Origin of the sequence: uncultured Erythrobacter sp. (assembly GCF_947492365.1) — a bacterium.
In the GTDB taxonomy this organism is placed as follows: Bacteria; Pseudomonadota; Alphaproteobacteria; order Sphingomonadales; family Sphingomonadaceae; genus Erythrobacter.
This window is the reverse complement of the sequence record NZ_CANLMB010000001.1, coordinates 559,197-1,015,004: the sequence shown is the minus strand read 5'-3', so window position 1 is coordinate 1,015,004 and position 455,808 is coordinate 559,197. Positions and strand designations below refer to the sequence as shown.

Here is a 455,808-nt window from a genome sequence, read left to right as displayed (position 1 = left end):
TCGAGGATCGTGAGAAACTGCGCACGCGCGGCGATGTGATCGACGAGACGAGCCAGTTCAAATTCGATCTGGTTGACCCTCCTGTGGTCCCACAATCGCCTGCTGCTCCCAATCGCCCCTTACTCCTCTTGGGAGTGCTGTTCGCCGGCATCGCCGCCGGGGCAGGGGTTGCTTATGTGCTTTCGCAGCTTCGTTCTAGCTACGCGACTCCACAGAAGCTCGAAAAGTCGATGGGGCTGCCGGTGATCGGGTCAATCTCTCTTACCGTGTCCGAAACCGCGAAGGAACTGCGGCGCAAACGGTTCAAGCAATTTGTCGGAGGCTGCGCGGGCCTTTTCGGCGTCTTGGTAATCCTTCTTGCGATCGAGATCGTCTCGGTCGGAACGATTGCGTGAGGGGGATGCAATGACCGAGCAAAGCAAAATCAATCGCAAGGGCGCAAAGCCAGGCTCCCTGTTCGAGCGTGCCGATCAGGCATTCGGGCTCGACAGGCTGGGCGGCGCATCGGTGCCGCGCAATCTACCGCTAGCGCGCAAGCCCGCCGCAAGGGCGAAGCCGCAATCGGCACCTGCCTCAGTGGCTCCTAGCCGTGTCGCTGCGTCAGAACAGGTCGATAAACCCGTTGCACCTCAAGCAGCTCCTGAGCCTACTGCGGAGCCCGCAGTTACACTTCGCGGTCCGCGTTTGGAGATTGACCGAGAACTGCTCCACGATGCAGGCCTGATCGTTCCCGAGGATCCGGTGACGGGCCTTCTCGAGGAATTCCGGATCGTGAAGCGCGAATTGCTAGCCGATGCGCGTGCAAGCTCTGATCCGACCGCACGCCGCATCCTGGTCTGCTCACCCCATCCGGGCGAGGGTAAGACCTATTGTGCGACCAATCTGGCCATTGCGCTCGCTGCTGAACGCGATGTCGAAGTGGTGCTGGTCGATGCCGATCTGCTCAATCCTTCAGTCGCTCGCCGCCTCGGGATCGAGACCGGGGAAGGCCTGATGGACGCATTGTCCGACAGCAGAATCCTGCCGGAGGACCTTGTCTCGCCGACCGATATTGACGGGCTTTTCATAATGCAGGCGGGCACCAGCACGTCGCGCGATTCCGAAAACCTGACAAGCACGCGCACCGCCGAAGTGCTCGATAGACTTACCCGCAGCGCTCCCAATCGTTTCGTGATCTTCGATACGCCGCCTGCCTTGGCCGCATCGCCTGCTGCCGAATTGGCTGCCTATGTCGGTCAGGCATTACTGGTTGTGCGCGCGGATCAAACTGGCCGTGCCGCGCTCGAAGACGCCCGCCAATTGCTGTCAGCCTGTCCCGATATCAAACTGCTGCTTAACGCAGCGCAATTCAGCCCGTCTGGCCGCCGTTTTGGCGACTATGGCGAAAGGGAGGAATGACCATGCGCTTCCATACGAAGACGCTGATTTTCGGCTCCGCAGCCTTCGCAGTTGCGACGCCTGCCAATGCGCAAGAGCAAGGCGATGATCGCAGGATCACGGTTGGACCCTATATCGAGGTGAGCCAAGTGCTCTCTGCCGAGCTGACCCCCGGGGACGAGGTTTTGACCTTTACTCAAGTTGCAGCAGGCGTCGATGTGAATGCTCAAGGTCGCAATAGCGGGGCCTCGGTCTCGGTCCGTTATGAGCGCAACATTGGTTTTGGTGACGCCGTCGATACCGATACCGTGAGCGGCATCGCGCGCGGTTATGTCTCAGTGATCCCCCAAACGCTCAATCTGGAAGCAGGCGCGCTGGCAAGCCGCGCACGCGTTGACGGGGGTGGAGGGGTCTCTCCCAACCCGCTGGTCAGCGCAGATGCGACCAGCCAGACTTATGCGTTCTACGCCGGACCAACCTTGGCAACCAATGTCGGGGCGGTCGAAGTCACCGCCAACGCGCGGGTCGGCTATAACCGGTTTGAGGCGAGTGACGCCGTGATCGACGCCAATGGTGATCCTGTTGACGTGTTCGATGACAGCGTGACCTATTCCGGACAGGTGCGCGCAGGGACACGTCCCGGCGATATTCTTCCAGTGGGCCTTGCGGTGACTGCGGGCGCTTATCAGGAAGATATCTCCAACCTCGATCAACGCGTGCGCGACACTTACGTGCGCGGCGATGTAACCGTGCCTCTAAGCCCCTCTTTCGCGGTTGTCGGCGGTGTCGGTTATGAAGATGTTGAAGTGTCGAGCCGTGATGCCTTGCGCGATGTCAATGGCGATCCGGTGATTGGCGCAGATGGCCGTCTTGTTACGGACAGCGCGTCGGACCGCCTCATCGCATTCGATGTCGATGGATTGCTGTGGGATGTTGGCGTGCTTTGGCGGCCTAGCTCGCGCACGTCGCTTCAGGCGAGTATTGGCGAGCGCTACGATTCGACGACCTATTACGGCAGCTTTACCTATGTGCCTGACGCTCGCAGCGCGCTGAACATCTCAGCTTATGACAGCATCTCGGGTCTTGGCGGCGCGCTCAACAACTCGCTGGCGAGCCTTTCGAGCGACTTCGTCGCTTCGCGCAATCCGGTGTCAGGCGACTTTAGCGGTCTGGTTTCGGGCGGCGAAGGCAGCGGACTTATCAGCTCGCTTGGCTCGGTTCGATCAGCTGCTTTCCGCGGTCGCGGTGTGAATGCAAGCTACCAGCGCCGCATTGGCCGCCTGAATGCAGCGATTGGGGCTGGATATGACCGCCGTACCTTTATCGCCGCAGCCGGAAGCGCGCTCGAAGCCGCCGACGGTGTGACTGATGAAAGCTATTACATCACCGGGTCGCTAAGCCGCCAGCTGGGCCGCAGCGCCCAGTTGCAAACCAACGCCTATGTTAACTGGTTCGATGCGGGCAACACCGATGGTGACCTTACCGCATTTGGTGCGTCGGCGGCTTACAGCCGTTCGATCACCGACAAACTCTCGGCCCGTGCAGCTCTGGCGGTTGATTACTTCGAAAGCGATTTTTCCGCTGAAGATTTCGCAACCGCAACCGCGCTGCTTGGCCTGCGCTACGATTTTTGATCCCTGGGGGGACGAGGACGATATGTACGATCAATATTATGGCTTGAGCGGACGACCATTCCAGCTGACGCCCGATCCCGATTTCTACTTTGAAAGTGGCAGTCACAAGAAGGCGATGAGCTATCTTGGATACGGCCTAAATCAGGGTGAGGGCTTCATCGTCATCACCGGCGAAGTTGGTGCGGGTAAGTCCACGCTGGTTGCGCATCTGATGCAGCGGATCAATCCAGAGGAGCTGACGGTTGCGCAGGTCGTTACCTCGGCGCTCGACGGTGAAGAGCTGATCCATGTGGTCGCGCAAAGCTTTGGCATCGAGATCGAAGGCAAAGATAAGGCAACCGCACTGGGCGCTATCGAGCGTTTCCTTCAGGAAGAAGCACGCGAAGGGCGCCGCTGCCTGCTGGTGGTCGACGAGTGCCAAAACCTTGAATTCACCGCGCTTGAAGAGCTGCGGATGCTGTCTAACTTCCAGCTCGGATCGCACCCGCTCCTGCAGAGCCTGTTGCTCGGCCAGCCTGAGTTTCGCCGCACGCTCGCGCATCATCCTGACCTCGATCAGCTGCGTCAGCGGATCATTGCATCGCATCATCTCGAGGCGCTCGATGAGGACGAAGTTGAGGACTACATCAACCACCGGCTTGGTCATGTAGGCTGGGACGGTCGCCCAATCTTTGAAGAAGGGTTGCTGCCCGCGCTCTACACCGCGACGGGCGGTATTCCGCGCCGGGTAAACCAGGTAATGAACCGCCTGATGCTGCTAGGAGCAATCGAAGAGCAGGACCGGATCACCACCGCGATGCTCGACGTCGTGATGGCAGAGATGAGCGCCGACCAGTCGCGTGGCTCGCGTGAGGAAGCAGGCGCGCTGAGCATCGAACCCGAAGCGCCCGCAGCTGTCGCAGTGGCCGCAACCGAACGAGACATCGGCAGTGTTCCCGCTACTGAAGTAGCCGCTTTGCTGGCCGAACGAGATGAACGCACGGCCGAGCTGCAAGCCGCCATCAGCGAACTGCAAGCTGCAGGCTGCGAACCCGTTGCCGAAGACCGTTATGGCGCTGGTGAAGACGAGCTTGGTGAAGCGCTCGGCCGGATCGAATCGCGGCTCGAAGAGCAAGAGCGCAGCTTCCGCCACGTGCTGACCATGCTGATCGAATGGCTTGAGGACGACAATTCGCGCGAGGCGGCCTGAGCATGAATGCACAGAGCCCCTTTCCCAATACTGATACACGCGTCGTCAACGGCCTGTCGGTCGATGTCGAGGACTGGTTTCAGGTCGGTGCGTTCGAGAATGTGATCGAGCGCGGCGACTGGGACTCCATTGCCACGCGCGTGGAAGACAATGTTTCGCGCATCCTCGACCTGTTCGCTGAAGCTGGTGTCAGTGGCACCTTCTTCACTTTGGGCTGGGTGGCTGAGCGCCATCCTGCATTGATCCGCCGTATCGCCGAAGCCGGGCACGAAGTCGCCAGCCACGGCTATGACCATGCCCGCGTCTTCACTTTTGACCGCAAGAGCTTCGCTGCAGACATCAAGCGCGCGCGCAAAATCCTCGAAGACTGCACCGGACAGCGCGTAACCGGATATCGCGCGCCGAGCTTTTCCATCGACCAACGCACCCCGTGGGCATTCGAGGAGCTGGCTGCGGGAGAATATGCCTATTCCTCCAGCGTCGCTCCGGTTGCGCATGACCATTATGGCTGGCCTGACGCGCCGCGCTTTGCCTTTCGCCCAATTTCTGGCTCGCAACTGGTTGAAATTCCGGTGACGACTGCCTTGCTTGGCGGTCGCCGCGTGGCCGCCGGTGGTGGGGGCTTCTTTCGCGTCTTGCCTTATGCATTCTCGCGCTGGGCGATCCGTCAGGTTAACCGCGACGAAGGGCGTCCCGCTGTCTTCTACTTCCATCCGTGGGAGGTCGATCCCGGCCAGCCACGTGTCGCCAATGCGCCGCTGCGCTCGAAATTCCGGCATTATACTGGCCTAGAAAAAATGGCGGGCAAACTCCACGATCTTGTGCACGAATTCCGCTGGGGCCGGATGGACCAGATCGCCCATCGGGAAGCGCTGCGTGCGGTAGAACTTTGCCAGATCACTCCCTCGCAGGACGAAGCCGCGTGAACGCTCCGATTGATATGTCCCGCGCTGTCAAAGTGGCGGATCTTTCCGACGCCGAAACCTGCGCGCGGATTGAAGCCTATGTGTGCGAGAGCAAGGCAAGCCTGTTTCATTTGCCCGCTTGGCTGAAAGCGGTTGAGACCGCGACCGGCCACCGAGCGAGCGGGCTATACGCTGAACAGATGGGTGCGATCACAGGATGGTTGCCGCTAACCGAATTGCGCTCCGGCCTTTTCGGCAAAGTGATGATCTCAAGCGGCTTTGGCGTCGGAGGCGGCATTGTGGCTGACAATGTCGAGGCGGCCGAAGTCCTGGCTGAATGCGCCGCTGAACAGGCGGGATATGGAAAATTCACCCATATCGAGCTGCGCGGCGGGTACATGCCGATGGACTGGCGCCGATGGGATGACAAACATTGCGGCTTTGTCCGCGATCTTGCGATGGACGATGAGGCAGAATTGCTCGCAATCCCGCGCAAAGCCCGCGCCGAAGTGCGCAAGGGGCTCAAGAACGGTCTCGACGTTCGCGTTGGACGGTCGGACAGCGACATCGCTGCGCATTACGCTGCGTATAGCGAAAGCGTTCGCAATCTCGGCACGCCGGTGTTCCCGAAGTCGCTTTTCACCGCGATGCTCGAAGCTTTCCCCGATAGCAGCGATATTCTCACAGTCTCGCGCTACGGAAAGCCGCTTGCGAGCGTGCTGTCATTTTACCACAACGGCGCGGTATTGCCGTTCTGGGGCGGGGGCACTTTTGCGGCGCGCGGGGCGCGGGCGAACGAGCTGATGTATTATGAGCTGATGCTCCACGCTCGCCGCCGCGGAATGAAGCGGTTTGACTTCGGGCGATCCAAGACAGGCAGCGGGCCATACAATTTCAAGAAGAACTGGGGTTTCACACCCGAGCCACTCTCTTATGCCGAGTGGACAGCACCTGACGCCGAGCCGCGCGACGTTGATCCCACCAGCGCCGCCTATGCCCGCAAGATCGCGCTCTGGAAAAAGCTTCCGCTTCCCATTGCCAATCTGATCGGGCCTGCGATCGCGCGCGATCTCGGCTGAGGAGGCAGCGTTGGGAGACATCCTCTTTCTGGCACACAGGGTCCCGTTTCCCCCCAATCGCGGGGACAAAATTCGTGCGCATCATTTGCTGAAGAAGCTCGCCAGAATTGCGCCGGTTCACGCAGGCTGCGTTGCCGAAAGTGAAGAGGATCGCGCGGGCAAGGAAGAGCTCGACGCGATTACGGCCACACATTGCATTGCTGACCGGAACAAACCTCTGGCGCTTGCCGGTGTTGAGGCGCTGTTGAAGCAGAGGCCGGTAAGCCTCACCGCCTTTGATAGCCCGCGGCTAAGGAGCTGGGTGCGCGAAACGATTGCTGCGCACAACGTCACAACGATTGTCATCTTCTCCGGTCAGATGGGCCAATATGTGCCTGACCATTTTGACGGGCGAGTGGTGATCGATCTGTGCGATGTCGATAGCGCAAAGTTTGAAAACTATGCCGCTGCCGGACAACGCGCTTGGATCAATGCGCGCGAAGGGCGGTTGCTCGCGCAAGAAGAAGAACGGCTTGCTCGCCGCGCAGATGCCACTGTGCTCATCAGCGAAAATGAAGCGGCCTTGTTCCGCTCACGTCTGAGTGCACCCGCACTCGTAAATGTGCAGGTGATCGGCAACGGGATTGACGCTGCCTTCTTCGACCCGGCGAAGTCGCAGCCACACACGGAACTTACGCCAACAACTGGTCCGCACTTCGTTTTTACCGGCCAGATGGACTACTCGCCCAACGAAGAGGCGGCCCTGTGGGTAGCGCGCGAGTTTATGCCGCGCATGCGACAGCTTGAGCCGCAAGCAAGGTTCCATATTGTTGGCAGGAACCCGACCAAGTCCTTGCTCGCCTGCGACGGCACCAACGGAGTGAAGGTATGGGGCGAAGTCGCCGATGTGCGGCCTTTCATTGCTGGAGCAAGCGCTGTCCTCGCTCCCCTGCAGATTGCGCGGGGAGTGCAAAACAAAGTGCTCGAAGCGATGGCGATGGCACGCCCTGTAATACTCTCACCGCAAGCCGCGACCGGCATCAACGCGAAAGATGGTGAAGACTGGCTGCTCTGCGAGAACGATGCGCAGCTTATGGCAGAACGCGCTGCGGGACTGCTGCAAGACAAGGATGCGATGTTCGATCTGGGTAGCCGGGCGCGGCAATTTGTGCTCGATCATCATGATTGGGACGCGATGCTTTCGCCGCTGGATTCCTTGCTCGATGCCGAAGCGTGGGAGGCTCAGAATGTCGCTTGATTCCACGAGCCAGAATTCACCCTCGCAGAGCCTCGCTGCCCTGTTGCCCGAAGCTTGGCGCATGACGCTGGCGACGCTTGTGATCGGCGCCGTTGCTGTGATGGCGATTGCGGCGCGCGAATGGGGCGAGATGTTCCACCAATGGTGGGACATCGACACCTACACCCATATCCTGCTGGTTCCGCTCATCATCGGATGGCTGGTCAGCATGAAGATCGGTGAATTGGCCAAGATCACTCCGCGCGCGTGGCTTCCGGGGCTCGCGCTGGTTGCCGCTGGGCTGGCGCTATGGGTCGCGGGGCGGGCGAGCGACATAAACCTTATCGCTCATGCAGGGGCGGTGGGCGCTCTGCAGGGCGTGGTTGTGACTGCGCTGGGCCTCCGCGCGAGCCTTGTGTTGGCACTGCCCATTGCGTTCGGCGTGTTCCTCGTGCCGATGGGCGATGAGATCATTCCGCAGTTGCAGGCTATAACCGCCGATATTGCGGTCGCTTTGACTCTGTGGAGCGGCATTCCTGCCGTGGTCGACGGGATCTATATCGACACACCGGTTGGCCTGTTCATTGTGGCTGAGGCCTGTTCGGGCGTGAAGTTCCTTGTCGCAATGATTACGCTCGCTGTTCTGGTCTGTTTCACCCGCTTCGAAAGCTGGAGCAGGCGCGCCTGTTTCATGGCGCTCTCCATCATCGTCCCGATCATTGCCAACGGCGTTCGCGCGTGGGGCACGATCTATATCGCGCAGAGCCAGGGCCTAGAATTCGCCGCGGGTTTCGATCACATCTTCTATGGCTGGATATTCTTTGCGATTGTGGTCGCATTGGTCCTTGCCGCGGCGTGGCGGTTCTTCGAGCGCGAGCCGGAGGAGTTTGGCTGGAGCTCTGACGAAGTCGAGGGCTTGGCCCTGACAAAACTCGCCGCTCGCCAATCCGTCAGCCCGATTGTCGCGATTGCCGGTTTTGCAGCGCTCTCCATCACCGCGGCCATCGCTGCGAGGATTGTCGCTACTGCAGCCTTGGGCTAACCGCCGATCATGTGCGGAATTGCTGGTCTCTTTCATGCGGAAACGCCCAAGCCCGTCGATCCTGCTCGGGTCGAGCGGATGTGCACCGCAATGGCGCATCGCGGGCCGGATGGCGCAGGTGTCTGGACCGAACACGGCGTAGGGCTGGGGCACCGGCGCCTCTCTGTCATCGACGTCGAAGGCTCCCCCCAGCCTATGCTTTCAGCTGACGGCCGTGCGGTGATCGCTTTTAACGGCGAGATCTACAATTTCCGCGAATTGCGCCGCGAGCTTGAGCGCGATGGCGCCAAATTCCGAACGTCAGGCGATACTGAGGTGATCCTCGCCGCGTGGCAGCGCTGGGGCGTTGATTGCCTGGACAAGCTCCACGGAATGTTTGTCATCGCGCTCTACGATCTCGACACGCGGCAATTGCTGCTGGCACGCGATCGTTTCGGGGTGAAGCCGTTGCATCTGGCGAGGCTTTCCGACGGCAGCTTAGCCTTTGCGAGCGAGTTGAAAGGACTGCTTGCGCACCCGCTAATACGCCGCAGGGTCGATCCGCAGGCGCTCGATGCCTATCTCACCTGGGGTTATGTGCCGGATAGCCATGCGATCCTGTCTGGCGTCCAAAAGCTCGCAGCGGGCCATTTCCTTCTGCTCGAACAGGGCAAGCCGGTGCCGCAACAGCGCCGCTGGTACGACATCAGCTTTGCCGAACGCGCAAAGGGAAGCGAGGCGGACCTTTCGGCAGAACTTGTCCACCTGATGCGCGAAGCGGTGCAATCGCGCATGGTTTCCGACGTCCCGTTGGGTGCATTTCTATCTGGCGGAGTCGATTCCTCCAGCGTCGTCGCTTTGATGAGCGAGGCCAGCGCGGAGCCGGTGCGCACTTGCTCGATTGGCTTTGACGTCGAAGGTCTGGATGAAACCAGCTACGCAAAGCAGATCGCCGAGCAGTTTGGCACAGCCCATGACAGCCGCATTGTCGGGCAAGAGGATTTTGGCGCGCTCGATCAGCTTGCTGGCATGTTTGACGAGCCCTTTGCAGATGCCTCCGCATTGCCGACATGGCGCGTGTGCCAGCTTGCCCGCGAAAAGGTGACGGTGGCTTTATCCGGCGATGGAGCGGATGAGGCTTTTGCGGGCTACCGCAGGCAGGTGTTTCACCACAATGAAGAGCGCGTTCGCTCGCTTTTGCCATCGGGCCTGCGCGGCTCGCTGTTCGGGACGCTCGGGCGCTTTTGGCCCAAGGCGGATTGGGCACCGCGCCCCTTACGCGCCAAGGCGACCTTGCTGGCGCTCGCCGAAAGCGGAGAAGAGGGCTATGCGCGCGGTCTTTCCGTGACAACGCCTGAAGCGCGCGCCGCGCTTTATTCCAGCGGCTTTGCCGATGGACTTGGCGGGTTCCGGGGGGAGGATGAGTTAATCGCTCTTATGCGGGCAGCGCCTGCGCAAAGCGGGCTCGACCGCGCACAATATGCGGACCTCACTTTCTGGCTTCCCGGAGACATCCTTACCAAGGTAGACCGCACCAGCATGGCGGTGAGCCTCGAGGCGCGCGAACCGCTGCTTGACCATCGTCTGGTCGAATTTGCCGCGCGTCTGCCCGACAAATTGCGAGTGCAGGGGAGCACCGGCAAATATCTGCTCAAGAAGTGCATGGAGCGCTATTTGCCGCGCGACATCCTCTACCGGCCCAAACAGGGGTTTGTGACCCCAATTGCCGAATGGTTGCGCGGGCCTCTCAGCGCAGAGGCTCGGGCGATTGGATCGAGTTCGGTTCTTGCCCAGTCGGGTTGGTTTGCTCCGCGCGCGATTTCGGACCTTGCCGAGGCGCATATTTCGGGCCGAGCGGACAATTCGCGCGTCTTGTGGCAGTTGCTGATGTTGGAAAAGTCGCTCGCCCAACTTGAGGTTAGCGGTTGATGATGCGGACCCGCCCGCGAATTATCCACAACTGTCAAATATTCGCAGCAATATCAGTCTCAATTGACCCGTTTTGAGACTCTGGCCGCCTGATTCCTTCAATAATTCATTTGCTTCCTTTCCAACCGGTAGATTACAACTCGTTACGTAGCAGGCCAAGAGGTCGCTCATTAGATTGGCGTTCAGGCGCCAAGGGTCGCAGGGTCAGAGCGGAGTATTGGGTGATGGACAGCAGCGCCAGCCGGGCAGTTCCATTGACAAGTGAAGATGAATTGCTCGCTGAAAGCGTGCTGCATTCGGCTATTCCAGACGAATTGTTCCGCCTGTCAGAACTTGATGTTCTTTATGAAGATACAAGTGCAACGCTCTGGACTTACATTAATCCTGTAGGCCGCCCCAGCTTCACTCCATCGATGCTAGACGACTTTGAAAAGTGGCAGGACCTGATCGAGGCCGGCTTTGGTCCGGGAAAGGTTCCGCTGCGCTATCTGGTGCTGGGAAGCCGTGCGCCGGACGTGTTCTGCTTCGGCGGCGACCTCGATCTTTTCCAGCAGCTGATCCGCGAACGCAATCGCGAGGCGTTGGTCAAATATGGCCACCGTTGCTGCGCAATCCTCGACCGGAACATCCGGACGCTCGACATTCCGATGCTCACGATCGGACTGGTGCAAGGCACTGCGCTGGGCGGAGGGTTCGAGGCATTGCTGTCATTCGACTATATCATTGCCGAGCGACAAACGACCTTTGGCCTGCCCGAGGTGATGTTTGGTCTTTATCCCGGCATGGGCGCGCATGCCTTGCTGACGCGTAAGCTTGGTAGCGCGATGGCTGACCGCATCATCGTTTCAAACGAGACTTATACCGCTGAACAGATGTACGACATGGGCATTGTTCACGCGCTTGCAGAGCCCGGCGATGGACTGAATGCAGTGCGCGACTTCATCAAGAAGTCCGACCGCCGTCACGCAGGTCTAGTCGGGGCACGCCGTGCGACCAAGCGCGTGTGGCAGCTGCAGCTTGAAGAGCTCAACAGGATTACCGAGCTGTGGGCCGACACCGCGCTGCAATTGCGCGAGCAGGACCTCAAGGTGATGAGCCGTCTCGTCGCTGCACAAGGCCGCCTGGCTGAGCGTATTGCTGCTGCCTGAGCTTAGTGCTCCGCGCCGTGGCCTAGGGCCATGTATTCATCGCTTTGCATTTCATTGAGCCGGCTTGCCGTACGCTCGAATTCAAAGCTGCCGTCACCTGCTTTGTAGAGGTCATCGGGCCGCGTTTCTGCGGTTGCGAACAATTTGACCCGGTGTTCGTAAAGCGCGTCGATCAGTGTCACAAAGCGCGCCGCTTCGTTGCGCTTTTCCGGCCCCATCAGCGGGATGCCGACGAGGATCACGGTGTGAAAGGCGCGCGCAATGGCGAGGTAGTCGGGCGCACCGCGAGCCTCTGCACAAAGCCTTTTGAAACTGAAGACGCCTACGCCTTTGAGTGACTTTGGCACATGGATGGTGCGCTTCTGACCGATTGCGAGTTCCTCAGATGGAACATTGGCAGCATCCTCGGGCGCGAAGTCGGTGAGGCGGAAGAAGGCCTCGCGCACCTTGGCGGTTGCCTCATCACCCAGCGGCGTGTGCCATGTCGCCAGATCGCCAATCCGGTCGAGCCGGTAGTCAGTCGGACCGTTCAACCCGAGCACGTCCAGCTCCTGCTCGATCAGGTCGATGAAGGGCAGGAAGTGCTCGCGGTTGAGGCCGTCTTTGTAGAGGTCGCTCGGCGGGCGGTTCGAGGTGGTGACGATCACGACGTCCTGCTCGCGGATCAGGTGGGTGAACAGCCTGCTCATGATCATCGCATCGGCCGAGTTGTTGACCACCATCTCGTCAAAGGCGAGCACGCGCACATTCTCGGACAGCTTCTGTGCAACCGGCGGTATTGGATCGCCTTCATGGGTCTGGCGGGCAAGGCGCATTTCCTCGTGCACTTCCTGCATGAAAGCGTGGAAGTGGACGCGGCGTTTCTCCGTGAGCGAGAGTGTTTCGTGGAACAGGTCCATCAGCATCGACTTTCCGCGTCCGACGCCGCCCCACATATAGACGCCCTCGCAGCGATCCTGTTTGCGGCCGAAGAACTGACCCAGCAATCCGCCGGGACGCTGTGCCTCCAGCTCCTTTTGCAGCCGGTCGAGCCTAACAGCAGCGCGGCGCTGATCGGGGTCCGCGCGTAGCTCGCCCGCCGCGATCAGCTGCTCGTACCGGGCGAGCATCCGGGTCAATTGCGCGGCTTCATCTTGCGCACGATGCCTGAGTAGCTCGCGACCACGTCCTCATCCTGCACACACTGCCCGCGGATGAAGACCAGCTTGCCGGTCTCGCGCACGATCTCGTTCACCGCGTCGAGAGGGCGCGTCATGTCACCGGCTCCGACGAACTGAGTGGACAGCTCCAGCGTTACCGAAGGCCCCGCATTGCCGCTGCCGATCGTGTGCATCGTTGTGAACATCGAGATGTCGATCAACGCCAGCGTCACTGCGCCGTGGATGATGCCTTGCAGGTTCTCATGCCGACGCTCCGGGAACATCCGCAGCCGCGCCTTACCATCCTCGTCGAGCCGCGTGATCAGGCGCCCCATGACCGCGCCGTTGAACAGCGTCTCGTCCTTGAGGTTCCAGTGCCGCCAACCGGGGTTCTCCGGATCAGGCCCGTGTTCGAATACGTCTTCGCTCAGCGCCATGTCACGCGCCGATCAGATCGCCCGTTCGGCCATCATCTTCTTGGTTTCGGCGATGGCTTTGGCGGGGCTGAGCCCCTTGGGGCAGACATTGGCGCAATTCATGATCGTGTGGCAGCGATAGAGGCGGAAGGGGTCTTCTAGCTCGTTGAGGCGCTCACCCGTCATCTCGTCGCGGCTGTCTGCGAGCCAGCGATAGGCTTGCAATAGGATCGCAGGACCCAGGAACTTGTCCGAATTCCACCAATAGGAAGGGCACGAAGTCGAGCAGCACGCGCACAGGATGCACTCATAGAGTCCATCCAGCTTCTCGCGCTGTTCGGGTGTCTGCAAACGCTCTTTGCCCGAAGGCGTGGTGCTGACCGTTTGCAGCCAGGGCCGGATCGAGGCGTATTGCGCGTAGAAGTGGGTGAAGTCGGGCACCAGATCCTTGATCACATCCATATGGGGCAGGGGAGTGATGCGAATCTCGCCCTTCAGATCGTCAATCGCGGTGGTGCAGGCGAGGCCGTTCGACCCGTTCATATTCATCGAGCATGACCCGCAAATCCCTTCGCGGCATGAACGGCGGAAGGTCAGCGTCGGGTCGATCTCGTTCTTGATCTTGAACAAAGCGTCCAGAACCATCGGGCCGCAATCGTCGAGATCAAGCTCGAACGTGTCGTAGCGCGGGTTCTTGCCGCTATCGGGATCGTAGCGATAGATCTTGAAGGACTTGGCGCGCTTTGCGCCGCCGGCCTTGTGCGTCTTGCCATCCTTGCTGATCTTTGAATTCTTCGGAAGGGTGAACGTCGCCATCATCTAATCCCTAATTGCCCCGCACCCTGTTTAGCGGCTGAGGCGTCGAGGGCAAGGCGGCTTGTGATGCGGTTTTTGCAAAAGCGGTGTGCATTGGCGTCAACCGGCCCGAAACCTGGACCGCGCAAGTGGGGTAATTGAAAAACTCTGCTCCGCGTCCAAAGCCGCATGATTGCGCGGGTTTTGGGCCAAATGAGCGGGCAATGTGTAACTTTCCAAAATTCGCCAGCTTTCCTTCCTTCCTCGCGCGCCGAATACGATCACGAAATGCTGCGATTCTATAGCCGCTTGAGCCCCTGTAGGAAAATTCGCGCAGCTTCACGGCGACCGCACAATCGCCCCCGCAAGGCACCGCATAGGCTTGGTCTATGGTATGGCCTCGCCTTGGCACTTGGCTTTGCGGGTTCACCTTGACCAGATGGAGGCGGACCAGAAGCTTGTCCGGAAAGGCGCAAGAATTGAAACACCTGATACCGGCAATGTTAGCCGCCCTGATTGTCACCTGCGCGGCGTCAGCATCTGCGCAGCAGCCAGACGGCCCCATTCAGGCGCGGGGATCAATCGACACGTCTTTCGATGATACCGGTCTCGAAGGCATTTCAGTTGCTATCAATGGTGAAGCGGCTGAGCTGGACGGCGATGGCCGCTACTCTGCCAGCCTGCCGGTCGCGCCCTATTACCGGGTGACAATCCACGGTCAGTCGATCTTCACATCGATCCAGACTTTCGGGATTGCAGAACTCTATTCGGCCCAGTGCAGCTGTCTGGAACTTCCATCAATCGGAGTGGTCGCACGCAAGGAAGGCCGCACCGAATTGCTGTTTGCCGGAGACGCGATGGCGGGCCGCCGTTACAGCGATCCGATCTGGGGGGAGCGCGTGCTGGTCGACCGGTCCGATCCTCTGCCCGATCTACTCGAACTGCTTGAGCCGATGCGGCCCTATATCGAGAGTGCCGACTTGGCCTCGGTCAATCTCGAAATCGTTTTGTCGCAGGACGATCCCGAGCAGGCCGCGCCCAAGAGCGTCATCTTTTACGCTCCGCCCGAACTGGCAGAGGCGCTCGCGCAGGTCGGTTTCAATCACGTCTCGCTCGGCAACAATCACAGCTATGACTATTTGCAGGAAGGGCTGGATACGACGATCGAGGCTGTCGAAGCGGCGGGGCTGGAATGGTCCGGTGCCGGCGCGAACGAAGAGGAAGCTTTGCGCGCTTCGCGCCTCAACGTCGGCGGTCAGAATCTGTCGCTGCTCGGTTATGTCGGTTGGCGGGGCAGGGTGGAGCCCAACCAGATTGCCGAGAGTGACAAGGGCGGGGCGGCCTATGGCAGCGATGCGAATATCGAGGCTTCGGTTGCGCGTGAAGCGACGCTCGGGCGCGAGGTGATCGTGCAATATCACGGCAGCCGCGAATATAGCGACAATCCCACCGAGGTGAGCGAGCGGCGGATGAGGCTGGCGGTCGACAACGGTGCGGTCTTGGTCGCATCGCATCATCCGCATGTCGCTCACGGGGTGGAATTGTATGGCGGCGCGTTGATCGCCTATTCGACCGGTAACTTTCTGTTCGATCAGTATTTTCTCGAAACGCATGGCAGCTTTGTGTTGAAGGCATGGATGGAGGAAGGGCGGGTCATCCGCGCCGAGTTGATCCCAATCCGCGTCCTCGATTACCGGCCCGTCCCGGCAGTGGGGTCGATGCGCGAAGCCGTGCTGGAGCGGATCGTGCGGCTCTCTGCCCAGCGTGGCACCGTGGTTTCGCGCAATGGCGGGCACGGCCTGATCCTTCCCGCGATGAGCGAGGCTGCGGGCGCTGTGGAGTCGCCCGCTGGCGGAAATACGACGCGCGAATTGCTGCGAGGCGGTGACTTTGAAAATGCCGTTTTCGGCACCGCGATTGACCGCTCGCTCAAGGTCTATGGCGCGGATTGGGAACACGTGTTTGATGGGCCGCGCGGCCATGCCTTGCAGCTTGTTGCCGATGGCGAGGCGGGGCAGGTGTCGATCACGCCTTCGACATTCTTCCGGGTGGCCCCCGGCAACCGCGTGACGATATCGGGCAGGATCAGAGCAGCCCAATCGCTCACAGTGAGCGTTGCAAATCAGGAACGGCCCGCTGGCGTGGGCCGCTTTGAAGCGCTGGAAACCGCGCCCGTGTTCATGCGTGCAAGCCAGCCAGTCGAGGAGAGTGAGGGCTGGGCAGAGTTTGAGCTGAGCTTTGACCTCAGCGAAGGCGAGACACCGCGCCCATTCAGGCCGATCCTCTATCTGTCAGCCCAGAATGGCGGCGCGCTGGCAGGATCACCCATCGCACTCGATGATCTGAAAGTCGTCGTCGCCACGCGCTAGGTCAGCGCACGATTAAAGCGCGATCAGGCCGTTGCGCCGCCAGCTTTCCGCCAGCAGCGTCTCGAGCAGGTCTGCATGGCTGAAACCGGCGCGCGCGGCTGCCTTTGCCATGACCTTTTCCGACCACAGATTGCAGTTCAGATTGATCTCGATGAAGTTGATATCGCCGGTGTTGAGATCGAGCCGGAACTCGATCCGGCCATAGTCGAACGACAGGAATTCGCGCGCATATTTCTTCGCATATTCGTAGATTTTGGGCGCAAATTCTGCGTGGTCAAACGCCTTCAACGCGGCCTTTTCGGTGTTCTGGACCAGATCGCGTTTCTCATAATAGGTCCACAGGCGCTGCGTGTCCTCGCGCTCGTACCAAAGCATTGGCAGCGCGACGGCCTCGTCATGCATGGTGATGAAGGCGCATTGGATGTCATAGCCATCAAGATAGGGCTCTACGATCGCATCGTGGCCTTGCCCGTGAATATTGGCGACCGCATTGGCGACACCGGCAAACTCGAACGCATCCGAAATGCCCCAACTGGCGGAGGATGCGTTGGGCTTTATCACCCAGCGGCCATCGGGACTGGCGGGCAGGTTCGCTTCCTCGACCGGAGCGCCGCGGCGATAGCAGTACCAGTCCGCCGTCGGCACACCGGCATGGCGCGCGACCAGCTTGCTGACAGATTTATCATCGCCCAGACCGCGCAGGAACGGCATCGCGCCCAGATAGGGAATGCGGTGCATGTTGCACAGGACCGGAATGGTCATCTCGCTGTTCACAAAACCGCCGCGATTGAGCAGCGGAAAGACAAAATCGACCTCGGGCCGCTGGTAGAGAATGTCGTAGCTGTCACCGAGCGTCAGATTGAGGCCTAGTCCTTCAAGCGTCTGGCGCACCTCGTGGTGATAGATCGCGTGATTGCCATCCTCAGGGTGCATCCCGCCGCCCCATTTCGCGTGTTTGGCCATGAAGAGCAGGCGGATGCGCGCCTTGTCTTCGTCTGAGATACGCAAAGGTGTGAGCTGGTCGGTCATAATGTGATGCGGGCCTTGCTATGGACGGGCATTGCTTTTCAGCGCGCGCTTAGCTGCTTGCACAAGGCAGTGCTAGTCAAATCCTTTTTCCCTAATGATTAGGAAAAACTTGCAATTTCAGCCGATTGGGGGAGACTATCGTTCGGGCAGCGCAGGCACGTGTTTGAGGGAGGACGCGCAATGGGTGTCGGGGACTGGTATGATGCGCATATAATGCCGCGCCTTATCCGCTGTGCGTGCGGCACCGGACAGGTGCTCAAGCGCCGCTCAATGGTGGTGCCGCTGGCAAAGGGCGATGTGTTCGAACTGGGCTGCGGCGGCGGGATTAACCAGCAATTCTATAAGGCCGATGCGATCAAGTCCTATGCCGGGATCGACCCGCATGAAGGTCTGCTTGAGAATACGCGCGAAGAAGCCAAGGCCAAGGGCTGGGCAGCAGATATCCGTCAGGGCGTGGGGGAGGACATCCCCTTTTCGAGCCGGTCATTCGACACCGTGGTCTGCACTTTCACCCTGTGTTCGGTGCAAGAGCCCGAGCGCGTTCTGTCCGAAATGCTGCGCGTGCTACGTCCGGGCGGTCAGGCACTGTTCCTCGAACATGGCCGGGCGCCCGATGCAAATGTCGCCAAGTGGCAGGACCGGATCGAGCCCGTGTGGAAACGGCTTGCTGGCGGCTGCCATCTGACCCGTCCGATCGGTTCAGCCTTTCGCGGGGCCGGGTTTGAAGTCGAACCGCTGGGGCAGGGCTATATGCCTAAGACCCCGAAATTCGCGATGTGGAACGAATGGGGCGTCGCTCGGCGACCGGGTATTTAGGGGCCGGGTATTTAGGCCTCGGGGTTTAGGCATCGGGCATTTGATCTGCGCATAGAAAAAGGGCCGACACTTGGTGCCGGCCCTTTTTCTATGAATGTAGGCTAGGTTTACTCGCCGAAGGTGCGTTGCCACCAGCCACGTTTGCGGCCGCCGCTATCGGCTCCGCCTTCGTCGCTCTCAGCGGCAGGCGCTTCACCGGCATCGCCGTCCGCGCTTTCGCCAGCATCTGCCGCTTTGGCTTTTGCTGCCTTGGGAGCGGCTTCTTCGGTTTCTGCCTTCTTCTTGCGCGGAGCCCGCTTGCGCTTGGGCTTTTCTTCCGGCGCAGCTTCTTCGGCAGGAGCCTCGGTTGCGGGAGCTTCCTCTACAGGAGCTTCCTCAACAGGCGCCTCCACCTTTTTCTTGCGAGGAGCCCGCTTGCGCTTGGGCTTCTCTTCAGCAGGGGCTTCTTCCGTAGGGGCTTCCTCAGGCGTAGCTACTTCAGCAACTGGCTCATCAGCGGGGGCCTCTTCGGCAGGTGCTTCCTCTGAACCTTCTTGCGAAGCCTCATCAGTGCCTTCCTGCTTCTTGCGGCGACCACGGCCACCACGGCGGCGGCGGCGCTTGGGCTTGTCTTCGTTGTCGTTGGCGCCGTCATCTCCGTTTTCGGAGCTTTCGCCGTCTTCCGACTCGTCGCCTTCACCGGCCTCTTCACCATCGCTGCCGTCTTCAGAGCGCTTCTTGTTGCGGCCTCTGCCACCACGGCGGCGGCGGCGTTTCTTTTTCTTGTTGCCGTCGTCATCGTCGTCCCCGTCGTTTTCGGGGCCGAAATCCTCTTCTGGGATGTCGTCATCATCGTCGTCATCATCGACGATCGGTTCGAATTTGGGCGCTTCGGTCGGGCGAGGGCCCGCGCTCGATACGCTCATCTTCGCGCCTTCATCCTCACCCTCGGGCGCGACTTCGACGGTGACGCCATAGCGCTGCTCGATCTCGACCAGCTCGCCGCGTTTTTCGTTGAGCATGTAGATCGCAGCTTCGGTGCTGGCGGCAAGCTTGATAATCGTGCCGCGGCCCTTGGCAGCTTCGTCTTCGATCAGGCGAAGCGCCGACAGACCCGCCGACGAAGCGGTGCGGACAAGGCCCGAACCGTCGCAATGCGGGCATTCGCGCGTTGTCGCTTCGAGCACGCCGGTGCGCAGGCGCTGGCGGCTCATTTCCATCAGGCCAAAGCCCGAAATGCGTCCCACCTGAATGCGCGCGCGGTCGTTCTTGAGCGCGTCCTTCATCGCCTTTTCGACTTTGCGGACGTTGGAATTGTATTCCATGTCGATGAAGTCGATCACGACGAGGCCAGCCATATCGCGCAGGCGCAGTTGGCGGGCGATCTCGCGCGCAGCTTCGAGGTTGGTGTGCAGCGCGGTCTGTTCGATCCCGTGCTCTTTGGTCGAGCGGCCTGAGTTGATGTCGATCGACACCAGCGCCTCGGTCGGGTTGATGATCAGATAGCCGCCCGATTTGAGCTGGACCATCGGATCATACATCGCGCGCAGCTGATCCTCTGCGCCGTAACGCTGGAACAGGGGAACGGGGTCCGAATAGGCTTTCACCCGGCGCGCATGGCTGGGCATCAGCATCTTCATGAAGGCCTTGGCCGATTTGTAGCCCTCTTCGCCTTCGACAACGACTTCCTCGATCTCGCGGTTATAGATGTCGCGGATCGCACGTTTGATCAGATCGCTATCCGAATGGATCAAAGAAGGCGCGGTCGAAGCCAGCGTTTTCTGCCGGATCTCGTCCCACAGCCGTGCGAGGTAATCAAAATCGCGTTTGATCTCGGTCTTTGTGCGGCTGATGCCTGCAGTGCGGACGATCAGGCCCATGCTCTTGGGCAGCGAGAGATCGGAGACGACCTGCTTCAAACGCTTGCGGTCAGAGCCGGAGTTGATCTTGCGGCTGATCCCGCCGCCGTGGCTGCTGTTCGGCATCAGCACGGTGTAACGGCCTGCAAGGCTGAGATAGGTGGTGAGAGCAGCGCCCTTATTGCCGCGCTCTTCCTTCACGACCTGGACGAGCAGTACCTGACGGCGCTGGATAACGTCCTGGATTTTGTAACGGCGACGCAGAGCCATACGCTTGGCGCGCACTTCGTCGACTTCCTTGGCGCGGCTGCGGCCTTTTCCGCCTTTTCCGCCCTTGCCTTGGCGGCCCTGACGTCGGCGACCACGACCGCGGCGGCCACGGCGAGACTTATCCTCGCCATCATCGTCGTTCTCGTCGCTTTCTTCGGAGGATTCGTCGTCGGAATCTTCGTCATCATCGCTATCGTCATCATCGTCATCCGATGTGCCGTCTTCGATGGTGGCGACCTTGTCCTTTTCGGACGTATCGATTTCTTCGAGGCCGTCTTCGGCGAGGTCTTCGGCGAGCGCTTCGGAGCTTTCCTCATCGGCGTCATATTCGTCGCCGGGAGTTACGCCGTCTTCCTCTTCCTCGGCGCGCAGGCGCGCTTCTTCCTCGGCAGCTTCGGCCTCTTCGGCCAACAGCGCTTCGCGGTCGGATTGCGGGATCTGGTAATAGTCAGGGTGGATTTCGCTGAAGGCGAGGAAACCATGACGGTTGCCGCCAAAGTCGACAAAGGCCGCCTGCAAGGAGGGTTCGACCCTCGTGACTTTCGCTAGATAGATGTTGCCTTTGATCTGCTTGTGTTCAGCAGATTCGAAATCGAATTCTTCAATCCGGTTTCCTTTGAGTACCGCCACCCGGGTCTCTTCCGAGTGGCGCGCATCGATTAGCATGCGCGTTGCCATGTAATATTCTCCAAACGCCTCGTCGCAGCGCCGGTGGCAGAGCCAGGCGGCGGCGGGATGGGCGTGTATTGTGTGGGTAATCGGTCTGCCGGAGAGCGAGACCGGTAGTTGCAAAAGCGCGCGCCTGTTTGTGTGTCTGTGTGAACAGGGGCACAGTTAAAGCGGGCGCAATATTCGTGTCTGCTGTGATGGACGTGCGGATTGTATCCGCGAAATACCCGTTGTGGGCCTCGACAAGGTTGCCGCCGCGCGAATGGCGCGGGGATTGTCCTTGCGAGGAGAAACGTCTCGTCACTGCATCAACCTGTGTGTCGCCGACCGCATGAAATAGGGTTGGTCGGACTGTTTGTCAGAAAGCGTGAGCATTGCTGTGATGAAATCACTGCGCGCCCCGTCCCTGTTTTCAGCGCTAGCACCGTGGGTTACGCGCCGCAACTCTATTGCGCTCTTACTACGCAACATCCTAAGCATTCATGATTATGAGTGTGCGCTCGCTTCTCTTGCTGATTGTCGCGGTTCCTGCCTTGCTGCTGGGCGGGGCGGCGGCATTGGGGATGACGATACCCGTGCCCGAATGGGGGCGCGATTACGTGCTGCGCTTTGCGCTCGACCCGCAAGATGCGCCGCTGGACCTGCCCGAGATCGAAGGGCCGGATGATCCGACGCGGCCACTGGTGGTGATTGATGCGGGCCATGGCGGGCGCGATCCGGGATCAGTCGCGGGCGAAGAGGGCGGGGCGCAGGTGCTTGAGAAAGACATTGTTCTCTCGCTTGCGCTGGCGCTGCGGGATGAGTTGCTGGCGGAAGGCGGGATCCGTGTCGCGCTAACCCGCGATGATGACCGGATTATCGTACTGGCCGACCGTCCGCAGATCGCGCGGCAGCTCGGCGCGGACCTGTTCCTCTCGGTCCACGCCGATTCCGCCGGTGATAGGCGCGATGTCGGCGGGGCGAGCATCTACACGCTCTCGAATGAAGCATCGAGCGAGGCCGCCGCGCGCTTTGCCGAGCGCGAGAACGCCGCCGACCGGCTCAACGGGATCACGATTGAAGGGCAAAGCGAGGAGGTCAGCAACATCCTTGTCGAACTCTCGCAGCAGCGCACGCAGGAGGACGCCACCGATTTTGCCTCCCTGATTGCGCGCGAGGGGCAGGGGCGCATCCGTTTCCACCCGCAGCCGCGGCGATCAGCCGAACTCGCGGTGCTGCGCGCACCTGACGTCCCCGGCGTGCTGTTCGAAAGCGGCTTTGTCACCAATGATGCCGACCGTTCGCGGCTGATGACCGAGGAAGGCCGCGCGGAATATGCAGCCGTGCTTGCCCGGGCGATCCGGGTCTATTTCGCGCGCCGCGCCGAACCTTGATAGAGTTTGCGGCAAGCCCGCTAGCATTCTCCCACGAACCGCGATAAATCGCTCAGGTAATGACCGAGACCCCTACAATCGAAGCCGAGAGCCAGACAGCGCTCGACTACTTCCGCTATCGCGCGGCCCGCGATTTTGGCGGCGCGCTGCAATGGTTCCGCGAGAAATGGCGCGCCAGCTGGCTGTTCAAGCTGCTGGCGGCGGGCTTTATCGCGTTCATAGTGTTGTGGGTCGCGATCTGGATCTGGCTAGCGAGCGACTTGCCAGAGGCGGATTCGCTGGTCGATTACCAAACCCCGCTGCCCACCGTTGTGCGCGGGATTGATGGCGAGATCGTCCACTCCTATGCCCGCGAGCGCCGGGTCCAGCTGCAATTCGGCGACTACCCCGATCAGCTCGTCAACGCCTATCTCTCGGCGGAGGACAAGACCTTTTTCAGCCATGGCGGCGTCGATGTAACCGGCACAGCCAATGCGGTGTTCGATTACCTGACCAAATATGGCTCGGGAGAGCGCGCCGTGGGCGGCTCGACCATCACGCAGCAGCTCGCGAAGGTGTTGCTGCTGGGGGATGAGTACTCGGTCACGCGCAAGCTGAAGGAAATGATCCTCGCCAGCCGGATCGAGCAGGTGCTCAGCAAAGAGGAAATCCTCGAACTTTACCTCAATGAAATCCCGCTGGGCCGGCGCAGTTTCGGTGTGCAAGCCGCCGCGCGCGCCTATTTCGACAAGGATGTCGGCGATCTGGAACTGCATGAGGTCGCCTTCCTCGCCATCCTGCCAAAAGCGCCCGAACGCTATGGCCGTGCAGGTGAGGAAGAGGCCGCGATGCAGCGGCGCGATTTCGTGCTCTCGCAGATGGAAGACAATGGCTTCATCACCGCTGCCGAACGTGCAGAAGCCGCCGCGCAGCCGCTGGGCCTTGTCCGCCAGCGTTCAACCCGCAGCGCCGATGCGGGCTATTTCCTCGAAGAAGTACGCCGCCAGTTGATCGCCGACTTTGGCGAAAGCGTCGAGGACGGCGAGAACAGCGTCTATGCAGGCGGCTTGTGGGTGCGCACATCGCTCGACGTCGATCTGCAAAGCGCCGCGCGCGATGCCTTGCGCCGCGGTCTGGTGCGTTATCACGGGCGGCGCGGTTGGTCAGGGCCGATTGCGACGATCCCGATGGAGGAAGGCAATTGGGCGGGTCAGCTCGCCAGTTCCTTCCTGTCGATCAGTTACGAGGATTGGCGCGTCGGAGTTGTGACCCAGCGCAGTGGCTCCTCAGCTACAATCGGCTTCTCCAATGGCGACGAAGCGCCGCTCAGCAGCCTTCCCAATGAGCTCAAGGCAGGCGATGTGATTGCAGTGCAGCCGCAGGGTCAGGGCTATGCGGTGGGCACTCTGCCCGAAGTGCAGGGCGCAATCGTGGTGCAGAACGCGCAGTCAGGCCGTGTGCTGGCCATGCAGGGCGGTTTCGATCACCGCCTGTCGGACTTTAACCGAGCAACGCAGGCCTCGCGCCAACCCGGCTCGACCATCAAGCCTTTCGTCTACGCCACCGGCCTCGATCAGGGCATGACCCCATCGACCGAGATCGATAACACGCGTTACTGTTATTATCAGGGCCGCCAACTGGGTGAAAAATGCATTCGCGGCGGGCGCGCGGGGCAGTTCCCGATGCGTTACGGCCTTGAGCAATCGCAGAACATCATGACGGTGCAGATCGGCATGCAGGCGGGCATGGAGAATGTCGTCGAGACCATCCAGGACCTGGGCATTTCGGACGACCCCGATCCTTATGCCGCGACCTCGCTCGGTGCTGAGGAAACGACCGTTATGCGCATGGTTTCGGCCTATTCCGCGCTCGCCAATCATGGCCGTCTGAACGAACCGACTGTCATCGACTATGTGCAGGACCGCAATGGCAACGTCATTTGGCGCGCAGACAGCCGCAGCTGCAATGGCTGCAACATGGCCGAATATGACGGCAGCGCGATGCCGCGTTTCGGGATCAAGGGCACCGAGGTCATGGACCCGCGCACCGCGTTTCAGGTGATGCACATGCTCGAAGGGGTGGTCACACGCGGAACCGCGACTGTGCTCAACGGCCTAAACCTGCCGCTCTTTGGCAAGACCGGGACCACGACTGGCCCGAAAGATGTGTGGTTCGTCGGCGGCACGCAGCGTCTGGTTGTGGGTTCGTATCTCGGCTTTGACACACCGCGCAATATGGGCGGCTATGCCTTTGGCGGCACGATCGTCGCGCCGATCGTCAAGGACTTCATCGAAAACTCGCGCGATCACTGGTCTAGTCTGCCTGCGATCGCTCCTGATGGCATTCGCATGGTCCGCGTCGACCGGCGCACCGGCAAGCGGGTGATGGATGGCTGGCCTAGCGGCGATCCGCGCGGTGACATCATCTGGGAGGCCTTCAAGCCCGATAGCGAGCCTGAACGTTCAACCCGTCAGGACGAGATCGCCGCCAAACGCGACGAGATCCTCGAACTGATCCGGGCAGGCCGCGAAGGGCGCAGCGATGCGGCAGGCGGCGAGGGCGAGCCAACCAACTTTGCCGAGGAGCAGGGCGGGATTTACTAAGCACCGCCTCTGTTCCTGCGCACAATCAGTGTTCCACTCAACTTTACAATCCGCAGCCCGCCGCTAATCGGGGCCACGCGAAAGACTCATAAGGAATTGCCATGCGGGCCGAGGCCCAAGCCAATATCGACCGGATCACCGCCGCGCTTGATCTGGTGCGCCAATCGCTCGATTGGGAGCGCGCTTTGCGCCGCCTCGACGAGCTGAATGCCCGCGTTCAGGATCCGACCCTGTGGGACGATCCCAAGGAAGCGCAGAAGATCAGCCGCGAGCAGAAACTGCTCGAAAACGCGGTAGGCACGGTGAACGACATCTCCGCCGAAATGGCCGATGCGGTCGAGTTCATCGAAATGGGCGAGGCCGAGGGTGAGGAGAGCATCGTCAATGATGGGCTTGCCAGCCTCGAAAAGCTCGCAGCGCGCGCCGATGCGGACAAGGTGCAGGCGCTGCTTTCGGGTGAGGCTGACGGTAACGACACCTATCTCGAAATCCACGCAGGCGCAGGCGGGACCGAGTCCCAGGACTGGGCCGAAATGCTGCTGCGCATGTATGCCCGCTGGGCCGAACGGCGCGGCTTCAAGGTCGAGACGGTCGAATATCAGGCAGGCGATCAGGCCGGGATCAAGAGCGCGACTTTGCACATCAAAGGCGAGAACGCTTACGGCTATGCCAAGACCGAAAGCGGCGTCCACCGTCTTGTCCGCATCAGCCCCTATGACAGCGCAGCCAAGCGGCACACCAGCTTCTCCAGCGTGTGGGTCTATCCCGTCATCGACGACGATATCGAGATCGAGATCGACCCGAGCGACCTCAAGATCGACACCTACCGCGCCTCGGGAGCAGGCGGCCAGCACGTGAACACGACTGACTCCGCCGTGCGGATCACCCACCAGCCCACCGGCATCGTGGTGGCGAGTCAGAACGACCGCAGCCAGCACAAGAACCGCGCCACCGCGATGAACATGCTCAAAGCGCGGCTGTTCGAACGCGAAATGGCAGAGCGCGAAGCGGCGGCATCAGGTGAGTATCAGGAAAAGAGCGATATCGGGTGGGGCCACCAGATCCGCTCCTACGTCCTGCAACCCTATCAGATGGTCAAAGACCTGCGCACCGGTTGGACTTCGAGTTCGCCTGACAAGGTGCTCGATGGCGAGATCGACGATTACATCTCCGCCGCGCTGGCACAGCGCGTGACCGGCGAGGCTGTCGAAGTGGAGGATGTGGAATGAAGCGGTTAGTGAAATCACTTCTGGTTGGTTGCGCAGGCTGCGCTTTCCTCGCGCCAAGTGTCGCCCATGCCGACGTCGTGATCGGTCCGCGCATCTCCTATTACTTTGATAATTCAAACCTTCGCACGTCCGATCTGGAGGGGCTCCAAGACGCGCGGACAGTGGTCGATGACGAGGTCACAAGAGACCTGCGAACTGCAACCGGTTTTGATGATCTTTCGCTGACCGTTCAGGACAATGGCTCTGCGGCAAACGCAGATCAAGTCGGCTTTGCCATGGTCGGGGCGATGGTCAATTTTGGCGATGATCGTGACCGTTTTACGGTGACGGCGATGGTGGGCAGAGGCGATGCAACAACCGAACTGGTGTCCTCGCGCCAAACCACACTCGAAGTCGCCGATATCAGCTTCAACGAATTGTCTGTGATCCAAACGATCAGTCAGGACGAGATTGACCGTTTCGACGCTGAACTGACGTGGCAAAGGCGCTTGAACGAGAACTTCGCTATCCTTGCCGGCGTCCGGTACGAGCGGCTCGATGTTTCGGGCCAAGGTGAGATCACCATCCAGGAAACCGACGAAATCCGCCAGTTTGTTGCGGAGACGTTGGGCAATGAAGCACCGACCCGCAATCTGGACGGGCAGAGGCAGCCGGCAAGAGTCCTGACAGACCGGAGCCTAGAGACATTCAGCGGGCGTATCGGGGTCACAGCATTCGTTCCGTTCAGCGAGAATGCTGTCGCCTTCTTTTCCGGCATGGTTCACGGCAGCAATCAGCCGAGTGGCGATTTTCGCTCGCAGTTTATCGGACGCAATGGCGAAGTTGTGCGAGAGGAAACTCGCACGGATCGTGGTGAGTGGAGCATGGGCCCCGATTTTGCCGTCGGCGCGCAGTTCATTCTGGCGAACAACCTCGCGCTCGATATTCGCTATCGCGCTATCATGTCATTCCCGATTTCCGGCGATTTCGACTTCAGCGACAGCCGCGTTAATCACGGCGTCAACTTGGGATTGTCATTACGGTTGTGATGGTGGTCCGGCGCTTCCTTGCTTTGATCGGGCTCGCAATGGCGGGCCTCTTACTGCCTGCAAGCGCGCAGGCCGAGGTGAAGGCGCTTCTGATTGGCTCCAACTATGAAAGCGCCGAAAACGAAGCGTTGCGGCTTTCCAATCCGCGCACTGACATCCGGCTTATAAGTTCCGCGCTGCGCACCACCAGCGTTAGCGATCTGACCGTGCTGGAAGAGCCGAGCGCCGAGGAATGGCAGAGCGGCCTCGATGCGTGGCTGGATGCTTTGTCCGGCGATGATATCGGGTTCTTCTACTTCGCCGGGCACGGGTTCCAGATCGAGGGGCAGAATTTCTTGATGAGCTCGGATGGCAAGTCGCTGATCCCGCTTGATTCGCTGGTCACCCAGATAACCGAGCGAGCGCGCGGTGCGGTCATCATCATCGATGCCTGCCGCAACAATCCTTATTTCGACGCCGAGCCGGACGACCAGATCGAAGTGGTCGAGATTTCAGGGCCTACTCGCAGCATCAGCTACGTGACCTTTTCCGATCTGAGCACTGCATCAGGCGGGCTGGCGCAGCTGGCCAATTTGCGCGGGCTTTCGGCAGTCGCGTTCTTCTCAACCGAACCGGGCAATGTCGCCGAAGACGGCCCCGAGCCGGGTAAGGGCAGCCCCTTTGCGATCGAATTTGCCAAGCAGATTGACCGCCGCCAGTCACTCGACGAGGTGTTCCGCAAGACGGCGATTGCCGTGACCGAGCGGACCGAGAATCGCCAGTCGCCATGGCGGCAGGGCGACCTAGCATTTGATGTGTTCGTTTCGGGCATGCGGGCCTTGCCGATCCCATGAGGGCGCTTGTAATCCTTTTGCCCGCGTTGGCGATGCTCGCTGCTTGCGACAGCTTCTTTGCGGCGCCAGAAGACCGCCCCGTTTCCGCGCAGGACTTTCCGCGCCCCGACCGGCCTGTTTCCGAAGTCGTCTCCAACCAGTTCTCCAACGAGGATGCGCGCGATGAGCGCGGCGAGGCTCAGGCGGTCATGGATATGGCTGACATCACCGAAGGGATGACGGTCGCTGATATCGGGGCGGGTGAGGGCTATTACACCGTCCGCCTCGCGGCTCGCGTGGGTGACGATGGACGCGTGCTCGCGCAAGATATTGACCGCGACGCGCTGGAGCGGCTTGGCCGACGCGTCGAGCGCGAGCGGCTAGAGAACATCTCGATCAAGCTGGGTGAGCCGGACAATCCGCAGCTGCCAACTGACAGTTTCGACCGGATATTCCTCGTCCATATGTATCACGAAGTGACCGAGCCTTACGCGTTCCTGTGGCGCATGTGGCCTGCTTTGGCAGAGGGCGGGCAGATCATCGTGGTCGATGTCGACCGGCCCACCAACCGCCACGGTATTCCGCCAAAGCTGCTCTTTTGCGAGTTTGAGGCGATTGGCTACAAGCTGGTCGAATTTGTCGAGCGGCCCGATCTGAAGGGTTATTTCGCGCGGTTCGAACGCGGCGATACGCGCAGTGAGCCCGATATTATCGAGGCTTGCAGCAACGGTTAGGGCTTTGCCCCTTACCCGTGAAACTTCGACATCAGCATCGAGCCGTTGGTTCCGCCAAAGCCAAAGCTGTTGGTCATCACCGTATCCAGCCCGGCATTCTCGACATAGCTGGTGGCAATTTCTTCAGGCTTCAGCGCCGGATCTAGCGTTTCGACATTGATCGAGGGGATGATGAAGTCGTTCTGAAGCGCGAGGAGGCAATAGACTGCTTCCTGCGCGCCGGTAGCGCCCTGGCTGTGCCCGGTCATCGACTTGGTTGAGCTGACCGGCGGGGTCGAGCCGTCTCCAAATACGCGGCGAACCGCTTCGATTTCGCCGACATCGCCGACCGGGGTCGAGGTGCCGTGCGCGTTGATATAGCTGACTTTTCGGTCTTCGCTGAGCGTCTTGATCGCCCCGCGCATCGCCCGCTCGCCGCCTTCGCCTGAAGGGGCAACCATGTCGGCGCCGTCGGATGTGGCGCAGAAGCCGGTGACCTCGGCGTAGATCTTCGCGCCGCGGGCCTGCGCGTGTTCGAGGCTTTCGAGCACAAGGATCGCGCCGCCGCCGCCGATTACGAAACCGTCGCGGTCGGCGTCGAATGCGCGGCTCGCGCGTTCGGGGGTGTCGTTATACTTGCTCGACATCGCGCCCATCGCGTCGAACAGGCACGAAAGCGTCCAGTCGAGCTCTTCACCGCCGCCGCCGAACATCACGTCCTGCAGGCCCAGCGCGATCTGCTGCGCGGCCATGCCGATGCAGTGGAGCGAGGTGGAGCAAGCCGAAGTGATCGAGAAGTTCATGCCCTTGATCTGGTAAGCGGTCGCAAGGTTTGCGCTCACGGTCGAGGACATTGTCTTGGGCACTGCGAACGGGCCAATCCGCTTGGTGCTGTTGTTCTTCAGAACCGTCTGATGCGCGGCGAGCATGGCCGAGGTCGAGGGGCCGCCCGAACCGGCGATCACACCGGTCATCGGATTGATGACGTCCTTTTCCTCAAGACCGGCATCTGCAATCGCCTGACCCATCGCGACATGAGCGTAGGCGGCGCCCGGCCCCATAAAGCGCAGAGTGCGCTTGTCGACATGTTCGGTCAGATCAAGGTCCACCGCGCCCGCAATCTGCGAGCGGAACCCGTGCTCGGCCATATCCTCGTTAAAGGTGATGCCCGATTTGCCCGCTTTGAGCGAGGCCAGCACTTCTGCTGCATTGTTGCCAATCGAGGAGACGATCCCCAGTCCGGTAATGACGACGCGACGCATATTTTCTCAGCCCTGTTTGCCTGTCATTTGCCCCGATCAGGCCTCCGACAGAGCGACTTTCATGTCTTTGACTTGATAGATGGTTTCACCGTCTGCCTCAACGCGGCCATCGGCCACACCCATGGTCAGGCGGCGCGTTTGCACGGCCTTGGTGAAATCGACGTAATAGGTCAGCATCTTGCGATCAGGCCGTACCATGCCGGTGAGTTTGACCTCGCCCACACCCAGCGCATAGCCGCGACCTTTCCAGCCGCGCCAGCCGAGGTTGAAACCGGTCAGCTGCCAAAGACCGTCTAGGCCAAGACAGCCCGGCATGATCGGATTGCCGGGGAAATGGCAATCGAAGAACCAAAGGTCAGGCTGGATATCGAATTCTGCCACGACATGGCCCTTGCCATGCTCACCGCCATCGCCAGAGATGTCGGTGATCCGGTCCATCATCAGCATCGGCGGTTCGGGCAATTGCGCATTGCCGGGGCCGAACAGCTCGCCGCGCGCGCATCTCAGCAGATCATCGCGATCAAAGCTGGTTGGGAAATCAGTCATCCCGGTGTGTCTCCCGATTGGTAATCAAATATTTGTGGCAGCGCCTAGCAGCCTGCATTGGCGAGGAAAAGGGCGCATGGCTTTCTGGTGATAAGTGAATGCGTTTTGCTAAGTGGCGAGCTATAGCGGACGGGAGTTATCACGAGTTTGTTTGAGGGCTGTGATGGAAATTCGCGCAACCGATCTGGGCGAGGCCGAAGTGCTGGCGCTGCTCGAACTGCATCATAGCGAAATGCAGCAATTCTCGCCGCCGGGCACTTGCCATGTGCTTGATCTGGACGGGTTGAAGCAGCCCGGGATCGAAGTCTTTGCGGCTTGGGATGAAGGCCGCCTGCTCGCAATCGGCGCGCTCAAGCAGCATGACGGCTTTGGCGAGATCAAGTCGATGCGCGCTCATCCCGATGCGCGGGGCACCGGCGCGGGCAAGGCAATGCTCGAACATCTGATCGCGCGAGGGCGAGAGTTGGGCCTTGCGCAGATCAAGCTGGAGACGGGTAGAGGCACATTGTTCGAGGCTGCAGTCGGCCTCTACAAAGCGCGCGGATTTGAACCCTGCGGATCGTTTGCGGGATATGTTCCGGGCGACTTCACCCAGTTGTTCGCGCTCGATATCGCATGAGCAAAGCGCCGCCCCTGTCGCTCGGCCTGCGCGAGATCCCGCATGTCCTGCATCTGTGGACGAGCCCCTTTCGCAAAGCGCGGAAGCCTGTTGGCGGAGCTGCGCAAATTGCGGGTCAGCCACTGATCGTAGTGCCGGGGCTGGTCTCCGGCGACCGCACGACTTCGCTGATGCGCCGGTCTTTCGATGCGGCGGGATTTCGGACCTATGGTTCAACATTCCGTCTGCTGACCGGTGTGACGCCTGAACGCATGGCTCGAAGTGAGGCTCGTTTGGCCGAAGTGGTTGAGCAGGAAGGGCGCAAAACGGTGCTGGTTGGGTGGAGCCTTGGTGGGTTGATCTCGCGAGTGCTTGCGCAGCGCCATCCGGATAAGGTTGCGATGGTGGTGACGCTGGGCACTCCCTTCTCAGGCGACAGGCGGGCGAACAACGCTTGGCGACTGTATCACTTGCTCAACGATCACACGGTCGATGCGCCGAGCGTTTCTGATGATATCAGCGTGAAGCCGCCGGTTCATACGGTTGCTATCTGGTCCCCCATCGACGGCGTGATCGCGCCTGAATGCGCGCGGGGTCAGGATGGCGAACGCGACGTGGCAGTCGAAATGCGCGCGCGGCACCTTGCCTTTGGCGCTCAGCCCAAGGCGATTGAGCAAATTGTCGCGATTGTCAGCGAGCAGCTCGCCAACATTGACTAAACTAGCGCGTTGAGCACCTGATCGGGCGGGCGGTGGCCGTCTTTCCAGAACTGGATATTGGCGATCACCTTCTCGCCTGATGCCTCGCGGCCTTCGGCGGTGGCGCTGCCGATATGGGGCAGGGTCATCACATTTGGATGATCGAGCAAGCGGCGGTCGACATTCGGCTCGTCCGGATAGACGTCGAGGCCCGCGCCCGCGAGATGACCGGATTGCAAAGCCGCAATCAGCGCCTCTTGGTCGATCAATTCCCCGCGCGCAGTGTTGATGATGCTCGCGCCCGGTTTCAGCAAAGCGATCCGGCGGGCATCGATCATCCCGCGCGATGCGTCGTTCAGCGGGCAGTGCAGGGTGAGAATATCCGCCTCGCCCATCAGCGCATCGACATCGGCGACAAAGCGCGCACCCAGCATTTGTTCAAGCGCTGCGGGAAGCTGCTTGCGGTTGGTGTAAGCGATCTCAAGGCCAAAGGCGCGCGCGCGGTGCGCAACTGCCTGTCCGATCCGCCCCATACCAACAATGCCGAGCACTTTGCCCGCCAGCTTGCGCCCGAGCATTCCCGAAGGCGCCCAGCCGGTCCACTCGCCGCGCCGCACCAGCGCCGTGCCTTCGCGGATGCGCCGTGGCACGCCGATGATGCCGGCCATCGCGATATCGGCAGTGTCGTCGGTGAAGACGCCGGGCGTGTTGGTAACGATGATCTTGCGCGCGGCGGCGGCTTTCAGGTCGATATGTTCGGTCCCCGCGCCGAAACTGGCGATCAGGCGAAGCCGCTCGCCAGCGCCCGCGATCATCTCTGCGTCGATTCGGTCGGTCACGGTGGGTACCAGCACGTCGCATGTCTGCATCGCCGCGATCAGCTCGTCGCGGGTCATCGGAGTGTCATCCGTGTTGAGCTGCGCATCATAAAGCTCGCTCATCCGCGCTTCGACGCTGGGCATCAGGTGGCGTGTGACCACCACTTTGGGTTTGCCATCGGGGAATTGCGGGGGAGAATGCGGTTCGGCCATAGGCGCAGCGCTAGTGGCATTGGCACGATCCGGTCAAGCGCCCGCGCTGCAAAATGACACAACTCGTAACTTGCTTGGCGAGATGCTTGAAGCACCAGCCGCATGGGCGTTATGGAGACGGTCATGAACGCGCTCAGATTCCCCACCCTTTTTGCACTCCTGCTGGCTTTCGCAGCGAGCCTCACATTCACGCCCGCGCAGGCGCAGGATCGCGAGGTGCCTTATTGGGCAACCTTGCGCTTCGACGAGGTCAATATGCGCGTGGGCCCGAGCGAGCAGTATAAGATCGACTGGGTTTACAAGCGCGAAGGTCTACCGGTGAAGGTCGTGCGGCTGCGCGAAGGTTGGCGACTGGTACAGGACCACGAAGGCGTGCAAGGCTGGATCGCCGCTAGCCAGCTCAGCCCGCGCCTTGGTGCGCTAGTGGTGGGCGAAGGGCTTGCCGATATGCGCGAGGCTCCTTCGGCCAGCTCCGCGCTAAGATGGCACGCGGAGCCGGGCGTTGTCGGAGAGTTGCTGCGCTGCCGTGAGGGTTTCTGCGAGATCGACGTAGGCGGCCGCTCGGGCTGGATCGCGGAAGACCGGATCTGGGGCGCAGGCGAAATGGAACCGGCTGAGTAACGAGCGAGAGTTCCTGCGAAAGCAGGAACCCATCTCCGAAGCGTTGACTGGACTCCTGCTTTCGCAGGAAATCACAAGAGGTCTAGACCAGCTCGACAGCCACCGCCGTTGCTTCACCGCCGCCGATGCAAAGGCTTGCGACGCCGCGCGTCTTGCCTTGCGTCTTGAGCGCATTGATCAGCGTTACAATGATCCGCGTGCCTGATGCGCCGATGGGGTGGCCCAAAGCGGTCGCGCCGCCGTTTACGTTGATCTTTGCGTGGTCGATCCGGATGTCGCGCATCGCGAACATGGCGACGCAGGCAAATGCCTCGTTCACTTCCCAAAGGTCCACGTCGTCGATGCTCCAACCGGCATTGGCGAGGACCTTCTCAATCGCGCCAACCGGAGCAACAGTGAAGTCCTTGGGCTCGCGCGCATGGGCGGCCATGGCGACGACCTTGGCAACTGGCTTGTGCCCGTTTTCGTTGGCAAGGCTCTCGCGCGTCAGGACGACAGCAGCCGCGCCGTCTGAGATCGAGCTGGATGTCGCCGCGGTGATCGTGCCGTCCTTGGCGAAGGCGGCGCGCAGGGTCGGGATCTTGTCCGGGCGGCCGCGGCCGGGCTGTTCGTCTGTATCGACGGTGACTTCACCCTTGCGGGTCGAGAAGGTCACGGGAACCACTTCGTCAGCAAACGCGCCGCTTTCAATCGCGGCATTGGCGCGGGAGAGCGATTCGATCGAGTAAGCGTCCTGCTCTTCGCGGGTCAGCTGGTATTCGTTGGCTGTGTCCTGAGCGAATGTGCCCATCGCGCGGCCTTCCTCATAGGCGTCTTCCAGCCCGTCGAGGAACATGTGGTCATAGGTGGTGTCGTGGCCAATCCGCGCGCCGGAGCGGTGCTTCTTGAGCAGGTACGGCGCGTTGGTCATGCTTTCCATCCCGCCTGCGACGACATAATCGACGCTGCCGCTAGCGAGTGCTTCTGCGCCCATAATGACGGTCTGCATACCGCTGCCGCACACTTTGTTGACCGTGGTTGCCTGGACAGAGGTCGGCAGGCCTGCCTTGACCATGGCTTGCCGCGCAGGGGCCTGACCCAGACCTGCGGGAAGAACACAGCCCATATAGGCGCGGTCAAACTTCTCGCCCGCAACACCCGAGCGCTCGACCGCAGCCTTCACTGCCGTCGCGCCCAGATCAGTCGCCGAAACATCCGCCAGCGCGCCTTGCATGCCGCCCATTGGAGTGCGCGCATAGGAAAGAATGACAATTGGATCGGCGGCGTTGAACTGGCTCATGGCGGCTTCCTTATCGGGAGAGGGTTTGATCGGCGCTGCTGTAATACCGCAGTGCAGCATTGGCAATTGCTGAGCTGCGACTTGCCAGCGCAGAGTCTTTCGGCAAGAACCCATGGCAAATCGAAACGAATTTACCGGGAGAACAATAATGGCCGATGACCGCCGCGAGGAACTCGAAGCCCTGCTTAGGCGCCAACGCGATGCCTTCACCGCTTCGCGTCCAGAAAACATGTCGATGCGCAAGGACCGGATCAAGCGCGCAATGGCGCTGGTCAAGGATCACGGCGAGAATCTGTGCAAGGCCATGAGCGCCGACTTCGGCAATCGCGCGATGGAACAGTCGATGCTGACCGACATCGCCGCGACCGTGGGAGCGGGCAAGCACGCGCTCAAGAATATGGACAAGTGGGCCAAGACGTCGAAGCGTTCGGTCCAGTTTCCGCTCGGTCTGCTGGGTGCGAAGGCAGAGGTTCGCTACGAACCCAAGGGTGTGATCGGCATTCTCAGCCCGTGGAACTTCCCTGTGCAACTCGCCTTCGGTCCGCTGATGCAAATTCTGGCAGCGGGCAATCGCGCGATGATCAAGCCAAGCGAATTTACCGAGCGCACCAGCCTGTTGATGGCTGAGCTCACTCAGGAATATTTCACCCCTGACGAAGTGGCCATCGTGACAGGTGGGCCGGAAGTCGCCGCCGCATTCTCTTCGCTGTCTTTCGATCATCTGGTCTTCACCGGATCGACCGCCACCGGTCGCCGGGTTATGGAATCGGCGTCCAAGAACCTCGTGCCCGTCACGCTGGAACTGGGCGGCAAGTCGCCGGTCATCATGGGCCGCAGCGCCGACTACGCCAAGGCGGGCGAGCGGATTGCGCTGGGCAAGATGATGAATGCCGGCCAGATCTGCCTCGCGCCTGACTATATGTATGTGCCTGAGGATAAGCAGGACGAAGCCGTCGCAGGTGTGACCAACGGCGTTTCCGCCATGTATCCGACCTTGCTCGAAAATGATGACTACGCCTCGATCGTGTCGGACCGCCATTTCGAGCGGCTTCAGGGTATGGTCGAAGACGCGCGCGACAAGGGCGCGGAAGTGATCGAGGTCAATCCGGGCAATGAAGACTTCTCCAACGCCAACCAGCGCAAAATGCCGCTCACCATTCTCAAGAATGTAACCGAGGAAATGACCGCGATGCAGGAGGAAATCTTCGGCCCGGTCCTGCCGGTCAAAACCTATCGCGCGGTTGATGAGGCGGTCGATTACGTCAACGAGAATGACCGTCCGCTGGGCCTCTATTACTTTGGCGAGGACAAGTCTGAGCAGGAGCGCGTGCTGACCCGCACGATTTCCGGCGGCGTGACCACCAATGACGTGATCTTCCACATCTCGATGGAGGAACTGCCCTTTGGCGGAGTCGGTCCGTCGGGGATGGGCAGCTATCACGCGATCGAGGGCTTCCGCGAGTTCAGCCATGCACGCGCAGTCTATCACCAACCCAAGATCGACATCGCCAAGCTCGGCGGGTTCAAACCTCCCTATGGCAAGGCAACCGAGAAAGCCGCTGCCCAGATGATGAAATGAGGGCGCTCCTTGCTGCAACGCTCGCGCTAACGCTCGCTGCACCGGCCCTCGCAACCGAGCCGCCGGAGTGGCGCGCGGTGAATGCCGAAACCGGCCAGATCAGCGATGTCGAAGGGCTGGAGGCGCTTGCCGAGGCCTTCCCCGACAGCGGATCGGTGCGTTTGCGAATGCTCCAGCCACTGCTTGCTGCGGGCGAGACGGACAAGCTGCTGGAGGTTCTCGCTTGGCTACAGGCGCGCGGCTATGTCTTCAGCGAAGGCGCGCAGGCGCAAATCCCGCAGCTGGTCGGCGAAGACTATGGCGAAGCGGCGAGGGCGCTGCTTATCCAGCAAGCTGAAGTGATTGAGGCGAGCATGGTGGTGGCTGAAACACCACCTGAGGCGGGATTGGTTGAAAGCGTTTTTGCCCCATCAGACGAAGAGACCTATATTGTCACTTCGATTACAAGCAATTCGATCTGGGTGAAGTTGTCCGACGCGGATGAATGGTTCGAAGTGGCTTTGCCCACCGCCAATGACCTCTCGGGCATTGTGTCGGAACCGTCAGGTGAAATCGGATGGGTGGCCTCCGCCAACCTCGACGATTCGGAGGATGGCCAAGAGCTTTTTACCGGCTTGATCGCGCTCACTGGAAACCCTGATAATTCTCCGCGGGTTTCAGCACCCGAAGGCGCGGCGCTGTCTGATTTGGTTTGGGTCGGTGATGGTACAGTCTACGCGAGTGATCCAATAAATGGCGGTGTCTATGCCAAACCCAACGGTGCGACCGAGTTGGCAACACTCGTCCCGCCCGGCACATTCCGCTCCCCCCAAGGCTCCGCTGTCAGCGAAGACGGCGCGCGGCTCTATATCAGCGACTATCGCTACGGCCTCGCCATCATCGACATTGCCAGCGGAGAAGTCTCGCGGCTTGCCAGCGATGTTCCGGTGCTGCTTGACGGCGTGGACGGGCTTTGGCGGCATGGCGAAGAGCTGATCGCGGTCCAGAATGGCACTTCGCCGATGCGGATCAGTGCGTTCACGCTCTCCGAAGACGGCACCCGCATCACCTACGCGCGCATCCTTGAACAAGCGCATAGCGAATGGACCGAGCCTTTGGGCGGCAGCATTTCGGGCGATGCGCTCGTCTATGTCGGCACCGGCCAATGGGACCGCTATTCGCTTGGCCAACTGCGCGAAGGGATGGAGGCAATCCCCACGCAAATCCGCAGATTGCCACTGGGTAGCGAGCCGGATTGACTCTTTCACAAAAACCACTTCGGTTTTCTGCAACAGATATGTGACGCTTTGCCCGAGTCGGACCCTTGCGCGGTGGCAATGACCGTCCTAGAGGCGTGGCAATTGGGACTTAGCTAGCCAGGAAATCCCCGTGGTAGACCTCGAACAGTATCTGCCGATACTGATCTTCATCTTCATCGCATTCGGACTGTCGGTCCTGTTTGTGTTCCTGCCGATGGGCGTTTCGCGCCTGACCGGCGCACACAACCCCGATGCCGAGAAACTCTCTGAATATGAATGCGGATTTCCCGCTTTCGAGGATGCGCGCAGCCAGTTTGACGTGCGCTTTTACCTCGTCGCGATCAGCTTCATCATCTTCGATCTCGAAGCCGCCTTTCTGTTCCCCTGGGCTGTCAGCCTGGGTGAGACGGGCTGGGTGGGCTGGATCGGCATGATGACCTTCCTCGGCATCCTCGCCATCGGCCTTGCCTATGAGTGGAAGAAGGGAGCCCTTGATTGGGAATGAGGCACTGCGCATGAGCACTATTATCACGCCCCCTACCAGCCTGCCTGATGTAAGCGCGCTCGAAACCGCGCAGCCGGGCGAAGTGCGCCATCCCGATGCGGACTATTTCCACGCGCTCCAGACAGAGGTGAATGACAAGGGCTTCCTCGTCACGTCGACCGAGGACCTGTTTCAATGGGCGCGCACCGGCTCGCTCTGGTGGATGACATTTGGCCTCGCGTGCTGCGCGGTCGAGATGATCCATGTGAACATGCCGCGTTACGACATGGAGCGTTTCGGCGCTGCCCCGCGCGCTTCCCCGCGCCAGTCGGACGTGATGATCGTCGCGGGGACTTTGTGCAACAAGATGGCTCCCGCCATGCGCAAGGTTTACGACCAGATGTCCGACCCGAAATATGTAATTTCGATGGGCAGCTGCGCCAATGGCGGCGGCTATTACCACTATTCCTACAGCGTCGTTCGCGGCTGCGACCGGATTGTGCCGGTGGACATTTATGTGCCCGGTTGTCCTCCGACTGCCGAAGCGCTGCTTTACGGCGTGATGCAATTGCAGCGCAAAATCCGCCGCGCCGGAACGATCGAGCGATAGGAGCGGGACTGTGATACGTTTGAAGCTCGCCTTAGGACTCGCGCTCGCCGCCAGTTTGGCTGTGCCAACGGGCGCGGCACTTGCGCTTGAGGCACTTGAGGAAGCTGGCGAAAGCGATCAGGTCACGGTGATCGAATTCGAAGCTGGCGGTTTCATAACTCGCGTACAGATGCCGTGCGAAGACCCGCAGGTCGTATCTGATGATGGATCGGGCGCGCAGACCGGCCTTTGCCTCACCGAAGACCGGATGTTCATATTCGTGACCTCGCTGGGTGTCCCGGCGGACAGCGGAAATCCGATGTCTTCTGATTTTGATGCAACCTATGAACAGATCGAGAATTCGTCTGACACCGTTTCGCTTGACCAGCGTGTCGTGGATGGGCGGCGGATTATGGAAGCTGCGCGCGGTCCAGATCCGGTTTTCGGATTGATGCGAGCAATTGAGTTCGCGCCTGAAGGTGTTGCCTATGCGGTCACCATGACTGACGGCGACGCAAGCAATCCGCTTTCCGAAGAAGAAAAGCAGGTAATGCGCGACTTTGTTGCATCGCTGGAGGTGGCTGAATGATCGCGGCCCAGCCTCAAATCGAATCAACCGCAGCGTGCCTGTTGGTGCGTGATGTGCGAGCTTCAGCGAAATATTATGCTGAGAAACTTGGCTTTGTTGCGCCGCAGCTGTGGGGCGAGTCTGACGCGAGCTTTGCAATCCCCCAGCGCGATGGCCAGGCGATTATGATTGCGCGAGCTAACGACGGCAAATCACTCCACGCCAACTCAAGCGATTTCGGCATGTTCAGCGCCTATTTCTGGGTTCGCAATGTTGATGAATTGCATGAAGAATTCGTCGCAAATGGTGCCGATATCACCGAAGAGCCTACAGATCGCCCCTATGGTATCCGCGAAATCTATGTCCGTGATCTCGACGGGCATCTGATCTGCTTTGGCAGTGACATTGATGAGGTTCAGCACTGATGGCAGTCCTCCATTCCGCCCCCAAATTCGCCTCGAACGAAGGCGTGATCGACACTCTGACCAAGGCGCTTGGTGCCTCGGTGCTCGGCGCTGAAGAGCGTCATGGTGAGATCATCCTTACCGTCAAGCGCGAGAGCGTCGAGGATGTGCTGCGCACGCTTCGTGACGATCACGAATATCAGCAGATGATGGAAATCGCAGGCGCGGATTACCCGGATCGCGCAGAGCGATTCGAAGTCGTCTACATGCTGCTCTCGCTCACGAAGAACCACCGCATCATGGTCAAATGTTCGACCGATGAAGCGACGCCGGTTCCAACCATCACAACGCTTTGGCCCAATGCGGGCTGGTTAGAGCGCGAAGTGTTCGACCTTTACGGAGTGGTGTTCTCGGGCAATTCCGACCTGCGCCGCATCCTCACCGATTACGGCTTTGAAGGGCATCCCTTCCGCAAGGACTTCCCGATGACCGGCTATACCGAGCTGCGTTACTCCGAGGATGAAAAACGCGTAGTCTATGAGCCGGTGGAGCTGCCGCAGGACATGCGCACATTCGACTTCCTCTCACCGTGGGAAGGTGCGGACTACGTGCTTCCCGGCGATGAGAAGGCTGATGACGAGAAAGGGGGCGACAAGTGAGCGTCCAAATCGAAGAATCGCCCACTACCCAGGGCGATGTCATCACCAATTACACGATCAATTTCGGTCCCCAGCATCCGGCGGCGCATGGCGTGCTGCGGATGATTATGGAGCTGGACGGCGAAGTGATCGAGCGCGTCGATCCGCATGTCGGCCTGCTCCATCGCGGCACCGAGAAGCTGATCGAGCAGAAGACCTATCTGCAGGCGCTGCCGTATTTTGACCGCTTGGATTACTGCTCGCCGCTGTGTCAGGAGCACTCCTATGTTCTGGCGATCGAGAAGCTACTCAACATCGAAGTGCCGGAGCGCGCGCAATATCTGCGTGTGCTGTTCGCTGAGCTGACCCGCATCTGCAACCACATGCTCAATATCGGTGCGCATGTGATGGATGTCGGCGCGATGACGCCGAACCTGTGGGTGTTCGAGCTGCGTGAGGATTGCCTCAACTTCTTCGAACGCGCCAGCGGCGCGCGGATGCACTCGGCCTGGTTCCGTCCCGGCGGCGTGCATCAGGATGTGCCTGAAAAGCTGCTGGTCGATATTGGCGACTGGCTCGACAACCGGTTCTTCCAGCTGTTCGACGACGCGATGAGCCTGGTGATCGACAACCGCATCTTTAAACAGCGCAATGTCGATATCGCCGTGGTCAGCCGCGATGATGCGGTCGCATGGGGCTTCAGCGGCCCGATGATCCGCGCAGCCGGCATCCCGTGGGATCTGCGCAAGTCGCAGCCCTACGACGTCTATGACCGTATGGAATTCGATATTCCGGTCGGCACCAACAGCGACTGCTACGACCGCTTCATGGTCCGCGTGAATGAAGTGCGCGAGAGCGCCAAGATCATCAAACAGTGCATCCGCGACATGCCGCAAGGTCCGATCGCGAGCACCGACGGCAAAGTCTCTCCGCCCAAGCGCGGCGAGATGAAGCAGTCGATGGAGAGCCTGATCCACCACTTCAAGCTCTACACCGAAGGCTTCCACGTGCCCGCGGGCGAAGTCTATGTCGCGACCGAAAGCCCCAAAGGCGAGTTCGGCGTCTATCTCGTCAGCGACGGCACCAACAAGCCATACCGCTGCAAGATCCGCCCGACGGCCTTCTCGCACCTTCAGGCGATGGACATGATGAGCAAAGGCCACATGCTGCCTGATGCGACCGCGATTTTAGGCGCGATTGATGTGGTGTTCGGGGAGTGTGACCGGTGAGGAAGTCAACACTCATCATGATCGGTCTGATCCTCACCGCCATCGTTAGCGGGCCGTTGATTTTCTACGGCTTGTTATCGGCGGGCAATGTGGGCGTGTTCGAAAACGCGCTCGACAACTTCTGGTGGATCGCAGGCGCGGCAATTGTCTTCATCGTAGTCACCTGGATCTCGATACTGGCCATCGGCAATCTCGCGCTCAAGGCAGACTCACACAAGGAACAGCGTGATGGCTGACCGCACACCCGCACCCGACACACCCGAACTGCGCGCGCGCTGGGGCTCTTTTGCTTGGACGAAAGAGAACAAGGCCAAGGCGGATTATCACATCGCCAAATATCCCGAGGGCCGCCAGAAATCGGCGGTGATGCCGCTGCTCGACCTGGCGCAGCGTCAGGTTGGCACAGAGACGGATACGCAGGGCTGGCTGCCGCTGCCGGTGATCGAATATGTCGCCGCCTATATCGACGTGCCGGTGATCCGCGTGCTCGAAGTCGCGACCTTCTACTTCATGTACAATATGAAGCCGGTCGGGAAATATCACGTGCAGGTTTGCGGCACGACGCCGTGCATGCTGCGCGGGTCGGACGACATCATCAGCGCGTGCAAGAAACGCGGGATGGAGTTCGGCAAGGTCTCTGAAGACGGGTTGTGGACCCTCACCGAAGTCGAATGCATGGGCAATTGCGCGACCGCGCCGATGGTCCAGATCAATGACGACAATTACGAAGACCTGACGCCAGAGCGGCTCGACACGGTTCTCGACGCGCTGGCCAAGGGTGAGCAGCCCAAGACCGGCACACAAGAGCCGGGCCGTCACACTTCCGAGCCCAAGGGCGGCGTCACAAGCCTTCCCGAAATGGTTGATGCCAATCACGATTATCGGGGTGATTGGTGATGGAAAAGCAGCAGGGCTACCGCGCACTCGGCATTTCGTTCTTCTCGCTTGGCGCGAGCCTTGCGGTCGTATTCGGCCTGACGCTGGGCTGGGCCTTTGCGCCTATCGGCCTGAGTTTCTTCGCGCTGGGCCTGATCTTCTTCAACATGAAGGGTGATGAAGAATGAACGGCGGCACTCTCGCTTTGTTGATCGCGGGCCTGTTCTGCTTTGGCGCGGGCGCATATCTGGCTGCGACGGACAACCGCACAACCGGCATTGCTCTGATGAGTATGGGATTGATTTTTCAGGTTTTGACCCTGCGCCAGCTCAAGCTGGCCCGAACCGGTCAAGCACGGAAGGATAATGGCGATGCTGGCTGATAAGGACCGCATCTTTACCAATGTCTATGGCTTCCAGGATTGGGGGCTCAAGGCAGCGCAGGCGCGCGGTGATTGGGATAACACCAAGGCGCTGATCACGCGCGGGCAAGACGCGATCATCGATGAGATCAAGGCCAGCGGTTTGCGCGGGCGGGGCGGGGCAGGTTTCCCCACCGGCCTCAAATGGTCGTTCATGCCCAAGGAAAGCAAGGATGGTCGCCCGAGTTTCCTCGTCATCAATGCCGACGAATCCGAGCCAGGCAGCTGCAAGGACCGCGAAATCCTGCGCCACGATCCCCACAAGCTGGTCGAAGGCGCGCTGGTTGCGGGCTTCGCGATGCGTGCGCGGGCGGCATACATCTATATCCGCGGCGAGTTCATCCGCGAGGCTGAGACGCTTCAGGCCGCTATCGATCAGGCCTATGAAGCCGGGTTGATCGGCAAGAATGCGAGCGGATCGGGCTTCGACTTCGACGTCTTCATGCATCGCGGCGCGGGCGCTTACATCTGCGGCGAAGAAACCGCGATGATCGAAAGCCTCGAAGGCAAGAAAGGCCAACCGCGCCTCAAACCGCCATTCCCGGCGGGCGCTGGTCTCTATGGCTGCCCGACCACGGTGAACAATGTCGAGAGTATCGCAGTTGTGCCCACGATCCTGCGGCGCAGCGCGACATGGTTCAGCTCTTTCGGGCGCGAGAACAATGCGGGCACCAAGCTGTTCCAGATCAGCGGCCATGTCGAAAACCCCTGCGTCGTCGAGGAATCGATGAGCATCTCCTTCGAAGAGCTGATCGAGAAACATTGCGGCGGCATTCGCGGCGGGTGGGACAATCTGCTGGCAGTGATCCCCGGCGGCTCGTCTGTTCCGCTCGTGCCTGCGGACCAGATCCGTCATGCTCCAATGGACTTTGATGGGCTGAAAGAGCTTGGCTCGGGCCTTGGCACAGCTGGCGTGATCGTAATGGACAAATCCACCGACATCGTGCGCGCGATCAGCCGCCTCAGCTACTTCTACAAGCACGAAAGCTGCGGCCAGTGCACACCCTGCCGTGAAGGCACGGGCTGGATGTGGCGCGTGATGGAGCGCCTACGCACCGGCGATGCGGCTATCGAAGAGATCGACATGCTGCACGAAGTGACCAAGCAGGTCGAAGGCCACACAATCTGCGCGCTGGGCGACGCGGCGGCATGGCCAATCCAAGGCCTGATCCGCCACTTCCGTCCCGAGCTGGAAAAGCGCATCCACGAGCATAACGCGCAATTTGCGGAGGCTGCGGAGTAGATATGCCTAAAGTCACCGTAGACGGCGAAGAGATCGAAGTCCCGGCGGGCGCGACTGTCTTGCAGGCGTGTGAGCTTGCGGGGAAGGAAATCCCGCGTTTCTGCTATCATGAGCGGCTGAGCATTGCGGGCAATTGCCGCATGTGTCTGGTCGAAGTGAAGCCTGGCCCGCCGAAGCCGCAGGCCTCCTGCGCGCTCCCAGCCGGTGAAGGTCAGGAAATCCGCACCGACACTCCGATGGTCAAGAAGGCCCGCGAAGGGGTGATGGAGTTTCTCCTCATCAACCACCCGCTCGACTGCCCGATCTGCGATCAGGGCGGCGAATGCGACCTTCAGGATCAGGCGGTTGCCTATGGTCGCGGCTCTTCGCGTTACGAGCGCGAGAACAAGCGCGCTGTGACCGAAAAGAGCATGGGTCCGCTGATCAAGACGATCATGACCCGCTGCATCCACTGCACACGCTGCGTGCGCTTCTCCGAGGAGATCGCGGGCGTGGACGAGATCGGCGCGCTTTATCGTGGCGAGGATATGCAGATCACGACTTATCTCGAACAGGCCGCGAAGCACGAGCTTTCCGCCAATGTGATCGATCTGTGCCCCGTGGGCGCACTGACATCGCGTCCCTATGCGTTCGAAGCGCGTCCGTGGGAGCTGAAGCGCACGCTCAGCATCGACGTGTCCGACGCGGTGGGCGCGAATATCTCGCTGCACTCCAAGGGCCGCGAAGTCATGCGCGCACTTCCGCGCATCAATGACGACGTCAACGAGGAATGGCTATCGGACAAGGGCCGCTATCAGGTCGATGGCTTGACCAAGCGCCGTCTGGACAAGGTGTTTATCCGCAAGGGCGGTAAGCTCACTCAGGCAGACTGGGTTGAGGCGTTTGAGACAATCGCCACGCATCTGGGCGATGACAAAGCCTCAATCGCGGCGGTTGCAGGCGACATGGTCGATTGCGAAACCATGTTCGCGGCCAAGACTTTGCTCAAGGCATGCGGTTCCTCGCTGGTCGAGGCGCGCCAGACCGGCATGACTTACGACGTATCGAACATCGCGGCGGTGAATTTCAACTCGACGCTGGCCGGCATCGAGACGGCAGACGCGATCCTGATCGTCGGCAGCCACATCCGCTGGGAAGCCGCTTTGGTGAATGCGCGCATCCGCAAGGCAGTGAAGGCTGGCGCGAAGGTCTTTGTGGTCGGTCCCGAATGGGAAGCGACCTATCCGGCTGAGCTCCTAGGCGAAGACCTGAAGGTACTGAACCGCGTTCCCAAGGCTTTGGGCGATGCGATGAAAGCCGCTGAGCGTCCGGCAGTGATCCTTGGAGGAGCGGCTTTGGCGAATGGTGCGCTTGGCGCGGCGCTCAAGCTGGTCGACAAGTTTGGCCTCGTCAAAGATGGCTGGAACGGCTTCAACGTACTGCATATGAGCGCGGCCCGCATGGGCTCGCTGATGCTCGATTTCACGGTCGAAGGCGGCATGGCAGACCTCGCCAAAGCGGCGCCCAAAGTGGTGCTGAGCCTCGGCGCTGACGAGATGAACCACGAGCCGTTCGCGGACAGCCTCAAGGTCTATATCGGCCATCACGGCGACAAAGGCGCGCATGCGGCGGATGTGATCCTGCCCGCGGCTTCCTATGCCGAGAAAGACGGCACCTACGTGAATACCGAAGGCCGCGTGCAGTTTGCGGAGAAAGCCGTGTTCGCACCGGGTGATGCACGCGAAGACTGGACAATCCTGCGCGCGCTCGCCGATGCGCTGGGTGTGAGCGTCGGGTTTGACAGCTTCGCCGAATTGCAGGCGGCGATGATCGCCGAAGTGCCTGCTTTGGGCGAAGAAGGTCTTGCAGATTACGGCAAGCTGCCGAAAGCTGACAGCAGCGCCAAAGCGGAAGGCTCGATTGGGGCCTATCCGATCAAGGACTTCTACCTCACCAACCCCATCGCCCGCGCCAGCACGGTGATGCAGCAATGTTCAGCAGAACTGCTCCACGGCGATGAGATGAAGGAGGCTGCGGAATGACCGAGCTTCCCCCATTCCTTCGGCGCTTGCCTTATGTGTTTTACACTCTCGCCATCCTCGTCGGGGCGTGGCGAGTGTTCAATGAAATCAGTATGATAAACGCAACTTATGCCTATGCTGGCGATGTTGGCGGGTTCGACGATGCGCGGTGGATTGCCCGCTCGACGGCTTACTATTGGGGATTTGTCGAGATGGCATATCTCGTTTCCAGCGGCGCGGTCATTCATGTGCTCGTCGCGATTTACGACAAGGTGAAAGGGCCGGGCGTATGACCGAGTTCTTCCAATCGTTCGGCATGTCCTACGAATGGGCATGGGGTGTTGCCACCATTGCTGGGATTCTGCTGATCGCTCTGCCGCTGATGCTGGCGGTGGCGATGGTGATCTATGTTGATCGCAAGGTGCTCGGCGCGATCATGCTGCGGCGCGGGCCCAATGTGGTGGGGCCGTTTGGCCTGCTTCAGAGTTTTGCGGACGGCCTCAAAGTCTTCCTGCAAGAGACGATCATTCCCACGGCCGCGAATAAGGGCATCTTCCTGCTCGCGCCTATCATCACCTTTACCGTGGCGCTGGCAGCATGGGCGGTGATCCCGTTCGATGCGGGCGTGGTGCTGGCCGATATCAATGTCGGGCTGCTCTACATCCTCGCGATCAGCTCGCTGGGCGTTTACGGCGTGGTGATGAGCGGTTGGGCGTCGAATTCCAAATACCCGTTCTTCTCGGCCATGCGCGCCGCCGCGCAGATGATCTCTTACGAGGTCTCGATCGGCTTCATCCTCGTCTGCGTCGTCCTGTGGGCGGGCACGTTCAACATGAGCGGTATTGTCGAGGCGCAGCGCGGACACGGATTTGGCGTGGTCAACGGGTTCTACTTCAACCTTCTGCTCTTCCCGATGTTCGTGGTGTTCTTCATCTCGGCGCTGGCAGAGACAGCACGCGCACCCTTCGATCTGACCGAAGCCGAGTCCGAACTCGTCGCCGGCTACCAGACCGAATATTCGAGCATGGCCTTCGCGCTGTTCTGGCTGGGTGAATATGCGAACATCCTGCTGATGTGCTCGCTGTGCACCCTGCTGTTCTTCGGCGGGTGGCTGCCACCGTTCGAATGGGCGCCGCTATACTATGTGCCGGGCTTCATCTGGTTCCTGCTCAAGACCTTCATGTTCTTCTTCATGTTCAGCTGGATCTGGGCGACCGTGCCGCGTTATCGCTATGACCAACTGATGCGGCTTGGCTGGAAGGTGTTCCTGCCGATGAGCCTGTTCTTCGTCGCGGCGATCAGCGGCTACCTGATGGCGACGGGGCATTTCGGATGATTGGCATTCTTGTGCTTGCGTTGCTGTCAGTCAATTCACCTGGTGAGCAGGGTGGCGAAGAGTTTCACCTCTGGTCGTGCGCTATGAGTGAAGGCTCGTCGTCGCGGATAGGGTCATCGGCACCTCGGTTTCTGCTCGCATACTATTACCCCGAACCAACCGGAGGTCAGACGCGACCATTTCAGGTTGCTGAAGGCGATAACTCACCGGCTTATCCAGATGGATATATCTATTTTTCCGAACCCGAAGGTAGTCAAACGCAGCTGATAAATCTGGCTGAGGGCGGCGACCGACTTGTCGAGCATACTACAAGCTTTGTCGAGAGTATCGGTCCGTCTGGAGACACCAGCTTGGTTTTCAGGAGTGCGGACGAGATCGTGTTCCGGATCAATACCGGACCGATGGTTCCCAATGAAGGCGGAAACTTTGCTGGAGCATATGCAGACGTGAAGTTTTACCCTTGGTCGCCGGACGGCAGGAAGTTAAGCGGCAACTGTGCGGTGATGAGAACGCCAGATCCTGAGGCCGCGCTCGACGAAATTCGCGAGGTCAGGAGATAGACATGACCACCGCAACCCAGCTCCTCAAATCGTTCACCTTGTGGGAATTTCTCAAGGCGCATGCGCTGACCTTGAAGTATTTCTTCAAGCCCAAGGTGACGATCAACTATCCGTTCGAGAAGTCGCCGCTTTCCCCGCGTTTCCGCGGTGAGCATGCGCTGCGCCGCTATCCCAATGGCGAAGAGCGCTGCATTGCGTGCAAATTGTGCGAGGCCGTTTGCCCCGCGCAGGCGATCACGATCGAGAGCGAACCGCGAGAAGACGGCAGCCGCCGTACCACGCGCTATGACATCGACATGACCAAGTGCATCTATTGCGGCTTCTGTCAGGAAGCCTGCCCGGTGGATGCCGTGGTCGAAGGGCCGAATTTCGAATACGCCACCGAAACCCGCGAGGAGCTGCTTTATGACAAGGCCAAGCTGCTGGCGAATGGTGACAAGTGGGAACGGGCCATCGCGGCCAATCTTGAAGCCGACGCACCCTACCGTTAAGGGCGCGGCGAACGGATAACGGGACATATGATACAAGCATTAGCCTTCTACCTGTTTGCAGGACTGGTCATCGCAAGTGCGGTGATGGTCATCATGTCGCGCAATCCGGTGCATTCGGTCCTGTGGCTGATCCTCGCCTTCTTCAACGCTGCTGGCCTGATGGTGCTGGTGGGCGCGGAGTTCATCGCGATGCTGCTGGTGATCGTCTATGTCGGCGCGGTGGCGGTGCTGTTCCTGTTTGTGGTGATGATGCTCGACATCGATTTTGCCGCGATGCGCGCCAGCTTCATCAAGAATTTCCCGCTGGGGATCGCGATTGCGTTTATCCTGCTGGCCGAGCTGGTGCTGGGGCTGGGTGCTTACACCGCAGGCGGGATCGAGTTGGGCACGCCCGATGGCATGGCGGCAACTCGCGAAGGTGTTAGCAATATCGAGGCTATCGGGGCGCTTCTCTACAAGCCTTATATTATTCTGTTCGAGATCGCCGGGATCATCCTGCTGGTCGCGATGATCGGCGCGATTGTCCTCACCCACCGCGAGCCCAAGCCGGGTGCGCGTGGCCGTCAGGACATTGGCAAGCAGATCGCGCGCCGTCCCGAAGAGGCGACGCAAATGAAGAACCCCGAAGTGGGCAAGGGGGTCGAGCTATGATCGGCGTCGAACATTACATCGTCGTGGGCGCGATCCTGTTCGTGCTTGGCGTGTTGGGCATCTTCCTCAACCGCAAAAACGTGATTGTTATCCTGATGGCGGTCGAGCTGATCCTGCTGGCAGTGAACATCAACCTCGTCGCATTCAGCGCGTTTATGGGCGATCTGGTGGGTCAGGTCTTTGCCATGATGGTGCTCACAGTCGCGGCGGCAGAGGCGGCCATCGGGCTTGCCATTCTCGTCATCTATTATCGCGGACGCGGCACAATCGCGGTCGACGATGTGAACCGGATGAAGGGATAAGAGCCGGTGGACACGATCCTCATCATCGTCTTTGCGCCGCTGCTGGCGGCAATCATTGCGGGGCTGGGCAACCGGATGCTCGGCAATATGGTCACCAAGTCGATCACGACCGGTGCGCTGTTCCTGTCGGCAGGCCTGAGCTGGCCGATCTTCCTCGGCTTCCTCAACGGGACCGAGACCGCGCATGTCGTCCCTGTGCTGCAATGGGTGCAGTCGGGCACGCTCAGCTTTGACTGGGAGCTGCGCGTCGATGCGCTGACCGCGGTGATGCTGGTGGTCATCAACACCGTCTCCGCGCTCGTCCACCTCTATAGCTGGGGCTATATGGAGGAAGACCCGGATCAGCCGCGCTTCTTCGCCTATCTCTCACTCTTCACCTTCGCGATGCTGATGCTCGTGACCGCCGAGAACCTGGTCCAGATGTTCTTTGGCTGGGAAGGGGTGGGGCTGGCGTCCTATCTGCTGATCGGGTTCTGGTTCAAAAAGCCGAGCGCGGGTGCGGCTGCAATCAAGGCCTTTGTGGTCAACCGCGTGGGCGACCTTGGCTTTATGCTCGGGATTTTTGGCACATATCTGGTGTTCCAGACGACTTCGATACCCGAGATTCTGGCCGCCGCACCTGCGATGAGCGGGTCGACCATCGGCTTCCTTGGCATGCGCCTCTATACGATGGATATTCTGTGCATCCTGCTCTTCATCGGTGCGATGGGCAAGTCGGCGCAGCTGGGCCTGCACACATGGCTGCCTGACGCGATGGAAGGTCCGACGCCGGTGAGCGCGCTGATCCACGCCGCGACGATGGTAACCGCTGGCGTGTTCATGGTGTGCCGCCTGTCGCCAATGTTCGAAACCGCTCCGACCGCGCTGGCGATTGTTGCTGTGGTGGGCGCTGCAACCTGCTTCTTTGCCGCGACAATCGGCACGACGCAGTGGGACATCAAGCGGGTGATCGCTTACTCAACCTGCTCGCAGCTGGGCTATATGTTCTTCGCCGCCGGTGTTGGCGCATACGGCGTGGCGATGTTCCACCTGTTCACGCACGCCTTCTTCAAGGCGCTGCTGTTCCTCGGCGCAGGCTCTGTGATCCACGCGATGCATCATGAGCAGGATATGCGGTATTATGGGGACCTCCGAAAACGCATTCCGATAACGTTCTGGGCGATGCTGGCGGGGACGCTGGCCATCACCGGCGTTGGCGTGCTCGGCGTGTTCGGCTTCGCTGGCTTCTACTCCAAGGACGCGATCCTCGAGGCAGCATGGGCGCGCGGCACTGGCATTTCGCAGATGGCTTTCTGGGCTGGTGCGGTCGCGGCGCTGCTGACAAGCTTCTACAGCTGGCGTTTGATGTTCCTCACCTTCTGGGGCAAGCCGCGCTGGATCGAGAGCGAGCACATCCAGCACAGCGTTCACAAGACACCCGAAGAAGCGGGCGAGGACACGACCGGTGGATACCATCCGCATGAGAGCCCGATCACCATGCTCATTCCGCTGGGCGTCTTGACGCTCGGTGCGCTCTTCGCAGGCTTTGTGTTCAAATATCCGTTCATCGACGGCGCTTCGGATGCCGTGAATGGCGCATTCTGGGGTGGTTCTATCTACTTCAACGAGAACCTAATCCACGGTCTGCACGCTGTGCCGCTGTGGGTGAAGCTGACCGCGACCGTCGTAATGGTTCTCGGCTTTGCCGGTGCATATGTTGCCTACATCGCCAAGCCTGACATCCCCGCAAAGTTCGTCGCGCGCTTTGGCTGGCTGCACAATTTCGTGTTTCGCAAATGGTATTTCGACGAGCTTTACGATGCGATCTTCGTGCGCCCGGCCTTCTGGCTTGGCCGCCAGTTCTGGAAACTGGGCGATATCGGTACCATCGACCGCTTTGGCCCCAATGGCATCGCTGCCGTGGTTGAGCGTGGCTCAGTCGCGACTCGTGCGATCCAGTCGGGCTATCTTTACACCTATGCTCTGATCATGCTTCTCGGCCTGATCGGCGCTGTCACTTATGCGCTTTTCTAGGCGTGCTGCTCTAGGGACATCGATCGAGTAATGGATTTTCCCATCCTCACCACCATGATGCTGGTGCCGCTCGTCGGAGCGCTCCTGTGCCTGTTCACCTCAGCCGCAGCGGCGCGCATGATCGCGCTCGCCGCGACGCTCGTCACATTCGCGCTCGGCGTGTTGCTGTGGGCGAATTACGAGATTGGCGGGGCGCAGTGGCAGTTCCAGGAAAGCTACGAGCTGGTCGCAGGCTTCTCCTATGCGCTCGGGATCGACGGTATCTCTCTGATGCTGATAATGCTCAGCGTGTTCCTGATGCCGATCTGCATCCTTGCCAGCTGGGAAGCGATCCAGAAGCGCGTCGGCGAGTATATGAGTGCGTTCCTGTTCATGGAGGTGCTGATGATCGGCACCTTCGCCGCGCAGGATATCTTCCTGTTTTACATCTTCTTCGAAGCAGGCCTTATCCCGATGTATCTGATCATCGGCGTGTGGGGCGGCGATAACCGTATCTACGCGTCATATAAGTTCTTCCTCTACACGTTGATCGGGTCGGTCCTGATGCTGATCGCGATGTTCTGGATGGTGGCAGAGGCTGGCACTTCGGACATTCCGACGCTGATGCAATATCCGTTCCCCGAGGGCGCGCAGACATGGCTCTGGTTGGCGTTCTTCGCGAGTTTCGCGGTGAAGGTGCCGATGTGGCCGTTCCACACCTGGCTGCCCGACGCGCACGTTCAGGCGCCGACCGCTGGTTCGGTGATACTTGCTGGCGTGCTGCTCAAGCTGGGCGGATACGGTTTCATCCGGTTCAGCCTGCCCATGTTCCCCGATGCCTCCGCTAATCTTGCATGGTTCGTATTTGCCCTGTCGATGGTGGCGGTGATCTACACCTCGCTCGTCGCGCTGGTGCAGGCGGATATGAAGAAGCTGATCGCCTATTCCTCGGTCGCCCACATGGCGATTGTGACGGTCGGCCTGTTCGCATTCAACGTTCAGGGGCTTGAGGGCGCGATGATCGTCATGCTGTCGCACGGCCTGGTTTCGGGCGCGCTGTTCCTGTGCGTCGGCGTGATCTATGACCGTCTGCATACGCGCGAAATTGAACGCTATGGCGGGCTGAGCATCAACATGCCCTATTACGCGCTGTTCTTCATGCTGTTCACGATGGCGAGCATTGGCCTGCCGGGCACAAGCGGCTTTGTCGGAGAGTTCCTCGCGCTGGCGGGCATCTACCAGACGTCGAGCATCGTTGCGCTGGTGAGTACGACCGGCATCATTCTGGGCGCAGCTTACATGCTCTACCTCTACCGGCGTGTGGCCTTTGGCGATCAGAAGAACGCGGATGCCGCTGCAATGTCCGACATCACACCGCGCGAATGGGCGATGATGGCGCCGATTGCAGCAGTTGTGCTGTGGATGGGTGTTTACCCCGAAAGCTTCCTTGCTCCGATGCGCGCAGACATTGCCGCGCTCGACGCGCAGCTGACAGCTTCAGCCCCTCCGAGCGACGCTCAGCTGGCACCGGGCGAGCCGCGTACAGAGGCTGCGAACACGATCGAGTATCATGCGGAGGGAGAGCACTGATGGATTTCCACGCTTCCTTCGAACTGGTTCGGCCGGAATTGCTTCTGACCGTATCGGGCCTGATCCTGCTGCTGGTTGCGGCATGGGCGGGCGACAAATATGCGCGCACGGTTGCCGTGCTTGCGGTTACGGCGCTGTTCGGGGCCGGGCTGATGCTCATTCCCGGGCTGCATTTCGGCGTTGACGGACCGGACACTTACGCATTCGGCACGCTGATGAAGGTCGACAGCTTTGCGCTCTTCGCCAAAGCGCTGATCTACCTTGCCGCGATTGCCTGCCTGATCGTCGCACCTGCATTCTTCGACAGCGAGGCTGCTGGCAAAGAAAAGGGCATGCGCGCTGAATATCCGGTGCTGGTACTGTTCGCGGTGCTGGGCATGAGCATCATGGTGTCGGCATCCGACTTCATGACACTCTATCTCGGGCTGGAGCTGAACTCGCTCGCCGCATACGTGCTCGCCTCGATCCTGCGGCAGGACCAGCGTTCGGCAGAGGCGGGGCTGAAATACTTCGTCCTCGGCGCGCTAGCTTCGGGTATTCTGCTCTACGGGATCAGCCTGCTCTACGGCTTTACCGGAGCGACCGACTTTGCCGGTGTTCGCGCCGCGCTCGAGGGCGATCTGAGCACCGGACAGCTCTTCGGCCTGATCTTCGTGCTCTCTGGCCTCGCATTTAAGATCGCGGCCGTGCCGTTTCATATGTGGACGCCGGACGTTTACGAAGGCGCGCCGACACCGGTCACCGCCTTCTTCGCCACCGCACCCAAGGTCGCCGCCGTCGCGCTCACAGCGCGCGTGGTGTTCGAGGTGTTCGGCGCTCAAACGCTCGCTTGGCAGCAGATCGTGATGTTTGCTGCGCTGGCTTCGATCGTGTTCGGCGCGCTCGGAGCGATCGGACAGGAGAACCTCAAGCGACTGCTCGCCTATTCCTCGATCAACAATGTCGGCTTCATCCTGCTCGGCCTTGCGGTCAGCACGGCTGCGGGCGCGAGCGCGATGCTGGTCTATCTCTTCATCTATGTGGTGATGAGCCTGGGCAGCTTTGTCGCGCTGCTGATGCTGCGCGATGACAATGGCAACCTGTTCGAGACATTCGCCGATATTCGAGGGCTAGCGGTAACCCGTCCTGCGATTGCGTGGGCATTGCTGATCCAGATGTTCAGCCTCGCGGGCATTCCGCCGCTGCTCGGTTTTTACAGCAAGTTCGTGGTGTTCCAGGCGACGGTTGAGGCGGGCCTTGTGGCCTTTGCCGCCATCGCGATTGCGGCGAGCGTGATCGGCGCGTTCTACTACATTAAGTTCGTGAAGGTGATGTTCTTCGATGAACCCGCTGGCGTCGTCACTGGCAAGAGCGGCAGGGCGCATTGGGTCATACTGATCCTGACCGCTGCGATCATTTCACCGCTTGGATATCTGCTGACCCCCTCGCTGACGGATCTTGCAAACAAGGCAGCCTCGGCGCTGTTCCTCGCGATTTGATCGGCACAAGTACAATCACGCTGGTCGAGGAAACCGGTTCCACCAATGCCGATCTTGCGGCGGCTTTGCGCGGCGATGAAAAGCCTGTCGAGGGCACTTGGCTGGTCACCCGCCGCCAGAATGCCGGAAAGGGCAGGCAAGGCCGGGCCTGGCAAGATGGCGCGGGCAACTTTATGGGTTCGACCGTGGTCGAAATCCGCAAAGGCGATCCCGCACCGGCGTCTCTCGGCTTTGTCGCCGCGCTCGCCGTGGGTCAAACGGTCAATGAAGCGCTCGGAGGTGCTTGCCGCCCGACGCTCAAATGGCCCAATGACGTCCTGCTCGCCGGCCATAAGGTATCAGGCATCCTGCTCGAAATGGTCGGCAATCACATTGTCGTAGGCATCGGAGTGAACCTCGTCAGCGCGCCCGATCTGCCAGACCGCAAGGCCGCATCGCTGGCCGATTACGATGCAGTGACGAAGCTTGAACACTTCGCCGAGGCGCTCTCGCGCGTGTTCGCCAAATATCTCGGAGTTTGGCGGAGCGAGGGTCTGGACAAGATTTTGCAGGCCTTCTTGCACAATTCCAACCACTACACCGGCTCTCCTGTCACCGTGCATGACACCGATGGCAGCAAGCTCGAAGGCACCTTCGCCGCGCTCGAAACGTCGGACGGCGCATTGAGGCTACGCTTGGCGGATGGCTCTGAACGTGTCATTCGCGCTGGTGATATCTCGTAATCGAACTTTCCTAACGAGGACCGCGCCATGTTGCTCGCTGCCGATGTCGGAAACACCAATGTCGTCTTTGCTCTGTTCGAACCGGACGGTGAGGGGGGCTTCACCTCACGCTCGCGCTGGCGCATCGCGACTGATCCGCGCCGTACCGGTGACGAATATGCGGTGTGGCTGCTCCAGCTGCTGACCATTGAGGGGGTGACGCGTGAAGACATCACGCAAATTATCTACGCCTCGGTTGTCCCGCGTGCCGATCACAACCTCAACGTGCTGAGCCAGAAATATTTCGGCATCACGCCTCTCAAGGCAGGCGAGGGCAAGGCTGCATGGCGCTTTGCCATCGATGTCGATCAGCCCAGCTCGCTCGGCGCGGACCGCGCGCTCAACATCCTTGCCGCTCACAAGAAATATGGCGGCGACCTGATCGTGGTCGATTTCGGCACCGCGACGAAGTTCGAAGCAATCGACTTCAACGGCGCCTATAAGGGGGGCTCGATCGCGCCGGGTATCAACCTGTCGCTCGATGCTTTAGTAGGCAAGACAGCCAAGCTCCCTCGCATCGCCATCCGCGCGCCTGAAAGCAAAAGCGTCATCGGCCGTAACACCGAAGACCAGATGCTGATCGGCGTGTTCTGGGGCTATGTTGCAATGATGGAGGGGATCATCGCGCGGATGAAGACCGAGATCGGACGCCCCGCCAAAGTGATCGCAACTGGCGGGCTGGCGATTCTGTTCGACGAGGCGACCGATATTTTTGACGAGGTTGATGCCAACCTCACGATCGAGGGCCTTGCGATCCTCGCCAAGCAAGCCGCCGAATGACGACAGCTCGCACCCGAGCTAGCCCGATCTGACCCATACGAGTATTTGTGAAAAAGAACTTCAAACCTGAAAACGAACTCCTCTTCCTCGCGCTTGGCGGATCGGGAGAGATTGGCATGAACGTCAATCTCTATGGCTGCGATGGAAAATGGCTGATGGTCGATCTGGGTATGACGTTTTCGGGTGGGGAGTATCCGGGCGTTGATCTGGTCTTTGCCGATATCGAATTCATCGAAGAGCGGACCAAGGACCTCCTCGGGGTCGTGCTCACCCACGCGCATGAGGATCACATCGGCGCGGTGCCCTATTTCGCCGGCGAGCTTGGTGTGCCGCTCTATGCAACGCCGTTCACCGCCGATCTGGTCGCGCGTAAACTCAAGGAAGCGGGCCTGACGGGCAAAGTCGAACTCAACATTATCGAAGACGATCACGGCGAGTTCGACATCGGTCCTTTTTCGATCACCTACCTCCCGCTCGCGCACTCGATTGCAGAGGGCAACGCGCTGCTGATCGACACGCCTTACGGCAGCGTCTTTCACACCGGCGACTGGAAGCTCGACGAGGACCCGATCATCGGCGAGCCGACCACCGAGGAGGAATTGCGCGCAATCGGTGATGAGGGCGTGCTCGCGCTTGTATGCGACAGCACCAATGTCTTCAATCCAGAGCCGTCAGGGTCCGAAGGTGCCGTCCATAAGGGCCTGATGGAAGAAGTCGCGCGCCATGAGGGCAAGCGGGTGCTTGTCACCACCTTCGCCAGCAATGTGGCTCGGCTTCAAACTTTGGGCGAAGTCGCGCGCGAAACGGGCCGGCAGGTCTGCATTGCGGGCCGCTCGCTCGACCGGATTATCGAGGTTGCGCAGGACAATGGCTATCTGGAAGACTTCCCGCCTACGGTCGACTTTGACGGCGCAATGCGACTGCCGCGCGGTGAAGTCCTAATCCTTGCAACCGGCGGGCAGGGGGAGCCGCGCGCGGCGCTCTCCCGGATCGCTGACGACAATCATCGGCTCGAGCTGGTGAGCGGCGATGTAGTGCTGTTCTCCTCGCGCCAGATACCCGGCAACGAAATCTCGATCGGCAAGATGCAAAACCAGCTCGCGGCCAAGGGGATCGAGATGGTCACCGATCGCCAGAGCATGATCCACGTTTCCGGGCACCCCGGCAGACCGGAACTTGAAGCATTGTATGAGTGGATCCGTCCCGAAGTGCTGGTGCCTGTCCATGGCGAAATGCGCCACATGCGCGAGCAAGCGCGGCTCGGTAAAGAGCGCGGGATTCCTTCGAATGTGGTCCAGTCCAACGGTGATATTGTGCGGCTCGCGCCGGGTGAGCCGGGCAAGATTGCAGAGGTCCAGAATGGCCGCCTCGTCCTTGATGGGGATATTATCGCCCCGGCGGATGGTGAAGCGATAACGATGCGCCGCCGGATTGCTCAGGAAGGCGTAATCGTTGTCGTCCTCGCGCGCGGGACCGCGCCTGCGGTCGAGGCCATCGGCCTACCTCTTGACGAAGACCTGCCCGATTTTGTCGCCGAAACTCAGCAAGACATCCTGAAAGCAATCGGGAAGCTCAAGGGCCGCGATGCAAGCGATCCCGCCGCGGTGCATGAAGCCGCGCGCCTCGCTGCCCGCCGCGCGGCGCGTCGCTGGTCGGGTAAGAACCCGCAGGTTCGGGTCGTGATGCCGGGGTTGAGAGAGGCGAGCGCAGACTGATGGCCTGGACCTCAATCCTCGCGATCTATTTCCTGATCTGGGTGATGAGCGCCTTCATGCTGCTGCCCTTTGGGGTGCGGACCGCAGATGAAGCCGGAATTGCCAAGGTTCCGGGACAAGCGGACAGTGCTCCGGTCAGCTTTCGGCCAGGCAAGATTGCTGTTCGCGCAACAGTGATCGCCGCAGTGCTGACCAGCCTTTTCGTGCTCAATTTCGAATATGGCTGGGTAAGCGCGGACGACATCAACATCTTCGCTCAGCGCCCAGCAGCTTAGATCGCAAGCCTACTGACGGAAACGCTCGATCGACTGCGCGAGCACCACATAGAGTTTGCCCATGTCCGAACCCAGCAGGGTCACACTCAGCGCGTTGCCATCGCGGGTGGAAAGCATCGCACGCAGCATTGCTTCGAAGTCGTGGATGTAGCGGCTGACATTGGCTTTGAAAGTGTCATCGCGCTGATAAAGCTCGGCAATCTCTTTCGCATCGCCATTGTCGATGAGGCGCACCGCGCGGCGAGTGAATATCCCGCGATCCCCTTTGAGATAAGCATCCCATGACGTATCGGCGACTTCGGTCGAGAGTGAGGATGCAATGTCGATAGCGTTGGAGTTCAAGCTGTCGGTAATCAGCGCCATCCGGCGCGCAAAGTCGTTGCCAACTTGCTCCTCCGCCAGCTCATGCGCGCGGGCGATGCGTTGTTCGAGGTTGATGGTTAGCTCGTTGACCTTGGCCAGTTGATCCCGCAGCTGGGCAGTCGCTTCGCGGCCCACACCTGACGCATGGCTGGCCGCCTGTTCGAGCTTGCCCACGGTTTCGGCGGTATCGTTGCGCAGCGCACGCTCAATCTCTGTCACGGCGTCTTTCGAGATGTCACCGGCCAGCGCGGTCACTTTCTCGCGCGCGCCACTGTCGAGAGCGGTGAAAGCGGATGTGGTCGCGTCTTCCAGTGCACCAAGTGCCTCGCGCAGTTTCTCCTGAGTGCCGCCGGCGAAGGTCTCGCTCTGCTCTGTTAGGCGCGCAAAGCCGCCGCGCAGGCCATCGAGTTTGCTCAAGGCATCTTCGGATTGTTCGGATAGTTTGGCTTGCAGCGCTTCGATTGAGCTGTCCGCGCTTTCGATCTTTGATTGAGTTTCGATCAGGTAGTTCGACAGACCATCGGCTTTCTCATGTGCGCCCAGCATCAACCCAGACAGCGCCGCCGCGCGCTCCTCTACCGTTCCAAGCGTTGCGCTGGCGGTTTCGATCGCTTGCGGCAGGTCCTCGCGGCTGTGTTTTGCGCCTGACTGGATGATCTCGAGCAGGCGGATGCCGGACTCGGTCAGTTCGCCAAGTTTTGCTTCGGTCTCAGCCAGTTCCTCGCGTCTCTTCGCAAGCTGTCCGCTCAATTCCTCGAGCCCTTCAGTCAGCCCGCTTCGCGCAGTTTCGCCGGTCTCGCTGATCTCGCCGATCAGAGCGGTGAGCTTGTCGAGTTGCTCACCCATGGAACTGCTTTGCGCGACAAGTTTCTCAGTTTCGACTGCCTGCGCTTCGCGGCGCTGAGTCATTGCATCATCAAGGTCAGCAAGGCGCTGAGCCAAAAGTTCGCTGGCCTGCGCCTCGCGTGTATCGAATTCCTCCTGCCTTTTGGCCACTTCCGTTTCGAAAATGCGGTTGCGGTTGGACAGGTGGGTGTCAAAGCCGATTGCCTGTTCGTGCAGCGCCTTGATCCGTTCTTGCGATGCCGTGACGGCCTGCGCATCAAGCCGGTCGAGCGACTCAACGACTTTCGTCACTTCGTCCTGGAAGCGCGACTTGGACTGCATCAGCTTGTCCATTGCGCCCTTTTCTGCGGCGCGCAGTTCGGTCGCAACGCTTTGTGTTTCGGTCTGAAGCAGGCCCATGCGCTCTTTGAGTGCCTCAAGCGCCTGACTTTCAACACTTTCCAACTCACTACGGAAAGACCCGGTTTGCGCCTGCACCGCTTCAAGCCGCGCGCTGATCAGCTGTTCGATCTGCGAAAGCTGATTCTCGAAACCCGTCAGAATCTCGCCAACCCGATTGTCGAGCGACGTCACCTGTGCTTCGCTCGCTTTGCCGAACTGGTTCAGGCGCTCGAAACCGCTGACAAGCTTGTCGAGCTGCTCATGCGCCGTGCGGCCCGCATTGCCGACCTGGTTCGAAACATCGCGCGCCGAATTGGCAATCACGGGCAGGTCATCGCGCAGTCTAGCCATATTGCCGAGCGCGGTTTCGCTGGCGCTGCCGATCCGGTCGACCTGAGCGCCGTTATCATGGATCAATTGTTGCAGTTCGCCTGCATGGGTGGTGAGCCGCTCGCTCGCGACCCGTCCCAGCGATTCCAGTTCGAGCGACTGCGCGCCAAGAAACTCGCGCGCAAGGCTGAGCTCACGATTGACCACGGTGAGACGGGCCTCAAGCTCGCTGCTTTCGGTTGAGAGTAGGGCGGCGGTCTCGGCGAACCGTTTCGCCTCGGCGCGCGAATGACGCATTGTCAGCAACCAGCCAACGCAGACCAACAGAACAGGCACCGACCAGTCGATGATCCAACGCACCCACTCTGCCGGTGCTGCGCTTGCCGCCGCAAGCAGACGGTCCTGCATCGCCCAGCCATACAGACCGGTCCAACCCGCGATCAGCGCAATCGCGATTGCAGGTGCGACCCAGGCAAACCGGTTCGAAGCAGGCTCATAAGCCTCCTCGTAAGCATCCTCGTAATCGTATTCGGCAAGGTCGAGCTCGCCTTCGTCATCAACGCTTTCATGCGTATCGAGCGACGTTTCAGCACTCGCTTCAACGCCTTCGCTACCGGCCTGACCCTGCGCATTTCGCGCGGCTTGTGGGCCTACAGCCCTGATATGGTTTCCACCCGACATGCGCAGCTAGATACCACAGCGCGTGTCAGGATAAACCCCGCATTAACTCCGATGCGGTTATCAGCGCTGCTTATGGCATATGAAGGCGGAGCCCTTGATGCGACTTTGGCAGCGGCTGCGGGAAGCGATTCCGAGCTGTTAACCGAATTGCGCGGTGCGTTTCTCGAAAGCGCGGAGAAGCAGCTGGACCTGCTCAAACGCGCGCGTTGTGACGGTAACTGGAACGTTGCAGCGATGCGTTTGAAAGGACTTGCGGCCAGTTTTCACGCCGAAGATCTGCTGCTTGCGGCGGAAAATGCCCTCGAAGCAGCCCCCGGCGAACCCGCATCGATCCGCGAGATCGAAACGGTCTTGATCCGCTTTGCAGGCAAGCAAACCGGCGTCTTCTAGCTCGGCCCAACGCAATTTGATGGGGTTTGCGCCGCAATCATGCTTGATGCGGAGGCTTTCGCGCGCCTAGCGATAGTGTGGGCACGATCCTGTGCCTTCTCACCCGGGAGTCAGCTGCATTGCGCACCGCATTGCTCTCCGCCATCGACCGCACCCAATCGGGTGATTTGCGGGCTGGTTTACCGCTGGGCGGGCGCAGCGTTCTGGCATGGCAGGCAGAATTTGCCCGCGCGCTTGGCTGCGAGCGGATCATCTGCCTTTGCGAAGCTCCGGGTGAGGCAGTGCTCGATCTCCAACGGGATTTCGAGGGGCAGGGCGGTGAGTTCCACGCCATTCGCAGCAACCTGCAACTTCTCAGCCTTGTGCGGGCAGAGGATGAGTTGGTGATGATGCGCGACGGGTTGGTGATTGACCTTGCGCTGTCAGATGATTGGTTGGTCGCAGGTGGGAAGCTTCAGGCCGGCATTGCGACCATCGCCGCATCGCATGTCATGGTTGAGGCGCAAGGCGCTGATTTCGAACGGATTGATCGAGAGCGCCACTGGGCTGGACTGGCTGTTTTTAAGGCGGCTCAAGTTCACAAACTGGCTGATTTTCCGCCTGATGGCGATGCGATGTCGCTCTTGCTGCGATTGGCGTTGCAAGCGCGCGTGGACTGCCGCTCGCTCAAGCCAGAAGCATTGGAGCAAGGCCGCTGGCTGATTGCCGCAGAGGGACGGGATCTGGTTGAGCGCGAGCAGGCCCTTATCCAAGGCCATGCGACGAACGCTCATTGGAGCGGGGTTAGCAGCGCAATAAGCGCAGCAATTGCGCGGAAAACTGCACCCAAGGGGTTGGAGAACGGCGCAGAGTTTAGCCTTGGTGCTGCTGGATTGCTCATGGGTTCTGCGACCGTTCTGGCTGCCTACGGACATGGAGCGGCGGCGCTTGGAGCCGGAGCAAGCGGCTTTCTCGCATTGGCATTGGGCGAGAGCTTTGTGCAAATGCGCGAGGCGTTTTGGTCGAAAGCGCGGGCGCGATGGCGGCGCTTGGCTCCACTCTATTCGGGTGAAATCCTTGCCATCACATTGTTGCTTTATGTCAGCTGGTTAGCCGGATCAGCTGTCACCAGCCTTGCTCTACCAATGCTGGCCATTGGGATCAGTCACTATCTCGGATTTCGCCGCTCGAGCGCAGTATCGGCCTTCTGGCGCGACCGTTTCACCCACTTCGCAGGCTTCACCGTCGCTGCCGCGAGTGGATTTCTGGCAGAAGCCGTTGCGCTGTTTGCACTCGCAGGATTGGCCGGATTGCTTATCCAGCCCACCCATGCGCAAAATGCGTCTTAGGCTAACCGGGACTTAACCATAGCCTGTGTAAGGGCTACGCTATGGGCGACATGGCAATGGATCATACTGGGGACCAGACCCGTTCCGCTACGGTGGACACCATCCTGAGGGATGAGCTCGCGCGGGCGAACCGCGCGTTGAGCGGGGTTGCGCCTGTCATCTCGCATATGCTTGAAAGTTCGGGCCATGCATTGGTCAGCGACGCCATCGTTGCGCGCTTGCGCGGGATGCTGGGACACCTGGCAAACCAATTGCTCAGCGCTTGTCAGCCAGACAATGCACGCGGGCCGGTGGATCGTGCCCAGGTTGATGCTATGTCCGACGCGTTGGCCGGTGATTCAAAGCTGCTCAACCACCTCTATGCCGTTGCCATGGAAGGGCACCTGACTGAGCGCCTGCAACAGCGGTCCTCACTCGATCCGGTGCTCAGCTCGCTCCTGCAAGAGCTGATCGCTTCGGATCAGCCCGCCGTCGCAGAACTAGCCATGGCCAGCCTTGCCGCCCAATCACGCTTTATGCAAAGCCAGCGCCGGATGGAGCTGCCGCTTGCGGAATTGCCGCCAGAGCTGCTTCTTAGCGTTCTGGAGCGCTTTTGTGACGCTGATCTTCCCGTACCACCCAACCTGCGGGTAGAGGGCGCTAAGGCGCTCAAAGCGGAGTATGACGAAGGTGCAGGGCGGCTTGGCTTGTTAGCGCGGCTTGTCACAGCGATGCGCGAAGGAGCTATCGCTGCGCTAGAACTCGATCACGCAGGCCTCGCCCTGTTTGCCAGCGCGGTTGCCTCACGCTCAAAGCAGCCGCGCGATCTGGCCATTCTCGCCTGTCATGAACGTCAGGCGGCGCGGCTTGCGCTCAGCCTTCGCGCATCAGGGCTCGAAGCCGAAGCGATTGAGCGGCAATTCTTGCTATTGGAACCGGCGCAGCTTTTGCCCGAGGAAATCGCGCAATTGGCACCCGAGCGTGCGCTCGAATTGCTCAACGCCTCGGGCGCAGCAATCTCCTATTCGAACGGTGCCGGGTAAGGGCGGCGCGCGATGAACCGTCAGCAAACCCTCCTCGCCGCGCGCGGCCTGACCGATGATCGGGACCGGTTGCTCTCGGCCGATGAGCCGCTGGCTGAGCTGCATGAATGCTGCGGCGGCACGATACCGGGCGTTCTGGCCGTGCCCGAACTGCTCGATCTGGTGAACCAGAGCCGCCGCTCCGGCCTCAAGATTGCGCGTGAATTTTCCGCCTTTGACGGGGTGGAGATGGTGCAGGGCTTTGTGCGCGTGCACCCAATCTCGCCCGAGAATGGCGGCGGCTGCGAAGTGCTGGTCGAAAACTGGCAGAGAACTCCGCAACCGCAGACAAGTTCGAATGAATTCGCCGAGCGTATGGACGCAATCGACCGCGCTGCTGCTGAGGTATCCGCGCGGCTTGATGCGCGCCAGCAGGTGCAATTTATCACTGCCACCGCTCCTGACACCGATGTCCTGCAAAAGGCCGTCAGCGCTGCTCCTAGCAAGGTGTGGAGCGAATATGTGACACTCAAAGGCATCGCGCATCATCAGCCGCTCCATTGGCGGCTGCTGGACGGAACTCTATGCCAGATCGAAGGATCGCCGCGTGAATGGCGTGTGCGGCTGCTCCCGATTGGCAAGGCAAGCGCATCACCGCGCGGTTTCGAGCTTTTGATGATCGCCGAGCAGCCCCTTGCAGAAGCGGCAACCGAACCAGAAGCGCCCGAGCAACGCGCTCATTCGCGGCTAATCGGCAGCGCACTGACGCCCGTCCTGCGCCAGCCCATCGCGCGGATCATCGCAAATGCCGAGACGGTCCGCGCCAAGCTCGCCGGCCCCTTGCGCGAGGAATACAGCGAATATGCAGGCAACATTGCCGCTGCAGGCCAGCATCTGTCGGGCATGCTCGATGATCTAGCCGATCTTGAAGTGGTCGAGGCCGCAGGCTTCACGACCGCAAAAGAGCGGGTCGATCTGGCCGATGCAGCGCGGCGAGCGGCCGGAATTTTGGGTGTGCGGGCGCAGGGCAGGGAAACTTCACTCGTCGTTGCTGGACCTGATGATCCTATTATCGCTGAGGGCGAGTTCCGGCGGGTGCTCCAGATACTCATCAACCTGATCGGCAATGCCATCGCCTACTCACCCGAGGGCAGCACCGTGACAGTGGCAGTTGCGAGGGCTGATGATGGCAGAGCTCAGATCAGCGTGATCGACGAAGGCTCCGGTGTCTCACCCGAACAGGCAGGCAAGATTTTCGACAAGTTTGAACGGCTTGGGCGGGGCAGCAATGGCGGCGCCGACACTGGATCAGGCCTGGGCCTCTACATCTCACGCAGACTGGCGCGCGCGATGGAGGGTGATCTGCAAGTCATGCAGCCTGACAGCGCCGATGAGACCACCGGCGCCGAATTCAGGCTAACTCTTAAAGCTGCGGGCTAAGTTACCGCAAAACTGGCGGTTTTACCGGTCGCCAATCTGCACGTAATCACGCTCGGTCGGGCCAGTGTAGAGCTGGCGCGGACGGCCGATGACCTGACCTGGATCGGAAATCATCTCGTTCCACTGCGCAACCCAGCCAACGGTACGGGCAAGGGCGAACAGCGCAGTGAACATCGTGGTCGGGAAGCCGATCGCCGACAGGATGATGCCGGAGTAGAAGTCCACATTCGGGAACAGTTTCTTCTCGCGGAAATAGTCATCGTTGAGCGCGATCTCTTCGAGCCGGAGCGCGGTTTCAAACACCGGATCCTTGACCTTCAGCGCATCGAACACTTCGCGCACGGTCTTTTGCATGACAGTCGCACGCGGATCGTAGTTCTTATAGACGCGGTGGCCAAAGCCCATCAGGCGGAACGGATCGTTCTTGTCCTTTGCGCGCTCGATATAGTGCGGAATCTTGTCCGGCGTGCCGATTTCGCGCAACATGTTGAGCGCTGCTTCGTTGGCGCCGCCATGGGCTGGGCCCCACAGGCAGGCAATGCCCGCTGCAATACACGCAAACGGGTTCGCGCCCGACGAACCTGCAAGGCGCACGGTCGAGGTCGAGGCATTCTGTTCGTGATCGGCGTGGAGGATGAAAATCCGGTCCATCGCGCGCTCGACTTCGGGAATAACCTCGTATTCCTCTGCCGGAACACCGAAGGTCATGCGCAGGAAATTACCTGTATAGCTCAGCGAGTTGTCGGGCTGCATCATCGGCTGACCGACCGAATATTTGTAAGCTGCTGCCGCAATCGTTGGCATCTTCGCGATCAAGCGGTGGCTGGAAATTGTGCGGTGCTCGGGGTCCGAAATATCGGTGCTGTCATGGTAGAACGCCGAGAGCGCGCCGACGACGCCGCACATGATCGCCATAGGGTGCGCATCGCGGCGAAAGCCCTGATAGAACTGGCGCAGCTGATCGTGCAGCATCGTGTGGCGAGTGATCGTGTTGTTGAAATCGTCCAGCTCGCCCGCACTGGGAAGCTCACCGTTGAGCAGGAGGTAGGAAACCTCCATAAAGCTGGAATTTTCGGCCAGTTGGCCAATCGGATACCCGCGGTGGAGCAGGACGCCTTCCTGACCGTCAATATAGGTCAGCGCGCTTTCGCAGCTTGCCGTCGACTTATAGCCCGGATCAAAGGTGAATTTGCCAGTCTGGCCATAGAGTTTGCGAATATCGACCACATCGGGGCCGGTACTGCCCTGAAGCACGGGAAATTCGTAAGTTTCACCGCCCAGTTCGAGTTTCGCCTGCTTGTCCACCAAGGTGTGTCTCCTGACCAATTGTGTTCCCGGCGAGGGCGATCACGCAGCTTGCGCGTCGATCCGTGCCAGGGATTCTTCCCGTCCAAGAAGGACCAGAACATCGAAAATTCCGGGTGACGTGGTCGTCCCGGTGAGCGCAGCGCGCATTGGCTGCGCCAATTTGCCAAGGCCCAATTCGAGTTCCTCAGCAAGTGATTTGGTAGTGGCTTCGAGAGCGCCGATTGTCCAGCTTTTTTCCTTCGCAAGTGCAGCAGAAATCGCCGTTAAACGCGACCGGCCGTCTTCATCGAGCAGCTTCGCCGCCTTCTCGGTCATCGAAAGCGGACGCTTGGCGAAGAGAAAAGCCGCCCCTTCAGCCAATTCGTCGAGATTCTTCGCGCGGGTTTTCAGAACCGGCATGGCTTGCGCCAGCAAATCAGTGTCGCAATCACCTTCAATCCGCGCAGCAACCAGCGGCGCAAGCACAGCGTCATCGCTCTCGCGGATATAGTGCCCGTTCAAATTCTCAAGCTTTTTCAGATCGAAGCGTGAGGGGCTTTTGCCAACACCGGAGAGGTCGAACAGCTCAATTGCCTCTGCGCGCGTGATCTCTTCGCGGTCGCCGTGCCCCCAGCCAAGCCGCAACAGGTAGTTGAACAGCGCCTCGGGCAGGATCCCATATTCGTCGCGATAGGTCTCTGCACCCAAGGCTCCGTGACGCTTAGACAGCTTTGCACCATCTGAGCCGTGGATCAGCGGGACATGCGCATAGGTTGGCGCAGGCCAACCCCCTTCGATTGCGTCCATTGCGGTGTAAATCGGCAGCTGGCGGAAAGCGTTATTGAGGTGATCGTCGCCGCGAATGACGTGGGTGACGCCCATATCGTGATCATCAACCACTGCCGCGAGCATATAGGTCGGCGTGCCATCAGCGCGCAGAATAATGTAGTCGTCCAGTTCGGCGTTCTTGACTGAAACCTCACCCTGAACCTCGTCACGGATCGTCGCTTGCCCCTCTTGCGGGGTCTTGAGCCGGACGGTGAAAGGCGCGCCTGCGGGGGCTTCAGCAGGATCGCGATCACGCCAGCGACCATCATAGCGCATCGGCTGCTTGTTCGCCCGCTGTTCGGCGCGCATCGCCTCAAGCTCTTCGCTTGTCGCGAAACATTTATAGGCGTGGCCCGCCTCGAGCAGCTTGCCCGCTATTTCGGCATGGCGCGCGGCCTGCTGCGACTGGAAAACTGGCGCTTCGTCATAGTCGAGGCCGAGCCAATCCAGACCGTCGAGGATCGCGTCAATCGCCTCCTGCGTCGAGCGTTTCTTGTCAGTATCCTCGATCCGCAAGAGCGCCTTGCCGCCATGGTGGCGCGCATAGAGCCAGTTGAACAGCGCCGTGCGCGCCCCGCCAATATGCAGGAAGCCAGTGGGCGAGGGTGCGAAGCGGGTGACGACTTGATTTGTCACCGCATTGGCCTGTGGGCTTGCCATAAGCGCCTAATTCCTATTCACTTGCGCGATCCGAGCCCAGCCAAGCCGAAGGGGGACGTGGCCATTGGCTGAAGCGCCGAACATTCCGATTGCGGGCGATCCCGATGGAGGCGGCTCCGACAAAGTGGGCGCGCCGTCCGCGCATCGCGGTCCCGCTGCGCGCCTGTGGCAAAGCCCTCGCAAATTGTCCAGCATTGCCAGTGTTTGGGGCGGTGTTTTGGCAGACCGCGCCGAGGCCTTTCTCGGCAATGCGGGGTTCGACCGTGCGCCGTGGTTGGCGGTGCTGTTTGCGAGCGGGATCTTGACTTGGTTCGCGCTCAAGACCCCGTGGCAGTGGGTGGGTGTTATTGCTGGCGCATTGTTGCTGGCCTTGTTTGCGCTAGCTGCGTGGCGCGACCGGCCCGAGCGGGACCAGCTGCGCCAAGCGATGATTGCCTGCTCGATTGTCTTCGCCGCTGGCCTCGCCGTGGTCTGGGCACGCTCGGAAATGGTTGGAGCAGAGCCGATCGACCGCCCGAGTATCGAGCGGGTCCAAGGCTACGTGCTCGAACGCGACGACCAGCCCTCGCAAGACCGCATCCGGCTAACACTTGCGATGCGCGACGCCGAAACCGGGGAAAGCCGAAAGATCCGGGTCAATATCCCGCTCGAAGAGGTCGCACGTATCGATACTCAATACAGCCCTGTGAGCGGTGAGAGCGTGCTGCTCGAGGGAGCTGTCGTCCGGCTGCGCGCACGGCTTATGCCTCCGGCTAGTCCGATGTTACCTGGCTCCTACGATTTCGCCCGCGCAGCATGGTTCAAGGGCTTGGCCGCGACCGGCAGCGTGATGGGCGAGGTTGAACTGGTCGAACCGGCTTCAAGACAAGACCTGATCGCGTCCTTGCAGCGCAGCCTCTCCAGCCATGTGCGCAGCCGGGTCGATGGATCGGCCGGCACCATCGCCGCAGCCTTTGCCAGCGGCGATCGGGGGGCGATCCCGGAGACTGACCGCGTGGCAATGCGCGATGCAGGTCTCACCCACTTGCTGGCAATCAGCGGGCTGCATGTGAGCGCAGTTATCGCTGCAGCCTATCTGTTGGCAATCAAGCTGCTCGCATTGTTCCCCGCTATCGCCTTGCGGGTGCGATTGCCGGTTGCAGCGGCGCTGGTGGGCGCGCTTGCGGGGATCAGCTACACTTTGCTCACCGGAGCGCAGGTACCGACTGTGCGGAGCTGCGTTGCCGCGATGTTGGTGCTGATCGCGCTTGCGATGGGACGCGAGGCTTTGTCACTGCGCATGGTCGCGGTGGCGGCGGTCTTTGTCCTGACCTTATGGCCCGAAAGCGTTGTCGGGCCGAGCTTCCAGATGAGCTTCGCCGCGGTGCTGGCAATCGTAGCATTGCATACCAGCGGAGCGGTGCGCGCGTTTCTCGCGCCGCGCGAGGAGAGTTGGGGGGCGAGGACGGGACGGCGGGTTGCCATGCTTTTCCTCACAGGTCTCGTGATCGAGATCGCGCTGATGCCTATTGTGCTGTTCCACTTTCACCGCGCCGGGCTCTACGGAGCCTTTGCCAATGTCATCGCGATCCCGCTTGTGACCTTCATCTCGATGCCGCTGATCGCGCTCGGTCTGTTCTTCGATCTGATTGACCTCGGAGCGCCGTTCTGGTGGCTCGCCGAAGCATCGCTCGACCTACTCCTCTCGATTGCTCACTTCACTTCGGGACAACCGGGCGCTGTCAAGTTGATGCCGCAGATGAGCGGGCTGACCGTGACGCTATTCGTCATAGGCGGACTGTGGCTTGCCTTGTGGAGCGGCAAGGCGCGATTGCTTGGCTTCGTGCCTGCTGCCGCCGCTACCGTGATGCTGCTTTCCACTCCCATTCCGGACGTGTTGATCGGACGTGAAGGGCGGCATGTCGGGATCACTGTTGATGCGCCAGATGGAAGCCGTTCGCTTTTGTCCTTACGCGACAGCCGATCCTCTTATTCGCGGGACAATCTGCTCGAACTTTCCAGCGTCACAAGCGATCCGATCCCGATTGCCGAGTGGGAGGGTGCGCGGTGTTCTCCTGAATTCTGTGTCATCAACATAGAGCGGGGCGGGCGGGACTGGGTGCTGCTGCTCGCCCGCAACCGCGAATTGATCGAAGAGCGCGCACTGGCCGCTGCTTGCGAGCAAGCCGATATCGTTGTCGCCGATCGTTTCCTGCCGCGCTCCTGCTTACCGCGATGGCTCAAGGCCGATAGGGGCATGCTTGAGCGAACCGGCGGCCTTGCGCTCGATCTGGAGAACGGCCGCATTTCCCAAGTTGCGAGCGGGCAGGGCGAGCATGGCTGGTGGCGCGGGGAGAGAGGGGATTAACCCTCAACCCCGCGCACAGCAGAGCTATCAGTGATAGCGCCGAAGCAGTCCTGCAAGCTTACCCTGAACCTGAACCTGCGCCGCGCCATAGATCTGCGGATCATAAGCGGCATTGGCCGGATCAAGGCGGATATTACCACCATCCTTGTGCAGGTATTTGAGCGTCGCTTCCTCGCCATTGACGAGCGCCACGACAATCTCGCCATCGCGGGCGCTATCAGTCCGGCGCACAAGCGCGAAGTCACCGTCAAATATGCCCGCCTCGATCATCGAATCGCCCGACACTTCAAGCGCATAGTGCTCACCCGGCCCAAGCAGAGCCGCAGGCACCGGAAGCGAGTTTTGTCCCTCAAGCGCCTCGATCGGAGCGCCAGCAGCGATCCTACCGTGAAGCGGAATTTCGATAACGTCATTGGCAGGTTCGGGAGCCTGCCGCATCGTAGTCGAAACAGACGCGGCTGCATCATTTGCAGCATGCGTAGCGCGCGGGGTGGGGGTTGCATCCTCCGGCGTCTTGATCACCTCGAGCGCACGCGCGCGGTTGGCAAGGCGGCGGATGAAGCCGCGTTCCTCAAGCGCCGAAATCAGGCGGTGAACGCCCGACTTGCTCTTGAGATCAAGCGCCTCTTTCATTTCTTCGAAACTCGGTGAAATACCCGTTTCAGCCAGACGTTTCTGGATAAAGCGAAGCAGTTCATTCTGTTTTGCCGTCAGCATGGGCAAACTCCGTAAAGCCGCACTGTGACGCACGCCGCCCCTAACCGAAGCATCGTGCAGTGCCAGTTACTCGCGCCCCCAGAGGCACCGTCCATTCGCATGGATACCGGTGCATTTCAGAGCACTGCCCGCGCACCTATATGGTGAACGAATGTGGAACAAGTAAGCAACTTGATTCGGCAAGTCAAGCCGCTCTAAGGCCGGAAACCGCAGAAATCAGCCATTGTGGAGTGGATAGACCTGAACCGGCTCTCCGGCTGCTGTTTCCGGCGAGCCGACCGGCCGGTCGATCAGGCAGTCCGCTTCAGCAAGCGCGCGCAGGGCGCTGGAGTCTTGCGATGCGGCGATGCGGACTTCGCTGCGATCTGCAACGCCTCGCAGGAACTCGCGGCGGCTTCCGGTTGCGGGCAGGGCCTCGCCTGCTCGCATCGTGAGCGCTTGCGGAAGGCACTCGCGCATCCCCAGCGTGGCGCGCGCAAGCGGCAGTCCAAACAGAAAGCATGTGACGAAGCTTGAGACAGGATTGCCCGGCAGTCCGAGCACAACTTGCGAACCCCGCTTTGCCACCATCAACGGCTTGCCCGGCTTGATCGCGACCTTCCAGAAAGCGAGCTGCGCACCCCAGTCCCCCAAGGCCTGCTGGATCAGGTCGTGATCGCCCACCGACGCGCCGCCTGAGGTGATGAGGATGTCAGCTTCTTCTGCCTTGGCCAGCGCCTGCGCAAGCGCATCCAGATCGTCTCCCACGGGTCCAAGCCGCATGGTCTCACCCACCAGCGGCGCAAGCATCGCGGCAATCATCGCGCCGTTGCTGGCAGGGATCTGGTCGGAGCCACATTGCGCGGGATCGCGGGCCAGCTCGTCTCCGCTGTCGAGGATCGCAACGGTCGGGCGGCGCGCAACTTCGAGCGCGGCGTGCCCTGCCGACATCGCGAGCGCCAATTGTGCAGGGCCGATGCGGGTGCCGCTGTGGAGCACCGTGTCACCTTGCGCGAAGTCGAAGCCGCGCTTTCGCACATGGCGGCCCGGTGGGGGAGGATCATCGCTGCTCACCTTGCCATCGGCGATAGTAGCGTTCTCCTGGATCAGGACCGAGCTTGCGCCTTCAGGCATATGCGCGCCGGTCGAGATGCGGGTGGCCTGTCCGGCGCTAAGCGAACCAGCAAACGGAACGCCAGCGCGGCTTTCGCCGACAAGCTCCCATGGCCCCGCAAACCCCTGTGCGCCGGCAATGGCATAGCCATCCATGGCCGAGAGGTCGGCAGGAGGCTGAGTGCGCGCAGCCTTCAGATCGCCCGAAAGCACCCTCCCGAGAGCATCCTCAACCGCGACGGATTCGCCCGGCATCTTGGATACAAGCGCGAGCAAGCGTGCCTGCGCCTCTTCGAGAGGTAGCAGGCTCATTGTGTCCTCACGCTGTCGGTCATGGGGCTGGAGCCTTCCAGTCACCCGACTTGCCGCCGCGCTTCTCGATCAGGCGGACCTCGCCGATCACCATCGCTTTGTCGATCGCCTTGGCCATGTCGTAGATCGTCAGCAGCGCGGTCGAGACCGCCACCATCGCCTCCATCTCAACGCCGGTCTTGCCGGTGAGCGATGCTGTGGCGGTGGCGCGAATGGCGCTGTCTTCGAAGTCGAACTCGACGCTCACCGCTTCGAGGCCGAGCGGGTGGCACAGCGGGATCAGCTCGCCAGTGCGTTTGGCTGCCATGATGGCTGCGATGCGGGCAGTGCCCAACACGTCGCCTTTGGGAGCATCGCCTGCGCGGATCGCGGCTAGCGCTTCACTCGACATAGCAATCCGGCCCGAGGCGACGGCAACGCGCGCGGTTGCTGCTTTTCCGCCGACATCGACCATGTGCGCACAGCCGCTTTCGGAGAGGTGAGTGAGTCCGTTCATTTACAGAGCCTTAGCGGAGACATGGACCGCATGTTACACGGTCCTGAAGCAAAAAAGCGGTTCATTGGGAACTGCTCAAAAATTGGGGTCGTGCAAGGGTGATCTGGGCAAGTCATGACCCGTGTGATGCCATGACTGGGCGCTGTAGGACAGAGGCTAAATTCAGCCTTCGAGCAGTGCCCGCGTGGCCGCCGCGACATCATCGGCGCGCATCAGGCTTTCACCGACAAGAAAGGTGCGCACGCCGCTCTTCGCCAATCGCTCGCAATCCGCATGCGTCGCAATGCCGCTTTCGCCCACCAGCAATGCGCCTTCGGGGGCTAGCGGGGCGAGGCGCTCGGTTGTTGCGAGCGACGTGGTGAAGGTCTTGAGATCGCGATTGTTCACACCGATCAAGCGGCTTTTGAGCTGCGTTGCAGCACGCTCCATCTCGGCCTCGTCATGGACCTCGACCAGCACATCCATGCCGTGTTCCAGAGCCGCAGCCTCGATCTCCGCCATCGCGCTGTTCTCAAGAGCGGCGACAATGACGAGGATAGCATCAGAGCCAATCGCGCGCGCTTCTGTGCACTGCCACGGGTCGACCATGAAATCCTTGCGCAGCACCGGCAATTCGCACGAGCTGCGCGCAGCGATCAGAAAGTCCTCATGGCCCTGGAAGTAGGGCGCATCGGTTAGGACCGAGAGGCACGCCGCGCCGCCCGCTTCGTAATCTCTGGCGTGGGTGGCCGGGTGGAAATCAGCGCGGATCAGGCCCTTGGACGGACTGGCCTTCTTGACTTCGGCGATCAGCGCAAATCCGGTTTGCGTACGTGTCCGCAAAGCCGCTTCGAACCCGCGAGGGCTAGTCTGGCTGCGCGCGGTTGTTTCTAGCGCGGCGAGCGAAACAGAGGCTTTTCGCCCGGCGACTTCCTCGCGTTTGGCTGCGCAGATTTCCTCCAGCTTGTTCATTTCGCAAGCTCGATCCATTTGGCGAGCAAATCTTTGGCTCGCCCGCTATCCAGCGCCTCGCGCGCCATATCCGCGCCGACTTGCCAATCCTCAACCGCGCCCGCGACCATCAAAGTCGCCGCTGCATTGAAGATCACCGCATCGCGATAAGGTCCGGGATTGCCGCCCAGCAGCGCGCTCAGTGCCTTGGCATTATGCACCGCATCATCGCCGCGAATGGCCTCCACCGGCGAGTTGGGCAGGCCGATCATATTCGCATCGACGCGCTTCATGGTGAACTCGTTGCCCTCGACATCGGCAAGCTCGTTACCGCCCGCGAGGCTCAATTCGTCCAGCCCCTCATCGCCTGAAACGATATAGGTCCGCTCAGTGCCCAGACGCGCTTTGGCTTCGGCATAGATCGGGACATAGCCGGGGCGGGCAATGCCGATCAGCTGGCGTTTGACCCCAGCGGGGTTCGAAAGCGGCCCCATCAGGTTGAAAATCGTGCGCTTCTTGATCCGCAGCCGGATAGGCTGGATGCGGCCCATCGCAGGATGGTGGTTCTTGGCGAAAAGAAAGCAGATGCCAATCTCGGCGAGCGTCTTTTCCGCTGTGCGCCCGGCGGCCTCCATGTCGAGGCCGAGCGCTTCCAAAGTGTCCGCTGCGCCCGATTTGGACGAAGCCGCGCGGTTGCCGTGCTTCGCCACCGGCACGCCCGAAGCGGCGACTACAAGGCTAACCGCAGTCGACACGTTGAGCGTGTGGTGCCCGTCTCCGCCAGTGCCGCAGCAATCGACTGCGCCGTCGGGGGCTTCGATGGGGATGAGCCGCGCGCGCAAGGCCCGTGCAGCTCCGGCAATCTCTTCCGCCGTCTCGCTGCGCTCGGTCATGGCGAGCAGGAACCGCGCGATCTCTTCCTCGCTCGCCTCGCCGTCGAGCACCCAGCCGAACACCTCCTCGGCCTCGGTCTCGGTCATATGCGGGACGGCAAGCGGGAGGGTCTTCATGGAAGCAGTCTTTCAGGCAAGCGCGCATCGACGCCGCAGATTTTGAGGAAGTTGGCTAGCAGTGCGTGGCCGTGTTCGGTTGCGATACTCTCGGGGTGGAATTGCACGCCGTGAATGGGGAGCGTCTCGTGACGGAAGCCCATGACGCTGGCGTGATCGCCGCCCGGCGTTTCGGCATGGGCATTGGCAACGAGCGAGGAGGGCACGTCGACGACTTCGAGGCTGTGATAGCGGGTCGCGGTGAAAGGCGAGGGCAGGTCTGCAAACACGCCGGTCCCGTCATGCGTCACCGGCGAAGTCTTACCATGCATCAACCCGCCGCGCGTGACGGTTCCGCCGAAATGCTGGCCGATGGACTGGTGGCCCAGACACACGCCAAGCAGCGGCTTGCCCGCATCCGCACAGGCCGCGACCAGATCAAGGCTGATACCCGCCTCATTGGGCGTGCAGGGGCCGGGCGAGATCAGGAACCCGCGGGCATTGCTAGCCACAGCTTGCGCAGCGGTAAGCGCGTCATTGCGCTCCACCCGCACTTCTGCGCCCAGTTCCATCAGATAGTGGACAAGGTTGAAGGTGAAACTGTCGTAATTGTCGATGACGAGGATCTGGCTCATGGGGCTTGGTTCACGCTCCTAGGCAAACTTGTCGGTCGCGCGCACTAGCCCGTCGATAATCCCCGGTTCGCTCGCAGAGTGGCCTGCGTCCGCGACCATCCAGAGTTCCGCTTCGGGTAGGGCTTTCTTGATCTCCCACGCGCTGGTGGGCGGGGTGCAGATGTCGTGGCGGCCTTGGACGATCACCATGGGGATGTCCTTGATCCGGTCGATATCACGCACCAGCTGAGCTTCTTCAAGGAAGAAATCCTCGAGGAAGAAACGCGCGCAGATGCGGGCGAATGGGACGGCTTTGGACGGGTCAGCAAACTCTTCGAGCAGGCTTTCATTGGGCAGCAAAGTCGCGACATTGCCCTCCCACAGCGACCATTGCTTGGCCGCTTCGAGCCGTGTGGCTTCGTCGTCGCTGGTCAGGCGCTCGTAATAGGCCTTCACCAGATCGCCGCGTTCGTCTTCGGGTATCAGGCCGGTGAAGGCGTCCCATTGCTCCGCCATGATCTGGCTCGCGCCGAAATTGTAGAGCCAGCCCTTTTCGCTCTGACGGGCGAGGAAGACGCCGCGCAGGATGATCTCTGTGGTGCGCTCAGGGTGCTTTTGCGCATAGGCGAGCGCAAGCGTCGCGCCCCAGCTGCCGCCGAACACTTGCCAAGCCTCATGCCCGCACATTTCGCGCAGCCGCTCGATATCGGCGACGATGCGCCATGTGTCGTTATTCTCGATCTCGGCAAAGGGCAGCGATTTGCCGCAGCCGCGCTGGTCGAACAGCAGCACGTCGTATTTCGAGGGATCCCACTGGCGGCGATGGGAGGGGGCCATGCCGCCTCCTGGACCGCCATGCAGGAACACCGCAGGCTTCGCACCCGGGGTGCCAACCCGCTCGTAATAGAGCTGATGCCCTTCGCCGACATCGAGCATGCCGGTCTCGTAGGGTTCGATCTCGGGATAGAGCGTGCGGGCGTAGTCAATCATGTTGGAATTGCTCATTGTTCTGCTCCGGGGACTTTCTCCACCACCAGCAACGGGCCGACGCGGCGGCTATCCATACGGCCTGTTGCTGGATCCCAAAGCGAGGAAATATTGCCGTCGAGGAAGAGCGCATTGGGCACTTCCAGCTCGTCGCGGAAGAAGCGCGCGAGTTGGCCGAAGCTCAAGGGCGCGTTCGAGATGACGAAATGCGCCTTACCGTCGCTCGCCACGCCGACGCCATTGCGCAAGGCTTTTGATGGGCCGTCATCCTGAATCTCCGGATGCAGATTACCATTGATGACCAGCATCGGCCCCGATTGCGTGCCGAATTCAGGGCGAGTGCCGATGGTCCGCAGGAACGTGTCGGTCTCGATCAACTGCCATCTGCCGCCAGTGCCGAAAAACACGCCATTGGGCTTGAGGAAAAAGTTCCCGTCCCCGTCCGCGCGGTTGAGCTCGGCAAGCCGGTCGCGGTCTTGCACGTAATAGCCGATGGGACGCAGCGCGTCGTCATACATGCCGCCATTCATAACAAAGGCGATGTCGCCCTCATTGCGGCCAGCGGCCCACGCTTCGATAGTGCCGAAATTCTCACCGCTCGCAGGCGCAAGGCCGGTGCTGATCCGGTGAAGTTCGGGATCGGCGATGCAGTGCGTGAGCGAAACGCCTTCGAATGTCACGGGTTGACAGGCTGAGGCGGGATTGGCGGCCTGCGTTGGCACAAGCTCTTCTACGGGCTCGCTGCTCGCCACCGGTTCGCCCAGTTCAGTGCGCACGACAGGCTCGCCTTCGGGCTGCTGTTCGCAGGCGGTGAGGGTGAGGCCAAAGGGGGCGATCAGGAGGAGGTACTTCTTCATTGTCCAAATTCCGGTTCGCTGGCGATGCGTACGGCTTCTTTTGCTGCGGCGATCAAAGCGCCTGCCTTTGCGCGGCATTCGGCGAGTTCGTAGTCAGGCTCGCTATCAGCGACAATCCCCGCGCCCGCTTGCACATGCATGACCCCGTCTTTGACGACGGCTGTGCGCAGCACGATGCAGCTATCCACTGATCCGTCAGGCGCGAAATAGCCGACACCGCCCGCATAGGCTCCGCGCGTTTCGGGTTCGAGTTCGGCGATGATCTCGCAGGCTCTGATCTTGGGCGCGCCTGACACGGTGCCTGCGGGAAAGCCTGCGAACAAAGCGTCGAGCGCGTCTTTGTCGCCCGCCAACTCTCCAACAACATTGGAGACGATGTGCATGACGTGGCTGTAGCGCTCAATGGTGAAGCTGTCGGTGACTTCGACGCTGCCCTGTTGCGCGACGCGGCCAACATCGTTGCGGCCCAGATCGAGCAGCATGAGGTGTTCTGCGCGTTCCTTGGGGTCAGCCAACAGCGAGGCTTCGTTGGCGTCGTCTTCCGCGCGATTTTCCCCACGAGGCCGCGTGCCGGCGATGGGCCGTATTGTGACTTCGCCGTCGCGCACGCGGACGAGGATCTCAGGGCTGGACCCGACAATCGCAAAGCCGGGCAGGTCGAGGAAATAGAGGAAGGGCGAGGGGTTAACCCGGCGCAGGCTGCGGTAGAGTTCCAGCGGAGGCAGCTCGAACGGGCAGGTAAAGCGCTGCGCCAGCACCACCTGAAAGACATCGCCTGCCAGAATGTAGTCCTTCGCGCGGCCGACCAGCCCCTTGTAGTCTTCCCCCTGCATCACCGGCGTCAGTTCCGGTTCGGCAACATCGCCGGAGAGGCGCGGTTGGTCAGGGCGGGGGCGAGCGAGGGTGCGCAGAGTTTCGTCGATGCGATCGCCTGCTTCTTCAATTGACCGCGCCGGATCGCTGGCGCTCCAGATCGGTGCGACGCAATAGAGCTGGTCCGAAAGGCTATCGAAGATCAGGATCACGGTGGGCCGCACAAACAACATGTCGGGCAGCGCAAGCTCGCTTTGCGGCGCACGGGGGAGCGTTTCGACAAGGCCAATAGTCTCGTAGCCGAAATAGCCGACCAGGCAGGCGAGGGCAGGCGGCAGAGCGTCAGGCACGTCGATCCGGCACTGCGCGGCGAGTGTGCGCAATTCGGACAGCGCATCGCCCTCGCACGCCTCAAACGCCTCGCGGTCGCTTTTCCAAGTGCGGTTGATCGCGGCCGCGCTCTCGCTGGCGCGGAAGACCAGATCAGGGTCGAGGCCAAGCAGGCTGTAACGCCCGCGCACCTCGCCGCCTTCGACCGATTCGAGCAGGAAGTCGCCGCGCCCCGGCTCGATCAAGCGCCGAGCTGCGCCTACGGGCGTGTCGCTATCCGCAACCACGCGCCGCCACACCAGCGCGGGCTTGCCGCTGGCAAGGGCTTGCGCTGCGGCTTGAGCGTTTTCCAGGCGGGCGGGGGACGTCACTCGTTGATCAGGGCTAGATGTTCAAAGCGCGCATCAGCGTCAGCGCGCGCCGGTCAACGTCGCGCGCAATTGCTCGATTGCCTCTTCGTTTCGCTCAACGCCGACTTCATCGCGGATCGCGCGGGTCAGCTGTGCGTTGTATTCGCCAACCAGCGCCGGGGTAAGCTGCTCGCGGGTCTGGGTGAGCGTATCGGGATTGTCTTCGATCGGATCGGTCTCAATCGCGTCAAGATCGACCACATACCAACCAAGATTAGCCGAATCCTCAAGGATCTTGGTCGAGTTCTGCGCCATCGAGAACATCAAGACGAGCGCAGTCGGAATGCCCTGCTCGGCATTGGCAAGCAGGTCGACGCGGCGAAGATCGACATTTTCGATCCGGCCGAGTGCGGCGTTCTCTGCCCGCATTGCCTCGGGCAGAGCGGTTCCTCCGCGCACAGCGGCCAAGATACGGTCCGCAGCCTCACGCGCCGCCTTGTTGCCTTCGTTTTGCTTCCAATCGCGGACGACGCGGTCGCGGATGAGTTCAATCGGAGGGGCATCGCTTTCAACAATGTCCGCCACGTCGAAAATCAGGAACTGCACTCCCGGCACCAGCTCAGCGAGTTGCGGATTGCCTTCGCTCATCTGGAAAGCCGTATCCAGAATCGGACGCAGGCCGGGAGGAATCCCCTGACCCGGCGATCCGAACACCTGGCCATTGGCGGTCACATCGGGAAAAGAGGTCATTTCAAGACCAAGCCCCGTCGCCACATCGGTGAGCGACGTGCCGGTGTTGACCATTTCTTCGATCCGGCTGCTCAGTTCGGCAAGGGCTTCCATTTGCGCTTCCCGCCGCAATGCCCCTGCGATATCGTCGCGCACTTCGGCAAGGCTGCGTGCAGGAATTGCCTCGACATCATCGACGCGCGCCACATACCAGCCCAGTGCCGCGCGTGCCGGATCGGCAACACTGCCTTCGCTCGCGGCAAAGACAGCGTCTGCCAGAGCGGCGCTGGTTGAGCTGGTCAGTTCGTCGCGTTCAAGCAAGGGGCCGGGAGAAACGTTGAAGCCCGCCTCCTGCGCTGCGGCTTCGAGTGAAATGCCGCCGCGGATACGGGCGACCAGCGCATTGGCGGCCTCCTGCGTCGGGACCACAAAGGACGTAACCGCGCGCCGCTCGCCCGCATCGTAAAGCTCGGCATTGGCTTCGTAACGTTCAGCGATCTGCTCTGCAGTCGGTTCGAGATCGGCGGTCACGCTGTCCGCGCCAAAGGTTGCAACGCGCAAAGTCCGCCGTTCGGGCAGCACGTAGTCAGAACGGTTCTCGCTGTAGAATGTGTTGAGCTCTTCCTCGGCCGGATCGGCATCCGGCGCGAATTCGCTGCCGGGGATAAGTCCGATCGAACCGCGCCGCCGCTCAAGCACCAAAGCGGCATATTGGCGCGCCACAGCTTCGGGCATCACGGGTGCAGCAAAGGCAGGGCTGAGGATTTGCTGAGCCAGCATCCCGTCCGAAATGTCGCGCCGCAAAATCTCGTCAGTTATGCCCTGTCGCTGCAACGCGGCGAGGTATGTGGCGCGGTCGAAATTGCCGGTCAGATCCTGGAAAGCGGAAATCTGGAGCAGCTCGCTATTCACCAGATTTTCGCCGGCGCGCAGGCCGTAATCCTGAGCGAACATGCCGATAGAATAGCGGTCGATAATCAGTTCAAGCTGGTCTTCCAGCGCGCCGCTATCGATGAATTGCTGCATCGTGATCGTCGGGTTTTGCGCCTGCGCCTGACGCAGGGCGCTGTTCATCGAACTTGTCATTTCGACTGCAGACACATCGTCATTGCCCACGACAACAATCTTGTCATCGCCGGTCAAACCGCCAAACGTCGCCGAACCGGAAACATCCGCCATCGCAAAGGCGAAACCGACAAGGACGAGAAATCCGATAAATATCGGCAGGCCAATCTTGGACTGGAAGAAATTGCGAAACAGCGAAATCATATTCTTGCGTCTTCCCGGTAGTATCGAACACCGCCGCAGACGGGGCGAGCGTTCGATCGTGTGCTTGGTCCGAAGGCGATATAGGGTGCGTTACGCCGCCGGATTCCTTGGAGACGCGCCATATCGGCCCTGCGACCTCGCGGCAACAGGTTCGCAGAGCTTTTGACTAAAGATAAGTCCTCGGCTAGCGGACCCGTCCCCCGTTACCTACATCTGCATCGCAGAATCGTAGAACTCTTTCGTATTTACAGGAAAACGTGATGCCCTTGCGGCCCTATATCGTTGGAAACTGGAAGATGCATGGCACCCGCGCCATGCTTTCCGAAGCGCGCGCCATCGACCGCGCAGCCCAGCGCCATATGAAAGTGGAGGTGGCGATCGCGCCGCCTTACACGCTGATCCACCCGGTCCACCGCGAGGCGGAACAGATCGCAGTGGGCGCTCAGGATTGCCATCACGAGGCGGAAGGCGCGCATACCGGCGACATTTCTGCCGCGATGATCGCCGATGCCGGCGCAAAATTCGTAATTCTAGGCCATAGCGAGCGGCGTCAGAACCATTCCGAAAATGACGCGACGGTCCGCGCGAAGGCCGAATCCGCCTTTGCAGCTGGCCTGCGTGTCATCATGTGCTGCGGCGAGACCGAGAAAACCCGCGATGCAGGCCGCGCGGTCGGCTTTGTCAAAAAGCAGATCAAGGCGTCGCTGCCAGAGAAAATCGAGAATCCGGCAGATACGCTCACCATCGCCTATGAACCGATCTGGGCGATTGGTACCGGCAAGACCGCGACCGTTGAAGATATTGCCGAAATGCACGGCGAGCTGCGCGCGTTGCTGGTCGAATTGTACGGCGATGAGCAGGGCAGCGAAGTCCGCATTCTCTATGGCGGCTCCGTGAAGCCTGAAAATGCTGGCGAAATCCTTGGCACTGCCGAAGTCGGCGGTGCATTGGTTGGCGGGGCGAGCCTCACCGCAGACAGCTTTATGGGCATCGCATTGGCAGCTGGTGACAGCGAAGAGAGCTGATTGCAGAGGCGTCGCGGCGGGTTGTGCCTTGCCCCGGCGCGCTTGCATCACTAGATGCGCTGCACTGACTAGACCCGAGTAGAGAAATTCATGTCGCTGTTCATCATCCTTACCGTCATTCAGGCCATCGTGGCCGCCGCGCTCGTCGCCGTCGTGCTCATGCAGCGCAGCGAAGGCGGGGGGCTTGGCATTGGCGGCAATCCGTCCGGCGCACTGGGCGCACGCGGCGCTGCGGATTTCCTCACACGCTCGACCCGCTGGCTGGCAATTGCCTTTGTCGGCCTGTCGATCACGCTTGCGGCACTGGCCGTGAACGAATCGAGCCTGGATGACATCACCAGCGATCTCGATCGCAATGTCACCGCACCAAGCGCCGATGACCTTCTGGGCGAAAGCTCGGACGGTGAGGGCAGCGCAGCAGCTTCGACCGAAGATTTGCTGGGTGAACCTGCAAGCGACGATCCGCTCGCCGAATAATCGGCGTTAAAGCAACACTTTCTCACATCCTTGTGGATTGCGCGCCTTCTCGCGGTGCAATTCGCTTGCCCCGAATCCAATCAGACGCTTAAGGCTCAACTCCCATGGCGCGGTACATATTTATCACCGGCGGCGTGGTCTCCTCGCTCGGCAAAGGTCTCATGGCAGCAAGTCTTGCTGCGCTCCTTCAGGCGCGTGGGTACAAGGTGCGCATCCGCAAGTTTGACCCATATCTCAACGTCGATCCGGGCACGATGAGCCCGTATCAGCACGGCGAGGTCTATGTGACCGATGACGGGGCCGAGACCGATCTCGACCTTGGCCACTACGAGCGCTTCACCGGCGTCTCAGCGCGCCAGAGCGACAACATCACCTCGGGCCGCGTCTATCGCGACATCATCGCCAAGGAACGCCGCGGCGATTATCTGGGCGCGACTGTGCAGGTGATCCCGCATGTGACCGATGCGATCAAGGAATTCGCGCTCGCGGGCCAGGACGATCACGATTTCATCCTGTGCGAGATCGGCGGGACCGTGGGCGACATCGAATCGCTGCCCTTCATGGAGGCGATTCGTCAGCTCAGGAACGAGCTGGAGCCGATGCAGACGCTCAGCGTCCACGTCACGCTAGTGCCCTATATCGCCGCAGCAGGCGAGCTGAAGACCAAGCCGACGCAGCATTCGGTGCGCGAACTGGCAAGCCTCGGTATCAAGCCGGACGTGCTGCTGTGCCGCGCTGAGCACCCGATCCCCGATGGCGAGCGCCAGAAGATCGCGAATTTCTGCAACGTGCGCAAAGAGGCGGTGATCCCCGCGCTCGACGCGCCGTCGATCTATTCGGTCCCGCAGCAATATCACGAACAGGGTCTCGACGCCGAAGTGCTGCGCGCCTTTGGCATCACCGACGCACCCGATCCCGACCTCGCCGCTTGGGAGGATGTGACTGACCGCTACTTCAACCCCGAAGGCGAAGTGACAATCGGTGTTGTCGGCAAATATGTCGGACTGCCTGACGCCTATAAGAGCCTCAACGAAGCGCTCGTCCATGGCGGGCTCGCCAACCGTGTGAAGGTCAATATCCGCTGGATCGACGCCGAAATCTTCGAAGGCGAAGACGAATCTGAGATCGTTTCGGCGCTGGAACCACTCCACGGCATTCTTGTGCCCGGCGGGTTTGGCGAACGCGGCAGCGAAGGTAAGATTTCGAGCGTGCGCTTTGCCCGCACGCGCAAAGTCCCGTTCTTCGGCATCTGCCTCGGCATGCAGATGGCCTGTATCGAAGGCGCCCGCGCTGCCGGTTATGACGCGGCATCCTCGACCGAATTCGGCGATACCAACGAACCTGTCGTCGGCATCATCACCGAATGGATGAGCGAAGAGGGCATTCAGGAGCGCGAAGAGGGCGGCGATCTGGGCGGCACGATGCGTCTGGGCGCCTATGAGGCCAAGCTCGCTGGCAACAGCCACACTTCGCGCATCTATGGCGGCGCAGAGACAATCCACGAACGTCACCGCCACCGGTTCGAGGTCAACAGCGCCTATATCGACCCGCTGGAGCGGCAGGGTCTGGTGTTCTCCGGCATGTCACCCGATGGCCTGCTGCCCGAGATTGTTGAGCGGCCTGACCATCCGTGGTTTGTAGGGGTGCAGTTCCATCCGGAGCTCAAGTCGAAACCGTTTGACCCGCATCCGCTATTCGCCGGTTTCATCGCCGCAGCGCTTGAGCAATCGCGTCTGGTCTGATCCCCCGAGAGTTTCAATCCTGCGCTGGTCATTCGTAAAACAGCGGATGGGGCTCTTTATCTGATATAATCTGTCGTCTTTTTACAAGCTTTCGAAATAGCGCTTGCGTCAGCGACCAAATGCGTTTTACCAGTCGGCAAGCCTACAGGTTTTCGTAAGGGTGCCCAGCGTAGGTCCGGGCGTCTGATCGAAGCGAAAGAAGGGCAAAACAGATACAGGGTTTCGCAGCATAGCCGCCATCGCGGCTTCCATACATGGCTGCAACGAGCTCGAGCCGGGATTGACCATCTTCTGCGACCCGGATGGTCAGAACCGGACGAGGCGGTGTTAAAACCGCGGGGGCGAGTCCTTCGGGACCGCCCCCACTTAACTTTATCAAATTATCGAGATTATCGCGGGACTTGCGCTCACGCAGCGTTGGCGGAGTCGTCCTTATCGCTGTCTGGGACAGCGGTCAGAGTTGCGCTGGCATTGGTGCTGCCATTCACCGCGATCTTCTTGGGCTTCATCGCCTCGGGCACTTCGCGTACCAGATCGATGATCAGCAGACCGTCTGCCAGGTCGGCATTTGCGACGCGGACATAGTCGGCCAGTTCAAATCGGCGTTCAAAGCCGCGGTTTGCGATCCCGACATGGAGCAGCTCGCTACCATCGTCGTTCTCTTCGCGTTTCTTGCCTTGCACGGTCAGCAGGTTGGCCTGCGCAGTGATCTCAATATCCTGCGGGCGGAAACCGGCGACGGCGAGGGTGATCCGGTAATTGTCTTCACCGCGCCGCGCGATGTTGAAGGGTGGGTAATTGTCGCCCGAACTGGCGCGGGCCTGGCTTTCGAGCATGTCGAACAGGCGGTCAAAGCCAACGGTGCTGCGGCGATAGGGGGTAAAATCAAGACGTGACATAGTTCAAATCCTCTTTGCTTTGAGCAATTTGTGTGGTGACAGGCCTGCCTCATGCAGCGCCTGCCGGTGAATCGCGGTCTGCGGCTCCCCATTATTGGCGGAACAACTGGATCAAACCGGCGACACACACTAATTAGGACGGGCAAACCGGCTTTCAAGAGTTTTTGAATGCGGCTTTGAAAGCGGATTTACAGGATTAACGCGATGACCAAACCGACCGTCGACATCTACACCAAGTTCACCTGCGGCTTTTGCCACCGGGCAAAGCATCTGCTGTCGTCCAAGGGTGTGGAGTTCAAGGAGCACGACATCACAATGGGCGGCCCGAAAAAGGCAGAGATGCTTGAGCGCGCACCCGAAGCGCGCACCGTGCCCCAGATTTTCATCGGCGATCACCACATCGGCGGCTCCGACGATCTCGCCATGCTAGAGGCGCAGGGCAAGCTCGACGCATTGCTGGCGGGGTAGGGCGCAGCAATGCCCAAAATCGCGATCTTGCAGATGACTTCGGGGATTGATCCCGAGGCTAATCTGTTTGCGATTGAAGACGCGGCTCAGGCGGCGGCAGGAGAGGGCGCGCAGGTGCTATTCACGCCCGAGATGGCGACACTGCTTGACCGTGATCGTAAACGCGCGTCCGCTTCGATCGAACCCGGTCTGGTCTGGGAGCTTAAGGAACGTCTGACCAACTATGCGATGGAATTCGGTATCGACATCGCTTTGGGCTCCATGCCTGTGCCAAGCCAGGAAGGGCGGTTTGCAAACCGCTCGATGTATTTCGACAGAAATTGCGACGGACCGGTCGATCCCGTTACCTATGACAAGATGCACATGTTCGACGTCGAATTGTCGACCGGTGAGACTTGGCGCGAAAGCAAAGCGTACGAGGCCGGCAACAAGGTCGTAGCGGTGGAAGACACGCCAGTTGGCAGGCTCGGCTTGTCAGTCTGCTATGACATGCGCTTTCCCGCGTTGTTCGAGGCTCTCGGAAACCGCCGATGCGATGCCATCGCGGTGCCCGCCGCCTTCACCAAACCCACAGGCGAGGCGCATTGGCATGTCCTGTTGCGTGCGCGTGCCATCGAAGCCAGCGCCTTCGTGATCGCAGCCGCGCAAACCGGAAAGCACGAGGATGGCCGCGAAACTTACGGCCACAGCCTCGTCGTCGATCCTTGGGGTGAGGTTCTGCTCGATATGGGCGAGGAGCCGGGTCTTGGATTTTGCGACATCGACCTTGGCCGGATCGCCGAAGTGCGCGCGCAGGTGCCCAGCCTTGCCAACCGCCGCGAAATCCCCAATTAGTCGCGCGTAATGATCGTATTCGACCTCCACTGCGCCCATGGCCACCGCTTCGAAGGCTGGTTCGGCTCTTCCTCCGATTATGAGGATCAGCGGGAGCGTGGTCTGGTGAGTTGTCCTGAATGCGGCTCGGCGGAAATTGGTAAAGCCCCGATGGCGCCTGCAGTTCCCGCTAAAGGCAACACTGACCGCGCAGCGCCTGCTCCCGTGCCTGCACAAGCTGACACTCAGCCGGTTTCGAACACGCCCATGCCTGCAGAAGTGCAGCAAGCCCTGCAAAAGCTTGCCCAGGCGCAGGCCAAGGCGCTTAAGAACAGCAAGTGGGTGGGTAAGGACTTCGCTGAGCAATCGCGCGAAATGCATTATGGCGAGCGCGACGAAGCGGCGATCCACGGACAGGCCAGCCTCGAGGACGCCAAAGCGCTGGTCGATGAAGGCGTTCCGGTCGCGCCGCTCCCGTTCCCGATAGCTCCACCGGAAGATCTCAATTGATTGAGAGGTCTGCGCTGCTATTGGAGGCGACGGGGCCCCGTAGCTCAGCTGGATAGAGCACCAGATTCCTAATCTGGGGGCCGCGTGTTCGAATCACGCCGGGGTCACCACTCTTGTTTTTCGATTGCCCATCCGGGCAATCGTCCTCGCTAGACGCGCAGCAGAGCTGCGCCCGCTGCGGGCCGCGCAGTCGCGCTCTGACTGCTGTGAGCAAGGTTCTGGCATCGAATGGTTGTGAGCCGAAGGCGAGCCAAAGCCCGACGGGACGCCCGTAGGCGATCCGTAGCGAAGCGGAGGAGACTCGCCGAGGAGTGGGCGCGGAGGCGTCCACACAAACAAAAAAGCGCTCGGCATATCCGTAGCGGCGAGGGGGGAGTGCCGTTCGGAAGAGCCGGAGCGCTTTTCTACTGGCCTTGATAGGGCCGGTGAGATGGTGAAGGCAGTCGGGCAGACCGGAGCGGCTCTAGTTTTGCGACCCTTTGGGAGAGGGGGTGCGACCAGCCATTCGGTAAAGTCCGTAGTGCCTTCGAAGAGCACTTATTACCGAACACGGATAACAAAAGGTTAACGCCAAGCGCGCTTTATGGACTCGGTCTTAGGGGCTCTCCTAATCCCCTTTGCGAGCAGCCGAGTATGACAAGCCCAGCACGCAGGCCGACATCGCAAAGACGAGCGCGCAAGTGCCGCCCCATCCGCCCCAGTCATATACTGCGGTACCAAGGATCGAACCGACTGCGCCGCCCAGAAACATGATGACGATATAGGTCGTCGTCAGACGCGTGCGGATCGCCGGTTCGAGCGTGAGGAAAGTCATCCGTCCGGTCACATCGATGCTCGGCCCGACGATGTTGACCAGCACCAGAGGCACCAGCACGGTCCAAACATTCCACCCCAACGGATACATCAAAGCGACGCCGATTAGCTGGACGATTGCGGCGAGGAAGCGCGCGCGTCTTGCGCCGACCTTATCCGCCCATTTGCCCAGCCTCGGCGTCGAGAAGATGCTGATCGCTGCGATGCCTGCCAGATAGCCAACCGTATCGACGCCATAACCCATCGCGTCGCTAGTCAGATGCAGCGCCAGCGCCAACCAGGTCGCAGTGAAGGTCGCAAAGTTCAGCCCCTGAATGAGCGCCGACACCAGCATATCGCGATGCGAACGGGCGAGGGTGAAGACCGAGGTGAGCAGCGCACCATAGCTGCCTTGCGGGACTTTGGGCGCAGTCCCCTCGCTGCGCATCGTGAGCGGCAGTAGAGCGGTCACAGCCGCCATCAGGGCAAAGGCGCACCAATAGACCACTCGCCAGCCATAGGCCTCTGCCAGGACGCCCGCGCCCACCCGTGCGACCAGAATGCCGAAAATCACTCCCGCCGTTAGCAACGCGGTCACTTGGCCGAGGCGCTCGGGATCGACGCGTTTCGAAGCGAAGGCCGGGATCAGGTAAGGCGCTATGGTGACAAAGCCGAGCAGGGTCGATGCGAGCGTGAACAGCGCAAAACCCTGCGCCAGAGCCATGCCGAGCATGAACACGCATTGCGCGCTGACAAAGGCGATGCACAACGCCTTGTTCGAATAGCGATCCCCCAGCGGCAACAACAGGAGAATGCCTAGCGCCAGGGCCAGCTGATTGAGCGCAGGCACAATCCCGATCTGTGCATCGCTCACGCCGAAATCCCGCGCGACCTCGCTGATGATCGGATGAATGTAATAGGCATTGGCCGTCACGACAGCGACCGTCACCGCAAGCGCATATTCCTGCGCGCGGGTGAGGTGGGCTGGTGCGGCCGGTTGTGCCGAATTGCTCAGAGCACGCCTGCCTTCTTGGCGGTGTCGATCATGCCTTGGGCAAGCTCAACCGGGCTATCCTCCTGACAGAAATGCCCGCAGGTCGAGAGCATGCCATGCGGCATTCCCGCAGCGCCGGCGATATTGTCGATCAGGGGCTGGGCGAGGCCGCCTGTGACCGGATCGTCCTCTCCGAACAGGGTCAGGAACGGTCTGTCAAACGCGGCGAGGCCTTTCCAAGCGGCTTTGTTCTGCGCGATCCCGTCCATCCCGTCTTCGACCGGGACCAATTGCGGGAATGCTCGCGCGCCTGCTTTGCTGGCTTCATCAGGGAAGGGCGCGTCATAGGCAGCAATCTCTGCGGGTGAGCGCTCGGTCGCGGTGGCGCGCTGGAGCAGCTCGCCAATTGCAAATTCAGGAGAGGATTTGGCAAATTCGCGCCAGGCAAGGAATGCCGGTGAGGGTGTTCCGCCAGTGGGCAGGAAGGTGTTGCTGGCGACGACACAAGTGAACCGCTCGGGCGCTTCGCCAACCATGCGCAGGCCGAGCAATCCGCCCCAATCCTGACAGAACAACGCCGCCGCTTCAGGCACCACCGCATCGCGCCACTGGCCGAGCCAACTGACGTGGCGGTCATAGGTGTAGAAGCCGATATCGTCCGGCTTATCGCTCTTTCCGAACCCGATGAGGTCTGGCGCAAGGCAGCGAAAGCCTGCTTTGACCAACACGGGGATCATCTTGCGATAGAGGAAACTCCAGCTCGGCTCGCCGTGGAACAGCAGCACCGGCGGGCCATCCTTCGGACCTTCATCCAGATAGTGCATCCGCCCCCGATGCCCTTCGCCAAGATCAATCTCGATCCAGTTCTCGGCGAAAGGATAATCGGGTATCGCGGCAAAGCGCGAGAGGTCGGCATTGAGCACTTGCATCACTGGGTTCTCCTCTTTCGAAGAGATCAGTAGCACACAAAAACCTTTGCCAAAGCCCCTATGCGCTCTCGCCCGGTTCGTTGCCCATGGGCACGCGTTCCTTGAACGTATGGGTGACGTAGGGGAACGGAATCTCGATCCCCGCATCATCCAGCGCGCGTTTGATCGCACGCACCACTTGGTCCTTCGATTCGCGGCCAGCGCGCGGGGTCGAACCCGACCACCAGCGGACCAGATAATCGACCGAGGAAGAGTTGAATTCATCAGCGAAAATATCGACACCCTTGTCCACGTCGACCAGCTCAACAGCTGTGACGGCCTTGCGGATGACCTCTGCAGCCTTATCGAGGTCGGTGTCGTAGGAAACGCCGATCACGACGCTATGGCGGCGCTGCTCCTTGTCGGTCAGGATTTCGACCGGGTTCTTGAACAGGATCGAGTTGGGCACGACCGTGACTTCGCCAGACAGCTTGCGGATGTGGGTTTCGCGCAAGGTAATGTGCTCGACCTTGCCGACGATGCCTTCGCATTCGATCACATCGCCGATCCGCATCTTCTCGCGGATCATGATGAGGACGCCAGCGAGAAAGTTCTCGAAAATATCCTGAAATGCAAAGCCGATCGCGACCGCACCGATACCAAGGCCCGCAATCAGGCTGCCCGGAGTAAGGCCCGGAAAGACCACAATCGCGGCGACCAGCAAGCCGAATAGCCAGACACCAATCTTCACAATCGTCTTGATTAACGTCCGCAGCGAGGGGCGCAGTTCAGTTTTGCCGATCGCTTTGTCCGCGATACTGACGCCGACCTTCGCGACAATGGCGGTGATAAGTATGATGACGAGCGCGATGGCAATACCGGGCAATGCTCGGACGAATTCGGTTCCCATGAGATTCAATTGGTCGATCAATGTGTCGATCATAAAATTCGCTTGTCCTTATGTTTTCTTCCCAACGGGTGGGATCGCTCTTTTGATCCAAAGAGTTAGCGTGCTCAGGCACATGCCGCGCTAACAATTGGATGAGGTAGACTTGGCTCTCTCGGGCAGGCAAGCAGCATATGCACTGCAAAGGAAATGCTCAAGTCCATGAAAGCCGAAAGCGAAGAACTGACCGAAATCCGCCGCGCTGTGCGGGCGCTTTGCGACGAATTTCCCGGAGAATATTGGCGCGCCAAGGATGCAGCACGCGAATATCCGGGCGAGTTTGTCGACGCGCTAACCCAGGCGGGCTTTCTGGCGGCACTGATCCCGGAAGAATTTGGCGGCAGCGGGCTAAGCCTCGATGCGGCGGCGGTGATCATGGAGGAGATCCAGGCGAGCGGCTGCAACGGCTCCTCCGCGCACGCGCAGATGTATATCATGAACACGCTGCTGCGTTACGGGTCAGACGCGCAGAAGGAGGAATATCTGCCCAGAATCGCCAAGGGTGATCTGCGCTTGCAGGCCTTTGGCGTCTCGGAACCCACCAGCGGCACCGACACGCTCAGCCTGAAGACCCGCGCAGTCAAAGACGGCGATGAATATGTCATCAGCGGCCAGAAAATCTGGACGAGCCGTGCGGAGCACTCGGACCTCATGCTGCTCCTCGCCCGCACCACGCCGCGCGAGCAAGTCGAGAAGAAGACCGAGGGGCTCTCGATCTTCCTCGTCGACATGCAGGAAGCGCTTCGCAGCGGCATGAGCATCAAGCCGATCCGCACAATGATGAACCATTCTTCCTGCGAAGTGTTCTTCGACGATCTGCGCATTCCAGCAAGCGCGCTGGTGGGCGAGGAAGGGAAGGGCTTTCGCTACATCCTGTCCGGCATGAACGCCGAACGCATCCTAATCGGTGCCGAGTGCATCGGCGATGCCAAATGGTTCATCGAACAGGCGAAAGCCTATGCCGGCGACCGCAACGTCTTTGCGCGTCCCATCGGCCAGAATCAGGGCGTCCAGTTCCCGATTGCACGCTGCTATGCCCAAATGCGCGCGGCCGAGCTGATGGTTCACCACGCCGCACAGGTCTATGACGAGGGCGGCAATCCGGGCGAAGAAGCCAATATGGCGAAATTACTCGCGTCCGAAGCCAGCTGGGCGGCGGCGGATATGTGTGTGCAGACCTTTGGCGGCTTTGGCTTTGCAGAGGAATATGACGTCGAACGCAAGTTTCGCGAAGCACGGCTCTACACAGTCGCGCCAATCTCAACCAATCTGATCCTGTCTTACTTAGCCGAGCATGTCCTCGGCCTGCCTCGTTCCTATTGAACGGCCTTAGGCCGGCTCACTGCCTGACAAATTCTGCCATCTGAGCGCATTTCACTTGCGGTAAGCGGTTAACTATGATTCTGTGGGATTTCAACGAGGGATGATCATGCGAAAGCCACCAAGGGAAAATGCGAAACAGGCCTTTGCGCTTGTGCTGCTTGTCGCCCTAACGGTGGGCGCGATTGCCGGGCCCACAGGCCTCCTCGCATGGGCGGAGAATGCTGAGACGCTGGAACAGCGCAAGGCGCGTATCGCGGTTCTTACCGAGGAACGCGATGCTCTGCGCAACCGAGTTGATCTGCTCGACCCGAACGGCGCTGACCCCGATCTGGTAAGCGAGCTTATCCGTGAAGATCTTGGCGTCATTCACCCCGATGAAATTGTGATTACGTTGGACGGTGAATAACCGTCTCTATTCGCGTTCAAGCGAAATCTAACCAATCTGGCAAATCGAGTTGAATTCGCGCGGGTTTCCGTTGCGTCACGCCTGTCCGCATGCCTATAGGACAGCTCAACGTGGACGCGCACTTTCCCTCCCCAGTCTGGTGCGCGCTGAACGAGAGAAGGGACACAGATCTTGGCCAAAAAGCCAGCAGCCAAAAAGCCCGCCGCTAAACGCGCGCCCGCTAAGCGCACGAAAGCGGCAAAGTCGAAGCCTGAAAGCGCCGTAGCGCCTTCGGATGATCCGGACTTCATCCTCCATTCGCTTCAGGAGGAATTCGAGAAAACCAAGCGCTTCGACGCCAGCGATGATCAGATGCTCGAATTCTACCGGCAGATGCTACTCATCCGCCGATTCGAGGAGAAGGCTGGCCAGCTTTACGGCCTCGGCCTGATCGGCGGTTTCTGCCACCTCTATATCGGGCAGGAAGCGGTCGCGATCGGCCTGCAAAGCGCGCTCGACGGGGACAAGGACAGCGTGATCACCGGCTACCGCGATCACGGCCACATGCTCGCTTACGGCATCGACCCCAAGGTCATCATGGCCGAGCTGACTGGCCGCGAAGCTGGCATTTCCAAGGGCAAGGGCGGCTCGATGCATATGTTCAGCACCGAGCACAAATTCTATGGCGGACACGGCATTGTCGGCGCGCAGGTTGCGTTGGGCGGCGGTCTGGCGCTCGCGCATCAGTACAATGAAGATGGCGGGTTGTGCCTTGCCTATTTCGGCGACGGCGCGGCGAACCAGGGGCAGGTCTACGAGACCTTCAACATGGCTGCGCTGTGGAATCTCCCGATCGTTTTCGTGGTCGAGGACAACCAATACGCCATGGGCACAGCCAGTTCGCGTAGCTCGGCTGAAACCCGCTTCCACCGCCGCGGCACCGCGTTCCGCATTCCCGGTATGGAAGTGAACGGCATGGACGTGCTCGAAGTGCGGGCCGCTGCCGAGGTAGCCTTCAAACATGTGCGGGAAGGCAAAGGGCCGGTTCTGATGGAGCTCAACACCTATCGCTATCGCGGCCACTCAATGTCCGACCCTGCTAAGTACCGCACCCGCGAAGAAGTGCAGGAACAGCGCGACCACCACGATCCGATCGAGCGCTTGAAGAAGACGCTGGTCGATGCCGGCCATAGCGAGGATGACCTGAAAGCTATCGACAAGGATATCCGCAAGATCGTCGCCGAGAGCGCCGACTTCGCCGAAAACTCGCCTGAGCCTGCACCGGCAGAACTCTACACCGAAGTTCTGGTGGAGGAGTATTGATCCATGGCTATCGAACTCAAAATGCCCGCGCTTTCGCCGACCATGGAAGAAGGCACGCTCGCCAAGTGGCTCAAATCCGAAGGCGACACGATTGAACCCGGCGACATCATCGCCGAGATCGAAACCGACAAGGCTACGATGGAATTCGAAGCCATTGACGAAGGTGTGCTGACCAAAATTCTCGTGGCTGAAGGCACCGAGAATGTCGCTGTCGGCACTGTGATCGCAGAGTTGCAAGGGGAGGGAGATGAAAGCCCGGCTCCCACGCCTGCTCCGGTAGAAGCTCCGACTCCAACGCCTGCGCCCGCAGCAACGGCAGAGCGCCCTGCGGCCTCCTCACCGGTCAGCGATCCGAGCATCCCTGAAGGAACTACCTTCACCAGCACAACCGTGCGCGAAGCCTTGCGCGACGCGATGGCAGAGGAAATGCGCGCAGACCGCCGCGTTTTTGTGATGGGTGAGGAAGTCGCCGAATATCAAGGCGCCTACAAAGTGACGCAGGGCCTGCTCGACGAATTTGGCCCCAAGCGCGTCATCGACACGCCGATCACCGAATACGGCTTTGCCGGCATTGGCTCGGGCGCGGCGATGGGTGGTTTGAAGCCGATTGTCGAGTTCATGACCTTCAACTTTGCGATGCAGGCGATTGACCACATCGTGAACTCTGCGGCCAAGACCAACTATATGTCAGGCGGCCAGATGCGTTGCCCGATCGTATTCCGCGGCCCCAATGGCGCAGCTTCGCGCGTAGGTGCGCAGCACTCGCAAAACTACGGTCCGTGGTATGCGAGCGTCCCCGGTCTCATCGTCATCGCGCCCTATGACAGCGCCGATGCGAAAGGCCTAATGAAGGCAGCAATCCGCTCCGAAGATCCGGTTGTCTTCCTCGAGAACGAGCTGGTCTATGGCCGCTCATTTGAAGTTCCTGACCTCGACGATCACGTCCTGCCCATCGGCAAGGCGCGTATCGTGCGTGAGGGCAAAGATGCGACGATTGTGACCTACTCGATTGGCGTAGGTCTAGCGCTTGAAGCGGCTGAAGAGCTGGCAGGGCAGGGCATCGACGCGGAAGTCATCGATCTGCGGACATTGCGTCCGCTCGACAAGCAGACCGTGCTTGAAAGCCTTGCCAAAACCAACCGGTTGGTCGTCGCCGAAGAAGGCTGGCCGACCTGCTCGATTGCGAGCGAGATCATTGCGATCTGCATGGAAGAAGGCTTCGACGATCTAGACGCGCCGGTTGCCCGGGTCTGCAACGAAGATGTGCCGCTGCCCTATGCCGCGAACCTTGAAAAGCTCGCGCTTATCGACGCGCCTCGGATCGTCGAGGCGGTCAAGAAGGTCTGCTACGTCTGAAAATTGTAGTGGGAGGCGCGGGGTGCAATCGCGCCTCCCACGAACTCTATCAGGCCGGACGGTCAGCCGAATACACGTCGCAATCTGCAACAGGCGAGGCCGGCGTCGTCTGATAAAGCTGGGTCAAATCGCGGCTGTCACGAACGGTGAAAGCAGCGGTGTACCGGATTTCGGTATCGCCATAAAAGTCCACCGGCGTAATCGGTTCGTAGGTGTAGGACACTTCAACAAACATCACTGCCGTACCCTGGCTTGCAGTGATCCGGTTGCCCGGCTCACCCATACCATTGAACGAAGTGCCGCTAGCTCCATCGCCTTCAACACCGTAGCTTGACGCAAAGTTTTTGGCACCACGGCAACGCTGCCATGCAATCCATTGTCCGCCGCCGGTGTTCTTCTGCAGGCTGGAAAGGATAATGCGGCCCTGTTCGTAAATCCCGTAGCCATCGCCCAGCTTTTCGGCCCCGACAAAGGTGCCGTTGACGTCGTCTTCATAGACCTTGCGCGAGACCAGAACATCCGCCTCACCGATGCGTGATGCGTTATCGGCAACCTGCATTGCGACCTGGCTGATCTGCATATGGGTGATGGTGAAATAGGCGGTTTCTGTGCCGAGCAGGCCCATGCCCAGCACGATCGGCGCGCTAAAGGCAAACTCGACCATTGCCACAGCCGAATTGTCCCGGCCTAGGTCGCGAAGCCTGGCCGCTTTACTGCGGATCGAACGGATTGCTTTGGTAATCATTACACGCAGTTCCCGGTTTCGATGGTTCTGTCTTGTTCGTCATAAGGCTGGTTGCGCAGCACAGTGGAAGCGCGCAGCTCAACTTCCTGCGGCAGGCCCGCAAGGCCGTACATCGGGAAGAGCCGCGGGTAGCTCACAACAGCGGTGTAGAGCACCGCATCGCGTGCGCCGCCGATCCCGTCTTCACCGCGATTGGCATCCCATTGGCCATTGCTGTTTGAATCGACAAATGGCTCGCCATTGTTGCACACACCGTCATTGTTATCGTCGGTGTATTCTTCAGCCTCGCCGATATCTTCAAAGTCGAAGTGCGAGAGCTTTTCGAGCGTGATCGTCGCCGTGTCGGGCACGACAAGACCAATCTCGTCTATCACTCGTTGATCGATCGTATTTTGCTGACTGCCCGCACTTTCGAGCGTGAGGTCACGGCCTGCTTTCTGCATGGCACCGTTGAGCAATGCCGATGTGTATTGCGAATGGGCCATGTCGAAAATGCCCATGATCATCAGGATCAGGACCGGCGCGACAAAGCCGAATTCGGTTAATGTCGCGCCGCTCTTGTCGCGGCGAAGCTGGCGGAAGAAGCTGAGACCGGTCATTCTGTGAGCCTCAGAGCTGCGATTTTCTCGGCAATTTCGGTGAATGCAGTATCCAGTTCATCAGAATTGCTTGCCTGATAGGCCCGGCCTGGAGTCGCGCAATCGATGAGATTTTGCGACAGGGTAGTGCCAAATGCGACCACCCAGACCGAAATGTTCTTGTTGCGCGCGGCCCGGCAAGCGGCCTGGAAACGCTCGGCGTGGTTGGTGGCCATGTTGGTGGAAGACGCATCGGTCGTTACGCGCCGATCCCACCATTCAATGCCGTATAGACCGTAGATGCTATTGCTGGTCGACTGCTCGCCATCAGTCATGAAGACGATGTGGCGCGAGATCGCATCGCCGTTCGGAGCGGTGGCATTCTCCGATGAGAAGATACCGTCCGGGGTGATGAAGCGCCCGCCCCAGATCATGCCAAAATCGTGATAGGTCGCGCCATTCGGAATAAAGCCGTTGGATGCGGAGACCCAGTTTTCCAGATCGGTGCGACTGTCAAAGGCAGCCAGCTTTCGCGCGGCCTTGGGGCAGGTATCGTTAGGATGCGACTTGTCCTCGGTCGAACCGGTCACTTCCGATGTTGTCCACGTACCGCTGCCGTCAGGGTAGCGATAGTATGCGAGGCTGCGCAGCATCGGAGCCCAACGTTCGTCATCCGAACTAGGGACAAGATCAATATCAAGATCATAGGCACCGGTCGGAACCGGATCCCAGGTCGATGACACGACGGTGCTGGCCTCTTCGATGCAACCGTTCCAAGTATGGGTTTCGTTGGCTTCTTCCCAACCGGTAGGGAGAGAAACCGAACCATTCGAATAGACTGAAGAAACGTTCCATTCGACCGGGCGATAGGCCCAGAAGAATTCTTGGTTCTCCACACGGCCTTCGGTCACGGTGATTGTTGAATCAGCGTAGTAATATTCGCGGTCGTAGAACAAACGGCAACGGCCGTTCGAGCTATAGTAGTAGCCGCCGGTGAAGGTAAGACGCTCATATCGCACGACACCATCATAGGTCGTGGTGCGCGGGTCCGTTCCGCTTTGCGACGTTTGCGTCCACGTCGCTTCGCTGCTCGACACATAGATGTCTGATCGGCTGTTGATCGAAGCGACGCACTGATCATAGGTCAGGCCGTATTCGTTTTCTTCAGTCGAACCCTGAGAGGTATAACTATAGCCGCTTCCGGTTCGCGTGTATTGATAATCGGTCGGCTCATAGGTGTAGGTGATCTGCCAATCGGCTTCGCGCGACTGATAGGTATGGCTTGTTTTCATCCAGCTCGAATTGAGCGAGTCGCCCACATTGACCTGATTCGAGTAGGGCAAGATACCGTAGCGTATCTGCGCGCTGGCCGAAGTAGCCGAGTCAACGGTATCATAGAATGTGAGCACAGAATCGCGCAGTGCGCTTATTCTGGAATCGGCACATTCAACCCAAAGGCCGCCCGACACCCCGCAATTCGTCCCATCGGTATTCCATGCCATGGAACCGGTTGTATCGAGCACAAACATGATGTCGGTGTTGGAGATGTTGATCTCCGCCGAACATTCGACGGTCAGATTGAACTCTTCGTATCCGAATGCGCCCATGATCGTGGTAGGAAGCGTTCCAGAAGCTACCCCGCTGACTGTGCCGTCATCTTCGGTGTAGACCCGACTGCGGTCCTCAAGGCCGAACGTGCCGTCCGGATAGTTCTGATCGAAGAAATTGTAGCCGATATTCCGGTGTTCACCGGTGAAGTTGTTCTTGTCCATCGCGCGGCGAGCGGCGAGGGCGCCGGCATCGCAGGCAGCCTGCAGACGCGTCTCGGTCATGTAGTACCGGCTGGCATCGACCCCGCCGCCAACCATCGCCATCAACGGCACCAGCGAGGCTGCCGAAATTGCAATCGTGTTCGCCGTCACATCTTTCGCAAGTCTGCGAAACAGGGGAAGGTGGGTCTGTGTATCCTGGCCCATCGGGTCTAAGTCCTCAGCTCGAAGTCTGCACAAAATAGCGCGGAATCCTTGATATGTCTGAGGGCCTTAGCCCAGCCACAGTAAGCAGTTTCCGAAGTAGCGTGGTAAATGAAAGGTTACCCTCGTAACGGTTTGTAAACTGCGAAGGTCTGCCAATGCCGGTGTGACGGAGCGCTTGACAAGCAGCCCGATTCCTCGGTTACGGGCGGATTTGATGGCTGATCAACCTTCCGAAAATCTGCCCGCAGAGGTGCAATTGGCACTGGCCCATACACGGCCAAATCTGCGCGATGCGTTAAGGATATTCTTTGAGCTCGATATGCGCCTGGGCCGCATAGTTGCCGCTACAAACGAACCTATGCTGGGCCAGATGCGGTTGGCATGGTGGCGCGACATGTTAGGCACATCTGTCGAGGACAGACCAAGCGGTGACGCCGTGCTCGATGGGATCGGCGAACACTGGGCCGAACGCGAGGCTGAACTTGTCCCGCTGGTGGATGCTTGGGAGCATTTGCTCGCCGAACCGCCCTTGAGTGATGCGGATGCCATCGGGTTTGCCGAGAATCGGGGGCAGGCGCTGCTGGCGATCTATGGTGACAAGGAGGGAAAAGATGCCGCTTGGCACTGGGCCGTCGCTGATCTCGCATCGAAGGTGTCGCTCGATGAGGAGCGCACGATGCTCGTTAAGCTTGGCTTGCAAGGCGGTGCGTCGCGCAGTCTTCCGCGCCAGGCTCGCGGGCTCGCCGTTCTCGGGGCGCTCGGTCAGCGTGCGCTGAAACGCGGAGGGCGACCGCTAATGGAAGGGCGCACCGCCTCGCTTGTCGCCTTAAGGGCCGCTTCCTTCGGTCGCTAAATACGTGTAATCCCTTATACGATTTGATCGCAGGGGTAGCAGATGCGTCAGGCAGTACTTGGAGTATTCGTGGGAATATTGCTCACCGGAGTGGGTATATTCTGGTGGCAGGGCCGTGCACAGGTGGAAAGCAACGCGCCGCCTCCACCGGAGCCTGAAGAAATCGTTGAAGCACCTGATGAACTACCCGAAGCCGACCCCGCCGATATGGTCGGTCCGGCCCCGCCCGAAGCCTCTGAACTCACCCGCGAGGAACGCCGCTTCTTCCGCTATGACCGCAACCGCGACCGCATCATCACCCGCAATGAAATGCTCTCGACCCGTGCTGATGCATTCCGAAAGCTCGATACGGACGGCAACAATCTGCTGACATTCGAGGAATGGGCGATCACCACTTCAGAACGGTTTGCCGAGATGGACGAAGACGAAGATGCCGAGCTAACTCCGGCCGAATTTGCCACTTCTGCACCTGCTCGGCGGCCAAGTCGGCCAGCGTGCCGCTGCTAGGCGGGAATCGCTTCGCTTGCTTTGATCCAAGCGGCTAGATCAGCCTTCGCACGCGACGTGTAGGCTTCCTTGCGCTGCTTCTTTTTGACTTCGTGAAGCGGCGGGAAGAGGCCGAAGTTCACATTCATTGGCTGAAACGTATCGGCCTCTGCGTCGCCGGTGATGTGGCTCAACAGCGCGCCCAATGCAGTCGTGGCGGGAAGGGGGGACCACTCGCGGTCAGCCAACTCGCCCGCAGCCATCATGCCGGCAACCAGACCGATCGCCGCGCTTTCGACATAGCCCTCGCACCCCGTCACCTGTCCGGCAAAGCGCACATGCGGCGCAGCTTTCAGGCGCAATTGCCGGTCGAGCACGCGCGGCGAGTTTAGGAAGGTGTTACGATGCAGCCCGCCGAGCCGCGCAAACTCGGCATTCTCCAGGCCGGGAATGGTGCGGAACAGATCAATTTGCGCGGCGTATTTGAGCTTGGTCTGGAACCCGACCATGTTCCACAATGTGCCCAGCTTGTTGTCCTGCCGCAGCTGCACCACCGCATAAGGCCACTTGCCCTGCGGGTGCTCTTCACTGGTGTCGTAAGGGTTATCGAGCCCGACACCCTTCATCGGACCATAGCGTAAAGTCTCCAACCCGCGCTCCGCCATGACCTCGATCGGCATGCAGCCGTCGAAATAGGGCGTGTCCTTCTCCCACTCGCGGAACTCGCCCTTCTCACCCTCCATCAGACCAGCGTGGAAGGCGAGATATTGCTCCTTGGTCATGGGACAATTGATGTAGTCGCCGTCTTCGTTGGAAGCCTCGGTGCGCTTGTTCCAGCGCGACTGGATCCAGCATTTCGACATGTCGATGGAGTCGTGGTGGATGATCGGCGCGATGGCATCGAAGAAGGCAAGACGCTCTTCGCCGGTTGCGCCGACAATGCTCTCGGCCAGCGATTGTGCAGTGAGCGGGCCGGTCGCGACAATGGTAAGGCCGCTTTCGGGCAGCGAATCTACGCGCTCGCGCACCACCGTGATATTGGGATGTCCGGACAGCGCCTTTTCGACTTCGTCGGAAAAGACATCGCGGTCCACCGCCATCGCGCTGCCTGCAGGCACCCGCGCGACTTCGCCTGCGCGCATGACGATAGAATCGAGAGCACGCATTTCGTGGTGGAGCAAGCCGACCGCGTTCTTGGTGTCGTCATCGGAACGGAACGAGTTCGAGCAGACCAGCTCCGCCAAACCGTTTGTCTGATGCGCGGGCGTCATCTCTCCGCTTCCGCGCATTTCCGACAGCCGCACTTTGACACCTCGCTGCGCCAGCTGCCACGCAGCCTCAGATCCGGCGAGGCCGCCGCCGATAATGTGGACATCGTGAGTGTGTGCAGTCTTGCTCATGGCAAGCGCGGTAGTTGCGTGCTAGCCGCAGCACAAGACCAGAGAAGTGAGTTGGGGCGAATGGCAAAAACTGCATTGATCGAACACCGGCCATGGCTGCTGGCGAGCGTGGTTGCCTCGATTGCCTATTATCTGCTGTCCGATAATCCGTTCGGGACGCCTTTTCCGGCGTTCGGAGGGGTGTGGCTGATCCTGCTTAAGGGGGCAGGCGTCGCACTGCTCGCTGCCTATGCCTTGCGCCGCGCGCATTGTCTCGACGGAAAGATTCTCGCTCTCGTCCTGGCCCTTTCTGCCGCGGCGGACATGGCGCTCGAGATTGAATTTGCAATCGGAGGCGCGCTGTTCGCTGCATCTCACGCGGTCGCGATCATTCTCTATCTGCGCAACCGGCGGGAGCAATTGACCGGGAGCCAACTGGCACTTGCAGCAGCGCTTCTCATCGCAACTCCGGCAATATCCTATCTGCTCAGCGAACGGGTCGAAGTTGCGGCCTATGCCGTCACATTAGGTCTGATGGCGGCAGCGGCGTGGACGAGCCGGTTTCCGCGCTACCGCGTCGGAATTGGCGCGGTGCTGTTCGTGGTGAGCGACTGGCTGATCTTTAGCGATATGGGCAGATTTGATCTGGGCATCCTGCCTGCGCTGCTCGTGTGGCCGCTCTACTATGGCGGGCAGTTGATGATCGCTACCGGAGTGGTGCAGACTTTGCGCGGAGAGCCGGTCGCCGAATAGCGCCAGTTCAAGCTGCGATAGTGGTCCGGTGCAACTCGCGGCGGTGGCCTTCATATCCGCCGGTCGCCTTGTGTAACACGCTGCGATTGTCCCACAGGATGAGCATGTTCGGCTCCCATTTGTGGCGATAGACGAATTCGTCGCGCGCTTGCCACGCGGCGAGTTCCATCAGCATCGGAATGGCCTCGCTCTCATCCATCCCCTCGATCCCGATAATATAGCCGAGCGTCGAGTAAATCGCTTCCTCGCCCGTTTCGGGATGTTTGCGGATCAGCGGATGGGTGCGGGTCGCATTCGCGCTTTCATCGGGACGGATCGCCATTGAGCGGTCGCCCTGGCTATCCTTCTCGCCATAAGTGCCGTCGGGCGCGTAGGCGAGCTTGGCCGAGTGAATCGCGGTCATTGCTCGCAGCTCGTCTTTGCGAGAGTCCGGCAGGGCGGCAAAGGCAGCGATCTGGTCGGCAAACATCGTGTCGCCGCCGACCGGCGGGATATCGATTGCGAGCAGGCAAGTGCCCGAAGGCGGCCTTTCCAGAAAGCTCCAGTCACTGTGCCAGTTCTCAGCAAAGAGCGGGGAGGTTTCGTCCGCCTCGCGCAAGATCGCGGCGATGTTTTGGCGTCCTTCAATCGGATCGAAGAACGGGTCTTCGCCAAAGCCGCCCATCGCCAAGGTGAAGCGCTCCAGCGCATCGTCATCCATGTCCTGATCGGCAAAGGCCAGAACCCGGTGCTTGAGCCACGCTGCTCGGATCTCAGCGATCAAACCTTCATCAAGCACCCCGGAAAGATCACACCCGGTGACACGTGCACCGCAGGCTTGTCCGCTTGGCTCGATGATAAGGCTCATTTTGGCATCCTCATTCAGGCGGCTCCTCGCCGATGTCCTTGTCCGATTGCGGCGTGGTTTCGGGAGTGGTTTCGTCGCCGCCACCGCGCCGCTCGACCATTTCCTCAACCACTGCCTCTTCGGCTTCATTCTCTGGCTCTTCGGTTTCGTCGATCTTGACCGCGCTGACGATGTGTTCGTTTTTGCCGACCGTGAAGAGGCGCACACCGGCCGTGTTGCGACCCATCACGCGCAGGCTTTCAAGCCCGATGCGGATCAGTTTCGCCTGATCGGTGACGAGCATGAGTTGCTCGCCTGTCGCGACCACAAAGCTGGCCACAACCGGTCCGTTGCGGCTGATATTGTCGATATTGACCACGCCCTGACCGCCGCGTCCGGTCTTCCGATATTCGTAGGCGCTTGAGACCTTGCCATAGCCATTGGCGCAGACGGTGAGGATGAATTCCTCTCTCTCTTGCAACGTCTCATAGCGATCGGCTGCGAGGTCGGGTTCGCCTTCTTTCTCACCCTTCCACGGCGCGAATTTGATATATTGCTCGCGCTCTTCCGGAGTGGTGCCAGTCGCGCCCAAAGTGGAGAGCGAGACGACTTCATCGCCGTCTGCCAGTTTCATCCCGCGCACACCAGTCGAGGTGCGGGAGGTGAATTCGCGCACATCCTCGGCAGCAAAGCGGATCGCCTTGCCCGATTTGGAAGCGAGCATCACATCATCACCGGGAGCAACCAATCGCACACCGATCAACTTGTCTTCGCTTTCCGCATCGAACTTCATGGCGAACTTGCCGTTCGAGGGGATGTTGGTGAAGGCATCCATCGAGTTGCGACGCACATTGCCCTTTGCGGTCGAGAAGACCACCGAAAGCGCGCCCCACTCATCCTCGTCTTCAGGCAGAGGGAGAACGGTCCGGATTGTCTCATCTGCGTCCAGTGCAGGGAGCAGATTGACAATCGGACGTCCCCGCGTCGCCGGACCGCCTTCAGGCAGTTTCCAGACTTTCATGCGGTAAACCTTGCCCGCGGTCGAGAAGAACAGCACCGGATTGTGCGTCGAGGTGACGAACATCTCAGCGATGGCATCCTCATCCTTCGTCGACATGCCAGCACGGCCCTTACCGCCGCGATTTTGCGCGCGGAAAGTCGAGAGCGGGGTCCGTTTGATATAGCCGTCGAGGGTTACGGTGACGACCATGTCGTCGCGCTCGATCAAGTCTTCGTCGTCGAGGCCGTCCCATGCAGGCGCAATCTCGGAGACGCGCGGGGTGGCATAGGTCGCGCGGATTTCCTCCAGCTCCTCACGCATAACCGCGTAAAGCTTCACGCGGTCAGCGAGGATGGCGAGATACTCCTCGATACGGTCAGCAAGCTCTTGCAGCTCGTCACCAATCTCGTCCCGGCCTAGCGCGGTGAGGCGATGGAGGCGCAGGTCGAGGATCGCCTTTACCTGCCGTTCGGACAGGCGATATGTTCCGCCATCCTGATCGGCAGTTGGCTCAATCGCTTCGACCAGGCGGATATATTGGGCGATGTCGCCAATCGGCCATTCTTTGACCAACAGCCGTTCGCGCGCCGTCGCAGGGTTGGGTGCGCCGCGAATGATCGCAACGATCTCGTCAAGGTTGGAAACCGCGACCACCAGGCCGAGCAAGATGTGCGCCCGGTCGCGCGCTTTGGCGAGTTCGAACTTGGTCCGGCGCGTGATGACTTCTTCGCGGAACGAGATAAACGCCTGAATGAAGTCGCGCAGCATCAGCGTTTCAGGACGACCACCACGGATCGCCAGCATGTTCGCGGGGAAGCTTGCCTGAGCCGGCGTGTGACGCCAGATCTGGTTGAGCACGACCTCTGCGGTTGCATCGCGCTTAAGGTCAATCACAACGCGGACGCCGGTGCGCGAGCTTTCATCGCGGATGTCGGAGATGCCCTCGATCCGCTTTTCCTTCGCGGCGTCGGCGATCTTCTCGACCAGACCGGCCTTGCCGACCTGATAGGGGATCGAGGTGAAGACGATGCTCTCGCGGTCCCCGCGCAGCTGCTCGATCTCGTGACGGCAGCGCATCAGGATCGAACCGCGACCGGTCGTGTAAGCCGACTTCGCGCCGCTCGTGCCCAGGATCAGCGGGGCGGTCGGGAAATCGGGACCGGGGATGTATTCGATCAATTCCTCCGAAGTGATCGCCGGATTGTCCATATAGGCGAAACAGCCGTCGATGACTTCGCCCAGATTGTGCGGCGGCACATTGGTCGCCATGCCGACTGCGATCCCGCCCGCGCCATTGACGAGCAGGTTGGGGAAGCGGGCAGGGAGGACCGAGGGCTCCTGCTTACGGCCATCGTAATTGTCGACGAAATCAACCGTGTTCTTGTCGAGATCGTCGAGCAGCGTGTCGGTAACGCGTGCAAGCCGAGCCTCGGTGTAACGCATGGAGGCGGGCGGGTCGGGGTCCATCGAACCGAAGTTGCCTTGACCGTCGATCAGCGGAACGCGCATCGACCAGGGCTGCGTCAGGCGGGCGAGGGCGTCATAAATCGCACTGTCGCCGTGGGGGTGGTAATCACCCATCACGTCACCCACGATCTTCGCGCTTTTTACGAATGGTCGCCCGGCTACAAAGTTGCCTTGCTTGCTGGCGAAGAGAATGCGGCGATGGACCGGCTTCAAGCCGTCGCGCACATCGGGCAGTGCGCGGCTTACGATCACGCTCATCGCGTAATCGAGATAGCTGGTTTTCATCTCATCGACGATATCGATGCGTTCATACTCACCCATAGGGGAGGGTGCAGCAGGTTCGAGAATGTCGTTTTCGTCGCTCAAAGGGGCGGCCGTTCCTGATTGTTTCGGGGCAATGTCTTTCTAGGTTTCAATCTAGGCGCTTGGCGCAGTTTTAGCCACATTATCCGGTGACAGACTCGGGGACAGAACGGCCTTTTTCCACACCTCACCTTGTCCCGAGCGTGACAGAGGTGGCTTCGATACATTTGTGAACAATTATTGCGCGCGGCTGAACCAATCGAACAAGCCATTCAATCGCCGTTCAGCCCGCTACACCTACAACGAATTGCAAAGAGGCACGCTCTCGTTCATTGAGCGCCGCAGAAATTCAAACTTCCCACGCAATGGACAAAGGCAGCGTGGTTGATAACATTCTCAGGAGGATACCAATGTTGACCCTTTTCATGCGCAAGCGCGCTTCCTCGCTCGCTCTTGCTGTTGCTCTTGCGACCGGCACCGCCGTTGTCGCAACCGCCGTGATGCCCGCAGAGGCCAGCGCACAGCGCAACCGCGATCGGGACCGTGACCGCGACAGAGATCGCGCTGCCGCTGAGAGCGATGGGGGAGGTTATACTGACGCCTTTCGCGCCGCCTATGTCCCGCTGGACGAAGCGCTGAAAGCCGAAGGCGCCGATGTTGCGGCCCTGCGTCCGCAAATCCTCGCACTCATCCCGCTGCTCACCACAAATGATGAAAAGATCGCTGGTGGTGGTCTTATCTTCAACGCAGGTATCAAGTCGTCTGACCGCGCCTTTCAGCTGCAGGGCATGGAATTGATGCTGGCCAGCGGAAAAGTGCCTGCTGAACAGCTCGGACGCTACAATTTCATCGCCTATCAATTGAGCAATGATCGCGATGATCACGTCAAAGCCCGGACCTATCTTCAGGGTGCAATCGACAACAATTTCAGCACAGCGCAGGTCACCAGCGCGGAACTGCAGATCGCCATGGCGGAAAGCTTTTTCGCTTCGGAATCTTTCAATGAAGGTTTCGCCTATCTCGGCAATGCAATTGCCGCGCGCAAGCAACAGGGCCTTTCGGTTGATGAACAGTGGTATCGCCGCGGCGTCACCGTCGCTTATGAGCACAACATCGTTCCGACGGTCTATGATTTCACGACCATGTGGATCAGCGATTATCCGAGCGCGGACAATTGGCGCGATGCGATCAACCTGACCCGGAATCTCAACGAGTTTCCGGCTGGAGAAATCCTCGATCTGTTCCGCCTAAGCCGCCGCGTCGACGCGCTGCAAGATCCGACCGACTACGATTACTATGTCGAAGCCGCTGATGCGCGTCGCCTTCCCAAGGAAGTAAAAGACGTGATCGACGAAGGCATGGCGGCTGGTGTTGTCAGCCGAGATAACCTTTTCATCACAGAGGCGCTTGAAATTGCCAATGGCCGTATTGCAAGTGACCGCGCAGACCTCCCCGCGCTGGAAAGCGATGCAATGGCTGCTGATGCAGGTCTTCGCACCGTGATGGCCGCAGGCGGCGCATTTCTGAGCTATGACGAATATCAGAAGGCCGCGACGTTTTATAATCGCGCGCTCGGCATGGCCGGTGTCGACACCAACGAAGCTCTGACGCGGCTTGGTATCGCGCAAGTCGGAATGGGCGACTATGCAGCCGCCCGTGCCTCGTTCGATCGTGTGAGCGGCAGCCGGATGCCGATTGCAAAGCTCTGGACCGCATATGCGAACGAGCTCGAAAATGCCGCAGCTCCTGCTGTGCCTGCAGCGCCTGCTGCACCGGCAACAATGTAAGCCGGTTCGAACTGAACAGAAACGGGGCGCGAGGGAGCAATTCCTCGCGCCCTTTTCTTTTCTTTGTGCGATTGATTCAGCACGAAGACTTTAGCGCAGGCGTCTCACGTAAACCTGATTGTCGCCGCGCCGTTCGACCGAGAAATTGTCCAGCGTGCTGAAAAGGTCAGAAAGGCTCTTGAACCCGTAATTGCGCACATCAAAGCTCGAACGGTTGCCCGCGATCTGACCGACCTGTTGTAGCTTGGCGTAGCCCTTGTCATCGCGCTTTGCCTCGGAATAGGCGGCCGTGATGAGTTCAAGAAGGTCCTCATCCAGCCCACCATCGGTGCCCGATGACTTCTCCTCGCCGGATTTGTCAGCCGCGTAATTGGCGATCAGCTGCTTGATATCGATGAAGCGAGTGCAGACCGACTTGAACGCCTGCGGAGTCTTGGACTCGCCAAAGCCATAAACGACGATCCCATCCTGCCGCAGCCGCGTCACCAGCGGTGTAAAATCGCTGTCCGACGTCATGATGCCAAAGCCATCGACCTTGCCCTGATAGAGCAAGTCGATCGCGTCGATCGTCATCGCCATATCGGTCGCATTCTTGCCCTTCGACACATCGAATTGCTGCTGAGGGCGGATGCCGAATTTGTTGGTGATCTTGTCCCAGCGCGAAAGGTTGTCCTTGGCAAAATTGCCATAGGCGCGGCGGATATTCACTTGGCCCAGCTCTGCCATCACGGTCAGCACAGGGTCGATCCCCTCCGGCGTCGTATTATCGGCGTCGATCAGCAGGGCGATGTTCTTGAGTTCTTTGTCAGACATGCCCTTTACATGGGGCTGCTGGCGGAGAGGGGCAAGCGCTTAGTCCTCGGGAAGAAACTCACCGGTATCCTCGTCCAGTGAATAAAGGATACCTTCGGCAATCGAAAAGTGTGTGCCGCGCAGCTTAAGCACGCCGGATTCTTCCTTCTCCGCAACCCAAGGGAAGCTGCGAAGATTGGCGAGGCTTTGGCGGATCGCGGCAAACTCCATTGCCAGTTCGGCCTTGCGACCTGTCGTACCGTGTTTGCGCGCTACTGGCTTGCGTGCCTCGTCGAGCAGCTCGATCCAGTCGGCAACGAAGGCACCTTCACCATGCGGTTTGGTTTCGAAATTCTGTGTCAGGGCTGCCTGGCACCCTCCACATCTTCCGTGTCCCATAACCACTATCTGCTTCACGCCGAGCATTTGCACCGCAAATTCCACGGCGGCAGAAACGCCGTGAAGACCCGGCGTGGTCTCGAACGGCGGAACCAGCGCTGCGACATTGCGAACCACGAAGATCTCGCCCGGATCGACATCGAATATCTGCGCGGGATCGACGCGGCTATCTGAACAGCCGATAATCATCAGCTTGGGATGCTGACCTTCGGAGATGGTCTGATCAAAACGTTCTTTCTGGCGCGGATATACATCCTCACGGAAACGGCGATAACCTCTCAGCAATTCGGCAAATTCAGGCACAAAGCATCTCCCGTTTGCAATGGGGCCGACGCCTAAAAACGCTCTCCCCGTATCACTTGCACATCCCACATGCTCAGGATGAACCCGAAATTCGTAAGCATGGGTGCAAGCTCTTCTGCAAGGGCCATCGCTTTGTCTTCCGCAGCAATCGTCAGAACCAGCACTTTATTCGTGCCCATGACGCTTTCTTCGCGCCAGCGGCCTTCGCGGCCCTTTCCGCTGGAGACAGGAGTGATCGTCCAGCCAGTGATGCCCGCCCGGTCAATAGCGTCAGTGACACGGCTTTGCAGAGCCTTGTCGGCGAGGATCTCGATCCGTTTGCGCGTTACGGTTTCGATCATGGCGTCACTCCGGTTCCGCCGGTCAGATAGACGGCGAGCGCGCTGATGAGCGCGATGTTGATTAGGACGTTGAATGGGAAGGTAATGCTGAGCGACATGGTGAGGTAAATACCCGGATCCGCCTCGGGCAGGGCAAGCCGCATTGCCGCCGGAACCGCGATGTAGCTCGCGCTGGCACACAGCACACCCAAAGCAGCCGCAGAACCGGCGTCGAGCCCGATTGCCGCGCCCAGTCCTGTTCCGACCACGCCGTTCACAATCGGGATGACAATTGCAATGACCACCAACCTCCATGTCATGGAGCGCGAATCCATCATCCTGCGCGCTGCAATCAATCCCATGTCGAGAAGGAACAGGCACAGGACGCCTTTGAAGCCCGTTTCAAAGAACGGGCTGACGGGTGCGAACCCTTGCGCACCGGCGGCCATGCCGATGGCAAAGGCTCCGAGCAGAAGAACAATTGAGGAGTTGGTGAACACCTCGTGCAGCATTTCACCGGTGGACTGGGTCGCGTTAGCGCTTCCCATTCCTCTGGCGAGCAACAGGCCGCTCAGGATTGCGGGCGCTTCCATCGCGGCCATCACCGCGACCATGTATCCACCCGGTTCGCGCGATTGCACCGTCAGAATGTCGACCGCAGTCACGAAGGTGACGACGCTGATCGAGCCATAATGCGCTGCGACCGCGCCTGAATTGATCCGGTCCAGCTTCCCGAATGTCTTGAGCACAGCGTAGGCAAAGAAAGGCAGGATAAAACCTGCCGCGACCCCGGCACCCAGCGCCGATAGGACAGTGCCATCGATCCCCGATTCCGCAACCGCAACTCCGCCTTTGATCCCGATCGCCGCCATCAGATAAAGCGACATCGCCTTTGCAATTGGCTCCGGAATGGAAAGGTCTGACCGCACGAAAGCCGCGATCAGGCCCAGTACGAAGAAAAGCACGACGGGCGAGGTGAAGGTCTGGATCGCGGTTTCGAACATGGCTTTGTCAGTAACCTAAAACTGAGAACACACTAAGCAAATATATTGCCCTCGTTTCTGTTCCCGCCGCCGGTCGGCACTTTACAGGCCGCTACGCTTGCAGCGAAGCGCCTGCAGGCCTAAATGGGCGCCATGAACGACCTCTCCAACTCGCCCAAACAAGACCGCCCGCCGCGCCAGCGCAAGCCTGACTGGATCCGCGTGCGCGCGCCGGTTAGCGAAGGCTATCACGAAACGCGCCGTCTGATGCGTGAGCTCAACCTCAACACCGTGTGTGAAGAGGCGGCTTGCCCCAATATCGGCGAATGCTGGACGCAGAAGCATGCGACCGTCATGATCCTCGGCGATGTCTGCACCCGCGCCTGCGCTTTCTGCAACGTCAAGACCGGCATGCCGCGCGCAGTCGATCCGATGGAGCCAGAAAACACCGCGATAGCAGCGGCGAAGATGGGCCTGAAACACATCGTTATCACCAGCGTCGACCGCGACGATCTGCCCGATGGCGGGGCAGGGCAGTTCGTGAAAGTGATCGAGGCTCTACGCCGCAACACACCGGACACGACAATCGAGATCCTCACCCCCGATTTCCGCGGCAAGATGCGCCCCGCGGTGGAGGCAATCTGCGAGGCGGGGCCAGACGTTTACAACCACAATCTGGAAACCGTGCCGCGCCTTTACCCTACGATCCGTCCCGGCGCGCGTTATTACGCATCTTTGCGGCTGCTCGAAGAGGTGAAGTCGCACAATCCGCTGATCTTCACCAAGTCAGGCATCATGCTGGGACTGGGTGAGCAGCGGCTCGAAGTGCATCAGGTGATGGACGACATGCGCAGCGCAGAGGTCGATTTCATCACTATGGGTCAGTATCTTCAACCCACACCGAAGCACGCCAATGTCGAGGAATTCGTCACGCCCAAGGCTTTCGCCGCCTACGGCTCCATCGCGCGGGCAAAAGGCTTCCTGCAAGTCGCCTCAAGCCCACTAACCCGTTCGAGCTATCACGCAGGCGATGACTTTGCGGTGATGAAAGCGGCGCGCGAAGAAAAGCTCAGGAAGAAAGACCGCCTGAGCGTCTGATGGTCGGCATCCGCGAAACTCGCCGACTGCCTTACAGTGCCGAGCAGATGTTCGACCTTGTATCGGATGTGAAGCGGTATTCGCAGTTCCTGCCATGGGTGATCGCGACCCGCGTGCGCTCAGACAGCGAGACCGAGATGGTCGCGGATATGGTGGTCGGCTTCAAGAGCCTGCGCGAAAGCTTCACTTCACGCGTAACAAAGAAGCGCCCGAACGAAATCGCAGTCCATTATATAGACGGACCGCTGTCGGACCTCGACAATGTCTGGACCTTCCGCGCAATTGACGAGAGCACTTGCGAGATCGACTTTGCGGTCGATTTCCAGTTCAGGAACCGCGTTTTCCAGGCGATGGCTGGCCAATACTTTGACCGTGCGTTTCGCAAGATGGTCGCGGCATTCGAACAGCGTGCGGAAGAGCTTTACGGCAGCAGCAATTCGAGCGCGCAGATCGTCGCCTGACGCCGGATTGCAGCGCGTCCGCCGGGGCCGTCGCCGCCGTCGAAGTGCTTAAGCTCACCCTCCGGCTCTCCGGTTGAATTGCGCACCGCGCGGGCAAAGACGACTGTGCCGACCGGCTTTAGCTGGGTGCCGCCACCCGGACCTGCCACACCGCTGATAGCGACTGCGACATCAGCGTTGGAACGCTCCAATGCGCCCTGTGCCATCGCCCAGACACAGGCGATCGAAACCGCACCGAAGGTCTCAATAATATCCTGCGCCACCCCCAGCGATTCCATCTTCGCTTCGTTCGAGTAGGTCACGAAGCCCCGATCAAGTACCGAAGAGGAACCCGCAATTTCTGTCAGCGCTCCAGCAACCAGCCCGCCGGTGCAGCTTTCCGCTGTTGCGACCTTGCGACCGGCTGCAGCGTTTTCGGCCACGACGCGAGCAGCCAATTCGGAGATGTCATCGGAGAGGAGGTAGTTGCTCACTATCGCCGTTCCTCTTCCTGCTCGCGCAGTTTGCGAGCGCGGCTCTCAGTCATTTCCGGCTCGATTTCGACATTGCGCGCCTCTTCCTCTGCTACCAGCTCGACGATAAAGCCGACTAGCGCCGCCATGTTGTCAGCGGGCACCGGGTCGAAAATTTCGAGGCCGCGTTCAATTGTCTCGCAATCCTCCGGACGGATCTCCTGCGCGACCATGTTCTCGACCAGGCCGTCGACAAAAGGACGCAGCGCATCATCGTCGAGCATATTGAAGACATCAGTCATATTGTCGGCCTCTTCCGAAGCCATCTGAACGATCAGCGTCCGCGCACCGGGCCAGGCCGCGTCCGCACCGTCGCTGAATTTTGCGCGCAGCGTTTCCGCATTGGTGACAGCATAACCATCGTTGTCGAGCCGGTCGAAACAGCGCGTCATGAATCCCTCAAACGCCAGCGGCAGAGCGTAACGGGTCGCCGCTGCAACCGCCGCCGGGTCGAGGTCTTCAACCTGCGCCGAGGCAGGAGCGGCGCCAAAAGCAGCCCCTGCCATCAGGGCAGCGCCTGCGAATGTGGTGAGCTGCTTCATCATTTCCTCCTGCTCAAATATTTCTAGCGCCGGTTAGACCGACAATCGCCTGAGCCGCGATACCTTCGCCGCGCCCGGTAAAACCGAGCCTTTCTGTGGTGGTCGCTTTAATACTGACGGCAGCTTCATCAAGCCCTGTCAGACGGGCGACTTCGGCGCGCATGGCCGGGCGGTGTGGGCCGATCTTGGGTGCCTCGCAGATGATGGTGAGATCGATATTGCCCAGCACGAAACCAGCTTCGCCAGCCAGCTTCACCGCATGTTCCAGAAACTGGCCCGAACGCGCGCCTGCCCATTGCGGGTCGCTGGGCGGGAAGTGGGTACCAATATCGCCGTCGCCAATCGCGCCGAGAACGGCATCGGTGATCGCGTGGAGCGCCACATCTGCATCGGAATGACCGGCAAGGCCGTGCGTGTGCTCCAGCTTGATCCCGCACAGCCACAACTGTTCACCTTCGACGAGCCGGTGAACGTCAAAGCCCTGTCCGACACGGAAAATGGGTGCTGAGTGAGTATCCATCAAATCTTCCGCAAAAGTGATCTTCTTCAGTCGCTCATCGCCTTGTACCAGCGCAACTGAACCGCCGCTGGCTGCGAGCACCTGCGCATCATCTCCCGCATCGCTTTTGCCAGACCAGTTGCGGTGTGCGGCGAGGATATCAGGATAACGAAAGGCTTGCGGTGTCTGGACCCGGCGCAATGTCTCGCGCTCAGCCTTGCCCGCCATGGTTTCATCCGCTGCCGCGACGGCGAGGCTATCAACCACGTGGAGGGAGGGGATAGCGCCTGCGTGGGCGCCGAGCGCGGTGAGCAGGCGTTCCAGCACTTCGGGCGTGATGTCAGGCCGGGCTGCGTCGTGAATCAGGACACGTTCTGGTCTGGAACTCTCCAATGCCTCCAACCCGGCGCGAACCGAGTCCTGCCGTGTCGCTCCTCCGACCGCGAGAATGTAGCCGTCTAGACCGGAAAGCGCCGCATTCGCATCTTGCGATGCCCCTTCCGCCACCACGACGACCAGCGGCGCAGCGCCTGACGCAATCAACCGCTCGACCGAATGCGCAATCACAGCGCGGCCCCGCCATTTACGAAACTGTTTGGGAGTGTCTCCGCCCACCCGCAGGCCTTTGCCCGCCGCCACGATGATGGCTGCAAAAGGGGGAAGGGGAGCGCGCGGGGCCATATGTGCGAGCGCTTAGGGTCTGGACGGGCTTTTCGCAATCCACTAAGCGCCCGAACCGAGCAATGCCCAATATTTAGGCACCCCGATGACAGACATTCCTACACCCCCGGCTCTGAAGCCTATGCAGATCGGTCCCGAGACGATAGCCGAGCCCGTGCTGCTCGCGCCGATGACAGGTGTCACAGATTTGCCGTTCCGCACTTTGGTGCGCCGCTATGGCTCGGGCCTCAATGTTACGGAGATGGTCGCTAGCGAAGCCGCGATCCGCGAAACGCGCCAGTCGATCCAGAAAACAGCCTGGGACCAGACCGAGGAGCCGGTTTCGATGCAGCTCGTCGGCTGTGATCCAGGCTCGATGGCCGAAGCCGCCAAACTGCAAGAGGGCAATGGCGCCGCAATCATCGACATCAATTTCGGCTGCCCGGTCCGCAAAGTCGTCGGCCAGTTTGCAGGCTCGGCCCTGATGCGCGAAGTGCCGCTTGCTACCAAGCTGATGGAGGCGACGGTCAAAGCGGTCGATGTGCCGGTCACGGTCAAGATGCGTATGGGCTGGGATCACCAGAGCCTCAACGCGCCCGAAATGGCACGCATTGCCGAGGATCTTGGCGTAAAGATGATCACTGTTCACGGGCGCACCCGCAACCAGATGTATAAAGGCAGCGCCGACTGGTCCTTTATCCGCAAGGTGAAAGATGCGGTCAGCATTCCGGTGATCGTCAACGGCGATATCTGCACCATTGACGACGCGGCCAAGGCGCTTGAGCAATCGGGCGCAGACGGGCTGATGATCGGGCGCGGCGCTTATGGAAAGCCGTGGCTGCTGGGTCAGGTGATGCATTGGTGGCGCACGGGTTCTGTGATCCCCACGCCCAGCTTTGATGAGCAATACACGGTGCTGGTCGAGCACTATCACCGCATGCTCGATCACTATGGCCGCAATGTCGGGACCAAAATCGCGCGCAAGCATCTGGGCTGGTACACTAAGGGAATGCACGGCTCGGCCGAGTTCCGCAACAAAGCCAATTTCATCGACGATCCCGATGAAGTTCTGGGCGAGATCGAGCGCTTTTACTCCCCGTTTCTGGGCCGAACGGCCAAAGCAGCCTGAACGTGGCCGCGAGTTTGGCCAGCGGGTCCGGCACAATCGGCACAGAGAGCGCGCAGCCTGATGGCGACACGCAGATTGCGGGTTTGGTCTTTGCCCTATTGCTGGTCGACACGAACGGCCAAGTTACACAGGCAAATTATTCGGCAGAGAGTTTGCTTGGCATCAGCGCAAACCGGCTGATCGGCAAGAGCCTGCTCGAAATTCTCGGTCCGGTTGATCCGCGTGTCGAAGCGCGATTGAGCGAAGCGGACGAAGCTCTGGTCGCGCGCGATATCTCGGTGCGCGGCGGCGATATGAGGATAAATCTCACCATGTCTCCGCTTGGGAGTCACCCGGGTTGGCGGGTCGTAACTCTTGCGTCAGCAGTGCATGACGACGCGGCGCGCGGCGATGAGGCCATCGCAGCCGTCAGCGCCCCGGCCGTGCTTGCTCACGAGATCAAGAACCCGCTCGCCGCAATCCGCGGGGCAGGCCAATTGGCCGCTCGCAAACTGCCGCCTGCCGACAAAAAGCTCGCCGTAATGATCACAGACGAGGTCGACCGGATCGCACGGTTGATTGACCGGATGCAGGAGTTGGGTGCGCAGACCACACAAGAGGCCGCGCCTTGCAATCCGCATGAAGCGATCCGCTCTGCTATTGCAACCGTGCGAGCAGGCTCTGCCGAGGGAGTGGATATTCGCGAGGCGTTTGACCCCTCGCTCCCACCGGCGTTCGCCAATCGCGATGCTTTGGAGCAAGTGCTAATCAACCTTGTTTCCAATGCCCGCGATGCCGCACTTGCGGAGCACAATGAGGGTAGCGAAGTGATCGTGCAGACCCGGTTTGCCAGCGGTTTGTCCTTTAGCGCGGTTCGTTTTGGCCGCGCGGTTAAATTGCCGATCGAAATCACTATTTCAGACAATGGTGCAGGCATCGACCCGGCGATCAGTGATCACATATTTGAACCGTTCATCTCTTCCAAGCAGTCGGGGCAGGGGCTTGGTCTTGCCTTGGTGCGAAAGCTTGTGCGCGACATGAACGGGTCGATCAGCCACGAACGCGACACTCGATCCGGCTTTACCCATTTCCGCGTGCATCTCCCGCTCGCGCCCCAAGCTTCTTCAACCTAGGAACGCGCACATGTCCGGCACCATACTCCTGGTTGAAGATGACAGCGCGATTGTGGCGGTTATTACAGCTGCGCTGGAGGATGAGGGTTTTGCAATCCTGCGGTGCGCATCAATAGCCGAGCGGGATGCCCTGCTTTTCGAACGCGACTTTGACGCGATGCTCACAGACGTCATGCTCGAAGATGGAGACGGGTTGGCGAGCCTTTCCTCTGTGCGCTCCGCCGCGCCCGACATGCCGGTAATCGTGCTGTCTGCGCAAAACACACTCGACACTGCAGTGCGCGCGAGCGAGGGCGATGCATTCGAGTATTTCCCCAAACCCTTCGACCTCGATGAACTCGTGCGCGCGGTGGTTCAGGCGGTTGGAGGGAGGGCTGCAAGCACAGATATCTCTGAACCTGGGCCTGAAGAAAGCATGCCGCTAGTCGGGCGCAGCCCTGCGATGCAGGGCGTCTACCGGATGATTACGCGTGTGCTGCGCAACGACCTCACCGTGCTCGTCACAGGAGAAAGCGGGACAGGCAAAGAACTCGTCGCAGAAGCAATCCATCAGCTCGGTGCGCGGCGCACTGGCCCCTTTGTTGCGGTCAACACAGCCGCGATCCCGCGCGAATTGATCGAAAGCGAGCTGTTCGGGCACGAAAAGGGTGCGTTCACGGGCGCGATCGCGCAGGCGATCGGTAAGTTTGAGCAGGCCAATGGCGGCACGCTGTTTCTGGACGAAATCGGTGACATGCCTGCGGAGGCCCAGACACGGCTCTTGCGTGCGCTTCAGTCAGGCCGGATCCGGCGCGTTGGCGGACGGCAGGAAATCGCGGTCAACGTCCGGATCATCGCCGCAACCAACCGCGATCTTGCACCGATGATTGCTGCAGGAGAATTTCGCGAGGACCTTTTCTATCGGCTCAATGTTGTTCCCATCGAGCTGCCACCTTTGCGCGAGCGCCGCGAGGATATCGAAGTGCTTTCGCAGCACTTCCTTGCGCAAGCTGCAGAAGACGGTCTGCCTCGACGCCAACTCGCGCACGGAGCCATCGAGGCGCTCGAGCAACGCGCATGGCGGGGCAATGTGCGTGAACTGCGCAACGTCATCTATCGCCTTTGTCTGATGGCGCGCGAGGACTTGATCGATGCGGTGAGCCTGACTGACATCCTTGGCGAGGACACCGCCTTTGCTGCAGGACAGGGGGGCGGTGAGGGCGGGATCGGTGCTGCGCTCGACCAATGGCTTGCAAAAGAGGTGCCGGCATCGGGGACAGTTTATGCAGCAGCATTGGCGGCATTCGAAAAGCCACTGATCGAGCATGCACTAGGTGTAACCGGCGGCAACCAAGTGCGCGCGGCCAAGCTGCTCGGGATCAATCGCAACACCTTGCGCAAACGGATCAATGAACTCGGAATCGTACCTGATCGCTTTGCGAGACCGGCCTGACGCAGAACTGCGACCTATTTGTCACTTTTAGCTTGCATCCTTGCAACACTATCGTTGTAACTAGGCAACTATGGAAGGCACCACGCTGACCCCCTCTGAGAATCTTGGCGCGGAGGCGTCCGGCGGAGCGCGTCCAGGGTTGCGCCAGTCCCCGCGCTGGTGGCGACAATTTGTAGTCACTTCGCGCCGCGCCAACATCTTCATATGGCTAGAAGTGCTCTCGATTATCGCGCTGCTTGTTGCTTTGGGCGCGAATTACGCTGCCTATTCCGGCCAACCGGCAGATTCGGGCGGGCTGCCATCCTTGCAAGTCTCGCTGCTGATGGTGGCGGTCTTGGTGCCCGCGCTGGCGATAATCGTGTTGATTGGCCGCAGGATGGCTCTGCGGCGTGCAGCCGGAAGCACCGCGCGGCTGCATGTGCGCCTCGTTTTCTTCTTCTCGGTCATTGCGGCAGTGCCGACCTTGCTGGTCGCAGGCTTCGCTGCCTTTCTATTCCAGACGGGCGTAGCGTTTTGGTTCTCCGACGATTCTCGAGGGTTGGTGGAGAACGCCAACACGCTGGCAGCAGGTTATTATGACGCCAATCAGCGCGACGTAGAGCAGCACACGATCACAATGGCTGTCGATATGGGTGACATTCTCCGACGTGTGCCGATCACCGATCCTGACTTCCCCGATTTCTATGCATTTCAGGCGCAGGGGCGCGAAATCTCTGAAAGCGCAATCCTCCAACGTATGGATGATGGCACGTTACGAACCGCCGCGATCATGAACCTGCTTGAAGACAACAGCCCTCTTGCCTTCAGCATGGCCGCACTTGCACGCCTTGACGCTGGCGAATTTGTCGTGGTGGAGGGCAGCGCCGAGCGGATCGCTGCGATTGCACCGATTGACCGCGAGACCGGTGTCTATCTCTACAATGCGCGTACAACCGAAGAAGAGATGTTCCAGCAATGGGAAATCGCACAGTCGATCTCTGCCTCGTACGAGACGCTGACCGAAGAGGCCCGCACACTTCAACTGCGCTTCAACATCGCCTTGATCGCAATGAGCCTACTGCTCGTGGGGATTGCGGTTTGGTTTGCCCTGCGCTTTGCCGACCGTCAGGTTGAGCCTTTGACTGATCTAGTCGGTGCTGCGCGCAAGGTGGGGCAGGGCAACTTTGCTCTACGGGTCGAAGGTCGCACCGGAGCGGACGAGATTGGCCTACTCAATCGCGCGTTCAACCGCATGACCGCGCAACTCGAAAAGCAGACCGATGCTCTCGTCAGCGCCAATCGCCAGATCGACGATCGCCGCGCCTTTATGGAAGCGGTGCTGGAATCGGTCACGGCAGGTGTAATCTCGGTCGATGATGAAAGCCGGGTTCTGCTGATGAACAGTTCCGCGCAAGGGCTCCTCGGCGAAGATTTCGGCGGGCAGGGCCTCGACGCGCTCTCGCCCGAAATTTGCCAGATGGTGAGTGAGGGCAGGGACCGGGCCATCGTCAACCATGCCAAAGACGGCGAATTGCTAACGCTTGCGGTCAAGGTTGCGCCAGGCAGCAGCGGCCATGTCATCACCTTCGAAGACATCACCCGCCAATTGCTCGATCAGAGACAGGCAGCATGGTCCGATGTTGCCCGCCGGATCGCTCATGAGATCAAGAACCCACTCACCCCAATCCAGCTTGCAACCGAGCGGCTCAAGCGCCGTTATCGCAAACAGGTCGAGGTCGAGGATGGCGAGCTGTTTGACGAGCTTACCAACACCATCGTTCGGCAAGTGGGTGATCTGCGCAAGATGGTCGATGAATTCTCTTCGTTTGCGCGTCTGCCCAAGCCGGTGTTCCGCAACGAGGACGCGCTCGACCTGGTCCGGCAGGCGGTGTTCCTGCAGGAAGTTGCACATTCCGAAATCGCATTTGGCGTATCTGCAAACGACCTCTCCGACCGCATGATCGAATGCGACCGCCACCAGCTTGGTCAGGCGATGACCAATGTGCTCAAGAACGCCGTCGAAGCGGTCGAAGCGCGCGCCGCCGAAGAAGACGCGCAGTTCTCCGGCAAGATCGGCGTGACGATGGAAGACCATGGCGACCGTATCGCCATCATGGTCGAGGATAACGGCATCGGGCTGCCCTCTGACCGGGAGCGTATTGTTGAACCCTATGTGACCACACGAGAAAAGGGCACGGGGCTGGGCCTCGCAATCGTCAACAAAATCGTCGATGAGCACGGCGGCGATATGAGCTTTGCCAGCGGCGCAGATGGCGGCACGCGTGTCACATTGCGCTTTGCCAGAGTGCCCGATGATCCCGGCTGCGAGCCAGCGTGATGTCACCCAAGACCGACTTCAAACGAACCCCTCACGGTCCCCGCGGACCGATCCCCTCACAAGGAGTAGCGCATGGCGCTTGATATCCTGATAGTCGATGATGAACGCGATATTCGCGAACTGGTTGCCGGCGTGCTTGGCGATGAAGGCTATGAATGCCGCACCGCCGCCGACAGCACCAGCGCGCTCGCTGCGATTGACGAGCGTCGGCCGAGCCTCGTCCTCCTGGATGTTTGGCTGCACGGGAGCGATATGGATGGGCTCGAAATGCTTGACGCGATTAAGCAGCGTGAGCCCGATCTGCCTGTCATCATATTCTCCGGTCATGGCAATATCGACACCGCCGTGTCGGCAGTCGGGCGCGGGGCGATGGACTTTATCGAGAAGCCGTTCGAGGCCTCCCGGCTGTTGCTGCTGGTCGAGCGTGCAACCGAGACCGAGCGTCTGCGGCGCGAGAACACGCAGCTTCGCGATTCCAGCTGGGGAAGCGCCGATTTCACCGGCAATTCGCCTGCGATCAACGCGGTCCGCGCGACCCTCAAACGCGTGGCGAATACCGGTAGCCGGGTGCTAATTTCGGGACCAGCAGGGGCGGGCAAGGAAGTTGCCGCGCGGATGCTGCATTCATGGAGTAATCGGTCCGACAGCGCCTTCGTGCTCGTCAACTCGGCCCGCATCACACCCGAACGTTTTGAACAGGAGCTGTTTGGCGAGGAAGCGGACGGCAAGCAGGTTCGACCGGGCCTCCTCGAAATGGCTGACGGCGGCACTCTCTATCTCGATGAAGTTGCCGATATGCCTTTGTCGACGCAGGCGCGTATCTTGCGCGTGTTGACCGAGCAGAGCTTTGTCCGCGTCGGCGGCACCCGCCAGATCGGCGTGGATGTGCGCGTGGTCTCCTCCACATCGCGCGATCTCGCAGCCGAGATGGAAGAGAAGCGCTTCCGTGAAGATCTGTTCTACCGTCTGAATGTTGTGCCGGTCTCGATCCCCTCACTGTCCGAGCGCCGTGACGATATCCCCGCATTGGCAGAGCATTTCTTCACCCGCTATTCCTCCGACCAGGGCCTTCCAGCACCCGAAATCTCAGAAGAAGCTATGGCTGCTCTTCAGGCCTATGACTGGCCGGGAAATGTTCGCCAGCTTCGCAATGTGGTTGAGCGCACGATCATCATGACACCGCGCGAACGTTTGACCGTGGTCGAAACCGACATGCTACCGGGCGAGATTACGGGCGGGCGGCTTGCGGCTTCAGGGCAGGGGCTGACTGCGATGATGGGCGTGCCTTTGCGAGAGGCGCGCGAAAGCTTTGAACGCGAATACCTCACCATCCAGATCCGCCGTTTTTCGGGGAATATCTCCAAAACAGCGACCTTTATTGGGATGGAGAGGTCTGCGCTTCATCGCAAGCTTAAGCTGCTTGGCATGGCCGAACGGCGCGAAGCAGAGCGCAAGGCTCGATAACATCCAAGTCCGCGCGTTATTCGCCGTAACAATATGACGCTCGTCGATTGGAAGAAATTCTAGCGTTGCGAGTGCGGCCAGCACGCGCCATTATGCTGGTCGAGCTTCACATCGCGGAACGGCGCGAGTGTAGCGATATCGCGGACCGTAAGGACGGCCGCCAATAAACAGGAGCATAATATGTCCAATGGGCGAACTCTCTCTCCGCGCCCTCGGAGCCCCGACGCCGATCAAGGCAGCAGCGCCGGATCCAGTGCAGCGCGGCAGGGAAATCTTCAGGACGCCTTCCTGAACCTTTTGCGCAAGAACAAGGTTCCGGTGACGATGTTCCTTGTAAAAGGCGTTAAACTTCAGGGTATTGTCACCTGGTTCGATAATTTTTCGATCCTTTTGCGGCGCGATGGCCAGTCGCAGCTGGTCTATAAGCACGCGATCTCGACCATTATGCCCAGCGGGCCGGTCGATGCCGAACAGTTTGGAAATCGCGGCGGCAAACACAAGCAGCGCCAACTGCAGGATGTCTTCCTCAGCCGGGTGAGCGATGCCGGCGTTCAAGTGACCATGTTCCTCGTAAACGGCGTGATGCTGCAAGGGCGGATCGCAGCCTATGATCTGTTCTGCATGCTGCTCGAACGCGATGGCGCGGTGCAGCTTGCTTACAAACATGCCGTTTCGACAATCCAACCCGCGAGTCCTGTCGATCTGTCCGGCGATGATGGCGAGGATGTAGACGAAGATGACGACGCCGACGATTTCGGGACCGACTACTGAGCTTCGATGAAACATTGATGGACGAGGTAACGCGCGGTGCGCGAAGCCTGGTCTTGTGCCCTGATATCAGGAGCTTCCGCTACGATCTTGATGCAAAGGATCGTCTAGCGGAGGCTGAAGGTCTGGCGCTCGCGATCGGTGTGGAGATTGAGCATTCGACGGTTCTGCCGATCCGCCAGATGCAGCCCAACACGCTGTTCGGATCAGGTCAGGTCGAGAATATCAAGATCTGGTGCGAGCAATATGAGTGCGAGCTGGTCATCGTTGATGGCGCGCTCTCGCCGATCCAGCAACGCAACCTCGAGGACCGGCTCAAGCGCAAGGTGATCGACCGAACCGGCCTGATCCTTGAAATCTTCGGTGAGCGCGCAGCGACCGCTGAAGGCCGCTTGCAGGTCGAACTTGCGCATCTCGACTACCAGCAAAGCCGCCTTGTGCGCAGTTGGACCCACCTTGAGCGCCAACGCGGCGGATTCGGCTTTCTTGGCGGTCCGGGTGAGACACAGATCGAGGCCGATCGGCGGATGATCCGTCAACGGATGGGACGCCTTCGCCGAGAGCTTGAACAGGTTCGCAAGACCCGCACTTTGCACCGTGAACGGCGGGGAAGGGCACCCTGGCCCGTGATCGCGTTAGTTGGCTACACCAACGCCGGAAAGTCCACTTTGTTCAATCGCTTGACCGGTGCAGAGGTCATGGCTGAAGACCTGCTTTTCGCCACGCTTGACCCAACAATGCGCGCAATCAGTCTGCCCGGTGTCGAGAAGGCAATCTTATCCGACACCGTTGGCTTCATCTCCGATCTGCCAACTCAGCTTGTCGCAGCATTCCGCGCAACGCTGGAAGAAGTCACCGGGGCTGACATCATCTGCCACGTGCGTGACATGGCCAATCCGGCTCATGCCGCGCAAAAGAAGCAGGTGATGGAAGTGCTTGCCGATCTTGGCGTTATCGACGGCGCAACTGGCACAAGCGATATCCCGATCCTCGAAGTGTGGAACAAGGCCGATCTACTTGATCCAGACCGGCTCGAGGCGCTGAAAGAAGCCGCAAGCGCGCAAGAAGCTGTGCTTGTTTCGGCAGCGTTGGGTGACGGGATTGACGATTTCGCAGAAAAGACCGGGCAGATGCTCACCACAAAGGCGAGCGAAGTCACGGTGACTTTGCCCGTATCAGATGGCCGCCGAATTGCGTGGCTGCATGCGCATGGCGATGTCTTGGAAGAGGAAGATGCAGGGGAAGGGGAGCAGGGTCCTTTGAGGCGCTTGACTGTCCGCCTCAACCCGAAGGAATTGGGTCAATATTCGACGCTTTGATTTTGAATTTAAAAGGCTTTTTCGTTTTTCTTTACCCGCTGCCAGTAGCCTTCCTGCTCATCGAGCGAAAGCGCTTCGAAATCCGCGCCATCTGCGGCAGCTAGCTCCTCCATTTGCCGGAAACGCCGCTCGAATTTTGCGTTCGACGCTTTGAGCGCCTGTTCGGCATCAACTCCATACCGACGCACGATATTGACGGCGACGAACAACACATCGCCCGCTTCAACGAGTTTTTCGTCTTCGCTGGCTTCTTCCAATTCTTCGAGTTCTTCCAAGAGCTTGTCGCGAGGACCTTTGACATCATGCCATTCAAACCCGACGCGCGCGGCGCGCTTTTGCAACTTCTCTGACCGCATCAGTGCCGGGAGGGCCTGAGCAACGCCGTCCATGGCGCTCTTAGCACCGGTATCTGCGCGTTCACTGGCTTTGATGTCCTCCCAGCGTTTACCATCCATCACACCTGTTTCTGAGCCGAAGATGTGCGGGTGCCGCGCTTCCATCTTGTCGCTGATCGATCGCGCGACGTCTTCGAAGGCAAAATGACCAGCTTCCTCAGCCATACGCGCATGGAAGACGACTTGGAGCAGCAGGTCACCGAGCTCGCCGCGCAGTTCGTCCATATCCTGGCGTTCGATAGCGTCGGAAACTTCGTAGGCTTCTTCGATTGTATAGGGTGCGATAGTTTCAAAAGTCTGCGCGACATCCCATTCGCAACCTCGCTTGGGATCGCGCAGACGCGCCATGATTGAGAGGAGGCGGTCTATTTGAGGCGAAAGGGGAGATAGGGTCATAAGCGATCTGGTAGAATGATAATATATATTATGTTAAATTGAGGTCGGGCATCAGGGGGCGACCTCAAGTCGGCAGCCTAATCCCCAACAGATCCGCAACCACATACAGCCCTGCAAATATTGCGAACCAAACAAGCGCCATTTGCGCAATCTTGCTCCAACCAAGCTTAAAACTAGCCAGAGCGCTCCCGGCAAGGATCAACCAACCGAGCATCGCTACAATCGAAATCCATGCACCTTCATTCATGCAATCATCTCCAAACCGTCATAACCCACGGTAACATGTTCCGGCACTTCATCCACCAGACTGCGATAATCCATACTCTTGTCGAGATGGCTTAGCACAAGCCGATTGGCTCCGGTTCGTTCAGCCAGTTCCAATGCCATCGCGAGATGCGCATGGGTTGGGTGCGGATTGCGGCGCAGGCAATCGCTAACGAGAATGTCGACGCCTTCATAAAGATCAATCATCTCGTCAGAAATCGAACTGAAATCAGTAGCATAAGCGATGGACTTGCCGTCCGCTTCAAAGCGAAAACCGGTCGTTTCACCGGGGCCATGTTCCATCTGGCACCATTCGACACCGAAACCGGATACCATTCTGAGCCGGTCGAGCGTGTCGATCGTGCAAATGGTGGGATATCCCTCTTGCCCGGCAAAGACATAGCCGAAGCGTTGCCGCAGTCGCCGGACAGTCTCGCTCGATGCATAACCCGGGATCGGGCCACTTCGGCCATAGCGCAACACGCGCAGGTCATCGATTCCATGGCAGTGATCGGCGTGGTCGTGGGTCCAGAACACACCGTCGATCCGGTTGATCCTGTTGGCCAGCAACTGCGCGCGGCAGTCGGAGCTGGTGTCGATCAGCAGCCGCTTGCCTTCATTGCTCTCAACCAGGATTGAGACGCGCGTGCGGCGGTTGCGGGGTTCTTCGGGGTCGCAGGCACCCCAATCGCCAGTGCCGTCATCACCGCCTATACGCGGCACACCGGTCGATGTGCCTGATCCAAGCATGATGAGCTTCACCGGCCCATACTCACAAGGCAGCCTTGCTAAAGAGCCGCCTGAAATTCTCGGTCGTCTGCTCAGCGAGGCGTTCAGGATCGGTCCCGCGCAATTCAGCGACAAAACGCGCTGTGTCAGCCACGAAAGCAGGCTCGCAGGTCTTGCCGCGATTGGGAACCGGCGCGAGAAACGGGCTGTCCGTCTCAACCAACAGGCGATCCGCCGGAACTTCCTTGGCGGCTTCCTGCAAATCCTTGGCGTTCTTGAACGTGACAATGCCTGAAAGAGAGATTGTGAGGCCCAGCTTGAGGCATTCGCGCCCGAATTCAGCCGAAGCGGTGAAGCAATGGATCAGCGCGGGAAACGCGCCCTTCTCCATCTCCTCACTCAGAATCTGGAGCGTATCATCCTCGGCATCGCGCGTGTGGATAATGACTGGCAGGCCCGTCTCGCGCGCAACGTCGATATGCATGCGGAACAAGGCGGCTTGCACTTTGCGATCCGAATGTTCGTAGAAATAGTCGAGACCCGTCTCGCCAATTCCGATGACGCGGTAATTCTCGGTCGCTGCGAGCAACTTTGCACGCCCCAGATCCTCATGGTCGTCGGCATGATGCGGGTGAATGCCGACGCTGGCGAAGACATCTGGTTCGCGGTTCGCGGTGGCAACAACTTGCTCCCACTCGGACTCTTTGGTCGAGATATTGAGGAAGGCCCCCACCCCCGCCTCACGCGCACGGCTGAGCACGCCCTGCTGATCTTCAACGAGACCTTTGTACTCCAGATGGCAATGGCTATCGACGAGCATCAAGCGGCGTCCTCTTCGGGCAGTTCGAGACGCGGGAAGAGCGGCGTCGGCTTGTCGACCGTGAAACCGCTCGCGACCAGACGCTCAAACCAGTCACTGTCGGCAAGAGAGGCGTAACCGCGCGCGCCCTCGCCAATTCCAAGCTGGTCGAGCAAGGCGGCGGCCTTCTCCGGAATGACAGGCTGAATCGCAATTGTGAGGTCACGCATGGCAATGAACAGCGTTTGCAGCACCACCTTCATCCGCTCCGGATCGGTTTTCTTCAGACCCCACGGCGCCTGCTCGTCAACATATTGATTGCACGCATAGACAGCGCGCATCCACGCTTCGATGCCGTGAGAAAAGTTGAGCTTCTCAAACTCGGCGGGAAGAAGACTGCTGCAAGCGTCCGAAACCTCACCAAGAAGCGCATCATCGTCAGGTGCGCTCTCAAAGGCCTCCAACTTGCCGTCCATGTTCTTGAAAATCATGGAAAGAGTGCGCTGCGCGAGGTTGCCGAAACTGTTTGCCAGCTCGGCATTCGCCCGCGTTACAATTGCTTCGGCGGAATAACTACCGTCCTGCCCGAATGCCACTTCGCGCATCAAGAAATAGCGCAAGGCATCCACGCCGAATTGGTCTGCCAGCGCGAGCGGATCGGTAACATTGCCGAGCGACTTCGACTCCTTCTGCCCGCGATTGAGCAAAAAGCCGTGGCCGAACACCGCGTCGGGAACAGGCAGCTTCGCGCTCATCAGGAAAGCCGGCCAGTAGATCGTGTGGAAGCGCACAATGTCCTTGCCGATCAGGTGCAGGCTGGCGGGCCAGAATGTCTCCATTTCCGGCGTCTCGCCGGGAAAGCCAAGGCCTGTGAGGTAATTGGTGAGCGCATCAACCCAGACATACATGACGTGATTGTCGCTGCCCGGCACCTTCACACCCCAGTCAAAGCTTGTGCGGCTGACCGACAGGTCGCGCAGGCCCCCTTCGACAAAGGCAATCATCTCGTTGCGGCGGCTTGCCGGTTCCAGAAAACCCGGCTTACGCAGCAATTCGAGCAAAGGTTCCTGATATTTGGACAGGCGGAAGAACCAGCTTTCCTCGACGGTCCATTCCACCGGAGTGCCTTGGGGTGAGAGCTTTTCGGCGCCCTCCCCTGCGACCAGCTCGCTTTCGTCGTAATAGGCCTCGTCGCGGACTGAATACCAGCCTTCGTAGCGATCGAGATAGAGATCACCCGCAGCCTCCATCCGCCGCCAGATTTCCTGACTGGCGCGGTGGTGATCGTCCTCAACAGTGCGGATAAATCGGTCGAAGCTGATATTGAGCTTCTCGTCCATCTCGCGGAAATAGCCCGACATCTCATCGGCGAGTTCGCGCGGGGTGCGCCCCTGCTCTTCCGCCTTGCGCGCCATTTTGAGGCCATGCTCGTCCGTGCCCGTCTGGAAGCGCACTTCGCGTCCTCGCAGCCGCTGGAATCGGGCGATGACGTCTGCGGCAATCCCCTCATAGGCATGCCCGATATGCGGGCGACCATTGGGGTAATTGATCGCAGTGGTGATGTAGTACGGTGTGTTTTCAGCTTCAGCCATGGGCAGGAGCGCTAGCGGGGGCGGCGCGCATGAGCAAGGTGCCGATTTCAAGCGTGAGCAGGCCGGTGTCGAAATTATAGTTGGGCGCTTGCGCTGCGAGGGTCACGAGGTCGCTGTGCACCTCAACCAGAGAGGCGCGGTGAGCGCTGTTGTCGGTTCTCCGCGCGAGGCCTGCTGCGATCGCCTGAGCCAGCTCCATGATTGCCTGCAAACGAACACGGTCAGCGCGCGCTCCGATGAGGCGGGACAGCTCTGCGCGCGCATTGAAGATGTTATCACCCTTGGTCAGCAAGTCGGTGACAAGCGCAGCGACAGGTGCAAGATCCTGCTCGGCAAAACGCTGTGCGGCCCCGAATGAGCCCTCGGCCGCGCGGATCGCAGTTTCGATGTCGCCTTGCGCCCCTGCTTCCTTGAGCATTGCCTCAAGCTGCGCATCCTTGAGGATCGGAAAACGCAACACGCGGCACCGCGAACGAATCGTCGGGAGCAATCGCGAAGGCCGGTGGGTCACGAGCACGAAGAAGGTGCCTTGCGGCGGTTCCTCAAGGCTCTTGAGCAGCGCATTGGCCGCGCTCACCTCCATCTCGTCAGCCGGATTGATGATGATCACGCGGCGATCACCCAACGTCGGGCGCGTATTCAGCCGTTTCTGCATCGCGCGGATTTGCTTCACGCGGATCGATCGCGCGCGCTCGTAATCCTTGCCATCAGCGGCGGCGCGTTCGGCCTTGTCGTCCTTAGGACCGTAAGTGAGTTCGATTATATCCGAATGATCGCCAACCGGTTGCGGAATGCCTTCTTGAGCCACCAACTCGCGCGCGGCTGCCATCGCAAAATCACGTTTGCCCAACCCGCTCTTGCCCGCAAGAATCCACCCGTGATGCATCCGCGAGCCGCTCATCGCGCCTCGCCATTCGCTCCAAGCGCTCGTGTGATTGGGCCAATCGGTCACGCGGCTTCGCCCTCGATCAGGGGGCGCAGCTCATCAAGGATACGCGCATGGACTTCTTGCGGAGTGCCCGTTCCGTCCACAATGCGGAAGCCGTGCGGATCGGCCTCGGCCAGTTTGCGGAAACTGCGCGCGACCTCACGGTGATAATCGATGCTGCGCCCGCCAATCGCATCGCTGGTGTCGCCGTCGCGTTCGGCGAGGCGCTCCGAAAGTCGCGCTTCGTCGACTTCAAGCAGGATGGTACAATCGGGGCGCATGCCGTCGCTGCCGAATTGGTGGAGAGCCTGAATGGCCTCATCGCCCAGCCCCCCTGCCCCGCCTTGATAGGCACGGCTTGAATCGACAAAGCGGTCGCTTATCACCCAGGTGCCTTCTGCCAGTGCAGGCCGGATCAAGGTCCCAACGTGATCCGAGCGCGATGCGGCAAAGAGCAGCGCTTCCGCGCGCGCGTTCCAGCCTTCCCCCGGTGGGTGCAGCAGCAATTCGCGGATCGCTTCTGCGCCCGGAGTTCCGCCGGGTTCACGGGTAACTTTGACCACCTTACCACCCTTGCGCAAAGCATCGGCCAGCATCCGGCTTTGGGTGCTCTTTCCGGTTCCCTCACCGCCTTCAAAGGCAATGAAGCGGCCGTATTTTGGTGTAGAGGTCACGAGAACCACCCCGCCACTCCATTGATAATACGCGCGAAAAAACCTGCTTCGGCGACGCTCTCAGCCGCCAGCAAAGGAACTTGCGCCGGCTCCATATCGGGAACTTCGATCACCAAAGTGGCAATTTCGTCTCCGGCATGGATCGGCGCTCGCACGGGTCCATCATAGCGTATCGAAAGCCTGAGATCGGCAGTGCGTCCGCTTGGCACATTGACGAACACCGCCCGATCCGTTCGCAACATCACCGCACGAGCGCTGCCATCCTGCACCCGTGCATTGCCGACGCTCTCGCCTGCAACGAACAACTGCTCGCGGTCAAAGGCACTGAATCCCCATTCGAGATAGCTACGCGCAGCGCGCGCCCTGATCGCATTGCGCGAGACGCCTGCGACCACCAGAACAAGCCGCTGCCCGTCGCGCGCAGCAGTACCGAGATAACCGAAGCCAGCTTCGTTGGTGTATCCGGTCTTGATACCGTCGGCGCCTTCGACCCGTCCGATCATCGGGTCGCGGTTGGGTTGTTCGATACCGCTATATGCGTAGCCTGGCTTGCCCATATAGCGCGCATACTTCTCCGGATGCCCCTCGATCATCGCCTCGGCGAGCGTCACAAGATCGCGCGCCGTCGTAAATGTCCGCCCCTCATCCGGCCAGCCATTGGGTGTGCCGAAATGGCTGCCAGTCATTGCAAGCCCGCGCGCGCGTTCATTCATCGCATCGACCCACGCAGCCACGCTACCCGCATGGCCTTCTGCCAACATGATCGACGCGTCATTGGCGGAGATATTGGCGATCCCCATGAGGAGGCTCTCAACCGGCACTGTATCGCCGGCATTGATCCACATGGTCGAACCTTCGCCGTTCCATTCGCGCCAGGTCTCGTCGCGCATCGTCAACACTTGCGCGGGATCGAGTTTGCCTTCGTCGACAAGCTCGAATGCATGAAAGAGCGTCATCACCTTGGTGATCGAAGCAGGGACAAAGCGGCGGTCGATATTGCGGGCATGGAGCACTTGTCCGCTGGTGACATCGACCAGCATCGCAATCGGCGCGTCGCTATCGGACGGCACTGTAGGAGAGGCTTGCGCATGAGCGGTCGCCGAAAACAGCAATGCGGCAATCATGCCGATGGTTCTGATCATTCTCGAAAACACGACCAGCGATATACGCGCGGCTCGACCAAGATGCGAGGGCGCGGCAAGCTTAGTTCACGATTTCGTCAGCCAGCAATCCAACACTCATCGCGTAATAGTTTGAGCAATTGTATTCGAGGATCACGCGGTAATTTCCTGTGAGGAGCCATGCGCGGGTTCCCGGACCGTCTGGCTGGAACAACGAGGTTAGGGTGTCGTCAGGCAAAGGTCGCTGCGGCTGCACGCCCAGCGCGCGCCATTCGGCAACTGTTTTCCACTGGCTGTGACGCTCGTGGACGCGCGGGCAAACCGGGGCGACAAGCTCAGTTTTGTAAGCATCGACATCAAAGCCACTAGGCACAGCCGCGCGAACGCCCCAGGGCTGTCCGCTGCGCCAACCGGCGTCCTTGAAGTAGTTGGCAATCGAAGCGAATGTATCCGCGCGGTTGCTGAAGATGTTCGCGCGCCCATCCCCGTCTCCGTCGACGGCAAGGCGCAGATAGACTGACGGCAGAAACTGCGGATTGCCGAAGGCTCCGGCATAGCTCCCCACCAATTCACCGCGCGTGAAGCCGCGATCCGCGACCTTCATCAACGCCACCCACTCGCCTGCAAAGAGGTCACGGCGGCGGCCTTCCCAGGCGAGAGTGGCAAGGCTGCGCGACAGGTCGAAATTCCCGCGGATGCGGCCGTAGCTCGTCTCATGCCCGAAGATCGCGACGACGATTTCGCCCGGCACGCCATATTCGCGTTCGATCGCGCGAAGCTGCCCGCTATGGGCGCGGAACACACTTCGTCCGCCAGCAATCCGCGCGGAATTCACATGGGTCGCGATATAGGGAGCAAGCGCCGGATAGCCGCGCCGTGTGGGCGTGCCCGGCTGTCCCTGATCGAGTCGGATCACCCGTGCATTTGGAGTGAGACCAACTGTCATGCGCTGGATCGTCGCCTCGCTCACACCCTCCGCGCGGGCACGAGCCTTGAGCAGCTCCATATAGGCGTCAAAAGCAATACCGTCGCGCGCAGCCACCTGCGCCTGTGTTGGCGATGGCGCGGCGATTGAGCCCAACCCCAGCGTAGCAATGGTCAGAAACGCGAAGGCGAAGAAGCGTTGGATCGGCATAGTCAGTTTGTGTCTCACAGCAGATCTGAATCGGGCATGAGCGAGTATGAAGCGTCGCTCTTATACCTTATCGGCAATTGCATGTTTCAATCCAAACTCAAAGTTGCTCCGGCACGGATCAGCTGTTTTTTCCTACAAATGATCGCGATTGCGTATCTCGTAGTGACAAGGTGGCTTCGCATCGCTAGCGAGCTTTCCTGCGCGGACAGGTGGCAGAGCGGTTGAATGCACCGGTCTTGAAAACCGGCAAGGGTGCAAGCCCTTCGTGGGTTCGAATCCCACCCTGTCCGCCAACCACATTCCAGAAAGCTCAAGAACCGCGCTTCGTGATCGCGTCCATCTGCTCGGACAGTTTGCGATCCCATTCGCCCCGCAATTCGTTGATCCGTGCGAGCAGCGGTTCGTTGTCAAACGCAGGGACGTCGGCTCTCCAAAGATCGGCGACCTCGATCATCGCGTTGCGATCCATTGCTTCGAAAGCATCAACCATCGCCTGCGCGGATTGCCGATCGTTGCCAAGTGCCTCCAGGGCAGATCGACCCATCCTGAGAGATCCATCATAGGTTTCCCGAATGATATCGCGGCATCCCAGCGACCAAAGCCGATAGACGTGATCGCGGTCGATCGCCCGCACAATCACATGCAGCTTGGGGAAGTTGCTGATGGCATAGGAGACAAGCTTGTCGATCTGCTCCTTGTCGTCGAGTGCCACGATCAAAAGCTTTGCTTTTGCAATGCCCGCACTGGCGAGCAGATCAGGACGGGTGGCATCGCCAAAATAGCTTTTGACGCCGAATTTCTTGAGAGCCTCAATATGGCGCGAATCATAGTCGATGACGGTCGATTGGTGCCCCGCGGCTTCAAGAATGCGGTCAATCAGTCCGCCAACCCGTCCGCGCCCGGCAAGGATGATATCATTGCTTTCATCAATCGCATCTGACTCGCGGCTTTCGCCAGAGACGAAGCGGGGAACGACGACCTTGTCGAAGAGAATGAACAATAGCGGCGTTAGCAGCATCGAGAATGCCACCACCATCAGCAGGAACTCTGAAAGCTCAGGCGCAAGCACTGCGCTACCCGACGCATAGGCGATCAGCACAAACCCGAATTCGCCCGCCTGCGCTAGGCCGAGCGTAAACAGCCAGCGATCTTGCCCCACAAGTCCGGCCATTTTCGCGATGATCCACAGCACCACCATCTTGCTGCCGAGCAAGACAGTCGTCCACAAGAGCAACGAGTTGAACTGCGCAATTGCTGCGCTGAAGTCGATTCCTGCTCCCACGGTGATGAAGAACAGGCCAAGCAGCAGGCCCTTGAACGGGCTGATATCCGCTTCGAGTTCGTGGCGATATTCGCTGTTTGCCAGCACTACGCCAGCAATGAACGCTCCGAGCGCTGGCGACAGGCCGACCAGCAACATCAGCAGCGCGATTCCGATCACGAACAGCAGCGCAGCGGCGGTGAAGAGCTCGCGCAACTCTGCCGAGGCGATGAAACGGAAAACCGGGCGGGTCAGATAGGCCCCGATGAACACGACCAGCCCCACTGATCCGATGGTGATCAATCCCGCGAGCCATGCCGGCAAACCTTCGACAAGGCTCAGCCCGCCATGGCCGTGATCTGCGGCGTTTTCGCCAGCGGTACTCGCCGCTTCGACAAGTTCCGGTATCGCCAGCAATGGCAGCAATGCCAAGATCAGGATCACCGCGACATCCTGAACCAGTAGGACCGAGAAGCTCGCCTCCCCGCCCTGGGTGCGCATCAGGCCCTTTTCCTCGAGGGTCTGGAGCACAATTGCGGTCGAAGAAAGCGCGAGGATCATGCCCACCGCAATTGCCGTGCGCCACTCCTCGCCGGTCATCAGGCTCACGCCTGCGATCAGCAAAGTCGTGACCAACACCTGCCCGCCGCCCAATCCGAGCAAGCGCTGGCGCATTTGCCAGAGCCGTTTGGGTTCAAGCTCAAGACCGATGATGAAGAGCATCATCACCACGCCGATCTCGGCGAATTGCTGCATCCCCGCGACATCAACGTCGAGAAACCGCAAAGTCGGACTGACAGCCACACCCGCGAGCAGATAGCCCAGCACCGACCCGAGGCCGAAGCGCGTGGCAAGCGGGACAGCGACAACTCCGGCGATCAGCAGGATGAAGGCGAGAAGGAGGAAGTCACCCATGACTGTGCGCTAATCGTCCTCTTCCGGCGGTTCCATGTGGTCAAGGTGATCGAGGTCTTGCTCGTCCCCATGCAGATCGCCCCACATCACCAGCGACGGCGCGAACTTCTTGCCCTTGGGGAACATCGCGCCTTTGAGATGTGCGACAAGATCCTCCTTGGTCAGGAAGGAGTTCTCAGCCTTGGGGCCCTCGTCCGCCATCCTAGAAGTGCAGTGCGCGGCCATAGGCGTCGAGGACGCTTTCGTGCATCATCTCCGAGAGCGTCGGATGCGGGAAGACGGTTTGCATCAGCTCTTCTTCGGTCGTCTCGAGCTGCTTTCCGACCGTGTAGCCCTGGATTAGCTCGGTGACTTCCGCGCCGACCATATGCGCGCCCAGCAACTCGCCGGTTTTCGAGTCAAACACCGTCTTGATGAAGCCTTCCGCTTCGCCCAGCGCGATGGCCTTGCCATTGCCGATGAAGGGGAAGTTGCCGACCTTCACGTCGTAGCCCGCTTCCTTCGCCTTCGCTTCGGTCATGCCGACACTGGCGACCTGCGGGTGGCAATAGGTGCAACCCGGGATGTTGTTGCGGTCGAGCGGGTGCGGGTGGACGTCCTTGTTGCCCATTTCCTGCGCGATAGCTTCGGCGCAGGTCACACCTTCATGGCTCGCTTTGTGCGCCAGCCACGGGCCGGGAGTGCAATCGCCGATGGCCCACAGGCCCTTGCTCTTGGTCCGGCAAAGCGGGTCAATCTGGATGAAGCCGCGATCGAGCTCGGCATGGCTTTCAAGACCGATATTCTCGGTATTCGGCACGATCCCGATGGCGACGATGGCATGGCTGAACTCGGTGGTTTCGACCTTGCCCTTCGCATCCTTGATCTTTGCGGTGACGCCTTTGCCATGCGCTTTGAGATCCTCGACCCCGGCGCCGGTCATGATCGTCATGCCCTGCTTTTTCAGGTTTTTTTCAAGGAAGGTCGAGACGTCCGCATCCTCAACCGGCACGATCCGGTCGAGCATCTCTACAACCGTCACATCGACGCCCATATCGTTGTAGAAGCTCGCAAACTCGATACCGATGGCGCCCGATCCGATCACGAGCAGCTTGCTTGGCATTTCGGGCGGGACCATGGCGTGGCGATAGGTCCAGACGCGCTTGCCGTCAGCTGGCGCAAAGGGCAGGTCGCGCGCCCGGGCTCCGGTGGCGACGATGACGTGTTTGGCGGTGAGCTTCTCCTCACCCTTATCACCCTTCACCGTCAGCGAAGTCGGACCGGTCAGTGTGCCCTCACCCATATGGACGGTAATCTTGTTCTTCTTCATCAGGTGGCCGATGCCTTGATTGAGCTGCTTGGCCACTCCGCGCGAGCGCTTGACGATGGCGTCGAGGTCCGCCTCGATCGTGCCAGCGACCTTCAGGCCGTAGGACGCCGCGTGGTCCATGTAGTGCTTGATCTCAGCAGAGCGCAGCAGCGCCTTGGTCGGGATGCAGCCCCAGTTGAGGCAGATGCCGCCCAGGTTCTCACGCTCCACAATCGCGGTTTTCAGCCCCAGCTGCGCGCAGCGGATCGCCGCGACATAGCCACCCGGACCCGAACCCAACACGATCACATCGTAACTCGCTGACATTACGCCTTTTCCCTCTATTCTCACCGAGACATGGACCGCATGTTACACGGTCCAGAAATAAATATTTGCTCTGCGCAGCCGGCCCCGCGACGGGCATATTATGGGCCAAGAATTCGCGCAGTTTCATCCCATCATTCATCGCATTTCGCAGCCCTGTAGGACAGCCCTTAACCGCCTGCACTTTCCACGGCGCGCGGCCGGTCATCTTCATCGAGCAGCACGAATTTGAACGTGCCGTTTGAAACTGTCGTGAGCGCCTCGCCATCACGTTCCCGCCCGACCCCTTCGGCCTGGATCGTCAGCGACGTGGTGCCCGTGGCGACGACTTCGCAATAGACGCTCAGCTCATCACCCAGCTGCATCGCGCCGGGAAAGGTGAAGTCGCTGGCATGGACGACAACCGCCTTGCCGTTTCCCACCCGGCTCGCAAGCGCACCCGCACCCAAAGCCATCTGCGCCATCAGCCAGCCCCCGAAAACCCCACCATAGGGGTTGAGGTCGCTCGGCATGGCGGTGGCGCGGATGTAGGGTTGGCGGTCAGACATTCAGAGCATCGCGCTGGGGTTTGAGAATCCAGAACCAGCCAAGAACTGCGTAGACATTGGCCCCGATCAAGCTCGGCACGCCGAACACAAAGCCACCGAATACTTGGCCAAGCACCATGGTAACGAGCAGCAACATGACGCCCGCCATGTTCGCAATCATGAAAACAGTTACGGCAGATTGCCGGAGCTGCTCGCCCGCCAGATAGTAGGTCAGCAACGCGATGGGCAGACCCACTGCAAAGGATCCCACCGCCGCAACTGCAAACAACTGGAGCGACGAATCCGCATCTCCGCCGATCACCAGAACCCAAGGCAACCAAGCAGCGACCGCCGCCGCAAACGCGATCACCAGCGACTTGGCAAAGAGAATAAGCATGTCGCTCATGACCTGGACTACCCCGCAATCAACTCAACAAAGCGCTGGCTTACCCAGCCAGAGCGGCACGGACCGTCATAGGCGCGCACTTCGCTAACTGGAGAACCGGTGCCGCAGCTTGTGCCACTGGCGCCCGAAGCCTCGTAGACAATCCCGATCCATCCATCGGCCTCTTCACATAGTGACACGCCGGTTCCGGTGGTCAGGCGGTCCAGTTCCTCAGCATCACTCGAAGGAGCCGCGCGGACAGACAGGAAATTGTCACCATCAGGGTTGAGCCCTGTTATCTCGCCATAGCTACCACACGCATCGAATTCCGGACCGTCAAAGCCCACGCGCACGGGCCGCGCATCGACGCCGAAAACGGGTTCTTCGGGCGGAGCAATTGCAGCCGTTTCGACCACTTCATCTTCGCCAAATTCGCCTGTTTCGATCGGGTCTTCTTCAGATGCAGGCGCCCCGCATGCGGCGAGCAGAACCGTCATCGCGCAAGCGGATGCAGTGAAAAGCCTCAAACCACCAGCCCCATCGGGTTCTCGATCAGGCTGCGGAACTGGTCGAGCAGTTTCGCCCCGTCCACACCGTCAATCGCTCGGTGGTCGAAGCTGCCGGTGACGCTCATCACAGTCGCAACCTGCAGCGCGCCATCGACCACAAACGGCCGCTGTTCGCCCGCGCCGACCGCCAGGATCATGCCCTGCGGGGGGTTGATGACCGCGTCGAACTGCTTGGTGCCGAACATGCCGAGGTTGGAGAGCGAGACGGTGCCGCCCTGATATTCATGCGGTTGCAGCTTGCCGTCGCGCGCCTTGCCCGCAAGCTCCTTCATCTCCTTGGATATCTCAGCAAGGCCCTTGCGACCAGCATCACGGATGATCGGGGTGATCAAGCCGGTGGGCGCGGCGACCGCGACAGACACGTCCTCGCGCGTATATTGGTGCATCACGTCGCCCTGGAACGAGACGTTGCACTGCGGCTCACGCTGCAATGCGCGGGCGAGCGCCTTGATAATCAGATCGTTGACCGACAGCTTTACGCCGTCCGCTTCGAGCGAGGCGTTGAGCTGTTTACGCAAGCCCAGCAGCGGGTCGAGCCGCACATCTACGGTGAGGTAGATGTGGGGGACCGTTTGCTTCGCCTCGGTCAGGCGGCGCGCGATAACCTTGCGCACATTGTTGAGCTTCTGCTCTTCGTACGGCGCGTCGAATTCGTTGGCTGGTGCAGCGGCGGGAGCCGGTGCTGGTGTGGCCGCCGCTGCAGGAGCGGGTGCGGAGGCAGGGTCGAAGCTCTCGACATCCGCCTTCACGATACGGCCGTTCGGACCGGAGCCGGTAACGGCGGAAAGGTCGATGCCTTTCTGTTCGGCGATCCGCTTGGCCAGCGGCGATGCGATTACGCGGCCGCCGCTTTGTGCGGGAGCTGGTGTAGGCGCTGGTGCCGGGGTTGGTGCACGTGCAGAACCACCGCCACCGCCGCTTCCCATCGCGGCTTCAACATCGTCCTTGGTGATTTTGCCTCTGGGGCCGGTGCCGGTGATGCTTGCAAGGTCGATCCCTTCAGCCTGCGCCAGTTTGCGCGCGGTCGGGCTCGCCGGTGGGCCATCGCTCGCAGCTGGAGCCGGGGTGGGTGCAGGAGCGGGAGCAGCGTCACCAGCGGGCGCGCTCACATCGCCAGCATCTTCGCCTTCCTCGGCCAGCATCGCGATAACCGTGCCAACCGCGACGTTCTCCGTACCCTCATCAACGGCAATCGCGGCAAGCACGCCTTCATCGACCGCCTCGAATTCCATCGTTGCCTTGTCGGTTTCAATTTCGGCCATGATATCGCCCGATGATATCTGGTCGCCGACCTTCACCAGCCATTTGGCGAGCGTCCCCTCTTCCATCGTGGGGGACAAAGCGGGCATCTTGATTTCGATGGCCATGGTGGTGTCAAAACTCCCTTACGGCATGCTGGAATATCGGGTTCAATAGGGCTTTAACCGCTGAAACGGATGGGGCAAGCTTTTGTGCGGAGACTTGCCAAATTGGCGTTTTGGCTGGATATCGTGAACCGGAAAGGCCCAAAACAGGGCCAGAACAAGGAACGTTATGCGCACATTCCTGGTCATTACCGATGAAAGCGACGAGGCCCGCGCGGCTTTGCGCTTTGCCGCGCGGCGCGCGGTGCAGGTCGGCGGCGCGGTCCATATCCTTGCCGTGGTGGCGCAGCAGAATTTCAGCGCATTCGGCGGCGTTCAAGCCACCATCGAAGAGGAAGCGCGCGACCGTGCAGAGATCCTCGCGCACGGCGTTGCGGGCAATTTACTGGCAGAAAGCGGGCTAATGCCGACGATTTCGGTGAAAATCGGCGCCGGCCAGACGATCGTCAGCGAGTTCCTCGAAAGCCACAAAGAAGTTGCTGCCCTCGTTCTGGGAGCGGCCAAGGGCGGCAATCCGGGGCCGCTGGTGACCTATTTTGCGGCACATGCAGGCACTTTGCCCTGCCCTCTCTACGTCATCCCGCACGATTATGACGAGACGAATAGCGACCACGAAGCTTAGGCTCGGGGCTTACTTGCGCCGCCCCTGATGGCGGATGTTACCCGGACGACCGCGCTTGCCCGCCTTGAACTTCCCAGCTTTCCCCGCAGGCATGCGCTTCTTTTCGTATCGCGGCGCAGGACGGGTCCCGCGAGTTTCAATCACATTGCCATCGGCATCGACCGGCACGAACTTGAGCGCTCCGGTGAGCGCGTTTGCCTCAGCCAGTTTAAGCTTCAGCCGGTCGCCCGCGCTGTAGGTCGTGCCGCTACTCTCGCCGATCAGCGACTGCGCGGCCTCGTCATGGCGGAAATATTCCGAGCCCAGCGTTGAAACCGGCACCAGTCCGTCACCGCCCAGCCCGACGATGGTGGCGAAAAAGCCGAAGCCCTGTACGCCCGTGATCCGCGTGTCGAACGTCTCGCCCACTCGGCCCGAGAGCCAAGCCGCGACGTAACGGTCGATCGTATCGCGCTCAGCCTCCATCGCGCGGCGCTCGGTCTGGCTGATCGCGTCGGAGACCTCTTGCAGGCTCGCGCGGTCCTTGTCCGACAATCCGCTTTTATCCGGCAAATTGCCTTTGGGAGAGGGCTGTTCGAGCTTGTAGGCATCGACCAGCGCGCGGTGGACCAACAAGTCGGCATAGCGGCGGATCGGCGAGGTGAAATGCGCGTAGGAGCCAAGCGCGAGGCCGAAATGTCCGGCATTGGCGGGTCCGTAATAGGCCTGCATCTGGCTGCGCAGCACGGCTTCCATTACCTGTGCTTTTTCAGATTCTTCGGTGATATCCTTGAGCAAGCGGTTGAACAGGTTCGGCGTAACAACCTGTCCCAACGCCAGTTTCTTGCCCATAGTCGCGACGTAATCACGCAGGGCAATCAACTTCTCGCGGCTCGGAGTCTCATGAACACGATAGACAACGGGAGACGTCTTCGCCTCAAGCGCCTTGGCCGCGGCGACATTGGCGGCGATCATAAAGTCCTCGACCACGCGGTGCGCATCGAGACGTTCGCGCACGGCAATCTCGGCGATCTGGCCGTCCTCGCCCAGCACAACGCGCCGCTCAGGCAGTTCGAGATCGAGCGGATCGCGCGCCGCCCGAGCCTTGGCCAATGCGCGCCATGCCCCCCAGAGATGTTCGAGATATTCAGGCGCTTCTCCGCCATCCACTGACGCCTGTGCATCTTCATAGGCGATGTTGTGGTGGATGCGCACAATCGCGCGGGTGAAGCCGCGATTTTCAACCTTGCCCTCTGCATCGATATGCAGGTGGCAAGCCATCGCCGCGCGATCCTCATCCTCACGCAGCGAGCAGACATCAGCCGAGAGCAATTCCGGCAGCATCGGCACGACGCGGTCGGGGAAGTAGACCGAGTTGCCGCGTTTACGCGCTTCCTTGTCGAGCGCGGAGCCGGGGCGCACGTAAAAGCTCACATCGGCAATCGCGACGAGCGCGTTGTAGCCGCCCTTCCCGTCCGGCTCAGCCCAGATCGCATCGTCGTGATCGCGCGCATCGGCTGGGTCGATCGCAACGATCGGGAGTGCGCGCAGGTCCTCGCGCTTGTCTTCGGACAGCGCAAGGTCGGCCGCAATGCCTGCTTCTACGATCACTTCAGGCGGGAAAGTGTGCGGGATGCCGTGCTTGGCGATGGCAATCAGGCTGAAACTCTTGGGTGCAAGCGGATCGCCGATCACCTCGATCACCTTCACGCCGCTGCGTTCGGAGCGTCCTGCGCGCTCGGCGATCACCAGCTGGCCTTCTTCCGCCTCACCAACATCGCTGATTGGGGAAGACGAGCGGATGCGTTTGTCGATAGGTGCGAGCCATGCCTTGCCCGCTCCGTCCAGCTCGACCACTCCCATTAGCCCTTCGGTACGCGCGGGCAGTTTCTTGATCGGATGCGCCACCCAACTGCTTTCTCGCTCTTCGGTGCGCGCGAGCACACGGTCGCCGCGTTTAAGTGCGGGCGCTCGTTTGCCGCCGCGTCCCTTCACCTCTTTCACCGTCAGGCGCGGAGGCTTTTCCGCAGCATCGGGGGACCAATTGTCAGGCACCGCAATCGGCTCGCCATCCTCGATCTCAACGATGCGCAGCACAGTGACCTTCGGAACGCCGCCCATACGGTGATAGGCGGTTTTCTTACCGTCGATCAGGCCCTCTTCGGCCATATCTTTGAGCAATCGCTTGAGCGCGATCTTCTCCTGCCCCTTGAGACCAAATGCCTTCGCGATCTCGCGCTTGCCGGCGGGGCTATCGGAGGTCTGGATGAATTCGAGGAGCTGCGTCTTTGTCGGCAGACCTTGGGGTTTGTTGTGGTGGGAGCGTTTCGCCATAAGCCGCGCCCCTACAGGGTGCGGCTCAGGGTTGAAAGCTATTCCTCGGGCTGTTCAACCGGTTCAAACGCACCGCCGGGTACTGCGCTGGAGACAGGGGAGCAATATTCGCCGTTGCAGGCTTGGACACCGAAGATCCAGTCGTCAGCTCTTCGGCGAATTGCGATCGTGACCATCCCGTTTTCTGGAACGCCAGAATTCAACGGCGTCAGTTTCACACCATTGTCCCAGTAAGGCTCGTCGGTCCTTCGATCAAAATACCGAAAGTGCGTTGCTCCTGCGGAATAGGTCCACTGGAGCTCAGTATCGGTTCTCACGGCTCCGTCAGCTGTCATTATGGGCGGCATCGGAGCATGCGCCAGATGATCCAGCGCCCGCACATTCAGCACGCTCGCGCGGGTCAAATACTCAAAGTCAATCTCGTCCACCGTGTCGCCGTAATTCACCCCGTCTTCGGTGCGCAGGTCCTGATGCTGGTGGTCATAATCTTCCACCGCTACGGTCACGCGCACAGCGGGATAACCACGGTCGAGGAAGGGGATCTGATCCCCGCCCCGCCCCATGCGATCAGTCCGCCATATCTGCCGCACCTGCATGCCGTCGGGATATTGCGCGGCAAAGCCTGCGAGCCAGCGCGACAGGTTGCGGCCAGGCGAATCGTTCTCACCCCCGAAACGGCGCTGGCGGGCGCGCAATTTCTCGGTGGAATCGGCGCGCAAGCCTTCCGAAAACACGCGCACCACGTCCGGCTCGCAATAGCCGTCTGAGCCGCAACTGTTCCCGATCATATCGTTGTTGAGGACCGCCTTCACCGTCATGCCCTGCTCGGTGACCCAATCGGCGAGAATGCCCGCACCGTAGAGCCCCTGCTCCTCGCCGGTCAGCAGCGCGTAGATGATGGTCGAGGGGTATTCGCGGCTGCTCAGAATGCGCGCGGCCTCAAGCACCATGACGCTGCCCGAACCGTCATCATTCGCGCCGGGCGCATCGTCTGTGCCATTCAGGGGATCGGTGACACGGCTGTCATAATGCCCTTGCACAATGATGACTTCCTTGGGCCGTTCGCTGCCCCACTGGATCGCCACTGCATTGCGGATCAATGTTGGCTCGGGGATCCGACGGCCATCGGGTTCGACCACGCGGCCCACAGGCTGCACGTCGAGACAACCGTCACACGCCGCGCTCATCCGGCCGAACTCCGCGAGCGCCCAGTCAACCGCTGCGCCAATGCCACGCTCGGGATCGGTCTGGGTCGAGAGCGTGTGCCGCGTACCAAAGCCGACTATCGTGTCCATATCGGCGCGCAGGCGGGCTTCGGACACTTCCAATCCCGGATCGTCCAGCGTAGCTTCGGCAGTGCCTTCCGAATGCCCGTCAGCGGCGAGCGGCGATGCGAGAATGGCGAAGGGAGCGGCGAGCGCAAGGAGGCGTTTGTTCATGGCGCGCACACTGCCGCGCGCGCCGAGTGCTGGCAAGCCTCAGTGCAGATCGGGCTCTTCGCCATACTGGTTCGGGCCTTCCTCAGACGGCCAAACGCCGAAAATGATGCCGATGAGCGGCGCGAGCCAGCCTACCAGTCCCATCACACCCATCTCCGCCTGCATCGCAAATGGGTCTGCGACCGCCGAACCGTCCGCGCCAGAGGCCATGGACGCTCTCATCATCTCTTCCACCTGATCAATCACCACGATGTTGTAAGCGAGCGAAAAGAGATACGCGGCAATCGGGACCACCGCGATCCATCCGGTAAATCCGCCATCGTGGAGACGCCTCACAAATGACGCCGCGAGCATCCCGATGCTGATCACTCCTATGATTGATCCCACAATTATCTGGAACTTCACCCAAACCAGCATGTCGTCCAGGACAGAATCGATAGCTTGGGCGGTGGCATCCACACTTTCGGGGTTCTGAGTGATTGCAGAAATCATCCCCGACGACATCGAGATAATCATGGGAACAGAGGCAAGCATCGAAACCGCATATTGCACGATCACCACGACCAGCACCCAGAACCAGAATGTCTGGCGCGCATCGCGGCCATTGAAATTGGTCAGATTGCCGAGGTTGTGGCGGATTGACTTGATCATGATGCCCCCTTTTGTGTTCGCTTAGTACGCGCGCGCAATCAGAATGCGCTCGGTCGCGGGTGCGCCTGTGAAGATGCAAGTGCCGTCCGCTGCTTCGCCATCCCGCGGGACATTGCGGAAGGTGAGCTTTTCGCCTTTGAGCTGCTCGACAACTTTCGCCAGTTCTTCGCCAGTAGGCTTGGCCCACTGGACCTCGACCCAGCCCGGATACTTGCCGCCCTTGCGGTAGAAATTGACCACGTCGTGCCAGTGGGTGAGCCCGCGCGTGATATTGGCATCGTGGCGCGCGCGCGCCTCATCATAGAGCGCCTTTTGAATGTCTTCGAGCAAGGCAGGAGCCTGCGCGGCGAAGTCCTCGCGGGCGATGAAACTCATCGCAGGCTTACCGTTGTCGGCGTTCCACAGCTGGTCGCGGCGGAGCATTGCCACTTTGCCGTTCTCCATATCGCGCGGGCCGACTTCGATGATGACCGGAGCGCCCTTGCGCACCCAGTCCCAACGCTTCGCAGTCGCCTTGCCAGGCGTCTTGTCGAGCAGAACGCGCACGCGCTCGCCCATGCTCCATTGCTCGGCGAGCGACGCGCGAATTTCTTCGCAATAGGTCAGCACGTCATCGTCTTCGGGCTTGTCCCGCAGCATCGGTAGGATCACGATCTGGTGCGGAGCGATCCGGGGCGGCACGCGCAGCCCGTCATCATCGCCGTGCGTCATGATGACCCCGCCAATCATGCGGGTGGAGGTGCCCCAGCTGGTCGTATGGCACAGTTGCTGCGTGCCTTCGCTGTCCTGATAATGGATGCCGGCCGCGCTCGCGAAAGATGTGCCGAGATAGTGCGAGGTGCCCGCCTGCAGCGCCTTGCCATCTTGCATCATCGCTTCAACCGACCAGGTTTCATCCGCACCGGGAAAGCGCTCATTCTCGGGCTTCTCGCCTGCGACGACCGGCATGGCGAGGTCTTCTTCAAGGCAGGCGCGGTACATCTCCAGCGCGCGGTGCGTCTCCTCCAGAGCCTCTTCACGTGTGGCGTGCGCCGTGTGCCCTTCCTGCCAGAGGAACTCGGACGTGCGCAGGAACATGCGGGTGCGCATTTCCCAGCGCACGACATTGGCCCATTGGTTGATGCGTAGCGGCAGGTCGCGCCAGCTCTGAACCCAGCGCGCCATCGCATCGCCGATGATCGTTTCCGAAGTCGGACGCACAACCAGCGGCTCTTCAAGCTTTGCCTCGGGATCAGGGATCAGGCCGCCTTTGCCGTCGCCGATCAGCCGGTGATGGGTGACGACCGCCATCTCCTTGGCAAAGCCGTCGACGTGATCCGCCTCACGCTCAAAATTGGCGAGCGGGATGAAGAGCGGGAAATAGGCGTTGTCGATACCATCGGCCTTGATCCGGTCATCCATCAGGCGCTGGACGCGTTCCCAGATGCCGTAACCCCACGGCTTGATCACCATGCAGCCGCGCACGCCCGATTCCTCGGCCATGTCAGCAGCGGAGATGACCTCCTGATACCATTTTGCGAAATCATCTTCGCGCTTCACATTGAGCGCGTGCCTGATTGCTGGGCCTTTGTTAGACACTTGTTGTTTTCCTGATCTTTATCGAATTTCTTGCGCAGCCAAGCGGGCGTTACTTGCCCAACTCGTCGAGCTTCTTTTGCATCGCTGCCATCTGCTCGCGCAAGGCCGCGATTTCGTCGGCCGAGGTGTCGGCGGCCTTGGTTGCGGGCTTCGACGCCTGTGCCTTCTTGGCCCGCGCGCCCGGAATGAACGTTTCCGCAGCCGCACGCATCATCGCCATGTTGGTCTCGTGGATCGCGGCCAGCGGGTTCTTCGCCAGACCCTGCTCGAAAGCCTCGCGGATTTTCGACTGGTTCTCGCGGAAATTGGTCATGCTCGCTTCGAGATAGGACGGCATCAACGACTGCATCGAATTGCCGTACATCCCGATCAGCTGGCGCAGGAAACTGACCGGCAGCATCTGCTCGCCATTGGATTCTTCATCCATGATGATCTGGGTCAGAATCGAGTGGGTGATGTCGTCACCGCTCTTGGCATCGAACACCACAAACTCGACATTGTCGCGCACCATTTTTGCAAGGTCATCTAGCGTAATGTAGCTCGACGATGCGGTGTTGTAGAGACGCCTGTTGGCGTATTTCTTGATAACGGTTGTGCCTTCGGGCACCTCGATCGATGCCTCGTTAGATTTGCGTGCCATGCGTCTGCCCCAATGCGACTCTTATTGCTCTGGCCACGTATTAGCACCTGCACAATGTGCAGTGCAATATTTTGCGCGCGCGAACTTCGCGATTGCACTCAAACCCGCAGTCGCTGACCCAGCACCGTTAGCAATTCATATTGAGAAACAGAGCTTTGCCGCGCAGCATTGGGAAGGTCGAATGGCACAGTGAGCCAGTCGCCCTCGCCCAACCCTTCCGCAGTATCGAGGTCCACAACGACCATATCCATTGAGACCTTGCCCAGCAGCGCGAACTCGGACGGGCCGTGTTTCAAGACCGCTCCCGGCCCGCGGCTGCGCAGGAAGCCGTCGGCATATCCAATCGAAACTGTGCCGACGCGCATGTCTCGCGGTGCGGTGAATTCTCCGTTATAGCCGACGCGGTCGCCTTTCCTGAGCCTGCGCGTCTGGAGAATGGCGGCCTCCAGATGGGCGACTTGCCCGATTGCTTTCGCCATGCCGGGACGGGGCACTCCGCCATACAGCGCAAGGCCAGGCCGGGTCAGGTCGAAGGCGTATTCTTTGCCCAAAGCAATGCCCGCACTGTTGGCGAGGCTCGTCCGCCGGTGCGCGATCCTGGGAAGGCATGTGCGGAATTCTTCGCATTGTGCGGCGTTCATCACGCTGTCTTCATCGGCGCAAGCAAGGTGGCTCATCAGGATGTCGATATCGAGCGACTGGATCATTGGGTCGCTCACTTCCGCTGCCGATATGCCGAGCCGGTTTATGCCGGTGTCGATCATCAGATGGCAGCGACCTCCGCCGCCCGCCGTCCAGCGGCTTGCCTGCTCAAGCGAATTGATCGTGGGCACCGCGCCAGCGGCCTTGGCATAGGCGACGTCCGCATCGCTCATCGGTCCATGGAGCACGGTGATCTGGTCGGGCGGCACATGCGCAGCCAGCGCTTCAACCTCGCTCCAATGGGCGACGAAGAACTGCTCGCACCCCGCATCGCGCAAGGCCGGAACGCAGCGATCTATGCCGAGCCCGTAGGCGTCAGCCTTGACCGCCGCACCGGCCTTTGCATCGCCCGACATCGCATCCAGCACGCGCCAGTTCGCTGCCAAAGCCTCAGCATCGACGCGCAGCCTGAGGGTCGGCTCAGGTGGTGACATCATCCTCGAAGTCCTTGGGCGGGCCGTCTTTCAGGCCCCACCATGCGACCACGACGCCAAAGGCGACGACGCCCCAGGTGTACCAGAGGCCCGAATAGACGTTCCCTGTGCTCGCCACGATGATGCCCGAGATCAGCGGGAGGAACCCGCCCAGATAACCCGCGCCGATGTGATACGGGATCGACATCGAGGAATAGCGGATCCTTGGCGGGAACATCTCTGACAACAGCGCCGCGACCGAACCGTAGGTCAGCGCAGAGAGCATCCCGACCGCTAGCAGCAGCGCGATGATACCGATCAGGCTCGTCATCGGCGGAATTTGGCGGGTGAAGTCAAAGCCTGACTGGGTCAGAGCTGCTTGAAGCCCCGAAGTGCGCGCAGCCGTGTCGTCGAGCCAGCCCGCTTCCATCGCCACCGGCTCTCCGCTGACCGTGACGCCCAGCGTGTCACCCTCTGCAACGGTGTAAGCCACCCCGCTTGCTCTCAGCGAACCGAGAACTTTGCCGCAATCGCTTTGTTCGCGGTCGAACAATTCAGCGAATGGATCGGTGACGCATTGCTGGCCGGTCACGACCACTGGGTTGCGCTCCGCCGCTTCGGCAAGGCCAGGGTTGGCGAGACTGCCCATGCCCCAGAAGATCGGGAAGATCAGCGCCAGCGTCGCCAGAGCGCCGATGATAATCGGCTTCTTGCGCCCGATCCGGTCCGACCATTTGCCGACCACGATGTAGAACGCCATCGAGATACCGCCGGCGATCAGCATGATGACTTCAACCGTTGTCTCATCAAGCCGCATGTCCCCTTTCAGGAACGACAGGCTGGAGAAGAACGCCGAGTACCAGATCGTCGTAAGGATACCCGCGACACCGAACAAAGCGACGAAGATGCGCTTCTTGTTGCCGGGATATGTGAAGCTTTCGATGAAGGGATTGCCCGAGGTTTCACCCGCTTCCTTCATTGCCTTGAAGACCGGGCTTTCAGACAGTTTGAAGCGCATCCACAGCGAAATCACCAAAAGCAGGATCGACAGCAGGAACGGCACGCGCCAGCCCCATGCAATGAAATCGTCCTCTGGAATAATCAGGCGGCACGCGAGCACAACGATGATCGAAAGCACGAAGCCGCCGACGACGCTGGCTTGAATGAAGCTGGTATAGAAACCGCGCTTGTCCGGCGGGGCGTGTTCGGCAACGTAGATCGCAGCGCCGCCATACTCACCGCCCAGCGCGAGGCCCTGCAACACCCTCAAGATGATGACAATAATCGGCGCAACTATGCCGATCTGATCCACCGTCGGGATAAAACCCACACCGGCGGTCGCAATGCCCATCAGCGTGACGGTGACAAGGAATGTGTATTTGCGCCCCAGCCTGTCGCCGAGAAAGCCGAACAGGATCGCGCCAATCGGGCGGAAGGCGAAACCGACTGCGAAAGTCGACCACACAAGCAGCAGACCCAACGTGGGGTCATCGACGTTATAGAACGCGTCCTTCAGAATGTAGGCGAGTGTGCCGTATATGAAGAAATCGTACCATTCGAAGATCGTGCCCGCGCTCGATGCGCCAACGACGAGCCGGATTTCACTCGCGCTCGGCTCACGATCTGCCAACGCCTGAGCTTCTGCCGTTGCTTCCGCCATAACCCCAAAGTTCCCCAATTGCGCCCGTCTCCCTGCGGGCTGGTGCAAGCAAAGGCGTGTAGCGGGTGAGCGGCGGTTAGGCTAGCGCGTCGAGCGCGGCTCTCCACGGCAGCAGAATGGCGGCGTGACGAGCGGGATAAGCGCGCGCTGGTTCGATCAAGTGGATGCGCGCCAAGTCAGGTGCCTCGCCCTCGCCAGCCAACCATTGTTCGAGCGATTGCATCTGCGCTTCAAGCGAAGCTGCATCTTTTCCAGGAGCCGCAACGGCAAACAAAGCCGCCGCCGCCTGACCCACTGCGCAGGCCGCCACTTGCAGCCCTAACTGGCCCAGCTGTGCATTGGACGCGCTCAGCAAGACCTCGCTGCCGCAAGTGCGCGAGGAGGCGCGGCCTTGAAATGCAGCGTTGGGATCATGCGGGAATGCGGCGAGCTCTACCGAGAGCGCCAGCAAATTCGGAGTGTAAAGCTTGGCCGCGGAATCAGCCTGCGACATTACTCGGCCGCGTCCTCTGCCGCACGGGCCTCTGCTTCGCCTTGAAGCCGCGCGCGCCTATCGGCAATCATCGTCACCAACTCGCGCGAGAAAGCATCGGCTGCCGGATAGGTGCGCGCCTGGGTGATCCAGTTTGGCCGGCCCTGATGGCCCCACACCGTATCAAAGCCGAGCACCAGCACAGAAAACGCAAAGACCACGATCAAAGCACCCTTCACCGCGCCAAAGCCAAAGCCGAGCACCCGGTCAATCGGGCCGAGGATCGATCCGCGTGAGGCTTCGCCGACATTGCCTGCAATCACCTTCATCGCGGCATATGGGATGAGCAGCAGCAAAGCGAAAGAGAGGATCGATGTCGCCGGGTCCGCATCGTAATAGCCGCGCAGGAACTCGGTCAGATAACCGTGCAGATAGTAGACCGAAAATGCCGCCAATATCCATGCGGCGAGGCTCAGCACTTCCTGCACAAGCCCGCGCAGAAATCCTCCGATTGCCGCTACCGCGACGATGATGAGAACGATGATGTCAAAGCCAGTCATTGCAATATGCGGACTATTGACTGCCCATCACCTGGTCAACGAGCATCGCCAGTCCATTCACCGACCGGTAATCAAGCGTCGATGAGCCGGTCTTTGCATCAGATGGACCGTAGCCTCTTGTAAACCCGAGCTTCGCAGCCTCACGCAAACGCAGCTCTGCGTGTGCGACGGGGCGAATCTCTCCAGCGAGCGAAACCTCGCCAAACCATGCCGATTTGTCCGGCAAGGGCTTGTCCGCGAGCGCCGACACAAGCGCCGCTGCGACCGCCAGATCAGCCGCAGGATCAGACAGGCGATATCCACCCGCAATGTTGAGATAGACCTCTGCCGAGGAAAAATTGAGTCCGCAGCGCGATTCGAGCACGGCAAGCAGCATCGCCAGCCTGCCATTGTCCCACCCCACTACTGCGCGGCGCGGGGTAGCACCCGATTGCAGCCGCACAATCAGCGCCTGAATCTCGACCAGAACCGGGCGCGTCCCCTCAAGTGCCGGGAAGACTGCGCTTCCGGCGAGCGGTTGATCGCGCCCCGAAAGGAACAACAGGGAGGGGTTCGAGACTTCCTCCAGCCCCTCGCTTGCCATCGAGAACACACCGATTTCATCGACAGCGCCAAAGCGGTTCTTGAGCGCGCGCAGGATGCGATATTGATGGCTGCGCTCGCCTTCGAAGCTCATCACGACATCGACCATATGTTCGAGCACCCGCGGCCCCGCGATGTTGCCGTCCTTGGTCACATGACCGACCAGCATCAGCGCGCAGCCACTCGCCTTGGCGTAGCGGATCAGTTCGAGCGCACAGCCGCGGACCTGACTGACCGTGCCGGGCGCGCCTTCGATCGTATCGGAGTGCATGGTCTGGATCGAATCGACCACCAACAGGGCAGGCGGATCGCCTTGCCCCAATGTCGTCAGAATATCGCGCACCGACGTATCCGAAGCGAGCCGGATCGGCGCATCGGCAACGCCAAGCCGCTTGGCCCTCAGCCGCACCTGCCCTGCCGCCTCTTCGCCGCTGATATAGACGACATCATTGCCGCCGCGCGCGATGGTCGCTGCGGTTTGGAGCAGCAGGGTCGATTTGCCGATCCCCGGATCGCCGCTCATCAAAACCGCTGAACCCGGCACAATCCCGCCGCCCAGCGCGCGGTCGAACTCGGCCAAACCCGTTGATTTGCGCACCGGCAGTTCAGCAGGCCGGTTAAGCGGAACGAACTGGAGAGAGCGCCCCCCGCTCGATAGATCATGCTTTTGCGAAAAGACTGTCGCAGGTGCATCTTCGGTGAGCGTGTTCCATTCCCCGCAATCGGCGCATTGCCCCTGCCAGCGCGGGCTAACCGAGCCGCAATTCGCGCAAACAAATCGCTTTTTTGTCTTGGCCATGGCGCAGCCGTAAACAGAACATTTGAGGAACGCAATTGCAAACTCACGCTATCCACGCCATCTGTGCGCGATGCGGCAAAAGGAACTTCGTCTCGCACTCGTCTGCTATGGCGGCGTCAGCCTTGCGGTCTATATGCACGGCGTCACGAAAGAGGTCTGGCACCTTGCCCGCGCTAGCCGGTGTTTCCACTCGCCTGACATGGAGCGGGTTGGGGGTGTTGCAGGAGTTTACCGAGACTTTCTGGAAGAGATAGCAAGCGAGAAACAGCTGCGTCTTAGGGTGCTGCCCGATATTCTCACCGGAGCAAGCGCGGGCGGCATCAACGCGGTGTTTCTCGCGCAGGCGATCCATTCCGGCCACTCGCTTGAGCCGCTGACTGATCTGTGGCTCGAAAATGCCGATGTTAGCGAGCTGACCGATCCCAAAGCGCAGCCGATGTGGCGCTATGCAAAGATCTGGTTTCAACCGGTTGTAGACTGGTTTCTGCGCCGCCCCGGCAATGCGGTGAGCGAAAGCGTCTCGCCGGAAACGCGTAAAGAGGTGCGCCACAAGGTCTCGCAGCTCGTACGCGGGCGCTGGTTCGAACCGCCATTTTCCGGCAGCCGCTTTTCCGCGATGCTGTTTGAAGCGCTGTCAAGCATGGCCAATAGCGAGCACGGCCCGCCGCTGCTCCCGCCGCTTCATCCGGTCGATCTGCTGGTAACCGTGACCGACTTTCGCGGCCATCCGGAGATGCTTCGGCTGAATTCGCCGCCGGTCATTCAGGAAACCGAGCATCGTATGCCAATCGACTTTCGCGGGCTGGTTCCGCAAGGATCGGGCAGCGATCTGGCGGACCGGCTTGAGCTGGTTATGGCCGCGCGAGCGACCGCGAGCTTCCCCGGAGCTTTCCCGCCGCTATCCCTACGCGAGATTGACGGACTGGCCGAGAGCGAGGGCCATCATTGGGAGACGCGCGGCAGTTTCCTCAACCGAGTAATGCCCGTCCATATGCGCGACGGCACTCTGGACAGCGTCGCGCTGATCGACGGGTCGGTTCTAGTCAACAAACCCTTTGGCGCAGCGCTGGAGGCCATCGAGGGCCGTACCTCGCAGCGCGAAGTGGACCGGCGTTTCGTCTATATCGATCCGCGCCCCGACCGATCCAGCGTTGGCAGCGATGCAGGCGAGGAACCGCTTGACGAAGTCGGTTGGTTCGCCGCGATCTTTGGCTCGCTATCGACCATTCCGCGCGAACAACCGATCCGCGACGATCTGGAGCGGATCGAGCAGCAATCGCGCGATGCCCAGAGGCTCAACCGGATCGTCCAGGGCCTGCGACCGGAGATCGACCGCGCGGTCGAGAAATTGTTCGGCATGACCTTCTTCATGGACAGCCCCAATCCACGGCGTCTTTCCGGTTGGCGGGCAAAGGCGCAGCAGGCCGCAGCCGAGCGCGCAGGTTATGCTTTTGGTGCTTACGCCCAGACCAAATATTCCTCGATCATAGACCGGCTCGCCCACCTAACCCACGCAGCTGCGCCCGATCTGGCATTGACCGATTGCGGACCGATTGCGGCGGCGCTGCGGCACGAGATGGAGGCGCGCGGACTCGAAACGCTGACCGAAGAAAGCGGCGGTGCGAATGACGAAGCCATCGCCTTTTTCCGCGCGCACGATATCGGATTCCGCATCAGGCGGCTTCAATTGCTCGCCCGCAGGCTCTCGCGCGATTGGGAGGTCGATCCCGAGATTCCCGACGACGCGCTCGATCTGGCGCGGGAGAGGATTTTCGAGATCCTCTCGATCTATCGCCGCGCCGATGATGCCGCGATACTGACGGCGAAACTGGGTGAGGGATTCGGGCGGAAAGCCCTGCGCGTGCTTGAGGAACCGGGCGAAGTGCTCGATTTCCTGAGCCAGACGCGGCTGCTGCCCGAAACCGACCTCGAGGCGGAGCAAATGTTTGCCGACGCGCTCGACCAGATGCCCAAAAATTTGAAGCGGCGCATGCTGCTCACCTATCTCGGCTTTCCCTTTTACGACGTCGCCACCCTGCCCCTGACCCAGCGCGAGCGGCTGGGAGAATACAATCCAGTCAAAATCGACCGGATTTCCCCCGATGATGCGCTTTCAATCCGCGAGGGGGGCACGCAGGCGACCTTGCGCGGCATCGAGTTCTACAATTTCGGCGCGTTCTTCAGCCGCGCTTACCGCGAGAACGACTATCTGTGGGGTCGCTTGCACGGGGCTGAGCGGATGATCGACGTGGTTGCATCAACCGTGGAAGGCGGATTGAACCGCGACATGATCCGCACGGCCAAGCGCGACGCTTTCCTTGCGATCCTGGACGAAGAAAGCGCCGCCGGCCGCTGCCAACAAAGCCTGCTCAACCAGCTAAGAGCCGAAGTGAGCGAAAGGCTAGGCTAGCTAATCAGTCTTTCTCGCTGTTCCAGATCGCGGTCACAAAGGCATCGGCGTCGATAAAGCCGCCCTCGCCTCGGTCGAAATCGGAGAGCAGGTCTGCGGCCACTGTTTCTTCGAGTGACAGGCCTTCTGCGCGTGCGGCTTCGACCCGCGATACCGCTTCGGCAATCATGTCGCGGAAGGCGGTGAGTTCTGCCTTGTTCGACATTGGACCGTGACCAGGGATCACCTGGGTCTCATCGTCAATTGTCGCGATCACTGTGCTGAGCGAAGTGAGCGCGTTGTAGACATTCCCGCCTGATGCGATGTCGATGTACGGATAGCCGGGGATGTTGAAATAGAGATCGCCCATATGGACGATATTGTCCTCCTCCCAAAACACCACGCTGTCTCCGTCGGTGTGGCCACCGCCAAGGAACATGACGTTGATCGTATCGCCATTGAGGTGGAAGCGCATGCCTTGCGGATAGGTAACTACGGGCAGCGCCGCATCGGGTGCTGGCGGGACAGGGAACCGCGCGCCTTCGCCTGAGCCCGCGATCATGCGCACGCGAACATTGTCATGCGCAAATATTGTCGCGCCGGTACCGCCGAAATGCTCGTTCCCGCCGGTGTGGTCGAAGTGCCAGTGCGTGTTGACCACATATTTGACCGGCGTTGCACCGAGATTGGCGATAGCGCGTTCGATCTTGCCCGAAAGCGGCGCGAATTGATCGTCGATGATGATGGTCGCGTCTTCGCCGTGGCTCACGCCGATATTCCCACCCGCGCCGAATAGAACCGCGACACCGGGCGCGATTTCCTGCGTGGTGATCTCGACATCATCGAGATTGCGCTGCGCGGTGGCAGAGGTTGCCGCGAGGCTGATTGTGGTGGCGAGTGCGATGGTGGCGAGACGGTTCATGGGGATTCTCCTCTTCGCCGAAGAGGACTAACCACCGATCATGCGACTGTCGAGCCAGAGGTCGCGTCGGTTACGCACCGTCTAAGCCCCAAACGCGTCCTTCAACTTGCTGAAGAAGCTGCGGCTTTCGGGGCATTCATCGCCCGTCTCGGTGTCGCGGAATTCTTGCAGAATCTCTTTCTGCTTGCGGCTGAGTTTGGTCGGGGTTTCGACCTTGATCTCGACCACCATGTCGCCGCGCCCACGCCCTTGCAGGACCGGCATGCCGGCGCCGCGCACGCGCAGCTGCTTGCCCGACTGGATGCCGACGGGAATCTCGATCGTGTTGGTGCTGCCGTCGAGATCGGGGATATCGACGCTGCCGCCGAGGGCCGCCGTGGTGAAACTGACCGGAACGCGGGTCGCCAGAGTGGTGCCTTCGCGTTCGAACAGAGTGTGCGGTTTGACGTGGACGAAGATGTAGAGATCACCCGACGGCGCTCCGCGTGCGCCCGCCTCGCCCTTGCCTGACAGGCGGATGCGGGTGCCGGTATCGACGCCGGGCGGAATGTCGACCGCGAGCGCTTGCGGACGGTCAACCCGCCCTTCCCCGCGACATTCGCCGCAAGGGTCTTCGATCACCTGGCCGCGGCCACTGCAAGTCGGGCATGGGCGCTCGACCACGAACAGGCCTTGCTTCGCCCGAACTGATCCGCGCCCGTGACACAGATTGCACATGCGTTCCGAAGTGCCCGGTTTCGCGCCAGATCCTTCGCAGGTTTGGCAGCTTTGCGAGACTTCGATCTCGATTTCGGTCGATTTGCCGTGGAACGCCTCGTCCAGCGTGACTTCCATGTCATAGCGCAGGTCTGCGCCGCGGCGCTGTTGCTGACGCGCGCCGCCCATTCCGCCGCCGCCAAAGGCACTGCCGAAGATCGTTTCGAAAATGTCGCCAATATCGGCAAAGCCGTCCTGACCGCCGCCACCGCCGCCGCCATTCATGCCTTGGGTGAAGGCTTCATGGCCGAACCGGTCGTATGCGGCGCGTTTCTGAGGGTCTTTGAGGCACTCATAGGCCTCGTTGCAGGCCTTGAAGTTTGCCTCGGCCTGCGCGTCACCCGGATTGCGATCCGGATGCCACTTCATTGCGAGCTTGCGATAGGCGCTCTTGAGCGTTGCCCCATCGGCATCGCGCGCGACTTGAAGCGTCTGGTAATAGTCGGTCTGGGTCGCGGCCATCGGTGTCACCTGTCGAACGGCCCCTCACCTGCGGATGTGCGCAGATAAGGGGCCGGTCACTATCGGTTGTTTGCTTAGTCCTTCTTGTCTTCGTCGACTTCGGAGAATTCGGCATCGACGACATCTTCGTCGGCCTCTTCTTCCGCTGCGGCCTCTTCGCCACCAGCTTCTCCACCTTCAGGCGCAGCTTCCTGTTCCTGCTTGTAGATCTGCTCGCCCATCTTCATCGCAGCCTGCGTGAGTTCCTGAGCCTTGGCGCCGATCTCTTCAGCGTCGTCGCCTTCCAGCGCGGTCTTGGTCGCGGCGAGCGCTTCCTCGACCGCAGTCTTGGTTTCAGCGTCGATCTTGTCGCCGTTTTCTTCCAGCTGCTTTTCAGTAGCGTGCACAAGGCTGTCGGCCTGATTGCGGGCCTCTGCCGAGGCGCGGCGCTTCTTGTCCTCGTCGGCGAATTTCTCCGCGTCCTGGACCATCTGGTCGATGTCGGCATCGGACAGACCGCCCGAAGCCTGGATCTTGATCGTCTGCTCCTTGCCGGTACCTTTGTCCTTGGCAGCGACCGAAACGATGCCGTTGGCGTCGATGTCAAAGGTGACTTCGATCTGCGGAACGCCGCGCGGTGCAGGCGGAATGCCGACCAGGTCGAAATTGCCGAGGATCTTGTTGTCCGCAGCCATTTCGCGCTCGCCCTGGAATACCTTGATCGTCACAGCGTTCTGGTTGTCTTCGGCGGTCGAGTAGGTCTGGGTCTTCTTGGTCGGGATCGTCGTATTGCGGTCGATCATGCGGGTGAAGACACCGCCCAGCGTTTCGATACCAAGCGAAAGCGGCGTAACGTCCAGCAGCAGCACGTCTTTGACGTCGCCCTGCAAAACGCCTGCCTGAATGGCGGCGCCCATGGCGACGACTTCGTCAGGGTTCACGCCTGTGTGCGGTTTGGCTTCGAAGAATTTCTCGACCACTTCGCGCACCTTGGGCATGCGGGTCATGCCGCCGACCAGGATCACTTCGTCGATCTCGTCCTTGGAAACGCCAGCGTCAGCCAGCGCCTTCTTGCACGGGTCGAGAGTGCGGTCGATCAGCTTGCCAACCAGCTTTTCGAGGTCCGAACGGCTGATCGTTTCAACAAGGTGCAACGGGGTGGATGATCCACCTTCCATGCGCGCGGTGATGAAGGGCAGGTTCACTTCCGTAGTGGCCGAGCTGGAGAGCTCAATCTTGGCCTTCTCGGCTGCTTCCTTGAGACGCTGAAGCGCGAGCTTGTCGGTCTTCAGGTCCATATTTTCCTTCTTCTTGAAGGCTTCGGCGAGGTGTTCGACAATCGCATTGTCGAAGTCTTCACCGCCAAGGAACGTGTCGCCATTGGTCGACTTCACTTCGAACACGCCGTCACCGATTTCGAGGATCGAGACGTCGAACGTGCCGCCGCCAAGGTCATAGACCGCAATGGTCTTACCATCGTCCTTGTCCATGCCGTAGGCGAGCGCCGCGGCGGTCGGCTCGTTGATGATGCGCAGGACTTCAAGACCGGCGATCTGGCCAGCATCCTTGGTCGCCTGACGCTGGGCGTCGTTGAAGTAGGCAGGAACAGTGATAACTGCCTGCTCAACCGTCTCACCCAGATAGCTCTCGGCGGTTTCCTTCATTTTTTGCAGGATGAAAGCGGAGATCTGCGAAGGCGAATATTCTTCACCGCCCGCTTCGACCCATGCATCGCCGTTCTTGCCCTTGACGATGTCATAGGGGACGATGTCCATATCTTTCTTGGTGGTTGGATCGTCAAAGCGGCGGCCGATAAGGCGCTTGATCGCGAAAAGCGTGTTGTCGGGATTGGTGACCGCCTGGCGCTTGGCCGGCTGGCCGATAAGCCGCTCTGCATCTTTCGTGAAAGCGACAATCGAAGGCGTCGTGCGCGCGCCTTCGGAATTTTCGATAACCTTTGGTTTTCCGCCATCCATAACAGCAACGCAGCTGTTGGTGGTGCCAAGGTCGATACCGATTACTTTACCCATTATTACCCCATCCTTAGGACGTTAGTTGGACACCGCACCATGCGCTTCCCCTGCGGTAAATCCTTCGGGCAAAGCGGCTCGGCGGCTCGAATGTGAGGCGGATATAGGTGCGGTTTCGCTTGGCACAAGAAGCCGGACCCTCTAGTTTTTGCGCATTCCACAGGAGGGACAATTTTTGTGATGGCAAAAATCGCGACAGGATCGACATTCAGGCGGACCATAATAGGCCTCGCGGCGGCTTCAACACTGGCGCTCAGCGCTTGCGGCTCAGAGCAGGCGGATACTGCCGAAGCAGCGCCCGAAGACGTGATCGAGGGGATCACGATCGAGAACGCACGGATGGTGCTTGCCCCGGTAGAAGGCAACCCGGCGGCGATCTACTTCGACTTTTCCTATGAGGGCGAACGCGCCTTCTCACTGGACCGTTTTTCAGTCGAGGGAGCCGAAAATGCGATGATGCACCAATATGGCGAATATGATTTCCAGGTGCAGATGATGGAAGCCCTGCCCATCCCTGTCACCAATGGCACTGAAATCGAGTTCAAACCCGGCGATCTGCATGTGATGGCTGAAGGCGTATCGGCGGATCTCCAACCGGGCGGGACCACCGATATTACGCTTAAAGTATCGGGCGGGCGCACCCACAAATTCACTGCCGAGATCCGCGCTGCTGGGGATGAGCGCTGACCGAGAACACCGACGTCACGTCAAATGCCGCCACGCTGCCTGCCTGTCCGGTGGGCGGCGAGCGGCATCTGACAGCCGGCGAAGTTGATCTTGCCCGCGCCGTTTTCGGAGATGCGATTGATTATGGTGCGGTCAAACTGCGCCGGAAGAAGTGGTTTCCCTTTCAGCCCAAGCGGATCACCATGGCACCGCGCGGATCAATCCACTTCCACCCGCAAGGCAGCGCCTATTGCGATGATTTCGCGCGAGAGGGCCTGACGCATCAGGGCCTGCTGATCCACGAGCTCACCCATATCTGGCAGACCCAGATGCGCGGCGACTGGTATCTGATCACCCATCGCCACCCGTTCTGCCGCTATTCCTACAGCCTCAAGCCCGGACAGCCCTTTTCCGCCTACGGCATCGAACAGCAGGCCGAGATCGTCAAACACGCATTCTGGCTAAGGCATGGCGCGCGGCTCGCCGGAGTGGCGGACCGACAGGCCTATGAAATGCTGGTCCGGTTCGATGGAGCGACTTTGCCGGGGTGATATGCTCGGCAAAATCCTGATTGTGCGATTTATCACGCGAAAACTCCGCGATCTCCCTTCACAAAGCTGCACGCAGCGTAAATGATGCATTCACCGGATCCGGCGCACTAGAAGCGCCGCAACTTGTCCAATTGCAATCAGGCGTTGGATCAATTGGGGGAATAGAAATATGATTAAGCACACGCTCGCCTTTACGGCCCTTGCACTGGCCTTAACCGCTTCGGGTTCGGCGCAAGACATCACCGCCGAACCGAATTCTGACAGCGTCTATCTCGAAGCGGGCTTCACCCCCGATCCCACCACGGTCAATGTGACCTCAGGCGGCACGATCGACGTCAGCAATGTGATCGACGGTTGCAGCGGCTACATCTCGAACGCTCCCGATGTGCGCCTGACTTTTTCGGCGAACAGTTCAGCAGACGCCTATCCGCTCTATATTTATGCCAAGGCATCGGGCGACACGACGCTTGTGATCAACGCTCCTGACGGCAACTGGTATTGCAACGATGACGGCTCTGAAGGCACCAATCCGCTGGTCGTATTCGGCCCTGCGATGTCAGGTGATTACGAAATCTGGATCGGTTCCTACGACCAGGGCGAATATCATGACGCTACGCTCGAAATTTCGGAGCTGAGCGGCAGCTGATCGAGAACTAACGACAGCAAAATGGAAGCGGGGCCCGATGCGGCCCCGTTTTCATTTGCGCTTTTTGGCAGACCCGCCGTAGCGCGTCGTAACGGCACCCGCAAAATTGCCATTGAACCGCAACCGTGTCTCGATATGTCGGAGTCCATTCAAGCCAGGAAAGCAGGAGCGGAACCATGATCACAGTCGAAAAACAGGACGGCGCGCACATCATCACGATGGACGATGGCAAGGTAAATGCGCTCAACAAAGACAAGCTCGATGCGCTGGTTGCTGCTTTGGCCGATTGCGCGGGCGATTTTGGCCCCGCCGTCATTCGCGGGCGCAAAGGCATCTTCTCCGCAGGGTTTGACCTTAAAGGCTTTGCCGCAGGCCCCGAGACGGCAACCGCGCAATTGCAAGCGGGCAAGGACGCCATCCTCGCAATCCTGCGCCACCCTGCTCCGGTTGTGACGGTGGCAGAGGGGCATGCCTATCCGATGGGCGCATTCCTGATGCTTGCCGCAGACCGCGCGATCGGAACCGAGGGTGAGTTTGTTACCGGCATGAATGAAAGCGCAATCGGTATGGCACTTCCGATTTATCCCATGATCCTCGGCGCGGCGCGGCTCAACTCAACCGGTCGAAAGGCGGTTGCCACTGCGCAATTGTTCTCACCGCAGCAGGCGCGCGAAGTCGGCTACTTCGATGATATCGCGGCGCCTGAGGACGTTGAGCCCTTGCTCGCCAAGGTGTTGAGTGAGTTGCAGAAGGTGAACCCTGCAGCCTTCAACGCCAACAAGTCGGCGATGAACGCGCAGCTTATCGCCGATATCGAGGCAAGCCCGCTGCCGGAATTCTAGATGAGTGCTCAGTCGATCTCGTAATCGACAAAGGCGATCTTGGGGGCGCTGTCACCCTCCCCCACGAAGATGTAGCGGAAGCGCAATTCTTCATTGGTATTGCCGTATGATCCGGCAAGTTCAAGGTGACCATTCTCGTTGAGCGAAGTCGCCGGTTCCCATTCCGGCCCTTGCCCAATCAAACGCCGCATGTCGGCTTCGAGCGGCTGAAATCCGCCGAAATTCTGCTCCAGTTCCTCGACTGAAATGCTGTCGACGAACTGGTTGTGCCAATCGCTGAAATCGCCATCTTCCAGCGCGTTCACAAAGCCTGCTGAAGCGAAAAAGAGAAGGTCTTCCTGGTCGGACGCTGATGGCAGTATCATCGGTGCGGGGTCAGCGTTTGCCGACCCTCCACCGGACGATTGAAGGCCCGCACTGTTGACGTCGATGAAGATGATCTTCCACTCCTCACCCTCGTAAATCAGGTCCACTGACACGGGGATCGAGCCACCGCCAGCGGTGGTAACAGTGCCGGTGACTTCGCCGCGATCGTTTTCGATCGAGCGCGAACTCCAGCTGGTATCGACCACTTGATTGAGCCCATTTGTTGTAAGGAATTGTTCAAGCCCCGCGACATCGGTCTGTGCCTGCAATTGCTGCGACGTCAGGCTATACGCCTCTTCATAGTCGCCCTCATTCGCCGCGGCGAAGAATTCGTCCGCCGTATCGGTAACCCCGCTGGTCGCGTAAAAAACCACACCAACTATCAGGCCGATCAGAGCCACAAAAGCTACGACCGCCAGCGCGCATCCCTGCCAAACTTTCATCGAATCCCCCTCGCACAAACCATTAAGTCACGTGCGCCCCCGAGCCGCTTATGCGGCTTCTGGACTGGAGAATTAGCATAGACCCGTCCAACCTGCCAAATCAGGCTGGGGTAGCGAGGCTATTGGCGATAGGTGTCGTGGCAGGCCTGGCATGTGCCCGCCATTGTTAGGAACGCCGTATTGGTGGCCTCGCGGTCGCCGGTTTCGGCTGCGTCCATCACACCTTGTGCGGCATCGCGATAGGCTGCAGCGGCAGCTTCGAACCCTTCGCGGTCGGACCAAACTGTCGGGAGCGCGCGAGAGCCTTCGATATCGGTGCCTTCGGGGAACATCGACGGCAGGGTCTCGGCCCATCGCACCAGCAACTGCGCGGCGAAGCGGGTGCGGCGCAAATCGCCGCCTTCCTCGATTCCGCCCTTGATCTGCCCCACTGCCTGCGTGGTCAGAAAATAGGTGACGCGGCGTGCCTGAACGATGTCGGCTGCCGACATTTCCACGGTCGCCAGCTCGGTTTCAAGGTCATCATGCGCCTCTGCATTGGCCTGCGTTGCAACAAGCGCGGCGGCGCCGCACGCAGCCAAGCCAAGCGTTCCGATTTCAAACCTGTTCATACAAAGTCCCCTCATTCTCAGACTCGGGGAACTGTTTCACAGCGGCATCTGCATGCACAAGCCCTGCTCGTCGAAAGTGTCCGCACCCTCGACCAGCGCAGCGGCGTCAGTCAGGTTTCTTGGAAACCCCGACCATCGCCGGGCGCAACAACCTGTCCTTGATCATCCAGCCCGCCTGCATTTCCTGCACGATTGTGCCGGCCTCATGCTCGTTGCTCGGAATCTCCATCATCGCCTGATGCTGGTTGGGATCGAGCGGCAGGCCCATTGCCGCAACGCGGGTGATACCGTTGTGCTGAAAGACCTTCTCAAGCTCGCGCTGGGTCGCCTCGATGCCGGTCACAAGGCCCTTCATCTTGTCGTCGTCGCGAAGAGAATCGGGGATCGACTCGACCGCACGGCTCAGATTGTCCCACACGCTCAGAATATCGCGGGCAAAGCCGGTAGCGGCATAATTGCGCGCGTCCTGAATGTCCTTTTCCGCACGGCGACGGACATTCTGCGTCTCGGCCTGCGCATAGAGCACATCCTGCTTGGACTTTTCGAGGTCATTGCGCAGGTTTTCGAGCGCCTCTGCCACTGCATCAGGCGCTTCACCGTCGTCTTCGCCATCGGCGCTGCAATCGAGGAATTCTTCGGGCACGCCCTTCAATTCTGCCTTCACTGCTTCATCTGGCGCCGCATCATCCTGCGGTTTCTCATTCTCGTTCATGTCTGCAAAAGTTCCGTTTTAAGCGATGAGCTTGCCCAAGGATCGGGCGGTTAGATCAACCATGGGGACCACGCGGGCGTAATTCAACCTCGTCGGGCCAATCACACCCAAAACACCCACAACGCGGCCCTCCATATCGCGATAGGGCGACGCGATGACCGAAGAGCCCGAAAGACCGAACAACCGGTTTTCGCTCCCAATGAAAATGCGCGTAGCCTCGGCATCACGCGCGCTTTCCAGCAAGGCGGAAACCGATTGCTTGTTTTCCAGATCATCGAGCAACGAGCGCACCCTGTCGATGTCACCCAATGCCGCCTCGTCAAGCAAGTTTGCGGCCCCTCTAACGATCAAAACAGGGCGATTGCCTGCATCCTCACTCCACACGGCCAGCCCGCGCTCGACCAGATCGCGGCTTGCATCGTCGAGCTGTGATTTGCCCGCCTTAATCTCGGCATGCATCGCCAGCGAAGCCTCGGACAGCGTACGCCCGGCGAGGCGCGAAGTGATGTAATTGCTTGCCGCCTCGAGCGATCCTCCCGCTGCGACATCGAGTTCAATCACGCGGTTCTCGACCCCGCCATCTTCACCCACCAGGACCGCAAGCGCTCTGCCCTGACCCAGAGGCACGAGACTGAATTGCGCAAGCCGCTGCTCGCGCGTCGGCACCATCACCATGCCAGCGGCGCCCGAAAGTTCGGACAGCAATGCTGATGTTTGCTGGAGCGCCTGCTCAACCGGCCCGCTTTCGGAAAGCCGCGCCTCGATCTGTGCGCGCTCCTCCGCGCTCGGTTCGGCCACGCGCATCATACCGTCGACAAAGATTCGCAGCCCCGCATCGGTCGGCATCCGCCCCGCGCTGGTATGCGGCGCAGCGAGCAGACCCAGCCCCTCCAATTCCGCCAGAACCGAACGGATCGAGGCCGGCGAAAGGTTGAGCGCCGCATCCGCCGCCAAAGTCTTCGACCCGACCGGCTGGCCGCTATCAATATAGCCCTCAACCACGCGGCGAAAGATTTCGCGCGCTCTGTCGGTCAGTTCGGTGATCGGGGTCGAGGTCATCTACCCCCATTTAGCAAGAGATTACGCCGCGCCAAGCCTTGCTCCCTTCCCCGTTCACCGCCAAACGGGGCCAGAAGCGACTCACACCAAAGGAAATTCCATGCGCCCTTCAGGACGCGCGCCCGATGAAATGCGCGCCATCACGATCGAAACCGGCTTCACCAAACACGCCGAGGGATCCTGCCTCGTCAGCTTTGGCGACACCCGCGTGCTTTGCACCGCCAGCGTCGAAGAACGCATTCCGCCATGGCTGCGCGGCAAAGGTGAAGGCTGGGTCACGGGCGAGTATTCGATGCTCCCGCGCGCAACCCACACACGCGGCAGCCGCGAGGCAGCACGCGGCAAGCAGAGCGGACGCACACAGGAAATCCAGCGCCTGATTGGGCGGAGCTTGCGCGCCGTGGTCGATCTGGAAAAGCTCGGCGAACGCCAAATCACGCTCGATTGCGACGTGATCCAGGCCGATGGCGGCACTCGCACAGCCTCGATCTCCGGCGCTTGGGTAGCCTTGCGGCTGGCCGTCAACGGCCTGATGAAGTCAGGCGCGATCAAGAACGATCCGATCACCGGGCAAGTCGCGGCGATCTCTTGCGGTATCTACAAGGGCACGCCTGTGCTCGACCTCGACTATCCCGAGGATAGCGACGCTGATGCGGACGCCAACTTTGTGCTGCTCACCGGCGGACAAATGGCCGAAGTGCAAGCCACCGCCGAGGGTGCGACCTATGACGAGGAAGGCCTATTGCGCCTGCTGCGTCTGGCGCGGATCGGCTGCGACAAGATTTTCGCAGCACAGATCGAAGCGACAAAATGACCCGGAAACTCGGCGGCGGTTCACTCGTCATTGCGACACATAATGCGGGCAAGCTGAAAGAGATTTCAGCCTTGCTCGATCCTTATGGCATGAAGTGCATCTCCGCTGGGTCTCTCGGTTTGCCCGAGCCTCCAGAAACCGGCACCACCTTTACCCAGAACGCGTTGATCAAGGCGCGCGCTGCGGCGGAGGCGTCTGGGCTGGCAGCTTTGGCGGATGATAGCGGGCTAAGTGTGGATGCGCTTGAGGGGCGCCCCGGCGTTTACACCGCCGATTGGGCCGAACGGCAGCATTTCGAAGGCGCTCCGGGCCGCGACTGGTACATGGCGATGGGCAAGGTCGAGGGGCTGCTGCAACAGCTTGGCCCTGGCACTGACCGCAGCGCCGCCTTTCATTGCGTGCTGGCAGTAGCCTGGCCCGATGGCGAACATGCCATCTACGAAGGCAAATGCGCTGGATCACTCACATGGCCGCCGCGCGGTGAGATGGGGTTTGGCTATGATCCGGTGTTCGTGCCGGAAGGCCGCGATCTGACCTTTGCCGAGATCGAGCCTGCGGAAAAACACGCGGTCAGCCACCGTGCCGATGCCTTTGCGAAATTGGTCGCCGACCAATTCGGCAGCTAGCGCCGCGCGAGTTGCTCGCGCGGCTCGATGCGCTGACCCATGACATTGCCGGCGGGCCAATAGCGGCACACCAACACATCAAACCGTTCACCGGGAGCGCGCGCGCAGCCAACTTCGCGCGTCTCTGCCCAAACGATCTGGGTGTAATGCCCCACATCCTTCCAGTCCCCGGTGATCGACACGCGCGGAAACTCGCCCGCGCTGAAATACTGTTTCTCGTTGGTAAATGCCGCGATCATCGCGTCCGGCGAGTAACTCCGCGCGGTGCCCATCCATAGGTTCTCGCCGGTACGGTTGCGCTCTTCGCGAGTGGAATGCTGCAGCCGCTCTTCGCGGGCCAGTTTGCGCGCCCAGCGCTGCGCCTCGCGCGCCAGATCGTCATTCCAGCGAAGTGGAGCGACGCCGAATTCGGCGCGTTCGGCATTATGCGCGGCGAGCCAGATGCGCTCTTCGGGGGCATCGCCATCGGTCGCTAGGCCAGGCACAGCCAGACCTACTCCCACAAGCGCCAGTGTGCCCGCAATTGTCGCGCGAATGCTCATGGCCTAGGGGTGGACCTCGAGCTTTAAGAAAGATTGAAAGACGTGCCCCGCGCTCTCTACCTACACTGGCCCTTTTGCGAGAAAAAGTGCCCCTATTGCGACTTCAACTCGCATATTCGCGCGGATGTGGATGTTGCCGCGTGGGAGGCAGCCTTGCTCGCCGACATGCGCGCAGAAGCGGAGGCTGGAGGCAACGACGAGAGCCTGACATCGGTGTTCTTTGGCGGCGGGACACCGTCCCTGATGCCGCCTGCGCTAGTCGCGCGGCTACTGGCAGAAGCCGAGCAATTGTGGGGGTTTGCGCCGGAGATCGAGATAACGCTCGAGGCCAATCCTTCTTCGGTGGAAGCAGCGAATTTTGCATCGCTGGCGGGTGCCGGGATCAATCGCGTGTCGCTGGGCGTGCAGTCATTCGAGGATGAAACCTTGCGCTGGCTCGGGCGGTTGCATTCGGGCGGAGAGGCCTTGTCCGCACTCGAAATCGCACAAAAGCACTTTGCGCGGGTCAATTTCGACCTGATTTACGCGCTGCCCGGCCAGACGGCGGTGCAATGGCGCGAGCAGCTCGAATACGCTCTCGGCTTCGGGACATCGCATCTGTCGCTCTACCAGCTCACGATCGAGCCGGGAACACGTTTTGCCACCGATGTGCGGCGCGGGGTTTTCGCCCCGCTTGACGATGACGACGCGGCGGAACTGTTCGCGCTGACACAGGAATTGACCGCCACGCACGGCCTGCCCGCTTACGAAACCAGCAACCACGCGCGTATCGGCGAGGAAAGCCGCCACAACCTCACCTATTGGCGTTACGAGGATTATGCCGGCATCGGCCCCGGCGCGCATGGCCGCCGTTCGTTCTTGGGCGGCGGTTTTGCAACGGTGCGGCACAAGAAGCCGGAGAATTACCTCAAAGCGGTTTCCGAGCGCGGACACGGCATCGCCGAACAACGCACGCTCTCGGCAGGCGAACAGGCATCGGAGGCTCTGTTGATGGGCCTGCGCTTGGTGGAGGGATTGGACCTTTCAGCCCTCGAAAGCAGATTCACAATCCCCGCCAATGCGCTGATTTCGAGTCAGAAACTTACGCACCTCAAGTCAATCGATTTGATTTGGCAGGAAGGCGAGCGGATCGGTGTGACCGAGGCTGGACGCCCGGTTCTCGACGCTTTGTTGGGTGAGCTTGTCGCCGATGATCTGGTGCAGGCGTGAACGCTCAGGAGGAGCTTCTTGGCGTTTGGCAAGCCCATCTCAAAGACGCACGCCGCCGCAGTCCGCACACCGTGCGCGCTTACACATCAGCGGCACAAAGGTTGCTTTTCGCCCGCGACCTATCCTCGTGGGAAGACGTCGCAGCACTCGAAGCGTATGATCTGCGCAACCATCTTGCCAGCCGCCGCGCCGAGGGACTCGGCAATGCCAGCGCTGCGCGGGAATTATCGGCGCTCAAGGCCTTTATCGCCTTTGCACGGGCCGAAAGCGGCGATCCTGACCCTGCGGCGCCGCGCGTGCGCGGGCCGAGGCTCAAGAAAGGCCTGCCCCGCCCCGTTACCCCCGATGAGGCAGTCAATCTCACCGATTTGGTCGACGGCACCGCAGCTGAAGACTGGATCGGCGCGCGCGACCGAGCGGTGCTGCTGCTGATGTATGGCAGCGGGTTGCGGATCGCCGAAGCGCTCTCGCTCAAGGGCAAGGACGCTCCGCTGGGCGAAGTGCTGACCGTCACCGGCAAAGGCGGCAAGCAGCGCGTCGTCCCGATCCTGCCGATCACCAGCGAGGCAGTTGCGGCCTACACCGAGGCCTGCCCATATCCGCTCGCCTGTGACGAAGCGCTGTTTCGCGGAGCCAAAGGCGGCGTGCTGTCACAAGGCATGGTGCAAAAGGCCATGGCTCGAGCGCGGCGGGCATTGGGTCTGCCAGACACGGCAACCCCGCATGCTCTGCGCCATTCCTTCGCGACGCATTTGCTGGGCGCAGGAGCGGATTTGCGGAGTTTGCAGGAGCTGCTCGGCCATGCTTCGCTTGGATCGACGCAGATCTACACCAAGGTCGATGCGGCGAGTTTGCTGGAGACGTATAGCGGGGCGCATCCGAGGGCGAGGAAGCGCTCGAAGAAGTAGTCCTTCGTCATTGCGAGCGTAGCGAAGCAATCCAGCATCCGACTTTGCAGCGTGAGGAAGCGGCGGAGACTGGATTGCCGCGTCGCTTCGCTCCTCGCAACGACGAAACGAAAGCGATTCAAACGTCTTTCTGCATCTCTGCTCGGTCCTTCCATACCCATTTCAAAAGCTGGGGATTGGCAACCAGAAGAGCCAAGATCACATCGCCAAGGATCATGTGCGTGTAAGACGTATGGCTATATTCTGCGATCGGGACAGGCGCGGCAACGAGAAGGTAAGTTATCCAGGCCATTGCAGCGAGCCAAAAAAGTGCCATGACCGACCAAACCACTCGCGAACCGGTCAAAACAAGGCAGATACCGAAGGCCATGGCCAGCAAATCGAGCAAGTAGTCGACCCAATCGGGTTCGAAGCCGAAAACTGCCGAAATCGAACGATCCACAACAATAAACGATAGAAGCAACCATGCGGACCAAGGTGCATTCTGACTCCGCCTCATGGTCACCCCAACCGCCCCTCAATAGCGTCCCAAATCATACCCGCCGTATCGGTCCCGTTGAACTTATCAATCGCCACGATACCTGTCGGCGAGGTCACGTTGATCTCGGTCAGATATTTGCCGCCGATCACGTCGATGCCGACAAAGGTCAGGCCTAGCCGTTTGAGCTCAGGCCCCATCGCTTCGCATATTTCGACCTCGGTTTCGGTCAATTGCGTCGCCTCCGCGCTGCCGCCCATGGCTAGGTTGGAGCGGAATTCGCCCTCGCCCGGAATGCGGTTGATTGCGCCTGCGACTTCTCCGTCGATTAGAACGATGCGTTTGTCGCCCTCGGCCACTTCTGGGAGGAAGGGCTGGACCATATGCGGTTCGGGCCATGTCTGGTTGAACACCTCGAACAAGGCCGTGAGGTTGTCGCCATCGGCGGGCACGCGGAAGATTGCTTTGCCACCATTGCCGTGGATCGGCTTCACCACCACCGCACCATGCGCGGCCATGAAGCGGCGCACTTCGTCCACGCTGCGCGTTACGAGAGTTGGCGGCATGAATTGCCGGTAGTCGAGCACCATCACCTTTTCCGGCGCGTTGCGGACATTGGCAGGGTCGTTGACCACCAAAGTCTCGTGCTTGATCCGCTCAAGCAAGTGCGTCGCGGTGATATAGCCCATGTGGAACGGCGGATCCTGCCGCATCAGCACCACGTCGATGTCTTTGCCGAGATCAAGCCGAACGGCCTCACCCTTTTCAAAGTGATCGCCCTCCACGCGGCGCACTTTCACCGGAAAGCCCTGCGCATAGAGCCGGTCATCGGCGTCGAGCGTCAGGCTTTCCACGTGGTATTCGAACACCTCGTATCCGCGCTCCTGCGCCGAAAGCATCAGCGCGAACGAGCTGTCTCCGGAGATGTTGATGTCCTCGATAGGGTCCATCTGGACGGCGATACGTAGTGTCATGGGTTTTCGTTCCTAAGGCATCCAAGCGTTTTCGATGTGGCGAGGCCTGCTGCCGGGTGCAAGGAGGATTACGTCGATCCGCAAATCTTCGCCCTCTTTTGCATATTCGTGTGCGACTACTTCAACCGCAGCGGCGACGCGCGCAAGGCGGCGTTCGTCGATAGCGGTGGCGAGGTCGGCGGCGCGTTTGCGCCACTTGACTTCGATAAAGGCGACGATCCCGTTCTCTGGCCCGTTCTCTGAGCCCGGCTTACGCGCGATCAGGTCGATCTCGCCGAGTTTCGTCTTGCGGCGTTCCGCGAGCACTTCCCAACCCTGCTGCGCGAGCCAGCGCGCGGCCTCGGCCTCCCCTTCGCGCCCCTTGCGCTCGGCAATTTCGCGTTTCGCGGTCATGAATTCTTGATCTCTACCGCTCGGGCATAGAGCGTCTGGCGGTCGAGGCCTGTCAGTCTGGCGACTGCTCCCGCAGCCTTGCTGGCACTCATCGTTTCGAGAGCCTCGCGCAAGAGCTCGTCGGGGTCTGCCGAAACTGCCTCCTCAACTGGAGGACCTATCAGCAATACAATCTCGCCCTTGGGAGGATGCGCAGCATAATGCTCGGCCAGTTCACCCGCCGAGCCGCTGCGGCATTCCTCATGCAATTTGGTGAGTTCGCGGGCGACTGAGACTTCGCGCGAAGGCCAGACTTCGGCGATAGTGCGCAAACTCCGCTCTAATCTCGGGCCTGTTTCGTAAAAGATCAGCGTGGTCGCGATCCCACCAAGCTCGTCCAGCACATTGCGCCTCGCCTTGTCCTTCACCGGCAAGAAGCCTGCAAACATGAAGCGGTCATTGGGAAGGCCCGACAAAGTCAGTCCCGCAATCGCCGCGCAGGCTCCGGGAAGCGATGTCACGGTAATCCCCAACTCGCGCGCCTCGCGCACCAAACGATAGCCCGGATCGGACACCAGCGGCGTTCCCGCATCGCTCACCAGAGCCACCGCTTCATCCCGAGCGCGCTCCAGCAATCGCGCCCGCGTCTCTGCCGAAGCGTGGTCGTCATAGCGCTGCATGCGGGTCGAGACGCCAATCGCCTTGAGCAATTTGCCGGTCACGCGGGTGTCTTCGCACGCAATCACGCTGACCCGCTGCAACACGTCGACAGCACGTTTCGTTACATCGCCAAGATTGCCAATCGGCGTTGCGACAATATAGAGACCCGGTTCAAGAGGTTCGTTAAGGACAGGATCATGGGGCTGCGTGTTCACACAGACCTCCATGAAGCAGCGATCAGGGGTCGGCAAGAATGAAGCGAGTGGCAAATCTGGTTTTCAACATGGATTGGATGCGCGCATTCAACCGGCGTAATCTGGCGATAGCCGGTTCAGCGGCTTTGCTGGCGGGCTGTCAGGTCATTCCCAAGACTGAAACCGTCTCAACCGGACCCGTTGCAACGCCAACGCCAGAGCCGAGCGCAACCGCTCTGCCAACCGACGCCACGCGCCACCGCGTCGCGCTGTTGGTCCCGATGTCGGGGCAGACGGCAGAAGTGGGCCAGTCGCTCGCCAATGCGACCACAATGGCGCTGCTCGACACCAATGCCGAGAACCTGCGCATCACCACCTATGATACGTCACGCGGAGCGGCGGCAGCTGCGCGTCAGGCGATCGCCGATGGCAACCGGCTGATCCTCGGCCCGTTGCTGGCTGACAATGTGCCAGCGGTCCAAGCCGCTGCGCGGCCCGCCGGTGTCCCCTCGATTGCCTTTTCCAACGATGCGACTGTGGCGAGCGCCGATGTATTTGTGATGGGTCATATCCCTGAACAATCCATTCGCCGCTCGATCGAATATGCGCGCCGCAACGGCTCGAACAGCTTCGGAGCGCTTTTGCCTGAAGGAGCCTATGGCCAACGCTCCTACAACGCGCTCGAAAACAGCTTGCGCGATTATGGCGGCACGCTGGTGGCATTTGAGCGCTACGCACGCGGCAACACCTCGATTGTCGGCGCGGCCCAGCGTCTGCGCACACGCGGCGGCTATGACACCGTGCTGATTGCCGATGGCGCCCGGCTTGCGGTGCAGGCAGCGGGCGAACTTCGCGCAGACGGAGCCGAGGGCGCGCGCATCCTCGGCACTGAACTGTGGAGCGGCGAATCTGCCCTCACCCGCTCAACCGCGATCAATGGCGCGTTGTTCTCAGCCGTTTCTGATGGACGTTTCCGCCGCTTCTCCGACAGTTACGAAGCGCGTTTTGGGGCGAAACCCTTTCGCATCGCCACACTTGGCTACGATTCTGTGCTGCTGACCTTGCGGATTGCCCGCAACTGGCAGGTTGGACGCAGCTTCCCGACCGACCGTCTCTATGATCGCGGTGGTTTTCTGGGAGTGGACGGAGCGTTCCGCTTCAATCGCAATGGCGTGGCAGAGCGCGCACTCGAAGTGCGCGAAGTGCGCGGCGGCGATGTTGTGCCGGTCGATCCTGCGCCATCCAGCTTCGGCGGTTGATATTCGGCGAATAAGGCGCTTCCTCGCCTTGTGAGTGCTCCCTGCACTCGCCATATCAGACCCATGTCTGATGACCTGTTTGAAAACGCCCCCGCCTCGTCCGGCGACTACGATTCCTCCTCCATCGAGGTCCTCGAAGGGCTCGAACCTGTGCGCCGCCGCCCCGGCATGTATATTGGCGGCACCGACGACCGCGCGCTCCATCACCTCGCTGCCGAAGTGCTTGACAACGCGATGGACGAAGCGGTGGCTGGCCACGCCAACCGGATCGAGATGCGGCTGGACGAGAACAACCGGCTGAGCATCAACGATAACGGACGCGGTATCCCGGTTGACGAGCACCCCAAGTTTCCGGGCAAATCGACCCTCGAAGTGATCCTTTCCACCTTGCACTCGGGCGGCAAATTCTCGGGCAAGGCTTACGCGACCAGCGGCGGCCTGCACGGCGTCGGCGTCAGCGTGGTCAACGCCTTGTCGAGCCACACCCGCGTCGAAGTCGCGCGCAACAAACAGCTCTTCGCGCAGGAATTCGCGCGCGGTGAAACGCTGGGCAAGCTCGAAACCGTGGGCGCGGCGCCCAACCGGCGCGGGACCACCGTTACATTCACGCCCGACACCGAGATTTTCGGCGAGCGCGACTTCAAACCTGCGCGCCTGTTCAAGCTCGCACGATCCAAGGCGTATCTCTTCGCAGGCGTCGAAATCCGCTGGAAATGCGCCGACAGCCTTGTCAGCGAAGACGTACCGGCAGAGGCGACCTTCAAATTCCCCGGCGGGCTTGCAGACCACCTCGCCGAACAGATCGGCAGCCGTGAATGCGTCACCGCGCAGCCCTTTACCGGCAGGCAGGACTTTGCCGATGAGAAAGGCCGGGTCGAATGGGCGATCGCATGGCCGCTCTATTCTGACGGATCGACCAGCTGGTATTGTAATACTGTGCCAACCCCCGATGGTGGCACCCACGAACAGGGCCTGCGCGGCGCGCTGACCAAGGCTCTGCGCGCATTTGGCGAGCTTACCGGCACGAAGAAAGCCAAGGACATCACTGCCGACGACGTCATGACGGGCGCGGAGGTAATGCTATCGGTCTTCATCCGCGATCCGCAATTCCAGTCGCAGACCAAGGACCGCCTGACCTCACCCGAAGCTGCGCGTCTGGTCGAAGCCGCCGTGCGCGACCATTTTGACCACTTCCTCACCGACAATATGGACCGCGGCAAGGCGCTGCTGGGCGAAGTCATGGAGCGCATGGACGAGCGCCTCAAGCGCAAGCAGGAGCGTGAGATCAAGCGCAAGACTGCGACCAACGCAAAGAAGCTGCGCCTGCCCGGCAAGCTCACCGATTGCAGCGGGGAAGGCGAGCGCGAGACCGAACTCTTCATCGTCGAAGGCGACTCCGCAGGTGGCAGCGCCAAACAGGCGCGCGACCGCAAGTCACAAGCGATCCTGCCAATCCGCGGCAAAATCCTCAACGTCGCCTCTGCCAGCGCTGACAAGATCCGCGCCAATTCCGAAATCGCCGATCTGACGCTGGCTATGGGCTGCGGGACACGCAAGGACTGCGACCCCGAAGACCTGCGCTACGACCGCATCATCATCATGACCGACGCCGACGTCGACGGCGCGCATATCGCGACCTTGCTGATGACGTTCTTCTTCCAGGAAATGTCCGAGATTGTCCGCGACGGCCGGCTCTATCTGGCGCAGCCCCCGCTCTACAAACTGACTGCCGGTAAAGAGAGCCGCTACGCCCGCGACGACAACCACCGCGCCGAGCTGGAAGAAACGGTGTTCAAGGGCAAGAAGGTCGAAGTCTCGCGGTTCAAGGGTCTAGGCGAGATGAACCCAGGACAGCTGCGCGAAACGACGATGAACCCGGATACGCGCTCGCTCATCCGCATCACTCTGCCGCAGGAATTCGAGCAGCGCGCAGGCGTGAAGGTGCTGGTCGATCAACTGATGGGCAAAAACCCCGAACACCGCTTCAACTTCATCCAAAACCGCGCGGGCGAGATGGACCGCGATATGATCGATGCCTGACGACAAACCCCATTACCCCGACCCTCGCAAAGAGGACATCATGGCGGGTGACCGGCGGATTTCGCGGCCCGATAGTTCGCTGCCCGACTGGTATATCTCGGACGCGAAGTATCGGCCCATTCCGATTGCGTGGTTCGCGGCGGCTATCCTGATCCAGACCGTGGTGATTACCGGCATTTGGTATGTCACTCTTACGACCAGCGGGTGGGTCACCATTGTTCTCGCCGCCCTGGCCTCGATCGGAGTTTTCCTGTGGTCATGGGGGCGCGGGATCGGGACTGCCGGTCAGGGTTGGCAGTTTGCGACAATCGCGGTGATGTTGATGCAGTTCGGCTTTATCGCGCTGGGTGTGAGCGACAGGCTCTAGCGCGCCGAAGAATTTTTCACTGGTGCTGTAAGAAATCCCCGTAGCGAGAGACTAAAGGGGACATGACACAAACGGCAGAGCAACTTTACCGGCAAGCGGGCGAACAATTCGCTCCGGCGCTTGCGCGTCTCGCCCGCACGGTGGAGCGTGATGGCGAGAAGGCGCGCGATCTGGAGCAGGAGATGCATGTCGCGCTGTGGAGCAGCCTGACGCGCTTCGAGGGTGATTGCGCGCTAAAGACCTGGGTTTATCGGGTCGCGCATAACGTGGCAGCCAGCCACATCGCCAAATCCGCACGCGGGCCCAAGCGTGTCGCGCTCGAAAACATTGAGAGCCTTCCCACCACTGATAACGCCGAAGCGAACCTCGCCGAGGCGCTCGTTCTCGAACAGGTGCGCGGGTTGATCGCGAAGCTCGCCCCGCTCGATGCGCAGGTGATTGTGCTGTGGCTCGAAGGCGAAAGCGGAGCCGAGATTGCCGAGATAACCGGCCTGACCCCCGGCGCGGTCAGCGTCAGGGTCCACCGGATCAAAGCACTCTTCGCCGACCATTTTGAAACCCCCGAAAATCACGGTGAGCAATCATGACAGCCTTCCCTCTACCTCAATGGTTTGATGTCGCGAGCGATGCTAAATTCAGCGATCCGAAACTGTGTGCGCAGAAAGCCAACGCATTCGAGAAGACCATCTATCGCCGCAATGTGATTGAGTACGTGGCCGGTTTTGTAGTGACCGGACTGTTCTCGGCAGCGGCAATCGGTGCGCTGATTTTCGACCAATCGCTGATCGCCCTGTCTTTTGGCGCGATTGTCATTGGTATTGTAGCCGTGCTGTGGAACCTGAAACGCCGTGCAAGCAACCTCGAACAGCGTGCCGAAGATACCTGTCTCGATCACTTACGCCGCCAGTACCAGCACCAGTTCGAAGCGCTGCGTGATGTGCCGGTCTGGTATATCGGTCCGCTCGTGCCCGGCATTGTTCTCTTTCTATTCGTCGTCACCGTCAAGGTCGCGGAAAACCAAGGCTGGGCGGTCGCGCTCAAAGGAATTGCGGGACCGGCAGCGGTAACGTTTGGCATCTTTACTGCCATCATAGCGCTCAACCTTGTCGCGGCGCGCGCGCTCAAGCGTAAGATCAAACAACTCGACGAGCTGGCCTGACTGGCCGCATAGACACAATTAATCCCCCACCTGGAGAATTCGATGACAGTCTCTTCAACTGCCAAAACCCTGCTTTGTGCATGCGCTGTTCCCATGCTGACACTGGCCGCCCCTGCTTATGCGCAAGAAACAGCCCATGAGACGGAGGATAAAGCCGGACAAACAGCGTTGGAAATGCGCGCGGAGCAGGTGATCGAGCTGATCAATTGCGAGCTGGACCCAAACGATGTGTTTACGGATGATCTTCTCGCTGCCGTTCCGCCCGCACAGTTTGCCGCGATCTCGCGGCAGTTGACCGCGCAGTTCGGGGCAGCGCTGTCGGTAGAGGAGCTTGACCCGCCCCAAGGCACGCGCGCGGCGATTGTGGTCCGCATGGAACGGGCAATTGCGCGTGGCTGGATTTCGGTCGATCCCGCTGAGGACAACCGCATGAGCGAGTTATTGTTTCAGAGCTTCGATCCGGTCGGAGACACGCCCGCCAAGATCGAGGCCGACCTTGCCGCGCTGCCCGGCGATGTCACCTGGTGGTTTGGTCCGCTGGATGGTGCATCCGAACCGATTTTGGCGAGCGAGAGCGATCCGCAAATGCCGCTGGGTTCGACCTTCAAGCTTTACGTTCTAGCCGCGCTGGCCCGCGAAGTGGCGCAAAACGAGCGCTCATGGGACGATGTCGTGCCGCTCACCGATGCGCGCAGTTATCCCGGCGGAATGATGCAGAACTGGGCCGAAGACACGCCGGTAACCTTGGCGACGCTCGCCACGATGATGATCTCGATCAGCGACAACACCGCGACCGACGCCCTGATCGAGGAATTGGGGCGCGATGCAGTGTTTCAGACCTTGGTCGATAGCGGCCATTCGGCGCCTGAACTCAACAACCCGTTTCTGGCGACGCGCGAGATGTTCCTGCTCAAAGGCGGTCCGGCCGAACGTTTGCAAGCTTACCGCGAAGGCAATGCTGGCATCCGCGCGGCGATCCTCGAATCGATTGACGACACCCTTGTTCCCACTTCGCAAATTCAGGCCGCATTTTCCGCAGGCCCGGTCGCTTTGGATGTCGAGTGGTTCGGCAATGCTGCCGACCTTGCCAACCTGTTCCGCTTCATGCGCGAAACCGCCGATCCGCGCGCGTTCGAGATCATGGGGATTAACCCGTCAATGACCGCGAATACGCGGGAAAGCTGGGACTATGTCGGTTACAAAGGCGGGTCAGAGCCAGGCGTGCTCCAGCTCACTTGGCTGCTGCGCGGCGCCGATGGACGCGATCGCGCCCTCGTTCTTAGCTGGCGCAATGAAACCGCAAACCTCGATCAGAGTGCGCTCGAACTGATCGCGCAGCGGATTCAGGCGCTTTCCCCTGACGCTACGGAATAGCGAGCCGGGACCGCCCCTCGCTAAAGCGACAGTCCCCTTCCCCTTGCGTCAGCGCGTTTGCACCCTTATCGCAGCGCACAAATTATACGTTTTGAAGGGAAACTCATGAGCGACCAGACCGATCAGCAGCGTTTTGAAGGCACCAGCGACTATATTGCGACCGACGATCTCAAGGTTGCCGTCAACGCCGCAGTGACCCTTCGTCGCCCGCTTCTGGTCAAAGGTGAACCCGGTACCGGCAAGACGGTGCTCGCTCATGAGATTTCCAAGGCCATCGGTGCCCCGCTGATCGAGTGGAACATCAAGTCGACAACCAAGGCTCAGCAAGGCCTGTATGAATATGATGCGGTTGCGCGTCTGCGCGACGGTCAACTGGGCGAAGAGCGCGTCCACGACATCCGTAACTACATCAAGAAGGGCAAGCTGTGGGAGGCCTTCACCTCCCCCGAACTGCCCGTCCTGCTGATCGACGAGATCGACAAGGCCGATATCGAATTTCCGAACGATCTGCTTCAGGAACTCGACCGGATGAGCTTCGACGTTTACGAAACGCAGGAGCGGATCGAGGCGAAAGAACGTCCGATCGTGGTCATCACTTCGAACAATGAAAAAGAGCTTCCGGATGCGTTCCTGCGCCGCTGCTTCTTCCACTACATCAAATTCCCCGACCGCGACACGATGCAGTCGATCATCGACGTCCACTATCCCGGCATCCAAAAGGCGCTGGTGAAAAAGGCGATGGATATCTTCTACGAACTGCGCGAAGTGCCGGGCCTGAAGAAGAAGCCCTCGACCAGCGAGTTGCTCGACTGGCTCAAACTGCTGCTGAACGAGGACATGCCCTTGGACGTATTGCAGGACGCCAACCCCAACAGCGCAATCCCGCCTCTGCATGGAGCCTTGCTCAAGAACGAACAGGACGTGATGTTGTTCGAACGGCTAGCATTCATGGCGCGCCGCAACCCGAGCTAATCTGCCGCTGGCGGCTTCCTATAGTGGTCGGTGCTTATGCGGTCGGATTACCGCCACCAGCACGGCTGAACCAGTTACGGTGCGACAATGCTGGTGCAGCAGATGCCAAAAAATTCGCATCTGGTGGCCCTGCGAACAATGCCATGTTCCCGCTCGATTCCATTGAACTACTCGGAACATTGTCGTCAAACAGCTACCTCGCTGATAGCGGCAGTTTCTTGGCGTTCGAATTTTGCGGAATTTGCGGTCAGTTCCGAGCACTCGCACATTCGCACCTTCGGACTGGGATTCATCGACGCAGGGCACGGTCTCGAGCCGTATATAACATTTTTGGACCAACGCAGCTCCGGTAGGGGCTCTCATCTACCCGAGATTTGAATGCTGCGAATACTTCCAGCAGCACCCGTTGGTTATCCGGCTCAGTCGAAGCTGTAGGCGAACTCGAAATCGCCCCAGCGGCGGCCATTGATGACCAGAGGCACGTAGACATTGCGCACGATTTCGTATTTTTGGCCGTCGCCCTCTTGCCGGTAGACCGCCATCATGAAACTGTCCTGGCTCTTCTTCGCTGCAACGTCGGTACCTTCAAGCATGATGCGCCCGTTGCGGCAATACTTGGTGTCGTGGGTGATATCGCCGGTCGGCTTGCGCGATCGATCTGAAGTGTGAGTCGGAAGGAACCCGTTCATGTCGTTGGCTGAACACATGCGCACAACCCCGCCATCCTCAACAACCTGATCAAAGATCGGACGCCAATCCTCATCGGCCCAATCGCTCAGGCTGGTGCGATAAAGCTGAGGCTTGGTGCCGGCAACTTCGCGATAGTCGCGGTCGAATAGTTGCCCCTCTGACAGTTTGCCCTTTTCGATTGCCTCTTCCGCAATCTTGGCAATCTGTTTGGCAATTTCCTTCGCCCGATCGACCTGAATGCTGTCCTCAGGAGAAAGGCCAGCCTTTACGATCCGGTCGAACATCTCGCTGGCAGTCAGCTCGAGGTCGCCCATCCGGCGATGCGCGCGACCAAGTTTGGCCTCGTTGTCCTTGGCGGCTGCGTCAAAACTGTCGAGCACACCTTGCACACTCACGACATGATCGCTGATCGTTGCGGTTGAGCGGGCGATCACATCGTTCTGCTTGTCGACTTCTTCGACAAGGTCCCCCACGCCTGTAATCGTATTTTCGATCTGCGAGATCGATTCCTTTGCCTCGCCGCTCGCCTTGGCGCCTTCCTCGATCTGGCCGATGACCTGCGCCGCTTCGTCACCCAATGCATCAATCGTAGAAGCGATCTCTACCGTCGCCTTACGCGTGTCATTGGCGAGACTCTTTACCTCGCTTGCAACCACCGCGAAGGTGCGGCCCGCATCACCGGCCCGCATCGCTTCGATCGTGGCATTAAGCGCAAGGATGTTCGTCGTCTCGGCAATATCCTCAATGTCGAGCGCGCTGCGGCGGACCTGTTCCATCGCAGCTGAAAAGCTGGTGACATGCTGACCCAGCGTCTCCACCAGATCGAGCAGCGAAGAAATCTTGCCCAGCGATGACTGGATCAGCGCGGTTCCTTCGCCAAGCCTTTCGATCGCCCGCTCTGACAGCAAACGCGCTTCGTCGCTGGCTTCGGCGACTTTGGACTGATCTGCCTCAAGCGCGGCAACCGTTCCCTGCAAGGCAACATGTTCGGCGCGCAAGGCCTCGGATGAGTTGATAACGCTCTGAACGACGCCGGCTACATCGGTGCAGCCGACCGTAACGGCGCCGCATTTTTCCGGAATCATGTCCAGTGCCGAGGCGTCAGCGTGGTCGATTTCGATAGGCTTCATGTCTAGCTCTTCCCCTGTATGCCACCCCGATAACTCAGATATGGTTAGCGAAGCTTTAAGGGGTTCTGCCTTCCTGTCTTCCAAGGGACTGGTAAGCACTGCGCAAGACTATTAGGAAAGACGCCATGTTTTTCAATTTTATGGACGAACTGCGCGAAGCAGGCATTGGCGCGAGCTTTAAAGAGCACCTCACTTTGCTGGAGGCGCTTGACCGCGACGTGATCGAACAGACGCCTGAGGCGTTTTACTACCTCAGCCGTGCGACTTTCGTGAAAGACGAAGGGATGCTCGATAAGTTCGATCAGGTGTTCCACAAGGTCTTCAAAGGGATCATGACCGATTACGGCCAGAACCCGGTCGATATCCCCTCAGACTGGCTCAAAGCCGTCGCGGAAAAATTCCTCACGCCCGAAGAAATAGCCGAGATCGAGAAGATCGGCGATTGGGACGAGCTGATGGAGAAGCTCAAAGAGCGCCTCGCCGAACAGGAAAAGCGCCACGAAGGCGGGAACAAGTGGATCGGCACCGGGGGCACCTCTCCCTTTGGCAATTCAGGCTACAATCCCGAAGGCGTGCGGATCGGCGGCGAGAGCAAGCATAAGCGCGCGGTGAAGGTCTGGGAAAAGCGCGAGTTCAAGAACCTCGACAACACCAAGGAGCTGGGCACTCGCAACATCAAGATGGCGCTGCGCCGCCTGCGCCGCTTTGCCCGCGAAGGCGCTCAGGATCAGCTCGATCTCGACGCGACGATCGATGGCACCGCCAAGCAAGGCTGGCTCGACATCCATATGCGCGCCGAACGCCGCAATGCGGTGAAATTGCTGCTGTTCCTCGATGTTGGCGGATCAATGGATCCCTTCATCAAGCTGTGCGAGGAGCTGTTCAGCGCTGCCACAACCGAGTTCAAGAACCTCGAGTTCTTCTACTTCCACAACTGCCTCTACGAAGGGGTGTGGAAGGACAACAAGCGCCGCTGGCAGGAACGGATCAAGACCTGGGATATCCTCCACAAATACGGCCATGATTACAAAGTGATCTTCGTCGGTGACGCGGCGATGAGCCCCTACGAAATCACCCATGCGGGCGGCTCGGTCGAGCATATGAACGAAGAAGCCGGCGTCGCCTGGATGAAACGCGTAACCGACACCTACCCCGCAACCGTTTGGCTCAACCCCGTGCCCGAAAAGCAATGGGGCTATTCGCAATCGACCAAGATGATGAAAGAGCTGGTGAACGACCGCATGTACGGCCTGACGCTGGATGGTCTCGACGAAGCGATGCGGGAGCTAAGCCGCAAGCAGGGGCATTAAACTTCCCGCACTCGCGCCCCAAAAAGCCTACACTTCGCGGAACGTCACCATTTTCCTTTTATCCTCGTCCCACAAGGTCAGAAGGAATGGTCTGATGGTTTGCCGAACCGTCAGCCGGTTGATATCCGCCAGATCGGGATGCGCATCGAGCGCTTCTTTCAGGCGGTAAAACGGAATTCTGCTCATCAGGTGGTGGATGTGATGAATGCCGATGTTCCCGGTGAACCAGCGCAGCGGTGTGGGTAAATGGAGGTGGGAGCTGCCAAGCCATGCCGCGTCGCGGAACGACCAGTTCTCACGGTATTCCCAGTGCGTGTCTTCAAACTGATGCTGAATGTAAAACAGCCAGACGCCCATCGTGGCAGCCACCAGTAAGGTCGGCAAGAAGACTAAGGCCGTTGTGGCGACACCAAACTGCCAGGCCAACAGCACTAACAGCAATGCCGTGCCCGCATTGGTCGCCATGGCACTCACCCAATAGATCCATCCTTCTCGCATTAGGCCAATGGGAAGGCGGTGGCGCATCAGAAACAGGTAAGCGGGTCCAAAGCCGAGCAAGACGAGCGGATGGCGATACAGCCGGTATCCAAAGCGCCCCAGCGGGGATAAAGCCTGAAATTCGCGGACTGTAAGCGTGTCAACGTCGCCCAGTCCGCGCGCGTCCAGATTCCCTGTACCCGCATGGTGGATCGCATGCGATTGCCGCCAGCAATCATAGGGCGTGAAGGTCAACAAGCCGATCCCGCGCCCGATCCAGTCGTTCCGCTTCTTGCCCGGCATGAATGATCCGTGCCCGCAATCGTGTTGAATGATAAACCCGCGCAACAGAAACAGTCCCGCAATCGGCGTGAGAAGCAACGCCAGATAGTAACCTTGCGCCACTGCAAACAGAATGCCGCCAAGCATTGCGATTAGCGGCAAGAGGGTGATGGCGAGTTCCCACCAGCTGCGCGACTGGCTCGGCGTTCGAAAGGCCGCCAGGCTGCGCAGCATCTCTGCTGTGACAAAGGCCAGCGGCGCGTCTTTACCAATGTCCTCGTCGTCGCTGGCTTGGGATAGTGAGGGGGCGCACTGCTCAAGCATTATCGCGCATATCCTTAAGAGAGAGGGGGGATTACCAATGGGATGAAACTGCAATCAGCAACAGACAGCATGTCCGTTGGACTGTCAGGGGCCAAGAACCGCTTAACCACTGACCGCGTATCGACACAACGGATTTCCGGTCAACCGCGCCTAATAGAGCAAATGTCCGCGCACATTTTGCACCCACGCGGCCTCATCGGCTGACGCTTGCGCATCGAGTGCATCCGGCCCCGCGTTCAGATCATCGACCCATTCGCGCAAAGCTGGCCCGCCATTGATAACGTCGATCGCAAGCACGTCGTTTGTATACTCGTATTTGAAGTCCTTACCCCGCCATATCGGGTAATCGGGATAGAGGCTTCGGATCGCCTTGAACGCCAGTGCCTGCATCCGCCAAGGCTTGAACGCGTGATGATCGTAATCCGGCCCTTCTCCGTGCAACATCAGTGCGTTACAGAGCTTTCCTGTGTGTTTGTGGAATGTCGGCTCGAACCAGCAATCGCGCACCTTGACGCCAGCGCACCAATCAGGCGCGATGCGTCGCATTTCTCTTGCAACAGCCTTGGCATCCAAGTCGGGCGCACCGAACAGCACTTCGAGTGGCCGAGTGGTCCCGCGGCCCTCTGACACTGTGGCGCCTTCGATCATTACCGTCCCGGCATAGCAGCGCGCCATATTGACGCTGGCGGCGTTGGGTGACGGGTTGATCCAGATGCGGCTCTCGGGCCAACCGAACCCAGCACCGTCAGGCTGCCAGCCCTGCATCGCCACCACCTTGTAAGCGACGTCGAGACCGAAATGCTCGATGAACCAGTGGCCCATTTCACCCATCGTCAGCCCGTGGCGCATCGGCATCGGGGCGGCTCCGACAAAGCTCTCATGCCCCGGCACCAGTAATGTCCCCTCGACCGGGCGTCCGGCGGGATTAGGGCGGTCGAGGACCCACACTTCTTTGCCTGATTTCGCTGCTTCTTCAAGCAGGTAGAGCAAGGTGGTGACAAAGGTATAGATGCGGCAGCCGAGATCTTGCAGGTCGAAAAGGAATACGTCCGCGCTCGACATCATCTGCCCTGTCGGGCGGCGCACCTCGCCATAGAGCGAGAAGACCGGAATGCCGTAATCCGCGTCGATCTCGTCCGAGGTTTCGACCATATTGTCCTGCTTGTCGCCCTTCAGGCCGTGCTGCGGACCAAAGGCACTGGTGACGTTCACTCCGGCCGCGATCAGCGCGTCGAGGCTGTGGGTGAGGTCTTTGGTTACGCTGGCCGGATGCGCGACCAAAGCCACCCTCCGCCCCTTCAGTTCGTCCAGCAGCGCGCTGTCTGCCAGCAGGCGGTCGATCCCGAATTCGACGCTCATCAAACGCGCTCCACTTTCCATTGGCGGCAGGTCTCCGAGTGAAACTCCGCTTTCCCTTCGTCAAAGGCCAGCGCCCAGAACTGCAAACCGCCATCGCGGTGCTCGACAATCGCGTTGAGCGCGACCTGTGCAGGAGCAGGCAATTCGGCGGCGATTGCCGCCTTGAGAACCAGTTCCCCTTTGCCATTCGCTGAACCTTGAGCCGTGGCAAGCGCCATCGCTTCAACTGGCGCATCGCGCATGCCTTCGCGGAAACCATCAAAATCGTAGGCTGCCCAGCGCCCTGAAGGCGAGAGGTTGAACTCGCGGTAGGTGCTTCCGCCCAAGGGCTGCCAGAAGATCTCGAAGCAGGTGGTCTTCCAAAGATCGTCTGTGCGCAAAGAGGGACCGGGCTCCGGAAGAACGATCTGGTCGATCCCGCCGCTTAGCACGAATTCCGCTTCGCAACCGTCTTCAGTTGGTCTGATTTTCGCGCTTACCGCCGTGATTGGACCGGTGTCGCAGGATGGGTGGAGCGTGAGTGCTTGCATGGCTCTTCTATCGCGGAGCAGCGCCTGCCAAGCAAGCCACTAGCGAGGCTTCGCGCACACTGTTAAGCGGCCCAAATGGCTACTTACGAATCCGATCTGCTGCGCCTGCTGGAAGAGCGCGGCTATATCCACCAGATGACCGACCCGGACGCGCTTGACGCGCTCGCCGTGGAACAGGTCGTGCCGGGTTATATCGGCTTCGATGCGACAGCGCCAAGCCTGCATGTCGGATCACTTGTGCAAATCATGATGCTGCGCCGTTTGCAGCAGGCGGGGCACAAGCCCATCGTGGTGATGGGCGGCGGGACGACCAAGGTTGGTGATCCCTCGGGCAAGGATGAAAGCCGCAAGCTGCTGACGTCGGAGATTATCGACGACAACATCGCCTCAATCCGCACCGTGTTCGAGCGGCTGCTGACCTTTGGCGATGGCCCTACCGATGCGGTGATGGTCAACAATGACGAATGGCTCTCTGCACTCGGCTATGTCGAGTTGCTGCGCGATGTCGGCCCGCATTTCACGATCAACCGGATGCTGACCTTCGATTCGGTCAAATTGCGGCTCGATCGCGAGCAGCCGCTGACCTTCCTCGAGTTCAATTACATGATCCTGCAAGCCTATGACTTCGTCGAGCTTGCACGCCGTTATGATTGCCGCTTGCAGATGGGCGGGAGCGATCAGTGGGGTAATATCGTCAACGGGATGGAGCTGGGCCGTAGGCTTGAAGGGCGCGAGCTTTACGGTGTGACTACCCCGCTGCTGACCACCGCCGATGGCGCCAAGATGGGCAAAACAGCGGCGGGCGCAGTGTGGCTCAATGAAGCACAGCTGCCCGCTTACGATTTCTGGCAATATTGGCGCAATTGCGATGACCGCGATGTGGGCCGGTTCCTTCGACTCTTCACCGATCTGCCCTTGGACCAAATTGCGAAGCTCGAAGCGCTCGAAGGCGCGGACATCAACGAAGCCAAAGTCGTACTGGCGAATGAAGTCACCAGGCTGGTGCGCGGCGAGGAAGCGGCACAAACCGCCGAGGCCACCGCGCGCGAAACCTTTGTAGGCGGCGGCGCAGGCGAGGACCTGCCCACTATCAGCGTCGGGGAAGATGGCATCCGTGTGGGCGCAGCGCTCACCCAGATTGGCTTCACCGCATCGGGCGGCGAGGCAAAGCGCAAACTGGCCGAAGGCGCGGTAAAGCTTGACGGAGAAACCGTTAGCGACCCCGGTTACGTCATCAATGTGACAGACGGCGCAAGCGTTAAAATCAGCCTCGGCAAGAAGAAACACGGCCTGCTAACGCGCTGATCCGTGCTTTTACCGAGGTAGGTATCGGGCGCGCGCCGGTAAACCGCCGATAGCTTTTACCAATTATCAGCCTTTATCGCCCATTAGGGGTGATGTCCGAAAGGTTCGGGCAGGTCAGATATTGGAGGGCGTAAAGCTGTGACAGCCGGAGCTAACCTGAGCGTAACAGATTTGCGGCGCGCTGCGCGCCACCCTGTCGACTTTCCCGTGATCGTCGAACATTTCGCGCAGGGCGACTTGAATTTGCATGTCTGCAATATCTCCGCCCACGGCTTTATGGTCGATGATGCGGGTAAACTCAGCCGCGGCGACCGTGTTATAATCCGCTTGCCGATTGTTGGCCGGATCGAAGCCTATGTCATCTGGACCCGCGACGAACGCGCCGGATTCCAGTTTGAACGCATTATCCGCCTCGACGATTTCGTCGCAATTATCGACACGCTCCAACCCAATCCGCGCCTGCGCCGCGGGCGCTGACTTCTCGCTGACCTAAACAACAGCTTCGCTGACAATTAGGAGCGCTCGCTTGGCAGCACGCCTTGCGGATGCCATGGGCATTGGTGTGAGCGCTACCGAACCCACCCACCCGATCCATATCCACAATTTCCGCGCCTATTGGATCGCGCGGCTGACGATGACGCTCGCGCAATATGCGATGCTGCTGGTGATCCAGTGGCAGGCCTATAACCTCGCGCGCGACAGCGGGATGAATGTCGCCGAAGGGTCCGGCACACTGGCGATTATCGGCCTGCTGCAATTCCTGCCGCTGTTTGTGCTTACGCCGTTTTCAGGACTGGCGGCCGACCGGTTTGACCGGCGAATGATCGGCATTCTGATGATCCTGTTGCAGCTTGGCTGTGCAGCGGCGCTTGCATGGTTCAGCTGGAATGAGGCGGTGACGCTACCGATACTGTTCGCCATCGCCATTGTGCTGGGAATCGCGCGCGGCTTTGTCGGGCCGGCCATGTCGGCGCTCTCCCCCAACCTCGTGCCGAAGCTATTGCTGCCCACAGCAATCGCGCTTTCCTCGATCTCGTGGCAGGTCGGGATGATGGCTGGGCCCGCTATCGGCGCGATGCTCTATGCGGTGGAGCCTGCCCTGTCCTATGCAGTGGCAGCCGCGCTTTTCGTCGTTGCGGCCTTTGCGCTGGCGCTGGTCGGCAAGGTGCCCCAGCCCGCGATGCGTAAGGACCAGCGGCCGATCGGCGCAATCGTCGACGGGCTGCGCTATGTCGTCCAGAACAAGATGGTGCTGAGCGCGATCACGCTTGATCTGTTTGCAGTGTTCCTTGCCGGAGCCAACGCTCTGATCCCGGTCTTTGCCCGCGACATCCTGCACACCGACGAATTCGGCCTCGCGCTGCTGGTATCCGCCACTCCTGCGGGCGCGCTGATTACTGCGATATTCTTCTCCTTTAGCCCCTTGCGCACGCAAGTCGGTCCAAAGATGCTGTGGGCGGTCGCGGTCTTTGGCCTCGCCACCATCGTCTTTGGCCTGTCGAGCAATCTGTGGCTCAGCCTCGCTATGCTGTTTGTGATCGGCGCGGCTGACATGTTTAGCGTCTATGTCCGCCAGTCGCTGGTCCAGCTCTACACGCCGGACGACAAGCGCGGGCGCGTTTCCTCGGTCAGCCTGATGACGATCAGCGCCTCGAACGAAGGCGGCGATGCCTTTTCGGGCACCCTCGCCTTCCTCATCGGGCCTGTGGCCGCGATTGTTGCAGGCGGCGTAGGCGCGATTGTAACCGTCGGCCTGTGGAGTCGAATATTCCCTGTATTGCGGACAACGAAGACCTTCGATCCGCCCGATCATCTGCTAGAACAACTGCAAAGCGCGAATCCAGACGGAGCCAAGACATGAAAGCTGCAAGCATCCTCGAGACTATCGGCAACACCCCGCATATCCGCCTTTCGCGGCTGTTTCCCGATCACGAAGTGTGGCTGAAGTCGGAGCGTTCCAACCCCGGCGGATCAATCAAGGACCGTATCGCCCTCGCCATGGTGGAAGATGCAGAGAAATCCGGTGCACTCAAACCCGGCGGCACGATTGTCGAGCCGACCAGCGGTAACACCGGCATCGGCCTTGCGATGGTCGCTGCCGTCAAAGGCTACACTCTGGTTCTGGTCATGCCCGAATCCATGTCGGTAGAGCGCCGCCGCCTGATGCTCGCCTATGGTGCGACATTCGACCTCACGCCCAAGGAAAAGGGCATGAAGGGCGCCATCGAACGCGCGACCGAGATTGTCGAGACGACCGAAGGCGCATGGATGCCAAGCCAGTTCGACAATGGATCGAACCCCGCAGTCCATTCGCGCACGACGGCCCGCGAGATCCTTGCCGACTTCGCTGACAGCCCTCTTGATGTGCTGATAACGGGCGTGGGCACAGGCGGACACCTCACCGGATGCGCGGAAGAGATCAAAAAGCATTGGTCAGGCTTCAAGGCCTATGCGGTCGAGCCTGAACTGTCCCCTGTCATCAATGGCGGTCAACCCGGTCCGCACCCCATTCAGGGGATCGGCGCGGGCTTCATCCCGGCAAACCTACACACCAATGCGATTGACGGCGCGATCAAGGTCGACGCCGAGGCTGCCAAAGACATGGCCCGCCGCGCAGCCTGCGAAGAAGGGATGCTGATCGGCATTTCATCCGGCGCAACTCTGGCTGCGATTGCAAAGAAGCTGCCTGAGCTAGATGCCGGTTCGCGGGTGCTCGGCTTCAACTATGACACCGGCGAGCGTTACCTGTCAGTGCCGGACTTCCTGCCGGAGTAGCGCGCCGCACCCCGTAAGACACCTTATCTTGCGATCCACCGCTCATGCGCCAAAGTTGTTTACGGCCAATATCTGGCAAGCGAGATGGATCAAGCAATGAGCCGATCACAAGCGAATTTGGCCGAAACCGTTTCTTCCGAGACGGGCGCCCTTCGGCACTCGACCTTGATCGGTGTCGAACACGACGCGCTGCTGCTCGGGCTGCTCGAACAGTCGGGAGATTGCATCAAGATGCTGGGTCTCGATGGAACGCTGGAATATATGAATTGCGGCGGGCTGGCTGCGATGGAAATTGACGCGTTTTCGATGGTTGGTGGAAAGATCTGGTGGGAACTTTGGCCGGAAGACACGCGCAAATTGGTTCGCAAGAAATTCGAAACCGCTGCTGCGGGAAGTGAAGCCGAATTTATCGCTCTCTGCCCAACTGCCAAGGGCAATCTGCGCAGGTGGTCCGTCAAGCTCAAGCCGATGATTGCAGTTGATTCGCGTGTGGCGGGTGTATTGTGCACGTCGCGCGACATCTCTCAAAAGCAGGACCTGACCTAGATCTTGCGCGAACCTATCGGCGGCAATTGTCCGCTACGCGACTAACCGCCCTCTCGCAATTCGTCGTATTCTTCCAAGCCTGCATCGATTGATGCGCGCATAGTCCTGCGCGGCACCTAAAGTGTCGGCAGAACAAAAACTGACGCACAAGAACCAGATAAGTCCGGGTCGAAACGAGACTTTGAAGGAGGCATCGAGGATGTCGAAATCGACCGCATTCGGGCTGCTCGCCAAGGATAAGAGCCGCCCGCTCCATTATCGGTTTCTCAAACGGCAGAGGCACCGCGCGAACCGCTGGATGGCGGCCAGTTCGAAGATTCCCAATGATCCCGTGCTGGACCCGCAGCAATTTGGCTGGACGCAGCCGCTTGTGCAAAGCTGGCAGGCGATCCGCGACGAGGCTTTGGCGGTGTACCAACATTTGAGCGCCATCCCGCCCTTGCGCGAAATTTCTCCCGATCACCGCGGGATCATGAGCGACAATTCCTGGCGCAGCTTTTTCCTGATCGGCTATGGCAACAGGGTCGAGGCCAACATCGCCCGTGCGCCGCGCACCGCAAGGTTGGTAGAGGCGATACCGGGTCTGAACTCGGCCTTTTTCTCGATCCTAGCGCCCGGTTCGGTCATCACTCCCCATCGCGGCGTGTCCAAGGGGTTTGTGACCGCGCATCTCGGCCTCAAAGTGCCTCGGGATCGTGAGGCCTGCTGGATGCGGGTCGATGACAAGCGGCTGCATTGGCAGGAGGGCAAGTGGCTGATCTTCGACGACACTTACGAACACGAAGTGCGCAATGACAGCGATGAATGGCGGATCATTCTGCTGTGTCAGGTTGAGCGCCCCTTGCGCGCACCCGGGTCTTGGATGGCGGCCGCGATGATGGCTTACATTCGCCGCAGCAGCTTTGTGCAGGAGGCCAAAGACAACATCGCCGAATGGGAAACGAGCTTTGCTAAGGCGGAACGCGGGGAGCTTTAACTTCGGCACGCAGCACATCCAGACGTGAAAAGAGGCCCAGTTCCCCCCAGAACCGGGCCTCTCAATCGTGACGAACCGGGTAACTCGTCAGGCTGCGGTGGAGAATGCTTCTTCAGGGAGCGCCATCATATTGTCGCTTCCCGCTTCCAGCTTGCGCCGCAGAGCCCCTGCATCGGGCAAGAACCGCTCTGCGTAATAGGACGCAGACGTCATTTTTGCCTCGTAGAACGCTTTATCCTCTGGCGAGCCCTTCAGCGCCTCACCCGCGACCTTAGCCATTTTCAGCCAGAAGAAGCCAAGCGTGACGATGCCCATGATGTGCATGTAGTGATGCGCGCCTGCGCCCAGATGGTTGGGATTGGCCATCGCATTCTGCATGAACCACATGGTCGCCGCCTTCTGCTCGCCGAGTGCCTTTTCGAGCTTCTCGGCCAGCGGTGCGAGAGCTTCGTCACCCTTGGCCGCAGCGATCTCGTCGTCGATCATCTTGAAGAAGGCCTGAACTGCGCGGCCGCCCTTGCTCGCAAGCTTGCGCCCGCAAAGGTCCATGGCCTGCACGCCATTGGTGCCTTCGTAGATCATCGCGATCCGGCTATCGCGCACAAACTGGCTCATGCCCCATTCTTCAATATAGCCGTGGCCGCCATAGATCTGCTGCATGTTGTTGGCGACGTCATAGCCCTTGTCGGTGCCGTAGCCTTTGATCACCGGTGTCATCAGACCGATCAGATCGTCGGCGAGCTGGCGCTCTTCCTCGGTCTGGGCCTTGTGGGTCAGATCAACCTGCAAAGCGCCCCACATGCACAGCGCGCGCATGCCTTCGTTGAAGACCTTGGCGTCCATCAACATGCGGCGGACATCGGGGTGGACGAAGATCGGGTCGGCTTTTTCATCCGGTTGAGCCGGTCCGGTAAGCGCGCGGCCCTGGCGCCGGTCGAGCGCATAAGTAACAGCGTTCTGATAGGCGACCTCTGCCTGCGCATAGCCCTGCATACCAACGCCCAGACGCGCGGCGTTCATCATGATGAACATCGCGGCGAGGCCCTTGTTCTCCTCGCCGATCATGTAACCGGTCGCGCCGTCATAATTGAGCAGGCAGGTCGCGTTGCCGTGGATGCCCATCTTCTCCTCGATTGAGCCGCACGACACGCCGTTGCGCTCACCCGGTTCGCCATTTTCATCAAGGATGAACTTGGGAACGATGAAGAGCGAAATGCCCTTTGAACTATCCGGCGCACCCGGCGTCTTGGCCAGCACAAGGTGGATGATGTTGCTGGTGAGATCGTGCTCGCCAGCGGAGATGAAGATCTTGGTGCCGGTGATCGCATAGCTGCCATCGGCCTGCGGCTCCGCCTTGGTGCGGATCATGCCGAGGTCGGTCCCGCAATGCGGCTCTGTCAGGTTCATCGTGCCCGACCATTCGCCCGCAATCATCTTGGGCAGATAAGTCTGCTTCTGCTCTTCAGAGCCGACCGCCTCGATCGCCGCCGTCGCGCCATTGGTAAGGCCGGGATACATCGCAAAGGCCTGATTCGCGGCGCCGGTGAATTCCTCGACCACAAAGCCGAGAACATGTGGCATGCCCTGCCCGCCATAGGCCTCCGGCTTGGCAATCGTGCCCCAACCGCTCTCGACATAGGCTTCATACGCGCCCTTGAAGCCGTCTGGCGTCGTGACCGAGCCGTCTTCATGGCGGGTACAACCCTGCTCATCACCGATCTGGTTGAGCGGCGCGAGGATTTCGGAGCAGAACTTTCCGGCTTCGTTGATGACCGTGTCGATCATGTCATCGGTCGCGTTCTCAAAGCCGGGCAGATTGCCGTAGCTTGCCAGATCGAGCATCTCGTTGACAACAAAGCGGGTGTCGCGGGTAGGAGCGGTATAAGTAGGCATCAGGCGGTTCCCTTGGGTCCGGATGTGGTGGTTTTATGCGATATTTGGGCGGCTCAGCATCAGCCGAGATCGAGCTGCTGGATCTCTTCGATAAAGCCGGTGAGTTCCTTGATCGAGGAATCGATATCCGCGCGCTGCGCCTTGAGCTTGGCGATGTGCGCCTTGCACTTTTCGACCGTGACGCGACGCTGTTCAACGCGGCCATCGTCGAGGTCATAAAGGTCGATCATCTCGCGGATTTCGGTCAGGCTGAACCCGACATTCTTGGCCCGCATGATCCACGCAAGCCGCGCACGGTCACGCTTGGAATAGACGCGGGTGAGACCGACGCGAGCCGGACTGATCAACCCCTCGTCTTCGTAGAAGCGCAGCGCGCGCGCCGTGCAGCCGAATTCCGAAGTGAGGTCGGAGATCGAGAATTGCTCACGCTCATGCTTGTCGGGACGGTCGAGATGCGCGCCATTGCGGCGCTGCGCATCATTGGTGTTGGTTTTGTGTTCGGGTGCAGTAGCCATGGGTGATGGCATACCTTCCCTTTACGTGAGCGTCAAGTCTTGACCTTTACGAGAGCAACCGCGTCGTCGGCATCTGGCTCCAGCTTGCGGTAGAAGCAGCTCGTCTCTCCTGTATGGCAGGTCGGCCCCGCCGGTTTAGCAAGGATAACCAACGCATCCTGATCGCAATCGACACGGATTTCCTGGACTTCCAGGAAATTGCCCGAAGTCTCCCCCTTCAACCACAGGCTCTGCCGCGAACGTGACCAGAAATGGACCTTCCCTGTCTCGCGGGTCAGCCGCAGAGCCTCTTCATTCATGAAGGCCACGACCAGCACATCGCGCGAAGTCACATCGACGACCACGGCGCTCAGCAGTCCGACCGAATCGAACTTGGGCGCAAAGATCGAACCTTGTTCGCGCTGGGCGGTCGAGAGTGGCGCGCGTTCGGACAAGTCAGGTCTCCAGTTCAGGGGCCTGGCCCGCATCAACACGGCCAGCTGTTCACCCTATGCGACAGTTTGTTGCAGGATAACAACAGATGCGGAGAAAATCGACCAAAGCAAAGGTTTCATCTTTCGAAAGCTGAGCTTGGGTGGAAGAACGCGGTTTCTGGATGTGAGAGCATCCTTCCACCAGAATTAGGCATGCAACAATGCCAGGTTCAGGGGGTGGTTGACCAGAGCTGACAACGGGGTGTGAGCATGGTCGACAAGAACGATGAGGGATAGGATCCTGAAGCCGAAGTTAGGGGGTCGGCTTCTGAGCTCTTAAGAGCGGTTCCAAACCATTTCGTCACGTGGCGCCCGGGGCTGTAATGGCCTCGGGCGTTTCGCTTTTTGGAACGCCGGATTTCCCGCCGCCCAAACCCCGCCCGTCCACAACCCGCGCGAAACACGCGACCTTTACCGAAGCCGCGCCTGCATCGAGCAGAGCGCTGATACAGGCATCGCTGGTCGCGCCGCTGGTTAGGACGTCGTCGACGAGGATGACATTGCGCCCTGCAATTTGGCTCGCGCGCGAAGGCCGCACAATGATTGCTCCTGCAAGCGCAGTCTCGCGCTCCTCACGCCCCAATCCGCCAAGGCTTGGCGTCCGTTTTGCACGCAGAAGGCCATCGACCAGCAACTCGCCCTTCCCAGCCTTCGCGATCTCGCGCGCCAGCAGCGCTGCCTGATTGAAGCCGCGGCTCCAGATGCGCCAGCGGTGGAGCGGGACGGGAATTAGCAGCGCACCCTCACCCTCCGGCGCATCAATCCGCGCTGCCATCAAACGTGCTAGCAAAGGAGCGAGCGCAATCTTGCCGCCGTGTTTGTAGGTCAGGATGAGCTTGCGCGACGCATCGTTATAGAGCGTCGCGGCGATGATCCCCGAATGGCGCGGAGGATCGCCAGCACAGACATAGCAGGTCCCCGACTTCGCCGCCGCAGCGCTTCCCATTGGACGCTGGCATTGCTTGCAGGCAGGTTCTCCCGGAAACTCCAGCTCGCCCCAACATTCCGCACACAGCGCGCCCTGCGCAGCAATTGCTCCTCCGCAAGAGACGCAGCGCGGCGGATAGACCAGGTCGGCGACCGGCCTCAGCCCCTCTTTCAAGCTGGCGATAAGTTGCGACCCCCATCCCATGCCGCTTGGTCTGCACCTCTTGCACTGCGCATGCAAGCGCGGCAGGGCGGATCGCGATGACCCAGACCAAAGTCCCCCGCATCTTTGACCGCAGGCAAGCCGCCGCAAAGTGGTCGCGTGCGCATGATCGTCAGCGGCTCCATGGCGGGGCGACCTATCTGGCGGACACCATGGCGGCTGACATTCTGGAGCGGCTCGACTTCATGCGCTTCGAGGCTGACAGAGTGCTCGTGGTTGGCGATGCGGCGGGCAAGCTGACCAAGCCGCTTGTCGATCGCGGGGCGAGCGGCAATATCGGACGCCTCGGACAGTTTGACGAGGAGAAGCCGGGCACGCCTGCCAGCTTCGATCTGGTCGTGCACTTGCTCGGCCTTGGCATGGTCAACGATCTGCCCGGCGCGCTGATCCACGCGCGCAATGTGCTGGCCGATGGCGGGTTGTTCTTCGCCGCTTTTCCCGGTGCGGGTTCGATGCCAGTGCTGCGCCAACTCGCGCTGGAGGCGGATGGTGAGCGGCCCGCTGCCCGCATGCATCCGCTGGTCGATAACCGCGCAGGCACTGCACTGCTCGAACGCGCCGGCTTTGCGCGGCAGGTGGTCGACTCCTACCCGATACGAGTGCGCTATCCCTCGCTGGAGCGGATGATCGGCGACCTGCGCGACCACGGCCTGACCAGCTCCCTCACAAGCGCCGCGCCCCCGCTCACCCGCGCCGGGTGGTCGAAGGCCGAGGCGCTGTTTGACAGTCTGCGCGAAGAAGACGGCAAGGTCGTTGAGACCTTCGAGGTGCTCACCCTGACGGGCTGGCGCTAAGCCCCTCCGCGATCAGTCATTCATCGAAGCCTGCGCCGCTGCGAGCCTCGCAATCGGCACGCGGTAAGGCGAAGCGCTGACGTAGTCCAAGCCCACCTTCTCGCAGAACGCAATGCTCGCCGGATCGCCGCCATGCTCGCCGCAGATCCCCAGCTTGATGTCGCCCCGCGTTGCCCTGCCCCGCTCTGCCGCAAGCTCGACTAGCTGACCGACCCCTTCGATATCGAGGCTGACAAACGGATCGCGCGCGAAGATGCCCTTCTCCACGTAAGGCGCGAGGAAGCGCGCGGAATCGTCGCGGCTCACGCCCAGGGTCGTCTGCGTCAGATCGTTGGTGCCAAAGCTGAAGAACGCGCCTTCATGCGCGATCTCGCCCGCCATCAGAGCCGCACGCGGCAGTTCGATCATCGTACCGACTAGGTAGTCGACCCGCGCGCCCTTCTCTTCAAAGACTTGCTCGGCCACCCGCTCGACCAGCTCGCGCAGGATCGCCAGCTCGCGCCGTGTCGCCACCAGCGGGACCATGATCTCGGGCAGCGGCGCCGCGCCTGAGGATGCTTGCACATCGCAAGCCGCTTCGAAGATCGCGCGCGCCTGCATCTCGTAGATTTCAGGGTAGGTGATCCCCAGACGGCAGCCGCGATGGCCCAACATCGGGTTGAATTCGTGCAGCTCGTCCGCGCGCCGCTTGAGGTGGTCCACCCCCAGCCCCGTCGCGTCTGCGAGGTCGGCAAAGTCCTCATCGCGCGTCGGCAGGAACTCGTGCAATGGCGGATCGAGCAGGCGGATCGTGCACGGCAGACCCGTCATCACTTCAAAGATCGCAGTGAAGTCCGCGCGCTGTTCGGGCAGCAGCTGCTCCAGCGCCGCGCGCCGTCCGCGCTCGTCTTCCGCGAGGATCATCTGGCGCACCGCACTGATCCGCGAAGCGTCGAAGAACATGTGCTCGGTCCGGCAAAGGCCGATCCCTTCCGCCCCGAACTGCCGCGCCATCTTGCAGTCGGCGGGCGTCTCGGCATTGGTGCGCACACGCATCCGGCGCAGCTCATCGGCCCACACCATCAGCGTGCCAAAGTCGCCAGCCAGCTCCGGCTCAACCGTCGGCACAATGCCCAGCATCACTTGCCCGTTCGCCCCGTCGAGCGTGATCTCGTCACCCTCTTTAAGCTCCTGAGCGCCGATCCGCAGAGTGCGGCCCTGCCGGTCAATCGACACCGCGCTCGCGCCCGAGACGCAGGGGCGTCCCATGCCGCGTGCGACCACCGCTGCGTGGCTCGTCATCCCGCCGCGTGCGGTCAGGATGCCTTGCGCAGCGTGCATGCCGTGGATGTCCTCTGGCGAGGTTTCGACCCGCACCAGGATCACCTTCTCGCCGCGCCCTGCCCATTGCTCTGCGGTGTCGGCGTCGAGCACGATCTTGCCCGCCGCTGCGCCCGGCGATGCTGGCAGGCCGCTGGTCAGCACATTGCGCGCAGCCTCCGGATCGAGCGTCGGGTGAAGCAGCTGGTCGAGCGCCATCGGGTCCACCCGCAGCACCGCCTCGCGCTTGTCGATCAGCTCCTCGCCAACCATGTCGACCGCCATCTTGAGCGCCGCCTTGGCCGTGCGCTTGCCCGAGCGCGTCTGGAGCATCCACAGCTTGCCGCGCTCTACGGTGAACTCGATGTCCTGCATGTCGCGGTAGTGGTTCTCGAGCAGGTCGAACACGCGCGCCAGCTCACCGTAAGCCTCGGGCATCGCCTCTTCCATCGAGAGCGGCTTGGCCCCAGCATTCTCGCGCGCGGCCTTGGTCAGGTATTGCGGGGTGCGGATACCGGCGACCACGTCCTCGCCCTGCGCGTTGATGAGATACTCGCCGTAATAGGCGCGCTCGCCGGTCGCGGGGTCGCGGGTGAAGGCGACGCCGGTCGCGCTCGTTTCACCCATATTGCCGAACACCATCGCCTGCACATTCACTGCGGTGCCCCAGTCAGCGGGAATGTCGTTGAGGCGGCGATAGACCTTGGCGCGGTCGCTGTCCCAGCTGTCAAACACAGCCGCGATTGCGCCCCATAGCTGCTCGGTCACATCCTGCGGGAACGGCTTGCCCTGCTCACTCTCGACGATGCCTTTGAATTCGGTGACGAGCGCCTTCCAGTCATCTGCCGACAGCTCGGTATCGGCGTAGAAGCCGTTGTCTTCCTTAACGATTTCGAGCGCTTCTTCGAACAGGCCGTGATCGAGGCCGAGCACCACATCGGAGTACATCTGGATGAAGCGGCGGTAGCTGTCCCATGCGAAGCGCTCGTCTCCGCTGGTGCTCGCAAGCCCCTCAACCGTCGCATCGTTGAGGCCGAGATTGAGGACCGTGTCCATCATCCCCGGCATGCTCACCCGCGCGCCCGAGCGGACCGAGACGAGCAGCGGATCGCCGGCATCGCCGAAGCGCTTGCCAACTGCGCTTTCGATGTGGGCAAGCGCCTGCGTGACTTCGCCGCGAAGGGCATCGCTGAACGCTTCACCTTCGCTGAGGTAGCGCACGCATTCCTCGGTCGTGATGGTGAAGCCCGGGGGGACCGGCAGGCCAATACTGGCCATCTCGGCAAGGTTCGCGCCCTTGCCGCCGGTGATCGTCTTGTCCTTCTGGCGCTCATCCGTGTGGGGCGCGTTGCCGCCGAAGGTATAGACTGTGCTTGTCATCAATTCTTCCCTGTCATGGACCGCGCAAATGGGGTTTTTGAAAAACTTTCCCCTTGGCCCATCTGTTTGTAATATTTGAGGATACTTGCAGAATAGACCGCCCGATGCGTCACCTTAGCCCCTAGCCTTCGATCCGGCTGAAATCGGCGACATTGCCGACCGCGCGCGTAAAGCTGGCGAGAAGGTTGAGGCGGGCCTCGCGCTTGGCTGGATCGTCATCATTGACCGTCACATCCTCGAAAAAGGCGTCGATGGGCGCGCGCAAACTCGCAAGCGCCGACATCGCATCTTCAAAGCGCTCTTCCGCCACCGCAGCAGCCGCCTTCGGCGCCGCATCGGCAAGCGCATCAATCAGAGCTTTTTCGGCCGTTTCGGGCGTGTAGGAAAGCGATTTACCATCGAGGTTCTCGGGAGCCTGCCACTCCTCTTTCTTGAGGATATTGGCCGCGCGCTTGTAGCCTGCGAGCAGGTTGGTGCCATCTTCGTTTGCGACGAAGCTCGTGAGCGCCCTAGCCCGCGCCTCGACCCGGTCAATCCGCGTATCGACATTACCCGACCAATCGCGTGACGCAGCGATGAAGTCATGGCGAACACCTTCATCGCGCAGTTGCACGCCAAGACGATCGAGGAGGAACACCGCGAGCTTCTCGGCCAACGCAGCATTGGGCCGGCTATCCCAAGCATGGACGACTTCATCGAGCGAAAGTCGCAAGCCATTGGCCTGAATCAGTCGAATATAGCCAAGCGCTGCGCGGCGCAGTGCGAAGGGATCCTTCGAGCCTGTCGGCAGAATACCGATCTTGAAAAAGCTTAGCAGATTGTCGAGTTTGTCGGCGAGGCTGACCGCAACCGTTGTGGGCGCAGTTGGTACTTCATCCGACTGACCCACAGGTTTGTAGTGATCGCGGATGGCGTCGGACACCTCTACCGGCAACCCTTCCCGTGCGGCGTAATAGCCACCCATCAGTCCCTGCAGTTCGGGAAACTCACCAACCATTTCGGTGACGAGGTCGGCCTTAGAGAGCTCGGCCGCCTGCCGAGTCAACTGGTGATCGCCATTGGGCTCCTTCGCATCGAAGACGAGCCACGCGGCCAGCTTCGCCACTCGATCGACCTTATCCGCGACTGTGCCGAGCTTTTCGTGGAACGTGATCCGCTCCAGCCCCTTGGCATGCTCTGCGAGCGTCTTCTTCTGGTCCAATTCCCAGAAGAAGCGCGCATCGGCCAGTCTTGCGGCGAGCACTTTGCGGTTGCCGTCGACCACCACTGCGGGATCGTGCGAGGCGATATTGGAGGTGCAGACGAAGGCGTTGGCCAATGTGCGAGTCCCTGCGGAGGCAGGGACCTCGGGAGGTTGGCGATTGTCGTTGGAGGCCCCAGCCTGCGCTGGGGGTCGAGTGCACACAAAGTATTTCTGGTTCACCCGTGCGGTCAGCTGGATGACTTCGGGCGGCACGTCGAGGAAGTCCTCGTCAAAGCGCCCGAGCAGCGGCACCGACCATTCGGTCAGGCCCGCATTCTCGACCACCAGCCCTTCGTCTTCGACCAGGCTTAGCCCGGCTGCTTCGGCGGCTTTGCGAGCGCCTTCGCGCACAATGTTCTGCCGTTCTTCGTGGTCGACGATGACATAGGCGTCGCGCAGCTTCGCGGCGTAGTCATCCGCGCCGCTGACCTCTATTTCATCGCGCGAATGGAACCGGTGCCCGAGCGTTGTGCGGCCAGTAGCTAGCCCGTCAGTGACACATGGCACAACCTCGCCATCGAGCAGCGCGATAATGCCGGAGAGCGGGCGCACCCAGCGCGTGCTTTCGCTGCTGATCGACGCCTCGCCCCAGCGCATGCTCTTGGGCCATGCGAAATCGCGGATGATCGCCGGGATCGCTGCGGCGAGCAGGTCGGCAACGGCCTGACCCGGCTTTTCGATCACGGCAATGTATGTAGCGCGGCCCTTGACTTCGCGCTCTTCCAGCTGGTCGCGCGAGACGCCGTTCTTGCGGCAGAACCCGTCCACCGCCTGATCGGGAGCGCCCACCGGAGGACCTTTGGCTTCTTCGCGCACAGCCTCGGTCTCGGTCGGCAATCCGCGCGCGATCAGCGCAAGGCGGCGCGGGGTGGACCAGATTGTCAGCTCGCCCGCTTTGACGCCGGCAGCGTCCATCTCGCGGCGGAACAGCTTTTCCAGTTCGCCGCGCGCACCCTTCTGCATCCGCGCGGGGATTTCTTCGCAGCGCAGTTCGAGGAGGAAATCAGCCATCAGACGAGACTCCATTCCGGATAGTCCCGCGCCCATTTCTCTTCGTTGAGCTTGGCGAATTTCTCGCAAGAGCCGCGCGCCAGATCGCGCACCCGGCCCATATAGCTGGCGCGTTCCTGCACGCTGATGACGCCTCGCGCTTGCAGCAGGTTGAAGACGTGGCTCGCCTCGACCGCCTGTTCGTATGCGGCGATCGGCACGTCATTGGCGAGCGCGTTCTGGCACTCGGCCTCAGCCTTGGTGAACAGGTCGAACAGGGCGTCGGTGTCGGCGACTTCGAAATTCCACTTGGACATCTGCTTTTCGTTTTCGAGGAAGACCTCGCCATACGAAACGCCGCGACCGTTGAAGTTGAGGTCGTACACGCTGTCGACGCCCTGGATATACATGGCCAGCCGCTCGAGCCCGTATGTGAGCTCGCCCGCGACCGGCTTGCAGTCAAAGCCGCCCATTTGCTGGAAATAGGTGAACTGGGTGACTTCCATCCCGTCGCACCAGACCTCCCAGCCCAGCCCCCACGCGCCGAGCGTCGGGCTTTCCCAGTCGTCTTCGACAAAGCGGATATCGTGGCGCAGCGGGTCGATCCCGATGGCTTTGAGGCTGTCGAGATACAGTTCCTGAATGTCGGACGGCGAAGGCTTCAGGATCACCTGATACTGGTAATAATGCTGGAGCCGGTTGGGGTTTTCGCCATAGCGCCCGTCGGTCGGGCGGCGGCATGGCTGGACAAAAGCCGCGTTCCAAGGCTCCGGACCGAGCGCGCGCAGGGTCGTCGCGGTGTGAAACGTCCCCGCCCCCATGCGCATGTCATAGGGTTGCAGGATCACGCATCCATTCGCTGCCCAGAAATCGTGCAACGTCAGGATCATGTCCTGAAACGAACGGGTGGGATCGCGGGTGATTGCCCCCGATTCGGAAAGACCGGTTTTGACCTCTGATTCCATGGCCTGCGCAATGGCTCATGCCCCCTTGAGGGTCAATGCCGCAGCGCAGCATGAGGCATTTTTGCACACGGGATTAGACCGGGAGATCGCGGCTTCTATCAGGTCAACATGACTGAATGTCAGGTTACCTTGACATGGTCAGCAACTCTCGACATAAAGTAAGGGAAACCTGACACACGATTCGCAACCGAGCCACACCAGAGAACGATATCAGAGCTATGAAAAACCGCCTCAAAGTCCTGCGCGCCGAACGCGATTGGTCACAGGCAGAGCTTGCCATGCAGCTCGATGTATCGCGGCAGGCCGTGAACGCGATCGAGACCGGCAAACATGACCCTTCCCTTCCTCTCGCTTTTCGCATCGCCCGGCTTTTCGGGATGAGCATTGAGGAAATTTTCAACGACACCAGTGCCAGCAATGGAGACAGCGCATGACCAGCAATCAACACAGCATGGATCGCGATGGCGGCATGTCATCCACCCTACGCAAAACCCTGATCACGGCGGTTGCAGGACCTGTAAGCATCTTTGCCGCCGGAGCGTTTGCCGGGTTCACGACTGCGGTGATCGAGCGAGGAGGCCCCTCGGCACTCGATCTGGGCATCATGGCCGGATTAGGGCTGACCTTGCTGCTTGTACCCCTTTGCGCATGGAAATTGTGGCCTGCGGGCGAAGGTGAGCTCTTATCCGATAGCACCCGCAAAGCGCGCAATATGCTCATCGGCGCGATGGGAGTTGGTCTCGTCCTCGGCATCTATTTCGCCATCGCTACCGGGCCGGGTGAACTCAGGCTCTTTTCGAATGACCCGATAAATTCGCAAGTTGCAATTGTCGGGATCGCGGTCTGGGCGCTGCTTGTCCCTATCATCACCTGGAAGTGGTGGCGCACCGTCGATGAGCATGAAGCTGCGGCCTATTCAGACGGAGGTCTGATCGCCGCCCACCTCTATCTCATCCTTGTCCCCGCATGGTGGCTCGCCACCCGAGCCGGATGGCTGCCGGAGCAAGACCCGATGATCGTATTCTGCATCATCGGGGTGATCTGGTCTGCGACGTGGCTCTACCGGCGATTTGTCTGAACACCGAACTTCAATTGAATTCTTCCATCCTATCCTTCACTTATACACTCGCTTCCTGAAAGGATCGCACCAATGAAATTACGCACCCTGATTGCCACCACAGCCGCATCGCTCGCGCTGCTTGCTTCCACTCCTGCTCTGGCAGAGGCGCATGATGATCTCGAAGAAGAGCTTGCGCAGCTGCCCAGCGGTCCTGAAGGCCCCGCCCTCTGGAAAGTCTCCGACGAGGACACCACGATCTATCTGTTCGGCACCGTCCACGCGCTCGACCCCAGCGTCGTGTGGTACGATGCGGAAATCGACGCGGCGTTGTCATCAGCCGATACGATCGTGACCGAGCTGCGCATGGACCCCGATAGCGAAGCGGCCATGCAACAGCTTGCGCTCGAGAACGGCGTTTTCACCGATGGCACGACTTTGCGCTCGCTCCTCGATGAGGAACAGACCGCTGCCTATGAGGCTGGCCTTGCGAGCCTCGGCATTCCGGCACCGGCTTTTGACCGGTTGGAGCCGTGGATGGCGGGACTAACGCTCACCATGTTCCCGCTTCTCCAACAGGGCTACGATCTGGAAGCTGGCGTGGACAAGGTGATCCTGCGCAAGGCGGGCGATGCCACACAAGACGCGCTCGAAACGGCCGAATTCCAGCTCGGCATCTTTGATAGCCTGCCGCAGGACCAACAGGTCGAGTTCCTGATGGCCGCGGTCGAAGGCATGGGCGAGGTCAAGGACACGCTCGACGCGATGGTCGCGGAATGGGTCGCCGGTGATGCCGACGGTCTGGCCGCAATCATGAACGAGGATCTCGACGACGAGGCGATGGCCGAGGCGTTGCTCTACAACCGCAACGCCAATTGGGCTGCATGGATCGACGAGCGGCTGGAAAGCACTCCGGGCACGGTTTTCATCGCAGTTGGCGCAGGCCATCTCGCCGGTGAGCGCAGCGTGCAGGATTACCTTGCCGAGCGCGATATCGAGACCACGCGCGTCCAGTAAGGCGCTGACAGTGACACGCATTCTTCGCCGCTTCTTCGCTTTCCCGCTGCTTCTGGCTCTCGCCGGATGCGGCGGGAGTGGCGGGGGCGGTGAGAGTGCCAGCGAAGAACCGCCCTCCCCGCTGCTATACGAAATAACCGATGCGCAAGGGGGCGTCGAAGGGTGGATACTCGGCACCATCCATGCGCTTCCCGATGACACGCAGTGGCGAAATCCCGCGATTGATCGGGTCGTGCGCGAGGCCGATATCCTGCTGGTCGAAGTGCCCGGCCTCGACAATCGCGCAGCGATAGCGGCGACCTTTGCAGAGCTTGCGACCACTCCCGATCTTGGTCCGCTTCCGCCCCGAGTTGATCCGGCGCTGCATTCCGACCTGAGAGAGATGATTGCGCTTTCGGAGGCTACTCCCGAACGCTTTAACGACACCGAGACATGGGCTGCAGCGATCCTGCTCGCGCAGGTTGGAGCCGTTGGGGAACCAGATAACGGGGTGGACCGGGCGCTCATCCGCGAGTTTGACGGACGCCCTGTGCGCGGGTTCGAGACACCGGGCGAGCAATTGGGCATATTCGACCAGCTTGCCGAGGAGGATCAGCGCGATCTGCTCGAGGGAACCGTGCGTGAATGGACTGGATCGCGCGACAATCCCGGATGGCTCACGCAGGCATGGCTACGCGGTGATCTGGCGGTGATCGAAGCCGCGACAAGCGAAGGGATCATGGCCGATCCGGAACTTCGCGCTGCACTGCTGGTGGACCGCAATCGGCGCTGGATGCCGGTGCTGCTGGAGAACTTGCGCGCTGGTGCCAAGCCGCTTGTGGCGGTCGGAACCGCGCACATAGTCGGCCCCGACGGGCTTCCGGCGATGCTGGAGGCTGAAGGATACACAGTCCGCCGCGTCGAATAGCGGCAACGACACTCCTCAATAGAGGTTGCGTTTTCCCCGCCACCCGTTATGTGCGCGCCCTTCGGCGTTCTGGTCATCCCTGGAGGCGGCGCGCCGGATATGAACATTTCAAATATGCATTCGAAAGGCATTATCTATGAGCGACGCTCTTACACTGCCGGCTGAAGCGCGCGAACGGGCAGGCAAGGGAGCCTCCCGTGCACTTCGCCGCGAAGGTCGGATTCCCGCAGTCATCTATGGCGGCAAGGAAGAACCCGTAACGATCCATGTTGAGGAAAAGGAACTGGTCCGTCAGCTGATGACCGGCCACTTCATGAACTCGATTGTGAAGATCGATCTTGGCGGTGAAACCATCCGCACCCTGCCAAAGGACGTCGCTCTGCACCCGGTCACCGATCGCCCGACCCACGCGGATTTCTTCCGCCTGGCACGCGATTCGAAGATCGAGGTTTCGATCCCGGTTGTCTTCACCAATGAAGAAGCTTCGCCTGGCCTCAAGAAGGGCGGCGTTCTCAACGTGGTCCGTCACGATCTTGAACTGGTTTGTGAAGCCGACAAGATCCCAAGCGAGATCGAAATCGATGTCACCGGCAAGGAAGTCGGCGACTCGATCCACATCAGCGAAGTCAACCTGCCCGAAGGCAGCGTGAGCGCGATCACCGATCGCGACTTCACCATCGCCACGCTGGTCGCTCCGTCCGCGCTCAAGAAGAGCGAAGAGGAAGAGACCGAAGGCGAAGAGATCGCAGCTGATGAAGTCGAAGCCACCGCTCAGAAGAGCGATGAAGACGGCGAAGAAAGCGGCGAAGGCTAAACCTAGCCTAGCTCTCAATTCGAGAAATCACCAAAACACCGGGCTGGGAAACCAGTCCGGTGTTTTGTTTTATGGGTAGCGCGCTTACATGGCCTCCATGCAAATCTGGACAGGCCTTGGAAATCCCGGACCGCAATATGCGATGCAGCGGCACAATGTCGGCTTTATGGCGCTGGACGTCATTGCCGACATGTATAATTTTGGTCCCATCCAGAAGAAGTTCTCCGGCTGGGTGCAGGAAGGGCGCATCGGCGGCGAGAAAGTCCTGCTGCTCAAACCCGCGACCTATATGAATGAAAGCGGGCGCAGCGTCGGTGAGGCGATGCGGTTCTACAAGCTCGATCTCGACGCGCTGACGGTCTTTCATGACGAGCTCGACCTCGCCCCCTTCAAGGTGAAGGTAAAGCAAGGCGGCGGCACGGCTGGCCACAATGGATTGCGCTCAATCGACAAGCATCTCGGCCCCGACCCTTCGACAGGGCTCAGGGGAGCTTTCCGCCGCGTGCGCATTGGCATCGGCCACCCCGGCCACAAGGACCGCGTGAGCGGTTATGTGCTCGGCAATTATGCAAAGTCCGAACAAGACGCGCTGGTCGCCATGCTCGGAGCGATCAGCGCCGAGGCCGAATGGCTCGCCAAAGGTGATGACCCGCGCTTTATGAGCGACGTTGCGCTGCGAATGCAGGACTAATCCCATGCAACGCTTGATGGTGATCGGGCCTTGCGGGGCGGGAAAGAGCACGGCCTCTCACCGCATCCATTATCTGCTCGGATTGCCGCTGCACCATCTCGACAAATTGCACTGGCGCGCGGGCTGGATCGAAGGGAGCAAGGAAGAGCTGCACGCCGACCTCGCCCCGATCCTTGCCAGCGATAGTTGGATTATCGACGGCAATTACGGCAGTACGATGGAGCCGCGCATCGCCCGCGCGGACACGATCGTCTATCTCGACTTTCCCATTCGCCTCTGCCTCTGGCGCGCATTCAAGCGGGTCTGGCAATTTCGCGGGCGCAGCCGCCCCGACATGGCGGATGGGTGCCCGGAGCGTTTCAATCTGGAGTTCTTCCTCTATATTGCGGCGTGGAACCACAGGGCCCGACCGCGCACCGAAAAGCTGCTATCGGGATCGCACGACAAGATCATCCGTCTGAAGAACCCCCGCGAGCTGGAAGACTGGCTCGCCCGATTGGAGGCTAACAATGCCCGCACTTGATCGCCGCTCCCTACTCGCCGGAGCCGCCGCTACCGGAGCGCTCGCGGTCACCGCTACGCTCGCTGCCGAAGATGTGCTGCCTGTTGTAGCGGACCTGTCTGGCAAGAGCGTGCTCATCACCGGCTGCTCGACCGGCTTCGGACGTCTCGCAGCGGAGCATTTCGCACGTCACGGCGCGACAGTCTTTGCCACAATGCGCAATCTTCCCCGCACCGAAGCCACTGAACTGGCAGAGCTTGCGCAGGCCGACGGTCTCGACATTCACATCATCGAAATCGACGTCCTGTCCGACGAGCAAGTCGCCGCTGGTGTCGCCGAGGCCGAGCGGATCAATGGCGGCGCGCTTGATGTGCTGATCAACAATGCCGGTATCTCGTATGGCGGCCCGGTTGAAATTCAGGATCTCGAGGCGACCAAGCACACATTCGACACCAATGTCTTTGGCCCGCAGCGTATGATCCGCGCCGCCCTGCCCGCGATGCGCGCGGCGAAGAGCGGGCTGATTATCAACGTCTCCTCGCAGCTTGGCCGGGTGATCGCGCCTTCCTATGGCATGTATTCGCCGACCAAATTTGCGCTCGAAGCGCTGAGTGAAGGCCTCGCCTATGAGCTGGTCCCGCACGGGATCGATGTGACCGTGATCGAACCGGGCGGCTATCCGACGATGATCTGGTCCAATGCCAACACCAACAGCCTCGCGCTGCTCGAACGTTCTGACGGCACGCACACCGATGGCTACCCCGCTCTTATCTCAGGGCTTGGCCAGCGCACCGGAGGCGGCTCGACCGATCCAATGGACGTGCCCCGCGCTATGGCAGCGGTGATCGCGATGCCAGCTGGCACCCGCCCGCTGCGCCGCCCGGTTCATCCTGGGGGCAAGCCGCAGGTCGCGATCAACACTCTTACCGCGCAGGTGCAGGTTGAATGGCTCGGCAATTCGCCCTTCGGCCCATGGATCAAAGCGGTTCATAACGCTTAGCCTGAGGGGCAAAGATGCGGCTCAATCAGGTCACGGTCGGCTGCACGGATTATGCGGCTTCGGTGCAATTCTATACGGCGCTGGGTTTGACGCAGATTGTCGACGCCCCGCCCCGCTATGCGCGGTTTGAAACTCCGAGCGGAGAGACATTTTCGCTCCACCGGGTCGAAGCGGTTAGCGCACCCACGACAGTGGTCTATTTCGAGGTCGAGACGCTGGACGAAACGGTCGAGGCGCTCAAAGCCGCTGGCCTGTCTTTCTCTTCCGATGTCAGCGATCAGAGCTGGGGCTGGAGAGAGGCACGGCTGCACGATCCGGCAGGCAATGAAATCTGCCTTTTCCGAGGCGGCACCAACCGCCGCTTTCCCCCTTGGCGGATGGACGGGCGCAAGGATTAGGGTTTCGGCACTCACCTTCTCGCGACCAAAAAAATCGGGCGTGCGATAGCAGCAGCGATCCTGTGCCAGATTGCAACAGTCGCTTCGGCCCAATTGATCAACTGGGCTTCGCTGCGAAACTGCGCGAATGGACAGATCGAGCATCAAAGTCGCAGTAACGGCTGCAATTTTTTCCGCATGCCTCGTTAGCTACTCGGTCAGCGCGCAAGACGCACCGCCAGCTTCGACCAGCGGGTCAGATGGCGGCGGAATGGTGTCGAGCAGCACCAGTAGCACTGGCAGTTCGGGCAATTTTGGCGTCGGCGGCACCACGACAACCTCGGGCTTCTGCACTCCAGGAGGGATCGGCTGCGGACCAGATGGCCGCATAATCGGATACGACGCGGATGACGGTGCGCCCGTGCCTGAACCGACTGGCGCAGCTTTCCTGATGCTCGGCGTGGGGATAATCGCAGGCCGTTCGATCCAGCGGCGCTTCAACAAAAGCAAACAATCGGCATAGGCCAAGATTGCCATTGTCGATCACCACAGCTAAACGCGCCGCTTCCAGATCAAGCATTAGCGTTTAGAGAAAAATCATGGGTTTCCGTTGCGGGATCGTGGGCCTGCCCAATGTCGGCAAGTCCACCCTTTTCAATGCTCTTACCGAGACGCAAGCCGCACAGGCTGCGAATTATCCGTTCTGCACGATCGAGCCCAATGTCGGGCAGGTCGCAGTGCCGGATGAGCGGCTTGAGAAAATCGCCGCCATTGCCAAGAGCGCGAAGGTCGTCGCCACCCAGCTCGCCTTTGTCGATATTGCGGGTCTGGTGAAAGGCGCGAGCCAGGGCGAAGGTCTGGGCAACCAGTTCCTCGGCAATATCCGCGAAGTCGATGCGATTGTGCACGTCCTGCGCTGCTTTGAAGATGACGATATCCAGCACGTCGCCAACAAGGTCGATCCGATTGCCGACGCCGAAGTGGTCGAAACCGAGCTGATGCTATCCGACCTCGAAAGCCTCGAAAAGCGCGTTCCGGCCGCAGCCAAGCGCGCGACCGGCGGTGACAAGGAAGCGAAGATCCTCGCCAGCGTTCTCGGACAGGCGCTCGAACTGCTGAAAGACGGCAAGCCCGCTCGGCTGACCGAACCCAAGGATGACGAGGAAGCGCGCCTGTTCGCGCAGGCGCAGCTGCTGACCGCAAAGCCGATCCTCTATGTCTGCAACGTCGCCGAAGACGAAGCCGCAACCGGCAACGCCATGACCAAAGCCGTCTTCGCCAAGGCCGAAGCCGAAGGCGCGCAGGCCGTCGTCGTATCCGCCGCTATCGAGGCTGAACTGATCTCGATGCCGATGGAAGACCGCGCCGAGTATCTCGCAGAGCTGGGTCTTGAAGAAAGCGGCCTCGCCCGCGTGATCCGCGCCGGATACACATTGCTGGGCCTCAACACCTTCTTCACCGCCGGCCCCAAGGAATCGCGCGCATGGACCTTCCCCGCAGGCGCGAAAGCTCCGCAAGCGGCGGGCGAAATCCACACCGATTTCGAAAAAGGCTTCATCCGCGCCGAAACCATCGCTTACGACGACTACATCGCGCTGAACGGAGAAGCGGGCGCGAAGGAAGCGGGCAAGATGCGCCAGGAAGGCAAGGATTACGACGTGCAGGACGGCGATGTGATGCTGTTCAAGTTCAACGTCTGACCTTACGTCTGTTTGCGTAGCGTCGCGCTATCTCAACCTTGGTGATGTTCGGCCCATTGTGGCTGAATGAGCAAATATGATTTTGTAGTGCTGGGCGCTGGCCCCGCAGGTAGGCGCGCAGCGATCCAAGCGGCAAAGCTTGGGCGCAGCGTGTTGGTGGTCGATGATCGCAGCAAGGTGGGCGGTGTTTCCGTCCACACCGGCACGATCCCCTCCAAAACCCTGCGCGAGACAGCGCTCAACCTGTCAGGCTGGCGCGAGCGGGCGTTTTACGGTCAGGGATACCGCACCAAGGACAAGATTGAGTCGAGCGACCTCAATCAGAGGATCGCCAAGACCTTCGATTACGAGGTTTCGGTGCTCGAACATCAGTTTGCGCGCAACGGCGTGCAGACCGCCAATGGCAGAGGCTGCTTTGTCGGTCCCAACCAGATCGCTATCGAGAGCATTTGCGGCGATGCGCGAATGACCGAAGTGGTCGAGGCCAAGAAAGTGCTGATCTCGGTCGGCACCGCGCCTTTCAGGCCTGACCATATTCCGTTCAACACCACCAATGTCCTCGATAGCGACACTTTCATCCTGCAGCCGCGCATGCCGCGCAGCCTGACGGTGGTGGGCGCGGGCGTGATCGGGCTAGAATATGCGACGATTTTCAGCGCGCTCGACATTCCTGTGACGCTGATCGAACCGCGCGAGCGCTTGCTCGAGTTCATGGACGGGGAGATCGTTGAGCACCTGATCCATTCGATGCGCGAGCGGGGGATCACATTGCGGCTTGGCTGCACCCTCACCCATGTCCACTTCAGCGAAAGCGGCAATCCCATCTGCCAGCTGGGCGACGGGCGGCTGATCGGCTCCGAAATGGTGCTCTTTGCCGCGGGCCGCAAAGGCGCGATTGGCGGGCTTGGGTTGGAGAAAGTGGGGATTGAGGCTGATGAGCGCGGGCGGCTCGAAGTCAACCGCACGACCTTCCAGACCGCCAACCCCGATATCTATGCCGCCGGCGATGTGATCGGCTTTCCCAGCCTTGCCTCAACCTCGATGGAACAAGGCCGCGCGGTCGCTTGCCACGCCTTTGGCAATGCGATCGAGACCGACGATCAAAAGCCGCCTTACGGCGTCTATGCCGTGCCCGAATTGTCCTCTGTTGGCCTGACCGAGGAAGATGCGCGCAAGGCGGGCATATCCTACGAATGCGGCATTGCGCGCTTTCGCGAGACGTCACGCGGGCACATTATGGGTTTGGAATCGGGCATCCTGAAGCTCATCTGCGACCGCGCCACGCGCAAGCTGATCGGCGTCCACGTCATCGGCGAAGGCGCGAGCGAGCTTGTCCATATCGGCCAAGCGGTCATCAATCTGGGCGGAACGATCGACTACTTCGTCGAGAACAGTTTCAACTATCCCACCCTTGCCGAGGGCTACAAAGTCGCCGCACTGGACCTGTGGAACCGCCTACAGGTCACGCCGGTCGAGGAGGAAGAGCGAGCCAGCACACGCGCGGCTGCCTAGCCCTACTCCCAAAGCTCCATCCCGCTCGCCGAAATCGCTTCGGCGTCGTGCGAGACGATCACGTTGATGTTCGGTTCCGCGTCGAACTCCATCAAGAGCAGCCGGATTTGCTCCAGCCGCGCCTCGTATTCAGGGACCATCAGGTAGCTGTAGAAGAACCCCTTGGGGTGGTTTTCAACCAGATTTTCGCGGGTATTGGCTATGTCGCCTGACAGAAGCCAGAGCGTGTCGCCTACCGGCACTGCAAACATCGTGCTGCCCGGCGTGTGGCCGCCCATCGGATAGATACCGATGCCCGGGAAGTCTGGCGATGCACGCTCACCTTCGGCCAATCGCACCTGCTGCGCGCAGCTATTGGCCTCCAGCATGTCGGCTTGTTCGCTTGTGTGCAGATTGTGCTCAGTGGCCTGATCACTTGTTTGCAGGATGGTTACGGGGCGATCGATCTCGCCGCAAATCGCCTCGATCCCCTGCACATGATCGACGTGCAAATGGGTAAAGCCTATCCCTTCGACGCGGGCAATGTCATCTCCCATCAGGTCCGGAACCGTGCCGTAAAATGTGGCCGGATCTGCGCCCAAGAGCGTTTCAAACAACTCGCCAAACTCAATAGCGTTCGCGCGGTCCATTCCGGTGTCGATGAGCAGTATTTTGCCATCCTCCCACTCGATCACGAAGGTGGAATGGCCCAGCGTGCGCGCATCGGATTCCTGATCCGAGGTGACGAAATAGCTGATCCGGGTCGGGCGGTCCGCCGCACTCATCAAGCTTGTGATTTCCGCCTTGGTCGGAAGCTCAGGTTCGATGGACCGGATCTGGAAATGCGCAGGAAGCAGCATGACAGCCAGGAGCGCACAGAAGAGCAACGCAATGAGGGCCAGCGCCCATCCAATTCTCTTCAGCCATTTCACCATCACAAATTCCTCAATGTCGCCCGAACAATTTCTCGACGTCTTCCATGCTCAGCTTCACCCAAGTCGGGCGGCCGTGATTGCACTGGCCGGACCTTGGGGTGGCCTCCATTTCGCGCAAAAGAGCGTTCATCTCGGCCACGCTAAGCACCCGCCCTGCGCGCACCGAACCGTGGCAGGCCATTGTTGCGAGCACATATTCGAGCCGCTCGGCGAGAAGCAGCGAGCCGCTGTCTTCCTGCTTGCCGTGCTTGGCGATGTCGTCGGCGAGATCGCGCAGCAGCTTGGCTGAATCCGCCTTCGCAATGGCAGAGGGAACCGCGCGCACCAGCATCGCCGACGGTCCGAACCGCTCTACGCTGAGGCCATAACGCGCAAGACCCTCGGCTGCGTCTTCGAGCCGGTCGCAATCCGCCTCGTCCATCTCGACCACATCGGGGACGAGCAAGGCTTGCGAGCGCTGCGTAGCCTCGGCAGCTCCGGCGCTTTTGAGGCGTTCGAGTACAAGCCGCTCATGCGCTGCGTGTTGATCGACCAGCACCAACCCGTCAGCGCTTTCAGCAACGATGTAGGTATTGGCGACCTGTCCGCGCGCAATGCCGAGCGGGAATTGCGCGGCGTCCTCGGGGAGCGGAGCGGCTTCTTCAGCGCGGCCTTGCGGCAGAGCATCGCTTGTAGGCAAAGGCTGGCGCGGTGCCCAATCACTGCGCGGTTCAGCGACGTGCTGCTGCGGCGCGCTCCAGTCGTGCCCTTCAAAGATCGAGCGCAAAGCTGCGGGTTGCTCCGGTTCTGCCTGCCATCGCTCCATCGCCGCGCGGTCCGGCCCCTGAGCACTGCGCCGGTCGCCGGACGCAAGCGCCTGACGCAAACCGGAGACGATAAAGCCGCGCACGCCGGTCGCATCGCGGAATCGGACCTCAGTCTTGGCCGGATGGACGTTCACATCGACATCCTGCGGCGGCACGTGGAGGAACAGCGCAAGCACAGCATGGCGATCGCGCGCAAGCATGTCAGAGTAAGCCCCGCGCACCGCTCCGGTCAGCAGCTTGTCCTTTACCGGACGGCCATTGACGAAGAGGTACTGGTGATCGGCAACCCCGCGATTGTAGGTCGGCAGACCCGCAATTCCGGTGAGCCGCATCGCTCCATGTGGCGTCTCGCGCTCCAGCTCGATGGCCACCGCATTGTCTTTGAGTTCGCGCGCGATGATCTGGGCGACGCGGGTGGAAAGCGCCTCGTCGCTTTGCGTGGACAAAGCCTTGCGCGACTTGCCCTCTGCGCCGTTCTCCAAAGTGAAGGCAATGTCAGGCCGCGCCATGGCCAGGCGGCGGGTGACATCAAGGCAGGCAATGTATTCGCTGCGGGCCGTGCGCAGGAATTTGCGGCGTGCAGGAACCTTGGCAAAGATCTGCTCGACCCGAACGCGCGTGCCCACGGGCAAAGCCGCCGGTCCATCCTCTACCAGCTTGCCATGATTCACGATGCGCCGCCAGCCATCAGCGGCGCCTTGAGGGCGGCTTTCCAACGTCAACCGCGCGACACTGGCAATCGAGGGCAAGGCCTCTCCGCGAAAGCCGAGCGTGGCCACCATCTCGATCGCCTCATCCGGCAGTTTGGAAGTCGCGTGGCGTTCCAGCGCCAGCTCCATATCCGCAGGCGACATCCCGCAGCCATCATCGGTGACTTCAAGCCGCGTCAGCCCGCCATCGGTCAGCGCCACAGCGATTCGCCGAGCGCCGGCATCAATCGCGTTTTCGACCAGTTCCTTGAGCGCAGCGGCGGGCCGTTCGACCACTTCACCGGCGGCAATCCGGTTCACAAGTGCATTGGGGAGGCGGCGAATTTGGGGCATTTGTCGCAAGCTAGACGTCACACGCCGCAAATTCGAGTGCTACGGGGGAAAATACCTAATCCCATCAACGAAAATTTTAGCAATTTTGCCAAGGTTTCGCTAGGCGCAACAGATCACGTCATTTTCAGATTGCGCATCGGGTCTTCGCAGGCCATCCGCGCAACATATCGGCACTACGGAAAAACAAAAAAATGAGCTTTTTTGCCAATCTCTTCAAATTCGGTTCGCAGAACATGGCCATCGATCTCGGGACAGCCAACACGCTGGTTTATGTCCAGGATCAGGGCATCGTCCTCGATGAGCCTTCGGTGGTCGCAATCGAGACGATCAACGGGATCAAACGGGTCAAGGCCGTGGGCGATGACGCGAAGATGATGATGGGCAAGACTCCCGATTCCATCGAAGCGATCCGCCCCCTTCGCGACGGCGTGATCGCCGACATCGAAATCGCCGAGGAGATGATCAAGCACTTCATCCGCAAGGTCCATGGAAAGCGCAACCTGTTCCGCTATCCCGAGATTGTGATCTGCGTTCCCTCAGGTTCGACCTCGGTCGAGAAGCGCGCGATCCGCGACGCGGCGTCGAATGCGGGCGCATCGGAAGTGTATCTGATCCTTGAACCCATGGCCGCAGCAATCGGCGCAGACATGCCGGTGACTGAGCCGGTTGGTTCGATGGTGGTCGATATTGGCGGCGGCACGACCGAAGTCGCTGTGCTTTCACTGCGCGGGCTTGCCTACACCACCAGCGTTCGCACTGGCGGCGACAAGATGGACGAAGCCATCGTCTCTTACGTCCGCCGGCACCACAACCTGCTGATCGGCGATGCGACGGCTGAGCGGATCAAGAAGGATTACGGCATTGCAATGGTTCCCGAAGACGGCGTCGGCGAAACCATCACGCTGAAGGGCCGCGATCTTGTGAACGGCGTGCCCAAGGAAATCACGATCAACCAGGCGCATATTGCAGAGGCTTTGTCCGAGCCTATCGGTGCGATTGTCGAAGGCGTGCGCATTGCGCTGGAAAACACCGCGCCGGAACTGGCCGCTGACATTGTCGATCAGGGCATCGTGCTCACCGGCGGCGGCGCGTTGATCCGCCGTCTGGACGAGCATTTGCGCGAGGAAACCGGCCTGCCTGTCTCCATCGCCGAAGACCCGCTCACCTGCGTCGCCATCGGCACAGGCCGGGCTATGGAAGATCCGATCTATCGCGGCGTCTTGATGACCGCGTAACACCAATCCACGCGGGAACGGACGCGGGAGATGAAACAAGGGAAGTAAGAGGCCATGGCGCCGCCATCATCGCGTCGATCAGGCTTTTCGAGAAAGCAGCAATATTCGGTCTTTACCGGATATTTGCTGGCGACCCTTGGCGCGCTGCTGGGCCTTGCCTTGCTGGCATTATCTCTGTGGCAACCGGGCGCGCTCCAGCCCTTGCGCAGCGGTGCGAGTGAAGTTGTGGCTCCTGCTGGTGAAGCCACCGCTACCGTGCGCGCAGGCCGCAATAATGCGGCGGATTCGATCGCGGGTTACTGGAATGCCGCAAGCCAAAACGCTGCTTTGCGCCGCGAGGTAGAAGTCGCCCGCATCCGTCTCGCAGAAGCCGAAGCCGTCGAAGCCGAAAACCGGCGTTTGAAAGCGCTGCTCGGGCTCAGCACCGAAGAAGCCGCTCCTATCGCCACCACACGGCTCGTCGGCTCCAGCTCGTCGAGCGCGCGGCGCTTTGCCTATATCGGGGTCGGCGCTTCGGAAGGCGTCGAGATCGGGATGCCGGTCCATTCGGAGCGCGGCGTGATCGGGCGCGTGCTCGAAACCGCGCGCAGCTCCTCGCGCATTCTGCTGCTGACTGACACTGAGAGCGTGCTGCCGGTGCGCCGCGCTTCGGACCAGACCGTCGCCTTTGCCGAAGGGCGCGGAGACGGCCTGCTGCGCATCCGGCTTATCAACCTCGGGCTGAACCCGCTTGAAGTCGGCGACGTCTTCGTCACCAGCGGGGCAGGCGGATATTACCGCCCCGGCGTCGCGGTCGCGGTGCTGAGCGAGCTGACCCCTGATGGCGGGATCGCGCAGCTGATCGCGGAGCCATCCGCCACAAACTATGTCAATGTCGAGCCGATTTACGAACCGCTTGCTGTCGATGCCAGCGAAGTGCGCGCACGAGATGAATTGACCGATGCGGAGCTGGAGGATTGATCGACCGGCTCGATCCACCCGTCCGTCACCGCGCCTATGGATCTGGCGGGATCAACCGCGTTGAATCCCCGCTGCGCGCGAACAGCGTCCCCTACATCTCGATTGCACTTGGATCGCTTCTGCCGTTCCTGCTGATCGCCGATGTGATGCCGCTCGCGCCGCCGCTCGGCTTTATCCTGTTCCTTGGGTGGAGGTTGATGCGGCCCGGTCTCATGCCGCTTTGGGTTGGAGTGCCGCTTGGCGCGTTGGATGATCTGTTCAGCGGTCAGCCTTTTGGCAGCGGAATTCTGCTATATTCGCTCACCATGATTGCACTGGAAATCGTCGAAACGCGCTTTCCGTGGCGCGGGTTTTGGCAGGACTGGTTCACCGCCGGTCTTGGCATCTTGCTCTATATCATCGCTGCCATGACCATCTCAGGCGCGACTTTGAGCGCGCATCTCTTCATCGCGGCGATCCCGCAAATCCTGCTGGCGATCCTGCTGTACCCGCTGATCGCGCGGGTGATTGCGTGGCTCGACCGTTTCCGCCTTTCGCGCACGCGGAGGATCGGGTGAAGAGATCGTTCAAGCAGCGCAGCGGCGCGCAGAAACGCAGCGTCCCGATCAACGCTTCGATGCTGAAGCACACATTCGACCGGCGGGCGATGGTCATCGGCGGCATTCAGGGCGGTATCGGTGTGCTGCTGGCGGTGCGGATGGGCTATCTCGCGATTGCCGAGAATGAGAAATACCGGCTCGAATCCGAAAGCAACCGTGTCAATCTGACGCTGATCCCGCCGCGCCGCGGGTGGATACTCGACCGTAACGGCGCGCCGCTCGCCTCCAATCGCGCCGATTTCCGCGTCGATGTGATCCCCGAACGGCTGAACGATCCCGATGCGACAATCGACAGACTTGGCCAGCTTCTCGAGCTTGGTGAAGCGCGGATCGCCGACCTCAAGGCCAAGATCGAGGCGAGCAGCGGCTATCAACCGGTCGAGGTCGCAAGCGGGCTGGAATACGAACAATTCGCCGCGCTCAGCGTCCGCCTGCCCGATATGCAGGGCGTGATCCCGCAGCGCGGCTTCTCGCGCTTCTACCCCACCGCATCCTCGGTCGGCCATCTGATCGGCTATGTCGGCCCCGCCAATGCCGAGGAATATGACGAGGAAGAGCGCAACCCGCTGCTGATCACGCCGGGCTATAAAATCGGCAAGGACGGGCTGGAGCGTCAGTTCGAACAGGATCTGCGCGGCGTTCCGGGAGCGCGGCGGGTCGAAGTGACCGCAGGGGGACGGATCGTGCGCGATCTCGAAACGCGCGACGACATTCAGGGCGATCCGGTGCAGCTCACCATCGACGGGCCGCTGCAGGATTACGCCGCACGCCGCATCGGGCTTGAGAGCGGATCGGTGGTGGTGATGGACTGCCGGACGGGCGATCTGCTCTGCATGGCAAGCATGCCCAGCTTTGACCCGAACAGTTTCTCCGACGGGATTGGCAGCGTCGAATATGCGATGCTGCGCGAGGATCAGCGCGTGCCTTTGCGCAACAAGGTTTTGAAAGGCCTCTACCCGCCCGGCTCCACGGTCAAGCCGATGCATTGCATGGCATTTCTCAAGGCCGGAATTGACCCCAGCGAGACGATTGTGTGCGGCGGCGGCCGGCGGATCGGCAACCGCTTCTTCAATTGTCACAGCAATCACGGCGTCGTGAATATGGACCGCGCGATTGCTCAGAGCTGCGACAGCTATTTCTACCACTTCGCCCAGCAAATCGGGTTCGACGCAGTGGCGGAAATGGCCAAGGATCTGGGCATGGGGCAGGAATTCCCACTTCCCGTGACCAGCCAGTTCTACGGCACCGTCCCGACGCCGGAATGGAAGTTCAACAAGTTCGGGCGCGAATGGGCGGCCTATGACACGGTTAACGCCTCGATCGGTCAGGGCTATTACCTCGCAAGCCCGCTGCAATTGGCGGTGATGACTGCGCGGCTTGCGACCGGCAAGCGGCTCAATCCGCGCCTTGTGCTCGACGGCGCGGATGTTGATCCTGCCGATTACAATTTCAGGCCGGAAGATATTGCCCATGTGCGCCAGGCGATGAGCAATGTTGTGAACGGCGCGGGCACTGCGCGGCGCGCACAGCTGCCAATCCCTGACGTTCAGATCGCAGGCAAGACCGGCACCGCGCAAGTTGTCTCGCTGAGCATTTCAGACGGGCGCAGCGGCCCGTGGAAGTACCGCGATCACGGCCTTTTCACCTTCTTCGCGCCCACCGAAAACCCGCGCTATGCTGGCGCGGTGGTGATCGAACATGGCGGCGGGTCGGGTTCTGCCTATCCCATTGCGCGCGACGTGATGACCTTCATGTTCGACCCGCAAAAGGGCCTGGAGGCTTTGAGCGCTCTCGAGCGGCAATGGGGCGGCACCGCGCAGGAACGGCTTGAGCAACGCTACGCCGCCTATGCCGCCGAGCGCGGCGCAACCGTCGTCGCCCCTCCCCGCCGTGATGAGGATATTTTCGACCGGGTGGAAGCAGAAGCACGCGTCGCAGCCCAGCAATCCGAGCAGATCGCCGATGAGTTCGTCGCGCCGCGCGAGGACCAGAATGCGGTTGGCACCCCTCCCCCTGATGCGCTCACACCCGCCCCCACTGCGGAGCCGACAGAATGAGTGCGCGCGGAGGCATAATTCCAGAACCGATTGCGCGTCAGCCGTGGGAGATGTTGATCCCGCTCTTCATGCTGGTCGCTTTCGGCGCAGCGGTGCTGTTCTCGGCAGCGGGCGGTTCGATGGACCCGTTCGCATCCTCTCACCTCATCCGTTTCAGCGTCTTTCTGGTGATGGCGGCGGTGATCGCCTCATTCCCGCGCGAGCTCGTCCGGTTCATGACCTATCCCGCCTATATCGCGGTGCTGCTGATGCTGGTCGGAGTGGAGGCAATGGGCGCACTGCGAGGTGGAAGCCAGCGCTGGCTGGATCTTGGTTTCATGGTGCTGCAGCCATCGGAGCTAATGAAGCCGGTGATCGTGGTCACGCTCGCGCAGTTCTATTCAACTCTGCCGGTCGGCCTGATCTCCAGCTGGCGGGCAATTGTGCTGCCCGGCGCAATGATTGCGGTTCCGATGGCGTTGGTCCTCTTGCAGCCAGATCTCGGAACCTCGTTGGCGATTGCGTTTGGCGGAGCGGTCGTGATGCTGCTCGCGGGCCTTCCGCTGCGCTGGTTCATTGCGGGGGGGACGGCAGCGGTTGCGGCGGCTCCGCTCATCTTCTTCTTCGGGCTTCAGGAATATCAGCAGCGCCGCGTGCTCACGATGTTCAACCCTGAAGAAGACGCGCTGGGTGCTGGCTATCACATCACCCAGTCCAAGATCGCAATCGGGTCAGGCGGATTGTTCGGCAAGGGTTTCAACAATGGCTCGCAAAGCCACCTGCAATATCTGCCAGAGCCGCATACCGACTTTGTCTTTGCCACCATGGCAGAGGAATGGGGGCTGGTCGGCGGATTGTTCGTGCTGGCAGTATTCAGCATCATTCTGCGCTGGGGCCTAAGGGTCGCGCGTGAAAGCCGGGACCGGTTTGCCAGCCTGCTTGCCGCCGGGATGGTGGCGACGATATTCTTCTACATCGCGGTCAATCTGCTGATGGTGATGGGCATGGCGCCTGTGGTGGGCATCCCGCTGCCCTTTATGAGCCATGGCGGATCGTCGATGATGACCAACATGATCTGCATCGGCGCGCTGATGATGGTCAATCGCTGGAACCGCAATGCACCGCGCGGCGGCCTGTCGGGGTAGCGGGTTGTCGGGCTAGCGCGCGCTAGACCTTCACCAGTCCCAGCCTGAGCGCCTTCACAACCGCGCCCACCCGGTCAGTCACATCAAGCTTGGCATAGATGCGTTTGGAGTACGTCTTCACCGTATCAGGCGAGATATCGAGGATGGTCGCAATCGTGCTTTGCGACTTGCCGCGTGCTGCCCATGTGAGCACTTCAATCTCGCGTTCGGACAGAGCGGGCGTCGGTGTCGCTTGCTCCAGCAGCATGCAAATCCGCTGATGCCCTGCTTGCGCAACGCTGCGCACGGTCCCGATCTTATCTGCTGCGACCTCCCCCACCGGCTTTTCGAAGTCAAACCCGGCATAGGCATCGCGCCCACCCGGCCCGAACAGGGCTATGCCAAAGCCATGGATCAGGCCGTGCTCGTGCATCGCCTCGAAATAGGCTTCATTGGCTGCGCTGTTGGGAGCCGCTTGCTGCGCTTCTTGCCACGTCATCATCTTGCCGCTTGCCATAACGCGGCCAGGAATCGGGTCTGATGAGCGAAACCCTTCGCGATCATAACAGGCCAGCCATTCTTTGGTGAAGCCGTCCGCATAGACAGCCGTCGCAATAGAATTGGGCTCCCCGAAAAGTGGCGTCACATGATAGCTCATCCTGACAATGCCCTGCTCTGCGAAGATATCTCTCGCAAAGCCGAGCACGGCCCCGATGTCATTCAAGGCATCGATCTGATCGAAATACCGCTGCATGATACATCTTGATACCACACGTCCCCCAACTGGGCGACTTTCCGTTTACGTAAGGAACGGCAATATGGGGACAAGGCTCGAAGGAGCCTGGGCGTTCGGGTCGCATCCACCAGTTGCACTGGAGGAAACGTTGAGCGTTCAAGCCCTGGCGGCAGGTGTGCTCCCCCCAATTTGCGCCCTGCCGTCAGGCATTTGTCTGATCGCTCAATCGAGGTTTTGCCATGCTCCGCCTGCGGACTGCAATTTCACGCGTTTGTCGCAACTTAACCCTTTCTAGAGGGGCGGGAGTCGATGCTGCGCAACCCGTCACCATCCGGATGATTGAGGTGAGTGAGGCGCTCCACAATCGTCAGAAGGCAGGTCTGCAAACCAGCCTGCGTCAATTGCACACGATCTGCGATCTGAGCCAGGCCGAGGCCCTTAATGTTGCGGCGCAGCTGGAGAATGCCGGGACCGTCATGATCGAGCGCGATCTGAGCGATGCCTTCGAATCGCGGATCACGCTGAGCGAAGATGCGAGCAAGCGATTCGAATCCGCTCTGGCGCGCCCTGACGTACAAGCAGCAGGATAAAGGCTTTCATTCCCGAAGCGGCGCGTTATATGCGGCGACCCAAGCGGGAATCGCGTGATTCGGACCTCTGCTACAGACGCTCCCACTCACGCAGACCGAGATGGATCGGTACGGACGCATAGCTCAGTTGGTAGAGCAGCTGACTCTTAATCAGCGGGTCCTAGGTTCGAACCCTAGTGCGTCCACCATTTTTTCAATGAGTTATTGGCGATTGGTTCAGTCAGCGACCGTTCGTGGGTCCCAATGGGGTCACAGAATAGTGAGATAGTTACTTGTATGGCTGCTTTGCGCCCCAAATGAAAATGTTCATACTCTCGGACACCTCCCCCCAAAAATGGTGATTGAACGCACTACATCCAAAATGCCGACGAGCTAGACTCAAAGATGGTCATCGTCGGCAGAGGTCATTGCCAGGGAGCACAGTTGCGAACTGGCGCGCTTTCCATTGGCAGTTTGGGACAATTGTTCGCACGCTTCAGTCCCGGATTTCACCAACCACAGCCATATGGACCGGAGCTCCTAGGGTTGCAAAGAGTCGGACCTCCGCGACGAGCAGAATACGCCTGCCGACTCTGAGCGTCCGCAAGGTCAAACCGTGTAACTCGTCAGTCTCGTGCGGTACTTCGGGACGACCGCCAACGTACTCGAAAGCTTCTGGGCCTGCGTCCTCCAAAATGATGTCGCGTAAGAAAGGGACAAAATAATCCGGTCCGTAACGGGCAACCGCGAGAGCGTGTCCGATCTTCGCAATCATCCTAACGAAGGCGAACACGTCCATTCTGTTCGTCGTGAAGTTCTCGATGCCGTGCTTTGCAAGCTTCTCGAGGTCAAAGTTTAACGCTGTCGACCAAGGCGGTGGATTACCCACAGAAGCATAACCAGGCGGCCTCAAAACCCCTGGAAGATCAAAACGAGGTATCATCCACATCACAGGATAGTCATCGACCGGAACCATGACCTTATTGCCCTCGATGCGGTTCACATCGAACAAAGGCAGTTCGAGGGGCCGCTTCTTAGTCCGTGATCGAAGCTGAAGGTATTCCCTCACGGCTCGAAAGCCACCGCGCATTATCATTGCCTCATTGCGACCAGTGATTTGCTCGCAGCTCCTGCAACTAGCCTCAGGGAACACAAAGTTCCCGTTGATAGAGAGCGGCACGACATGCTCTTCGTGCAGCTTTCCTCCCTCCTTTGTGTACGTGGTAGCACCGCAATAGATGCACAAACCCGCTGGCGCACATCGAAATTCAGACTTTCTTGGGAATGGATCAAACGTGACCCAACTTTCAGTGTCGCGGTCCCAGCGTGTAATCCCCTCTGGCCCGAACCGATCATTCGGCGGTTCTGGCATCTCTCACTGCTCCCTCAACTCGTTCAACATATCCAAACGTGCAAACGCGCGGTCAACACGCGCAACGCGATCCGCATCGCGGAATGGCGGCACTTCCCAAGCCCTCAGTGTTCTCGGACGGGTCAATATGCAACGAACGAACGAGAGGTCGAGCTTGATTGTTGATGGTGCGGCGCCCGATCCATGCCGCGTCCGCACTTCACTTTCTGATTGCGCGACAATCTCCTCGCGGAAAAATGTTCGTTCTCTCTTTCTGAGCTTAGCCCACTTCAAAGCCGAGGCTAAAAATTCGCGTTCCGATGTGCTTGCTGAACTGAATAGTGCGGCCTGCGCCGCCTCCCACTGAAGGTCATTAATAAGCGCGACCTGCGCATCATCAAAAAGTTGAATAGTGCCGCGCGCGTTTGTCTCGACCTGGTAGGCGGCGCGGTCGAAACCAAACAGCGCAAGCTTTGGTCCAAGCGGCAAAAATAGCTGCAATCCGACATTGGCATAGCCTGTCACGCTTATGTCCTGGTCTTCATAGAGCCTGTTGTGGAGGACAACCGGCGTGTCCGAGGCAATGAAAGGCGTCGTACATGAGTTATCTATGAGCACAAATTCGAGATCGGCAAGCAAGGAGGCACCAATTGTCGCGTATTGCACGAGCTCGGAAACGGCGTTTGAACGTCTGATCTTAACCCTTGCAAGTGCGTCGATAACTTCTTGATTTCCCTCAAGCTCGGCCTTTGTCCGGAGCACCGATTTAGCGGCCTTTTCCGAAATCTCATTGTGCTGCTCAGCAGCGCCGAGAGTGCGAGAGTGCTGCATGCCAAGATAAAAGATCAGCCATTCATGCTCCTGACTCCCTGTGGTCGGCAGTTGGCGCTCGGCGATCGCACGAGCGAATATACGTGCGGCAGGTCCTTCGATTCTACCAAAGGCGCGCTCGGCGAGGCCATCCTTGCCATAGAAGTAGTCCCGGCACGCTTGACCGCGTATCGGAGCGTTGGGGATGAACTTTTCGCGTTCGATCGCAAAGACGCCGATTCTGTTGTCGCCAGCACGCGCGAATAGACGCATATACATTTGCGGCACGTAGTGATGGCTTTTGTTCTGAGGCATCGGCTTTTGTAGTATAGATGGTTGTTAAGGGTAAGTAATGACGATTTTTGCGCGTCGGCGGATACAAACAATGCTCGACCAGCTCGCCCCCACGCTCGACCCGCAGAAGGGTCGCGATCTCTTGCGCCGACTTAACGATACAAAGTATGTCGCGCAGGCACTTCCAGCAGAAATGGAACTGGCTCTTGTCTGGGCTACTGGACGTTTGGGTGGCCTTGAAATCGAGCCCGAATGGTGGGGTGATCAAAAGCGCCCCGATATCGTTACCGATAGGCTAGTGCCCGGACGCGAGGCAGCGATCGAAATAGCCGCGACAAACGATAACGCGATTTCCGGCGAAGAAGAGATGGACGCGATCGCACGGCAAATGAGTGCGGCGGCAAACGAAGCGGAGAAAGGTAGCGGGAACTTTCTCTATTTCAGTTTCGCGGAGGAAAGTGGGTTCGAGAGAGGTCAGTATTTCCGGAAACGCATGGCACCAAAGAACTATGAACTGCGGGAACATATCAAACAAGCGTTGGCGCAATGGGTCTCGAGCGGAAGATCATTGACCCAAAGAATCAGGCTGAGCGATGCAGGACTTGACGTGACCGTGGAGCGGAAATCGTACCGTCAAACGCGGTACCACAACATCCATAGCAGCATGCCGCCTGAGACCCACTCTCTTGAGGGCAATCCACTATTTGGACTGCTGCGTAGAAAGAAGCGACAACTCAAGGCAGCACACGCAGACACCTTGCGGGTCATCTTTGTTGCCGATGTCGGTTCTACCTTGCTGAGAAGAATTGGAGAGGGGAGAGAAACGTACGGTAGCCAACTAACCTTCTCTGGGTCTCAGATTATCAGCCACTTTGTTGCCAAATACAGTGAAGAGGTCGACGCAATCGTCGTGTTCTCGCCTTGCAAAGACAGCTCTGGATTTGGTGAAACTGACATTATCGGACGGAAACGTCGCCGGTGGAACGTGAGTTTCTTCGGAACATCCAAGCTGCCCGATCCGCCTCCTGCGTTGGAAGAGATAGCCAGTTCGCTCCCGGCACCCCACTACGAAGGTTACCAAGCTAGGTCGCTATTTCGACAAGGCTCCTTCCAACCAAACTCGAGAGGGCAGTATCTAGGTATGACCATCAAGAGCACCACAGGGAAAGATGATCTGCGAATTGAGTTTCCCGCAAGAATGTTACTCGACCTCCTCGCCGGCCGAATGACGGAAAAGCAATTCCGACTTCTGCTCGAACCAAACAACTCTCGGAATATCTTTGAGCATTGGCTGAGCCGGGGTTTGACGATAAGCGGGGCCGAGATGGCACCCCGAGACTTAGATGAAGATGACGATCACTTGATTCTCTATTTCTCGGATGATCCTTCTGCTCGCCCATTTGTGTTGCCTTAAGAGTAGTCAAACCATAAGAAGTTAAGTTTGCTAAACACGCAAGCGGATCGTTTGAGCGCCATCGGCGTGCTAGTCGGGGCAAATGTCCAAGAGCAGAGACAATCACTATGTGCCTCAATGGTATCAACGCGAGTTCTTTGAACCAGAGAAGCAGACGCTAGCCTTTCTCGACCTGCAGCCCGAACAGCATGTACTGCCTGATGGGGGTACCGTTACTGGACGAGCGCTATTTTCCTCGCCAACGTCTCGCTGCTTCTTTCAGACCGACCTCTATTCCACTTTTTTTGGAACATCCGTAAACGACGAGATAGAAAAGCGCTTGTTTGGAGCCATCGACGAACGCGGATCGCGGGCGGTGCGGGCGTTTCAGCAAGATGACCAATCTCTTTGGCACGACCATTTTCAAGACTTATTCGAGTATGTCGATGTCCAAAAGCTCCGGACGCCAAAAGGGCTCGACTGGTTGCGGAGCCAATATCCATCGCTGTCGCAAAATGAGTTGATGATGGAGATGCAGGGCATACGCAATCTTCATTGTACGATCTGGACTGAAGGCGTGCGTGAGATTGTCTCCGCTGAAGATAGCGATGTGAAGTTTATCGTAACGGATCACCCGGTCACGATATTCAACCACGCCCTGCCGCCTGACGCGCCTGAATGTGCCGATCCGCAGGATCCGAGCATAGCGCTCAAAGGATCACAGACAGTCTTTCCGCTAGGCCGCGACCACTGCCTAATCCTCACCAACCTTGAATATGCTCAGGACCAAAATGCGCCGCCCCTTGAGAAGCGGACCTTTGCTCGCAATTACCGCCAGTCAATGGTTAGTACGATCGACTTCATTCGGACAAGAAAGCTGCAGAGCAGCGAAGTGGCCGCGGTGAATATGATCCTAAAATCGAGGACACGGCGTTATGTCGCAGCGGGTCGTAAAGAGTGGTTGTTTCCTGAACGATCGGTCACCGCAGACTGGGAAGACCTTCGTCGCGTCCTGCTCCCGCCAGTTGACGAGCTTTGGCATTTTGGTGGTGAAATTTATGCAAAATTTGAGAACGGCGACTTCCACTATCAGGACGCCTACGGGCGCACCGAAAAGGAACGCGCGTTTCTAAAAAGGTCACCGCCAGCAGAGGGCCTCAATCCCAAGGATTTTTGTGGATGTGGGTCCGGCATCGCCTATCGGGATTGCTGTCGGACCAGACCCGCTGCCCTCAGACCGAGTTGGACAGAAAAGAGCATTCGCGAACGAAACCTAGCATTACATCGGGGCATTTTGTCGATCCTCGGCATGGAGACGGGCAAAGACTGGACCGCTGTCAGGCGTGACCTGACCGAAGATCAAATTCGGGAAGTTTACGTCCTGAACGAGGCGCTTTGGCCGCTGGAAACTGATCTGCTTTCTCTTCTGCCCAAGCCTGACGGTCGACCACGAGCGGTTTACACCGGCTCCCTTCACCCGCAATCAATCGGTGAGTTTGCTTTGGGCGCATCACTTTATTTCGATGAGCTAATCATCCAGAACCCAATGGCTCACGCGGGTACGATTGCCGAGAAATTTAGACCAACGGAGAAGCCTAAGAGTTATCACCTCGAGTTTCTTAAATCTGTCGCGTTCCTACTTAACGTGATGCCGTTGGTGGATGCAGGGCTCATCAACCTCATCCCAGACCCATGGAACTTCGACTACAATCTTCGACGAGAGACCATGGCGATGGCGAAAGCGCGCACTGCCGGACTTAAAATCAGCCTGAAAGACGAACCGCGAATGGATGAGCTGATGCGTGTCGACTTTCTCCGTGACGTTTTGATGTGGCCGCGCGAAGCGCAGGAGGCACGGATTCGTGAGAACTTTCCGGACATTGATGATGTTGGCTTAGCCAAAATGTGGTTCGAACTCGAGCGACTGAAAAAAGAGGATCCACTGTCTGCCTTACAGGACGGCATTTTTGGCGGCGGAGAGGATGGAGGGCAGATGCGATTGATGCAGATGGGTCCGAATTTCGAGATCGCTATGTATCTCGCACAAGCGACCGGAGCTTCTATTGTTACCGACAGCACCTTCCGATGGCGTGAAGTCCTTTGGGCCTCTAGGCCGCGCACGGATGCTCCATCTGTGAGGCTTCGGAGCCTTTCGGCGAAGATTGCTCACGCCTCTTTCCTTTTCCCTGACAATCCGTACCGCATCGTCGATCTGTCATGTCAGGGAGTACTGGACGGTTATCCAAGCATATTCGCTAAGATGTTTCGGTATCTAAGTTCTGTCTCCGATCGTGGCGTCAAACCAAATTTTGAAGAAGGGCTTGCCGCGCGCTTTTCACAAATCCATTTTTCAGTTCAGAAAGAGCTCCGCAAACGAGGCGAGCCGGGAAACGAGGGAAAAGTCTCGTGCGTTATCCCGCCTGCTGGCATTCAAGACAATACGATCAATAGGCTTCTGCTCATGTCGAGCTCAGAGCATCATCTTCCGAACGTTCCGATGGCGTTTCATATTCAGCGTGCGAACTCGTGACGGGCAGCGGTTTTCGGCTGTTTGCGTTTCAAAACCGGACCAACCGACTCCGGCCCATCTACAGCAGTCTAGCCAAATGGCTTAAGCACTGTCCGAACAAGCAATCCGCATCCGATTAACGTCCAGCAAATTAAACCCACCCCTAGTGCCTTCGACCGTGACACGCTGACCGGCCAACTTCCGCGCTTTCCAGCCCCACCCGCAATCGAGTTGCCAGACACCGCCTCCATCCATCTCTAGTGCGTAAAGGCCATATTGCGACGGACGCAGGATGCCCGTCACCGTGTGACGTGTTCCCATCGGCATTTCGGGTAACTCCCCGGAAGTCGATGGCGGTACGCCCCCGCTTCGACTTCACACCAAGACTTGGTGATCGGGGTGTTAGTAAACCGAACCGAATCGGCCCCATGACCTTTAGGCGGGAGCCCTGGACATGCGCCATGGGCACCCCGACCATAGGTCAAGGCGTGTGGTGCAGTTTTCGGTCTGCACCGACCGTTCGGTTCGGGGTTACTAATCCCCAATGCCGTGCGTGGCGGCATCACCAAGCTGTATGGGACGGGTGGGCCTTTCAGGCAATAGAAAGCTGTATAGCCGGGGTTTTACCTGATCTTCGCCAGACTATTTCGTATAATCGCCCAGTTGCAGCGGCACAGAGAGGCTATCATGGGCGGCATCAATTCCGGGCGGAAACGCACTGTCCATCACGGAGCAGTCGAGCAGTTTCCTGTCATCGACCTACGCGTGCTGAAGCGCGCTGGGCTGCTGAAACCCGGTGAATGCACGTATGACACGTTGCGATGGCGAAATCAGGATCTAGAGGCGCTTGAGGTGCGAATTTTCTTCGATTTGAGCGACGAGAGCGATGCCGCAATACGCATTGCCGGTGACGTACCAAATCAGCGCGCGGCGATCGAGTGTGTTCCCTGCCCCTACGGTGGTTATCGCTGCTACTTCCTATGCCCGCTAACTGGATCACGGTGTGAGCAGCTTTTCGTCGTCGATGGCATATTCGCATCACGCAAGGCCCATAGGCTCGCTTACGCCAGCCAGAGTGAGGATGACCTATCCCGCGCTCGTCGAAAAGTGCGAAAGCTGAACAGGCAGGTCGAAGGGGATAGGCGCTATTCTCGTCCACGTGGTCGAAATCGATACACCAAGGTTCAGGAACTAAAACTGGCGAAAGATGGTGCTCAAGAGCTCTATAGCGAACGGCTACGGGCAGCCGTTGGCGAGGTGCCTCGGCATTAGATGTCGACTACCATCGCCTGGAGCAACGGCAATGGGTCGCAATCGAACTCGTCCCAAAATGCATTACTCGACCTTGCCCCGTTAGAGAACTCATCAATAACCTGCTCTACAATTTCATTGTGATAACTGGCGAGCCACGCGAATTTGGCACGCACCTTTACGTTTGTTGTTGCCACCTTGTCGCGGATCAGTGCTGTGTGATCATCCAAGAACTCAAAGTACTCGCCAGGGTGATCAAACTCAGATTCACTAGCCGAGAGATAGTCAATGAATCGAGTTCCATCGATATCGGTTCGTAACAGGTTGTTTACGTAACCAATCTCTTCCTCGGCACAATGGTCTTCCTTGTGTAGGCGAGTATCAGTGAGGAAAGATTGATATGCGCTTTCGTCAATTACAATTCGCGGTTGAACTGCTTCGTTGCTTTCAATTTCGTATGCTCGAACCATCGCTGGTCCGAAGACCGGACCACTGCCGTCAATGCCAGTATGAGCATCGCCAATGGTAACTCCGGCGCGAATGACAACTCCGCTACCTACGCATCGAACTTGCGCATGAAGCAGGTCGAGCAGCTCGTGAAAAAAGGCGCCGTCATGATATTGGGTCTCAAAGACACGAACACGTACAACTGCGTCCGAGACTGACTCCGAAAACGGCTGGCTGAAGAGACGCGCGTCTTTCATTCGCCTCGGCGTCTTTGCTTTATCTGGCATCGTAAATTCGCGCAGCCTCAGCATGATGTCCCTGATCTCATGCGCATGACGCGTGGTCAGAAGATCGCGAAACCCCAATACGTCAATGAAGCTAACAATGCACGGCTCATAGCCTTCACCTGGAACGCGAGCCGCCACTTCTGCTGCCAACTCAGAGCGTGCCTTCTTCCGGTCCTTTGCCCGCCGTTCCACTGATTCCACAACTTCTGCGACGGTTTGCACAGGGCTTTGACGATCGGCCATGGTTTATTCTCCTGTGCTGAAGAGGGAAAGGCACCGGTGCAGGAAGCGAACGACAATTTACTCACCCTCAGTCAAGACATTTCGGGATGACGCGCGCATATTTCAAACCAGCCGATCTTCAGAAGACAAGCTCACCTTCGATATCTTCTGCTAAACTCGTGACTCCGCTTCAAATTGGCTAATGAGGTAGTCTAACAAGCGAGCTGGATCATGCAAGGAAGTGTTTTGAGCGCTGAATCTCCCACCCGTTTTCTCTTATACATCGACATTCTTGGCTTTAAGGACATGACACTTAATGATCCTCGCAAGGTTGCGCGGGTATATTCCATATTGGATAGGTTGAATGTTCACGATCACCCAAACTTCAAGACAATCGTATTCTCAGACACGATCTTAACCTACAACCCTGAGCTTGTGGAAAGCAAAGAGGATCGCGAATACATAGTATGGTATCTTACTGAATTCGCGGAAGATCTTTATTCTCGTTTGGTTGGGCAAGACATCTACTTTCGTGCAATTCTAGTGGGCGGCGACTTCCATCATTTTCAATTGGATAATGTCGAATGCTTCTTCGGAGGCGCACTTATTCGTGCTTATCTCGCTGAGCAGGGACTGCCGTTCTTTGGGCTTCTCATGCACCAAGACTGTGTTCCCTATAATCGCTTTTTTCGCCTTGATCAGTTTGATGATGAGTACTCGTTTGTCTACCTTTCTAGACCAATTGAGCAGTTACACGAACTAGGTGCTAAATCGTATCCAGTCTCGTATCACGAAGTAGCGGATATGGCACCAAACATGCCGGAATCTATCCGGTTCCTTCAAGACACTTACAAGATGATGAGAAACAACAAAGAGCCTACCGTTCGCGCTAAAGCTCTCACCGTCTGGGACTTCTATTCTCGGCGATATCCGAAGATCATTGCAGCATTGACCAACAACAATTTCTCGCTTGATTCACTCGGACCCAGAAGCGCTTGGGCCGATGAGCAAGCGGCACTTGAAAAGAGTATCAAGTACTACAAGCGCATCGGCAGTGGATCTGAGGTGTCCATCGCTGTTCAGAAGTTCAGCAAGACTAAAAAGTGGAAGAAGTGAGGTCTGGTACCCAGTGGTGACCCAGCGCTGTCGATTGACAGCAAAAAGACACGCAATCCCATAGTCTATCCGCCCCAGACAGCCTCATTCTAAATCAGCGGGTCCAGTTTTGTAGGATTTCTGGATTTCGACCCTGACAAGCCTTGGGAACCTGTCTTAATCGGTCTGATGGTCAACGACAGGAGACCACTATGACGAAAACGACGATCAACTCAGGTGCTGCCTCTCGCAGCCGGAAGGCGACCAACAAAGCTAAAACCATCACGCTTGCCGATCTGTGCGAGCAAATGAAGATGAAGCCGCGTGAAGCGCGAATGCTGCTGCGGCTTGCGGTCAGCAAGAAGGATGAGTTCCCAGCCTTGGCCGAAGCTCATGTGCCGCGTCAGCCATGGCAATGGACAGTTGGGTCTAACGCCCTTGAAGAAGCGCGGAAGGCGCTGACAACCTTGGCCGAATGAAGGACGCCGGGCCAACAAATCGGATTCCCATTAGAAATTCATGTTTTCAGGTTTTCAACACCGGCAATCATTGGTGATTGAGGAGGAAGGATGTGATTGCACAACCTCCCCCCACCCGGCGTTGAAAACTTGAAAAGGTGAAAAGCTGGTCATTCAGGCGGCAATTCCCAGAACCATTTCTTGCCTTCACGTTGAGGGGTGATTTCGAGTTCCTTGCGCGCCCGATCCAAGGTTGACGCACTGATAGCCCTTGCCTCGGCATTGCGTTTCAACGGTCCGACCTCTTTTCGCCCATCGGCGAGCTCTTCCAGTAGATAGTCTTTGGCTACCTGCCGTTCGTCCTGCTGTGGACCGCGTGAAGTTGGATCAGCTGACAAGAATTCATCAGCGTCGATATCAGCGAATTTGTCGAAAGCGATCTTCGGCTGTTCGCCCTTCCGACCATCCGCGTCGCCCATCGTGAATAGCATGGCATCGCCCTTCTCGAAGTTGGTTTTTAGGTGAAGTAGGATAAACCCACGCACGTCATCATTGCGTCGGACAAGACCGAATTGGTTGCGTGAAATGCCAACGAAGTCGGTCGACCCCAACCCTTTTTTCATGGCCTGCTCTTGCGGACCCTTACCGAAATGGCGGACGCAGATTATCGCGCAACGTCGCCTATCGGCAATTTCTCCGAGGCGAGACATGAACTCGCGAACCTGAATGTTGCTGTTGCCGTCAACGCCTGTCATCGTTGCTTGGATCGGGTCGATGAACACTAGGCGCACTTGCTTCTCGGCGATTTCGCCGTCCAACCAATCCGTCATTTCCTTCGAGAGATCGAACGCGACAGTCTGGATAAACACGCGAGACAGGTCTGCTCCGTTCGCTATCAATCGCGGCTTTATCACTGCGCCCTTCAAGTCTTCGAAATTGAGCAAGAAGCAATTTGAAGGCTTGATCTTCTCGCCGTTGGGCAGGGTCTGACCCCGGCTCACGCGTGAGCAGAGCCATGCGGTGAACTGGCTCTTGCCATCGCCTGGATCACCATCGAGAAGTCCCAGCGTACCGAGACAGATGTAGGGGTACCATAGGAATTCCAGCTGCTCCTCAGGTATCTCCGAGAATGGAATCATCTGAGGGAATGCCTTGGCCGGATAGCGCGACACACTGCGCGTTATTTTTCGCACCTCGCGATCAGGTAAAGGCTCATCAGACATATCCTGATTGAGTGTTTTCAACGCCGCCAGAGCAGCTTGCTGTGGCACGCCCTTCGAATGAAGGTAACCCGCAAACTGGGTCAGTGTGCTGTTGCGCATGCCCTTAGGAATGGGGGCACCGCCGGTTTCTTCCTCGTGCTCGCGAACTCTCTTTGTGATCGAAGCGATGTTAACGGGAAGCGCAGCAATCGGGCGATCCTCCCAAACTGCATAGATCGCACCGTTCACATGACGTGATCCAGGGCCGACAACATAAGCCCCCTTCCCGCTCTTCACATCGAGCTTGTGCTGAGCACCGTTGCGCGAAGGCATTTCGCCATCAAAGTAGAAATGGAGGCCTCGCGCTGTCTTCACGGTAAGTGTTCGCGGTGGCCGGTAGCGAGACCTGAACGAGGCTATCGCCTCCCTGCTGTCGCAATCGATGACCACCAGGCCCTCAGTAGCAACCGCATAGTTCATATCCGGATATTCGCGATGCCATTTGCGGATGGTTTTGAGCTTTGTTGTCGCTCCTTTCACGCCGTTCGGCACAAGCGCGCTAATGGGATGCTTGCCCGGACTTTCGCAGTTTTTGCGCCCGCATGTGCAGGAGCCATTGACGATACCGTGGATCGGCAGGACAGGAATGCCCTGCCCTGCAAACCACTGCATCATGCCAAACACCGACGCAGATTGATCGAAACGAACGCGAATGGTGGTGGATTTGCTCATTGGATATCCTCCCCACCCAATCCGTCGGGAACATCAGGCGGCGGCATTCGATTGATCTCTTCCAGTGTCGCTTGATATTCTTCCTGTGTCTCGGCCTCGAACGCAAAAACTCGGGTAATGCTGATACCCGTTTGAGGATCGCGATATTCGCGCATCACAAAATGGTTCATCGACCAGCCTCCCGCTCAGCGGCAAGCGCATCGAGATGAGCGTCAACCTCTTCTTTGATCCATGCGACCGAATGGTCGCCAATTCGAATCCGCTTGGGCCAGCGCCCAGCAGCCTCTAACCGCAAGAGTGTGCTTGCACTTTGCGTAACACCTAATCTGCGCAGGTGTTCGCGCGTGTAGAACCGGCGGCGCACACCGCCGTCATTTGATTGATCTGTCATTTTCAAGGTTTCCTTCATCAGTCTGAATTGATGAAGGTCCGGACCTTCGTGGTCCTAAATGACGCCATCTGCTTCCGGGCGCCAACACTTGCTCTGGCAAAAAATCAGGCGTTTCTAAGTTTCTTTGCCGGACGAAGTTTCAGATAGTCACGCAAGTGGTGATCGAGGGTAAATGGCTTCCCGCATATCCTTGCGCTAGCAGCTTTCAGAATGATGGCAGATGTTGCTGTATCTTCTCCGCTGCTATGGTGATCACGCGACACTTCGACACCAGCTAGCTCACAAGCATCGGCCAGCTCACAAATGAGCTCAAATCGCAACTCCGCGTTGACGGTTGATTTGTCAGCCTTCCGGCCTTCAATGCAGTCAGAAAGCTCGTTCGAATACAGGTCAAGTTTGCCGAGAACACGAGTGAGTTCGGTCCAGTCCGCTTCAGTTAACTCGCTAGCGAGAATATCGGGTCGAGAGGAAAACTTCTCGCGCTTCGCAAGAGCGCCAACCAGCTTAGAGAGTGGTTCTCGCGCGTTGTCCTCCAGCCACTCTAGGTGCTTCTTAGGAGTAATGTAGCGCGGACCAACTTCGAATTTTGTGGGGGTGGTCTCAAGGACCTTGTGAAACCGCTTCCCAATCGGCTCGAATGCTCTCGCCAACTTGGCAGTAGTCTGGGGTTCGAGGCCTGTTTTCTTTCGCAGCTCGTTTTCGAATTGAGCGTCGAACATTCGATCAGAGTCTTGCAAGATACTGCCCCCATTTCTCTAGCGCTTCGCGCTTCTCGTCCTTGTAATTATGCCGATTATACACCAGCGCTACCCCCGAAATGATTCCGCTCATATGGTTGAGAATTTTGTCAGCAACATGAGGATCGACGCCCAAACTGGCCATGCCCGAAGTGGCTGTACGGCGCAGGTCATGCATATGCCAATCTGATGTTCCAGAGACCGCCTGAAGGCGGCGAAGCGCCTTGCTGAAACTGCTTATCGGCGACACTCGGGTAGTCGTGAATACGAGATCGCAATCCACGAACTGCGGTACCTCATCGAGCAGCTTCATCGCATAATCGCTAAGCGGCACGACATGCGGTTTTCCGTTCTTCGATCGCTCGGCAGGAATAGTCCAAGTGCGATTCTCGAGATCCAGTTCGGACCAGCGCATATTGGCTAGCTCACCGCGTCGCTGGGCCGTCGCAAGAAGCAGCGGCACATATTGCTTGTACGGATAACCATCCTGAGCGCAGGCATTGAGCAGGCTCGTGATTTCCTGCTCGTCCAGAACGCGGCTGCGCGCGACCTCCCTATGCTGTTTGCGGATACCGTTGGTTGGGTTCGTCTCAACTATCCCGCGTTCGATGCACCAGTTAAACAACTTACGAATATGCGCGAGAATGCGGTTCGACTGATAGAGCGCGCCACGTGCTGATGCAGCGTCCATGATTTCGAGAACGTCTTCGCGTGAGATCTTGCGGATGTCGCGCTGCCCATGAACGCTTACAAGTTCTCGGTTCAAAACACGCTGGGCTTCCTTCCAGCTCCTGTTATTCGGACAGGCATAGATCTTGACGAAGTCGCCGACTACAGCCTCAACCGTGAGATCGATCTGTCGACGACGACGTGCCGGATCGATCCCTTCATCGACCTGCCGCAAGACCTCCAACGCGATCTCCCGTGCTTTGGCTAACGAAACGCGAGGATAGATGCCGCATGAGAACCGCTTTTGCTTTGTACCGTAACGGTATTTGACGCTGAAGCTGATTCTCCCACGGACGCTCACCCTTGCACTAAAACCGGGGCACAAAAGGTCGTGCACCTCATAGCGCTTGGCCTTGGGTTTTAGGGCCTTGAGTGACTTGTCAGTGAGCGCCTTGCGCACGTGCCGTTCCTTTCAACGGCACATCAATAATCACAGTTTTCAAGCAATCTCAAAGAAAAGCCTGGGTTGCAAACAGTATAAAGCAGAAAACTCCAGCCTGATACGATATGCTGGAATCGAGTTAAGCAAGGCAGTAGGCAATCATGATCTCTGAACCACTTGAGGCGATCGGCACGGACACGCTTGATCGGCTGATAGCAAACGGTGTCGCTGAAAACCGGACACTCGAATATAAGAGGGATCTGCCCAACCCGAAGGACAAGGATAGCAAGCGAGAGTTTCTCGCAGACGTCACGTCATTTGCCAACTCGCAGGGCGGTGACCTCCTATACGGAATCGATGCCCCTAGGGGCATACCAACCGCGATAGCCGAGTTATCAATTGACGATCCGGACGCCGAGCTTCGGCGGTGGGAGGACATCATCCAAAGTGGTGTAGAGCCTCGTATTCCAGGCCTCCATTTTCGATGGATCGCTTACGCTGAGGGCCGAGGGGTATTGCTTATCCGCGTGCCGCCAAGCCCAGTAGGGCCTCATCGGATTATCTTCGGCAACTGGAGCCGCTTTTTCAGCCGGAGATCGAATGCCAAATATGAGATGGACACGCACGAATTGCGCGAGGCTTTCGTAGCTGGCGAGGCCCTTCCCAATCGCATCCACTCCCTACACCTGCAAGCGGTTGAAGCCGCCGTCCGGGGCGATCTGCCAGTCGGGCTCGGCGATGATCCGAAAGCAATCGTATCGCTAGTGCCTATGACCTACTTTCGCGAAAGACGTGATCTCGACATTAAACCCGAAAATGCGCTCGCACCAATTAAGCCGTCCGGTTACATGGATTCCGTGGAGATGATTGAAGGTGTCTTGCTTCACACCAACCCAAGCGAAAGCGGGGCTGTCCGCTCCTATGCAATCACATATCGCCAAGGCAGAATCGACGTTGTCTGGACGATCGGACGTGTCGTCCATGAACTCCGGAAAGTTGAAGCGCCTATTGTTTGGCCCAAACGGTTCGAAGATGGTGTTTTGGACGCCGCGATATCGGGCGTCGCAAGGCTCCAACCTTTCGGCATAGAAGGCCCGTGGACGGTCCACGCCAGCCTTACGGGCATTCGAAACTATCACCTCGTCGTGAACAATGAATATTGGTCTGATCCGGCATGGCGTGATCAGGTCACACTGCCTTCGCTACGTGTTGAAATGATGAATCGCGCTGCCCTCATTCCCCTACTAAGATCTTTCTGGCTGGCCTTCGGAATTCGGCGGCCTGAAAACCCCTTCAATACTTAGTCATGACGAAGTGTGCCCGCGATGATCGATTATCTTGATGAATTCCCAATACAAGTAGAGTTCTTGCCTCCGCGCTTGGTGGCCCTTCTGGAACCTGTAGGACTAGACAGAAATCTTCGAGTTGATGTGACGACGCGAATTGAGTTCGATCCATATGGAGCCAATCGCGAACACGTTTACATGATCATGGCGCTCGCTCCAGATGATGGACCTGGCGACATCTCGAAATATGATGAATCAGGTCACGGCGTTGTGTATTTCTCGCAACCTGATGTGAGGGAGCTTGGCGAAATAAAGGAATTTTCTCCATCCATTTCAGGTCTCGATTACATTGTCGCTTCGCAAGGGAATAGCTCCTTCTACGGATATCAACTCGCAGAAAAGGTTTGGATCGCCCTTGGTCTAACGCCGCGTGTGCTTGGCGGTGAGCAACAGAAACTGATTTACGACGATCTATCATTGCCTGAGTTTGGCGTCTCTGAGGGGGAAACCTCCACGGAGTATTATTACACGTCAAAACGCAACGTAAACTGGACGATGTCGAATGAGTACCTGCGCCGATATCTCTGGATGCGGGGCAACCACGGTGCTCGATTGATCTACTATCAAGCTTTGCTGCCGGATCATGCTGAAATTCGAGGCCTGATGAATGGCAAAGCACACGAGGTGCTAAGGCCGAAAGGTGGCTGGTATGACCTCGACATCCGCGAGCATGACGGCGGGCTCCTTATTCAACTCTGGGCAATCGTGCATGCCATCGCGCCGGAGCTTTGCCCCGAACCGTCCGCTGAAGGATTAAATTGGCCCGGTATTGAAGGCCCAATGACTCATGCAAGGGCGAACGCACTTACTGCGATGACGCCTGTCTATCTCGATGATCGATTTCTGGAACGCTACGAACAAAGCGGTTTCTTCAACACCGTTCCCACGCGGGTTGAGCAGGCATGGTATTGTAACCCTTCTTATCTAGGACAGTGGAGTTTCACAGATTGCATTCGAGTTGGTCGAAACATGATCCGCCTGCCGATGCGCGAGTTGTATAAGCCCAAACCGGACCGAGAAATTCTTCATGCCCATGCGCATGTGCTGACACCAGCGAAGGTTGCTGAATTTGATCAAGCCGAAGAGCACATTGCTTCGAAAACGGGTAGGTTTGTGGCTGAGTTGCTCAGGTTCGGAGATGTTCTTTCGGTAGTTGGGCAACACTTCGGGGATGATCGGGGAGCTGACGAGATCGTCGGTATTTCCCGCGCTGAGATAAATGCAAACGGTTGGCTTCATTACCCGCAGCTAGTGCGATTGGCGCAAGTCGCTTCGCTCGACATGACAGAGCAAGCTTTCCTGTCGCGTTGCAAAAGTATTCATGAACTCTGGCAGAAAACACCCAATGCATTCCTTCGAGACCTTCTCGTCCATGCTGGCCATGCCCGAGTGTCAATCAAGGATCTGGGCAGCCTCAAGCTTTTGCAGGGCCTCACGAACGTATTTGAACGTTTGAATCGAGACGGAGAAAGTCTTGATGCCTTCGGTGCCGGAGGCGATCCGGACGATCTTACAACGCGGAACCCGTCACTAGCTCTGCTCTTCATCAACAATGATCTGCGCATCTCCGATGCACATGATGCAGGCGAGACGCTGGCTCATCTCGAAAATGCGGGTTTTGATATCGCCGCTGTGAACCAAGGCTTTGGCAAAGCCCTCGATCACGTGTTCGATGGAGTCATTTCGGCGTTTTCTCATATTGGTGCACAGGTTGAAGAGATATTGCATCGATAAGGCGGTCCGCCTTCGACACTTGAAAACTAGGAAACTTCCTGACACGGATGACCCCAGTCGATATGATGCGCACGTCGACCCGCCGGTCCTTTGGTTGGGCGCCCTACCCCACACGCCACACCAAGTGCCGCGCGACATTTTCTAGAAATTTGAGCTTCAATAAGATGCGTGTCTCGTGCTGGGTCCCACTAGGGTCGCAGACGCCTGAACTTGTCTGCTAGGACCTGAAAGAGCCTGCAACGATCTGCAGACCCCAACCGTATGATTTTTGAACGAAGTGAGGAAATTTGCAGCGATTTAACAAGAGCTTAAGCAGTACTCTTAATCAGCGGGTCCTAGGTTCGAACCCTAGTGCGTCCACCATTCCTTCCACTCCTCCGTCCAAGCATTCCCCAATCACACGACAATAACACTTCTGATAGCTTGCGATCACATTGTGGTGTGATACGAACCGCGTATGAGCACATCCACGATCACACGCGTCCGCGATCTTGTTGAAAGCGGAGAGATGACCAAGGCCGGGCTTGCCCGCGCTGCCGGTCTGCATGCCAACACTTTGCGCGACGCGGCCGAGCCCGACTGGAACCCTACTGCCGAGACTTTGGCGAAGCTCGAAAGTTTCCTCGATGCCAATGATGAGCGCCCCGTGCTGGTCGGGATCGAGGAGATCATCGACGAAGCGCGCAATGGCCGCATGTATATCCTGGTCGATGACGAGGACCGCGAGAATGAAGGCGACCTCATCATCCCCGCGCAGATGGCGACCCCTGCTGCGATTAACTTCATGGCCACTCACGGTCGCGGGCTGATCTGCCTCGCGCTCGACAAGGCACGCGTGGACGAACTCGGCCTTGAACCGATGAGCCGTAACAACAAGGAATCGATGCAGACCGCCTTCACGATTTCGATCGAGGCGAAGGAAGGCGTGACCACCGGCATCTCCGCCGCCGACCGCGCGCGCACCGTCTCTGTCGCCATCGACGCGACCAAGGGCCCCGACGATATTGTGACGCCGGGCCATGTCTTTCCGCTCACCGCTCGCGATGGCGGAACACTGGTCCGCGCGGGCCACACCGAGGCAGCGGTCGATATCTCGCGGCTTGCAGGCCTCAACCCCTCGGGCGTGATCTGCGAGATCATGAACGAAGACGGCACGATGGCGCGGCTGGACGATCTGGTGGCTTTCGCGCGCAAGCACGACCTCAAGATCGGAACAATCCGCGACCTCATCGCCTACCGCATGCGCAACGATCATCTGGTCGAACGGATCGACGAACGCAGCTTTGAAAGCGATTATGGCGGCCAGTGGCGCATGATCACATACCGCAACATCGTCGCCGACAGCGAAGCCTATGTCCTGCAAAAGGGGCATGTCTCTCCCGACGAGCCCACCCTCGCCCGCGTTCACCCGATCTCTGTTTTTGACGATGTTCTGGGCGCGCCCGGCCCGCGCAAGCGCACCTTGCAACGCGCCATGTCGGCGATTGGCGATCATGGGTCTGGTGTGATTGTCATCCTGACCCAGCGCGTTGGTTCCAGCGGCAATTGGTCTCAGGAAGAAGCCAACCGCAATATCGGCATCGGCTCACAGATCCTTGCCGATCTAGGCGTTCAGGAAATGGTGCTGCTGACCAATTCGCGCCCTGATCTTGTCGCACTCGAAGGTTATGGCATCACCATCACCGACCACCAACCGATCCCGGAGTAATCCCCCAATGGCCAAATTTCTGATCGTCGAGGCGCGTTTTTACGCCTCGCTCAACGACATGCTTGTCGCAGGCGCGAAAGCGGCTCTGGAGGAAGCCGGGCACGAGGTCGAAGTGCTCACGGTGCCCGGTGCACTCGAAATTCCCGGTGCAATCGCTATGGCTGCCGAAAGCGGAGGCTATGACGGCTTTGTCGCCATCGGCGTGGTTATTCGCGGTGAAACCTATCACTTCGAAATCGTCGCCGGAGAAAGCGCGCGCGCAATCATGGCGCTGACGATGGATGGTATCCCTATCGGCAACGGCATTTTGACAGTCGAGAACGAAGCGCAGGCGCTGGTCCGCGCCGACTCTGCCCAAAAGGACAAGGGCGGCGAAGCGGCCAAAGCGGCGATTGCGCTCTATGATCTGGCGGGCCGGTTTGACCGTTAGGTAAGTTTTTCGCACGAATTGGCCGTAAAAGGCACTCAAACCGCCTTAAACTACGTAGTTTCCCTGATGCAGTTATACATAAGGGGCCTATGCAGACCGGGTGTTGAGGAGCCTCACACTGCCGTCATCAATTCCGGGTCGCGCTGGGACTGGATGGTCACGTGAAAAACATAACAAACACCGTAAAATCGGAAATTCTGCACTGCATGGACGATCTCGAAGACGTCCTTTCAAAACTTGACGCCATAGGCGCAGGAATAGCTGCAATCCATGTCGATGCCGCGATTGAGCAGCTTCGTGGCAATCTCGCTTCGGCTGAAGTGCAAACCTCGAACGAGTGCGATTTTGATGCCGGTTCAACATACGCAAGAATGCGCATCGTGCACTAGGATTCCGCTGATTTTTCAAATTAATTCATAGCATTACCAACATTTTCTCCTCCCTTAAGGGGTTCTGCGTAATGACCTTTGCGCATCAATTCGCCTACTTATTGACTGGGGCGGATAGGGATCGTTTTACTGTCATTTTGACAGCCCGCCCCGGTTGGAGATCGTTCTGGTGTTGCGGGGCAACCCTTCTCAACGGATTTCGCAAAAGTCTGGGTTTGACCACGGATTGACGCCCCGGTTCAAACCAGATTGCGGCGCTATACGTTCGGGACATTTTGGGACCGGTTTTCACACGCTTTCCAGCATGGGGAGGTGCGCGTGACCGAACTGAAGAACCACCAATTGCTATCCGGGTTGACGGTGCAGACCAGTGACGCTGCATCTCCGCACCTTGATATTGAATCGCTCGCCGACCAGTTGGTCGAAATCGCAAACGAATTGCGCGCGGGCGTCGGAGCGCCGCCGGTTCAAATCAATGGTGGAACACTCGCGGCGAAGAGGCGCGATCAGCGCCCTTCACTGCCTCCCAGCCCAGCGAATTCCGGCTTCAGCGATCCTATGCATGTTCGCCAGCTCAACGCCCAAATCGCCCGCGAAATCTACTCCACGCGCCGGCGCCGCTCGACCATTTTCGGCAACCCCGAACTGTTTGGCGAGCCTGCCTGGGACATTCTGCTAGACCTGTATGTCGCGCATGTCGAGGGTAAGCCTGTTTCGGTGTCCAGCGCGTGTATCGGCTCAGCCGCTCCGCCCACAACCGGCCTCCGCTGGCTCGGTGTATTGGCGGAGCACGATCTGATTTTGCGCGAACACGATCCGGACGATCAACGCCGCGTCCTAGTGCGCCTGACCGAAGAAGGTCTGGCAGCGATGGACGAATTCTTTGCCAGCACTGCGGCCCCTGCATAGCTGCTTGCTGGCAGTGTCTGGGCCTGTCTCATCTGACCCCTGTAGTGAATGAGACGGGCCCAGGCGCACCTGGTTAAGCGCCCTTTCCTGACTAGCCGCTGAGAGAACCGAAACAGCCGCGCCCTGCATAGGCCGCGCTGTCACCCAGCTCCTCTTCAATGCGGATGAGCTGGTTGTATTTCGCCAGCCTGTCCGACCGCGCGAGCGAGCCCGTCTTGATCTGCCCGCAATTGGTCGCAACCGCGAGATCGGCGATTGTCGCGTCCTCGGTTTCGCCCGAACGGTGGCTCATAACCGAAGTGTAGCGGGCGCGTGTGGCCATATCGACCGCGGCCAGCGTCTCGGTGAGCGTGCCAATCTGGTTGACCTTGACCAACAGCGAATTGGCGAGGCCCCGTGCGATCCCATCCGAAAGGCGGTCAGGATTGGTCACGAACAAATCGTCTCCCACCAGCTGCACGCGGTCTCCGATTGCGTCGGTTACAGCCTTCCAGCCTTCAAAGTCGTCCTCGCTCATCCCGTCTTCGATCGAGCGGATCGGGTAATCGTCGCACAATTTGGCGAGGTAGTCCGCCATGCCTGCGCCATCCAGGCTTAGCCCCTCGCCCGAAATCTCGTATTTGCCGTCGCGGTAGAACTCGGTTGCCGCGCAATCGAGCGCGAGCACAATGTCTTCGCCCGGCTTGAAACCGGCCTGTTCGATTGACGCCATGATGAAATCGAGCGCGGCGCGTGTGCTTGCAAGGTCGGGCGCAAATCCGCCTTCGTCGCCGACGCTGGTGGCCAGCCCCTTATCCGCGAGGCCTTTCTTGAGCGTGTGGAACACTTCAGAGCCCCAGCGCACAGCCTCAGCCAGATCGGGGGCGCCGACGGGCATGATCATGAATTCCTGAATGTCGATCGGGTTGTCGGCATGCTCACCGCCATTGATGATGTTCATCATCGGAACAGGCAGGACATGGGCCGAGACGCCGCCAACATAGGAATAAAGCGGCAGGCCGCGCGCATTGGCAGCGGCTTTGGCAACCGCCATGCTGACGCCGAGGATCGCGTTTGCGCCAAGACGCCCCTTATTCGCCGTCCCATCGAGCGCGATCATCGAAAGATCAACGTCGCGCTGGTCCTCTGCATCGAACGCGCCGATCAGCAGGTCGCGAATCTCGGTGTTGACCGCTTCAACCGCTTTCAGGACGCCTTTGCCCTTGTACCGGTCTTTGTCCCCGTCGCGCAGCTCCACCGCCTCATGCGCGCCGGTCGAAGCGCCCGATGGCACCGCCGCGCGGCCAAAACTGCCGTCGTCGAGCAGAACATCCACTTCAACCGTCGGATTGCCCCGACTGTCGAGAATTTCGCGTCCGTGAATGTCGATAATGGCGGTCATACTTGGCTCCGGCGTGGAAGTGTGCTACTTAAATAAGACACCCTGCGAAATTACCTATTCTTGCAGGGCACCCCGTTACGTTTGTCCGCGCACCCCTATTCTTCGGAACAAAGCGGCGCAAGCGGTGTAAGTTTAACTAGACAGACCCCATATTAAAACTGCGCGCATTCCCTCTGGAAAAGCGCGCGATTGAAAGGCAAAGAGACCAGATGGCAGAGAAAAAAACCACCAAGAGCGCCCCTAAACGCTCGACCAAGAAATCCACCACCGCCAAAAAGGCAGCCCCGAAGAAAACCGGTGCGACTGCGAAAGCGGCAGAAACCAGTGGCGGAGCCGCCGAGGCGAAGAGCCGGTTCAACACCGCGCTTGAGGAAGCCAAGGCCGGTGCAGCCGCCCTGCGCGCCGAAGCTGGCACCCGCGCAGAGGAATACCGCGATCAGGCGAAAAGCCGAGGAGACGATTTGATGAGTGACGTGAAAGTCTATGGCGACAAGGCGCGCACCCGCGCTGGTGAACTCGCAACCGATGCAAAGACCAGCGCGAGCGACGCAATCTCCTCGATTGGCAAAGTCGTTGGTGAAACCGCCGAACAGATCGATGATCGCTTTGGTGAACAATATGGCGACTATGCCCGCTCGGCCTCGCGCACTTTGGCTGAAACCTCGGCCAAGCTCGAAGCGAAGAGCGTTGAGGAACTGGGCGATGATGCCCGCGAAATGGTCCGCAAGAGCCCGGCAGTTGCTGTCGGTATCGCAGCGGTTGCCGGCTTCCTGCTGGCACGCCTGTTCCGCGGCTCGCGCGACTAGGCTGAGAACGGCTTAGGGGGACTGAATGGACGGTAATGACAGGCAGACGGGCGCAGAACCGCTGAGCGAAACTGCGCCCGAAATGCCGGATTTGCCGTCCGACGGCCCTGCGCAACACACTGATCCTGAAACGGAATTTGAAGAAGGCCTGTTCGAAGAAGTCTCGACCCTGATCGATGACGGGCGCAACTATGCCGAAGCGGAACTGGCGTTTCAGAAGACCCGCGCGAAGCTGGCGGGGCGCTCCGTCGGTGTGGCCGCATTGGCGATCGCGCTGGCACTGATCCTGCTGCATATCGCGTTCCTCGCGCTTGCTGTCGGTCTGGTGATCGCACTCGCTCCACTGGTGACAATCTGGGGCGCAATCGCGATCGTGGTTGGCGGATTGCTGCTGCTGGTCGTGTTGCTGGGCCGTACCGCTTACAAGCGTGCCAAGACCCTTTCCGGGTTATTCTCAAAGCCGGAGGATGTGTGAGCAAGCGGCTTGAACAATTTCACGAAGACCGTGCAATCCGCGATGCGGCGCGCGCGGTCTTGTTGGCGGACATCGAACATGCGCGGGTGAGCTTTTCCGCCAAGGGCGTGGCTGACCGCGTGGGCGGACGGATTGGCGATGGCGCGAAAGACGTGCTCGAAGTCGCCAAGACGCAGGCCGACTCAAATCGCGGAATTATCGCGGCACTGATTGGCGCGATCTTGTTGTGGCTAGGCCGCGACACCATTTTGGAATTGCTTGGGCTGGCCGAAGACGAAGACGGTTCGCAGCCGGACACCGAGATCGAAGAACCCTCCCCCGAGGTCTCACCCCCTGGAGACGATAATGAGCAGTGAACCTACCCCAGCAGACAAAAATCCGCGCGACGAACTGCGTGCCAAGATCGAGGCGTCCGAACGCCGGATAGCCCAGCGCACGCTTGCCGATCAGGCTCGTGAAGCCGCCGAAGCCGCGACCGATTACGCCAAAGCCAATCCGCTCAAGGTGATTGGCGGCGCAATTATCGCCGGACTCATTGTCGGTGCTATGACTAAGCCGGGTCGCCGCGTCGCAAAGCGGGCCGCCACCGGTGCTGTCGATGCTGTTGGCGGAGCTGCTTCGGGAGCGGCGCGCAGCGTATCAGGCGCTGCGAAGAAGCGCGGCTCGGCCTTCACCGCCCTTATTGCCGATGCCGTAATCGCATACGGGATCAAGTTCATCGACGAAGCGATGAGCGGCGCGCGCAAAGGTCAGGATGTGATCGAAGACGTCGGCGACACAGCCAGCGCCAAAGCGCGCGAATTGCGCCGCGAGGCCAGCTACCTCGCCGGCAGCGCTGCGGACAAGAGCCGCAACGTCGCCCGCCGGACCCGCCGCCGCGCCGAACGCGCCGTGCGTGATTTGACCGACCGGGTGTCGAACTAGGCTAGTCCAACCTTCCCAGGGTTGCGAACTCAGCGCACCGCGCTAAAGCGCGCGGCACAGGCAACTCCCCAGGAATAGACACTCATGGAAGAAACAACTCCCGAACAGCGGCTTCATCTGGTTATGGGCGGACGCGTAAAAGATCCGCGCGGCCACGAATTTCAGGACCCGGAAAGCCTCCACGTCGTCGGCATCTTCACCTCGTATGACGCCGCGGTGGATGCATGGCGCGCGCAGGCCCAGCGAACTGTTGATGATGCGGAGATGAAATATGTCGTCGTCCACATCCACAAACTGCTGACGCCCGACGCCTGATCCGGCGGCCAAACAGGCAGCAGTGCGCAGGATTTATGGCCTACACAATCCGCCCTTTCCGCGAGGAGGACGCCCCTGCCCTCGCCGCGTTGACGCTCGCTGCGATCCGCGCGGTGGGCGCCCATGGCTATTCACCCGAGCAGGTGGAAGTCTGGGCCTCGCGGCATCCGGGGCCTGAACGGTTCCTTGAACGCGCCCTGTCAGGACACCGCATCTTTGTCGCCGCAGACGTCGAGGATCAGGCGGTGGCATACACCCTGCTTGAAGGCGACGGCCATCTCGACATGCTCTATTGCCACCCTGACCATACCCGGCAGGGCCTCGCCGACGAGCTCTTGGCCCATGCGGAACAAGATGCGCGCAGCCACGAGATGACGCGGCTCTATACCGAGGCAAGCGAACTCGCCCGCCCCGCATTCGAGCGCGCCGGTTATAGCGTGACGCATCGCCGTGACTTCGAAATCGAAGGTGTGGCGATCCACAATTACGCGATGGAGAAGCCCCTCGATTGAGAGGCTTCGCGCAAGTTCTTCAGATGAATTCGATCTTCTGGACGAGGTAGAACTTGTCGCCTGAAGGCACAGTCACTTCGATCTCGTCCTCGACCTGTTTGCCGATCATCGCGCGCGCCATGGGTGACGAATACGAGATCCGGCCTTGCGTCGCATCGGCTTCGGTCTCACCCACGATCTGATATTTGACTGGCTTGTCGTGATCATCGAGCAAGGTAACGGTGGAGCCGAATACGATCCTGTCACCGCTTAGCGATTTGGGATCGATGATCTGTGCGCGGCTGATCTTGCCCTCGATATCGCCGATCATGGCCTCAACCTGGCCCTGACGCTCTTTCGCAGCGTGATATTCAGCGTTTTCCGACAGATCACCATGCGCGCGAGCTTCCTCGATCGCATCAACAATCTTCGGGCGTTCCTCGCGCAGCGCTTTGAGGTCGGTCGTCAGGCGCTCATACCCCTCCGCCAGCATCGGAACTTTATCCATCGTCGCCATTCCCGTGTCTTTCTAACTTTTCCGCCTGCCCCCACAATTGCACTACGGTAATTTCGACTATGACCGCTCCGGCTAGGATCGGCCTCTTTCCAGCGAAATGTGGGGGAAGGTCTGCGTTATTCGTCAGCTATAATAGTCCTGCAATGAGCGGACTTCAAGCTGTGACGGCGTAATCGCGGCAATTGACGCTGCGGCAGCCAGCGATGCAGCGGCGGTGGTGTAGTACGGAACCTTCTTTTCAAGCGCCGTCGCACGGATCGATTTTGAGTCCAAAAGTGACTGCCAACCTTCCGTTGTGTTGAAGATCAGCGCGATTTCACCGTCGATAATCTTGTCGACGATATGCGGCTGACCTTCTGCGACTTTCTTGACCCGCTCGACACTAAGCCCCTGTTCCGACAGGTAACTTTGCGTCCCGCCCGTTGCGACAACCTTGAAGCCGAAATCGAGCAGCTGCTTGACCGCGGGCACGATCACGGCCTTGTCCGAGTTCTTGACCGAGACGAACACGGTGCCTTCGCGGGGCAAGGTCATGCCTGCGCCCAATTGTGATTTGTAGAAAGCAGGCTCGAACGTTCTGTCGATACCCATAACTTCGCCGGTGGACTTCATTTCAGGCGTCAGGACCGGGTCGGCACCAGGGAAACGACTGAACGGGAAGACCGCTTCCTTGATCGCCATATAATCAAAGTCGCGCTTGAACGGCGCGAAATCGGCCAGCTTTTCGCCAGCCATGATCCGCGATGCGATCTTGGCAACCGGCTGTCCGATGGCCTTTGCGACGAAGGGAACCGTGCGGCTGGCGCGCGGATTGACCTCGATCAGATAGACCTCGCCATCCTTCACCGCGAATTGCACATTCATCAACCCGCGCACCTTGAGCGCGTGGGCAAGAGCCTCGCCCTGGCGCTCCATCTCGGCGATGATCTCGTCAGAGAGCGAGTATGGCGGCAGGGTGCAGGCGCTGTCGCCCGAATGGACCCCGGCCTCCTCGATATGCTGCATCACACCGGCAATGCGCACTTCCTCGCCATCGCAGAGAACGTCGACATCGCATTCGATCGCATCGCGCAGATATTGATCGACCAGCACCGGACTATCGCCCGACACATTCACCGCGGTCTTGATGTAGTCATCAAGCTGCGCTTCGGAATCGACGATCTCCATCGCGCGTCCGCCCAGGACGAACGAGGGGCGAAGCAGCACTGGATAGCCGATTCGTGCGGCCACCGCAGCGGCTTCGTCGCGGGTGTAGGCGATACCGTTGTCCGGCTGTTTGAGGTCGAGCTTGTCGACCAGCTTGGCAAAACGCTCGCGGTCTTCGGCATGGTCGATGGCATCGGGAGAGGTGCCAAGGATCGGAATCCCCGCATCTTCCAACGCCTGCGCGAGCTTAAGCGGTGTCTGCCCCCCAAACTGCACGATCACACCCACCAGCTCACCCGATTGCTGCTCGACCCGCAGGATTTCGAGCACGTCTTCGGCCGTCAGCGGCTCGAAATAGAGGCGGTCGGAGGTGTCGTAATCGGTCGAGACAGTCTCCGGATTGCAGTTGACCATGATCGTTTCATAGCCTTGCTCGGCCAGCGCGAAGCAGGCGTGAACGCAGCAATAATCGAACTCGATCCCCTGCCCGATCCGATTGGGACCGCCGCCGAGAATGACGATCTTCTTGCGATCAGACGGCGCGGCTTCGCATTCGGCCTCGCCAAAGCTGGGCGCTTCGTAGGTCGAGTACATATAGGGCGTGATCGCCTCGAATTCGGCGGCGCAGCTGTCGATCCGCTTGAATACCGGCAGCACGCCGAGCTTGTGACGCAGTTGGCGCACTTCGTCTTCGCTGGTTGCACCGGCCATCGCCTGCAAAGCATCGTGGAGCAGGCCCGAACGCCGCGCCTGCGTCTCCGCCAGACCGCCCGCTACGCCGACAGAGCGAACCGCCAGTGTCGCCAGCCGCTTGTCTGAAAAACCCATGGACTTCAGACGCCGAAGCGAAGCCGCATCATTGGGCAGGCCCTCGCTCGCCACCTCTTTCTCGGCAGCGATAATCGCCTCAATCTGGCGCAGGAACCACGGATCGTAGCCGGTGACATTGTTGATGTCCTCGACGCTCAGCCCCTCGCGGAAGGCTTGGCCGACCTTGAGCAGCCGGTCCGGCGTCCGGCGCGAGATTGCCGCGGTGATGACATCGCGCGACACGCCTTCCAGCTCGGTCACGCGGTTGAACCCGTCTAGGTCGGTTTCCAGACCGCGCAGGGCCTTTTGCAATGATTCGGCGAAGTTGCGGCCAATCGCCATGACTTCACCGACCGACTTCATCGCGGTCGCAAGCGTCGCTTCGGTGCCTTTGAACTTTTCAAAGGCAAAGCGCGGGATCTTGGTCACGACATAGTCGATGGTCGGCTCAAAGCTCGCAGGCGTCGCGCCGGTAATCTCGTTGGTGATCTCGTCGAGTGTGTAGCCCACCGCCAGCTTCGCCGCGACGCGTGCGATCGGGAAGCCGGTGGCCTTGGAGGCGAGCGCCGATGAGCGAGAGACGCGCGGGTTCATCTCGATCACGATCAGGCGGCCATCCTTGGGGTTCACCGCGAATTGCACGTTCGAGCCGCCGGTTTCGACCCCAATCTCGCGCAGCACATCTATGCTGGCGGTGCGCATGATCTGGTACTCTTTGTCCGTCAGGGTCAGCGCCGGAGCGACCGTGATCGAATCCCCGGTATGCACACCCATCGGATCAACATTTTCAATCGCGCAGATGATGATGGCGTTGTCCGCGCGGTCGCGGACCACCTCCATCTCGTATTCTTTCCAGCCGAGCAGCGATTCCTCGATCAGCACTTCGGTAGTCGGCGAGGCATCAAGGCCCTCGCGCACAATCCGCTCGAACTCGTTCTTGTTGTAAGCGATCCCCCCGCCGGTGCCGCCTAGCGTAAAGCTGGGGCGGATGATCGATGGCAGGCCGGTGCGCTCCAGAACTTCGCGCGCTTCCTCAAGAGTGTTAGCAATGCCGGAGCGCGCGCTTTCCAGTCCGATCTTGTCCATCGCATCGCGGAAACGCTGGCGGTTTTCGGCCTTGTCGATGGCGTCGGCTTTCGCCCCGATCATCTCCACGCCATACTTTTCGAGCACACCCATCTCGTCAAGCTTGAGCGCGCAGTTGAGCGCGGTCTGCCCGCCCATCGTGGGAAGCAGCGCGTCGGGCCTTTCCTTGGCGATGATCTTCTCGACGATTTCCGGCGTGATCGGCTCGACATAGGTCGCGTCGGCAAATTCCGGATCGGTCATGATCGTCGCCGGATTGCTGTTGACCAGAATGACGCGGTAGCCGTCCTCTTTCAGCGCCTTGATCGCCTGCGTGCCCGAATAATCGAACTCGCACGCCTGACCAATGATGATCGGACCAGCGCCAATGACGAGGATGGAGGAAATGTCAGTACGTTTGGGCATCAGTTCTGGGTCTCGTCTAATGTGCCGGTGTCGTCGGTTTCAGGAGCCGGTTCGATGGTGATGTTGTGTGCGACGTTGATGTCGATCAGCCGCATGCCCGCCTTTTGCATTTCGCAAGCCGCCTCAACCGCATCGCGCGGCCAGACCGGATCGGTGCGCACACGGTAAAGCGCCGGATCGCGGCCGAGGAAGAAGGAGCCGTTTTCATCGACCGGTTCGGTCTTGAACAGCTGGACGGCGGTGCCGGTCTCATTGGTTTGCTGCATCAGGCGCTGCCCGGCGGTATCGTCGCTGCCCGGCTTCACCAGCTCCTGAATCTCACCGAGCGAAAGCTTGGTAATGTCGAAGGTCAAGATGGGTGTCGCCTGAACGTTGCTGGCATCGTCCGCAAGCTCGGCTTTGAGATCGCCAAAGCGCGCAAGGCACTGCTCCAACGGCTCTGCCAGCTCGCGCGGATCGGTGTCGTCGAACAGCGCGCAGGAGGGGAGGAGGAACAGGAAAGGTAGAGTCAAAATTTTGGTTTTAGTCACTGTCATCCTCCGACCTTTCGTTGCCGAAGAAACCGAACTGCTCGCTGCTGAACCGTGCCTCGGTCCGCAGTTTTTCAATCACGCATTCTTGTCCCGAAATTGTTGATTGCGATCCCTGAAGGGTGGGAACGAACGTAATGTAGCGGTTCGGTAGGATAAGGAATGGATCAACACTTAGACCGCAACCCATGGAGACTTCATCCAAGTTCGACCTTAGATCGGGAAATGCAGCAGTCTGTTCGTAGGCGACAATTTCGAGATCGAGCCCCAAGAACACTGCGGGCATCATGAAGCTGCGTGATTGCGGCGCGGTGCGCCAACCATAGGCCCAATATCGATATATGCCCTCTTCCTCATCTGCATCCAGCAGTTCTCCCCCAATCCAATTACTGCCGATCTCTTCGTGAAACTGTCGGACTAGGCTGGGATCACCCGCGAGTTCATAGATGGCGTGATCATGCGATTGACGCTGCAACTCGATGCCGCCGTCGCTGGGAGGATGCCCTTCACCGGAAGCCAGCAAAAGGATTGAAAAGAACACCAGCCCGTTCACCCCAGCCCCCCAACAAACTTCTCGAACAGGTAGAAGCTATCCTGCGGCCCCGGGCTTGCCTCAGGATGATACTGCACGCCGAACGCGCGCTTGCCCTTCACCGCGATGCCGCAGTTCGAGCCGTCGAACAGGCTCACATGGGTCTGCTCCAGCGTGTCGGGCAGAGTGTCTGCATCGACCGCGAAGCCGTGGTTCATGCTGGTGATCTCGACCCGACCCGAGGTCTCGCCCCATCCCTCGCCCACTCGCTGAACCGGATGGTTTGCACCGCGATGGCCTTGGTGCATCTTCACCGTCTTGGCTCCCGCCGCGAGCGCGAGCATCTGGTGGCCGAGGCATATGCCGAACAGCGGCATGTCCGCATCGAGCAGCGCCTTTATCACCGGCACCGCATATTCGCCGGTCGCCGCCGGATCGCCGGGGCCGTTGGAGAGGAACACGCCATCGGGCGAGAGCGCCATAATGTCCTCGTAAGAGGTCTTGGCCGGAACCACCGTCACCTTGGCCCCTGCGCGCACGAGGTTGCGGAAGATGTTGTCCTTCGCCCCATAGTCGATCGCGACCACATGCGGCGTCGCGTCGTGAGCCGCGCGGCCATAGCCGTGGCCCAGCCGCCAATAGCCGCCTTCCCAATTCTCTTGCCCTTCGCGCGTCACCCGCTTGGCCAGGTCCATGCCTTCCAGCCCGGCCCAATCGCTTGCGCGCGCCAGCAAAGCGTCGAGGTCGAACTTCCCGTCCGGCTCATGCGCGACAACTGCATTGGGAGCGCCCGAGAGGCGGATGCGGCGGGTCAGCGCGCGGGTATCCACGCCTGACAGGCCAATCTTGCCATTGCGCTCCATCCAGTCGGTGTAGCGTTCCAGACTGCGGAAGTTGCTCGGCTCGGTCACATCCTCGCGCACAATGCACCCGACCGCGCCTTCTACCTTGCTCTCCACGTCCTCTGCATTCGCGCCGACATTGCCGATATGCGGGAAGGTGAAGGTTACGATTTGCGCGGCGTAAGAGGGATCGGTCATCACCTCCTGATAGCCGGTCATCGCGGTGTTAAAGCACACCTCACCCACTGCGCTGCCGCTGGCGCCAAAGCCCTTGCCCCAGATCACCGTTCCGTCGGCCAGAACAAGACAACCTGTCGCGCCTTTGGGCTGCGCAGGACGAATGGGAGCAGAAGCCATTTGGGGCTCTCCGAGTCAGGGGTTTCCAGCAATGTCGCTAAGTCTCACCGGCTAAGCTTGCGCATGGCGTCCGTCAACCTATCTCAGGTGTCAAATATCGGCTAAGCCGCCGAATTCTCAAACCATCCACAAGAAAGACCGCAAGACGATGATCCGCGACGACATCAAGGCCGCCACAATCACCGCAATGAAGGCCAAGGAGAAAGATCGCACCGCGACGCTCCGCCAGATTAGCGCCAAGATCAAGGATCGCGATATCGAGGAGCGCACCAGCTCCAAAGAGATCGACGACGATGCTCTTGTGACCTCGGTGCTCCAGAAAATGGCCAAGCAGCGGCGCGAATCGATCGAGATGTATGAAACTGGCGGCCGTCAGGAACTCGCCGACAAGGAAAAGGCCGAGCTTTCGGTGATCGACGAATTCCTGCCCCAGATGATGAGCGAAGCCGAAACGGCGGCCGCGATCGAAGCGATCAAAGCCGAAACCGGTGCTTCCTCAATGGCCGACATGGGCAAGGTCATGGGCGCGCTTAAGGCGAAACATGGCGCCGTGCTCGACGGCAAGCTGGCGAGCGGGCTGGTGAAGGCTGCTTTGAGCTGATCCACAGACCCTTGCACAACTGACGTCACGCAGCCGCTCGACAGCGGGTGCGCGGGTGCGTCATAACAAAGCATGGCCATCACCCCGCAATGGAAGGACGAGCTGCGCGCGCGGATTACGCTTTCGACCGTAATCATGCGCACGGACAAGCTTCAGCGCGCGGGCCGCGAGTGGAAGGCCTGTTGCCCGTTCCATGACGAGAAGACGCCGAGCTTTACGGTCAACGATCAGAAGGGCTTCTACCACTGCTTTGGCTGCGGCGCGCATGGCGATGTCATCAGCTGGATGATCGAGCAGCGCGGGCTATCCTTTATCGATGCGATAAAGGAGCTGGCCGCTGAAGCCGGGATGGAAGTCCCCGCCCCCGACCCTGTCGCCGCAAAACGCGCAGAAAAGCGCGCAGAGTTGGTCGATGTGACGACAGAAGCGCAGGATTGGTTCGTACACAATCTGCGCGGTGAGCAAGGGCGCGAGGCGCTCGATTATCTCAAACGGCGCGGGCTCAAACCCGAAATCCTGCGCGAATTCGGCTTCGGCTATGCGCCTGAGAGCAAGCAAGCGCTTAACAATGCGCTGGCGAAGTTTGATGACCGGATGTTGGTCGAAACGGGCATGCGGATCGAGACTGACGACGGCACCACCTATGACAGGTTCCGTGGGCGCGTCATGCTGCCCATTCAGGATGCGCGCGGACGGGTGATCGCTTTTGGCGGGCGCATTCTAGAAAACCGCGATGGCCTCGCGAAATATCTGAACTCGCCCGACACGCCTCTCTTCGACAAGGGACGCACGCTTTACAACCTGCACCGCGCCGCACCCGCTTCGCGCCAGACCGGACGCATTATCGTGGTCGAAGGCTATATGGATGTAATCGCGCTCGCGCAGGCCGGGTTCGAGGACGCGGTCGCGCCGCTCGGCACCGCGCTCACCGAGACGCAGCTCGAGATGCTGTGGCGTATGGTTGAGGTGCCGGTCCTTTGCTTTGACGGCGATGCGGCAGGGCAAAAGGCGGCGATGCGAGCTGTGACCCGCGCCCTTCCAATGCTCGCTCCGATGCGTTCACTTAGTATTGTCCGGCTGCCCGCAGGCCTCGATCCCGATGATCTCATCAACCAGCAAGGCGTCGGCGCGATGGAAAAGCTGCTCACTTCGCCCAAGAGCCTGCTCGACATGGTGTGGAAGTTTGAACGCGACGCGCAGCCGCTCACCAGTCCCGAGGCCAAGGCAGGCCTCAAGGCGCGGCTGATGGAGCATGTCGACACTATTCAGGACCGCGATATCCAGTCGCTGTACAGACGCGAGTTGCTCGACCGTTTTTCCGCCTTTGCCTATCCCCCGCGCGAGCCGCGCCAGCAGAACCGCGGCGCACCTTGGAAAGGCGGGCGCCCAGTGGCCCCGCGCAGCCTGTCACAAGAGGCACGCTCGACGCTCCAGCGCGCCATGGCGGGCGGGCAGCGCGCGGATTTCCTGACCGCCGTGATCGCCGGTTTCGTGCGCCATCCCGGCGAGATTTCGCGCCATTCAGAGTCCCTGACCCGCCTCGCAAAACTCGACCCGAAAGCCGCACCCGCCATCGAATCGTTGATTGAACTGTCAGAAACGCTTGATTCGCACGGCGAAGACGCCATATCGCACTTGCAAGGCCAACCTGCCCCACCGGAAGACCAACGTTACGCCTTTCTTCGAGAAGGCACACCACCCGGTGAAGCGCGCGAGGAACTGGCCGAAGCTGTGTCGCTGCTGGCCCAAAAACCAGCGCTCGAAGCTGCTATGGCGGCTACGATCGCGCGTTTTGACGAAGATCCCGAGGGGTCTTTTGCCGAGCAGGCCCGCTTGCGAGCACAGCTCACGACAGTTGAAGAGCGCCTGAAGGCTTTCGGACGCAAAAAAGCCGGTGCTCCGGCACAGCAGGATTAGGCTGGCCGCATTGGCTGGTTAGGGACCAACATTGGTGAATGTGTCCACAAGGCGTCGCGCAACGCCTTCACACTTCACCAGGGAACAGATTGACGAGTTTATATGGCATCGACCGCTAAGACTTCCGACAAAGATGACGCACCGCTGATCGACCTGAATGAAGCTTCGGTGAAGAAGCTCATGACCAAGGCGAAAAAGAGGGGCTACATCACCGTCGATGAACTCAACGAGGCCCTGCCGCAGGACCAGATGTCGAGCGAGCAGATCGAAGATGTAATGTCGGCGATCAGCGAAATGGGCGTCAATATCGTCGAGAATGACGAAGAGGCCGAAGCCGAGGCTGAACAGGAAGCCGAAGTCGCCGAAATTGCGGTCGATGGCGGCAAGAAAGAACCCAAGAAAGAAGTAAAGCCCGCCGCTGCCAAGAAGACGACGACGGGCGACCGCACCGATGATCCGGTGCGCATGTATCTGCGCGAAATGGGCGCGGTCGAGCTGCTCAGCCGCGAAGGCGAAATCGCGATTGCCAAGCGGATCGAATCCGGCCGCGACATGATGATTATGGGCCTTTGCCAGAGCCCGATCACTTTCCACGCGATCATCCAGTGGTCCGAAGCGCTCAATTCTGAAGATATGCAGCTGCGCGAAATCCTCGATCTCGACGCGATGCTTTCAAAAGAGCCTCCGCCTGACAAGATGGAGGAAGAGAACGAGGACGACGACGGCGAGATCTCCGAAGAGACTGCCGGTCCCACCATCGTCGACGATGACGAAGACGACGACGATGATGACAGCGAAGATGGCGAGGACGGCGAAGAAGGCGGTTCCAAGAAGGAAGACGAGGAAGAGGAGGACAACACCCTCAGCCTCGCCCAGATGGAAGCTGCGCTTAAGCCCGAAGCGATCGAACGCTTTGCGCGCATCACCAAACTGTTCAAGACTTTCGAGAAATTGCAGGCCGAGCGGGTCGATACGATTGCCGCTGGCGGTGAATTTCCGAAGGCCAAGGAAAAGAAATACGAGAAACTCGGCGATGAGCTTACCGCCGAAGTGGAATCGATGCAGTTCCACGCGACCAAGATCGAGTTCCTGGTCGACAACCTTTATGCCTTCAACCGCCGCCTGACCGCCCTTGGCGGGCAGATGCTGCGGCTGGCCGAACGTCACAAGATCAAGCGGATCGACTTCCTCAATTCCTATGTCGGAAATGAACTCGACGATGCGTGGATCAAGGCCAACGCCAAAAAGGACAAGAAGTGGAAAGCCTTCGCCGAGAAGGAAGACGGCGCGATTGAGCGTATCCGCACCGAAATCACGGATATTGCCGCGAATACCGGCATGGCGCTCCCCGAATTCCGCCGCATCGTCAACATGGTTCAGAAAGGCGAGCGCGAAGCGCGTATCGCCAAGAAGGAAATGGTTGAGGCGAACCTGCGCCTGGTGATTTCCATCGCCAAGAAATACACCAATCGCGGCCTGCAATTCCTTGATCTTATTCAGGAAGGCAATATCGGCCTGATGAAGGCGGTCGACAAGTTCGAGTATCGCCGCGGCTATAAATTCAGCACCTATGCGACTTGGTGGATCAGGCAGGCGATCACGCGTTCCATCGCCGATCAGGCCCGCACGATCCGTATTCCGGTTCACATGATCGAGACGATCAACAAGCTGGTGCGCACTTCACGCCAGTTCCTCCACGAAGAAGGCCGCGAGCCGACTCCCGAAGAGATGGCCTCGCGCCTGTCCATGCCGCTCGAGAAAGTGCGCAAGGTGATGAAAATCGCCAAGGAGCCGATCTCGCTTGAAACGCCGATTGGCGATGAGGAAGATTCACATCTGGGCGACTTCATCGAAGACAAGAACGCGATCATTCCGGTCGACGCGGCCATTCAGGCGAACCTGAAGGAAACCGTCACCCGCGTCCTCGCCTCGCTAACCCCGCGCGAAGAGCGCGTGCTGCGTATGCGCTTCGGCATCGGGATGAACACCGACCACACTCTTGAGGAAGTCGGCCAGCAGTTCAGCGTGACCCGCGAACGTATCCGTCAGATCGAAGCGAAAGCGCTGCGCAAGCTCAAGCACCCGTCGCGGTCGCGCAAGATGCGGAGTTTCCTCGATCAATGATGCACCACTCGAAGAAGATTGTGCTTTGCGCGGCAGTCGCCCTCGCCGCATTGCCCTACGCAGCCAATGCGCAGGATTCATCAGATCCGGCAATCGAAGCGCCAAACGAGGTCAATCTCGCAATTGCGAGGCAGATCGTCGATTTGGGATTTCCGGTTGAAACGCGCGAGCAGATTTTCTTCGGGACCATGGATCAAATGGTAGCCCAAACCCGAGAAGCCACTCTGCGGGCTTACGAGCTGGAAGATGAAGGCGCGATTGCCATTATGGATCAATGGGTTGCGGACTACATGGAGGACAGCAAAGATGTCCTGCGTTCGCATATCCCGTCGCTGATTGACGGGCTCGCAGCGAGCTATGCCGCAATCTTCACCCGTCGTGAGCTAGAGGATATTCTCGCTTTCGTCTCGACGCCCAGTGGCCAGCGATACTTCGAGCTCTCGTCCGCGATCCTTGCCGAACCGAACTTCGCCGCCGCCAATCAAGCCTATATGAACGATTCGCAGGCATTGCTTCCGGGCGCGATGAACGATTTGATCGAACGTCTGCGCACCTACATGGCCGAGCAACAAGCGGCAGGCGAACAGGTCACAAGCTGACGCATCCGCCGCGACAGATATGACCGAAACACCACCCCGCCTTCCAACTCCAGATGAAGCGCCGTGGAATGCGACCAATCTGCTCGCCAATCGGCCTTTCATCATCTGCGTGCTGTATCTGTGCAGCTACTTCACCGGCATCAGCGCTATCGTAGGCGTGGTGCTCGCGCATGTTTTTATCGAAGGCGCGAAGGAAGAGTGGGAACACACCCAGTTCCAATATCTCATCCGCACATTCTGGATGTTGGTTGGCTCATGGATGGTCGCTTTGATCGGCGGAATCGTCGTTGCAATTCAGACCGATGGCGGCGCCGGCATTATCGCTGGCGCATTGTTGGCCTTTGCGACGCTGATCCTCGCCTCGGCGCGGACAGTCTATGCGATGATCAATGCGGTGCGGCAAAAGCCCATGCCGCGCCCTCGGACGCTCTTGATCTAGCGCCCGAGCGGCCTGCCTAATACCGCCGGTTCCAGTCATCTTCGAGGCTGCGCGCGTTCAGCCCGTATCTCAGCCGGTATTCGCCGGGAATGACCGGCTCAGGCGCGCTCGGCATGCGAGCGAAGCGATTGCGGGTGCGCTCGATTTCCTCACGCGGCAATTCGGCCCATTCGATCTGATTACGCGCAGTGAGGATATAGTCGCCGGCATAAGTCACCGATCCCGCGCGCACTTCGAATGTCGGAGCGATCTCGTGGTAGCCGCGGCTGGGGCGAGAGATTTCTTGCGTTCCGCCGATCCCGCGAAAATCGACGAGGCACCGTTCGTCCTCTGCCGGAACTTTCGCGCAGCTTACTCCGTGCGCGACGAGCCGGTAGGTGCCCGGTCGCAATTGGAACGCGCGCACCTTGAAGCCGAGCGTATCATTGCCGAAAGAGAGGAAGCCCTGCTTGCGCTCGAATCGCACGACATCCGCGTCGTTGGCGATGCTCCCCCCTTCGCGCAGGAAAAAGACGCCCAAAGTGTCTTCGAGATACAGCTCGCTGCGGATCGAGATCACCACCGCGCCATATCCTTCATCAACCGCAGAGGCGCGCGAGACACGTTCTGCCCGCGTCCCCGGATCGGCCAAGGCCGCGCTCCAGCCAGGCAGCGTCAGGCAAGCGAGAAGAAGTGCAGCAAATCCAAAGCGCATGGCGGCGAAAACCCGATTGTTTTGTGGCGTGGGGTGGATGAGATGAAACAAGCCGCGCGCCAGTGCAAGGCCTGCCTATTTACCCTCGCACGCGCAACATTACGAAAAATTCTGTTTCGAAACGTCGAAAAGCCGCTTTTGCGGGGTGGAGTCCTGTAATTCGCATCTCTATGACGCGCCCATGCGTATTGCCATAGCCTCTGACCACGCCGCCCTCGAAATGAAGGCCGATCTAGCCGAATATCTGATGGATGAAGGCCACGAAGTCGCCGATCTCGGCCCGGATAACGGCGATAGTGTCGACTATCCCGATTACGGCTACAAACTGGCCAATGTCATCGCCGATGGCACCGCCGATCTGGGCGTCGCGCTGTGCGGATCCGGCATCGGCATTTCGATCAGCGTCAATCGCCATCCCGGCGTGCGGTGTGCACTTGTGTCAGAGCCGCTTTCAGCCTCACTTGCACGCGAGCACAACAACGCCAATTGCATTGCAATGGGCGCGCGGGTGACCGGCATTGAACTGGCCAAGGCCTGCCTCGCGGCCTTTGTCTCGACCCCATTCGCCGATGAAGGCAATCCCAATGGCCGCCATCAGCGCCGCGTTGCCAAGCTCGGCAATCCCCCCATCGACCCTGATCACATCGAGACGCATCAATGAGCACGGCTCCATCCGAGGTAGTGAACCCCATGCACGCTTTCTGGCACAATGATCTGGCCACGACCGATCCCGAAATTGCAGCGGCGATCGACAACGAGCTGAAACGTCAACAGGACAAGATCGAGCTGATCGCGAGCGAGAACATCGCCTCGACCGCCGTTCTCGAAGCGACCGGCAGTGTCTTCACCAACAAATATGCCGAGGGCTATCCGGGCAAGCGCTATTACGGCGGCTGCGACTATGCCGATGTGGTCGAAACGCTGGCAATTGAGCGCGCCAAGCAGCTGTTTGGATGCGAGTTTGCCAATGTGCAGCCGAACAGCGGCAGCCAGATGAACCAAGCTGTGTTCCTCGCCATGCTACAGCCGGGCGACACCTTCATGGGCCTCGACCTGAACAGCGGCGGTCACCTCACCCACGGATCGCCCGTGAATATGAGCGGAAAGTGGTTCAACCCGGTCAGCTACGGCGTTTCCCAAGGCGACGAATTGATCGACATGGACGTCGTCGCCGCCACCGCACGCGAGCACAAGCCCAAGCTGATCATATGCGGCGGCACTGCTTATTCGCGGATCTGGGATTTTGCCGCCTTCCGCAAAGTGGCGGACGAAGTGGGCGCGGTTCTGCTGTGCGATATGAGCCATATTTCAGGCCTCGTCGCGGGCGGCGCACACCCCTCGCCCTTCCCCCATTGCGACATCGTCACCACGACGACCCATAAGAGCCTTCGCGGTCCGCGTTCGGGCGTTATCCTGTGGAACGACGAAAAGTTTACCAAGCCGCTCAACATGGCAGTCTTCCCCGGCCTACAGGGCGGCCCGCTGATGCATGTCATTGCGGCCAAAGCCGTAGCGTTCAAAGAAGCGCTTACACCGGAGTTCAAGGACTACGCTCACCGCGTGGTCGAGAACGCCCGCGCGCTGGCGGCTAGCCTTGAGGAAAACGGCCTGCGCATCGTCTCTGGCGGGACCGACAATCACTCGATGCTGGTCGATCTCACTGCGAAAGACGTCACAGGCAAGGCCGCCGAAACCGGCCTCGACCGCGCATGGCTGACCTGCAACAAGAACGGCATCCCGTTCGACACGCGCTCGCCGTTTGTGACCAGCGGCATCCGCCTCGGCACGCCAGCAGGCACAACGCGCGGCTTTGGTCCGAATGAATTCAGAAAAGTGGGACAATTGATCGCCAAGGTGGTAGAGGGTCTTTCTAGTAACGGACCCGAAGGCGATGCCCAGATCGAAGAACATGTCCGTTCACAAGTGACTGAACTTTGTAATAACTTTCAGGTGTATCCCAATGAATGAGGTGGTTGTGAGCAAAAGCAAGAAGAAGGAAAGCAAGCAGGACGCGGTCGAAAACGGTCCTGATTGGATTCAGGATACGCGCGAAGAAATCGCTGGCATGGTCAAGGACGGCTTTGATCACGATTCGACCAAGCCGGTTTTGAAAGCCGCTGCGGTTGGCGCGGTTGCTGGCGTTGTGCTTCCTGGCGTGGGTCTTGCGGCTGGTCTTGTCGCGGGTGCCGGCCTTGCTCTGCATCACGCAATCCGGAAGTAACTTGCTGAATGCGATGTCCTTTTTGTGCCAATGATGACACGCAAGTAAAGGATTCGCGTCCCACCGAAGACTCCACCGCGATCCGCCGTCGCCGCCAATGCGGTTCGTGCGGGGCGCGCTTTACGACGTTTGAGCGCGTGCAATTGCGCGAAGTCACGATCGTAAAATCGGGGACCAATGGACAAGCGCGCACCGAGCCATTCGACCGCTCGAAGATCGAACAATCGGTCGCGCTCGCTTGCCGGAAACGCGGTGTCTCGCAGGAACGGATCGACCAGCTGATCTCTGGAATCCAGCGGCAGGTCGAAACCGCAGGCGAGCCCGAAGTCCCGTCCTCGCGCATTGGCGAAATGGTAATGGACGGCCTCAAGCAGATCGATTCGGTCGCCTATATCCGCTTCGCCAGCGTCTATCGCGACTTCTCCGAAGCGCGCGATTTCGAGGAATTTGCCAGCACTGTCGCCGAAGCCGCGCAGGATTAGCGTGACGAACAAGCCGATCATCGTGCTGGTGCGCCCGCAACTGGGCGAGAATATCGGCAAAGCCGCGCGCGCAATGCTCAATTTCGGGCTGACCGAAATGCGCATCGTCAATCCGCGCGATGGCTGGCCTAACCCCTCTGCCGGTCCCGCTGCGGCAGGTGCAGACATCGTGCTGGATCAGGCGAAGGTCTATTCCAGCACCGCCGAAGCGGTCGCCGATTGCGAGCATGTCTATGCCACGACCGTGCGCAAACGCGGCGTGACCAAGACGGTGGTCGGCCCCGACGGTGCAGCGCGGCTGGTCCACTCCGAGCCAGGGCGCCATGCGGTGCTGTTCGGGCGCGAGGCTTCGGGACTGGCGACCGAGGATGTGGAGCTCGCCCGGCACATCCTGACCGTCCCTATCAACCCAGAATTCGGCTCTCTAAATCTGGCGCAGGCGGTGATCCTTGTCGCCTATGAATGGTCGCGGATCGGAAGCGAGCTGAACGCGAGCGAACTGGTCCAACCGACCGATGAAGACGAAAAGCTGCCTCCGGCACCGCAGGAAGAGCTAGAAGGTCTGATCGCGCATTTCGAGAAATTGCTCGATCCGCGCGGGTACTTTCTGCCCGAGGCACGGCGCGAGGCAACGCAGCGCACATTGCGAAGTGTGCTGACCAGACCAGGCTGGAACCACCTCGAAGTGCGTACCTTGCGCGGCATTCTGACCACGCTCGGGCGCGAAAAACGCCCAGAGGACTGACGCTCGACTAGCGACATGGACAATCCAGTCGCAGGACGCTAGCCAGCTGCTTCCCTCTAGCTAATTCAACGAGTTCCACGATGAAATTGACCCTTTCGCTGCTCGCAGCCGCTGGTGTTGCGCTCTCCGTTCCGGCTTTCGCTGATGAGCCGCGCGCTCCGACAACTGAACAGGCGCCCCAGCAGACCAGCGAAGCCGCCGAGGCAGCTGAAGAAACCGCTGCAGACGCTGAACCGGCAACCCCGGCTCCTGCGCCCGCTCCCATCGAAATTCCGGCTATTGAAGCGCCCGAGGAAGAGGAGCGCATCTGTCGCCGCATCCGCGTGGACATGTCGAGCCGGCGCGCTACTCGCGTGTGCATGACTCGCGACGAATGGCGCGAGTTCAACCAACGCCGTTGATCGTTTGCACTCACAGGTAGCTTGACTGGCGCGCGCTTTCTGTTATCCGCGCGCCTTCGCAAGTTGGCCCCGCACCCCGGTGAAGCGGTGGCCGCGCTGGAATATCGTTCCAGCGGTGCGATGCCGGGTTCGATGCTCGCCAAATGGGTGGGTCTGCAAATTTGAAGGAAAGACTTATGTCGAAGCGCAAGAGCGCCAAGTACAAACTCGACCGCCGGATGGGTGAAAACATCTGGGGTCGCCCGAATTCTCCGGTCAACAAGCGTCAATACGGCCCCGGCCAGCATGGTCAGCGCCGCAAGAGCAAGATGAGCGACTTCGGCCTGCAGCTGCGCGCCAAGCAGAAGCTCAAAGGCTATTACGGCGACGTGACCGAGAAGCAGTTCCGTTCGACCTACAAGGACGCCACCCGCATGAAGGGTGACACCGGTCAGAACCTGATCGGTCTGCTCGAGCGCCGCCTCGACATGATCGTCTACCGCGCGAAGTTCGCTCCGACGATCTTCTCCGCACGTCAGATCGTCAGCCACGGCCACATCTATGTGAACGGCGTGAAGTGCAACATTGCAAGCCGCCGCATCGATGTTGGTGACGTCATCAGCCTGGGCAACAAGGCCAAGGAAATGGCTCTCGTCATCGAAGCTCAGAGCCTGCCCGAGCGTGAGATTCCCGACTATGTCGTGCCTGAAGGCAATGACAAAGTGGCATTCTCTCGCGTGCCGAAGCTCGACGAAGTGCCCTACCCGGTCACGATGGAACCGAACCTCGTGGTCGAGTTCTACTCGCGCTAAACCGCGAGCTGACAGCGAGAAGAATTGGGGCGGCCCTGCGGGGCCGCCCTTTTCTTTTGCGGCCAATCCATCCAACCTAGGGGAAATCAAAACAAGGAACGCTTGCATGAACGTACTACTCGTTGACGGCCATCCCGACGAAGGACGCTTCGCATCTCATCTGCTCGACATCTACGAAAATTCGCTGCCCGCAAGCTGCACTGTCACACGGCTCAACATTCGCGAGCTAGAATTCACTCCTATTCTCAGGCGTGGCTATCTCAAGCGCACCGATTGGGAACCCGACATCCTGTCGCTCGCGCAGGCATTCGACGATTGCGACCACGCCGTATTTGCCTTTCCGATGTGGTGGGGTGCCGAACCGGCAGAGTTAAAGGGTCTGCTTGACCGCCTGTTTTTGCCCGGTTTCATGTACCAGTTCCGCTCTGGCAGCTCGCTTTGGGACAGATATCTCGAAGGTCGATCCGCGGACGTAATAGCGACTATGGATACCCCGCCTCTCTTTCTACGCCTCCTCTACGGCAATTCAATTATCCATCGCTGGAAGAAGCAGGTGCTCGGCTTTGTCGGGTTTGATCCGGTAAGGTTTCTCGCATGCGGCCCGATCAAGGATGGCGGCGCGGAAAAGAGCATCGGGAAGTGGACCCGCAAGATTGAACGCATGGCAGGTTCCATCCGCGCAAAGTCACCGAACAAGAAGCAAATGCGGCTCGCGAGTTTCCTCGCAGGAGCCACGCGCTAGTCCCGGATCCGGTCCCACTCGACGAATTCGTAGGCGATCGAGCCTTCGACGAGGCGGTCCCAGATATCCGCGACGACATCTCCAGGAATACCGCGGGCTTCGGCATCTGCGACCGCAGCATTGATAACCGAAGCCTTGCGCTCCTCATCACGCACCGCGCCGCGGGTCGGTTTGATGCGGGCAGCAGCGCGCATATAGCCGAAACGCCGCTCCAGCAGTGCCACCAGCTCGCGGTCTGTCGCATCGACACCGACGCGCACTTCGCCCATATTCTCGCAGTCTTCAGGCGCTTTCGCCGTGTTCTCATTCATGCGCAGGCACTTGGCCTGTGTCAGACGATTTGTCGAGTGCCTGCGCGCGACAAATCAGCGGCCAAGCGCCTCGTTCAGGAAATCATCAATCGCGCCCAGCATCTCGACCCGAGCGCGGCTGTCATCGAGGCTGTGCTCAAGATCTTCAAATTCGACATAGGTGACCTGTTTATTCTCATCCTGAAGCGCGTCGGCCATCCGCTGAGAATGGCGCACATTGACATTGAGATCGCGGGTGCCGTGGAACAGAATGACCGGTGCGAGGAATTTCTCGGCATGGCGGCGAGGACTGCCTTCTCTGATATGGGGGCCATCGCCTAACTGTTCATTGCGCAGCCGAAAACTGGTGTAAGCACGCGCATCTTCGCGCAGATATTCCAGATCGGTTACCGGCGCGATGGCAACTACGGCCTTGTAGAGATCGGGATCGACCACTTGCGACTGCAGTGCGGCATATCCACCATAGGACCACCCGACGATTGCAAGCTGATCGGGATTGGCGAAGCCCTTCTCCACCAGCCAGCGCCCGGCATCGTTCACATCGCCAATCGCGACGTCCCATGCCTGATATCCATTGCGGCCGAACCAAGCCTCTCCGTAGCCGGCCGAGCCGCGATAATTGGGCTGGAGCACGGCATAGCCGCGCGCCGTGAAGAACTGGACCAACCAGTCAAATCCCCAGTAATCGCGCGCAGCTGGGCCGCCATGAGGCAGCACAACCGCCGGTAGGTTGGTCCCATCTGAACCCGGCGGCAGCGTCAGATAGCCCGGTATCTGAGTGCCATCGGCGGCAGGAAAGGTGATTGCCTGCATTTGACCCATAGGCCGGTCGACCAGATAATCTCGCATCTGCAACAGCGGCTCGAGCTGGCGGCTGGCCTTGTCATAGAGATAGACCGTGCCCGGCTGTGTATCCGAGGAGGCGATAAGCAGGATACGGCTTTCATCCGCGTTTGCCCCGACAATGCTAATCAACGGCGTTTCTGGCAATGCCCGCCTCAATCCACCGGCCAAATTGGCCAATGTGGCATCAAAATATTCGACCGAACGCTTTTCTGTCGCATAGCTCACACCGACCACGCGGCGTTGGCGTCCGATACGAATCAATCCCAGGACATCGACATCATCTCGCGAGGCCACAACTTGCGCCTGACCTTCACCATCGAGAGGAATCTCGATGACTGCGCGATATCCTCCGATGGTGTGATAGGCATAAATCGAGTTGCGTGCGGCATTCACGCTGATCGGGCGATAATCTTCGATCACTTGTCCATTCAGATAGACGTCATCGACCTCGCGCCAGCGTGTTTCCCCTCTCTCACGCACCAAATAGATTCGATCACCAGTTCGATAACCTCGATGGTCAACCGGCATTCGTTCTTGCAACCGAACCCAGCCAGTTTCGTCGGCTAGATAGCGTTCGGCCCGGTCCTCAGGATGCACTTCGATGCTTTTCTCAGATGTGGTGATGTCGAGACGCTCTACGCCCAATCCTTCATTTCCCGTGCTGCGGGACAAGGTACCGCGGCGCGGGGTCCAATCGCGGGTGACAAGAATTTGCCCAGTTTCGCCTTCGACATCGAGCGCAATTACGTCACCCCCATCCTGCACAAATCGAGCAGATCGCCGCAAGTTGCTCTCTGAGATAACCTGAACGTCAGATCCGTCGTCATTCAGAGAAAAAAGCCGATCATAGCCAAGAAGCACATCGTCCCGCCTTTCGGCCACGCCGCTCAACTTGCACAAAAGGCGGTCATTGGTGACCCAGTCGCACTTGGTAATGTCTGCATGGATCATCGTGTTCGACATGATCATCTGCACCCCGTCATCGCGTTCCAGGTCGATGACTTTCAGGATTTCGGTATGGTTTGGTCCGGGCGCAACCCATGCCAACTTGGTGCCATTTGGCGAAAGGCTGACATCAAGAACCGAGGAGCGGATGCCAAAGCGCATGGCGATATCTTCCGCGGTCCCGGCGGTTTCTGCTTCCTGAGCGGCAGCGGGCGCGGTTACCACAGGGACCGCGATTGCCAAGGCGGCGATAAAGGCGAAAACACCGCCTTTGTATTGTGCGAAAAGCTTCATTTCTGCGTGACCCTGTTGCGCACACGGCCCCCGCGCGTGCGCTTCAAACGATTACGATGAAGCGAGGTAGTCGTTCCGGAAATCAGCCGCAAAGCTATCAAAACGCTGCTCACCAATCGCATCGCGCATAGATTGCATAAGCGACTGATAGAAAGCAAGATTGTGTTCGGTCACCAGCATGGCCCCCAAAATCTCGCCGCTCTTTTGCAGATGGTGGAGATAGGCGCGCGAATATGTTGCACAGGTCGGGCAGCCGCAGCGCTCATCCAGCGGGCCAGTATCCTCGGCATGGCGGGCATTGCGCAGGTTGAGCGGGCCGTTCCACGTAAAGGCCTGACCATTGCGGCCCGATCGTGTCGGCAGCACGCAGTCAAACATGTCGATCCCGCGCTCGACCGCGCCGACCAAATCGTCGGGCTTGCCCACTCCCATCAGATAGCGCGGACGGTCAGTGGGGAGCATGTCGGGGGCGTAGTCGAGCACGCCGAACATGGCCTCCTGCCCCTCACCCACAGCAAGTCCCCCAACCGCGTATCCGTCAAAGCCGATATCGGTCAGCTTCTGAGCGCTGATTGCACGCAATTCCTGATCGAGCGAACCTTGCTGTATGCCGAAGAGCGCCGCGCGGCTCGCATGCTCCTCCCCGCTGTCAAAGCCTTCGCGGCTGCGCTTGGCCCAGCGCATCGAAAGCTCCATCGAGGCGGCGATCTCATCACGCGGACGGTCGGCGCGCGGGCACTCATCGAACGCCATCACGATGTCAGAGCCGAGCAGCCGCTGGATTTCCATTGAACGTTCCGGCGTGAGCATATGCTTCGACCCGTCAATATGGCTGCGAAACTCGACGCCTTGCTCGGTCAGTTTGCGCAGGTCCGACAGGCTCATCACCTGATAACCGCCGCTATCGGTCAGGATCGGGCGATCCCAGTTCATGAACTTGTGCAGGCCGCCAAGCCGCGCGACCCGCTCTGCTCCGGGGCGCAGCATCAGGTGGTATGTGTTGCCAAGGATTATGTCCGCGCCCGTCGCACGCACGCTTTCAGGCTTCATCGCCTTGACCGTCGCAGCGGTGCCGACCGGCATGAAAGCAGGCGTGCGGATTTCCCCGCGCTGCATTTCGATGCGGCCCGTCCGCGCCTTTCCGTCGGTAGCGCTCAGCGTAAACTTGAAACGTTCACTCACTCTCTCAGCCGCCATCCGGTCTTGAAGATAAAGGCGATGATCGCCGTGCACAGCGCCAGAAAGCCCAGCGTCAGGCCGAGCGAGACCCAGATCGACACATCAGAAGTTCCGTAAAAGGTCCAGCGCAGCCCGCTCACCAGAAAGGCGATTGGGTTGGCATAGGCGATCGTGTCCCAAGGCTGCGGCAGTTCGTCGATCGAGTAGAAAGTGCCGCCAAGAAAGGTCAGCGGTGTGAGGATCAGGATCGGGATAATGCCAAGTTTCTCAAAGCTGTCCGCCCAGATGCCGAGAATGAACCCGAACAGCGAAAAACTCGCCGCCACCAGCATGATATAGCCCATTGCCAGCACCGGATGCGCGATGGTGTAATCGACGAAGAATGTCGCTGTGCCGAGGATGATCGCGGCGAGGATGAGCCCCTTGGTCGCCGCCGCGCCGACAAAACCAATCAGAGTCTCGGCCACGCCGACAGGCGCCGAAAGCAGCTCGTAAATCGTGCCCGTGAAGCGGGGCATGTAGATGCCGAAAGAGGAATTGCTGGTTGTCTCGCCCAGCAGGGTCAGCATCAACAGGCCAGGAATGATGAAGGCGCCATAGGCCACGCCATCAACCGGCTCCATCCGCGCGCCGATCACTGTGCCGAACACGACAAAATAGAGCGATGTGGTGAGCACCGGTGAAAGGATCGACTGAAAGGCCGTTCGCATCGCGCGCATCAGCTCGCGTTGATAGATCGACCATGCTCCGCGCGCATTGAAGGTCATCACGCAGCCTCCTCTTTTGCAGAGACGAGGTCGACGAAGATATCCTCCAGCGAGGAATCGTGAATGTCGATCCCGCGATAGTCGATCCCGCTGGCGATCAGCGCCTTAGTCAGCGCGGCGACTTCCTCGCTGCCGCTGCCCGAACCGTCGCCGCCGCGATAGCACAGCTCGCGCCCGCCATCGCCCAACGTCACCGGGAATGAAGCGATGGCATCGGGAAGCTCCGTAAGCGGCTCTACCAGTTGAAAAATCGCCTCGGTCGTGCCCATGCGCTGCATGATCGCCTGTTTGTCATCCACCATCAGGATCTTGCCGCCGCGAATGATACCGACACGGTCGGCCATCAGCTCGGCTTCCTCGATATAATGTGTGGTGAGAATGATCGTTGTCCCGCGCTCGCGAAGGGCAGCGATCTGCTCCCACATTCCTTTGCGCAGTTCGACATCGACGCCTGCGGTGGGCTCGTCGAGGAACAGCAAGTCCGGTTCGTGCGCCAGCGCCTTGGCTATCAGCACGCGGCGCTTCATCCCACCCGAAAGCTCGCGGATCTGACTGTCCTTCTTCTCGTAGAGCGAGAGCGAACGAAGAACCTCCTCGATCCGCGCTTTGTCTGGCGGGTGACCGAACAGGCCGCGCGAATAAGAGACCGCGCGCCACACCGTCTCGAACATATCGGTGCTCAGCTCTTGAGGGACGAGCCCGATGCGCGAGCGGGCAGCGCGCCAATTGCGCGACAGGTCTTCGCCAAAGGCCGTGATCGTGCCAGAGGTCGGACGCACAATCCCGCACACCGCGCCAATCAGCGTGGTCTTACCCGCACCATTGGGGCCGAGCAGCGCGAAAATCTCGCCCTTACGAATGTCGAGATCAACATTGTCGAGCGCTTTCGTGCCGCCGGCATATACCTTGCTCAGGCCCGCAATGGAGAGGATCGTTTCAGACATAGAGCGCGGGGTTAAGGCAGCAACAGCGAGGAGTCACCATAGGAATAGAAGCGGTAGCGATTTTCGATGGCGTGATCGTAAGCCGCCATCATCCGCTCGCGCCCCATCAGCGCGCTGACCAGCATGACCAGCGTGGATTTCGGCAGATGGAAGTTGGTCATCAGACCATCGACGACTTTGAACTTGTATCCCGGCGTGATGAAAATGTCGGTGTCGGCAGCGAACTCCTGCACAAACCCATCTTCGCTGGCAGCGCTTTCGAGCAATCTCAGCGAAGTCGTGCCAACCGCGATGATCCGCCCGCCAGCAGCGCGCGCAGCGTTGAGGCGCTCCGCTGTCTCCGCACTGATCCGCCCGAATTCGGAGTGCATGGCGTGATCATCGGTGTCGTCAGCTTTGACCGGCAGGAACGTGCCCGCGCCCACATGCAAGGTTAGCATCTCACGCCCGATCCCGCGCGCATCAAGCGGCTCGACCAGCCTGTCGGTGAAGTGGAGCGACGCTGTAGGAGCGGCGACAGCGCCGTCCTCGGCTGCGAACATGGTCTGGTAGTCTTCGAGGTCTTGCGCATCGACCCCGCGTTTGCCTGCAATGTAAGGTGGCAGCGGCATAGTGCCTGCACGGTCGAGCAGGACTTCGACCGGCTCCTCCCCTTCGAACATCAGCGTGATCGAGCCGTCCGCGTGGCGCGTTTCGGCAATCGCAGTGACGCCGCCTCCGAAGACCAGCTGATCGCCCTCTTTCACGCGCTTCGCATTGCGGATGAAGGCCTGCCAGCGGCGCAGATCGATGCGCTTGTGCAAGGTTGCGCCGATCTTGGCCTCTCCGCCCGCGCGACGTCCTTCGAGCTGTGCGGGGATGACGCGCGTGTCGTTGAAGACCAGCACATCGCCGGGTTCCAGCAGGTCGGGCAAATCGAGCACCCCGCGATCCTCGAACGGCGCTTCGCCCCCGCGCACAACCAGCATGCGCGCGGCATCACGCGGCCGCACGGGGCGCAGCGCTATCCGGTCTTGCGGAAGGTCGAAATCGAACAGGTCAACACGCATGATCGCCCGCGCCTATCGCGTGCTCGCTCTCAGCGATAGCCCCTTATTGAAGCGGCGCGTTGAGAAGGTCTGCGGTGATGTCCTGCTCTGGCGCAGGAGCAGGCGCTGCGACAGGAACCGGACGGTTATCGCTGGCAAGCGAAGCCTGCAGGATGCGGGTCGGGTTGCCGGGCGGTTCGCCGCGAACAATCGTATCAACGCCGGCCATATTCTCGATCACGCGGCCAAGATTGGTGTAGCGTTTGTCCAAGCTGAAACGCGGATAGAACACGATGAAGAACTGGCTGTTCGCGCTGTTTTCTTCAGTCGCCCGCGCCATAGCGAGGGTTCCGCGGACATGCGGCATCGGGTTGAATTCTTCGTTGAGGTCAGGAAGCTGCGAGCCGCCCTGCCCAGTGCCGGTCGGATCGCCGCCCTGCGCCATGAAGCCGTCGATCACGCGGTGAAAGATCACTCCGTCATAAAAGCCCTGACGGGTGAGCGTCTTGATCCGTTCGATATGGGCAGGTGCCCATTCTTCCATCAGGCGAATCTTGACCCGCTCACCATTCGACAGGTCCAGCACCCAGATATCATCGAGATCAGCGCTCGCGTCGAAATTGACCGGCGGATAGGTGCGCGTGTCGACCGCCGCGCTGGTGGCTTCCTCATCCCCGCTTTCGACCATGTCGCGATCGGAATCCTGCGCGGCGAGCGCGGAGGGTGCGGCGAGCAGAGAAATTGCGGCCATTACGCCGAGTGTGGGTTTGAGCATCAGCTTCTTCATGTGTTTGTCCAAGTCTTCGCTCACGCGTCTAACCGTGCTTCGCTGACACTTCAATGAATGACTTCACTCGCTTCGACAGATGCGTGCAAAAGGCTATAAATCGCCCTTGCGGCCTAGTTTCTCGACCCGCGCATTCACATCATCGCGCACCTCGGCGCTCACAAACGGGGTGATGTCGCCGCCATAGAGCGCGATTTCTTTCACCAGCTTCGACGCAATCGGTTGCAGCGATACGTCCGCCATCAGGAAGATCGTCTCGATATCGTCGTCGAGCTGCTGGTTCATGCCGGCCATTTGGTACTCATATTCAAAGTCCGCCACAGCGCGCAGGCCGCGAATGATGACATTTGCGTTCTGCGAGTGGGCAAATTTCACCAGCAGTGAATTGAACCCGACAACTTCGACATTATCGAGGCCCAGCCCTTTCACTTCGCGTTCGACCATCGCAAAGCGCTCTTCGGTGGTGAACATTGGGTTCTTTGACGGATTGGTTGTCACACCCAGAATGAGGTGATCCACGAGCTTGGCTCCGCGCCGGATGATATCGGCATGGCCCAGAGTGATCGGGTCAAATGTGCCCGGGTAAATTCCGACGCGGCGTGTCATGGCTCTTCAATTCCCCTGTAAGGCTCGGGGTCTTGCGCCCCTTTGTGCTTTTACCGATCCCGCTCGACAATAAACCTAGCAAGAGCGCGCAAAGTGTCAGCTTCGCGGCCGTGGCTGCCGAGATGCGCGATGGCCTGATCGACCAGCGCGTCTGCCTGTTCGCGCGCTTTGTCGACGCCCATCAATGTCACGAAAGTCTGCTTGCCCTGGCTCTGGTCCTTGCGCAGCGCCTTGCCCGCTTTGTCCGCGTCACCTGTCACGTCGAGTAGGTCGTCGGCAATCTGGAAGGCGAGGCCGATATCGCGGGCATAGGCTCTGAGATGCGCGCGGCCCTCTGGAGGAACCCTGCCCAGCACAGCGCCCATCTCTACTGATGCGGCGAGCAATGCGCCGGTTTTCAGCTGCTGGAGCCGCGTGATCGAGCGCAGATCGTATTCGACCCCCTCCTCATCCGCGACCATGTCCATCATCTGGCCGCCCGCCATGCCCTTCATCCCGCTGGCAGTGCCAAGCGTGGCGATCAGCTCGCTACGGACAAAGGGATCTGCGCTGGTGTCATTGTCGGCGAGAATTTCAAAAGCCAGCGCGTGGAGCGCATCGCCTGCCAGGACGGCGGTTGCCTCGTCATAGGCCTTGTGAACGGTCGGCTTGCCGTGGCGCAGGTCGTCATCATCCATGCAGGGCAGATCGTCATGGATCAGCGAATAGACATGGATCGCCTCAACCGCCGCGCCTGCACGAAGCGCCGCATCGCGGTCGACTCCAAACAGTTCGGCAGTGCTCACGACGAGCAGCGGGCGCACCCTTTTGCCGCCGCCGATTGCGGCATAGCGCATCGCCTCGACCAGTCGCGCGCTGGTGTCCGATGGCAAAGGCAATTCGGCGTCGAACACCGAATCCACCTCGCGCTGGACCCGTTTCAGGCTGTCGCCGAGCGCATCGCCATCGATCCCGACGACATTCACCTCAGCTGCCTCCGTCGAGCGGCGCAATGCCGGTGGGCGAACCGTCCGCACCGGCCACAATCTTCTCAATCCGCGCCTGCGCCGAATCGAGCCGGTCCTGACACGCCGCGCGCAGCTTCTCGCCGCGCTCGTAAAGCGAGATTGACTGGTCGAGTGGGACATCGCCGCGTTCGAGCTGGGTTACGATCTCCTCCAGCGCACGAAGCGCCTGCTCAAAGCTCATCTGCTCGATTGGCGGTGGTTCGGATGCTTCATTCATGAGAGCGAGCATTGACGCTGCGCGGGTGCGCGGTCAAGGCTGCGCAGCGGGCAGAGCCACCACTAATCGCGTGGAACACAGCGGGCGCTGAGCAGCCGCTTGAGGGGACAGACAATGAAGCAATGGGTGATCGCGGCACTATCGGCAGCGGTGATATTCGGCGCGCTCGACGCAATGTGGCTCAATTGGGCCGGTCCCAATCTCTACGAGCCCAATATCGGCGAGCTGATGGCTGAGAATTTCAACGCAGGCGCGGCGGCGGCGTTCTACTTTATCTACCTGGCGGGAACCTTGTGGTTTGCCGTTAGGCCGGGCTTGCAGAGCGGCAGCGTTCGAACAGCGCTTATCAACGGCATTTTGCTGGGGGCACTGTGCTATGCAACCTTTGACCTGACCAGCCAGGCGGTGTTCAAGGTGTGGGCGACTTATGTCACAATCGTAGACATTGCGTGGGGCGCGTTTGCCACGGGCACGGCGAGCGCGTTAGCTACGTTAATCGCGCTTCGATTCGGCAAGTAAGCGCAAAAGCAAGAAACGCCGCAAAGGCGACCAACGGGGACACTTTCATGTTTATCGGCCATTTCGCGCCAGCCTTTGTCGCCGCAGCCGCCTATTCGCGCGGACCCAAGCTCGGCACCTATTTCATCGCTGCGCAGCTGGTCGACTGGGCGTTTTTCGGCCTCGCCATCATAGGTGTGGAGAAATTGCGGATCGTGCCGGGCTTTACCCAGATGGTGCCGTTTGACCTCTATTTCATGCCCTACACGCACAGTCTGGCGGGCACGGCAGCATGGGCGCTGGCCTTTGGTATAGTGATCGCCATCTGGCACCGCGACACTCTGGGAGGATTGCTTGCGGCTTTGGTGGTGGCCTCGCACTGGGTGCTCGACTGGGTCACGCATGCCCCTGACCTTACTATTGCAGGCGGAGAGCACACTTACGGCCTTGGCCTCTGGAACTTTCCCGAGGTTGCCATGCCGCTGGAGATCGGGATCACGCTGGCAGCCTTTATCTATTACATGCGCAAATCGCGCGGGCCGGCGGCGCAGCCGATGATCCTGATCAGCGTGCTATTGGCGTTTCAGGCGATCAACTGGTTCGGCCCGCCGCCGAGCGAGGCGAACATCACCCTCTACCTCACATCCCTGTTTGCCTTCGCTGTTGCGACCGGTTTTGCAGTGTGGGTCGGGGAGAACCGCTATTTCACGCAACGTGGCGGGTTGGCGGCAGCGAGCCTCTGACTTATGGGCTTCGCCCATGAGCAACAACACCTCCGCCATCACCCCCGAAGTCGTCGAACAGCACGGACTGTCCCCTGAAGAATATGAGCGCGTGCTCGCAGGCCTTGGGAGGGAGCCCAATCTGGTCGAGCTCGGCATCTTCTCGGTCATGTGGTCCGAGCATTGTTCCTACAAGAGTTCGCGCCTGCATTTGAAGAAGCTTCCGACCGAGGCGCCGTGGGTTATCTGCGGTCCGGGCGAGAATGCGGGCGTGATCGACATTGGCGACGGTCAGGCGGCTATCTTTAAGATGGAGAGCCACAACCACCCCTCTTACATCGAGCCTTACCAAGGCGCGGCGACGGGTGTGGGCGGGATCCTGCGCGATGTCTTCACCATGGGAGCGCGGCCCGTGGCGAATATGAATGCGCTGCGCTTTGGCCGGCCCGATCACCCCAAGATGAAGCACCTTGTGCAAGGCGTGGTCGCGGGGATCGGCGGATACGGCAATTGCGTCGGCGTTCCGACCGTGGGCGGCGAGACGAACTTCCACCCTGCCTATGACGGCAATATCCTTGTCAACGCGATGACCGTTGGCGTCGCCGATGCTGACAAGATTTTCTACAGCGCCGCAACCGGCGTCGGCAATCCGATTGTCTATGTCGGCTCCAAGACCGGTCGCGACGGCATTCACGGCGCTACTATGGCCTCCGCGGACTTCGAGGAAGACGCCGAAGCCAAGCGCCCCACGGTGCAGGTCGGCGACCCCTTCACTGAAAAGCTGCTGATCGAAGCCTGCCTCGAACTGATGGCCACCGACGCCATCGTCGCGATTCAGGACATGGGCGCAGCAGGCCTCACCTCCTCCAGCGTCGAAATGGCGACCAATGGCAAGGCGGGCATCCGGCTCGATATGGACAAGGTGCCGTGCCGCGAAGAGGGCATGACGCCTTACGAAATGATGCTGAGCGAGAGCCAGGAGCGGATGCTCATGGTTCTGAAGCCCGGCAAGGAAGCGATGGCGCAGGCGATCTTCGAGAAGTGGGAGCTCGACTTCGCGATCATCGGCGAAGTCACCGACACTCGCCACATGGTGCTCGAATGGCAGGGCGAGGTCGTGTGCGACATCCCGCTCGGCCCGCTTGCAGCCGATGCGCCCGAATATGACCGACCTTACATCTCCAAAGAAGAATATGCCGAATGGGCGGGGATCAAGCCGGTCGAGAACGCACCCGAATGCACCGATCCCGGCGCAGACCTGCTCAAGATGCTCGCCTCCCCCAACCTCGCCTCGCGGCGCTGGATTGCCGAGCAATATGACAGCCAGGTCATGGCCGACACTCTCCAGACCGGCGGCGATGCCAGCGTGGTGCGCGTGCACGGCACGAAAAAGGCTCTCGCGATCAGCACCGATTGCACTCCGCGCTATGTCCATGCCGATCCTTATGAAGGCGGCAAGCAAGCCATAGCGGAGGCCTATCGCAATCTGTGCGCTGTCGGCGCTCGCCCGCTGGCGGTGACCAACTGCCTCAACTTCGCCAACCCGCAGCGGCCCGAAATCATGAGCCAGTTTGTCCACGCTCTCGAAGGAATGGGCGATGCCTGCCGCGCGCTCGACTTCCCGATCGTGAGCGGGAACGTCTCGCTCTATAATGAAAGCAAGGCGACCGGCGGCGGCTCGGCGATCCTGCCCACCCCTGCCATCGGCGGTGTCGGGATTATCGAAGACGCCTCGACCATGGTCACCAGCGCCTTCAAGCACGAAGGCGACACAATTTACCTCATCGCGCCCGAATTCTGGGCCAAGCCTGACCCGACCCGCTCGCATATCGGCAAGTCGCGCTGGCTCGCCGATGTTCATGGCCGCGACGAAGGCCGCGCGCCTCCGGTCGACCTCGCTGCCGAGCGCGGCGCAGGCCAGATCGTGCGCAAGCTAATCGGCGAAGGGCTGCTCTCCGCCGTCCACGACCTTTCCGATGGCGGCCTCGCAGTCGCGCTTGCCGAGATGGCATTGTCAGGCGGGATCGGGGCAGAAGTCTCGGCCAACCCCGCTTACTCCGCCGCTCAGTGGTGGTTTGGCGAGGATCAGGCGCGCTACATCGTCACCGTCGCGCCGCGCTATGCCGAGGCTTTCAACCAGATCGTCGCAGAAGGGCCCGACATCCCCGAGGCCGAGATGGTCGGCTTCCACCGCATCGGCACCGTCGGCGGGAATAGCCTGCTGGGCGTATCGCTCGCCGACCTGCGCGCGGCGCATGAAAGCTTCTTCGAAGAGTGGATGGGGGCATAGAGCTTCTCCAGCCAATCCTGCATTATGGCGGGCATTGGTTGGCCCCGTTTCTGATCGCGCTGGTGATCTGGCGCGCGCACTGGCTGCGTGCGGGGCTGGTGATGACGAGCGCAAATCTGATTGACCTCGACCATTTGCTCGCCGATCCGATTTTCGATCCCGAGCGCTGCTCGATCGGCTTTCACCTGCTCCATGGCTGGGAAGCGGGAATCGTCTATGTTCTGCTGCTGGCAGTGCCCCGATGGTGGGTGCGCGCGCTGGGCCTTGGCGCGCTGTGGCACCTCGCGGTCGATTACGGCGATTGCATGATGATGGGAGCGGCTCCGATATGAGTGCAGGATATTCCGGGACGCCGCTCGCCAAGAAACTGACGTTGCGCGATGGGCAGCTTTGCTGGTTTGACGCCATGCCGCAAAGGATCATGGACGAGATCGCCGCTTATGGGCTTGATTTGCGCCATGTCGCCAATCCCGCAGAGGGGATCGACGCCGCGCATATTTTCGTCACCGAAGAAGCCGAACTTGCCCCTAAACTGGCATCTTTGCGCCAGCAAATCGCACAAGACGGCCATATCTGGGTGAGTTGGCCCAAGAAAGGTTCGGGCAAGGAAACCGCGCTCGATCAGGCTGCGGTTCAGCGTGTCGGGCTTGCTGCCGATCTTGTCGATACCAAGAAATGCGCGGTGGACGAGGTCTGGTCAGGCCTCAAATTTGTCATCCGGAAAGCTGACCGGGAAACCTAGGCAGCTTGCATGTCGGTCAGGCCAAGATCGCTCTCGGCAAAGCCTTCGGACTCCAGCTGCGCGAGACACTGGCGATAGATTACCGGCACGCCGATATTCAGGCGTTTGCGCGCCGCGTCGATATCCTCGCGCATCACCGCTTCGACATCCATATGCGCCAGCTTGAGTGCCGCTTTGCCGAGCCGCCGCCCTTCCTTGACCGCCGCATAGAGCGGGGCCTTGGTCTGGGTGGTCTTCTTGATCTGGCGCGCACCGGCATAGGCGATGAACTTCACACCGAGATTGTGGTTCTGCTCGTAGGAGAAGCCCAGCAATGCCGCCTCACCCAGCGCATCGCGGCCATAGGTGGTGAGCACGTGGAAAAGGTCATGCGTATCGCGCAGCCGGTTGAGATACCATTCGAGCTGGTCATTGGGCCGCTCTTCACGCGGCCGCCAAGCATAGCTTTCATCGACGAGCCCGTTCGCCGTCAGCCCCTCGCGCTTCATGAAACGCATATAGTGCTGCGCGACGCTGTTGGGGGCGCAATCGGCCCAGCGGTCATGATCGTCGAGCATATCGGCGATGGCGAGCGTATCTTCGCGCTCCATCATGTTGCGCGCTTCGGGCGTGGCGATGAATTCTTCGGCCTGATAGCGGATCTGGTTGCCGCTCAACGCCTCAATGATGAAGAACACCTGTTTGGTGTCTTCCTTGTCAGCGACGAGCTTGCGGAAGTGTCGCAATGCCTTGATCGGACGGAAACCGGCCAGATCGCGGTCTTCGGTAACAATCGGTAGATCAAGATACGCCATCGGTTCCTCCGTACAGGCGACTCAAATTGAGTTCATGAATTGAAACTTACATTCATGTCAGTAGGTGTCAAGCGGGCTTTGCCGTAAGGTCACTCTTCACTTTCGCAAACTATCTGCCCATAGGAATAATTATGCGTGAACACGAAACTATTCCCTATTCGCTCAATCCCCTGCCCGATGATGAAAGCGTTGCGCGTGCGCGAGGCTTGCGCGACCGGCTGAAAGAAAGGCGCACCTGCCGCTACTTCTCCGATGAGCCGGTTCCGCGCGAAGCCATCGAAGCTGCAATCGAGGCCGCTGGCACTGCTCCCAACGGGGCAAACCACCAGCCATGGCATTTCGCCGTAGTCGCTTCACCGGAAAAGAAGCGCGCGATCCGCGAAGCCGCCGAAGCCGAGGAGCGGCGGTTCTACGGCTCTGACGGAGACAATCCCAAGGCCAGCGATGAATGGCTCGGCGCGCTAAGGGAGTTGGGCACAGACGAAGACAAGCCTTTCCTCGAAACCGCACCCTTTCTCATCGTCGTCTTTGCCCAGCGCAAAGGCGGGATCGAGGAAGACGGTAAGACGCAGAATTATTACGTCAATGAAAGCGTCGGGATTGCCTGCGGGATGCTGATTGCGACCTTGCACGAAGCCGGTTTGGCGACGCTCACCCACACGCCCTCCCCCATGGGATTCCTACGTGAGGCTTGCGAAAGGCCCGAATGGGAGAAGCCCTTGATGATCGTGGTTGTGGGCCGACCGACAAAAGACGCGACTGTGCCCGCCCACGCTCTCAAGAAAAAGCCGCTGAGCCAGATCGCAACCTGGCTCTGAGCGCCAGACTACGCTGCGAGTGCTTCGCCCTGACTCTTCTCGCTGGCAAGCAGATCATAGGGGTCGATCCCTTCGGCTTTCCAGATGCGGTGGCATTCCTGATATTGGGTCGGCTCAGGGATATTGAGCGCGCGGCGCACATCGTCAAACGGCTGTTTCAATAGCTCGCGGATCGGCTGATCGATCAATTGCGGTGCGCCTTTGCCGGTGCGCTTGGCCTGCAGCGCGGCGCCCATGACCGGAGCCTTGCTGCCCCGCACCATCGACTTGATATTGGCAGAGCCCGCCCAACCGATCAGCAAGTGACCCTGACTGGGAGACTGGCCGTGGGTGAACAGCAGCACGCACTGTTCGCCCAGCGCATCACGGCCATAGCCGGTGAGAACGTGGAACAGGTCATGCGTGTCGCGTGAGCGATCGCCATACCACTGAACCAGATCGTCATACTTCGGACGGCCGAGGCTTTCCGCTTCGGCAACCAAGCCAGCTGCGGTCAGGCCTTCGCTTTCCATAAAGTCGCAATAGGCATGCGCGAGGCTGCCCTTGGGGGTTTTGCGAAGCTCGGCGTGATCGTCGAGGATTTCCGGCAGGCTCGGCTCCGTTCGGCGCAGATCTTCGCCGCGCTCCGACAGGCCCAACGCGGCAACGCGCGGCATGAACTGCTTGGATGGAAGCGATTCGTAGATCTTGAAGACGAGACTTGTGTCTTCCTTGTCCTTCATCAGCAGACGAAAATTCTTGATCGCACGCGGCAGCGAATAGCGCGGCGTAGGGCGATCAGCGTGTCGCACAACGGTGCCGTCTTTGGCGAAAAGAGCGGAATAGTCGGAAGGGTTGATCATGGTCGGGGCTCTGAAAGTCGAGAGGGTTTTCGGGGTTCGGATACCAGATGGCATCAGTTACTTACATTTGTGTAAATAAGCGCCTTAGGTTCGAAATCAAAACCTTTTTTGCTCTGCCCGTCGCAAAAGCCTCTCAGTTCGTCGACCGCACCAGCGCAGGATGCTCGATCTCTCCGGCAAATAGTTCGCTCGCTTCGTGGGTAAAGTGGCTGTTATCGACCACCAATGGATCGCGGTTTGCGCCGAAGTAAATGCATTTCGGCTCGCACTGGACGTTGTGGATGGAAAAGTAATCCGCACCTTCGCTTGCTACGAGGATGGCCATCCGATCATCAAGCGCTGCGCGTTCGGCCATATGCAAACGGTCGGGCAAATCCGACCCGGCACCGCGCTCATGCGTGAGAGCCAGCAAACGCGGCACGAATTGCGACCATTCCGCTGCGGGGCCGACCACAAGCACTTCGTGCCCTCCCTCGCGCAGCACGCGCAAAGTGTCTGCAAGATCGGGCAAGTCCCCTTCCTCCCATCTCCCGGCGAGCACGATCAGGTCGTAAGTACCGGCCTTGAGCTGCATGTCATAGGCGCCGGCAATTAACTCGGAGCAGAACGTGTAGTCGCCCGAAGGCGGCTCCAGCACCGGGCGGCATCCCGCAGCCGTGACCTGACTGATCGCGCTGCCGGGAAAGGCCTTGGCCATACCTGGTGCAAGATGCGCGGCGTGGCTGTCCCCCATCAGAAGCACATTCGGCTTGCCTTCTTCCTCCACCAGACAGGCTTGCGGGTCGAAACTCTGGCTGCGGTGGTGGATGAAACAGGTGCCCGACCGGAACACTTCGTCATGCGGGTAGTCGATAAAGCTCGCGATCTCTTGCCCTCGCTCTGAGAAGCGCAGCGGCCAGCCATTCGAGAAAGTGAGCAGCAGGGCGACCGCCACCAGCCCCGCCGTTACCCCTCCGCTCGCCAGCAGGACTGGCCGCGACGCGAAGCTGCGCCCTCGGAACGGCTCCTCGATATAGCGCCAGCTGAGCACTGACAGGCCGAAGGACAGCACGACTGCCGTGACCTGCATCTGCCATGTCAGCTCGCCCGCAGGCAGGCCGAGCAAGAGCAGCACAATCACCGGCCAATGCCAGAGATAGAGCGAGTAGGATATCTTGCCGATAAGCCGCACAGGCGCAAATTGCAGGACGCTGCCCACCAGCGACGAACCGGCACTCCCCGCCGCGATAATCGCCGCCGCGCCTGCGCATGGGATCGCCGCGCGCCAGCCGGGGAACGGCGTGGCGCTGTCGAACATCACCGCCGCGTAGAGGATCAGCGCGAGGCCGATGAGCGCCAGCCCCTCCCTCACCCAGCGCGCGGCCAGAAAAGGCAGCGGCGTGATCGCCACCATCATGCCGAGCAGAAACTCCCAGAGCCGCGCAGGCAAGGTGTAGAAGCTCGCCGAAGGATAGAGCAGCGATGCCGCCGCAGAAGCGAGTGCCAATACGACAAGGCCGAACCACATGCCGCTGCGCCCCAGCTTCATCAGGCCCAGCACGATCAGCGGCAGCAGGATGTAGAACTGCCCCTCCACCCCCAGCGTCCACATATGTAGCAGCACCTCGTGCTCGCTCTCGGCATAGGCACCGCGATGCAACCAGAAATGGAAATTGCCGAGGAACAGCGCCGAGAAGCCGAGGCTCCACGCATAGCCGACCAGTTCGGACGGCAGCAGCAGCGTGCAGGCGGCGATTGTCACGGCGGCAAGCACCACTAGCATCACCGGCACAATCCGCTTCACGCGGCGTGTGAGATAGTCGGAGAAGCGAAAGCGCCCCTCCCCTGCCTCGCGCACAACAATCCCGCCGATCAGAAAGCCGGAGATGACGAAGAAGACGTCCACCCCGATATAGCCGCCGCCAAAGACGCTCAATTGCAGGTGGAACAGCAGGACAGCGATGACAGCAACCGCGCGCAACCCCTCAATATCGGGCCGGTGCGCACTTGCGGGCATCATGTCGTGGACCAGCTTCACCCCTCTACCCAGTCCTTTCGCGGAATGCCGAGGAGGGAGAGGATGTTGGTGAGGTCACCGTGATCGATCCGCCCATTGGCCGCTGCGCGCGCCTTAGGCTTGGCCCTATAGGCAAAGCCGTAGGTCGCCGCTTCGATCATCGGGATGTCGTTCGCGCCGTCTCCGGTCGCGACAGGGTAAGCACGCGCGCCGAGCCTTGCCGCTTCCTCTTGCAGGACCGCGAGTTTTGTCGAGGCATCGGAGATCGGTCCGTCGAGCTTTCCGGTCAACTTGCCATCCGCCACGCCGAGCCGGTTTCCGACAACCCGGTCAAACCCAAGCCACTCTGCGACCCGGTCGGCAAAGTGGTGGAAACCGCCTGTAACCAAAACCGTCCGGCACCCCTTGGCCTTCAACGTGCGGGTGAGCACCTCCGCGCCCGGCGTCGGCGTAATGCATTCATCGAGACAGCGCTGGATTGCGCCTTCATCCAACCCTTTGAGCAGGGCCACGCGTTCGTTCAGCGCGCTGGTGAAGTCGAGCTCACCCTGCATCGCGCGTTCGGTGATCTCGGAAATTTGCGCCTTCAATCCGGCGAAGTCGGCGAGTTCGTCAATACACTCCTGCCCAATCATGGTGGAGTCCATGTCGGAGACGAAGAGCTTGGGCAGCCAGAAGCCGTCCTTGCTCATCACCATGTCGCAATCGGAAAAGTGCGCGTTCATAATGTTGGCGACAACCTGGGGATCGGTCTCACCCCAATGGATCTCATGCACCTGAGCTTCTGCATCAAGTGTCCGGGCATATTTGTACGACACGCCCGAGGCACCGCGATTGAACGTAAGCACGATTGAGTGCTCAGAAGTTGCACGACCAATTGCATTCAGCCGTGTTTCCCAATCCACTTTGTCTGCTATCAGACGCGCGATGAGCACCAAAACATCTCCAACAAGCACCGCTGCTGCGCGGCCAGTCGCGCTCATTGCAGGGCCGACCGCCAGCGGCAAGAGTGCAACCGCGCTTGGCCTTGCCGAAGCTCTGGACAAAGCCGGGCGCAAAGCAGTGATTGTCAATGCTGACAGCATGCAGGTCTATGCTGATATTCCCGTGCTGGCAGCCTCGCCGAGCGAAGAAGAGCAAAAGCAGGTTGAACACCGACTTTATGGCGCATGGGACGGAGCCGAGCCGTGCTCTGCGGCCGATTGGGCAGCGCGCGCGAAGGCCGAGATTGCCGATTGCCACGAGAAAGAAGCTGTGCCGATCCTTGTCGGGGGCACCGGCATGTATCTGAGAGTTCTGATCGAGGGCATTGCACCCATCCCGGAAATCGACGCAGAAGTACGCGAAGTTGTGCGGAGCATGGAAACCGCCACCGCCTATGCCGCGCTCCAGATTGAAGACCCCTTGCGCGCAGCCGAGCTGGAACCCGGCGACAGCCAGAGGATCAGCCGCGCGCTCGAGGTTAAACGCTCTACCGGCGTGACGCTCGGCGACTGGCAGCTCGCCAAGACCGGGGGCATCGGCGACGAGGTGGACCTGCACCCGCTCGTCCACATGCCGCCGCGCCAATGGGTTTACGAACGCTGCGACACGCGCTTTGCCGCGATGATGGAAAGCGGCGCGGTGGAAGAAGTCGAGGCGCTGCTCGCGCGCGACCTCTCCCCCGATCTGCCCGTCATGCGCGCAATCGGCGTGCCCGAGATCGCCGCTTTCCTGCGCGAGGAATCGACCCGCGGAGAGGCTATCGCGGCAGGCGCGCAAGCAACACGCAACTATGCCAAACGCCAATTCACCTGGCTCCGCAACCAGTCGCCACCTGACTGGCCGCGCATTGAGTCCGAAAATATCGACATAAAGTCCGTTTTCGCATCATTATTACAACTTTAACGGTTGACGCGTTAGATTCATACCGTTAGCGAAATCCTCATTGGCCCGCCACTTCAGTCCCGGCGGGCCTCTTGGTTTTTATGACAATCGCCGGTAAGCTCCGGCGCACAACGTGAACAGGTGAAGGCAACTCAGATCATGGCTATTGTACTTATCGTGGTAGAGACGGGCTGATCTGGGATTCACATATAGGAATTTCTGGACCGGCCCGACGCGAATAACCGCTTCGGGCCGGTTTCATTTTTGGAGAAGATCAAGTGGCGAAGCGGAGCGGTGCCGCATTGTTGTTGGAATGTCTGGTCGAACAGGGGGTCGAATATATCTTCGGCTATCCCGGCGGCGCGGTCCTTCCCATCTATGACGAATTGTTCGGCGATGAACGCATTCGTCACATCCTCGTCCGGCACGAAGCAGGCGCGGCGCATGCTGCCGAAGGCTATGCCCGCGCGACGGGCAAACCGGGCGTGGTGCTCGTCACCTCCGGCCCCGGCGCGACCAACGCTGTCACCGGCATTGCCGATGCGTGGATGGACTCGATCCCGATGGTGGTCATCACTGGACAGGTTCCCACCGCGCTGATCGGCACCGATGCGTTTCAGGAGGCCGATACGGTCGGCATCACGCGCCACTGCACAAAGCACAACTACCTCGTCAAAGACCCCGCCGATCTGAAAGCGACGATCGAGGAAGCGTTCCGCATCGCCACCACAGGCCGCCCCGGCCCGGTTGTGATCGACATTCCGAAGGACGTGCAGATCGCCACACCGTCGCAAAGCCGCGCGTCCAAACTCACCGCCGCGCATCGCTACGCCCCGCAAATGGTCGGCCCGGCAGAGCAGATCGCCGAAGCCATCGAGATGATCGCAGGCGCCGAGCGCCCTATCCTCTATACTGGCGGCGGCATCATCAATTCCGGCCCTGAGGCGAGCGAACTGCTGCGCAAGTTTCAGGACATGACCGGCGCTCCGACAACGTCAACGCTGATGGGCCTTGGCGCGTTTCCCAGTCAGCATCCCGACTGGCTCGGCATGCTAGGCATGCACGGCACCTTCGAAGCCAATATGGCGATGAACAAGGCCGATGTGATGGTCTGTATCGGTGCGCGTTTCGATGACCGTGTTACGGGTCGGCTCGACGCCTTCTCGCCTGATAGCAAGAAGATCCACATCGATATCGACCGCTCCTCGATCAACAAGAATGTGACGGTTGATCTGGGAATTGTCGGCGACTGCGCGAGTGTGCTCGGCCAGTTGATCGAAGGCTGGGGAGACCGCAAGCCTCAGGACCTGGGTGAATGGAAAGCACGCATTGCCGGTTGGCGCGCGCGCGAATGCCTCGCTTACCCTGAAAAGTCGCGCAAAGACCCCGAAGCGATCATGCCGCAAAAGGCGATCGAGCGGCTCTATGCCCTCACCCATCAGCGCTCGCCCATCATCACCACCGAGGTTGGTCAGCACCAGATGTGGGCGGCGCAATATTTCCACTTCGAAGACCCCAACAAATGGCTCACCAGCGGCGGCCTTGGCACGATGGGCTACGGCCTGCCCGCAGCGATCGGCGCGCAGCTCGGCAATCCTGACGATCTTGTCATCGACATTGCCGGTGAAGCCAGCATCCAGATGAACATCCAGGAGCTTGGCACCGCCTCGCAATACCGCCTGCCAGTCAAGGTCTTCATCCTCAACAACGAATATATGGGCATGGTCCGCCAGTGGCAGGAACTGACCTATGAAAGCCGCTATTCGAACTCATACAGCGATAGCCTGCCCGATTTTGTCCGGCTGGCCGAGGCCTATGGATGGAAAGGCATCCGCATCACCGACGAGGCCGATCTCGACGCAGGCATCGAAGCGATGATCGCGCATGACGGCCCGGTGATCGTCGATTGCTGCGTGGCGAAGGACGCCAACTGCCTGCCGATGATCCCCAGCGGGGCTGCGCACACCGAAATGCTGCTCTATGGCGACGATGTCGACGGCACGATGGACGACGAAGCAAAAGCGCTGGTTTAGGGATACTGATCCGATGAAAATTCAAAGCGCCGAGAGCGAGCGCCACGTCCTCACCGTCACGGTCGATAACGAGCCGGGTATCCTCGCCAAGATCACCGGTCTGTTCACCGCGCGCGGCTACAATATCGACAGTCTGACTGTGGCCGACATTTCGGACGATCACGCGATCAGCCGGATCACCGTTGTCACCAACGGCCCGCCGGAAGTGATCGACCAGATCGAGGCGCAGCTTGAACGGCTGGTGCCGGTGCACAAGGTGACCGACCTCACCCAAGCTGGCCCGCATGTCGAACGCGAGCTCGCGCTCATCAAGGTCGCGGGCAAAGGCGAAGCGCGGGTCGAGGCCTTGCGCATTGCCGAACTGTTCCGCGCCAAGGTAATCGACACCACCACGTCGAGCTTCGTTTTCGAATTGACCGGACCGCCTGACAAGATCGACAGCTTCATCGCCCTGATGCGCGAACTTGGCCTTGTCAGCGTTGGCCGCTCCGGCGTGGTTGGAATGATGCGCGGGGCCGAGGGGGCATGATGCGCACGCTGCTCGTCGGGTTCGCCGCACTCTGTGCCACCGGTGCTATGGCACAGGCCCAGCGCGAGCTGTCATACATGGCGATCATCTCGGGCACCTGTTCGCAGCTGACCATCGAGGATGAAGACCGAACGGCGGATTGCCCTGCCACATTGTTCAACACTGCTTATGTCGACAACCATTCGAGCTTCCGCATTGCGAGCAATGACGGCAGCGTGGTCAGTTTTTTCGGCTATGATCATGCCGCAGAAGGCGACGTCGCCAACCTCACCGTACAGCGATTGTTATTCACACCTGCCGTGGCCGAGGACCCCGATGCCGATTTGGCCGAACTCACCCGCCGCGCAATGGCCAGCACGAAAGACGTCGAGGCCGTCGGAGAGTGCGAATATACCAACCCCGCTCTTCGCGACAATTACATAAGGTGCGAAGCGCTGGCCGAAGGAAAAACCTACAGTTTCACCTTTCATGCGTCAGATTTCGAGGTCGTCGACCTTGGCGGGCGCATCCGATAATTCACAGGAAATTCAAAAGGGAACATCCATGAAAGTCTATTACGACGCCGATGCCGATCTTGGCCTCGTCACTTCCAAGAAGGTCGCTGTGCTGGGTTACGGCTCGCAAGGCCACGCGCATGCGCAGAACTTGCGCGATAGCGGCGTTACAGAGGTAGCGATCGCGCTGCGCGAAGGCTCCTCCAGCGCCAAGAAGGCCGAAGAGGCTGGTTTCAAGGTGCTGTCCAACACCGAAGCGGCGAAGTGGGCCGATATCCTGATGGTCCTCGCCCCTGACGAGCATCAGGCGGGCATCTGGGAGAACGATCTTGCCGGCCATATGCGCCCCGGCTCGGCGCTCGCCTTTGCCCACGGGCTCAACATTCACTTCGGCCTGATCGAAGCGCCTGCCGAGATCGACGTCATCATGATCGCGCCAAAGGGTCCGGGCCACACGGTCCGCTCAGAATATCAGCGCGGCGGCGGCGTGCCTTGCTTGATCGCAGTCCATCAGGATGCGAGCGGCAGCGCCAAAGACGTCGCGCTTGCTTATGCCAGCGGTGTTGGCGGCGGGCGCAGCGGGATCATCGAAACCAACTTCCGCGAGGAATGCGAAACCGATCTGTTCGGCGAGCAGGCAGTCCTGTGCGGCGGCATCACCCATCTGATCCAGGCGGGTTTCGAGACGCTCACTGAAGCCGGTTACGCGCCCGAAATGGCCTATTTCGAGTGTCTCCACGAGACCAAGCTGATTGTCGACCTGCTCTATGAAGGCGGCATCGCCAATATGCGCTACTCGATTTCCAACACCGCCGAATATGGCGACATCACCACCGGCCCGCGCATCATCACCGCCGAGACCAAGGCCGAGATGAAGCGCGTTCTCGACGACATCCAGTCGGGCCGCTTTGTGAAGGACTTCGTGCTCGACAACCGCGCCGGTCAGCCCGAGCTGAAGGCCGCGCGCAAACGCGCCGAAGCGCATCCGATCGAAAAGACCGGCTCTGAACTGCGCGCGATGATGCCGTGGATCAGCGCCAACAAGCTGGTCGACAAATCGAAGAACTAAAGGCACGGATGGTCGCCGCATGAATCCGTCGACCATCCGTATCCTTTACGTCATCTGCGCTATCGCCTTCGTGGCGATGATCGCGCGCGCCTATATGAATGTGAAAGGGACCGACGGCCTCGTGCCGGTGGTCCCCCATTCTGAAGTCGCCGACTTTGCGAAAACCGAACTCGACAAACTCCAGCAACCGAGTTTCGAAGGGAACAAGGAACTGTGCGGGATCATCTTTGAAACCTCCGATGCCGAGCTTGGCGTGTCGATCCCGCGCGACGGGGACGAGGCCAGCTGCGACATCTCTTACTTCGATGAGCCCGGCATGGTTCCGGTCGCCAGCTTCCACACACACGGCAAACATTCCGACCGCTATGACGGCGAAGTGCCCTCTCTGATCGATATCGAAAGCGATGTGGCGACCGGAATGGACGGCTATGTTGCGACGCCCGGCGGACGGTTGTGGCGGATCGATCACGCCGAAGCTGTCGCGGTGCAGGTTTGCGGACCCGGATGCCTGACGCAAGATCCGGCCTACGAGCCCTGCAACGGCGATCCGGTCAAACAGCGCTACACAATCGATGAATTGCAGGCCCGCTTTAGTTCCGATCTAAGCTGCTGATCTGAAAAGAAACCGCCCGCGCAAAACCCTTTTTCACGCGGGCGGTTTCAGATTGCGACCAGAAGAGATCGGCGCTGATGGGGGGAGACGCCTTTCCCCAACTCTGGCTTCTTCTTGCCTGATGGTGATGTTGTCATCGCGACACTGTCATTTCGACAATGGCATCTCGACATTGGCATCACCTGTAAAAAGAGGACGTGACCGGAGATACTAGGAGGAACGACCTCCGGCCACGCCCAAGGCGCACACCCGTCAGGCAGCGGGCGCGCAACTCGAAGCGGAACAGGAACTGGCGGAACATTCCGCAGCGGCGCAGGCGGCGGCAGCGCAAGCGGCAGCCTCGGCTGCCTCACGTGCGGCACGGCGTTCCTGGCGAGCGGCTTCTCGTGCCTGCCGGGCAGCGCGGCGCTCAGCAGAGGACGAGGCGTTTGAGCGGCTGCTCGAATAGCCGCTTGGCCCACAAGGTGCATCGGCAAGCGCGGGCGCACCGGTGCTTGCCGCAGCAAGGCCGCCTGCTACCATCAGCATCTTGGCAAGGTTCAAACTCTGTTTCGCCATTTCGTCATCCTCTTCAGTTTCGTCACGTTCTTGGGGGTGGGGGTATTGACGCTCCGGCAATTTGGGGGGTCAGGGAAATTGCCAGAGCGCCAATCATGTGACGGAGACCCGCCTTCGATCGCTCGCTTGCGCTAGGCATGCTCCGGTTTGAGCTGCGATCGGCATATGAAGGGTCTCCCGAATTCCAGTTCGTGCGGCGACCACCTGGACGGATGCGAGCAAGGGGGCATCAGGGGGAGCGCCAGCTAGGGGAGGCTGGCTTTTTTTGCTTCGCATCACTGCCAAGTGGCCGCGCACATCATGGGGTTCGCGCAGCCTGCGCAGTTGGTGACACCCAAACTCAAAAAAATTTCAATAAAGGTGCTCGGAAGGATCAGAAGCGCATGCTCTCGACACTTTGCCCGCAATCGGCCAAGGCTGGGGCCTGCTGAAATGAGGGGCATGCGACACCACAAATGCGTCTTTCCGACTGCCATAATATCGAGGATTTCCGGCGGCTTGCGAAGGCGCGCCTGCCCTTCCCCGTCTTCGATTATATCGACGGGGCGGCCGATGACGAGCTGACCAAGGCGCGCAACACCGCCAGCTATGACACGGTTGATCTGGTCCCCGATGTCCTTGCCGGTGTGGAGCAGATCGACACCTCGACCACGATCCTTGGCCGCAAGAGCGCGCTGCCGCTGATGCTTTCCCCAACGGCTGTCCAACGCGCGTTCCATTGGCAGGGCGAGCGCGCGGTTGCGAAGGCGGCGGAAGCACACGGCCTTTGGTTCGGCATCTCCAGTCTCGCCACGTGCAGCATCGAAGAGATCGCCGCGCTCACCAGCGGGCCGAAACTGTTCCAGCTCTATGTGCACAAGGACAAGGGGTTGAACACCCATATGATCGAGCGCTGTCAGGTCGCCGGTTTCGATGCTTTGGCGCTGACGGTCGACACGATTGTTTCGGGCAAGCGAGAGCGGTGTTTGCGCAGCGGCTTTACCACCCCGCCCCGCTTCTCTCCGGCAAGCATCTGGAGCTATGCGACCCGTCCGCGCTGGACGCTTGACTACCTCTTCCGCGAGAAATTCCGGCTGCCCAATCTCGACACGCATGTCAGCGAGGGATCGAGTGAGGCGGTTAGCATTGCGGAGTATTTCAACACGATGCTCGACACATCGATGGATTGGGGCACCGCCGCTGCAATCCGCGAACAATGGGGCGGGAAATTCGTGCTGAAAGGTGTGATGAGCGCCGGTGATGCGCGCCGCGCGGTGGAGATCGGCGCAGATGCGATCATGATATCCAACCATGGCGGACGGCAATTGGACGGCAGCCGCGCGCCCTTCGATCAGCTGCCCGAAATCGTCGATGCGGTGGGCGGCGAAATCGAGATCATTTGCGATGGCGGCGTGCGGCGCGGGACGCATGCACTCAAAGCGCTGTGCAGCGGCGCAAGCGCGGCATCGGGCGGGCGGCTCTATCTTTACGCTCTGGCCGCTGCCGGAGAGGAAGGCGTTACCCGCGCGCTAGACATCCTCAAGGACGAGATCGAGCGCGGAATGCGGCTGATGGGCGTGACCCGGGTGGATCAGCTGACCGCCGAGCGGTTGCGCAGCCGATAATGTTGAAGTCCAGCGCTCCCCGCCCTAACCTTGGCAACGACCAAGGGGGAGGACAAATGAGACTGGCAGCCATGCTCATCTGCGCGCCCGCTTGGCTCGCGCTCGCAAGCTGTTCGGGCGGCAATGACGACACGTCCGATGCCGCCGAAGATTTCGCCGCGCGGATCAATGGCGGCACGCCCGCTGCAGAGGCTACGCCCGCGCAGGTTCCTGCTCCCGTAGCCGCTCCAACCGTGGTCCCTCCCCGCGAAACTGGCACTCAAGCTCCGCTCACGATCAATCCTGCCACCGGCAAGATCATTCAGGCCTGCAACGCCGATGCGATGGGACCGTTTCTGGGCAGGCTGGCGGACGAGGCCACGCGGCTCGACGTCATGGCCAGTGCGCAAGGCGCCAGCGATGTGCGCTTCATCGCGCCCGGCACCGACTTCATCGCATCAGACCCTGCCAATCCGCGTCTCAACCTGATGCTCGACGCCGAAGGGATCATCCGCGACGCGAGATGTGGGTGAGTTTGTGAAGCCTTTGCGGACTCGAACCAAAACGGGCTCCTAAAGGGAGCCCGCAAGGCCGACCGGCCGCCCGCAGCGACGCGATCGACAGATCGCATGAGCGAGGAAGCGATCCCGCGGACGCGGGATCGCCCCCAAACAATTTTAGTCTTGGAAATGCTCGTCCGGTGAGTGGGTCGGATAGTTGACATCGCCCGTCTCGATGAAGCCCGGAATGTCTTCGTTCCAACGCACAGCCACGTCTTCGCTGAAGTTGAGGTAGAGCGTGCCTTCCACGATCTTGTAGACATTGGGATCACCCGGTGCGAGCGCGTCGTTGGCGCCGATCGCCCATGCACAATAGCCGCCATAAGCAGGCGCATATTTGGCCGGGTCAGCGATAAACGTGTCAGCGCTTTCGGCGCTGGCGAAGCGATAGTCGTAGCCGTTATAGCGGACAGTGAATTCTTCGCTGCCTTCAACCGGAACGCCGTCGCCGGTGAAGTAGCTGACAACGTCATAGCCTGAAACGGCCAGCGTATCGGCTTTCGAAGCGGTGTGGATAGGTCCAGTCGGCTCACCGCCCAGATCGGCGTAGAAGCCTGCGTCAACGACTTCGGCAGTCATTGCATCGCCATTGGATGCGTCAGTTGCCGGAGCGCCGCATGCTGCGACAGTGGCCATAAGGGCAATTGCGAAAATTGATTTCTTCATAGGGGTATCCTCCTTGGATAAACGGGAGCCGGCGGCCTGAATGCAAAACTCTATGCCGGCGACACCTGCCAGTTCGGGAGCTTGATCGCATCGGTTACAAAACAAAACTTTGCTGCTCAAAACGCAATCTACGCACCCGTCACGGCTTGCGCTCACCCGCGTAATAGGCAAAGACTATGCGCCATGACATTCGGTAACGCTGCACTACTGCTACGACTTATCCGCCCTTGGGCGGTGTAGGGCTCTTGCGCGTGTAAAACCGGCGCGGCCCACCGTCCAAGGGAGCCGCTTTCACCCAGTTTAGTGCGATTTTTCCAGTGAGCCTGATGTCATGCCGATGCTGAAACAGCCTTCGACCAAATATTCCCCCTTCCCGCAGATCAACCTGCCCGACCGGCAATGGCCCTCGCGCATTATCGACGCCGCGCCGCGCTGGCTCTCGACCGATCTGCGCGATGGCAATCAGTCGATTATTGACCCGATGGACGCAGTGAAGAAGCGCCGCTTTTTCGATCTGCTGGTCGAAGTTGGCGTGAAAGAGATCGAAGTCGGCTTTCCCAGCGCGGGCGCGACCGAGTTCGACTTTATCTCCGACCTTGTGCGCGGCGATGCGGTGCCCGACGATGTGATCGTGCAGGTCCTGACGCAAAGCCGCGAAGACCTGATCCGCACGTCCTTTGAAAGCCTCCAAGGCGCGCGCGCAGCCATTGTCCATCTCTACAACGCGGTGAGCCCGGCATGGCGCGACATCGTGTTCCGCATGAGCAAGGACGAAGTGCGCGAGATCGCGGTCGCAGGCGCAAAGGTGATGCGCGATTGCGCGGGTGAGCGCCCCGACACTGACTGGAATTTCCAGTACTCGCCTGAGACATTCTCGACCGCCGAACTCGATTTTTCCATCGAAGTTTGCGCTGCGGTGATGGAGGTCCTCCAGCCCACTCCCGACAAGCCGATCATCCTCAACCTGCCCGCCACCGTCGAGGCAGCGACCCCCAATATCTACGCCGACCAGATCGAGTATTTCTGCCGCAACCTGCCGAACCGCGAAAGCGCGGTGATCAGCCTGCACACCCACAATGATCGCGGGACCGGCGTTGCGGCGGCGGAGCTGGGATTGATGGCGGGCGCAGACCGGGTCGAGGGCTGCCTGTTCGGCAATGGCGAGCGCACCGGCAATTGCTGCCTCGTCACCATGGCGCTCAATCTCTACACCCAAGGCGTCGACCCGCAGCTCGACTTCTCCGATATCGACCGCGTGATTGAGACGGTTGAGTATTGCAACGACCTGCCAGTCCACCAGCGCCATCCCTATGGCGGTGAATTGGTCTACACTGCCTTTTCCGGCAGCCATCAGGACGCAATCAAGAAGGGCTTCGAAGCGCGCGGCCAACAGAATGACGAAGGCTGGCGCGTCCCCTATCTGCCGATTGATCCGGCGGACCTCGGGCGCAATTACGAAGCCGTCATCCGCGTCAATTCGCAAAGCGGCAAAGGCGGGTTCGCGTGGGTTCTGGAGCAGGATCAGGGCCTCAAACTGCCCAAGGCGATGCAAGCGGATTTCTCCCGCCATGTGCAGCATCTCGCCGACGATCTGGGCCGCGAACTGGGTGCCGCCGACATCTGGGAGGCTTTCAAAGCCGCCTACCACGTCCAGACGCCAAACCGGCATTTCCAACTCGTGGATTACGAGGAAAGCCGCGCCGCCGATGGCACGCGCATCTTCGCCGGCAAGATTGCGGTTGATGGCGGCGAACAGAGCGTCTCTGGCCGTGGCAACGGCCTGATTTCCAGCGTGGTGAGCACGATCGAGGATGCCTTCGACCTCGACATCAAGATCCTCGACTATTCCGAGCACGCGCTCGGGTCCGGACGCGATGCGCGGGCTGCGGCTTACCTCAAATGCGAGAGCGGCGGGCGCGTCATCTGGGGCTGCGGGATCGACGAAGACGTCGCAACGGCAAGCGTGCGCGCGGTGCTGAGCGCGGCGAATTCGGCGGTCGCGTCGGAGGGCTAATTGGTGAGCGACGCGCTTCCCAACGGCACAGTCCCCGCCGAGGCGATGGAGGTCCTGCACTTCTGGTTCCTCGAACTCATGCCCGAAAACTGGTTCGGCTCTTCAGACGATGTCGATCGCGCGATAGCCGATCGCTTCAGTTCGACTTTGTCCGATGCCAGCGAAGGCAAATGCGCGCACTGGGCCGAAACTCCGCGCGGCCTGCTCGCACTTGTGATCGTGCTCGATCAGTTTCCTCGAAATATCCATCGCGGAACTGCGCTTGCCTTTGCCCATGACCGCGCGGCTCAGATCCTTGTCGCCAAAGCGCTCGACATGGGCTGGGACAAGAAGCTCGGCATGGACGAGAGGCAATTTCTCTACTTGCCCCTGATGCATGCCGAAGATCGCGATTTACAGCAGCTTTGTGTCGAGAAGTTCGAAGCCCTAGCCTCCAGCGCATCGGGCATTGTCGGATTTGCCGAACGCCACCGCGACATCGTCGCGCGCTTTGGGCGGTTCCCCTATCGCAATGATCTTCTGGGACGGGACTCCACATTGGAGGAGCGCGACTGGATCGCGGAAAACGGCAACCCCTTTGGCTAGCCTGCATGCAGTTCAAAGCGCGGCGAATTCGGCTGTATCAGGCTGATATGTGACGATTTAGTCATTGATTTGACGCATGTTTTCGCAAGGCGTACACTTGCGGGCATGTTTAACTCGATCCGCCAACGATATCTCGACCTGCTCGGATCGATCTACATCTACAACGAGCATCGCGGTTACACCGCCATTGATCGCGTGCTCGAAGCCGTTCTGGCGCGTCACCCCGATGATACGAGGCTGATCGAATCGGTCCAGCAGCACCGTGCAGATGAGCGCAAGCACTACGTCATGTTCCGCCGCTGGTTCGAGCTGCGCGGGCAGAAACCGCTCTTCGTTGACCGGACCTGTGGGCACATTGATCGCTTCGTCGAAATCATGTTTGGAAAGCGGATCGACGACCTCGATACGCAGGCCGTGATTGACGATGACACCAAGTTCGAAAAACTGTGCCGGGTGATCTCGCTGACTGAAAAGCGCGGGTTCAAACAGGTGGAAATCCTGCTCGATCACCCATTGGTGCGCGATGACAAGGTGTTGGTGAAGATTTTCGGTATCATCCACGAGGACGAGCCGAGCCATTGGGCGCCTTATGACGACTGGCTGCAACGCAATGGCCTGCGCGAGCCGAAATGGTGGGAGCGTGCAGTTGACCGCTTCATCCATTCCGAATTGCTGTTCCTCAAATTGCCGTTCCTGTTCGTCAATCCGTTCCTGAAACGCCGCGAGGATTGGCCCGACGCCTCGGACCCGGCTGAGCGCGAAGCCTCCGAGTTCGATCTATCGGTGCCCGCCGAATAGCGGCCCGACGCGCGGCTGACTGCATTCGATGAGCGGACCCACATCAGGCACAGCGCTCTGGCAGCGAGTCTTGTCGCGCAAGGCCGCGATGATGCTCGTGCGAAACACGGTGGTTTCAACCGGCGTCTTTCTTATCAGTCTGGGGGTGCTCTGGGCGCTGGTCGAGAAAGCCGGAATGGATGAAGTCATTGCTGCAGCCATCGGGTTCCTGGCAGCCAACACGGTGCATTACGCGCTGGGACGCAGCTGGATTTTCCGCGGCACCGACCGGCACATCGCAACCGGCTATCTCTACTTTCTGATCAGCGGAGGAATGGGACTGGCTATAACGGTCGCGCTCTATTGGGCGCTGCTGCGCTTTACCGCGATCGACTACATCATCGCGCGCATTCTGGTTTCGATTGTCGCAGGGCTTGCGATGTTTCTGTTCAACGCGATTATCAATTTCCGGCGGTTGTAGGTCGCCCGATCCACATTTCCTACACCGCCCGAACCCGCTATCGAGCGTGCGCATGTCTAGCCTCTGCCCTCCCCAAATTAGCGCTTGCGATTGGCCGCTAGGGGCGCTCTTGTCCGGCGGAGAAGTTTTTCTCTCAGGACCGTGTAACATGCGGTCCATGTCTCCGCTAAGTGCCTGTAATGGCGTGCCAAGCGAAAACGTCCTGTTGGAGAGGTGCAAAGCATGACCGAAGCGATACTCGAACCCGATCTGGCGATCATCGACCCGCACCATCACCTGTGGGACCTCTCTCCCATGTTGCCGATGTTCCCTGAGCCCCGGCACCGCTTCCTCGAAACGCTGGTTCCGGTCGCGCATTACACCTTCGATCAGTTCAACGCCGAGGTCGCGCAGAGCGGCCACAACGTCATCGCCACCGTCTTCATGGAGTGCGGCGCGTTCTACAACGGTGCCTATGGCGAAGCGCTGAAGCCGGTGGGCGAGGTTGAGTATGTGAACGGCGTCGCGGCGCAATCGGCGAGCGGGCTTTACGGCAATGCGCGGCTCTGCGCGGGGATAGTCGGGCATGCGGACCTGACACGCGGCGCAACGGCGGGTGAAGTGCTCGACGCGCTCAAAGCCGCCTCACCCGGTCGGTTCAAGGGCATCCGCCATCAGGGCGCGTGGGATGCCGATCCCGAAGTGCTCGGCCCTCCCTTCCATGCTCCGCCGCAGCTCTACCGTGATGCGACCTTCCATGAGGGCTTTGCGGAATTGGGCAAGCGCGGCATGAGCTTCGATGCGTGGATCCTCGAACCGCAATTGCCCGATGTGATCGACCTCGCGCGCGCCTTCCCCGATACACCGATCTGCCTCGACCATTGCGGAACACCGCTCGGTATGGCGAGCTATACGGGCAAGCTGGAAGAGCGCTTTGGCATCTGGCGGGGCAACATGATCGAGCTGGGCAAATGCGAGAATGTGATGGTGAAGCTGGGCGGGCTGGCGATGCACAATTGCGACATGCCCTCCGAAGGACCGGCTGCGGGGATTGGTTCGCAGGAGCTGGCGCGGCTGTGGAAGCCCTATATCGAGACGTGCATCGAGGCATTCGGCACGAAACGCGCGATGTTCGAAAGCAATTATCCGGTTGATCGCTGGGGGGCGACCTATCCGGTGCTTTGGAACGCCTTCAAGAGGATCACGGCAGGCGCAAGTGCGGATGAGAAAGCGGAGCTCTACGCCGGAAACGCGGCGCGCTTCTATGACATTGAAGAGGTGCTGACCTAGTCCGCCTTGCGTAGTTGCGAATTGCAACCTACCGCGCCTCAAAACGACCTATCCGGAGAGAACCACAATGCCGCTTCCCGCCCCGTTTGACCGCCTTCGCCTGCCGCTGATTGGATCGCCGCTCTTTATCGTGTCGGGTCCGGAGCTGGTGATTGCGCAATGCAAGGCCGGGATCATCGGCAGCTTTCCCGCGCTCAATGCGCGCCCGCAGACGCTGCTCGACGAATGGCTGCACCAGATCACCGAGGAACTGGCCAAGCATAATCGCGAGAACCCGGATCGCCCCGCTGCGCCTTATGCAGTGAACCAGATCGTCCACAAGTCGAACGACCGCGTGATGGCCGACATGGCAACTTGCGAGAAGTGGCAGGTGCCAATGGTCATCACCTCGCTCGGCGCGCGCACGGAGATCTTCGATGCGGTGCGCAATTGGGGCGGGATCACGATGCACGACGTCATCACCGACCGCTTTGCCCGCAAAGCTATCGAGAAAGGCGCAGACGGGTTGATCCCCGTTGCAGCCGGTGCTGGCGGACACGCTGGCACTCTCTCGCCCTTCGCGTTGATGCAGGAAATCCGCGAGTGGTTTGACGGTTTGGTCGCGCTGTCCGGTTCGATCGCCCACGGCGCCTCAATCCTTGCAGCGCAGGGTATGCGCGCCGACTTCGCCTATTCGGGCAGCGCCTTCATCGCGACCGAAGAAGCGAATGCCGATCAGGGATACAAGGACGGCATTGTCGAAGGCGACGCTGCTGGCATCGTCTACACCAACCTGTTCACCGGCGTGCACGGCAACTACTTGCGTTCCTCGATCGAGAAAGCGGGCCTCGACCCCGACGATCTGCCGGTCAGCGATCCGTCCAAGATGAACTTCGGTTCGGGCGGCAACACCAAGGCAAAGGCGTGGAAAGACATCTGGGGTTCAGGCCAGGGTGTCGGCGCGATCAAGTCGGTCGGCAGCGTCGAAGACCTCGTCGCGCGGATGGAGCGCGAATATCACGAAGCGAAGGCGCGGCTGATGGCAAACTCGGACTACTCAGCCTGGAGCGAATAGTAGCGTCAGGTCGCCTCCCAAAGCGCTTCGGCCATCGCGTCCAACTCGCCAAAGTCGAAGCCGGTGCCTAACGGATCTTTGCGATTGAGGATCATCCTGCGCCGTTCATTGAGCAAACGGCGGCGCAAGGCTGCCTGAAGCAGTGCCAATCGGTCGAGCGCTTCGCTGAGCGCGGCATCGGGGTCTCGTGGTCGAGCTTGCGACCAGCGCTCTTCGATCCGGCCGACACGTTCGATTACCAGCTCGTTATACTGGCGATGCGGACCTCGGTGGAGCGGCATGCCGCTGCGCAAGGTCGCATCATCGGTCGCAGGCAAAAGCAATCCGTTGCGGCGAAAATCGTCAAAGCCGACCAGCTCGCGGCCGATTGCGCCGAACATGGAGCCAAAGCAGCGCTGACCAAGCAGTTGGCGCGGCAGGAGGTGGTGGCGTTGCAGGCCGGGATCATGTCCGGGCGTGCCGCGTTTGTTGACGTTACGAAAAGGGATGCGCGCGCGCGCGCAGACGGGTCCCGCCCGCCCTGATGCGATCCCTGTGCCCCCCGTCATCTCTATTCGCGTGCAACCCTCACAAACTTGCCATTTCGCGATGTCCTCAAGATCAACCGCGTCCCGTCAGGCGCAATGATCCTCTCGTTGCCGTCGATCCCGCCGACAAGTACTAGCTGGTTGATAAGCCGCACACCGAGCCGGGTTGCAGCGACCTTGTCTGATGAAAGCGGCGGTTCGATCCGCAGTTCCTGCCCGATCCAGAAGTCGAGCCCGCGGCTTTGCAGCGCGCCATCAATCGTCTCCCGGAATGCTGTCAGGCCTAGCGCGGGGAATGTCCCCCCTTCGAGCCAGGCAGTCGACACCGATTCGAAGAAACGCTGACCGATAGCGCTCGCTGAAGGAGGCCACACCACTGCCTCGAGGTCTTCGAAATGGTGAACCAGATCGCGCGCCAGGCCGACCAGCCCCTTCACCACCGGAATTGAGTGCTCACCGCCTGCCAGATGCTGACCTGGGCTCAACTGAAGCGCCTCATACTGTGCAGCACCGGGCATGTCCTCCAGATCGAAACGGTGATCGATCTGCGGAAAATAAGTCGCCTCGCCAGGACTTAGGCCGCAGAGGTCAAAGACCAACCCTTCGCGCAGCAATTCCAGCCAGACCATGCCTCGGACCGTCGCATCCTTCTCGATGCAGGGTTCAAGAGTCTCACCATCGGCGGCGACCAGATGGAGGGGGGTATCCTTTGAAGGGTCATGCGAAACCGAAACTGCGCGATGCACTGAAATGAAACCGCGTATGGCAGCACGATCGGGCCGTTTGCCCTTCGCAAACAACAGGTAGAGCCCTTTGGCACCGGAATCCGATGATTGTGCGATTGGCTACGATCCCCTCATTACCGCGACCCTCGGCAACGCCTGACCACGGAGCTTGGCCCTATTTGCGCCCCGCGTCGAGTCCCGTGTGAGTAGAATATACACAATTCAGAACACAATTCGGGTTACTTAGTCAAAACATTCCGGCGAGAACGCCCTCAGATATTGCGGCTCCGATATCACGGCATTGCGTCAATATTTGGTCCGACGGATATTTTGCGGCAAGAATGGTCTCTGGTGTTTGCGCTGCAAAGTTCGCAATCAAAGGATCGGCCACGCGGCGCAATCGCCACCCGGTAGCAATCCTGTCAATCTGGCGCTGCGCACCCTCACCGTCTGAACCAGCTGCAATGATCGTGGCATAGGCCCGCCCTTCGATCCGTCCGAGAACGGGATAGTAATTGGTGTCGAACATCTCCTTCATCGCACCGCTCATCGAGGCAAGATTTTCAGGACAAACGAACAGATAGGCGGAGGCTTCAAGGATATGCTCGGCACGCACATGCTGCGCGCGCATCAGCCTTGCTGCTTCGTGTTCTGCCGCTGCACGCGCCATCGTTTCGCTCGCACCCGTGCGGCTGTGCCAGATGACCAGAAGGGTTGGTTTCTCGCTCATTGGACGCAATCAACGCCATCCATTGCTCTTCGAGTCAATTGTCGATTGTCTGGCCGCGCGCCTGTCGCATGCTTTCCGGATCAGCTAGAGCCGCCCGATGGCCACCCACTCGCTTTCTCATGTGCTTGGAGTTTCACAGTCGCTCGCCGGGCGCGCTTGGCATTGGCGCGGCGGTAATATGGACCTCGGCGAAGATGCCGCCGGGCTTAACCGCGATATCACATCGCAATTGTTGATGACCCGCGGCGTGACCGAAGAAGACGTGGCAAAGCATGCTCAGCCAACGATGAGGGAGTTTCTACCCAACCCCTCAGAGTTTCGCGACATGGACCGCGCCGCAGAGCGGATTGCAAGCGCGATTTTCGCAAGTGAGCAGATCACTATCTACGGCGATTACGACGTCGATGGCGCGACCAGCGCGGCCTTGCTTGTTGAGTTGCTGCGCGCGCTGGGTGTTGAGGCAGGCTATTACATCCCAGACCGCCTGCTTGAAGGCTATGGCCCGACTGGCGAAGCGCTGGTGCAACTGGCCGAGGATGGGTCGAGCCTGATTGTCACAGTCGATTGCGGGGCGATGGCCTATGAAGCACTTGCTATGGCGAAAGAGGCTGGCGTCGATGTGATCGTGGTCGATCACCACAAATGCGCTGCCGAGCTGCCCCCTACTGCCGCGCTGGTGAACCCCAACCGGCTGGACGAGAATGATCTGGCGGCATCGCACGGCCATCTGGCGGCGGTGGGAGTCGCATTCCTGCTCGCGATCGCGCTCGTTCGGAACCTGCGCGGCAAAGGCTATTTCGAAGGTCGAGACGAGCCCGATCTGATGGCGCTGCTCGATCTGGTTGCGCTTGGCACTGTTGCTGATGTTGCGGCTTTGCACGGCCTCAACCGCGCTTTTGTGGCGCAGGGGCTCAAAGTGCTCGCGCGCCGGGACCGGATCGGGATGGCTGCGCTCATGGATGCAAGCCGTTTGAAGCGCGCGCCTATCGCCTCCGATTTGGGCTTTGCATTGGGGCCGCGGATCAACGCTGGCGGACGGATCGGGGAATCGACGTTGGGAGTGCGGCTTCTGACCACGCGCGATCCCGAAGAAGCGCGCGACATCGCCGAACAGCTGTCTGCGCTCAACGAGGAGCGCCGCGCGATCGAGGCCGAAGTGCAATCCGCCGCCGAGGCCCAGCTGGGCGGGCAACACAATATGGCGGTTCAGGTGCTTTCCGGATCCGGCTGGCACCCGGGAGTGATCGGCATCGTCGCGGGACGAATCAAGGAGAAGACCGGCAAGCCTTCAATTGTCATCGCGCTGGATGAAAGCGATGGGACCGGAAAAGGATCGGGGCGTTCGATCAGCGGGGTTGATATCGGCGCTGCCATCATCGCGGCGCGCGAGTCCGGACTGCTCGTTGCAGGCGGCGGGCATGCGATGGCCGCTGGGCTGACAATCGAGGCGGGGAAGCTCTCTGCCTTCACCGAATTTCTCGACGAGCGGCTCGCCCGCGATGTCGAGCGCGCGCGCACCGAACAGGTCATGAAACTCGATCTGTCGCTCGCACCCGGTGGATTGACGCCTGATCTTGTAACCACTCTCGAGGCCGCAGGCCCTTATGGCGTTGGCTGGCCGGCCCCGCGCGTCGCTGTGGGGCCAGTGCGAATCGTGAAGGCGGATATTGTCGGCAAGGACCATCTGCGCGTCATCGCGGCAGGCAGTGATGGCCGTTCGTTCAAGGCTATCGCGTTCCGTGCAGCCGAGACCGAAATGGCGCAAACGCTGATGCATCGGAGCAAGGGGCGCAGCTTCCATCTCGCCGGACGAGTGAAAATCGACGATTGGGGCCCTCGCCCCGCAGCCGAGTTGCACCTGGAAGATGCCGCATTCGCGGACTGAGCGCGGCTTTTCCCCAGCTGGCATTGGGCATCGAGCATATTTTTCTGAAAGGTGAGGCAGACAGGGCTTGACCCTTCGATCACGCCTGACTAGATGCGCGACCTCGCAACGAGCGTGGCCCCTTCGTCTAGCGGTTAGGACGCGGCCCTTTCACGGCTGAAACACGGGTTCGATTCCCGTAGGGGTCACCACCTCCTTCATCTCCACTCTCGCGCGCCCGGCTTGGGTCTCGATATCCCCAGATGGATATTTGACCTGCGGCCCACGGGCGGTAGAGCGTTGCGCGATGGGAACAAGCCGAACCCTCCCCTTTGTCGGTATTGCGCTGGCGTTGGTGACGTTTGTCGCCATGCTGACGCTCAGCATTGACCCGATGATCGCCATAGCCGTGGCCGTCCTTTGGATCGGCTCGTTGCTGCTGGCCACCGGACGTCCGCCCGAAGAGCCGCCGGTCGTCACTCCGCGGCCGATCAGCCGCCGATCCATTCGCAAGCTGATCGAAAACTCCTCCACCCCGGTTCTGGTCGCCGACAAGAACGTGATCGCCATTGCCAATCGCACAGCGCGCGATTTGATGGGCGCGCACGTGGTTGGGCAAGATGCACGCGTCGCCTTTCGCCATCCCGAAGCGATCGCGCTGTTCAGTGAAAATCGCAACGGCAATGCGACCGTCCACGGATTGATCCGGTGGCAGGACATCTGGCAGATCAACCGTCAGGCAATAGACGAGGATCTGGCTGTGATAGAGCTGATAAACCAGTCAGCCGAAGCCGATATCAGCCGCGCCCACACAGACTTTGTCGCCAATGCAAGCCATGAGCTGCGCACGCCGCTTGCCGCGATTCTTGGTTATGTCGAGACATTGCGCGAAGGCGGAGACAACCTCACCGAACCAACCGCGCAAAAGTTTCTGCGCACGATGGAGCGTGAGGCGCAGCGAATGCACAGCCTTATCAGCGATTTGATGAGTCTCTCGCGGGTCGAGGCAGAAAAGCACGATCTACCGAACGATGTGTTCGATCTGCGCACCTTGGTCGAGCGCGCTGCCCGTGATGCAGCTGGGAGCGAGCGGCTTAGCCGGCTTGATCTCGACCTGAAGCCCAATCTGCATGTCCAAGGCGACGAGAAGCAACTGGAACAGATGGTCCGCAATCTGGTCGATAACGCGCTCAAATATGGGAGCCTTGAAACTTCGGTGAAGGTGGAACTGGCAGTGGGCCGCGACTCTATGGCGCGCCTGTCAGTCATCGACCAGGGAGAGGGTATCGCGCCGGAACAGCTCCCGCATCTCACCCGCCGTTTCTACCGCACCGATCCCGGCCGCAGCCGCGCGTCGGGCGGAACAGGACTCGGCCTCGCAATCGTGAAGCATATCGTTCAACGCCATCGCGGCAGGCTCAATATCGACAGCGAGTTGGGCAAGGGAACCAGCGTCATCGTGCGTTTGCCGATTGCAGCCAAGGACGACCCGCCGAAGCCGAAAATTGAAGAAAGAAGCGTGAAGCTGGGGATTGAGTCATAGATGTGTCTTATTTCTCGGACATGCGCATTGAGTTGATTGAAAGCAGGGATCATGAGCGGTGTAGGTGCCGCCATGGTGCGGCACAGATCGTCGTGCTGGTGTCCATTTAGAGGAAACAGGTTCAATCCATGTCGCCGATTACTCTCATTCTGATTGCTATCGGGTTGGGCCTGGCAGGCTGGCTGGCCGGGCGGGCCAAGGCGTGGAGCTTCAAGAAATCAGAACCTGAGGTGCGCCCGCTTGCGCGGCCCACCTATCACGCATGGTATGTGGCGCTGTGGGTCGTCATTCCGGTGCTAGTCTTTATCGTCCTGTGGTCGATCGTCGCGCCGCAACTTGTGCTGCAAAGCGTGCTCGCCTCCCCGGCTGCCGCAAGCCTGCCCGATATCGGTTTCCAGCGCGAAGCATTGCTGTCCGAGGCCCGCGCAGTCGCATCCGGAGCATCGACGGTGGTGTTCAACCAGGACGCTGCGCCTTTGGTCGAACCTTTTCGTGAGGCGTTCAGCCAATACAACCTGATCGGCTACGCACTGACGGTCCTTATCGCGTTTGGCGGCGGTGCATGGAGTTTCCTGCGGGTACGACCCGATTTCCACGCCCGAACACGGGTTGAGCGTACAGTGATGGTTGTGTTGCTGCTCGCATCGCTGGTCGCGATCCTCACAACGTTCGGGATCGTGGCGAGCCTGGTGTTTGAGACGATTCGCTTCTTCGGAATGGTGTCACCGGTCGATTTCCTGTTCGGGACCTTCTGGGGGCCCGATCCGATGGGCAATCCGGATAATCCCGATGCTTCGCGTTACGGCGCGATCCCGCTGTTCTGGGGCACGATATTTATCGGCGCGATCATCGCGATGATCGTAGCCATCCCGCTTGGCCTGATGAGCGCGATTTACCTTACCCAATATGCAGCGCCCTCTGTGCGCAAATGGGTGAAGCCCGCGCTTGAAATTCTCGCGGGTATTCCGACGGTCGTATACGGCTACTTCGCCGCGCTTACTGTTGCCCCCGCCGTGCGCGATATGGCGGTTTCAATCGGCATTTCGGGCGCGTCGAGTGAAAGCGCGCTTGCCGCTGGCGTGGTGATGGGCGTCATGATTATTCCCTTCGTCTCTTCCATGGCCGACGATTCGATGGCGGCTGTGCCCAGCGCGATGCGCGATGGCAGCCTTGCGATGGGCGCCACCCAGTCCGAAACCATCAAACGCGTGCTCTTCCCCGCAGCTCTTCCCGGCATTGTTGCAGGAATCATGCTCGCGGTCAGCCGAGCGATTGGCGAGACTATGATCGTCGTGATGGCGGCGGGCGCATCTTCTAACCTGACAGCCAATCCGCTCGATACGATGACCACTGTGACCTATCAGATCGTCGCAATGCTCACCGGCGAAGGCAGCTTTGACCACCCTGCAACGCTCAGCGCCTTTGCGCTCGGCTTTGTCCTATTCCTCGTCACCCTCGTGCTCAACATCATCGCATTGCGCGTCGTGAAACGCTTCCGTGAGGCTTATGAGTAATACCGCAACCGAGCTGCAGGCCGAATTGCCGGCTGGCGGGCCCACCCGCACCGACGCGTTTGCCAAGCGTTTGGCACAGCGATACCGCGCAGAGCGGCTTTTTCGTGCGCTCGGCCTGGGCGCGATCCTGTTCTCCATCTCGGTGCTGATCTTCCTGCTCGCCAATATGCTTTCCAACGGCGTTGGCGGGTTCCAGCGCGCCGAAGTGAGCGTGCCAATTGATCTGGCATCGAGCGGGATCGCAGCCGACGAGGCATTGTTGGCCTCCCCCGACGCGATCCAGCGCCTCGAAATGCAAGGACTGCCTGCTGTGGTCGAAGCCGCTGCTATGGCGGAGCTGGGAGCAGAGGGTGCGGCCGAAATAGACCGCGATTCCTGGCGGGAAGTTGCCCGGGCGGTCCAATCCGATCCGGCGCTTTTGACGCAAACCTATGAGTTTGATCTCACTGCGTCATCCGACCTTGCATCTGGACTTGCCGGAGAAGGTTCGGCCGAAATGCAGGCGCTTGCGCAGCAGTTGTCGGGCGAAGGAAAGCTGGCGAGAAACTGGGATTGGGGCTTCCTCAGCCGTTCGGACGCGACCAGCCCGCAAAAGGTTGGGATCTGGGGCGCGCTGAAAGGCTCGATGCTCACAATGGTCGTGACCTTCCTGCTGGCATTCCCGATCGGGGTGCTGGCCGCGCTCTATCTGGAGGAATACGCGCCTAAGAATCGCTGGACCGACCTTATTGAAGTGTCGATCAACAATCTGGCCGCTGTTCCCTCGATCATATTTGGCTTGCTGGGTCTGGCTGTATTCCTGACGCTGTTCCCCAATTTGCGCTCAGCCCCGCTAATTGGCGGTATGACGTTGGCGCTGATGACTATGCCGGTCATCGTGATTTCGGGCCGCAATGCGATCAAGTCTGTGCCGCCTTCGATCCGTGACGGCGCGCTGGCAGTGGGAGCCTCGCCGGTACAGGTCGTGTTCCACCATGTCCTGCCGCTCGCGCTGCCGGGGATGCTGACCGGAACCATCATCGGTATGGCCCGCGCGCTAGGAGAGACTGCGCCGCTGCTGCTGATCGGGATGCGTGCCTTTGTCGCTACCCCGCCTGACGGCTTTACCTCTCCTGCGACCGTTTTGCCGATGCAAATCTTCCTGTGGTCTGATGAAATTGACCGCGGCTTTGTCGAGCGCACCAGCGCTGCGATTATCGTGCTATTGCTGTTCCTCCTCGCAATGAATGGCGTTGCCATTTACCTGCGCAACAAATTCGAGAAGACCTGGTGACCATAGTCCACGAAACCATCAAGAATAATCCTGACGCCAAAATGCGGGCTCGCGATGTCTCGGTCTATTACGGTGACAACAAGGCGATCGACGATGTTTCGATCGACATTTCGCCTGACTATGTGACTGCCTTTATCGGTCCGTCGGGCTGCGGCAAATCGACCTTCCTGCGGTGTTTCAACCGCATGAATGACACGATTCCTTCAGCCAAGGTGACAGGGCTGATCGAGCTTGAGGGTGAGGACATCCACGGCAATTCGATGGATGTGGTGCAACTGCGCGCGCGCGTCGGCATGGTGTTCCAGAAGCCCAATCCCTTTCCCAAGACGATATACGAGAACGTTGCCTACGGCCCAAAAATTCACGGACTTGGCGAGAAGAAGGCCGATCTCGATGTGATCGTCGAGCGCTCGCTTACCCGCGCAGGTCTGTGGGACGAAGTGAAGGACAGGCTCGAGGATTCGGGCACCGCACTTTCGGGCGGTCAGCAGCAGCGCCTATGCATCGCGCGCGCCATCGCAGTCGATCCCGAGGTAATTCTGATGGACGAACCGGCCTCTGCGCTCGATCCCATCGCCACCGCCAAGATTGAAGAATTGATCGACGAACTTTCGGGCCGGTATGCTATCGTTATCGTCACCCACTCAATGCAGCAGGCTGCCCGCGTAAGCCAGCGCACTGCCTTCTTCCACCTTGGCCGCATGGTCGAATACGGCCCGACGTCAGAGATCTTCACCAATCCGATCGAAGAGCGCACCAAGGATTACATCACAGGACGTTACGGATAATGACTGAGCATACCGTCAAAGCATTCGATGAGGACATCACCCGTCTTCGCGGCCTGATCGCGGAAATGGGCGGCTTGGCCGAGGTTGCCATTCAGGAAGCGCTGGACGCGATGGTGCGCGGCGACGAGGAACTGGGCGACAAGGTGGTCGAACGCGACAAGAAGATCGACGCGCTCGAAATGGAAGTCGACAAGCTCGCCGTTCGTATCATCGCCTTGCGCGCACCAATGGCAGACGATTTGCGCGAAGTGATTGCTGCGCTCAAGATTGCGGGCGTGGTCGAACGGATTGGCGACTATTCCAAGAATATCGCGCGCCGCGTCGGCATGATCCAGGGGCGCGACCATTTCGAACCGCTTACTCTGATCCCCGCTATGGGCGAGCTGGCGGGAGAGATGGTTCACGATGTCCTCACCGCCTATTCAGCGCGCGACCCGGGCCTTGCGCTCGAAGTGATCGCGACCGATGCCAAGGTCGACGCATTCTACAACAGCATTTTCCGCAATCTCGTCAGCCATATGGTGGAGAATCCTGCGACCATTTCGAGCGCTGCGCAGATGCTGTTCGTGGCGCGATATCTTGAACGAATTGGCGACCATGCGACCAATGTCGCCGAGATGGTTCACTATGCCGCAACGGGCACCTATCCGCCTGATGCCGATGCCTGAGTAGGCGGCTCGTTTTCGCGTGTCAGCCGGTTAAGAGCCAGAATTTGGAGGCACAGTGATGTCGGCTGCAAAATTGCTGCTTGTCGAAGACGATCCGGCACTGTCCGAGCTACTTGAGTTCCGGTTCCAGAACGAAGGCTACAACGTCCGCTGCACCAGCGACGGCGATGAGGCGCTGATTCTGGCGAGCGAGGAAGTGCCCGATCTCGTCATCCTGGACTGGATGATCGAAGGCACCAGCGGGATCGAAGTTTGCCGCCGCCTGCGACGTGACAAAGACACCGCTCATGTCCCGATCATCATGCTCACCGCGCGCGAGGCTGAGGATGACCGGGTGCGCGGGCTCGATACCGGCGCTGACGACTATTTGACGAAGCCTTTTTCGCCGCGCGAGCTGCTTGCCCGCGTTGCGGCGGTCATGCGCCGCATCCGCCCCGCCCTTGCTGGTGAAACCATCAAGGTTGGCGATATCACGCTCGATCCGGTCGCACATAAGGTGGAGCGCGCCGGACAGGTGCTCCAACTCGGCCCGACCGAATACCGCCTGCTCCAATTCTTCATGGAAAGCCCCGGACGGGTGTTCAGCCGCGGGCAGTTGCTCGATGGGGTTTGGGGCACCGATAGCGATATCGAACTGCGCACCGTCGACGTCCATATTCGCCGCCTACGCAAAGCGATTGGTGTTGAAGGCTCCGAAGACCCGATCCGCACTGTGCGTTCGGCTGGATATGCTTTCGAGGCTGTTTGAAGATCGACCTGCCTTAGAGAATCCCCTCTAGGCAGCCTTCTCCGTAGTCGTCTGGATCAACCTGCTTCACTTCGCGGGCATTGTAAGTCATCAACACCGTTTGTCCCGCGTTTAGGCATTCGAGGTGCTCGTTGCTGAGTTGAATGAAATTGTCCTTGGTCACGTCTTGACCATTGGCGTTGATATTCGCCCCGCAAGGCCCCTTTAGGTCGCCCGCGTTGCCCGTGGCGGGCAGCACCACCGCCCGATTGTTGGTGCGGTCTGCGATCAAGATGTTTTTGCCCATTAGGGTCGAGCCCGAGCATACATATGCTTTTGCGTGATTATAATTCGATTGGGTGTCGGGCCACGAAACATAGACAGATCGAAGGCTTGTTTCACAAGGTCCTGAATTGGTTGCGCATTCTCTAATTATCCGTGCACGGACCGGGTGATCTTCGTCTAATTTCGCTATCTCATCGACCAATGCGGGATCATTGATGTCGTAAAGATTGATTGAATCGCTGGTCGGTTGCCCGTCACCGCCATTGCCATTACCATTGCTACTGCCATTGTCTCTCGGCGCTGTGACATTTGCCTCTTGCCCAAGAAGTTTGAAAGAAAGGTCCACACCACTAAGCGCCGCGATTGTAACAAGAGCAATCATTCCGCCAGTTGCTGCCAAGACTACCCGGAGAGGTGGGTACGAAATTATTCCACCCTCTTTTTCATTTGCACTTTCCCCAGTCACCTGCCCCTCCTGGTTACACCGCTCTCTTTGACCCTATTCTATAAAGCCAATTTCAATTAGTGAAAGTCGCGTGATTTCGGAATGATCCGGTGATTGCGCGGATGCCCTCTGGCAGAGGGAAGTTCGTCGATAAGGTCACGCGGTCGCACTGCCTTGTGCGCGCGGCGCTCCTCGCTGGTTAGGCTGGTCAGATTGCGCCCGTTTGGTAAGGGGCTGGTCACATGATCCGCCCTCGCAACTGGTGCGTGGAGCGGATCGTCTGACAGCGCATAGAGCCGGTCACTCGCATCGGTCAGATGGTGCGCGATGACATGGATCACCTCGTCATCATACTCCACCCGCCCCCTCACCTCGATCAGCCGCGCGCCCATAATCACGCGGCGCTGCTTCGCCATCAGATCAGGCCATACGACAAGGTTTGCGACTCCTGTCTCGTCCTCCAGCGTGATGAAGCACACACCCTTCGCGCTGCCCGGTCGCTGGCGGATCAGGACTACGCCCGCGACCTGCACCATAGAGCGGAATTTACGCTCGCGCAGGTCGCAGGCACGCACAAAGCCGCGCTCACCCAGTTCGGGCCGCAGGAACGCCAGCGGATGCGCTTTCAGGCTGAGCCGCGTGGTCTGGTAATCCGCTACGACCTCCTCGGAGAGCGGCATTGCGGGCAGCTTTGTGAGCGCCCTCTCCGCTCCTTCGTCGCGCTCCGCTGCGGCGCGGAACAGCGGCAGATCGGGTGCCGCAATCAGGCTGCGCGCATCCCACAAGGCCTGCCGCCGAGACAGTTCCATCGAAGTGAAGCAATCCGCGCTGGCAAGGCGCTCTATATGCGCAGGCGACAGACCGGCGCGCTCGCGCAGTTCGGCAACGTCTCTGAACGGCCCGCGCTCTGCCCGCTCCGCGATCAATTGTGCTGCGATATGTTCGGGCAAGCCATCCACCTGGCGCAAGCCAAGACGCAAGGCGATGTGGCGGTCGAAGCGGCCCGATGCAGCACCCCCAGCCTCCTCGCCAACTTCTTCCAGAGTGTTGTCCCACTGCGACCCGTTCACATCTGCCGGTAGCGCCTCGACCCCGTGCTCGCGCGCATCGCGCACGATCTGTGCAGGCGCGTAAAATCCCATGGGCTGCGAGTTGAGCAATCCGCAGGCAAAGGCGGCGGGGAAGTGGCATTTGAGCCAGCTTGAGACATAGACCAGATGTGCGAAGCTCGCCGCGTGACTTTCGGGAAAACCGTATTCGCCGAACCCTTTGATCTGGTTGAAGCACCGTTCGGCAAAGTCGGGATCATAACCGCGTTCGACCATGCGCCCGACCATCATATCCTCCAGCTCATGCACCATGCCGCGCGAACGGAAGGTTGCCATCGCCTTGCGCAGCCGGTTTGCCTCCAACGAGGAGAACTTGGCGGCGTCGAGCGCGATCTTCATCGCCTGTTCCTGAAAGATCGGGACGCCCAGCGTGCGTTCCAGAATGCTCGAAAGCTCGTCCGGGGGGCCATGCTGCGGAGCGGGCGCGGGGATCTGCACCGGCTCTGCCCCGCGGCGGCGTTTGAGATAGGGGTGGACCATATCGCCCTGGATCGGACCGGGGCGAACAATCGCAACCTGAATCACAAGGTCATAGAATTCGCGCGGACGCAGGCGTGGGAGCATGTTCATCTGCGCGCGGCTTTCGACCTGAAAAACGCCGAGCGAATCCCCCTTGCGCAGCATCGCATAGGTTTCCGGATCTTCTCGCGGAACGCTCGCCAGCGTCAAAGCGCGGTCATGATGCGCCTCAAGCAGATCGAGGCATTTCCTGATGCAGGTCAGCATGCCCAGCGCCAGCACATCGACCTTCAGGATGCCGAGCGCGTCGATATCATCCTTGTCCCACTCGATAAAACTGCGATCGGGCATCGCGCCATTGCCGATCGGCACAGTCTCGGTGAGCGCCCCTTCGGTCAGGATGAACCCGCCCACATGCTGCGAGAGGTGGCGCGGCATGCCGATCATCTGCTCGGTCAGTTTGAGCACGCGTTTGAGGTGCGGGTCGGACAGGTCCATGCCGATCTCCTCGACATGCGCCTCCCCGATCTCGCGGCCCATACCGCCCCACACTGTCCGCGCGAGCGAGCTGGTAACGTCCTCGGACAGGCCCATCGCCTTGCCCACTTCACGGATCGCCATGCGCGGGCGGTAATGGATCACCGTCGCAGTCAGACCTGCACGATGGCGGCCATATTTGGCGTAGATATACTGGATCACCTCCTCGCGCCGCTCATGCTCGAAATCGACGTCGATATCGGGCGGTTCCTTGCGCTCCTCGGAGATGAACCGGTCGAACAGAAGTTGATGTTTCGCCGGGTCGACGCTGGTGATTTCGAGGCAGTAGCAAACCGCGGAATTGGCTGCGCTGCCCCGCCCCTGACACAGGATCGGCGGATCCACGCCCCGCGCAAAATCGACGATGTCCTTGATGGTGAGGAAGTAGCGCGCAAGGTCAAGCTTCGCGATCAGCGCCAGCTCGCGTTCGAGCGTTTGCTGGACGCTGTCGGGCACGCCAGAAGGGTAGCGCCGCTCTGCCCCGCGCCAAGTCTCAATCTCGAGATATTCCTGCGGGGTCATGCCATCGGGATAGACCTCTTCAGGATATTCGTAGCGTAGTTCGTCGAGTGAGAACTCACACGCATCGGCAACTTTGCGTGCGGCAGTGATGGCATGCGGCCAGCGGGCGAACAGGCGCGCCATCTCCTGAGGGCTCTTGAGGTGCCGTTCGGCATTGGCGTGGAGCAGATGTCCGGCCTCTGCCACCGTAGTCTTGTTGGCAATCGCGGTCATCACGTCCTGCAAGGGACGGCGAGCGGGCGTGTGATAATGCACATCATTGGTGGCGAGCAGAGAGAGGCCGTTGGCGCAGGCCAGTGCATCGAGCCGGTCGATCCGCGCCACATCATCGCCGCGATAGAGATAGGTCGCAGCAAGGTGCTTGAGGGTGGGAAATTGCAGCGCAAGGTGCGGGAGGAGATCGGAAAACGAGGCGGTAAACGTCATCGGCCCCACTTGCTCATCGCCGGAATGCAACGGCACCACATTGCTGGGAACGCGGATGGCGAAGGCCGCGCCAAGATCGTCAGGCGGGATCACAATCAGCTGCACACCATCAGCATGTGCTGCCAGCATGGCAAGATCGATCTCGCACACGCCCTTCTCTTGCCAGTCGCCACCCAGCGTCTGCATGCGTCCTGCACTGATCAGACGGCACAGGCGGCCATAGGCGGCGCGATCCTTTGGATAAGCGAGGAAAGCCAACCCCTCGACCGTTTCGATCCGGCAGCCGATCACGGGGCGCAATTTGAGCGTGTTCGCCTCGCCATGGACCCGCACCACACCGGCGAAACTGTTGGCATCGGCAATCCCGATCGCGTCATAGCCCAATGCGCGCGCCGTGCTGACCAGATCGACCGCATCGGAGGCTCCGCGCAGGAAACTGAAACAGCTCACCATCCCCAACTCGACAAAGCACGCACGCTCAGGCGGTTCGACCAGATCAGGGTCGATCGTCAGTCTGCGCTTTTCAGGGGTTAGCGGAGCATCAGGCACAGTTTATGTTCTTTATATGTTCCGAATTCAATTTTCTAGGCAAAAAAGGTTCTGGATTGCGGGAACACTATTGCCGATGATACGTAGTACCACCACGGACCGGGCCCCTCTGGCGAGCAATTCCGCTCGTGATGTCGGACGTATTCCGCGGCAATCCGCCGCAGATTTCAAACGGGGGGCCGGATGCTCCCCGCAAGGGAGTATGAAATGAACAAGCTGATGACGATCCCCCTCCTCGGTGCAAGCGCTCTGGCTCTTGCTGCCTGTGGCGGAGGCGAGACCGCTTCAACCGAGGCAGCCACCAGCAATCCGATTACCATTGAAGAAGTCGAAGCCGCGCAAACCGCGTGGGGCGAAGGCATTGTCGCAATCGGACAGGTCTTCACAGACGAAGGCGATTACAGCGCGCGTGCGGCCGAACATATCGCCACGCACTACGCCTATGACGATGACGCGACGATCCTCTTCAAGCCCACTCTGGCGGCTGAAGACCAGTTCCGCGAAACCACCGAAGAAGCGCTCAGCTACTTCGTTGGCACCGAGGGCACCGAAGATGGTGGCTTTGCCATCGCGCCTTACAGTGCGGTTCGCTGGGAAAATAACGGCACCGTCATCTCCGACGGCGGTGACATGGCGGTTGCGATGGGCAACTACTTCTTCACCGGCAGCGACGGGGGTGAGACCAAGGTCGAGTATTCCTTCGCCTATGAAAAGGACGAGAACGGCGATCTGAAGATCGTTCTCCACCACAGCTCACTGCCGTTTAGCGGCGGTTGATCGACACATCTGTGCTGATTGAGAGGGGGTCGGGGCGGAGAGTTCCGGCCTCTTTTTCATACGTCCAGGTTAGACCCGGTATGTCCGTTGCGGCTCGCACTGAAGGTTCGCTTCGTTTTCCGTGCACATGTGATCAAGAACAGCTGAGTGGATTTCACCTTCAAAGGCAACACCGGCAAACCGATCCTGCACCCAGGCGATCCGCCCGAGTGGTGCGTGGATATTTCCGAGTTTCATTGTCACCCGGTCGCCGACATTGGCGAAACCGCGCGTCGCCTTGATCTTGCATCCGCCTTCGGAAATATCGATCAAATCGACATAGATGACGCGCGACTGCACCCGGCTCTTAACCACCAGGCTAAGAGGCCGCCGGTTTGAGGTTCGCGGAACACTTTGCACGTTCATGATACGTGTATGACACAAATGGGTAAACGAAGTTTAAGCGCGGTAGCAACCAGACCTTAGGGATATCACGCGGACAGGCCCTGCAAGAACCAGTCGGGGAGGCCTCCGCGCCCGTCGCCTGATAATCCGTGGCGATAGATCCAGTAGCGCCGCCCCTCGGCGTCCTCGATCCGGTAATAGTCGCGCAGCCGCACCGTAGAGCGCACACGCCACCATTCAGGTGCGATCCTTTCCGGCCCTTCAACGCGGGCAACTTCATGCACATTTCCGCGCCAACGAAAGCGCTGTGGATAGCCATCCGGCGAAGCGTAAAGCACTGCAATTCGCTCTGGTTTGTCCAGTAATTTCAAAGGCCTTTCTCGCATCTCTAATATATTCTGCGAGACTGGATGAGGCTCGAGCGGAGGCCGCCAGTCTTGCGCACGTTCGGGCAAGTGGCTGGCCCGCGAAACAGGCCTGCGCACCGCCTGCGAGCCAAGCCGCACGCTCAGCCGGTCGATGCAGGCGGCCAGCGAAGTTCCATGCCGTTCTGCCGCCTGTTCGACATCGCGCTGTCCCATACCAAGCGGCTCGGTCCAGCTCGCGCGCAAACGTATGATTTCGATGCCGAAACCAGCCTCTATATGGTCAAGTTTCTCGGTAAACAGCCTGGTCATATGTTGCGGATCGCGGGTCGCTGCGGCGAGTTCGAGCCGCCTCACGATCACCTGCCCATCGACCCGCCACATCCCCAGCTCGAGCCGCCGCGCGCCATCACCCTTCCCCTCCAGTTCGCGCGCCATGTCGACGGTGAGATCAGCAAGCACCTGATCGAGCAGGCTGCGATGGCGGATCGGCTCCATCAACCGGCGCTGGACCATCGGGGCATGCCGCGCGATCACCGGCAGCAGCGGCTCAGGCACCCTGCCGAGCAGCTGGTCGAGCCGGATCAACGGGTTGGCACTAGGCGAACGTCGATTGCGAAAGCGGCGCTGGAGCGCATCGCGTGCCGCTGCTTCAGTGGGGCCAGAAATGTTGCCGGCAATATCGGCGACATCGCTCAGACGCTTTAGTCCCAGACGGCGCAGCACGGTAAGCACGTCGGCATCGAGCCGCAAAGCTGCCACCGGCAGATCGCCCAGCACGCGTATCGCATCATCGCGCGGGCCGAGCATCGCGCGCTGCGGACCAAGATGCGTCCCAAAGTGAGCAAGCGCCCATGCCGCGCCTGCCGTTGGCGCGATGGCGCTGCGCACTCTCAGCTTGCGCTGTGCGAAGGCCGCCTCGACATCACCCAGCAAGCGCCTCTCCCCGCCGAACAGATGCGCGGCGGCGGTGATATCAACAAGCACGCCATCGGGCGGATCAAGCGCGCTCCACGGCCCCCAGCGCTGCGCCCACAGTGCAAGTTCCTCAAGGAAGGCAAGATCACCCGCCGGATCAGCCGGAGCAGTCTGGATATGCGGGCACAAGGTGCGCATATCGGCAAGCATCATTCCGACGCGCGCGCCTGCCTCTATCCCCGCATCGTTCGCTGCCTCTACCCGCGGTCCATGAGCGGTTTCGCTGATGAGGACGGTGGGCGCGCCCTCGCCTCCAATCTCTCCAGTCTCAGACCCGAGAGACTGCTGCCAACGATCGACCGACAGTCGCGCGCACCAGATGGCCAATATCCGGCGATCCTGCAGCTTCGGTGTTGGCGTCTGTGCCTGCATCTGTGTTCGCTGGGCGCGGGTATTGGCGGATCGAGAGGCGTCCATTGTCATTGTTCAAGGTCCATTGTCCGGGGGCATGGCTGCGCGCGCGGAACAGCTCGGCCCTCCACTGCGGCGCGCCGGGAGCCTCGGCATTCCACAAGGGTGGTTCAGACGGTTCTGCCCCCACCCGCCAGCGCATCCGTGCCGAGGACAGGTCTGACTCCGCCTCGACCCGCACCAGCCACAAGGCCACGCCATGCTTTTCCGCGGTCAGGCTGAGCCGGCGCGAGGCGGTGAAATCGAGCGCGCGCGGATTGCCTGCAATCTCTCCGATCACACAGGCAAGATCGCGGCATTTGAGCCCCTCTTCGAGCGCGAACAGCGCGTCTTCAGGCGTCGCCGCCTCGACATGGATCAACCGGTCGCGCAGTTCCGCAGGCAGGCCATGCAGATAAGGCCGCCCGCCGCGCTGCACCGCGCGCTTGTCCTGCACCCACAGCACCTGACGGCGATCTTCTGCCTCGGCTAGCGGGTCATCGGCTCCGGCAGCGAAGCGAAGCGCATCGCGCGCCAGAGCCAGCGCCAGCCCTGCCCCGCTGGCATCCCGGGTGCTTGCAAAAATCTCGCTATGCAGCGGCTGATCGGAAAGTCCCGGCTTCCACCGCCCCTCCCGCGCCCGCGACAGCGCAGCGATGCGCTTGCCGGACAGATGCGGCACAGAACCAACACTCACCGCCCCGCTTTTGGAACGCGAGGGGACAGAGAAGGCATCAAGCGCTTTCGCGCCGGAGAGAGGAGCAGGTTTCGTCATAGGAACATCGCAAGAGACTCACCTGAGTCTCGTATATGTTCCTATCATGTTCCATAGATGGGGAGCGATTGCAATCCGTATTGGACTGCAATCGCTCTACAAGGGGACTAACCCAAGAGGCCGAACGCCAGGATGATCGCCAGCACAACCGGACAAACAAAACGAACCAGCGCGCGCCAAGTCTGGTGTAACACCCCGTCGAGCCCGTTCTCGTCATCGATCAGCTTCGCATCGGCGATCCAACCAACAAAGATGCAGGTCAGGATAGCTCCGATGGGCATAAACAGCTTCGCCGTCACCCCGTCGAGAGTGTCGAAGAAGTTCGTCTCGGCAAACAAAGGAATGAACCCGAGTGGATAGAATTCCGCCATATCGTTGAACGACAGCGAAGAAAGAACCCCGAGGACAGCCGCTCCAAGCCCGACAATCACGGTCGCAACAGGGCGCTTCAGCTTGAACTTCTCAAACACCCACGCCGTCGGCGCCTCAAGCAGCGAGACCGAACTGGTGAGCGCGGCAAAGAACACCATGATGAAAAACGCCAGACCGATCAGCGAGCCAAACGGCATCGCCTGGAACGCAATCGGCAACGACTGGAACATCAGTCCCGGGCCGACGCTCGCAGAAAGACCGGCGGCAAACACAATCGGGAAAATTGCAAGGCCTGCGAGCAAAGCAACCGCCGTATCCGCACCTGCGATAATCCCAGAGGTCTCACCAAGATTGGTATCGCGGTTGGCATAGGCACCATAGGTCATCATCCCTGCCACACCGAGCGACAACGAGAAGAACGCCTGTCCCACCGCCGCCAGCATCACTTCGCCCGTAAGCTTCGACGCATCAAAGGTGAAGAGATAGGCGACCGCATCACCGAAATTACCCGTGAAAGCGCCGTAAATCGTAATGCCAAGGAACAGCACAAAAAACAGCGGCATCAGGTAAACCGCGACCCATTCGATCCCGCTCGAAACCCCGCGCGCGACGAAGAACATCGTCACCGCCAGAAAGCCCAGATTAAGGCCAACCATAAGCCCGCCATTGCCGAACAAACCGGGAAGCAGCCCTTCGACATCTTCCGCAGCACGCCCTTCAAATGCGCCGCCCGCAAGGCCCGTCTGGAAAAGGTCGCTCAGAAAGACGCCAATATAATAGACGACCCAGCCGCCCACGACGCAGTAGAAGCTGAGGATCAGGAACGCAGCAAACACGCCCATGGAACCGATCACGCCCCACCCTTCAGGAGCATTGGAATCGCGCGCGACCTTGCGCACGCTTTCTTGCGCATTGGCCTGGCCATGCCGGCCAATCAGAACTTCGGACAGCAGAACCGGCAGGCCGATCAGCAACACGCAGAAGATGTAGAACAGTACAAAAGCGCCGCCCCCATTCTCACCCGCTTCTGCCGGGAAACGCCACATATTGCCCAGCCCGACGGCCGAGCCGACCGCGGCCAGAATAAATGCACTGCGCGACGACCAGTTTTCGTGGCCTGAACCTGTTGCTGCCATGATTGAAAAATTATCCTCTTGATGCGCGCTCCCCGCAAGCGCGCTCTCCCTTTATGCGCCCTATGTGCAACGAAACGGCGCGCAGGCCAAGGGCCAAACAAGCAGACATTTTGCCTTTGTCCCCACGCCCCGCTAAATGCTGCGCCCATGTCGACTACATTCCAGCTCGATACGAGCACCAGCAGAGCCACTCCCACCCCCAAGCCGCGCAAGCGCCTGACCGTGCCGGGCATCCGTGCACGCAAGGAGGATGGGGTCACCGAAGAACCGCTGGTGATGCTCACCGCTTATACCGCTCGGCAAGCGCAACTGCTCGATGCGCATTGCGATCTGTTGTTGGTTGGAGATTCGCTGGGGCAGGTGATTTACGGACTCGATTCAACCATTCCTGTCAGCCTCGAGATGATGGCCAATCACGGGGCAGCGGTTGTGCGCGGCAGCTATCATTCGGTAGTCGTGATCGACATGCCGTTTGGCTCTTACGAGGCATCGAAAGAGCAAGCGTTTGAGAGCGCAGCCTATCTCCTCAAGCAAACCGGCGCAGCGGCGGTAAAACTTGAAGGCGGCGAGGCGATGGCCGAAACGGTCGAATTCCTCAATTCACGCGGCATTCCGGTGATGGGCCATGTCGGCCTCACCCCACAGGCAGTCAACGTATTGGGCGGATATGCAGCACGCGGGCGCTCGGATGCAGAGGCGGACAAGATCGTGAGCGATGCGGTCGCGCTCGACAAGGCGGGCGCCTTTGCGATCGTGATCGAAGGGGTGGTCGAACCCATCGCAATCGAAGCGACGCAGGCGGTTTCCTGCCCGACTATCGGCATTGGTGCATCGGCCCAATGTGACGGTCAGGTGCTGGTGACAGAAGACATGCTCGGCATGTTCGAACGCGTGCCTCGCTTCGTGAAACGCTATGAAGATATCGCCAGCGTCATCGACAAGACGGTTGAAAAGTATGCCGACGAAGTGCGCGCACGCAGCTTCCCCGGCGAAGAGCAGACCTACCAGCCAAAAAGCTAACCGCGCGCCAACCCATTGGCGAGCGGCGCTGCGATGACCAATTGCAGCAGGTGATAAAGCAGGAGCGGCGCGATCACGAAGCCTGCGACTTCGGGCACAAACAGGATAGCGGCAAGCGGCGCGCCGATAGCCACGCTCTTTTGCGCGCCAGCGAACAGGAAGGCGATTCTGTCCTCACGCTCAAGCTTGAGCAGCCCGCTGGAAAGCCAGGCCCCTCCAGTGCCGAGCGCGAGAAACCCGATTACCAACGCAGTTAAGATCACCCAATCCGTAGCGCCGAACATCGTGCCAAGACCCTGCTCGACCGCACCGGAGAACGCGACGTAAACAGCGATCCCGATCACGATCCGGTCGAGCCATGCGACGTCTTTTTTTCGCGCGGCAAGCCACTCGATTGTCCAGCCTTGAAGCGCCTGTCCGATCAAGAAAGGCAGGATAAGAATCAGGCCGATGCGCACAATCGTGTCGGTCCCGATCTCCGCCGCCTCGCTCCCGGCGAGCCCAGCGAAGATCGGTGCAGTCACGAACACACCAGCAATGTTGATTAACGCCGCTCCGACTACTGACAAAGCGACATTGCCGCCTGCAAGGCTGGTATAGGAAGTCGCTGATTGCACGGTCGAAGGCAGCGTCCCGAGATACAGGAAACCCAAGGCCACCAACGGCGGCAGCACGCTTGAAGCGAGGTTGGACATGCCAAGCCCGATCAGTGGCATCACACCAAAGACCCACAGGAAAAGCGGTAGGAAAAAGCGCCAATTGGCTAGCCCGCGCGCAATCTCTCCGCGGGCGATCCGCATTCCGTTGACGAGGAAAAGGACGAAAATAGCAGCGTTCGAAATCGCCTGCGCGCTCGCCTTGGCCTCACCGCCAGCGGGGATCACCACCGCCAGAAATGTTGCCAACAGCAAGACCGCAATCATCGGATCGGCAAGCAAGGATAATCGCGCGCGCATGAGGCCCAGTCCTGCCCGCTCGCATTCCGGTTGTCGAGTATCGAACCTCTAGTTTGTCACGAATGCGTCGGGCTTCAACTCGGCTCGCGCTGCGTCGAACCGCGTAGCCTCTTCGGTCCGCCCCAGCACCCGCGCAGCATCGGCGCGCATGCCCAGCACTTCCAGATCATTGCCCGCGCCAAGCGCAATTGCAGTGTCGAGCACCACCAGAGCGCGCAACCAATCTTCTTGCTGGGCGCTGTTTCGCGCTAGCAGTAACAAGGCCTCGGTGTTGTGCGGATCGCCAGCAATGTAGCGGGTAAGAACAACTTCCGCCGCGACCTCGTCACCATAGGCGCGATAGGCGGCGATAATCTTGCGGGTTAGCGGCCATGACCGGCGCACCTGCGCGGCGACCTGATACAATTCGAGCGCTCGTTCGGCGTTTCCACTATCAAGCTCGGCATCACCGGCAAGCACATGGACGTCGCCAGACAGAGGCAAACGGTCGGTCAGAGAATTGGCAAGACGCTGCGCGGCTGCGTCATTGCCAGAAGCAACAAACCGGCGCATCTCCGCTGTGGCAACCGGCAGCGAACCGCCAGTATCAAGCGCAAACAAGCTCGCCTGCCGCGATTCTTGCGCCCTCTCGATCAGCGGGAGCGCACGCGCGCGATCACCGCGGCGTTCATAGGCGCGTCCGACAAGCATGATGAGATAGGGGCTGGCCTGTGCCGCCTGCGCGCGTTCAGCAAATCGAGCGACGATCTCACGGTCACGGCCACCCAGCCACAAGGCTCGCGCAAGCAATTCACTCACTCGCATATTGCCCGGCTGGCGCTCGGCTAGCGCCTCCAGAACCTCCACCGAAGTGTCGAAATTGCCCTGCTGCATATTGACAATTGCATCGAGCATCATCGCCGAAGCCACGCCTTGTCCACTGAGCCCGCTCCGTGTGAGGAGCGTACTGGCGAGCACCGGATCCTCTGCGCGCGCCGCAAGCACGGCTTGCTGGAAATGCACCTGACTCAGACCCGGCGCAAACTCGGCAAGCTCGCGGATCACCGCAAGCATATCTTCGTATCGCCCGAGATCACCCAGAGTTGCGGCATATTCAGCCAGCACTTCGGGATTGCGCGGGTCGGCTGCGGCTGCGGCTTCGAACCATACAAGCGATTCTGCAAGGCCATGCGCATCGCGCACCAACTGCGCGCGCATCAGGATCGCAGGCGCATATTGCGGATCGAGCTGAAGCGCAAAATCCGCCGCTTCGATGGCGGTCAGATGCTCACCACCACGAAAGCGCAGGCGGGCAATATCGACCCAAAGGCCGGGGTTTTCCGGCTCTAGCGAACGCGCTTCATCGTAATAACGCCCCGCCTCCGCCAAATTGCCTGCGCGCACCGCGATGCGGGCATCCTCGACCAATTCGAGGAAGGTCTCTCCGCCGATAAGCGCCGAATTGCCGCTGACCTGCTGTTCCGCAGAGCAGCTTGCGAGAGCGAGTGGTGCCGCAATCGCGACTGCGAGAAGGGCAAGATTACGCATGCAGATCATACTGCTTGAGTAGGTCATAGAGTGTCGGGCGGCTGATCCCGAGCAGTTTGGCCGTGCTCGAAATATTGCCTTCGCTGCGGGCGAGCGCGTGGCGGATGATCTTGCGATCGGAGGCCTCGCGTGCGGCTTTAAGGTTGAGCACTTCGGCGGCCTCCTCTTCGCTTTCGCCAAAGTCGAGATCAACAGCGTTCACCAGTTTGCCATCGGCCATGATCACCGCCCGTTTCACACGGTTTTCCAGCTCGCGGACATTGCCCGGCCAATCATGCCCGTCGATGGCGCTGAGTGCGTCGGGCGCGAAGCCGGTCACTGCAGGGTTCATCTCCTTGGAAAAGCGTTTCAGGAAAGCCTTTGACAGCAGCACCGAGTCTCCGTGCCGCTCGGCAAGGCCCGGAATGCGGATGACGATCTCGGCAAGGCGGTAGAAAAGGTCTTCGCGAAATGTGCCTGCCGCAATCATGGATTCCAAATCCTGATGGGTAGCGCAAACAATGCGGGTGTCGACCGAGATGGTCTTACGCCCGCCGATCCGCTCAATCGTACGCTCTTGCAAAAAGCGCAGCAATTTCACCTGAAGCGGTAGGGGGATATCGCCGACCTCGTCGAGGAAGAGAGTTCCGCCATTGGCGCTTTCGATCTTGCCCTCTGTGGTCTTAACCGCGCCGGTAAACGCGCCCTTTTCGTGCCCGAACAATTCGCTCTCGAGCAGGTTTTCGGGGATCGCCGCGCAATTGATCGCGACAAAAGGTTTGTCCGCGCGGTTGCTCGCTTCGTGCAAACCTTGCGCGAGCAATTCCTTGCCCGTCCCACTTGCACCCAGCAGCATGACCGAAACATTGGTCGATGCCACGCGCTCGATTGTGCGCGCGACTTTCACCATTTCGGGTGCGCCAGTTATCAGGCGGCCGAGAACGGTCTTGTCCTCGCTTGAACTTGCAACAAGACGGCGGTTCTCGGCCTCGATTGCGTGCAGGTTAAAGGCGCGGCGCACAATCAGTCCCAGCGCGTCGATATCGACCGGCTTCTGGTAAAAATCATAGGCACCGCGCTCGATCGCCTGAAGCGCGCTTTCACGGGCTCCGTGACCGCTTGCGACGATTACTTTGGTGTCAGGTTTGAGCGCCATAATCGCGTCCAGCACGGCAAAGCCCTCGCTGGTCCCATCGGGATCAGGTGGCAGACCAAGGTCGAGCGTCACGACCGCAGGCGCTTCGCTGCGCAAGGCTGCAATCGCACTGTCGCGGTCACCGGCGATCACGACTTCGAAATCGTCATAGGCCCATTTGAGCTGCGCCTGCAGACCTTCGTCATCCTCGATGACAAGCAAAGTGGGTTTCTTGTCAGCCATTATGCGACCTCTTTCGTGTTTGGCTGTTGATGTTGCGCCAGCAGTCGCGCTGCTTCGGGAACGGGCAGCGAGACGCCGAAGCGCGTACCGACACCTTCGCGCGATTCCACGCTGATCCGCCCGCCCATTGCGCGGATCATCTCGCGCGCTTCAAAGGCACCGATTCCGAAGCCGCCATCCTTTGAAGAGACAAAGGGTTTGTAGAGCCCGCTGCGGACAAATTCGGGCGACATCCCGATGCCGGAATCGATCACGTCGAGGTGCCCATTCAAGCCCTCATTGCGAACGCTAAGGAACACCTGTTCATCGCCGGTGCTGGCATCGACTGCATTCTGCACCAAATGGATTACAGCCTGCTCGAGCGCTTCGGCATCTGCCAGCACCATGACCGGCTCACTGCTTGAAAGCGAAACCGGGTGGTTCGCTCTGAACCGTTCGGTCACACGTTCGGCCAGATCTGTCAGATCGATCTCGCGCACATCCTGCGTCTGGCCCGAGCCATAACGACCCAGCCGAGCAAGCAGGGCGTTGAGCTTTTCCGAGGAGTTGCGCAAAGTCACCAGCATGTCGGCGCGAAAATCGGGGTTGTCGGCATGCTTTGCCGCATTGCCAGAAAGCAAGGAGAGCTGGCTGGCGAGATTCTTGATGTCATGCATCACAAACGCCATTCGCCGGTTGAACTCGTCAAAGCGGCTTGCATCCATCAAGGCTTGCTGGCCGGCCTGTTCGGCAAGGTAGCTTGCCAATTGCTGTCCTGCGACGCGCAGCAGATCGAAATCTTCCCAGTCGAGCTGCCGTTCAATCCGCGGCCTAGCGAGCACGATCACACCGACCAGACGATCAAAGTGGATTAGCGGCGCCAGCGCCCAGGCATCCTCTGCCTCGATCAACCACGAAGGCACATGCGCCAGCTCTCCATGATGATCAACTCCGGCGCGAACCTCATCCAGATCGAGAATATGGCTGTGTTGTTCGAGCAGCGCGGCGAGCTTGTACTGTGCCGCTTCTGCGGGAACCTCGATAGTCGACCAGTTCCACCGCGCGGTCAGCTCCAATTGCGCCTCTTCATTGGGCATTAGCAACATGCCCGCAGGACTGTCCGTGATGTCGGCTATCGCCTTGACTGCACGCGTGTGGATACTCGCCCCGCCGCTCGATGCGCGGCCAATCGTTCGGGTGAAGCGAAGCCATTCCTCGCGGTAGTCATAACGGTGCTGGAATAGGTGTTTGGTCGCGGTCACGCGCAGCCAGCCGCGAAGGCGCTCTGACGGAAGCCAAACGAACGCCACAACGATAGCTACCAGCAGGAACGCTACCTGCCCGATCCGCACAAAGTCTCCGCCCAAAAGCGCAAGCGAACGCGAGACTAGGACCATCACCAGCAAATAGGTGCCGATCACCAGCAAGGAGAGCGTCTGGAATGTCACCGCACGCGATGGACGCAATTGCAGCGAGGAACTGGTGGAACTTGCGCCGATGGCGAGCAGCGTTGCCGCAACCCCGGCGATCGCACCGCGAACGGCTAGCAGCGATGCAGGATACTCATCGCTCATATAGGCAATCGTGTAGAAGTTTAGCTCATAGGCAAACAATGCTGCCAGACCCAATGCACTCCACCGGATGACCTTGCGTGAGGTCGCGGTCGCCCCGGCATAGAGATTGTGCAGCAACACCAATGCTCCGATTGCGACCAGCATGTTGAGCACAGTGCCGACTTCAAAAACCACGATTTCCAACCGCGAGAGGGCGGAAGTTTGCGCCCTGACAAACAGCAGTACCGGCTGGAACATCTGCACCAGAACAAGCGCGATGATTACCGGGCGAATAGGCTTGACGCTTTCATCGCGGCCATCTGCGGCAAACAGACGGAAAATCACCGCGATCAAAGCCAAATTCCGCGCCGTTGCTGCCAGGTCAATGGCAGGGTCGCGCTGGTCAAGCGCAACACTCGCCGCGCACCAGATTGCTGAAGTGGTGCATACCCATAGCGCAGCACTGCGATCAGGTCTTTCGCGGTCGCCGAACCGAGCGATCCATAGGCCCGCCCCTGCGCTCAATACAGCGCCCGCCAGGTAGAGCACCGTCGCAAGAAGGGGTTCGAAGGCTGACAAGTCGAACATCACCGCGCACCTTCCGGCCAAAGCACGACGCGCACCGTTTGAAGCAGGATCACCAGATCGAGGAACGGCGTGTAATTCTTCGCGTAGTAAAGGTCGTATTCGAGCTTTTTGCGGCTGTCCTCGGTCGATGCGCCGTAGGGATAGTTGATCTGCGCCCAGCCGGTGATGCCGGGTTTGACCATGTGGCGCTCTTGATAGAACTGGATTTCTTCCTGAAGGCTATCAACGAATTTGGGCACTTCGGGACGTGGTCCAACGAAACTCATTTCGCCGCGCAGCACACTCCATGTTTGCGGTAGTTCGTCGATCCGGACCTTGCGGATAAAGCGTCCGACCCGGGTGATGCGCGGATCGTTCTCTTCGGCCCATTTTGCGCCGTTCTTTTCCGCATCCGTGCGCATCGAGCGCAGCTTGATGAGGTTGAACGTCTCACCATACAGGCCGACGCGTTGCTGGCGGAAGAAGGCCGGCCCCTTGCTATCGAGCTTCACGATCAACGCGAACAGCGCGATCACCGGGAAGGTCGCAAGCAACAGGATGATGCTGGCAACAATGTCGAAAATACGCTTCACCGCACTCGAAAGCATGCGTCCGCTGGAAAAACCGTCGGAGAAGATGAGCCAGCTCGGATTGACGGTGTCGAGATCGACGCGCCCCGTCTCACGCTCCAGAAAGCTGGAGAAGTCGTTGACGTGGACGCCCTTGGTCTTGATCCGCAGCAGATCGTTGAGCGGCAGCGCATTGCGCCTTTCTTGCAGCGCAAGCACCACTTCGCTCACACCGAGATTCTCAACGAAGCGGCCCAAATCGTGGATTGCCTCGCGCGAGATCGCCTCTTCGACTGCACGCTCCGGTTCGCTCATGGCGATGTAAGACACTATGGCAAAGCCAGATTCGGGCTTGTCGGCAAGTTCGCGCAGACGCTGTGCGCGGTCACCTGCGCCGATCACCATCACACGGCGGCGGAAGGCTGAGGAACCAAGGAAACTGTTGAGCAGCAACCGGTCTGCCACCAGCACCAGAACTGCAAACCCCATCGCGTAAAGCAATGTTGAACGCCAGAAAGTGTCGCCGGGTATAATCCAGTCAATCGTGGCAAGCGAAATAATGCCAAGACTGATCGCGACCAGCAAACGCGCGCCTGCAAAACGCAAGGAGCGCAAAGCGTGCGGCCCGTAGACTCCGACAGAGATCATCGCGACCCAGACGATCCCCGCCGACCCGACAAGCGGAAGCCACCGCTCGGCTATCGGCCCCGGCTCCATTCCGATCTGCGAAGCGCGCACCTGCCATGCAAGCTCGTTTGCCAACATGAGCAGCCCGAAATCGAGCAGACACAGCAGCAGAACAGCATGCGGAATATAGTGCTTGAACAAGCGGATCATTGAATAAGCGGCCTTGATCAAAGGAGCGGTTTCGCAACCCTCCTAAAGCCGAGTGCTTAAGTGTCGGTAAACTTTACACAGGCCGCTCTATCCCGCCTGAGATGCGGGATCGGGCAGTTAACGCGGTTCTAAGGCTTCGATTTGATCACAGCTCGATCCGGGCTGCCAGACGCGGTGGAGCGGGAGTCAGGCAATCGGGTCTGCCACAACGCGGACAGCCCACACCCAGTGGCACCGCGTCATCGGGGTCAAGCGAGATGCCGCGCGATTGGGCAAGTTCACCGGCAAATCGAGCCTCGACCCCCAGCACAACCGCACGCCGCGCCGAGCATGCTGCTCCGTCGACCTCAACCGTGCGGGTGATGGTAAACCAGTGTTTCGGAGCCGCCTCGCCCTCACCGAATGTCACCGCTTGCATCAACATCGTGCCCCGGCTCTCAAACGAGGCATAGGGCACCCAGGCGGGCCAGCGTGCGCCTACCAGTGGATAGACCGCCCCGCTTGCTCCTGCGGTGTAATGCGTCATCCGTCCGGTCCGGCCAAAGCGGGCATTGAAGAATGGCAGGCCCCGCTCACCGACGCGTTGCAATGTTGTCAGGCGCTGGGCGAGCTGGTCAAAGCTGACCGAAAATCGGCGCTGGAGCACAGGCAGGTCATACCCAGTCTGCTCGCATGCCCGTAGGAAACGGCGATAGGGCATGAGCAGAGCGGCGGCGACATAGTCGGTGACATGCTCACGGAACTTCTCGCGCGCTTCGGGAGAGGCAAGGTTAGCACCCGCCACCAGAGTTTCGATGGCTTCGCGCTGCTCCAGACTGCCAACCTGCCGCGCAATCTGGAAACGCCGCGCGGCGCCCGGAAGCATTTCCGAAAGCTGCAATTGTCGCGCATGCAGGTCGAGCCGTGTGACGAGACCCGGCATGACGTCGGAAGGCAGGATGCGCAAAGTCAGCCGGTGTTTCTCGCGCAGCCTATCGCTCAAAGCTGCGCTGATATCACTTTGCGACAGGCGCAACTCGTCCGCCAGCTCCTCAGCCGCATGGTCGAGATCGGCGAAGTGGTTCTGCCAGCGCTCGACCTCCTGCCGCGCGAGATCGACCGGGTCTTCGCTGCGCCCCGTATCCGGCTGCGAATTGTCGTAAAGCCTTGCAAAGGCCGCAGCGGCTTGCGGGGCAGCAGCGAGGAACTCCTGCACTTCCTCCCGGTCAATCCCGAGATCGGAGAAGCGCTTGTCCGACATGCGCCGCGCCAAACCATCGATCCCGCCAATCGCCTCGTCTTCGCGCAGTTCACGCGGATCGAAATCGAACCGCTCGATCACCTGCACCAGCACGCGCGCAGACAGTGGGCGCTGGTTGCGCTCAATCAGGTTGAGATAGCTGGGAGAGATACCAAGCGATGCAGCCATAGCGGCCTGGGTGAGCCCTTCACGCTTGCGCAAGCGGCGCAGCGACGGTCCGGCGAGAAGTGCGCTGTCGGTCATATCTATGCGTGTAAATATATTTACAGCATTACACAAGAATTACCGTTTTCCAGAGGATACAGACAAGAAATTCTGTAACTTTTCCTGTCACGCTGCGCTGCAACATGGCACAAAGGGCCATCACCTCCCCCTCTCTTGGAGCCAAACATGACTTACGCAAACACGATCGCTCAGATGCAGAGCATCATCGAAGCCAACGGCCCCAGCTGGAGCGCCATCGACGCGCAAGCGACTGCGCGTATGGCCGTGCAGAACCGTTTCCCCACCGGCCTCGACATCGCCAAATACACCGCAAAGATCATGCGCGCCGATATGGAAGCCTATGACGCCGATCCCGCCAACTACACCCAGTCGCTCGGCTGCTGGCACGGTTTCATCGCGCAGCAGAAGATGATCTCGATCAAGAAGCATTTCGGCAGCACCAAGCAGCGCTACCTCTACCTTTCGGGCTGGATGGTTGCCGCTTTGCGCAGCGAGTTTGGCCCCCTGCCCGACCAGTCGATGCACGAGAAGACCAGCGTTCCTGACACGATCGAGGAGCTCTACACCTTCCTCAAGCAAGCCGATGCGCGCGAGCTGGGCGGACTGTTCCGCGAACTGGACGCAGCCAAGGATGCAGGTGACGCGGTCAGCACCCACCGCCTCCTCAACCAGATCGACAATTACGAAACCCACGTCGTTCCGATCATCGCGGATATCGACGCAGGCTTTGGCAATGCCGAGGCGACCTATTTGCTGGCCAAGAAGATGATCGAAGCGGGTGCCTGCGCGCTCCAGATCGAGAATCAGGTTTCGGACGAGAAGCAGTGCGGCCACCAGGACGGCAAGGTTACCGTTCCGCACGAGGACTTCCTCCAAAAGATCCGCGCAATCCGTCACGCCTTTCTCGAAATGGGCGTTGAAGACGGCATCATCGTTGCCCGCACCGACTCGCTTGGCGCTGGCCTGACCAAGCAGATTGCCTTCTCGAAAGAGCCAGGCGATCTGGGCGACCAGTACAACGCCTTCCTCGATTGCGAGGAGGTCGATCCGGCCAGCATCACCAACGGTCAGGTCTTCATCAGCCGCGATGGCAAGCTGATGGCACCCAAGCGTCTGCCGTCTAACCTCTACCAGTTCCGCGCTGGCACGGGTGAAGACCGCTGCGTGCTCGACTGCATCACCTCGCTCCAGCACGGCGCCGACCTGCTCTGGATCGAGACCGAGAAACCGCATGTCGAGCAGATCGCCGGCATGGTGGACCGGGTGCGGGAAGTCATCCCGAATGCAAAGCTCGTCTACAACAACTCGCCCAGCTTCAACTGGACGCTCAACTTCCGCCAGCAGGTGTTCGATGCCTGGGCCGAAGCGGGCAAGGACGTCTCCGCCTATGACCGCGACAGGTTGATGAGTGTCGACTACGACGCGACCGATCTGGCCGTCGAAGCAGACGAGAAGATCCGGACCTTCCAGTCCGACGCTGCAAAGCGCGCTGGCATCTTCCACCACCTCATCACGCTGCCGACCTATCACACTGCGGCGCTCAGCACCGATAACCTCGCACGCGAATACTTCGGCGAGCAGGCGATGCTCGGCTACGTCAAGAACGTGCAGCGCGAAGAGATCCGTCAGGGGATCGCCTGCGTGAAGCACCAGAACATGGCCGGCTCCGACATTGGCGATGATCACAAGGAGTACTTCGCCGGTGAAGCTGCCCTGAAAGCGGGCGGCAAGGACAACACGATGAACCAGTTTGCGGCTGCGTAGTTAGGGCGCCGTAACCAGTTGGAGAGGGAACCCGCAAGGCTGGTCAACGAGCCGGCCTTGCGGGGACCAAATCCGCCCACCCTGCAAGGGAAGGACAATGAAATGACCGACACCACCACTAGCCCCGAACCAGCACGCGCCCGCGCTCTGCTGTCGACTGCTGACATGAAACTGCTGCGCCGCGCGCTCGAAAGCCATGCCCGCAGCACCGAAGATCGTGACGAGCTCGCCAAGATCAACGCGCTGCATCATCGGCTGGGAACCTACGCGCCTGACGGCAAGTAGGATAACGCTTTCAGCACCAGTTCTCCTGGGGAGGAGACTACGGCCGTCGGACGCGGGTTCCCGCTCGTTTCCGGCGGCCGTTATACGTTTGAGGGCCTATTCCCCCGCAGCCCGCGGCATCAGGTCGAGCGTCGCGGCGGTCATCGCCTCGGTCGCTGTCGAGATCACCGCTTCGGCATCGGGCGCCCAGAAGGGGGAGTGGAGCGACGGAAGCTCAAGCTCGCCGCGTTCCGAGGCAAGGTAGTCCTCCATCGGTGTGCCGCCGATCCAGAAGATCAGCGATTCCACATTCTCCGGATCAGCGCGGTAGAACTGGCCGAAGTCTTCGCCGCCCATCACGCTGGGGGTTTGCTTCACGCGGCCTTCAAAGCGCTGCGCCAACCGCCCCATCACTTCCTCAGTAAACTCGGGCGTGTTGTAGGTCGACGGCGTGTACGGGTCTTGCACCGTGACCACCGGCAATTGGTCTGCAGGCATGCCCGCTGCGAGTGCCTCAGCCTGAGCGATCCGCTCGATCCCGGTTAGCAAGTGCTCGCGCACTTCGTCGGTGTAGCTGCGCACAGTGATCTGCAAATGCGCTTCATCGCTGATAATGTTGTGCTTTGATCCGGCGCGGAAGCTGCCGACTGTCACGACTGCGGGATCGAGCGGGCTGATTTCGCGGCTCACAAGCGTTTGCAAACGCATCACGATGCTCGCCCCGATCACCACCGGATCGACCGTCGTGTGCGGGTAAGCGCCGTGTCCGCCAATGCCGGGGATCACCACATCGACGCTATCGACATTGGCAAGCGCGAAGCCGGGTGAGTAGCCGATGAAGCCCGCCGGAGCGCCCGCTGCATCGTGGAAGGCGAGCACGTAGTCCGGCTTGGGGAAACGCTCATACAGCCCATCCTCTAGCATCGCGAGCGCGCCCTCGCCGATCTCCTCGGCAGGCTGAAGGATCATCACCAGCGTGCCCGACCACTGGTCCCGCCGCTCCGCCAGCAGCTGAGCCGCGCCGATCCAAGCGGCCATGTGCGTGTCGTGCCCGCACGCATGCATCACGCCTGTCTCAACGCCGGTTGCGGGGATCGCGGTGCGGGTGGAGGCATAGGGCAGGCCCGTCTGCTCGATCACCGGCAAGCCGTCCATGTCGGCACGCAGCATTACGGTCGGCCCCTCACCATTGCGCATCACAGCAACAACGCCGGTCTGGCCAACGCCTTCGGTCACTTCAAAGCCGAGCGCCCTAGCCCGCTCTGCCAGTTTGGCGGCGGTCTCGAACTCCTGAAAGCTCAGTTCGGGGTTGGCGTGGAGATCCTGGTAAAGCTCGATCAGGCCGGGCATGTCTTCCATTACCGCAGCGCGCAGGCCGTCATCTCCGGCCTCGCTGTGAGCCTCGGCCAAAGCGGGCGATGCCGCCGCTCCGCCCATCACCAACACCAGCGCGGCGCCCGCCGCCCATACACCCTTACGCATCCTGTTTCCCCTCATGATACACTCTAACATGGACCGGATGTTACACGGTCCTGAAGCAAAATTCCTGCCGCCCAATCCGGCCCCGATCACGCCCTTAACTTTATGAGATTGAACGACATCCATCATCATGACCCGACCATCGCATGATCAGCGCATGTAGGAAACCGGCTACAATCCGTAGAACATCACCAGCAGCACCGACAAAGTCATCACCATCAGCACCACCAGCGGCACGCCGGTGCGGATATAATCGGCAAATTCGTATTTACCCTCTGCCATGATCAGCATGTTGGTCTGGTAAGCAATCGGGGTGGCGTAGCAGAGGTTGCAGCCGAACAGCACCGCCAGCACCAGCGGCTCGGCCGGAATGCCCAGCTGCGCCGCGATGCTGAAGGCAATCGGCGTGCCCACGGTCGCGGCGGTCGCGTTGGAGGCGAAGTTTGTGATGACCGTGACAAAGGCCATGATCGCCGCGATCACCAAAGCTGGCGGCAAATAGGCAAGCCCCAGCGACAAAGCCTCACCCAACCACGCAGCCGCGCCGCTCTCGTCAATCACCCGCCCGATCGCAATACTCGCTGCGACCAGCACGATGACTTGGCCAGAGAGCGCCCTGCCCACCCGGTCAAACTTTACGCAGCCGGTCACGAACATCAGGATCGCCCCGGCCAGCGCCGAGATGGCGATCGGGAACAGGCCGATAGCTGCGGTGAAAACGGAAAAGCCCATGATCGCCGCAGAGAGCAAAGCTTTGGACCGGCGAGGAAGCTCGCGCGCGCCTTCGAGCATCAGCAGCGAGTCTGCACGGGCAAAGCTTTGCAGATCGTCATACAGGCCCATAACGAGCAGCACGTCGCCTTCCTTCATGCGAAGGTCGCCGCCGTCCGAATACTGGTTCTTCTCTCCCATCAGCCGGTTGGGCCGGTGGATGCCGAGCACCGCGACGCTGTAGAGGTCTGCAATCCCGGAGGATGGCAATGTCCGGGTGATGAGGCGCGAATCCGCTGTGACGGTCATCTCCACCACCATCACATCTTCGCTGCGCGCCGAGGACGTGCGCTTGATCCGGTCGAGCACCCAGCTTGGAGCCAACTCACCCTTTAACTCGCGGGTGGCGTCTTCCAGCGCTTCGTGACTGCCCGAAATGTGCAGGCGTTGCTGCGGCTGGAGCGGGCCAGCGGGCGCGTTATGGAACGTAATCCCCTTGGGCAGCTGTTCCTGCAAGCTGGACAGTTCCTTGCCCGCGAGGAACGACTGGCTGCCGACGCGCAGCCTTGTGTGGAACATGCGCTCGGTCGCCTGCGTCTCTGCCCGATTGTCATTGAGCAGACGCGGCATGACCAGCCACATATAGGGCAGCGCAACCAGCGCCGCGAGCAGCACAATCGGTGTAAAGTCGAACACGCCGATCTCGCGCATCCCAAGGTCCACCGCGATGCTGACTACGAGGATATTAGTCGATGTGCCGATCGTGGTTGCCAGCCCGCCGATCAACGAAGCGGCGTTGAGCGGCATCAGCGTCTTCGAGGTCGCCATCGCCCCGCGCGAAGCCAAAGCCGCAAAGATCGGGATCATCAGCACCAGAACCGGCGTGTTGTTGACGAACATCGACAGCACCAGCGCGATCAGCAGCGACACCAGCAGCCCAAGTTGCAGATTGAACTTGAACATCCGCTCAAGGATGCGCGCCGCCGGCTCCAGCGCGCCAGTCACGACCAGCCCCCTCCCCATAATCATCAGCGCGCAAATTGTGATGAGCGCGTAGTGACCGAAACCTCCAAAGGCGAGCGCGAGGCCGTCAGTCGGACTCGCCTCGACCATCAGGCCGGTCGCGGGGTCGATCTTCTGGATCGGGAAGAAATAGAGACCAACCGCAATCACCGCGATGGTCAGCAGTGACACAATCTCGATCGACATCCGCCCGCGCACAAAGCCGACAAACATCAGGATCGTAAGGACCATTGCCGCGATGGCGTGATAGGATGGAAGGTCGATCATGATCGTCTGACAGCGATCTCCCAATTCGCGCGTCTCATTGCAAGCGTTTTGATGTTGTCGCTTGCCGTGCGCGACTCCGGCAGCAATGGTGCAAGCCATTCTTTGGAGAGGAAATGCAATGAAAGCACTGGTATTCAACGGGCCGCGCGACATTCGCTATGAGAGCTACGCCGACCCGGAATTGCGCAGTGCCAACAGCGCTATCCTCAAGGTGGAAAGCTGCTCGATCTGCGGCAGCGATCTGCACATGTATCACGGCGCGCATATCGGTAAGCGCGAATACTCCGCTGACGCACCAGGCTTTTGCTGCGGGCACGAATTTATCGGCGAAGTGGTCGAAACGGGAGGCGAGGTTCACACCTTCAAAGTCGGTGACAAGGTGCTGTCAGCGGGCGGCACAGGGTGCGGGACCTGCGCAGCCTGCCTCACTGGGAAGCCCCGAAGCTGCTCGAAAAGCACCGCATTCGGCATTGGACCAACGCTGGAGGGCGGTCAGGCAGAATTCGTCAACGTGCCCAACGCCGATGCGACGCTGATGTCACGGGAGGGGCTGACCGACGAACAGGCGCTCTTGCTCACCGACGGCATGGCGACCGCCTATTTCGGCCTCACCCGCGCCGAACCGCAACCGGGCGGAACGGTGGCGGTAATCGGCCTTGGCCCTATCGGCATTATCGGGGTCGAGCTGGCCTTTGCCCTCGGCGCAGCGCGGGTCTTTGCAATCGATCCGGTCGTATCACGGCGCAAGATGGCTCAGGCTTTGGGTGCGGAGGTCTTTGTGCCCGGACCCGATCTGAAGGCGCAGATCCTCGAAGCCACCGGCGGCGCAGGTGTGCAATCGGTGTTCGAAGCCTCAGGCGCGAAAGGCGCGATCAACTCGGTGCTCCCACTCGTCGGCAAGCGCGGCAACGCGAGTTTCATCGGCATTCCGGAGCCCGACGACGCGCTGCCGCTGCCACTCATCATGTTCAAGAACGTCACCGTGCGCGGCGGGATTTGCGACGTGCAGAATATGTGGCCGCATCTCGTCCCCCTGATCCAAAGCGGGCGGATCAAGGCGGCAGGATTGTTTAGCCACGACTTCAAACTCAGCGAAGGCGCAGAAGCCTACCGCCTGTTCGACAGCCGCGAGGACGATGTGATCAAGCTGAGGATCGATGTCGGCTAGCGCAACCACCTTTGCGGCGTCTTCGTCAAACCGGGAAAATGGTGCCCCTGGCCCGACTCGAACGGGCACTCCGTTAGGAACTCGATTTTGAGTCGAGCGCGTCTACCAATTCCACCACAGGGGCACGCCTCTAGTGGGAAGCGCGGCTGTTAGCGCCGCGCGTCCTTTACTTCAAGCTGTTGGCGAGGATCTTGTGCAATTTCGAGTGCAGCACGTCGTTTGCGGCCAGCACTTGCGCGGAATGGATCGGGTTTGACCGGCCGCGGAAGTCGCTAACAAAACCGCCTGCCTCACGGATAAGCAAACAGCCTGCCGCCGTGTCCCAATCGTTGAGGCCGCTTTCCCAGAAACCGTCAAAGCGCCCTTGCGCGACATAGGCCATGTCGAGCGAAGCAGCACCAAAGCGGCGGATGCCGGCAACTTCCGGCCCGACGGCGCCGTAAATGCGGCTCCATTCGGCAAAGTCGCCATGGCCCTGAAACGGAATGCCGGTCGCGATCAACGCGTCGGAGAGCCCGCGACGGGCCGAAACGCGAAGGCGCGCATCCTGAAGCCACGCGCCGCGCGTTTTCTCGGCCCAATATGTCTCGTCCGACACAGGGTTGTAGATCACCGCAGCCGTCACATCACCCCAGCCTTTTCCATCCAGACGCGGTTCTTGCACCGCGATGCTGATCGCAAAATGCGGGATGCCGTGAAGGAAGTTGGAGGTGCCGTCGAGCGGGTCGATAATCCAGCGCGGCTTGTCCGGATCACCTTCGATTATGCCAGCTTCTTCGAGGACAAAGCCCCAGCCGGGTCGCGCGACGAGCAGCTCGTCATAGAGCGTGCGCTCGGCGCGCATATCGGCTTTGGAGACGAAATCGGCTGGGCCTTTGCGGCTCACTTGCAAATGTTCGACTTCGCCAAAGTCACGCCGCAAACGGTTGCCCGCTTTGCGCGCGGCGCGTTCCATCACGCGGATCAGGCCTGAAAACATGCTCATGGGAGCTTAGCTCGCCTTCCCGACGTAAGATTGTTCGTAGACGTCCACGATGATCCGAGTGCCGCTTTCGATATGCGGGGGGACCATGATGCGCACACCATTGTCGAGCACGGCGGGCTTGTAGCTGGAAGAAGCCGTCTGCCCCTTCACCACCGCGTCGGCTTCGACGATTTCGGCTTCGATCTGCTGCGGCAGCTGGACGCTGATCGGCTTTTCCTCCCACAGCTCCAGCTGAACCGACATGCCGTCCTGCAGGAAGGCACGCGCATCACCCAACAGGTCGCTCGGCAGGTTGATCTGCTCGTAGGTGTTCGTGTCCATGAACACGAGCATCTCGCCGTCTTCATAGAGGAACTGGTATTCCTGCGTGTCGAGGCGCACTTTCTCAACCGTGTCGGCGCTGCGGAAGCGGACATTGGTTTTGCGCCCGTCCTGCAGGTTCTTCATTTCGACCTGCATATAGGCCCCGCCCTTGCCCGGCTGGGTGTGCTGGATCTTGGCGACCTTCCAGATGCCTTTTTCGTATTCGATGATATTGCCGGGGCGAATATCGACGCCGCTGATCTTCATGGCAGATGTGCTTTCTGTGAGTAGGTGGCGCGCGAGGGTGTCTAACGCGGCCAAAATCAAGCCGCGCCAATAGCCGCTTGGCCCCAGCGGGACAAGTGCCGCTCGGCACTCATGAAAAATCATGTATCCTGTAGGCGTTGTTATAGTTAACCGAATGGCTAATCCACTGGCATGCGAGTATGAGCGGCACCTGAGGAAAACAAACAAAATGAAGACTGTCCATATTGTTCTACTGACGACACTGGCAGTGGTGCTTGCCGCTGGCGTGCCGGCGATCGGACAGGTGGATCACAGCGCGGCCCCGCTGCCCCCTGGCGGTCCGCTTCGCACCATGCCGCATGGCAATTACCAATGCGCCCTGCCCGGCGATGCTGGCAGTGCGCCTTTTGTCGTGGTCGAAGAGCAGAATTTCCGCATCAGCACCGCCTCGCGCTATCAGACTGGCGAAGGCTCGGGCACATACATCATGCGCGGACGCGAGCTGGTCTTCACCCGCGGCCCGCGCAAGGGTGAGCAATTCCGCCAGATCGGCGACAACCAGCTGCGCAAGCTCGACGCGGCGGGCGAGGACACCGACCTGCTCTGCACGCGTTTGGGATCGCGCTGAGCCTAGTGAGCGGGCGAGTTACTCGCCGAAAATCCAGTAGTGATGGATGAAGTAGACCTCGCGCAGCAGAAAAGGCGCTTTGGTTGACCAGCTGCGATAGCGCGTGGTCGGCGTTGCGCTGGCTTGCGCATCGAAACCCATGCCATTGGCCATCACCAAGGCGCGGCGTAGATGGAGCGGGTCGGAAACGATGATGACGCTTGGAACGCTGACCACAGAATGCATATCGCGCACTTCGGAGAGGTTCTGGTGTGTGGTGCGCGAACTTTCTTCGATGATGATGTCGCTTGCCGGTACGCCTGCAGCAATGGCGTAGTCGCGCGCTGCAGCGGCTTCGGAGATCGTGTCTTCGGGAGAGCGCGCGCCGGTAAAGTAGATGTCGCTGACTCTGCCCTGCTTATAAAGCGTCACCGCGTGATCAATTCGCGCAGCAAAGACCGGCGAAGGCGTGTCAGTATCGACCGCTGCTCCCAGCACAATTGCAGAGTGGGCATAGGGTTCCGACTGCTCGGCCGGGCCGACTGCAATCCATATCGTCACGCCCAGCAGCCAGGTGCATGCAAAAGCAACGAAGCGGACAGCCCATTTCATCGCATTTGCTTGGCAAAGGCCTCGATCGCAGCGACTTCATCGCCATTCCACACCGAGCCCGAGACCGCGAGGAAGTCCGCGCCTGCCTCGACCAGCGGCTTGCAATTGTCCGGCGTGATGCCGCCGATGGCGACGGCGGGCAGTTCGAACAAGCCCGTCCACCATTCGATGATCTCGGACGTGGGGCGTTCGGCATCGCCCTTGTCCTTTGTGGTGCTTTCGAAAAACGCGCCAAACGCGACGTAATCCGCGCCAGCCTCACCCGCTTCCATCGCGAAGTGACGCGAGGCGTGGCAGGTCACACCGATTTGCGCATCCATGCCCAGCTCTTCGCGCGCATCTTTGACGCTGCCATCATCCTGACCCAGATGCACACCGTCGGCGCGCAGACGCTTGGCCAGAGGCACGCTGTCATTGACGATGAAGCCGACATCATGCGCCGCGCAGATCGCCTGAAGCGGCTCTGCCAGACGCGCGGCCTCGTGCTGTTCGAGACCCTTTACGCGGAACTGGAACGCGGTCACCAGCCCCTTGCCCGCAGCCAAAGCTCTTTCGAGACGCTGCGGGAAATCATCGCCCACTTCGAGCGGCGAGATCAAATAGAGCTGGGTCGCTGGGTCAGCCAATGCGCATCTTATCCAGCACAGCTCGCCGCAGCGATCTGGTCGATGGCCTTACCCAGCACACCGTCAAATTCCGCATCCGACTGGCCCTTGCGCAGATCCTGCAACAGGCCGCGGCTGAAGCTCGCGATCATGCCGGGGTTCTTGGCAAGGTGGTCGCAGGCATCGTCGGTCGAATAACCGCCCGACAGCGCCACAACACGCAGCACATTGGGATGCTCGATCGCGGGCGTGTAGTGACCAGCCTTCACCGGGATCGACAGCTTGAGCATGACCTTGCGGCCCTCGGGAAGCGCGTCGAGACCCTTCATGATCTCGGCCAGCAAGATATCCTCGCCCGCCTCGCGGTCAGCGGAAGTGATGTCGAACTCAGGCTCTAACATCGGCATAAGGCCCGCATTGGCGATCTGGTTACCGACTTCGAATTGCTGCGCTACGACGTTGGCGATGCCGGTAGGGTTAGTCGACTTGATGACTGAGCGCATCTTGGTGCCAAACATCCCCTTGGCGACCGACTTTTCGAGCAGCGCGGGAAGCTTGTCGAGCGGCTTCATCATCTGCGCGCCGTCGGCTTCATCCGCGAGGCCCTGATCGACCTTGATGAAGGGAACGATCCCGCGCGATTTCAGCGCATCGGCGGTCGTCTGGCCTTCCACTTCACCGTCCATGGTCTTTTCAAAAAGGATCGCGCCGAGGATTTTGCCGCTGCCGAAACAGGGCGAGGTGATAACGCGGCTGCGCATGGCGTGGATCTGGGCGAACATTTCGTCATCGCCGGACCACTCGCTGTCTTCAACACCGTAGCCGCGCAGCGCCTTAGGGGTGGAGCCGCCCGACTGGTCAAGCGCTGCGACAAAGCCTTGTCCGCCGGCAATCTTGGCGGTCATCTGATCGTGATTCATGGCGTGAGGGCGCCTTTCTCTTATCGTGAGGGAACCAAATTTTTGTGCGCTTTAGCCAGCGCTTGCAAAACCCGCAACCGCATGGGCGCGTTAGCGCCGCGTAAGCCGCCGGATAATCCCCGTAAAGCTGAGCGACGGAGCACCATCAGCCGTTATCAGCCCGCGCACGAAGATCGTTTTGCCCCCGCCGCGCGTGACCTCACCGCGTGCCTCCATCAGAGCGCCCGGCCCCGATGCGCCGAGGAAATCACCCGACAGGTTCATCGTCACCGCATGGTCGCCGTTCAGCTCGTCCTGAGCGATTGAGAACAACGCGAAATCGGCAAAGGTCATCAGGCACCCGCCATGGATGAAGCCGCCTCCGTTCATATGGCGGTCCTCGGCGCGGAAGGCGCTGATGAAGGAGCCATCCTCCTCACGCCGCATGAAGAACGGGCCGGAACGGGTTTCGTAAGGGTCGCCGCTCCAATAGCGCCAGCCTTTAAACTCGCCCTCTTCGCAGGCGACCGTGTTGCCGTATCCGATCGCTTCGGGCTTATCACTCATCCAGCTTTGTCCTTGTCGAGCTTGCGCGCAGGAATAAGATTGATCGCCACCGAAATGCGCGTGCCGGTGCCGAAAAAGGGGCGCACCGAATGTTGCAGCCAGCTCGGGAACATAACGATCAAGCCAGTCGTAGGACGGACCATCGGCTCGTTATTCTGCGCCGCACCGCTTTGGTCTTTCAGCCGCAGATCGATCGCGGTCATCCGCACCATCGGCATGCGCGGATCACATAATTGCAAATGCCCGCCCAGCCCCGGCTCGCTCGATCCTTCATAGCCATCGTCGATATAGGCAACCGCTGACCAGAAACTGCCGGGATGGGTGTGATATTGATTGGAGTGGCCGCGAGCCGAGACATTGGCCCACATTTCGGGCACCCAGCCATATTCGCGCCCCGCTTCTGCCCCGATATTGACCATGCTCTCATCCGCCATGGTCATCGCCTTGTGCGCCAGTGCGCGGGCTGCCTCACCGCCCCATTCGATCATTTTGGTGTTCGAATGCCAGCCACCGATATTGGAGATCTGCACCCCCGCTTCATCGCGCGCCTTTTCGGCAAGGATCGATTCTCGCAGCACCTTGATCCCCTCCGCGCTCTGCAATCTGTCGATCACAAAGGGGGTGGAGAAGAGGTGGCGGGTCTCGCTCATTCAGCTGCGCCTTAATGCCACAATTGCATCGCGCGAATTGCATCAGACAGGCGCTTGTCGCCTTCCGCCGGAGCAAGGCTGCGCTCGGCGAGCGTCCAGCTGCGCCGCACCAGCCCCTTACGCCACAGATCGGTGAGCAGGAAATTGCCTTTCCACTCGGTCCCACCAAGGTTCATGTCGAGCTCGACCTGCCCGGAGAACCACACGCATTTGCCGTATTTGCGCGCAGTAAGTTCCTGAAAGCGAAAGCCGTGCAGACGAAATCCGTCCTGCATGCTGGCGATGAAGCTTGCGCGGTCGAGCAATGCGGGCGGCGATGTGCCGAACATAAAGATTGCATCGCCGGAAACAGTCGCCTTCACCTCGCGCGGATCGCGGTGCATCCAGGCGCGCATCAGGCGGTTTTCGAGAACCTCAAAGGTGGCTTCGAGATTAGCCATGGCTCGCGCTCAAGGCTGCAACACCGGGCAGCTCCTTGCCTTCCATCCATTCGAGGAACGCGCCGCCAGCGGTGGAGATGTAGGTCACTTCGCCCGTCACTCCGGCCTGCGCGAGCGCCGCGACGGTATCGCCGCCTCCGGCCACGCTGGTGAGCGAACCTTCCTGCGTAAGCGCGGCGACATGGCGTGCGAGCGCCATGGTTGCCGTATCAAACGGCTCGGTCTCGAACGCGCCAAGCGGGCCGTTCCACACTAGTGTGCGGCAGGTCTTGAGCACATCCGCGAGCGCTTCGGTCGCTTGCGGGCCGATATCGAGGATCATTTCGTCCGCTGCGACTTCGTGGACATTGCAGGTGCGCAGGCTGTCCGGATTGGCGGCGAATTCCTTCGACACGACAACGTCATAGGGAAGATGCACGGTGCAGCCTGCATGGTCCGCCTCGTCCATGATCTTCGACGCTGTGTCGGTCAGGTCATGCTCGCACAGCGACTTGCCCACATCGACCCCGCGCGCGGCGAGGAACGTGTTGGCCATTCCGCCGCCGATGATGAGATGCTGGACCTTGCCGACAAGATTTTCGAGCACCGCAAGCTTGGACGAAACCTTCGCTCCGCCAACCACGGCCGCAACCGGCGCTTCGGGATTGCCCAGAGCCGCGTCGAGAGCCTTGAGTTCCTTCTCCATCGCGCGGCCTGCATAGGAGGGCAGGTAATGGGTCAGGCCTTCGGTGGTCGCATGCGCGCGGTGCGCGGCGCTGAAGGCGTCATTGACGAAGAAATCTCCATGCGCGGCGATGGCTTTGGCAAATTCGGGAGCGTTGGCTTCCTCACCCGGCCAAAAGCGGGTGTTGTCGAGTAGGCCGATATCGCCATTGCGCAGGATGCCGATTGATTGTTCAACCACCGGACCGGCGGTTTCAGGGATAAACATCAGCTCTTTGCCGAGTACGCCTTCGACATCGCCGACAACCATGCTGGTCGAAAGAACGCTGGAGCGCTTGCCGCCCGGACGCCCGAAATGCGCGAGAAGCAGGACTTTCGCCCCCTTCTCGCTCAATTCCAGAATGGTCGGCTTGACCGCCTCGGCGCGGGTCACATCGCTCGCCGAACCGTCCTTCATCGGAAGGTTGAGATCAACCCGGACGAGCGCGACCTTTCCGGTCACGTCGCCCAGATCATCCAGCGTTTTGAAAGCGGCCATTGCCTTGTTCCCTTCAGTGTCCTGCTTAGAGGAACTTTGCCATCACGCCAGCGGTGTCGATCATGCGGTTGGAGAAGCCCCATTCATTGTCATACCAGCTGACAACGCGCGCTAGCTTGCCTTCCATCACCGACGTTTCGAGGCTGTCGATGGTCGAGCTGGCCGGATAGTGGTTGAAGTCCGAGCTGACGAGCGGCTGATCGGTGTAGTCGAGCACGCCCTTCATCGGACCGTCCGCTGCGGCTTTGAGCGCGGCGTTGAGTTCTTCGGCAGTCGTGTCGCGGCCCGGCTGGAACACCAGATCGACAAGGCTGACATTGGGTGTCGGCACACGGACCGACGATCCGTCTAGCTTGCCTGCAAGCTCGGGCAGCACCAGACCGACAGCGCGCGCAGCACCGGTGGTGGTCGGGATCATGTTCTGCGCGCCGCCACGAGCGCGGCGCATATCGCCGTGCATCTGGTCGAGCATGCGTTGATCGTTGGTGTAGGAGTGGATCGTGGTCATGAAGCCGCGCTCGATCCCCACCGTCTCGTTCAGCACCTTGGCAACGGGCGAGAGGCAGTTGGTCGTGCAGCTGGCGTTCGACACGATCACATCGTCGGCGGTGAGCACTTCGTGGTTCACGCCGTAAACGATGGTGGCCGACACGTTCTTTGCCGGAGCCGAGATCAGCACCCGCTTTGCGCCCGCCGTAATGTGCGGTTCGGCGGCTTCATGGCTTTGGAAGAAACCGGTGCATTCGAGCACGATATCGATGCCTTGCGCGGCATGCGGCAGGTTGCCCGGATCGCGCTCTGAGGTCACGGCAATCGACTTGCCATTCACGATCATCGCACCGTCAGCGACGTCAACCGTGCCGGGGAAGCGGCCATGGGTGGAATCGTACTGAAACAGCAGCGCGTTCGATTTGGTGTCAGCAAGATCGTTGATCGAAACCAGTTCAAGATCATGATCGCTGCGTTCGAGGATTGCGCGGGCGACGAGGCGGCCGATGCGGCCAAAACCGTTGATAGCGACTTTGGTAGCCATTGAGAGGAGCTCCTGCTTAGTTGTTCAATTTGCTCTGGATTTGGGGAACGATGGCTTCAGTGGTGAAGCCAAAATGGGCAAACAGATCGCCCGCCGGAGCGGACGCGCCGAATGAGTCGATGCCGATATTGAGGCCATCTGTGCCGGTATAACGCTGCCAGCCGAACGTGCTCGCCGCTTCGATCGAAACGATCAGCGCATCTTCGGGGAGCAGGTCGGCGCGGTAGGCGTCATCCTGTTCGTCGAAAAGCTCGGTGCAGACCATAGAGACAACATCGGTCCCCACGCCCGCTTCTTCAAGCGCGGCGGCGCAGTCCATCGCGAGCCCGATTTCCGAACCCGTGGCCAGCAGGACAACTTTGCGCGCCGCTCCCGCCGACTTAAGGCGATAGCCGCCCTTGGCCGAAAGGTTTTCGCCTGCATCTTCGAGGCGGACCTGCGGCAGACCCTGACGCGACAGAGCAAGGATAGTCGGACGGTCAGGCTGGCTGAGCGCAAGCTGCCAGCACTCCGCTGTCTCCACAGCATCGGCGGGACGCATTACCAACACATTGGGCATCGCGCGGAGTGACGCGAGATGCTCGACAGGCTGGTGGGTCGGGCCGTCTTCGCCAAGGCCGATGGAATCATGCGTCATCACATAGATCACGCGGCATTGCTGGAGCGCCGACAGTCGGATCGCGCCGCGCGCATAGTCGGTGAAGACCAGGAAGGTTCCGCTGTACGGGATTACGCCGCCATGCAGCGCCATGCCGTTCATCGCGGCGGCCATGCCGAATTCGCGGATGCCGTAATAGACATATCGGCCCGAATAATCGTCGGCAGAGAAGGCTTCGACCCCGCCCGCCTTGGTGTTGTTCGATCCGGTAAGGTCGGCGCTGCCGCCAATCGTGTCCGGCAGGCGCGGATTGATCTGGGCGAGCGCCATTTCGCTGGCCTTGCGGGTTGCGACCTTGACCGGGTCCGCGATCAGCGAGGCAATGTAGTCCTTCGCCGCATCGCCATGCGGCAGATCGCCTGCCATCCGGCGTTCGAACTCGGCGCGATACTCCGATGCGGCGAGGCGCGATTCCCACTCGCCATGCGCTTCGCTGCCAGCTTGACCCGTCGCACGCCAATCGGCGAGGATTTCGGCGGGAACTTCGAACGGAGCGGCTTGCCAGCCCAGGACTTCGCGCGCAGCCGCAATCTCGTCTGCCCCCAGCGGAGCGCCATGGGTGGCGCTGGTGCCCTGCTTGGTCGGAGCGCCCTTGCCGATCACTGTCTTGCACGCCACCAGTGAAGGGCGTGGATCTGCCTTAGCCTCGCTCAGCGCGCGCTCGATATCGGCGAAATCATGGCCGTCACACTCGGTGACATGCCAGCCGGTCGCTTCGTAGCGGGCTTTGATATTCTCGCTGGTCGAAAGATCGGTCGCGCCATCGATCGTGATCGCATTGTCGTCCCACAACACGTTGAGACGGCCCAGATTGAGGTGGCCTGCAAGACCGATGGCCTCGTGGTTGACCCCCTCCATCAGGCAGCCATCGCCTGCGATTACCCAGGTGCGGTGGTCGACCAGATCATCGCCGAATGTCGCATTAAGATGCCGCTCGGCCATCGCCATGCCGACAGCCATCGCAACGCCCTGACCCAGTGGGCCGGTGGTGCATTCCACGCCTTCGAGCAGAAAATTCTCAGGGTGTCCTGCGCAGGGCGATCCGAGTTGGCGGAAGTTGGCGATATCTTCCATCGTCGGGCGCGCATAGCCGCTGAGGTGCAGCAGCGAATAGATTAGCATCGAGCCATGACCGGCTGACAGCACGAAGCGGTCGCGATCGGCCCAGTCGGGGCGCTTGGGATCGAACTTCAGGTGGTTCGAGAAAAGCACACTGGCCACATCGGCCATGCCCATCGGCATTCCGGGGTGGCCTGAATTGGCGGCTTGAACCGCATCCATCGAAAGGGCGCGGATGGCATTGGCCATCGGCTGGAGGCGGGTTGCATCAATGGTCATGGGGCGTCGAAGGCTCCTGCTGGCGCGTGAATGGGCGCGGGTCGCGTATGCGGGCTGGGGCAAAAGGAGCGATTCGACCCTTCCGAACCAGTGCAGGATGCCATTGCCGAGGCGCTTTGACAGGTCAACACTTCCCCCTTCGCGCTCCACTGATGAGTTGCCGAATTTGCAAAGTCTGCACCAAATCACAGAGCACTTATCAACAGGCGCGCCCAACACTTTGCGATTGCTGCAAATCTTGGTATTTTCCCTCCCGTTATGAGCGCAGGCCGTATCGAAGAAGCGATGTCCCGCATCAGCACCGCGATGGCGCGGATCGATGCTGTGCGCGCGAAAATCGAATCCAGATCAGGCAAATCCGCTGACGCTCAAACTGGCGCTGGCGAGTCCTCCCGTGTCATGGCTCTGGTCAACGCACATGAGAAATTGCGCGAGGAAGTTGCTGATACACTTGGCGAATTGGACGCCTTGATCGAGGAACTCGAAGCATGAGCCAGGTCAAGATCAAGGTCGGCCCTCGCACTTACGCAATCAATTGCGGCCCTGGTGACGAGGAGAAAGTCGCCAAGTTTGGCGCGCTAATCGATGCCAATTACGCAAAGCTGGGGACAGCCCGCGCCGCGCAAGAGGCGGACAATATGGTCTTCGCTGCCCTTTTCATGGCGGATGAGCTCGACGAGGCGAAGAGTGCGGTTCGCGATGCGCAGGCCGAAATGTCCGAAATGCGGCAGGAATTGCAGCGGGCGAAGGACGATGCCGCCAACGCCTTGCACAAGGCCAGCACGCAAATTGAACACGACAAAGAACGCGCTGGCGGAAAACAGGCTCAACTGCTCGCCGAGGTCGAAACTCTTAGAAAAGCCGAAGAGCGGGCGCGCAAGGACAATGACATCTTGCGGCAGGAAGTCGCCGATCTGAAAGAGCAAGCGCGCCACCAGCACGACCTGTTTGGCGGGCCGGCTGAGGATGCCGCGCACTCCGAAGCACTCGCCGAAAAGCTCGAAGCCCTCGCCGCGCGTGCAGAAGAAGCGGCAAGCGAGCTTGAAGGTCAGGCCGCGGGCTCCTAAGTCCATTATCGGCGGGGCTGCCCGGTACGAGCCACCGAAAATCCCTGAGGCTATAAGCAATCCAAGGGAGTTGTCCCTGCTCTTGTCCACCAGTTCGGCTGTGGGACTTGAGCATACGGCGCCCACCTGACGTTTTTGGCGTCAGAGGATTTCCAGGCACCGACCCATGGTGGTCCCGTCATTCCTATTTGCGCACCCGCCTCCGCGGGTGCGATTTCCTCGCTCATTGCGATCAGAGATCGCATCGCTGCGGGCGCCCGGTCGGGCTTGCGGCCCTTCGGGCCGTTTTGATTGAGGACATTTGCACCGCGTGACTTCTAAATCCGATCTTCGCAAGGCTTTGCGCGCCGCGCGCAAGGAGCATGTAGCGGCGCAATCCGATGCGATCCGCGCTTTGCTGTTCAACCGCCCCCCTGCCCCTTTACTTGAGAAGATCGGGAACGAGGCCGTGATCGGGCTATATCACGCCAATTCTGTCGAGGCTCCGGCGGGCGGTTATGCGCGCTTCTTTCACGAAGCGGGTCACAGGATCGCCCTCCCCGCTTTCACCGCGCCCGATGCTCCGATGATATTCCGCGAACACAGCGATCCGCATGGCGAAAGCGATTTGGAAAAAGGCGCGTTCGGCATGCTTCAGCCTGCATCGGACGCCGCCGATGTCGCACCCGATGTATTGTTCATCCCGCTGGTCGGCTTCACCGCCGCGCTAGAGCGGCTTGGTCAGGGCGGCGGGCATTACGATCGCTGGCTGGCCGCTAATCCAGGCCGGATGGTGATCGGTCTTGCATGGGATGTGCAACTGGTCGAGGAATTGCCGCTAGAGCCGCATGACATGCCGCTCGATGCCATCGTCACACCCACACGCATTTACGGGATCGGATAATGCGCGAAGAACCCACCTGGCGAATTCCTGTCGGCATTCTCGCGCTGTTTATCGCCCTGATGGTCTATGCGATTGTGATCGCGCGCTATGCACCCGGCTTGATCGGGCAGTGGCCCGGCCTCGCCCAGACGATTGTTTATCTGGTCCTCGGGATCATCTGGCTCCTGCCGCTCAAGCGGTTCCTGATCTGGATGGAAACCGGCAGCTGGTCACCGCCACAAGAACCTGACTAGATCTTGCTCTCATATTCAGCCTCAAGCTGCTGATCACGCACCCAGAAATCGGTTGTGCGCGGGCCTACAAGCACTTCGGCGAGCAGGTCGAAATGGCCGTGCCAACCGGCGAACACACCGATCAACATCTCGCGTCCTACCACGCCCTTATGAACGAGGCGCAGTTCGGTCTGCCCCTCACCGAGCGGCTTGAGGTCAATCTCGACCACGCTCGAATCTGCACCAGCGGATTCGAACCACGTAAAGGCGAGCCGTCGCGGCGGGTTGATTTCGAGGATTTCACCATAATGGGTCACGACTTCCTCGGAAGCGTATTTTTCCGGAGGATCGCTTTCAGATAGGCGGCGGTGGTCGAACTCGAAGGTGATCTTTCCGCCAACGTGATCGTCGGTTGACCCGCCGCAAAACCACAATTTGCGCTTTTCCGGATCGACGAGAAACTGCCAGACCTTGTCTGCGCTGGCGTTGAACAGGCGGGTAAACTGAAGCTCGCTTGGTCCTGTCTGGATTCCGTAATCACTCATTTTCATCTGCCTCCAAAGCCTGTTCCAATGCGTCGAGCCGCTCGTTCCAGAATTTCGAGTAGCGCTGCACCCAGTCGCGTGCCTCGAACAGCGCACCGGGCCGCAGCTCGCACACCCGCTCGCGCCCGCGCTTGGTCCGCACCAGCAATCCTGCCGCTTCGAGCACGCCGACATGTTTCGACGCACCGGCCAGCGACATGTCGAGCGGCTCGGCCAGTTCGCTGACATTGGCCGGACCGCGCGACAATCGCTCGATCATCGCCAAACGGCTGGGATCACCTAGCGCGCGAAACACAGAGAGGACCGTCTCGTTATTATCAACCATATGGTTTAGTATTGCTGCTCACGCAAAGAGTCAACCATTTGGTTGAGTAACCTATTCTGCGAACGTCATTGCCAGCCGCCACCCGCTTGCCTAGCTTCCGGGCCCGGGAGAGTAACTTATATGGCAAGCAATGCAGATGCGGGCGCAAAGCCCGTTGAGGTGCCCAATCCGGCTGGCGAGATTCCGCCGCCATCGCTTGCCCTCAAACTGCTGCATGGCTTCGGTGCCGCAGCATTCGGAATCAAGAATAACGGTTTCGATTATTTCCTGCTGCTGTTTTACGGCTCGGTCATCGGTCTGGAGCCCAGTCTGGTCGGCCTTGCGATCCTGATCGCGCTTGTTTTCGATGCCTTTTCCGATCCGCTGGTCGGCTATTGGTCGGACAATTTCAGTTCTCGCTGGGGCCGGCGTCATCCCTTTATGTATGCCGCCGCGCTTCCCGTCGGGCTCAGCTATTTCCTGTTGTGGAACCCGCCAGATCTCTCGCAGTTCGGCCTGTTCGTCTATCTTACGGTGCTGGCAATTCTGATCCGTACATTCATCACCTTTTACGAGACGCCTTCAAGCGCGCTGCTGCCAGAATTGTCGCGCGATTATCAGGAACGCACGAGCTTGCAGAGCTTCCGCCTCTTCTTTGGATGGGTCGGCGGCAATATGATGAGCATCCTCATGTTCGGCGTATTGCTCACCGGTCCGCTCGGCATGCGCGACCGCGAGGCTTATGAAACCTATGGCGTGATCGCCGGTATAGTATTGTTCGCAGCGATCATCGTTTCCGCTATCGGCACGCATCACCGTATCCCGACGCTGACCAAGCCAAAGGCGAGCACGGAAAGCTTCGGCGTCCGGCGCGTCTTTCGTGAGATGTACGAAGTGCTCAGTGAGAGAAGCTTTCTGGCATTGTTTGCCGCAACCATTGTCTTTGCGGTGGCTGCGGGGCTGCATGCCGGCCTTATCTTCCTGATGCTCAATCACTTCTGGGGCTTTAGCGAAGAACAGATCTTCATCTGGACCGCTCTGGTCTTTGTGTCGGCAGCGATCGCATTGGTCATCGCACCACGCGCAGCGCGACGCTGGGGTAAGAAACGCGCGACAATTGTTCTCGGTCTGCTCGCCTTCTCGATCCAGCCGGCGCCTTATTTGCTGCGACTTGCCGGTATGATGCCGGAAAATGGCGACCCGATCCTGTTTCCGATCATCGTTGCGGTGAACACACTCGACCTCGCCTTTATCATCGCGGTGCAAGCGGTATCCTATGCGATGATCGCCGATTTGGTTGAATCGAACCAGCTCAAGACCGGACGCCGGAATGAGGGGGTTTATTACGCCGCCATGACTTTCACGCGAAAGACAACGCAGGGCCTTGGCGTGCTAGCAGCGGGCGCGATCCTTACGGTTATCGCGTTTCCTGATAATCCGGAGTCCGGCACCGTTCCAGCGGACACATTGTGGTGGCTGGGCGCACTGTATGCACCGTCGCTGCTGGTGCTCTACATGGTCGCGCTGTTTTTCGTGTCACGCTACAAGATCGACAAAGCGCAGCACGAAGCGAACCTTGCGGCGCTATCAGACAAGTTCGATTGAGGAAAAATGTCCCAAGTGGCGCGAGTGACGGGACTCGAACCCGCGACCTTCGGCGTGACAGGCCGACACTCTAACCAACTGAGCTACACCCGCGCAGCCACTTGGGAGACGCGCAAATAGGGCCGTGCACATAGGCTGTCAACGGCCCTATTCGCAAAAAGCGAACTTATTTTCCCGCCTTAATCAGACAGCAGCAAGACCGGTGTTTCGATGAGCTTTTTCACGTCCTGAATAAAGCTGGCCGCATCGAAACCGTCGACCACACGGTGATCGCAGGAAATCGAGATATTCATCAGCTTGCGCTTCTCGATCCGCTCGCTCCCGTCAGGCTGGCGCACGAACATCGGACGCTCGATAATGCGGTTAGGGCCGATGATCGCAACTTCAGGGCGGTTGATGACCGGAGTGGTTGCAACGCCTCCAAGCGGCCCGAGTGAAGTGACAGTCAGTGTCGAGCCGGAAAGCTCCTCTGACTTGGCTGAACCATCGCGCGCGGCATTGGCCAGGCGGCCGATCTCGTTTGCGAGCTGCCACAGATTGCGCGCCTGCGCGTCGCGGATCACCGGCACCATCAGGCCATTGTCGGTCTGCGTCGCCATGCCGAGATGCACCGAGCCATGGCGCGTGACTACGCCTGCTTCGTCATCATAGCGGGCATTGATCATCGGATAGCTGGGGATGAGCTTGCAGAAGGCACTGATCAGCAGCGGAAGCATTGTCAGCTTGGGCTTTGAACCGCGCGCATTGTTGAGGTCGGCGCGCATCGCTTCAAGCGCGGTGACGTCGCATTCCTCGACATAGGTGAAGTGCGGAATGTTGCGCTTGGCCGCGCTCATATTCTGGGCGATCCGTTTGCGCAGACCGATCACCTTGATCGGCTCGTCCGTGCGTGTCTGGCCCGCAGGCGCAAAGCCGCCGCCCGAATTGTAAGCAAGGAACTGATCGAGATCGCCGTGGCGCACGCGGCCATCATCGGCAGGCTTCACTTCGCCCAAATCAATGCCGAGATCGCGCGCGCGCTGGCGCACTGCGGGACTGGCGAGGACTTTTGCCGATGCTGGCGCAGGCGCGGGTTCTGGCTCGGGTGCCGGAGAGGGAGCGGGCGCCGGTGCGGGCGTCGGTGCCGGTTCGGGTGCTGGAGCCGGCTCCGAAGCGGGCGCGGGTTCAGAAGTAGACGCTTCCTCTTCCGCTTCCTCGGAAACCTCACCTTCGACCTCGACCACGAGCAGCATCGAGCCAACCGCGATGACATCGCCGACTTCGCCAGCCACTTCGACCACTGTGCCGTCAACCGGGCTTTCGATGTCGATCGTCGCCTTGTCGGTCATCACGTCGACCAGATGCTGGTCCTCGGAAACCGTGTCGCCGACCTTGACGTGCCATTCGACGATCTCCGCCTCGGCCACGCCTTCGCCCACATCGGGCATGTTGAAAGTGAACTTGGCCATCGGGTCAGTCCTTCAAAATCTTGTCGATTGCTTCGCCAATACGAACCGGGCCGGGGAAATAGGCCCATTCGAGGCTGTGCGGATAGGGTGTGTCGAAACCGGTGACGCGTTCAACCGGCGCTTCGAGGTGGTAGAAACAGCGTTCTGTGACCAGCGCCGACAGTTCCGAGCCAAAGCCGCTGGTGCGGGTTGCCTCGTGCACTATCAGGCAGCGTCCGGTCTTTTTCACCGAAGCTTCGATAGCTTCAATGTCGAGCGGAACCAGCGTGCGCAGATCGAGAATGTCGGCATCGATACCCTTCTCGCGGCACACGGCCTCAGCCACGTGAACCATGGTGCCGTAGGCCAGCACGGTCAGCTCTTCGCCCTCGGCCACATGGCGCGCCTTGCCGAGCGGGACTTTGTAATACCCTTCGGGCACGGCGCTGTCGGGATGCTTCTTCCACGGTTCGACCGGCTTGTCGTAAAAGCCGGTAAACGGTCCGTTATAAATACGCTTGGGCTCGAAAAAGATCACCGGATCATTGTCTTCGATGCAGCTGATGAGCAGCCCCTTGGCATCGTAGGGCGTTGACGGGATCACAGTCTTCAGCCCCGATACGTGGGTGAAAATGCTTTCTGGCGATTGCGAGTGCGTCTGCCCGCCAAAGATGCCGCCGCCAAAGGGTGAGCGCACCGTCATCGGCGCGATATATTCGGTTGCAGAACGATAACGCAGCCGCGCGGCTTCGGAGATCAGCTGATCGAGGCCCGGATAGATGTAGTCGGCAAACTGGATTTCGGGGACCGGGCGAAGGCCGTATGCGCCCATGCCCACTGCGACACCGATAATTCCGCATTCGCTGATCGGGGTGTCGAACACACGGGTCTTGCCGTGCTTCTCCTGAAGGCCGGCGGTACAACGGAACACGCCGCCGAAATAGCCGATATCCTCGCCCATCACGATCACATCGGGATCGCGCGCCAGCATTGTGTCGAGCGCTTCGTTGATCGCCTCGATCATATTGATCCGGCGCTCTTCGACTGCCTCTGCGGGGGCGTCGGTTTTCACGTCTGCGCTCATTTGCCCGCTCCATCTTTGGGGTGGCTGTCGGGCCACTTGATTTTGCGCTCACGGGTCGCCTGCGCGGCCTGTTCCTCAAGATGCCAAGGCAGCTCTTCAAACACGTCTTCGAACATAGTGTGGAACGGGTGGTGCAAGCCGTGACCCAGAATGCCGTTCTTTTCGGCTTCCTTGGTGGTCTTCTTGACCAGTTCAGCGGCTTCGAGGTCCATCGCAGCGTGGCGTTCCTCGTCCCATTCACCGATCGCGATCATGTGGTTCTTGAGCCGCATCACCGGATCGCCAAGCGGCCACTCATCCTGCTCTTGCGCGCTGCGATAAACCGATGGATCGTCCGATGTGGAGTGCCCCTCTGCGCGGTAGGTGAAGAACTCTATCAGCGTCGGCCCCTGATTGGCGCGAGCGCGGTTCGCTGCCCATTGCTGTGCGGCATAGCAGGCAAGCGCATCATTGCCATCGACGCGAAGGCCCGCAAGGCCATAGCCCAAGGCGCGAGCGGCAAAGGTGGTGCGCTCTGCGCCTGCAAAGCCGCTAAAGCTTGAGATCGCCCACTGGTTGTTGATCACATTGAGGATCACCGGCGCGTTGTAGACGGCCGCAAAGGTGCAGGCCGAGTGGAAGTCGCCTTCCGCCGTTGAGCCCTCGCCCACCCATGTTGCCGCAATCCGGCTGTCGCCCTTGATCGCGCTCGCCATGGCCCAGCCCACCGCTTGCGGTGTTTGCGTCGCGAGGTTACCCGAGATCGAGAAGAAACTGTGCTCGCGGCTCGAATACATAATCGGAAGCTGGCGGCCTTTCAGCTTATCGCCCTTGTTCGAATAGATCTGGTTGATCATCTCGATCAGCGGATAGCCGCGCGCGATCAGGATGCCTTGCTGGCGGTACGAAGGAAACACCATGTCGTCGCTCGCCAGCGCCATCGACGCAGAGACGCTGGTCGCCTCTTCGCCAGTGCACTTCATGTAAAACGACGTCTTGCCCTGCCGCTGACCGCGGAACATGCGTTCATCGAACGCGCGCACCATTGCCATATGGCCGAGCATTGTGCGCAACGTGTCAGGATCGAGCTTCGGATCCCAAGGCCCATGCGCTTTGTTGTCATCGCCCAGCACCCGCACGAGGCCATAGGCGAGGTCTTTCATGTCCTCTGGCTTGGTGCTTTCGTCAGGACGCGGCTGGTCTCCAGGCTGGCCAATATCGATATCGGAAAAATCCGCCTGGTCGCCCGGACGGAACTTTGGCTCGGGCACATGCAGCGCGAGCTTGGGGCGATTGCCACCTTGAGGGGTCGGATCGGCCGAATCGGCCATAGGGGTGCTCTCCCAGAAAGAGTCATAGCGCCGCCCGTGAATGCGCGTGTTTACGCTGCGTCAGTGAGGGCTTGTTGGGAGCGGGTAAGTCAGCCGCAAAGCGCGGTCAAGGACATGCTATCAGACCGCAACAGGGGCCTTGATCGGAGCCTGCGGCGCGTAATCATGCACTACAAAATCCTCAATTTTGTAATCGAAAATTGTTTCAGGCTTTCGGGTGATTTCGAAAACGGGCTTGCCCGAAGGCTCGCGTGAGAGCTGTTCTTCGATCAGATGCGCGTGATTCATGTACAGGTGCACATCCCCGCCCATCCACACCAGCTCACCCGGTTCGAGACCCGTCTGCTGCGCCATCATGCAAGTCAAAAGCGCAGCCGACCACAGGTTGAACGGCAGGCCGAGCGCGACGTCGCAAGAGCGCTGGTAGAGCAGGCAATTGAGTCTGTTTCCGCTCACATGGAACTGATAGGTCTTGTGACAGGGCGGCAGCGCCATCCGGTCAAGCTCGGCCACGTTCCAGCCTTCGATGATGTGGCGGCGGCTGCCGGGGTTGGTCTTTAGGCTCTCGACCACTTCGGCGACCTGATTGATGCCGGGGCCGCGCTCGTAGAGGCCATCCTTGCGATAGCGGTAAGTCGGCCAGTCGACCCATTGCTTGCCGTAGACCGGTCCAAGATCACCCCAGCGCACGGCAAACGCCTCATCATCGGCAATCCGCTGAACGAAGTCGTCGAGCGCGATCTTCTCGCCCGTTTCCTTGATGTAGCGCGCATGCGGCCACTCGTTCCAGATCTTCACCCCTTGCAGCACCAGCGGGCGGATATTGGTCTCGCCAGTGAGGAACCACAGCATCTCACGCGTGGCGGTTTTCCAATAGACCCGCTTGGTTGTGAGCAGCGGCATGGCGCCGCCTGCGAGGTCATAGCGCAGCATCGCGCCAGCAATTGAGCGGGTGCCCACACCAGTACGGTCAACACGCTCGCTGCCTTGCTCCCAGATGTGGCGCATCAGGTCGAGATATTGCTGTTCGGGGTGGGGATTCACGCCGGATTCTTTTGGGTCAGACATAGGAAGTCTATAAGCGCGAAATGGCCGCTTGCCACCCCGCCCATCCACACCTATACGCGCGCCCCTACCCCGCAGAACCATTGGCTCTGCGGCATTGAGTCGGGAAGTAGCTCAGCCTGGTAGAGCACCGTCTTCGGGAGGCGGGGGCCGGAGGTTCGAATCCTCTCTTCCCGACCAATTATTCTACCCCCACTTTCCTTTGACGAGAGCAGCCTGGAACTCGATCGCGTATCCCGCGATCAACGATGCCTTGTCCAGTCCATTGATGATCCGGCGCGCCTGATAGAAGGCGCTCCGTTTCGCCATTCCTGACGATGGGAGGTAGGTCTTGAACGCCCTTCCGGTGAACCAGCCTTCGACCATACCGTAACGCATGATCAATGCTGCGTTGTTCGGATCAAGCGCGAGTTCAGGATGGTCATAGAGGTCGACTCCGATGCGTTTGCCAGCCTTCTTGTAATTGTTGGCCCATGTCAGTTGCACATAGCCGCGTCCGCAAAACTTGGGTCCGTCGCCGACCCGGACGTTCCCGTTCGCTCTTGCCAGTTTTGGTCGTTTGCCGCTGGGATCATACATGCGCATGAAGTATCTCTTCGCAGCTGAAGCGCTCAGCCAGTATGCTTCGCGCACCGGATGCATCGTATGCGCGGTTTCATGCCACGCTGTCGCGAGCGCATAGGCGGCCCAAGAAACAGGCAGTCCATCGAGACCGCCGATGACATCGTTGGTTCCTGACACTTCGCGCTGATCAAGCTTCGGTCCCATGACCGAACTGCGGCACGCGTCAAAAAACGCTTTCGGATCGTTAAGTGATTGAGCCATTACTCCCCCCAAGGTAGAAAAGAATTAAATAACGGCCCGTTCTGTTTTGATTTTGAATACTTCTACACGAACTTCTACAGTTCGCAAACTCTCCTGACGGAGTATTGACGATCTTCGCGCTCTCGTGATGCGTAAGCCAAAAAGAAAAGGGGTGCATTTCGCACCCCTTTTCGTCTTCATATCGCCTTTAGCGTTTGTCTCCAGGGGACTACCAGAGCCAGACGTAAAGCCCGATGAGGATCGCGACAGTCAGCGCCGCGAGTGTGTTGAACAACGTACTCGTCGCAAAGGCGATGTCGCGCAGTTTAACAGTCTGCTCTTCTTCCGGAGCTGGCGTGAAACGCGAGACGACCACGGCTGCAATCAGCGACACAACGAACACGATCCAGATGCGGATGATGAATTCGAGATCGGGGGCACCGAACTTCAGGGCGAAGTTGAGCGCAACCGAACCGAACAGTGCTGTGAATGCGCCAGTCGAATTGCTCCGCTTGTCGAAGAAGCCAAGCAGGAAGACCACGACCACGCCCGGAGCGATAAAGCCAGTATATTCCTGCACCGTCTGGAACGCGCTTTCAAAGCTGCCCTGGAACGGCTCGGCCAGGATCAGTGCCAGCACCATCGCGCCGAAGGCCGAAAGGCGCCCCACGGTCACGTAGTGCTGTTCAGCCTGCTCGGGACGCCAGCTGCGATACAGGTCCATGGTGAAGATCGTAGAGATCGAGTTCATCATAGAGGCCAGCGACGAGACGACAGCTGCGATAAGGGCCGCAAACACCAGTCCGCGCAAACCGGCAGGCGCAAAGCCCATCAGCTGCCCGTATGTCTGGTCCGAACGCTCTGCCAGCACATCACCGTCCAACATGCCCTGCTGTGCAAGGATGACCGCAGCGATGCCGGGGATCACAACGATGAAAGGCACCAGCAGCTTCAGGAACGAAGCGAAGGCGAGCCCCTTCTGCGCCTCGCCCAGGCTCTCTGCGCCCAGCGCACGCTGGATGATGTATTGGTTGAAACCCCAATAGCTAAAATGCAGCACCCACAGTCCGCCCAGTAGCGTCCAGATACCCGGCAAAGCGTCATAGCCATTGTCACCGGGTTCAAGGATCATTTCGAAGTGGCCCGGCATCTCTTGCATGAGATAGCTGAAGCCGCCCATTGCGCCATCAGCAGGAAGCGCATCAAGCGCGAACCACGTGATCGCAAGCCCGCCGATGATCAGGATAACAACCTGAATAATGTCGGTCAGCGCGACCGCTTTCAGCCCGCCATAGAGCGAATAGAGCGCGGCGAAGCCTGCCAGCGCCATCATCGAATAGATAACCTCGCCGCCTGTCAGCGTGCTGATCGTCAGGCCGCCCAACCACAGGACACCGGTAAGGTTCACGGCTGTGTACAGCGCGACCCAGTAGACGCTCATCAGGTTCTTCACGCCGTGCCCGAACCTCTGATCGAGGAATTGCGGCATGGTGTAGATCTTGCGCTTGAGGAAGATCGGCAGGAAGTATTTCGCCACGATCAACAGGACAATCGCCGCCTGCCATTCATAGGCCGCAATCGCGACGCCAATGGCAAATCCCTGACCCGATTGGCCTACGATCTGCTCGGCCGAAATGTTCGACGCGATCAGCGAGGCACCGATTGCCCACCATGGCAGCGCGCGACCTGCGAGGAAGTAATCCTCGGTGTTCTTTTTGTGCCCCTTGGGCTCACGGCTCACAAATATTGCAATGCCAAGCAGCGCGAGCGCGTAGCCCGCGATGATGATTATATCGATTGTCTCCAGCGTCATCGCCGTTTCACTCCCCTGACGCGCGGGATTAGGCTCCCGCGTCGTATCTCCCTCTATCGCGCCCGATCACCGGCGTCCCGCTGATCCTGCCGCAATCCTGTTTATCCGCGCCCGCCTAGAACGAGCACTCGGTCCCCTCGGGCAAGTTGCGCCGCGAAATCTGTGAGACCGAAAACTGCATCGGTGCGTCGGTGGCGATGGTGATGCCATCGCCCAGCTCGCCAAGGCATGCTTCGGTCAGCACCATCTCGCGCCAACCCTTGCCGGCTGCGACAGTCAGTCTGCGGGTCACATCATCAACCGCGCTGCCGCTTGTCACTGTGACAGTGCCCGCAGGAGCCGAAGGCAGGTTGTAGGTGATGACATAGACGCCCTCACCTTCACCCGCGATTGTCAGGGCTGCGCCGGGGCCAAAAGTCAACTCGCGCGCGTCTTCCTGACGGTCTTTGTCGATACCGCGCGCGACCACTCCGCCCGCTTCGCCGCGAAGGTTCGGCAAAGCGGTGCCGCCTGCGCTTGCGGTGATGCCTGCCGAAAGACGGCCATTGGCATACCAGTCTGCTGCCATCCCATCGCCAAGGAAGCCGCAGCTTTCGTCAAGCGCACCAAGCGCGGAGGTGTCATCGAGCGACCGATTATAGCCGTATGGAAACAGCGCCCCTTCAGAGCCGTTGAGCGGAGCGCCTTCGCAGCCGCTCGGCCAGCTGAATGACAGAGTGCCAGTTGCGGGAACTTTGCCGAACAGAACATCGGCAATACCTGCGCCTTCGCTGCCCGGAAGCCACGAAGCTACAAACGCATCCGACGCGTTGAGTTCGCGGTTGACCCACATGGGACGGCCCGAAAGGAAGACTGCGACAGCAGGAATGCCCTGCTCTTCGAATGAGCGCAGCAGAGCCAGCCCTTCCTCGTCAGCGAACAGAAGGTTTTTCCGGTCACCGGCAAATTCTGCATAGGGCTCTTCGCCGAACACGACGATGGCGACATCGGGCCGCTCGCCGAAGCTGCCGTCTGGCGAAAGCGTGGCGGAGCCACCTGCTTCGCCCGCAGCCTCTTCGATGCCCGCCCAGATCGAGGTCGCACCGGGGAAATAGTCGTCGGTCAGCTCGCGTCCGCCCTGCCAGGTAAGCGTCCACCCGCCCGAGGCCTGCGCAATGCTGTCAGCCGCAGAACCGGCGACGAGGATATTCGCGCCCGCCTGCAAAGGCAGCACACCCTCGTTCTTGAGGATCACCTGCGACTTTGCGACCGCTTCGCGTGCCACGGCGCGGTGCGGGGCCATTCCCAGCTTGTCATATTCGCCCGCATTGGGCCGCGCCGAAGGACGCAGCGCATCCGGCCCAAGCAGCCCCGCGCGCAGTTTTACACGAAGGACACGGGACACAGCTTCATCAACGCGCGCCTCGGGGATTGTGCCATCGCGCACCTGAGCGACCAAGCTCGCATGCAAAGCAACCGCATCATCAGGCACCATGTAGATGTCGAGACCCGCCAGCAGAGCATCAGGGCAATCAGAGACAGTGCAACCTTCGATCTGTCCGTGCGCATTCCAGTCGCCGACGACCAGACCTTCAAAGCCCATCTCTTCGCGCAGCACGCCGGTGAGAAGATCGCCGTTGCCGTGCATCTTGACGCCGTTGATCGAGTTGAAGCTGGCCATGATGGTTTCAACGCCGGCGTCGATTGCCATCGGATAGGGAACGGCGTGAATTGCCATCAGCTCGTCGATGTCTCCATTGACGTCGCCTTGGTCGACACCCTGATCGGTGCCTCCATCTGCGAAGAAGTGCTTTGCAGTGGCGATGACACGGCCTTGACCAAGAAAGTCGTCTGCGCCCGGAGTTCCCTGCAATCCTTCGACCAGAGCCGCGCCCATTTGTGCAACCAGCTCGGGATTTTCGGAGTAGCTTTCATAAGAGCGCCCCCAACGATCATCGCGCGCGACGGCCACAGTGGGAGAGAAGTTCCAGTCGATCCCGGTCACTTCGATTTCGGTCGCAGTGGCCGCGCCGATCTGACGCACAAGGTCGGTATCGCGGGTCGCTCCGAGCGCGATGTTGTGCGGGAAGATTGTGGCGCTGATCACATTGGTGTGGCCATGAACCGCGTCGGTGCCCCACATTGTCGGGATGACGGGCTCATCACCATCCAGCGGCGCGGATGAGGCATCCCACATCTCGTCAGCAAGGCGCAGCCACTCCGAAGCCGGAGCGAATTCATCGCCATAAGGCCCGCCATTGCCGCCATTGAGATAGCTGCCCCAGCGGTATTCACGCATTTCTTGTGGCGTCACCGAATTGATCTGCGGTTGGATCAATTGCGCGACCTTGCGTTCAAGGCTCATGCGCGAAACGAGGTCGGCAATAATGGCGTCTTCGGACATTTCGGGCGTTGCTGTTGGGGCAACACTGCTCGCCGTCTCAGCCGGTGCCATAGTGCAGCCGGTCAGCAGCGCAGCCATTGCTGCTCCCGCCAGAAAAAGCCGTGCATTCTTACGCATGATTTTCGCAGTCCCTCCCAAGACCTTTGATGTCTCAGTCTCTCAAAATGAGAACGTTCTCAAGACACTACAATTTTCACGGATCAATGCAAGGGTGAAGCGGTTAGCGGCGCACAGGCGCGGTGGCTAAAAGCAGAGCCGCGATCACCGAAAGGCTGGCGAATAGCGCAAACAGGCCGGTAAATCCAAAACCCGGAACCAACGCTAGGGTCAGCCACGGCATGACCATAGACGGCATTGTATTTGTTAGATTAAACACACCCATGTCGCGCCCGCGATGGCGCGGCTTTGGCAAAACTCGCAGCGTTTGCGCGGTATGGAGCGAGAGGAAAATCGACGCCGCAATCCCAAACACGACATAGCCTGCAATCGCCATTTGCAACCCGCCCGATGCCGCCATCACACTCAGTCCGGCGGCGGAAAGCAGCGCTGTGACCGCTAACGGCAGAATCGGTCGCTCCGAACGGTCCGACCAGCGCCCGCACAATATGGTGAGCGGGACTGACACAATCAGCACAATACTAAAGATATTGGCCGCCGCATTTTCATGAATTCCAGCTGATAGCGAGCGCAACCAGAACAGCAGGAATGCGAACAAGCCAGCCTCGGAAATCTGCACAAGGAAACGTGCGATCCACATCCGCACAACGATTGACCGCATCAGAGGAGCGGCGTCGTCTTGCGCCTGCGGGCGATCCTCCATCAACTCGGCCTGCACCCTGCCCTTGCCCAGCACAATGACCGGCAAGACCAGGGTCGCAACAATCACAGCAACCAATTCAAGGCGATATTCAACGCCAACAAACGTTTCGAAAGTGACCAGCGACCCGGCCATCGCCCCAAGAGCAGGCGCCAGTGACAGCGCCCCTCCCAGCATGCCCTTCTGACTATTAGGAAAGCAGTCACCGGCCCACGCAACCAGCGGGGCGAGCATCATGTTGAGCGCCAGCTGCCACGCCATAATCAGCACAATCAGCTCGATCAGATCGCGCGCATGGCCGATCCCGATTAGCAGCAGACTCGAAGTGATTAGTCCCCCGACAACCCAAGGCAGGCGGGTTTTGCTCCAGTCGCTCAGCATGCCGAAGGCAATGTTCGAGAGGCTTGCAATAATCGCGCCGAAGAATGTCACCCACGCGAGCGCGGGCACATCCTCGCTCCCGCGCAATTGGGTGATTTCAAGCGGCAGCAGAACCGTCAAAAGCGGGACATAGGCAACCGAGCCCCCTCCGGCCGCCAGTGCGAATAGCATCAAGAACCACAGCGGTTGACGCCGCGCCTGCGGTGCGGTGGCTGCAGTCAAGCCGCTTTCGGTCCCGGACCGATGGACGCGCGCTCAACAAGGCCCGCCTTCACATCGATCACATCGCCATGATGCGGCTTGCCGCCATTGGTGATGAGCTGCTCGACCGCAATCGAAACCGTCTCGGCAATCGGTTGATCTATCGCAGTCAGCGGCGGGCGTGAGAAGCGCACAATCGGCGTGTTGTCGAAGGAGATGATCGACAGGTCGCGCGGGATATGCAGCCCGCGATCCTGCGCGACGGCAAGCGCGGCGAGCGTCATCTGGTCGCTCGACCCGATAATCGCCGACAGATCCGGATTGCGATCGAGCAAGGCGCGCGCTGCCTGGGTGCCCGACTGATAGCTGAAGTCGCCCCGCTCATTCAGCCCGTCACTGCTCAGTCCTGCTTCCTCTAGTGCGCGCTTCCACCCGTCAACGCGCCATCCGCTCAGACTGTATTGCTTAGGACCAGCGATGATGCCGATCTTCTTGTGACCCAGCTCGATCAGGCGGTTGGTGGCAAGATAGGCTGCGCCTTCATCGCCCATAGTCAGCGGAATACCCGCCCCGCTTTCCTTCGAACCGATCCGTGCGAAGGGAATGTTGCGCCCCTCCAGCAGTTCGGTGATCAGCTTGTTTTCCGAGTGCGGCGGCGTCAGAATCACGCCATCGGGCTGCAGGGCAGAAATGGTCGCGCCCAGTTCCCGCTCGACATGATCGATATGTGTGTCGACCAGCTCAACCATCATGCGATAGCCGTGCTTGGAACATGTCAGGATCCCGCCGAGCAACATCTGGTCAACCCAGTCAGTGCCCTGCCGCTCGCGCCAGTCCTGCAAGGTGCGCTCACGGTCATTGATCGCAAGGATGATGTAAGACCGAGAGCCGCTCATACGCTGGGCGGCGAGCGAGGGGACATAGCCGAGCCGATCAATCGAGGCCTGCACCTTGTCGCGCATTTGCGGGCGTACATTCGGGCCATCATTGATGACACGGCTGACCGTTTGCAAAGACACGCCTGCATCTTCCGCCACTTCGCGGATTGTTACGGATTTACGGCCCCTAGCCACGTGAAACTTTGCCCCTACCTCAGATTATTCCATGCAAGCCCGGCCGGTTTCCGGGTCGCTTTCGCACTGATACACTCGGATCCAATCAATGGACAACTGATTGGGGGTGCTGCTGTCGGCAAGTCCCAACTCATTCGATTCCTCGGGCCATTTTCCGCCTACTGCCAGATTGGCCATCACGTAGAATGGTTGATCGAACGGAGCGTTGGGATTGTCCATAGCGAGCGGGGAACTGGTGAACCAGTCATCCCGCGTGACAGTGAAATGCACCCGGTCATCCACCAGAAACCGGATCAGGCCCTCGCCCCATTCGACTGAATAGACGTGATATTCATCCGAAGGAAGCGCCAGCGATGGTAGCGGCGTCTTTTGCGAGACATAGGCATTGTTCGGTGCGAAGTCGCCAAAGTGCAATGCGCTTACCGTGCGGTTCTCGCCAAGATCGCCTTCGCACTCGTCACAATCCGCGCCGATATTGACCGTCTCCAGTATGTCGATTTCGCCTGAAAGCGGCCATGTGCCGTAATGGTCATCGGCAGGCATCATCCATACGGCGGGCCACATGCCCTGCCCGGCAGGAACCTTTGCACGGACCTCGATCCGGCCATATTGCCACGCGTGGAGCCCGCGCGTGCGCACTTTGCCGGACGTGTATTCCTGCGTGATCTGAGGGTTGGGATCTTCCGCAATCTCCGGTGGACGTGCGGGGCCGGTGAAGGTCTCGCGCTGCGCCTTCAGGACGAGAAAGCCGTCCTCAATCGCGATATTCTCAGGACGGTCAGTGTAGCATTGCCGCTCATTGTTCCCCCCGCCCCAGCACGATTCTTCGGGGATCCATTTGCTGCGATCGAGTTCGCTTCCGTCGAACTCGTCCGACCACACCAGCTGCCAATCTGCACCATCAACCGGAGCAACGACAACCTCTTCAGGCTCGCCAGCGCTGGCAAAACACCCGGACAGCATCAATGCCATCGCCGCCAAACCGAATTTTGCCAGAATATGCATGCCTCTCTCCTCGGCTCTGAATTGGTCCTATAGCAAGAAGAGGGGACTTTGCCCCCTCAAGCAAAGCCCCCTCTTACCCCTTGCCCGATCTTAAACCGGACGCTTCGAGTAATCCCTAGAAGTCGAAGCGAGCAAGGAAGGTGTAGCGGCGGTCATTGCGGAAGGCAGAGCGGGTGATCCGCGTTCCGTCAAAATCAACCACCTGACTGGTACGCGTCACTTCGTCGAGCAGGTTCACGCCCTGCACGCCAAGCTTCAGGTAATCGGTCACGCTAAAGAAGATCGATGCGTCAAGCTGACCCGTCGATTCCTGATAGATCGGCGAGAACGGGAAGATGTCATCGCGCGGCGTGATCAGGAAGTCCGAACGCCAGTTATACGCAGCACGCATCGAAAGCGGGCCCTTCTCGTAGAACAGCGTAGCGTTGAAGGTGTGCTCCGAAATGCCGGCAAGCGGCTGGGCCGCAGAGAACGGACCGGTAGTGCCGGCGGTGTCGATGTTCGAGAACTGTCCACCGTCGATATAGGTGTAGGTTCCGGCAAATCCGAGCCCGTCTAACGGCGCTGGCAAGAAGTCGTAGGTCTGCTGATAACCAACCTCGACGCCCTTAAGCGTGCCGCCAACCAAGTTCGCAGGCCGCTGAATTTCGGCTTCTGCGGTGGCACCATCTGGTGCGGTCAAGGTCACAATCGGAAGCTCGGTATTCACGATGCCACCGATATCCTTCACGAAGCCAGACAGCGTCAACGAGCCTACATCGTCGAAGTACCACTCGACCGACAGGTCATAATTCCAAGATTCGATCGGTCGCAGGTCGCGGTTACCAGTTGCGAGTGCAAATAGTGGACCTGTTTCCAGGGTACCTGCAGCTGCCAGCGCGTTGGTGTTGTCAGCAATCCCTCCACCCGAGCGATAGAGGCTGGGATCGAGGCGGGAAATTCCTTTCGATACCGCTGCGCGGAACAGAACGCCGTTCCCAATATCAAGCTTCGCATTGAAGCTAGGCAGCCAGTTTTCGAATACGACGTCATCACTGACGTCGATCACCTGATCGGTGAACGCGGCGATGTACTCAGACTGACGAGCTGCGGAAAGACTACAATATCCCGGAGCAGCCTGTCCTGGCGGAACAATGCCGCAAGACCCCTGAAGCTCTGCAAGAGTCAGCACACCGTCGCCATTACCGGCGGGACCATTGTCGATCCCTTCGACCCTTGGAAAGCCGATTACGCCCTCGGTTTCGTACGAAGTTTCGATATAGCGCAGACCGAAGTTACCTTCGAGCACCCAGCCATTGTCGAAATCCATGCCGTAGTCGATGCGGCCATAGGCAGCCTTGGTGGTTTCCACCTGAATGTTGACTTCATTCGCGCAGAAAGGATCACACCCTGCACGGCCCTGAACACCGAAGAAAGGGTTCGGAGTCTGCGAGAATTCGTTGAGTTCTGCCGCCTGATTGGCCGACACACCCGATAGATATTCACCAAGGAAGTCATCGCCACCAAAGAAGAACGCGCCACCGCCCGGGATCGGGGTCGGCGCGTTGCCGCGCTGGAAACCGTCAGAAAATGGCGTCCGGTAGCTCGAGAATCCAGGAAATTCATCGACATAGGCACCGCCTGCAATGGCGAATTCCTGACCCGGAAGACCAGTGAAGAAACGACCCGGCTGGAAACCGCCCGTTGCCGCACAGCCCGGACCGGCGTTCCACGGAGCACAGCCAGCACGGCCAGCCCAAGGAGCCGAAAGGTTGCCCCAGGTCGAGAATGCGGTGTCGCGAGTTGTGCGATCACGCTCGGCCCAGCGCGCACCGAAACGGGCGCTCTTAAAGAAGCCGTCGTCGCTGATGTCATATTCACCATCGAAACGCAGACTGTCGAGCTGAGCCTCGTTGCGTTCAATGCTGTCGAGCAGGAACCAGTAATAGGTGTTGAAGCCGCTGGTGAAGTAATCGCTCGGCGCGCCCGGAGGTGCAAGGAACGAAACCTGCGGCGTTTCACCGGTCAGGTCGAGGTCGATATTCGCCCAGCTGTTCATCACACCGATGATCGAGTTGCGGCTAAGATCGGATTCGATCCGCTGCGCTTCAAAGTTGAAGCGAAGGCGATCGGAAACTTCCCAAGCGACATCGACCGAGAAATCTTCGGTGACCGAGTCGAGCTCACGCTGGAAACGCAGCGATTCCATCGGGATACCACCGCGGCCAAACGGGTTGGCATAGGCATCGCCGATACGCTGGCTAAGAATACCGCGCTGGAAGACGCCGTTTTCGTCGAATTCCCATGTGCTGCCCGCGGCTTGAACGGGGAACAACGCATCGTCATTCACCAGCGCGAGGATCGCAGCTTCGTCCGTGAAGAACGTCGTGTCCGAACGCAGCCATTCGAAGGTGAACAAGAAATCGCGCGACGGCGATTCGTACTGAAGCACCGCCGAATAAGTTTCACGATCACGCTCAAGACGCGTCGAGCGGACACCGGCCCCCTTGGGCACTACAACCGAGTTTGCGGGCGGGAAGTTCGATGCGTCAAAACCCGTCGCATCGCCAACACCGCCAGAACTCACATTGGTAGTACGGAAACACCCGCCATCAAGTGTATCAGCACGGTAGCAAGGGTCAGTGACCTGCGATGCGTCGGTGCGGCTGATCAGCTCCGAATTGGTATAGCCAAGCTGGATTCCGAAGGAGCCACCTTCTGTTTCGAAAGTGGTCGAACCCAAAACGGAAAATGCCGGCGACCAATCTTCCGCCAGATCACCCATCGTGCCCTCGATCGAGCCAGCAATGCGCGTGCCGCGATTGTCGAGCGGCTTGCGGGTGATGAGGTTCACCGTGCCTGCGATGCCGCCGTCGATCATGTCGGCGGTGACGTTCTTGAAGACCTGCACGCTGCCGAGCAGTTCAGGCGAGACGTCGTTAAAGCTGAGGACGCGGCCCCCATTTGCGGAGAAGATGTCGCGGCCATTCAGTTCCGAACGGACGAATGGAAGGCCGCGAATAATGACGCCGGTGCCTTCGACCGAGAAACGGTCAGGATCTGAGGTCTTTTCAAAACGGCCAATATTGACGCCCGGGATACGCTGAAGCGTTTCTGCAACCGAACGGTCGGGAAGCGCGCCGATGTCTTCTGCGGTCACCGCATCGACAAAGGTGTCTGCATCACGCTTGATATTCTGAGCGTTCTCAAGCGAGGCGCGAAAACCGGTGACGAGGATCTGGTTGCCCTCATCCGCGACTTCTTCAGTCACATCTTCTTCGGTGTCCTGCGCGTAGGCAGGCGACGCAACCGCCATAGCGATGCCCGAGGCCGTACTCAGTGCAAAGATACGCCGCGAAGGCGCAAAACGAACGGTTTTCATAACAGAACTTCCCCTCAAAAAATCGCTGCCGACTCTCCCGTCGATCTTGATCTGACCGCTTGGTAGCTCATTTTGTTAGCGTTCACAAGGCTTGTAATAATTTTCCCACATTGCAAACTAGCAACAGTGAAAAACGCGAAGTTTGCCGCGAGTTTGCGGGAATGGCCTGGGGCGGTCTAAAGAGGCCGCGGACAGAGGATATTATGGCAATCAAGCAGATAATCATCGTTGGTGGCGGCACCGCAGGCTGGATGGCGGCGGCGGCAATGTCCCGGCTCAAGGTCGGGCGCGAGCTGGGAATTACTCTGGTCGAATCGGAAGCGATTGGCACGGTGGGCGTTGGCGAGGCGACGATTCCTCCCTTTGTGGGCTTCAATGATCTGCTTGGAATCAAGGAAGCGGATATGCTCTCCGCCGTCCAGGGCAGCTTCAAGCTAGGCATCCAGTTCGAAAACTGGGGCAATATCGGCGACAGCTACATCCACCCCTTCGGCGCCTATGGCTATTCGCTTGGCGGGATCGGCTTTCACCATATGTGGCACAAGCTGAAGAATGACGGCGATAACCGCCCGATGCAGGTCTTCAACCTTGAAACCATGGCCGCCTATTTCGGCAAATTCGCGCGGACAGAAGATTACAACCAGCGCGACGACATGCCGCCCATCAATTACGCCTACCACATTGATGCGGGCAAATACGCGCAATTCCTGCGCAAGTTTGCCGAGCAACGCGGCGTCGAGCGGCAGGAAGGCAAAGTCTCCGATGTGCAGCTGGATCCGGAGAGCGGCTTCGTCACTTCGGTAACGCTAGACGACGGCCGCGTGCTTGAAGGCGATCTTTTCATCGATTGCTCGGGTTTCCGCGGGCTGTTGATCGAGCAGGCGCTAGAAACCGGCTATGAAGACTGGACCCACTGGCTACCCTGCAACCGCGCAGTCGCCATCCCATGCGGGCGCGACGACGGCAGCCCGCCCCCGCCCTTCACTCGCGCCACCGCTCACGCCGCTGGTTGGCAATGGCAGGTGCCGCTGCAACACCGCAACGGCAACGGCCATGTCTATTGCAGCGAATTTATGGAAGATCAGGAGGCGCTCGACATTCTGCTCGGCAACATTGCGGGCAAGCCGCAGGCCGACCCCAATTTCCTGCGCTTCGTCACCGGACGTCGCAAGAAATTCTGGAACAAGAATGTCGTCGCATTGGGGCTTTCAGCGGGCTTTATGGAGCCGCTGGAATCGACCTCTATCCACCTTATCAACACCGGTATCGACAAGTTCCTGTCGCTGCTATCGCTCGACGGGGTGACGCAGGCGCAGCAGGATACGTTCAACCGCCTGACGGGCCGCGAATATGCCCGCATCCGCGACTTCCTGATACTGCATTACAACGCGACGCAGCGCACGGACTCAGGGTTTTGGAACTACGTGCGCACGATGGATGTGCCCGACACGCTCACCGAAAAGGTCGAGATTTTCAAAGCCAATGGCCAGATCTTCCGCGAGGAGGACGAGCTGTTCACCGACACCAGTTGGGCAGCGGTGATGATGGGTCAGGGCATCCATATGGGCGGACACAACCCGATGGCGGAATCGATCGATACACCGCAGACCCGCAAGGAGATTGACGAGATGGAGCAGTCGATCCGATTCCTCGTCCAGCACATGCCCGGACATGGCGAGTATCTGCAACGCTACTGTCCTGCCAAGAGTAGCTGACGCGGCACCGCGGGGCGCTGGCGCGCCTCCAAATTACCGAATGATTGCGGGCACTTCGCCGATATTCATTGAGCGGAAAGCCGCAATCTGAAATGATAACGTTCTCAACGCTGATAGCATTGGCTGTCGCGACTGATTGGAAAGAGGGGATCACACAATGAAACTGCGCGCATTTCCGCTCGCAATGGCAGCAATGCTTGGTCTGGCTGGACTCTCGCAAGCACCGGCTTCAGCGCAAGATAGCGACGCGCTTGCTGCTCTCGACGCGCAATTGCCCGGCGATCTGGTCAACGATCCTTCGCGGATTGACTGGCAGAGCTATGGCGCCGACCTCAACGCATCATCGGTGGTCGATCCCGCGATCCCCGGCGGCGGAGCAGCGCGGCGCTTTGAAATCAAACGCGCAGCGGAATTCATCTACACTGCAGGCACCAATATCCCCCTCACCCAGACTGTGCGCCGCGGCGACACAGTGACGGTCGGCTTTTATGCCCGCACTATCGATGCCGACACCGATGACGGCCTGGGCGTGGTGCGCGTCCGGTTCCAGCGCAATGTCGAACCCTATCCCGGCTTTGGTGAGGAAACACTTTCCATCGGCAAGGAATGGGCATGGTACGAAGTGAGCGCGACGGCCGAACAGACCCTGCGCTCCAGAGATGGTATCATCGCAGTCCAGTTTGGCCGCACCCGTCAGATCATCGAGATCGGGCAGGCGATTGTCGTAACCGGAGCAGAATCCATAGCGGGCGAAGGTCCGATCACGGTCGCCGCAGCCTCTTACGACATTCCCGAGCTTGAAATGCCCGAAAGCCTCGAAGGCGTCGGCACCCTCATCAACAATCCCGATCAGGGCCTGTGGAAGTTTGGCGGCTCTGTCGGCGATTATTCCACACGCGAGGAACGTGAGATCTGGATGATGCGCGCCACCCGCTTTGCGGTTGCGCAGGAAGGCTCCACCCTCACCGATCTCGCCGCGACTGTGCCAATCAACCAGACGATCGAGGAAGGTGATAGGCTGCTGATTGCGATTGCCGCGCGCACCGTCAGCGCCAGCACCGAAGACGGGCGCGCGGTCGCCGCCACCCGAATTCAGGGCACCTCACCCCCGTTTGAAAGCTTCGCCGCCAACCGTTTCCGCGTTGGCCCGGCATGGCAGATGATCCGCATCGAAACCCGCGCACCGCGTGGCTACGGCGCAGGCGGTGCCGAGCTGGAGATCTATTTCGGCGGGACCGTGCAGGAGGTCGATCTCGGGCCGGTCTATGTCTTCAAGATCGAAGACGAAGGCTGACCTCGCTCCTCATGCGTCACTCTTAGTGAGCTTGCGGGTGCCGCAGATTTGCGCCACCTCTTGCGCGCATGGAACTGTTTGACCTCACCGGCCGCGTCGCGGTTATCACTGGCGGCAATGGCGGCCTTGGATTGAGCATGGCACGCGGGCTGGTCAAAGCCGGTGCGAACGTAGCGATCTGGGCGCGCAACGAGGCGAAGAATGCCTCTGCTCTTGCCGACTTGAACGCGCTTGGCGGCGGGAAAGCGCTCGCCATGGTCTGCGACGTTAGCGAGGATGCTGAAGTTAAGGAGGCGATGGCGACGACACTCGAAGCCTTCGGGCGAGTCGATGCTGCCTTTGCCAATGCAGGCATTTCAGGCGCAAGAACACGCGTGCAGGACATGACCGTTGAAGGCTGGGACCGCACTATGGCCGTCAATGCGCGTGGGCCAGCGCTCACCTACAAGCATATCACCCGCCACATGATCGAGCGTGCCCAAAACGGCGATCCGGGCGGCAAGCTGATTGCGACGTCATCGGGCCAGTCGATCATGGGAGTGAACAAAAGTTCTGACTACGCCGCTTCCAAGGCCGCCGTGAACGGCCTGACGCGCGGCGCAGCCTTTGAGCTTGCGCGTTACCAGATCACCGCCAATGCGCTGCTTTTCGGCTATTACGAGACGGACATCACAGCCAAGGCACCCCCGCGCTTTGCCGAATGGATGGCACAGCGCATCCCCTTGCGCCGTGCGGGCGATCACGAAGGGCTGGAGGGGCTGGCGGTGTTCTTCGCCTCCCCCCACAGCGACTACATCACCGGTCAATGCCTGCCGGTCGATGGCGGTTTGAGCATCAGCTAGCTGGCTTCACTCTCCTGCTAGCTCGCTCGCAATCCACGCATCGACATGCGCTTCAAGAACCGAGAGCGGGATCGAGCCGTTTTCCAGCACCGTATCGTGGAAGGCGCGCAGGTCGAAATCTGCCCCCAGCGCTTCTTCCGCACGCGCACGCAGTTCGCGGATCTTCAGCTCACCGACCTTGTAGGCCAGCGCCTGCCCCGGCCAGGTCATGTAGCGATTGACCTCGGCGTCGATATTGGCGGGCGAAAGCGCGGTGTTGTCGAGCATGTAGTCGACCGCCTGCTGCTTGCTCCAGCCTTTCGAGTGCAAGCCGGTATCAACCACCAGCCGCGTCGCGCGCCACATTTCGTAGCTCAGGCGCCCCATCTGCTTGGCGGGCGTATCGTAGAGGCCCATCTCGATCCCGAGCCGCTCCGAATAGAGCCCCCAGCCCTCGACAAAGGCGGTGAAGAAGGTGCCGTTGGCGCGTAGCGGGTGAATATCTAGCTCCTGCTGGAGCGAGATTTGCAGATGGTGCCCCGGCACTGCCTCGTGCACGCCGAGCGCAGGCAGTTCCCACAAGGGACGCTGGTCCAGCTCGGTGAGGTTCAGGCGGTAGATGCCCGCCTGCCCAGTCTCAAGCGAACCCGGCTCGTAGTATGCGGTGGTGTTGCCCGGAGCATTGGCCGCAGGGATTGGCGCAACCGTATAGGGCTGGCGCGGCAGGCGGCCGAAAAGCTGCGGCATGAAACCGTCAATGTGTTTGGCGAGCGCCTGCGTGTAGCGCAGATATTCCTGCTCATCGGTCATGTAATATTGCGGGTCCGTGCGCAGATGCTCGATGAAGGCCTCGCGCGTATCGAAGCCCGCTTCCGCCGCGACTTCTTCCATCTCGGCACGGATGCGCGCGACTTCGGACAGGCCCAGCTGGTGGACCTCGTCCGGCGTCATGTCGGTCGTGGTGAAGCTGCGCACGCGGTAAGCGTAATAGTCCTCACCGCCCGGCGTTGCGAGGATACCCGGCGTGCCGCTCCGACAATTGGGGGCGTATTCATCCTCATAGAAGTCGAGAAATTCGCGGTAGGCGGGGAAGACTGTGCCTTCGATGGCTGCCTGCGCGCGTGTCTTGAGCGCGGCCCAATCCGCTTCGCTCACAGATCCCGGACGCTCTCCTGCAAAGGGCATCCAAAAACCTGACTGGGTGTAATCATCGACGATCTGTTGCGCGATGCGGCCTTCGAAGCCCTCCATCGGCTCGCAAGGCTGCGTCAGGTCGCGCGCGACCGCCTCACGACTGCGTGAAATGGCATGAGAATTGACCTCGCCGTATGCCTCAAGCCGCCCGACATAGCTTTCGTAATCGGCAAGCGTGAAAAACGGCGAGCGGTGCGGAAGCGAGGCGAAGCCTGAAAACCAGCCGCCACGATTGGTGAAAAGGATGTACCAGTCATGCTGGTGTTCACTCGCGGCGACGGCATCAGCCAGGCTGCTGCGGATCACCCCGAAATCGACCGCCAGTTCGGGTCCGAAGGCGCTGGTATCGATGGCATCAAGCCGTTCCAGAAAGGCACGCGCTTCCTCAATGGCGCGCTCATGCGCCTCTAGTGACCAATCGCCGAGCTGCCCGTCGCCGCGCCTGTCTCCGATGCTGGTGGCCAGTTGCGGGCTGTTATCGAGCCGCCATTCCCACACTTCCTCACGCAGGTTTTCATAGTCGTCGGCCGGTCCGGCCATTGCGGGAGCGAGGGGCAAGGTCGCCAGAACGAGGCCCGAGAGAAATGTGCGAAACAAGTTGTTACCTCTTTAGCAGCGCGTTGGTTCTTGCGTGATTTCACGTTGCAGCGCACATAGCAAGCCATGTCCAACCGGCCCAACCCCAAAATTGCAGTTCTGTTTGTGTGCCTCGGCAATATCTGCCGTTCGCCCATGGCAGAGGGCGCATTTCGCGCGGCAGCAGCCAAGGCTGGCCTCGACGCGCGCGTGGATTCGGTCGGCACCGCTGCCTATCACATCGGCGACAATCCCGATCCGCGCGCGATCGCGACTGCGCGGCGGCACGGCGTCGACATCTCATCCGCGATCGGACGCCAATTGTCGGAAGAGGACTTCACTCAATTCACGCATATCTTTGCGCTCGACAAGGCCAATCTAGCCGGCATTAGGGCTCGCGAGCCTCGCCGTTCGACCGCCAAAATCGCGCTCCTCCTGGAAGCAGTTGACGGGCGCCAGGGTGAGGCCGTGCCGGATCCCTATTACGGCGATGATTCCGGTTTCGAAGAATGCTGGCAAACCATCAGCGAAGCCATCGAGGCAGTCATTGCGCAACTTTGCGAGCAGCGCGGCGAAGAACAGCACCGCTCGCCCAGCCCAACTGCCTAAGCCGTTTTTCCGAAAGGCGAGCCACCATAGCGCCTCTGGAAATACCAGATCATCACGGCGCCCAAACCGATCGGTCCGATAACGACGACAGGCCCAGGGATCGGCAGCCCCGCTGCCGCGAATTCGACCAATGGCGCTCTCAACACCACAACAAAAGCCCAGATCATTCGCGACAAATGCCGCGCGACGCGCATCTGGCGTTGCCGTTCAGGCCTGAGCATCCAGTTCACATCGCCGGCGAGCAGGATCAGCGGAATGATCGCGATCACAATCGGTGCAATAATCGGAATGTTCCCCGAGGCGGCCTCTGGAATGGCAATCGACAAAAACCAGATCAGACCAGCCAGTTGCGCAGCCGCGAGAGCCATCTCTCCTGCACGCACTTGCATCGTTCGCGCCTGCAAGGCGAGATAGGCGCCTCCCATAGCGGCGAGGCTGGTGATTGCTCCCATCATCAAGGGCGCGATGAACTGTTCCATCAGTAGCGAGATATTGGTCAGAGCAAGCCCGGCGCAGGCGAACAGGAAGGTCAGGCCCGCCTGTCGATGCAGTCCCTTGCCCTTCTTCACCGCCAGCGCGGTAAACACTGCAAGCAATGCCACAGTCCCCAGCACAAAGTGCCCATAATAGGCGATCGCCGAATAAGGCGACGGGTCAAAGATATCGATCGGATCAGCGCCAAACATTCGTCACCCCCCACGCAGCAATTGCACGCCCCAGTCGCGCTCAAACAGATAGAGCAGCACCCGCGCCGCTTCTCCGCGCTCACTCGTCAGCCCGCCATCCCGGTCAATTAGCAGCCGCGCATCGGCATGGGCGAGAGGGAGCAATTTCTGGACCTGTTCCAAACTGGCTATCCTGAACGCCGCCTCGCCCGACTGCCGCGTGCCGAGCAGCTCGCCGCCACCGCGCAGTTCGAGATCTTCCTCCGCAATTCGGAACCCGTCCTGCGTCTCGCGCATTAGGGCAAGCCGTTTCTTGCCGGTTTCACTCAGTTCATTGCCGCGCAGCAGCAGGCAGACCGACTTCTCGCTACCCCGCCCCACACGTCCGCGCAATTGGTGTAGCTGCGCAAGACCGAAACGCTCGGCCTGTTCGATCACCATTAGAGTGGCTGAGGGCACGTCGACGCCGACCTCGATCACGGTTGTCGCTACCAGCAGCTTCGCACCGCCGCTGGCAAAGCGCTCCATATTCGCGTCTTTGACCTCGGGACGAAGCTGGCCGTGGACCATGACGACATCATCGCCGAACCGCTCCTTAAGCGCAGCATAGCGCGCCTCGGCGGCGGCGATGTCTGCGACTTCCCATGAACCGTTGATCTCGCGCACCATCGGGCAGACCCAATAGGCCTGCTGCCCGCTGGCGAGGTGGCGTTCGACGCCTGCGACAACGTCCTCCATCCGGTCCTGCGCGACCACGCGTGTGTCGATGGCCTGGCGACCGGGGGGCAGCTCGTCGAGGCGGCTCACATCCATCTCGCCATATTGCGCCAGCGTCAGGCTGCGCGGGATTGGAGTCGCAGTCATGGCGAGCGTGTGTGGGGCTCGCTTGCCCTTCCCCGCCAGCGCCAGCCGTTGCGCGACGCCAAAGCGGTGCTGCTCGTCGATCACGACAAGGCCCAAATCCTTGTAGGTCACCGTGTCCTGAAAGATCGCGTGGGTGCCGACCAGAATGTCGATCGAGCCATCGAGCAATCCCATCAGCAGGCCCTCTCGTTCGCGCCCCTTTGCCCGGCCCGTGAGCAGCGCGATTTCGGCCCCTGTCGGCGCAACCATCTTGCGCAAGGTCTCGAAATGCTGGCGGGCGAGAATTTCGGTGGGGGCAAGCAATGCCGCCTGTTTTCTGGCCTCCACCGCGATCAGCATCGCTTCCAGCGCGACCACGGTCTTGCCCGCCCCGACATCGCCTTGAAGCAGGCGCAACATCGGCGCTTCCTGCTGCAAATCGCCTTCGACCTCGTTCACTGAGCGTTTCTGCGCACCCGTCATCTCGAACGGCAATTTCAGCTTTGCGCGCAGGCTCCCGTCGCCTTTCAGCGCTTCGCCTTTGCGCCGTCGCCCGTCAGCGCGAACCAGCAGCAGCGCGAGGCTGTTGGCGAGCAGCTCGTCATAGGCCAGCCGGTCGCGCGCAGCCTCATGCATGTCCTTGTGCGCAAGGGTCAGTGCGTCTTTCCAGGCGGGCCAGCCGGCCTTGTCGAACTGCCCCGGCTCGATCCATTCGGGGAGATCGAGCAACCGCTCCAGCGCCTGCGCCACCAGACCTGCCACACGCGGCTGGGTCAAGCCTTCGGAGAGCGAATAAACCGGCTCGTTCAGCCGCGCGAGGTGCGCAGCGGACTCTTCCTCGACATGGTCGGGATGCACGATCTGGAGCATGTCGCCATAACGATCCAGCCGCCCCGCCACCCAGCGCTTCTCGCCCACGGGAAGCTGCTTTTTCGCGGTATAGGAAGCCCGCCCGAAATAGGTCAGCGCGCATATATTGCCTGCCTCGTCCTGTGCGAGCACGCGGTACGGCCCGCGTCCTGGACTATACGGCGCGCGGTGCTCGGTCGCGGTCAGAGCGACGATCACCTGCTCACCCTCCACGCCTTCATCAAGGTTCGCAATCGCCCGCCTTGTCACAAAGCGTTCGGGCAGATGGTAGGCGATATCCTTGATCCGAGTGAGGCCCAGCTTATCCAGCGGCTTCGCCACTTTCGGCCCGACGCCGTCGAGCGTCTGGCTTTCGGCAAACAGCGAGTTGAGAATATCGGGCCGCATGACTTGCTTTCTATACCCGGTTGCGCCGCATCTGCGAGTGCCTTAGTCCCGCGCCATGAGCGATATGCCCACTTTCGAACACCGGCTCGCACGCGCACGCTTTCGCGCATGGCATCGCGGCACGCGCGAGGCCGACTACATGATCGGCGGATTCTTCGACCGCTACTCGGCCCAATGGGGCGAGGCGGAGATGGACTGGTTCGAGGATCTGCTCGCCGAAGATGACGTTGATGTGATGGCATGGGGCCTGCAAACCGCGCCTGTCCCGGAGCGCTTTCAGGGCGAATTGATCGAAAAAATGCAGAAGCTCGATTACGTCGATATCCCCCAGGCATAATTTGTATTAGGGCCGCGCCATTCGTGATTTCCTGCGGAGTCGAAGACGGCCATAAGCCAAAGCGGGAATCCATCTCACAACTCTTGAAATTGGAACCCTGCTTTCGCAGGAGATCACGCTAGCCGACATGCCTGACCTTAATCGCATCCTTTCCTCCACGACCCCGCTGACGCTGTCATCGCTCCCCCGCGGTGCGCAGCCGCTGGTGATGAGCGATCTTGCGCGGGCTGCGAAACAGCGCAGCGTCTTTATCGCCAGCGACGATGCGGCGATGCGCAGCGTGGCGGAGGCGGCGCGGTTTTTTGCGCCAGAGATCGAAGTGCTTGAATTCCCCGCTTGGGACTGCTTGCCCTATGACCGCGCATCACCCGCCCTTTCGGTCAGCGCGGCGCGGCTTTCGGCGTTGTTCAAGCTTCAAAAGCCGTCCAGCAGCTCGCAATTGCTGGTCACAACGATCAACGCCGTGCTTCAGCGCGTGCTCACCCCGTTCCGCATCCGAGAGAGCGTGCGCGAGTTCCGCCCCGGCACGACCATCGGGCATGACAGCCTCGCCGCGTTGCTCACACGTCAAGGCTATTCACGCAGCGACACGGTCGTCGATCACGGCGAATTTGCGGTGCGCGGCTCGATTGTCGACATCTTCCCCTCCTCGCTTGAGGAAGGCCTGCGGCTCGATTTCTTCGGTGACGAGCTGGAGAGCCTGCGCCTGTTCGACACCGGAACCCAGCGTTCGACCGGGCGGCTCGACGAACACCTGCTGCTCCCCGCATCCGAGGCGTTGATTGACGAGGATTCGATCAAGCGTTTCCGATCCCGCTACCGCGAGATGTTCGGCGCTCTGGCAACGCAAGACCCGCTTTACGAGGCGGTCAGCGACGGGCGGAGGCTCGCAGGCATGGAGCATTGGCTGCCGCTGTTCGAGGACAGGCTTGCGACATTGTTCGATTATCTGGGCAAAGATGACGTCGTGATAATCGATCAGGCAGCTTTAGGTGCCGCCGAAGAGCGCCTTTCCGACATATCCGACTACCATGAACAGCGCGGACGTGTAGCGAGCGACAAGACCGGCAGCTACCGCCCGCTGGCAATCGACGCGCTCTATCTCGGCACCGACGAGTTCAAGGCCGCGCTTGCAGCCGTGACCGCGCACCGCGCCAGCGTCTTTGGAGCGCCTGACGCCGAAGCCAATCTCGACTTCGGCTTCGAGGCAGCGCGCGACTTCACCCCGGAACGCGCGCGCGGCGACAATGTCTATGAGGCTGCGGCCAAGCACCTTTCCGCAGTGGCAAAGTCGGGCCGCAAGCCCTTGCTCGCAGCCTATTCGACCGGCTCGCGCTCGCGCATCGCCTCGATCCTTGACGAGGCCGGTGCGCCGACTGTCCTCGCCGAAAGTTGGCAGGAAGCACAAGGGCTGGCAGCCAAGGGCAAGACCGCCGCAATGGTCCTGCCGCTTGAGGCCGGGTTCGCCAACGAGCAGCTAGAGATCATCACCGAGCAGGATGTGCTGGGTGACAGGCTGGTGCGGCGCAAGAAGAAGCGCAAGGATTCCGATGCCTTCCTCGCCGAACTTCAGGCGCTGGCGAAGGGCGATCTGGTGGTTCATGTCGAGCACGGGATCGGCAAATATCTCGGCCTCGATCCGGTGCCGGTCGGCAAGAGCCTGCACGATTGCGTTGCGCTGGAATATCGGGGCGGCGACAAGCTGTTCATTCCGGTCGAGAATATCGACGTCCTATCGCGCTATGGCTCATCCGAAGAGACCGTCGCGCTAGACAGGCTGGGCGGCGAGGCATGGCAGAAACGCCGCGCGAAACTCAAAGAGCGCATCACCGCCATTGCAGGCGAGTTGATGAAGGTCGCCGCCGAGCGCGCGCTTAAGAAGGCTCCCGTCTTCGAGGCCGAAGAAGCGAGTTTCAACCAGTTCGTCGACCGCTTTCCGTGGGAAGAAACCGACGATCAGGACGCCGCCATCGCCGATGTTTTGCGCGATTTGGAAAGCGGCAAACCGATGGACCGGCTCGTCTGCGGCGATGTCGGCTTTGGCAAAACCGAGGTCGCCCTACGCGCTGCATTCGTGGCGGCAATGAGCGGCCAGCAGGTCGCGGTGGTCGCCCCCACCACCCTGCTCGCGCGCCAGCACTATCAAAACTTCGCCGAACGTTTTGCCGGGTTCCCGCTGAAGATCGGGCGGTTGTCACGCCTCGTTTTGTCTAAGGAAATCACCGAAACGCGCGAAGGGCTGGCCAGCGGCCATGTCGATATCGTTGTCGGCACCCACGCGATCCTTTCCAAATCGACCGAGTTCAACAATCTCGGCCTTGTGATCGTCGATGAGGAACAGCGCTTTGGCGTGACGCATAAGGAGAAGCTGAAACAGCTGCGCTCCGATGTGCACATGCTCACCCTGACCGCCACGCCGATCCCGCGCACCTTGCAGATGGCGATGACCGGCCTGCGCGAGCTTTCAACCATCCAGACGCCTCCGGTGGACCGCCTTGCGGTGCGGACCTATGTGATGGAGTGGGACGATATGGTGATGCGCGAGGCTCTGCTGCGCGAACACCATCGCGGTGGGCAGAGCTTCATCGTGGTCCCCCGCATTTCCGACATGGCCGATGTCGAGGAATGGCTGCGCGAAAATGTGCCCGAAGTGAAAGCCATCAGCGCCCACGGCCAAATGGGCGCGGGCGAGATCGAAGAGCGCATGAGCGCATTCTACGACGGCAAATACGAAGTGCTGCTTTCGACCACTATCGTCGAATCCGGCCTCGACCTGCCAAGCGCCAACACGATCATCATCCACCGCGCCGACCGCTTTGGCCTCGCCCAGCTCTACCAGCTGCGCGGGCGCGTGGGCCGCGCGAAACTGCGCGCTTATGCCTATCTCACCTACGAGAAGGACGTGCAGCTCTCCGAGATCGCGGAGAAGCGCCTGAAGGTGCTGAGCGACCTCGATTCGCTGGGTGCTGGCTTCCAACTTGCGAGCCACGATCTCGATATTCGCGGTGCGGGCAACCTGCTGGGCGACGAGCAATCGGGCCATATACGCGAGGTCGGGTTCGAGCTGTATCAATCCATGCTCGAAGACGCGATTCTGGCAGCCAAGGCGGGCGAGATGGGGCTGGAGAAGGCGCAGGACGCGTTCAGCCCGCAGATCACCGTCGACGCGCCGATCATGATCCCAGAGGACTATGTGCCAGACCTCGCGGTGCGCATGGCGCTCTATCGCCGCCTCAATCAGGCGCAGGACAAGGCCGAGATCGAAAGCCTCGCTGCCGAAATGATCGACCGCTTCGGCGACCTGCCCTCACCCACCAAAAACCTGATCCGCCTGATCGAGATCAAGCATCAGGCAATCGAAGCGAATATCGCCAAGATCGATGTTGGTGCGCGCGGGAGCCTTGTGACGTTCCATCAGGACAACTTCCCCGACGGCCCCGGCCTGATCGCCTATGTCGACCGGCTGAATTCAAGCCGCGAGGGCACCGCCAAGCTGCGGCCCGATATGAAGCTGGTGATCAGCCGCGTCTGGGGCGATCCCGAAAGCCGCCTCAACGGGCTGTTCCAACTGACCAAAGGGCTTTCAAGGATCGCGCGCAATGCGAGAGCCGCGAAGGATTGATCGATGAGCCCATCCAATTCACCACGGGCAGTTGCGAGGCAACCCCATGACTGACACCAATCGCGTCAAAACAGTTCTCTTCGATATCGACGGGACGCTCGCAAATATTGAACATCGCCGAACCTATCTCGCACCGCCGAAGCCCAACTGGGGAGCGTTCAACGGCGCGATGGGTCATGACACGCCGAATGAACCCATCGTCGCTTTGTACAAGACACTTTGGCGGACTGTGGACTATGCTCCAATCCTTGTAACCGGCCGGAATGAGAAGTTCAGGCAGGTGACTGAGCAATGGCTGGCATGGAACGAGATCCCTTTCGATCGCTTGCTAATGCGCGCTGATAAGGATTCGAGAGCAGACCATGTCATCAAGGAAGAAATACTCGACCGGCTGCTCGCGGAAGGTTTGAACATCGTTTTTACCGTGGATGATCGCCAGCAAGTCGTCGACATGTGGCGGCGCAGGGGGATTGTCTGCCTGCAATGCGATGTCGGGGACTTCTAGCGAGGCTTTACGCAGCTTGACGTCGCCTGCGCTTGGCAACAGATATCTCCCATACCTTCTAGGGAGAGACTGATGCCGACATTCCGACCGATCCTTGCGCTTAGTGCAGCACTCGCGCTCGCCGCTCCGGGAAGCGCGCAGGATCAAGAGGACGAGGCTCCTCCACCGGCATTCCCCGAAACTGAGATCTTCCTGTTCGATTACGATGCCGAGCAGAGGGACGCCGCACTGTCCGGCGGCACCAATGTCACGGGCCGCGCAGGCTATGACAACCAGCCCTATTTCACACCCGACAGCGCGACCTTCCTCTATTCGCGCGATGACGGCACGCAGACCGACATCTGGGAATATGACATCGCAAACGGCACGCACACGCAAGTCACCTTCACCCCCGAATCTGAGTTCTCACCCACGCCCTCGCCCGACGGCACGATGGTCGCGATGGTGTTTGAGCGCAGCAATTCGATCTGGCAGTTCGACCGCGATGCGCCGGACCAACCGCGCTGGGCGCTGGAGGCTGCGGGTGTACCCGAGCCGGTCGGATACTTCGCGCGCAATTGGGAAAGCGGCGATATCCTCTACTGGTCGCGCTACGGCTTCAACGTCGCGCTCACTAGCGCCGATGAGCCGGCCTACCACTTCATCACCGGCAATGCGGTGCCATCAACCCCGCACCTGATCCCCGGCACCAATCGCTTCAGCTTCGTCCACCGCCAGACCAATGAGCAAGTCTGGATCAAGGAGTTCGATCCCGAGACCCGCGCGATCCGTCCGCTTACCCCCCTCACCGGACCCAACGCCAACTACGCCTGGGCACCCGATGGCTCGATCCTCCAGATCCAGGGGACGCAGCTCTATCGTTGGCGCGAAGGGATGGACGGCTGGGAGAACCTCACCGACCTCGCCGATTTCGGCCTCGCTTCGGCCAACCGCATCGCTGTCAGCCCGGATGGGAAGCGGATCGCGATTGTCGGAGTGCCGGCCGAGTAGCCTCGCGCCAATCCCTGAACCTAGCCGTGCCCTGCCCCGCGTGCGGTCTGCGACAGGGCGATCACATCGTCGCTCTTCATCGGCTGCGCGCGCAGGAAGCCCTGCCAGTAATCGCACCCTTCGGAGATGATCGCCGCGCGTTGGAGGTCGGTCTCGATCCCCTCGGCATAGATGTCGAGCTCGAGCGCCTTGGCCAGCTCCATGATCGCGCGCAGCACCGCCAGCGCCTTGGCATCGGCAGGGACTCCGTCGATCATGATCTTGTCGAGCTTGATCGCATCGAGAGGCAATTCGCGCAGATAGCGGAAGTTGCAGAAGCCTGCGCCGAAGTCGTCGAGCGCGGTGCGGAAGCCCAGCCCGCGCAATGCCTTGAGCGCCGCCGATGCTTGCTCGATATTGCGCACCAGCAGGTCTTCGGTGATCTCCAGCATCAGCCGCGTCGGCTCGATGGTGCTCTTGCCGATTAGCTCGGCGAAATCGTGGGCGAAGCGCGGATCGCCCAGCTCCTCTGGCGTGATGTTGAGCGATAGCGTCAGCTCGTCCGGCCAGCCTGCCGCATCCTCCAGCGCGCGCGCAATCACATGGCGCGACAGCGGAGCAACCAGCGCAGCCCGCTCAGCAACCGCAAACAGATCGCGCGCGCCGATCTCTCCCAGCGAGGGATGCTGCCAGCGCGCCAGCGCCTCTGCCCCCACAACCGCGCCAGTGCGGCACGAGAATTGCGGCTGGAACAGCACCTCGATCTCACGCCGGTCGAGCGCGCGCAGCAGATCGCTTTCCAGCGCAGCAGCCTTCACACCGGGAAAGCTCCCGCGCACCGGACCGCGCAATGACGCCGAACGCTTTCCGGGCAGCGTCTTGCCAACAGAAGTGTGCCCCTTACTCATCGACCCGCCTCATAGCGATCATTGCGCGTAATGCGCTCCCCAATTGCAATCCGCCCGAAATTGGAACATCAGGATAAGTAACTAGACTAGTGCTTTGGCGTCTTGGGGGGCGCGCTGCCATCTTTGAAGGCGAGTGTAGACATTTGTGCGTCAGGGCACAAACCGTGTTCTTGCCCGCAGCAGAGCCGAAGACGCGCAGAGGGTGTGAATGGGGACCGCAATTGTGACCGAGACGAGCGACAGCAACCACAAGAGCAGCAAGACGGCTGACGGCTTTACCAAGGTGGCGCTGCTCGCCTCGGAAACCCCGCGCGCGCAAGAGGCGTTTTCGATGCTGTGGGCACAGCGCGACTGGGCCCCGCTCGAAGAGGCCGAAGCCGCCGTAGTGCTGGGCGGCGACGGCTTCATGCTTCAGACCCTGCATGCCATGCTCGACACCGAACGGGTTATCCCCGCTTATGGGATGAACCTCGGCACGGTCGGCTTTCTGATGAACCGGTTCGACAAGCGCGCCAATGTGCTCGCGCGGCTTGAGCGTTCGCATGGCAAGCGGATTGCTCCCTTGCTGATCGAGGCCGTCACGCAGGACGGCGAGACGCACCAGCTGCGCGCGATCAACGAGCTGTCGCTGCTGCGTGAGACGCGCCAGACCGCCAAGATCGAAGTCACCGTGGGCAGCCGCGTGCGGATCAAGGAGCTGGTCGGCGACGGCGTGCTGGTGGCGACGCCTGCGGGATCGACCGCCTACAACTTCTCCGCCAATGGCCCGATCCTGCCGCTCGATAGCCAGATGCTCGCGCTCACCCCGATCAGCCCGTTCCGCCCTCGCCGGTGGCGCGGTGCGATCCTGCCCGACCAGATGCCGATCAAGTTCCGCGTGCTCGAACCGGCCAAGCGCTCGGTCTCGGCGGTGGCTGACCAGAAGGAGGTGCGCGACATCGCCGAGGTCACGGTCCGCATCGCGCCTGAATCGGAGCTGGAGCTGCTGTTCGATCCCGGCCAGTCGCTGGCCGAACGGATCGTATCGGAGCAGTTTGCGGTCGATTGAACGCCGCGCAATTGACGGCTGACATGGACCGCGCAAGTGGGGTTTTTGAAAAACTCGTCCGCCCACCCAAGTGCTTGGGCTTATTGCCAAAACGCCCAGATTTCCGGCTTTGAGTGTCACCTTAGCGAATCTCCATCTGTGCCCGCGCAATTGGCGCTGAGGCAGAGAGGTTCATAGCGGATCGCGGGTGTGTAGGAAAAAGCTGGCTCGCGGGGGCGCTGGTGCAAGCGACATTCGCCATCAGCAGAGTGCAATGCCGCCCGAATGCAGGGCAAAACCGCGCCCGCGCGCCCATGCACAAACAAAGGTGCAAAACCCCCCTTGCAAAGCGCGCCGCCGACTCATATACGCGCGCTCTCGCTTCCCTCCATACCGCTTGGGAAGCTGCTCCCCGATAGCTCAGCGGTAGAGTAGGTGACTGTTAATCACTTGGTCGTTGGTTCGAATCCAACTCGGGGAGCCATTTTACGTCTTCCCCTCAAGGAGGGTTGAATGGCTAAAGACACATCCGTTCCGACGATTAGTGATCACAAGAGCATACGCTCTGACGAAGAACGCATTGGACGCTTGCGAGTAGATCACTACCTCGGCGACATATATACCGAGTGGTTCCTTGAATGCCGTGATATCCAAACCAAACTTGGAATCAGCGGAAATATAGGTGGATCTGTAGCCGTCCAGAAGTCTCTGGAAGCATTGGATAAAATCTCCGTCGAGAAGATCGATTCTTTGCTTGACGAGCTAGGAAAGGCGATCCGCACGCGGCGCAAGATCTGGTATCGGCTGCACGACTACGCGATTGAGCAGATTCCACTCAAGCTAGGCGATGCAACCTATCGAGCTGATGAAATGATGTGGCGGGGCAGTGAAGGACCGTCAGGCGTTGATGTGAATCGGGTGCCGAAGATTATTTCCGACTTAAGAAATCGAGTGGCACTTCATAAAGCCGGGTGGACTGCGCCAAAACCCGACCCATTTGAGGACCGTTACCCTATCACCTCAAAACTACTTCTGGCCTTATTTGCATTTGCGCTTGGTATTTTAGCCGGTCCAGCGACTGAGTTCCTTTTTCGTGAAAGCGATCTCGAGAACCCAAGCGTAGATTCGCCTAGCCCCCCACCAACAACCGCACCCCCACAACCAGCACCAGCACTGCGGTCAGCCATCTGATCCAGCGCAGGGGCAGGAACTTCACCGCCAGCAGGCTGCCGATCTGGCCGCCCAGCACCACTGCGATCAGCAGCGGGAGCGCTTCGTAGATGGCGCCGGTGAAAGTCGCAGCGCCGTTCTTGGCGAGTTGTCCGGCCAGGCCGAAGAGCGAGTTTACGAGGATGAAGAAGCTGGTGGTCGCTGCGATGGCGCGGGGGCCTGCCCAGCGGGTGAGGTGTAGAAGTGGGGCGAGGAAGATGCCTCCGCCGATCCCGACCACGCCGGCCAGAAAGCCCATCGGCACAGCCACAAGCGGCATATAGCGCGCGAGTGAGCCAGCCTCACCCTCCGTCTGGTCACCGACAGGGATCAGCATCGTCGCGGCGGTCAGCACCAGAGAGCCGCCCAAGAGAGCCATGAAGCTGCGCTCGTCGATCTGGAACAACCCGCCCAGAAACGCCGCCGGTGCAGCCAGCGCGGTGAGCAGCAGCGCGCCCTTCCACGGGGTCAGCCCTGCGCGGGCGAAGCGCAGGCTTGATCCGGCCACCACCACGATATTGCAGGCCAGCACCACCATCGGCAGCACCCGGTAATCGAGCCCCGACAGCGCCAGCAGCGCGGCATAGGTCGATCCCCCGCCAAAGCCGACGCTGGCATAGAGCAGCGCGGTGATGAAGAACCCGGCGGCAAGGAGCACGATCAACGGCATTGCGCGTAACTCCTCACCTTACGAGCGATATCAGGCCGACATTCAAGCAGTGGTGCGCGCGCCTGCGGCTCCGTGGCAATGCTTGTATTTGTTGCCCGAACCGCATGGGCACGGCGCGTTCCGGCTCACAGACATACCCGCATAGGGGTTCTCAGGATTGGCCCCGCCCGGACCGAAGGCCGCGCGCGGGCTGCCTGCAAGCGATCCGAACAGTTCGGGCCGCTCCGCCGATCCGTCGCCATCGGCCGAATTGTCGAGCCCGGTGAGCGGGTCGATATGGCCGGTGAGGAAGTCTGGCAGGTCGGGCAAGGCTTCGGGTGCGGGGTGAACTTCCTGCAACTCTCCAATGAACAAGACCTTGGTGACATCTTCACGCAGTGTTGCGAGCATCGTCTCGAACAGGCCGAATGCCTCCTGCTTGTACTCGTTGATCGGCTGCTTCTGCGCGATCCCGCGCATCCAGATAACCTGGCGCAAGGCATCCAACGTGGCGAGGTGCTCCTTCCAGTGGAAGTCGAGCAGTTTGAGCAATTCCTTTTTTTCAGCACCGTGCCAAAGCGCGAGGTCGTATTTGGCCACCTTGGCTTCCATCATTGCGTCGGTCTGGGCGCGAATGCGCTCTTCGAAGATTTCCTGATGGACCTCGTCCTCTTCCATCCAGTCGTCGATGGGAGGGGTGATGGCAAAGACGTCTTGCAGCTTCTCCTTCAGCCCCTCGATATCCCATTGTTCGGGATACGAACCGGGAGGGCAGCTGGCGGCGATGACCGACTGGATCGTGTCGTGGCGCATATCCACCACGACATCGTCGACCGTTTCACTGTCCATAATTTCGGAGCGCTGTTCGTAGATCACCTTGCGCTGGTCGTTCATCACATCGTCGTATTGGACGACCTGTTTGCGCGTGTCGTAATTGCGAGCCTCGACCTTTTTCTGCGCGGTTTCGATGGCTTTGGAGAGCCATTTGGACCCGATGGCCTCGCCGTCTTCGAGGTTGGAGTTCATCATCTTGGCAAAGAGCGTGTCGGGGCCGAAAATGCGCAGCAAATCGTCTTCGAGACACAGGTAGAAGCGCGAAAGGCCCGGATCGCCCTGACGGCCCGAGCGGCCGCGCAGCTGGTTGTCGATCCGGCGGCTTTCATGGCGCTCTGTGCCGAGGACGAACAGACCGCCCGCTTCGAGCACTTTCGCGCGTTCGGCGGCGACTTCTTCCCTGATTCGGGTGATCTCGGCGTCCTTGACGAGGCCGTCTTCCATTTCGGAGAGTTCATCCTCGATCCGGAATTCGACGTTACCGCCCAGCTGAATATCGGTCCCGCGGCCCGCCATGTTGGTGGCGATCGTGACCGCACCAAGACGGCCCGCCTGCGCGACAATGTGCGCCTCGCGCTCATGCTGGCGGGCGTTGAGGACTTCGTGCTTCACGCCCTCCTTGTCGAGGAACTGGCTGAGCAGCTCGGACTTTTCGATAGAGACGGTGCCGACCAGGATCGGCTGACCGATGGCCTGCTTTTCCGCGATCGACTTCGCAATCGCCTGAAACTTGTCGATCGTGTTCTTGTAGAACTCGTCTTCCTCGTCGATCCGCTGGACCGGAACGTTGGTCGGGATCTCGACAACATTGACCTTGTAGATGTCCCAAAACTCCGCCGCTTCGGTCGCCGCCGTGCCGGTCATGCCCGACAGTTTGGGATACATGCGGAAATAGTTCTGGAACGTGATCGAGGCCATGGTCTGGTTTTCCGGCTCAATCTTGGCGCCTTCCTTGGCCTCAACCGCCTGATGCAGACCGTTTGACCAGCGCCGCCCGTCCATCATCCGGCCGGTGAACTCGTCGATGATCACGACCTTGTTATCCTTGACGATATAATGATCGTCGCGGTGGAACATGTGAACCGCCTTCATCGCCTGGTCGAGGTGGTGGACGACCTGCGTGTTCTCGACATCATAGAGGTTGTCGGTTTCCAGCAGGCCCTTGTCTTCGAGCATCCTCTCGATCGCATCCAGCCCCTCTTCGTTGAACTGGATGTTCTTGGTCTTCTCGTCCTTCTCGTACCATTCCTCGGGCACTTCCTTGGCGACTTCATCCAGCTTCACATAGAGGTCGGACTTGTCCTCTGTCGGGCCGGAGATGATCAGCGGGGTTCGCGCTTCGTCGATCAGGATCGAGTCGACCTCATCAACAATCGCGAAGTTGAAGGGACGCTGCGCCATCTGGCGGCGGTCGTGCTTCATATTGTCGCGCAGATAGTCGAAGCCAAACTCGTTATTCGTGCCGTAGGTGATGTCGGCATTGTAGGCGTCGCGCTTCGAGAATTCGTCCATGTTCGGCACGATCACCCCGACGCTCAGGCCCAGCCATGTGTAGAGCTGGCCCATCCATTCGGCGTCGCGGCGGGCGAGGTAATCGTTGACCGTCACAACGTGGACGCCCTTGCCCTCAATCGCGTTGAGATAGACGGCGAGCGTCGCCATCAGGGTCTTGCCTTCACCCGTGCGCATTTCGGCAATCTCGCCACGCTGGAGCACGATCCCGCCGATCAGCTGCACGTCAAAGTGGCGCATGCCCAGCACCCGCATCGAAGCCTCGCGCACGGTGGCAAAGGCCTCTGGCAGAATGTCTTCCTGCGTCGATCCATTGTCGAGCTGCTCGCGAAATTTGCTCGTTTGCGCTTGCAGAGCTTCGTCGCTCAGCTGCTGGATCATCGGCTCAAGCGCGTTGATCTTGTCGACGACTTTGCCGAGCGATTTGACGTAGCGGTCGTTGGAGGAACCAAAGACGGATTTGACGAGCTTGTTGAACATAGGACGTTAGGGCCTTGAAAATGCGTTGAAATCGAGGCGGCGCATGCGCGCGGGGCCTGAAAAAATCACGGATATGTGTAGGGGGTGCCGCGCGGCTGATCGCTCACGCGTTGAAACGGAAAAATGCGATAGGTTGGCGCCCTATTCGAGCGCGCGGTCGCTTCCGACAATTACGCCAGGACGCAGCCAGCTGGGCAGCCACGACCATGTCCGCCGGCGCTCACGCGAAGTGCATTTCTTCGATCGCTCGTGGGCATGTTCTGAACAGGCGCTTGCCGCCCTTGCCGATGCCTCACCCGAAGAGGTGCTGGAACGCGCATCCTGCACCACCGATTGCACCGCGCAGGCCTGCGCTGGCGCGTGGAGCGCAGCGAGTCCGCTAAAGAGCGCAAACAGGGCAAGAAGATGACGCGGCATCATGATGCGCAGCTAGATAGTGCAATTGCGCGGCTTCGTCCACCGCGCAGGCCGCTTTTTGCAAGGCTGGCTAGCAAAGCAGCGTTTACTAGGCGCTGGCGCAATCCTAAGGCGGCTCTCACCATGGAACTCGAAACCTCCCCGCTGGCCCTGCCCTTTCCCGATATGCCTCAGATTTCCGGCGTGCATCAGCGCGTGTCGCGGGCGCGGTATAAAGACTGGGACCGCGCCGATCTGACCTATGTCGAACTCGACGAAGGCACCGCGCTTGCGGGCGTCTTTACCCAAAGCGCCTGCGCCTCCAGCGAGGTTGAGCTGGGCCGCGAGCAAGTGAAATCAGGCACGGCGCGCGCGCTGATCGTCAATGCGGGCAATTCCAACGCTTTCACCGGCTATCGCGGGCGCGAAGCGGTCGAACAGATCATGGATCAGGTGTCGCAGCATATCGGCTGCAGCCCGCGCGAAGTTCTGGTTTCCTCCACCGGCGTGATCGGGGTGCCCTTGCCCAAGGACAAAGCGCGCGAAGGCGTGGCGGCGGCGCTCACCGCCGAACATTGCAGCTGGCAGGACGCCGCCGAGGCAATCGCCACCACCGACACTTTCGCCAAGGGTGCGCACACCTCGGCGATGGTGGGTGACACGCGGGTTGAGTTGTGCGGGATCATCAAGGGTAGCGGCATGATCGCGCCCGATATGGCGACGATGCTGGGCTATATCTTCACCGATGCAGATGTGGCTCCGGCCTTCCTGCAAGACCTGCTCGCCAGCGCCAATTCGCAAAGTTTCAGCTGCATCACCGTCGATGGCGACACCTCGACCAGCGACACCGTTCTCGCCTTCGCGACCGGCAAGGCTGGACATGCGCGGATCGAAGGATGGGACTCGCCGGGAGCCGACGCATTCGCCGCTGCGCTCTCCGATATGTGCCGCCAGCTGGCTCAGTCGGTGGTCCGCGACGGCGAAGGGGCAAGCAAGTTTATCACAATTCGCGTCTCAGGCGCAGTGAGCGATGACAGCGCGCGCCGCGTCGGCCTGACCATTGCGAACTCGCCTTTGGTGAAGACCGCGATTGCGGGCGAAGACGCCAATTGGGGCCGCGTCGTCATGGCCGTGGGCAAGGCAGGCGAACCGGCGGACCGCGACAAGCTCTCCATCGCTTTCGGAGGCGTCTGGTCCGCGCGCGACGGCCTACCGGTCGATGACTATGACGAAGCGCCTGTTGCCGAACACCTCAAGGGGCAGGAGATCGACCTGGCCGTCGAACTCGGCATGGGCGAAGGCCGGGCGACGGTTTGGACCTGCGACCTCACCCACGGCTATATCTCGATCAACGCGGATTATCGTTCGTGAGCGAGCTATCGCCCTTGGACGCCGAAATCCGCGACCTTTTCCGCTTCGCTTCGCAGCGCTCGATCCTGCCGCGTTTCCGCGCGCTGGCCGATGACGAGATCGAGATGAAGGGCGAGGACGATCCGGTCACCGTGGTGGACCGCGAGGTCGAGAGCTTCCTTACCGAAGCGCTCTCCAAGCTCGCACCCGGCGTGGCTGTCGTTGGCGAGGAAGCGGTGGCCGCCGACGCATCGGTGCTCGAAAATCTGTCACAGCAATGCTGGATCATCGACCCGCTCGACGGCACCGCCAACTTCACCGAAGGCAAGCACCCGTTCGGCATCATCATCGCGCTCGCCGATGCCGGAAAGGCGGTTGCAGGCTGGCTCTACGATCCGAACAGCGACCGGCTCTGCCATGCGAGAGCGGGCGAAGGCGCGTTCGTGAATGGCGAGAAAATCACCGCGCGCACCACGGGAAAGGCACAGCCAGTCACCGCCGTTGCCAAGCAATTCCTGACCGAAGATCAGCGCGCAATGGTCGATGAAAAACTCGCGCCGCACTACACGCTGGTCGACATTCCGCGCTGCGCCGCCGAGCAATATCCGCGGCTCGCGCTGGGCGAGAACGACATCTCAAGCTTCAAGCGCACGCTCGCCTGGGATCACGCCGCAGGGGTGCTGTGGCTCAACGAAGCAGGCGGAAAAGCCGCGCGGCTCGACGGCAGCGAATACCGCGTCGACCAGCACGGCGAGAGCGGCGACTTCAAAGGCCTGCTCGGCGCATCAAGCCCGCAGCTGTGGGACGAATTTGTGGGGCGCCTGCAAGCCTAAGCCGCAAGCGCCCCACCTACTCAAATCTCGCCTTCAAGCCATTCTTTAAGCTGGCTTTTGGGGGCCGCGCCAACCTTGCGCGCGACCGCTTCGCCGTTCTTGAACAGCACCATCAGCGGGATCGATTGCACGCCCATATCGGCGGGCACGCCGGTGTTTTCCATGATGTCCATTTTGGCGATGGTGACAGCATCACCCAGCTCTTCGCTGATTTCTTCCAGCGCAGGGGCGATCATCTTGCACGGGCCGCACCAATCGGCCCAGAAATCGACCAGCACAGGCTTGTCGCTTTCCAGCACATCGGTTTTCCAGCTTTCATCGGTGACATTGACGGTGGCCATATCGGCTTCTCCTGAAGTTTCGTTGCCCCCAATCTAGGCGGCTTTGTGTCTCACTCAATATGTAGCGGCGTATAGGATTCCTGCGCCTGCCCCAAACGATCCTTGTGCGCGGCGAGAGTAACCTGTGGAATATCGATGAGGCGCGGCGCGTGGGTGTAGAGGATGGCGGCGCGGATAGTCTTACCGGGATAGATCGCGGCGAGCGCGGCGGCATAGGCGGCCATCTGGCGCAATGTCGAAGCGGGCACTTGGTCCAGCGTTTCGGGCGGGCGGCGTGTGGTCTTGAAATCGACCACCGTGACCGCATCGTCTGTTACAAGCAGGCGGTCTGCGGTGCCGGCAACCACCAGCCCGTCCACCGTCGCCGACAAGGGAACTTCGGCAAGCGCATCGGGCGAGAAGATCGCGGCGAATTCCGGCTCGCTCAGCACGGCGAGCGCGCTGTCGATCATCTCCGAGCGCGCGGAGGGATCAAGGTCGCCCGCCTGCCGCTCCAGCCAGCGGCTTGCTACCTGTTCCCGCTCGCCCAGCGCCACATCGGGCAATTGTTCGAGCAAGCGGTGGATCAAGACCCCGCGCGCCGCCGCATTCTGGGCCGCATCGCCAGTGCCGGTCGAAGCAAGCGGCGGGTCAGCCCCCAGCTCCTCACCAGCGCGGCTTGGTGCAAGCGGACGCGGCGGGCGCGGTTCGAGGCCAATCGGCGTGGTCGCCCAGGCGGGAAGTTCGCTCGCCTCCGCAGGCGCGCCCTCATCCTCGCTCGGCACCAAATCATCGGCGCGAACACCCCATTCGCGCCGCGCGCCCCAGATCGGGTCCTCGAGCGGCGGGGTGTCGAACACCGGCTCCAGCCGCGCATACCAGCTGTCCTCATGCGGCTCGCCCTTCTTCGCCTGCCTGGGCCCAAGCGATCCGCCGATAAACAGCGCCTCTTCCGCGCGGGTCATGGCGACATAAAGCAGCCGCCAATGTTCCTGCATCGCGGCGATGGAGGCTTTCTCTTCCGCCTTCTCGACCCGCCCGACGCGCTGGTCCTTGGACAGCGACGGCAGCGGCACTTTGCGCGCATTGTCCGCCTCTGCGCCCACCGGATCATCCTCCAGATCGAGCGCCCCCGCGTTGCCCGGTTCTCCGGTGGCATCGGCGAGGATGACGATGGGCGCTTGCAAGCCCTTCGAGCCGTGGACGGTCATCACCCGCACCTGACCCGTCGCCTCATCCGCATCGCGTTTCAGCTCGCCCTCGCCCGCATCGAACCACTCGATGAAACCGGCAAGGCTGGGCGTGTGCGCGCTTTGATAGGCGAAGGCGGCGTTGACCAGCTCGTCGATCGGATCATTGGCCTCGCTGCCCAGCCGCGCCACAAGCTTGCCCCGTGCCTGCCAGTCGCCGGTGAGCAGCCATGCAAGCATCGCCTGCGGAGTCTCGAAATCCGCCCGCGCGAGCAGGTCGCGTAGCTTTGCCACCGTCTCTGCCACAAATGCCGCATCGTGTTTGCGAAGGTGATCCCACAGGCGCTGCTTGTCACCGCGCGGGACATATTCGAGCAAATCGTCTTGCGACCACCCGATCAGCGGCGATGCGAGCAGATTGGCAAGGCTCAGGTCGTCAAGCGGCTGCGCGGCAAAGCGAAGCGCTGCCATCAGGTCTTTCACCGCCAGAGGCGCGCCGAGCCGCAGCCGGTCAATCCCCGCAACCGCAACGCCCTTCGCATGGAGCATTGCGACGATCTGCGAGGCCAGATCCTTGCGCTTGCGCACCAGCACCATGATGTCGCCCTCGCGTGCATGGCGGCGTTTGCCCTTTTCCAGCACGAAGGGCTCGTCGTCGCTCACCCAGCGGCGCACTTGATCAGCGATCTTGTCGGCCAGCAGAGTGTCATGCGCGGGCAGCCATTCGCGGTTCTCCTCGTCCTCTTCATCGAGGTCGGCCTCGGGCAAGACGGGGTTCCACAGGCTCACCAGACCGGCGCGGTCATCCCCCACATGCGGCTCGGGCGATTGGGCAAGCCCAAAGGCCTCATGCCCCAGCGCATCAATCGTGCGGTTGACGAAATCAAGCACGGGCAGCGCGGTGCGGAAGGACCGGCCCAGATCAAGATCAGCCCAGCCGGGCAGACGCCTGTTTTCGCGCAGCTCATGCGCATGGGCCTTGGCATCGTCGGTCCGCTGTTTGACGCGGCTCTTAGCGCGCTCGAAATTCTCCGGACTGGTGCCCTGAAAACCAAAGATCGCCTGCTTGTAATCGCCCACGGTGAAAATCGTGCGCAATGCATCCCCGCGCGCGCCCTCGCCGCTGAAAAAGTCGTCGATCAGTGCGAAGACGATGTCCCACTGGCTGGCATTGGTGTCCTGCGCCTCGTCGATCAGGATGTGGTCAAAATTGCGGTCGAGTTTGTAGCGTATCCAATCGGCGGACTGCGTGTTCTTGAGCAGAAACGCGGCCTTGCGGATCAGATCGTCGAAATCGAGCAGCCCCTCGCGCGCCTTGGCCTCGCTCCACCGCAGCGCAAAGGCGCGGCCCATTTCGAGCGACATTGTGAGAAAATCGGCCAGCGCCAGCAGCGCGCGGCGCTCGCCAACCATCGCGACCGCGTCGGCGACCAACTGCTGCCATTCGGGCAGACGCGGCTCGCTTTTGGTCGGATTGGCCATCTGGCGCGGATCGCCATCCTTTTTCAGCACGGTGTCGAAGAAGCCCTGCATCGCCTCGACCCGCTGCGGCACATCGAGCGGCAGCCAGCTTTCGATAAACGCCGCGGTCGCTGCGCCGGTCTTGGCGCTCCAATTCTGCATCAACGGCAGCATCTGGCGCAGTTGATCGTCGGGGAACAGGTCGGGGTGCAGACCCGCAACCGCCCAATCCGCATCGGCATCAGCGGGCATGTCGAGCAAGCGCAGCACCCGCTCGCGCATCGGCGGCGCCCACGCGCTGCGCCCTTCCCACATATCCGCAGCGCCCGCGCACCTCATCAACCAACCGCGCAGAGCATCGGGCTCTTTCGCCTTGGCAAATTCGCTCACCGCATCGGTGAAGGCGCTGTCGCCCGAAGTCTCCGCCTCGACCAGCATGTCCGAGAGTACATCGCGCGCCAACAGCTCGCGCTCGCGGTCCTCCATCGCCCGCGCTCCGGGGGTGATGTCGGCCTCTTCGGGGAAATTGGCGAGCAGCCACTGCGAGAAAGCGTGGATCGTGTCGATCCTGAGGCCCCCGCCCGGACAATCGAGCACGCTGGCAAACAAGGTGCGCGCGCGGGCCTGCGTTTCAAGGTCAAAATCCGCGCCGAGAAACTTCAGTTCCTTTGCCAATGTCCCCGCATCAAGCCGCACCCAGCGCGCCAGCACCGCGTTGATGCGATTGGCCATTTCCGCCGCGCCCGCTTTGGTGAAGGTCAGGCACAGCACTTGCGAAGGGCCGACACCCGGCGTCAGCAGCAACCGCAGAACCCGCGCGGACAGCACCTGCGTCTTGCCGGTGCCAGCAGAGGCGGACAGCCACACATTGTCGCGCGGATCGGCCGCTGCGAGCTGGTTGTCCTGAAGCGGGAAGACAGCGCCGCTCATGCGCCGTTCTCCATCTCAGGATCGCTCAACCGGACGATCCACTCCTCCAGCCGCATCAGCTGGTCGTAATCGGAATAGCCGGGGTAATCGGGGTTTTCCTTGGCGATGAAAGGCGCATCGCCGAGGATGTATTTAGCGATCGCGGTTTTCAGATGCTTTTCGTGCGCGGGCAGGAATTCTTCGGGCGTAAGTCCTGAACGTTTGCTGCCTATCTTCACCGGTTCTTCGACATAGCCGAATTTACCGTCTTTCTTGGCCAGCGACCAGTATTCGTAGTGCGCCGTTTCGCCACTTACATCGCCATCTGCAAACCCGCCGTCGCGCGCAATCAGGCCAAGCAGCCCCATTTGCAGCGCATAGCCCGCCTCAACCTGTGCCGCAGAGGGTGGTCCCCCGGTCTTATAGTCAACGATAGCGAGGCTACCATCGGCAAGGCGGTCGATCCGGTCGACCTTGCCAAAGACCCGAACCCCATCAAATTCCATCTCGCCCCACGCTTCGGCGACGCGCACTTCGCGGCCATTCTCCTTGGCTTCGTCAACCCGCGCTTCAAACCGGTCGAGCGCGGCGAGGATACGCGGTTGCCAAAGGCCGCGAAATAGGGCGTGAACCCTCGCATCCTTGAACTTCTGTTCTGCGAAAGGCCGGATTGGGAGCGAAGGGTCATTGCAGCGCGCCTTGTGCCATTCTTCAAGAATTTCATGCGCCAGCGTGCCGCGCAATGCCGGGTCGCCAAACGGGTCAGCGGCGAGAGGATCGAGCGTCTGAAGGCCTAGGATCTTCTGCGCATAGAACTGGTAAGGATCGCCCAACAACCGATCGAGCGCGGTGGCGCTGATATCGATCCTGCGCTGTGCAGCATTAGGTGCCGGCTCAGGGCGCGGATATTGCTCCGCCAGCTCGGGCGCGCGGTCGAGCGCGGGGAGCATGGCGGGGATGCGCGTTTCGCGGTGGTCGTCGGCCAATTCGCCAAGCAGCGCTTCGACCCGAAGGAGGAAGCGCGAGGGCAGTGTCGGCCCGTCCGTGTCGCGCTGCGCCCGGCTCAGCACCACTTCGGGAGCGCCCATCGCGCCGGCCAGATCATGCGCGGCTAGGCCGATACGGAACTCCGATCCCGGCACACCCAAAGCGCGCAAAATGCCCGGCGCCAGCAGTGCGTCGGCTCCGGGTGTCTGCGGCCAACTGCCTTCGTTGAGCCCGCCGCAAATCACCAGATCGGCGCGCGCCATCCGCGATTCGAGCAGGCCGTAAATCGCAATCCTCGGATGGCCGCCATAGGGCGGGCGCACCGTGACCTCCTCCATCGCATCGCGCAGAACAGGCGCGACGTCTTGGGCGGTAATCGCAGTGCCAAGCAGACGCGCATGGAGGCGCAAATCCTCGACCATCGCCGAGAGCGCGCGCCCGTCCTCACGCGCCCAGACCGCATCGCCTGCCAGCGCTTCGGCAGAAGTCGCAATCGCGTCAATCACGTCGGCGAGCGGAGTGCCCTCTGCAATGTGCAGAAGCGGCGAGAGCACAGCCTCGGCTTCCCCCCACCATTCGCTTTGGCCGGCATCCTTGGCGATGTCACGCAGAGGTTCCGGCCCGGGCGCAGGCGTTGGCCCGCGCAGTTTTCGGTCGAAGGCGCGCAGTGACCGCAGCCAGATCCGCCGCGCTTCCTCATCCCCGCGTTTGATCAGCGGGTGCGCCAGCGTGCCGATCAGTCCGGCAGGCGCAAGTCCGTGCGAGACGATTTCTGCCAGCAATCCGAACAGGCGGCCCGCAGGCGTTAGCGACAAGGGACGCCCGGCGGAATCGTCGGCATCAATGTTCCACCGGCCCAGATGCTGCGCCACCCGCCGCGCAAGGCTGCGATCGGCGGTGATGACCGCGACGCGCCTTTCCGGCTCGTCCAGCGCCTCGCGCACCAGCAGAGCAATCGCCTGCGCTTCTTCTTCCGAAGTCGCACTGGTCATCAGGCGGACGTCTGCAAGGCGGCGCTTGCTCTTGTCGAGATCGATCCACGATTTACTCGCCTGCGGAGGCAGGAACAGCGAGCTGATCGCGTGGCTGCGCGCTGGCTCTGCCGCCGTCATACCCTTGCGGTGCCATTGCCGGACTTCCTCGCGCGCGATGCCCATGCGCTGGAGCAGCAACTTGAGATGATATTGCGGGTGCGTCACGGCGTCTTTGGCCCCGAAGACCTCGCCGCCCGGCTCCGGCGTAGCGCCCGCGCGGCCCAGCTCGTCCCACGCCTCTTGCGAGAGCGAAAGGTCGAGATCGGGCAGGATAACCGCGCCATTGGGCAGGTCAGCCACCACCCGCAGCATCCGCGCCAGCGCAGGCGAAGCACTGGTCACACCAGCGGCGATGATCGGCGTATCAGGGGCCTGCGCGCGCCATTTCTTCGCCGCGCGCTCAAACAGCATGTTGCGCCGCGTCGCCGCATCGACCCTGCCCAGCTCGTCTAGCCGCGTCCGCCACCGCTGTTGCACCCGCGCAAACAGCCTCAGCGAGTTTTGCCAGTGGCCCGACAGATCGCCCAGCATGTCGAGCACGGCGGGACCAATCAGCTCTTCGGGAGCCTTCTCCTCGACCAACAAGCGGTCCATCGTGCGCGCTAGCTCGCGCGCCAAACGCAGGCGCGCGGCACCAGGCAGAGGCGCATCGCCCAGCTCCTCGCGCTCTTCACGCACCAGTTCTGCCAGTTCGAGCCACCGCTGGGTCGGCTCAATCGCAGGCGGAATGTCGTTCGCGCCCAGCGGATCGAACAAAGCGCCCAGCGTTTCGTCGAGGTCAAGATCACCGATTGTGACCATACGCGGCATCAGCATGCCCGCCGCGCCCGTCTCACCCTGATAGCGAATGAAGGCTTCGGAAAGCGTGCGCGCGGCGCGAGAGCTGGGCACCAGCAGTGTGAGCCGCGCAAGGCCGAACTTCGCTTCCGAATATCGCGGCACAACCCCCGCGACCAGCGCATCTGCGAAACCGCGGTGAGCGGCTATCGAGTAGATTTCAGGCGCGCTCTTATCACCCACGCTGGAGCGCATCTTCGGTCGGGCGGATCGCCTCGGGCGTGCCGACCTCGAACCATTGGCCGGTGAAGGAGAGGCCGAACAATCGCCCTTCCTCTATCGCGCGGTTCCACAGGATGTTGGTCGAGAATTTGCCCCCGGGCGCATCGCGCAGCAGCCGGTGCGACACCAGCTGGATGCCGGTATAGATAAAGGGCGCGACGCGGCCTGTGTGGCGGCGCGTCAAGCGGCCATGCTGATCCATGTGAAAGTCGCCCTGCCCCGAGAAATTCGCCGCGCGCGCATGGCCGACCACTAGCAGCAGCGCGTCCATCTCATCCGGATTCCACCGTGCGGAGAGATCGGCAAAGGCATTTCGCGGCCCGTCGAGCCAGATATTGTCGGCGTTGAGACAGAAGAACGGATCGGGCAGGTGCGCCTGCGCCTTGATCATCCCCCCGCCCGTTTCGAGCAGAGCGTCGCGCTCGTCCGAGATCATCACCTTGGGGTTTGGCCGTTCGAGCACATGCGCCTCAAGCGCGTCGGCGAGGTAATGGACATTGACCACCGCGCGCTCGACACCTGCATCGGCAAGCCGGTCCAGCGCATGATCGACCAGCGGTTTTCCCGCCACGCGAACCAGTGGCTTAGGCGTTGCGGCGGTGAGCGGGCGCATCCGCTTGCCCATACCTGCGGCCATGATCATCGCGGTGTCGCTAACAAGCTTGCTCATGCGATTGTCCCTCCGCCGCTTTTGCGCAGTTCGTCGGGGATGTTTGCCGCAAACCACTCCGCCACCGGAGCGAGCGCGGGGTGCGCCAAATCGCGTTCCATCGCTGCCCAGACGCGCGGGATCATGGAGAGGTAACGCGGCTTGCCATCGCGCATGTAGAGCCGCGTGAAGATGCCGACGATCTTGGCGTTTCGCTGCGCTCCCAATCGCGCGTAATCGGCAAGGAATTCGTCGTCACTGCCCGCTTTCTGGGCATAGCGGGCGAGCATTGCAGCTTCGAGTTCTTCGGAGACATCGCGCCGCGCATCCTGAAGCAGCGAAACCAGATCATAGGCGCGGTGGCCCACCAGCGCGTCCTGAAAGTCAATAAGGCCCTGCGGCGCGCCAGCAAGAGGATCGCCGAGCAGCATGATGTTCTCCGCATGATAATCGCGCAGCACCGTCACGCCCGGCCCCTGCCGCTCAATCATCGGGGCAAGCGCCTGTTCCCAAGCCGCTGCATAGCCAGCCTCATCAACCTCGAGCGACTGCGCAGGCGCGTACCACTCGGTTAGCAAAGCGGCCTCGCGGCGATAGGTGGCCATGTCGTAGGGGGCGAAGGGCCCAGCGGGTTTCTGGTGCAATGCAACCAGTGCATCGATGGCGGTTTCGTATGCTGCGGTTTCGCTTTGCGGCGCGGCATCGACCCATTCGCGCATCCGGTCATTGCCGAAATCTTCGGTCAGCACCCAGCCTTGCGCGGCGTCCTCGGCAAAGATCGCGGGCGCGCGCATGCCATTATCGGACAGCCAATGCGCAACGTGAAGGAAGGGCTGCGGGTCTTCCTCCGGCGGCGGCGCATGCATCAGCATCGCGGTGTCGCCATTGTCGCGGCGCAATCTGAAATAACGGCGGAAAGACGCGTCACCCGGAATCGGTTCGATGGCCGCATCGCCCCAACCGGCACCAGTTACAAAGCTCTGAAGGCCCTCGGGCAAGTCACTCATGGCATCCGCCCTAGCCAATCCGCCGCGCCCTTCACAGTCGCAATTCTGCCTTTTCCCGCAGTTTCCAGCGTGATCGAAAGACACGCCGGCTCATGCGCGAAGCCGCCAGCATTTTGCGGCCATTCGGCGATCAGCGCCGCGCCTTCGCGGTAGTCGTCGAGGCCTATCTCTTCGACCTCTTTTGGCCGCTCAAGCCGGTAGAAATCGGCGTGCACCACCGGCAGGCTCAGCGGCGGAGCGTCGTAGCTCTCGATGATGGTGAAGGTCGGCGATGGCACTTCGTGGGGATAGCCGAGCGCGGCGATGATCGCGCGGGCTAACGTCGTCTTGCCTGCCCCCAGCCCGCCTTCAAGCGCGATCACATCGCCTGCGCGCAGCTGACCCGCAATGGCCGCTCCGAAGGCTTCCATTGCCGCAAGGTCGGGCAATTCTCGCCGCGCCATTTCGCTCACGGCAAGGTGATCGCCGCGACTGTGCCCACACCCTTTTCGCTGGCCATTTCCAGCGTGCCGCCATGCGCTTCGACCAATTGACGGGCGAGCCTGATACCGAGGCCGCTTGCTTCGGCTTCGCCGCTTGCATCGAGCGTCCCTTGCGCGCGCGCCAGCTCATCGTCGGTCATGCCATCGCCATTGTCGGTGATGACGATCATCGCGGACCATTCATCACCATCGGCAGGCTTGGGGATTTCGATCACGATCTTGCCGTCTTCGGGCGTGCCGGTGATCGCATTGTCGAGCAGATTGCCCACTGCGCGGCCCAATTGGCGCGGATCGGCCTCAACCTTGCGCCCACGCCTGCCTTTAAGGTCGAGCGCCAAACCTGCGCCGATAATCGCCTGCTCGCGGTCGCGCACAATCGCGGTGAGGAAAGGCAGCAGGTCGATCTCTTCCTTGTCGATCGGCAGCAATCCGGCCTCGCTTTGCGACAGGTCGAGCACGTTTTCGACCTGTTCGGTCAGCCGCGAAACCGATGCGAGGATAGCGTCGACATATTCCTCCGCCTGCCCTTCGATTTCGCCCGCCGCGCCGCTTTTAAGCAGCTCGGCAAAGCCGCCAATCGAGGTGAGCGGCGTGCGAAATTCGTAGGACATATTGGCGAGGAAGCGCGCCTTGACCGCGTCCGCCTCTTCCAGTGCAACGGCCCGTTCGCGCAGGGCTTTCTCGGCCTTTTGCGAGTCGGTGATGTCGAGCACGGTGAACAGCCCGTTGCCATCAGGCAGCGGCACACCTGCAAAGCGCAAGGTGCGTCCGTCAGAAAGCACCGCCTGCCCCTCTTTCTCGCGCCGGTCGAGCGTCGCCGCGCGCACCACCGCGCCGATCTGTTCGGCATCCGAGGACTTGGCGAGGTTCGCGCCAATCGCGGCCAGCAGCCCCTCGGCGCTAGGATGGGTGTCGAGGAAATCGCTCGCCAGCCCCCATGTTCCGGCAAAGCTGCGATTCCATAGCTGGACCGAGCCATCCGGCGCGAAGATCGCCAGCGCTTCGAACAGGCTGTCGAGCGTCGCGGTGCGAGTGCGCAGCAGAGTGTCGCGCGTGGCCGACAGCGCGAGCTGCTCGGTGCGGTCCTCAGCGATCATCACCAACCCGCCATCGGGCATGGGCTGCGCAACGATCCGCAGATGTGTGCCTCCCGAAAGCGGCCAGTTTTCTTCCTGCGTTTCCGCGCTGTCGAACCAGGCTGCCACTTCGCGCCGCCATTCGGGGAAATCGCGCACTTCGGGCGTGCTGCCATGTTCGCGTGCATCGACCAGGAACCGGTCGAAGGTGATCCGGTCCTCGACCACATCATTGGTAAGGCCAAACTGGCGGCGGAAAGGCCGGTTGGCAAAGACCAGCTCTTCTTCGGAACTGAATTGCGCAACGCCGATGGAAAGCTGGTCAAGCATCGCGCGCTGGGCATCGCGGAAGGCGCGAAATTCGCGCGTGACCTGCTGCTGCTCCTCGATATCGATGGCGTAACCCGCAACACCGTCCGCCCCCAAGGGCAAGTCGGTTACACGCAGCGAGCGGCGTTCGCCGTCGATTGTTACGGCGTCGATGCGCTGGCTCTCCTGCTGGCTCTCCAACGCCTCGCGCGCAATATCAGCCGGGGATTTGCCGCCGTCGGGTTCAAGCAGCTCGATCTGCTCGGCAATCACCTTTTCAAGGCTCGTCGCCCCTACCGCTTGCACGTAGGCCTGATTGACGAGGCGGATCTGCATATTCTCATCGCGGAACCACATCGGCATCGGCGCGGCCTCGATCAGGCCGATCAGCGCGGTAAAGTCAGATTCGGCGCGGTCGGCGGTCTTGCGCAGCCGCACCAGCTCGTCCTCGCTGGTGGTAAAATCGAACACCCAGACAATCGCGGCCCCGCCGGGAGAGACTTGCGGATCCGCCAGAGCACCCTGCAACGCGAGGCTGCGCTGTGAACCGGGCGGTGTGATCGCCATCTGGAACGGCGCTGCGCTCTTTTGCGTCAGACGCACTTTTTCCGAAAGTTCATCGACCTGAAACTGGGTAAGGCCCGCCCCGTTCTCGCCCGCCAGCTCGCTCAGATAAGTAGGCATCGCCTCCAGCCCGAGCCAGCGCGCAAGCCGCTCGGGAGCTTCGATCCGGCCATCCACGCGCACCAGCAAGGGGATCGCGGGCGCGACGTCGAGCATCGTCTGCATCCGCTTGAGCGAGGTTTGCAGCGCCTTGGTCCGGCGGGTCTTCGCATTGGACCGGATAATCATCACCGCAGCCGCAATCGTCCACGCCGCCAGCAGCAGCGCGATTCCGGTCAGGGCAAGCGGCGAAAGTTCCATTCCATCCAGCTATTGCGCGCGGGCGCGCCTTGCAATGGTCCAGAAAGACAAAGCCCCCGCATTCTCGTTAGAGTGCGGGGGCTTTGCGGTAAGATTTGACGCTGATTAGTAGCGGTAGTGATCCGGCTTGAACGGGCCATTGGCCGGCACGCCGATATAGTCCGCCTGCTTCTGACTCAGCTTGCTCAGCTCGACACCCAGTTTTTCAAGGTGCAGTGCGGCGACCTTTTCATCGAGGTGCTTGGGCAGAACATAGACGTCGTTCTCGTATTCGTCCGACTTCGTGAACAGCTCGATCTGGGCCAGCGTCTGGTTGGTGAAGCTGGCGCTCATCACAAAGCTGGGGTGGCCGGTGGCGCAGCCTAGGTTCACGAGGCGGCCCTTGGCAAGGATCAGCAGCGACTTGCCGTCGGGCATGGTCACCATGTCGGTGCCTTCCTTGATTTCCTTCCAATCGTAATTGTCGAGGGAGGAAATCTGGATCTCGCTGTCGAAGTGGCCGATATTGCAGACGATGGCCATGTTCTTCATCAGCTTCATGTGCTCGCCGGTGATGACGTCTTCATTGCCGGTCGCGGTCACGAAGATGTCAGCGCGCTTGGCGCCTTCTTCCATCGTGACGACTTCGTAGCCGTCCATCGCCGCCTGAAGCGCGCAGATCGGGTCGATTTCGGTCACCATCACGCGGGCGCCGCCATCGCGCAGCGACGCTGCCGAGCCTTTGCCGACATCGCCGTAACCGGCAACGCAGGCGACCTTGCCAGCGAGCATGACGTCGGTCGCACGGCGGATCGCATCGACCAGCGATTCCTTACAACCATAGAGGTTGTCGAACTTAGACTTGGTCACGCTGTCATTCACATTGATCGCGGGGAAAGGCAGCTTGCCCTGCTTGGCGATCTGGTAAAGGCGCATCACGCCCGTGGTCGTCTCTTCCGAAACGCCCTTGATGTTCTGGACCGTCTTGGTGAGGTAGCCGGGCTTTTCTGCAACATAGGCTTTCAGAGCCTTTTGCATTTCGATTTCTTCGGCGTTCTGCGGAGCAGGCATTTCTTCGCCCGCCTCGAGCCGCGCACCCCAAAGCGCAAACATCGTCGCATCGCCGCCATCATCGAGGATGATGTTGGAGGTGAGATCAGGATCGGCATCGGTCGACCAGTCGAAAATGCGTCCGACATAGTTCCAGTAATCGGCCAGCGTTTCGCCCTTGATAGCGAACACCGGAATGCCCTGATCCGCGATGGCTGCGGCAGCGTGATCCTGGGTCGAGAAGATGTTGCAGGTCGCCCAGCGCACTTCGGCGCCAAGAGCAACCAGCGTCTCGATCAGGACAGCGGTCTGGATCGTCATGTGGAGCGAGCCGGTGATGCGCGCGCCTTTGAGTGGCTGCGAGGCACCATATTCGTCACGCAGAGCCATCAGGCCCGGCATTTCGGTTTCGGCAATAGCGATTTCGTCGCGGCCATACTGAGCCAGCGCGATGTCTTTGATGATGTATTCGTGGGTCAGGGCTGCGGTCGCCATGAGTGTCTCCATTGGGGATTGATTAGCTACCGCGCCCCCTAGCGAGTCCACCGCTGACAAGCAAATATAAAGTTTTCTTTATATCTCTATATGAGCCCTCACCCGCGCTGCCAGAGCGGCAATTGCATCGCATCGTGCAATTCTGAATCGACTTGCGAGGGTGTTTCTGGGCTGAGCTCATAGGGGATTTGCGCCCGGTGCTTTGTGGCTTCGTGGCGCGGCGCCGGGCTTTCGATTGGCGCCTGAACCCGAGAACCCGCCTGCCGGTATGGCGCACCTTGCGCCGATCCATTGTCGAGCAGCCGGTCCGCCATGCGCGAGAGGTTCGCACCGTCCTGACTCATCGCCAGTTGCAGCGTCGCTTCTTTCAGATCCGAACAACCCAAAGTCGGATGACCGTCGCCATAGCGATTGGCAATCCTTACTCCGATCCGGTCAAGCGCGCGGTGGCTGCCATCTTCGCCATGGGTCGCGACCAGACCTCGGGCGAGCGTGTCATGCGCCTCGGCAAGATTGGCCTGATGCGCGCGGGCGAACATGTCGTACTCGCTGCGGAAATCGAAGGCGCTGGTGCGGCATCGCAAAGACGTCACCATCAGCATGATGTTGAGGCTGCGAATGGCCTCTGCATTGGCAGAAATCGGGCTGGTATAGTCGGCCGCGACCATCTCAGTCTGGGCCATCGCAGCATTGGTCTGGACAAGCGCTGCACCTGCCATAATTCCTCCAGCAATCATGCTATGAATGCGCATCTTTCGGTCTCCCCTAATGCTGCTGCCCCCGCTCAAACGCCAACGCTTCGGGATCAGTGCATCAGGAAGCTATGCCTGCATTGTTTACTGCTTCTTCAATCTGGAGAGTAAAGCGCTCTTAACCGCGTTCATACCTAGCCACGCCTTAGGCCCGCCTTTGCCATTGTGACGCGCGGCAGAGCGCCTATATCGTGGTCTCAACCGATAAAATGCGACCAATGGAGCAATGCGATGACAATTTCAGTAGGCGACAAACTTCCCGATGTGACCATGGTCAAGGCAACCGCTGAAGGCCCCGAACAGGTGCAGGCCAGCGACTATTTCGCCGGCAAGAAGGTGGCGCTGTTCTCCGTACCCGGGGCATTCACCCCGACCTGCTCGGCCAAGCATCTGCCGGGCTTTGTCGAGAAGGCAGAAGAACTCAAAGCCAAGGGCGTTGACGAGATTGTCGGCACGGCTGTCAACGACGCCTTTGTTATGGGCGCATGGAATTCAGCTGCTGGCTCGGACGACATCACCATGCTCGCCGATGGCAATGGCGACTTTGCCGAAGCGGTTGGCCTGACGATGGACGGTTCCGGCTTCGGCTTGGGCAAGCGCGGACAGCGTTTCTCGATGGTCGTGAATGACGGCGTGGTTGAACAGCTCAACGTCGAAGAGCCGGGCGACTTCAAAGTTTCGAGCGCAGAGCATATGCTCGGCCAGCTCTAGGCTGCATCTACCCCACCAATGAAAAGGGCGCCCCGATCGAGGCGCCCTTTTTCGTTTGGCAATACAATCAATACCCCATCAGGCTCAGCACTTCCTTGCGGCTGCGCGGGTCTTCGAGGAAGCAACCCATCATGCGGCTGGTGAGCATCTCGACCTCGTGCACTTTCACCCCGCGGCCCGTCATGCAGCCATGCTCAGCCTCGATCACCACAGCGACGCCGCGCGGTTCGAGGTGCGTCCAGATACACTCGGCGACTTCGGCGGTCAGGCGTTCCTGCACCTGCAAGCGATTGGCAAAACCATGGAGCACGCGCGCGAGCTTTGAGATGCCGACGACCTTCTGATCGGGCAGGTAGGCGATATGCGCCTTGCCGGTGATCGGCGCCATGTGGTGTTCGCAATGCGAATGGAACGGGATGCCTTTGAGCAGCACGATCTCGTCATAGCCGCCGACTTCCTCAAAGATGCGCTCCAGATGCACCGCCGGGTCGCTCTGATTGCCCTGACAATATTCAAGCCATGCGCGTCCCACGCGCTTGGGCGTGTCGAGCAGACCCTCGCGGGTGGGATCATCGCCTGCCCAGCGGATGAGGGTGCGCACGGCTTCTTGCACATCTTCGGGAACTTCTGGCTTGCTCAAGGGTATCTCCGCATCTTTCTTTGAGCGACGCTCTGCACGTTTCGGGCCGATTTGTCACAATCTTTCCGGCGCATGCAGGCCGCCGGATTGCACGCGCGCCGGGCTTCCCCATATGAATATGTGACAATGATGACCGATCCCACCGCCCTTTATGATGGCCCGAGCGCGGCCGAGTTCGAAACCTGCGCACGCGATGCTCTGACGCGAATGCCCGATGAGTTCCGCGAAAAGATGACGCGCATCGTGCTGAGCATTACGGAATTCGCCACCGCCGAGCAGCTCGAAGCGGTCGAGATCTCAAACCGGTGGGAGCTTTCCGGCCTATATGAAGGCACCCCACTGACCGAACAATCGGTGTGGGAGCCAACTCGGATGCCTCCGGTCATCAGCCTGTTCCGCCAACCACTGCTGCGCGAGATGGCAGAGACGGGCGTCGGGTTCGCAGAACTTGTGCGCCACGTCGTGATCCACGAGGCAGGCCACCACTTCGGTCTTTCCGACGAAGACATGCACGCGCTGGAGGATATGGTCGGGGACTAGCAGACTTTGCGATCCTAGCGCTGATCCGACGCCGCCGGCGTCGCAAGGGCGACCGCCCGCCGGCCGGTCAGGCCGCCCCTCGGAGGCATTCGCGCAGCGATTTGCCGCGAGAGCAAACAAATACCCAGAACCAAAAAAGGGACCACCCCGTTGGGGCAGTCCCTTTTTTGGCGCGCCAGGAAGGATTCGAACCTCCGGCCGCCTGATTCGTAGTCAGGTACTCTATCCAGCTGAGCTACTGGCGCGCGGTGGAGGGGCACATAAGCAGCCACTGCGCGAATGGCAATAGCTGTCTTGCCTCATCCTGCCCTGTCAGGCGCAGTTTATTTAAAAAGCCGCGCTGCCAGTTCGATATCGAGCGGCGGCATGTCGAGATTCTTGACCCCCTGCGGGTCGAACCAGTCGATTCGTCCGCCCTCCAGCGCCTGCGGTCCCCCCGTCCATTTGCGCACAGTGTAAAGCAGGATGACAATCGGATTGTCGGCATCTTTACCGCGATCTTCGGCGAATCCTGCGGGCTCGCAATCTTCTTCGCGGACGATCACACCCAATTCCTCGCGCAGCTCCCTTATGAGTGCTTTTACTGGAATTTCAGCATCTTCGACCTTTCCACCAGGGAATTCCCATAGGCCGCCGTGATGTTTCTCATAAGGTCTGCGGTGCATAAGGCAGCTGTCTTCTGAAGCAATCAGTGCCCCTGCAACCACCCACGTCGTTACCCCTCTCATGTCGGATTTTTTTCCATCTTTGTGCGCTTCATCAACCTTTTCTTAACGGCAAACGCCGATTTGTCTCTTCATCAGGAACGTAGTGACGGGTGACCTCATGAAATTGATTCAATTCCTTAAGCACATTGGGAACGACAATTCGGGTGCCACAGCCGTTGAATACGGGCTGATCGTGAGTCTGATCGTGATCGCCATGATTACTGCTCTCCAAGGCGTAGCCAACGAGACCATTAACACATGGAGTGAAGTTGAGACCGCGTCGACGGAAGCGATGAACGGTAACTAAATCGAAAGCCTGCGAATTAGGATTTTCTCAAGAGCTGCTCATTACATCCATCAATTGCCGGTCCATTCAGGTGGGCTTGCACGGGTACCGAAGACCAAAACCAGGAGACTACTAATGACCTTTTTCAACAAACTCGCACGTGACGAACAGGGCGCAACGGCTATCGAATACGGCCTGATCGCTGCTCTGATCGCAGTTGCTGCAATCACCGCCATGGGTTCGCTGGGCAACACCCTTAGCGACACCTTCTCGGAAGTTCAGACCGAAATGGCTGGCTAAGTCGAGAGACTTTCCGATTAAGAGAGCGGCGGGGTTTTCCCCGCCGCTTTTTTATTGTGCGGTGTGTTTTTGCGCCGGATGAAGCCGCGCTGATTACCGCCCGCGAACCACAATCTTCACCCGCTGACCCGCCTGCAACTGATCGCCCGAGCCAAGCGCGTTGAGCACGCGGAACCGTTCTACCTGCGCATCGTCATAAGCCATCCGGCGGGCAAGCCCCGAAATCGTGTCGCCGCGCTGGACAGTGATCACATCAAGCTTTCGCGGGATCACCTGATCGGCCTCTGACTGGCTGATCCGCCGCATCGACTGGAACATCGCCGAAAAAGTGCTGCTCCGCCCTGCCGGCGTGATCGCGGCAAAGTGATAGGCGCGGTCATTGGCGAACTCGTAGGCGAAAATCGTCACATCCACTTGACTATTGCCGTTGTTCACGCGTGCCTGACCGTAGGCGGCGCGGATGCCGTTCACCGTCGTGCGCTCGATCGATTGCGGGGCTAGATTGTTCTGCTCCCCGCCCAGCGCGCGGAATTGCTGGCGGATATAGGAGTCCAGATCGCCATTATAGGGCGCGAGCGTCAGCTGAGCCTGCCCGCCCTGCCCGTTAACGCTTACCGCACTGGTCGAATTGACCATGTAGAAGCCCTGCGGCGCGGTGAAGGTCAGGCGCAATTCGGGATGGATGAAGCGGCTGCCTTCGATCACGCCCTGTTCGGGATCATCACCGTAAAGCAGGCCGTCGATCCGCTGTAGGAACGTGTCGCGATTCGTTACAGAACCGGGCAGGCCTTGGGCAGCGGAGATCGCGCGCTGCACGCGGCTCGCCGGATCGGGGTGGGTCGAAGCCCATTCGGGCACCGTCGCATTACCGCGCCCTTGCAATTGCGCATCGAGATTGTTCTGCGCGGCAAGGCTGGCCAGCACTGTGCCCATCGCAGTCGGATCATATCCCGCGCTGGTCAGGTACTGGATCCCCAGATCATCCGCCTGCAATTCCTGCGAGCGCGAGAATCGCAAGGTCAGCAGCTGCGAACCTTGCAGAAAGCCTCGTGAAAGCGTGCTGCCGATCTGGCTGTCGCCGAGCAAAACGCCCGAAAGCACTGCGCCAAGTCCGCCAAGCAGCGTGTTGCGCTGTGCCGCCGCCTGCCTGCGCTGCGAATGGCGCGCGGCGACGTGGCCGACTTCATGGCCCAGTACGCCCGCCAACTCAGCCTCGTTATTCATCAGCGTCACCAGCTGGCGTGTCGTATAGATATACCCGCCCGGCACCGCGAAAGCGTTGTTCACCGGCGAGTTCAGAAGGCTGACCGTAAAGCTCTCACGCGCATTGCCGAGGCCCGATTGCACCGCGATATTCTTGCCCACCTGCTCGACATATTGCGCCTGGCTGCCGCCCATCGCGCCGCCGAACTGGGCGAGCAGTTTCGGGTGGTAATCCGCGCCTTGCTGCGCTTCGGTTGTGGTGATCGGGGTCGAGGCAGAGGGTATCGAGCCCCCGCCCATGCACCCGCTCAGCGCGAGGGCAAGCGGCGCTGCGCCTGCCATCCAGTATTTGTGTGAAGCCTTGGCCATCTGAAATTCTCCCGCATCTAAGCTGCGCTGAGCCCACCCAAGGCAGCGTGTTTCTATCGGGAGATAACTAGTTGGAAAGCAAGGATGAGGGCAACCCCTGCTCAAGGCTTAGCGCCTCTATCCGCCGAGCTGGAGGAACCGTTCCTCGCGCATGCGCAAAAGCGTTTGGCTGTCCATTTCGCTCAATTTATCAAGCTCTTCGCCCAGAGCCTTGCCAAGATTTCGCGCCATAGCTTGCGGATCGCGATGCGCGCCGCCGACAGGTTCTTTTACAATTCTGTCGATCACGTTCAGCCGTTTGAGGTGCTGCGCAGTGATTTTCATCGCCTGCGCTGCCTCGGCCGCCTTGTCCGATGTGCGCCACAGGATCGAGGCGCAGCCTTCGGGCGAGATCACCGAATAGACCGCATGTTCGAGCATCAGCACCCGCTCCGCGCTCGCCAAAGCAACCGCACCGCCTGATCCGCCCTCGCCCACGATTACCGATACCATCGGCACCGGCAGCGCAAGGCAGGCCTCGGTCGAACGCGCGATGGCTTCTGCCTGACCGCGCTCCTCGGCCTCGATCCCCGGAAACGCACCGGACGTGTCAACCAAAGTAACAACCGGCAGGCCGAATCGTCCGGCAAGTTCCATCAGGCGGATCGCTTTGCGATAACCTTCGGGTTTGCCCATGCCGAAATTGTGCCGGATCCGGCTTTGTGTGTCGTTGCCCTTTTCATGCCCGATCAGCATGACACGGCGCGCATTCTCACCGGTTCCAAGCTTGGCAAAGCCGCCCATGATTGCTTCGTCTTCGCCGTAACAGCGATCCCCGCCCAGCGGCATGAAGTCGCTGAACGCAGCCTCGACATAATCGCGGAAATGGGGGCGCTGCGGGTGGCGGGCGACCTGCGTCTTTTGCCACGGCGTAAGCGATGCGTAGGTGGTGGCGAGCAAATCGGCGCTTTTCGCCTCGAGCCGTTCGATCTCGCTGGCAACATCGACATCGTGATTGGTGTCGAGGCTGCGCAGCTCGTTGATACGCTCTTCGAGGCTGGCGACGGGTTTCTCGAATTCGAGATAAGAAATCATGGTTTCGCGCTAGTCCTTCGCGGCGCTTCGGGCAAGAGGATGGCGCGAATTTACAAGCTCGACGAGCCGCGCCGCATCGACATGGGTGTAGATTTGCGTGGTCGCGATATCAGCATGGCCAAGCAATGTCTGGAGCACGCGCAAATCCGCGCCGCCTTCGAGAAGGTGGGTCGCAAAGGCGTGGCGCAAGACGTGCGGGCTGATGCCGGTGGGATCGAGATCGGCGCGCGCGGCAAGCTCTTTGAGCAGCTGGAACAGACGCACCCTTGAAAGGTGCTTGCCGCCCCTTGAAGGGAACAGAAAGCGCGAAGCAGGCTCTTTCGGGCGCACTTCGAGCCACTTGGCAATCGCCTCTTTCGCGCGCTCGCTGACCGGAACCATCCGCGCCTGCCCGCCTTTGCCCATAACCGTGATGAGCGGCGCATCGCGCGGAATTGCTGTGAGCGGCAGGCTGACGAGTTCGGTCGCGCGCAAGCCCGATCCGTAGAGCATTTCCAGCAGTGCCAACTGGCGAAGCGCGGCCGGTTTCCCGCTCGACGCTTCGAGTTCGGCGCGCCTGAGCAGTGCCTCGACCGCATCGTGGCTCAAAACCTTGGGTAATGGACGGCGGGTGCGCGGATTGGGGAGCGCGCCGGAGGGATCATCCTCGCGCCATCCTTCATCCACTGCAAAACCAAAAAACTGCCGCAAAGCCGAGCTCTTGCGCGCCACCGTCGAAGGCGCGAGCGCGGCCCATTCGCCAGCCAGTTTGGCCACCGAAGTGCGCGGCGCTTTGGCAAGATCGCCTGCGACCTCCTCTGCCCCCGCCAGATCGCGCGCATAGGCCGCCAGCGTGTTCGCCGCTGCCCCGCGCTCTGCCGCCAGCATATCGAGAAAGGCCTGTGTCGCAGCCGACATGGCAGGCGGCTCAGCCGCGCGCGACCGCTTCTGCAGCGATCATCCGGGCTTCCGCTTCAAGCCCCACCCGGCGCAGTGCCGAGGTGATGTGATAGAGGTGCAGCGGCGTCATTTGCGACCAGCTTTCGCCTTGCATGCCCAGTCCTGCAAGCAGCGAAACCATCGCTGGATTGCCGACTTCGGCAGCGCGGTCGATCATGCGGGTCCAGCGCGTCTGGCGGGTGAGATCGACGTCGTAGCCACTGGCGTCACCGGCAGGCATGCGGCCAAGCCCTGCAAGGCCAGCGACCAGAAACGCGGTCTTGCGTGCCTCTTCGCTTTCATCATCGCTGGCGAAGCTTGAGACATCCGCCGACGCCACCTGCCCGCCATCGGGGTTGGCGATCGCAACCAGCGCCCAACCGAGCGAACCTTCTTCGACAACCGAACCCCAGCTTGCCGCATCGCGGTCGAGGCCAGCGGTCAGCATCGAGGCGATCAGATCGCCTGCATCTTCGGCATTCGCCTCGCTCGGTGAGATGCGTGCGGCGGCGTAAGCGGTCAGAACACGGCCTGCAAACCCCGTGTCGCCCTCTCCCCAGAGCCCGCGCATCGCGGTGATCCGCGTCGCGGCGTCGGGTCCGACATAGGCTTCTCGCAAGCGCGCAGATCGGTCCGCAGCCGCTCCCCCAATCGCATTGTCGGAGTAAATCTGGCTGTAGAGATCGACCAGCGCCCTGGCCGAAACGACGCCGCGCGCCGCCGCGAATTCGGCAAAGCCCGCTCGTTCGGCCAGCGGCACCATCGGCGCTGCGGCTGCGGCATATTGGTAATAGACCCCGCCGCGCCCGGCTATGGCTTCATCAAGCAGGCCCTCGGGCAAAGTCTCGCCAACCGCATTGGCGATAGCGTAACGCCACGGGCTTAGCTCTTTAACGCCCTCCCACGAAACTGTCACCCCACCCCGTCCGCGCCCTGCAGCTCCGGCGTAACGCTGCGCCAAAGTTAAGTCGATTTCCGGAGCGATCTCCTCGCTTTGCGCGGCGTTCAATTGCGAAGCGGCCAATGCGCCCTCACCCGCATAGGCGTTGCAGATCGCCTGCATCATCTTCCATTGCGCATTTTCGCGTGCGCCGCCCTGCAAACGCACCGCCGGGCATGCACCAACCAGATCGGACATCGCGATATAGGCGGTGAGCGCCTGCGAGGTCATCGCGGTGTCCCAATCGCCGGTATCGACATCCTGCACTAGCCCGCGCGCCACCGAATATTCGCCCATGGAATTGAGCACGCCCGCTCTCAGCGCGGCAAACTCAACCGGGTTCATGCCGTCAGGCGCGGCAAGGCGGCTTGCCAAAGTGCGGCGCAAGAGGATGTGCCCCCAGCGCGAGACAACTGGCCCGCGCGTTCCCGCAAGAATCGCGCGCACCAGGCTTTCAGGCTGATTGGCAAGCGCACCGCTTTGCATCCCGCCTTCGGCCTGAGACAACACGCCGACCTGCGCGAGCGAACGGCGCGCGGCGGGCGGAATGTCATATTGCGGTTTCAGCCCGAGCAGATCGTCGAGCTGATCGGTTGAAAGCTCTTCCAGCTCCTCAAGCGAAGGCAGCCCCGAAAGCTCCTCCTGCGACAATTGCGGCACTGACGGGAGCGCTCCGGGCGCGGAAGGGATCGGCTGGACAGTGCCGCCCTCCGGCGCAGGCACTGGTGCAACAGGTCCGGCAGGCGCAGCTGTCGGCTGCGCGACCGGAGGCGGTGTGGGAGCAGGCGCGGGATCATCAAAGCCCGGCGGCAGCAGCGATTCGGGCGCTTCCTGCGCGCTGGCAAAGCCTGCGACCAAAGCCGCTCCGCCTGCACCGGCAAGCGCGAGTGCGGCCACCGAAGCCGTCCATCTGGCGCGATTGATCATTGTGCAGCTCCTGACGTGACCGGCGTCGCGATCCGGTGAGTGATCGGATGCAGCGGCTCCTCGCCCCCGTCAATATAGGCAATCGTCAGCACGCCCAGCACCGCAATCACCGCATAATAGGGCAAGCGGCGGCGCAGCCCGCTTTCGCGGAACTTCTCGATCATAGGCTGTGCACGGGTGGTGCCGGATTTGTAGGTAGCGAGCTTAGGCATATTGCGCGCGCTCTACCCCATCTATAGGCCCCGTTTCAATGACAAGCACAGCCGACCTATCCGATAGCGACATTGCCCGGATCGCCGCACGGCTCGACCGGCCGATTGTGCTGGTCGGGTTGATGGGGGCAGGCAAGTCAACTGTCGGGCGGCGGCTCGCCAGCATTTTGGAGCGCGAGTTTATCGATGCAGACGATGCGATCGAAGAAGCCGCGCAAAGATCGGTCGCGGAAATCTTCGACGAATTTGGCGAGGCCTATTTCCGCGATGGGGAACGCCGCGTGATCGCGCGACTGATCGACGAGAACAGCGGCGTGATCGCGACCGGCGGCGGCGCTTTCGTCGATGACGAGACCCGTGCGCTGATCCTGGAGCGTGCGATTGCTGTGTGGATCGACGTCGATATCGACACTTTGGTTGAGCGCACTTCGCGCCGCAACACTCGCCCGCTTTTGCGTGGTGGCGATCCCAAAGCGATCCTCACGGACCTGCTTGAAAAGCGGGAACGCTTTTACGCGCAGGCGCAGGTCAGGGTGAAGAGCGAAGACGGACCCCATGCCGACACTGCGCACGCAATAATCGAGGCGATAGATCAATGGTTGTAATCCCCGTCGCGCTTTCGGGGCGCAGCTATGATGTGACGATTGAAGCGGGGTTGCTGGGCGATCTGGCGGGCCATGCGGGCGCTTATCTGTCCGGCTTTGCAGGGCGCGCAGTGCCGTTTGTTTCGGATGCAAACACCCACCGGCTTTACCGCGAGGCGGTTGAGGCTTCGCTCGCGCAAGCAGGGCATCAGGCCGAATGGTTCGTCGTCGAACCCGGCGAAGGCGCGAAGAGCTGGCGCGTGCTCGAAGAACTGACCGACTGGCTGCTCGCGCTCGGCGTCACCCGTTCGGAGCATGTGTTCGCGCTGGGAGGAGGCGTTGTCGGCGACCTCACCGGATTTGCCTGCGCGGTGACAAAGCGCGGTTGCGGTTTTGTCCAGATCCCCACGACTTTGCTCGCGCAGGTCGACAGCTCGGTTGGCGGCAAGACCGCGATCAACACCGGCGCTGGCAAGAACCTCATCGGGGCATTCCACCAGCCGTCGGCCGTGCTGATCGACCCGCTTGTGCTCGACACCCTGCCTGACCGCGAGATGCGCGCGGGCTATGCCGAAGTGGTGAAATATGGCCTGCTCGGCGATGCCGCGTTCTTCGAATGGCTGGAGGCAAACGGCTCCAAAGTCATCGCGCGCGAACCCGAAGCGCTCACCCACGCCATCGCCACCAGTATCCGCGCCAAGGCCCGCATCGTCGCCGAGGACGAGCGCGAGACAACCGGCGTGCGCGCGCTGCTCAATCTCGGGCACACATTCGGGCACGCGCTGGAGGCTGAAACGGGCTTCTCCGAGCGGCTGCTTCACGGCGAAGGCGTTGCGCTCGGCATGGTTCTGGCGGCGCGATATTCGGTTCGGCGCGGCGAGATGACGGGGCAGGATGCGACCCGCGCGGCGCAGGCGATTGCGGCATCAGGCCTGCCCTCAGAGATCCGCGACCTGGGCCTTACCTGCGACGGCGCAAAGCTGGTCGATCACATGCGCCACGACAAGAAGATGGAGGGCGACACCTTGCCCTTCCTGCTGATGCGCGGGATCGGCGAGGCCTATCTGGCACGCGACGTGGAACTGGCGGACGTTGCCGCATTCCTTGACGGTGAGCTCGCATGACCCGCTTCATCGACCTCTCGATCCCGATCACCAATGATGTGATCTCCGATCCCGAAGTGATGCGGCCCAAGGTCACCTACATGACCCACGAAAATACGTGGGAGCAGATCGCGATGTTCTTCCCCGGCCTTGCCAAGGACGACCTGCCCGATGGCGAAGGCTGGGCGGTCGAGATGCTCGAACTTTCGACCCATAACGGCACCCATATGGATGCGCCGTGGCACTATCACTCGACCACCGATGCCGGCGAAAACCCTGCACCCAGCATCGACGAAGCCCCGCTCGATCGCTTCCTGCGCCCCGGCGTGAAGCTCGACTTTTCGCATCTGCCCCACGGCCATGTGGTGAGCGCGGCGGAGCTGGAAGAGGCCTTCGTCGCCATCGACTATGAACTCCAGCCGCTCGACATCGTGCTGATCCAGTCAGGCGCGGTCTATGGCACCGACAATTTCACCGATCAGGGCGTTGGTCTGGGCGCAGAGGCGACGCTCTGGCTAACCGAACGCGGCGTCGAAGTGGTCGGGACCGATGCGTGGAGCTGGGACGCGCCGTTCAGCCACACCGCAAAGCGCTGGGCCGAAACGCGCGATCCGGCGATCATCTGGGAAGGCCACAAGGCAGGCCGCATCCGCCCCTATTACCAGATCGAAAAGCTCACCAATCTGGCAGCGCTGCCCGCGCACGGTTTCACGCTGAGCTGCTTCCCCGTGAAGATAGAACGCGCCAGCGCAGGATGGATCAGGGCGGTGGCGATGGTGGAGGACTAGGCTTAGCTCCGCGCGAATACGCCCAAGAGCAGCATCACGATCAACACCAGCATCACCAGCCAAGTAAGAATGACGCCCGCTTGCCGCATCAAAGGCGGCTTGCCCGGCTCATCTTTTCCATGAAGCCCGATCGCATGCGCAACCCGGCCAATCACAAACGCGCCCGCAAGACCCATCAGCAGCTGTGCGTTGGCACCGCCATATTCAAGCAGGCCGAGCATAATCAGCACAATCGGCGCGTGTTCGGCGAGATTTCCGTGGCTGCGGCTCGCCGCGATTAACCCTCCGTCGCCTGCATCGCCAAATCCGACCTTCAGCCGAAATCTGTGCCGCACAGTCAGGATCGCAAGCGTTAGCAAGAGCAGCGCCAACAGCGCGGTTGTCGCCGATGTAATGGGTAATGGCATTCGAATTCTCCCCTGTCGCGCTTTGCTAGCGCAATGGGAGCGGTGTGCCAATCTCAGCCAAGAAAGCCTAGCTCGCCGTGCGCGGGAGCTTCGTCACCTTGCCGTCAATATGCGAGAGTTTCGCGCTTTGCACAGCCTCTTCCTCCGCCATCATCGCGTCGTGATCGGCGAACAGGCGCTCGATCTCTTCACGGCGGTCGAGCATCATATGGGCAATGCCCGGCGCAAGGCTTTCACCGTCGCCGATCTGGCCCAGAAGTGCAGCGAGATCGCTCTCGGTCGCCTCACGAGCGGTCTTGAAGAAGTGACCCTTGCGGTCGAAATATCCAGTGCCTCTATTTGCCACAATCAATTCCCTTCATGTGCAAATTGCGGCGCCCTGCCGCAGCAGCAATCCGGATTCTCCCCCAAATGCTTTGAATTCGCCAGCCAGTCTGTGGACAAACCCACCGTTTTCGGAAGGTTCGCCGGATCAATACAAACCATGCGAGCGATTCCACTTGCGGCGAGACACAAGATTACCGAAACCTGCCAGATTATGAGCGCCGTGCGGCTCTCGCGCGCCTATTCGAGCTCGAGAATCACCGCATCGACCGCCAGACTTTCGCCCTCTTCGGCGTTGATCTTGGCGATGGTGCCTTCCTTTTCGGCGCGCAGGATATTCTCCATCTTCATCGCTTCGACGGTCGCGAGCGGCTGTCCGGGCTGAACTTCGTCGCCTTCCGCCACGTGCAGCTTCATCAGCATGCCCGGCATCGGACAGATCAGCATTTTGGAAAGGTCAGGCGGCACCTTTTCGATCATCAGGCTTTCGTGATTTGCCAGCCTGAGCGGCAGCGCCAAGGCGCGGGTTGCCGCGCCGCGCGTGGTGATGATCCAATGCGAGCCTTCGCGTTCGACCAGCAGGCCGAATTTCTCGCCATCCGCGCCGGTCGCAATCGCTTCGACCATGCCCGGCATCCAGTCGCAATTGCCCTCAACCTTAACGCCGTCGACCATGGCATGGCCATCGCCCAGCACCACTTCGTGCCGGGTGTCGCCGATCTTCACGAGCCATTCGCTCGTGACCGATTGCGTCCCGTCGAGCTGGCCGGAAATCTGCCGCGCGCGGCTTTGCCAGGTGAATTCATTGCCCGCACAGATCGCGGCGAGCATGCGCTGGAAATCCTCGCTGACCGGTGCGCCTTCAAAGCCCTCGGGATATTCCTCCGCGATGAAGCCGGTGGTCAGCTCGCCCGAACGGAAGCGCTCGTGCTGCATGATCGCGCTGAGGAAATCGACATTGTGGCCCAGCCCCTTGATCCGGAACGCGTCGAGCGCTTCGATCTGGAGGTCGGCGGCCTCATCGCGGGTCGGCGCCCAGGTGATGAGCTTAGCGATCATCGGGTCGTAGAACATCGACACGTCGCCGCCTTCGAACACGCCGTCATCGACGCGCACGCCGCCTGCGCCATGCGCAACCCCGCGCCGCGCTTTGCCGCCAACTTCGCCGTCATCGGTCCAACCCGGGACAGGCGGTGAGTAGTGGATCAAGCGGCCCGTCGAGGGCAGGAATCCGCGATAGGGGTCTTCGGCATAGACGCGGTTTTCGATCGACCAGCCGTCAATGCCGATATCGTCCTGTGTGAAGGCCAGCTCCTCGCCAGCGGCCACGCGGATCATCTGTTCGACCAGATCAATGCCGGTAATCGCCTCGGTCACAGGGTGTTCGACCTGCAAACGGGTGTTCATTTCGAGGAAGTAGAAGCTCTCGCCAGACGGGTCCGCACCGCTGACGATCAGCTCAACCGTGCCAGCGGAGTGATACCCCACGGCCTGGGAGAGAGCGACGCATTGCTGGCCCATCGCCTCGCGCATTTTGGGCGTGACGAAGGGCGACGGCGCTTCCTCGACGACCTTTTGGTGGCGGCGCTGGATCGAGCATTCGCGCTCGTTCAGATAGAGCACATTGCCATGCTTATCGCCGAGGATCTGGATCTCGATATGGCGCGGGTTTTCGATGAACTTCTCGATGAAAACGCGGTCATCGCCGAAGGAGTTGAGGCCCTCGCGCTTGGTCGCTTCAAAGCCTTCGCGCACGTCCTTTTCGGACCATGCGAGGCGCATCCCCTTGCCCCCGCCGCCGGCGCTGGCCTTCATCATCACCGGATAGGTGATCTCGTTGGCAATCTCGACCGCATGTTCGGTGTCGCGGATTTCGCCCACAAAACCGGGCACGACATTGACGCCTGCTTCTTTTGCGAGCTTCTTGGATTCGATCTTGTCGCCCATCGCCGCGATGGCATTTGGCGGCGGGCCGATAAAGGCGATGTTTTCCGCCTCCAGCGCTTCGACAAAGCTCGCGCGTTCGGACAGGAAGCCATAGCCCGGATGCACGGCTTCCGCGCCGGTCTGCTTGCAGGCGGCGATGATCTTCTCAGGGATCAAATAGCTTTCCGCCGCGGGTGACGGACCAATATGCACCGCCTCGTCTGCCATTTTGACGAAAGGCGCACCCCGATCCGCGTCGGAATAGACGGCGACCGTGGCCACGCCCATCTTGCGGGCGGTCTGGATAACGCGGCAGGCAATCTCGCCGCGATTGGCAATCAGAATCTTAGAAAACATCGGCTCTCCAAAGGGGAACTGTGCATGTGCCTATGCCGCGCGTTGGCGGCAGGCGCAACCTAGCTGATTTGCGGCGTCCTAGTAGGTTTCGATCAGAGCGCGTAATTGTTGAGTTCGGGCCTCGGTGAGCGCGGTCATGCAGGTGGAAGCCAACAATGGTTCCAAACTTCCTCCACGCGCTTCGTAGCCTTCAAGACGACAATGTTGCTCCCGAAACATGACCCAATGACGTTGGGACTCGATCAAACGATTTGAGAAGCTCGGTTTTCCATCGAGTTCGGATGACGATTCCAGCAGCTCGCCATCCTTTGCTCTCATGATTGCCAAGGCCGACGCATACTCTTCCCGCATCTTTGCATTCGCGATCAGAAAATCGCGATGCGCGCAGATGTTCATTTCCTGCTGAATGCCTTGCTCCGCGGCCACTTTATCGCAGGTTGGCAAGCCCTCTATCGGATTGGAAAGCAACAATAACAACGCCGAGATCATCATTTACCCCTTTGACTTCGCGTAGCCGCTTAGCGCGACCAGATAGGCGTCAATCCCGCGCCGCTCGCGTTCGCCCGCGGGGATAGCCTGCACGGCCTTGCTAAGCCACTGGACGGTTGGGCTGGGAAGCGCTCGCAGAGGCTCGACATAGACGCCAATGGCGAAGAGGATCGCGCCCGATTGGGGCAAGCGGCGCAGGGTCTGGCGTTCGGAGCGCACGAACAGCGCCTCGCCAGCATTATCTGGCGTGACATGGGCGAAGGCCTGTTCGGGCGGCTCGACCCGCCAGTGAAGATCACTTGTGGGAGCAACGAACCAGTTGGCGCGGCCAAAGATCGGGCCTGCTTCGAGCCTGTCCATGAAGTGATCGACGCCGTCCGCCAGCTGCTCGCTATAGCCGTGAATATGCGCGTGCATCTGCGCGACCCGCTGCCCCATCCGGTCATTGTGATCCCAGCCGGTAGGAAAAGCGACCGCCGCGCCGACGAGCCGGTGATAGCCGGTATCGCCGTCGCGGGTGAGCAGGCACATATCCTCCCAATGCGCCTGCGCGCACTCGGCAAGCCCGCCTTGAAGGCCAAGCATTTGCGCAAGCTCCGCGCCCGGCTCTTCGGCTTCGGGAAAGATGGTGATGCGCGTCGGATCGGCGGCAAAGGCTGCCTTGCGGGTGGCGATGTCGGGATTGGGCTGGAGCCAATCGGCTTCGGGGATCGGCTTGAGGCCCATCCGCAGCTTGCCGCCTCCACGCGCGTCGGGGAGGAGGGTTTGGACGGAAAAGCCGAGGGTCATTTTCGGTCGTTATACCAGCGAAAGAACCAAATCATCCCAACCCCGAGACCCAAGAAGAAAATGACTGTTCCCGGAAACAAGAGAACATTCGTAACCGGCCGATCGATGCAATCAGGACAGGAGCCCAGTGCAGATGCAACCACCCCAAAGATCGTCGCCAAAACCCCGACCATAGCGACCAGCGAACAGCCGAGTTTCTGGCCAAAAGTCAGCCCCCTGCTGTCTCGAAAGCTCACTCCGCAGCCTCCTCAAGCCCCTCACCAAGTGGCGGCATATTGTGCCCCAGCAGTGTCAGGATATCCGCTGCGCATTCGATCACGTTGGAGCCGGGGCCGTAAATTCCCTGCACCCCTGCTTCGCGCAGGAAATCATAGTCTTGCGGGGGGATCACGCCGCCTGCTGTGACTTTGATGTCGCCCCGTCCGGCCTCTTTCAGCAAGCGGATCAGTTCGGGGATCAGTGTCTTGTGCCCCGCCGCGAGCGAGCTTGCGCCGATCACGTCGACGTCTTTCGCAAGCGCCATGTCGCGCGTTTCTTCAGGCGTCTGGAACAGCGGGCCTGACACGACTTCAAAGCCCATGTCGCTGAACGCGCTGGCGATCACATTGGCGCCGCGGTCGTGGCCGTCCTGGCCCATCTTGGCGACCATGATGCGAGGGCTTCGGCCGAGGCGGCGCTCGACCGCGTCCACCCCATCAGTGACTTGCGCCCAGCGGCGGTCAAATTCGTAGGCGGTCTTGTAAACGCCGCTAACCGGCTTTGGCACCGCGTCGTGCCGACCGAAAGCCTGCTCCATCGCCGCCGAAATCTCGCCCAAAGTCGCATCGGCGCGCGCCGCCTCGACCGCTTTGGCGAGCAGATTGACGTCGGCTTTCGCCTCAAGCTCCGCGATCTTCGAAGGCGGCAGCGGGATATCGTTTTCATCGCGGCCGGTCACAATCGCCGCCCTGTGCGTGGCCGGATCGGTCGCAGCTGCCTCTGACAGAGCCTTGAGCGCAGCCTGACACGCCGCCTCGTCGCGGCCCTCGCGCACCTTGGCGATGCGCGCGATCTGGCTCTTGCGCACCGCAGCATTGTCGATGTCGAGCGTCTCGATCGGGTCTTCGGTTTCCTTGCGATATTTGTTGACCCCGACGATCACAGTGTCGCCCTTGTCCACCCTGGTCTGTTTCTCTGCCGCCGCGCGCTCGATGGCGGCCTTGGGCTTTCCGGTGGCGACGAAGGCGGTCATGCCGCCGGCCGCATCGACCTCTGCGATCAGCGCCTCAGCCTCTTCGACGAGGGTCGCGGTAAGCGCTTCGATATAGTGCGAGCCGCCCAGCGGATCGACCACCTGCGTGATCCCGCTTTCCTCTTGCAGCACCAACTGCGTGTTACGCGCGATGCGGGCGGAAAAGTCGGTGGGCAGCGCGATGGCTTCATCCAGAGCGTTGGTGTGTAGGCTCTGCGTGCCGCCGAGCGTCGCCGCCATCGCCTCGACACAGGTGCGGATGACGTTGTTGTAAGGGTCCTGCTCCTGCAAGCTCACACCCGAAGTCTGGCAGTGGGTGCGCAGCATCTTGGAGCGTTCGCTTTGCGCGCCCAGCCCGTCCATCACGCGGTACCACAGCGTGCGCGCGGCGCGCAGTTTGGCGATCTCCATGAAGAAGTTCATGCCGATGCCGAAAAAGAACGAGAGCCGTCCCGCAAAGGCGTCGATATCGAGGCCCGTCGCCATCGCCTTTTCGACATATTCCTTGCCGTCGGCGATGGTAAAAGCAAGCTCCTGCACCGCCGTCGCTCCGGCCTCGTGCATGTGATAGCCGCTGATCGAAATGCTGTTGAATTTCGGCATGTTGGCAGATGTGTATGCGATAATGTCCGACACAATCCGCATGCTCGGCTCGGGCGGATAGATGTAGGTGTTGCGGACCATGAACTCCTTGAGGATGTCGTTCTGGATGGTCCCCGACAGCTTCTCGGTCGGCACACCCTGCCGCTCGCCTGCAACGATATAGAACGCCATGACCGGGATCACCGCGCCGTTCATCGTCATGGAGACGCTCATCGTGTCGAGCGGGATCTGGTCGAACAGAATCTCCATGTCGGCCACGGTGTCGATCGCGACGCCCGCTTTGCCGACATCGCCGGTGACGCGCGGGTGATCACTGTCATAGCCGCGGTGGGTGGCGAGGTCGAAGGCGACCGACAGCCCCTTTTGCCCCATCGCCAGATTGCGGCGGTAGAATGCGTTGCTCTCCTCTGCCGTCGAGAAGCCCGCATATTGCCGGATCGTCCATGGACGGCCCGCATACATCGAGGCTTTCACCCCGCGTGTGAACGGCGCGAAGCCGGGCAGGCCAGGGTCGAAATCCGCGTGATCCTCTCCGGTATAGAGCGGCTTTACAGTGAAGCCTTCGGGCGTCGCAGTCGAGAGATCGCGGCCCTTTGCTTCCTTGTCGGCGAGGGCTTTCCAGTCTTGAGGGGTTGGTTTGTCGGTCATGCCAGGCCTCTAATCACACAATTGCGCGGCGCGAAAGGGGCGCGCGGCTAAGCTCCCTTGAACTCGGCCTTGCGCTTTTCGAGGAAAGCCTTGCCGCCCTCTTTCGCGTCGGCGGTGCGGCCCGCAATATGCTGCGCTTCGGCTTCGGCAAGCAGAACCTGCTGGAGCGAACCGTCGAGCGCGGTCGCAATGTTGCGCTTCATATGGGCGTAGGCCAGCGTCGGACCGTTTGCGAGCTTTGTGGCCAGCGCGCGCGCCTCGTCCATCAGGCTCGCATCATCGACGCATTTGTAGATCAGGCCCCATTCCTCTGCCTGCTCCGCACCGATCTTCTCGCCCAGCATCATCATGCGGGTGGCGCGGGCGCGGCCGATTGCGCGGGCGAGCAGCCAGGTCGATCCGCCATCGGGCACAAGGCCGATATTGACGAAGGCCTGAAGGAAATAGGCCGAACGGCCCGCAAGCGTGAAGTCCGCCGCCAGCGCGAGCGAACAGCCCACCCCCGCCGCCGGTCCATTGACCGCGCAGATCACCGGGACCGACGCGCGGATCAGGTGGCTGACCGCCGGGTTGTAGTGGTTGTTCAGCGCTTCATGACTGCCGCCCTTGCCCATCAGCGGATTGTCATCGCTGCGCGCGGAAAGGTCTGCGCCTGAACAAAAGCCCTTGCCCTCGCCCGTGATCAACACCGCGCGCGCATCACCGAGATCGTAGAACACCTGCCCGATTTCGTCCGCCATTTGCGGGGGCATAGCGTTGAGCCGCTCGGGACGGTTGAGCGTGATGGTGAGCAGCGGACCCTCGCGGTCGACGCGGATGGTTTCGTAGGACAAAGATCTCTCCAATTGCGTTGCTGGTCGGGAGGCAAAGCTGCGCAGACCGCGCCAGATGCCAACCTTTACGAAGTGAATATCTTGATCGCCTGCTTGCGCCAGAATTGCGCTCGATGCTAGCTATTGAATTGGAGGGGCGCCATGAAATCTGCGACTTCAGTTATGGCCTTGGCGCTCGCGCTCGCCGGATGCGGCGGCGAAGACGCGCCGGCACCGCCGCCTGTCGGTGGCGGAGCAACTCCCACGCCGACCCCGTCCAATTGCACGATTGAGTTTCAGAACCAGACCTGCCAGCCTGGAGTGCTGATCACGCCGGTCAGCAATCCTCCACCAGCCGATCCGCCAGCCCTACCGGGTCATGCGACTGCGCTCGCTTGGGAATCAACCGAGTACAAGCAGAATTACGGGCTCGAACAGATCGGCGCATCGCTTGCCTATTCGCGCGGTGCATTCGGTCAGGGCGTGACGATTGCGGTGATCGATGTGGGCAACCAGACCAATCACCCCGAGGTCTTCAAGCGGGTCTCTTCGTCCTCCACTTCTATCTATGACGAGCGCGGGGACATCGTAGAGGGCGACAATCGCTGGGCGCACGGCCTGCAATGCGCGACGCTCGCGATGGGCACGCGCAACGGCGTCGGCGCGCATGGCGTCGCGATCGGCGCAGAGCTGCTCTACATCCGCGCGGATGCGGGTTTCGGCTTCCCCAGCCTCGACGATTTCCCGCTTCATACCAACAAGGATTTGGCGGAATCAATCGACTATGCAGTGGCCAACGGAGCCTCTGTAATCAGTCTCTCGCTGGGTGTGCGCGAAGACCCCGGCAACCTGCTTTTCGATGCCATTCGCCGCGCGACCGATGCGGGTGTGGTGGTCGTAACGGCACTTGGAAACTATTTTGACGGGCGCGCCGATGCCCAGAAGAACATCGTCCTGTTGCCGGCCGCATTCGGCGCCGACCCGGCGTTTCAGGGACGAATGGTCCTTGCCGGTGCAAGCAATCAGGGCGGCGAGATCGCGTTCTTTTCGCCGCGAGCAGGAGCCGGGGGACAGGACGCTTTCCTGCTCGCACCGGGCGCCAATATGCTCGTGCCCGGAGGCGGCGGTGCTCGCAGCACAATCCTCGCACCCGGGAACACGACCAGCTTCCTGCGCGATTCAGGGACGAGCTTCGCCGCGCCGCACATTGCCGGAGCGATCGCCGTGGTGATGAGCGGCCGCAATGTGAGCGCGGCCGAAGCGTTGCAGCTGCTCTATGAAAATGCGGTGGATGTCGGGCCTGCCGGGACCGATGCGACCAATGGCCGCGGAAGGATCGACCTGCGCCCGATCTTCATCTGACGCGCCGTGCGACCTAGTGCGCGCCGTCCTTGGGCGTTTCCATGATCTCGGTCAGCATGCCCTGCATATCCTTGGGATGGACGAAGAAGATCGGCGTACCATGCGCTCCGATCCGCGTGGGGCCGAGAATGCGCTTGCCCATTGCCTCGAACTCCGCGCGCGCGGCGGCGATGTCGGGGACTTCAAAACAGACGTGATGCTGCCCGCCCGCCGGGTTCTTGGCGAGGAAGCCGTTGATCGGAGAGGTATCGTCAAATGGCTCGATCAGCTCGATCTGCGTGCCGTTCATTCCGGAGTGAGTGGGCGTATCGACAAAGCAGACCTTCACCCCCTGCTCGGGCAAGTCAAACGGTTCATGGATGTGCGTGGCGCCCATCACATCGCGGTAATGCGCGATGGAGTCCCCGATAGAGGGCGTTGCGACGCCGATATGGTTGAGACGGCCTAGTTTCATGGTTCGATGACCTCAGGATTGCAAGCGTTATAGAAGTCCATGCCTAACGGAGTAAGCTCCACAGTTCGTATAGTGTAGTCGCCACCAAAGACCGAACGCTGTACCAGTCCATCTCGTAAAATCCCAGCTCGCGACAATATGACTAGGGCATTTCGATTCTCGGAATACCAAGGGTTGGTTTTACCTTCCCAGTAGGTCGTTTCCTTAGCGCCTTGGACCGGAATCCGCCAAGACGTATAGCGTATTGGCCATGGCAAATCGCCAACATCCATCGCCCTTTCGAGAGCTTCAATTCTACTCTTAGCGAACGGAGGTTGCCCTAGCTTCTTTCTTAGCCAATCGTCTCGCATTAGATCAATTCCGGCCCCGTCAGCACCGGAAAAGCTAATGCTAGCGGGGAACTTCCCATTCTCAAACGCACGAACGAACTCGTCTAATGCCTTCGCTTCGTCTGGGCCGATCAACGCCATCATATCCGAGTAAACCGCATGGATATTCGAGCCGAACTGCGACGCATCAATGAAGAGGTTGGCCCACCATCTGGTGATATCTTCCGCGTCGTCAGAGAATGACGCATCCATGACGAGACGGGCCAATAGGCCGGGCTTTATTGGCGCAATCTCCACATTTCGTTGTTCTGCCATCTTACTGGCAACATCAAAGATTGCTGGGACCCGACTCTGCAAATATGCCTTGAGCGAGTCTCCAACAACGTCCGCTGAAGGACCAAAAATCCGGTTAGCAAACCAAGCAGCAGTCCCAACCAGAACCGCGCCGGAAGTGATGATAGGTTCAGCCATTAGAGAGGAATATTGTCGTGCTTCTTCCAAGGGTTCTCCAACACCTTGGTCCGCAGCTTCCTTAGACCCAGCGCGATCCGCCGCCTCGTCGAGTGCGGGTAGATCACTTCGTCGATATAGCCGCGTTGTGCCGCCACGAAGGGGTTGGCGAAGCGGTCTTCGTATTCTTTGGTTTTCTCGGCGATCTTTTCTGCATCGCCGCGATCTTGGCGGAAGATGATCTCGACCGCGCCCTTTGCGCCCATCACCGCGATCTCGGCGGTGGGCCAGGCGTAATTGAGGTCGCCGCGCAGGTGCTTTGACGCCATCACGTCGTAGGCGCCGCCATAGGCTTTGCGGGTGATGATCGTGATCTTGGGCACGGTTGCCTCGGCATAGGCGAAGAGCAGTTTCGCGCCGTGTTTGATGATGCCGCCCAGTTCCTGCGCGGTGCCGGGCAGGAAGCCGGGGACGTCCACCAGCGTCACCAGCGGAATGTCGAACGCATCGCAGAAACGCACAAAGCGCGCGGCTTTCTTCGACGAGTTGATATCGAGCACGCCGGCCAGCACCATCGGCTGGTTCGCGACCACGCCTACAGTACGCCCTTCGACCCGGCCAAAGCCGCAGATGATGTTCGCCGCATGGGTCGGCTGGATTTCGAAGAAGTCGCCTTCGTCCAGCACCTTCGCGATCACCTCGTGCATGTCATAGGGCTGGTTCGCATTGTCGGGGATCAACGTGTCGAGCGACGGTTCGAGCCGATCCCACGGATCGCTGGTCGGGACCACCGGCCCCTCTTCGCGGTTCGAGAGCGGCAGGTAGTCATAGAACCGCCGCGTCGCGAGCAGCGTCTCGACGCCATTGTCGTAGGCGATGTCGGCAACCGAAGTCTTGGTCGTATGCGTGATCGCGCCGCCGAGCTCTTCCTGCGTCACTTCTTCGTTGGTGACGGTCTTCACCACTTCGGGGCCCGTGACGAACATGTAGGAGCTGTCCTTCACCATGAAGATGAAGTCGGTCATTGCAGGCGAGTACACCGCCCCGCCCGCGCACGGCCCCATGATGAGGCTGATCTGCGGGACAACGCCGCTGGCGAGCACATTGCGCTGGAACACTTCGGCATATCCGCCGAGCGAGGCCACGCCTTCCTGAATGCGCGCACCGCCGGAATCGTTGAGGCCGATCACAGGCGCGCCGACTTTCATCGCGGTGTCCATCACCTTGCAGATTTTCTCCGCATGGCGTTTCGACAGCGAGCCGCCGAAGACGGTGAAATCCTGCGAATAGACATAGACGAGGCGGCCGTTGATCGTACCGCTGCCGGTGACGACACCGTCGCCGGGAACCTTCTGGTCAGCCATGCCGAAATCGACGCAATCGTGTTCGACATAGGCGTCGAGCTCTTCAAAGCTGCCTTCGTCGAGCAGCACATCGAGCCGCTCGCGCGCAGTCAGCTTACCCTTGGCGTGCTGCGCAGCGATGCGCTTCTCACCGCCGCCCAGTTTGGCAGCTGCGCGGCGGCGTTCCATTTCGGCGATATTGGCAGACATTCGTTTCAAAGCCCCTGACTTCGTGTCGTGTTGCCAAGGTCGTTGCCGGACTGCCGCCGCAGCGTCAATGTATCAAAATCGCTGATCGCCGGTCAGAAGCGCAGCGTCACACTGCGCGCCAGGGAAGGCGAAATCGATTCCGCCACGCGCAGCGCCTTGGTCATGCCGATATTGGCCTCGTCGCGCCCTTTTTCGAGCGCTTCGACAATCTGGCGTGCGCATTCATCGGCAGGCATTTTCTTCATCGGATTGCCGTCATTCATCTGCGTATCGACCACCGGCGGCAGCGCTTCGATCACTTTGATATTGGTGCCTTTGAGCTGCTCGCGCAGCGAAAGCGTGTAGGAGCGCAGGCCCGCCTTAGTCGCGGAATAGACCGGCTGGCGCGCAGCAGGAGCAATCGCGAGGCCCGATGTCACATTGACGATCGCCGCCTCTTTGCGCGCCTTGAGACGCTCCATAAAGCCCGCAATCAGCCGGATCGGCGCGGAGAAATTGGCGTAGATGCCTTCATCGGACAGGTCAGCATCGACCGCGCCCTTGCGGAAATCATGCTCGATCAATTGCCCCGCATTGTTGAGCAGCACGTCGAGATCGCGCGCACCCCATGCCGCAATCAGTGCGTCGACACCGGCGGCGTTGGAAAGGTCGGCCTCGATCACTTCAAAACCGGCCTCGCGCATAGCCGCTTGCCGCTCAGGGTTGCGACCGGTCACGATGACCTCGGCCCCCTTCGCCTTCAGCTGCAACGCCATTTCGCGCCCGATCCCGGCTGTGCCACCGGTGAGCAGGATTACCTTGCCCGATACGTCCATCAATTCCCCCTCGCAGGCGCTTTATTTGAGCAGCACCAACTCCTCTGCCATCGTCGGATGGATCGCGGTGGTGGCGTCGAAGTCTGCCTTGGTCAGCCCCGCCTTCACAGCGACCGCTGCGGCCTGCATGATTTCAGGTGCTTCGGGCGCGATCATGTGAATGCCAACAATCCGATCATCCGCGGCGTCCACGATCATCTTGTAAAGCCCGCGCTCGTTGCGCCCCGCGACCACGTTTTTCATCGGTCGGAAGTCCGACTGATAGACGCGGATATTGCCTAGCGCGTTGCGCGCTTCGCCCTCTGTCATCCCGACCGAAGCAATCGGCGGATGGCTGAAGACCGCGCTCGGGATGCACGAATGGTCGACCGCGTAGGGTTCGACATTGCCAAAAATGCTGTCGGCAAAGGCCTGGCCTTCGCGGATTGCGACAGGCGTAAGCTGTACGCGGTCTGTCACGTCCCCGACCGCGTAGATATAATCAACATTGGTCTTCGAGAATGCGTCGACCTTGATCTCGCCCCTGTCGCCCAGCTCAACGCCGACTTTCTCCAGCCCCAACCCATCGATGTTGGGTGCGCGCCCCGTGGCAATCATGACCTGGTCAAAGACGCGTTCGTCATGGCCGGTCATCTTGACCAGCAGCGTGCCGTCATCCTGCTTCTTCACATACTCGAACGTGGTGTTGAAGCAGAACTCGATCCCCTTAGTGAGCGAGATCTGCAGCAATCGGTCGCGCAGAGCCGGGTCATAGCTTCGCAGGATGACGTCCGAGCGGTTGGCAATCGTCACCTTGCTGCCGAACTCATTGAAGATTCCGGCAAATTCGTTGGCGATATAGCCGCCGCCCGCAATCAGGATGCGCTTTGGCACTTGGTCGAGGTGAAACGCCTCGTTCGATGTAATCGCGTGCTCATTGCCTTCGAATTCGGGCATATGCGGGCGCGCACCGGTGGCGATCAGGATGTATTTTGCGGTGACAACCTTGCCGCTTGCGAGCGTGATTTCGTGATCGCCTGTGATCTCGGCCCGTTCGCGGAAAATGGTGACCCCGTGATTGTCGAGCGTCTCGCCATAGAGCCCTTCGAGTCGGTCTATGTCTTTCTGCACATGATCGCGCAGTTTCACCCAATCAAAGCTCTTGCCTTCGATGGTCCAGCCAAATTGTTGCGCATCTTCGAGGTCTTCGGCGAAATGCGCACCATAGACGAGCATCTTCTTAGGTACACAGCCGCGAATGACGCAGGTGCCGCCAACGCGGTATTCCTCAGCAGCAGCTACCCGCGCGCCATGCGCGGCGGCAACACGGCTGGCGCGTGTGCCGCCAGAGCCGATACCAATGGTGAAAAGGTCGTAATCGTATTCGCTGTCGGCCATGTCAGTTCCTCTTGATGGGTCCGTCTATGGGGACGTTCGATCAAGCGGGCAACAGGGTTACACAGGACTTGGCACGGATCAGCTTTCGAGGAAGCGTCCGTAATCGCGCAGCAGCTCAAACGCTTTCATGTTTTCCAGCGTTATGAGCCCCTCATCGGTGATACCGGTAAGGCGATAGATGAGCCGCAGGATAGCCTTTTGCTCGATCTCACCAATATCGACGAGGCTGATGAGCATGTCGGGATTGTCGTGCTCCAGCTCGCCAAAGAGCATGGCGACATTCATGGGATCGAACCCGAAACCAAGGAAGCCGAGGCGTTTCGCGCGCGACATTTCGGCGCGCAGATAGGATTGGAACTGGCGCGATCCGGCGCGCTGGCTGGCGGTGAAGATGCGCTTTGACAGGCGCACGATGTTTTCGGGGTTCTCATCGCCCCAGTTCGCGCCGTTCTCCTCATCGCCCTGCCACGGCAGGCGGCCTGCAACACCGTAAGGGTGCACAATGCGAAGGCGGCCCGCGACCAGTTCGCACGATTCCTCGTAGCTCATGCCGAACGCGCGCTGGACCACCCATGGCAGGTAGTGCTCGATCGCGCGGTCATAGTTGAAACAGACGATGGAGAGCTTTTCGAAGCATTCCTCCGCTTTGGCGCGCGGCACGCCTTTGACGATCAGCTGACCGAGCTGGAACAGCCAGTTTTCGGTCCCGCGCAGTGGCAGTTCGCCCGCAGCGCGTGGTTCTGCGGCCAATGTCGACTTCGCCTCTGCCTGAAGCGTGTAATAGACAATCGCGATCTTGCCCGCCGCGAGCACCGCCTTGTCATGCCCGTATTGTTCAAGGATCGCGTCAATCGAGGAGCTTACCAAAGTCGCATCACGGATCGCAGTCGCGCCTGCGACCAGCTCGTCATAGGTCAGGCCCAGCTCGTCCGAGACTTCGTGGAACAAGGCCGCCAGAGCGACAAGATCGCGCGATTTTACTTCGGAATCGAGCCGCTCAAACTCGTAACCCGCAGCGATTTTGGCCATCAGATCAGGCCCGTCGGGCATCTCGATCTCGCGATTGGCCCCGGCCCCGATAATCAGAGTGGTGTCGGTACGGATCATCGCGCGAAAAGGCCCCTAAATTGCGCCAGACTTTGGGTGAGGCGCCAGTTAGAGGCCTTATGCTTAATTTTCGATTAGGTTGCACATGGCTGTTTGCAAAAAGTCGTATCAACCAATTGCTTAGCCATTGGCCGAGCGGGGGCTACCCCCGCCACCCGATCCGCCGCCTGAACCACCGCGGCGACCTCTGCCACCGCGGCGCTGACCGCCGCCATTGCCGCCGGGTCCGCCGGGGCCGCCGCCACCGGGGCGTCCGCCTCCGGGTCTACCTTTGCGTGCGGAATGTTTGGGCGCTGAAGGTTTGGGCTTTCCGGCAGGCTTGGGCTTGATCTTCTTGGTTGAAACCCGCGTCTGGCCGCGCGGAGCCGGTTTGGTCGGCCCCACGCCTTCGACCACTGCGCGGAAATTGTCAGGAAGCGCAAGCCGGTCCAGCTCAATCCCGATTACCTTGCGAATATCCTTCAGGTATGCGCGCTCGTCCTCTGCACAAAAGCCGATTGCAACCCCGTCCTTGCCCGCGCGCGCGGTGCGTCCGATGCGGTGGACATACTGTTCCGGAACATTGGGAAGCTCGTAATTGATGACGTGGCTGACGCCGGGAATATCGATCCCGCGCGCGGCGACATCGGTGGCGATCAGCACGTTGGTCTTGCCTCGGCGAAACTCGTCCAGAGCGCGCTGGCGCTGCGGCTGAGACTTGTTGCCGTGGATCGCATTGGCATTGATGCCTGCGCGCTCGAGCTTTTTCACAACGCGGTCGGCGCCGTGCTTTGTCCGGGTGAAGATCAGCACACGCTCAAGATCGCCGGGCACTTTGTGGCGGCCCGACAGGATCATTTCGAGCAGCGATTGCTTTTCGTCCTGCTGGACCATGAAGAGATATTGCTCGACCCGTTCGGCAGTGGTGCTTTCGGGAGTGACCGACACCTGCACCGGATTGTTGCAATAGCCGCTCACCAGCTCCTTGATCGCCTTGGGCATGGTGGCGCTGAAGAACAGGGTCTGGCGCTCTTTGGGCACCAGCTTGTTAATCTGACGCAGCGCGTGGATGAAGCCGAGGTCGAGCATCTGGTCTGCCTCGTCGAGCACCAGCACTTCGACCGAGCCGAGATTGAAGGCCTTTTGGTCGATCAGGTCGAGCAGACGGCCCGGCGTGGCGATCAGAATGTCGGTGCCGCGGTGCAGCTTGTTACGGTCTTTATTGACCGAAGTGCCGCCGACAATCGACTGCACTTTGAGGCCTGCGAGCGCGCCATAATCCTTGGCGCTGGCAGCGATCTGCATCGCCAGCTCGCGCGTCGGGGCCAGCACCAGCATGCGGCAGGATTTGAACGGAATTTGCTTGTCGCTCTCGCGCAGCCGGTCGATGCTGGGGAGCATGAATGCAGCCGTTTTGCCGGTGCCGGTCTGGGCAATGCCCAGCAGGTCGCGCCCAGCCAGAACCGGCGGGATCGCCTGTTCCTGAATCGGCGTGGGAGTGGAATAGCCCTTGAGATCAAGAGCTTGAAGAACGGGCTGTGACAGCCCGAGATCGTCGAATTGAGTCATTTGTACTCGCAATAATTTGCGACGCGCACGCGCCAAGAGGGCGTGCGAAGCGCGGGGTTAAAAACCGCCCGCGTGAATAGGGAAGCTGTTGGAAGGTTTGTTTCGAGGCGGGCCGCGACGGATAGTTAGCGCCGTCGTTTCACGCGAGCCTGCATGGCCTCGGTCGGTGGTCATATGGCGCGGCGCGGCGTTAATGTAAAGCTTAGCGATATTCCGGTTGCAGATATCCGTCTTCTTTCATCCACATGTGAAAGTTGATCGTGCTTGAGTAGCGACCAGTTGTCGGGTTGCCATCCTGATTGATCGCTGGCTCAAATCGCATATATCTGAGCAGCGGACGGCACAGCGCAATTTCGGTTGCGCGGCGGCGGAAATCGCGGGTCAGCTCACACTCGGTCGGCGTGCCATCGGGGCCAATTGTCAAGGTAAAGCCAAGTTCCTGCGACAAAAGGCGTTGGCGCGATGCCTCTGCTGCCAACTGAGTCATGCCATCAAAGGATACGAAAACCGGCCCCCGAGCGCCATTAGTCGCGCGGCGAATTGTTACGCACTCGATCATGTCCTGTTGCGCTTCTGCAAAGCCATCGAGCGAGAATTCGTGCGCTGTGCTTGCGATTTCCAGCGTCAGAACATCCTCGCCCTGAGCCAGTTCATAGATCGCGGCAAAGGGGTCAGGATAGCCTGTCCTCTGGAAACTCTCCGGCGGTCCCACAAGCAGGACACGACCCTCTCCGATCCTGACGGCAATTTCTGGAGGATCGTCTCCATCGGCCAGGTCGAGCGCGTCAATCAGATCGCCATGAAGCGAGTAGGAATCAATATGTTGCCTGAGCGAAAACGCGACGTCGCGCGGGGTGTTTGCGAATTCGAGCGCGCAGGCATCGCTCCTTTGCACGGCTCGCCAGCCCGCGCCATCTTCAGCCGACACCGCTTCGGCGCAAAGCACTGCGCCAAGCATCGCTCCAATCGCGAGGCCATGGGTCAAAAATCTGCCGGATTGTATCGAGTTCATCACCAGTTCCCGTCCACTTCAGACACGAAACCAACGCGCCAATCCTACATCCGATCCCGTATTTCCTGATAGGAGATCTGTGCAGTATAGGTGCCTTCAACCGGCATGCCGCTGTCATCCAGCGCCGGTTCGAAAGTGTGATGTTCGGATAGAATCGCGCACAGCCGCTGCGTTATATAGGCGCGGCGGAAGCTCTCGGTCAGTTCACAATTCGTGACATTGCCCTCGGAATCCACCGTCATGCGATAGGCCACATGGCTGCGCCAGATGCGCAGGCGACGAGAGGTTGTGAGCAGCTCGAAATCGCCGTCCCAAGACACAAGCCGCACCGGAGAAGCACCGGCGTCAGGCGCCACATCGAGGTCTTCCACATGGTCCCCGCTGCCACCACCTGCCGCCATTGCAGCAGTTGTGAAAGCCAGCGCGGCGGCTAGACCGGACATCAAAAAAATGCGGTTCATCAAGTGGGCCTTTTACTCGGGATTAGGCATGTGCGACGGCGCGAAACTACGCTGAATTCGCCAGATTGCAAATTCGACTCGGATGCTGCGCGGGCGCGAAACAAGCGTGCCGGTGGCGATGGTTGAGAGCAACAAAAGCACCCTCTTGCGACTTTTCGGACCGAGAATCGGTAAAAATCGTTCTGGTCAGAATTGCAATCAAGCTCCCTCCAGCACTTCGTTCAGCTTTATACTACCGATCCTGAACGCACCTTGAATCAGCATTGGTTCTATGCCCGCAATCCCGCCACCTTCATCAGCGCTATTGTGCTCGCGTCGAACGCGCCCTCGCCGCTGCCGATCGACTTTGCCATCGCCTTGCCCAGCTCCACGCCGAACTGGTCGAACGGGTTGATGCCCATCAGAACGGCACTCGCGAATGTGCGGTGCTCATGGAACGCGATCAGTGCGCCGAATGTCGCCGCGTCGCAATCGTCGAGCAGGATCGTCGCGCTGGGCCGGTCGCCGGGATAGGAGCGCGCGGGATCGTCGGCCGCCTTGCCCGCCATCAGCGCCGCGCCTTGCGCAAGGCAGTTCATCAGAAGGCCGCGATGATGCGCTGGGTCGAGTTCGTCACCCGGCGCAATGCTGGCGATGAAATCGACCGGGATCAAATGCGTGCCTTGGTGGAGCAGCTGGAACACCGCATGCTGCGCGTCAGTCCCCACCCCGCCCCATGTTATCGGCGCAGTGGGTTGATCGACCGGCTCGCCGCCCGCCGTCACCCCCTTACCGTTCGACTCCATCTCCAGCTGTTGGAGATAGTCCGGCAGCAGCGCGAGCCGCTCGTCATAGGCGAAGACTGCGCGCGTCTGGCATCCGCGAATGCGCGTGTAATAGAGGTCGGCAAAGGCCGCTAGCAGCGGACCGTTCGCGCGTCCCTCGGCCTCGCGGAAATGCGTGTCGATTGCCTGCGCACCGGCGAGCATCGCGCTGAAATCCTCCATGCCGACAGCCAGTGCGACCGGAAATCCGATGCTCGACCAAAGCGAGTAGCGCCCGCCCACGCTTTCGGGAAACGGCAGGATGCGCGTCTCGTCCACGCCCCACTCGACCGCACCTTCGGGATTGGCGGTGAGCGCGATCACCCGCCCGCTGGGATCATCGACGCCGTTATCGCCGAGCCATTTGAGCGCGCTCGCCGCATTGGTCATCGTCTCGGTGGTGGTGAAGGTCTTTGACGCGACCGCGATCATCGTTGTCGCCGGGTTGCAGGCGGCAAAGGCCTGTTCGAGCGCCAGCCCGTCAATATTCGATACCACATGCACATCGACCAGCTTGAGGTCGCGGGTCAGCGCATCGACCGCCAAATCGGGGCCAAGCGCAGAGCCGCCAATGCCGATATGGATGAGGTGATTGATATCGCCGAACGCGCCCTGATGCACCGCTTCGACCAGCATGCCCATGCGGGCGAGCAGAGCCTCGGCTTCCTCAACATCCGCCTCGGTCCCGCTGCCGCGCATCGCGCCGTGGGTGGCCGCGCGTCCTTCGGTCGGGTTGACAATACCGCCGCTGAACAAAGCTTCGCGCGAAGCATCGAAGCCTGCGCGATCCGTCAACTCCTCGAACACCGCCAGCGCATCATCATCCAGATGCGTCTTCGACCAGTCGAGCAGCATGCCGACCTGCCCCAGCTCGCCCAGATCAAAGTCGAGCCGCTGGCTGAGTTTCTCCACCCGAGCCTCATCCGCACCGAACAATTCGGTCAGCGTCGGCTGCGGCAGAGCCTTCAGGCGGTCCCACAAGGGCTTTCGGTCAGCTTGTTTACTCATGGGCAAATCCCCTTTGCGCAAGGTCAGGTGCGCGAGTAAGGGGAGCGGTGATGAATGTTAAGACCCAATCTCCTGCCGCCGCCCCCGCGTCCCCAGATAACGCAAGCGCAATCGAAGACCAGCCTGAGAGCTTTATGAGCTTCCTCTGGTTCCTCGCCAAGCTGCTGTTTGCCGTGCTGCTGTTCCGCAGCTTTGTTTTCTCGCCTTTTTCGATTCCATCGGAAAGCATGCTGCCGCGCCTGTGGAACGGCGACTATCTGCTCGCGGCCAAATGGTCCTATGGCTATTCGGACTATTCGCTGCCGTTCAGCGCGCCGCTGATCCCCGGACGGATCTTTGCCAGCGAGCCGGAGCGCGGCGATGTGGTGATCTTCAAACACCCGGTCGACGAGACCGACTACATAAAGCGCGTCATCGCGGTCCCGGGCGACACCGTTGCTATGATCGACGGTCAGATCATGCTCAATGGCGAGCTGGTCCCGCGCGAACCGATGGCAGAATTTGAAATCCCGATATCGGTCAACACAGGCTGCGCATGGGGCGGCGATGAAGCCACCAACGCCGATGGCGAGGCTGTGTGCCGCTACACGCGCTTCCGCGAAACGCTCCCCGGCGGACCCAGCTACGACGTGCTCGATTTCGGCAACCGTCCCTCCGACAGCTACCCGCCCAAGATCATTCCCGAAGGCCATTTCTTCGTGCTGGGCGACAACCGCGACAATTCGCGCGACAGCCGGTTCGAGGCGCGCAGCGGAGATGCGGTCGGGATTGTCCCGCAGGAAAATCTGGTTGGCGAAGCTGCGGTCATCATGTTCTCCACCGACGGCTCTGCCGAATGGGCCAAGCCCTGGACGTGGTTCACCGCCGCGCGCTGGAGCCGGATTGGCACCGGGCTGTGAGTGTGAAGGCATGACTGATCTCACCCAGGAAACCCGCGACTGGCTCGCCGCTACCGGCTTTAGGGTTGGCAACGAGCAAATCTGGATCGAAGCGCTCACCCACGGCAGCTTCAATGGATCGCGCAATGGCAGCGACGAGGCCGATTACCAGCGGCTCGAATTTCTCGGCGACCGCGTGCTCGGGCTTTCCGTGGCAAGCTGGCTCTACCGAGCATCGGGCAGTCACGAAGGCCAGCTTTCGCAGCGCCTCAACGCGCTGGTCAGCGGTGCGACCTGCGCGCGCATCGCCCGCGAAATCGGACTGTCCGACCACATCCGCCTCGGCAAGCAAGCGCGCGAGGATGGCGGCGCGGATAGCGACAACATCCTTGGCGATGTGATGGAATCGCTGATCGGGGCGAGCTTCCTCGACAATGGCTATGACGCCGCGCGCGATGTTATCTACCGCCTGTGGGACGGCGAGCTGTCGGGCAATGCGGGCAAGTCCAAACATCCCAAAAGCGCGCTTCAGGAATGGGCCGCAGGCAATCAGCGCGCGATGCCCAAATACGAAATCACAGACCGCAGCGGGCCGGACCACGCCGCCCGCTTCACCGTCGCGGTCAGCATCCACAAGGTCGGCGAGGCGCAGGCAACCGCTTCAAGCAAAAGCGAAGCCGAAAAGCTCGCCGCCAAAGCATTTTTAGAGGAATTCGGGTGAGCATGGATCAAGCTCCAACACAGTGCGGCGTTGTCGCGGTTATCGGTGCGCCCAATGCGGGCAAATCGACTTTGGTGAACCAGTTGGTCGGCCAGAAGGTCGCCATCACCAGTGCCAAAGCGCAAACTACGCGCGCAAGAATGCTGGGCATTGCACTGTTCGGCACAGTCCAGATGATCCTGGTCGATACGCCGGGCATCTTCGCGCCCCGCCGCCGCCTCGACCGCGCGATGGTGAGCGCGGCATGGGAAGGCGCGGAAAGCGCCGATGCCGTGCTGCTCATCATCGATCCGATCAAGCAACGCCGCCACGAGCTGGAACCGCTGCTGGAGGCGCTGGAGAAGCGGCCCGAGCGCAAGATTCTGGTCCTGAACAAGGTCGACAAGGCGAAGAAGGAACCGCTGCTCGCACTTGCGCAGGAACTAGGTGAGCGGATCGATTTTGCCGAGATTTTCTTCGTCTCCGCGCTCAGCGGTGACGGTGTTCCCGAGATGAAGGAAGCGCTCGCCAAGATGATGCCCGATGGCGTGTGGATGTATCCCGAAGATCAGGTCTCGGACGCCTCAGAGCGCCTGCTCGCCGCCGAGATCACCCGCGAACAGCTCTACGCCCAGCTCCACGAAGAGCTGCCCTATGATTGCGCAGTGCGGCCCGAGCAATACAAGACGCGCCCCGATGGCAGTCTGGAAATCCACCAGCAAATTGTGGTCGCGCGCGACAGCCAGAAGCCCATCGTGCTCGGCAAAGGCGGCCAACGCATCAAGGCGATCGGCGAGGCCGCACGACTGGAATTGAGCGAGATTTTGGGTGTGAAGGTGCACCTCTTCCTGCATGTGAAACACTCCGAAGGGTGGAGCGAGGACAAGGAGGTCTTTGAAGAGATGGGGCTGGATTGGGTTCGGTGATGTCCAAAGTGCGGAGTAACGTCGGAAAAACAGTCTCAAGTGGGATGCGCTCGGTTGCGTTGGATAATTCTGACATTGGGCGAATTCAGAAAGAACGCGCACAACGGAAATTTGAAATCGCAGTCGATCAGGTCGCTGGTATGTCCAAGTGGCTAACCGCGAGCCTCTTTGCCGCCAATTCTGGCGGAGTTCTAACGATTCTCAACACCGCGGATAAGCTTTCGACACCGGAGGTTTCAGCCAGTCTATTTGCATCTGGACTGGTCTTCGCACTCATTAGCGGCACCGCTATCCAAGAGATCTACAACCAGATGTCTGATCCACTTGCCGACCTTGTCGAATACTGGGCTGAAGTTGAGGCTGGGCTGGGTATAGACATCGACAAACAAAACCAGATTCTTGCTAGGTTGAGCAAGGTGTCCAAATGGAGTTGGGCTGCGCCAGTGCCCGGTTGGATTTCTGGCTTGTTATTCGTCGGAGGAGCTTTTGCGGTGGCTCTCGGGTTCAAGTAGTTCGAAACAAACTACCCCCGCCCCAGCTTCTCCAGTTTCGCCCGCAAAGCAGCCTCATCAAACGGCTTCACGATGTAATCATCGGCGCCGGCGCTGATGCCTTCGTGGATGTCGGCGACCTCGCCTTTCGAGGTGCAGAATACCACCGTCGGGGCTTTGGGAGTTGGGATTGCGCGCAGTTGGCGGACGAATTCGATGCCGTCCATTTCGGGCATGTTCCAGTCGGTCAGCACCAATGTCGGCATTGCGCGTTTGCAGCGGGCGAGCGCTTCGGTGCCGTCTTGCGCTTCGACCGGGACATAGCCCATGCTCTTGGCGATTTTGGACGAGACTTTGCGGATCACGCGGCTGTCATCGACGATCAGGCAGACCTTGGCCGCCGCTTGCTGAACTTCGGTAATGCTCTTGCCGTCGCGCATCGCCTTGGCAGCGCGGACAATCGCATCGACATCTTCGCTTTCGGCTTCGGGCATATCCGCCTCATTGGCCGAAATGCCCAGCGCCGTGAGCACATCCTCGGGCGTTTCGATCACGGTGCCCGCAGGCAATTCCTCACCCGCATCTCGCGCATCGGCGAGCCGCTCTGCGAGCGACTTGCTGTCAGGTTTCTGCGCGTGTTTGTGCGGGCCCGTAGTGCGTTTGATTAGATTTTGAATGGTTCTGCCTCCCCGGCGAGCGAGGCAAACTGGCCTTCATTTATCACACCATGATCATGTTCTTCGACGTCTTCGTCTGCGCTCGCTCCGGCTTCACCGGGTGTCATGCAGATGTGCAGATAGGGCATCCAGACATCGCCATAATCGGCTTTCTGATACCACACGTCGAGCACGTCATAGCTCGCCCACATTCCATCGGGTTCGCGCAGGCGTACGCCCTCACCAATCCGCGGAACCGCAGAAAAGCGGATGCGCTCCTGCGTCTGGTGCGTTTCGTTCTGGACTTCGATTTCGATCACAGCATTGGTCCCTGGTCCTGCGAGCAGGTTTAGGGGCTAATACTAAAGGATTTACAAACGCAGCTTCACCTTTGGGAAACCATCGCAAATCAGTCTTTTGCGGCCGCCTTCTTTTTCGCCGGAGCCTTCTTTTTTGCGGCCGGTTTCTTTTTGGGAGCGGCTTTCTTGCGCTTCTTCTTGGCCGGGCCCTTGGCTGCGCGCGCGTCGATCAGTTCGATTGCGGCGGCGGCTTCGATGTCCTCCGGCTTCACATCCTTGGGGATCGTCGCATTGGTGGTGCCATCGGTGACATAGGGGCCGTAGCGCCCGGGCATGACCTTGATCTCGCCGCCGCTGGTCGGGTGCTCGCCAAGCGTCTTGATCGGTTCAGCCTTGCCGCGCGCGCCGCCTTTGCGATTGGCGGACTGCGCCAGCAGATCAACCGCGCGGTTCATCCCGATGTCAAAGATCTCGCGCGTGTTCTGCAGCTTGCCATAGGTGCCCTCGTGGCGGACCGCTGGTCCATAGCGCCACAGGCCGGCCTCGATCTCTTTACCGGTATCAGGGTGCGCGCCGACGATGCGCGGCAGGCCAAGCAGTTTGACCGCCCATTCCAGATCGAATTCATCGAGGTCTTTGGGGATCGAAGCGCGCTTCTTTTTCCCGTCCTCTTCCATCTCCACATAGGGGCCATAGCGGCCCGATTTGCGGTGGATGTCCTCGCCTGTTTCGGGGTGCTGGCCCATCAGACCATCTTCGCCGCCATCGCCGCCATCCGCATCCGGCTGGGCAAAGCGGCGGGTGAATTTGCATTCGGGATAGTTCTGACACGCCACAAAGGCACCAAAGCGCCCTCCGCGCAGACTCAAGCGCCCGTTCTCGCGCCCTTCCTGCTCGCACAGCGGACAGAAACGCGGATCCTTGCCGTCTTCGCGCGGGGGGAAGAGGAAGTCGGAGAGATACTCGTCAAGCACTTCGGTGACTTCGCTAGGCAGCTTCTCCATGACCTCGTCGGCCTTGGGTTTGAAATCAGCCCAGAACTTTGACAGCAACACCTTGTAATCCTCGCGCCCGTCCGAAACCGTGTCGAGCTCGTCCTCCATCCCCGCGGTGAAGTCATAGGCGACATAGGTGGGGAAGAAGCGTTCGAGGAAAGCGGTCAGCAGCCGCCCCGATTCCTCGGCGAAGAAGCGGTTCTTTTCCATCCGTACATATTCGCGGTCGCGCAAAGTCTGGATGGTCGAGGCATAGGTCGAAGGACGCCCGATGCCGAGCTCTTCGAGCCGCTTGACCAGCGACGCTTCGGAGAAACGCGGGGGCGGCTGGGTAAAGTGCTGGTTCGCCTCCACCGCGTTCTTGGCAGGAACGTCGCCGTTTTTGAGCAGCGGCAGCAGGCCGTCCTCATCCTCGTCCTTGTCGTCGAAGCCTTCCTGATAGACCGCGAAGTAGCCGGGGAAGACCACAACCTGACCGGTCGCACGCAGCTCGTGCTGACCGGTTGCCTCGCGCATGGTGACGGTGGTGCGTTCCAGCTGCGCGGTGGACATCTGGCTCGCCATGGCGCGCTTCCAGATCAGCGAATAGAGCTTTGCCTCATCGCCCGAACCGGCGCGGTCTTGGCCGAAATTGGTCGGACGGATCGCTTCGTGCGCTTCCTGCGCGTTCTTGGCCTTGGTGGCGTAGAAACGCGGCTTTTCGGGGCAGTAATTCGCCTCGAAGCGCTCCGCGATGGCGTGGCGGCAGGCGGCAATTGCGCTGCCATCCATCTGCACGCCGTCGGTCCGCATATAGGTGATCGCGCCCGCTTCGTAGAGCGACTGCGCGAGCCGCATCGTGTGGCTGGCAGAAAAGCCGAGCTTGCGCGCAGCTTCCTGTTGCATGGTCGAAGTCGTGAAAGGCGGCGGCGGATTGCGCTTAAGCGGCTTTTTCTCGACATCCTCGACCGTGAAGCGACCGGCTTCGACCGCAGCCTTGGCCTCGTTAGCAATGCCCTCTTGGCCGAGGCTGAGCTTCTCCAGCTTCTCACCCTTGAAGCGCACCAGCCGCGCATCGAATGGCGTGCCATCGTGTTCGAGCTTGGCGAGAACCGACCAATATTCGTCGGGCTTGAAGGCTTCGATCTCACGCTCGCGCTCGACAATCAGACGCAGCGCGACTGACTGGACACGGCCCGCCGATTTCGCGCCGGGCAGCTTGCGCCACAGAACCGGCGAGAGAGTGAAGCCGAACAGATAATCGAGCGCGCGGCGGCCCAGATAGGCGTCGATCAGCGGCTGATCGAGCTCACGCGGGGCGGCCATCGCGTCGGTCACGGCCTTCTTGGTGATCGAGTTGAACGTCACCCGGTCCACTTTCGTGGGCAGAGCCTTGCGCTTCTTCAGCAGCTCGCGAACGTGCCAGCTGATCGCCTCGCCTTCGCGGTCAGGGTCGGTTGCGAGCACCAGCCGCGAGGCTCCTTTCGCAGCATCGGCGATTTCCTTGAACCGGCTTTGCTTGTCCCGGTACAGCTCCCAGTCCATCGCAAAGTCCTCGTCCGGACGAACACTGCCATCCTTGGGCGGCAGATCGCGGACGTGGCCATACGAAGCGAGGACTTTGAAGTCGCCGCCAAGATATTTCTCGATAGTCTTCGCCTTTGCCGGCGATTCAACGATGACGAGTTGCATGAGAGAGGTCTGATTTCCTTACGTGTGTACGTACGCGCGAGAGTGGGACGGGATTTTGCGGGCCGTCAAGCCTCATTCAAATGTTTCGACAGGGACGGAGTGGTGACGCTGGATCACTCGGTAGGCGGCGACGCCTAGGAGTTGCGTCCAGGCGACCGAGAGCGAACTGAGCAGATTGATCACCCAAAATGGCCAGATCGATGTCGGGTCGATGATATCGTGGAGATAGAAAGCATTTGCTATACTAAATGTCAGAGCCGCTGCCAGCATCAGCACCGGTCCGATCAAAGCAAGGAAGAGCGCCAGCTGGATATCTTCTGTGTGCTCCCAGCTCCACCTCATCGCACCAACCACATCCGTCCCTGCATGCTGGTATCTCGCATAAGCAGGCAGCCAGCGCATCATCAGGTAAAGACCGGGAATGATGAACAAGATCACTCCGACTACAATCGCGATCCCCGCGAATAGCCCGAGGGCAAAATATCCGCCTACTCCTCCAAAGTGCTGCTCACCAGCAGGCCCGTTCACCCGCATCAGATGCACCAGCAGCAGGTAGCCTAGCCCCCAAACAAAGATCGCGGTGAGCCAATAAAGTGAGTCTTCATTGTAGTAGTAGGAATCGGCAACCGAGTAGATTGCAGTCGCAGCCGCCACATATCCCGCAATTGCCAGCGCGCCGAGGCGCCCAATCTGTTGTTGCGCAGCGATTAGCAAGGACTGGGTATGCGAAAGGTCTCTCACTCAAACACCGCCGTCACATCCTCGATCGAATTGTTGAGCTGCTTGTAGGCGGTCACGGATAGGCCCATCAGCATCACTGGCAGGGTATGAATGCCGAGCCAGACGCCGGTCAAGCTGGTGCCAAATCCGGAGCGGTACCCTCCGAACGTGTCGGCCAGCCCTATCATAATCACCAACACAAACACCCAGACCACGCAGAGCAAGGTGAACACAACCGACAGCGGCAGCAGATTGTTGCTGCTCGCGCTCCATGACGATCCCATCGCATCGAGCAGATCGATCTCCTCCGCCACCAGATAAGTCGGCGCCATGACCCATTTTGCGGCGAGCAGCAGGCCGGGAATGTAGAAGAGATTTAACCCGAACATGATCGGAAAGAACAGGATCACCGCCATGAAGGTGAAACTGAACACCTTGAACCTCGGATCATACCCGCCGACCGTTTTTCCGAGCAAAGCGCGATAGAGGTAATACTGGCCCGCGAAATATCCGATCGTCGTCACAATCGCGATTGGCGCGATAAGCCGTGCATCCATGTCCGAGATAATGCCGGCTGCAATGAAGAATCCGAAATAGAGGAGCAGTTCGAACTTGATCTCGAACAGCTCACGGAAAGTGCCTGTGAAGAGAGCCCCGATATCCGCCGTCCGGGTCTGGATAAATGGCATGTGTCTTTAGTCGTCCCTGTTTGCACCAGTCAGGCTCACCGCCCCGCCCGCGTGCCGCTCCAGCTCTCCGGATAGTTCCAGTTCGAGCAAGGCCATATGCACCGCAGCCGCTTCTGCCCCCGATTGGCGCACAAGTTCATCAAGTGCAATGGGAGCGGTTGAAAGCAGGCCGGAAATTGCATTCGCGCCTATTGCGATGTCGGCGCTCTCCAGCTCGCTATAGTCGAAATCGGCCCCTTGCTCGGCAACGCGATAGGTCGATCGCGGCGCTCCGGTGAAGCTTTCGAGCAGCTCAATCACATCCGCCGGATCGCTCACCAGCACCGCGCCGTCGCGGATCAGCTGGTTGCAGCCTTGCGAGCGGGTGTCGAGCGGGGAACCGGGGATCGCCATGACTTCGCGGCCCGCCTCGCCCGCCAGCCTTGCGGTGATGAGCGAGCCGGATTTGGGCGCGGCTTCGACCACCACGGTTCCGCTCGCCAGCCCTGCAATGATGCGGTTGCGGCTAGGAAAGTGCCGTCCGCGCGGCTCAGTGCCCGGCGGCTGTTCGGCGATCAACAGGCCTTTCTTGGCGATGCGTTCCTGAAGCTCTGTGTGCTGTGGCGGATAGGCGATGTCGATCCCGCTTGCGATCACGCCGATGGTGGCGGGAAACGCGCCCTCATGCGCCGCGCCGTCGATCCCGCGCGCCAGCCCGCTGACGACTGTGAAACCGGCCGCGCTCAGCTCGGCGGCGAATTCACGCGCAAGCTTGGTCGCCGCCGCCGAAGCGTTGCGCGCGCCGACCATCGCGACGCAAGGCTCGCTCGCCAGTTCAAGCCGCCCGCGGCAAGTGACAATCGGCGGGGCGCTATCCAGCTCGGCCAGCAAGGCAGGATAGTCGGGCAGATCGTGGAAGAGGTAGCGCGCACCGGCTGCACGCACGCCTTCGATTTCGCGCTCGATCTTCTCGACCGGCGCAGGGCGGTATTGCACCTTGCCGCGACTGCCGAGATCGGGGAGCGCCTCTATCGCATCTGCCGCTGTCCCAAACCGCGCAAGCAGCTGGCGATAGCTGACAGGGCCGATATTGGGCGAGCGCAGCAAGCGGATGCGCGCGAAGGCCTCCGTTTGGCTGAGCTTTGGCTGCGACCCCTGCTCGTTCATGGGATAAAGCGCCCTATCAAGACTTGCCGCCTACCTTAGGCTCCTCACCGCGCATCAACCGGCCGATATTGGCTCTGTGCTGGATCAGGACGATGGCCGCGATGGCGACCAGCGGCCAAAAGTGAATTGGGTAACCCATCGCCCAAGCGACCAAAGGTGCAGCTAACACCGTCGTCATCGACGCGACCGAAGAGATTCTGCCCAGCGCCAAAGTCAGCGCCCAGATTGCCGCGCAGACAAGCATGACCGGCCATGCGAGGGCCAACAACACACCTGCTGCGGTTGCGAAGCCCTTGCCCCCCTTGAAGTTAAGCCACGGCGTGAAGCAATGCCCGGCGACCGCTCCAACTGCCGCCAGCGCCATCGCGGCTTTTTGCGGATTTGCCGGTTGGCAGCCAAAAATACTGCAGGCCTCGCACCCATTCCAAAGGATCGACGCGAGAAGCACCGGCACAGCGCCCTTAGCCGCATCGAGCAAAACCGTAGCCGCTGCCAGCCCCTTATTGCCTGTGCGCAGAACATTGGTCGCACCGATGGAGCCGCTGCCGATGTCGCGCACATCGCCCAGGCCAGCGGCTTTGGTTAGCAGCAGGCCGAAAGGTATCGAGCCTGCCAAGAACCCTAGCAAAGCAGCCAGAAGCAAGGCGTAGTCATCAAACATCGGGCGAATCTCTTCATAATCTGCGGTGTAGGACTAGACGCTTCGCTTTGACGTAACATATGTCAACTGCGCTTGGGGTCGCTCCGACGGCCAAGAAACGGAAATTCACCGCCCACAATGCCCGACAAAGCTGATCCTGCCACACAAAATCCGGTCCCGGCACCGGAGTGTTTCCGCTTTGGAGGCTTTACGCTGTCGGCCGAAGCGGGGACGCTCGATCTGCATTATGCGTTCGAGGGCGGGCCGGAATTTACCGAGCGGCTCGATTTTCACACCAGTTTTGCCGATTTGCCGTCTGAGACACTCGCAGCAGTCGAGCTGGCCGCGGCATTGCTGAGCGCGGTTGCGGGGGTGAGTTATTACAAACTTTTTGCCCCCAAACGGCTCGATTTCGGCGGGCTTGCTTTATCCGCAGAGGCCCGCGCATTCGTCGCAGACACCTATCGCTGGGGGTTGGCTGAGTTCGCGCATCGCAACGAGCTAACTCTGGGAGACCGGCTCAACTTTACCGGCGGCGGTGCAGTGGCGGATGCGTCCTCGCCCGCTCCGATACCTTCGGACAAATCGCTGGTGCTCATCGGCGGGGGCAAGGATTCGCTGGTCAGCCTCGCGGCGATGCAGGCGGCGGGAGAGGACTTCGCGCTCTTCGCCGTGAACCCGCGCGGTCCGATGACAGGCGCTGCCGAGGTTGCTGGCAAGCCGTTGATCAAAGTCACCCGCAGCCTCGACCCGCTGCTGTTCGAATGGAACGAGAAACCGGGCACGTTCAACGGCCACGTCCCCATCACCGCCATCGTCAGCCTGATCGCGGTGATCGCGGCGCTGGTGCACGGATACGGCAACGTCATCCTCTCCAACGAACGCTCCGCCGACGAGCCAACGCTGATCGGGGCAGAGGGCGAGGTGAACCACCAATTCTCCAAAAGCACCGCTTTCGAGGAAGACTTCGCGGCATTGATCGCACGTGAAGTCCACCCTGACCTCGCCTATTTCTCGCTGCTGCGCCCGCTGTCAGAGCCGCATATTGCGCGGACTTTTGCCAAGCGCGATGACTTCGACACGGTCTTCACCAGTTGCAACCGCGCCTTCGCCTTGCGGGACCGGCCCGATGCATTGTGGTGCGGCGATTGTGCAAAGTGCCGCTTCACCTTCCTGCTGCTCGCACCCGCAATGTCGCCCGAGCGGCTCCTCGGCATTTTCCCTGCCAACCTGCTCGACGATCCAGCGCAGGAAGCGGGCTATCGCGATCTGATGGGGATCGGTCTGCACAAGCCGTGGGACTGCGTGGGTGAGGAACGCGAGAGCGCGTTGACGCTGGCGCTGCTAGCGCGCGATCCGGTCTGGCAAGACACCGCAATTGTGCGCAAACTTGCCGCCGAACTACAGGTCAGCGATGAGGAGCTGGAGCGCGGCATGGCCGAAATCCTCGCCCCCGAGCCAGCTCCACTGCCCGCTCATTTCCGCGACCTGATCCACGCTTATGCCGCAGGGTAGTCCTAAGATCGGCATATGGGGCCTGGGCCGCGATGGCGAAGCGGCGGTGCGTCATCTGCTCGAAACCCAGCCCGAAGCCGCGCTGACTTTGCTGAGCGACAATGACGCGGAGAAAGCTCCTGCAAGCCTGCCCGGTATTCCGCTGCTGACCGGCGACGCAGCGCGCACCGCGATCAGCGAAAGCGCGTTCGACCTCATCGTCAAAAGCCCCGGCGTGCCGATCATCCGCCCTGAAATCGCGGCGGGCGAGGCCAAGGGCACACGCTTCACTTCGGGCACCAATCTGTGGTTTGAAGCCAACGCGCCGCAGCGCACCGTTGCGGTAACGGGGACCAAGGGCAAGAGCACCACCTCGCTGCTGCTCCACCACATTGCCGGAGCAAAAGGCGCAAAGTCGCAGCTGCTCGGCAATGGCGGCGTGCCTGCGCTGACGCAGAAGCCGGGCGAGGATCTGACCGTGCTGGAGCTGTCCTCCTACCAATGCGCCGACCTTGCCCATGGGCCGGACTTTGCGGTCTTCACCAACCTGTTTCCCGAACATGTTCCATGGCATGGCAGCGTCGAGGATTACTACGCTGCCAAGCTCCGCCTCGCGTCGATTGATCCGAAAACGCGGGTCTTCGCCAATGCCCGCGACAAGGGCTTGCGCGAGCGGCTCGCGGGGCTTCCCGACGTAACATGGTTCAACGGCACAAGTGGCTATGCAGAAACGGACAGCTCGCTCACATTCGACGGCGCACCGGTCCAGATCAGAGGAACACTCCCGCGCGGGAGCCACAATATCGGCAATCTCGCTGGCGCGGCTGCGGTTGCGTTCGAACTGGGCCTGATCGACGATCCGCTCGCCCTTGACCTTGGCACCTATGGCGACCTGCCGCACCGGCTTCAGCTGTTCGATCTCCCGCAAGGCATAACTGCCGTCGACGACTCGATCTCGACCATTCCCGAAGCGACCATGGCCGCCTTCGCGCTCTTCCCTGATCGCCGCATCCACGCGATCCTAGGCGGCAGCGACCGTGGGCAGGACTACCGCGCGCTCGCCCGCTATCTTGGCGAGAGAGGCGACGCACACGCCTACCTCCTCCCTCACACCGGCGAGAGGATCGCTCAAGACCTCGCGCGCGAGGCTCCGCAGATCCCAGCCGCCGTGTGCGCCGACCTTGTCGAGGCGATGGAGCGCATCAAAGCCGCTGCCCAGCCCGGCGACGTGATCCTCCTGTCACCCGCCGCGCCCAGCCATTCGCAATATGCCAATTTCGAAGAGCGCGGGCGGCACTTCCAATCGCTCCTTTCAGCAACATTTTCGCCCGCTTAACTTGCAAACCATTCGCAAAGATCGCGGTGGAAATGCACGGCACGGTTGCTAAACAGGCGGGCAGCTAAACGCTCGGTCATCAGGGGGTTGTATGACCGGTGGAACACAGGATGTGGACGTGGAGAGCCCGGATTACGGGTCGTCCCAAAAGGACGGGGCGAAAGCCCAGGGCAAAGACAAATGAACTACGACCAGATCTTCGATTCCGCGATTGACCGCCTTCACGAAGAAGGCCGTTACCGCGTCTTTATCGACATTCTGCGCAACAAGGGTGCCTATCCCAATGCGCGCTGTTTCCACGGGCATAACGGACCGAAACCGATCACAGTGTGGTGCTCGAACGACTACCTCGCCATGGGTCAGCACGATGTGGTGATCAATGCGATGGAAGAAGCGCTGCACGATGTCGGCGCAGGCAGCGGCGGCACGCGCAATATCGGCGGCAACACCCACCTGCATGTCGAGCTGGAGCGTGAACTTGCTGAATTGCACGGCAAACAAGGCGCGCTGCTGTTCACCAGCGGCTATGTCTCGAACGACGCAACGCTTTCAACGCTGGCCAAATTGCTGCCGGGCTGCATCATCTTCTCCGACGAGCTGAACCACGCCAGCATGATCGCTGGCATCCGCAATTCGGGCTGTGAAAAGCGTGTGTTCCGCCACAACGACATGGCGCATCTCGAAGAGCTCCTCGCCGCCGAAGACCACGAAACGCCCAAGGTTATCGCCTTTGAAAGCGTCTATTCGATGGACGGTGACATCGCCCCGATCCACGCGATCTGCGACCTCGCCGAAAAATACAACGCCCTCACCTATATCGACGAGGTCCACGCGGTCGGCATGTATGGCGACCATGGCGGCGGCATTTCGGAGCGCGACAACGCCGCGGACCGGATCGACATTATCGAAGGCACTTTGGGCAAAGCGTTCGGCGTGATGGGCGGCTATATCGCAGCCGACACCCGCGTGATCGACTGCATCCGCAGCTATGCGCCCGGTTTCATCTTCACCACTTCGCTCTCGCCGGTTCTGGTTGCGGGCGTGCTCGCCTCGGTGAAGCACCTCAAGTCGTCCAGCGTAGAGCGCAACGCGCAGCAGGGCGCTGCCGCCATGCTCAAGCTGAAATTCGCCGAAGCCGGTCTGCCGGTGATGGACAGCGTCACCCATATCGTGCCGCTAATGGTCGGCGACCCTGCCCGCGCCAAAAAGATCAGCGACATTCTGCTCGCCGAATACGGCGTCTATGTGCAGCCGATCAATTACCCCACCGTGCCGCGCGGAACCGAGCGCCTGCGCTTCACCCCCGGCCCCGCCCACACCGAAGCGATGATGGACGAGCTGACCAGCGCTCTGGTGGAAATCTGGGACCGACTCGATCTGGAACTCGCGAAGGCGGCATGAGCAAATCGGGTATTTTTCCTACTGATGATTGGACGGTTGCACAGGGCGCAACGCTCGATGGTCCTATTTTCATGCGCTATCGCACCGGCGAACCGACGCAGGCAGATCGCGAGCGCTTCGACAAATTGGTAATCGTGCGTTGGGCCTACAATCCCGATGAAATGAACGGACTGCCTACCTCGGAAACAACAGCATCGATGGGAGAGTTCGAAGATCCCGTTCTCGACGCCAGTGACGATGCTGGATGGTGGGGCTCTTGTGTCGCAATTATCACGCACAACGGCGCGCGTGAGTGGCGATTCTACACGCCTGATGTTGGTGCGTTCCAAACAGAATTCAGCGAGAGCCTGCGTGGCCTCGGCCCTTACCCGCTTGATCTGCAGGTATTCGACGACCCGGATTGGAACGGCTTCGCCGAAGTTCGTGCACTGGTCGGTTGATTACTGATTTTTGTTAGCCCACACTCCCTCCCGAGGGAGAGAACAATGGCCATCACTTTCGACCGCCCAATAGACAAAGACGCGCTCGACACAGGCACGCTCGACATTCGTCCGATGACGCCTGCCATCGGGGCGGAGATACTCGGGATTGATCTGGGCGCTTCGGACATTGCGGACAGCATCGACCAGATCCGCGCGGCGCTGCTCAAATATGGCGTGATTTTCTTCCGCGATCAGGATCTGACGCAGGAACAGCACATCGCCTTTGCGCGTCACTTCGGTGAGCTGGAGGTCCACCCCGCCACCCCCAAGGATCAGCCCAATCCCGAAGTCCTGCGCATCGCGCATGGGCCAAAGAGCCGGGGGCAGGAGAACAACTGGCACTCTGACGTCACATGGCGCGAGGAGCCTTCGCTTGGCTCGATCCTGCTCGCGCGCGAAGTGCCCGATGTGGGCGGCGACACTTTGTTCGCCAATATGCACCTCGCTTACGAGCGCTTGTCGGAGCAGATGCAGCGCTTCTGCGAAGGGCTGACGGCGGTTCACGATATCAGCCGCGTCTTCGCCCGCCGTCTGAAGAAATCACCCGAGGAGCTGCACGAGAAGTACCCTCCGATGCGCCATCCGGTGATCCGCACCCATCCCGAAACCGGCGAGCGTGTGGTCTATGTCAACAATGGCTTCACCAGCCATATCGAGGGGCTTTCCAAGGAAGAAAGCGCGTGGCTGCTCGACCACCTCTACAAGACCGCTTGGGATGTCGAGATCCAGTGCCGCTTTCGCTGGAAGCCGGGATCGGTCGCGTTCTGGGACAACCGCGTGTGCCAGCATAACGCCGTGTCCGACTACTTCCCCGCGCGCCGCGTGATGGAGCGGGTGACGATTGCGGGCGACAAACCCTACTTCCGGCCCTGAACGCCCTCCCCGCACACCAATCGAGCGCCCGCTTCCGTAGCGTATTTTGCGCATGCCTGCGCGTGCGCTAGGCCTCCATGAAACAGCACTAAAGGACAGACTGATATGAGCGGCAATCCGGACCAGAAATATGACGAGGTCGTTCTCTCCCGGCGCTCGATCCGTGGCTATCTGGACAAGCCGGTGCCGCAGGAATTGATCGAGGAAATTCTCAGGCTGGCGATGCGCTCGCCCTCCTCGATGAACACCCAGCCCTATCACTTCCACGTCATCACCGGCGAACCGCTCGACCGCATCCGCAAGGGCAACACCGAGCGCATTCTCGCAGGCGAACCCGACAGCCGCGAATTTCGGCGCGGAGAACCTTTCGCCGGCAAACACCGCGACCGGCAGGTCGGCTGCGCGATCCAGCTGTTCGAGGCCATGGGGATCGGCCGCGACGACAAGGAGAAACGCCAAGACTGGGTGCTGCGCGGATTCCGCCAGTTTGACGCGCCGGTCTGCGTGATCGTGACCTATGACAAGGAATTGTCAGGCAGCGACGACACCGCCTTCGATTGCGGAGCCGTCACCACAGCCCTCGTCAACGCCGCATGGTCGCGCGGGCTAGGCTGCGTGATCAACTCGCAAGGCATCATGCAAAGCCCCGTCGTGCGCGAACATGCCGGTATTCCCGACGATCAGGTGATCATGAAAGCGGTCGCCATGGGCTGGCCGGATGAAGACTTCCCCGCAAACCCGGTGAAGATCACACGCCGCGAAGTTGGCGAGGCTGCGACGTTTGTAGGGTTTGGGTGAGCCTCCGCTTTCTGCACGACTTAATTGCCGTCGGTACAGCTGCTAGGGAAATCGATCGGGCAGTCATCAGCCGAGTCCTGTTGTCTTCTACGAGATCGGGGGTTAGCCCTTGAAATTCTTACACAGGACTTGAAGCGGGGCCGATGACTTCAATCAATACTTCCAAAGCCGTTGAACTGATTGATCAGCATCTCGATGCGCTTTCTGCCCGTTTTGTGGCGCGCAGATCGCTGATGGAGCTGGTGATGCTGGGCCTGATTTCAAAGGAGCATGTGCTGCTGATCGGTCCGCCCGGCACTGGCAAGTCTGCCGCGGTTCAGGCGATTGCCAATGCGCTCGATGCAAGCAGTTTTGAATATCTGATCGGGCGGTTCACCGAGCCTGGTGAGCTGTTCGGCGCGCTCGATCTTGGCGCGTTGCGCGACGGTGAAGTAAGACCGGTGACAAAGGGCATGCTGCCCGAAGCGGAAATCGCGTTTCTCGACGAAATTTTCCTCGGCTCGACCGCGATTCTCAACTCACTGCTCAAGATCCTCAATGAGCGGACCTATCGGCGCGGCCAGTTCGAGACCAAGGTTCCCCTGGTTTCCTGCATCGCTGCCTCAAACGAGCTTCCCACTGATGCCGCTCTGGCAGCTTTCGCTGATCGGTTCCTGCTCACCATGTTTGTCGATCCTGTGCCGGATCAGCAGCTCCCAGCTTTGCTCGATGCGGGATGGAAAGAAGCTCAGCGCGCGCAAGACGACCTCGCCCCGCTGGATCGCAAAGTGTTGGCCGCGCTCCAAAGCGCAGCGCTTGAAGTCGACGTTTCTGACATAGGCGAGGCCTATGCGCATATTGTGCGCAAGATCCGCTTGCTCGGTGTGCCGATGTCAGATCGCAAACTGGTCAAAGGGCTAAAGCTGATCGCCGCAGCGGCTTTGCTTCGCGGGAGCGACAAAGCAGGTCTAGAGGACCTGTGGCCGGTTAGCTTTCTGGTCCAGTCGCGCGAGCGGCAGGCGGAGCTGCGCGATCTGCTCCATGCTGAGCTCGCCGAAAGCCGCAATCCGGTTCTGGCTGGCAGTGTTGAACAAGCGATCCACGGCCTGTCCGCCCATGCAGCACAGCTGCAAGGACAAGCGGAGGCGCTGCTCAACGCCCGCCCAGGACCATGGTCCGAGCGCGAGGGCGAAGTTTGGCTGGTCCGGCTCGAAACTTTGCTCACCAGTATCGATGCAGCTTTCTCCGAAGAAACACTGCCCGATGATCTTGCCGATCTGCGCAAGCGGATAGAAGGCGCTTTGGAAGAGCGATCGAATGGAGTGATCGGAGCCAATGCATCCGATGGCGATCAGGCCGTGCCAGCAGCCGAGTGATGCAGTGGCGGCGAACTGATCCCCTCCAGCGCGTCGATGGTTTGTTGCTTCTAGGCAGCGATGCTCACACTCGGATGGAGACCGCTTTAGAGGGGAAGTCTCCGCTCATCCGCAGCCTGCCCGCCGCGCGCGGTGATGGTTGGGCCGCGATCTTCGCTGGGACATTGCCCGGCACGAGTGACCCGATTGTGCCAAGGATTGCCGGGGCGCTCTCGCTCTATCAGGCTCAACCGGGATGGTATTTTCCCGTCGGCTCAGAGCTAGCGGTACCCGATGATATGAAAGCGCAATTGCTGGGCCGTTTGGCACAAGAGACGGGCTTTCGCTCGCCAGCAATAATTGTGCCGCGCTTTGCCGCTGAAGAGGCTGTTTCGAGCGAGGTCGATATCTACCCCGTCCACTTGCGACGCGAGATGCTCAACGCATGAGCGAGGTCGACCAATCCCCGCCAGACGCGGTTCTTCCGGCGGCTTATGCGCCGTTCAATCCACTGCTCGACCAGCTTTCGCCAGCTTTGGCGCAAGTGTTGCGCGGTCAATTGGCGCAGTTCGAAATGTTCGCCAGAAATCTGGCTTCGATAGATGATGCGCCGCGCGGTGAATTTGAAGGGCTGAGTGGTCTGACCAATCGCGGCGACTTTGAGCATATTCTGCAAAGCGAATTGCTGCTCCAATCCGAGGCTCCCATCGAATTCCTCCGCCGCTTGGCCGAGGCAGAAACGCTGTTTCATGACCGCCAATATGCCGATCCCGGCGCGAAGCAAGTCTGGAGAGTGATCGTCTCAGCAGGCCCTGAAATCATCGGCCATGCGCGCCTGATAGCACTCGCCGCTTTGTTCTTTCTGGCGAGAGTCGCCGAACAACGCGGTGGCCGGTTTGAATGGTGCTTCCTTCCCTCAAGCGGTGAGATCACCTGGTTCAAGGGGCTCTCGGTCAATTCGGTAAAGCGCTTTCTGCGCACGGTCGCTTTTCGCGAAGCAACCGCCAGCGACGTCGCTCTTGCACGTCAAGTCTGGGATGATGCTGAGACTGGCACGGATGAATCGAGCCGGCCCGATCACGCCGATTGGGTGATCGGGTCCGGGCGCGAATACAGCGCGCAAGATGCTGTTGCCACGCAGGAGCCCAACCACCTCAGCTTCGTCCTCAAACCGCATATCAAGAATGAGCCGCGCGAGGTGGAGATCACGGTGCGCAAGGCTTTTCGCGAGCAAGCCCATGGCTTGATTGCGCTGGCTGATGACAAAAAATGCCTATCCGCGCTTGAGCGCCCCTTCCCGGCCCCTTCGCACTCCAAGAAAAACCACCGCGAACCCTCGCAAGCCCCGCGGATGGAGGGGTGGGCGCCGCGCTATCTAACGGTGCTTGCAGGCAATTATCTTGTGATCCATTTGTCCGATGGCCTGCTGGTGCGACGGCTCGGCCAATATGAAGGAGAGACGTGGAACTGGTTTGCGCCTTTGCCCGCAGACGCAAGAATTGCAGGTATCGATATTGAAAAGAACGTCCTCAAACTCGTTCTATTACGCCAGGCCGGAGAGAAGCACAGGCTCGCCATTCAGCTTTTCGTTCTAACCGTTCGAAGCGAAGAGCATGTGGGCAGCTACATTTCCCACCGAGTTCACGCTCGTGATGATTTGCTCAATTCTCGCGACTACGCTCTACCGGGCATAGTCGATCATGATTTCCACCACGGCGGTTCACTCGACGTTTTTGGTCGCTTAGGTGCACGCTATCGGCTCGATCGAAGAGGGAACTTATTGCAACCCGAAGTGCCCGAGATTCTCCTGTCCACCGGGCAGCATTTCATCATCGACAATTCAACTGCCTCCATGTCGTTCTTGCAAGTCATGCGGCACCGCGACGAAGAATTGGTGGCGCGATATCGCCCCGCTCTCGAAGCGATGCCGGTCCGATTCCACGATATGGTCTGGTCATCCGATTCGACCAAATTCGCATACGCACAAAGTGCCGGCGCTTGGTTTGCACTCGGCCAATCAGCCTCATCCGAGGCTTACGCGGATGCAGAGCTTCCGTTTCAAACTCATGATGGTGAACGTGTACTTTCGATCAACATCAAGAACAATGAAGTCCACGCGCTACTGTGGTCCGACGCGCGGATCGGCGGCGAAGGTACGATCGAGGCGGTTCGTTATCGCGATGGCACTCGAGTTCGTACAACTCGCCCTATCGACTTGGGAGAAGATGCCGACAGGATTGTTCGCATCGCACAGCGGAACGCCAAATTGCTGGCGATTAAGGTCGGCCTTTCTGGTGAACCCAAAGAGATGATTTCGCTACGCTATAAGCGGCCCAACGCACACAATGCACGCGAAGTATTTGATCTCACCGCCATCGCAGACGAGGCAATGTTGCTGCGCGTTAAGGACGCTTCATGAGAGTGACGCGATCATCGCGAAGCGCGCGGACAACCGGGCGCCAAGGTTTCAGCAGGGCAGCCCAGCGCGCAATTGCGACCATGCCGCCGCTGCCTCCGCAGATCATCAAATTCGGTGCGCGGCAGCCATGCCTTGGGCTTGCTTTCATCGGACCCGGCAGCCTGCAAATCTCCGCACTGAAGGCGATCAGGGATGACGTGTCTCGCATTGCCGAAGGGTATGTCGAACAAGGCGAAAACCGGTTCCATATTACCTTTGTTGAACTGCGCAGGCCGAAATCAGGCCTTGCCCAGATGTACCCGCAGGCCTTGCCCTTGGCGCTTGCCAAGCCCGGAGTGCTCACAAGCTATTTCAAGGACGATGGCGAGGCGGCCGCTGGCATCGATGCAAAGAGCAGCAATGCTGCGAATGCGGCCTCTGTGCGCGCGGTGGAGCTGTGGTGGTCAGGTCAGCCCTTGCGCGTCTCGCTGCACCTGCTTCGTTCCGTCCCGCGAACGCAGCTCTGGGAGATGCCCGAGGTCGCAATCCACACTGCCATTATCCCTGATGCCGCCGCGAATGAGAGCGACAATCGGGCTGCCAGCGCTGACGCCAACCGTGCCAAGACGCGAAAGGCGGCCCAGCCATTCGGCAGCGCGATCAGTGAGAGCCTCGCAGCGCGGTTGCTGAAATCGCAAGAGCTTAGCGATCCCGACCCATTTGGCGAGTTGCGCGAAGGGCTGAAGCGTCCATCGGCCTTCGGTGAAAACATGCGGCGGCTCGGCTGGTATCTCGCCGGAACCTGGCCGCGAATCTGGAAAGTGTTCGCGGGGCTTGCAACAGTTGCGCTGATCCTGTTGGCCACTTTCGTCGTGGTCGCTGTGCTCGTCTCAGGGTTGAAAGTGCTTGGCCTCTCCATTGCCGGGTTCTTTGTTGGTTTTATGTTGCTGCGATTTCTGGGCGGGTTGATTGGCGGTGCCATTTCATATGGCTCCGCATCCCACGATTCAGCGCGCGAACGCGGCCCGGGCCTCTTTGAAAATTTTCTCGGTTGGCTGGCTTGGAAGAACCCGTTCAGCTCAGTTCACCGCCAAGTCAGCCAACGAGTTAAACAGCTCGAAAGCATGATGGCGCGCGGGCAAATTGATGAAGCGCTCAAGCTGGCATTCCGGCTGGGCAACAATCGGCCCGGATCGAAGCACAAGCGCACAATCTATCCACGCGAGCTGCCCAGCGCGCGCGCAACGCTCGATTTCGACTATGTTGATAGCGGATTTGGCGCGCCGATCCTGAGCGACGGCCAGGACTGGGAGTTGCGGCAGCGCTATTTTCAACTGGCCGAACAATTGGAGAAGGATGGCGATTTGCGCCGCGCGGCCTTTATCTATTCGCAGCTTCTGGGCGAACACGAAGAGGCGGTCCGGCTGCTCGAAAAAGCAAAGCTTCCACATGAGGCGCTCAAACTGGCGCTAGCTGGCAAGGTCAATCCGGCAATCACTGTTCGGCTGCTTTACGAGGCAGGTCGCAAGCAAGAAGCGTTGGCTTTGGCCGTTCGGGCGGGTTGTTTTGAGGCTCTGGTCGAACAAAGCCGCAAGAAGGACGCCGTGTTCCACATCGACGTGATCAAGGCCTGGACCGAAGCGCTGATTGACAGCGGACAGGTGCTACGCGCGTTGCAAGTGACCGATGAACTCGCCAACCAGATTGGGGCCAATACGACCCTGCTCGCGCTGCGCCGATCGTGGCTCGGCGCAGTTCTTGTCGCATCGCAAGGATCGAATCTGCCCGCCGAGGCCGTTGCGCGCGCGCTCCTGACTTGCACGCTCGAGCACCCCGATCCGCTAGAACAATTTCCAGAGCGGTTGCGTGCGACGGGAGATGAGCTGCTCGACATGGCGCTGGACCGGCTGCAGGATGCGACGCAGGACGACCGGGGCGGCGACGATCTTTTGGGTGTGCTTACGTCCTTACGGCGGCTCGCGCTGCGCAAATCTCCCGAGCAGAACACTTTCTGGTCGGGTCCCGGCTCCACATTGCTCGAGCAGTTAGGCCAGTGCCTGCTCCGGCAAGGTTCCAGTCAATTGCAAACGCCTGATCTCGACGCCTTGGGCCAATTGCTGAACATGGCGGGACACCGCGTTTTGGCGAGAGATCTGACCAAGCTGAACCGCTTGATCAAATCGAGTGAAGAGACAGCGCGCGAATGGACCGTACCTCCCCTCGCCGCTCAAAAACCGATGGTGACAAGAGCGTGCGTGCTTGGGAACGGAACCATTCTGGCATGGCGGGATTCAGGTTTTCTCGAATTGATGGACAAGAATGGCGCGATGCTCTGGCGTGAACGCTTTGAGCAGCCGAGCGCGATTATTCCCGTTGGACAGGGAAGCAAGGTGCTGATCCTGCGCGAAGGCCTCGGGGCACAAACCATCGTGAGCTGCTTCGACACCGCTTCACGCACAATGCGCGAAATAGGTAGCCTCGCCTTGAAAGCGCATCACGACATCACCGATGAGCTTGGCTGGATGGTTCAGGTGGGCGGCAGAATCGGCGCGCTCAGTCTAGCGAGGATGACTACGCAAGAGCCTGAGTTCGAGTTTCTATGGTCGTGCTCGCTCACGGACAGGCTGCAAACAATCGCCTTTTGTCACGGGTTGAAATGCGCATCTTGGGCAACAGTGGATGTAAGCCCCGACCGGCTGGGTATAATCGAACTCTGGAAGTTCACTGATAGCGGTGATCTTGAGACTTTCATCCTAAGGCCGGGCGAGAATGGCCAAACCGGCCAGCCTAATCCACCAATGCTCTGGGCGTGGAGCCAAGACCGGGGATCCATCATGGCTCCGCTGTCAAAAGACAATGCCTGGTTGGCCGTGCAGCAATGGGACGAATATTCCGAGCGCCAAGTGCGCCTCACCATGGCCAAGCGTGCGCGGGACGAAGGTATCGATCATCTGGTGCCATGCGACCTCGATCGTTCGGCTGCGGTGGTGACCGATGGCAAGATCGAAATACGCAGTCACGAACGTTCAGGGCCGCGCTTTGAGCTGCATCACGATAAAGAACTCACGCTTTACTGTCATGCGCGTCTGCCACTTGGGCCCGCCGATCGCCTCACCAAACACGCTAAGAGGCACGCTCGTACCTCTGGCAAGGTGTTGCTGGGTGATACGCATGGACGACTGTTTCTAGTGGATCCGAGGACCGCACGGGTGCGCGAGCTTTAAAAGCATCTCGAGCGGCTAGCGGAGCACCTAGCGCAAGCTCACCACATTATCCGCCTCGGGCCGCACGCGGCTGCCGTCGAACAGGCTCATCATCGGCTCGTCTTCGACCACAACGACCTCTGCATCGCCGAAGCCGTTGAAGCCGGTCTTCATTGCCGCTCCGTAGGCGCCGAGCATGCCGATCTCGATATAGTCGCCTGCCTGGATGTCGCCGGGCAGCGCGAAGGGGCCGGCCATGTAGTCGGCGTCGTCGCAGGTGGGGCCGTAGAAGGCGAAGTCCTCTAGGGGGTCGCGCAGATCGCCTTCGAGCGCGGCCACGGGGAAGCGCCAGCCCACATGCGCCGCGTCGTAGAGCGCGCCGTAAGCGCCGTCATTGATGTAAAGCTCACCCGCACGGCGGCGTTCGACCTTGACGATCATGCTCGAATATTCGGCGCACAATGCGCGGCCCGGCTCGCACCACAGCTCTGCATTGTAGGCGACCGGCAGCGCGTAGAAGTGCTGGTGGATGATCTGGAAGTAATCCTCCAGCGGCGGCGGCTCCATGCCGGGATAGATGCTGGGGAAGCCCCCGCCCACGTCGATCATGTCGATCACAACGCTCGCCTCCGCAATTGCAGCGCGGGTGCGGTCGAGCGCTTGCACAAAGGCAAACGGGCTCATCGCCTGTGATCCGACATGGAAGCACACGCCCAGCCAGTCGCAATGCTGGCGCGCGTTCTGGAGCAGTCCGGGCGCTTCGAGCAGGTCGCAGCCGAATTTGCTGGCAAGCGACAGTTCCGAATATTCGCTCGACACGCGCAGCCGCACGCACAGGCGCAGATCGGTTGCTGGTTCGCCCGTTTCCGGATCGCTGCACACCTCGACGATCTTCTCCAGCTCCTCGATGGAATCGAGGCTGAAAGTGCGCACGCCGTGGGTGTGATAGGCCTCGCGGATCGCGCCGCGCGTCTTGATCGGATGCATGAAGCACAAGGTCGCCTCGGGCAGCAGAGCACGCACCAGACGGACCTCGGCAATCGAGGCGACGTCGTAATGCGTAACGCCCGCGCGCCACAGCACTTCGATCAGATCGGGAGCAGGATTGGCCTTCACCGCATAGAGCACCTTGCCGGGAAACTTCTCGGCAAAGAACTTTGCAGCACGCGTCGCGGCGTGCGGGCGGTTGAGGATGACTGGCTCGTCGGGCTGGCGAGCCCGCGCTACAGTCTTGGCATCAGGAAAGATGTGCAACTCAAGGGACCCCCTAATGGTTCAGTGTTCGACCAAACGGTTACGAGCCTGCCTTGCGGTTAGTCCCTTGGGGCAGAAGAGACGCGCATATAGCGCCAAAATGTTCAGCCGCAATCAAAAACCGACATTGGGAACCTGATCCACGGTGCCGCGCTCGCTATCGTCGAGCTGGTTGAAGTCAGCCTGCTGGAATCCGAGCATTCCGGCGAACAGAACCGCCGGGAAATTCTCGCGCGCCGTGTTGAACTGCGCGACCGCTGCG

Annotated in this window: 434 protein-coding genes, 9 tRNA genes and 1 pseudogene (2 of these 444 running past the window's edge); 227 read left to right on the top strand and 217 right to left on the bottom strand. The window is 60.2% G+C overall.

What is annotated here, in order from left to right:
- From Q0887_RS04940 to Q0887_RS04895, 10 genes are all read left to right on the top strand, one after another.
- Nucleotides 1-395: the final stretch of an XrtA system polysaccharide chain length determinant gene (locus Q0887_RS04940; RefSeq protein ID WP_299192829.1), read on the top strand. It extends 1,129 nt beyond the left edge of the window; 395 of the gene's 1,524 nt are visible here — the last part of the coding sequence; its start codon lies off the left edge, out of view; the stop codon is at nt 393-395.
- 10 nt (nt 396-405) lie between these two features.
- Nucleotides 406-1,398, top strand: a complete 993-nt coding sequence (locus tag Q0887_RS04935) for a P-loop NTPase (RefSeq protein WP_299192827.1) — start codon at nt 406-408, stop codon at nt 1,396-1,398.
- 2 nt (nt 1,399-1,400) lie between these two features.
- Nucleotides 1,401-3,011 carry a preprotein translocase subunit YajC gene (locus tag Q0887_RS04930; RefSeq protein WP_299192825.1) on the top strand — a complete coding sequence of 537 codons (1,611 nt, stop codon included), beginning with the start codon at nt 1,401-1,403 and terminating at the stop codon, nt 3,009-3,011.
- A gap of 22 nt (nt 3,012-3,033) precedes the next feature.
- Nucleotides 3,034-4,200, top strand: a complete 1,167-nt coding sequence (locus Q0887_RS04925; RefSeq protein WP_299192823.1) for an XrtA/PEP-CTERM system-associated ATPase — start codon at nt 3,034-3,036, stop codon at nt 4,198-4,200.
- Nucleotides 4,201-4,202: 2 nt separating this feature from the next.
- Complete coding sequence (locus Q0887_RS04920; protein WP_299192821.1) at nt 4,203-5,126, top strand: XrtA system polysaccharide deacetylase; 924 nt, start codon at nt 4,203-4,205, stop codon at nt 5,124-5,126.
- Nucleotides 5,123-6,184, top strand: a complete 1,062-nt coding sequence (locus Q0887_RS04915; RefSeq protein ID WP_299192819.1) for a FemAB family XrtA/PEP-CTERM system-associated protein — start codon at nt 5,123-5,125, stop codon at nt 6,182-6,184. Before Q0887_RS04920 ends, Q0887_RS04915 begins: the two co-directional genes overlap by 4 nt.
- A gap of 10 nt (nt 6,185-6,194) precedes the next feature.
- Nucleotides 6,195-7,421: a TIGR03087 family PEP-CTERM/XrtA system glycosyltransferase gene (locus Q0887_RS04910; RefSeq protein WP_299192817.1), complete on the top strand. Its 1,227-nt coding sequence runs from the start codon at nt 6,195-6,197 to the stop codon at nt 7,419-7,421.
- A complete protein-coding gene (gene xrtA / locus Q0887_RS04905) occupies nt 7,411-8,442 on the top strand; it encodes an exosortase A (protein ID WP_299192815.1) in 1,032 nt (343 codons plus the stop codon). Before Q0887_RS04910 ends, xrtA begins: the two co-directional genes overlap by 11 nt.
- Nucleotides 8,443-8,451: 9 nt before the next feature.
- Entirely contained in the window at nt 8,452-10,350 is a 1,899-nt protein-coding gene (locus Q0887_RS04900; RefSeq protein ID WP_299192813.1) for an XrtA/PEP-CTERM system amidotransferase, read from the top strand.
- Nucleotides 10,351-10,574: 224 nt separating this feature from the next.
- Nucleotides 10,575-11,498, top strand: coding sequence for a crotonase/enoyl-CoA hydratase family protein (locus Q0887_RS04895; RefSeq protein WP_299192812.1), 924 nt, complete (start codon nt 10,575-10,577; stop codon nt 11,496-11,498).
- Nucleotides 11,499-11,500: 2 nt separating this feature from the next.
- On the opposite strand, the gene zapE is transcribed toward Q0887_RS04895, so the two are convergent.
- The 3 genes from zapE to Q0887_RS04880 are packed head-to-tail and all read right to left on the bottom strand — an operon-like array spanning nt 11,501 to nt 13,869.
- Nucleotides 11,501-12,616, bottom strand: a complete 1,116-nt coding sequence (gene zapE / locus Q0887_RS04890; protein ID WP_299192810.1) for a cell division protein ZapE — start codon at nt 12,614-12,616, stop codon at nt 11,501-11,503.
- Nucleotides 12,613-13,074, bottom strand: a complete 462-nt coding sequence (locus Q0887_RS04885; protein ID WP_299192809.1) for a PaaI family thioesterase — start codon at nt 13,072-13,074, stop codon at nt 12,613-12,615. Before Q0887_RS04885 ends, zapE begins: the two co-directional genes overlap by 4 nt.
- 12 nt (nt 13,075-13,086) lie before the next feature.
- Nucleotides 13,087-13,869 carry a succinate dehydrogenase iron-sulfur subunit gene (locus Q0887_RS04880; RefSeq protein ID WP_299192807.1) on the bottom strand — a complete coding sequence of 261 codons (783 nt, stop codon included), beginning with the start codon at nt 13,867-13,869 and terminating at the stop codon, nt 13,087-13,089.
- Between the two features lie 458 nt (nt 13,870-14,327).
- On the opposite strand from Q0887_RS04880, the gene Q0887_RS04875 reads away from it, so the two are divergent.
- The gene (locus Q0887_RS04875) at nt 14,328-16,217 is read left to right on the top strand and encodes a CapA family protein (RefSeq protein WP_299192805.1); all 1,890 of its coding nucleotides are present in this window, start codon (nt 14,328-14,330) and stop codon (nt 16,215-16,217) included.
- 12 nt (nt 16,218-16,229) lie between these two features.
- Here the strand turns inward: Q0887_RS04875 and Q0887_RS04870 are convergent, their stop codons facing one another.
- A complete protein-coding gene (locus Q0887_RS04870; RefSeq protein ID WP_299192804.1) occupies nt 16,230-17,246 on the bottom strand; it encodes a phosphoribosylglycinamide synthetase in 1,017 nt (338 codons plus the stop codon).
- Between the two features lie 180 nt (nt 17,247-17,426).
- Between Q0887_RS04870 and Q0887_RS04865 the strand changes: the two genes are divergently transcribed.
- The gene (locus Q0887_RS04865; RefSeq protein WP_299192802.1) at nt 17,427-18,062 is read left to right on the top strand and encodes a class I SAM-dependent methyltransferase; all 636 of its coding nucleotides are present in this window, start codon (nt 17,427-17,429) and stop codon (nt 18,060-18,062) included.
- A 107-nt stretch (nt 18,063-18,169) separates the two neighbouring features.
- On the opposite strand, the gene Q0887_RS04860 is transcribed toward Q0887_RS04865, so the two are convergent.
- A complete protein-coding gene (locus Q0887_RS04860) occupies nt 18,170-20,848 on the bottom strand; it encodes a ribonuclease E/G (RefSeq protein ID WP_299192800.1) in 2,679 nt (892 codons plus the stop codon).
- 479 nt (nt 20,849-21,327) lie between these two features.
- Here Q0887_RS04860 and Q0887_RS04855 point away from each other — a divergent pair, with 479 nt between their 5' ends.
- The 6 genes from Q0887_RS04855 (at nt 21,328) to Q0887_RS04830 (ending at nt 28,597) form a co-directional block, all read left to right on the top strand.
- On the top strand, nt 21,328-22,212 hold the full coding sequence (locus Q0887_RS04855; protein WP_299192799.1) for an N-acetylmuramoyl-L-alanine amidase: 885 nt from the start codon (nt 21,328-21,330) through the stop codon (nt 22,210-22,212).
- Nucleotides 22,213-22,271: 59 nt separating this feature from the next.
- Nucleotides 22,272-24,794, top strand: coding sequence for a transglycosylase domain-containing protein (locus Q0887_RS04850; RefSeq protein WP_299192797.1), 2,523 nt, complete (start codon nt 22,272-22,274; stop codon nt 24,792-24,794).
- Nucleotides 24,795-24,895: 101 nt separating this feature from the next.
- Nucleotides 24,896-26,023, top strand: a complete 1,128-nt coding sequence (gene prfB / locus Q0887_RS04845; protein WP_299192795.1) for a peptide chain release factor 2 — start codon at nt 24,896-24,898, stop codon at nt 26,021-26,023.
- A gap of 8 nt (nt 26,024-26,031) precedes the next feature.
- Nucleotides 26,032-27,051, top strand: a complete 1,020-nt coding sequence (locus Q0887_RS04840; protein WP_299192793.1) for a hypothetical protein — start codon at nt 26,032-26,034, stop codon at nt 27,049-27,051.
- A gap of 38 nt (nt 27,052-27,089) precedes the next feature.
- Nucleotides 27,090-27,884 carry a caspase family protein gene (locus tag Q0887_RS04835; protein WP_299192791.1) on the top strand — a complete coding sequence of 265 codons (795 nt, stop codon included), beginning with the start codon at nt 27,090-27,092 and terminating at the stop codon, nt 27,882-27,884.
- A complete protein-coding gene (locus tag Q0887_RS04830) occupies nt 27,881-28,597 on the top strand; it encodes a class I SAM-dependent methyltransferase (protein WP_299192789.1) in 717 nt (238 codons plus the stop codon). The genes Q0887_RS04835 and Q0887_RS04830 overlap by 4 nt, the downstream gene beginning before the upstream one ends.
- Before the next feature lie 11 nt (nt 28,598-28,608).
- Here the strand turns inward: Q0887_RS04830 and Q0887_RS04825 are convergent, their stop codons facing one another.
- Nucleotides 28,609-29,838: a beta-ketoacyl-ACP synthase II gene (locus Q0887_RS04825; protein ID WP_299192787.1), complete on the bottom strand. Its 1,230-nt coding sequence runs from the start codon at nt 29,836-29,838 to the stop codon at nt 28,609-28,611.
- Nucleotides 29,839-29,874: 36 nt separating this feature from the next.
- A complete protein-coding gene (fabA, locus tag Q0887_RS04820; RefSeq protein WP_299192785.1) occupies nt 29,875-30,384 on the bottom strand; it encodes a bifunctional 3-hydroxydecanoyl-ACP dehydratase/trans-2-decenoyl-ACP isomerase in 510 nt (169 codons plus the stop codon).
- A 163-nt stretch (nt 30,385-30,547) separates the two neighbouring features.
- Between fabA and Q0887_RS04815 the strand changes: the two genes are divergently transcribed.
- The gene (locus Q0887_RS04815) at nt 30,548-31,003 is read left to right on the top strand and encodes a GNAT family N-acetyltransferase (protein ID WP_299192784.1); all 456 of its coding nucleotides are present in this window, start codon (nt 30,548-30,550) and stop codon (nt 31,001-31,003) included.
- The gene (locus Q0887_RS04810; protein WP_299192782.1) at nt 31,000-31,701 is read left to right on the top strand and encodes an alpha/beta fold hydrolase; all 702 of its coding nucleotides are present in this window, start codon (nt 31,000-31,002) and stop codon (nt 31,699-31,701) included. The genes Q0887_RS04815 and Q0887_RS04810 overlap by 4 nt, the downstream gene beginning before the upstream one ends.
- Here the strand turns inward: Q0887_RS04810 and Q0887_RS04805 are convergent.
- Nucleotides 31,698-32,711 (bottom strand): D-glycerate dehydrogenase, encoded by a 1,014-nt coding sequence (locus Q0887_RS04805; RefSeq protein WP_299192780.1) that lies wholly within the window; start codon nt 32,709-32,711, stop codon nt 31,698-31,700. The genes Q0887_RS04810 and Q0887_RS04805 overlap by 4 nt on opposite strands.
- Before the next feature lie 123 nt (nt 32,712-32,834).
- Between Q0887_RS04805 and Q0887_RS04800 the strand changes: the two genes are divergently transcribed.
- Nucleotides 32,835-33,332: an SH3 domain-containing protein gene (locus tag Q0887_RS04800; RefSeq protein ID WP_299192779.1), complete on the top strand. Its 498-nt coding sequence runs from the start codon at nt 32,835-32,837 to the stop codon at nt 33,330-33,332.
- A gap of 82 nt (nt 33,333-33,414) precedes the next feature.
- Here Q0887_RS04800 and Q0887_RS04795 read toward each other — a convergent pair whose 3' ends face one another.
- Nucleotides 33,415-34,611 (bottom strand): acetyl-CoA C-acyltransferase, encoded by a 1,197-nt coding sequence (locus tag Q0887_RS04795; RefSeq protein ID WP_299192777.1) that lies wholly within the window; start codon nt 34,609-34,611, stop codon nt 33,415-33,417.
- A gap of 112 nt (nt 34,612-34,723) precedes the next feature.
- Between Q0887_RS04795 and Q0887_RS04790 the strand changes: the two genes are divergently transcribed.
- The 27 genes and pseudogenes from Q0887_RS04790 (at nt 34,724) to Q0887_RS04660 (ending at nt 57,811) form a co-directional block, all read left to right on the top strand.
- Nucleotides 34,724-36,190, top strand: a complete 1,467-nt coding sequence (locus tag Q0887_RS04790) for a coniferyl aldehyde dehydrogenase (protein ID WP_299192776.1) — start codon at nt 34,724-34,726, stop codon at nt 36,188-36,190.
- Nucleotides 36,187-37,428, top strand: a complete 1,242-nt coding sequence (locus Q0887_RS04785) for a hypothetical protein (RefSeq protein WP_299192774.1) — start codon at nt 36,187-36,189, stop codon at nt 37,426-37,428. Before Q0887_RS04790 ends, Q0887_RS04785 begins: the two co-directional genes overlap by 4 nt.
- A gap of 130 nt (nt 37,429-37,558) precedes the next feature.
- Nucleotides 37,559-37,933 (top strand): NADH-quinone oxidoreductase subunit A, encoded by a 375-nt coding sequence (locus tag Q0887_RS04780; protein WP_299192773.1) that lies wholly within the window; start codon nt 37,559-37,561, stop codon nt 37,931-37,933.
- 10 nt (nt 37,934-37,943) lie between these two features.
- Nucleotides 37,944-38,522, top strand: coding sequence for an NADH-quinone oxidoreductase subunit B (locus tag Q0887_RS04775; RefSeq protein ID WP_299192771.1), 579 nt, complete (start codon nt 37,944-37,946; stop codon nt 38,520-38,522).
- Between the two features lie 10 nt (nt 38,523-38,532).
- On the top strand, nt 38,533-39,090 hold the full coding sequence (locus tag Q0887_RS04770; RefSeq protein WP_299192769.1) for a hypothetical protein: 558 nt from the start codon (nt 38,533-38,535) through the stop codon (nt 39,088-39,090).
- Nucleotides 39,087-39,494 (top strand): VOC family protein, encoded by a 408-nt coding sequence (locus Q0887_RS04765; protein WP_299192768.1) that lies wholly within the window; start codon nt 39,087-39,089, stop codon nt 39,492-39,494. The genes Q0887_RS04770 and Q0887_RS04765 overlap by 4 nt, the downstream gene beginning before the upstream one ends.
- Nucleotides 39,494-40,105: pseudogene (locus Q0887_RS04760) on the top strand (NADH-quinone oxidoreductase subunit C); the annotation flags it as partial. The gene Q0887_RS04765 and the pseudogene Q0887_RS04760, both read left to right, overlap by 1 nt.
- 23 nt (nt 40,106-40,128) lie before the next feature.
- A complete protein-coding gene (locus Q0887_RS04755) occupies nt 40,129-41,340 on the top strand; it encodes an NADH-quinone oxidoreductase subunit D (RefSeq protein ID WP_299192766.1) in 1,212 nt (403 codons plus the stop codon).
- On the top strand, nt 41,337-41,576 hold the full coding sequence (locus tag Q0887_RS04750; protein ID WP_299192764.1) for a hypothetical protein: 240 nt from the start codon (nt 41,337-41,339) through the stop codon (nt 41,574-41,576). Before Q0887_RS04755 ends, Q0887_RS04750 begins: the two co-directional genes overlap by 4 nt.
- The gene (nuoE, locus tag Q0887_RS04745; protein WP_299192763.1) at nt 41,569-42,237 is read left to right on the top strand and encodes an NADH-quinone oxidoreductase subunit NuoE; all 669 of its coding nucleotides are present in this window, start codon (nt 41,569-41,571) and stop codon (nt 42,235-42,237) included. Before Q0887_RS04750 ends, nuoE begins: the two co-directional genes overlap by 8 nt.
- Complete coding sequence (locus Q0887_RS04740) at nt 42,237-42,404, top strand: hypothetical protein (RefSeq protein ID WP_299192761.1); 168 nt, start codon at nt 42,237-42,239, stop codon at nt 42,402-42,404. Before nuoE ends, Q0887_RS04740 begins: the two co-directional genes overlap by 1 nt.
- A complete protein-coding gene (locus Q0887_RS04735) occupies nt 42,401-42,598 on the top strand; it encodes a hypothetical protein (protein ID WP_299192760.1) in 198 nt (65 codons plus the stop codon). Before Q0887_RS04740 ends, Q0887_RS04735 begins: the two co-directional genes overlap by 4 nt.
- Nucleotides 42,588-43,880, top strand: coding sequence for an NADH-quinone oxidoreductase subunit NuoF (gene nuoF, locus Q0887_RS04730; RefSeq protein ID WP_299192758.1), 1,293 nt, complete (start codon nt 42,588-42,590; stop codon nt 43,878-43,880). Before Q0887_RS04735 ends, nuoF begins: the two co-directional genes overlap by 11 nt.
- A gap of 2 nt (nt 43,881-43,882) precedes the next feature.
- A complete protein-coding gene (gene nuoG / locus Q0887_RS04725; protein WP_299192756.1) occupies nt 43,883-45,901 on the top strand; it encodes an NADH-quinone oxidoreductase subunit NuoG in 2,019 nt (672 codons plus the stop codon).
- Nucleotides 45,898-46,173 carry a hypothetical protein gene (locus Q0887_RS04720; protein ID WP_299192755.1) on the top strand — a complete coding sequence of 92 codons (276 nt, stop codon included), beginning with the start codon at nt 45,898-45,900 and terminating at the stop codon, nt 46,171-46,173. The genes nuoG and Q0887_RS04720 overlap by 4 nt, the downstream gene beginning before the upstream one ends.
- Nucleotides 46,170-47,216 carry an NADH-quinone oxidoreductase subunit NuoH gene (gene nuoH, locus Q0887_RS04715; protein ID WP_299192753.1) on the top strand — a complete coding sequence of 349 codons (1,047 nt, stop codon included), beginning with the start codon at nt 46,170-46,172 and terminating at the stop codon, nt 47,214-47,216. The genes Q0887_RS04720 and nuoH overlap by 4 nt, the downstream gene beginning before the upstream one ends.
- Nucleotides 47,213-47,776 carry a hypothetical protein gene (locus Q0887_RS04710; RefSeq protein WP_299192751.1) on the top strand — a complete coding sequence of 188 codons (564 nt, stop codon included), beginning with the start codon at nt 47,213-47,215 and terminating at the stop codon, nt 47,774-47,776. The genes nuoH and Q0887_RS04710 overlap by 4 nt, the downstream gene beginning before the upstream one ends.
- Before the next feature lie 2 nt (nt 47,777-47,778).
- Complete coding sequence (gene nuoI / locus Q0887_RS04705; protein WP_247159176.1) at nt 47,779-48,267, top strand: NADH-quinone oxidoreductase subunit NuoI; 489 nt, start codon at nt 47,779-47,781, stop codon at nt 48,265-48,267.
- A 27-nt stretch (nt 48,268-48,294) separates the two neighbouring features.
- Entirely contained in the window at nt 48,295-48,918 is a 624-nt protein-coding gene (locus Q0887_RS04700; protein ID WP_299192748.1) for an NADH-quinone oxidoreductase subunit J, read from the top strand.
- Nucleotides 48,915-49,220, top strand: coding sequence for an NADH-quinone oxidoreductase subunit NuoK (gene nuoK, locus Q0887_RS04695; RefSeq protein WP_299192747.1), 306 nt, complete (start codon nt 48,915-48,917; stop codon nt 49,218-49,220). The genes Q0887_RS04700 and nuoK overlap by 4 nt, the downstream gene beginning before the upstream one ends.
- A 6-nt stretch (nt 49,221-49,226) precedes the next feature.
- Nucleotides 49,227-51,233 (top strand): NADH-quinone oxidoreductase subunit L, encoded by a 2,007-nt coding sequence (gene nuoL / locus Q0887_RS04690; RefSeq protein ID WP_299192745.1) that lies wholly within the window; start codon nt 49,227-49,229, stop codon nt 51,231-51,233.
- Between the two features lie 30 nt (nt 51,234-51,263).
- Nucleotides 51,264-52,802, top strand: coding sequence for an NADH-quinone oxidoreductase subunit M (locus Q0887_RS04685; protein ID WP_299192743.1), 1,539 nt, complete (start codon nt 51,264-51,266; stop codon nt 52,800-52,802).
- Entirely contained in the window at nt 52,802-54,280 is a 1,479-nt protein-coding gene (gene nuoN, locus Q0887_RS04680; protein WP_299192741.1) for an NADH-quinone oxidoreductase subunit NuoN, read from the top strand. Before Q0887_RS04685 ends, nuoN begins: the two co-directional genes overlap by 1 nt.
- Nucleotides 54,277-55,002 carry a biotin--[acetyl-CoA-carboxylase] ligase gene (locus tag Q0887_RS04675; protein WP_299192739.1) on the top strand — a complete coding sequence of 242 codons (726 nt, stop codon included), beginning with the start codon at nt 54,277-54,279 and terminating at the stop codon, nt 55,000-55,002. The genes nuoN and Q0887_RS04675 overlap by 4 nt, the downstream gene beginning before the upstream one ends.
- 27 nt (nt 55,003-55,029) lie before the next feature.
- On the top strand, nt 55,030-55,821 hold the full coding sequence (locus tag Q0887_RS04670) for a type III pantothenate kinase (RefSeq protein WP_299192738.1): 792 nt from the start codon (nt 55,030-55,032) through the stop codon (nt 55,819-55,821).
- Nucleotides 55,822-55,868: 47 nt separating this feature from the next.
- A complete protein-coding gene (locus Q0887_RS04665) occupies nt 55,869-57,536 on the top strand; it encodes an MBL fold metallo-hydrolase RNA specificity domain-containing protein (RefSeq protein WP_299192736.1) in 1,668 nt (555 codons plus the stop codon).
- Nucleotides 57,536-57,811, top strand: coding sequence for a DUF1467 family protein (locus Q0887_RS04660; RefSeq protein ID WP_299192735.1), 276 nt, complete (start codon nt 57,536-57,538; stop codon nt 57,809-57,811). The genes Q0887_RS04665 and Q0887_RS04660 overlap by 1 nt, the downstream gene beginning before the upstream one ends.
- Before the next feature lie 9 nt (nt 57,812-57,820).
- Here the strand turns inward: Q0887_RS04660 and Q0887_RS04655 are convergent, their stop codons facing one another.
- Nucleotides 57,821-60,412 (bottom strand): ATPase, encoded by a 2,592-nt coding sequence (locus Q0887_RS04655; protein WP_299192733.1) that lies wholly within the window; start codon nt 60,410-60,412, stop codon nt 57,821-57,823.
- 72 nt (nt 60,413-60,484) lie between these two features.
- On the opposite strand from Q0887_RS04655, the gene Q0887_RS04650 reads away from it, so the two are divergent.
- From Q0887_RS04650 to Q0887_RS04635, 4 genes are all read left to right on the top strand, one after another.
- Nucleotides 60,485-60,802, top strand: a complete 318-nt coding sequence (locus Q0887_RS04650) for an Hpt domain-containing protein (protein ID WP_299192732.1) — start codon at nt 60,485-60,487, stop codon at nt 60,800-60,802.
- Nucleotides 60,803-60,921: 119 nt separating this feature from the next.
- Entirely contained in the window at nt 60,922-62,130 is a 1,209-nt protein-coding gene (locus Q0887_RS04645; RefSeq protein WP_299192731.1) for a hypothetical protein, read from the top strand.
- A gap of 56 nt (nt 62,131-62,186) precedes the next feature.
- Nucleotides 62,187-63,152, top strand: coding sequence for a hypothetical protein (locus Q0887_RS04640; protein ID WP_299192729.1), 966 nt, complete (start codon nt 62,187-62,189; stop codon nt 63,150-63,152).
- A 12-nt stretch (nt 63,153-63,164) separates the two neighbouring features.
- A complete protein-coding gene (locus Q0887_RS04635; protein WP_299192727.1) occupies nt 63,165-64,571 on the top strand; it encodes a HAMP domain-containing sensor histidine kinase in 1,407 nt (468 codons plus the stop codon).
- A gap of 21 nt (nt 64,572-64,592) precedes the next feature.
- Here the strand turns inward: Q0887_RS04635 and Q0887_RS04630 are convergent, their stop codons facing one another.
- Both Q0887_RS04630 and gltX read right to left on the bottom strand, forming a co-directional pair.
- Complete coding sequence (locus tag Q0887_RS04630; RefSeq protein WP_299192725.1) at nt 64,593-65,879, bottom strand: citrate synthase; 1,287 nt, start codon at nt 65,877-65,879, stop codon at nt 64,593-64,595.
- A 39-nt stretch (nt 65,880-65,918) separates the two neighbouring features.
- Nucleotides 65,919-67,346: a glutamate--tRNA ligase gene (gene gltX, locus Q0887_RS04625; RefSeq protein ID WP_299192723.1), complete on the bottom strand. Its 1,428-nt coding sequence runs from the start codon at nt 67,344-67,346 to the stop codon at nt 65,919-65,921.
- A gap of 64 nt (nt 67,347-67,410) precedes the next feature.
- Between gltX and Q0887_RS04620 the strand changes: the two genes are divergently transcribed.
- Nucleotides 67,411-69,693, top strand: coding sequence for a ComEC/Rec2 family competence protein (locus tag Q0887_RS04620; protein ID WP_299192722.1), 2,283 nt, complete (start codon nt 67,411-67,413; stop codon nt 69,691-69,693).
- A gap of 27 nt (nt 69,694-69,720) precedes the next feature.
- Here the strand turns inward: Q0887_RS04620 and lexA are convergent, their stop codons facing one another.
- The 10 genes from lexA to Q0887_RS04570 form a co-directional block, all read right to left on the bottom strand.
- Nucleotides 69,721-70,410, bottom strand: coding sequence for a transcriptional repressor LexA (gene lexA / locus Q0887_RS04615; RefSeq protein WP_299192720.1), 690 nt, complete (start codon nt 70,408-70,410; stop codon nt 69,721-69,723).
- 216 nt (nt 70,411-70,626) lie between these two features.
- Nucleotides 70,627-71,814, bottom strand: coding sequence for a molybdopterin molybdotransferase MoeA (locus Q0887_RS04610; RefSeq protein WP_299192718.1), 1,188 nt, complete (start codon nt 71,812-71,814; stop codon nt 70,627-70,629).
- Between the two features lie 19 nt (nt 71,815-71,833).
- Nucleotides 71,834-72,310 (bottom strand): cyclic pyranopterin monophosphate synthase MoaC, encoded by a 477-nt coding sequence (moaC, locus tag Q0887_RS04605; RefSeq protein WP_299192717.1) that lies wholly within the window; start codon nt 72,308-72,310, stop codon nt 71,834-71,836.
- Between the two features lie 162 nt (nt 72,311-72,472).
- Nucleotides 72,473-73,261: an indole-3-glycerol phosphate synthase TrpC gene (gene trpC / locus Q0887_RS04600; RefSeq protein WP_299192715.1), complete on the bottom strand. Its 789-nt coding sequence runs from the start codon at nt 73,259-73,261 to the stop codon at nt 72,473-72,475.
- The gene (trpD, locus tag Q0887_RS04595; protein ID WP_299192714.1) at nt 73,258-74,250 is read right to left on the bottom strand and encodes an anthranilate phosphoribosyltransferase; all 993 of its coding nucleotides are present in this window, start codon (nt 74,248-74,250) and stop codon (nt 73,258-73,260) included. Before trpD ends, trpC begins: the two co-directional genes overlap by 4 nt.
- Entirely contained in the window at nt 74,247-74,864 is a 618-nt protein-coding gene (locus Q0887_RS04590; RefSeq protein ID WP_299192712.1) for an aminodeoxychorismate/anthranilate synthase component II, read from the bottom strand. The genes trpD and Q0887_RS04590 overlap by 4 nt, the downstream gene beginning before the upstream one ends.
- An 18-nt stretch (nt 74,865-74,882) precedes the next feature.
- Nucleotides 74,883-75,848, bottom strand: coding sequence for a prolyl aminopeptidase (pip, locus tag Q0887_RS04585; protein WP_299192711.1), 966 nt, complete (start codon nt 75,846-75,848; stop codon nt 74,883-74,885).
- Nucleotides 75,845-76,687 carry a phosphodiester glycosidase family protein gene (locus Q0887_RS04580; protein WP_299192709.1) on the bottom strand — a complete coding sequence of 281 codons (843 nt, stop codon included), beginning with the start codon at nt 76,685-76,687 and terminating at the stop codon, nt 75,845-75,847. Before Q0887_RS04580 ends, pip begins: the two co-directional genes overlap by 4 nt.
- Nucleotides 76,684-78,201, bottom strand: coding sequence for an anthranilate synthase component I (gene trpE, locus Q0887_RS04575; RefSeq protein WP_299192707.1), 1,518 nt, complete (start codon nt 78,199-78,201; stop codon nt 76,684-76,686). Before trpE ends, Q0887_RS04580 begins: the two co-directional genes overlap by 4 nt.
- A gap of 39 nt (nt 78,202-78,240) precedes the next feature.
- On the bottom strand, nt 78,241-80,178 hold the full coding sequence (locus tag Q0887_RS04570; RefSeq protein ID WP_299192705.1) for a peptidylprolyl isomerase: 1,938 nt from the start codon (nt 80,176-80,178) through the stop codon (nt 78,241-78,243).
- Nucleotides 80,179-80,438: 260 nt separating this feature from the next.
- On the opposite strand from Q0887_RS04570, the gene tpiA reads away from it, so the two are divergent.
- From tpiA to Q0887_RS04555, 3 genes are all read left to right on the top strand, one after another.
- A complete protein-coding gene (tpiA, locus tag Q0887_RS04565) occupies nt 80,439-81,203 on the top strand; it encodes a triose-phosphate isomerase (protein WP_299192703.1) in 765 nt (254 codons plus the stop codon).
- A 90-nt stretch (nt 81,204-81,293) separates the two neighbouring features.
- The gene (secG, locus tag Q0887_RS04560; RefSeq protein ID WP_299192701.1) at nt 81,294-81,680 is read left to right on the top strand and encodes a preprotein translocase subunit SecG; all 387 of its coding nucleotides are present in this window, start codon (nt 81,294-81,296) and stop codon (nt 81,678-81,680) included.
- A gap of 104 nt (nt 81,681-81,784) precedes the next feature.
- Nucleotides 81,785-83,422: a CTP synthase gene (locus tag Q0887_RS04555; protein ID WP_299192699.1), complete on the top strand. Its 1,638-nt coding sequence runs from the start codon at nt 81,785-81,787 to the stop codon at nt 83,420-83,422.
- Between the two features lie 407 nt (nt 83,423-83,829).
- Here Q0887_RS04555 and Q0887_RS04550 read toward each other — a convergent pair whose 3' ends face one another.
- Nucleotides 83,830-84,321 (bottom strand): Hsp20 family protein, encoded by a 492-nt coding sequence (locus Q0887_RS04550; RefSeq protein WP_299192698.1) that lies wholly within the window; start codon nt 84,319-84,321, stop codon nt 83,830-83,832.
- Nucleotides 84,322-84,525: 204 nt separating this feature from the next.
- Between Q0887_RS04550 and grxC the strand changes: the two genes are divergently transcribed.
- From grxC to Q0887_RS04530, 4 genes are all read left to right on the top strand, one after another.
- Nucleotides 84,526-84,789 (top strand): glutaredoxin 3, encoded by a 264-nt coding sequence (grxC, locus tag Q0887_RS04545; RefSeq protein WP_299192696.1) that lies wholly within the window; start codon nt 84,526-84,528, stop codon nt 84,787-84,789.
- 9 nt (nt 84,790-84,798) lie between these two features.
- Nucleotides 84,799-85,623 carry a carbon-nitrogen hydrolase family protein gene (locus Q0887_RS04540; protein WP_299192695.1) on the top strand — a complete coding sequence of 275 codons (825 nt, stop codon included), beginning with the start codon at nt 84,799-84,801 and terminating at the stop codon, nt 85,621-85,623.
- Between the two features lie 9 nt (nt 85,624-85,632).
- Nucleotides 85,633-86,112 (top strand): DUF1178 family protein, encoded by a 480-nt coding sequence (locus Q0887_RS04535; RefSeq protein WP_299192693.1) that lies wholly within the window; start codon nt 85,633-85,635, stop codon nt 86,110-86,112.
- Between the two features lie 33 nt (nt 86,113-86,145).
- Nucleotides 86,146-86,222, top strand: a tRNA-Arg gene (locus tag Q0887_RS04530).
- A gap of 497 nt (nt 86,223-86,719) precedes the next feature.
- Here Q0887_RS04530 and Q0887_RS04525 read toward each other — a convergent pair.
- The 3 genes from Q0887_RS04525 to Q0887_RS04515 form a co-directional block, all read right to left on the bottom strand.
- A complete protein-coding gene (locus Q0887_RS04525; RefSeq protein ID WP_299192691.1) occupies nt 86,720-87,853 on the bottom strand; it encodes an MFS transporter in 1,134 nt (377 codons plus the stop codon).
- A 62-nt stretch (nt 87,854-87,915) separates the two neighbouring features.
- Nucleotides 87,916-88,827, bottom strand: coding sequence for a haloalkane dehalogenase (locus tag Q0887_RS04520; RefSeq protein WP_299192689.1), 912 nt, complete (start codon nt 88,825-88,827; stop codon nt 87,916-87,918).
- Between the two features lie 58 nt (nt 88,828-88,885).
- Nucleotides 88,886-89,749, bottom strand: coding sequence for a mechanosensitive ion channel family protein (locus Q0887_RS04515; protein ID WP_299192687.1), 864 nt, complete (start codon nt 89,747-89,749; stop codon nt 88,886-88,888).
- A gap of 165 nt (nt 89,750-89,914) precedes the next feature.
- Here Q0887_RS04515 and Q0887_RS04510 point away from each other — a divergent pair, with 165 nt between their 5' ends.
- The 4 genes from Q0887_RS04510 to Q0887_RS04495 all read left to right on the top strand — a co-directional run bounded on the left by Q0887_RS04510 (nt 89,915) and on the right by Q0887_RS04495 (nt 94,139).
- Complete coding sequence (locus tag Q0887_RS04510) at nt 89,915-91,075, top strand: acyl-CoA dehydrogenase family protein (RefSeq protein ID WP_299192685.1); 1,161 nt, start codon at nt 89,915-89,917, stop codon at nt 91,073-91,075.
- A 106-nt stretch (nt 91,076-91,181) separates the two neighbouring features.
- Nucleotides 91,182-91,481, top strand: coding sequence for a septum formation initiator family protein (locus tag Q0887_RS04505; protein ID WP_299192683.1), 300 nt, complete (start codon nt 91,182-91,184; stop codon nt 91,479-91,481).
- 171 nt (nt 91,482-91,652) lie between these two features.
- On the top strand, nt 91,653-92,783 hold the full coding sequence (gene pdhA / locus Q0887_RS04500) for a pyruvate dehydrogenase (acetyl-transferring) E1 component subunit alpha (protein WP_299192682.1): 1,131 nt from the start codon (nt 91,653-91,655) through the stop codon (nt 92,781-92,783).
- A 3-nt stretch (nt 92,784-92,786) separates the two neighbouring features.
- A complete protein-coding gene (locus Q0887_RS04495) occupies nt 92,787-94,139 on the top strand; it encodes a pyruvate dehydrogenase complex E1 component subunit beta (RefSeq protein WP_299192681.1) in 1,353 nt (450 codons plus the stop codon).
- Between the two features lie 49 nt (nt 94,140-94,188).
- Here the strand turns inward: Q0887_RS04495 and Q0887_RS04490 are convergent, their stop codons facing one another.
- The 3 genes from Q0887_RS04490 to Q0887_RS04480 are packed head-to-tail and all read right to left on the bottom strand — an operon-like array spanning nt 94,189 to nt 97,438.
- Entirely contained in the window at nt 94,189-94,884 is a 696-nt protein-coding gene (locus Q0887_RS04490) for a hypothetical protein (protein WP_299192679.1), read from the bottom strand.
- Nucleotides 94,884-95,483 carry a TadE/TadG family type IV pilus assembly protein gene (locus Q0887_RS04485; RefSeq protein ID WP_299192677.1) on the bottom strand — a complete coding sequence of 200 codons (600 nt, stop codon included), beginning with the start codon at nt 95,481-95,483 and terminating at the stop codon, nt 94,884-94,886. The genes Q0887_RS04490 and Q0887_RS04485 overlap by 1 nt, the downstream gene beginning before the upstream one ends.
- Entirely contained in the window at nt 95,480-97,438 is a 1,959-nt protein-coding gene (locus tag Q0887_RS04480) for a Tad domain-containing protein (protein ID WP_299192675.1), read from the bottom strand. The genes Q0887_RS04485 and Q0887_RS04480 overlap by 4 nt, the downstream gene beginning before the upstream one ends.
- Nucleotides 97,439-97,652: 214 nt before the next feature.
- On the opposite strand from Q0887_RS04480, the gene Q0887_RS04475 reads away from it, so the two are divergent.
- Entirely contained in the window at nt 97,653-98,291 is a 639-nt protein-coding gene (locus Q0887_RS04475) for a hypothetical protein (protein WP_299192673.1), read from the top strand.
- A gap of 42 nt (nt 98,292-98,333) precedes the next feature.
- A complete protein-coding gene (locus Q0887_RS04470; RefSeq protein ID WP_299192671.1) occupies nt 98,334-98,798 on the top strand; it encodes a hypothetical protein in 465 nt (154 codons plus the stop codon).
- Here Q0887_RS04470 and trmFO read toward each other — a convergent pair.
- Entirely contained in the window at nt 98,795-100,177 is a 1,383-nt protein-coding gene (trmFO, locus tag Q0887_RS04465) for a methylenetetrahydrofolate--tRNA-(uracil(54)-C(5))-methyltransferase (FADH(2)-oxidizing) TrmFO (RefSeq protein ID WP_299192669.1), read from the bottom strand. The genes Q0887_RS04470 and trmFO overlap by 4 nt on opposite strands.
- 60 nt (nt 100,178-100,237) lie before the next feature.
- On the opposite strand from trmFO, the gene Q0887_RS04460 reads away from it, so the two are divergent.
- On the top strand, nt 100,238-100,909 hold the full coding sequence (locus Q0887_RS04460) for a lysoplasmalogenase family protein (protein WP_299192667.1): 672 nt from the start codon (nt 100,238-100,240) through the stop codon (nt 100,907-100,909).
- 7 nt (nt 100,910-100,916) lie between these two features.
- Here the strand turns inward: Q0887_RS04460 and Q0887_RS04455 are convergent, their stop codons facing one another.
- Both Q0887_RS04455 and gyrA read right to left on the bottom strand, forming a co-directional pair.
- On the bottom strand, nt 100,917-101,756 hold the full coding sequence (locus Q0887_RS04455) for a TauD/TfdA family dioxygenase (protein ID WP_299192665.1): 840 nt from the start codon (nt 101,754-101,756) through the stop codon (nt 100,917-100,919).
- A gap of 10 nt (nt 101,757-101,766) precedes the next feature.
- Nucleotides 101,767-104,568, bottom strand: a complete 2,802-nt coding sequence (gene gyrA, locus Q0887_RS04450) for a DNA gyrase subunit A (protein ID WP_299192664.1) — start codon at nt 104,566-104,568, stop codon at nt 101,767-101,769.
- A 347-nt stretch (nt 104,569-104,915) separates the two neighbouring features.
- Here gyrA and Q0887_RS04445 point away from each other — a divergent pair, with 347 nt between their 5' ends.
- On the top strand, nt 104,916-106,292 hold the full coding sequence (locus Q0887_RS04445) for a hypothetical protein (protein ID WP_299192663.1): 1,377 nt from the start codon (nt 104,916-104,918) through the stop codon (nt 106,290-106,292).
- 90 nt (nt 106,293-106,382) lie between these two features.
- Here Q0887_RS04445 and Q0887_RS04440 read toward each other — a convergent pair whose 3' ends face one another.
- From Q0887_RS04440 to Q0887_RS04425, 4 genes are read right to left on the bottom strand one after another with little or no spacing between them, the layout of a single operon-like run.
- Nucleotides 106,383-107,105 carry an NYN domain-containing protein gene (locus Q0887_RS04440; RefSeq protein WP_299192662.1) on the bottom strand — a complete coding sequence of 241 codons (723 nt, stop codon included), beginning with the start codon at nt 107,103-107,105 and terminating at the stop codon, nt 106,383-106,385.
- Between the two features lie 39 nt (nt 107,106-107,144).
- Nucleotides 107,145-107,786: a carbonic anhydrase gene (locus tag Q0887_RS04435; protein WP_299192660.1), complete on the bottom strand. Its 642-nt coding sequence runs from the start codon at nt 107,784-107,786 to the stop codon at nt 107,145-107,147.
- 32 nt (nt 107,787-107,818) lie between these two features.
- The gene (locus Q0887_RS04430; RefSeq protein WP_299192659.1) at nt 107,819-108,127 is read right to left on the bottom strand and encodes a transcriptional regulator; all 309 of its coding nucleotides are present in this window, start codon (nt 108,125-108,127) and stop codon (nt 107,819-107,821) included.
- Nucleotides 108,124-109,110, bottom strand: a complete 987-nt coding sequence (locus Q0887_RS04425; RefSeq protein WP_299192658.1) for a sodium-dependent bicarbonate transport family permease — start codon at nt 109,108-109,110, stop codon at nt 108,124-108,126. The genes Q0887_RS04430 and Q0887_RS04425 overlap by 4 nt, the downstream gene beginning before the upstream one ends.
- 123 nt (nt 109,111-109,233) lie before the next feature.
- On the opposite strand from Q0887_RS04425, the gene lipA reads away from it, so the two are divergent.
- The gene (gene lipA, locus Q0887_RS04420) at nt 109,234-110,187 is read left to right on the top strand and encodes a lipoyl synthase (protein WP_299192656.1); all 954 of its coding nucleotides are present in this window, start codon (nt 109,234-109,236) and stop codon (nt 110,185-110,187) included.
- Complete coding sequence (locus tag Q0887_RS04415; RefSeq protein ID WP_299192654.1) at nt 110,187-110,648, top strand: type II toxin-antitoxin system RatA family toxin; 462 nt, start codon at nt 110,187-110,189, stop codon at nt 110,646-110,648. The genes lipA and Q0887_RS04415 overlap by 1 nt, the downstream gene beginning before the upstream one ends.
- Here Q0887_RS04415 and Q0887_RS04410 read toward each other — a convergent pair.
- The 3 genes from Q0887_RS04410 to Q0887_RS04400 are packed head-to-tail and all read right to left on the bottom strand — an operon-like array spanning nt 110,609 to nt 112,882.
- Nucleotides 110,609-111,121 carry a CinA family protein gene (locus Q0887_RS04410; RefSeq protein ID WP_299192652.1) on the bottom strand — a complete coding sequence of 171 codons (513 nt, stop codon included), beginning with the start codon at nt 111,119-111,121 and terminating at the stop codon, nt 110,609-110,611. The two genes, Q0887_RS04415 and Q0887_RS04410, sit on opposite strands and share 40 nt — an antisense overlap.
- Nucleotides 111,121-111,702 carry a hypothetical protein gene (locus Q0887_RS04405; protein WP_299192651.1) on the bottom strand — a complete coding sequence of 194 codons (582 nt, stop codon included), beginning with the start codon at nt 111,700-111,702 and terminating at the stop codon, nt 111,121-111,123. Before Q0887_RS04405 ends, Q0887_RS04410 begins: the two co-directional genes overlap by 1 nt.
- A gap of 13 nt (nt 111,703-111,715) precedes the next feature.
- Nucleotides 111,716-112,882: a bifunctional 2-C-methyl-D-erythritol 4-phosphate cytidylyltransferase/2-C-methyl-D-erythritol 2,4-cyclodiphosphate synthase gene (locus tag Q0887_RS04400; protein WP_299192649.1), complete on the bottom strand. Its 1,167-nt coding sequence runs from the start codon at nt 112,880-112,882 to the stop codon at nt 111,716-111,718.
- 85 nt (nt 112,883-112,967) lie between these two features.
- Between Q0887_RS04400 and dusB the strand changes: the two genes are divergently transcribed.
- The 7 genes from dusB (at nt 112,968) to hflX (ending at nt 122,402) form a co-directional block, all read left to right on the top strand.
- Entirely contained in the window at nt 112,968-113,990 is a 1,023-nt protein-coding gene (gene dusB / locus Q0887_RS04395; protein ID WP_299192647.1) for a tRNA dihydrouridine synthase DusB, read from the top strand.
- A 2-nt stretch (nt 113,991-113,992) separates the two neighbouring features.
- Nucleotides 113,993-115,102 carry an ATP-binding protein gene (locus Q0887_RS04390; RefSeq protein WP_299192645.1) on the top strand — a complete coding sequence of 370 codons (1,110 nt, stop codon included), beginning with the start codon at nt 113,993-113,995 and terminating at the stop codon, nt 115,100-115,102.
- 10 nt (nt 115,103-115,112) lie between these two features.
- Entirely contained in the window at nt 115,113-116,534 is a 1,422-nt protein-coding gene (locus Q0887_RS04385; protein ID WP_299192643.1) for a sigma-54 dependent transcriptional regulator, read from the top strand.
- 70 nt (nt 116,535-116,604) lie between these two features.
- The gene (locus Q0887_RS04380; protein WP_299192641.1) at nt 116,605-118,851 is read left to right on the top strand and encodes an ATP-binding protein; all 2,247 of its coding nucleotides are present in this window, start codon (nt 116,605-116,607) and stop codon (nt 118,849-118,851) included.
- A gap of 72 nt (nt 118,852-118,923) precedes the next feature.
- Nucleotides 118,924-120,315: a sigma-54 dependent transcriptional regulator gene (locus tag Q0887_RS04375; protein ID WP_299192639.1), complete on the top strand. Its 1,392-nt coding sequence runs from the start codon at nt 118,924-118,926 to the stop codon at nt 120,313-120,315.
- A gap of 180 nt (nt 120,316-120,495) precedes the next feature.
- Entirely contained in the window at nt 120,496-121,086 is a 591-nt protein-coding gene (hfq, locus tag Q0887_RS04370; RefSeq protein ID WP_299192637.1) for an RNA chaperone Hfq, read from the top strand.
- 17 nt (nt 121,087-121,103) lie between these two features.
- On the top strand, nt 121,104-122,402 hold the full coding sequence (gene hflX, locus Q0887_RS04365) for a GTPase HflX (RefSeq protein ID WP_299192635.1): 1,299 nt from the start codon (nt 121,104-121,106) through the stop codon (nt 122,400-122,402).
- Between the two features lie 8 nt (nt 122,403-122,410).
- Here hflX and mazG read toward each other — a convergent pair whose 3' ends face one another.
- The 9 genes from mazG to Q0887_RS04320 all read right to left on the bottom strand — a co-directional run bounded on the left by mazG (nt 122,411) and on the right by Q0887_RS04320 (nt 130,435).
- Nucleotides 122,411-123,193 carry a nucleoside triphosphate pyrophosphohydrolase gene (gene mazG / locus Q0887_RS04360; protein ID WP_299192634.1) on the bottom strand — a complete coding sequence of 261 codons (783 nt, stop codon included), beginning with the start codon at nt 123,191-123,193 and terminating at the stop codon, nt 122,411-122,413.
- A 64-nt stretch (nt 123,194-123,257) separates the two neighbouring features.
- A complete protein-coding gene (locus tag Q0887_RS04355; RefSeq protein ID WP_299192632.1) occupies nt 123,258-123,440 on the bottom strand; it encodes a hypothetical protein in 183 nt (60 codons plus the stop codon).
- Nucleotides 123,437-124,219, bottom strand: a complete 783-nt coding sequence (locus tag Q0887_RS04350) for an MBL fold metallo-hydrolase (protein ID WP_299192630.1) — start codon at nt 124,217-124,219, stop codon at nt 123,437-123,439. The genes Q0887_RS04355 and Q0887_RS04350 overlap by 4 nt, the downstream gene beginning before the upstream one ends.
- Nucleotides 124,220-124,229: 10 nt before the next feature.
- Nucleotides 124,230-125,006, bottom strand: coding sequence for a TatD family hydrolase (locus tag Q0887_RS04345; protein ID WP_299195236.1), 777 nt, complete (start codon nt 125,004-125,006; stop codon nt 124,230-124,232).
- A complete protein-coding gene (metG, locus tag Q0887_RS04340; RefSeq protein WP_299192629.1) occupies nt 125,006-126,577 on the bottom strand; it encodes a methionine--tRNA ligase in 1,572 nt (523 codons plus the stop codon). The genes Q0887_RS04345 and metG overlap by 1 nt, the downstream gene beginning before the upstream one ends.
- Nucleotides 126,570-127,529 (bottom strand): DNA polymerase III subunit delta', encoded by a 960-nt coding sequence (locus Q0887_RS04335; RefSeq protein WP_299192627.1) that lies wholly within the window; start codon nt 127,527-127,529, stop codon nt 126,570-126,572. Before Q0887_RS04335 ends, metG begins: the two co-directional genes overlap by 8 nt.
- Nucleotides 127,526-128,179 carry a dTMP kinase gene (gene tmk / locus Q0887_RS04330; RefSeq protein WP_299192625.1) on the bottom strand — a complete coding sequence of 218 codons (654 nt, stop codon included), beginning with the start codon at nt 128,177-128,179 and terminating at the stop codon, nt 127,526-127,528. Before tmk ends, Q0887_RS04335 begins: the two co-directional genes overlap by 4 nt.
- Nucleotides 128,176-129,321 carry a D-alanyl-D-alanine carboxypeptidase family protein gene (locus Q0887_RS04325; RefSeq protein ID WP_299192624.1) on the bottom strand — a complete coding sequence of 382 codons (1,146 nt, stop codon included), beginning with the start codon at nt 129,319-129,321 and terminating at the stop codon, nt 128,176-128,178. The genes tmk and Q0887_RS04325 overlap by 4 nt, the downstream gene beginning before the upstream one ends.
- A gap of 61 nt (nt 129,322-129,382) precedes the next feature.
- Entirely contained in the window at nt 129,383-130,435 is a 1,053-nt protein-coding gene (locus Q0887_RS04320) for a lytic murein transglycosylase (RefSeq protein ID WP_299192623.1), read from the bottom strand.
- 203 nt (nt 130,436-130,638) lie between these two features.
- Between Q0887_RS04320 and Q0887_RS04315 the strand changes: the two genes are divergently transcribed.
- Nucleotides 130,639-130,728 (top strand) — tRNA-Ser (locus tag Q0887_RS04315).
- 17 nt (nt 130,729-130,745) lie between these two features.
- Here Q0887_RS04315 and Q0887_RS04310 read toward each other — a convergent pair.
- The 7 genes from Q0887_RS04310 to Q0887_RS04280 all read right to left on the bottom strand — a co-directional run bounded on the left by Q0887_RS04310 (nt 130,746) and on the right by Q0887_RS04280 (nt 137,071).
- Nucleotides 130,746-132,611: a cation:proton antiporter gene (locus Q0887_RS04310; RefSeq protein ID WP_299192621.1), complete on the bottom strand. Its 1,866-nt coding sequence runs from the start codon at nt 132,609-132,611 to the stop codon at nt 130,746-130,748.
- 9 nt (nt 132,612-132,620) lie between these two features.
- On the bottom strand, nt 132,621-132,812 hold the full coding sequence (locus tag Q0887_RS04305) for a hypothetical protein (RefSeq protein WP_299192619.1): 192 nt from the start codon (nt 132,810-132,812) through the stop codon (nt 132,621-132,623).
- 1 nt (nt 132,813) lies between these two features.
- Nucleotides 132,814-134,226 carry a dihydrolipoyl dehydrogenase gene (gene lpdA, locus Q0887_RS04300; RefSeq protein ID WP_299192617.1) on the bottom strand — a complete coding sequence of 471 codons (1,413 nt, stop codon included), beginning with the start codon at nt 134,224-134,226 and terminating at the stop codon, nt 132,814-132,816.
- A gap of 167 nt (nt 134,227-134,393) precedes the next feature.
- A complete protein-coding gene (locus Q0887_RS04295; RefSeq protein ID WP_299192615.1) occupies nt 134,394-134,771 on the bottom strand; it encodes a hotdog domain-containing protein in 378 nt (125 codons plus the stop codon).
- Entirely contained in the window at nt 134,764-135,156 is a 393-nt protein-coding gene (locus tag Q0887_RS04290) for a hypothetical protein (RefSeq protein ID WP_299192614.1), read from the bottom strand. Before Q0887_RS04290 ends, Q0887_RS04295 begins: the two co-directional genes overlap by 8 nt.
- An 8-nt stretch (nt 135,157-135,164) precedes the next feature.
- Nucleotides 135,165-135,662: an SH3 domain-containing protein gene (locus Q0887_RS04285; RefSeq protein ID WP_299192612.1), complete on the bottom strand. Its 498-nt coding sequence runs from the start codon at nt 135,660-135,662 to the stop codon at nt 135,165-135,167.
- Complete coding sequence (locus Q0887_RS04280) at nt 135,659-137,071, bottom strand: 2-oxo acid dehydrogenase subunit E2 (protein WP_299192611.1); 1,413 nt, start codon at nt 137,069-137,071, stop codon at nt 135,659-135,661. The genes Q0887_RS04285 and Q0887_RS04280 overlap by 4 nt, the downstream gene beginning before the upstream one ends.
- A gap of 166 nt (nt 137,072-137,237) precedes the next feature.
- On the opposite strand from Q0887_RS04280, the gene Q0887_RS04275 reads away from it, so the two are divergent.
- Nucleotides 137,238-137,690 (top strand): universal stress protein, encoded by a 453-nt coding sequence (locus Q0887_RS04275; RefSeq protein WP_299192609.1) that lies wholly within the window; start codon nt 137,238-137,240, stop codon nt 137,688-137,690.
- A 9-nt stretch (nt 137,691-137,699) separates the two neighbouring features.
- Here Q0887_RS04275 and rnr read toward each other — a convergent pair whose 3' ends face one another.
- The 10 genes from rnr to radA form a co-directional block, all read right to left on the bottom strand.
- Nucleotides 137,700-140,003, bottom strand: coding sequence for a ribonuclease R (gene rnr, locus Q0887_RS04270; protein WP_299192607.1), 2,304 nt, complete (start codon nt 140,001-140,003; stop codon nt 137,700-137,702).
- Nucleotides 140,004-140,041: 38 nt separating this feature from the next.
- Nucleotides 140,042-141,442: a M28 family peptidase gene (locus Q0887_RS04265; RefSeq protein ID WP_299192605.1), complete on the bottom strand. Its 1,401-nt coding sequence runs from the start codon at nt 141,440-141,442 to the stop codon at nt 140,042-140,044.
- Between the two features lie 39 nt (nt 141,443-141,481).
- Nucleotides 141,482-142,093: a DUF805 domain-containing protein gene (locus Q0887_RS04260; RefSeq protein WP_299192603.1), complete on the bottom strand. Its 612-nt coding sequence runs from the start codon at nt 142,091-142,093 to the stop codon at nt 141,482-141,484.
- 21 nt (nt 142,094-142,114) lie between these two features.
- Nucleotides 142,115-143,671, bottom strand: coding sequence for a proline--tRNA ligase (proS, locus tag Q0887_RS04255; protein WP_299192601.1), 1,557 nt, complete (start codon nt 143,669-143,671; stop codon nt 142,115-142,117).
- A 49-nt stretch (nt 143,672-143,720) separates the two neighbouring features.
- On the bottom strand, nt 143,721-144,311 hold the full coding sequence (phaR, locus tag Q0887_RS04250) for a polyhydroxyalkanoate synthesis repressor PhaR (RefSeq protein ID WP_299192599.1): 591 nt from the start codon (nt 144,309-144,311) through the stop codon (nt 143,721-143,723).
- Nucleotides 144,312-144,409: 98 nt separating this feature from the next.
- Nucleotides 144,410-145,447, bottom strand: a complete 1,038-nt coding sequence (gene alr / locus Q0887_RS04245) for an alanine racemase (protein WP_299195233.1) — start codon at nt 145,445-145,447, stop codon at nt 144,410-144,412.
- The gene (locus Q0887_RS04240; protein WP_299192598.1) at nt 145,434-147,086 is read right to left on the bottom strand and encodes an MFS transporter; all 1,653 of its coding nucleotides are present in this window, start codon (nt 147,084-147,086) and stop codon (nt 145,434-145,436) included. Before Q0887_RS04240 ends, alr begins: the two co-directional genes overlap by 14 nt.
- Nucleotides 147,087-147,162: 76 nt before the next feature.
- Nucleotides 147,163-147,579, bottom strand: coding sequence for an iron-sulfur cluster assembly scaffold protein (locus tag Q0887_RS04235; RefSeq protein WP_299192596.1), 417 nt, complete (start codon nt 147,577-147,579; stop codon nt 147,163-147,165).
- Entirely contained in the window at nt 147,579-148,118 is a 540-nt protein-coding gene (locus Q0887_RS04230; protein ID WP_299192594.1) for a CvpA family protein, read from the bottom strand. The genes Q0887_RS04235 and Q0887_RS04230 overlap by 1 nt, the downstream gene beginning before the upstream one ends.
- Nucleotides 148,119-148,131: 13 nt before the next feature.
- Nucleotides 148,132-149,499 (bottom strand): DNA repair protein RadA, encoded by a 1,368-nt coding sequence (gene radA, locus Q0887_RS04225; RefSeq protein ID WP_299192593.1) that lies wholly within the window; start codon nt 149,497-149,499, stop codon nt 148,132-148,134.
- A gap of 70 nt (nt 149,500-149,569) precedes the next feature.
- Here radA and Q0887_RS04220 point away from each other — a divergent pair, with 70 nt between their 5' ends.
- Nucleotides 149,570-151,909, top strand: coding sequence for a patatin-like protein (locus tag Q0887_RS04220; RefSeq protein ID WP_299192591.1), 2,340 nt, complete (start codon nt 149,570-149,572; stop codon nt 151,907-151,909).
- Between the two features lie 4 nt (nt 151,910-151,913).
- Here the strand turns inward: Q0887_RS04220 and Q0887_RS04215 are convergent, their stop codons facing one another.
- From Q0887_RS04215 to dnaK, 3 genes are all read right to left on the bottom strand, one after another.
- Complete coding sequence (locus tag Q0887_RS04215) at nt 151,914-152,810, bottom strand: MBL fold metallo-hydrolase (RefSeq protein WP_299192589.1); 897 nt, start codon at nt 152,808-152,810, stop codon at nt 151,914-151,916.
- Nucleotides 152,811-152,891: 81 nt separating this feature from the next.
- Nucleotides 152,892-154,028, bottom strand: a complete 1,137-nt coding sequence (gene dnaJ / locus Q0887_RS04210) for a molecular chaperone DnaJ (protein ID WP_299192587.1) — start codon at nt 154,026-154,028, stop codon at nt 152,892-152,894.
- Nucleotides 154,029-154,102: 74 nt separating this feature from the next.
- On the bottom strand, nt 154,103-156,037 hold the full coding sequence (gene dnaK, locus Q0887_RS04205; protein WP_299192586.1) for a molecular chaperone DnaK: 1,935 nt from the start codon (nt 156,035-156,037) through the stop codon (nt 154,103-154,105).
- 180 nt (nt 156,038-156,217) lie between these two features.
- Between dnaK and Q0887_RS04200 the strand changes: the two genes are divergently transcribed.
- The 4 genes from Q0887_RS04200 to Q0887_RS04185 all read left to right on the top strand — a co-directional run bounded on the left by Q0887_RS04200 (nt 156,218) and on the right by Q0887_RS04185 (nt 158,742).
- Nucleotides 156,218-156,724 (top strand): copper chaperone PCu(A)C, encoded by a 507-nt coding sequence (locus Q0887_RS04200; protein WP_299192584.1) that lies wholly within the window; start codon nt 156,218-156,220, stop codon nt 156,722-156,724.
- Nucleotides 156,725-156,774: 50 nt separating this feature from the next.
- Entirely contained in the window at nt 156,775-157,254 is a 480-nt protein-coding gene (locus Q0887_RS04195) for a vgr related protein (RefSeq protein WP_299192582.1), read from the top strand.
- A gap of 169 nt (nt 157,255-157,423) precedes the next feature.
- The gene (locus tag Q0887_RS04190) at nt 157,424-157,900 is read left to right on the top strand and encodes a hypothetical protein (protein WP_299192580.1); all 477 of its coding nucleotides are present in this window, start codon (nt 157,424-157,426) and stop codon (nt 157,898-157,900) included.
- A 176-nt stretch (nt 157,901-158,076) separates the two neighbouring features.
- On the top strand, nt 158,077-158,742 hold the full coding sequence (locus Q0887_RS04185; protein ID WP_299192578.1) for a crotonase/enoyl-CoA hydratase family protein: 666 nt from the start codon (nt 158,077-158,079) through the stop codon (nt 158,740-158,742).
- 8 nt (nt 158,743-158,750) lie between these two features.
- On the opposite strand, the gene Q0887_RS04180 is transcribed toward Q0887_RS04185, so the two are convergent.
- The 4 genes from Q0887_RS04180 to hrcA all read right to left on the bottom strand — a co-directional run bounded on the left by Q0887_RS04180 (nt 158,751) and on the right by hrcA (nt 161,933).
- On the bottom strand, nt 158,751-159,551 hold the full coding sequence (locus Q0887_RS04180; RefSeq protein WP_299192577.1) for a hypothetical protein: 801 nt from the start codon (nt 159,549-159,551) through the stop codon (nt 158,751-158,753).
- A 119-nt stretch (nt 159,552-159,670) separates the two neighbouring features.
- A complete protein-coding gene (locus Q0887_RS04175; protein WP_299192575.1) occupies nt 159,671-160,162 on the bottom strand; it encodes a cytochrome c in 492 nt (163 codons plus the stop codon).
- A 106-nt stretch (nt 160,163-160,268) separates the two neighbouring features.
- Nucleotides 160,269-160,874 carry a nucleotide exchange factor GrpE gene (gene grpE, locus Q0887_RS04170; protein WP_299192573.1) on the bottom strand — a complete coding sequence of 202 codons (606 nt, stop codon included), beginning with the start codon at nt 160,872-160,874 and terminating at the stop codon, nt 160,269-160,271.
- A gap of 18 nt (nt 160,875-160,892) precedes the next feature.
- Complete coding sequence (hrcA, locus tag Q0887_RS04165; protein WP_299192571.1) at nt 160,893-161,933, bottom strand: heat-inducible transcriptional repressor HrcA; 1,041 nt, start codon at nt 161,931-161,933, stop codon at nt 160,893-160,895.
- Nucleotides 161,934-162,033: 100 nt separating this feature from the next.
- Between hrcA and rph the strand changes: the two genes are divergently transcribed.
- Together rph and rdgB are read left to right on the top strand one after the other, a co-directional pair.
- Nucleotides 162,034-162,747 carry a ribonuclease PH gene (gene rph, locus Q0887_RS04160; RefSeq protein WP_299192569.1) on the top strand — a complete coding sequence of 238 codons (714 nt, stop codon included), beginning with the start codon at nt 162,034-162,036 and terminating at the stop codon, nt 162,745-162,747.
- On the top strand, nt 162,744-163,373 hold the full coding sequence (gene rdgB / locus Q0887_RS04155) for an RdgB/HAM1 family non-canonical purine NTP pyrophosphatase (protein ID WP_299192568.1): 630 nt from the start codon (nt 162,744-162,746) through the stop codon (nt 163,371-163,373). Before rph ends, rdgB begins: the two co-directional genes overlap by 4 nt.
- Here rdgB and Q0887_RS04150 read toward each other — a convergent pair.
- The gene (locus tag Q0887_RS04150; protein ID WP_299192566.1) at nt 163,370-163,915 is read right to left on the bottom strand and encodes a CAP domain-containing protein; all 546 of its coding nucleotides are present in this window, start codon (nt 163,913-163,915) and stop codon (nt 163,370-163,372) included. The two genes, rdgB and Q0887_RS04150, sit on opposite strands and share 4 nt — an antisense overlap.
- Before the next feature lie 42 nt (nt 163,916-163,957).
- Between Q0887_RS04150 and hemW the strand changes: the two genes are divergently transcribed.
- Both hemW and Q0887_RS04140 read left to right on the top strand, forming a co-directional pair.
- Entirely contained in the window at nt 163,958-165,124 is a 1,167-nt protein-coding gene (gene hemW / locus Q0887_RS04145) for a radical SAM family heme chaperone HemW (RefSeq protein ID WP_299192565.1), read from the top strand.
- Complete coding sequence (locus tag Q0887_RS04140; protein ID WP_299192564.1) at nt 165,121-166,032, top strand: tyrosine recombinase XerC; 912 nt, start codon at nt 165,121-165,123, stop codon at nt 166,030-166,032. The genes hemW and Q0887_RS04140 overlap by 4 nt, the downstream gene beginning before the upstream one ends.
- Nucleotides 166,033-166,150: 118 nt before the next feature.
- Here Q0887_RS04140 and Q0887_RS04135 read toward each other — a convergent pair whose 3' ends face one another.
- From Q0887_RS04135 to rsmI, 4 genes are read right to left on the bottom strand one after another with little or no spacing between them, the layout of a single operon-like run.
- Nucleotides 166,151-166,531 carry a hypothetical protein gene (locus Q0887_RS04135; protein ID WP_299192563.1) on the bottom strand — a complete coding sequence of 127 codons (381 nt, stop codon included), beginning with the start codon at nt 166,529-166,531 and terminating at the stop codon, nt 166,151-166,153.
- Nucleotides 166,532-166,533: 2 nt separating this feature from the next.
- A complete protein-coding gene (gshB, locus tag Q0887_RS04130) occupies nt 166,534-167,484 on the bottom strand; it encodes a glutathione synthase (protein WP_299192562.1) in 951 nt (316 codons plus the stop codon).
- 12 nt (nt 167,485-167,496) lie between these two features.
- A complete protein-coding gene (locus Q0887_RS04125; RefSeq protein ID WP_299192560.1) occupies nt 167,497-167,877 on the bottom strand; it encodes a YraN family protein in 381 nt (126 codons plus the stop codon).
- Nucleotides 167,874-168,731, bottom strand: coding sequence for a 16S rRNA (cytidine(1402)-2'-O)-methyltransferase (gene rsmI / locus Q0887_RS04120; protein ID WP_299192559.1), 858 nt, complete (start codon nt 168,729-168,731; stop codon nt 167,874-167,876). Before rsmI ends, Q0887_RS04125 begins: the two co-directional genes overlap by 4 nt.
- A 38-nt stretch (nt 168,732-168,769) precedes the next feature.
- Between rsmI and Q0887_RS04115 the strand changes: the two genes are divergently transcribed.
- From Q0887_RS04115 to Q0887_RS04085, 7 genes are all read left to right on the top strand, one after another.
- The gene (locus Q0887_RS04115; RefSeq protein ID WP_299192558.1) at nt 168,770-169,969 is read left to right on the top strand and encodes a penicillin-binding protein activator; all 1,200 of its coding nucleotides are present in this window, start codon (nt 168,770-168,772) and stop codon (nt 169,967-169,969) included.
- Nucleotides 169,970-170,032: 63 nt separating this feature from the next.
- Nucleotides 170,033-172,009, top strand: coding sequence for a DNA topoisomerase IV subunit B (parE, locus tag Q0887_RS04110; RefSeq protein WP_299192556.1), 1,977 nt, complete (start codon nt 170,033-170,035; stop codon nt 172,007-172,009).
- Nucleotides 172,002-172,376: a hypothetical protein gene (locus Q0887_RS04105; RefSeq protein ID WP_299192555.1), complete on the top strand. Its 375-nt coding sequence runs from the start codon at nt 172,002-172,004 to the stop codon at nt 172,374-172,376. Before parE ends, Q0887_RS04105 begins: the two co-directional genes overlap by 8 nt.
- 62 nt (nt 172,377-172,438) lie before the next feature.
- Nucleotides 172,439-172,963 carry a sigma-70 family RNA polymerase sigma factor gene (locus Q0887_RS04100; protein WP_299192553.1) on the top strand — a complete coding sequence of 175 codons (525 nt, stop codon included), beginning with the start codon at nt 172,439-172,441 and terminating at the stop codon, nt 172,961-172,963.
- A complete protein-coding gene (locus tag Q0887_RS04095) occupies nt 172,960-173,535 on the top strand; it encodes a hypothetical protein (RefSeq protein WP_299192552.1) in 576 nt (191 codons plus the stop codon). Before Q0887_RS04100 ends, Q0887_RS04095 begins: the two co-directional genes overlap by 4 nt.
- 93 nt (nt 173,536-173,628) lie before the next feature.
- Nucleotides 173,629-174,909, top strand: coding sequence for a serine hydrolase (locus tag Q0887_RS04090; RefSeq protein WP_299192550.1), 1,281 nt, complete (start codon nt 173,629-173,631; stop codon nt 174,907-174,909).
- Between the two features lie 105 nt (nt 174,910-175,014).
- Nucleotides 175,015-175,881: a MoxR family ATPase gene (locus Q0887_RS04085; RefSeq protein WP_299192548.1), complete on the top strand. Its 867-nt coding sequence runs from the start codon at nt 175,015-175,017 to the stop codon at nt 175,879-175,881.
- A gap of 419 nt (nt 175,882-176,300) precedes the next feature.
- On the opposite strand, the gene Q0887_RS04080 is transcribed toward Q0887_RS04085, so the two are convergent.
- Complete coding sequence (locus tag Q0887_RS04080; protein WP_299192546.1) at nt 176,301-177,701, bottom strand: methyl-accepting chemotaxis protein; 1,401 nt, start codon at nt 177,699-177,701, stop codon at nt 176,301-176,303.
- Nucleotides 177,702-177,826: 125 nt separating this feature from the next.
- On the opposite strand from Q0887_RS04080, the gene Q0887_RS04075 reads away from it, so the two are divergent.
- A complete protein-coding gene (locus tag Q0887_RS04075; protein WP_299192545.1) occupies nt 177,827-179,011 on the top strand; it encodes a VWA domain-containing protein in 1,185 nt (394 codons plus the stop codon).
- A gap of 27 nt (nt 179,012-179,038) precedes the next feature.
- Here the strand turns inward: Q0887_RS04075 and Q0887_RS04070 are convergent, their stop codons facing one another.
- The 3 genes from Q0887_RS04070 to Q0887_RS04060 form a co-directional block, all read right to left on the bottom strand.
- On the bottom strand, nt 179,039-180,148 hold the full coding sequence (locus Q0887_RS04070) for a fatty acid desaturase (protein ID WP_299192544.1): 1,110 nt from the start codon (nt 180,146-180,148) through the stop codon (nt 179,039-179,041).
- 96 nt (nt 180,149-180,244) lie between these two features.
- Nucleotides 180,245-181,453: a DUF1343 domain-containing protein gene (locus Q0887_RS04065; protein WP_299192543.1), complete on the bottom strand. Its 1,209-nt coding sequence runs from the start codon at nt 181,451-181,453 to the stop codon at nt 180,245-180,247.
- On the bottom strand, nt 181,453-181,983 hold the full coding sequence (locus Q0887_RS04060) for a hypothetical protein (protein WP_299192542.1): 531 nt from the start codon (nt 181,981-181,983) through the stop codon (nt 181,453-181,455). Before Q0887_RS04060 ends, Q0887_RS04065 begins: the two co-directional genes overlap by 1 nt.
- Before the next feature lie 75 nt (nt 181,984-182,058).
- Between Q0887_RS04060 and tyrS the strand changes: the two genes are divergently transcribed.
- From tyrS to Q0887_RS04030, 6 genes are all read left to right on the top strand, one after another.
- Nucleotides 182,059-183,288 (top strand): tyrosine--tRNA ligase, encoded by a 1,230-nt coding sequence (gene tyrS, locus Q0887_RS04055; RefSeq protein WP_299192541.1) that lies wholly within the window; start codon nt 182,059-182,061, stop codon nt 183,286-183,288.
- A 138-nt stretch (nt 183,289-183,426) separates the two neighbouring features.
- Nucleotides 183,427-183,765, top strand: a complete 339-nt coding sequence (locus Q0887_RS04050; RefSeq protein WP_299192540.1) for a PilZ domain-containing protein — start codon at nt 183,427-183,429, stop codon at nt 183,763-183,765.
- Between the two features lie 73 nt (nt 183,766-183,838).
- Nucleotides 183,839-185,149 (top strand): MFS transporter, encoded by a 1,311-nt coding sequence (locus Q0887_RS04045; protein ID WP_299195230.1) that lies wholly within the window; start codon nt 183,839-183,841, stop codon nt 185,147-185,149.
- Nucleotides 185,146-186,063: a cysteine synthase A gene (gene cysK, locus Q0887_RS04040; RefSeq protein ID WP_299192538.1), complete on the top strand. Its 918-nt coding sequence runs from the start codon at nt 185,146-185,148 to the stop codon at nt 186,061-186,063. The genes Q0887_RS04045 and cysK overlap by 4 nt, the downstream gene beginning before the upstream one ends.
- Before the next feature lie 96 nt (nt 186,064-186,159).
- Nucleotides 186,160-186,609: a PAS domain-containing protein gene (locus Q0887_RS04035; RefSeq protein WP_299192536.1), complete on the top strand. Its 450-nt coding sequence runs from the start codon at nt 186,160-186,162 to the stop codon at nt 186,607-186,609.
- 199 nt (nt 186,610-186,808) lie between these two features.
- On the top strand, nt 186,809-187,585 hold the full coding sequence (locus Q0887_RS04030; protein ID WP_299192534.1) for an aspartyl/asparaginyl beta-hydroxylase domain-containing protein: 777 nt from the start codon (nt 186,809-186,811) through the stop codon (nt 187,583-187,585).
- Between the two features lie 87 nt (nt 187,586-187,672).
- Here the strand turns inward: Q0887_RS04030 and Q0887_RS04025 are convergent, their stop codons facing one another.
- From Q0887_RS04025 to Q0887_RS04010, 4 genes are all read right to left on the bottom strand, one after another.
- On the bottom strand, nt 187,673-189,478 hold the full coding sequence (locus Q0887_RS04025; protein WP_299192533.1) for an acyl-CoA dehydrogenase C-terminal domain-containing protein: 1,806 nt from the start codon (nt 189,476-189,478) through the stop codon (nt 187,673-187,675).
- Nucleotides 189,479-189,537: 59 nt separating this feature from the next.
- Entirely contained in the window at nt 189,538-189,993 is a 456-nt protein-coding gene (locus Q0887_RS04020; protein WP_299195228.1) for a MerR family DNA-binding transcriptional regulator, read from the bottom strand.
- A 32-nt stretch (nt 189,994-190,025) separates the two neighbouring features.
- Nucleotides 190,026-190,427, bottom strand: coding sequence for a phosphoribosyl-AMP cyclohydrolase (gene hisI, locus Q0887_RS04015; protein WP_299192531.1), 402 nt, complete (start codon nt 190,425-190,427; stop codon nt 190,026-190,028).
- 340 nt (nt 190,428-190,767) lie between these two features.
- Entirely contained in the window at nt 190,768-191,598 is an 831-nt protein-coding gene (locus Q0887_RS04010) for a ComF family protein (RefSeq protein WP_299192530.1), read from the bottom strand.
- 56 nt (nt 191,599-191,654) lie between these two features.
- On the opposite strand from Q0887_RS04010, the gene Q0887_RS04005 reads away from it, so the two are divergent.
- Nucleotides 191,655-192,410 carry a methyltransferase domain-containing protein gene (locus Q0887_RS04005; RefSeq protein WP_299192529.1) on the top strand — a complete coding sequence of 252 codons (756 nt, stop codon included), beginning with the start codon at nt 191,655-191,657 and terminating at the stop codon, nt 192,408-192,410.
- A 12-nt stretch (nt 192,411-192,422) separates the two neighbouring features.
- On the opposite strand, the gene ppdK is transcribed toward Q0887_RS04005, so the two are convergent.
- The 3 genes from ppdK to Q0887_RS03990 all read right to left on the bottom strand — a co-directional run bounded on the left by ppdK (nt 192,423) and on the right by Q0887_RS03990 (nt 198,212).
- Entirely contained in the window at nt 192,423-195,089 is a 2,667-nt protein-coding gene (gene ppdK / locus Q0887_RS04000; RefSeq protein ID WP_299192527.1) for a pyruvate, phosphate dikinase, read from the bottom strand.
- Between the two features lie 121 nt (nt 195,090-195,210).
- Nucleotides 195,211-197,343, bottom strand: coding sequence for a glycine--tRNA ligase subunit beta (gene glyS / locus Q0887_RS03995; protein ID WP_299192525.1), 2,133 nt, complete (start codon nt 197,341-197,343; stop codon nt 195,211-195,213).
- Entirely contained in the window at nt 197,343-198,212 is an 870-nt protein-coding gene (locus Q0887_RS03990) for a glycine--tRNA ligase subunit alpha (protein ID WP_299195225.1), read from the bottom strand. The genes glyS and Q0887_RS03990 overlap by 1 nt, the downstream gene beginning before the upstream one ends.
- 293 nt (nt 198,213-198,505) lie before the next feature.
- Here Q0887_RS03990 and Q0887_RS03985 point away from each other — a divergent pair, with 293 nt between their 5' ends.
- The 12 genes from Q0887_RS03985 (at nt 198,506) to sthA (ending at nt 207,864) form a co-directional block, all read left to right on the top strand.
- Complete coding sequence (locus Q0887_RS03985; RefSeq protein ID WP_299192524.1) at nt 198,506-198,721, top strand: helix-turn-helix transcriptional regulator; 216 nt, start codon at nt 198,506-198,508, stop codon at nt 198,719-198,721.
- Entirely contained in the window at nt 198,718-199,365 is a 648-nt protein-coding gene (locus Q0887_RS03980; protein WP_299192522.1) for a hypothetical protein, read from the top strand. The genes Q0887_RS03985 and Q0887_RS03980 overlap by 4 nt, the downstream gene beginning before the upstream one ends.
- A 72-nt stretch (nt 199,366-199,437) precedes the next feature.
- The gene (locus Q0887_RS03975; RefSeq protein WP_299192520.1) at nt 199,438-200,361 is read left to right on the top strand and encodes a TraB/GumN family protein; all 924 of its coding nucleotides are present in this window, start codon (nt 199,438-199,440) and stop codon (nt 200,359-200,361) included.
- A gap of 10 nt (nt 200,362-200,371) precedes the next feature.
- A complete protein-coding gene (locus Q0887_RS03970; protein WP_299192518.1) occupies nt 200,372-201,268 on the top strand; it encodes a TraB/GumN family protein in 897 nt (298 codons plus the stop codon).
- Nucleotides 201,269-201,404: 136 nt separating this feature from the next.
- Entirely contained in the window at nt 201,405-202,082 is a 678-nt protein-coding gene (locus Q0887_RS03965) for a 50S ribosomal protein L25/general stress protein Ctc (RefSeq protein ID WP_299192516.1), read from the top strand.
- 97 nt (nt 202,083-202,179) lie between these two features.
- Nucleotides 202,180-202,773 (top strand): aminoacyl-tRNA hydrolase, encoded by a 594-nt coding sequence (gene pth / locus Q0887_RS03960; RefSeq protein WP_299195222.1) that lies wholly within the window; start codon nt 202,180-202,182, stop codon nt 202,771-202,773.
- Nucleotides 202,774-202,777: 4 nt separating this feature from the next.
- Complete coding sequence (locus tag Q0887_RS03955; protein ID WP_299192514.1) at nt 202,778-203,296, top strand: topology modulation protein; 519 nt, start codon at nt 202,778-202,780, stop codon at nt 203,294-203,296.
- Nucleotides 203,283-204,275, top strand: coding sequence for an SDR family oxidoreductase (locus Q0887_RS03950; protein WP_299192512.1), 993 nt, complete (start codon nt 203,283-203,285; stop codon nt 204,273-204,275). The genes Q0887_RS03955 and Q0887_RS03950 overlap by 14 nt, the downstream gene beginning before the upstream one ends.
- Nucleotides 204,276-204,289: 14 nt before the next feature.
- Entirely contained in the window at nt 204,290-204,673 is a 384-nt protein-coding gene (locus Q0887_RS03945) for a VOC family protein (protein ID WP_299192511.1), read from the top strand.
- A gap of 127 nt (nt 204,674-204,800) precedes the next feature.
- Nucleotides 204,801-205,175: a hypothetical protein gene (locus Q0887_RS03940; protein ID WP_299192509.1), complete on the top strand. Its 375-nt coding sequence runs from the start codon at nt 204,801-204,803 to the stop codon at nt 205,173-205,175.
- 76 nt (nt 205,176-205,251) lie between these two features.
- A complete protein-coding gene (ychF, locus tag Q0887_RS03935) occupies nt 205,252-206,352 on the top strand; it encodes a redox-regulated ATPase YchF (RefSeq protein ID WP_299192507.1) in 1,101 nt (366 codons plus the stop codon).
- 66 nt (nt 206,353-206,418) lie between these two features.
- A complete protein-coding gene (gene sthA / locus Q0887_RS03930; protein WP_299192505.1) occupies nt 206,419-207,864 on the top strand; it encodes a Si-specific NAD(P)(+) transhydrogenase in 1,446 nt (481 codons plus the stop codon).
- 2 nt (nt 207,865-207,866) lie between these two features.
- On the opposite strand, the gene Q0887_RS03925 is transcribed toward sthA, so the two are convergent.
- Both Q0887_RS03925 and mutL read right to left on the bottom strand, forming a co-directional pair.
- A complete protein-coding gene (locus tag Q0887_RS03925) occupies nt 207,867-208,628 on the bottom strand; it encodes an MBL fold metallo-hydrolase (protein WP_299192503.1) in 762 nt (253 codons plus the stop codon).
- Nucleotides 208,629-208,788: 160 nt separating this feature from the next.
- Nucleotides 208,789-210,627, bottom strand: coding sequence for a DNA mismatch repair endonuclease MutL (gene mutL, locus Q0887_RS03920; protein WP_299192501.1), 1,839 nt, complete (start codon nt 210,625-210,627; stop codon nt 208,789-208,791).
- A gap of 191 nt (nt 210,628-210,818) precedes the next feature.
- On the opposite strand from mutL, the gene Q0887_RS03915 reads away from it, so the two are divergent.
- The 5 genes from Q0887_RS03915 to rodA are packed head-to-tail and all read left to right on the top strand — an operon-like array spanning nt 210,819 to nt 216,602.
- Nucleotides 210,819-211,862, top strand: coding sequence for a rod shape-determining protein (locus Q0887_RS03915; protein ID WP_299192500.1), 1,044 nt, complete (start codon nt 210,819-210,821; stop codon nt 211,860-211,862).
- A gap of 54 nt (nt 211,863-211,916) precedes the next feature.
- On the top strand, nt 211,917-212,822 hold the full coding sequence (gene mreC / locus Q0887_RS03910) for a rod shape-determining protein MreC (RefSeq protein WP_299192498.1): 906 nt from the start codon (nt 211,917-211,919) through the stop codon (nt 212,820-212,822).
- Nucleotides 212,819-213,379 (top strand): rod shape-determining protein MreD, encoded by a 561-nt coding sequence (locus Q0887_RS03905; RefSeq protein ID WP_299192496.1) that lies wholly within the window; start codon nt 212,819-212,821, stop codon nt 213,377-213,379. The genes mreC and Q0887_RS03905 overlap by 4 nt, the downstream gene beginning before the upstream one ends.
- A gap of 59 nt (nt 213,380-213,438) precedes the next feature.
- A complete protein-coding gene (gene mrdA, locus Q0887_RS03900; protein ID WP_299195219.1) occupies nt 213,439-215,478 on the top strand; it encodes a penicillin-binding protein 2 in 2,040 nt (679 codons plus the stop codon).
- Nucleotides 215,475-216,602, top strand: coding sequence for a rod shape-determining protein RodA (gene rodA / locus Q0887_RS03895; RefSeq protein ID WP_299192493.1), 1,128 nt, complete (start codon nt 215,475-215,477; stop codon nt 216,600-216,602). The genes mrdA and rodA overlap by 4 nt, the downstream gene beginning before the upstream one ends.
- Before the next feature lie 22 nt (nt 216,603-216,624).
- On the opposite strand, the gene Q0887_RS03890 is transcribed toward rodA, so the two are convergent.
- A complete protein-coding gene (locus tag Q0887_RS03890; protein WP_299192490.1) occupies nt 216,625-217,335 on the bottom strand; it encodes a LuxR family transcriptional regulator in 711 nt (236 codons plus the stop codon).
- A gap of 326 nt (nt 217,336-217,661) precedes the next feature.
- Between Q0887_RS03890 and Q0887_RS03885 the strand changes: the two genes are divergently transcribed.
- Nucleotides 217,662-217,907 (top strand): hypothetical protein, encoded by a 246-nt coding sequence (locus Q0887_RS03885; protein WP_299192488.1) that lies wholly within the window; start codon nt 217,662-217,664, stop codon nt 217,905-217,907.
- 112 nt (nt 217,908-218,019) lie between these two features.
- Nucleotides 218,020-218,095, top strand: a tRNA-Lys gene (locus Q0887_RS03880).
- A 287-nt stretch (nt 218,096-218,382) separates the two neighbouring features.
- Here Q0887_RS03880 and Q0887_RS03875 read toward each other — a convergent pair.
- The gene (locus tag Q0887_RS03875) at nt 218,383-218,898 is read right to left on the bottom strand and encodes a hypothetical protein (protein ID WP_299192485.1); all 516 of its coding nucleotides are present in this window, start codon (nt 218,896-218,898) and stop codon (nt 218,383-218,385) included.
- 363 nt (nt 218,899-219,261) lie between these two features.
- The gene (locus tag Q0887_RS03870) at nt 219,262-220,362 is read right to left on the bottom strand and encodes a DUF4238 domain-containing protein (RefSeq protein ID WP_299192483.1); all 1,101 of its coding nucleotides are present in this window, start codon (nt 220,360-220,362) and stop codon (nt 219,262-219,264) included.
- Between the two features lie 37 nt (nt 220,363-220,399).
- On the opposite strand from Q0887_RS03870, the gene Q0887_RS03865 reads away from it, so the two are divergent.
- Both Q0887_RS03865 and Q0887_RS03860 read left to right on the top strand, forming a co-directional pair.
- Nucleotides 220,400-221,755: a hypothetical protein gene (locus Q0887_RS03865; protein ID WP_299192481.1), complete on the top strand. Its 1,356-nt coding sequence runs from the start codon at nt 220,400-220,402 to the stop codon at nt 221,753-221,755.
- Nucleotides 221,756-221,837: 82 nt separating this feature from the next.
- The gene (locus Q0887_RS03860) at nt 221,838-224,264 is read left to right on the top strand and encodes a DUF4238 domain-containing protein (protein WP_299192479.1); all 2,427 of its coding nucleotides are present in this window, start codon (nt 221,838-221,840) and stop codon (nt 224,262-224,264) included.
- An 81-nt stretch (nt 224,265-224,345) separates the two neighbouring features.
- Here the strand turns inward: Q0887_RS03860 and Q0887_RS03855 are convergent, their stop codons facing one another.
- Nucleotides 224,346-224,564 carry a DUF5818 domain-containing protein gene (locus Q0887_RS03855; RefSeq protein ID WP_299192477.1) on the bottom strand — a complete coding sequence of 73 codons (219 nt, stop codon included), beginning with the start codon at nt 224,562-224,564 and terminating at the stop codon, nt 224,346-224,348.
- A 366-nt stretch (nt 224,565-224,930) separates the two neighbouring features.
- On the opposite strand from Q0887_RS03855, the gene Q0887_RS03850 reads away from it, so the two are divergent.
- Nucleotides 224,931-225,515 carry a hypothetical protein gene (locus Q0887_RS03850; RefSeq protein ID WP_299192476.1) on the top strand — a complete coding sequence of 195 codons (585 nt, stop codon included), beginning with the start codon at nt 224,931-224,933 and terminating at the stop codon, nt 225,513-225,515.
- Here the strand turns inward: Q0887_RS03850 and Q0887_RS03845 are convergent.
- Complete coding sequence (locus Q0887_RS03845) at nt 225,512-226,471, bottom strand: hypothetical protein (RefSeq protein WP_299192474.1); 960 nt, start codon at nt 226,469-226,471, stop codon at nt 225,512-225,514. The two genes, Q0887_RS03850 and Q0887_RS03845, sit on opposite strands and share 4 nt — an antisense overlap.
- Nucleotides 226,472-226,696: 225 nt before the next feature.
- Here Q0887_RS03845 and Q0887_RS03840 point away from each other — a divergent pair, with 225 nt between their 5' ends.
- A complete protein-coding gene (locus Q0887_RS03840; protein WP_299192472.1) occupies nt 226,697-227,566 on the top strand; it encodes a hypothetical protein in 870 nt (289 codons plus the stop codon).
- Nucleotides 227,567-227,757: 191 nt separating this feature from the next.
- Nucleotides 227,758-228,024 (top strand): hypothetical protein, encoded by a 267-nt coding sequence (locus tag Q0887_RS03835; RefSeq protein ID WP_299192470.1) that lies wholly within the window; start codon nt 227,758-227,760, stop codon nt 228,022-228,024.
- 149 nt (nt 228,025-228,173) lie between these two features.
- Here Q0887_RS03835 and Q0887_RS03830 read toward each other — a convergent pair whose 3' ends face one another.
- The 5 genes from Q0887_RS03830 to Q0887_RS03810 form a co-directional block, all read right to left on the bottom strand.
- Nucleotides 228,174-229,937 carry a bifunctional DNA primase/polymerase gene (locus tag Q0887_RS03830; RefSeq protein ID WP_299192468.1) on the bottom strand — a complete coding sequence of 588 codons (1,764 nt, stop codon included), beginning with the start codon at nt 229,935-229,937 and terminating at the stop codon, nt 228,174-228,176.
- Nucleotides 229,934-230,107 carry a hypothetical protein gene (locus tag Q0887_RS03825; RefSeq protein WP_299192466.1) on the bottom strand — a complete coding sequence of 58 codons (174 nt, stop codon included), beginning with the start codon at nt 230,105-230,107 and terminating at the stop codon, nt 229,934-229,936. The genes Q0887_RS03830 and Q0887_RS03825 overlap by 4 nt, the downstream gene beginning before the upstream one ends.
- A complete protein-coding gene (locus tag Q0887_RS03820; RefSeq protein WP_299192465.1) occupies nt 230,104-230,328 on the bottom strand; it encodes an AlpA family phage regulatory protein in 225 nt (74 codons plus the stop codon). The genes Q0887_RS03825 and Q0887_RS03820 overlap by 4 nt, the downstream gene beginning before the upstream one ends.
- A 104-nt stretch (nt 230,329-230,432) precedes the next feature.
- Complete coding sequence (locus Q0887_RS03815) at nt 230,433-231,047, bottom strand: hypothetical protein (RefSeq protein WP_299192463.1); 615 nt, start codon at nt 231,045-231,047, stop codon at nt 230,433-230,435.
- Nucleotides 231,048-231,051: 4 nt separating this feature from the next.
- A complete protein-coding gene (locus Q0887_RS03810) occupies nt 231,052-232,194 on the bottom strand; it encodes a site-specific integrase (protein ID WP_299192462.1) in 1,143 nt (380 codons plus the stop codon).
- Nucleotides 232,195-232,337: 143 nt separating this feature from the next.
- On the opposite strand from Q0887_RS03810, the gene Q0887_RS03805 reads away from it, so the two are divergent.
- From Q0887_RS03805 to Q0887_RS03780, 6 genes are all read left to right on the top strand, one after another.
- Entirely contained in the window at nt 232,338-233,480 is a 1,143-nt protein-coding gene (locus Q0887_RS03805; RefSeq protein ID WP_299192460.1) for an ATP-binding protein, read from the top strand.
- 21 nt (nt 233,481-233,501) lie between these two features.
- Nucleotides 233,502-235,256 (top strand): hypothetical protein, encoded by a 1,755-nt coding sequence (locus tag Q0887_RS03800; RefSeq protein ID WP_299192459.1) that lies wholly within the window; start codon nt 233,502-233,504, stop codon nt 235,254-235,256.
- Between the two features lie 457 nt (nt 235,257-235,713).
- Nucleotides 235,714-236,964, top strand: coding sequence for a 3,4-dihydroxy-2-butanone-4-phosphate synthase (gene ribB, locus Q0887_RS03795; RefSeq protein ID WP_299192457.1), 1,251 nt, complete (start codon nt 235,714-235,716; stop codon nt 236,962-236,964).
- A gap of 7 nt (nt 236,965-236,971) precedes the next feature.
- The gene (gene ribH / locus Q0887_RS03790; RefSeq protein ID WP_299192455.1) at nt 236,972-237,394 is read left to right on the top strand and encodes a 6,7-dimethyl-8-ribityllumazine synthase; all 423 of its coding nucleotides are present in this window, start codon (nt 236,972-236,974) and stop codon (nt 237,392-237,394) included.
- A gap of 206 nt (nt 237,395-237,600) precedes the next feature.
- On the top strand, nt 237,601-237,783 hold the full coding sequence (locus tag Q0887_RS03785; protein ID WP_299192453.1) for a hypothetical protein: 183 nt from the start codon (nt 237,601-237,603) through the stop codon (nt 237,781-237,783).
- Nucleotides 237,784-238,101: 318 nt separating this feature from the next.
- Nucleotides 238,102-238,692 (top strand): winged helix DNA-binding protein, encoded by a 591-nt coding sequence (locus Q0887_RS03780; RefSeq protein WP_299192451.1) that lies wholly within the window; start codon nt 238,102-238,104, stop codon nt 238,690-238,692.
- Nucleotides 238,693-238,783: 91 nt separating this feature from the next.
- Here Q0887_RS03780 and eno read toward each other — a convergent pair whose 3' ends face one another.
- Entirely contained in the window at nt 238,784-240,073 is a 1,290-nt protein-coding gene (eno, locus tag Q0887_RS03775; RefSeq protein WP_299192450.1) for a phosphopyruvate hydratase, read from the bottom strand.
- Nucleotides 240,074-240,282: 209 nt separating this feature from the next.
- Here eno and Q0887_RS03770 point away from each other — a divergent pair, with 209 nt between their 5' ends.
- From Q0887_RS03770 to Q0887_RS03745, 6 genes are all read left to right on the top strand, one after another.
- Nucleotides 240,283-240,879, top strand: a complete 597-nt coding sequence (locus Q0887_RS03770) for a hypothetical protein (protein WP_299192449.1) — start codon at nt 240,283-240,285, stop codon at nt 240,877-240,879.
- Between the two features lie 25 nt (nt 240,880-240,904).
- Nucleotides 240,905-241,354 (top strand): phage holin family protein, encoded by a 450-nt coding sequence (locus Q0887_RS03765; RefSeq protein ID WP_299192448.1) that lies wholly within the window; start codon nt 240,905-240,907, stop codon nt 241,352-241,354.
- Entirely contained in the window at nt 241,351-241,710 is a 360-nt protein-coding gene (locus Q0887_RS03760) for a hypothetical protein (RefSeq protein WP_299192447.1), read from the top strand. The genes Q0887_RS03765 and Q0887_RS03760 overlap by 4 nt, the downstream gene beginning before the upstream one ends.
- Nucleotides 241,700-242,278: a hypothetical protein gene (locus Q0887_RS03755; protein WP_299192446.1), complete on the top strand. Its 579-nt coding sequence runs from the start codon at nt 241,700-241,702 to the stop codon at nt 242,276-242,278. The genes Q0887_RS03760 and Q0887_RS03755 overlap by 11 nt, the downstream gene beginning before the upstream one ends.
- Before the next feature lie 84 nt (nt 242,279-242,362).
- Nucleotides 242,363-242,593, top strand: a complete 231-nt coding sequence (locus Q0887_RS03750; protein WP_299192445.1) for a DUF4170 domain-containing protein — start codon at nt 242,363-242,365, stop codon at nt 242,591-242,593.
- A 35-nt stretch (nt 242,594-242,628) separates the two neighbouring features.
- Complete coding sequence (locus Q0887_RS03745; protein ID WP_299192443.1) at nt 242,629-243,105, top strand: GNAT family N-acetyltransferase; 477 nt, start codon at nt 242,629-242,631, stop codon at nt 243,103-243,105.
- Nucleotides 243,106-243,124: 19 nt separating this feature from the next.
- On the opposite strand, the gene greA is transcribed toward Q0887_RS03745, so the two are convergent.
- The 5 genes from greA to carA form a co-directional block, all read right to left on the bottom strand.
- The gene (greA, locus tag Q0887_RS03740; protein WP_299192442.1) at nt 243,125-243,601 is read right to left on the bottom strand and encodes a transcription elongation factor GreA; all 477 of its coding nucleotides are present in this window, start codon (nt 243,599-243,601) and stop codon (nt 243,125-243,127) included.
- Nucleotides 243,602-243,724: 123 nt separating this feature from the next.
- On the bottom strand, nt 243,725-247,048 hold the full coding sequence (carB, locus tag Q0887_RS03735) for a carbamoyl-phosphate synthase large subunit (protein ID WP_299192441.1): 3,324 nt from the start codon (nt 247,046-247,048) through the stop codon (nt 243,725-243,727).
- On the bottom strand, nt 247,048-247,578 hold the full coding sequence (locus Q0887_RS03730) for a hypothetical protein (protein WP_299192440.1): 531 nt from the start codon (nt 247,576-247,578) through the stop codon (nt 247,048-247,050). Before Q0887_RS03730 ends, carB begins: the two co-directional genes overlap by 1 nt.
- Complete coding sequence (locus Q0887_RS03725; RefSeq protein ID WP_299192439.1) at nt 247,571-248,131, bottom strand: hypothetical protein; 561 nt, start codon at nt 248,129-248,131, stop codon at nt 247,571-247,573. Before Q0887_RS03725 ends, Q0887_RS03730 begins: the two co-directional genes overlap by 8 nt.
- Entirely contained in the window at nt 248,128-249,309 is a 1,182-nt protein-coding gene (gene carA, locus Q0887_RS03720) for a glutamine-hydrolyzing carbamoyl-phosphate synthase small subunit (protein ID WP_299192438.1), read from the bottom strand. The genes Q0887_RS03725 and carA overlap by 4 nt, the downstream gene beginning before the upstream one ends.
- Before the next feature lie 148 nt (nt 249,310-249,457).
- Here carA and Q0887_RS03715 point away from each other — a divergent pair, with 148 nt between their 5' ends.
- From Q0887_RS03715 to Q0887_RS03695, 5 genes are all read left to right on the top strand, one after another.
- A complete protein-coding gene (locus Q0887_RS03715; protein ID WP_299192437.1) occupies nt 249,458-249,910 on the top strand; it encodes a GatB/YqeY domain-containing protein in 453 nt (150 codons plus the stop codon).
- Between the two features lie 72 nt (nt 249,911-249,982).
- The gene (dnaG, locus tag Q0887_RS03710; RefSeq protein WP_299192436.1) at nt 249,983-251,827 is read left to right on the top strand and encodes a DNA primase; all 1,845 of its coding nucleotides are present in this window, start codon (nt 249,983-249,985) and stop codon (nt 251,825-251,827) included.
- Nucleotides 251,828-251,929: 102 nt separating this feature from the next.
- Entirely contained in the window at nt 251,930-253,951 is a 2,022-nt protein-coding gene (gene rpoD / locus Q0887_RS03705; protein ID WP_299192434.1) for an RNA polymerase sigma factor RpoD, read from the top strand.
- On the top strand, nt 253,948-254,550 hold the full coding sequence (locus Q0887_RS03700) for a DUF2059 domain-containing protein (RefSeq protein ID WP_299192433.1): 603 nt from the start codon (nt 253,948-253,950) through the stop codon (nt 254,548-254,550). The genes rpoD and Q0887_RS03700 overlap by 4 nt, the downstream gene beginning before the upstream one ends.
- 19 nt (nt 254,551-254,569) lie before the next feature.
- Nucleotides 254,570-254,989, top strand: a complete 420-nt coding sequence (locus tag Q0887_RS03695) for a hypothetical protein (protein ID WP_299192432.1) — start codon at nt 254,570-254,572, stop codon at nt 254,987-254,989.
- A 16-nt stretch (nt 254,990-255,005) separates the two neighbouring features.
- Here Q0887_RS03695 and Q0887_RS03690 read toward each other — a convergent pair whose 3' ends face one another.
- Nucleotides 255,006-255,620, bottom strand: a complete 615-nt coding sequence (locus Q0887_RS03690) for a hypothetical protein (protein ID WP_299192431.1) — start codon at nt 255,618-255,620, stop codon at nt 255,006-255,008.
- Between the two features lie 244 nt (nt 255,621-255,864).
- Here Q0887_RS03690 and rpiB point away from each other — a divergent pair, with 244 nt between their 5' ends.
- From rpiB to Q0887_RS03650, 8 genes are all read left to right on the top strand, one after another.
- Nucleotides 255,865-256,344 carry a ribose 5-phosphate isomerase B gene (gene rpiB, locus Q0887_RS03685; protein ID WP_299192430.1) on the top strand — a complete coding sequence of 160 codons (480 nt, stop codon included), beginning with the start codon at nt 255,865-255,867 and terminating at the stop codon, nt 256,342-256,344.
- Nucleotides 256,341-257,651 (top strand): serine hydroxymethyltransferase, encoded by a 1,311-nt coding sequence (gene glyA / locus Q0887_RS03680; RefSeq protein WP_299192429.1) that lies wholly within the window; start codon nt 256,341-256,343, stop codon nt 257,649-257,651. The genes rpiB and glyA overlap by 4 nt, the downstream gene beginning before the upstream one ends.
- Nucleotides 257,652-257,658: 7 nt before the next feature.
- A complete protein-coding gene (locus tag Q0887_RS03675; protein WP_299192428.1) occupies nt 257,659-257,904 on the top strand; it encodes a hypothetical protein in 246 nt (81 codons plus the stop codon).
- An 8-nt stretch (nt 257,905-257,912) separates the two neighbouring features.
- Nucleotides 257,913-258,386, top strand: a complete 474-nt coding sequence (nrdR, locus tag Q0887_RS03670; protein WP_299192427.1) for a transcriptional regulator NrdR — start codon at nt 257,913-257,915, stop codon at nt 258,384-258,386.
- A gap of 1 nt (nt 258,387) precedes the next feature.
- Complete coding sequence (locus tag Q0887_RS03665; RefSeq protein ID WP_299192426.1) at nt 258,388-259,131, top strand: RNA methyltransferase; 744 nt, start codon at nt 258,388-258,390, stop codon at nt 259,129-259,131.
- A gap of 80 nt (nt 259,132-259,211) precedes the next feature.
- Nucleotides 259,212-259,532 carry a hypothetical protein gene (locus Q0887_RS03660; protein ID WP_299192425.1) on the top strand — a complete coding sequence of 107 codons (321 nt, stop codon included), beginning with the start codon at nt 259,212-259,214 and terminating at the stop codon, nt 259,530-259,532.
- A gap of 176 nt (nt 259,533-259,708) precedes the next feature.
- Nucleotides 259,709-260,323 (top strand): 30S ribosomal protein S4, encoded by a 615-nt coding sequence (gene rpsD, locus Q0887_RS03655; protein WP_299192424.1) that lies wholly within the window; start codon nt 259,709-259,711, stop codon nt 260,321-260,323.
- Nucleotides 260,324-260,429: 106 nt separating this feature from the next.
- Nucleotides 260,430-261,065 (top strand): NAD(P)H-dependent oxidoreductase, encoded by a 636-nt coding sequence (locus Q0887_RS03650; RefSeq protein WP_299192423.1) that lies wholly within the window; start codon nt 260,430-260,432, stop codon nt 261,063-261,065.
- On the opposite strand, the gene Q0887_RS03645 is transcribed toward Q0887_RS03650, so the two are convergent.
- From Q0887_RS03645 to Q0887_RS03600, 10 genes are all read right to left on the bottom strand, one after another.
- On the bottom strand, nt 261,062-261,376 hold the full coding sequence (locus Q0887_RS03645) for a chorismate mutase (protein ID WP_299192422.1): 315 nt from the start codon (nt 261,374-261,376) through the stop codon (nt 261,062-261,064). The genes Q0887_RS03650 and Q0887_RS03645 overlap by 4 nt on opposite strands.
- Before the next feature lie 54 nt (nt 261,377-261,430).
- Entirely contained in the window at nt 261,431-263,461 is a 2,031-nt protein-coding gene (locus Q0887_RS03640) for an alpha/beta fold hydrolase (RefSeq protein WP_299192421.1), read from the bottom strand.
- A gap of 51 nt (nt 263,462-263,512) precedes the next feature.
- Nucleotides 263,513-264,643: a tRNA guanosine(34) transglycosylase Tgt gene (tgt, locus tag Q0887_RS03635; RefSeq protein WP_299192419.1), complete on the bottom strand. Its 1,131-nt coding sequence runs from the start codon at nt 264,641-264,643 to the stop codon at nt 263,513-263,515.
- Nucleotides 264,640-265,407 carry an ABC transporter permease gene (locus tag Q0887_RS03630; protein WP_299192418.1) on the bottom strand — a complete coding sequence of 256 codons (768 nt, stop codon included), beginning with the start codon at nt 265,405-265,407 and terminating at the stop codon, nt 264,640-264,642. The genes tgt and Q0887_RS03630 overlap by 4 nt, the downstream gene beginning before the upstream one ends.
- Nucleotides 265,407-266,351 (bottom strand): ABC transporter ATP-binding protein, encoded by a 945-nt coding sequence (locus tag Q0887_RS03625; protein WP_299192417.1) that lies wholly within the window; start codon nt 266,349-266,351, stop codon nt 265,407-265,409. The genes Q0887_RS03630 and Q0887_RS03625 overlap by 1 nt, the downstream gene beginning before the upstream one ends.
- A gap of 11 nt (nt 266,352-266,362) precedes the next feature.
- Entirely contained in the window at nt 266,363-267,400 is a 1,038-nt protein-coding gene (gene queA, locus Q0887_RS03620; RefSeq protein WP_299192415.1) for a tRNA preQ1(34) S-adenosylmethionine ribosyltransferase-isomerase QueA, read from the bottom strand.
- Nucleotides 267,401-267,443: 43 nt separating this feature from the next.
- Nucleotides 267,444-268,154 (bottom strand): peptidylprolyl isomerase, encoded by a 711-nt coding sequence (locus Q0887_RS03615; RefSeq protein WP_299195216.1) that lies wholly within the window; start codon nt 268,152-268,154, stop codon nt 267,444-267,446.
- A gap of 105 nt (nt 268,155-268,259) precedes the next feature.
- The gene (coaD, locus tag Q0887_RS03610) at nt 268,260-268,772 is read right to left on the bottom strand and encodes a pantetheine-phosphate adenylyltransferase (RefSeq protein WP_299192414.1); all 513 of its coding nucleotides are present in this window, start codon (nt 268,770-268,772) and stop codon (nt 268,260-268,262) included.
- A 50-nt stretch (nt 268,773-268,822) separates the two neighbouring features.
- Nucleotides 268,823-269,737 carry a polyprenyl synthetase family protein gene (locus tag Q0887_RS03605; protein ID WP_299192413.1) on the bottom strand — a complete coding sequence of 305 codons (915 nt, stop codon included), beginning with the start codon at nt 269,735-269,737 and terminating at the stop codon, nt 268,823-268,825.
- 1 nt (nt 269,738) lies between these two features.
- Nucleotides 269,739-269,996, bottom strand: coding sequence for an exodeoxyribonuclease VII small subunit (locus Q0887_RS03600; RefSeq protein WP_299192412.1), 258 nt, complete (start codon nt 269,994-269,996; stop codon nt 269,739-269,741).
- 114 nt (nt 269,997-270,110) lie between these two features.
- Here Q0887_RS03600 and Q0887_RS03595 point away from each other — a divergent pair, with 114 nt between their 5' ends.
- Genes Q0887_RS03595 through Q0887_RS03575 form a run of 5 tightly spaced genes read left to right on the top strand, consistent with a single transcriptional unit; the run spans nt 270,111 to nt 274,248 of the window.
- The gene (locus Q0887_RS03595) at nt 270,111-270,515 is read left to right on the top strand and encodes a DUF2177 family protein (protein WP_299192411.1); all 405 of its coding nucleotides are present in this window, start codon (nt 270,111-270,113) and stop codon (nt 270,513-270,515) included.
- Nucleotides 270,516-270,562: 47 nt separating this feature from the next.
- Nucleotides 270,563-271,237: a hypothetical protein gene (locus Q0887_RS03590; protein ID WP_299192410.1), complete on the top strand. Its 675-nt coding sequence runs from the start codon at nt 270,563-270,565 to the stop codon at nt 271,235-271,237.
- A gap of 16 nt (nt 271,238-271,253) precedes the next feature.
- Nucleotides 271,254-273,506, top strand: coding sequence for a phosphoribosylformylglycinamidine synthase subunit PurL (purL, locus tag Q0887_RS03585; protein WP_299192409.1), 2,253 nt, complete (start codon nt 271,254-271,256; stop codon nt 273,504-273,506).
- Nucleotides 273,491-273,838 carry a DUF6122 family protein gene (locus Q0887_RS03580; protein WP_299192407.1) on the top strand — a complete coding sequence of 116 codons (348 nt, stop codon included), beginning with the start codon at nt 273,491-273,493 and terminating at the stop codon, nt 273,836-273,838. The genes purL and Q0887_RS03580 overlap by 16 nt, the downstream gene beginning before the upstream one ends.
- Complete coding sequence (locus tag Q0887_RS03575) at nt 273,835-274,248, top strand: DUF3052 family protein (RefSeq protein WP_299192405.1); 414 nt, start codon at nt 273,835-273,837, stop codon at nt 274,246-274,248. The genes Q0887_RS03580 and Q0887_RS03575 overlap by 4 nt, the downstream gene beginning before the upstream one ends.
- Here the strand turns inward: Q0887_RS03575 and Q0887_RS03570 are convergent.
- The gene (locus tag Q0887_RS03570) at nt 274,245-275,042 is read right to left on the bottom strand and encodes a Coq4 family protein (RefSeq protein WP_299192403.1); all 798 of its coding nucleotides are present in this window, start codon (nt 275,040-275,042) and stop codon (nt 274,245-274,247) included. The genes Q0887_RS03575 and Q0887_RS03570 overlap by 4 nt on opposite strands.
- A gap of 131 nt (nt 275,043-275,173) precedes the next feature.
- On the opposite strand from Q0887_RS03570, the gene Q0887_RS03565 reads away from it, so the two are divergent.
- Entirely contained in the window at nt 275,174-275,860 is a 687-nt protein-coding gene (locus Q0887_RS03565) for a nitroreductase family protein (protein ID WP_299192401.1), read from the top strand.
- 8 nt (nt 275,861-275,868) lie between these two features.
- Here the strand turns inward: Q0887_RS03565 and Q0887_RS03560 are convergent, their stop codons facing one another.
- From Q0887_RS03560 to serB, 3 genes are all read right to left on the bottom strand, one after another.
- Nucleotides 275,869-276,702 (bottom strand): Coq4 family protein, encoded by an 834-nt coding sequence (locus Q0887_RS03560; protein WP_299192399.1) that lies wholly within the window; start codon nt 276,700-276,702, stop codon nt 275,869-275,871.
- 133 nt (nt 276,703-276,835) lie between these two features.
- The gene (locus tag Q0887_RS03555; protein ID WP_299192397.1) at nt 276,836-278,719 is read right to left on the bottom strand and encodes an acyltransferase family protein; all 1,884 of its coding nucleotides are present in this window, start codon (nt 278,717-278,719) and stop codon (nt 276,836-276,838) included.
- Entirely contained in the window at nt 278,716-279,546 is an 831-nt protein-coding gene (gene serB, locus Q0887_RS03550) for a phosphoserine phosphatase SerB (RefSeq protein ID WP_299192396.1), read from the bottom strand. The genes Q0887_RS03555 and serB overlap by 4 nt, the downstream gene beginning before the upstream one ends.
- Nucleotides 279,547-279,625: 79 nt before the next feature.
- Here serB and miaA point away from each other — a divergent pair, with 79 nt between their 5' ends.
- The 6 genes from miaA to Q0887_RS03520 all read left to right on the top strand — a co-directional run bounded on the left by miaA (nt 279,626) and on the right by Q0887_RS03520 (nt 285,302).
- Entirely contained in the window at nt 279,626-280,585 is a 960-nt protein-coding gene (miaA, locus tag Q0887_RS03545) for a tRNA (adenosine(37)-N6)-dimethylallyltransferase MiaA (RefSeq protein WP_299192395.1), read from the top strand.
- A gap of 257 nt (nt 280,586-280,842) precedes the next feature.
- Nucleotides 280,843-282,597, top strand: a complete 1,755-nt coding sequence (gene ilvB, locus Q0887_RS03540) for a biosynthetic-type acetolactate synthase large subunit (protein ID WP_299192394.1) — start codon at nt 280,843-280,845, stop codon at nt 282,595-282,597.
- Nucleotides 282,598-282,610: 13 nt separating this feature from the next.
- A complete protein-coding gene (ilvN, locus tag Q0887_RS03535; RefSeq protein WP_299192392.1) occupies nt 282,611-283,126 on the top strand; it encodes an acetolactate synthase small subunit in 516 nt (171 codons plus the stop codon).
- On the top strand, nt 283,123-283,641 hold the full coding sequence (locus tag Q0887_RS03530; RefSeq protein WP_299192390.1) for a hypothetical protein: 519 nt from the start codon (nt 283,123-283,125) through the stop codon (nt 283,639-283,641). Before ilvN ends, Q0887_RS03530 begins: the two co-directional genes overlap by 4 nt.
- A 28-nt stretch (nt 283,642-283,669) precedes the next feature.
- A complete protein-coding gene (ilvC, locus tag Q0887_RS03525; RefSeq protein ID WP_299192388.1) occupies nt 283,670-284,689 on the top strand; it encodes a ketol-acid reductoisomerase in 1,020 nt (339 codons plus the stop codon).
- Nucleotides 284,690-284,708: 19 nt separating this feature from the next.
- Nucleotides 284,709-285,302, top strand: a complete 594-nt coding sequence (locus Q0887_RS03520) for a DUF4329 domain-containing protein (protein ID WP_299192386.1) — start codon at nt 284,709-284,711, stop codon at nt 285,300-285,302.
- Between the two features lie 252 nt (nt 285,303-285,554).
- On the opposite strand, the gene Q0887_RS03515 is transcribed toward Q0887_RS03520, so the two are convergent.
- On the bottom strand, nt 285,555-285,860 hold the full coding sequence (locus Q0887_RS03515) for a hypothetical protein (protein ID WP_299192384.1): 306 nt from the start codon (nt 285,858-285,860) through the stop codon (nt 285,555-285,557).
- A 455-nt stretch (nt 285,861-286,315) separates the two neighbouring features.
- On the opposite strand from Q0887_RS03515, the gene Q0887_RS03510 reads away from it, so the two are divergent.
- Nucleotides 286,316-287,464, top strand: a complete 1,149-nt coding sequence (locus Q0887_RS03510; protein ID WP_299192382.1) for an alpha-hydroxy acid oxidase — start codon at nt 286,316-286,318, stop codon at nt 287,462-287,464.
- 56 nt (nt 287,465-287,520) lie between these two features.
- On the top strand, nt 287,521-287,976 hold the full coding sequence (locus Q0887_RS03505) for a hypothetical protein (RefSeq protein WP_299192380.1): 456 nt from the start codon (nt 287,521-287,523) through the stop codon (nt 287,974-287,976).
- A gap of 144 nt (nt 287,977-288,120) precedes the next feature.
- Here Q0887_RS03505 and Q0887_RS03500 read toward each other — a convergent pair whose 3' ends face one another.
- Complete coding sequence (locus Q0887_RS03500; RefSeq protein WP_299192378.1) at nt 288,121-288,669, bottom strand: YHS domain-containing (seleno)protein; 549 nt, start codon at nt 288,667-288,669, stop codon at nt 288,121-288,123.
- Nucleotides 288,670-289,000: 331 nt separating this feature from the next.
- On the opposite strand from Q0887_RS03500, the gene leuA reads away from it, so the two are divergent.
- The 6 genes from leuA (at nt 289,001) to Q0887_RS03470 (ending at nt 294,849) form a co-directional block, all read left to right on the top strand.
- A complete protein-coding gene (leuA, locus tag Q0887_RS03495; protein WP_299192377.1) occupies nt 289,001-290,683 on the top strand; it encodes a 2-isopropylmalate synthase in 1,683 nt (560 codons plus the stop codon).
- Nucleotides 290,684-290,686: 3 nt separating this feature from the next.
- On the top strand, nt 290,687-291,268 hold the full coding sequence (locus Q0887_RS03490) for a DUF924 family protein (RefSeq protein WP_299192375.1): 582 nt from the start codon (nt 290,687-290,689) through the stop codon (nt 291,266-291,268).
- A gap of 105 nt (nt 291,269-291,373) precedes the next feature.
- On the top strand, nt 291,374-292,066 hold the full coding sequence (locus Q0887_RS03485; protein ID WP_299192373.1) for a ferritin-like domain-containing protein: 693 nt from the start codon (nt 291,374-291,376) through the stop codon (nt 292,064-292,066).
- A gap of 28 nt (nt 292,067-292,094) precedes the next feature.
- The gene (locus Q0887_RS03480) at nt 292,095-292,526 is read left to right on the top strand and encodes a GtrA family protein (protein ID WP_299192371.1); all 432 of its coding nucleotides are present in this window, start codon (nt 292,095-292,097) and stop codon (nt 292,524-292,526) included.
- Nucleotides 292,527-292,748: 222 nt separating this feature from the next.
- The gene (locus tag Q0887_RS03475) at nt 292,749-293,795 is read left to right on the top strand and encodes an amidohydrolase family protein (RefSeq protein ID WP_299192370.1); all 1,047 of its coding nucleotides are present in this window, start codon (nt 292,749-292,751) and stop codon (nt 293,793-293,795) included.
- A 67-nt stretch (nt 293,796-293,862) separates the two neighbouring features.
- Complete coding sequence (locus Q0887_RS03470; protein ID WP_299192369.1) at nt 293,863-294,849, top strand: nitronate monooxygenase family protein; 987 nt, start codon at nt 293,863-293,865, stop codon at nt 294,847-294,849.
- 5 nt (nt 294,850-294,854) lie between these two features.
- Here Q0887_RS03470 and Q0887_RS03465 read toward each other — a convergent pair whose 3' ends face one another.
- From Q0887_RS03465 to Q0887_RS03455, 3 genes are all read right to left on the bottom strand, one after another.
- Nucleotides 294,855-295,397: an AHH domain-containing protein gene (locus Q0887_RS03465; RefSeq protein ID WP_299192367.1), complete on the bottom strand. Its 543-nt coding sequence runs from the start codon at nt 295,395-295,397 to the stop codon at nt 294,855-294,857.
- A gap of 2 nt (nt 295,398-295,399) precedes the next feature.
- On the bottom strand, nt 295,400-296,176 hold the full coding sequence (locus Q0887_RS03460) for a hypothetical protein (RefSeq protein ID WP_299192365.1): 777 nt from the start codon (nt 296,174-296,176) through the stop codon (nt 295,400-295,402).
- A gap of 172 nt (nt 296,177-296,348) precedes the next feature.
- The gene (locus Q0887_RS03455; protein ID WP_299192363.1) at nt 296,349-296,831 is read right to left on the bottom strand and encodes a flavodoxin family protein; all 483 of its coding nucleotides are present in this window, start codon (nt 296,829-296,831) and stop codon (nt 296,349-296,351) included.
- A gap of 97 nt (nt 296,832-296,928) precedes the next feature.
- Between Q0887_RS03455 and recJ the strand changes: the two genes are divergently transcribed.
- The 8 genes from recJ (at nt 296,929) to phoB (ending at nt 305,229) form a co-directional block, all read left to right on the top strand.
- On the top strand, nt 296,929-298,716 hold the full coding sequence (gene recJ, locus Q0887_RS03450) for a single-stranded-DNA-specific exonuclease RecJ (protein ID WP_299192361.1): 1,788 nt from the start codon (nt 296,929-296,931) through the stop codon (nt 298,714-298,716).
- 116 nt (nt 298,717-298,832) lie between these two features.
- Nucleotides 298,833-298,907: transfer RNA gene (locus tag Q0887_RS03445), tRNA-Glu, on the top strand.
- Between the two features lie 95 nt (nt 298,908-299,002).
- Entirely contained in the window at nt 299,003-300,238 is a 1,236-nt protein-coding gene (locus tag Q0887_RS03440; RefSeq protein WP_299192359.1) for an ATP-binding protein, read from the top strand.
- Nucleotides 300,239-300,366: 128 nt separating this feature from the next.
- Complete coding sequence (gene pstC / locus Q0887_RS03435; protein WP_299192357.1) at nt 300,367-301,752, top strand: phosphate ABC transporter permease subunit PstC; 1,386 nt, start codon at nt 300,367-300,369, stop codon at nt 301,750-301,752.
- The gene (gene pstA / locus Q0887_RS03430) at nt 301,745-303,025 is read left to right on the top strand and encodes a phosphate ABC transporter permease PstA (protein ID WP_299192356.1); all 1,281 of its coding nucleotides are present in this window, start codon (nt 301,745-301,747) and stop codon (nt 303,023-303,025) included. Before pstC ends, pstA begins: the two co-directional genes overlap by 8 nt.
- A gap of 41 nt (nt 303,026-303,066) precedes the next feature.
- Entirely contained in the window at nt 303,067-303,813 is a 747-nt protein-coding gene (gene pstB / locus Q0887_RS03425) for a phosphate ABC transporter ATP-binding protein PstB (protein WP_299195213.1), read from the top strand.
- Nucleotides 303,813-304,481: a phosphate signaling complex protein PhoU gene (gene phoU, locus Q0887_RS03420; RefSeq protein WP_299192354.1), complete on the top strand. Its 669-nt coding sequence runs from the start codon at nt 303,813-303,815 to the stop codon at nt 304,479-304,481. The genes pstB and phoU overlap by 1 nt, the downstream gene beginning before the upstream one ends.
- A 58-nt stretch (nt 304,482-304,539) precedes the next feature.
- The gene (gene phoB / locus Q0887_RS03415; RefSeq protein WP_299192353.1) at nt 304,540-305,229 is read left to right on the top strand and encodes a phosphate regulon transcriptional regulator PhoB; all 690 of its coding nucleotides are present in this window, start codon (nt 304,540-304,542) and stop codon (nt 305,227-305,229) included.
- A gap of 13 nt (nt 305,230-305,242) precedes the next feature.
- Here the strand turns inward: phoB and Q0887_RS03410 are convergent, their stop codons facing one another.
- Together Q0887_RS03410 and Q0887_RS03405 are read right to left on the bottom strand one after the other, a co-directional pair.
- Nucleotides 305,243-305,875, bottom strand: coding sequence for a hypothetical protein (locus Q0887_RS03410; RefSeq protein ID WP_299192351.1), 633 nt, complete (start codon nt 305,873-305,875; stop codon nt 305,243-305,245).
- 140 nt (nt 305,876-306,015) lie between these two features.
- Entirely contained in the window at nt 306,016-309,540 is a 3,525-nt protein-coding gene (locus Q0887_RS03405; protein ID WP_299192349.1) for an error-prone DNA polymerase, read from the bottom strand.
- Between the two features lie 207 nt (nt 309,541-309,747).
- On the opposite strand from Q0887_RS03405, the gene Q0887_RS03400 reads away from it, so the two are divergent.
- Complete coding sequence (locus Q0887_RS03400; protein ID WP_299192348.1) at nt 309,748-310,317, top strand: phosphoribosyl-AMP cyclohydrolase; 570 nt, start codon at nt 309,748-309,750, stop codon at nt 310,315-310,317.
- 69 nt (nt 310,318-310,386) lie between these two features.
- Here the strand turns inward: Q0887_RS03400 and Q0887_RS03395 are convergent, their stop codons facing one another.
- The 4 genes from Q0887_RS03395 to Q0887_RS03380 all read right to left on the bottom strand — a co-directional run bounded on the left by Q0887_RS03395 (nt 310,387) and on the right by Q0887_RS03380 (nt 314,717).
- A complete protein-coding gene (locus tag Q0887_RS03395; RefSeq protein WP_299192346.1) occupies nt 310,387-310,722 on the bottom strand; it encodes a PilZ domain-containing protein in 336 nt (111 codons plus the stop codon).
- Between the two features lie 65 nt (nt 310,723-310,787).
- Nucleotides 310,788-312,416, bottom strand: a complete 1,629-nt coding sequence (locus Q0887_RS03390) for a DUF6504 family protein (protein WP_299192344.1) — start codon at nt 312,414-312,416, stop codon at nt 310,788-310,790.
- Nucleotides 312,313-313,209, bottom strand: a complete 897-nt coding sequence (locus Q0887_RS03385; protein ID WP_299192343.1) for a recA-like protein — start codon at nt 313,207-313,209, stop codon at nt 312,313-312,315. The genes Q0887_RS03390 and Q0887_RS03385 overlap by 104 nt, the downstream gene beginning before the upstream one ends.
- A gap of 107 nt (nt 313,210-313,316) precedes the next feature.
- Complete coding sequence (locus Q0887_RS03380) at nt 313,317-314,717, bottom strand: sodium-dependent transporter (RefSeq protein WP_299192341.1); 1,401 nt, start codon at nt 314,715-314,717, stop codon at nt 313,317-313,319.
- 147 nt (nt 314,718-314,864) lie between these two features.
- Here Q0887_RS03380 and panB point away from each other — a divergent pair, with 147 nt between their 5' ends.
- A complete protein-coding gene (gene panB, locus Q0887_RS03375; RefSeq protein ID WP_299192338.1) occupies nt 314,865-315,737 on the top strand; it encodes a 3-methyl-2-oxobutanoate hydroxymethyltransferase in 873 nt (290 codons plus the stop codon).
- Here the strand turns inward: panB and Q0887_RS03370 are convergent.
- The 6 genes from Q0887_RS03370 to Q0887_RS03345 form a co-directional block, all read right to left on the bottom strand.
- Nucleotides 315,734-316,693 carry a bile acid:sodium symporter family protein gene (locus tag Q0887_RS03370; RefSeq protein ID WP_299192336.1) on the bottom strand — a complete coding sequence of 320 codons (960 nt, stop codon included), beginning with the start codon at nt 316,691-316,693 and terminating at the stop codon, nt 315,734-315,736. The two genes, panB and Q0887_RS03370, sit on opposite strands and share 4 nt — an antisense overlap.
- 48 nt (nt 316,694-316,741) lie before the next feature.
- Nucleotides 316,742-318,220 carry a tetratricopeptide repeat protein gene (locus tag Q0887_RS03365; protein WP_299192334.1) on the bottom strand — a complete coding sequence of 493 codons (1,479 nt, stop codon included), beginning with the start codon at nt 318,218-318,220 and terminating at the stop codon, nt 316,742-316,744.
- Entirely contained in the window at nt 318,213-319,577 is a 1,365-nt protein-coding gene (prsR, locus tag Q0887_RS03360) for a PEP-CTERM-box response regulator transcription factor (RefSeq protein ID WP_299192332.1), read from the bottom strand. The genes Q0887_RS03365 and prsR overlap by 8 nt, the downstream gene beginning before the upstream one ends.
- Entirely contained in the window at nt 319,577-321,697 is a 2,121-nt protein-coding gene (gene prsK, locus Q0887_RS03355; RefSeq protein ID WP_299192330.1) for an XrtA/PEP-CTERM system histidine kinase PrsK, read from the bottom strand. The genes prsR and prsK overlap by 1 nt, the downstream gene beginning before the upstream one ends.
- On the bottom strand, nt 321,697-323,082 hold the full coding sequence (locus Q0887_RS03350; protein ID WP_299192328.1) for a TIGR03013 family XrtA/PEP-CTERM system glycosyltransferase: 1,386 nt from the start codon (nt 323,080-323,082) through the stop codon (nt 321,697-321,699). Before Q0887_RS03350 ends, prsK begins: the two co-directional genes overlap by 1 nt.
- 145 nt (nt 323,083-323,227) lie before the next feature.
- Entirely contained in the window at nt 323,228-324,565 is a 1,338-nt protein-coding gene (locus Q0887_RS03345) for a short-chain fatty acyl-CoA regulator family protein (protein WP_299192326.1), read from the bottom strand.
- Between the two features lie 147 nt (nt 324,566-324,712).
- Between Q0887_RS03345 and Q0887_RS03340 the strand changes: the two genes are divergently transcribed.
- Together Q0887_RS03340 and Q0887_RS03335 are read left to right on the top strand one after the other, a co-directional pair.
- The gene (locus Q0887_RS03340) at nt 324,713-326,311 is read left to right on the top strand and encodes an isocitrate lyase (protein WP_299192325.1); all 1,599 of its coding nucleotides are present in this window, start codon (nt 324,713-324,715) and stop codon (nt 326,309-326,311) included.
- 102 nt (nt 326,312-326,413) lie between these two features.
- On the top strand, nt 326,414-326,596 hold the full coding sequence (locus tag Q0887_RS03335; RefSeq protein ID WP_299192323.1) for a hypothetical protein: 183 nt from the start codon (nt 326,414-326,416) through the stop codon (nt 326,594-326,596).
- A gap of 96 nt (nt 326,597-326,692) precedes the next feature.
- On the opposite strand, the gene Q0887_RS03330 is transcribed toward Q0887_RS03335, so the two are convergent.
- Together Q0887_RS03330 and Q0887_RS03325 are read right to left on the bottom strand one after the other, a co-directional pair.
- The gene (locus Q0887_RS03330) at nt 326,693-328,057 is read right to left on the bottom strand and encodes an amidohydrolase (protein ID WP_299192322.1); all 1,365 of its coding nucleotides are present in this window, start codon (nt 328,055-328,057) and stop codon (nt 326,693-326,695) included.
- Nucleotides 328,058-328,225: 168 nt separating this feature from the next.
- Nucleotides 328,226-330,079: an SLC13 family permease gene (locus tag Q0887_RS03325; protein ID WP_363317636.1), complete on the bottom strand. Its 1,854-nt coding sequence runs from the start codon at nt 330,077-330,079 to the stop codon at nt 328,226-328,228.
- A gap of 94 nt (nt 330,080-330,173) precedes the next feature.
- Between Q0887_RS03325 and Q0887_RS03320 the strand changes: the two genes are divergently transcribed.
- A complete protein-coding gene (locus Q0887_RS03320) occupies nt 330,174-331,223 on the top strand; it encodes an alcohol dehydrogenase catalytic domain-containing protein (RefSeq protein WP_299192320.1) in 1,050 nt (349 codons plus the stop codon).
- Nucleotides 331,224-331,262: 39 nt separating this feature from the next.
- On the opposite strand, the gene Q0887_RS03315 is transcribed toward Q0887_RS03320, so the two are convergent.
- From Q0887_RS03315 to efp, 3 genes are all read right to left on the bottom strand, one after another.
- Nucleotides 331,263-331,347: transfer RNA gene (locus Q0887_RS03315), tRNA-Leu, on the bottom strand.
- Between the two features lie 42 nt (nt 331,348-331,389).
- The gene (locus Q0887_RS03310) at nt 331,390-332,208 is read right to left on the bottom strand and encodes an inositol monophosphatase family protein (protein ID WP_299192318.1); all 819 of its coding nucleotides are present in this window, start codon (nt 332,206-332,208) and stop codon (nt 331,390-331,392) included.
- A gap of 6 nt (nt 332,209-332,214) precedes the next feature.
- Entirely contained in the window at nt 332,215-332,778 is a 564-nt protein-coding gene (gene efp / locus Q0887_RS03305) for an elongation factor P (RefSeq protein WP_299192316.1), read from the bottom strand.
- Nucleotides 332,779-332,986: 208 nt separating this feature from the next.
- On the opposite strand from efp, the gene Q0887_RS03300 reads away from it, so the two are divergent.
- On the top strand, nt 332,987-333,385 hold the full coding sequence (locus Q0887_RS03300; RefSeq protein WP_299192315.1) for an elongation factor P: 399 nt from the start codon (nt 332,987-332,989) through the stop codon (nt 333,383-333,385).
- Nucleotides 333,386-333,403: 18 nt separating this feature from the next.
- Here the strand turns inward: Q0887_RS03300 and Q0887_RS03295 are convergent, their stop codons facing one another.
- From Q0887_RS03295 to tkt, 9 genes are all read right to left on the bottom strand, one after another.
- Entirely contained in the window at nt 333,404-333,976 is a 573-nt protein-coding gene (locus tag Q0887_RS03295; RefSeq protein WP_299192313.1) for a YdcF family protein, read from the bottom strand.
- The gene (gene thiE / locus Q0887_RS03290; RefSeq protein ID WP_299192312.1) at nt 333,973-334,602 is read right to left on the bottom strand and encodes a thiamine phosphate synthase; all 630 of its coding nucleotides are present in this window, start codon (nt 334,600-334,602) and stop codon (nt 333,973-333,975) included. The genes Q0887_RS03295 and thiE overlap by 4 nt, the downstream gene beginning before the upstream one ends.
- An 8-nt stretch (nt 334,603-334,610) precedes the next feature.
- Entirely contained in the window at nt 334,611-335,501 is an 891-nt protein-coding gene (locus tag Q0887_RS03285) for a fructose bisphosphate aldolase (RefSeq protein WP_299192310.1), read from the bottom strand.
- A 90-nt stretch (nt 335,502-335,591) separates the two neighbouring features.
- A complete protein-coding gene (locus tag Q0887_RS03280) occupies nt 335,592-336,047 on the bottom strand; it encodes a PaaI family thioesterase (RefSeq protein WP_299192309.1) in 456 nt (151 codons plus the stop codon).
- Nucleotides 336,044-336,697 carry a TIGR02466 family protein gene (locus Q0887_RS03275; protein WP_299192307.1) on the bottom strand — a complete coding sequence of 218 codons (654 nt, stop codon included), beginning with the start codon at nt 336,695-336,697 and terminating at the stop codon, nt 336,044-336,046. Before Q0887_RS03275 ends, Q0887_RS03280 begins: the two co-directional genes overlap by 4 nt.
- A gap of 11 nt (nt 336,698-336,708) precedes the next feature.
- Nucleotides 336,709-337,137 carry a nuclear transport factor 2 family protein gene (locus Q0887_RS03270; protein ID WP_299192305.1) on the bottom strand — a complete coding sequence of 143 codons (429 nt, stop codon included), beginning with the start codon at nt 337,135-337,137 and terminating at the stop codon, nt 336,709-336,711.
- The gene (locus tag Q0887_RS03265) at nt 337,130-338,338 is read right to left on the bottom strand and encodes a phosphoglycerate kinase (protein WP_299192303.1); all 1,209 of its coding nucleotides are present in this window, start codon (nt 338,336-338,338) and stop codon (nt 337,130-337,132) included. Before Q0887_RS03265 ends, Q0887_RS03270 begins: the two co-directional genes overlap by 8 nt.
- A 25-nt stretch (nt 338,339-338,363) precedes the next feature.
- Nucleotides 338,364-339,371 carry a type I glyceraldehyde-3-phosphate dehydrogenase gene (gene gap, locus Q0887_RS03260; RefSeq protein ID WP_299192301.1) on the bottom strand — a complete coding sequence of 336 codons (1,008 nt, stop codon included), beginning with the start codon at nt 339,369-339,371 and terminating at the stop codon, nt 338,364-338,366.
- Nucleotides 339,372-339,387: 16 nt separating this feature from the next.
- Nucleotides 339,388-341,367, bottom strand: coding sequence for a transketolase (gene tkt, locus Q0887_RS03255; protein WP_299192299.1), 1,980 nt, complete (start codon nt 341,365-341,367; stop codon nt 339,388-339,390).
- 258 nt (nt 341,368-341,625) lie between these two features.
- On the opposite strand from tkt, the gene Q0887_RS03250 reads away from it, so the two are divergent.
- From Q0887_RS03250 to Q0887_RS03235, 4 genes are all read left to right on the top strand, one after another.
- Complete coding sequence (locus Q0887_RS03250) at nt 341,626-341,859, top strand: hypothetical protein (RefSeq protein ID WP_299192297.1); 234 nt, start codon at nt 341,626-341,628, stop codon at nt 341,857-341,859.
- Entirely contained in the window at nt 341,856-342,434 is a 579-nt protein-coding gene (gene zapA, locus Q0887_RS03245) for a cell division protein ZapA (RefSeq protein ID WP_299192295.1), read from the top strand. The genes Q0887_RS03250 and zapA overlap by 4 nt, the downstream gene beginning before the upstream one ends.
- 310 nt (nt 342,435-342,744) lie before the next feature.
- On the top strand, nt 342,745-343,317 hold the full coding sequence (locus Q0887_RS03240) for a 5-formyltetrahydrofolate cyclo-ligase (protein WP_299192294.1): 573 nt from the start codon (nt 342,745-342,747) through the stop codon (nt 343,315-343,317).
- Nucleotides 343,317-343,550, top strand: a complete 234-nt coding sequence (locus tag Q0887_RS03235; RefSeq protein WP_299192292.1) for a DUF2842 domain-containing protein — start codon at nt 343,317-343,319, stop codon at nt 343,548-343,550. The genes Q0887_RS03240 and Q0887_RS03235 overlap by 1 nt, the downstream gene beginning before the upstream one ends.
- Here Q0887_RS03235 and Q0887_RS03230 read toward each other — a convergent pair.
- Nucleotides 343,547-344,074, bottom strand: coding sequence for an SRPBCC family protein (locus Q0887_RS03230; protein ID WP_299192290.1), 528 nt, complete (start codon nt 344,072-344,074; stop codon nt 343,547-343,549). The genes Q0887_RS03235 and Q0887_RS03230 overlap by 4 nt on opposite strands.
- Entirely contained in the window at nt 344,067-344,399 is a 333-nt protein-coding gene (locus tag Q0887_RS03225; protein ID WP_299192289.1) for a metalloregulator ArsR/SmtB family transcription factor, read from the bottom strand. Before Q0887_RS03225 ends, Q0887_RS03230 begins: the two co-directional genes overlap by 8 nt.
- A 120-nt stretch (nt 344,400-344,519) precedes the next feature.
- Between Q0887_RS03225 and Q0887_RS03220 the strand changes: the two genes are divergently transcribed.
- The gene (locus Q0887_RS03220) at nt 344,520-345,983 is read left to right on the top strand and encodes an MFS transporter (RefSeq protein ID WP_299192287.1); all 1,464 of its coding nucleotides are present in this window, start codon (nt 344,520-344,522) and stop codon (nt 345,981-345,983) included.
- Nucleotides 345,984-345,999: 16 nt separating this feature from the next.
- Here Q0887_RS03220 and Q0887_RS03215 read toward each other — a convergent pair.
- The 5 genes from Q0887_RS03215 to thyA form a co-directional block, all read right to left on the bottom strand.
- A tRNA-Asp gene (locus Q0887_RS03215) sits at nt 346,000-346,076 on the bottom strand.
- 86 nt (nt 346,077-346,162) lie between these two features.
- The gene (locus Q0887_RS03210) at nt 346,163-347,431 is read right to left on the bottom strand and encodes a dihydrolipoamide acetyltransferase family protein (protein WP_299192286.1); all 1,269 of its coding nucleotides are present in this window, start codon (nt 347,429-347,431) and stop codon (nt 346,163-346,165) included.
- A gap of 4 nt (nt 347,432-347,435) precedes the next feature.
- Nucleotides 347,436-348,494: an alpha-ketoacid dehydrogenase subunit beta gene (locus Q0887_RS03205; RefSeq protein ID WP_299192285.1), complete on the bottom strand. Its 1,059-nt coding sequence runs from the start codon at nt 348,492-348,494 to the stop codon at nt 347,436-347,438.
- Complete coding sequence (locus Q0887_RS03200) at nt 348,491-349,804, bottom strand: thiamine pyrophosphate-dependent enzyme (RefSeq protein WP_299192284.1); 1,314 nt, start codon at nt 349,802-349,804, stop codon at nt 348,491-348,493. The genes Q0887_RS03205 and Q0887_RS03200 overlap by 4 nt, the downstream gene beginning before the upstream one ends.
- 120 nt (nt 349,805-349,924) lie before the next feature.
- The gene (thyA, locus tag Q0887_RS03195; protein ID WP_299192283.1) at nt 349,925-350,872 is read right to left on the bottom strand and encodes a thymidylate synthase; all 948 of its coding nucleotides are present in this window, start codon (nt 350,870-350,872) and stop codon (nt 349,925-349,927) included.
- 100 nt (nt 350,873-350,972) lie between these two features.
- On the opposite strand from thyA, the gene Q0887_RS03190 reads away from it, so the two are divergent.
- Nucleotides 350,973-351,049 (top strand) — tRNA-Pro (locus Q0887_RS03190).
- Between the two features lie 6 nt (nt 351,050-351,055).
- Here the strand turns inward: Q0887_RS03190 and Q0887_RS03185 are convergent.
- The 7 genes from Q0887_RS03185 to Q0887_RS03155 form a co-directional block, all read right to left on the bottom strand.
- Entirely contained in the window at nt 351,056-351,694 is a 639-nt protein-coding gene (locus tag Q0887_RS03185) for a glycoside hydrolase family 19 protein (protein WP_299192282.1), read from the bottom strand.
- 208 nt (nt 351,695-351,902) lie between these two features.
- Complete coding sequence (locus Q0887_RS03180; RefSeq protein ID WP_299192281.1) at nt 351,903-353,486, bottom strand: sodium/sugar symporter; 1,584 nt, start codon at nt 353,484-353,486, stop codon at nt 351,903-351,905.
- Nucleotides 353,487-353,601: 115 nt separating this feature from the next.
- Nucleotides 353,602-355,986, bottom strand: a complete 2,385-nt coding sequence (locus tag Q0887_RS03175; protein ID WP_299192279.1) for a glycoside hydrolase family 3 protein — start codon at nt 355,984-355,986, stop codon at nt 353,602-353,604.
- Nucleotides 355,987-356,089: 103 nt separating this feature from the next.
- Nucleotides 356,090-357,289, bottom strand: coding sequence for an MFS transporter (locus Q0887_RS03170; protein WP_299192277.1), 1,200 nt, complete (start codon nt 357,287-357,289; stop codon nt 356,090-356,092).
- Nucleotides 357,286-358,341, bottom strand: coding sequence for a LacI family DNA-binding transcriptional regulator (locus Q0887_RS03165; RefSeq protein ID WP_299192276.1), 1,056 nt, complete (start codon nt 358,339-358,341; stop codon nt 357,286-357,288). Before Q0887_RS03165 ends, Q0887_RS03170 begins: the two co-directional genes overlap by 4 nt.
- Before the next feature lie 24 nt (nt 358,342-358,365).
- Nucleotides 358,366-359,346, bottom strand: a complete 981-nt coding sequence (locus tag Q0887_RS03160) for a glycoside hydrolase family 16 protein (RefSeq protein WP_299192274.1) — start codon at nt 359,344-359,346, stop codon at nt 358,366-358,368.
- A gap of 115 nt (nt 359,347-359,461) precedes the next feature.
- Nucleotides 359,462-362,707, bottom strand: a complete 3,246-nt coding sequence (locus tag Q0887_RS03155) for a TonB-dependent receptor (protein WP_299192272.1) — start codon at nt 362,705-362,707, stop codon at nt 359,462-359,464.
- Nucleotides 362,708-362,910: 203 nt separating this feature from the next.
- Here Q0887_RS03155 and Q0887_RS03150 point away from each other — a divergent pair, with 203 nt between their 5' ends.
- The 3 genes from Q0887_RS03150 (at nt 362,911) to Q0887_RS03140 (ending at nt 366,558) form a co-directional block, all read left to right on the top strand.
- On the top strand, nt 362,911-364,422 hold the full coding sequence (locus tag Q0887_RS03150; protein ID WP_299192271.1) for a tryptophan halogenase family protein: 1,512 nt from the start codon (nt 362,911-362,913) through the stop codon (nt 364,420-364,422).
- A 157-nt stretch (nt 364,423-364,579) separates the two neighbouring features.
- The gene (locus Q0887_RS03145; protein WP_299192269.1) at nt 364,580-365,716 is read left to right on the top strand and encodes a hypothetical protein; all 1,137 of its coding nucleotides are present in this window, start codon (nt 364,580-364,582) and stop codon (nt 365,714-365,716) included.
- A 68-nt stretch (nt 365,717-365,784) separates the two neighbouring features.
- A complete protein-coding gene (locus Q0887_RS03140) occupies nt 365,785-366,558 on the top strand; it encodes an SDR family oxidoreductase (protein WP_299192268.1) in 774 nt (257 codons plus the stop codon).
- A gap of 6 nt (nt 366,559-366,564) precedes the next feature.
- Here the strand turns inward: Q0887_RS03140 and Q0887_RS03135 are convergent, their stop codons facing one another.
- Entirely contained in the window at nt 366,565-368,328 is a 1,764-nt protein-coding gene (locus Q0887_RS03135) for a DUF885 domain-containing protein (protein ID WP_299192266.1), read from the bottom strand.
- Between the two features lie 66 nt (nt 368,329-368,394).
- On the opposite strand from Q0887_RS03135, the gene Q0887_RS03130 reads away from it, so the two are divergent.
- Nucleotides 368,395-368,916 carry a low molecular weight protein-tyrosine-phosphatase gene (locus Q0887_RS03130; RefSeq protein WP_299192264.1) on the top strand — a complete coding sequence of 174 codons (522 nt, stop codon included), beginning with the start codon at nt 368,395-368,397 and terminating at the stop codon, nt 368,914-368,916.
- Here Q0887_RS03130 and Q0887_RS03125 read toward each other — a convergent pair.
- Nucleotides 368,913-369,602 carry a hypothetical protein gene (locus tag Q0887_RS03125; RefSeq protein WP_299192262.1) on the bottom strand — a complete coding sequence of 230 codons (690 nt, stop codon included), beginning with the start codon at nt 369,600-369,602 and terminating at the stop codon, nt 368,913-368,915. The genes Q0887_RS03130 and Q0887_RS03125 overlap by 4 nt on opposite strands.
- 3 nt (nt 369,603-369,605) lie before the next feature.
- A complete protein-coding gene (gene recG / locus Q0887_RS03120) occupies nt 369,606-371,681 on the bottom strand; it encodes an ATP-dependent DNA helicase RecG (protein WP_299192260.1) in 2,076 nt (691 codons plus the stop codon).
- Between the two features lie 55 nt (nt 371,682-371,736).
- Between recG and Q0887_RS03115 the strand changes: the two genes are divergently transcribed.
- The 4 genes from Q0887_RS03115 to Q0887_RS03100 all read left to right on the top strand — a co-directional run bounded on the left by Q0887_RS03115 (nt 371,737) and on the right by Q0887_RS03100 (nt 377,135).
- Entirely contained in the window at nt 371,737-372,018 is a 282-nt protein-coding gene (locus tag Q0887_RS03115; RefSeq protein WP_299192258.1) for a succinate dehydrogenase assembly factor 2, read from the top strand.
- Between the two features lie 127 nt (nt 372,019-372,145).
- The gene (mfd, locus tag Q0887_RS03110; protein WP_299192256.1) at nt 372,146-375,640 is read left to right on the top strand and encodes a transcription-repair coupling factor; all 3,495 of its coding nucleotides are present in this window, start codon (nt 372,146-372,148) and stop codon (nt 375,638-375,640) included.
- A gap of 46 nt (nt 375,641-375,686) precedes the next feature.
- On the top strand, nt 375,687-376,145 hold the full coding sequence (locus Q0887_RS03105; protein WP_299192255.1) for an HAD family acid phosphatase: 459 nt from the start codon (nt 375,687-375,689) through the stop codon (nt 376,143-376,145).
- A 72-nt stretch (nt 376,146-376,217) separates the two neighbouring features.
- Nucleotides 376,218-377,135 carry a hypothetical protein gene (locus tag Q0887_RS03100; RefSeq protein WP_299192253.1) on the top strand — a complete coding sequence of 306 codons (918 nt, stop codon included), beginning with the start codon at nt 376,218-376,220 and terminating at the stop codon, nt 377,133-377,135.
- Nucleotides 377,136-377,155: 20 nt separating this feature from the next.
- Here the strand turns inward: Q0887_RS03100 and Q0887_RS03095 are convergent, their stop codons facing one another.
- Complete coding sequence (locus tag Q0887_RS03095) at nt 377,156-378,022, bottom strand: EAL domain-containing protein (protein ID WP_299192243.1); 867 nt, start codon at nt 378,020-378,022, stop codon at nt 377,156-377,158.
- Between the two features lie 208 nt (nt 378,023-378,230).
- Here Q0887_RS03095 and Q0887_RS03090 point away from each other — a divergent pair, with 208 nt between their 5' ends.
- The 3 genes from Q0887_RS03090 (at nt 378,231) to Q0887_RS03080 (ending at nt 380,240) form a co-directional block, all read left to right on the top strand.
- A complete protein-coding gene (locus Q0887_RS03090) occupies nt 378,231-379,070 on the top strand; it encodes an NAD kinase (protein WP_299192242.1) in 840 nt (279 codons plus the stop codon).
- A 388-nt stretch (nt 379,071-379,458) separates the two neighbouring features.
- Nucleotides 379,459-379,533: transfer RNA gene (locus Q0887_RS03085), tRNA-Asn, on the top strand.
- A gap of 29 nt (nt 379,534-379,562) precedes the next feature.
- Nucleotides 379,563-380,240 carry a hypothetical protein gene (locus tag Q0887_RS03080; RefSeq protein WP_299192240.1) on the top strand — a complete coding sequence of 226 codons (678 nt, stop codon included), beginning with the start codon at nt 379,563-379,565 and terminating at the stop codon, nt 380,238-380,240.
- Here Q0887_RS03080 and Q0887_RS03075 read toward each other — a convergent pair.
- From Q0887_RS03075 to Q0887_RS03065, 3 genes are all read right to left on the bottom strand, one after another.
- Nucleotides 380,179-380,928, bottom strand: coding sequence for a sulfite exporter TauE/SafE family protein (locus tag Q0887_RS03075; RefSeq protein WP_299192238.1), 750 nt, complete (start codon nt 380,926-380,928; stop codon nt 380,179-380,181). The two genes, Q0887_RS03080 and Q0887_RS03075, sit on opposite strands and share 62 nt — an antisense overlap.
- Before the next feature lie 42 nt (nt 380,929-380,970).
- On the bottom strand, nt 380,971-383,733 hold the full coding sequence (gene secA / locus Q0887_RS03070; RefSeq protein ID WP_299192236.1) for a preprotein translocase subunit SecA: 2,763 nt from the start codon (nt 383,731-383,733) through the stop codon (nt 380,971-380,973).
- Between the two features lie 141 nt (nt 383,734-383,874).
- Nucleotides 383,875-384,153, bottom strand: a complete 279-nt coding sequence (locus tag Q0887_RS03065; RefSeq protein WP_299192234.1) for a hypothetical protein — start codon at nt 384,151-384,153, stop codon at nt 383,875-383,877.
- 120 nt (nt 384,154-384,273) lie between these two features.
- Here Q0887_RS03065 and argJ point away from each other — a divergent pair, with 120 nt between their 5' ends.
- Complete coding sequence (gene argJ, locus Q0887_RS03060; protein WP_299192232.1) at nt 384,274-385,500, top strand: bifunctional glutamate N-acetyltransferase/amino-acid acetyltransferase ArgJ; 1,227 nt, start codon at nt 384,274-384,276, stop codon at nt 385,498-385,500.
- Entirely contained in the window at nt 385,497-386,312 is an 816-nt protein-coding gene (locus Q0887_RS03055; RefSeq protein WP_299192230.1) for an inositol monophosphatase family protein, read from the top strand. Before argJ ends, Q0887_RS03055 begins: the two co-directional genes overlap by 4 nt.
- A 20-nt stretch (nt 386,313-386,332) precedes the next feature.
- Here the strand turns inward: Q0887_RS03055 and trxA are convergent, their stop codons facing one another.
- The 9 genes from trxA to Q0887_RS03010 form a co-directional block, all read right to left on the bottom strand.
- Complete coding sequence (gene trxA, locus Q0887_RS03050; protein ID WP_299192229.1) at nt 386,333-386,653, bottom strand: thioredoxin; 321 nt, start codon at nt 386,651-386,653, stop codon at nt 386,333-386,335.
- A 50-nt stretch (nt 386,654-386,703) separates the two neighbouring features.
- Nucleotides 386,704-390,213 carry a double-strand break repair helicase AddA gene (gene addA / locus Q0887_RS03045; protein ID WP_299192227.1) on the bottom strand — a complete coding sequence of 1,170 codons (3,510 nt, stop codon included), beginning with the start codon at nt 390,211-390,213 and terminating at the stop codon, nt 386,704-386,706.
- Nucleotides 390,210-393,233, bottom strand: a complete 3,024-nt coding sequence (locus Q0887_RS03040) for a PD-(D/E)XK nuclease family protein (RefSeq protein ID WP_363317635.1) — start codon at nt 393,231-393,233, stop codon at nt 390,210-390,212. Before Q0887_RS03040 ends, addA begins: the two co-directional genes overlap by 4 nt.
- Nucleotides 393,226-393,942: a nucleotidyltransferase family protein gene (locus Q0887_RS03035; protein WP_299192223.1), complete on the bottom strand. Its 717-nt coding sequence runs from the start codon at nt 393,940-393,942 to the stop codon at nt 393,226-393,228. The genes Q0887_RS03040 and Q0887_RS03035 overlap by 8 nt, the downstream gene beginning before the upstream one ends.
- Nucleotides 393,939-394,928: a phosphotransferase gene (locus tag Q0887_RS03030; RefSeq protein ID WP_299192222.1), complete on the bottom strand. Its 990-nt coding sequence runs from the start codon at nt 394,926-394,928 to the stop codon at nt 393,939-393,941. Before Q0887_RS03030 ends, Q0887_RS03035 begins: the two co-directional genes overlap by 4 nt.
- A complete protein-coding gene (gene tsaE / locus Q0887_RS03025) occupies nt 394,925-395,371 on the bottom strand; it encodes a tRNA (adenosine(37)-N6)-threonylcarbamoyltransferase complex ATPase subunit type 1 TsaE (protein ID WP_299195207.1) in 447 nt (148 codons plus the stop codon). The genes Q0887_RS03030 and tsaE overlap by 4 nt, the downstream gene beginning before the upstream one ends.
- Nucleotides 395,372-395,376: 5 nt before the next feature.
- Nucleotides 395,377-397,719: a PAS domain-containing sensor histidine kinase gene (locus Q0887_RS03020; RefSeq protein WP_299192220.1), complete on the bottom strand. Its 2,343-nt coding sequence runs from the start codon at nt 397,717-397,719 to the stop codon at nt 395,377-395,379.
- Between the two features lie 105 nt (nt 397,720-397,824).
- Nucleotides 397,825-399,243 carry an adenosylhomocysteinase gene (gene ahcY / locus Q0887_RS03015; protein WP_299192218.1) on the bottom strand — a complete coding sequence of 473 codons (1,419 nt, stop codon included), beginning with the start codon at nt 399,241-399,243 and terminating at the stop codon, nt 397,825-397,827.
- A 98-nt stretch (nt 399,244-399,341) separates the two neighbouring features.
- A complete protein-coding gene (locus tag Q0887_RS03010) occupies nt 399,342-399,995 on the bottom strand; it encodes a hypothetical protein (RefSeq protein WP_299192216.1) in 654 nt (217 codons plus the stop codon).
- Between the two features lie 231 nt (nt 399,996-400,226).
- On the opposite strand from Q0887_RS03010, the gene Q0887_RS03005 reads away from it, so the two are divergent.
- Entirely contained in the window at nt 400,227-400,706 is a 480-nt protein-coding gene (locus Q0887_RS03005; RefSeq protein WP_299192214.1) for a peroxiredoxin, read from the top strand.
- A 67-nt stretch (nt 400,707-400,773) separates the two neighbouring features.
- Here the strand turns inward: Q0887_RS03005 and folE are convergent, their stop codons facing one another.
- Nucleotides 400,774-401,352: a GTP cyclohydrolase I FolE gene (gene folE, locus Q0887_RS03000; RefSeq protein ID WP_299195205.1), complete on the bottom strand. Its 579-nt coding sequence runs from the start codon at nt 401,350-401,352 to the stop codon at nt 400,774-400,776.
- Between the two features lie 120 nt (nt 401,353-401,472).
- Here folE and Q0887_RS02995 point away from each other — a divergent pair, with 120 nt between their 5' ends.
- A complete protein-coding gene (locus tag Q0887_RS02995) occupies nt 401,473-401,886 on the top strand; it encodes a metallopeptidase family protein (RefSeq protein ID WP_299192213.1) in 414 nt (137 codons plus the stop codon).
- Nucleotides 401,887-402,054: 168 nt separating this feature from the next.
- Here Q0887_RS02995 and Q0887_RS02990 read toward each other — a convergent pair.
- Nucleotides 402,055-402,131: transfer RNA gene (locus tag Q0887_RS02990), tRNA-Arg, on the bottom strand.
- A gap of 78 nt (nt 402,132-402,209) precedes the next feature.
- Nucleotides 402,210-402,593: a (deoxy)nucleoside triphosphate pyrophosphohydrolase gene (locus Q0887_RS02985; protein ID WP_299192211.1), complete on the bottom strand. Its 384-nt coding sequence runs from the start codon at nt 402,591-402,593 to the stop codon at nt 402,210-402,212.
- A 118-nt stretch (nt 402,594-402,711) separates the two neighbouring features.
- Here Q0887_RS02985 and Q0887_RS02980 point away from each other — a divergent pair, with 118 nt between their 5' ends.
- Together Q0887_RS02980 and Q0887_RS02975 are read left to right on the top strand one after the other, a co-directional pair.
- On the top strand, nt 402,712-402,900 hold the full coding sequence (locus tag Q0887_RS02980) for a Flp family type IVb pilin (protein ID WP_299192208.1): 189 nt from the start codon (nt 402,712-402,714) through the stop codon (nt 402,898-402,900).
- Nucleotides 402,901-403,014: 114 nt separating this feature from the next.
- Nucleotides 403,015-403,179: a Flp family type IVb pilin gene (locus tag Q0887_RS02975; protein WP_299192206.1), complete on the top strand. Its 165-nt coding sequence runs from the start codon at nt 403,015-403,017 to the stop codon at nt 403,177-403,179.
- A gap of 93 nt (nt 403,180-403,272) precedes the next feature.
- Here the strand turns inward: Q0887_RS02975 and Q0887_RS02970 are convergent, their stop codons facing one another.
- The 5 genes from Q0887_RS02970 to Q0887_RS02950 all read right to left on the bottom strand — a co-directional run bounded on the left by Q0887_RS02970 (nt 403,273) and on the right by Q0887_RS02950 (nt 408,822).
- Nucleotides 403,273-404,751 (bottom strand): M48 family metalloprotease, encoded by a 1,479-nt coding sequence (locus Q0887_RS02970; protein WP_299192204.1) that lies wholly within the window; start codon nt 404,749-404,751, stop codon nt 403,273-403,275.
- 117 nt (nt 404,752-404,868) lie between these two features.
- Nucleotides 404,869-405,825, bottom strand: coding sequence for an acetyl-CoA carboxylase carboxyltransferase subunit alpha (locus tag Q0887_RS02965; RefSeq protein WP_299192202.1), 957 nt, complete (start codon nt 405,823-405,825; stop codon nt 404,869-404,871).
- A 9-nt stretch (nt 405,826-405,834) separates the two neighbouring features.
- Nucleotides 405,835-406,722: a tyrosine recombinase gene (locus Q0887_RS02960; RefSeq protein WP_299192200.1), complete on the bottom strand. Its 888-nt coding sequence runs from the start codon at nt 406,720-406,722 to the stop codon at nt 405,835-405,837.
- 10 nt (nt 406,723-406,732) lie between these two features.
- On the bottom strand, nt 406,733-408,610 hold the full coding sequence (locus Q0887_RS02955) for a hypothetical protein (protein WP_299192198.1): 1,878 nt from the start codon (nt 408,608-408,610) through the stop codon (nt 406,733-406,735).
- The gene (locus Q0887_RS02950) at nt 408,607-408,822 is read right to left on the bottom strand and encodes a hypothetical protein (RefSeq protein WP_299192197.1); all 216 of its coding nucleotides are present in this window, start codon (nt 408,820-408,822) and stop codon (nt 408,607-408,609) included. Before Q0887_RS02950 ends, Q0887_RS02955 begins: the two co-directional genes overlap by 4 nt.
- 38 nt (nt 408,823-408,860) lie before the next feature.
- Between Q0887_RS02950 and Q0887_RS02945 the strand changes: the two genes are divergently transcribed.
- The 3 genes from Q0887_RS02945 to Q0887_RS02935 are packed head-to-tail and all read left to right on the top strand — an operon-like array spanning nt 408,861 to nt 411,297.
- Complete coding sequence (locus Q0887_RS02945) at nt 408,861-409,427, top strand: shikimate kinase (RefSeq protein ID WP_299192195.1); 567 nt, start codon at nt 408,861-408,863, stop codon at nt 409,425-409,427.
- Entirely contained in the window at nt 409,418-410,530 is a 1,113-nt protein-coding gene (gene aroB / locus Q0887_RS02940; RefSeq protein ID WP_299192193.1) for a 3-dehydroquinate synthase, read from the top strand. The genes Q0887_RS02945 and aroB overlap by 10 nt, the downstream gene beginning before the upstream one ends.
- Nucleotides 410,527-411,297: a cyclase family protein gene (locus Q0887_RS02935; protein WP_299192191.1), complete on the top strand. Its 771-nt coding sequence runs from the start codon at nt 410,527-410,529 to the stop codon at nt 411,295-411,297. The genes aroB and Q0887_RS02935 overlap by 4 nt, the downstream gene beginning before the upstream one ends.
- Nucleotides 411,298-411,299: 2 nt before the next feature.
- Here the strand turns inward: Q0887_RS02935 and Q0887_RS02930 are convergent, their stop codons facing one another.
- The 7 genes from Q0887_RS02930 to Q0887_RS02900 form a co-directional block, all read right to left on the bottom strand.
- On the bottom strand, nt 411,300-411,704 hold the full coding sequence (locus Q0887_RS02930) for an MAPEG family protein (protein ID WP_299192189.1): 405 nt from the start codon (nt 411,702-411,704) through the stop codon (nt 411,300-411,302).
- A 67-nt stretch (nt 411,705-411,771) separates the two neighbouring features.
- Nucleotides 411,772-412,050, bottom strand: a complete 279-nt coding sequence (locus Q0887_RS02925; RefSeq protein WP_299192187.1) for a hypothetical protein — start codon at nt 412,048-412,050, stop codon at nt 411,772-411,774.
- A gap of 218 nt (nt 412,051-412,268) precedes the next feature.
- Nucleotides 412,269-414,311: an acetyl/propionyl/methylcrotonyl-CoA carboxylase subunit alpha gene (locus tag Q0887_RS02920; RefSeq protein WP_299192186.1), complete on the bottom strand. Its 2,043-nt coding sequence runs from the start codon at nt 414,309-414,311 to the stop codon at nt 412,269-412,271.
- A 78-nt stretch (nt 414,312-414,389) separates the two neighbouring features.
- Nucleotides 414,390-414,803: a lysozyme inhibitor LprI family protein gene (locus Q0887_RS02915; protein ID WP_299192184.1), complete on the bottom strand. Its 414-nt coding sequence runs from the start codon at nt 414,801-414,803 to the stop codon at nt 414,390-414,392.
- Nucleotides 414,804-415,589, bottom strand: coding sequence for a heme-dependent oxidative N-demethylase subunit alpha family protein (locus Q0887_RS02910; RefSeq protein WP_299192183.1), 786 nt, complete (start codon nt 415,587-415,589; stop codon nt 414,804-414,806).
- Nucleotides 415,590-415,821: 232 nt separating this feature from the next.
- Nucleotides 415,822-418,071 carry a methylmalonyl-CoA mutase gene (scpA, locus tag Q0887_RS02905; protein WP_299192181.1) on the bottom strand — a complete coding sequence of 750 codons (2,250 nt, stop codon included), beginning with the start codon at nt 418,069-418,071 and terminating at the stop codon, nt 415,822-415,824.
- Between the two features lie 47 nt (nt 418,072-418,118).
- Entirely contained in the window at nt 418,119-418,904 is a 786-nt protein-coding gene (locus tag Q0887_RS02900; RefSeq protein WP_299192179.1) for an enoyl-CoA hydratase-related protein, read from the bottom strand.
- Nucleotides 418,905-419,045: 141 nt separating this feature from the next.
- Here Q0887_RS02900 and Q0887_RS02895 point away from each other — a divergent pair, with 141 nt between their 5' ends.
- Entirely contained in the window at nt 419,046-420,245 is a 1,200-nt protein-coding gene (locus tag Q0887_RS02895; RefSeq protein WP_299192177.1) for a S8 family serine peptidase, read from the top strand.
- A 13-nt stretch (nt 420,246-420,258) separates the two neighbouring features.
- Here the strand turns inward: Q0887_RS02895 and mce are convergent, their stop codons facing one another.
- The 10 genes from mce to pgi all read right to left on the bottom strand — a co-directional run bounded on the left by mce (nt 420,259) and on the right by pgi (nt 431,162).
- Nucleotides 420,259-420,699 (bottom strand): methylmalonyl-CoA epimerase, encoded by a 441-nt coding sequence (gene mce, locus Q0887_RS02890; protein WP_299192176.1) that lies wholly within the window; start codon nt 420,697-420,699, stop codon nt 420,259-420,261.
- On the bottom strand, nt 420,696-421,499 hold the full coding sequence (locus Q0887_RS02885; RefSeq protein WP_299192175.1) for a hypothetical protein: 804 nt from the start codon (nt 421,497-421,499) through the stop codon (nt 420,696-420,698). The genes mce and Q0887_RS02885 overlap by 4 nt, the downstream gene beginning before the upstream one ends.
- Complete coding sequence (locus Q0887_RS02880; protein ID WP_299192173.1) at nt 421,499-423,031, bottom strand: acyl-CoA carboxylase subunit beta; 1,533 nt, start codon at nt 423,029-423,031, stop codon at nt 421,499-421,501. The genes Q0887_RS02885 and Q0887_RS02880 overlap by 1 nt, the downstream gene beginning before the upstream one ends.
- 92 nt (nt 423,032-423,123) lie before the next feature.
- Complete coding sequence (locus Q0887_RS02875) at nt 423,124-423,846, bottom strand: SDR family NAD(P)-dependent oxidoreductase (RefSeq protein WP_299192171.1); 723 nt, start codon at nt 423,844-423,846, stop codon at nt 423,124-423,126.
- A 21-nt stretch (nt 423,847-423,867) separates the two neighbouring features.
- Nucleotides 423,868-425,223: a glutathione-disulfide reductase gene (gene gorA / locus Q0887_RS02870; protein WP_299192170.1), complete on the bottom strand. Its 1,356-nt coding sequence runs from the start codon at nt 425,221-425,223 to the stop codon at nt 423,868-423,870.
- Between the two features lie 78 nt (nt 425,224-425,301).
- Nucleotides 425,302-426,330 carry a hypothetical protein gene (locus tag Q0887_RS02865; RefSeq protein WP_299192169.1) on the bottom strand — a complete coding sequence of 343 codons (1,029 nt, stop codon included), beginning with the start codon at nt 426,328-426,330 and terminating at the stop codon, nt 425,302-425,304.
- 120 nt (nt 426,331-426,450) lie between these two features.
- Nucleotides 426,451-427,878, bottom strand: coding sequence for a DEAD/DEAH box helicase (locus Q0887_RS02860; protein ID WP_299192168.1), 1,428 nt, complete (start codon nt 427,876-427,878; stop codon nt 426,451-426,453).
- 202 nt (nt 427,879-428,080) lie between these two features.
- Complete coding sequence (locus tag Q0887_RS02855) at nt 428,081-428,890, bottom strand: hypothetical protein (RefSeq protein WP_299192166.1); 810 nt, start codon at nt 428,888-428,890, stop codon at nt 428,081-428,083.
- Nucleotides 428,891-428,934: 44 nt separating this feature from the next.
- The gene (locus tag Q0887_RS02850) at nt 428,935-429,351 is read right to left on the bottom strand and encodes a hypothetical protein (protein ID WP_299192165.1); all 417 of its coding nucleotides are present in this window, start codon (nt 429,349-429,351) and stop codon (nt 428,935-428,937) included.
- A gap of 269 nt (nt 429,352-429,620) precedes the next feature.
- Complete coding sequence (gene pgi / locus Q0887_RS02845) at nt 429,621-431,162, bottom strand: glucose-6-phosphate isomerase (protein WP_299192164.1); 1,542 nt, start codon at nt 431,160-431,162, stop codon at nt 429,621-429,623.
- 50 nt (nt 431,163-431,212) lie between these two features.
- Here pgi and lepB point away from each other — a divergent pair, with 50 nt between their 5' ends.
- From lepB to Q0887_RS02825, 4 genes are read left to right on the top strand one after another with little or no spacing between them, the layout of a single operon-like run.
- On the top strand, nt 431,213-432,061 hold the full coding sequence (gene lepB / locus Q0887_RS02840) for a signal peptidase I (RefSeq protein ID WP_299192162.1): 849 nt from the start codon (nt 431,213-431,215) through the stop codon (nt 432,059-432,061).
- 10 nt (nt 432,062-432,071) lie between these two features.
- Nucleotides 432,072-432,761: a ribonuclease III gene (gene rnc, locus Q0887_RS02835; RefSeq protein ID WP_299192160.1), complete on the top strand. Its 690-nt coding sequence runs from the start codon at nt 432,072-432,074 to the stop codon at nt 432,759-432,761.
- A gap of 2 nt (nt 432,762-432,763) precedes the next feature.
- Nucleotides 432,764-433,666, top strand: a complete 903-nt coding sequence (gene era, locus Q0887_RS02830; RefSeq protein WP_299192159.1) for a GTPase Era — start codon at nt 432,764-432,766, stop codon at nt 433,664-433,666.
- Nucleotides 433,654-434,178 carry a hypothetical protein gene (locus Q0887_RS02825; RefSeq protein ID WP_299192158.1) on the top strand — a complete coding sequence of 175 codons (525 nt, stop codon included), beginning with the start codon at nt 433,654-433,656 and terminating at the stop codon, nt 434,176-434,178. The genes era and Q0887_RS02825 overlap by 13 nt, the downstream gene beginning before the upstream one ends.
- 11 nt (nt 434,179-434,189) lie before the next feature.
- Here Q0887_RS02825 and Q0887_RS02820 read toward each other — a convergent pair whose 3' ends face one another.
- The 7 genes from Q0887_RS02820 to plsY all read right to left on the bottom strand — a co-directional run bounded on the left by Q0887_RS02820 (nt 434,190) and on the right by plsY (nt 440,994).
- Nucleotides 434,190-434,726: a response regulator gene (locus Q0887_RS02820; RefSeq protein ID WP_363317634.1), complete on the bottom strand. Its 537-nt coding sequence runs from the start codon at nt 434,724-434,726 to the stop codon at nt 434,190-434,192.
- 95 nt (nt 434,727-434,821) lie between these two features.
- Nucleotides 434,822-435,133, bottom strand: coding sequence for a hypothetical protein (locus tag Q0887_RS02815; RefSeq protein WP_299192156.1), 312 nt, complete (start codon nt 435,131-435,133; stop codon nt 434,822-434,824).
- Nucleotides 435,134-435,222: 89 nt separating this feature from the next.
- Complete coding sequence (gene topA / locus Q0887_RS02810; protein ID WP_299192154.1) at nt 435,223-437,778, bottom strand: type I DNA topoisomerase; 2,556 nt, start codon at nt 437,776-437,778, stop codon at nt 435,223-435,225.
- Nucleotides 437,779-437,850: 72 nt separating this feature from the next.
- Complete coding sequence (locus Q0887_RS02805; RefSeq protein ID WP_299192152.1) at nt 437,851-438,519, bottom strand: hypothetical protein; 669 nt, start codon at nt 438,517-438,519, stop codon at nt 437,851-437,853.
- Nucleotides 438,516-439,187: a hypothetical protein gene (locus Q0887_RS02800; RefSeq protein ID WP_299192150.1), complete on the bottom strand. Its 672-nt coding sequence runs from the start codon at nt 439,185-439,187 to the stop codon at nt 438,516-438,518. The genes Q0887_RS02805 and Q0887_RS02800 overlap by 4 nt, the downstream gene beginning before the upstream one ends.
- A 6-nt stretch (nt 439,188-439,193) precedes the next feature.
- Entirely contained in the window at nt 439,194-440,333 is a 1,140-nt protein-coding gene (gene dprA, locus Q0887_RS02795; protein WP_299192148.1) for a DNA-processing protein DprA, read from the bottom strand.
- A gap of 16 nt (nt 440,334-440,349) precedes the next feature.
- Nucleotides 440,350-440,994 (bottom strand): glycerol-3-phosphate 1-O-acyltransferase PlsY, encoded by a 645-nt coding sequence (plsY, locus tag Q0887_RS02790; protein ID WP_299192146.1) that lies wholly within the window; start codon nt 440,992-440,994, stop codon nt 440,350-440,352.
- A gap of 117 nt (nt 440,995-441,111) precedes the next feature.
- On the opposite strand from plsY, the gene Q0887_RS02785 reads away from it, so the two are divergent.
- The 8 genes from Q0887_RS02785 (at nt 441,112) to Q0887_RS02750 (ending at nt 449,140) form a co-directional block, all read left to right on the top strand.
- The gene (locus tag Q0887_RS02785; RefSeq protein WP_299192144.1) at nt 441,112-442,488 is read left to right on the top strand and encodes a hypothetical protein; all 1,377 of its coding nucleotides are present in this window, start codon (nt 441,112-441,114) and stop codon (nt 442,486-442,488) included.
- Nucleotides 442,475-443,803: a UDP-N-acetylmuramoyl-L-alanine--D-glutamate ligase gene (murD, locus tag Q0887_RS02780; RefSeq protein WP_299192142.1), complete on the top strand. Its 1,329-nt coding sequence runs from the start codon at nt 442,475-442,477 to the stop codon at nt 443,801-443,803. The genes Q0887_RS02785 and murD overlap by 14 nt, the downstream gene beginning before the upstream one ends.
- Before the next feature lie 180 nt (nt 443,804-443,983).
- Entirely contained in the window at nt 443,984-445,204 is a 1,221-nt protein-coding gene (gene hemA, locus Q0887_RS02775; protein ID WP_299192140.1) for a 5-aminolevulinate synthase, read from the top strand.
- Nucleotides 445,201-445,644, top strand: a complete 444-nt coding sequence (locus Q0887_RS02770; protein ID WP_299192138.1) for a DUF695 domain-containing protein — start codon at nt 445,201-445,203, stop codon at nt 445,642-445,644. Before hemA ends, Q0887_RS02770 begins: the two co-directional genes overlap by 4 nt.
- Before the next feature lie 45 nt (nt 445,645-445,689).
- A complete protein-coding gene (locus tag Q0887_RS02765) occupies nt 445,690-446,559 on the top strand; it encodes a TauD/TfdA family dioxygenase (RefSeq protein ID WP_299192136.1) in 870 nt (289 codons plus the stop codon).
- Nucleotides 446,560-446,664: 105 nt separating this feature from the next.
- Nucleotides 446,665-447,357, top strand: a complete 693-nt coding sequence (locus Q0887_RS02760) for a nitroreductase (protein WP_299192134.1) — start codon at nt 446,665-446,667, stop codon at nt 447,355-447,357.
- A 143-nt stretch (nt 447,358-447,500) separates the two neighbouring features.
- On the top strand, nt 447,501-448,712 hold the full coding sequence (locus Q0887_RS02755) for an AAA family ATPase (protein WP_299192132.1): 1,212 nt from the start codon (nt 447,501-447,503) through the stop codon (nt 448,710-448,712).
- Nucleotides 448,713-448,786: 74 nt separating this feature from the next.
- Entirely contained in the window at nt 448,787-449,140 is a 354-nt protein-coding gene (locus Q0887_RS02750; RefSeq protein ID WP_299192130.1) for a hypothetical protein, read from the top strand.
- On the opposite strand, the gene Q0887_RS02745 is transcribed toward Q0887_RS02750, so the two are convergent.
- Nucleotides 449,101-449,442, bottom strand: a complete 342-nt coding sequence (locus Q0887_RS02745; protein WP_299192128.1) for a hypothetical protein — start codon at nt 449,440-449,442, stop codon at nt 449,101-449,103. The genes Q0887_RS02750 and Q0887_RS02745 overlap by 40 nt on opposite strands.
- A 102-nt stretch (nt 449,443-449,544) precedes the next feature.
- Here Q0887_RS02745 and Q0887_RS02740 point away from each other — a divergent pair, with 102 nt between their 5' ends.
- Together Q0887_RS02740 and Q0887_RS02735 are read left to right on the top strand one after the other, a co-directional pair.
- Nucleotides 449,545-451,110, top strand: a complete 1,566-nt coding sequence (locus Q0887_RS02740) for a hypothetical protein (RefSeq protein ID WP_299192126.1) — start codon at nt 449,545-449,547, stop codon at nt 451,108-451,110.
- An 80-nt stretch (nt 451,111-451,190) separates the two neighbouring features.
- Entirely contained in the window at nt 451,191-454,313 is a 3,123-nt protein-coding gene (locus tag Q0887_RS02735) for a hypothetical protein (protein ID WP_299192124.1), read from the top strand.
- A gap of 27 nt (nt 454,314-454,340) precedes the next feature.
- Here the strand turns inward: Q0887_RS02735 and Q0887_RS02730 are convergent, their stop codons facing one another.
- Together Q0887_RS02730 and Q0887_RS02725 are read right to left on the bottom strand one after the other, a co-directional pair.
- Nucleotides 454,341-455,546 carry a type III PLP-dependent enzyme gene (locus Q0887_RS02730; RefSeq protein WP_299192122.1) on the bottom strand — a complete coding sequence of 402 codons (1,206 nt, stop codon included), beginning with the start codon at nt 455,544-455,546 and terminating at the stop codon, nt 454,341-454,343.
- Nucleotides 455,547-455,660: 114 nt separating this feature from the next.
- Nucleotides 455,661-455,808, bottom strand: partial view of a LemA family protein gene (locus Q0887_RS02725; RefSeq protein WP_299192120.1) — the 3' portion only. 410 nt of this gene lie beyond the right edge of the window; only the last 148 of its 558 coding nucleotides appear in the window; its start codon lies beyond the right edge, outside the window — the gene reads right to left on this strand; it ends in the stop codon at nt 455,661-455,663.

Excerpts from the sequence above, each read along its gene's own strand:
- nuoN (WP_299192741.1), top strand. The coding sequence starts at position 52,802 with ATGGATTTCCACGCTTCCTTCGAACTGGTTCGGCCGGAATTGCTTCTG.
- Q0887_RS03835 (WP_299192470.1), top strand. The coding sequence starts at position 227,758 with ATGACGAAAACGACGATCAACTCAGGTGCTGCCTCTCGCAGCCGGAAG.
- Q0887_RS04850 (WP_299192797.1), top strand. The coding sequence starts at position 22,272 with ATGACCGAGACCCCTACAATCGAAGCCGAGAGCCAGACAGCGCTCGAC.
- Q0887_RS03385 (WP_299192343.1), bottom strand. The coding sequence starts at position 313,209 with ATGACGAAACCTGCTCCTCTCTCCGGCGCGAAAGCGCTTGATGCCTTC.
- Q0887_RS04790 (WP_299192776.1), top strand. The coding sequence starts at position 34,724 with ATGGCAAATCGAAACGAATTTACCGGGAGAACAATAATGGCCGATGAC.
- Q0887_RS03320 (WP_299192320.1), top strand. The coding sequence starts at position 330,174 with ATGAAAGCACTGGTATTCAACGGGCCGCGCGACATTCGCTATGAGAGC.
- glyA (WP_299192429.1), top strand. The coding sequence starts at position 256,341 with ATGAGCACGGCTCCATCCGAGGTAGTGAACCCCATGCACGCTTTCTGG.
- Q0887_RS03505 (WP_299192380.1), top strand. The coding sequence starts at position 287,521 with ATGAGACTGGCAGCCATGCTCATCTGCGCGCCCGCTTGGCTCGCGCTC.
- Q0887_RS04735 (WP_299192760.1), top strand. The coding sequence starts at position 42,401 with ATGAACGGCGGCACTCTCGCTTTGTTGATCGCGGGCCTGTTCTGCTTT.
- Q0887_RS03820 (WP_299192465.1), bottom strand. The coding sequence starts at position 230,328 with ATGACAGATCAATCAAATGACGGCGGTGTGCGCCGCCGGTTCTACACG.
- cysK (WP_299192538.1), top strand. The coding sequence starts at position 185,146 with ATGAAAGCTGCAAGCATCCTCGAGACTATCGGCAACACCCCGCATATC.
- Q0887_RS04445 (WP_299192663.1), top strand. The coding sequence starts at position 104,916 with ATGTTGACCCTTTTCATGCGCAAGCGCGCTTCCTCGCTCGCTCTTGCT.
- Q0887_RS04540 (WP_299192695.1), top strand. The coding sequence starts at position 84,799 with ATGCCCAAAATCGCGATCTTGCAGATGACTTCGGGGATTGATCCCGAG.
- Q0887_RS04305 (WP_299192619.1), bottom strand. The coding sequence starts at position 132,812 with ATGGCGGACGAGGGCCCCAAGGCTGAGAACTCCTTCCTGACCAAGGAG.
- rph (WP_299192569.1), top strand. The coding sequence starts at position 162,034 with ATGCGCCCTTCAGGACGCGCGCCCGATGAAATGCGCGCCATCACGATC.
- coaD (WP_299192414.1), bottom strand. The coding sequence starts at position 268,772 with ATGACACGCCGCGTCGGAATTTACCCGGGCACATTTGACCCGATCACT.
- Q0887_RS04495 (WP_299192681.1), top strand. The coding sequence starts at position 92,787 with ATGGCTATCGAACTCAAAATGCCCGCGCTTTCGCCGACCATGGAAGAA.
- Q0887_RS04520 (WP_299192689.1), bottom strand. The coding sequence starts at position 88,827 with ATGCAAGTGCTCAATGCCGACCTCTCGCGCTTTGCCGCGATACCCGAT.
- Q0887_RS04085 (WP_299192548.1), top strand. The coding sequence starts at position 175,015 with ATGAGCGACCAGACCGATCAGCAGCGTTTTGAAGGCACCAGCGACTAT.
- Q0887_RS02760 (WP_299192134.1), top strand. The coding sequence starts at position 446,665 with ATGAGCGGCAATCCGGACCAGAAATATGACGAGGTCGTTCTCTCCCGG.
- Q0887_RS04470 (WP_299192671.1), top strand. The coding sequence starts at position 98,334 with ATGCGTCAGGCAGTACTTGGAGTATTCGTGGGAATATTGCTCACCGGA.
- Q0887_RS03715 (WP_299192437.1), top strand. The coding sequence starts at position 249,458 with ATGATCCGCGACGACATCAAGGCCGCCACAATCACCGCAATGAAGGCC.
- murD (WP_299192142.1), top strand. The coding sequence starts at position 442,475 with ATGCCGCAGGGTAGTCCTAAGATCGGCATATGGGGCCTGGGCCGCGAT.
- Q0887_RS04865 (WP_299192802.1), top strand. The coding sequence starts at position 17,427 with ATGGGTGTCGGGGACTGGTATGATGCGCATATAATGCCGCGCCTTATC.
- Q0887_RS02875 (WP_299192171.1), bottom strand. The coding sequence starts at position 423,846 with ATGGACGTATCGGGCAAGGTAATCCTGCTCACCGGTGGCACAGCCGGG.
- Q0887_RS03295 (WP_299192313.1), bottom strand. The coding sequence starts at position 333,976 with ATGAAATGGGCTGTCCGCTTCGTTGCTTTTGCATGCACCTGGCTGCTG.
- pstB (WP_299195213.1), top strand. The coding sequence starts at position 303,067 with ATGCGGGCTCGCGATGTCTCGGTCTATTACGGTGACAACAAGGCGATC.
- Q0887_RS04460 (WP_299192667.1), top strand. The coding sequence starts at position 100,238 with ATGGCAAAAACTGCATTGATCGAACACCGGCCATGGCTGCTGGCGAGC.
- Q0887_RS03560 (WP_299192399.1), bottom strand. The coding sequence starts at position 276,702 with ATGATCAACCCTTCCGACTATTCCGCTCTTTTCGCCAAAGACGGCACC.
- Q0887_RS03105 (WP_299192255.1), top strand. The coding sequence starts at position 375,687 with ATGACTGACACCAATCGCGTCAAAACAGTTCTCTTCGATATCGACGGG.
- Q0887_RS04230 (WP_299192594.1), bottom strand. The coding sequence starts at position 148,118 with ATGACTGGCTTTGACATCATCGTTCTCATCATCGTCGCGGTAGCGGCA.
- topA (WP_299192154.1), bottom strand. The coding sequence starts at position 437,778 with ATGCAACTCGTCATCGTTGAATCGCCGGCAAAGGCGAAGACTATCGAG.
- Q0887_RS02765 (WP_299192136.1), top strand. The coding sequence starts at position 445,690 with ATGGCCATCACTTTCGACCGCCCAATAGACAAAGACGCGCTCGACACA.
- Q0887_RS02915 (WP_299192184.1), bottom strand. The coding sequence starts at position 414,803 with ATGATGATCTCGGCGTTGTTATTGTTGCTTTCCAATCCGATAGAGGGC.
- dnaK (WP_299192586.1), bottom strand. The coding sequence starts at position 156,037 with ATGGGTAAAGTAATCGGTATCGACCTTGGCACCACCAACAGCTGCGTT.
- ilvN (WP_299192392.1), top strand. The coding sequence starts at position 282,611 with ATGAAAATTCAAAGCGCCGAGAGCGAGCGCCACGTCCTCACCGTCACG.
- Q0887_RS03180 (WP_299192281.1), bottom strand. The coding sequence starts at position 353,486 with ATGACGCTGGAGACAATCGATATAATCATCATCGCGGGCTACGCGCTC.
- Q0887_RS02935 (WP_299192191.1), top strand. The coding sequence starts at position 410,527 with ATGACCCGCTTCATCGACCTCTCGATCCCGATCACCAATGATGTGATC.
- Q0887_RS03850 (WP_299192476.1), top strand. The coding sequence starts at position 224,931 with ATGGGCGGCATCAATTCCGGGCGGAAACGCACTGTCCATCACGGAGCA.
- Q0887_RS04510 (WP_299192685.1), top strand. The coding sequence starts at position 89,915 with ATGAAAGCCGAAAGCGAAGAACTGACCGAAATCCGCCGCGCTGTGCGG.
- Q0887_RS04440 (WP_299192662.1), bottom strand. The coding sequence starts at position 107,105 with ATGTCTGACAAAGAACTCAAGAACATCGCCCTGCTGATCGACGCCGAT.
- Q0887_RS02860 (WP_299192168.1), bottom strand. The coding sequence starts at position 427,878 with ATGACTCAATTCGACGATCTCGGGCTGTCACAGCCCGTTCTTCAAGCT.
- Q0887_RS03335 (WP_299192323.1), top strand. The coding sequence starts at position 326,414 with ATGACCGACACCACCACTAGCCCCGAACCAGCACGCGCCCGCGCTCTG.
- Q0887_RS04795 (WP_299192777.1), bottom strand. The coding sequence starts at position 34,611 with ATGAGCCAGTTCAACGCCGCCGATCCAATTGTCATTCTTTCCTATGCG.
- Q0887_RS03410 (WP_299192351.1), bottom strand. The coding sequence starts at position 305,875 with ATGATTGCTCTTGTTACAATCGCGGCGCTTAGTGGTGTGGACCTTTCT.
- Q0887_RS04655 (WP_299192733.1), bottom strand. The coding sequence starts at position 60,412 with ATGTCGGGTGGAAACCATATCAGGGCTGTAGGCCCACAAGCCGCGCGA.
- Q0887_RS03155 (WP_299192272.1), bottom strand. The coding sequence starts at position 362,707 with ATGAAAACCGTTCGTTTTGCGCCTTCGCGGCGTATCTTTGCACTGAGT.
- Q0887_RS04815 (WP_299192784.1), top strand. The coding sequence starts at position 30,548 with ATGGAAATTCGCGCAACCGATCTGGGCGAGGCCGAAGTGCTGGCGCTG.
- prfB (WP_299192795.1), top strand. The coding sequence starts at position 24,896 with ATGCGGGCCGAGGCCCAAGCCAATATCGACCGGATCACCGCCGCGCTT.
- Q0887_RS04180 (WP_299192577.1), bottom strand. The coding sequence starts at position 159,551 with ATGAAAGTTTGGCAGGGATGCGCGCTGGCGGTCGTAGCTTTTGTGGCT.
- Q0887_RS03990 (WP_299195225.1), bottom strand. The coding sequence starts at position 198,212 with ATGATCCTGACGTTGCACGATTTCTGGGCAGCGAATGGATGCGTGATC.
- Q0887_RS03235 (WP_299192292.1), top strand. The coding sequence starts at position 343,317 with ATGCGCGAAGAACCCACCTGGCGAATTCCTGTCGGCATTCTCGCGCTG.
- mrdA (WP_299195219.1), top strand. The coding sequence starts at position 213,439 with ATGCTGAAGCACACATTCGACCGGCGGGCGATGGTCATCGGCGGCATT.
- Q0887_RS03785 (WP_299192453.1), top strand. The coding sequence starts at position 237,601 with ATGGACGATCTCGAAGACGTCCTTTCAAAACTTGACGCCATAGGCGCA.
- Q0887_RS03090 (WP_299192242.1), top strand. The coding sequence starts at position 378,231 with ATGGGGACCGCAATTGTGACCGAGACGAGCGACAGCAACCACAAGAGC.
- Q0887_RS04700 (WP_299192748.1), top strand. The coding sequence starts at position 48,295 with ATGATACAAGCATTAGCCTTCTACCTGTTTGCAGGACTGGTCATCGCA.
- Q0887_RS03130 (WP_299192264.1), top strand. The coding sequence starts at position 368,395 with ATGTCCAACCGGCCCAACCCCAAAATTGCAGTTCTGTTTGTGTGCCTC.
- Q0887_RS04880 (WP_299192807.1), bottom strand. The coding sequence starts at position 13,869 with ATGGCGACGTTCACCCTTCCGAAGAATTCAAAGATCAGCAAGGATGGC.
- Q0887_RS02885 (WP_299192175.1), bottom strand. The coding sequence starts at position 421,499 with ATGGCTGAACCTATCATCACTTCCGGCGCGGTTCTGGTTGGGACTGCT.
- Q0887_RS03870 (WP_299192483.1), bottom strand. The coding sequence starts at position 220,362 with ATGCCTCAGAACAAAAGCCATCACTACGTGCCGCAAATGTATATGCGT.
- Q0887_RS04020 (WP_299195228.1), bottom strand. The coding sequence starts at position 189,993 with ATGGCTACTGCACCCGAACACAAAACCAACACCAATGATGCGCAGCGC.
- dnaJ (WP_299192587.1), bottom strand. The coding sequence starts at position 154,028 with ATGGCCGCGACCCAGACCGACTATTACCAGACGCTTCAAGTCGCGCGC.
- nrdR (WP_299192427.1), top strand. The coding sequence starts at position 257,913 with ATGCGATGTCCTTTTTGTGCCAATGATGACACGCAAGTAAAGGATTCG.
- Q0887_RS03465 (WP_299192367.1), bottom strand. The coding sequence starts at position 295,397 with ATGACGGGGGGCACAGGGATCGCATCAGGGCGGGCGGGACCCGTCTGC.
- rpiB (WP_299192430.1), top strand. The coding sequence starts at position 255,865 with ATGCGTATTGCCATAGCCTCTGACCACGCCGCCCTCGAAATGAAGGCC.
- Q0887_RS04570 (WP_299192705.1), bottom strand. The coding sequence starts at position 80,178 with ATGATTTCGCTGTTTCGCAATTTCTTCCAGTCCAAGATTGGCCTGCCG.
- Q0887_RS04895 (WP_299192812.1), top strand. The coding sequence starts at position 10,575 with ATGGACAGCAGCGCCAGCCGGGCAGTTCCATTGACAAGTGAAGATGAA.
- Q0887_RS03595 (WP_299192411.1), top strand. The coding sequence starts at position 270,111 with ATGAAGCAATGGGTGATCGCGGCACTATCGGCAGCGGTGATATTCGGC.
- Q0887_RS02960 (WP_299192200.1), bottom strand. The coding sequence starts at position 406,722 with ATGTCGGCTGCGACACAGGCCTTTCTCGATATGCTGGCGGCAGAGCGC.
- Q0887_RS03745 (WP_299192443.1), top strand. The coding sequence starts at position 242,629 with ATGGCCTACACAATCCGCCCTTTCCGCGAGGAGGACGCCCCTGCCCTC.
- tsaE (WP_299195207.1), bottom strand. The coding sequence starts at position 395,371 with ATGGCGCGGCGAGAATTGCCCGACCTTGCGGCAATGGAAGCCTTCGGA.
- Q0887_RS04515 (WP_299192687.1), bottom strand. The coding sequence starts at position 89,749 with ATGATCGACACATTGATCGACCAATTGAATCTCATGGGAACCGAATTC.
- Q0887_RS03150 (WP_299192271.1), top strand. The coding sequence starts at position 362,911 with ATGGCAATCAAGCAGATAATCATCGTTGGTGGCGGCACCGCAGGCTGG.
- Q0887_RS04430 (WP_299192659.1), bottom strand. The coding sequence starts at position 108,127 with ATGATCGAAACCGTAACGCGCAAACGGATCGAGATCCTCGCCGACAAG.
- trxA (WP_299192229.1), bottom strand. The coding sequence starts at position 386,653 with ATGGCCACCGTCAATGTCACCGATGAAAGCTGGAAAACCGATGTGCTG.
- Q0887_RS03220 (WP_299192287.1), top strand. The coding sequence starts at position 344,520 with ATGGCAAGCAATGCAGATGCGGGCGCAAAGCCCGTTGAGGTGCCCAAT.
- Q0887_RS04590 (WP_299192712.1), bottom strand. The coding sequence starts at position 74,864 with ATGAGCCAGATCCTCGTCATCGACAATTACGACAGTTTCACCTTCAAC.
- Q0887_RS02975 (WP_299192206.1), top strand. The coding sequence starts at position 403,015 with ATGACCTTTTTCAACAAACTCGCACGTGACGAACAGGGCGCAACGGCT.
- prsR (WP_299192332.1), bottom strand. The coding sequence starts at position 319,577 with ATGGCTGACAAGAAACCCACTTTGCTTGTCATCGAGGATGACGAAGGT.
- Q0887_RS03855 (WP_299192477.1), bottom strand. The coding sequence starts at position 224,564 with ATGGGAACACGTCACACGGTGACGGGCATCCTGCGTCCGTCGCAATAT.
- lexA (WP_299192720.1), bottom strand. The coding sequence starts at position 70,410 with ATGCTGACGGCAAAACAGAATGAACTGCTTCGCTTTATCCAGAAACGT.
- rpsD (WP_299192424.1), top strand. The coding sequence starts at position 259,709 with ATGTCGAAGCGCAAGAGCGCCAAGTACAAACTCGACCGCCGGATGGGT.
- Q0887_RS04025 (WP_299192533.1), bottom strand. The coding sequence starts at position 189,478 with ATGCCTACTTATACCGCTCCTACCCGCGACACCCGCTTTGTTGTCAAC.
- Q0887_RS03515 (WP_299192384.1), bottom strand. The coding sequence starts at position 285,860 with ATGGCGAAACAGAGTTTGAACCTTGCCAAGATGCTGATGGTAGCAGGC.
- Q0887_RS04005 (WP_299192529.1), top strand. The coding sequence starts at position 191,655 with ATGACCCAGACCAAAGTCCCCCGCATCTTTGACCGCAGGCAAGCCGCC.
- Q0887_RS04265 (WP_299192605.1), bottom strand. The coding sequence starts at position 141,442 with ATGAACAAACGCCTCCTTGCGCTCGCCGCTCCCTTCGCCATTCTCGCA.
- Q0887_RS03915 (WP_299192500.1), top strand. The coding sequence starts at position 210,819 with ATGAGCTTTTTTGCCAATCTCTTCAAATTCGGTTCGCAGAACATGGCC.
- Q0887_RS04555 (WP_299192699.1), top strand. The coding sequence starts at position 81,785 with ATGGCGCGGTACATATTTATCACCGGCGGCGTGGTCTCCTCGCTCGGC.
- Q0887_RS04065 (WP_299192543.1), bottom strand. The coding sequence starts at position 181,453 with ATGAGCGTCGAATTCGGGATCGACCGCCTGCTGGCAGACAGCGCGCTG.
- panB (WP_299192338.1), top strand. The coding sequence starts at position 314,865 with ATGTCGACTACATTCCAGCTCGATACGAGCACCAGCAGAGCCACTCCC.
- sthA (WP_299192505.1), top strand. The coding sequence starts at position 206,419 with ATGAGCAAATATGATTTTGTAGTGCTGGGCGCTGGCCCCGCAGGTAGG.
- Q0887_RS03940 (WP_299192509.1), top strand. The coding sequence starts at position 204,801 with ATGGACAGATCGAGCATCAAAGTCGCAGTAACGGCTGCAATTTTTTCC.
- Q0887_RS04490 (WP_299192679.1), bottom strand. The coding sequence starts at position 94,884 with ATGATTACCAAAGCAATCCGTTCGATCCGCAGTAAAGCGGCCAGGCTT.
- Q0887_RS02970 (WP_299192204.1), bottom strand. The coding sequence starts at position 404,751 with ATGGCCAAGGCTTCACACAAATACTGGATGGCAGGCGCAGCGCCGCTT.
- miaA (WP_299192395.1), top strand. The coding sequence starts at position 279,626 with ATGAGCACCAAAACATCTCCAACAAGCACCGCTGCTGCGCGGCCAGTC.
- Q0887_RS03275 (WP_299192307.1), bottom strand. The coding sequence starts at position 336,697 with ATGAGCGAGACCCGCCACCTCTTCTCCACCCCCTTTGTGATCGACAGA.
- Q0887_RS03805 (WP_299192460.1), top strand. The coding sequence starts at position 232,338 with ATGATCTCTGAACCACTTGAGGCGATCGGCACGGACACGCTTGATCGG.
- Q0887_RS03400 (WP_299192348.1), top strand. The coding sequence starts at position 309,748 with ATGAACAAGCTGATGACGATCCCCCTCCTCGGTGCAAGCGCTCTGGCT.
- Q0887_RS04150 (WP_299192566.1), bottom strand. The coding sequence starts at position 163,915 with ATGAGCATTCGCGCGACAATTGCGGGCACACTGGCGCTTGTGGGAGTA.
- Q0887_RS03765 (WP_299192448.1), top strand. The coding sequence starts at position 240,905 with ATGGACGGTAATGACAGGCAGACGGGCGCAGAACCGCTGAGCGAAACT.
- mfd (WP_299192256.1), top strand. The coding sequence starts at position 372,146 with ATGCCTGACCTTAATCGCATCCTTTCCTCCACGACCCCGCTGACGCTG.
- Q0887_RS04670 (WP_299192738.1), top strand. The coding sequence starts at position 55,030 with ATGTTGCTCGCTGCCGATGTCGGAAACACCAATGTCGTCTTTGCTCTG.
- Q0887_RS03750 (WP_299192445.1), top strand. The coding sequence starts at position 242,363 with ATGGAAGAAACAACTCCCGAACAGCGGCTTCATCTGGTTATGGGCGGA.
- Q0887_RS04400 (WP_299192649.1), bottom strand. The coding sequence starts at position 112,882 with ATGGCCCCGCGCGCTCCCCTTCCCCCTTTTGCAGCCATCATCGTGGCG.
- Q0887_RS04505 (WP_299192683.1), top strand. The coding sequence starts at position 91,182 with ATGCGAAAGCCACCAAGGGAAAATGCGAAACAGGCCTTTGCGCTTGTG.
- ribH (WP_299192455.1), top strand. The coding sequence starts at position 236,972 with ATGGCCAAATTTCTGATCGTCGAGGCGCGTTTTTACGCCTCGCTCAAC.
- glyS (WP_299192525.1), bottom strand. The coding sequence starts at position 197,343 with ATGGCTGATTTCCTCCTCGAACTGCGCTGCGAAGAAATCCCCGCGCGG.
- Q0887_RS03350 (WP_299192328.1), bottom strand. The coding sequence starts at position 323,082 with ATGATCCGCTTGTTCAAGCACTATATTCCGCATGCTGTTCTGCTGCTG.
- Q0887_RS04855 (WP_299192799.1), top strand. The coding sequence starts at position 21,328 with ATGAGTGTGCGCTCGCTTCTCTTGCTGATTGTCGCGGTTCCTGCCTTG.
- Q0887_RS03825 (WP_299192466.1), bottom strand. The coding sequence starts at position 230,107 with ATGAACCATTTTGTGATGCGCGAATATCGCGATCCTCAAACGGGTATC.
- dusB (WP_299192647.1), top strand. The coding sequence starts at position 112,968 with ATGACAGACATTCCTACACCCCCGGCTCTGAAGCCTATGCAGATCGGT.
- phoU (WP_299192354.1), top strand. The coding sequence starts at position 303,813 with ATGACTGAGCATACCGTCAAAGCATTCGATGAGGACATCACCCGTCTT.
- fabA (WP_299192785.1), bottom strand. The coding sequence starts at position 30,384 with ATGACTGATTTCCCAACCAGCTTTGATCGCGATGATCTGCTGAGATGC.
- Q0887_RS03575 (WP_299192405.1), top strand. The coding sequence starts at position 273,835 with ATGAGTGCAGGATATTCCGGGACGCCGCTCGCCAAGAAACTGACGTTG.
- dnaG (WP_299192436.1), top strand. The coding sequence starts at position 249,983 with ATGGCCATCACCCCGCAATGGAAGGACGAGCTGCGCGCGCGGATTACG.
- Q0887_RS04900 (WP_299192813.1), top strand. The coding sequence starts at position 8,452 with ATGTGCGGAATTGCTGGTCTCTTTCATGCGGAAACGCCCAAGCCCGTC.
- Q0887_RS02785 (WP_299192144.1), top strand. The coding sequence starts at position 441,112 with ATGCCCGACAAAGCTGATCCTGCCACACAAAATCCGGTCCCGGCACCG.
- phoB (WP_299192353.1), top strand. The coding sequence starts at position 304,540 with ATGTCGGCTGCAAAATTGCTGCTTGTCGAAGACGATCCGGCACTGTCC.
- secA (WP_299192236.1), bottom strand. The coding sequence starts at position 383,733 with ATGTTCAACAAGCTCGTCAAATCCGTCTTTGGTTCCTCCAACGACCGC.
- Q0887_RS02735 (WP_299192124.1), top strand. The coding sequence starts at position 451,191 with ATGCCGCCGCTGCCTCCGCAGATCATCAAATTCGGTGCGCGGCAGCCA.
- Q0887_RS04550 (WP_299192698.1), bottom strand. The coding sequence starts at position 84,321 with ATGTCACGTCTTGATTTTACCCCCTATCGCCGCAGCACCGTTGGCTTT.
- Q0887_RS03965 (WP_299192516.1), top strand. The coding sequence starts at position 201,405 with ATGAGCGACGCTCTTACACTGCCGGCTGAAGCGCGCGAACGGGCAGGC.
- mazG (WP_299192634.1), bottom strand. The coding sequence starts at position 123,193 with ATGACCCTATCTCCCCTTTCGCCTCAAATAGACCGCCTCCTCTCAATC.
- Q0887_RS03590 (WP_299192410.1), top strand. The coding sequence starts at position 270,563 with ATGTTTATCGGCCATTTCGCGCCAGCCTTTGTCGCCGCAGCCGCCTAT.
- xrtA (WP_299192815.1), top strand. The coding sequence starts at position 7,411 with ATGTCGCTTGATTCCACGAGCCAGAATTCACCCTCGCAGAGCCTCGCT.
- Q0887_RS02755 (WP_299192132.1), top strand. The coding sequence starts at position 447,501 with ATGACTTCAATCAATACTTCCAAAGCCGTTGAACTGATTGATCAGCAT.
- prsK (WP_299192330.1), bottom strand. The coding sequence starts at position 321,697 with ATGTTCGACTTGTCAGCCTTCGAACCCCTTCTTGCGACGGTGCTCTAC.
- nuoK (WP_299192747.1), top strand. The coding sequence starts at position 48,915 with ATGATCGGCGTCGAACATTACATCGTCGTGGGCGCGATCCTGTTCGTG.
- Q0887_RS04260 (WP_299192603.1), bottom strand. The coding sequence starts at position 142,093 with ATGATCAAGTCAATCCGCCACAACCTCGGCAATCTGACCAATTTCAAT.
- Q0887_RS02950 (WP_299192197.1), bottom strand. The coding sequence starts at position 408,822 with ATGCCTAAGCTCGCTACCTACAAATCCGGCACCACCCGTGCACAGCCT.
- pth (WP_299195222.1), top strand. The coding sequence starts at position 202,180 with ATGCAAATCTGGACAGGCCTTGGAAATCCCGGACCGCAATATGCGATG.
- carB (WP_299192441.1), bottom strand. The coding sequence starts at position 247,048 with ATGCCCAAACGTACTGACATTTCCTCCATCCTCGTCATTGGCGCTGGT.
- alr (WP_299195233.1), bottom strand. The coding sequence starts at position 145,447 with ATGTCACCACCTGAGCCGACCCTCAGGCTGCGCGTCGATGCTGAGGCT.
- Q0887_RS03520 (WP_299192386.1), top strand. The coding sequence starts at position 284,709 with ATGAATCCGTCGACCATCCGTATCCTTTACGTCATCTGCGCTATCGCC.
- Q0887_RS04405 (WP_299192651.1), bottom strand. The coding sequence starts at position 111,702 with ATGAAGCAGCTCACCACATTCGCAGGCGCTGCCCTGATGGCAGGGGCT.
- grpE (WP_299192573.1), bottom strand. The coding sequence starts at position 160,874 with ATGAACGAGAATGAGAAACCGCAGGATGATGCGGCGCCAGATGAAGCA.
- Q0887_RS02855 (WP_299192166.1), bottom strand. The coding sequence starts at position 428,890 with ATGAACTCGATACAATCCGGCAGATTTTTGACCCATGGCCTCGCGATT.
- Q0887_RS04580 (WP_299192709.1), bottom strand. The coding sequence starts at position 76,687 with ATGAAGAAGTACCTCCTCCTGATCGCCCCCTTTGGCCTCACCCTCACC.
- Q0887_RS03175 (WP_299192279.1), bottom strand. The coding sequence starts at position 355,986 with ATGCGTAAGAATGCACGGCTTTTTCTGGCGGGAGCAGCAATGGCTGCG.
- Q0887_RS04710 (WP_299192751.1), top strand. The coding sequence starts at position 47,213 with ATGATTGGCATTCTTGTGCTTGCGTTGCTGTCAGTCAATTCACCTGGT.
- Q0887_RS04425 (WP_299192658.1), bottom strand. The coding sequence starts at position 109,110 with ATGTTCGAAACCGCGATCCAGACCTTCACCTCGCCCGTCGTGCTTTTC.
- Q0887_RS03945 (WP_299192511.1), top strand. The coding sequence starts at position 204,290 with ATGCGGCTCAATCAGGTCACGGTCGGCTGCACGGATTATGCGGCTTCG.
- Q0887_RS03115 (WP_299192258.1), top strand. The coding sequence starts at position 371,737 with ATGAGCGATATGCCCACTTTCGAACACCGGCTCGCACGCGCACGCTTT.
- parE (WP_299192556.1), top strand. The coding sequence starts at position 170,033 with ATGTCTGATGACCTGTTTGAAAACGCCCCCGCCTCGTCCGGCGACTAC.
- Q0887_RS04290 (WP_299192614.1), bottom strand. The coding sequence starts at position 135,156 with ATGAGCGACATGCTTATTCTCTTTGCCAAGTCGCTGGTGATCGCGTTT.
- ilvC (WP_299192388.1), top strand. The coding sequence starts at position 283,670 with ATGAAAGTCTATTACGACGCCGATGCCGATCTTGGCCTCGTCACTTCC.
- Q0887_RS04240 (WP_299192598.1), bottom strand. The coding sequence starts at position 147,086 with ATGGCGGAAGCAACGGCAGAAGCTCAGGCGTTGGCAGATCGTGAGCCG.
- Q0887_RS04720 (WP_299192755.1), top strand. The coding sequence starts at position 45,898 with ATGACCGAGCTTCCCCCATTCCTTCGGCGCTTGCCTTATGTGTTTTAC.
- Q0887_RS04535 (WP_299192693.1), top strand. The coding sequence starts at position 85,633 with ATGATCGTATTCGACCTCCACTGCGCCCATGGCCACCGCTTCGAAGGC.
- Q0887_RS04045 (WP_299195230.1), top strand. The coding sequence starts at position 183,839 with ATGGGCATTGGTGTGAGCGCTACCGAACCCACCCACCCGATCCATATC.
- gltX (WP_299192723.1), bottom strand. The coding sequence starts at position 67,346 with ATGGCAAGCCCACAGGCCAATGCGGTGACAAATCAAGTCGTCACCCGC.
- Q0887_RS03530 (WP_299192390.1), top strand. The coding sequence starts at position 283,123 with ATGATGCGCACGCTGCTCGTCGGGTTCGCCGCACTCTGTGCCACCGGT.
- Q0887_RS02745 (WP_299192128.1), bottom strand. The coding sequence starts at position 449,442 with ATGAAACAGCGTTTCTGCCTCGGCCAAGCGGCGGAGGAATTCGATGGG.
- Q0887_RS04175 (WP_299192575.1), bottom strand. The coding sequence starts at position 160,162 with ATGAACAGGTTTGAAATCGGAACGCTTGGCTTGGCTGCGTGCGGCGCC.
- purL (WP_299192409.1), top strand. The coding sequence starts at position 271,254 with ATGAGCAACAACACCTCCGCCATCACCCCCGAAGTCGTCGAACAGCAC.
- Q0887_RS04870 (WP_299192804.1), bottom strand. The coding sequence starts at position 17,246 with ATGACCGACCAGCTCACACCTTTGCGTATCTCAGACGAAGACAAGGCG.
- Q0887_RS04610 (WP_299192718.1), bottom strand. The coding sequence starts at position 71,814 with ATGAGCCTGCTACCTCTCGAAGAGGCGCAGGCACGCTTGCTCGCGCTT.
- Q0887_RS03755 (WP_299192446.1), top strand. The coding sequence starts at position 241,700 with ATGAGCAGTGAACCTACCCCAGCAGACAAAAATCCGCGCGACGAACTG.
- Q0887_RS03210 (WP_299192286.1), bottom strand. The coding sequence starts at position 347,431 with ATGGCCAAGTTCACTTTCAACATGCCCGATGTGGGCGAAGGCGTGGCC.
- Q0887_RS04640 (WP_299192729.1), top strand. The coding sequence starts at position 62,187 with ATGGATCATACTGGGGACCAGACCCGTTCCGCTACGGTGGACACCATC.
- Q0887_RS04060 (WP_299192542.1), bottom strand. The coding sequence starts at position 181,983 with ATGCAAGCACTCACGCTCCACCCATCCTGCGACACCGGTCCAATCACG.
- trmFO (WP_299192669.1), bottom strand. The coding sequence starts at position 100,177 with ATGAGCAAGACTGCACACACTCACGATGTCCACATTATCGGCGGCGGC.
- Q0887_RS03100 (WP_299192253.1), top strand. The coding sequence starts at position 376,218 with ATGCCGACATTCCGACCGATCCTTGCGCTTAGTGCAGCACTCGCGCTC.
- leuA (WP_299192377.1), top strand. The coding sequence starts at position 289,001 with ATGCCGATGCTGAAACAGCCTTCGACCAAATATTCCCCCTTCCCGCAG.
- hrcA (WP_299192571.1), bottom strand. The coding sequence starts at position 161,933 with ATGACCTCGACCCCGATCACCGAACTGACCGACAGAGCGCGCGAAATC.
- Q0887_RS03975 (WP_299192520.1), top strand. The coding sequence starts at position 199,438 with ATGAAATTACGCACCCTGATTGCCACCACAGCCGCATCGCTCGCGCTG.
- Q0887_RS02895 (WP_299192177.1), top strand. The coding sequence starts at position 419,046 with ATGAAATCTGCGACTTCAGTTATGGCCTTGGCGCTCGCGCTCGCCGGA.
- Q0887_RS04380 (WP_299192641.1), top strand. The coding sequence starts at position 116,605 with ATGGAAGGCACCACGCTGACCCCCTCTGAGAATCTTGGCGCGGAGGCG.
- Q0887_RS03770 (WP_299192449.1), top strand. The coding sequence starts at position 240,283 with ATGGCAGAGAAAAAAACCACCAAGAGCGCCCCTAAACGCTCGACCAAG.
- Q0887_RS03345 (WP_299192326.1), bottom strand. The coding sequence starts at position 324,565 with ATGACCGACAGCGCACTTCTCGCCGGACCGTCGCTGCGCCGCTTGCGC.
- Q0887_RS03650 (WP_299192423.1), top strand. The coding sequence starts at position 260,430 with ATGAACGTACTACTCGTTGACGGCCATCCCGACGAAGGACGCTTCGCA.
- nuoH (WP_299192753.1), top strand. The coding sequence starts at position 46,170 with ATGACCGAGTTCTTCCAATCGTTCGGCATGTCCTACGAATGGGCATGG.
- aroB (WP_299192193.1), top strand. The coding sequence starts at position 409,418 with ATGGTTGTAATCCCCGTCGCGCTTTCGGGGCGCAGCTATGATGTGACG.
- pstA (WP_299192356.1), top strand. The coding sequence starts at position 301,745 with ATGAGTAATACCGCAACCGAGCTGCAGGCCGAATTGCCGGCTGGCGGG.
- Q0887_RS04310 (WP_299192621.1), bottom strand. The coding sequence starts at position 132,611 with ATGGGTGACTTCCTCCTTCTCGCCTTCATCCTGCTGATCGCCGGAGTT.
- Q0887_RS04825 (WP_299192787.1), bottom strand. The coding sequence starts at position 29,838 with ATGCGTCGCGTCGTCATTACCGGACTGGGGATCGTCTCCTCGATTGGC.
- moaC (WP_299192717.1), bottom strand. The coding sequence starts at position 72,310 with ATGAACGGACTCACTCACCTCTCCGAAAGCGGCTGTGCGCACATGGTC.
- Q0887_RS02800 (WP_299192150.1), bottom strand. The coding sequence starts at position 439,187 with ATGCCATTTATCCAGACCCGGACGGCGGATATCGGGGCTCTCTTCACA.
- nuoG (WP_299192756.1), top strand. The coding sequence starts at position 43,883 with ATGCCTAAAGTCACCGTAGACGGCGAAGAGATCGAAGTCCCGGCGGGC.
- Q0887_RS02930 (WP_299192189.1), bottom strand. The coding sequence starts at position 411,704 with ATGCCATTACCCATTACATCGGCGACAACCGCGCTGTTGGCGCTGCTC.
- gorA (WP_299192170.1), bottom strand. The coding sequence starts at position 425,223 with ATGGCCGACAGCGAATACGATTACGACCTTTTCACCATTGGTATCGGC.
- Q0887_RS03645 (WP_299192422.1), bottom strand. The coding sequence starts at position 261,376 with ATGAATGAGAACACGGCGAAAGCGCCTGAAGACTGCGAGAATATGGGC.
- Q0887_RS04485 (WP_299192677.1), bottom strand. The coding sequence starts at position 95,483 with ATGACCGGTCTCAGCTTCTTCCGCCAGCTTCGCCGCGACAAGAGCGGC.
- rodA (WP_299192493.1), top strand. The coding sequence starts at position 215,475 with ATGAGTGCGCGCGGAGGCATAATTCCAGAACCGATTGCGCGTCAGCCG.
- Q0887_RS02945 (WP_299192195.1), top strand. The coding sequence starts at position 408,861 with ATGACAAGCACAGCCGACCTATCCGATAGCGACATTGCCCGGATCGCC.
- thyA (WP_299192283.1), bottom strand. The coding sequence starts at position 350,872 with ATGTCTGACCCAAAAGAATCCGGCGTGAATCCCCACCCCGAACAGCAA.
- Q0887_RS04280 (WP_299192611.1), bottom strand. The coding sequence starts at position 137,071 with ATGGCCATCGAAATCAAGATGCCCGCTTTGTCCCCCACGATGGAAGAG.
- Q0887_RS04200 (WP_299192584.1), top strand. The coding sequence starts at position 156,218 with ATGGCAAAAATCGCGACAGGATCGACATTCAGGCGGACCATAATAGGC.
- trpC (WP_299192715.1), bottom strand. The coding sequence starts at position 73,261 with ATGAACAAGCTGGAGGAAATCTGCGCAGCCAAACGCGAGGAAGTCGCC.
- Q0887_RS03660 (WP_299192425.1), top strand. The coding sequence starts at position 259,212 with ATGAAATTGACCCTTTCGCTGCTCGCAGCCGCTGGTGTTGCGCTCTCC.
- Q0887_RS04830 (WP_299192789.1), top strand. The coding sequence starts at position 27,881 with ATGAGGGCGCTTGTAATCCTTTTGCCCGCGTTGGCGATGCTCGCTGCT.
- Q0887_RS02750 (WP_299192130.1), top strand. The coding sequence starts at position 448,787 with ATGGAGACCGCTTTAGAGGGGAAGTCTCCGCTCATCCGCAGCCTGCCC.
- Q0887_RS03125 (WP_299192262.1), bottom strand. The coding sequence starts at position 369,602 with ATGTTTGGCGCTGATCCGATCGATATCTTTGACCCGTCGCCTTATTCG.
- lepB (WP_299192162.1), top strand. The coding sequence starts at position 431,213 with ATGAATGTTAAGACCCAATCTCCTGCCGCCGCCCCCGCGTCCCCAGAT.
- hflX (WP_299192635.1), top strand. The coding sequence starts at position 121,104 with ATGGACGAGGTAACGCGCGGTGCGCGAAGCCTGGTCTTGTGCCCTGAT.
- radA (WP_299192593.1), bottom strand. The coding sequence starts at position 149,499 with ATGGCCAAGACAAAAAAGCGATTTGTTTGCGCGAATTGCGGCTCGGTT.
- Q0887_RS03250 (WP_299192297.1), top strand. The coding sequence starts at position 341,626 with ATGAGCGCAGGCCGTATCGAAGAAGCGATGTCCCGCATCAGCACCGCG.
- Q0887_RS04355 (WP_299192632.1), bottom strand. The coding sequence starts at position 123,440 with ATGAATGAAGGTGCATGGATTTCGATTGTAGCGATGCTCGGTTGGTTG.
- tpiA (WP_299192703.1), top strand. The coding sequence starts at position 80,439 with ATGCCCTTGCGGCCCTATATCGTTGGAAACTGGAAGATGCATGGCACC.
- Q0887_RS03265 (WP_299192303.1), bottom strand. The coding sequence starts at position 338,338 with ATGGCCGCTTTCAAAACGCTGGATGATCTGGGCGACGTGACCGGAAAG.
- Q0887_RS03500 (WP_299192378.1), bottom strand. The coding sequence starts at position 288,669 with ATGAAGAAATCAATTTTCGCAATTGCCCTTATGGCCACTGTCGCAGCA.
- Q0887_RS04455 (WP_299192665.1), bottom strand. The coding sequence starts at position 101,756 with ATGAGCCTTATCATCGAGCCAAGCGGACAAGCCTGCGGTGCACGTGTC.
- Q0887_RS04635 (WP_299192727.1), top strand. The coding sequence starts at position 63,165 with ATGAACCGTCAGCAAACCCTCCTCGCCGCGCGCGGCCTGACCGATGAT.
- Q0887_RS04010 (WP_299192530.1), bottom strand. The coding sequence starts at position 191,598 with ATGGGATGGGGGTCGCAACTTATCGCCAGCTTGAAAGAGGGGCTGAGG.
- Q0887_RS03440 (WP_299192359.1), top strand. The coding sequence starts at position 299,003 with ATGGGAACAAGCCGAACCCTCCCCTTTGTCGGTATTGCGCTGGCGTTG.
- Q0887_RS03845 (WP_299192474.1), bottom strand. The coding sequence starts at position 226,471 with ATGGCCGATCGTCAAAGCCCTGTGCAAACCGTCGCAGAAGTTGTGGAA.
- Q0887_RS04660 (WP_299192735.1), top strand. The coding sequence starts at position 57,536 with ATGGCCTGGACCTCAATCCTCGCGATCTATTTCCTGATCTGGGTGATG.
- Q0887_RS02995 (WP_299192213.1), top strand. The coding sequence starts at position 401,473 with ATGATGACCGATCCCACCGCCCTTTATGATGGCCCGAGCGCGGCCGAG.
- Q0887_RS03140 (WP_299192268.1), top strand. The coding sequence starts at position 365,785 with ATGGAACTGTTTGACCTCACCGGCCGCGTCGCGGTTATCACTGGCGGC.
- Q0887_RS04650 (WP_299192732.1), top strand. The coding sequence starts at position 60,485 with ATGGCATATGAAGGCGGAGCCCTTGATGCGACTTTGGCAGCGGCTGCG.
- Q0887_RS04295 (WP_299192615.1), bottom strand. The coding sequence starts at position 134,771 with ATGTCTGACCGCCAACCCTACATCCGCGCCACCGCCATGCCGAGCGAC.
- Q0887_RS03600 (WP_299192412.1), bottom strand. The coding sequence starts at position 269,996 with ATGAATGAAGCATCCGAACCACCGCCAATCGAGCAGATGAGCTTTGAG.
- Q0887_RS04935 (WP_299192827.1), top strand. The coding sequence starts at position 406 with ATGACCGAGCAAAGCAAAATCAATCGCAAGGGCGCAAAGCCAGGCTCC.
- Q0887_RS03860 (WP_299192479.1), top strand. The coding sequence starts at position 221,838 with ATGTCCAAGAGCAGAGACAATCACTATGTGCCTCAATGGTATCAACGC.
- grxC (WP_299192696.1), top strand. The coding sequence starts at position 84,526 with ATGACCAAACCGACCGTCGACATCTACACCAAGTTCACCTGCGGCTTT.
- ribB (WP_299192457.1), top strand. The coding sequence starts at position 235,714 with ATGAGCACATCCACGATCACACGCGTCCGCGATCTTGTTGAAAGCGGA.
- Q0887_RS03630 (WP_299192418.1), bottom strand. The coding sequence starts at position 265,407 with ATGACCTTCAATGCGCGCGGAGCATGGTCGATCTATCAACGCGAGCTG.
- lpdA (WP_299192617.1), bottom strand. The coding sequence starts at position 134,226 with ATGTCAGCGAGTTACGATGTGATCGTGTTGGGTTCGGGTCCGGGTGGC.
- Q0887_RS04415 (WP_299192654.1), top strand. The coding sequence starts at position 110,187 with ATGGTCGGCATCCGCGAAACTCGCCGACTGCCTTACAGTGCCGAGCAG.
- Q0887_RS04475 (WP_299192673.1), top strand. The coding sequence starts at position 97,653 with ATGGCTGATCAACCTTCCGAAAATCTGCCCGCAGAGGTGCAATTGGCA.
- rpoD (WP_299192434.1), top strand. The coding sequence starts at position 251,930 with ATGGCATCGACCGCTAAGACTTCCGACAAAGATGACGCACCGCTGATC.
- nuoE (WP_299192763.1), top strand. The coding sequence starts at position 41,569 with ATGGCTGACCGCACACCCGCACCCGACACACCCGAACTGCGCGCGCGC.
- Q0887_RS03020 (WP_299192220.1), bottom strand. The coding sequence starts at position 397,719 with ATGGAACTTTCGCCGCTTGCCCTGACCGGAATCGCGCTGCTGCTGGCG.
- Q0887_RS03035 (WP_299192223.1), bottom strand. The coding sequence starts at position 393,942 with ATGAGCAAGCTTGTTAGCGACACCGCGATGATCATGGCCGCAGGTATG.
- Q0887_RS04785 (WP_299192774.1), top strand. The coding sequence starts at position 36,187 with ATGAGGGCGCTCCTTGCTGCAACGCTCGCGCTAACGCTCGCTGCACCG.
- Q0887_RS04835 (WP_299192791.1), top strand. The coding sequence starts at position 27,090 with ATGGCGGGCCTCTTACTGCCTGCAAGCGCGCAGGCCGAGGTGAAGGCG.
- Q0887_RS04275 (WP_299192609.1), top strand. The coding sequence starts at position 137,238 with ATGCGCACATTCCTGGTCATTACCGATGAAAGCGACGAGGCCCGCGCG.
- Q0887_RS04375 (WP_299192639.1), top strand. The coding sequence starts at position 118,924 with ATGGCGCTTGATATCCTGATAGTCGATGATGAACGCGATATTCGCGAA.
- Q0887_RS04105 (WP_299192555.1), top strand. The coding sequence starts at position 172,002 with ATGCCTGACGACAAACCCCATTACCCCGACCCTCGCAAAGAGGACATC.
- Q0887_RS03205 (WP_299192285.1), bottom strand. The coding sequence starts at position 348,494 with ATGAGCGCAGACGTGAAAACCGACGCCCCCGCAGAGGCAGTCGAAGAG.
- Q0887_RS03565 (WP_299192401.1), top strand. The coding sequence starts at position 275,174 with ATGCGTGAACACGAAACTATTCCCTATTCGCTCAATCCCCTGCCCGAT.
- phaR (WP_299192599.1), bottom strand. The coding sequence starts at position 144,311 with ATGGCACGCAAATCTAACGAGGCATCGATCGAGGTGCCCGAAGGCACA.
- plsY (WP_299192146.1), bottom strand. The coding sequence starts at position 440,994 with ATGTTTGATGACTACGCCTTGCTTCTGGCTGCTTTGCTAGGGTTCTTG.
- Q0887_RS04345 (WP_299195236.1), bottom strand. The coding sequence starts at position 125,006 with ATGCTCGTCGATAGCCATTGCCATCTGGAGTACAAAGGTCTCGTTGAA.
- argJ (WP_299192232.1), top strand. The coding sequence starts at position 384,274 with ATGGAACTCGAAACCTCCCCGCTGGCCCTGCCCTTTCCCGATATGCCT.
- Q0887_RS03390 (WP_299192344.1), bottom strand. The coding sequence starts at position 312,416 with ATGCAGGCACAGACGCCAACACCGAAGCTGCAGGATCGCCGGATATTG.
- Q0887_RS03160 (WP_299192274.1), bottom strand. The coding sequence starts at position 359,346 with ATGCATATTCTGGCAAAATTCGGTTTGGCGGCGATGGCATTGATGCTG.
- Q0887_RS04235 (WP_299192596.1), bottom strand. The coding sequence starts at position 147,579 with ATGTCGCAGGCTGATTCCGCGGCCAAGCTTTACACTCCGAATTTGCTG.
- Q0887_RS02980 (WP_299192208.1), top strand. The coding sequence starts at position 402,712 with ATGAAATTGATTCAATTCCTTAAGCACATTGGGAACGACAATTCGGGT.
- Q0887_RS04930 (WP_299192825.1), top strand. The coding sequence starts at position 1,401 with ATGCGCTTCCATACGAAGACGCTGATTTTCGGCTCCGCAGCCTTCGCA.
- tyrS (WP_299192541.1), top strand. The coding sequence starts at position 182,059 with ATGGCTACTTACGAATCCGATCTGCTGCGCCTGCTGGAAGAGCGCGGC.
- tkt (WP_299192299.1), bottom strand. The coding sequence starts at position 341,367 with ATGACCATTGATGCAACCCGCCTCCAGCCGATGGCCAATGCCATCCGC.
- Q0887_RS04765 (WP_299192768.1), top strand. The coding sequence starts at position 39,087 with ATGATCGCGGCCCAGCCTCAAATCGAATCAACCGCAGCGTGCCTGTTG.
- rnr (WP_299192607.1), bottom strand. The coding sequence starts at position 140,003 with ATGGCGAAACGCTCCCACCACAACAAACCCCAAGGTCTGCCGACAAAG.
- Q0887_RS03625 (WP_299192417.1), bottom strand. The coding sequence starts at position 266,351 with ATGTCTGAAACGATCCTCTCCATTGCGGGCCTGAGCAAGGTATATGCC.
- ychF (WP_299192507.1), top strand. The coding sequence starts at position 205,252 with ATGGGTTTCCGTTGCGGGATCGTGGGCCTGCCCAATGTCGGCAAGTCC.
- Q0887_RS02880 (WP_299192173.1), bottom strand. The coding sequence starts at position 423,031 with ATGTCTGCCAATATCGCCGAAATGGAACGCCGCCGCGCAGCTGCCAAA.
- Q0887_RS03395 (WP_299192346.1), bottom strand. The coding sequence starts at position 310,722 with ATGAACGTGCAAAGTGTTCCGCGAACCTCAAACCGGCGGCCTCTTAGC.
- Q0887_RS03475 (WP_299192370.1), top strand. The coding sequence starts at position 292,749 with ATGACCGAAGCGATACTCGAACCCGATCTGGCGATCATCGACCCGCAC.
- scpA (WP_299192181.1), bottom strand. The coding sequence starts at position 418,071 with ATGACCGACAAACCAACCCCTCAAGACTGGAAAGCCCTCGCCGACAAG.
- Q0887_RS04385 (WP_299192643.1), top strand. The coding sequence starts at position 115,113 with ATGTCCGGCACCATACTCCTGGTTGAAGATGACAGCGCGATTGTGGCG.
- Q0887_RS02865 (WP_299192169.1), bottom strand. The coding sequence starts at position 426,330 with ATGATCCGTACCGACACCACTCTGATTATCGGGGCCGGGGCCAATCGC.
- Q0887_RS03080 (WP_299192240.1), top strand. The coding sequence starts at position 379,563 with ATGGCTAAAGACACATCCGTTCCGACGATTAGTGATCACAAGAGCATA.
- Q0887_RS04185 (WP_299192578.1), top strand. The coding sequence starts at position 158,077 with ATGATCACAGTCGAAAAACAGGACGGCGCGCACATCATCACGATGGAC.
- Q0887_RS03695 (WP_299192432.1), top strand. The coding sequence starts at position 254,570 with ATGACCGAAACACCACCCCGCCTTCCAACTCCAGATGAAGCGCCGTGG.
- Q0887_RS03485 (WP_299192373.1), top strand. The coding sequence starts at position 291,374 with ATGTTTAACTCGATCCGCCAACGATATCTCGACCTGCTCGGATCGATC.
- Q0887_RS04030 (WP_299192534.1), top strand. The coding sequence starts at position 186,809 with ATGTCGAAATCGACCGCATTCGGGCTGCTCGCCAAGGATAAGAGCCGC.
- dprA (WP_299192148.1), bottom strand. The coding sequence starts at position 440,333 with ATGAACGAGCAGGGGTCGCAGCCAAAGCTCAGCCAAACGGAGGCCTTC.
- Q0887_RS04125 (WP_299192560.1), bottom strand. The coding sequence starts at position 167,877 with ATGACCGCGAAACGCGAAATTGCCGAGCGCAAGGGGCGCGAAGGGGAG.
- ppdK (WP_299192527.1), bottom strand. The coding sequence starts at position 195,089 with ATGACAAGCACAGTCTATACCTTCGGCGGCAACGCGCCCCACACGGAT.
- Q0887_RS03955 (WP_299192514.1), top strand. The coding sequence starts at position 202,778 with ATGCAACGCTTGATGGTGATCGGGCCTTGCGGGGCGGGAAAGAGCACG.
- zapA (WP_299192295.1), top strand. The coding sequence starts at position 341,856 with ATGAGCCAGGTCAAGATCAAGGTCGGCCCTCGCACTTACGCAATCAAT.
- Q0887_RS02955 (WP_299192198.1), bottom strand. The coding sequence starts at position 408,610 with ATGATCAATCGCGCCAGATGGACGGCTTCGGTGGCCGCACTCGCGCTT.
- Q0887_RS03065 (WP_299192234.1), bottom strand. The coding sequence starts at position 384,153 with ATGATGCCGCGTCATCTTCTTGCCCTGTTTGCGCTCTTTAGCGGACTC.
- mutL (WP_299192501.1), bottom strand. The coding sequence starts at position 210,627 with ATGCCCCAAATTCGCCGCCTCCCCAATGCACTTGTGAACCGGATTGCC.
- Q0887_RS03010 (WP_299192216.1), bottom strand. The coding sequence starts at position 399,995 with ATGCGCATTCATAGCATGATTGCTGGAGGAATTATGGCAGGTGCAGCG.
- Q0887_RS03830 (WP_299192468.1), bottom strand. The coding sequence starts at position 229,937 with ATGAGCAAATCCACCACCATTCGCGTTCGTTTCGATCAATCTGCGTCG.
- gshB (WP_299192562.1), bottom strand. The coding sequence starts at position 167,484 with ATGACACTACGTATCGCCGTCCAGATGGACCCTATCGAGGACATCAAC.
- Q0887_RS04800 (WP_299192779.1), top strand. The coding sequence starts at position 32,835 with ATGAACGCGCTCAGATTCCCCACCCTTTTTGCACTCCTGCTGGCTTTC.
- Q0887_RS04810 (WP_299192782.1), top strand. The coding sequence starts at position 31,000 with ATGAGCAAAGCGCCGCCCCTGTCGCTCGGCCTGCGCGAGATCCCGCAT.
- Q0887_RS04480 (WP_299192675.1), bottom strand. The coding sequence starts at position 97,438 with ATGGGCCAGGATACACAGACCCACCTTCCCCTGTTTCGCAGACTTGCG.
- Q0887_RS03890 (WP_299192490.1), bottom strand. The coding sequence starts at position 217,335 with ATGCAGCGGTATTTCGATCAGATCGATGCCTTGAATGACATCGGGGCC.
- Q0887_RS04190 (WP_299192580.1), top strand. The coding sequence starts at position 157,424 with ATGATTAAGCACACGCTCGCCTTTACGGCCCTTGCACTGGCCTTAACC.
- pip (WP_299192711.1), bottom strand. The coding sequence starts at position 75,848 with ATGAGCAATTCCAACATGATTGACTACGCCCGCACGCTCTATCCCGAG.
- nuoI (WP_247159176.1), top strand. The coding sequence starts at position 47,779 with ATGACCACCGCAACCCAGCTCCTCAAATCGTTCACCTTGTGGGAATTT.
- recJ (WP_299192361.1), top strand. The coding sequence starts at position 296,929 with ATGGCCACCCACTCGCTTTCTCATGTGCTTGGAGTTTCACAGTCGCTC.
- Q0887_RS03815 (WP_299192463.1), bottom strand. The coding sequence starts at position 231,047 with ATGTTCGACGCTCAATTCGAAAACGAGCTGCGAAAGAAAACAGGCCTC.
- Q0887_RS04775 (WP_299192771.1), top strand. The coding sequence starts at position 37,944 with ATGAGCACTATTATCACGCCCCCTACCAGCCTGCCTGATGTAAGCGCG.
- Q0887_RS02770 (WP_299192138.1), top strand. The coding sequence starts at position 445,201 with ATGAGCAAATCGGGTATTTTTCCTACTGATGATTGGACGGTTGCACAG.
- trpD (WP_299192714.1), bottom strand. The coding sequence starts at position 74,250 with ATGAAGACCCTCCCGCTTGCCGTCCCGCATATGACCGAGACCGAGGCC.
- Q0887_RS03985 (WP_299192524.1), top strand. The coding sequence starts at position 198,506 with ATGAAAAACCGCCTCAAAGTCCTGCGCGCCGAACGCGATTGGTCACAG.
- Q0887_RS02965 (WP_299192202.1), bottom strand. The coding sequence starts at position 405,825 with ATGATTTCTTATCTCGAATTCGAGAAACCCGTCGCCAGCCTCGAAGAG.
- Q0887_RS04925 (WP_299192823.1), top strand. The coding sequence starts at position 3,034 with ATGTACGATCAATATTATGGCTTGAGCGGACGACCATTCCAGCTGACG.
- Q0887_RS03225 (WP_299192289.1), bottom strand. The coding sequence starts at position 344,399 with ATGGTTGATAATAACGAGACGGTCCTCTCTGTGTTTCGCGCGCTAGGT.
- pstC (WP_299192357.1), top strand. The coding sequence starts at position 300,367 with ATGTCGCCGATTACTCTCATTCTGATTGCTATCGGGTTGGGCCTGGCA.
- Q0887_RS03480 (WP_299192371.1), top strand. The coding sequence starts at position 292,095 with ATGAGCGGACCCACATCAGGCACAGCGCTCTGGCAGCGAGTCTTGTCG.
- gap (WP_299192301.1), bottom strand. The coding sequence starts at position 339,371 with ATGGCTACCAAAGTCGCTATCAACGGTTTTGGCCGCATCGGCCGCCTC.
- Q0887_RS04325 (WP_299192624.1), bottom strand. The coding sequence starts at position 129,321 with ATGATCAGAACCATCGGCATGATTGCCGCATTGCTGTTTTCGGCGACC.
- Q0887_RS03200 (WP_299192284.1), bottom strand. The coding sequence starts at position 349,804 with ATGGCCGATTCGGCCGATCCGACCCCTCAAGGTGGCAATCGCCCCAAG.
- recG (WP_299192260.1), bottom strand. The coding sequence starts at position 371,681 with ATGCGGCCCGATATTCTCAACTCGCTGTTTGCCGAAAGCCAGACGCTC.
- Q0887_RS03005 (WP_299192214.1), top strand. The coding sequence starts at position 400,227 with ATGACAATTTCAGTAGGCGACAAACTTCCCGATGTGACCATGGTCAAG.
- Q0887_RS03075 (WP_299192238.1), bottom strand. The coding sequence starts at position 380,928 with ATGCCGTTGATCGTGCTCCTTGCCGCCGGGTTCTTCATCACCGCGCTG.
- Q0887_RS03570 (WP_299192403.1), bottom strand. The coding sequence starts at position 275,042 with ATGGCGTATCTTGATCTACCGATTGTTACCGAAGACCGCGATCTGGCC.
- efp (WP_299192316.1), bottom strand. The coding sequence starts at position 332,778 with ATGAAGATCAGCGGCGTCGATATTCGCCCCGGCAATATCATCGAATAC.
- Q0887_RS04095 (WP_299192552.1), top strand. The coding sequence starts at position 172,960 with ATGACAGCCTTCCCTCTACCTCAATGGTTTGATGTCGCGAGCGATGCT.
- pgi (WP_299192164.1), bottom strand. The coding sequence starts at position 431,162 with ATGAGTAAACAAGCTGACCGAAAGCCCTTGTGGGACCGCCTGAAGGCT.
- Q0887_RS03370 (WP_299192336.1), bottom strand. The coding sequence starts at position 316,693 with ATGCGCGCGCGATTATCCTTGCTTGCCGATCCGATGATTGCGGTCTTG.
- Q0887_RS03095 (WP_299192243.1), bottom strand. The coding sequence starts at position 378,022 with ATGAGTAAGGGGCACACTTCTGTTGGCAAGACGCTGCCCGGAAAGCGT.
- Q0887_RS03330 (WP_299192322.1), bottom strand. The coding sequence starts at position 328,057 with ATGCGTAAGGGTGTATGGGCGGCGGGCGCCGCGCTGGTGTTGGTGATG.
- ahcY (WP_299192218.1), bottom strand. The coding sequence starts at position 399,243 with ATGGCGACCGCAGCCCTGACCCACGAATACATCATCAAAGACATCGCG.
- Q0887_RS03510 (WP_299192382.1), top strand. The coding sequence starts at position 286,316 with ATGCGTCTTTCCGACTGCCATAATATCGAGGATTTCCGGCGGCTTGCG.
- Q0887_RS04740 (WP_299192761.1), top strand. The coding sequence starts at position 42,237 with ATGGAAAAGCAGCAGGGCTACCGCGCACTCGGCATTTCGTTCTTCTCG.
- mce (WP_299192176.1), bottom strand. The coding sequence starts at position 420,699 with ATGAAACTAGGCCGTCTCAACCATATCGGCGTCGCAACGCCCTCTATC.
- Q0887_RS03615 (WP_299195216.1), bottom strand. The coding sequence starts at position 268,154 with ATGCTCAAACCCACACTCGGCGTAATGGCCGCAATTTCTCTGCTCGCC.
- greA (WP_299192442.1), bottom strand. The coding sequence starts at position 243,601 with ATGGCGACGATGGATAAAGTTCCGATGCTGGCGGAGGGGTATGAGCGC.
- Q0887_RS03185 (WP_299192282.1), bottom strand. The coding sequence starts at position 351,694 with ATGGCTCAATCACTTAACGATCCGAAAGCGTTTTTTGACGCGTGCCGC.
- Q0887_RS04080 (WP_299192546.1), bottom strand. The coding sequence starts at position 177,701 with ATGAAGCCTATCGAAATCGACCACGCTGACGCCTCGGCACTGGACATG.
- nuoF (WP_299192758.1), top strand. The coding sequence starts at position 42,588 with ATGCTGGCTGATAAGGACCGCATCTTTACCAATGTCTATGGCTTCCAG.
- Q0887_RS03700 (WP_299192433.1), top strand. The coding sequence starts at position 253,948 with ATGATGCACCACTCGAAGAAGATTGTGCTTTGCGCGGCAGTCGCCCTC.
- Q0887_RS02850 (WP_299192165.1), bottom strand. The coding sequence starts at position 429,351 with ATGAACCGCATTTTTTTGATGTCCGGTCTAGCCGCCGCGCTGGCTTTC.
- Q0887_RS03285 (WP_299192310.1), bottom strand. The coding sequence starts at position 335,501 with ATGAATCACGATCAGATGACCGCCAAGATTGCCGGCGGACAAGGCTTT.
- hfq (WP_299192637.1), top strand. The coding sequence starts at position 120,496 with ATGTCCAATGGGCGAACTCTCTCTCCGCGCCCTCGGAGCCCCGACGCC.
- Q0887_RS03950 (WP_299192512.1), top strand. The coding sequence starts at position 203,283 with ATGCCCGCACTTGATCGCCGCTCCCTACTCGCCGGAGCCGCCGCTACC.
- Q0887_RS03310 (WP_299192318.1), bottom strand. The coding sequence starts at position 332,208 with ATGAGCATGTTTTCAGGCCTGATCCGCGTGATGGAACGCGCCGCGCGC.
- Q0887_RS04035 (WP_299192536.1), top strand. The coding sequence starts at position 186,160 with ATGAGCCGATCACAAGCGAATTTGGCCGAAACCGTTTCTTCCGAGACG.
- secG (WP_299192701.1), top strand. The coding sequence starts at position 81,294 with ATGTCGCTGTTCATCATCCTTACCGTCATTCAGGCCATCGTGGCCGCC.
- rnc (WP_299192160.1), top strand. The coding sequence starts at position 432,072 with ATGACTGATCTCACCCAGGAAACCCGCGACTGGCTCGCCGCTACCGGC.
- Q0887_RS03280 (WP_299192309.1), bottom strand. The coding sequence starts at position 336,047 with ATGAGTGATAAGCCCGAAGCGATCGGATACGGCAACACGGTCGCCTGC.
- Q0887_RS03925 (WP_299192503.1), bottom strand. The coding sequence starts at position 208,628 with ATGAGTGCGGCGGACCGCCCGACCCGGATCAGCTATTTCGTCACCTCG.
- Q0887_RS04685 (WP_299192743.1), top strand. The coding sequence starts at position 51,264 with ATGGATTTTCCCATCCTCACCACCATGATGCTGGTGCCGCTCGTCGGA.
- Q0887_RS03300 (WP_299192315.1), top strand. The coding sequence starts at position 332,987 with ATGAAGACTGTCCATATTGTTCTACTGACGACACTGGCAGTGGTGCTT.
- Q0887_RS03270 (WP_299192305.1), bottom strand. The coding sequence starts at position 337,137 with ATGGCTAATCTCGAAGCCACCTTTGAGGTTCTCGAAAACCGCCTGATG.
- hemA (WP_299192140.1), top strand. The coding sequence starts at position 443,984 with ATGAACTACGACCAGATCTTCGATTCCGCGATTGACCGCCTTCACGAA.
- rdgB (WP_299192568.1), top strand. The coding sequence starts at position 162,744 with ATGACCCGGAAACTCGGCGGCGGTTCACTCGTCATTGCGACACATAAT.
- Q0887_RS03640 (WP_299192421.1), bottom strand. The coding sequence starts at position 263,461 with ATGAAGCTTTTCGCACAATACAAAGGCGGTGTTTTCGCCTTTATCGCC.
- Q0887_RS04075 (WP_299192545.1), top strand. The coding sequence starts at position 177,827 with ATGTTTTTCAATTTTATGGACGAACTGCGCGAAGCAGGCATTGGCGCG.
- lipA (WP_299192656.1), top strand. The coding sequence starts at position 109,234 with ATGGGCGCCATGAACGACCTCTCCAACTCGCCCAAACAAGACCGCCCG.
- Q0887_RS03340 (WP_299192325.1), top strand. The coding sequence starts at position 324,713 with ATGACTTACGCAAACACGATCGCTCAGATGCAGAGCATCATCGAAGCC.
- Q0887_RS04115 (WP_299192558.1), top strand. The coding sequence starts at position 168,770 with ATGAAGCGAGTGGCAAATCTGGTTTTCAACATGGATTGGATGCGCGCA.
- Q0887_RS04885 (WP_299192809.1), bottom strand. The coding sequence starts at position 13,074 with ATGGCGCTGAGCGAAGACGTATTCGAACACGGGCCTGATCCGGAGAAC.
- Q0887_RS04100 (WP_299192553.1), top strand. The coding sequence starts at position 172,439 with ATGACACAAACGGCAGAGCAACTTTACCGGCAAGCGGGCGAACAATTC.
- Q0887_RS03230 (WP_299192290.1), bottom strand. The coding sequence starts at position 344,074 with ATGAGTGATTACGGAATCCAGACAGGACCAAGCGAGCTTCAGTTTACC.
- Q0887_RS04805 (WP_299192780.1), bottom strand. The coding sequence starts at position 32,711 with ATGGCCGAACCGCATTCTCCCCCGCAATTCCCCGATGGCAAACCCAAA.
- Q0887_RS04135 (WP_299192563.1), bottom strand. The coding sequence starts at position 166,531 with ATGAGGCGGAGTCAGAATGCACCTTGGTCCGCATGGTTGCTTCTATCG.
- Q0887_RS04860 (WP_299192800.1), bottom strand. The coding sequence starts at position 20,848 with ATGGCAACGCGCATGCTAATCGATGCGCGCCACTCGGAAGAGACCCGG.
- queA (WP_299192415.1), bottom strand. The coding sequence starts at position 267,400 with ATGCGTGTTGACCTGTTCGATTTCGACCTTCCGCAAGACCGGATAGCG.
- metG (WP_299192629.1), bottom strand. The coding sequence starts at position 126,577 with ATGGCTGAAGCTGAAAACACACCGTACTACATCACCACTGCGATCAAT.
- Q0887_RS04215 (WP_299192589.1), bottom strand. The coding sequence starts at position 152,810 with ATGAACCGTCTCGCCACCATCGCACTCGCCACCACAATCAGCCTCGCG.
- carA (WP_299192438.1), bottom strand. The coding sequence starts at position 249,309 with ATGGCTTCTGCTCCCATTCGTCCTGCGCAGCCCAAAGGCGCGACAGGT.
- Q0887_RS03980 (WP_299192522.1), top strand. The coding sequence starts at position 198,718 with ATGACCAGCAATCAACACAGCATGGATCGCGATGGCGGCATGTCATCC.
- eno (WP_299192450.1), bottom strand. The coding sequence starts at position 240,073 with ATGACCGCCATTATCGACATTCACGGACGCGAAATTCTCGACAGTCGG.
- Q0887_RS03365 (WP_299192334.1), bottom strand. The coding sequence starts at position 318,220 with ATGCGTAATCTTGCCCTTCTCGCAGTCGCGATTGCGGCACCACTCGCT.
- era (WP_299192159.1), top strand. The coding sequence starts at position 432,764 with ATGGATCAAGCTCCAACACAGTGCGGCGTTGTCGCGGTTATCGGTGCG.
- Q0887_RS03030 (WP_299192222.1), bottom strand. The coding sequence starts at position 394,928 with ATGAGTGACTTGCCCGAGGGCCTTCAGAGCTTTGTAACTGGTGCCGGT.
- Q0887_RS03470 (WP_299192369.1), top strand. The coding sequence starts at position 293,863 with ATGCCGCTTCCCGCCCCGTTTGACCGCCTTCGCCTGCCGCTGATTGGA.
- Q0887_RS04320 (WP_299192623.1), bottom strand. The coding sequence starts at position 130,435 with ATGCCGATCCAACGCTTCTTCGCCTTCGCGTTTCTGACCATTGCTACG.
- Q0887_RS03865 (WP_299192481.1), top strand. The coding sequence starts at position 220,400 with ATGACGATTTTTGCGCGTCGGCGGATACAAACAATGCTCGACCAGCTC.
- Q0887_RS02920 (WP_299192186.1), bottom strand. The coding sequence starts at position 414,311 with ATGTTTTCTAAGATTCTGATTGCCAATCGCGGCGAGATTGCCTGCCGC.
- Q0887_RS02910 (WP_299192183.1), bottom strand. The coding sequence starts at position 415,589 with ATGACCCTCGGCTTTTCCGTCCAAACCCTCCTCCCCGACGCGCGTGGA.
- addA (WP_299192227.1), bottom strand. The coding sequence starts at position 390,213 with ATGAGCGGCGCTGTCTTCCCGCTTCAGGACAACCAGCTCGCAGCGGCC.
- Q0887_RS04920 (WP_299192821.1), top strand. The coding sequence starts at position 4,203 with ATGAATGCACAGAGCCCCTTTCCCAATACTGATACACGCGTCGTCAAC.
- Q0887_RS03455 (WP_299192363.1), bottom strand. The coding sequence starts at position 296,831 with ATGAGCGAGAAACCAACCCTTCTGGTCATCTGGCACAGCCGCACGGGT.
- Q0887_RS04090 (WP_299192550.1), top strand. The coding sequence starts at position 173,629 with ATGCTGACACTGGCCGCCCCTGCTTATGCGCAAGAAACAGCCCATGAG.
- Q0887_RS04220 (WP_299192591.1), top strand. The coding sequence starts at position 149,570 with ATGCGGCAAAAGGAACTTCGTCTCGCACTCGTCTGCTATGGCGGCGTC.
- Q0887_RS03145 (WP_299192269.1), top strand. The coding sequence starts at position 364,580 with ATGAAACTGCGCGCATTTCCGCTCGCAATGGCAGCAATGCTTGGTCTG.
- mreC (WP_299192498.1), top strand. The coding sequence starts at position 211,917 with ATGGCGCCGCCATCATCGCGTCGATCAGGCTTTTCGAGAAAGCAGCAA.
- Q0887_RS03800 (WP_299192459.1), top strand. The coding sequence starts at position 233,502 with ATGATCGATTATCTTGATGAATTCCCAATACAAGTAGAGTTCTTGCCT.
- Q0887_RS03380 (WP_299192341.1), bottom strand. The coding sequence starts at position 314,717 with ATGGCAGCAACAGGTTCAGGCCACGAAAACTGGTCGTCGCGCAGTGCA.